This is a genomic window from Streptomyces sp. NPDC096205, assembly GCF_044763135.1.
In the GTDB taxonomy this organism is placed as follows: domain Bacteria; phylum Actinomycetota; class Actinomycetes; order Streptomycetales; family Streptomycetaceae; genus Streptomyces.
In genome coordinates, this window is sequence record NZ_JBIWFS010000006.1 from 250,517 (window position 1) to 595,641 (window position 345,125).

Consider the following 345,125-nt stretch of genomic DNA (forward strand, 5'->3'; position numbering starts at 1 on the left):
ATCTGTTCTTGTTCTCCCGCGCCGACACGATCTACGGCGGCTCGGACCAGATCCAGCGCACGATCATCGCCGAGCGCGTGCTCGGCCTGCCCAGGGAACCCAGGGACTAGGGAGTGACCGCGATGCGTGGTGTGGTCTTCGACGGGAAACGGACCGAGGTCGTGGACGACCTGGAGATACGGGACCCGGGGCCCGGTGAGGTGCTGGTGGCCGTGTCGGCGGCGGGGCTGTGCCACAGCGACCTGTCCGTCCTCGACGGCACGATCCCGTTCCCCGTGCCCGTGGTGCTCGGGCACGAGGGCGCCGGGGTGGTGGAGCGGGTCGGCGCGGGCGTCACCCATGTCGCGCCCGGCGACCACGTGGCGCTGTCCACGCTCGCCAACTGCGGCACCTGCGCGCAGTGCGACCGCGGCCGGCCGACGATGTGCCGCCAGGCCATCGGACGCCCCGGACGGCCCTTCACGCGCGCGGGCAGGCCGCTGTTCCAGTTCGCCGCCAACTCCGCCTTCGCGGAACGGACCGTGGTGAAGGCCGTGCAGGCGGTCCCGCTGCCCGACGACATCCCGATGCCGTCCGCCGCGCTCATCGGCTGTGCCGTCCTCACCGGGGTCGGGGCCGTGCTGAACCGGGCCCGCGTCGAGGCCGGGGACCGGGTCGTCGTCATCGGCGCAGGCGGCATCGGCCTCAACGTCGTCCAGGGCGCGCGGCTCGCGGGTGCCTCGCGGATCGTCGCCGTCGACGCCAACTCGGAGAAGGAGGAAGCCGCTCGGCTGTTCGGCGCGACCGACTTCCTCGTCTCGGCCGACGACGTGTCCGAGGTGCTGCCCACCGGCGCCGACCACGTCTTCGAGTGCGTCGGGCGCGTCGATCTGATCCGGCGGGCCGTGGACCTGCTGGACCGGCACGGACAGGCGGTGCTCCTCGGCGTGCCGCCCGCCACCGCCGAGGCGTCCTTCCTCGTCTCCTCCCTCTATCTCGACAAATCCGTCCTCGGCTGCCGCTACGGGTCGTCCCGGCCGCAGCGCGACATCGCCCGGTACGCCGAGCTGTACCGGGGCGGCCGGCTGATGCTGGACGAGCTGGTGACCCGGACGTATCCGGTGGAGGACTTCGAGAAGGCTGCGGAGGACGCGGGAGCGGGGCGGGTGGCTCGGGGGGTGTTGGTGTTCTGAGGGGGTGAGTGGGGGGTGGGGTGGCTGCTGTGCTGAGGGTTGGGCTGGGCGTTGGGGGCGGTTGCTCGGCTGCGGAAGGGTGGGTGCGGTTGCCGGGCCGAAGTCGCCTGGCGCCTTGGCCCGTTGTCCGTGGACGGCCGAGAGTTATCCACAGGCCGGGGATATTGCGTGGGGCGTTGTCGGTGTCGGCGCCTACCGTCGTCACATGAGCTACCGCCAACTCGCCACCCGTCAGGTCCTGATCTGGTCCGTCACGGCCGTCGGCTCGCGCATGCCGGTCGCCATGGCGCCCCTGGCCCTGGTCTTCCTGGTCCGCGAGCGCCCCGGCGGCTATTCCCTGGGCGCCGCCCTCGCCGCGGTCTACGTCATCGGCGAGATCATCGGTGCCCCGCTGCTCGGGCTGCGGCTGCGCCCCGAGCGGGCCCGCCCGCAGCTCACGGCCGGTCTGGCGGTGGGGGCGGCCGGCTTCGCGGGGCTCGGCGCGTATCCCGGGGCGCACCCGGTGGTCCTCGGGGCGTTCGCGCTGCTCGCGGGAGGTGCCCCGGCGGCTGCCGCGGGCGGGCTGCGTGCCCTGCTCACCGAGCTGGTTCCCAAGGACGCGGCACCGCAGGCGCTGTCCGCCGAGTCGACGCTGATGTCGGGTGTGTGGGCTGTCTCCCCGGCCGCCGTGACGGGTCTCGCGCTCGGTGTCGCGCCGGCGCTCCCGCTGCTGCTCGCCGCCGGGCTGATGGCCGCGTCCATCGCGGGCCTGCGGCTGCTGCCGGCCGGCTGGGAGGCGGGCGGCGAGGAGGCGGAGGGCGGTCCGTCCGCGCTGCGGGTGCTGACCGGTGCCTGGCCCGTGTATGTGACGGGCGCGGCCAGCATCTGCCTGCTCGCCCTGGCCGAACTGGTCCTGCCCGCGCTGCTCGAACAGCGCGGGATCGGCGTCGGCTGGTCCGGCCCGATGCTCGCCGGGCTGGCGATCGGGGCGGGGGTGGGCGCGTTCGTCTACGGGCTGCGCTCCTGGCCCGGGCTGCTGCGCACCCGCAGCGTGGTGCTGATGTGCGGGGTGTCGGCCGCGGTGACGCTGATCGCGCTGATACCCGCGGCGGGCTGGATCGCGGCCGGACTGGTCATGGGCGGCGCACTGCAGGCCGGCGCGCTCGTGACCCGCAACCTGGCTCTGCGCGACGCCCTGCCCGCGGGGGCGCTGGCCGCCGGCTACTCGGTCATGTACGCCGCCGCGGGCGCCGGATACGCCATGACCGGCGCTCTCGCCGGTGGCCTCCTGCACATCACCGAGCCCTCCACCGCCATCCTCGCGGGCGTCGCCCTCACCCTCGCGCTGACGGCCCTCGGATGGTGGGGCGAGACCCGGCGGGTTGCGCGGGGCGGGGCGGTTGCGGGGGAGGGGGCCGGCGCGGGCGCTGTCGTGTCAGTGGTCGCCGTGGAGGCGCCTGGTGAGGAGGCTGCCGTCGGCTCGGGCGCCGGTTCCGGCTCGGGCTCGGGCTCGGGCTCGGGTTCCGGCTTGGGTTCCGGTGCCGGTGTCGGGTGTGCCGGAGTCGCGGCCGATGCGGAAGGTGCGGCGATACGCGGTCGGTGTGACGCCGACGGCCGCCTGTAGGTGCTGGCGCATCGACTGGGCCGTGCCGAAACCGGCGTCCCGGGCGACCTGGTCGACCGACAGGTCGGTGGACTCCAGCAGATGCCGGGCCCGTTCCACGCGCTGCTGGGTCAGCCACTGGCCGGGGCTGATGCCGACCTCCTCGCGGAAGCGGCGGGTGAAGGTGCGCACCGACATCGCCTCCTGCGCGGCCATGTCCCGCAGCTGGATCGGCTCGTGCAGCCGCCCCAGTGCCCAGGCGCGGGCCGCGGTCGTGGTCGCCTGCTGCGGATCGGGCACCGGCCGCTCGATGTACTGCGCCTGCCCGCCGTCGCGGTGCGGCGGTACGACGGTGCGGCGGGCCACCTCGTTGGCGATCGCCGTGCCGTGGTCCCGGCGCACGATGTGCAGGCACAGGTCGATACCGGCCGCGACACCGGCGGAGGTCAGCACATCGCCGTCGTCGATGAACAGCACGTCCGGGTCCAGCTCGACCTGCGGGAACACCTCCCGGAAGTGCGCGGCGTCGGCCCAGTGCGTGGTCGCGGGCCGGCCGTCGAGGCGCCCGGCGGCGGCCAGGACGTACACACCGGTGCAGATGGAGGCGAGCCGGGTGCCGGGGCGCACGTGGGCGAAGGCGGCGGCCAGCTCCTCGGTCAGTACGCCCTGCTCGAAGACCGGGCCGAGCTCGTAGGAGGCCGGGACGATCACGGTGTCGGCGGTGGCGAGGGCGTCCGGCCCGTGCGCGACCTGGATGGCGAAGTCGGCGTCGGTCTCGACCGGGCCGGGCGGCCGCACCGAGCAGGTGATCACCTCGTACAGATGGCGCCCCTGGGCGTCCTTGGGCCGGCCGAAGATGCGGTGCGGGATGCCCAGCTCGAAGGGCAGCAGTCCGTCGAGGGCGAGGACGACGACGCGGTGGGGACGGAACTCCGGCTCAGGGCTCATGGCCCGGTCCTGACGCATGGCTCGGTCCTGGCTCATGGCCCGATCCTAACGAATGCTGTCCTTCGGGCCACTCGATGAGGATGGGCCGGCAACGGGAGGCTGTCTGACGTGAGCCAGACAACCGAGGAAGCCGCACAGGCCACCGAGAGCCCCCAGTCCGCCCCACGCCGCCGGCGCGTCCCCCGCACCCCTCGCACCCCGCGCACCCATCGGGTCCATCGCGCCTGGTTCGTCGCCGCCGTCGCCTTCGTGACGATCATCGGCGCGGCCGCCTTCCGCTCCCTGCCCGGTCTGCTCTTCGACCCGCTGCACGAGGACTTCGGCTGGTCACGCGGCACGATCGGCCTGGCGGTCTCGATCAACCTGGCGCTGTACGGGCTCACCGCCCCTTTCGCGGCCGCGCTGATGGACCGGTTCGGCATCCGCCGGGTCGTGGCCGTCGCCCTGACGGTGATCGCGCTCGGCTCGGGTCTGACGGTGTGGATGACGGCGCCCTGGCAGCTGCTGCTGTGCTGGGGTCTGCTGGTCGGTCTCGGCTCCGGCTCCATGGCGCTGGCGTTCGCGGCGACGGTCACCAACCGCTGGTTCACCGAGCGGCGCGGCCTGGTGACCGGCATCCTCACCGCCGCGTCCGCCTCCGGGCAGCTGATCTTCCTGCCGCTGCTGTCCTGGATCGTGGAGAACTACCAGTGGCGCCCGGCCGCCGTCACGGTCGCCCTCGCCGCCCTGGCCGTCGTCCCGTTCGTCTGGCTGCTGCTGCGCGACCACCCGGCCGACGTGGGCCTGCGGCCGTACGGCGCCGAGGAGTTCGTGCCGAAGCCCGCGCCGGTGCCGGGGGCCGCGCGGCGGGCGGTGACCGTGCTGTTCTCGGCCGTCCGCACCGGGCCGTTCTGGCTGCTGGCCGGCTCCTTCGCGATCTGCGGCGCCTCCACCAACGGCCTGATCCAGACCCACTTCGTGCCGGCCGCCCACGACCACCACATGCCGGTCACCGCCGCGGCCTCGCTGCTCGCCGTCATCGGCGTGTTCGACGTGATCGGCACGATCGCCTCCGGCTGGTTCACCGACCGCTTCGAGGCCCGCCGGCTGCTCGCCGTCTACTACGCCCTGCGCGGCATCTCACTGCTGTTCCTGCCGCTGCTGCTGGCGCCGAACGTGCACGTGCCGATGGTGTTCTTCATCGTCTTCTACGGCCTGGACTGGGTCGCCACCGTCCCGCCGACCATCGCCCTGTGCCGCGAGCACTACGGCGAGGACAGCGCGATCGTCTTCGGCTGGGTGCTGGCGTCCCACCAGGTGGGCGCGGCCCTGGTCGCCTTCCTCGGCGGCGTCGCCCGCGACCACTTCGGCTCCTACGACGTCGTCTGGTTCGCCTCCGGCGCACTGTGCGCGGCGGCCACGCTGATGGTGCTGGTGATCCGGCGGGGCACGGCGGCGACACCGGCCGTGGCCTGAGGGGCCAGACGGACCTGACGGCCTGACGGACCGGACGGCCTGACGGGCCTGAGGGCCTTGCGGCCTGACGGACAGGCGACGGGCGAACGGCAGCCGGTTGCGAGGGCTCAGTCCCGCAGCCGGGTGAACCGCCCCCGGTGGAAGAGAAGCGGATCGCCCGCCTTGGCCGCACCGAGGGCGTCCACCCGTCCCACCACGATCAGATGGTCGCCGCCGGTGTGCACGGCGTGGATCGTGCAGTCGATCCACGCCACCGCCCCCGTGAGCCGGGGCGCACCGGAGACCGGGGCGGTGTCGTACGCCACCCCCGCGAACTTGTCGCCGCCGCTCACCGCGAAACCACGGCACAGCTCGCCCTGGTCGGCGCCCAGGACGTTGACGCAGAACACGCCCGCGCGCGCGATGCGCGGCCATGTTGTCGACGTACGGCCGACCATGAAGGCGACCAGCGGTGGATCGAGGGACAGCGAGGAGAAGGACTGGCAGGCGAAGCCGGCGGGAGAGGCCTCGCCCGGTGAGGCTGGTGCTGCGCCGGATGCCCCCGGTGCCCCCGGTGCGCCCGGTGCCGTGACAACGGCCACGCCACTCGCGAAGTTCCCCAGCACCCGCCGGAACTCCCCCTGATCGACGGGAGCCCGCTCATCGGCCCCCACGCAGCGCAACTCCGGCCGGGGCAACGCCTCCACCGGGTTCCCGGACGCCCTGAGGTAGCGGACGGCGGCGGCCGCCATCCCTGCGGTTCCCATCACACCTGTCATTGAAGCTGACGGTGCGTCAGACGGGAAGGTGTGTGAGCGTGATCGTCCCCGCACGCGGCGCGTACGCTGCACGCCATGATCCGGGGGAACATACGGCACCGGCCCGTCCGGTCCGATAAGGCGGCGTCCGACCTGCACACGGCCGCCGCGGTGGGGGCGGCGCAGATTCCGGCGATGCTGGTGATCTGGTTCTTCACCGCCACGGACGACCAGTACGGCGGGGGCGGGAGCGCCTTGGGCCTGGCCTGCGCGATGGTGCTCACCCCGCTGTGGCTGCCACCGGTGGGCATGGTGCACGCGCTCGTGCAGTCCCTGCCGGCGACCCTCCTCACCGGCCTGATCCGGCGCCGCGCGCGGGGCCCGGAGTGGGGCTGGCAGGTGCTGTGCGCGCTGCTGGTCGGTGTCCTGTGGGCGGTGCCGCCCGCCCTGCTGTGGGGCTGGCCCTTCGCCACCACCGCCGTGGTGTTCGCCGCGCTCGGCGTACTCCCCGCCCTCGCCCTCGCCTACGCGCGCGTGCGGGCGCGTACGGGCCGGGCGTGGGGGACATGGGGCACCTGGTGGCGCTCCGGGGTCGTCGGCCTGGGCCTCCTCGTCCTCTCCGTGCCGGGCTGCGCACTGGCCGCGGCCATCGGCCTGATCGAGGTGTATGAGCCCCCGCAGTTGTCGCAGAAGCAGCTCGTCGGCGTCTGGCGCGGCGAGAAGGGGGCGGAGCTTCGGCTGCGCCCCGACGGCCGAGCCGACCTCGTCCGCCTTCCCGCGCAGCCCGAGTTCGACGCGAGCGCCGACTTCAGCGTCTGCGACGGCACGGGCACGTGGGAGCTCGACACCGAGGGCCGCCACGACACTTACGGCGGCGAAGCCCCCAACGCCCGCGACGGTGTCGTCGTACGACTCGACGGCGGATGCGGGCAGGAGACGTACTGGACGATCGCCGGCACGGAGCGGCGGCCCGAGTTGTTCGTGGTGTTCGGCGACCCGGACTCGGGGGAGCTGAGGGTCTTGGAGAGGCGGGAGTGAGCGGGTTCGGGGGTGAGAGAGGAGCCGGGCGGGGCCGAGGGGTCCTCAGCGGCCCGTGAACCTCGGTGTGCGGCGCTGGGCGAAACCCGATAGGCCCTCGTGGGCGTCCGCCGTCGTCAGGTTGATCTCCTGCGCGGCGGCCTCGGCGGTGAAGGCGGTGGCGCGGTCGGTGTCGAGGGAGGCGTTGACGAGCTGTTTCGTCAGGGCCAGGGTGCGGGTGGGACCCGTGGCCAGTCGGGCGGCCCACTCGCGGGCCGTGGCGGGCAGGTCGTCGTCCGGTACGACCCGGTTGACCAGGCCGAGGCGTTCGGCGTCCGCTGCGGTGAGCGCGTCGCCGAAGAACATCAGCTCCTTCGCCCGCTGGGGGCCGATCAGGCGGGGGAGCAGGTAGGCGCCGCCCGCGTCGGGGACCAGGCCCCGGCGGACGAACACCTCGATGAAACGGGCCGATTCGGCCGCCAGGACCAGATCGCAGGCGAGTGCGAGGTGCGCGCCGAGGCCGGCCGCGACGCCGTTCACGGCGGCGATCACCGGCTTCTCGCAGTCGAGGACGGCGGCGATCAGCCGCTGGGCGCCCAGCCGCAGGGTCCGGGCCACGTCACCGGCGACCCGCTCCCTGCCGCCATCGGTGGTCCGCTTCCCGCTGTCACCGACGTCCCGTTCCCCGCCGTCACCGACGCCCCGTCCTTCACCCTCGCCTTCACCGGCACCCTGTCCTTCGCCCTCGCCTTCCCCGGCACCCTGTCCTTCGCCCTCGCCTTCACCGGCATCCCGTTCCCCGCCCTCGCCTCCCCCGACGCCCCGTCCTCCGCCGGTCGTCGAGCCGTCGCTCCGCAGGTCCGCGCCCGCGCAGAAGCCTCGGCCCGTGCCCGTGATCACCACCGCTCGGACGTCGGGGTCGCAGGAGGCTTCGGCGAGCCGCTGGATCAGTTGTTCTCGCAGGTCAGGGGTGATGGCGTTGAGGGCTTCGGGGCGGTTGAGGGTGAGGTGGGCGACGCCGTTGTCAGTGGTGTGCGGTACCAATGACTCAGCGGATTTTTCCGGCTCTTGGGGGGAATCAGACATGTTCATTTCACTCGGGCGCGTCTTCATCTCAGCGGCACACCGCCAGCGCGTCCAACGCCACCGCTCCGTGTCCACGGGGCAGCACCATCAGCGGGTTGATGTCGAGCTCGGCGAGGTCGTCGCCCAGTTCCAGGGCCATGCGCTGCACCCGCAGGACCACCTCCACGAGGGCGTCCACGTCGGCCGGGGGTCGCCCCCGCACCCCGTCCAGCAGGGCCCGCCCGCGCAGCTCGGCGAGCATGTTCCGCGCCTGCTCCTCACCGAAGGGCGGCACGCGTACGGCGCTGTCCCGCAGCACCTCCACCAGCACCCCGCCCAGCCCGACCGTCACCGTCGGCCCGAACAGCTCGTCGTGCGAGAGGCCGACCACCATCTCCACTCCGTGCTCCACCATCTGGCAGACGAGGACGCCGTCCAGGTCGACGCCCTCGTAGCGGGCGATGTCCGTCAACTCCCGGTAGGTGTCGCGGACCTGCGCCGCGGAGGTCAGCCCGACCTTCACCAGGCCCAGCTCGCTCTTGTGGGCGATCCGCGCGCCGGACGCCTTCATCACCACCGGGTAGCCCACCAGCCCGGCGGCGCGCACGGCGGCGGCCGCGCTGGTCACCAACTGCTCGCGGGGCACCCTGATCCCGTACGCCCGCAGCAACTGCTTGGCCGCGTGTTCGCTCAACTGGCCGCCCGGCTGAAACAGTTCGCGCGCCTTGCGGTAGGAGGGCGACGGCGTGCGCGGGGCCTCGTCGAAAGGGGAGCGGTAGTCGCGCACGAACCGGTGATGGCCGAGGTAGGCGCGCACGGCCGACAGGCAGTTGCCGACCGTACGGAAGGTCGCCACCCGCGAGGAGCCGAGCAGCACCTCGCGGTACGCCGGCTCCGTGCCCACCGGCGAGCCCCACACCACACACACCAGCTTGTCCGTCCGCTCCGCCGCGTCCACCAGATCGCGCACAAGACGGTCGCTCAGCGGCGGGAAGGGCCCGGTGATCGGGCAGATCAGCACACCCACCTCGGGATCGTCCAGCAGCGAGTCGATGATCTTCCGGCCGCGTTCGTCGCCCACCGGATGACCGCCGTTGTCGATCGGGTTGGCCACGCTCAGATACTCCGGTATCCACTGGTGCAGCTCCGCCTGCCGCGCCTCGGACAGCACCGGCAGCCTCAGGCCGAGCCCGGTCGCCAGGTCGGCGACGTGCGCGCCCGTGCCGCCCGAGATCGAATAGACGACGACCCCGTCGGCGCGCGGCGGCCGTGCCCGGGCCAGCAGGGCCGCGGTGTCCTGGAGTTCGTCGAGACCGTCCACCCGGATCACGCCGAACTGCCGCATCGCCGCGTCGACCACATCGTCCGCCCCGGTCAGCTTGCCGGTGTGTGAGGCGGCCGTGCGGGCGCCGGTCTCGGTGCGGCCCACCTTGACCGCGACCACCGGCACCCCGCGCCGGGCGGCCCGGTCGGCGGCGAGCAGGAAGGCGCGCCCGTCCTTCAGCCCCTCCATGTAGGCGGCGACGGCCCCGACCTCGGGCTGTTCGGCGAAGTAGGAGATGAAGTCGGCGGTCTCCAGGTCGGCCTCGTTGCCGGTCGGCGCCCAGTGGGAGAGCCGCACGCCCAGCTCCTGCAGGGCGAACACCGGCCGGCCCTGGTGCCCGGACTGGGTGACCAGCGCGATCGCCGGACCGTCCAGGTCGTCCCGGAACCGCTCGAAGGCGTTGAGGTTGGTGTTCGGCCCGAGCAGCCGCATTCCGGACCGGCCGACCGCGGCGGCCAGTCGGGCCTGTGCGGCCGCGCCCCGCTCACCCGTCTCCGCGAAGCCGGACGCGAAGACGACTGCGAACTTCGCCTTGGCCTCGGCGAGTTCCTCGATCACCGGAAGGGGGTCGGCGACCAGCACTACGGCGAGATCGACCTGCTCGGGCAGGTCGGCGACGGAAGGGAGGCAGGGTATGCCGAAGACCTGAGCGCGGCTCGGGTGGACCGGGTGCAGCCGGGCACCCATCCGCTCGGCCCAGGACAGCAACTGCCGGGTGACGCCGGTGTTCGGGCGCCCCTCGGCGTCCGAGGCGCCGACCACGGCGACGGACTCGGGGCGGAAGAGCCGGTCCAGATCGGGCAGGTCGGTGTGCAGCGGGCGCCCGCTGACATCGAGGTCGTCGGCCGGACGGCCGTGGACGGCAGGCCCGGGTCGGTGCTCACCGCAGGCGATGACCCGGGCCCGGCGGGAGTCGGTGGTGAGGGTGCCGTGGGTTGATCCAAGCATCGTCCGCCCGCTCCTGTCGTGACAGTTCGAGACAGCTCCAGTAACCGACGCCATAACTGACGCTCTGTCAGATTACTGAAGGGACACATCCTCAGGAACTGCCCGTGCGGGCAAAGCTTGTGAAGTTTGGAGGGAGGTGAGGACGAGGGCGGTGGTGAGGTGAGGGCGAGGGGCCCAGGGCGAGGATGACGGCGAGGGTGAAGGTGAGCGGTCCCTGCCGTCCGGCCGCTCACGCCGGCAGGCGGGACACCTCCGGGCCGGCCTGGCGGGCGATGGCTCTGGCTATCTTCTGGGCGTCGATGGCCAGTTCGCGGAGCATGCCGCTGATGGGGTTGGTGAAGCCGGTGAAATAGAGACCGGGGGCGTGCCGCGGGGCCCGGGCGCCGTGGACGACCGGCTTGCCGCGGGGGTCGAGGACGTCGAGGTGGCCGACCAGTCCCTCCAGGGCCCGGGTGTAGCCCGTCGCGGCGATGACGGCGTCGGGGGTGACGCGGGTGCCGTCGGCGAGGAGGACCGCGCCGTCCTCGAAGGCGTCGACGGCGGCGACGACCTCGACCCGGCCCCGGCGGACGGCGTCGATCAGGCCGACGTCCTGGACGGGGATCGACCCCTCGGTGACCCTGCGGTACAGCCCGGTGTCGGGGCGGGGCAGGCCGTGGGCGGAGAGGTCGGGCACGCTCAGCCGGGACACCGGCCTCGCGAGCCGGTCGACCAGGCCGACCGGCAGGCGCCGTACGAGGACGCCGGTGTACTGGGCGGCCCAGCCGGCCGTGGAGCGGCGCAGAATGTGCGGGACCGTGCGCACGGCGAGCCGTACCCGCTTGGCGCCGCCCTCGGCGAGGTCGACGGCGATCTCGGCGCCGGTGTTGCCGACACCGACGACGAGGACGTCACGGCCGGAGAAGGGCTCGGCGTTGCGGTAGTGGGAGGCGTGCAGGAACTCGCCGGGGAAGGCGTCGCGGCCCGGCCAGTCGGGGATGCGGGGGGTGTGGTTGTAGCCGGTGGCGACGACGACGGCGGCGCCGGTGAGCTGCCGGCCGCCGGTGGCGTGGAGGAGCCAGCCGGTGCCGTCCGGGGTGCGTTCGATGCGGGAGACCTCGACGCCGGTCACGATCTCCAGGTCGTGGTGCTCGGCGTACTTCTCCAGGTAGCGCACGACGTCGTCCCGCGACACCCAGCGGCCGAAGCGGCGCGGCATCGGCAGTCCGGGCAGGGCGGACAGGCGCCGGGTGGTGTGCAGGTGCAGCCGGTCGTAGTGGCGCCGCCAGGAGGCGCCGACGGCGTCTGACTTCTCCAGGACGACGGCGCGGATGCCGCGGGTGCGCAGCGCGTGCGCGGCGGCGAGTCCGCCCGGGCCGCCGCCGACGATGTAGACGGGGCGCTCGGCGGGGGTCGCTGCCGTGGGGGGTGCGGACGCTGTGGAGTCGGCCATGTCCGCGAGCGTAATCACGCGGTGGGTTGATGGGTCTCGGTCAAGACCGGAATTGGTTGCGGAATGGTCACGGGTGAGGTGGTGGTGTGGTGGATGCGCAGATGGGGCCGACGTCCGGTGTGCGGACCGGGTGGGAAGTGGGATGCCCTCGTCTTCCCCCTGCCTCGCATCTGACGTACCGTCAGATCTCGTTCCGGCGTCGACGGGAGTGGCCATGGACGCGATCTGGCTCACCGGTGCGGAGTGGCTCGCGGTGCTGCGCATCGGGCTCGGGCTGTGGTGGCTGGAGAGCTGGCGGCACAAGGACAAGAAGGCGTGGTTCGAGCGGGGGAGCGGCATCGAGTGGGCGGCGGGGGTCGCCGCCCAGCACCGTTGGAACGCCGTGCGGGCGGGGTTCCAGGCGGTGGTCGCGCCTCGGCCGCGGGTGATGGCGTACGTCGTCGCCTATGCCGAACTCGCCCTCGGGGCGGGGCTGATCCTGGGACTGCTGACGCCCGTCGCGCTGGTCGGCGGGCTGGTGCTCAACGGCCTCTACTTCGTGCTCATGATCCACGACTGGGCTGAGCAGGGGCAGAACTCGATGATGGCGCTGATCTCGGGGGTGGGGTTGTTCGGGATGTCGTGGCAGACGTGGTCGGTGGACAGCGCGCTGGGGTGGTTCGGATGAACGCCGCCGCGCCCGACGGCATCCCGCCTTCAACGCCATCTCCCGTCCCAATGCCCACATCCACCCCCGACCCCTTCTCCCGCCCCTACTGGGACGCCGCGGCCGAAGGGCGGCTGCTGCTGCGCCGGTGCCGGGACTGCGGGCGGCCGCATCACCATCCGAGGGAGTTCTGCCCGTACTGCTGGAGCGAGGACGTGGAGTGGGAGGAGGCGAGCGGGAGGGCGACGCTGTACACGTGGTCGGTGGTGCACCGCAGCGAGCTGCCGGGGTTCCGGGAGCGGACGCCGTATGTCGTGGGGGTCGTCGATCTGGCGGAGGGGCCGCGGATGGCGACGGAGATCGTGGAGTGCGCGACGGAGATCGTGGGGTCCGCAGCGGAAGCTGTGGGGTGCGCGACGGAAGCCGTGGGATGCGCGACGGAAGCCACGAGATGCGTGGCCGAGGGGCTGCGGGCGGGGCTGGAGCTGGAGGTCGACTTCAGAGAAGGTGTGCCGGTGTTCAAAGTCCGTGGTGACAACGGGCGCGGGCTCGCTTGAATAGGCGGATGACGTCGATACATGAACGTTTCCTCACCAGCACGGTCCCTCCGCTGTCCGGCCACGGTCTGCGGCTGCTGCCCTGGGACGCCGACTCCCCTGCGGACGCCGAGGCCTGGCTGCGCGGGCTGACCGACCCGGAGTTCCGGCGCTGGAACACGCCCCTCAAGCCGGTCGAGGATCTCGCGACCGCCCATGCCTCGCTGCGGGCCAAGGCGGAGCGCGCGGCGGACGGCGTGGATGTCACCTTCCGGGTCGCGGACGCGGTGAGCGGTACGACGCTGGGCCAGATCGGCGTCAACCTGATCGACCACCTCATGCGGGTCGCCCGCGTCGGCTACTGGGTCCTGCCCGAGGCCCGGGGCCAGGGCGTCGCCGCCCGTGCCCTGCGCCTCACCGCGGACTGGGCGTTGACCGACCTCGGCCTGCACCGGCTGGAGCTGGGGCACGCGGTCGGGCACGACGTGTCCTGCCGGATCGCCGAGCGGTGCGGATTCCCGTACGAGGGGACGCTGCGGGGGGCGATGTGGGAGGACGAGCGCCGGGAGACCTTCCGGGACGTCCATCTGCACGCCCGCCTCGCCACCGACCCCGAGGTGGGGGTGTGACGCGCGAGAGACGGGGCTGGCGGCTGACCTGGGATCTGGACGACTTCCTCACCCATGCCGGAACGTTCCTGCACTCGCGGCCGGATCTGCACACCGTCGTCCTCACAGTTACCGACGGCCTGCGCACGCGCGGACCGAACGCGTACGGCGTCGAGGCCCCGTACTTCGGGATGCTGGAGGAGGACGGCGCCGTGCGCGCGGTCTGCTTCCGCACGCCGCCACACCGGCTGGGCCTCACGCCGGTCACGGCCGCGCAGGCCGACTCGCTCGCGGCTCATCTGGTTGCCGTCGGCCGCCCGGTCCCCGGCGTCAGCGCGGAGGCCGAGACCGCGGGCCTCTTCGCCGAGGCCTGGCAGCGGCGCACCGGGGCCACGTCCGCGGTGCGTCAGCGGCAGCGGCTCTACCGGCTCGACACGCTGACCGTGCCGCGGCCGGTGCCCGCGGGGCGGCCGAGGATCGCCGAGGAGGCGGACCGGGAGCTGCTGGTGCGCTGGTTCGGGGAGTTCCACCGGGACATCGGCGAGGACGACGGCGGACGCGGAGGCTCCTGGGCCGACGCCCGCCTCTCCTACGGCGGCGTCACCCTCTGGGAGGCCCCCGACGGCACCCCGCTCTCCATGGCCGGACTGACCCCGCTGATCGCCGGCCAGATCCGGGTCGCGCCCGTCTACACCCCGGCCCCCCTGCGCGGCCGGGGCTACGCCGGCGCCGTCACGGCCGAGGTCAGCCGCCTCGCCCGGGAGCGCGGCGCCGACCAGGTCCTGCTCTTCACCGATCTGGCCAACCCCACCAGCAACGCCCTCTACCAGCGGATCGGATACCGCCCGGTGGCGGACTTCACGGCCTGCGACTTCACGGCGCGCGACCGCACCGCCGGCGACGTCCCGGCCCGCGACACCACGGCCCCGGGCTCACCGGCCCATGGCTCACCGCCCCGAAGCGCAGCAGCCCGCGGCTCCACGACCCCCGGCTCGACGGCCGCGTGAGACGTACGGCGGCCTGAGCACAACCGCCTGAGCCCCACGGGCCGCCGGAGACCCACGGCTGCCCGACCTACGGGCCGCCGGAGACCCACGGCTGCCCGACCTACGGGCCGCCGGAGACCCCACGGCCGCTCAAGACCTACGGGCCACCGCTCATCCGCGGCTACCTAAACCCCACGCCCGCCCAAGACCTACGGGCCACCGCTCATCCGCGGCCGCCTGAGCCCCACGGGCCGCGAGACCCACGGCCGCCCGAGACCCACGGGCCACCCAAGACCCAAGGGCCCCACACCCCCCGGGCCCTAAGGCCACAGCAGCTCGCGCGCCCAACCACCAACCACCCGGCGGTAGCTGAGCCGTATGTGGCGCCGTTGCTCATCCCCCTGGAAGAACTCCACCTCCTCGGGGCGGAGCCGGTACAAGGTCCAGGACGGGACCGGCGCGTCGGGGTCCCGGCGGGCCCGGTCCCAGGCGGCCTCCGAGGCCCGGGCCAACTCGTCGGCGGAGCCGAGGATCTCGCTCTGCCGGCCGGTGAGCGCGGCGGCCAGCGCGCCGGTGGAGCGGGCGTGCAGATCCGCCTGGCCCTCCTCGGAGGGCGCGGCGGTCACCGGGCCCCGTACCCGCACCTGGCGTCCGAGGACCGGCCAGTAGAAGCCGAGCGCGGCATACGGCCGCCCGGCCAGGTGGCGGCCCTTGCGGCTCGTCGCGTGCGAGGCGAAGGCCCAGCCGTCGGTGTCGGCGCCGTGCAGCATCACGGTCCGGACGTCGGGCAGGCCGGCCTCGTCCGCGGTGGCGAGGCTCATGGTGTGCGGCTCGGTCTGCCCGGCCGCCACCGCCTCCGCGAACCAGCGCGTGAAGAGGTCCAGCGGCTCGGCGGGCGCGGTGTCGGTGTCGAAGGGCGGCAGCTCGGTGATCTGCGGGTCCCAGACCCGCAGCGACCGCAGCAGCTCGTGCAGGTCCTGTGCCATGCCCGAAGTATGGCCGGGGACGCCGTACCGGCTCAGCCCCGCCCCAGGACCACCGTCCCCGAGGAGCAGAACCAGCCCCCCGTCCCCGACGCCACCGCCAGCTCCGGCAGGGACCCGTCCGCGCGCCGCACCTGGCGCGCATCCGCCTCGCCGCGCAGTTGCCGTACGGCCTCCACCAGCAGGAACAGCCCCCGCATGCCGGGGTGCTGGGCGGACAGGCCGCCGCCGTCGGTGTTCACGGGCAGCTCCCCGCCCTGCACCCGCAGCCGCCCCTTGCCCACGAAGTCGCCGCCCTCGCCCTTGGCGCAGAAGCCGAGATCCTCCAGCGTCACCAGGGTCATATAGGTGAAGGCGTCGTAGATCTCCGCGAGGTCGATGTCCGCCGGGCGCACCCCGGCCCGTGCGAAGGCCAGGGGGCCGCTCACCGCGGCGGGCGACACCGTGAAGTCGGGCCATGAGCCGAGCGCCGAGTGGGAGACGTGCTCGCCGGTGCCGAGGACCCACACCGGGCGGGTGCGGCAGTCACGGACGTACTCCCGCGAGGCCAGCAGCACGGCCGCTCCGCCGTCGGAGCGCAGACAGCAGTGCGGCTTGGTGAACGGGTCGGCGATCAGCGGGGCGTCCAGCACGTCGTCCACGGTCAGCGGGGTGCGGTACAGGGCGTCGGGGTTCAGGGCGGCGTTCGCGCGGGCCTGCACGGCCACCTCGGCGAGCTGCTCGATCGTCGTGCCGTACTCGATCATGTGGCGGCGCGCGGCCATCGCGTACTTGGCGATGAGCGTGATGCCGTACGGCGTCTCGAACTGCGCCGGCCCGCGGGTGCCGAAGGTCAGGTCGCCGCTGCGGCGGCCCGCGCGGATGTCGGCCCGGGCGGTGGAGCCGTAGACCAGCAGGACCGCCCGGGCGTGCCCGGCGGCGATGGCGTCGGCGGCGTGGGCGGCCATCACCTCCCAGGTCGCCCCGCCCACGGAGGTGGAGTCGACCCAGGTGGGGCGCAGCCCCAGATGGTCGGCGACCTCGACGGGGGCCAGCAGGCCCGTGCCCGCCGAGGCGAACCCGTCGACGACCGACCGGTCGAGCCCTGAGTCGGCCAGCGCGCGGCGGGCGGCCTGGGCGTGCAGGGCGTACGGGGTGGCGTCGTCCACCCGGCCGCAGGAGGAGAGGGCGACCCCAACGATCGCCGCGTCACGGTGACCCATGGAAACTGACGGTACGTCAGACAGCGCCTCGCGGTCGAGACCTCGCCCCTCTTCGCATCTCCGCCCCCGCGCCCTAATATGACGGCCCGTCAGATCCGGGAGGTCGCCCATGGACGCCGCCTTCACGCCCGAGCAGGACGAGATCCGCCGCACGCTGAGGGACCTGCTCCGCCGGCATCCCACCGCGGTGCGCGAGGCCGTCGGCCTGCCCGCCGGGTACGACCCCGGCCTGTGGGCCGCTCTCGCCGACCCGCTCGGCCTCCCGGGGCTCGCGCTGCCGGAGTCGTACGGCGGTGTCGGCGGCACGGTGGCGGACCTCGCCCTCGCCGCCGAGGAGACCGGACGGGCCCTCGCGCCCTCGCCCCTGCTCGCCACCTCCGTCCTGGCAGCCCCGCTGCTGCTCGCCCTCGGCACCGACGCCCAGCGGACCAGGCTGCTCCCGCGCCTCGCCGACGGCACCGTCACCGCGGCCCTCGCCGCACCCGGGGCCGGTCTCGCCGTCGCGCTCGGGCTCACCGGCGACAACCGGGGCTCCTGGGCGGGCGGCGGCCGGGCAGGGGGCGTGCAGGCGCGGCGGTCGGACGGCGCGTGGCGGCTGTACGGGGAGGCAGACCAGGTCCTCGACGGGCACAGCGCGGACCTGCTCCTCGTCCCGGCGCACAACGGCGGGTACGCCCGCTCCCGCACGCTCCTCTTCCTCGTCCCCGGCGACGCCTCCGGCCTGACCCGCGTACGGCAGACGGCGTTGGACGCGACCCGGCCACGGGCGCACGTACAACTGCGGGATGTGGAAGCCGAGTTGCTCGGCTCCGACGACGGGGCGGATGTGTGCGGGGCGCTCGCCGGAGCCGGTGGGAGTGCCGCCGCGTTCCTCGCGTGCGAGGCCGTCGGGGCCGCGGACCGGGCGCTGGAGCTGACCGTGGGGCATGTGCGCACGCGTGAGCAGTTCGGGCGGCCGATCGGCTCCTTCCAGGCGGTGCAGCACCGGCTGGCCGACGTCCATGTCGAGGTCGAGGCGGCACGCTCGGCGGCGTACTACGCGGCCTGGGCAGCGGTCCAGGGCGACCCGGCCGCCCCCGCCGACGCGCTCGCCCTCGCCCAGGCCCCCGTCGGCGCGCTCGCTCTCGCCCAGGCCCTCCAGGCGCTGCGCCTGGCCGCCGCCGAGGCGATCCAGCTGCACGGCGGCATCGGCTTCACCTGGGAGCACGACGCCCACCTGTACTTCAAGCGGGCCGCGGGCGACGAACTGCTCCTCGGCCCCGTCCACCTGCTGCGGGCCCGTGCCGCCGAGACGGCCGGGCTCTTCACCCGCGAGGAGATCCCCGTATGAGCGGCGTCGGCGTACGGCTCGTGCAGAAGGTGTCCTCCACCCGCGGCTTCGCCAAGGCCGCCCCGTACGTCATCCCGGCCCTCGACCGTGCCGTGCACCGGCTGACCCGGGGAAAGGTGCTGCTCAGCGCCCGCATGCTGCCCGGGCTGGTGCTCACCTCCACCGGCGCGCGCAGCGGGCTGCCCCGGCGGACGCCGCTGGCCTGCATGCCCGAGGAGGACGGCCGCGGCTGGCTCCTGGTCGGCTCCAACTTCGGCCGCACCGGCCACCCTGCCTGGACCGCCAACCTCCTCGCCCACCCGGACGCCGAGATCAGCTGGAAGGGCCGGGACATCCCGGTCACCGCCCGGCTGCTGGCCGGGGAGGAGCGGGCCGCGGCCTGGGAGGCGGCGCTGGCGTTCTGGCCGCCGTACGCCACGTATCAGGCGCGGGTGGAGCGGGAGATACGGCTCTTCAGGATCGCAGTGAAGTGACGATCAGAGCGTGGCGAGCCGCTGGACCAGCAGGAACGCGCCGATCCCCAGCATCGCCGCGCCCGAGGTGCGGGTGACCGCGCGGGCGGCGGCCGGGCGGGCGCGCAGGACCGCGCGGGCCGCGACGCCGACGGTGAGGTAGACGGCCGCGCAGCACGCCATGTGGAGCAGGCCGAGCGTGGCGGTCTGCAGCGGCACCGGGAGGTGGTCGCCGACGGTGGTGAGGAACTGGGGCAGGACGGAGAAGTAGAGCAGCAGGCCCTTGGGGTTCAGGCCGCTGATCGTGGCGCCGCGCAGGAAGACGCCCGCGCCGCCGCCGCGCACCGGCTCCTCATCGGCGCCGGGGACGCCCGGGCGGCGCAGCACGCCCCAGCCGAGCCACACCAGATACCCGGCGCCCGCCACGGTGAGCGCGGTGAGCAGCGCCGGGGAGCCCGCGACCAGCACCGCGAGGCCCGCCGCCGCGAGCAGCGTGTGCAGCGCGTAGCCCGAGACGAGGCCGCCCACCGCCGCGCCGACCGAGCGGCCGCGCAGTCCGGCGGCGATCGCGTACGCCCAGTCGGCGCCCGGTACGCACACCAGCAGCAGGTCGATCGCGAGGAAGGAGATGAGGGCAGCCGAATCCATACCGGGAACGCTATGCGTGATCTGCCCGAAAGTGTTCCCGAACTTTGCCCGCCGTCTCGCACGATGAGGGAAGATCTGCCTCATGGACGACGTTGACCGGAAAATTCTTGCCGAGCTGCAGCAGGACGGGCGGCTCACCGTGACCGAGCTGGCCGGGCGGGTGCGGCTGAGTGTCTCGCCGTGCCATCGGCGGCTGCGGGAGCTGGAGCGGTCGGGGGCGATCAGCGGCTATCGCGCGGTGGTGGAGCCGGCGGCGGTGGGGCTGACCTTCGAGGCGCTCGTCTTCGTCTCCATGCGCCAGGAGGACCGTGACACGGTCGTGGAGTTCGAGCGGGCCCTGACCGAGGTGGAGCACGTGCTGGACGCGCAGCGGCTGTTCGGGGAGCCGGACTATCTGCTGCGGGTCGCTACCGCGGATCTTGCGGCGTTCCAGAGGCTCTATGACGAGAGGCTGGCTACTTTGCCCGGGGTGCAGCGGTTGACGTCGACCCTGGTGATGAAGCATGTGGTGAAGGACCGGCCGTTGCCCTCGTGATCGCCGTGGCGGTTGATCGCCGTTGCGGGCTGTGCGGCCGTCCTTCGCTTCTCGCGCAGTTCCCCGCGCCCCTTTCGGGGCGCTTGACAAGACATGGGGATCTTCCGGAGAGGATTACTTCGTGGGCTTCTTGCCCGTCACGCCCAGGTGGACCAACAAGGCCAGGTTCGGCTTGAGTTCGGCCTGCTTGACGCCCCAGGAGGTGAAGCCCTTCTGGTGGGAGGCGACCGCGGCGAGCATGGCGACGATCGAGCCCGCGACGGCGGCCGGGTTGACGTCCTTGTCGACCTTGCCCTTGGACTGGAGTTCGGTGACGGCGTCCGCCAGGGAGTTGTTCACCGAGTTCAGGATCTTCATGCGGAGCTTGTAGAAGCGCTTGTCGCCCTCGGCGGCCCCGAGGTCGACGACGCGCAGGATCGCGTCGTTCTTGCGCCAGAACTCCAGGAATCCGTCGACGAGTTCCTGTGCCGTCTGCCAGCCGGCCTTGCCGACCCAGCTGCGGCCCGCGAGCAGTTCGGTCAACCCGGCGCCCTCGGTGGCCATTTGTTCGGCGATCTCCAGGACGGCGCCCTCGACGTCCGGGAAGTACTGATAGAAGGTCGCGGGCGAAGTGCCCGCTTTCCGGGCGACATCGATGACCTTGACGTCCCGGTAGGGAGAGGAGCTGAGCATCTCACTGAGGCAGTCCAGCAGCTTCTGCCGCGTGGCCTGCCCACGCCGACCGGCCACGCGGCCGTCAACGGTACGCACTTGTCCTGTCATGCCGTCAGCTTACCGAGGGGTGATGGGAGCGCGATTCGGCCGACTGCAAATGGGGTGCCCGGGGGATCGAAGGCTGGTGTGCTGGTCTGCGCGCTGCGTGAGCGGCCGTTACTTTTCTTGTATGGCCGAAAACAGGGCATCGCGGTGCACGGAGGGCGTCCCCTGCTGGGTGGACGCCCAGCTTCCCGACGTGGAAGCGGGGAAACGGTTCTACGGTGAGCTCTTCGGATGGACCTTCGAGGAGTGGCAGGGCGGCTCCGTGCGGGCCCTGAAGGGCGGGGAGCCGGTCGCCGCGCTGGCCCACAAGACGGACGGCCGTATGCCCACCGTCTGGACCGTGTACTTCGCCACCCCGGACGTCGAGTCGCTGGCCCGCCGCCTCCGGGAGGCGGGCGGGCAGGTGGTGGCGGCGCCGCTGCCCGTCGGCCGCCTGGGAACCTCCGCGCTCGCCGCCGACCCCGAGGGCGCCGTCTTCGGCCTCTGGCAGCCGGGCACCCACCCCGGCTTCGGGGTGCGCCACGAGCCCGGCACCTTCGTCTGGGCCGAGCTGTACGCCCGGGACACCGCGGGCGCCAACATCTTCTACGGCGACCTCTTCCACGACGCCCTGTTCGGCCCCGACGCCCGGCCCGACTTCGGGCGGGCGCCCGTCACCGACGTCTTCCCCACCGAGATGCCATCGCATTTCCTCGTGCATTTCCGGGTCGAGGACTGCGCGGAGGCGCTGGCGGAGGTGGGCCGGCTCGGCGGGCGGGTGCAGGCGGGGCCGTTCTCCACTTCCTACGGCACCGTGGGCGTGGTCACCGACAACCAGGGGGCGTCGTTCGCCGTGCTGGAGCGCTGAGCAGGTAGTTTTGCCCCTGTTTATGGCCGGACACCCCAATTCTCACCGGGTTCGCAACCTGTGGCCCGGCCAGGAAGAATCGGGGTGCGTGCCGCCATGGCGGTGCGGTGGTGAGACGCTGCACGGGGTCGCGTACATATGTGGGTGACGCGGCCCGTACGGGGAGGTGGCAGGCAAGTGGTGGATCAGCTGACACAGCACGATCCGCGGCGGATCGGGCCGTTCGAGGTGCTGGGACGGCTGGGAGCCGGCGGCATGGGGCTGGTCTATCTCGCGCGATCGGCGTCCGGCCGACGGGTGGCGATCAAGACGGTCCGCACGGAGCTCGCGGAGGACCAGCTCTTCCGCGTCCGCTTCACGCGCGAGGTGGAGGCGGCCCGCGCGGTCTCCGGCTTCTACACGGCGGCCGTCGTCGACGCCGATCCGCGGGCGGCCGTGCCCTGGCTGGCCACCGCGTACGTGCCCGCGCCCTCGCTCGAGGAGATAGTGAACGAGTGCGGGCCGCTCCCGGCCCAGGCGGTGCGCTGGCTCGCGGCGGGCGTCGCCGAGGCCCTGCAGTCCATCCACGGCGCCGGGCTGGTCCACCGCGACCTCAAGCCCTCCAACGTCCTCGTCGTCGAGGACGGGCCCCGGGTGATCGACTTCGGTATCGCGTCCGGCGTGTCGAACACGCGTCTGACCATGACCAACGTGGCCGTCGGCACCCCGGCCTACATGTCCCCCGAGCAGGCCAAGGACTCGCGGAGTGTGACCGGCGCGTCCGACGTCTTCTCGCTCGGCTCCACCCTGGTCTTCGCCGCGACCGGCCACCCGCCCTTCCACGGCGCCAACCCGGTCGAGACGGTGTTCATGCTGCTCAGGGAGGGCCCGGACCTCGACGGCCTGCCCGACGAGCTGCGCCCGCTGATCGAGTCCTGTATGCAGATGGAGGCCTCGGCCCGGCCCACGCCGGCCGACCTGCAGGCACAGCTCGCCCCGCATCTGTTCGGCTCCGGCTCCGACGACAGCGGCACCGCCAGCGCCTGGCTGCCCGAGAAGGCCGTCGCCCTCATCGAGACCCGCCGCGGCGGCCGCCTCGCCCCCAAGCCCGCCCCCGTCGGGGGCCGCAGCACCGGCGGACACCGGCCAGGACACTCGGGCCACCCCGTAGTGCCCCCGCCCCCGCCTCCGCACCCGCCCGCCCCGGTGAGCTCCCCCTCCGGTGCCTCCGACACCGGCCCCGTACGCCTGGCCGGCGGGTCCGTGCCCATCGGCCCGGGTCCGCGCGTCGCCGACGCCCGCGCCGCCGCCGTCAAGGCGCCCCCGCCCGAGGCCGGCCTGGTCGCCGCCTGGTCCAAGCCCCGCCCCGGCGGGGTCAACGGCACCGACCCCGCCCCGGCGCAGCCGCCCGCGGCGGCCCCGGAGACGCCCGGTTCCTGGCGCCCGTGGCGCTTCCGCATGTCGAACGACGTGTGGGGCACGCCCTCCGTCGCCGACGACCTCGTCTATGTCACCTCCTTCGAGGTGCACGCCCTCGACGTCGCCACCGGCCGGCGCCGCTTCAAGACCCGCGACGTCGCCTGGTCCATGGCCGTCGCCGACGGCCGTATCCACGCCTCCGACGGGCCCACGCTGTTCGCCCTGGACGCCCGCGAGGGCACCGACCTGTGGCGCCTGCAGACCGACGCCTGGGTGTACTCGCTGAAGGCCGACCGCGGCACCGTCGTCACCGGCACCCGCGGCGGCGGCGTCCAGGCATGGGAGGCCGCCGGCGGCCAGAAGCTGTGGGAGCTCACCGGCGCCCAGACCGACTTCGAGTCCCCCGAGGCCGGCCCGGCCGTCCACGACGGCACCGTCTACGTCTGGCAGGACGCCCGGCTGCGCGCCCTCGACGCCCGCACCGGCGACGAGCGCTGGTCCTACCCCATCGGCGACGCGGCCTCCTGCGGCGGCGTCCCCGTCCGGCTCACCCCCGCCCCCGACGGCTACGTCTACGTCAGCGCCGGCACCCGTGTCCTCGCCATCGACATCGCCGCCGGGCACGTCAAGTGGCACTTCGAGGCCCCGGCCGTCTTCCTCTGCCCGCCCGCCTACGCCCCCGGCCCCGCCGTCACGGGCGGTGGCGTCTACCTCGCCGACTACCTCGGCACCGTCTACGCCCTCGACGCCACCGACGGCCGCGACCGCTGGCGCATCGCCACCGAGAGCCGCGCCTCCATCGAGCCGGTCCTGGTCGCGGGCGGCCACGTCCACGTCGGCAGCGGCAACGGCCTCTACACCCTCGACGCCGTGACGGGCACGCCGAAGTGGCGCTTCCAGGCGGGCGGCGACATCGTCGGCGCCCCCTCCGTCGCCGAGGGCCGCATCCACTTCGGCTCCACCGACCACCTGCTCTACACCCTGAAGGCCGACGACGGCCGCCTGCGCTGGAAGCTGGCCACCGGCGGCGAGATCACCGGCTCCCCGGTGGTCAAGGACGGCATCGTCTACGCGTGCAGCAAGGACCGCTGCGTGTACGCGCTGGACGCGGAGAAGGGCACGGGGACGGCCCGCACGGCGTAGCGCCCCGCCGGAGCGGGACGGCCGTCGTACCGGGGCACGGAAGGGGCCAGACGGCGGCCGTCGCTGAAGGGAGCTGAGGGGAACTCGGCCCGTCACCGCTCTCACGGCAGACGCTACGCCCGGTGAGCCGGGCCCGCCACACAGGCCCTGGAGGCTGTCCGACAGGCCCTAGGGCCTGTCGTTTGGATCATGCCGGCGTCGCGGGGTCTGGCACGCACTCCCCCACTGCCTCAAGGGCGTGGGGGGACCCCCAGCGGCGTTGTCGTCGGTTGCCGACTCCCCCACGCTCGAATCGAGCTCGCGCGGGGGGACCCCCATCGCGTCGACGCCCTCCTCCGCCTTGCAGCTGCACGCACCAGACCCCGCTCGACCCGGCCAAGAAGCGCAGTCCCTTTCAGCCGACCTGATCCAAACGACAGGCCCTAGCGCGTGCGGAACCCGCCCGTCCGCCGTGCCCGGAACAGCTCGGCCTGCCGCTCCGGGGCCAGATTCCCCAGCGCGATGAGCTGGGGCGCCATCGCGAACCCCCGCTCCAGCGCCCCCTCCCGCGCCGCCCACAACGCCCGCACGGTCCCCTGCACGGCCTCGGCGGGGAACCCCGCGACGGTCCGGGCACAGGCGAGGGCCGCCTCCAACGCCCCATCCGGCGCGGTCACTTCGGACACCAGACCCACGCCGTACGCCCGCTCGGCCCCCATCCGCTCCCGCACCCCCATCAACGCCATCCGCGCGACCTCGCCGTACGGCATCCGCTGCGCCATCAGCAGCGACTCGTACGCGCTGACCATCCCGTACGAGGTGTGCGGATCGAAGAAGGAGGCATCCGCCCCGGCGACCACGAACTCGCACTCCCCGAGCAGATAGAAGGCCCCGCCGCACGCCATCCCCTCCACCGCGGCGACCACCGGCTTCCACAGGTCGTTCGCCTTCGGCCCGACCCCCAGCAGCGGATCGTCCTGCATGTACGGCGACCCCGGCTGCGGCACGTCGACGTCCCGGTCGATCCCGGTGCAGAACGCCCGCCGCCCCGACCCGGCCAGCACGACGGCCCGGACCGAGTCGTCGTACCGCAACGACCGCCAGATGTCCCGGAGTTCCTCTACGGTGTCCAGATCGATCGCGTTGAGCCGCTCGGGCCGGTCCAGCGTGACGACGGCGACCCCGGTGTCCGCGTCGGTGTCGAGACGCACGCCCTTCACGCGAGCACCCACTGCGGAAGCCCGCCGTCGCAGAACACGACCCGCACGCGGGCGCCGATGCGGATGCCGTCCGGCGGAAGGGAGTTGAGGGGCGCCCCGGGCGCGGGCACGAGGTTGCCGACGAGCCGGATGCGGGGGAGGTCCTCCAGCTCGACGACCACGACGTTGTACGGCGCCTGCGCCGCGTAGTCCGGGAGCAGCGGCGGATGGGCGACGACGTACGACCAGACCCGGCCGCGCCCCGAGACCGGACGCCAGTCGCTGTCGAAGGACCGGCAGTGCGGGCAGCACGGCCGGGGCGGGAAGCGGGGCTCGGCGCAGCCGGCGCAGACCTGGACACGCAGTTCACCCCGGGCGGCGTACTCCCAGAAGGGGGCGCCGTCGGGGTCGGTGACGGGGCTCAGCACGGGGTCAGCTCCTGTTGGTGAGCAGCAGCGCGGATGTGGGGACGCCCTCGCCGGCGGTGACGAGGCAGGTTGTGGCGCCGGGGACCTGGGCGGTGCTGGTGCCGCGCAGTTGCTTCACGCCCTCGTTGACGAGGTTGAAGCCGTGCACGTACGCCTCGCTGAGCCCGCCCCCGCCGGTGTTGAGGGGGAGCCTCCCGCCGGTCTCCAGGGCGCCTTGTTCGGTGAACGCGCCTCCCTCGCCCCTCCCGCAGAAGCCGTAGCCCTCCAGGGAGAGGGGGATCAGCGGGGTGAACGCGTCGTAGATCTGCGCCACGTCCACGTCCTGCGGCGTGAAGTCGGCGTGCTTCCACAGATGCCGGGCGGCGGCCCAGGAGGGGCCGGTGAGCGGGTCGTCGTTCCAGTAGTTGACCATGCCGTGGTGCTGGGCGGGCAGACCCTGGGCGGCGGAGTGGACGTAGACGGGACGCTGCCGGCAGTCGCGGGCCCGCTCTTTCGTGGTGATGACGCACGCGAGGGCCCCGTCCGTCTCGAGGCAGTTGTCGAAGAGGCACAGTGGCTCGCTGATCCAGCGCGCCGACATGTACATCTCGCGGGTCAGGGGCCGGTCGTACATCAGGGCGGCCGAGTTCTGGTTGGCCCGGTTGCGGCAGGCGAGCGCGACGTTGAAGAGGTGGTCGCGGGTGGTGCCGTACTCGTGCATATGGCGGCGGGCCAGCATGGCGATCTCGTCGACGGGCCGCAGAAGGCCGTAGGGGCGCGTCCACTGGGCGGGCGTGGGGAGTTGGGCGGTGGTGTTGGTCCAGGGGCGTGGCCCGCTGCCCCGCTTCCGCGAGCGCCACGCCACCCCCACGGTGGCCTGCCCCGCGGCGATCGCGGTGGCGAGGTGCGCGACGGTGGCGCAGGACCCCCCGCCGCCGTACGGGACGCGCCCGAAGAAGGTCAGGTCCCCGAACCCGACCGCCTTAGCCAGCTCCACCTCGTCGGTCTCCTCCATCGTGTACGACGCCACCGCGTCGACCTCGCCCGGCGCGATCCCGGCGTCGTCGAGCGCCGCGAGCACGGCCCGGCAGGCCAGGGTGCGTTCGTCCTCGGGGAGGTGCTTGGCGAACGCGGTCTGCCCGATGCCGACGACGGCGGTGGCGTCCTTGATCCCGGTGGCCATGGGTGCCTCCCCCTGGGGCATTAGCTGACGGACCGTCAGGTTAGCGCTAGCCTGACGAAGTGTCAGCTCTCGTGGAGGTGGAGGCCGATGGTGGACGGTGAGTGGGCCGGGTGGGGGACCATCCCCGGACTGGTGCGGGCGGCGACCGAGCGGTACGCGGACGTGGAGGCGGTGGTGGACTGCGGGGGCCGGGTCCGGGTGTCGTACGCCGAACTGGGCGCCCGCGTGGAGCGCGCGGCCGCGGCCTGCCTGGCGCGCGGTGTCCGGGCCGGCGACCGCGTCGCCGTCTGGGCCCCCAACTCCCTGGACTGGACGGTCGCCGCCCTCGGCGCCGTCTCGGCCGGCGCGGTCCTCGTCCCCCTCAACACCCGCTTCAAGGGCACCGAGGCGGCGGACGTGCTGCGCCGCAGCGGGGCCCGCCTGCTCTTCGTGACGGGGGCGTTCCTGGGCACGTCGTACGTGGCGGCGCTGAGGAGAGCGGCGGGGGAGGGGAGGGGTGAGGGGCAGGGTGAGGGGCAGGGCGAGGGGTCGGGCCCGCTGGCCGGACTGCCGGGGCTGCGGGATGTGGTGGTCCTGTCGGAGGACGCCCCGCCCGGCTTCCTGACCTGGAAGGACTTCCTGGCGGGAGGGGAGGGGGTGGGGGAAGCGGAGGTCCGTGCGGTGAGGGTGAAGGGATCAGATCCCTCGGACATCATCTACACCTCGGGCACGACGGGCCGCCCGAAGGGCGTGGTCATCACGCACGAGCAGAGTCTGCGGGCGTACGAGACGTGGTCGGCGCTCGCGGGGCTGAGCCGCGGCGACCGCTACCTGATCGTGAACCCCTTCTTCCACACCTTCGGTTACAAGGCGGGCATCCTCGCCTGCCTGATGCGGGGCGCGACGATGATCCCCCAGCCGGTGTTCGACGCGGAGACGGCCCTCGCGAACATCGCGAGGGAGGCGGTCACGGTCCTCCCGGGCCCCCCGACACTCTTCCAGTCGTTGCTCGACCACCCCGCCCGCCGGTCCCACGACCTCTCCTCCCTCCGCCTGGTGGTCACGGGCGCGGCGGTGATCCCCCTGCGCCTGGTGGAGCGCCTGCGGCAGGACCTGGGCGTGGAGACGGTGCTCACGGCGTACGGCCTCTCGGAGGCGAGCGGCGTGGTGACGATGTGCCGCCGCGGCGACGCCCCCCAGGTCATCGCCGCCACCTCCGGCCGGCCCATCCCCGGCGTCGAGGTCCGCCTGGTCACCGACTCGGGCGCGACCGCACCACCCGGCGAACCGGGCGAGGTGCACGTCCGCGGCTTCAACGTCATGCGGGGCTACGACGCGGACGCCGCCGCGACCGCGGAGGTCCTCGACTCGGAGGGCTGGCTGCACACGGGCGACATAGGCGTCCTGGACGTGGACGGCAACCTCCGCATCACCGACCGCCTGAAGGACATGTACGTCGTGGGCGGCTTCAACGCCTACCCGGCCGAGATCGAACGCCTCCTCGCCCTCCACCCCGACGTCGCCGACGTCGCCGTCATCGGCATCCCCGACCCCCGCCTCGGCGAGGTCGGCAAGGCATACGTCGTCCCCCACCCGGGCACCTCCCCGACCGCCGACGACCTCCTGTCCTGGGCCCGGCGCGAGATGGCCAACTACAAGGTCCCGAGGTCGGTGCAGTTCGTGGACACCCTGCCTCGCAACGCGAGCGGCAAGGTGGTGAAGGGCGAACTGCGGGGTGGGTGGGCTGGATTGTAGGGGTGGGGCGGGGGCGGCTGAGGGGCGGGGCGACCCTGGACGGCTGAGGGGCGGGGCGACCCTGGACGGCTGAGGGGCGGGTGGGCCCTGGACGGCCCCGTTTTCTTGGCTGGGGTGGGGCCGCCCGCTTCTCCTCGATTGTCGTGCTTCCGCGCCCCGAGTAAAGGGCGCTCCCTGCGGTCGCGTCGGCTGCCGCCGATGGCCCTGCGGGCCACCCTTGACTCGGGGCGCTCCAGCACGGGTGAGAAGCGAGCGGGCTGGCCCGGGAAAGCGGGGGGCCTGGGTGGGTGCCCCCTTAGGTCGCCTTGGGTGGGGGATGGGCGTTGGGGAGCGCGCCCGCGCCGTACATGCACGCCGGGCTGGTTCAGCGGCTTCCGGACCGTCCCGGGTGCCGAGCGCACTGCCCGGGTGGGGGCACGCCGGGTCGGTTTGGCGGCTTCCCGCTGGTGGGGGATGGGGGCGCCCGGGGGTGGGGGCGTGCCGCGGCCAGTGCTGGCCGCCGGGCCGTGCGGGGTGCGGAGCGCACCGGCTGGTTGGGGGGACGCCTGGTCGGTTCGGCGGCCGTCGGGCGGTCCGCGGTGCCGCGCGTGGGGCCGGGCGGGCCACTCCTGGTCCGCCGGCGGCCACCGCGCCGCTTGGGGTGCCGGGCGCACGGGGTGAGTGGGGGGCTGTGTGGGATAGGCCCTGGGTGGCGGCCGTGGGTCCGTGCGGCGGGGAGCCCCAAGGGCTTGGGCCTGGGCTTGGGCTTGGGTCTGGCGTGACGCGGCCCCACGGGCATCAGTCGCCACATGAGTCACGGGATGGGGGCACTTGGGGGGAGTGTTCGGGGGGTTTGCATCGTTTGTTGCATGTCGATGGCGCCGGTCGCTTCCCGGGCTGCAACAAACCATGCAAACACCCCCAGCCCCCTCACTCGCGACCGCCACCCGCCCCCCGCCGAGCCAGCCCGCCTCCACCACGGCCCCGGCGCGCCCGGCACCACCACCGGCGGGTGGCCGCTGAGCCCGCCCGGCGTGCCGCCACGGGCCTGCCGCGTGCGGCACCCGGGACGGCCTGGCGGCGCCAGGCAATGCCGGAGTGCCCCCGGCCACCCGCCGCGTGCGGCACCCGGGACGGCGCGGCGGCCGCTAGACCGGCCCGGCGTGCATGTGGGACGCGGCCGCGTTCCCCCAACGCCCATCCCGCTCCCAGGTGGGCCCAGGGGGTCACTTCCCTGGCCCCCCGTTTTCCGGGCCTGCCCGCTCGCTTCTCCCTCGTGCTGGAGCGCCCCGTGTCAAGGGGCGGCCGGAGGCCGATCGCCGGAGGCGACGCGACCGCAGGGAGCGCCCTTTACTCGGGGCGTGGAAGCACGACACTGGCAAAGAAGCGGGCGGCCCCACAGCGACTGGCGAACGCCGTGGGGGTCAGCCCAGCTCCGGCTCCGGGTTCAGCACCTCTCGGATCTGCTGGATCATCAGGGTGGGGTGGTGGAAGACGTCCTCGGCGGTGAAGCGGAGGAGGGTGTGGATGTCCGGGCAGCGGAGGAGTTCGTTGAAGCGGGTGATGTCCCGGCGGTGGGCGTCGCGGGTGCCGTGGTAGGCGTAGCCCTCGATCTCGACGGCAAGGCCTTGGGCGCGGAAGAGGAAGTCGAGGTAGCGGCGGGTGCCTTCTCGGGTGCGTACCTCTGCCTGGGTCTCCGGGTGCAGGCCGGCGTCGTGCATGCGGAGGCGGGCGATCGTCTCGGCCGGTGAGCCGGAGGCGCGGTCGGCGAGCGTCAGCCACTGTCTGGCGCGGGCGGCGCCTTTGTACGGGGCCTCCAGGGCGACGGCCAGGGCGGCCGGGCTGACCAGCGGCGGTCGGCGTACGCCTCCGACCCGGCGATAGCCGAGTGCGGAGTCCACGGCGACGAGTGCGTTGTCGCGGGGGCCGGAGCGCAGGAGGTCGGCGAGGGTGCGGGGTGCCTCGGTGACGCGGAGCCCCGAGCGCAGGACGACGACCTCGGTCTGGGGGAGGGGGAGTCGGTGCAGGCGGGCGCCGGGCAGGGTGGTTCTGCCGGTGGACGTGGGGCTGGTGAACTCCAGTTGGTCCGTGGCTGCGCGGCCGGTCAGGGTCTCGATGCGCCAGAGACGGGCGGCTGCGCCGTGGCTCACCACGAGTTCGGGGCGTACGGCTTGGACGGCCTTGAGGCGCAGCTGGGTGTCGACGGTCCGACCGGGTTCGGCCCATACGCCGTTCCGGACCCGGGCCCAGCCGCGTGACGTCAGCCACCGGGACAGCGCATGCCTGGGCCACCCCGCCTCCACCGCCCGGGAGGTGACCAACACGCCTCCCTCCGCCAACGCCCCCAGCTCCGTGCGCTCCATGCCCCCACTGTCATGAAGGGCACTGACATGAGCGCCGTCCCTGTGGACAATCGGGGTCGCCTCTTAAGGGGCGCGAGGCACGACAACTGGCCCCAGAAACACCTCGGCCGCGGCGGCTCCCCTCCGCGCCGCCGCGGCCGATCCCCGTCGGGATGGAAGTGCTTGGGACTTACTTGCCGTCCAGGTCCAGGGCGGGCGGGGCGGGCGAGTGGTTGTCCATCGTGGTGATCACATCGCTCGGCGGGACCGGCGAGTGGTTGTCCATCGTGACGATCGTGTCGTCGCTCGGCGGAACGGGCGAGTGGTTGTCCAGCGTCGTGATGTCCTCGGACTTGTTCTTGGCCTCGGCCATTTCCTAGCTCCCCTGAATATGGGCCAGATCTGGGCGGTCCCTGCCCGGCAACTCCCCCGAGGGTTGCCGGGCAGGGACCTGACAGGACTCTCGCATACCTGATGAGTCCCTCAGCGACCCGCCTGCCCCCCGACGCGACGGATCGATGCGTTGAGCATGTCAGCGAGGCATAAACAATCGATGAACGCTGCTGCGGCCCTGTCAGGCTGCCGAGAGGGGCGACAACAGTGCTCGTACCGCGTCCGCTTCCGGAGAGCCGACCTGCTCGTGGAGGGGCAGCGCCTCGAGCCAGCAGACCCGTGCGCGATCGATCTGGCCCAAGGCGGCCAGCGAACGCCCCAAGGTCGTCAGCACGCCTGCGCGCACTCGGTCACCGCCGATGCACCCGACAGCCAGAGCTTGCTCCGCATGCTTGGCCGCCAGTGTGTGGTGACGCCCCACAAGGTGAGCCTGGGCGATGCGGAAGTGAGTTGTTCCCTCCCAGAGGCGCTGACGATTCATCTGGAAGGTGTTCAGGGCCTCCGTGTACTCCACCAGCGCTTCGGACGGACGTCCGGCCTCGGTCAGCGCCAGCCCCAGGGCGTAGCGGGCATTGGCCAGACGCACCGTCGCTCCCAAGCGGTCGTACAGATCGATGCCCTGCTGAGCGAGCGCTATCGCGTGGTTCGTCCGCCCCATCGCGAGGTGAACGCGTGAAAGGTTGCACAGTGCGCTCGCTTCGCCCGCCAGGTTTCCGTCCTGGCGCGATGCCTCGATGGCGCGGACCAGATGCTGCTCGGCGTCCGCGTGACGTCCCTGATTGAGGCCGATGATCCCCCGGTCGTTGCTCGTCCAGAAAACGGGGGTGAGGTCCTCAGCCGCACCGGCCAGGAGTCCTGCCAGCCGAGCCTCCTCATCGGCCTCGCTGTAGCGGCCGGCCACCAGGTGCACGTTGGTCAGCGCCGTGCGCGCGCGTCCTTCCGCACGGGCGTCGGCCGAGGCCTGGGCGGCGTCTCTGGCGGCGAGCGCAGTGGACTCGTACTGCTTGGAGTTGGCTCCCGACTCACCCAGGTCCTTGGCAGCCCAGAGCAGATCCACACCGCGGCGCAGCCTGGGTCCGCCCAGGGCCTGTCGAGCCGAGGCCAGCAGGCAGTTGGCCTCGGAATACAGCCAGTCCAGCGCCTCTTGGCGATCACTGAAGCGCAGCCCCGGATACTCGGTGGGCTCCAGATGATCCACCAACCGATCCCCCGGCCGCTCGATCGCATAAACCCGAGCTGCCGTCGCCAGATAGAAGTCCAGCAGCCGAGAGAGCGCAGCCCCCCTCTCCTCCGGAGGCCATTCGTCCCGCTCCGCGCAAGACCGGGCATAGAGCCGTACCAGGTCATGGAACCGGTACCGCCCCGGGGCGGCGGATTCGAGGAGGGACGTGTCCACCAGGGACTCCAGCAGATCCTCGGTCTCCTCCACCCCGAGGTCCAGGACGGCGGCGGCGGCGGACAGGGAGATGTCGGGGCCGTCGGCGAGGCCGAGGAGGCGGAAGGCGCGGGCCTGGGCCGGGTCCAGGGCACCGTAGCCGAGTTCGAAGGTCGCCTTGACGGCGAGGTCGCCGGCCTGGAGTTCGTCGAGGCGGCGTCGCTCGTCGGCCAGCTTCGCGGCGAGGACGGACACGGTCCAGGTGCGGCGGGCCGCGAGGCGGGAGGCTGCGATGCGGATGGCCAGGGGGAGGAAGCCGCAGGCGGCGACCACGTCGAGGGCGGCCTCGCGTTCGGAGCCGACGCGTTCCTCGCCCACGATCCTGGTGAACAGGGCCAGCGCCTCGTCGGGGGACATCACGTCCAGGTCGACCAGGTGGGCGCCGGCCAGGTCGACCATGCGGACGCGGGACGTCACCAGGGCCGCGCAGCCGTCCGTGCCGGGCAGGAGGGGGCGGACCTGGGCGGCGTCGCGCGCGTTGTCCAGCAGCACCAGGACGCGGCGGCCGTCCAGGACGGAGCGGTACAGTGCGGCCCGTTCCTCCAGGGAGTCCGGGATCGCCGAGTCCGCGGTGCCGAGGGCGCGCAGGAAGGCGCCGAGGACCGTCTCCGGCTCCGCCGCGCGCGGGCCCGCCCCCTGGAGGTCGACGTACAGCTGGCCGTCCGGGAAGGCCGACCGCGCCTGGTGGGCCACGTGCACCGCCAGGGTCGTCTTGCCGACGCCCCCGATGCCCGCGAGGGCGGACACGGCCATCACCCGGCCCTCCGCCGAGGCGAGCACCTCACTGAGCTCGGCGACGAAGGACGTACGCCCGGTGAAGTCCGGCACCGTCGCAGGCAGCTGGGCCGGGCGGACCGGGATCACCGAGGGCTCCCCTGCGGGCGCGGCGGGCTCGGCGAGGCCCGGGTCCGCGCGCAGGATCCGCTCCTGCAGCTCGCGCAGCCCCGGGCCCGGGTCCACGCCCAGTTCGTCGGCGAGGAGCCTGCGGGTGTCGGCGTACACCGCGAGCGCCTCGGCCTGGCGCCCGCTGCGGTAGAGGGCGAGCATCAGCAGCTCGCGCAGGCGTTCGCGCAGGGGGTGGGCCGCCGTGAGGGCGGTGAGTTCGGAGACGGCCTCGGCGTGGCAGCCCTGCTCCAGGTCCAGGTCGAGCCGGGTCTCCAGCAGGCTCAGCCGCCACTCCTCCAGGCGGACGCGCTGGGCCTCGGCGTAGGGGCCGGGAACGCCCGCCAGGGGTTCGCCGTCCCACAGGGCCAGTGCGCGGCCGAGCAGCGAGCGGGCCTCACCGAGATCGCCTGTCTGACGCGCCTTCTCCGCCTCGGTCACCAGGTCCTGCGCGACCGCGAGGTCCAGGGAGCCGGGGGCCCGCACCGCGTAGCCGCCGGACTCGCTGACCAGGACCCCGGCGCCCAGCACCTTCCGCAGCCGGGAGGCGTACGTGCGAACCGCGGCCAGTGCCTGCGAGGGCGGTTCCTCGCCCCACAGCGCGTCGATCAGCTCGGCGGCCGTGGCGGTGCGGCCCTCGCGCAGCAGCAGGGCGGCGAGCAGGGCGCGTTGCTGCGGGGAGCCGGTCGGCAGCGCCTTGTCCTCCCGTGGAGCCCCGCCCACCAGGGACGGCTCGTTCTCGACATGCCAGGCGCGCACCGGTCCGAGCACGGCGAAGCGCAGCGGCGCGGGCTCCTCAGAGCCACGACGCTGCTCCGGTACGCGCGGTACCCCGTCCATCGACGTCCCCCTAGGGCCTCTCGTCTGGGTCATGTCGGCGTCCGCGGGGCCTGGTGCGTGCAGCTGCCGCGTTGTCGTCGGTTGCCGACGCTCCGCGTCGCCGCCCTCCTCCGCCTTGCAGCTGCACGCACCGGACCCCGTTCGGTTCGGCTGGAAGACGCAGTCTCTCTCAGCCGACTGATGCGAACGACAGACCCCAGACATCCCGAACAACTCCGTCAGTCTGCCTTGTTCATGGCGGATGCGTCAGCCGTGCGAGACGCCGATCACAGACCGGCGCGCGGTAGTGCACAAAGCCCTCACATCCACTCCTCCCGACCGCCTGGCTGACGGTCCGTCAGATCGGCGCTACGGTGGCCGACATGGAGACCAACCCCGACTTTCCGCGCATCATTTCCGTCGACGACCACACCGTCGAACCGCCGGGCGTCTGGCAGGACCGGCTCCCGAAGAAGTACCTGGACACCGGGCCGCGCATCGTCCGCGCCCCGCTGAGGGAGATGACCTTCCTCGGCGGACGCTTCAAGCCCGTCATGGGCAAAGAGGGAGAAAGCGGCCCGGTGGGCGACTGGTGGGTGTACGAAGATCTCCACCGGCCCCTCACCCGGCTCGACACCGCCGTCGGGTGCAGCAGGGACGAGATCCGGCTGGAAGTCATCACGTACGAACAGATGCGGCCGGGGTCCTACGACGTCCCGGCCCGGCTCGCCGACATGGACGTCAACCACGTCCAGTCCGCCCTGTGCTTCCCCACCTTCCCCCGCTTCTGCGGGCAGACCTTCACCGAGGCCGAGGACCGGGAGCTCGGGCTGCTGTGCGTGCGGGCGTACAACGACTGGATGGTGGAGGAGTGGTGCGGGCCCGAGGCGCAGGGGCGGCTCATACCGCTCACCCTCATCCCCCTGTGGGACGCCCGCCTGGCGGCCGACGAGGTCCGGCGCAACGCCGAACGCGGCGTCCGGGCCGTCGCGTTCTCCGAGATACCCCCGCATCTCGGGCTCCCCTCCGTCCACACCGACGACTGGGACCCCTTCCTCGCCGCCTGCGACGAGACCGGCACCGTGATCGCCATGCACATCGGCTCCAGCAGCCGTATGCCGTCCACGTCCGCCGACGCGCCGCCCGCCGTCGGGTCGACGATCACCTTCGCCAACTGCTGCTTCTCGATGGTCGACTGGCTGATGAGCGGCAAGTTCGAGCGCTTCCCGAACCTGAAGGTCATGTACGCGGAGGGGCAGATCGGCTGGATCCCGTACATCCTGGAGCGCGCCGACGTGGTGTGGGAGGAGAACCGCGGGTGGGGCGGGGTCGCCGACAAGGTGACGCGGCCGCCGTCCGAGCTGTTCGCCGAGCATGTCTACGGCTGCTTCTTCGACGACGCCTTCGGGCTGCGCAACCTGGATTCGATCGGCGCGGGCAACGTCCTGTACGAGACCGACTACCCGCACTCCGACTCCACCTGGCCCAAGTCCCGCGAGGTGGGCGAGGCGCAGATGGCCCACCTCGACCCGCACACCGTCGACAGGATCGTGCGCGGCAACGCCATCGAGCTGCTCCAGCTCACGCCCGAAGGGCTCTGGCGGCCGTGAGGTACGGCATCCAGCTCCCCGTCCAGTCGCAGAGCACCCTCTACACCGAGCCCTGGGAGACCGCGGCCGGCCCCGAGGACCTCGTGGAGGTGGCGCGGGCGGCCGAGGTGGCCGGGTTCGCGTACGTCGCCGCTTGCGACCATGTCGCGATCCCGCGCCGGCTCGCGGCGGCCATGAGCACGGTCTGGTACGACCCCGTCGCCACGCTCGCCTTCCTGGCCGCGCACACCCGGACCGTCGGACTCCTCACGCACGTGGCCGTCGTCGGGCTCAGGCACCCCCTGCTCACCGCGAAGCAGTACGCCACCCTCGACCGGCTCAGCGGCGGGCGGCTCGTCCTCGGTGTCGGGGCCGGGCATGTCCGGGAGGAGTTCGAGGCGCTCGGGGCGGACTTCGGGCGGCGCGGGGCCCTGCTGGACGAGACGATCGACGCCCTGCGCGCCGCCCTCGGGCCGGAGGAGTTCCCCGAGCACCACGGCAAGCGGTACGACTTCCAGGACCTGGGGCAGCGACCCCGCCCCGTCCAGCCCCGTGTACCCCTCTGGGTCGGCGGCTCCTCGGAGCCCGCCCTGCGCCGGGCCGCGCTCAAGGGCGACGGCTGGCTCCCGCAGGGCGATCCGCGCGAACGCCTCGCGGAGAAGACCGGCCGCATCCGCGCCCTGCGCGAGAAGGCCGGGATCGACGCGCCCTTCTCCTACGGTGCCATCGCCGAGCCCCTCTACGTCGGCCGGCCCGCCTGGGACGTCGGCCGGCGCACCCTCGCCGGGGCCCCGCAGGCCCTCGCCGAGTCGCTGCGGGCGTACCGGGCGATGGGCGTGGGGCAGCTCCAGGTGCGCTTGCGCAGTCGGAGCCGTACCGAACTCATCGACCAGATCGCCGCGTTCGGCGCCGAGGTGGCGCCTCATCTGCACGAGGAGGAGTAGCGATGGGCAAGCTGGACGGCCGGGTCGTGATCGTCACCGGCGCGGCACGCGGGCAGGGGGAGCAGGAGGCACGGCTGTTCCGTGCGGAGGGGGCCGAGGTCGTCCTCGCCGATGTGCTGGACGAGCCCGGCGAGGCCCTCGCCAAGGAGATCGGGGGCCTGTACGTCCATCTGGACGTGGGCGAGGAGAGCGGCTGGCGGGATGCCGTCGCGGCGGCCGAGTGGGCGTACGGGCGGGTCGACGGGCTGGTCAACAACGCCGGCATCCTGCGGTTCAACGCGCTCGTGGACACCCCGCTGGAGGAGTTCATGGAGGTCGTGCGGGTCAACCAGGTCGGCTGCTTCCTCGGCGTGAAGACGGTCGCGCCACGGATGCCGCAGGGCGGGACGATCGTCAACACCGCCTCCTACACCGGGCTGACCGGGATGGCCGCGGTGGGCGCGTACGCCGCGACCAAGCACGCCGTGCTCGGGCTGACCCGGGTGGCCGCGCTGGAGCTGGCCGGCCGGCGTATCCGCGTCAATGCGATCTGCCCCGGCGCCATCGACACCCCGATGTCCAACCCGGCCCGGCTGGACCCGGACGCCGACCCGGAGGAGACCGCGCGGGCGCTGGACGCGCTCTACCGCAAGCTCGTGCCGCTGGGCCGGGTCGGCCGGCCGGAGGAGGTGGCCCGGCTGGCGCTGTTCCTGACCTCCGAGGACTCGTCGTACATCACCGGGCAGCCGTTCGTGATCGACGGCGGGTGGCTGGCGGGCGTCAGCGTCATCTGAACCCGGGGCTGCATTTCTGACTGACCGTCAGCTATTGACCATCCACCCCCGCGGTGCCACAGTCGTCGATCTGACGGTCCGTCAGGTAAAGGGATTCAGCAGACCCCGGGACGGTGAACCTCCATGGAATTCGGGCTCTTCGTACAGGGATACGTGGGCAAGCGCGCCGAGACCGACCCGCTCGCCGAGCACAAGGCGCTGATGGAGGAGACCGAGTACGTCATCCAGGCGGACAGGTCCGGCTTCAAGTACGCCTGGGCCTCCGAGCACCACTTCCTGGAGGAGTACTCCCACCTGTCCGCCAACGACGTCTTCCTCGGCTACCTCGCCCACGCCACCGAGCGGATCCACCTGGGCTCGGGCATCTTCAACCCCCTCGCCCAGGTCAACCACCCCGTCAAGGTCGCCGAGAAGGTCGCCATGCTCGACCACCTCTCCGAGGGCCGCTTCGAGTTCGGCAGCGGGCGGGGCGCCGGCTCGCACGAGATCCTCGGCTTCCTGCCCGGCATCACCGACATGAACCACACCAAGGAGATCTGGGAGGAGACGATCGCCGAGTTCCCCAAGATGTGGCTCCAGGACGAGTACGCCGGCTTCAAGGGCAAGCACTGGCAGCTGCCGCCCCGCAAGGTGCTGCCCAAGCCGTACGGCGGCTCGCACCCGGCGATGTGGTACGCCGCCGGGTCGCCGCCGTCGTACGCCATGGCCGCCCGCAAGGGGCTCGGGGTGCTCGGCTTCAGCATCCAGAAGGTGTCGGACATGGAGTGGGTGCTGGAGCAGTACAAGACGGCGATCGTGGACGCGGAGCCGGTGGGGGACTTCGTCAACGACAACGTGATGGTGACGACCACCGCGATCTGCGCGCCGACGCACGCCGAGGCGATCGAGATCGCGGTCAACGGGGGGCTGCACTATCTGCCGTCCCTGGTGTTCCGCTACCACGACACCTTCCCGCGGCCCGAGGGCTTCCCCGTGTGGCCGGAGACCCTGCCGCCCTACACGCCGGAGTTCGTCGAGGTGCTGATCGAGGAGGAGCTGCTGATCTGCGGGGACCCCGACGAGGTGCTGCGGCAGTGCGAGCGGTGGGAGCGGGCCGGGGCGGACCAGCTGAGCTTCGGGTTGCCGGTGGGGGTGCCGAAGGAGGAGACGCTGCAGACGATCCGGCTGATCGGTGAGCATGTGATTCCGAAGATCGACACCGACCCTGTGCACCGGACTACGCGGTTCCGTCAGGGGGCCTGAGCTTTCGTCGGCGGCGTGCGGGCCGTCATGGGCTGGTCGCGCAGTTCCCGCGCTCCTAGGGACGTTCACCTCAGGGAGTTGGACAATCATGCTTGATCACCTGATCGAGAACGCCACCGTCGTCGACGGGACCGGCACCTCTGCCCGTACCGCCGACGTCGGCATCCTCGACGGACGTATCGCCGTCATCGGCAAGGTCAGCGAAGCCGCCCGCACCCGGGAGGACGCCTCCGGGCTCGTCCTCGCCCCCGGGTTCGTCGACCCGCACACGCACTACGACGCCCAGCTGTTCTGGGACCCGTACGCCACGCCCTCCCTGCAGCACGGCGTGACCACGGTCGTCGCGGGGAACTGCGGCTTCACGCTCGCCCCGCTCCGTCCCGAGGACGCCGGCTACACGCGGCGGATGATGGCGAAGGTGGAGGGCATGTCCCTCGCGGCCCTCGAGCAAGGGGCACCCTGGACCTGGCGCGGATTCGGGGAGTATCTCGACGCGCTGGAAGGGCGTATCGCGGTCAACGCCGGGTTCATGGTGGGGCACTGCGCGCTGCGGCGGTACGTCATGGGGCCGGACGCGATCGGCGGGCAGCCGTCCGACGCGCAACTCGCCTCCATGGTCGGGCTGTTGCACGAGGCGATGGACGCCGGTGCCTGGGGATTCTCCACCACCCAGTCGTCCACGCACTCCGACGGCGACGGGCACCCGGTCGCCTCGCGGCACGCGCGTCCCGATGAGCTGCTGGCGCTGTCCAGGGCGGTGGGTGAGCACGAGGGCACGCAGATCGAGGCGATCGTGGCCGGGTGCCTGGACAGGTTCGCCGACGCGGAGATCGAGCTGCTCGCGGAGCTGAGCGCGACGGCGGGCCGGCCGCTGAACTGGAACGTGCTGACCATCGACGCGGCCGTCCCCGAGCGCGTGCCCCGGCAGCTGCTGGCGAGCGAGCGGGCGAGGAAGGCGGGCGGCAGGGTCGTCGCACTGACCATGCCGGTCCTCGCGCCGATGAACATGTCCCTGGGCACCTTCTGCGCGCTCAACCTGATACCCGGCTGGGGGCCCGTCCTGGGGCTGCCCGTCCCCGAGCGCATCCGGAGGCTGGCCGATCCGGCCGTACGGGAGGAGCTGCTGCGGCACGCCCGTTCCGAGGAGGCGGGCGTCTTCCGGCGGCTCACCGACTTCGGGCGGTACGTCATCGGGGACACCTACAGCGAGCGCAACGCCGGGCTGACCGGCCGGGTCGTGCGGGACATCGCCGCCGAGCGGGGGCAGGACCCGTTCGGCTGCCTGGTGGAGATCTGCACCGCCGACGAGCTGCGGACCGTGCTGTGGCCGATGCCCACCGACAACGACCCCGCGTCCTGGGCGCTGCGGGCCGAGACATGGCGGCACGAGGACGTGCTGCTGGGCGGCTCCGACGCGGGCGCGCATCTGGACCGGATGTGCGGGGCGCCGTACACGACCCGGTTCCTCGGGGACTGTCTGCGCGGGCGCGGGCTGGTCGGCCTCGAACAGGCGGTGAAGATGCTGACCGACGACCCGGCGCGGCTCTTCGGGCTGCGGGAGCGGGGGAGGATCCAGGAAGGGTTCCATGCCGACCTCGTGCTCTTCGACCCGGAGCGGATCGACGCGGGCCCGGCCACCCTGGTGCACGACCTGCCGGGTGACAGCCCCCGGCTGGACTCCCGGGCGCTCGGGGTGCGGGCCGTGTGGGTCAACGGAGTCGAGGCGGTCCGGGAGGACGCCGTGACCGGTGCGGTGCCGGGGAAGGTGCTGCGCTCGGGGCGGGACACCAGGACGGTGGCGACCAAGTGAGCGCGCAGCAGCGGCTGTTCGTGGGCGGCGCGTGGACCGAGCCGGACGGCGGGCACTACGACGTCGTCGACCCGGCGACCGAGGAGGCCGTCGGCCGGGCGCCGGAGGCCTCGCGGGAGCAGGTGTACGCGGCGTGTGCCGCGGCCCGTGAGGCCTTCGGGCCGTGGTCGCGCACGGCACCGGAGGAGCGGGCCGCGGTGCTGGCCCGGGCGGCGGAGATCATCCGGGACCGGGCCGGCGCGTACGCCGCCCTCGCCCAGGCCGAGACGGGCGCGACCACCGCCACGGCCCGCGGGATGCAGGTCGGCGTGGCCGCGGCCCGCTTCCGCCGCTACGCGCGCGTGGAGCCCGCCGAGTGGGCGATCCCGCCGCAGATCAACGAGGCCGGCCCCATGGGCCGAGCCGGGGTCATGGGCGCCCTGGCGATACGGCAGCCCGTCGGGGTCGTCACCTGCGTCACCTCGTACAACAACCCCTGGGCCAACGCCGCCGGGAAGGTCGCCCCCGCGCTGGCCATGGGCGACACGGTCGTCGTCAAACCCGCCCCGCAGGACCCCCTGTCCGTCTACCGCATGGCCGAGGCCCTCGAGGCGGCGGGCGTCCCGCCCGGGGTGGTGAACGTGGTCTCGGGGCGGGCCGTGGCCGTCGGTGAGGCCGCCGTGGACTCACCCGACGTCGACATGGTCAGCTTCACCGGCTCCACCGCCGTCGGACGCCGTATCGCCGAGGTGTGCGGCCGGGGCATGAAACGCCAGCTGATGGAGCTCGGCGGGAAGGGCGCGGCCCTGGTCCTCGACGACGCCGACCTCGCCTCCGCCGTCGCCGGGATCGGGACGACCTTCTCCTTCTACAGCGGACAGATCTGTACGGCGCCCACGCGGGTGCTGGCCCAGCGCGGGGTGTACGAGCGAGTGGTGGAGCAACTCGCGGCGTACGCCCGTAGGTTGAAGGTCGGCGATCCCCGGGACCGGGACACGGTCGTGGGCCCGGTGATCTCCGCGGCGCACCGGGAGCGGGTGGAGGCGTACGTCGAACTCGGCCGCAAGGAGGGCGCGGTGGTCGTCACCGGCGGGGAACGGCCCCGGCTGGACCGCGGGTTCTACGTAGCCCCCACCCTCCTCGCCGACTGCACCAACGACATGCGCGTGGCCCGGGAGGAGATCTTCGGGCCGGTCGTCGTGGTCGTGCCCTTCGACGACGAGGAGGAGGGCATCGCCCTCGCGAACGACTCCGACTACGGCCTCATCGACTACGTCTGGTCCGCCGACGTGGCCCGCGCCTTCCGTGTCGCACGCCGGCTGCGCGCGGGCGGGGTCGGGGTGAACACGGTCGGCCGCAACATGGAGGCACCCTTCGGCGGCTTCGGGGCGAGCGGCGTAGGCCGTGACTGCGGCTCGTACGCCCTGCACGCCTACGGCGAGGTCCAGGCGCTGGTGTGGCCGGGCTGAGCGGCTACGGGCCCAGGAACACCGGGTTGGTGAACGCGGCCATCACGCCCGGCAGCGGACCCAGCGCGGCCTCGTGCCGTACCTCGGCGCGTACGTAGGTCGCACGGGCGGGCGTCGTACGCCACTCCACGACACCGGACCCGGTCACGGGCAGCGGCGGGCTCGTGTGGAGGACGCCCTGGTCGGTGACGAGGCGCACCGTGCAGCGCAGGGCACCGGTCACCGCGACGCGGACGGTGACGGGGGTGTCCGGGGCGACGGCCAGCCGCCCCCCGATGCCTGCCGTCCCGCCGTCGGCGGCACGGGCCGTGAAGTCCAGGGACAGCGCGCTCGACTCGGCGACATAGCAGTGACCGGCCCTGATCCCCGCGAGAACGGCCGCCCGGGTCAGGTCGTCGGCGAGGACGACGGTCTGCGGCAGCCCGACCCGGTCCGGCGACCGGTGGGCGTCGCTGCCGCCTACCGCCGGGAGGAGGCGTACGGGGCCGGGCGCCCGGTTCGGGCGGGTCGGGATGTCGGCGTGGTCGGTACGGCCGACTTCGGTGGCGGGGTCGGTACGACTGGTCCCGGCGCCGAGGCCGGTGTTCGGTTCGGCTGCGGTGTCGGCGTCGTCGGTACGACCGGCCCCGGCGGCGAGGTCGGCGTCCGGGCGGACCTCGGTCTCGGAGGGGCCGGTACCCCAGGCCCCTGCACCGAGGCCGGTGTTCGGGCCGGTTGCGGTGTCGGCGTCGTCGGTACGACCGGCCCCGGCGGCGAGGTCGGCGTCCGGGCGGACCTCGGTCTCGGAGGGGCCGGCGTCCGGGCGGGCGTCGGTGGCGGCGGGACCGGTGCGACAGGTCCCGGCCGCGAGGCCGGCGTCCCACGCGGCCAGGGTCACCTCGTCGTCCGGTGTCCAGGGGCCGTTCCACACCTCCACCGCGTCCGCCGCGTCCCAGCCGTGCTTCCAGGCGCAGCCGACGCAGGGCGCGTGCGGGTGGGCCGGGACGGCCAGGCCTCCGGCGGCGCGGATCGTGGCGGCGGTGCGGCCGAAGGCGTCGTCGCGGGCCCGGAACCGCCAGTCGACGAAGGTGCCGGGGTCCGTGCCCAGCGCCACGAGGTGACCGTTGCGGGTGGTCACCTCCTCGCCCAGCAGCACCAGCAGGTCGTCCCCCGCCACATCGGCCCAATGGGCGTGCGCGGACGTCGTGTTGTGTTCCGAGCTGTTGACGAAGTCCAGCCCGGCCGCGCGGGCGAGCGCGCCGATCTCGGCCGGGGTGCGGCGCCCGTCGGAGTGCCAGGAGTGCAGGTGGAGGTCGCCCCGGTACCAGGCCCGGCCCCGGCCACTCGCCCGCTCCGGCGGGTACACCGGCTGGACGGCCTCGCCGGGCTCGCCGTACGTGAGCGTGAGCGTGATCTCGTACGACAGTCCCTGCGGCGCCACCGTGTACGGGCCGAGCGCGATGTGCCAGGTGCCGGGGCGCGGCGGTCCTGGCAGATAGCCGGGGGTCGCCTCGTCGGCGCGGACGAAGAACTCGGTGCGGGCCCCACCCGACCAGCCGCGGAAGCCGGAGCCGGTGCCGCGTTCGTCGAAGAGGCCGAGGTCGAGGGCGTTGCCGGGCGAGCGGTCGTAGGTGTACGCCACGCGCACCTCCCTGACGCCCGGCGGCACGTCGAAGGGCTCGTAGGCGTGGTCGGGGGAGCCGGCGGGCAGCATGCCGCGGAGGGTTCGCGTCTCGACGCTCACCTGTCCACGGTAGTGCGGGCAGCGCTATGTGTGCCGACCGGTCGGTATGGACAGATGGGGCGGGGCTCGGTACAGATGGGACATGCGTATCGCCGTCACCATCTTCCTCACCGACGAGACGATCACCCCGACCCGGCTCGCCCGGGAGCTGGAGCAGCGCGGCTTCGCCGGGCTGTATCTGCCCGAGCACACCCACATCCCGACCGAGCGCACCAGCCCGTACCCGGCGGGCGGCGAGCTGCCGCCCGAGTACGGCCGCACCCTCGACCCCTTCGTCGCGCTCGGGCAGGCCGCGGCGGTGACCGAGCGGCTCGGGCTCGGCACCGGCATCACCCTGGTCGCCCAGCACGACCCGATCGACCTGGCCAAGCAGGTGGCGACCGTGGACCACCTCTCCGGCGGGCGGCTTACTTTGGGCGTCGGCTACGGCTGGAACGTGGAGGAGGCAGCCGACCACGGCGTCGACTGGCGCACCCGGCGCGAGCTGGTCCGCGACCGGATGCGGCTGATGCAGGCGCTGTGGGCGGCGGAACCGACCGGCTACGAGGGCGAGTTCGGCAGCGTCCGGCCCAGCTTCGCGCACCCCAAGCCGGTGCAGAAGCCGCGCGGCCCGGTGACCGGCCCGCGCACGCTGGTCGGCGGGGCGGCCGGGCCCAGGCTCTTCACCCACATCTGCGAGTACGCCGACGGCTGGCTGCCCATCGGCGGGCGCGGCCTGTCCGAGTCCGTGCCGGAGCTGCGCGCCCGCTGGTCCGACGCGGGCCGCGACCCGGACGCCCTCCAGGTCGTCCCGTACGCCGTCCGCCCGAACCCGGGCAAGCTCGCGCATTATGCCGAGCTCGGGATCGAGGAGGTCGTGGCACAACTCCCGCCCGGCGGGGAGGCGGAGGTGCTGCGGGCGCTGGACGGACTCATGGGCTTCGTGGCCGGGTGAGGTCGGTGCCCTGGCCGGAAAAAGTCCTGCTCGGCGTTGATCGGCGCGACCTTATCCTCGAAGGATGACGACTTCCGCGACCTCCGGAACCGGCCCGACCGAGAACTCCCTGCGTCGCGCTCTCAGACGCGCCCGTGACGGCGTCGCCCTGGACGTCACCGAGGCGGCCGTGCTGCTGCAGGCACGCGGCGAGGCTCTGGACGACCTCGTCGCGTCGGCGGGCCGGGTGCGGGACGCCGGTCTCGCGCAGGCCGGCCGGCCCGGTGTCATCACGTACTCGAAGAGCGTCTTCATACCCCTGACCCGGCTGTGCCGGGACAAGTGCCACTACTGCACGTTCGTCACCGTCCCCGGCAAGCTGCGGCGGGCCGGACACGGGATGTTCATGTCCCCGGACGAGGTGCTGGACATCGCCCGCAAGGGCGCGGCCCTCGGCTGCAAGGAAGCCCTCATCACCCTCGGCGACAAGCCGGAGGACCGCTGGCCGGAGGCGCGCGAGTGGCTCGACGCGCACGGCTACGACGACACCATCGCCTACGTCCGCGCCATCTCCATCCGCATCCTGGAGGAGACCGGGCTGCTGCCGCACCTCAACCCCGGGGTGATGTCCTGGACGGACTTCCAGCGGCTCAAGCCCGTCGCGCCGTCGATGGGCATGATGCTGGAGACGACCGCCCAGAGGCTCTGGTCCGAGCCGGGCGGCCCGCACCACGGCTCCCCGGACAAGGAACCGGCCGTCCGGCTGCGGGTGCTGGAGGACGCCGGCCGGTCCTCGGTGCCCTTCACCTCAGGGATTCTGATCGGCATCGGGGAGACGTACGAGGAGCGGGCCGAGTCGCTCTTCGCGCTGCGGAAGGTCTCCCGGGCCTACCACGGCATCCAGGAACTGATCATCCAGAACTTCCGCGCCAAGCCGGACACGGCCATGCGCGGCATGCCGGACGCCGAACTGGACGAACTCGTCGCCACGGTGGCGGTCGCGCGGCACCTCCTGGGCCCCTCCGCCTGCCTCCAGGCCCCGCCGAACCTCGTCGACTCCGAGTACGAGCGGCTGATCGCGGCCGGCATCGACGACTGGGGCGGGGTGTCCCCGCTGACCATCGACCACGTCAATCCCGAGCGCCCCTGGCCGCAGATCGAGGAACTGGCGGAGCGGTCCCGGGCCGCGGGGTTCGAACTGCGGGAACGCCTCTGCGTCTACCCGGAGTTCGTGCAGCGCGGCGAGCCCTGGCTGGACCCGCGGCTGCGTCCGCACGTGGCGGCGCTGGCGGACCCGGAGACGGGGCTCGCGCGGGCGGAGGCTCCGGTGCGGGGGCTGCCGTGGCAGGAGCCGGAGGAGGTGTTCCCCTCCGGCCGTACGGATCTGCACGCCTCCATCGACACCGAGGGCCGTACCGCCGACCGGCGCGACGACTTCGACGAGGTGTACGGCGACTGGGACGCCCTGCGCGAGGCGGCCGCGCCCGGCATGGCGCCGGAGCGCATCGACACCGACGTACGGCAGGCCCTGCGCACGGCGGCGGACGACCCGACCCGGCTGACCGACGCGGAGGCGCTGGCGCTGCTGCACGCGGACGGGGCCGCGCTGGACGCGCTGTGCCAAGTCGCCGACGACGTACGCAAGTCGGCGGTCGGGGACGAGGTGACGTACATCGTCACCCGCAACATCAACTTCACCAATGTCTGCTACACCGGCTGCCGTTTCTGCGCCTTCGCGCAGCGCAGGACCGACGCCGACGCCTACACCCTCTCCCTGGACCAGGTCGCCGACCGGGCCCAGCAGGCGTGGGACGTGGGCGCGGTCGAGGTGTGCATGCAGGGCGGCATCCACCCGGACCTGCCCGGCACGGCGTACTTCGACATCGCGCGGGCGGTGAAGTCCCGGGTCCCCGGCATGCATGTGCACGCCTTCTCGCCGATGGAGGTCGTCAACGGCGCGACCCGTACCGGCCTGTCGATCCGCGAGTGGCTGACGGCGGCGAAGGAAGCGGGCCTGGACTCGATCCCGGGCACGGCGGCCGAGATCCTCGATGACGAGGTCCGCTGGGTGCTGACCAAGGGCAAGCTGCCGACGGCGACCTGGATCGAGGTGGTGAAAACGGCCCACGAGCTGGGCATCCGCTCCTCGTCCACGATGATGTACGGCCATGTCGACCAGCCCCGCCACTGGCTGGGCCACCTGCGCACACTGGCGGGCATCCAGCGCGAGACGGGCGGCTTCACGGAGTTCGTGACGCTGCCGTTCATCCACACGAACGCGCCGGTGTACCTGGCGGGCATCGCGCGGCCCGGCCCGACCATGCGGGACAACAGGGCAGTGACGGCGATGGCCCGCCTCCTGCTGCACCCCTGGATCCCCAACATCCAGACCAGCTGGGTCAAGCTCGGCACCGAGGGCGCGGCGGAGATGCTCCGCTCCGGCGCGAACGACCTGGGCGGCACCCTCATGGAGGAGACCATCTCCCGCATGGCGGGCTCCTCCTACGGCTCCTACAAGTCGGTCAAGGACCTGATCGCGGTGGCCGACTCCGCCGGCCGCCCGTCCCGCCCCCGCACGACCCTGTACGGCGAGGTCCCCGAGGAACGCCGCCAGGCCGCGGCCGCCTCGGACGGACACCTGCCGGACCTGCTGCCGGTGCTGGACTGAGGCAGGGACGGGGCCCGACCGGGCGGCTCCGGCCTGGCAGTACGATGATGCGACCCGGGTGGCCTCGGTGAGGGCCGCCCGAGCGACTGAGCGACTGAGGAGATGCGCCCGTGTCTGCCCGACTGCCCTCGTGGGCCTGGGTCACCGGACTGACCGCGGGCGCGGTCGCCGTGGTCGCCGTCCTCGCCGTGCGGGCCGACCAGGGCCCGCGCCCCGAGCCGACGGCGGCCAGGCCGAGCGCCTCGGCGTCCGCGAGCGCGGAGCCGAAGCCGCAGGACACCGAGCCCGCCCCGCCCGCGGCGCCGGCCGGCTCCGGCACCGGGCGCCGGATCGTGTACTCCCTGACCCAGCACCGGGTCTGGCTGATCGACGCGAGCGACGCGGTGCGGGGGTCCTTCACGGTCTGGCCGGGCACGATCGCCCCGGACCCGGGCCGCTACAAGGTCGGCACCCGCACCGAGACGACCACCGGCTCCGACGGCGTGCCGATCGAGCACGTCGTGTTCTTCGCCAACAAGGACGGCGTGGACATCGCCTTCTCCAACGCCCTCGACGGCTCGTCCCCGCCGCCCGCCGAGGGCCGCCGCACCGGCGGCATCCGCATCGGCAAGGCCCCCGGCGACGCCCTGTGGGCCTTCGCGACGGCGGGGACACCGGTACGAGTGGTCGACTAGGACTCCACGGACTCCACGGACTCCACAGACTTCATGGACTCCACGGACTCACTTGCCCCCGAGGTGAGTTGGACGACGACGAGCACCACACCGCTCATCAGGAACACCCGCGTCGCCGCGTCCAGCCCGTTCCAGTCCTCCGACTGCCACATCGCGAACCACTCACCGCCGATCCCGATGAACCCGGCACCGAACAGCACCATCAGCATCAGCAGCCCGTACGTCGACACCCGCCGGGCGACCCCGAACCGCCGCCGCGCCCACAGCCAGGTCGCCCCGATCAGCACGAGCGCCGTCACCGTCTCCCAGACGATGATCGCCACATACGCCGCATCCTGAAGCGCCGTACTGCTCACGGCTCTCCACATCAGATCCTCGTCCTCGAACGTGGTGTCCATCGCCAGCACATGCCGCACGAACTGCTGGTTGGACCCGAAATCAGTGATATTGCCCAGCGCCACGAGAGCGATGTACAGCGCGAGCACCGCCGTCAGCACACCGGCCGCGAGCGGCAGGGCACGGGCGTGGGGGGAAGTGTTGGTGGACATGACAGCAATCTTCCATGATGGAGATCGCGTCACACAGGTCGATTACAGTGCTGGGCGTCGTACATACGGACGGTCCCCGGGAGGTTCTGGTGGGTGCGGCAGCCGGGGCTGTGTGGGGGCGGGTCGAGCAGCAGGACTTTCGGAGCAGGGTGCGGGGCACGCTGCTGGGGGCGGCCGTCGGGGACGCGTTGGGGCTGCCGGTCGACGGGCTGGGGCTGGACGGGATACGGGAGGCGCACGGGGCGGACGGAGTCGTCGATCTCGTGCCGGCCTTCGGGCGGCGGGGGGCCGTCGGTCATCTCACGCAGCTCGGGCTGTTCACCGTGGACGGGCTCATCCGGGCGCAGGTGCGGCGCGACACCGGGGCCTGGCATCCGCCGACCGATCTGCACCGGGCGTATCTGCGCTGGGCCGCCACCCAGCGTGACTGGGGGCCCGACGAGCGGCGCAAGGACGACGGCTGGCTGGCCCGGGAGGAGTGGCTGTACGCCCGCCGCGGGCCGACCCGGCCGCTGCTGCTCGGGCTCGGTGACGACATCATGGGCACCCTGGAGGCGCCGAAGAACCCCGGCGCGGACGGGCCCGAGGCGGCGGCCCGTTCGGCGGCCTTCGGGCTGCTGGTCGGCTGGGAGCCGCAGCTCGTCGTGCAGCTCGCCCTGGAGTGCGCCGCCCAGACCCACGGCCACCCCGCCGCGGCCCTCACCGCCGGTGCCTACGCCGTCGTCGTGCACGCCCTGGCCCGCGGCGACAGCCTCGACGGCGCCGTACAGCGCGCCATGGGCCTGCTCGCCGCCCGGCCCGGCCACGAGCAGGTCACCGACGCGCTGCAGCGGGCCCTCGGCGCGGTCCGCCAGGGTATCCCGGCCCCGGCACGGGTCGAGGACCTCGCCGCGAGCGGGTCCGCCGAGCAGGTGCTGTCCGCCGCCGTCTACTGCGCCCTGGTCGCCGAGGACGTCCGTCACGGCCTGCGCCTCGCCGTCAACCACAGCGGCCCCTCCGCCGCCACCGCCTGCCTCACCGGCGGCCTCCTCGGCGCCCTCCACGGCGAAACGGCCCTCCCCCCGGCCTGGCTGGCCGAACTGGAGGGCCGCCCCACCATCCTGCAACTGGCCGACGACTTCGCCATGGAGATGACCCAGGGACCTGCGCTTCATGGGCCGGGGGGTTCGTCCCCCGGCTGGCTGGCCAGATACCCGAGAACGCCCTAGGGGCAGCGCCCTCCAGGGGCGCGGGGCTGTATCGATCTGCGGCTCCGCCGCGTGGGCGCGACCAGCCACGGACGACCCGCAGCCGGCAACGCTCAGTCCATGACCCGTTGGCCGCCCGCCTGGGCAGGAACCGCCACCGCTCCATCCCCGTCCGAGTTGACCCGCTCGATGACCGCCAGGCGATCCTCCGTGTCCTCCGGCTTCACGAACCCGATCACCACATACAGCACCAGAGAAACAGCCAGCGGAATCGACACCTGGTACTGCAACGGCACCCCGCCGTCCACGTTCCAGTTGATCGGGTAGTTCACCAGCCAGAAGGCCAGCAGCCCCATCGCCCAACTGGTGAGCGCCGCGGTCGGCCCCGACCGGCGGAACGGCCGCAGCAACCCGAGCATCATCGGAATCGCGATCGGCCCCATGAGCCCGGCCACCCACTTGATCACCACGGTGATGATGTCCTTGAACGTCGGCGAGTTCACCTGCGTGGCCACGGCCATGGACAGCGCGAGGAACACCACGGTCGTCAGCCGCGCGGCGATCAGCCCCCTCCGCTCGTCCCAGCGACGCGCCTTCGCGGAGACGACCGGCGCCACGTCCCGGGTGAACACCGCCGCGATGGCGTTGGCGTCGGAGGAGCACATCGCCATGGTGTGCGAGAAGAAGCCGACGATCACCAGGCCCAACAGGCCGTGCGGCAGCAGTTGTTCGGTCATCAGGCCGTACGAGTCCGACCCGTCCGGCTTCTGCGCGTCGACCAGCAGGGGTGACATCCACATCGGGAAGAACAGCACGACCGGCCACACCAGCCACAGCACCGCCGACAGCCGCGCCGACCGCTCGGCCTCGCGCGCCGACGACGTCGCCATGTAGCGCTGGGCCTGGTTGAGCATGCCGCCGTTGTACTCGAACAGCTTGATGAAGAGGAAGGCGAGCAGGAACACCGTCCCGTACGGGCCCACCAGCGGCTCCCCGTGGCCCTGGAGCTCCGGCTCGTCCCAGGCGCCGAAGAACCCGATGCCCTTGTCGTTCAGCTCCATGACCACGGCGACGAACATCGCGACACCGGCGAGGAGTTGGATGACGAACTGGCCCAACTCCGTGAGGGCGTCCGCCCACAGGCCGCCGATCGTGCAGTAGACCGCCGTGATGGCGCCGGTGATGAGGATGCCCTGGTTCAGGCTGACGCCCGTGAAGACCGACAGCAGGGTCGCGATCGCCGCCCACTTCGCGCCCACGTCGACGATCTTCAGCAGCATGCCCGACCAGGCCAGCGCCTGCTGCGTCTTCAGGTCGTAGCGGTTCTTCAGGTACTCCAGCGGAGAGGCCACATGGAGCCGGGAGCGCAGCCGGTTGATGCGCGGTGCGAACAGCTTGGAGCCGATGGCGATGCCGAGGGCGATGGGGAAGGACCAGGTCACGAAGGACGTGACGCCGTAGGTGTAGGCGATGCCGGCGTAGCCGGTGAACATCACCGCGCTGTAGCCCGACATGTGGTGCGAGATGCCGGACAGCCACCAGGGCATCTTGCCGCCGGCGGTGAAGAAGTCACTGACGTTGTCCACGCGTTTGTGCGACCAGACGCCGATGGCCACCATCACGCCGAAATAGCCGATGAGCACGGCCCAGTCGAGACCGTTCATGTGCGCCCTCCCAGGGATCAGCCCGGCGCTCATCGTGGGGGGAGCCGCGTGAGCACGACAAGGCGGCGGAAGGTCAAAGGGAGGTAAAAGTATTCGTCATGATGGCTTCAGTTCACAGACATGAACTCACCGCATCAGCTCCCCGGCGTTGACCAGCAGCGACTGTCCGGTGATCGCCCGCGCCCTGTCCGACACCAGGAACACCGCCGCGTCGGCCACATCCGCGTCCGTGGCGAGCTCGGGCAGCGCCATCCGGTCCGTGAGCCGCCTGAGCACCTCGGACTCCGCCACTCCTTCCGTGTGCGCCGCGAACCGCACGTACGCCTGTACCGGCGGCCCCCACATCCAGCCCGGCAGCACGGTGTTGACCCGGACGCGGTCCGGGCCCAGCTCCCGCGCGAGGGAGTACATCGCGCTGGTCAGCGCGCCCTTCGAGGCCGCGTACGCCGCCTGCCGCACCTGCGAGGGCGCGGCCACCGCCGACTGCGTGCCGATGAACACCACCGACCCGCCGCGCACCTTCAGCAGCGGCAGACAGGCCCGCGTCATCCGCAGTGTCCCCAGCAGGTTCACGTCGATCACCTTCTGCCAGGTGGTGAAGTCCGCGTCCGCGAGCCCGCCGAAGTAGCCGTCCCAGGCGGCGACATGGACCACCGCGTCGATCCGCCCGAACCGCTCGTGCGCGAGCGCGGCCAGCGCCTCGCACTGGGCCTCGTCGGCGATGTCCGTCGTCCGGTACGCCGTGTGCGCCCCGCCCGGATCGACCTCGGCGGCGCTCGCCGCGAGGTGCGCCTCCGTGCGCGCGCCCAGCACCGCGTTCCCGCCGTCCCGCACCACCGCCGCCGCGACCCGGTGGCCGAGCCCGGCCCCGACACCCGAGACGACCACGGTCCTGCCCGCCAGCAACGACATGAGAGCCCTCCTCGACTCTGGCGCTCCATCTGACGGTCCGTCAGAGTATGGGCGACCGCAGGAAAGGGGAACGCCCATGAGCCCGGACTTCAGCACCGACAGGAACATCGACACCCGCAGCGACCTCTACGCCGAGCTGGCCTCCGTCGGCCCCTACGGCGTCCGGCTCGGCCACGCCCTGATCACCCTGGTCGAACCGCACCCCGGACACGAGTACGCGTACAACCGCTGGTACGAGGACGACCACTACTACGCCGGCGCCATGGCCATGCCCTGGATGTTCGCGGGCCGCCGCTGGGTGGCGACCCGGGACCTGCAACTGCTGCGGCACCCGGAGAAGTCGGCCGTCGCCCAGCCCGTCACGACCGGCTGCTACCTCTCGACGTACTGGATCACCGACGGCCGCTACGACGACCACATGCGCTGGACCGTCGCGATCAACAGGCGCCTCAACCGCGACGCCCGCGTCCATCGTGAGCGCACCCACGTGTTCACGGCGTTCCAGGACCACGAGGCCACCGTCTACCGCGACGGCGCCGCCGGGCCCCGGGACATCCACGCCCTCGACCACCCGTACGCCGGGCTCGTCCTCCAGGTGATCGACACCGAGTCCGCCGAGCAGCGGGCCGAGCTGCTCCAGCGGCTGTGCGCCCGCGACCTGCCGAGGCGGCTGGCCGGGTCGCCGGCCGCCCAGGTCGCCGTCTTCCGCCCCACCCCGCTCCCGCTGGACCGCATGTCGTACGTCGCACAGGTCGAGGGCGTCGAGACCCGGCTCACCCTGCTGTGGTTCCTGGAGGCCGATCCCCGCGCGTGCTGGGAGTCCCACTTCGCGGACCTCGGCACCGAGGCGGGCCGGGTGGAGCTGGTCGCCCCGTTCGTGCCGACGATCCCGGGCACCGACACGTACGTCGACAAGCTGCGCTAGCTCAGCGCAGCTCCTCCGGGCAGGGGGTGCCGCGGGGCAGCTCGTAGGGCGAGGCGAGACGGTAGGTGCCGGCGCGCGGCGCGAGCAGCTCGGTCCACTTCACGCCGAGGGCGTCCTCCTCGGTCTCCATCAGACAGCCGTTGACGTTCTCGTACGTCTTCGGCTCGCCCTCGGGCCGCTCCTCGGACGCCTCCGTCTCCCGCGGCGCGTCCACACCCTTGCCGTCGGCGTCGACCAGCTTCAGCCAGGGGGAGTACGGGATGCGGATCAGGATGCGGCCCGGCTCGGTCACCGTCAGCGTCATCTCGTCCTGGTCGGCCCGGTCCACCGTGGCCGGCGCGTCCGCGAGCGGAGTCGGGTCGGTCACCGCGAACAGCTGCCAGTTCGCGTCGCCCCACACCTGCCGCAGATACGGCAGGCCGCGCTGCACCAGCTCCCGCTCCCGCTCGGCGCCCTCCCCGTCCGGCTCGCCCTGGGGCAGCACCACGTAGTGCACCGCCCAGCGGCCCAGCCACTCGTGGTAGTTCGCCGAGTTCAGGGTGTCGTCGTAGAAGAGCGGGTTGCGCTCCATGTCGGCCTGCCGGTTCCAGCCACGCGCCAGGTTCACGTACGGCGCGAGCGCGGAGGCCTCGCGGTGCGAGCGGGCCGGGACGACCTCCACCCGGCCCTGGCCGGCGCCGATCTCCTGCAGCTCGTTCACCAGCGGCGCCAGCTCCCGCGCCCAGGACGCCTCCGGGGTGGTGTGCACGATGTCGTCGACCGTCTTGAAGCCGATCCAGCCGGTGAACCCGACGAACGCCACCACGATCGCGTACCACTTGCGCGAGCGCGGCTCGGCGAACGGCAGGGCGGCGAGCAGGACCACGCCCGCGAACAGCATCGCGAGCCGGGTGATGTTGGAGCCGATCTGCGAGCTGATCACCCACACCAGCAGCACCGCGAGCCCGTACACCGCGGCCGTGATCCGCACGGACTTCCAGGCGCGCGGCACGACCGCGAAGACGACGACCGAGAAGAGCAGCGGCAGGAACGCCGACGCGAACGACATCGGCTGCGTGCCGGAGAACGGGAACGCCCACGCCGACACCGCCACCACCGCGGTCGGCCCGAGCCCCAGCGCCCACGCGCCCGGCAGCCGCTTCTGCAGGAACAGGGCCGCCGCGATCAGCCCCACGAACAGGCCCGCGACCGGCGAGGACATGGTGGCCAGCGCCGCCAGCGGCGCCGCGCACAGCGCCTTCGCCCACCGCTTGTAGCGCCACTTGTACGGCCAGCAGTACACGACCGCGACCGCGCCCAGCGCGAACATCGTGCCCAGCCCGAAGGTCACCCGGCCCGAGGCCGCGTTGCACAGGAAGGCGAACAGACCGGCGAGGGAGGCCCACAGCGGGTTGCGCACCGCACGGCTGCGCATCAGCACCAGCGTCAGCAGGCCCGCGGACACCGTCCCGGCGATCATCATCGTCGTACGGACACCGAGGACCGACATCAGATACGGCGACACCACGCTGTACGACACCGGGTGCATGCCGCCGTACCAGGCGAGGTTGTACGCCGAGGCCGGGTGGCGGCCCACGAACTCCGCCCACGCGTCCTGCGCGGCGAGGTCGCCACCACTGTTCGCGAAAGTGAAGAACCAGACGATGTGCAGGACGCCCGACAGGGCCGTGAAGGCGAGGACCGGGTGGCGCAGGAACGCCTCGCGGACGACGGTCACGGCGCGGTGGGCGCGGGTGCGGGGCGCCTCAGGCGCGGGCAGCGGTATTCGCGGGCCGGCGTCCGGGCCCGGACCGGTGTCTTCGGCGCGTTTCTCCGCAGTGGCCACCTGTTGGCACTCCCCGTGTCCCGTCTTCTGCTGTCGGCCGCGGGTTTCCGCAGACTTCACGGCCATGTCTCCATGACCGGCGACCTTGTCCCGTTTCGTGACGCTAGCACGCGGCCCGCCGACCGCACCCGGGGCGGGTGCCGTCGACGGGCCGGGCAGGTCCGCGCAGGTCAGGCGATACGGGTCAGCTTGTCCGTCCAGCCCGGTTCGACCAGTTCGCCCTGCAGGGCGACCGGCACCTTGACCGCGCCGGCCGTACCGCCGTCACCGACGGTGAGCGTGCCGACCTGGCTGCCGGCCTTCGCGGTGTGCGGCAGCTCGTCGGCGGCGAAGTTCAGCTCCACCTTCAGGCCCGCCCAGCCGACCGCGGTGACGTCCTTCGTCACGACGACCGGGGTACGACCGCCCAGGCCGTCGTCGACATAACCGACGACATCGCCCTTCTTCAGGATCGTCGCCGACTCCAGGCGCTCCTGCGCGGCCCGGATCAGCTTGTCGCCCGCGGACAGGGCGCCCTGGAGGATCGTGTTGTCGTAGCCGCCCTCGGGCTGGCGCAGGACGGCGCCGACGATCGTGCGGGTCTCGCCGCCGATCTCCTTCTTCGCCGCGAAGACCAGGTTGCCGCGGGCGGAGGTGGTGGTGCCGGTCTTGATGCCGACGACGTCGTTCTTGCCGACCAGCTGGTTCCAGTTGGGGTGCCTGGCGCCCTTGTAGTCGTAGTACTCCATCATCGCCGCGACCTCGCGGAAGGCGGGCTCCTTCATCGCGGCCTTGGCCAGCTTCACCTGGTCCACGGCCGTGGAGACGGTGGTGTCGTTCAGGCCCGAGGGGTCGGTGTACGTCGTGTTGGTCATGCCGAGGTCCTCGGCGGCGGCGTTCATCTTCGCCACGAAGCCCTTCTCCGAGCCGGCGTCCCAGCGGGCCAGCAGTCGGGCGACGTTGTTCGCGGAGGCGATCAGGATGCTCTCCAGCGCCTCGCGCTGGGAGATCGAGTCGCCGGCCGTCACCTTCACGGTCGACTCCCCGTCCGCGGAGGCCTGCTCCTCGGCGGCCTGGTCGACCTTGATCATCGGGCCCTCCACGCCGCTCTTGAGCGGGTGGTCGCGCAGGATGAGGTACGCCGTCATGACCTTGGCGACGCTCGCGATCGGCACGGGCTTCTGCTCGCCGGACGAGCCGAACGAGCCGATGCCCTGGACGTCCAGCGCGGCCTGGCCGTCCTGCGGCCAGGGCATGTCCGCGAGGTCGCCGTCGAAGGTGTAGCTGTCCTTCGCGGTGAGCGTCAGCTCCGGGTTCGGGAGCGGGCGCAGCGACTGCGCGACCGCAAACACGACGATGAGCAGCAGGACCAGCGGGGTCCAGATCTTGACGCGGCGCGCCGCCGTGCGCAGGGGGGTCTGCGGGGGCGGCGGGGTGTTCGTCAGCTCGGCCAGCAGGTCCAGCGGGGGCTTGGGCGGGAGGGGCTGCTGGGTGGTGCGCTCCTGCTGCGCGGGCTGGGGCGGGTCGGCGGGCTTGAGGGCGACGAACTTGCTCGTGCGGTCGGGCTGCGCGGGCTGGGGGGTGGGCTTCGGCTCGGGCTTCTGCTCGGGCTCGGGGTCGGCCTTGGGGTCGGCCTTCTGCTCGGGCTCGGGGTCCGGCTTGGGGGCCTTGTCCCCGAGCTTGAGCATGGTGGTGGGCTGGTCGACGGCCGGCTTCGGGCGGACGGCCTTGAACATGGTGGTCGGCTGGTCGACCCCCGTCTCGGCCTCGGCGGGCTTCTGTGCGTCGCCGCCGTCGCCGTCGCCGTCGTCGTCGTCCGCGGGCTCGTCGGGTGCCTGCTCGGCCTCGGCTTCGCCTTCGGCCGTCTCCGTCTTCCCACCCGCACCGCCCGTGCGGCTTTCGTCGTCGGCTGCGGGTGGCCCCTGTGGGGCGTCCTCGCCGTCGGCGGCCGCGGGCTCGGGGGCGGGCTGCTCGGCCTCGGCTTCGCCCTCGGCCGTCTCCGTCTTCCCACCCGCACCGCCAGTGCGGCTTTCGTCGTCGGCTGCCGGTGGCCCCTGTGGGACGTCCTCGCCGTCGGCGGCCGCGGGCTCGTGGTCGTCCTCGGAGGCATCCTCCGCTTCCGGCTCGGACTTCGCCTCCGGCTCCTGCTCCTCGGCGCTCTCCTCGGCCTTCTCCGCGGCCGGGGCCGCCTCGGCCTGGTCCGCGTCCTCCTCGGGCTCCTCCGGCGCCTCCTCGGGCTCCTCAGAAGCCGCCGAGGTGTCCTCCGAGGGCTCCTCCGGCTGCTCCTCGGCGGGCGCGGCCTTCGTCACCCACGCCGCGACCGCCTCGCGCAGGCGGGCGTCGTCCTCGTCGGGGGTGTCCTTGGGGAGGGCGAGGATCTTCGTGGACGTGTCCGGTTCGGACGTCCGGGCGACCGCGAGGCGCGGGTCGCGGGATTCGGACCGGGCTTCGGGAACCGGACCCGCGCTCCCCGACGTCGGTTCTGCCGACGACTCGCGCTGCTTCGACTTGTCGGGGGACTCGCCCGCCACCGATGCCTCCTCTGAAACGAACCGTGAACCGCGCCCGGACCGGCCTCACGCCGCTGTCCGAACCATGTACCAGTGTCCTGTGTGTGGGCCTGACCAACGCGGTAGACGAGAACGACATACCTGCCGGTTCCCTCACAAACAGGTCACGCACCCTCGACAGACCAATGTGAGAGGGGTCACCCTGTCATTCATCCACGCGGGGAGGCATGGATGGGCAGGAGCCGCAGAACAATTCCGGAGGAGCTTCTGCTGCTGGCACTGGACCCGACGACGGGTACCACTGCACAGCCGCAGTCGCTCGACCTCGGTCTGGCCGGAGCACAGCTAGTGGAGCTGGCGCTGGCCGGACGGATAGCCCCAGACGGGGATCGTATCGCCGTGGTGGTTCCACGGCCGACTGGAGATCCGACACTGGACTGTGCGTTGGAGCTGCTGCGCAGGCGCGGCGCTCCCGTGCGGGCGGTCCACTGGATAGGCGGGCCGCGTCTCGGGCTCCGCCAGACCTACCTCTCGCATCTGGAGCGGTGCGGCATGGTCCATGCCGTCGAGGGCCAGATGTGCGGAGTGCTGCCGACCACTCGCTACCAGGCGACGGACAACGCCATCAGCCGTGAGATCAAGGCACGGCTGGACTCGGCGATCCGCACCGGCGTACCGCCGGACCCGCGGACCGCGGCGCTCGCCGCACTGGCGCATGCGGTCGGTCTGGGCAAGCACCTGTATCCGGGCAACGAGGGTCGTTCCTCGCGCTCCCGGCTGCGGGATCTGATCCGGCACGACCCCATGGGCGGCCTGGTGGCACATGCCGTCATGGACGTCCAGAACGGCGTGGCCGCCCAGCCGCGCCGCAGCCCGGCGCAGGCCGGCCGTCAGGCCGCCGGAGCCGGACCCGCAACGGAACCCGCCCGCGGTGTTCCGGTGCAGCCGCACCGCAGCTCCATGGCGCGTGCCGTGGCCCACTGAGCCGCAGTTCCACGGCAGCACCCGCAACACGGCGCCGCCCGGCGCCGACTCGAACCAGCACCGCCGCACGACCCCCCAAGCCCGGTCACGGGAGCCGCTGTTCGAGCGGGGTGACAGAACCGCACGGTTCTGTCACCCCGCTCGGCCGTGTCCGGAAACGGCCGTCGTGCGTTCACTGACGTGCACCTGGCGCATATCCCCCGTTTCCCAGCGGTAGTAAGCACCTTGGTGGCAGTCTGCTCAACAGCAGATACGCAAAGTGTTAAGTACAGGCAGCAGCCGGAGGTGCACGTCCCGTGGCGTCCAATGTCAATCCCACCGTCAGGAGGCGCCGGCTGGGCCAGGAGCTGCGCAGACTCCGTGAGCTCAAAGGCATGACGGCGGAAGAGGTGGCCGAGCGGCTGCTGGTGTCCCAGTCGAAGATCAGCCGCCTGGAGAACGGACGGCGCAGTATCAGCCAGCGCGACGTCCGCGACCTGTGCGGGGTCTACGAGGTGGAGGACCAGCGCGTCGTCGACTCGCTGATGCAGATGGCCAAGGATTCGCGCCAGCAAGGCTGGTGGCACGCCTTCGGCGATGTCCCCTACAGCGTCTACATCGGCCTGGAGACCGATGCCGCGAGCCTGCGCGTGTACGACCCGCAGGTCGTGCCGGGCCTGCTGCAGACGCGCAGTTACGCCGAGGCGCTGATCGCGGGCGCGCTGCCGGAGGCCGCTCCGGCCGACATCGAGCGCCGCGTCCAGGTGCGCATGCGCAGGCAGGAACGTATTTCCGCGGCCGACAACCCGCTCCGGCTGTGGGCGGTGGTGGACGAGGCCGCGCTGCGCCGCGAGGTCGGCAACAAGCAGGTGATGATCGAGCAGCTGGAGTACCTGCTGGAGGCGGTGCAACTGCCGCACGTCACCGTGCAGGTCATCCCGTTCTCCATGGGCGCGCACCCGGGTGTGAGCGGCCAGTACGCGATCCTGGAGTTCCCCGACGCCGCCGACTCGACGGTGGTGTACATCGAGGGCGTGACCAGCGACCTGTACCTGGAGAAGGCGCAGGACGTGTCCAAGTACAGCGTGATGTACGAGCACTTGAGGGCGCAGGCGCTGAACGTCGAGCAGACGCGGGAGTTCATCGCGAAGGTCGCCAAGGACTACGCCAGCTGAGCGGGCCGAGTGGCTCGAGGGGCCCGAGTGGCCGCCGTGGGCGCCTGCTGGACATGAAAGGCCGGACAGTACACCGGAGCGCGACCAAGAGGGAAGTCCCTCTGGAATATGTCATCCGGTCGGGTGAATGGCTGCTCCGGACGGTGGAGTTGGCGAGTAGCGTCGATCACGCCAATCGAGCACGGGGGTTGGCGAGAATGCAGCAACTCGGCTACTGAACCGACCGGAGTGAACATGGCAATCAAGCAGGGTTCGACGGACACGTGGATCAAGTCGTCCTACTCCCAGGGCAACGGCGCGTGCGTCGAGGTCAAGTCCCCTGTCACCGCCGCTCTGGCCGTGCGTGACTCCAAGGTCACCGACGGCCCGACCCTCGCCTTCCCGGCGGACGCCTGGCAGGCGTTCGTGACGTCGGTCAAGGCGTGAGGGGAGGGTCTTCCGATCCTCCGCCGATGACCACGATTCGACAAGCACGACTGAAGAGCCCTCTCGACCAGTTCGCCGTCCTTGCCGAGAGGGCTCGGCTTGTGCCCGGCGCCGGACGGACCGCTCCGCCCGGCGCCTGGCGTCGCCGTCAGGAATCCCGGCGCACCGGGAACGCCACGTCGCACACCGGGTCCTCGGGCCCGGCGGCGTCCCAGTCGGCGAAGTAGACCTCCCGGCACGGGCCGTCGTAGGCGAGCCCCTCCCGCTTCATCCACTCCTCCACCGCCTCGAACGCGGCCAGGATCTGCGGCTGTGCCACCTGCGCCTTGGTGATCCGGGTGTACGCCAGCCGCCGTGCGGGCTCCACCCGCAGCCGCACCTGCCGGGCCCGTCCCCGGTCCGCAGCCCACGCCCGCGCCGCCGCCTCGTCGGCGACCGGCACACAGGCCTCCACGGGGCCGTCGCTCTCCGTCGACACCTCGGCGTGGTAGACGACGTACGGCGCTCCCGCCGCACCCCCGCAGCCCGCGGCGGCCTCCTCCAGCCGGCCCAGCGACGCCGGGATCCAGGTCGGCAGTTCGTCCGCCAGTACATGCCGGGACTCGCTCAGCACCACCTGCGCGGGCACCTCGACCGTCTCCACCGTGAACTTTCCGTACATCTCGGAGCTCCTCCCCGAAAGCCGTCCACGGAGGTACTCGGCCAGCGTCCGCTGCGCGGCGAACCGCGCCTCCACGTCCGCCCAGTACGCGGCGAGCAGCGCGGCCGCCTCGTCGCCCTCGGCATCGGCCACCTCGGCGATCCGGGCGAGCGGCATGTCCAGCTGCCGCAGCAGCGCCACCAGCCGGGCCCGCTCCACCTGGGCGGCCCGGTAGTAGCGGTACCCGGTGGCCGGGTCGACCCGGTCCGGGGCCAGTAGCCCCAGCCGGTCGTACAGCCGCAGCGCCTTGGCCGACAGCCGGGCCCGCGCGGCGAACGCGCCGATGGTCAGCAGGTCGTCGTCCATCACGCAGCCTCGTCCTCCGTCACCGGACGGCCTGTCCCGTCCGGCGAGGAGCACGTTCCGCCCTGCCCCAGGGGCAAGGTCAACGGGCTTCAGCCGAGCGCCCGCTCCAGCGCGGCCACGATCTCGTCCGACTCGGGCTCGGTCTGCGGCGAGAACCGGGCCACGACCTGACCGTCCCGCCCGACGAGGAACTTCTCGAAGTTCCAGCGGATGTCCCCGCTGTACCCCTCGGCGTCCGCGAACCCGGCCAGCCGCTCGTACAGCGGGTGCCGTCCCTCGCCGTTCACCTCGACCTTCTCGGTCATCGGGAAGGTCACGCCGTACGTCGCCGAGCAGAACTCCGCGATCTCCTCGGCCGACCCCGGCTCCTGCCCGAGGAACTGGTTGCAGGGCACCCCGACCACGGTGAACCCGCGCTCCGCGTACTCCTCCTGCAGCTTCTCCAGCCCCGTGTACTGCGGTGTCAGCCCACACTTCGACGCCACGTTCACGAAAAGAACGACCTTGCCGAGATACGAGCCGAGATCGGCGTCCCCACCGGTGAGCGCACCGACGGACACGGAGAGAGGAGAGGTGGAAGAAAGTTCACTAGTCATGCCCCGGAGCTTAAGGGTTTCAGGGGTGCGGGGAACTGCGCGAGCAACCACAGACGGTCCGCAGCCGCGATCGAACCGCCATCACCCCGGGCCGGACGCGGCGGCTTTCACCAGGACGTCCCCGGCGGCCGTACGCGAGTACAACACGGACCGCCCAGCCCGCCGCCGTTCGACCATCCCCGCATCCAGCAAGACCCTCAGGTGACGCCCCACAGACCCCAGCCCCTGCCCCGTCGAAGCGACCAGCTGCGTGGTGCTCATCGGCGAAGCCAGCAGTATCAGGACCCGAGCCCGCCCGGCCCCCAGCAGCGCCCCGAGCCCCGCGGGCGCCGGCTCCGGGGCCAGCACTCCCGTCGCCGGGTACACCACCGCGTACCGCTCCCGCTCCTCCCAGGAGACCCACCCCGCCCGCGGAGTCACCGGCACGAACACCAGCTCGGCCCCCGAGATCTCCCGGGGCGGATACTCGTGCGCGTTGACCTGGAGCCGGTTCTCCCCGAGCCAGCGTGTGCCCGGCCGCAGGGCGTCCAGTACGGCCGCCCAGCCGCCCCGGCTGACCTGCGCGGTCCGGGCGACCACGTCCGCCTCCAGGATGCGCCGACGCCGCTCCCAGTCGGGAGAGACCGTCTCGGTCCACACGTACTCCAGAAGCCCGGCCGCCCGCGCCGGCAGGTCGTCCCGCTCCAGGGCGTCCGGCAGCGGTCCGGCGAGGGACACCCGCAGATGCGCGCGGGCGTCCTCGGGCCGGGCCGCCCGCACCCGGGCGGCCTCCGCCTCGAAGGGCTCGTCGCCGCGCGGTGTCGGGGTGAGGAAGTCGGCGATCCACTCCCGGCCGAGCCCGGAGCGCACCAGCAGCGCGGTGACCGGGTCGGCGGCGAGCCGGGCCCGGTAGCCGGGCAGGTGGCGGCGCAGCCACGCGCGCTCGCCCGGGTGCGAGGGCACGCCCGCGTGCAGCAGCTTCAGGCCGGCGAAGGTCTCGGCGAGCGGGGAGAGCACGAACCGGCTGCCGGCGAGCGTGTCGGCATTGACCTGCCACCAGCCCATGGGGCGACCCCACCTTTCGCGTCCGCGCGAAACAATAACCACCGTACGGCCGCCCCTCCGAGACTCCGTGCATGCGCAGCTACCGAGACCTGTTCCGCACCCCGGAGTTCACTCCCTTCTTCCTGGCCTCCGCCGCCCACACCGTGGCCCAGACGGTCGGCGGCCTGGCGCTGGCCACGCTCGTGTACCGGGTCACCGACTCGCCGCTGCTGTCGGCGGTGAGCATGTTCGGGCCGCAGCTGGCCCAGGTGTTCGGGGCGACCTTCCTGCTGTCGGGCGCCGACCGGCTGCCTCCGAGGTCGACACTGACGGGCATCGGCCTGGCCTTCGCGGCCGGTACGGCGGTGATGGCGCTGCCGGGTCTGCCGGTGGGGGCGGTCTTCGCGGTGGTGCTCGTGCTGGGCCTGGTCGCGTCGCTGGGCGGGGGAGTGCGGTGGGGGCTGCTGAACGAGATCCTGTCCAAGGACGGCTATCTGCTGGGGCGTTCGGTGTTCAACATGCTGTCCGGTCTGATGCAGATCACCGGGTTCGCGACCGGCGGCGCCCTGCTGACGGTGCTGTCCCCGCGTTCCTGTCTGCTGCTCGCGGCGGCGCTCTACGCGCTGTCCGCCCTCGGTGTCCGGCTGGGTCTGACCGCTCGCCCGCCGCGTTCGTCGGGCCGTCCGTCGGCGCAGGCGACCCGGCGCACCAATGCCCTGCTGTGGTCCTCGCGCCCGCGCCGCCTGACGTATCTGGGCCTGTGGGTCCCCAACGGCCTGATCGTCGGCTGCGAGTCCCTCTATGTCTCCTACGCGCCGGGCGCCGCCGGGGTGTTGTTCGCGTGCGGGGCGCTGGGGATGTTCGCCGGGGATGTGGCCGTCGGGCGGTTTCTGCGGCCCGAGGTGCGGGGCCGGCTGGCGACGCCGCTGCTGTTGTTGCTGGCCGTGCCGTATCTGTTCTTCGTCCTGCGGCCGGGGGTGGTGTGGGCGGCCGTGGCCGCGGGTGTGGCCTCCGTCGGCTTCGGGGCGAGCCTGGTCCAGCAGGAGCGGCTGATGGCGCTGACCCCTGACGAACTCGCGGGCCACGCCCTGGGGTTGCACTCCGCGGGGATGCTCACGATGCAGGGCGTGAGTGCGGCGCTGGCGGGTGCGGTGGCCCAACTGACCTCCCCCGCAACGGCGATGACGGTGATGGCGGCCGCGTCCGTCGCGGTGACGCTGACACTGGCCCGCCTCGGGCGCAGTGGGGCTGACGCCGGCCCGCCTCGGGCGCTCGCCGAAGAGCCCCTCCTCGAAAAGCCCCATTGAAGTTCGTACTACGAACGAATATGGTTCGTAGTACGAACTGATTCGGCGCGCGGATCAGCAGGGATCCGCGCGTCTTCACCCAGGGGGAGCTGAACAGTCATGGCATCCACGACCTCCACCACCGGCCGCACCGTCGTCGTCATCGGCGGCGGCTACGGCGGCGCCACGGCCGCCAAGGCCCTCGACGCCGAGGCCGACGTCGTCCTGATCGAGCCCAAGGACGCCTTCGAGCACGCGGCCGGCTCGCTGCGGGCGCTGGTCCGGCCCGACTGGGCGCACAACGTCTTCTTCTCCTACGACCGGCTGCTGGAGCGCGGCCGGGTCGTGCGGCAGCGGGTGGCCTCGGTCGACCCGAAGGGCGTGACCCTCGCCGATGGCACCCGGATCGACGCCGACTACCTGGTGCTGGCCACCGGCTCGCGCTACCCCTTCCCGGCCAAGAGCGACAGCGACGAGGCCGCGGAGGCGCTGGGCCGGCTGCGCGAGACGCACGAGGAGCTGGCCGGCGCCGAGCGGGTTCTGATCACCGGGGCCGGGCCGGTCGGCCTGGAGCTGGCCGGCGAGATCGCGCACGTGTGGCCCGGCAAGCAGGTCGTCGTCCTCGACCCGGCGCCCGCGCTGCTGCCCGCCTTCGAGCAGAGCCTGCGCGACGACCTGCACCGCCAGCTTCAGGAGGCGGGCGTCGAACTGCGGCTGGGCACGGCCCTGGCCGAGGAGCCGCCGAGCGAGCCCGGCCGCGCCAAGACCTTCACCGTGGCGACCACCGACGGGGACGAGCTCACCGCCGACATCTGGTTCCGCGCCCACGGCGTACGCGTCAACGGCGACTACCTCGCCGACGGCGCCCTGACCACCCGGACCGACAGGGGCCAGGTGCCGGTCACCGGGACACTCGCCGTGCGGGGCTACGACCACGTCTACGCGATCGGTGACATCACCGACCTCGCCGAGGCCAAGATGGCCGGTTACGCCATGCAGCACGCGCGTGTGGCCGCGGCGAACATCTCCGCCCAACTGCGCGGCGAGACCCCCGAGGCCGTCTACACCCCCTCGCCGGTGCCGTCCGTCCTGCTGCCGCTCGGCCCGGAGCGCGGGGTCGGGCAGTTCCCGTCCGAGGACGACCCGGCCGTCGCGGCGGTGGTGCCGGCTCAGGTGGTCGCGCAGTACAAGGGCGGCGACCTGTTCACGGGCATGTTCCACGAGCTGTTCGGCACACAGGCCGAAGGGTGATCAGCCCTGCGGGTCGATGAACACCTCGGGCACCTTGTTGTCCTCCACCACGCGAGCCAGGAGCGCGGCCAGCCGGTCGCGCTCCTGCGCGCTCAGGCCCGAGGGCAGCTCGTCGATGCGGCGGCAGGCGTCGTCGTAGAACTCCTCGGCCAGCCGGGCGCCCTCTTCCGTGAGCGCCACCCGTACCGCCCGGCCGTCGCGCGGGTCTGCCTCCCGGCGCACCAGGCCGCGCTGTGCCGTGCGGTCCACGAGCCCGGTCAGGCTCGACTTCGCCAGCCCCAGCATGTCGCCCAGCTCGCGCATCCCGTACGGCTGCGGCATCAGCACGCACAGCAGCTTGCCCTGCTGGGGGGTGAGTCCGTACGCATGGCTCGCATCGGCGTACACGGCGTTCACCAGGTACGAGGACCGCACCAACGCGGTCACCACGCTCATCCGTTCGCCATCGGCCTTTGCCATGGAGGAAGCGTAACGGCCGTCAGCCGCCCGTCCGCCCCGCGCGCAGCTCCTCGGCCGCCTCCGTGAAGGCCTGCGCGGCCCGCTCGAAGTAGTCGAAGAGGACCCGTGCTTCGTCGGGGGAGTAGCCCTGGATGATCTCGCCGATGCGCCGGCGCGCGGGAGCCAGCGCCCGGTCGAGGTCGGCCGGCTCGCCCACCGGCTCGACGATGACCTTGCGGCGGTCGTCGGGGGAGGGCGTGCGGCGGACGTAGCCGGCCTGCTCGAGGCGGTCGATCAGACGGGTGGTGGGGCCGGTGGTCAGGCCGGTGCGGGCGCCGAGCTCGCCGGGGGTCAGCGGGCCGGACAGATCGAGGATGTTCAGCGCGTACAGGTCGGTCGCCCCGAGGTCGCAGGCCTTGGCGCCGGCGTGGGCGTGCAGCAGGACGGCGCTCAGGTAGCGGCGGTAGGCCTCACTGGCGCGGTCCGAGGACGTTGACACGCGGGAACCCCTTCCCTAGTCTCTTCTTAAAGGAAGAGAAATCTCTCAAGAAGAGAAATCTTTCGGGCAGTTACTTCTTCGTCGAAGTTACCATGGGAGGTCAGTCATGACCGGGACCACCACCGCCGCCGCCGACATCCGCGCCCTGCTGGACAGCAGCGCCGCCGCCTGGAACCGCGGGGACGGCATCGCGTACGGCGCGCACTTCACCGACGACGCCACCGATGTCACCTATGTCGGCACGGTCTACCGGGGCGGCCCGGAGATCGGCCGCGCCCACCAGGACCTCTTCGACAGCTTCCTCAAGGGCACCACCCTGACCCTGGAGATCCTCGACCTGCGTCTGCTGGGCCCGGACACGGCCGTGGTCGTCACCTGCGGCGGCGTGCACAAGGGGCGCAGGCCCGGGCGCCCGGACAAGCGCGCCACGTACACGGTCGTACGAACGCCGCGGGACGGGCGCTGGCGGATCGCCGCCGTGCAGAAGACCGCCCACCGGCGGCTGCTGGAGGCTTTCTCCTTCCGGATGCGTCCGGCGACCCGACCGGCGGCTGACGCTTGCGGCCGTGTGACGCCTACCGCCGTGTGACGCCTGCGGCCGCGTGGCGCCTGCGGCCCTTCCCGCGACCCGTCGAGCGAAGTGAATCCCGGGAGCGGAAACAAGATCACAACTTCCGCTGTTGGCACTGCACATGACGACTTCATCGCAGTGGGTGGCAGGTTTCCGTTCCGCTCTGGTCAGCCCGTACGAGGACTACCAGCTCTTTCCCTCCCGGGCCTTCGCCGAGCAGACGGTGCGTCAGATCGTGCGTCTCGCCGGTGGCGGTGAGGCCGTCCGGGTGCGGCTGAGCAACCGGTTCGGCAGACAGCCGCTCACCGTCGGCGCCGCCCGCTGGGCCCGCCGCACCGAGGGACACGGCATCGACCCGGCCACCTCCGTCCCGCTCACCTTCGACGGCCGCGCCGACCTCGTCTTGGCGCCCGGCGAGGAGGCGGTCAGCGACCCGGTGCCCGGCGCGGTCGCGGCCGGGGACGAGTTCGCGCTCAGCCTCCACCTGCCGTACGACACCGGCCTGGCGACGTTCTCCGTGGTCGCCTCCGAGACCGGGTACGCGGCCGCGGGGGACGTGACGGACGAGGCGGCCCTCCCGGACGCCGAACTTCTGGAGCTCTCGCGCTACTTCGTCTCCGGCGTCGACGTCCTCGCGCCCGAGGGCACCGCGATCGCCGTGGCCTTCGGCGACTCCTGGATGGAGGGCGCGGGCACCACACCCGGCGCCAACGCCCGCTTCCCCGACCAGCTCAACCGCCTCCTTGACCGCGGCTGGGTCGTCAACCAGGGCATCTCCGGCAACCGGCTGCTCACCGACGAGATCGGCGAGGCCGGACTGACCCGCGTCCACCGTGACGTCCTCGACGTCCCCGGCGTCACCCACGTCCTGCTGAACTTCGGCCTCAACGACCTCGGCAGCCCCGGCTCCATCGACCCCGGCACGCCCCAGCCGCTGCCCAGCGCCGAGCAACTCATCGAGGGCTACCGGGAGTTGGCCGCGCTCCTCAGGGCCGCCGGACTCACCGTCGTAGCGCACACCATCGGCCCGTACGCCGGGACCGTCTACGAGGGCTACGACACCGAGGAGGGCCGCGCGATCCGCCGCGAGGTCAACGACTGGATCCGCACCACCGACACCTTCGACGCCGTCACGGACGTCGCCGCCGCGGTCGAGGACCCTGCCGACCCCGAGCGCATCCTGCCCGCCTACGACTGCGGCGACCACCTGCACCTCAACGACGCGGGCACGCTGGCGATGGCCCGGGCGGTGGACCTGTCGTATCTGAAGCTCTGACCCCGCACCGGCCGCCGCTCAGCGGGCGGGCGCGAACGCCGTGACCCGTACGCCGGTGTCGCAGATGCGGACCGGGCTGCCGAAGGCCGGGCTCAGCGGACGGGACTCGCCGGGCGGGACGACGTCGAGGCGGGTGATCGGCTCGCACTCGGCCAGGCTGGTGAAGGTGAGCTCGGCGGTGGCCGACTCGCCGGAGGCGAGGGTCACCTCGGCGGCGTCCTCCGCGGCCCCGGCCCAGTCGACCGGCAGCTCGGTGCGGCCGGACTCGCCGACGAAGAGGAGCGAGGGGAAGCCCCGCAGCGTGCAGTCGCCGGGCCCCTTGTGGGTGAGCACGACAAAGGCGCGGCCCGGCCCCGTGCTGCGGGCCGAGGCCGTCAGGTGCGCCGTACGGCAGTGGTCGGCGGCGGGGGTGGGGAGCTGCTCGGTGCCGTAGAGGACGCCGGGGGGAGGGGTGGAGGAAGGGGTGGGTGCCTCCCCGCTCGCGCCGGGGGCCGAGGAGCCGCCGGTCCGAGACGCACCGGCGGAGACCGTGCCGGTGGAGGCCGTACCGGCGGACGCCGTGCCGGACGGTGTCGTAGCGGGCCTCCCGGCCCCGTCGTCCCCCGGGCCGGAGGACGACGACGAGCAGCCCGCCGCGCCCGCGAGCAACACGACCGCGGCCACGGAGATCAATGGTCTGCGCATGAATTCGAGGGTATTAGAATCCCGCCCGATCGGTTCACCGGCGCTGCGCAGCGCACCGCCTGAAGGGAAAGGGCGCGCACGGCTGTGGACGCGAGCGACGGCAACGACGTCAGCGAGGGCACGGACGTCGATGGCGTCAATGGCGTCAATGGCGTGAATGGCGTCAGTGGCGTCAGTGGCGGCAGTGGCGGCAGTGACGTGAATGGCGTCAGTGGCGGCATCCGCCGCAGGCGCTTCCTCGGCGCGGGAGCCGTCACCCTGGGCGCGGCGGGCGCGGTGGCGGCCGGGCAGTTCCTGCCGGGGGACGCCTCGGCGTCCGTGGGCGGCCCGGGCTCACCGCCCGGGGCCGGCGTGACGGTCAGCGGCACGGTGTTCAAGCTGGGCGTCGCCTCCGGTGACCCGCTGCCCACCGCCGTCGTGCTGTGGACCCGGCTGACCCCCGCCCAGCAGGGCAGCTCCGGCATCCTTCCCCCGAGCGTGCCCGTGACCTGGGAAGTCGCCACCGACTCCGGCTTCACGCAGATCGTCCGAAGCGGTACCGCGACCGCGAGCAACGGCCTCGGGCACAGCGTCCATGTGGACGCCACGGGACTGAGCCCGGCCACCGACTACTGGTACCGCTTCAAGGCCCTCGGCCGTACGTCCCCCACCGGCCGCACCCGCACCGCCCCGGCCGCCGGCGCCGTACCCGACCGGCTGCGGATCGCGCTCGCCTCCTGCCAGAACTGGCAGCACGGCTACTTCACCGCCTACCGGGACATGCGGGAGCAGCAGCCGGACCTCGTGCTGTTCGTCGGCGACTACATCTACGAGAGCTCCGCCTACTCCTACCGGGTACGCCGCCACGAGGGCGCGGGCGCACCCGTCACGCTCGCCCAGTACCGGGCCCGCCACGAGCAGTACGGCACCGACCCCGACCTGCGGGCGATGCGCGCCGCCGCACCCTTCGTGGTGGTCTTCGACGACCACGAGGTCGAGCAGGACTGGGCCGGCGACGTGGCGAACGACCCCGCCGCCTGGCCCCGCGACAAGTTCCTGGCCCGCCGCGCGGCCGCCTTCCAGGCCTTCTACGAGCACATGCCGATCCGCCTTGCGCAGAAGCCCAGCGGCCCGGACGTCCGGATCCACCGCAGGCTCGACTTCGGCTCCCTGGCCCGGCTGCACGTCCTGGACACCCGGCAGTACCGCGACGACCAGGCGACCACCGCCGCGGGCGCGCAGGAGACCGGCCGCGTGATCATGGGCGACACCCAGCGCAACTGGCTGGTCGACAGCATGAAGAAGTCCGGCGCGGCCTGGAACCTCGTCGCCTCGCAGGTGATGATGGCCGAGACGGACTTCCTGGCCGGTGAGGGCAAGGAATGGTCGTACGACGCATGGGACGGCTACCAGAAGGAACGCGCGGCGCTGCTCGCCGAGTTCCCGTCCGTCCGTAACCCCGTCGTCCTGTCCGGCGACCGGCACCGCACCATCGTCAGCGACCTCAAGCTCGACTACGCCGACCCCGGCTCGAAGGTGGTCGGCGCGGAGTTCGTCGGCACGTCCATCTCCAGCAACGGCGACGAGGACCTCCCGGCCTTCGCCGCCGAATGGGCGCCCAAACTGGCGGACAACCCGCACTGGAAGATCATCGACGCGCGGCGCGGCTATCTGCTGCTCGACATCACCCCGGGCGGCATCGACGCGCAGTTGCGGGCGATCTCCACCGTGCTGACCCGGGACGGCGAGACGACCACGGCGGCGACGTTCCGCGTGGACGACGGAGTGCCGGGCGTGCGCCAGGTCGGTGTGCAGGGCGCCTCCGCGGCCCCCGAGTCCCCCGAAGCCACCCCCTGACCCCGGGAGAGCACGTGCTGACCACCCGATCCCGGCGTCGCCGCCGCCCCGCCCTGAAGGCGCTGGCCTGCGCGTGCGCGGTGCTCGCGGCGGCGGGCGCCTTCGTGGCGCTGCCCGGCGACGCGGACGCGGTCACCCCGGCGCGCGCCGACTTCGACGGCGACGGCACGTCCGACCTCGTCTACCGCAACGCGGCGGGCCAGTTGTACGTCAACACCGGCGCGGCCGAGACGATGGCGCTGGAGTCGGACGTGGCCAAGGTCAAGGACGTCCTCACCCCGGGCGACCTGGACGCGGACGGCGTCCAGGACGTGCTGACCCTGAGCGCGACCGGCGTACTGCGCCTGCACACCGGCGTCTACGCCCGCACCCCCGGAGGCCTCGGCTCCTACCGTACGGTCGCCACGGGCTGGCAGATCTACAACAAGGTGACCGCGCCGGGCGACCTCAACCGCGACGGCAGGGCCGATCTGCTGGTCCGCACCCCTTCCGGCACCCTCTACCTCTACCCGGGCAAGGGCACGGGCGAGTTCGGCGGGCGCGTGCAGATCGGCACCGGCTGGCAGCAGTACGACCAGCTGATCGGGGCCGGCGACCTCGACGGCGACGGCGTGGGCGACCTGCTGGCCCGCACCACCGCCGGCGTCCTCTACCGCTACCCCGGCACGGGCTCCGGCGGCTTCGGCGCCCGCGTCAAGGACCCGAAGGCCGACTGGGCGTCGTACAACCAGATCCTCGGCGGCGGCGACTGGGACGGCAACGGCCGTACGGACCTGCTGGCCAGGGACTTCTCCGGTGCCCTGTGGTTCTACCCGGGCGACGGCAGGGGCACCTTCGCCGCGCGCGAGGCCCGCAGCAAGGGCTGGGGCCAGGTCACGCAGTTCGCGGGCGCCGGGAGCAACCCGCACTTCGGCAAGTACGGGACCATGGCCCGTACATCCGCCGGGTCGGTCTACAGCTACCAGGTGACGGGCACCGGCGGCCTGACCGGCAAACTCCTGGTGGGCAGCGCCGCCTGGCCCCCCTCCAGCACCCACCTCGCCTACGCCTCGTCCCTCCGGGAGGTGGGCCTGGCCGACCTGGTGGTGCACTCGCTCAGCACGGGCAAGCTCACCAACCCCGCGTACTACGCCCTGTCCGACCCCGAGATCGCCGGCGGCTCGACGTCGTACACCCGCATCCTCGGCCCCGGCGACCTCACCGGCGACGGCAAGGGCGACCTGCTCTCCGTCACCTCGTCCGGCACGGTCTACCTCAACGCCGGCACCGGCTCCGGCACCTCCGTCGCCGCCCGCGCCCAGGTGGCCACCGGCTGGCAGACCTACAACGCCCTCGTCGCAGGCGGCGACTTCACCGGCGACGGCCGCCCCGACCTCCTGGCCCGCGACACCGCGGGCACCCTGTGGCGCCTGACGGGCACAGGCTCGGCCTCCGCCCCCTTCGCGCCCCGCGTCAGCCTCGGCACGGGCTGGCAGCAGTACAAGAACCTCTTCTCCCCCGGCGACGCCGACGGCGACGGCAAGGCGGACCTGATGACCACGACCTCGACCGGCGCCCTGTACTTCTACGCGGGGACGGGCGCGGGCACCTTCAAGGGGCGGGTTGCGAAGGCTGCTTCGGGGTGGGGGGTGTGGCGGGACTTGCTCTGAGGGATCTGTTCCGGCGGCCATAGTGCGCGGCGCGTCCCATGGCCTGCCGTGACCGGAGCGGACCGCTTTGCCGATCTTTGGTGTGCGGCTTGCCTCCCCGTGAAGCTGGCTGGCTAGGGTCGCCGGGTTGGCATGTGCACAGAGCGAAGTGTGGGGGGCGTCTCGCGTGTCGGACCTGAAAAAAGAAGCTACGTCGCTGCACAAGGCGGCTACGGGCCTGCGTGCGGTGGGTCACCACACGGCGAAGCCGTTGCAGGAGTTCAAGGCCGAGTCGCACGACTTGGACGCGCTGGGAGCGCTGGGCTCGCTGCTGGGCGCCAAGGATGAGATACGCGAGGGCATGACCACCCTGGCCAAGCTCACCCAGGACCTGGAGGAGGAGTGGGAGACGGAGGCCAAGTTCTTGGGCGACGTCTCCGACGCCTTCGACCTCCTCGACGTTCTGCTCGCGGCCGCGGCCCGCGCCAAGAAGGGCTGAGCCGGGCGTGGTCGACCTCAACCCCCTGCACTACGTCAACAAGTTCAACCACATGTTCGGCGACACCCTCGCCAGTGGTCTGGAGTTCCTCGGCATCACCGACCCGGCGGTGGACCCGGACGGCGTGCGGGAGATCGCCAAGAAGTGGCGGCACTTGGCCACCGGCCTGGACGGCGCGGCCGAGGCCGCTCGCAAGGCCCTGGCCGAGGTGGAGTGGGAGGGCGAGGCGGCCAAGGCCTTCCACAAGCGTTCCAAGGCCGCACGCAAGCAGGCCACCGACATGGCGGACGCGCTCCGCGAGGGCGCGAAGGCACTGGACGACTTCGCCGACCAAGCGCACGAGTTGCTCACCGAGATGGGCGTGCTGGTCGCGGAGATCGCCGAGTTCGAGATCGCCGGCCTGGCGCTGTCCGTGCTGACCGGAGGCGCCTCGGCTGTCGTCTCCTCGCTGATGGCCGGCTCACGAGCGGTCAAGGTGGTCGCGCTGGTCGCCCGGATCGAGAAGGAGGGCACTGTTCTGGCCTCCGCGATCCGCGGCGTGATGGAGGTCATCCGGGCCGTGGAGCGGGCGCTTAAGGCGCTCAAGGAGATCCGCGGCGTCGCCACGGCGGCCAAATACGCCAAGGAAGGCGCGAAGTTCTCTGCCTTCGACGCACTGCTGAGGGACCCGGCAGCCTTCAAGGACCCGGACAAACTGGCCGGCATCCTCACCGAGGGCGCCTTGCTGGGCCTCGGCTTCGGTGTCCTGGGCAAGGCGCTGGGCAAGGGATTGAAGGCGCTCAAGCCGGCAGACCTGGCCAAGCTGAGCCGAGGTCTCAAACTCAACTGCGCCACCTTCGAGCGGCTGAAGCTGAACCCGGGCTTCAACAAGCTGCCCGCCTCGGTCCGCAACATGGTCAAGAAGTTTGTGCGGGACCCGATCGACGTGGCCACCGGCGAGATGGTCCTGCCGCGCGTCGACGTTCGGTTGCCGGGCGTCCTGCCGCTGATCCTGGAACGCATCCACATCTCTTCCTATCGCTTCGGCGGATGGTTCGGCCCCTCTTGGGCCTCCACGCTGGACCAGCGAGTGCAGGCCGAGGACGAGGGCTTTGTGTACGCGGCCGCGGACGGAGCCCGGCTGTGCTTCCCAATGCCGGACCCGGAGAGCAACATCCCGGTCCCTGCGGAGACTCCCGGCTCTCGCGTGACTCTGTCCTGGGACGACGAGACCGACGGCGCCGTTCGCATCACCGACCTCGAGACCGGCTTGATCAGTGTCTTCCACAGCCCTGTCGCCGCAGCCGACGACACTGTGGTCGACCTGCCCCTCCACCACGTCCAGGATCGCAACGGCAACCGCATCACCGTCGCCTATTCCGAGGGTGACGTTCCCGCCGCCGTGGTTCACTCCGGCGGCTACCACATCGCCCTGGACCGCCATCCGACACTGTCCCGCATCACGGGTTTGCGTCTGATCGACCCGGAAGCCCCGCACAAGCCGGGTACTCCTTTGCTGACCTTCGTCTATGACGAGCTGGGGCACCTTGTGGAAGAGCTCAACTCTTCGGGTGCGCCGATGCGTTACACCTACGACAGTGAGGGTCGTGTCACCTCCTGGACCGACCGCAACCACACGACCTACTGGTACACGTACGACGAGCACGGACGCGTGATCGCCACCGGCGGCACCGGCAACGCCCTGGCCTCCACCCTCGCCTATGACGGTGCCACCCGCACGACTCGTGTGACCGACTCCCTCGGCCACACCCGCGTCTACGAGCACAACGAATCGCTCCGCCTGATACGCGAGACCGACCCCCTCGGGAACGTCACGACCCAGGTATGGGACAGCCGACTCCAGTTGACCGCGGTCACGGACGCGCTCGGCCACACCACCCGTTACGGATACGACGAGCACGGACGGGTGCTCTCCGTCGTCCGCCCGGACGGCGGAGAGACGAGCGTCGTCTATGACGGGCACGGCCTCCCTGCATCCGTTCGAGATCCTGACGGAACGGAGCAACGGTACGAGCACGATGCGCGCGGCAACCGGGTCGCTGTCATCGATGCCGCGGGAGCCACAACGCGCTTCGGTTTCGACTCGAGGGGACGGCTGACCTCCATCACGGACGCGGAGGGGCAGACCACCGTTCTTCGATGCGACGCGGTGGGGCTTCCGGTGGTGATCAAGGATGCGCTGCATGCCGTGACTCGCTATGAGCGAAACGCCTTTGGCCGCCCTACCACCATCATGGACGCTGCCGGCCGTCTCACGCGTCTCGAATGGACTGTGGAGGGCAGGCTCGCCCGACGGACCGAAGCCGACGGCAGCGCCCAGTCATGGACATACGACGGCGAAGGAAACTGCACGAGCCACACCGACCCGACGGGTGCTGTCACGCGGTTCGAGTACACGCACTTCGATCTCATGTCTGCGCGCACGGAGCCGGACGGCACGCGCCACACCTTCGTTCACGACACTGAGCTACGCCTCGTGCAAGTCGTCAATCCGACAGGTCTGACCTGGCGATACGCCTACGATGCGGCGGGCCGCCTTGAATCGGAGACGGATTTCGAGGGGCGACGCCTCCTCTACACGCGCGACGCGGCAGGTCGTGTGTCGTCCCGTGTGAACGCGATAAATGAACGCGTCAGCTTCGAGCGCAATGCGGTCGGCCAGGTGATTCGCAAGGTCACCGACAGTGAGACGACGTTCTTTGGCTACACGATGTCCGGCCAGCTCGCAGAAGCGCGGAACAACCACGTGGTTCTCACGCTCGTCCATGACGCGCAGGGCAACGTGACGTCCGAAAGCATCAACGGACGTACGACCAGCTATGGACACGACCGAGTGGGACGCCGTACGCAAAGGGTGACTCCGACCGGAGCGGTCAGCGCCTGGTCGTACGACGCCGTGGGGAACCCGGCTCGCCTCACCGCCTGCGGTCGGGCGATCGACTTCGAGCACGATTCCACTGGCCGGGAGCTCGCTCGCCGTATTGGAGAAACACTCACCCTCTCCCACACCTACGATTCGGTTGGGCGCGTCTCCACCCAGTCCCTGAACCACGTCGACGGTCGAGGCATTCAGCACCGCTCGTTTGCCTATCGAGCCGACGGCCACCTCCTCCAAATCGACGACCAGCTGCGCGGATCCCGGTCCCTCAGATTGGACTCCGTCGGCCGGGTAACCGGCGTCGACGCGGAGGGGTGGACGGAGCGCTACTCCTACGACCCGGCCGGCATTCAGACGAGCGCGCATTGGCCGACCTTTCACCCTGGCCAGGAGGCCACGGGGGAGCGTGTTTCCACAGGTGCGCGAGTGCTTCGAGCCGGACGTGTCCGCTACGAGTACGACGCGCAAGGCCGCATGACGCTCCGTCAGAGGATAAGGCTGTCCCGCAAACCAGACACCTGGCGGTACACGTGGGACGCCGAAGACCGGCTCACGTCCGTCATCACGCCGGACGGGGTCCGCTGGCGTTATCTCTACGACCCCCTCGGCCGCCGCGTTGCCAAGCGTCGGTTCGCGCCGGACGACGAAACGGTGCTCGAGCAGGTCGACTTCGTCTGGGACGGCTCTCGACTGTGTGAACAGACCACGACATCCGCCGACCTGCCCCACCCTGTTTCCCTGACCTGGGAGCACCAAGGTCAACAGCCGATCCTGCAGGCCGAGCGAATGGTGTCGGCTTGCGCGCCTCAGGAAGAGATCGACGCTCGGTTCTTCGCCATGGTGACCGACCTGATCGGCACTCCCACCGAGCTTGTGGACGCGGCTGGTGATGTCGCCTGGCACGCCCGTACGACACTGTGGGGCGTCACTGCCTGGAACACGGGGGCGTCGGCCTACACACCGCTGCGCTTTCCGGGGCAGTACTTCGACCCCGAGACGGGACTGCATTACAACTACTTCCGTCACTACGACCCGGAGACGGCGCAATACCTGACCAAGGACCCACTCGGTCTGGCACCTGCTCCCCTCCCTACCGCCTACGTCGACAATCCCCATACCTGGTCCGATCCCCTCGGCCTCGCACCGGAGTGCGAGCACGCCGCCGTGACCGAGACCCGCAACAGAATCGGCGATGGCAGCATCGTCAGCCAGCATCCGATGAACGCCGACGAGGCCCTGGACGCCGCCGAGAAGTTCCTGGGAGACGGATACCGCGAACTGGGCAAGGGCCGAGGGGTGTTCCGCAGCGCCGACGGGCTGCGACAGTTCCGTATGGACCCCGATTCCATGCGTGGCGGACACTGGCCGGACATCCCGCACGTACACTTCGAAATATTCACTCCTGGAGGAAAGAAGGCGGTGGTGAACAATCACGTCCCGCTGATCGAGTAGTTATCCCGCATTGATCGTGAAAGGAATCTCTGGAGGGTCCGTGATTGAGATCGGTAAAGTTGGCTATATTCGTTCCGGGGACGAGGCGGGAAAATATGTGAAGGTTCAGGAGCTCCCGGATTCACCCCCCAGTTATCTGATCCTCGTGGCCCATGATCGCGAATTTCGGAATGGCTATGGCGACTACTGGGTGGAGGACCGGGAATCCCTCGATGGCTTCTTCGCGGAGGGGGCATGGGTCGTCGACTGGTGATCCACAGGCTCCGCCAATCGGGCCGACTCTGCTCCCCGTGGACAGCCCCGCGCTCAACAGCGTTCGGTGCTCCGGTGTGAAACCGAACCCCCAGGCAAACAACGCTTGGGGGCGTCTTCGGCGGTCAGTGGGTTCCCGTGGCTCCTCGCCTGATTTGGCATGGCCCCGACCTCTTCGGCCGACTCCTCGGTCGGCGCACTGATGGTCTGACAGGCCTGCGGCCAGGAGCTGTAGTCGGTTGCGGAGCTGGCCCTTCTCTCCGTGCCCCGGCAGGATTCGAACCTGCGGCAGCCGTTTCAGGAGCTCGTTCTATGCCCGGCCCTCGGCCCGTCGTCGGCTGACCCGACGGTCGCCATGGACGCTGCTATGCCATCGACCGGGCCCCTTGATGTCAGCGTTGAATGTCAACGGCACAGCTCCGGGATCGGGACAAACCCAGTCGCTCCATGACTGCTCGCCTGATCAATGATCGACGGTGCCGCCCAGCACGAACAAGAGTGGGACGAGGGCGAACCCGAGGAAGCTCACGAGGATGTATGCCAGGAGGGCGAACATCAGAACCACCAGAAGCGTCCACCTGAGGCGGCCACTGGCTTGCACGCTGCACCGCCGGATGCGGCCAACGGACCGCCTGCTGCGGAGGCGCCCCGGTCGTCAGTGACCGCCCCCGTTGATGTCAAAGCCGGATGTCAAAGGCCCCGGACCATGATCAGTCCGGGGCCTTTGCCCTTGTGCCCCCGGCAGGATTCGAACCTGCGACACCCGCTTTAGGAGAGCGGTGCTCTATCCCCTGAGCTACGAAGGCGCGCGCAGCCGAAGCGGCGCATGGGCGCCAGTGTAGCGGGTGCGTGTGGATCTCGGTCGGGGTGCTGGTGAGGGTTGAGGGGAGCGTGGCGGCGGGCCTGTCGGGGGGCCGTCGTGTGGGTGGGGGCGCCGGCTTGGACCCGGCCGTCCCTCAACGTTTGTAAAACATTTAGTCAAGCCTCTTTTTGCTGCCCCGGTGGGGCCCATCCGCCTCCCATCCCCAGTCAACGCCCATCCGTCCCCGATCTCCCTCCTTGGCCCGCTCTGCCCTACATCAGTACCTGACTGTAGAGTTGACAGGACTTTACTCATCGAGTTAGATCTATGAAGCCACATCACCACCACCGCCGTACGACGAGGGAGAGGGCGATGGCGAGGAGAGAACGCGAGACGGTCGGGGTCATCCTGGCCGGGGGTCGCGGCGAGCGCGCCAAACCCATCACGCTCGAGTCGGCCGACTACATCCGGAGCAAGGCGATGATCCCGTTCGCGGGGCGTCGGCTGGTGGAGTGGGTGATCGATGCCTGCCGGGAGCAGGGGATCCGGCGGTTCTATGTCGTGGCTCAGGGGCAGGAGAACCGCAGCCAGATCAAGATGCTGCTGGAGCACGGCGAGCGGTACGGCGTAGAGGTGCGGTACTCGCGGTCCGTGTTCGACCGGTACAACGTGGGGTCCGGGGCGGCCACGCTCCACAATCTGGAGGAGTGGGACCTGCGGGGTCAGGCGCTGGTGCTGCCTGTGGACTCCGTTTTCGACTTCTCCCTGGAGGAGTTGCAGGCCACGCAGGACGCCACCGGGGCCCTGGTCACGGTCGCCGCGGTGGCTCGGCGGGCCGTCGAGGTCGCCGGGAAGTACGGGGCGATGCGGACCGCCGGGAATCTGGTGACGGGGTTCGTGGAGAAGCCCGGGCTTGAGCGGATTGTCGAGGTGTTTCCGCACCTTGCCGAGGATCGCGGCGCCCTTCTGCCGACCAACGCCGGTATGTATCTGGTCGACTGCGCGCGGCTGCGTCAGGTCGCCCGTGAACCGGACCTCATGCGGCTCGCCCAGCAGCGCCTGGACTGGGGTGGGGATCTGCTGCCCTATCTGGTCGCGCACGGGCTGCCCGTCGCCGTGAGCACCATCGGGCGGCTCGGGGACCTGGGCAACGTACAGGACTATCTGCTGACGCTCCGGGACGTGCTGTCCGGCGCGTATGCGCAGATGAACCAGCTGATGGACGTGCCGCGCAGCGTCGAGCCCCGGTACTGGATCCACGAGAGCAGCCTCGCCACCCGCGACGACCTCACCGGGACCACGCTCGCCGAGAAGATCGCCACCGGGAGCGTCGTCATCGGGCCCGGTGTGCGGGTCGGGCGGCATGTGGTCATCGGGCCTGATGTCCGGCTGGAGTACGCCGACATCGGTGACGGTGCCGATCTGCGGGAGGGCGTGGAGGTGCGCCGGGGGGCGTGCGGGGACGCCGCGATCGTGGGGCCGTACGCGCAGATCAACGACTCGTACATCGGCCCGATGGCCGAGATCCGCTCACAGCGGCTCAGCCCCGCCCGGCTCACCCGGTTCACCGCCATCGGCGACGGCGCCCAGCTGTGGCCGGGCAGCCGGCTCGACGGCATCGGCGTCTACCCGCGGCTGCAGGTCCCCCCGCTGTCCGGTCTGCCCCGTGGCACGCAGCTCACCAGTTCCGACGACGTACTGCACTGGGCCTCCTGACGGCCCGTCATCGATTGGACGAGGAGGCACCCCGTGGACCATCCCATGGACCACCCCATCGCGGTCATCGGCGGAACCGGGCGGACCGGCCGGCTCGTCGCGCGCCGGCTGACCGAGCGCGGCGAGCGCGTCCGGGTGCTGAGCCGCAGACCCCCACGGCTGCCCGGCCATCTGCCGCCGGGAGCCGTGCACCACCGGGCCGACGTCCGCGACCCCGCCTCCCTGCGCGGCCCGCTGGCAGGCTGTTCGGCGCTGGTGTACTGCGTGGAGCCCGGCACCGAGAACGAGGGCCCGGACCGCCCCGAGACCACCATGTACCTCGGGGTGCGCAACGCGCTGGAGGCGGCCACCTCGGCCGGGGAGCGGCCACGTGTCGTCCTGGTCAGCCAGATCCACACCACGCATCTCGGCCACCCGCTCAACGCCTACGGCCGGCTGCTGGACTGGCGGCGGGCCGGCGAGGAGGCCGTCCGTGCCTCCGGGCTGCCGTACACGGTCGTCCGCCCCGGGTGGCTGACCGAGGAGCGGCCGGCCGGTGAGGGCATCCGGCTCGTGCAGGGCGATGCCGGCACCGGCACGGTGTCCCGGCCCGACCTGGCCGAGGCCTGCGTGCAGGCTCTCGCCTGCCCGTCCGCGGACGGCATCACGTTCGAGCTGTTCAACAGCTCCGGAGCCGCTCCCTGGCAGCCGGGCGACTCCACCAGCGCCTGGGAACTGGCCTTCGCCGCCCTGGACTGGGATCTGGAGCGCGTGGCCTGAGCCCGCCGAGGCGCCCCCGGTGTGTCCCACCGACCGCATCAGCAACAGAAATGACTCCGCCATGACGACGAGCCCGACGAGTCCGACGAGCCCCATCAGGCAGCGATCCGCCGACGGTGCCGCCGACCGCATGGACGGCACCGTGACCCCCGGCCGCGCCCAACCGCTCGGCGCCACCCTGACCCCGACCGGCGTCAACTTCTCGGTCTTCTCCGAGCAGGCCACCCGCGTCGAACTGCTCCTCTTCGACAGCTACGAGGCCCTCGCGCCCAGCCGTGTCATCCACCTCCACGCCGAGGACAACCACAGCTACCACTTCTGGCACTGCCATGTGGAGGGGCTCGGCGCGGGACAGGTGTACGCGTACCGCATGGACGGTCCGCACGACACCCGGCAGCGCGGCACCCGCTTCAACCCCCGCAAGGTCCTCCTCGACCCCTACGCCCGGGCCAACATCAACACCCTGTGGGACCGGGTGCGCGCACTCGGCCCCGAGGACAACTGCGCCTACGCGATGCGCAGCATGGTCGTCGACCTCGACGCGTACGACTGGGAGGGCGACGAGCCGCTGCGCACCCCGATGGCCGACACCGTCATCTACGAGATGCACGTGGGCGGCCTGACCGCGTCCCCCAGCTCGCGCGTGACCAACCCCGGCACCTTCTCGGCGGTCGTCGAGAAGATCCCGTACCTGAAAGAACTCGGCGTCACCGCGGTCGAGTTGCTGCCCGTGTTCGACTTCGACGAGCGGCAGGTGCTGCGCAGCGGGCCCAAGGGCACGCCGCTGCGCAACTACTGGGGCTACGACCCGTTCGGGTTCTTCGCGCCGCACACCGGCTACTGCTCCGACCCGTGCAACTGCACGCACATCACGGAGTTCCGGGACATGGTCAAGGCCCTGCACAAGGCGGGGATCGAGGTCATTCTCGACGTGGTCTTCAACCACACCTCCGAGGGCAACGAGCACGGCCCGACCATCAGTTTCCGCGGCCAGGCCAACGAGATCTACTACCACCTGTGGCCGCAGGACCGGCGCCACTACATGGACTTCACCGGCTGCGGCAACGCGATCAACGCCAACCACCCGGCGGTCGCCAAGTTCATCATCGAGTGCCTGGAGTACTGGGTCAGGGAGCACCACGTCGACGGCTTCCGCTTCGACCTGGCCTCCGAGCTGTCCCGGGGCGCCGAGGGCTACGAGATGGACGTGCCGCCGGTGCTGTGGGGCATCGAGCTGTCCGGCACGCTCTCCGAGTCGAAGATCATCGCCGAGCCCTGGGACGGCGGCGGCCTCTACCAGATGGGCCGCTTCCCCGGAAAGCGCTGGTCGCAGTGGAACGGCCCGTTCCGGGACGACGTACGGCGCTTCGTGCGCGGCGACGGCGGCATGGTCGGCGCGATAGCCAGCCGGGTGGGAGGCTCGCGCGACCTGTTCCGGCAGGAGGGCGAACTGCCCACCAACAGCATCAACTTCGTCACCTGCCACGACGGCTTCACCCTCAACGACCTGGTCAGCTACGACCACAAGCACAACGACGGCAACGGCGAGGCGAACGCCGACGGCGCCCACGAGAACTTCAGCTGGAACTGCGGCGTGGAGGGCCCCACCGACGACGCCGAGGTGCAGCGGCTGCGGGTGCGCCAGATCAAGAACCACGCCGCGCTGCTGCTGCTGAGCCGGGGCGTGCCGATGATCCTGGCCGGCGACGAGTTCCGCAACAGCCAGGGCGGCAACAACAACGCCTACTGCCAGGACAACGAGATCTCCTGGCTGGACTGGGACCAGGCGGAGAAGGAGGACGAGGTCCGCCGGTTCTTCACCGAGATGATCGCCCTGCGCAAGCGGCACCGCTCGCTGCGCGCCCCGCGGTTCTTCTCGGGCCGCCACAACGAGCGCGGGCTGCCCGACGTGACCTGGCACGGCACCCGACTGGAACAGCCGGGCTGGGACGACCCCGAGGCACGGGTGCTGTCCTTCACCCTCGCCGGGTTCGACGGCGACCCGGATCTCCACGTCATCTTCAACATGTTCCACCTGGGTCTGGACTTCGAACTGCCGCACATCAGCGGTCACCGCTGGACCCGGCTCGTCGACACCGCGCAGAGCGCCGGCCAGGACGTCATGGCGCCGGCCGACGCGGTGCCCGTGTCAGGTGCCACCTACCACGCCCATGGCCGCAGCGTCGTCTTACTCGAGGCGCGCCCCGAAGACGGAGACACCCCCCGATGATTTCTGCCCCCCGGACCCGCCGTACCTACTCCGACACCATCGCCGGCTACATCACCGGCTACGAGCCCACCCGCGACCGCTTCGGACTGCGCACCACCGACGGCCGAGAGTTCACCGTGCACCTCGGCGAGTCGGTGGTGTCGCAGATCGTCCGCAACCTCGGGGACCCGCCCCGCGACACCAGCGGCACCACCCGCGACATGCTCGCCGAGGGCCGCTACGTCTTCGTCTACGGCCTCTTCTACCAGGAGCCGGGCGGCGAGCGCTTCGAGGCCCGCACGCTCACCTTCCCCGAGGAGTCCCGCGGCGAGTACGTCTTCGAGCGGCCCTCCTGGTGGGTGCAGCAGGCCGCCGAGATAGCGGACTTCTATCTGCGCGCCCACTTCCCCGACGGGGTCTACGACTGGCGCCGCTTCCGCACCCACGTCACGCTCTCCGGCACCCATCTGCCCGACACCGCCGGCGAGGACGTACGGCAGGAGACCGACACCATCTCCCGCCTGGTGTACGGCCTCGCCACCGCGTACATGCTCACCGGCACCGAGCGCTTCCTGGAGGCCGCCCGGTCCGGCACGGCGTATCTGCGCGAGCACATGCGGGTGGCCGACGAGCGCGACGGGGTCGTGTACTGGTACCACGGCATCGACATCACGCCCTCGGGCCAGCGCAAGGTGTTCGCCTCGGAGTTCGGCGACGACTTCGACGCCATCCCGATGTACGAGCAGATCTACGCGCTGGCCGGCCCCACCCAGACCTACCGGATCACCGGCGACCCGCTGATCCTGGGCGACATCGACCAGACGGTCGCGCTGTTCGAGCGGTACTTCAGGGACGAGCGCCACGGCGGCTTCTTCTCGCACCTCGACCCGATCACCATGGACCCGCGCGCCGACTCCCTGCGCGGCAACCGGTCCCGCAAGAACTGGAACTCCATAGGCGACCACGCGCCCGCCTACCTCATCAACGCCTACCTGGCCACCGGCCGCCCGGACCTGGCGAGGCTCCTGGAGGAGACCGCCGACACCATCACCGAGCGCTTCCCGGACGAGCCGGACAGCCCCTTCGTACAGGAACGTTTCCACGAGGACTGGACGCCGGACCGCACCTGGGGCTGGCAGCAGAACCGGGCCGTCGTCGGACACAACCTGAAGATCGCCTGGAACCTCACCCGCATCCGCTCCCTGCACGACAAGCCGGAGTACGCCGCGCTCGCCGAGCGGATCGCCGAGGTCATGCCGCCCGTCGGCAGCGACCAGCAGCGCGGCGGCTGGTACGACGTCGTCGAGCGGCAGGCCGGCCGGGACGGCGGCCACCGGCTGGTCTGGCACGACCGCAAGGCCTGGTGGCAGCAGGAGCAGGCGATCCTCGCCTACCTCATCCTCGCCGGCGTCTCCGGCGACCCCGAGCACCGCAGGCTGGCCCGGGAGGCCGCCGCGTTCTACAACGCGCACTTCCTCGACTACGACGACGGCGGCGTCTACTTCAACGTCCTCGCCAACGGCATCCCCTATCTGCTGGGCACCGAACGGCTCAAGGGCAGCCACTCCATGTCGGGCTACCACTCGCTGGAGCTGTGCTACCTGGCCGCCGTCTACACGGGCCTGCTCATCGGCTCGTCCCCGCTCACCCTGCACTTCAGCCCGCTGCCCGGCGCCTTCCCCGACGGAGTGCTGCGCGTCGCCCCCGACCTGCTGCCCAAGGGCTCCATCCGCATCGGACAGGTCTGGATCAACGACGAGCCGCACGCCGACTTCGACGCCGAGCAGCTGACGGTCAACCTGCCCGTCAGCAGCAAGCCGCAGCGGGTGCGCGTCGAGCTGGAACCCACCGACATGCGGATGCGCATGAGCAGCGACTTCGACGGCCAGACCGTGCACGTCTCCATCGAGGGCACCGTCGACCGGGAGGAGCTGCAGAAGTTCCGGCACGGCCTGAGCGAGGCGCTGTCGGCCGGCCCGCGCCGGGTGGAGTTCCACCTGTGCAAGGTCACCGAGATGACCCGGCCCGCCATCAACGAACTGCTCTTCCAGCGCACCAAGATCGGCCTGGACGTCGACTTCGTCATCGCCGACTGCGCGCCCGACGAGGTCATCCACGCGCTCGTCGCGACCGACGCCTTCCTGCTCGACCCGCACCACGTCTGCGCCGAGTAACCCATCCAGACCCCCGGTCCCTCCCTCCCAACCCCCCCGCCGCGAGGGAGGGACCGGGCCCGCGCGGTTGCCGCGCCCCGACCCAGAAGGATCGATGTGGCCACGATTCTGCGACTGCCCGAGTCCAGGCCGGGGACCCGCCAGGACCGGATCTCCGACTACTGCCAGGACCTCTTCGCCCACTTCGCCCGCTCCGACCAGCGCCGTTGGGGCGAGGTCTACCTGCGCGGGCTGCTGCACGTGCGGGGCCGCAAGACGCCGGTGAACATCTCGGAGCAGGTGCTCGGCACCCGTACGGTGCAGCCGCTCCAGCAGTTCATCAGCCAGAGCACCTGGGAGTACACCACGGTGCGCCGCAACCTCGCCGAGCGGCTCGGCAGCCAGGTGGAGCCTCAGGCCTGGGCGTTCGACGAGGTGGTGTTCCCCAAGCACGGCGCGTACTCGGCCGGCGTGGCCCGCCAGTTCGTGCCCTCCCTCGGCAAGGTCGTCAACTGCCAGCTGGGACTCGCCACTTCGCTGGTGCACCGCTCGTGCACCCTGCCCGTCAACTGGCATCTGCTGCTGCCGCGCCAGTGGGACAACGACGAACGCCTGCGCGCCAAGGCCCACATCCCGGCCGAGGAGCGCCACCGCCCGCGCTGGACGTACCTGCTGGAGTCCGTCGACCAGATGCTCCAGGACTGGGACGTCCCGCCCGCACCCGTGCTGGCCGACTGGCGCTTCGAGCCGGACGTGTCGGACCTGCTGTGCGGCCTGGAGCACCGGGGCCTCGGCTATCTGATCCAGGTCGGCGCCTCCACCCGGCTGCCCGTGCAGCCCGCCCCCGGCCGTACGGTGCTCACGCCGGTCGGCGACCTGGTGCGCGACTTCATGGCGCACGGCGAGCAGACCGTCCTGGAGTGGTGCGAGAGCCCGGGCGGGCGGGCCCGGCCCTCCCGGTTCCAGGCGACCCGGCTGCCCAGCGCGGGCGTGCCCCGGCGCGGGGCGCCGTACGGCACCCGGCCGCTGCCGCGCCATCTGGTGGTGGAGTGGCCGTTCGGCCGGCAGGGCCCGCGCACCTACTGGGTCACCGACCTGCCGCCGGAGCGGCTGCCGCGCACGGTCGAACTGGCCGAGCTGCGCAGCCACGCCAGCGCCGGCTGCGACCGGCTGCGGGACTACGGGCTCTCCCACTTCGAGGGCCGTTCCTTCCGCGGCTGGCACCACCACGTCACGCTCGCCTCCGCCGCGCGCGGCTTCCACGCGCTCGGCGAGTTCGGTGCCGCCCGCGCCCGCCGGGCCGAGTCGGGCTTAGGCCTGTTCCGCACCGACCTGCCCGAGGAGGAACGGCTTCATGGCTGACCTGCTGCTGCTCAGGCACGGTGAGACCACCTGGACCCGCACCCGCCGGCACACCGGCCGCACCGACGTCCCCCTCACCGACCGGGGCAGGGAACAGGCACGCCAGGCCGCGGGGCTGCTCGCCGGCCGGCGTATCGCCCTCACCCTGGTGAGCCCGCTGGAGCGGGCCCGGCACACCGCCCGCCTCGCCGGACTGCGCGCGGTGGTCGAGGAGCCCGACCTGCACGAGTGGGACTACGGCGGCTACGAGGGCCTGACCAGCGCCGACATCAAGGCCGAGCGGCCCGGCTGGAACCTGTGGAGCGACGGCGTCCCGCCGGGCGACCCACAGCATCCCGGCGAGTGCCCGCAGGACGTCGGCGCCCGGGCCGACCGGGTGCTCGCCCGCGTCGGCCCGCTGCTGGACGGCGCCGGAGACACGGGCGATGTGCTGCTCGTGGCCCACGCGCACATCCTGCGGGTGCTCACCGCCCGCCGGCTCGGGCTGCCCCCGGCCGGCGGGGCCCACTTCCGGCTCGACACCGGCGCCCTCGGGGTGCTCGGCGCCGAGCACGGCAGACCCGTCGTCACGGCCTGGAACCTCACCGGCCCTGCCGTGGCGGCGCCCACCAGCAAGGACCGCTGGCCGTGGCCGAAGGTCCTGCAATTCTGAAAAGCCGCGACAAAGCCACAGTAGGGCGCGGGACTTGCGACAGTACCGCCCCCGCCGGGAACACCACTTCTTTCCACCCGGCAGCCCGTGTCTACTGAATCCGGCGGAACTTCGGAATTCCTTTCACCGCAACTCGTACCCCGAATTCCGCAACGACAGTTCACCTGAAGGGAAGCAGTGAAATGGCAACTGCAGTTGCTTCGAACACCGAAGTCATCAAGCGGATGTACGCCGCGTTCCACGCCGGCGACATGGACAAGCTCCGCAACGAGGTGTACGCGCCGAACATCACCTGGTACATGCCGGGCCAGCACCCGCTGTCCGGTCTGCACGACGGCATCGACCAGGTCATGGCGTTCAACGCCGCCCTCGCCAAGGCCGGCATCACCGTCGACAACCTGCACGTCGGCGAGCTGGACGACGGTACGGTCGTCGAGAAGCACCTCGGCCACGGCCACGCCGACGGCGTGGACTACCTCTTCCCCACCTGCACCTCGTACCGCGTCGAGAACGACCGGATCGTCGAGGTCCGTGTGCACGCCGGCGACCCGCACGCGGTCAACGAGTACATGTGGTCCCGCTACAGCCTGAAGGCGCTGCCCGAGCGCCTGGCGGACGGCCAGGTCTGATGGCCGCCGCCCCGGTCCTCGACCAGGACCGCGTCCGCGCCGCGTACGCCTCTCTGGGCAGCGGCGACCGAGCCGTCATCGAGCAGTACTGGTCCCCGGAACTCACCTGGGAGACCGCAGGGAATTCCCGGGTGTCCGGCACCTACAAGGGCATGGACGAATTCCTGGGATTCCTCGGCACCATGGGCGAGATATCGGCCGGATCGCTCGCCATGGAATTCCGCACCATCGTGGTCGACGGTGACGTCGCCGTGGCGGTCACGCACAACACGGCGACCCGCGCGAACGACGCCGACCGCGGCATGGACATCGAAGAGGTCCACTTCCTGCGCTGGCGGGACGGCCGGATCGTCCAGGGCCGCGGTGCCATGTTCGGCACCGGCACCGGCGACTTCGAGCAGTTCGTGGCCTGAAACGGCCGCAGGCGTTTCCCCGACCGGTGTGGCCGGCCCCCTGCACCCGGGGGCCGGCCACACCGGTCGGTCCATCTCCACCCACCCACGAAAGACGCCGGGAGGCTCCTGTGGACACCAGAGGTGTCATCGAGCGGTACTACGAACTGGCCAACAAGGGCGACTGGTCCGCCTGGACCGACCTGTTCGCCGAGGACCAGGTGATGGACGAGCAGCTGGCCGGGCACGTCGAGGGGCAGCAGACGCTGCGCGACATGATGACCGGGTTCCCGGACATGTACGCGCGGTTCCAGAACGTGCCCCGGCACATCGTCGTCGACGGCGACCAGGCCGCCGTGGTCTCCCACATCTCCGCCGCGACCCACACCGGCGCGGAGATCGAGGCCGACGTGGCCAACTACTTCCGTGTCGAGGACGGCCGCATCGTCTACATGTCGAACCACCACGACACGGTCCCGTTCCTGCCCGTGACCGCCGGGGCGTGAGACCCATGGCCACCGTGGAGGAGTTCGACTATGTCGTCGTGGGGTCGGGCACGGCCGGATCGGTGCTCGCGCGTCGCCTCACCGAGAACCCGGACGTGCGCGTTCTGCTCCTGGAGGCCGGCGGGCCGTGGATCCCGTCCGGCGTCGACGCCGCGCCGGCCTGGGTCACGCTGCTGGGATCGCCGGTGGACTGGGGATACCAGAGCGTTCCGCAACCGGGGCTGAACGGCCGCGTCACCTATGAGCCGCGCGGCAGGATGCCCGGCGGCAGCAGCAACATGTACATCATGATGCACGTCCGGGGGCACCCCTCGGACTTCGACAACTGGGCCTACCAGGGCGCCGCCGGCTGGCGGCACCAGGATCTGCTGCCCTACTTCCGCAAGCTGGAGTCGCAGGAGGACCCGGTCGAGGGCGTCAGCGGCACCGACGGCCCGCAGCGGGTCACCAACGCGGGCCTGCACGGGCCGAACCCGCTGTCGCGCACCTTCATCGACGCCTGCCTGGAGCTGGGCTACCCCGAGACCCCGGACTTCAACGGGCCCGACATGCTCGGCGCGGGCTGGCACCACCTGGACGTGGTCGACGGCGAGCGGCGCGGCGTGCTGCGCTCCTACCTCGAACCCGCCCTGGACCGGCCCAACCTGACGCTGCGGACGAACGCCCAGGCGACCCGGCTGCTGTTCGAGGGAACGCGCTGTGTCGGGGTCGAGTACGTGCAGGACAGCCCCGCCGAGCCGGACGGGGACGGCCGGCTGGTCACGGGCCGCGGCCCCGCCCCCGAGGGCACGGGCCCGCGCACGGTGCGTGCCGCGCAGGAGGTCGTCGTCTGCTCCGGCGCCATCGAGTCGCCCAAGCTGCTGCTGCTGTCGGGCCTCGGACACGCGGGCCGGCTCGCCGAGCTGGACATCCCCGTGGTCGCCGACCTGCCCGGCGTGGGGGAGAACTTCCACAACCACGTCCTCACCGGGCTGATCGCGGAGACCCGCGAACCCGTCGAGCCGCCACGGCAGAACCTCTCGGAGTCCGCGCTGTTCCTCACCTCGCAGCCCGGCCTCGACGCGCCCGACCTGCAGATCGCGTTCGTGCACGCGCCGTTCGACATCATCGTCGGGCAGCAGCACCCCAACGCCGTCAGCATCCTGCCCGGTGTCGTACGACCGCTCTCGCGCGGCTGGGTCCGGCTGGCGAGCGCCGACCCGCTGGCCAAGCCGCTGGTCAACCCGAACTACCTGGGCGACCCGGCGGACGTCGAGCGGCTGGTGCAGGCCGTCGAGCTGAGCCGGGAGATCTTCGCGACCGCGGCGTTCTCCGGGGCGCTGAAGGGCGAGCTGATGCCCGGCCCCGAGGTGCGGACCAAGGCCGAACTCACCGCGTTCGTACGGGAGCGCGCCGACAGCTACCACCACCAGGCCGGCTCCTGCCGCATGGGCATCGACGACCGGTCGGTGGTCGACCCGCGGCTGCGGGTGCACGGCGTCGACGGGCTGCGGGTCGTGGACGCGAGCGTCATGCCCGCGGTGCCGTCGGGCAACTGCCACACCGCCATCGCCGCCGTGGCGGAGCGGGCCGCCGATCTCATCAAGGAGGACTGCCGTGTCTGAGCCCACCCGCGTGCGCTGGTCGCACGTCGGACTGAACTGCGCGGACCTGGACGCCACCGAGGCGTTCTACACCCGCTACTTCGGCTTCGAGCGGGCCCGGGTCGTGGACCTCGGGGACGACCGCATCGTGTTCCTGCGCAAGGACGCGGCCTATCTCGAGCTGTTCCACTCCACCGCCCCGTCCGCGGGTCCCGGCACCGGGGACGGGCCGCAGGCGCCCGGCACCATCCGGCATCTCGCCTTCCAGGTCGACGATCTGGAGGCCTTCCAGGCCCTGCTCGGCGCGGACGTGCCGGTGACGCTGGGGCCGCTGCACTTCGACGACTTCATCGAGGGCTGGCGCACCGTGTGGGTCACCGACCCGGACGGTGTCGTGGTCGAGGTCAGCCAGGGCTACCGGGACGAGGCGGCGCCCGCGGCGGCGTGAAGCCCGGAGCCATCCACCGTATTCACTGCCTCATTCACTGCCTCAGGAGGGATTCACCATGCCAGAGACCAGCACACCCCGCAGACTGGCCGTCATCGGCACCGGCAAGATCGGGCTGGCCGCCGGACGGCTCTGGCTCGCCGCCGGCCACACCGTCGTGTTCGGCTCGCGCGATCCGGCGAGCAAGGCCGGGCAGATCGCCCAGTACGGCGAGCGGGCCGGTGTCGCGACGCCCCGGGAGGCCGCCGAGGCCGCCGACATCGTGATGCTCGCCGTGCCGGGAGAGTCCGTCGACGAACTCGTCGACGAGATCGAGGACGCCCTCGCCGGGAAGATCGTCATCGACGCGACGAATCAGCTCGCGTACGTGGATGGCCGCTGGGCCTCCGCGCTGCCGGCCGGCCTCACCGAGGGGCGCCGGATGGCGGACCGGCTGACCAAGAGCTCGGTCGCCCGGGCCTTCAGCCACATCCCGGACGAGCTGCTCTTCCCGCGCGGCACCGAGCAGGCCCTCTACTGGGCCATGGCCATCGCCGCGGACGACGCCGATACGCGGCGCACCGTCTCCGAGCTGGTGCGTGACGCCGGCTGGACTCCGGTCGAGCTGGGCGGGCTCGACGACTCCGCGCCTCTCGACCCGGGCGGGTCGGTCTTCCACCTCTTCTACAGCGAGAACGAGATGCGGGACGTCCTCGCGGCGTAACGCTCTCGCGCGGCAGCAGCGCCCTTCAGCTCCTCACCCCCTTTGTGCGGGGTGGGGAGCTTCGGCGTGTCCCTGCTCATCGGACCAGGGCGTCGCCCCTCAGGTCCCGGGGCTCCGCCCCGGACCCCGACCTTTGCCCACCCACCGCCCGTGACGAGTCGGCCGAGTGGCGGAGCCCCAGGGCGTTGCCCGTGACGAGTCCGCCAAGTGGCGGAGCCCCAGGGCGTTGCCCCCCCCGGGGCCTGCTCGGGCCCCGCGGTCCGTGGCGAGTCGGCCAAGAGGTGGAGCGCCAGAGCGTTGCCCCCGGCCCGTTCGAGCCCCGCGGCCCGTGACGAGTCCGCCAAGCGGCGGAGCCCGCCCGCTCACCCCCCTGCCGCTGGGCAACAAGAAGGGCCGCCCGGGAGGGTGGCCGGGCGGCCCTGGGGTGGGGGGTGTGGGGGGTCAGGAGGTTTCGCGGCGGCCGAGGAGGGCCGGGAGGGCGATGATGACCGCGCCCACCGCCGCGACGGCGCCGCCCGTGATGAAGGCGGTGTGGTAGCCGGAGAGGATGTCGTCGGGGGAGGTGCCGGAGGTGACGGCGTTGGCGACCGTGACCAGGGCGGCGACGCCGATGGAGCCGCCGATCTGCTGGGCGGTGACGTTGAAGCCGCTGGCGATGCCGTGCTGCTCCTGCGGGACGCCGGTCATCGAGGCCGCCGTCATCGAGGCGAACGCGAGACCCTGGCCCACGCTCATCACGGCGACGGCGGGCAGGATGTCGATCCAGTAGTTGCCGTCCACCGGGGTGCGCGCCCACAGCACTCCCACGCCGACCGCGATGAGCAGTAGGCCGGCCGCCATCAGCGGACGCTGGCCGATGCGGGCCATGTTCTTGCCGGCCGCGTTCGCCGCGAAGATGATGATGACGCCCATCGGCACGATCGCCGCGCCCGACTGCAGCGGCGAGTAGCCGAGGATGCCCTGCATGTACAGCGGGGCGTAGAACAGCATGCCGAGCAGCGGGGTGAAGAAGGCGATCGCGCACAGTGTCGCGGCCCGCACCGGCGAGGAGCGGAAGATCGACAGCGGCAGCAGCGGCTCGGCCGTACGCCGCTCCCACGCCACGAACCCGACCAGCAGGACGACCGCGGCGACCAGGGAGGTGACGACGTCCCACGCCGACCAGCCGACGGACGAGGCGCGGCTGACGCCGTACACGGCCAGGGTGAGGCCCAGAGTCACCGCGACGGCGCCGACGAAGTCCAGGCGTTGCGACCCGCGGGTGCCGGCCGGCAGCACCGCGCGCACCGCGAGCAGCACGGCAAGACCGATGGCGGTGCTGACGACGAACACCGAGCGCCAGCCGAACGCGTCGGTCAGCAGACCGCCGAGGATCAGGCCGCTGCTGAAGCTGGAGGCGCCCACCGCGGTGTAGATGGCCAGCGCCTTGTTGCGCTGCGGCCCCTCGGGGAAGATCTGGGTCACGAGGGCGAGCGAGGCCGGCCCGGACAGTGCGGCGCCGAGGCCCTGGCCGGCCCGGGCGGCGATGAGGACGCCGGTGCTGGGGGCGAGCGCCGCCACCACAGCGGAGACCGCGAACAGGCCGACGCCCGCGGCGAAGCACGCCCGGCGGCCGAGCACGTCGGCGGCCCGCCCGCCGAGCAGCAGGAAGCCGGCGAACGCGACGGCGTACGCGGTCATCGTCCACTGCAGCGTGGCTTCGCTCATGGACAGGTCACGACCGATCTCGGGCAGGGCCGAGTTGATGACCGCGACGCTTCCGGAGTCCAGGGCCAGGGCGGCGGCCAGGATGACGAGTGCCGCCCAGGGCCGCCGTGAGGCGTCGGGAACGGCGGCAGCCGTCTCCGAGGACGAAATGGTGCTTGTCACAGATTCTCCTTGGGGAGTCGGTCCAGTTGCCGGCCTCGGCCGGTCAGAACAGCTCGGGGGTGTCGCCCAACGGCACGAAGGAGTTGACGACGTACGTCTTCAGCAGCGGCCGCCCGGTGCTCAGGTCGAGCTCCCAGGACTGGTCGGCCTCGAACTCGAGGCGCTGGCTGTCGGGCTGCGGCGGGTTCCACACACTGGTCTGCCAGTTGACGACCACGTGCACCCGGGCGTTGTCGCCGTCGATCTCCACGTCGGCGACCTCCACCCGGTGCGCCTCGTCGAAGAACCGGCCGGTGACGGTGTCGTACCAGCCGGAGAGGCCCTTGAGGTCGGTGACCGTCGTCTCGGGGAAGACGAAGCGGATCTCGTCCTCTGCGAGGTACTCGGTGACCTTCTCGAACGGGACGTGCCGGTCGAGTGCCACGTACCAGTCGGCCACGTACCGCTGGATCTCCTCGACGCCGACCGCGGTCTGCTGGGAAGTACTGGGCATCGTTCTCACTCCTGTTCGTGCCGGACGGACTGCACAGCTGACGGCCTCATTCGACCGCCGCCCCTCCCGGCATCGCTCCCATTGCGGCGTTGGCAGCCGCACTCCCCGCACTCACCGCGAGTACTGCGTCAACTCGCCGGTAAAACCCAGTCAGACGCGAAGCGGAATCGATCAACCGCCGCACTTCACAGGGGATGTGACGCACTCTCGGCGCCCGCGTCCCACAGTGCGCACGGCGCCCCCGTGGCCACCCCGGCAGGCGGCCGTTCGTCCGTATGTTCCTGTCCGCGAACATCTCCGACGTGCCGGGAACGCGCCACGAACGCCCTGGAAAAGGTGACGCCCATGAGTGCCTCCACCGCCGGCCCGCCACGCGAGAGGGCCCGCCTCGCCGTCGTCCTGGCCGGGGCGTTCATGGCCGTCCTGGACGTGGCGATCGTCAATGTCGGCATGCCGGCCATCCAGGCCGATCTGCACACCACCTTCGGCGCGGTCGCCCTCGTCGTCTCCGCGTACACGCTGCTCTACGCCGCCCTGCTGGTCACCGGCGGCCGCCTCGGCGACCTCCACGGCCGCAAGCGCGTGTTCCTCACCGGCCTCGGCGTGTTCACCGCCGCCTCCGCCCTGTGCGGGCTCGCCCCCACCATCGAGGTCCTCGTCGCCGCCCGCGCGGTGCAGGGCGTCGGGGCCGCCCTGCTGTACCCGCAGGTCCTCGCGATCCTCCAGCTCACCACGGACGGCGAGCGGCGCGCCCGCGCCCTGAGCACCTTCGGCTGTGTGATCGGCGTCGCCGTCATCGCCGGGCAGCTCGTCGGAGGCATGCTGCTCGCCTGGGACCCCCTGGGCCTCGGCTGGCGCCCGGTGTTCCTGCTGAACGTGCCGCTGGGGCTCGCCACTCTCGCGGCGGGCCGCAAGCTGCTGCCCGCCGACCGGCCGCGGGAACCGCGCCCGCACCTCGACTGGGGCGGCGCCGCGCTGTCCGCGCTCACCCTCGCCCTGCTCATCGTGCCGCTGCTGCTGGGCCGGGAGGCCGGCTGGCCCGCCTGGACGTTCGGCGCGCTGCTCGCCGTGGCACCGACCGCGGCCTGGTTCCTCGCGCACGAACGGGCCGTCGGCGCCCGCGGCGGCACGCCCCTGCTGCGCACCGCCCTGTTCCGCGACCGGGCCTTCGCCCGCGGGGTGCCCGTGGCGGCCCTGTTCAGCTTCGCCTACTTCGGCTTCCTGCTGCTGCTCTCCGTCCATCTGCAGATCGGCCTCGGCTTCTCCGCGCTGCACGCCGCCCTCGTCCACACCCCGGCCGCCGTCGGCTTCTTCGCCGGCTCACAACTGGCCCCGCGCATCGCCCGGTTCCTCGGCCGCCACACCCTGACCACCGGCTATCTCCTCGCCGCCACGGGCCTGCTCGCCACCGCCGCCACCGCCCTGGCCGCCGGCGCGGGCCTGTCCGGCGGGGAGCTGGCCCTGCCGCTGCTCCTCGTCGGCCTCGGGCAGGGCCTGGGCATGACCCCGTTGATCGGTACGGTCATCGGCTCCCTGCCGCCCCGTGACGCGGGGGCCGGCGCCGGCGTGGTCGCCACCACCCTCCAGCTCGGCAACGCGCTCGGGGTGGCCGTGCTGAGCCTGCTCTTCTTCGCCGTGCTCGGCGACGACACCTCACCGGCCCGGCACGCGACGGCCTTCGCCACCGTGCTGCCGCTGACCGCGGTGGCCTTCGTCGGCGCCGCGCTGCTGGTGACCCGCCTGCCGCGGCGCACCCCCGACGGCGGCGGCAACGCCCTGCTGGAGCATCTGCCGGGCCATGCCACCGGGTTCGCGTACTCGATGTATCTGATGACCGGCGGCCGGGTCGGCGACCGGCTCTTCCACCAGGTCCTCGACCAGGTCGCGCGACAGCGGGCCCGCCGCGCCGAGCAGGCCCCGCAGGCACCGGGCGCGTTCCTCGCCTACCACTTCGACCAGGCCCGGCACGACACCGCGTGGCTCGTCTACCTCACCCGGGAGGCGCTGTCCTTCGCCCATCGGCCCGTCCCGCACGAGAAGGAGCGGGCCGCGGTGCTGCGGACCCAGGTGGAGGAGATCCGCCGCCGTCAGGCCGAGGGCGCCGTACGCCCCGACCTGGACCCCGAGCTGCTGCGCCTGGTCGGCTTCGCCCTCGCCAACTACCCCCGCATGCTGCCCCAGATCACCCGCATGACCACGGGCCTCGACCCGGACGACCCCCGCTTCGTCGAGCGCTGGGAGGACCTGCTCACCCAGCTCGGGCAGTCACTGCGGCCCTGACATCGCGGACACGACCTAATGCTCGGTGTCCCGCCGGTAGGTCGCCGCCTCCTCCAGGTCGAGCCGGCGCAGCAGGGTGCGGAGCATCTCGTCGTCGATGCGGCGCTCGTCGCGCAGCCGGACGAACACCCGGCGCTCGGCCTGGATCATCTCCCGGGACAGCCGCCGGTAGGTCTCGTCCACGGACTCCCCGGTCGTCTCGTTGACCGTGCCGAGCCGCTCCCACACCGCGTTGCGGCGCCGCTCCAGGACCGCCACCAGCTGGCCCGCGGCCGTCTGGGGCAGGATGTTGTGGTCGTGGGCGAGCAGTTCGTCCAGCCGCTCCTCGGCCGCCTTCGAGGCCTGGGCCTGCGCCTCCGCCTCGACCAGCGCCTCCGCGTGGGTGTCCCGCCCGGGGATCTTCAGCAGCCTCACCAGCGGCGGCAGTGTCAGCCCCTGCACCACGAGGGTGCCGATCACCGTGGTGAACGACAGGAACAGCACCAGATTCCGCCCGGGGAAGGGCTCGCCGCCCTCGATGGTGAGCGGGATCGAGAAGGCGATGGCCATCGACACCACCCCGCGCATGCCCGCCCAGGCGACGACGAACGGCCCCCGCCAGGTCGGGTTCGCCTCCCGCCGTCTGATCCGTGCGAACACCGCACGCGGCAGGAAGGTCGCCGGGTACACCCACACGAACCGCACCGCGACCACCACCACGAACAGCGCCACCGCGTACCAGGCCGCCCGGATGCCCTCGTACTCGCCGAGTCCGCCGAGGATCACCGGCAGTTGCAGCCCGATCAGCGCGAACACCACCGACTCCAGGATGAAGCCGACCATCCGCCACACCGCCTCCTCCTGGAGCCGGGTCTCGAAGCCGACCTGCCAGTTGCGGTGCGCCAGGTACAGCGCGACCACCACGACGGCGAGCACGCCCGAGGCGTGGATGCGTTCGGCGGCGGCGTACGCCACGAACGGGATCAGCAGCGACAGCGTGTTCTGCAGAAGGGGCTCGCGCAGATGGGTGCGCAGCCAGTGCAGCGGCCCCATCAGCAGCAGGCCCACGGCGATCCCGCCGACCGTGGACACCGCGAACTCCTCCACGCCCTGAAGCCATGTGGCGCTCTCGCCGGCCGCCGCCGCCAGCGTCACCTTGAACGTGGTGATCGCCGTCGCGTCGTTCACCAGCGACTCGCCCTGGAGGATCGTGGTGATCCGGGACGGCAGCCCGATCCTGCGGGCGATCGCCGTGGTCGCGACCGCGTCGGGCGGCGCGATGATCGCCCCGAGCACCAGCGCCGAGGTCAGCGGCAGATCGGGCACCAGCAGGTACATCACATAGCCCACGGCCAGCGTCGCGAAGAGCAGATAGCCGATCGACAGCAGCATGATCGGCCGCAGTTGCGACCGCAGGTCCAGGTAGGAGCTGTCGACCGCGCTGGAGTGGATCAGCGGCGGCAGCACCAGCAGCAGCATGATCTCGGGCTCGAAGGCGTACTCCGGTGCGCCCGGTACGCAGGCGACGGCGAGCCCGCCGGCGACGAGCAGCAGCGGCGGCGGCACCGGGGTCCGGCGGGCGACGCCCGCGATCGCCGCGCTTCCCGCCACCAGTAGCAGCAGTGGCAGTACGTCCATCGGCCTCGGCCCCCATTCGCGGTCGGTCCTGCCGTCACGTGTACTCGGCGGGGCGTGCGGGGTGGGGTCGCGCTGGTGTTCGGGGTCGTATTCGGTCAGGTCGGCGTGCGTACTACCGGCCATCGCCGTGTCGGGTGCTCGTTGTCGCCGACTGGCTGTCCGTCGTGGTTCTCGCGCAGTTCCCCGCGCCCCTTTGAGGGCGTCCATGTGGCACAGCCCTGGCGCTGACCTGACGTTCTGCCGGGCTACAGGGCTGCTGACCCTCGGGTTCGGCACCGGGCGGCTGTTAGACACCGAAGGGGTCAACACCTCCCGAAACGAAGGAGATCACCTCCGATGGCGAAGAAACGCGTCCTCATCGTCCTGTCCGAATACGGCTACTGGGGCGAGGAACTGCTCGGCCCGCTGGAGACGTTCGACGAGGCCGGCTACGAGATCACGTTCGCGACGCCGACCGGCAAGCGCCCGGTCGCCCTGCCGCCGAGCATGGACCCCGAGTACATCGACCCGCCGCTCGGCCGCTCCGTCACCACCACCGAGGTGGCCAACAAGGTCAGGGCGCTGGACAACTCGTCCCGGCTGGACAACCCCCTGAACCTGTCCTCCTGGCTGCCGGACCGTCCCTACCGCTCGCGCACCGACTTCCTGCGCGCCTGGGAGGACTACAACACCCGCCGCGAGCACGTCCAGGCGCAGGTCGCCGACCGCTACGACGCGCTGCTCATCGTCGGCGGCAGCGGCCCCATCGTGGACCTCGCCAACAACTGGCGCGTCCACGACCTCATCCTCGCCTTCCACAACCTCGACCTGCCGATCGCCGCCGAGTGCTACGGCGTGGCCTGCCTGGCCTTCGCCCGCGAGCAGGACGACCGGGCCAGCATCATCGCCGGCAAGCACGTCACCGGGCACTGCATCGAGTACGACTACAAGGACGGCACCGGCTTCATGGGCACCGACTTCGTGATCGGCCCGCCCCCGTACCCGCTGGAGTACATCCTGCGGGACGCCACCGCCCCCGGCGGCGCCTACCACGGGAACTTCGGCAAGGAGACGTCGGTGATCGTCGACTACCCGTTCATCACCGGCCGTTCCACCCCCGACTCCTACCTCACCGGCCAGAAGGTCGTGGAGGTGCTGGAGCAGGGGCTGCGGCAGTGGGGCTTCAAGGCCTGAGCCACCGCCGACGTCACGGGCGGCGCGCTCGGCGTCGCCGCCCCTGTCCCCCACCCCCTCATCCCGGAAAGAGGCGCACACCCATGGCCGCCAGCAGGCCCGCCCGCGTGGCGATTCTCGAACAGTTCCAGGCCGACGGCATCCGCCACATGTTCGGCAACCCAGGGACGGTGGAGCAGGGGTTCCTGGACGAGCTGCGGGGGTTCCCCGACCTGGAGTACGTGCTGGGCCTGCAGGAGGCCGCCGTCGTGGGCATCGCCGACGGCTACGCACGGGCCACCCGCAAGCCCGCCCTGATCCAGCTGCACTCCGGTGTCGGCCTCGGCAACGGCATCGGCATGCTCTACCAGGCGATGCGCGGCCACGCACCGCTCGTCGCCGTCGTGGGCGAGGCGGGTCTCGCCTACGACGCCATGGAGGCGCAGATGGCCGCCGACCTGGTGGGCATGGCCCGCCCGGTCACCAAGTGGGCCACCCGCGTCGTCGACCCGCGCTCCACGCTGCGCACCCTGCGCCGTGCCCTGAAGACCGCGGCGACCCCGCCGTACGGCCCGGTGCTCGTGGTGCTGCCCGCCGATGTGATGGACGCGGACACCGACGAGCCGGCCGTCCCCACCTCCTACCTCGACACCGTCACCAGCCCCACCATGGAGGCCGTCCAGGAGGCGGCCCGGCTGATCGCCGACGCGCGGCGCCCGCTGGTGATCGCCGGCGACGGGGTGCACTTCTCCGGCGCGCAGGACGAACTGGCCCGGCTCGCCGAGGTGTGGGGCGCCGAGGTGTGGGGCGCCGACTGGGCCGAGGTGAACCTCCCGGCCGACCACCCCTGCTACAAGGGGCAGTTGGGCCACATGTTCGGCAGCTCCAGCAGCAAGGTGACCTCGGCGGCCGACGCCGTCCTGCTGTGCGGCACGTACGCCCTTCCCGAGGTCTACCCGGCCCTGGACGGGGTGTTCGCGCCCGACGCGCGGATCGTCCATGTCGACCTGGACAGCGCGGCGATCGCCAAGAACTTCCCCGTCGACGTCGGTTTCGTCGCCGACCCCAAGCAGACGTTGGGCCTGCTGGCCGCCGCCCTGCAACGGCACATGACCGGCGAGCAGCGGGCCTCGGCGTCGGCCCGTACGGCGCGTTTCGCGCAGGAGAAGGCGGCCGAGCGCGCCGCTGCCGAGGCACCGGAACCGGGGGAGGAGCAACTCCCACTGTCGGCGGCCGTGTTCTCCCGGGAGCTGGCCCGACAGCTGCCCGCCGACGCCATCCTCTTCGACGAGGCGCTCACCGCCTCCCCGGGCATCTTCCGCCACCTGCCGCCCACCATGCCCGGCAACTGGTTCCAGACCAGGGGCGGTTCGCTCGGTGTCGGCATCCCCGGCGCGATCGGGGCGAAGCTCGCCCATCCCGACCGTACGGTGGTCGGCTTCACCGGCGACGGCGGCAGCATGTACACCCCGCAGGCGCTGTGGACCGCCGCGCGGTACGACATCGCCGCCAAGTTCGTCATCTGCAACAACGGCCGCTACAAGCTGCTCGACAACAACATCACCGAGTACTGGCGGACGGTCGGCGTCGAACAGCACGACTTCCCCGACCTGTTCGACCTGAGCCGTCCCGCGATCGACTTCAGCGCCCTGTCCGCCGCGCTGGGCGTGCCCGCGGTCCGGGTGGAGAAGTACGACCAGGTCGCCCCGGCGATCACCGAGGCCCTGGCCCACCCCGGACCGTTCCTCATCGACCTGGTCATAGGCCGGGATTCCTGAGAAGGAAACCCGAGAAGGAAAGGAGGGGACTGAAGTGCGCCTGCACGGACAGAAGGTAGCGGTCCTCATGGAGAGCGACTTCTACGAACCGGAAATCCTGTACTACCAGCGGCGGTTCGCCGAGGAGGGCGCCCGCGTCCACTTCCTGACCAGGCTGTGGGGCAACGAGCGGATCGTCTTCCGGGGGCACGAGCACCGTATGCCGTTCACCGTCAGCGAGTCCTTCGAGGACATGGACGAGTACGCGCTCAAGGAGTTCTCCGCGGTCATCGTGCCCTCCGGCATGGTCGCCGACCGGCTGCGCTACACCGAGGACGTCGACAAGCTGCCCCCCGCCACCGCCTTCCTGCGCCGCGCGTTCGCCGACCCGGCCATCGTCAAGGGCATCATCTGCCACGGCATGTGGCTCGCCGCGCCGATCCCCCAGGTCGTCGAGGGCCGCCGCGCGGTCGTCCACAACAACCTCCTGGGCGACCTGAAGAACATGGGCGGCGTCTACGTCGACCAGGACGTCGTCGACGACGGCGACCTCGTCACCGCCCGCACCGGCGACCACTGCCATGTCTTCGCCCGCACCATCATCGACCGCCTCGCCCACCGCACGACCCGGCCGGGGCTGACGGCTGCGTGAGGCTGCCGCCGGCTGATCGGCGGGAGTGGGGTTCGAGTGGTCCGGCTGAGGGCTGAGGGCTGAGGGTTGAGGGCTGATCGGCCTGATCGGCCTGATCGGCCTGATCGGCCTGGTCGGCTTGGCCGGGCTGAAGGGTCCCGCCGAGACGAGAGAGGCCGGGCCGCAGGTTGCTGATCGGGCCGGCCGACGCACGGTCGGGCCGGCCCGGTGCCTGAGAGGTCATGCCTGCCGTCTCAGGGGGCCTGGCGGCCGGCCCGCCCACCGATCCCACCTGCTTGACGACGTCGCCTGGCCCGACCAGCCCCCGCCGTCCGATCAGCGACCCCCTCGAGCCAAGCCCCAGCGCCGCCCCCGTTGGCCCGCTGCCCTGCCCTGCCCTGCCCCGACCCGCCACCCTGCCCCGCCCCCCGAAGGAGACCCGGACCATGACCGCCCAGACCGACGGGATGCCCTCGCTGCTTGTGGACGACGGGACGGAGGGGCCGGGGCCGGCTGTGGGGCGGATTCCGGTGATGGACGTGAGTCCGCGGGTGGAGGAGGGCCGGCGGCCGGCGAAGGCGGTGGTGGGGGAGGGGTTCGTGGTGAGGGCCACGGTGTTCCGGGAGGGACACGGGGCCGTGGCCGCGCGGGTGGTGCTGAGGGATCCGCAGGGCAGGCCGGGGCCGGTCGTGCCGATGCGCGAGGACCACCCCGGCACCGACCGCTGGAGCGCGGAGGTCTCCGCACCCGCGCCGGGCCGCTGGAGTTTCACCGTGGAGGCATGGGCCGACCCGCTGGCGACCTGGCGGCACGCCGCGGAGGTGTGGACGCACGCCGACCCGGACACCACAACGGCCCGCGACGAACTGGCGCTGCTCTTCGAGGAGGGCGCCCGGCTCCTGGAGCGCGCCGCCGAAGGGATACCGGGGGAGCGGGACCGGGCGGTCGTACGGGACGCGGTGGCCGGGCTGCGGCGCGGGGAGCTGCCTCCCGCCGAGCGGCTCGCCGGTGTGCTCGAGCGGCATCCGCTGCGGGAGCTGGTCACCACGTCCGGCCCGCACCCCCTTCAGGTGGACCGCACCCGCGCTCTCTTCGGCTCCTGGTACGAGTTCTTCCCCCGCTCCGAGGGCGCCCTCCTCGACCCCGAAGGCCTGCGCCCGCCGGTCTCCGGCACCCTGCGCACTGCGGCCGCCCGCCTGGACGCCGTAGCCGCGATGGGCTTCGACATCGTCTATCTGCCGCCCATCCACCCCATCGGCACCTCCCACCGCAAGGGCCCCGACAACACCCTGACCGCAGGCCCGTACGACGTCGGCTCGCCCTGGGCGGTCGGCTCCGCCGACGGCGGGCACGACGCGATCCACCCCGACCTCGGCACCCTGGACGACTTCGACGCGTTCGTGGCCCGCGCCCGCCGGCTCGGCCTGGAGGTGGCGCTGGACTTCGCCCTGCAGTGCTCGCCGGACCACCCCTGGGTGACCCGGCACCCGGAGTGGTTCACCCACCGGGCCGACGGGACGATCGCGTACGCCGAGAACCCGCCGAAGAAGTACCAGGACATCTACCCGATCGACTTCGACACCGACTTCGAGGGCCTGGTCACCGAGACCCTGCGCGTCCTGCGGCACTGGATGTCCCACGGCGTACGGATCTTCCGTGTCGACAACCCGCACACCAAGCCGGTCATGTTCTGGGAGCGCGTCCTCGGTGACATCGCCCGCACCGACCCCGACGTGCTGTTCCTCGCCGAGGCCTTCACCCGGCCCGCGATGATGCACACCCTCGCCAAGGTCGGCTTCCACCAGTCGTACACCTACTTCACCTGGCGCGACACCAAGCAGGAACTGACCGACTACCTCGGCGAGCTGACCGGCGAGGCCGCCGCCCACATGCGGCCCAACCTCTTCCCCAGCACCCCCGACATCCTGCCCGGCCACCTCCAGCACGGCGGCCGCCCCGCGTTCGCCGTGCGGGCCGTTCTCGCCGCCACGGCCTCACCCTCCTGGGGCGTCTACTCCGGCTACGAACTCTTCGAGAACACCCCCCTCAGAGAGGGCTCGGAGGACTACGCCGCCTCGGAGAAGTACCAGCTGCGGCCCCGCGACTGGGCGGGCGCCGAGGCGTCGGGCGACACCCTCGCGCCGCTGATCACCCTCCTCAACCGGTGGCGCCGCGCCCACCCGGCCCTGCACGAGCTGCGCAACCTGCGCTTCCACGCCACCGACCACGACCAGATCCTCGCCTACTCCAAGCGCCGCGGGGCGGACACCGTGCTCGTCGTCGTCAACCTCGACCCGCACCACGCCCACGAGGCCACCGTCTTCCTCGACCGGACCGCCCTCGGCCTCGGCGCCGACGACCCGGTGCCCGTGCAGGACGAGCTGACCGGAGCGTCGTACACCTGGGGCGGCGCGAACTACGTACGCCTCGACCCGCGGCACCAGGTGGCGCACCTGTTCACCGTCACCGCCGGGGAGCGACGATGACCGCGCCCGCCGCGGCCGAGGCCTGCCCCACCTGCCTCGACGCCCGCACCCTCGCCCGCGGCGACGAACTGCTCGGCGCCCTGCTGCCGGCGCTGCTGCCGTGGCTGACCACCCGCCGCTGGTACGCCCATGCGGCGGGCTGCCTCACCCGGCTCACCCCCGTCCGGTCCACCGTCGTCCACGAGGACGGCTCCGCCGTGCTGCTGCACACCCTGCTCGACGCCCACCACTCCTCGGGCGCCCGCCACCGCTACCAGCTCCTGCTCGGACTGCGGCCCGCCGTCCCGGCCGCCCTCGCACCCGCCGTCGTAGGCCGCGCGGAGGGCGGCCGCTGGGCCGGCTGGTGGCTGTACGAGGCGACCGAGGACCCCGAGCTGATGACCGCGCTGCTGCACCGGCTCCCGGCCGGGCACGACAGCACGGCCCCCGGCCCCCGGCTGACCCTGACCGGGGCCGTGCCCCTCACCGCCGCCGGCACGCCCCGGCCGCTGTCCGCCGAGCAGAGCAACACCAGCGTCGCCTACGGGGACCGGCTGCTGCTGAAGCTCGTACGGCAGCCCGCCGCCGGCGACCACCCCGAGACCGACACCCTGCGCGCGCTGACCGGCCACGGCTACCGCGGCACCGCCCGGCTGGCCGGCTGGCTGCACACCGAGGGCCCCGGGCTGCCCGCCACGGTCCTCGGCGTGCTCACCGAGTACCTGCCCAACGAGGGCGACGGCTGGAGCCTGGCCACCGCCCACGCCGCCCGCTGCGTCACCGGCAGCTGCCCCACCGTGCCCGCCACCGGCGGCTTCACCGACGACGCCCGCGCCCTCGGCGCCGAGGTGGCCGCCCTGCACACGGCGCTGGCCGAGGTGTTCGGCCACCACCCCACGACCGGACAGCGGGTCACGGACCAGGTCGCGCGGATGCGCCGCCGACTGCGCGAGACCGTCCGGGAGGTGCCCGGCCTGGAGCCGTACACCGGCCGGGTCCTGCGCCTGTACGACGACTACGCGGCGGTCGCCGAGCGCGGCGGAGCGCCCGCCTCCCAGCGCATCCACGGCGACCTGCACCTCGGCCAGGTGCTGCGCACCCCGGACGGCTGGAAGATCATCGACTTCGAGGGGGAACCCTCCCGGCCGCTCGCCGAACGCACGCTGCCCGAGCCCGCGCTGCGCGACGTCGCGGGCATGCTGCGCTCCTTCGACTACGCCGCCCAGGAGGCGCTGGACCGCGTCCGCGTCACGGCCGTGCCCGACGGGCCGGTCCGGCCGCTGCACCGGGCCCGCCGCGGCTACGCCTGGGCCGTCCGCAACCGCCGCGCCTTCATCGCCGGCTACGCCTCCGCGGGCGGCCTCGACCCCCGCGTCCACCCCGTCCTGCTGCGCGCCCTGGAAGCGGACAAGGCGGTCTACGAGGCCCGGTACGAGGCCGAGCACCGCCCCGACCGGCTGGCCGTCCCCCTGGCCGCCCTCACCCGCCTGACCTCAGGCCGCTGACCGCCGACCGCACGACCACCCCTCCGCTCCCGCCCACCGAAATGTGAGGAACCATCACCGTGAGCCTGCCGCCCCCGGCCCGCACCCTGCCCCGGCGTCCGCAGCCCGCCCCGCCCGCCGCCGAGGAGACCGACCGGCTGCTCTCGGGCCGTCACCACGACCCGCACGGCGTGCTCGGCGCGCACCGCGTGGCGGACGGCGTCGCGGTGCGGGTCCTGCGTCCGCTGGCGGAACGCGTCGCCCTGCGCTTCGGCGACGAGGAGGTGGAGCTCGTCCACGACCGGGACGGGCTGTTCACCGGCCTGCTGCCCTGGGACGAGGCCCCCGACTACCGCATCGCGATCACCTACGCGGGCGGCCTGGAGTACGAGCAGGACGACGCCTACCGGATGGCCCCCACCCTCGGCGAGCTCGACCTCCATCTGATCTCCGAGGGCCGCCACGAGCAGCTGTGGCGGGCCCTCGGCGCGCGGGTGGTCACCCTGGACGGGGTGACCGGCACCGCCTTCGCGGTGTGGGCCCCGAACGCCGTCGGGGTCCGGCTCAGCGGCGACTTCAACGGCTGGTGCGCGGGCGGGCACCCCATGCGCTCCCTCGGCAGCAGCGGGGTGTGGGAGCTGTTCGTGCCCGACGTGGGGGCCGGGACGCGCTACAAGTACGAGATCCACACCCGCGACGGCCGCGTCCTGCACAAGGCCGACCCGCTGGCCCGCTCGGCCGAGTGCCCGCCCGCCACCGCCTCGGTGGTGCACGACTCCGCCCACACCTGGCAGGACGCCGACTGGCTCGCCCGCCGGGCCGCGACCCCCGCGCACGAGGCCCCGATGTCCGTCTACGAGGTGCACCTGCCCTCCTGGCGGCCCGGCCTCACCTACCGCCGGCTCGCCGAGCAGCTCCCCGCCTACGTGGCCGGCCTGGGCTTCACCCATGTGGAGTTCCTGCCCGTGATGGAGCACCCCTTCGGCGGCTCCTGGGGCTACCAGGTGACCGGCTTCTACGCGCCCACCGCCCGCCTCGGCACCCCGGACGACTTCAAGTACCTGGTCGACGCCCTCCACCGGGCCGGCATCGGCGTCATCCTGGACTGGGTGCCCGCGCACTTCCCCAAGGACGACTGGGCCCTGGCCGCCTTCGACGGGCAGGCGCTGTACGAGCCCGCCGACCCGCTGCGCGCCGAGCATCCCGACTGGGGAACCCTGGAGTTCGACTACGGCCGCCCCGAGGTGCGCAACTTCCTCGTCGCCAACGCCGTGTACTGGTGCGAGGAGTTCCACATCGACGCCCTGCGGGTGGACGCCGTCGCCTCCATGCTCTACCTCGACTACTCGCGCGGCCACGGCGCGTGGACCCCTAACGAGGACGGCGGCACCGAGAACTGGGCGGCGGTGCGGTTCCTTCAGGAGCTGAACGCCACCGTCTACCGACGCTGCCCCGGGGTGGTGACCATCGCCGAGGAGTCCACCGCCTGGGACGGCGTGACCCGCCCCACCGACATCGCGCCGCACGGCCGCGGCGGCCTGGGCTTCGGGCTGAAGTGGAACATGGGCTGGATGCACGACACCCTGCTGTACCTGGCCCGGCAGCCGGTGCACCGGGCCTGGCACCATCACGAGCTCACCTTCGCGATGACGTACACCTACTCGGAGAACTTCCTGCTGCCGCTCTCCCACGACGAGGTGGTGCACGGCAAGGGCTCCCTGGTCGCCAAGATGCCGGGGGACTGGTGGCAGCAGCGTGCCACCCTGCGGGCCCTGTACGGCTTCATGTGGGCCCACCCGGGCAAGCAACTGCTGTTCATGGGCCAGGAGTTCGCCCAGGGCGGCGAGTGGGACCACGACAAGGGCCCGCAGTGGTGGGCACTGGACGAGGACCGGCCGGCCGGTGGCGACCACCGCGGGGTGCGCGACCTGGTCCGTGACCTCAACCACGGCTACCGCGCCGAGGCCGCCCTGTGGCAGCTCGACTCGCATCCGGCGGGCTTCACCTGGCTGGCGGCGGACGCGGCCGCCGACAACGTCATCGCGTTCGTACGCCGCTCCGCCGCGGGCGAGCCGCTGGTCTGCGTCAGCAACTTCTCCCCGGTGGTCCGCGAGGGCTACCGCATCGGCCTGCCCCGCCCCGGCCGCTGGCACATCGTGCTCGACACCGACGCCCCGCGCTACGGCGGCAGCGGCTCGGCCACCGCTCCGGTCATCGCCGACCCGGCGCCCTGGCAGGGCCAGGACCACAGCACGCTGCTGACCCTCCCGCCCCTGGCCACACTGTGGCTGAGCCCCCGCCTCACCGAGGCCGACACCTCCTCGGCGGAGCCGGACCCGGACCCGGAACCGGACTCGGGCCTTGGGCGCGCCGGCTGACCGACCGCGTCCTGGGCGCGACCTCGGGTCGAACGGACAGGGCAGCGCGGCGGGGGCGGCCGTGACGGACAGGGCAGCACGGCGGGGGCGGCCGTGACGGACCGGCCCCGCCGCACCGCGCGGCTGCCCTCAGGCAGGGTTGCCGCTCAGGATTCCGGTGGTGACGTGCCAGGGGCGCAGGCCCACCTCCGCCAGGGCCTGGCGGAAGGCGTTGGTGGCCTCGGAGTGGCTCTCGCACTGGGTCCACAGGTCACCGATGTGGCTCCAGAACTTGGCCGTGGTGCGGCTGCTGGGCAGATGCCCCAGCTGCCGTTCCGCGGCCCGCAGCGCGGCCATGGCCTGGTCGCCGTCTCCCTTGAGCAGCATGCCCTCGGCGACGGCCAGCCGGGCGTGCACGGCCTCGGCCCTCGCCTCCGCCCCGATGAGCCCCAGGGCCCGCTTGGCGCGGGCGATGCCCGAGTCCAGCTCGCCCATGCGCATCTCGACGTAGGCGAGGTTGACCTCGCACTCCGCCTGCTCGCCGGCGCTGCCCACCTGCACCAGCGCTTCCTGAGCCTGAGTCAGCAGCTCCTTGGCACGCGGAAGATCGGGCGTCTCGGAGGCGAGCATCAGCCACCCGGCCGCGTGCCGGAGCATGGCGAGATGGCGAACGTTGTCATCCTCCGCCATCAGCACCAGGGCCCTTTCCACCAGGGCCAGAGCCTCGTCGGTCTGTCCGCGCGACTCGGCGACCAGACCGGCGTTCCAGTACACGGCGCCTCTGCCGCTGCGGGACTGCGCCTCCTCCGCGGTGCCGAGCAGCCGGTTGGCCAGCAGATGGGCGCGGGTGAGGTCCCCGCGGTCGCGGTAGCAGGCTATGAGCGTGGCCCCGAGCTGCACATGGTCGTCGGTGACGTCCAGCCCGAGGGTGCTCAGCCGGGACAGCGCCGCCTCGCCCAGCTCCACGGCGAGCGTGAGGTCGCCCACCGCCCGGTAGCAGCGGCACAGGGCCACCGCCAGCTGGGTCCACTCCTGAGAGCCCGGGACGGTCTCAGGGTCCTCGTACAGCTCGTGCAGCAGAGGGATGGACGCTTCCAGCTGCCCCAGTTTCTCCAGGGCGTGGGCCTGGCCGCGGCGGGCCCGGCGGATCGTGGTGGCGTCGAGCTGGTCGGCCTGGCCGAGTGCCTCGCTGTACGCCTGCAGCGCTTCGCCGTTGTCGCCGTTGCGCAGCGCCATGTCGCCGAAGGCGACCTTCAGTTGGAGTTCCTTCGCGCGTGACTCGTGCCGCCCGTCGCGCAGGTACTCCACGGTGCAGCCGAGCCGTTCGGCCAGGCTCGCGAAGACAGCGTCGGACGGGTAGCGCTTGCCGGACTCGATCAGGGAGATGTAGCTGCCGGATACGTCCTGTGATGCGAGGTCGCGCTGGTGCAGTCCCTTGCGCTTGCGTAGGTCGCGCAGCCGTTTGCCGACCGCGATGGGGTTGTTCTGGTCCATCTCACTCCTGCCTCAGGACCGGGTTGCGGCCTTGACGTCGACCGGTGCAGTCAATTTGTGACACTCGGCTTTTACGTTCATTGACTAAGTTTTACCCCGCCGGTGACTCTCACCAAGTATCCATGTCATCGACTTCCTGAGGTGTGGTCCATATGTGAAGGTTTGGGCCTCCTGCTCGCATGGCTGAATCACTTCCTCCGTTCTGTCATATGCACGGGGCTGCCTGCGTAGTCCACTCCTTCGGGTCGGATCGGGCGCGAATGTTTGTCTGGATTCAGACCGGTCGGATCGACGCCACTCTGGCTCAATGGTGCCTGTCAGTCTGAGACTCCTCTGCCTTCCGGCAGGTTGCCCTGTTTTTTCGTGCTCACGTCGGCGGCGCGGACGCGGGCCGGGCGCGAGTCGGACGCGGGCGAGTGAGTTGACTGGCGTCTGACAGCTCATGACTTTGTTTGACAAAGCTTGTGAAGTCTGTTTGACTCATGATGTCAAGTCGATCGGGGGCACCCGATCGCTCATCCGTTGGGGGAGACATCCATGAGCAAGCACCTGACAACCCTGCTGGCCGCCCTCGTCTGCGCCGCGACCCTCTCCGGCATCGCCGGCATCGCCTCTTCCTCGGCTCTCGCCGACGACACGGGCAGCACCACCGGCACCACCAGCTCCGGTCTCTTCCCGGGCCCCAGCACCAGCCCGAGCTTCGACCCGGCCTGCTGCTGAGGCGGTGCCCCGGGGGGAGCCGTACAGCATGCGTGTCGATCTACTGACCCGGGAGTATCCGCCGGAGGTCTACGGAGGCGCCGGAGTGCACGCGGGGGAACTCACCCGCGCGCTGCGCCGCATCATCGACGTCCGGGTCCGCTCCTTCGGGACGCCGGTGGACGAGCCGGGGACACACGGTTACGGCGTGCCCCAGCCCTTCCGCGGCAGCAACCCCGCCATCCAGTCCCTCGGCACCGACCTGCTCGTCGCGCAGGACTGCCGGGGCGCGGATGTCGTGCACAGCCACACCTGGTACGCCAACGCAGCCGGGCACATCGCCGGACTGCTGCACCAGGTGCCGCACATCATGACCATGCACAGCCTGGAACCGCTCAGGCCGTGGAAGGCCGAGCAGCTCGGCGGCGGGTTCGCCGTGTCCAGCTGGCTGGAGGGCTCCAGCATCGTCAGGGCCGACGCGGTCATCGCCGTCTCCCGAGCGATGCGGGACGACATCCTGCGGGTCTATCCCGAGGTGGCGCCGGACAGGATCCACGTCATCCACAACGGCATAGACCCGCAGCGGTACCAGGCGGACCACCGGACCGCGGCACTGGAGCGGTTCGGTATCGACCCCGGCCGGCCCATCGTGCTCTTCGTCGGCCGGGTCACCCGTCAAAAGGGCCTGCAACACCTGTTGCGGGCAGGGTTCCTGCTCCACCCCGAAGCCCAGCTGGTCCTCGCCTGCGGCCAACCGGACACCCCGGAGATCGCCGCCGAGGTCGACCATCTGGTGGAGGGACTGCACCGGGCACGCCCCGGAGTGGTGCGGATCAACGAGATGCTCGACGGCACCTCGCTGCGCCAGCTCCTCACGCACGCCTCCGTGTTCGTCTGCCCCTCGCTCTACGAACCGATGGGCATCGTCAATCTCGAAGCGATGGCCTGCGGAACGGCCGTGGTGGCCACCGCCACCGGAGGCATCCCGGAAGTGGTCCAGCACCGCCGCACCGGCCTGCTGGTGCCGCTGGAGCACTCCCGCACGGGCGAACCCGTCGCCCTCGACACGTTCGCCAGGGAACTCGCCGAGTCCATCAACGAGCTGCTCGACGACGCGCGGCTCAGAGAACAACTCGGCAAGGCCGGACGCGCACGCGTGGAGACCGCGTTCTCCTGGGGCCGGGCCGCCGCCCGGACCACCGAGGTCTACCGGTCCGTCCTGAACGGCCGCTGAACACCGGGCAGCCCCGGGCACGAGGCAGGACCCCCGCGTCCCGCCGAGCCGCCCCGGGCTGCCCCGGCGCCGTTCACCGCACCGGACCGCACCGGACCACCCGGCGCCGTTCACCGCACCGGACCGCACCGGACCACCCGGCGCCGTTCACCGCACCGGACCGCACCGGACCAGACCGCGCACCGGACCGCACCGCACGGCCGGACGGCCCCTGCCGGGGAACCGCCGGCCTCCTTCGCCGTCCCCGACCCATGGAGAGACGACCATGCATCGGCGACCTCACGACCGGCCGGGGTGGGCGGCATGACGCCGCTCGCCGTCGGGGCGGGCCCCGTGCTGGGTGCCGCGCCCGTCGCGCCGCTGCCCGGGGCCGCCCTGTTGGTGCTGCTCGCGCAGTGCGCCGCGCTGCTGGCGACGGCCACCGTGCTGGGCAGGCTCGCCGCACGGTGCAGGCTGCCGGCGGTGACGGGCGAGCTGTGCGCCGGGATCGTCCTCGGCCCGACGGTGCTGCCGCATGTGGCCCCGGGCGTGGCGCAGTGGCTGTTCCCGCACGACCCCGCGCCGGTGCATCTGCTGGACGCGGTGACGCAGCTCGGTGTGCTGCTGTTCGTCGGTCTGACCGGCATCCACTGCGACCTGGGCCTGATCCGCCGCAGCAAGCGGGAGATCGCCGCGGTCGGACTCGGCGGGCTGACGCTTCCGCTGCTCGCCGGACTGGGAGTCGGCCTGCTGCTGCCCGCCTCGATGTTCGGCCCCACGGCCGAGCCCGCCGTCCGCGCCGGGTTCCTCGGCGTGGCGCTGTGCGTCAGCGCCATCCCGGTCATCGCCAAGATCCTCGCGGACCTGAAGCTGCTGCACCGGGACGTGGCCCAGCTGTCCCTGGGCGCCGCGCTCCTCGACGACATCGCCGGCTGGCTGCTGCTCTCCGTGGTCTCCATGATGGCCACGACCGGGGTGCGCGCCGGAGACCTCGCCGTGGCGCTCACCGTCGTCGTCGCCTTCCTTCTCGCGTCCGCGACCGTGGCTCCCGTAGCGCTCGGGGCGATCCTGCGGGCCGTCGGCCGTACCGGGGACCAGGGCGCCACGACCGCCGCGGTGGTCACCATGATCCTGTCCGCCTCGGCCGCCGCCGTGGCCCTCGGTCTCGAGGCCGTCTTCGGGGCCTTTCTGTGCGGGCTCGCCATCAGCGCCTCCGGCATGCCGGTCGCCGAGTCCCTGCGCGGGCTGCGCACCGTCGTGTCGACCGTCCTCGCGCCGCTGTTCTTCGCCACCGCCGGACTGCGCATGGACCTGGGCGCGCTGGCCCGCCCGGCCGTCCTGGGCACCGCGCTGCTGGTGCTCGCGGTCGCGGTCGGCGGCAAGTTCCTCGGCGTGTTCGTCGGCGCCTTCGCCACCGGCCTCGACCGCTGGCAGGCCCTCGCCCTGGCGGGCAGCCTCAACGCCCGCGGCGTCATCCAGGTGATCATCGCGCTGACCGGGCTGCGCCTGGGAGTGCTCAGCCCCGCCATGTACACCGTGATCGTGCTGGTCGCCATCGCGACCTCGGCCATGGCCGCGCCCTGTCTGCGCTACGCGGCCGCCCATCTGCCCACCACCGCGAGGGAGCGTGCCCGTGCGGAAGACGTGCCTACGGCTGCTTCCGGGTCACCCGCACCCGGTACACCCCGTCCAGATCCGCCCCCGCCACCGCGATCGTCACGCCGTGCCGGGGGTCCTTGAAGGACTCGCCGGGGGTGAAGGGGGCGTCGGAGAGCTCGGCGTGGACATTGGGGCTGCGGGTGCAGCCGCCGCTGTCCCGGCGGGAGTCGTAGACACGGACCGGGCCCTGGCCGGTGTCGACGTCGGCGTCGACCTTGTAGACGAGGACGCCGGGACGGCACACGCTCTCGTCGTTGCCGCCGCGGGTGCGCAGCTCGACGGCGTAACCGGTGCGCCGGTCGAGCGGGACGAAGAGCAGCTTCGGACCGCCGGCCCGCGCGAGCGGGGTCAGCTCGTACTCGCTGACGCCCGGCGCCGCCGCGCAGGAGACCTGCGACGCGTCCAGCCAGCCCAGCTTCCACTTGTGCCAGCCGAGGAAGTCGTTGTTGGCCCCCCAGTCCTCGCTCATGATGTCCCAGTGGCCGACCGCGCCCCCGCCCTCCTGGGTGTAGAGGTCGGGCAGCCCGAAGACATGCCCGTTCTCGTGCGGCAGGACGCGGTAGCCGGTCCGGTCGTAGGAGCCGGAGCCGTCGTCCTGGCGGGAGTAGACGAAGGACGCGTTGGCCACGGGCACGCCGTCGGCGACCGGGGCGTCCGGGTTGCCGGCGAACGTCACCGACAGGACGGTGTCCAGCGCGGAGGGCCCCGCGTTGGGGGTGACCAGGACGTTCAGGAGGTCGTAGGCGCGGAAGTCGACCCTCGTGTCGGCCGCCGCCACGATGTCCTGGACGAGGCGGCGGTAGCCGGGCTCGAAGGGCGCGCCGCGCTCTATGCCGTACTCGCGGAACGACCGCGGCATGCGCAGCCAGCCGGTGATCGGTGCTTCGGGGCGGTAGTCCAGGCGGCCGTAGCTGGCGGTGCGGAACCACTCCTGGGTCTGCGGGAAGAACTCCCGGAAGCGGGCGAGGGCCCGGCCCTCACCGGGCGCGTCGGAGAAGTCGACCATCACGGTCAGCGCGCGGACGGTGCCGGTGGAGCGCGAGTACCCGGTGGTCGTGGGCACGCCCTCGGACATCTGCACCTCCGCCCCGCCGCTGATCATGCAGGGGCCCAGCGCGGAGGAGCGGGCCAGTGCCGCGGGGCCGGGGCCGGACGCCGTGCCGCTGTGCGTCAGCCGGGCGGTGCCGGCCGAGGTGCTGACCGCGAGGGTCAGTGCCGTCACGGACGCGAGGGCGGCCGCCCGGCGGGGGCGTATGCGGCGACTGGTCGGCTGCGGCTGCATGCAGGGGCCCTTCGCTCCGGGCAGCCCCCGGTCACCGGCTGCACCCTTGCGATCACCCTCGGTCGGAGCCCGTGGCGGCGCGCGCTGGACAGGACCGATCGTGCGATTCCCGGCCGGCCTGGCGTGATTCAGGTCACAGGAATTCTTCCGGAGGTCGGGAAATAACCGGGGAGCCCTTCCCCGTTTAATCGTGCGTACGGCGAAACGGGGAGCCTTTCCCCGGATCGCCCGCCCGGAACACCACGCCACACCTGCAACCCGAAGGAGTACGCCGTGCAGACGACCGCCCCCCGCGTGCCGCGTCCGGCGACCCGGCTGCGTGCCGACGCCCTGCGCAACCGGGAGCGGATCGTCACCGCCGCCCGCGAGATGTTCACCGAGCTGGGTCCCGACGTACCGCTCGACGAGATCGCCCGCCGGGCCGGCGTCGGCAATGCCACGGTGTACCGCCACTTCCCGGACCGCGACGCGCTGGTGCGCGAGGTGGTCTGCTCCGTCATGGACCGTACGGTCGCGGCGGCCGAGAAGGCGCTCACCGAGACCGGGGACGCCTTCGAGGCGCTGGAGCACTTCGCGCACGCCTCCGTCGACGAGCGGATCAGCGCGCTCTGCCCGATGGTCGAGAGCACGTTCGATAAAAACCACCCCGACCTGGAGGAAACGCGCGTACGGTGTGAGGGGCTGGTCGTGGCGATCATGGACCGCGCCAAGGCGGCCGGCCAGCTCCGCCCCGACGTCGGCTTCGGTGACCTCATGGTCGCGGTCGCCCAGCTCAGCCGGCCCCCGGCCGGCACCGTCTGCCTCGACGTCGACCGGTTCGCCCACCGCCATCTGCAGCTGTTCCTGGACGGACTGCGGGCCCCGGCCCGCTCCGTCCTGCCGGGGACGGCCCTGACCATGGAGGACCTGCGCCAGGCCTGACCGATCAGTTCAGCGCTCCACGGCAGTCCACACTCCTGCCGACGTCCTCCTAGACCTTCTTACGCAGTTTCTTACTCAGTCCCGTTTTTCCGTCACGTAGTACCGAAGTGGGTACCTCCATGCCTGAAACAGCCTCCAAGGCCTCCTCCCCGGCCTCCCTCGCCCCCGATCCGGGACGCTGGAAGGCCCTCGTCTTCATCGCGCTGGCGCAGCTGATGGTCGTCCTCGACGCCACCATCGTGAACATCGCGCTGCCCTCCGCCCAGCAGGACCTCGGCATCACCGACGGCAACCGGCAGTGGGTCGTCACGGCCTACGCCCTCGCCTTCGGCGGTCTGCTGCTCTTCGGCGGCCGGATCGCCGACCTGTGGGGCCGTAAGCGCGCCTTCGTCATAGGTCTCGGCGGGTTCGCCGCGGCCTCCGCGCTCGGCGGTGCCGCCACCTCCGGCGCCATGATGTTCGGCGCCCGCGCACTGCAGGGCGCGTTCGGCGCACTGCTCGCGCCCGCCGCCCTGTCGCTGCTCGCGGTGATGTTCACCGACGCCAAGGAGCGCGCCAAGGCGTTCGGCATCTACGGTGCGATCGCCGGTGGCGGTGGCGCCGTCGGCCTGATCCTCGGCGGCTTCCTCACCGAGTACCTGGACTGGCGCTGGACGTTCTTCGTCAACATCCCGTTCGCCGTGGTCGCGGCCGCGGGTGCCTATCTGGTCATCCGTGAGCCCGAGGGCGGCCGCAACCGCAACCCGCTCGACATCCCCGGCGTGCTGCTGTCCACCCTGGGCCTGGTCGCGCTGGTCTACGGCTTCACCCGCGCCGAGTCCGACGGCTGGGGCGACTCGGTGACGGTCGGCATGTTCGTCGCCTCCGCCGTCCTGCTGGTCTCCTTCGTCGTGGTCGAGGCCCGGGTCAAGGCCCCGCTGCTGCCGCTGCGCGTGGTCACCGACCGCAACCGCGGCGGTATCTACCTCTCCCTCGGCCTCGCGATCATCGCGATGTTCGGCCTGTTCCTCTTCCTGACGTACTACCTGCAGATCGTGAAGGGCTACTCGCCGGTCAAGACCGGCTTCGCCTTCCTGCCGATGATCGCGGGCATGATCACAGGCTCCACCCAGATCGGCACCCGTCTGATGACCCGGGTCGCGCCCCGGCTGCTGATGGGCCCCGGCTTCCTGGTCGCCGCCCTCGGCATGCTGCTGCTGACCCAGCTGGAGATCGACTCCTCCTACGCCGCTCTGCTGCTGCCCGCGATGCTGCTGCTCGGCCTCGGCATGGGTACGGCGTTCATGCCGGCCATGTCCATGGCCACCCAGGGCGTCCGGCCGCAGGACGCCGGTGTCGCCTCCGCGATGGTCAACACCTCGCAGCAGGTCGGCGGCGCCATCGGCACCGCGCTGCTGAACACGATCGCCGCGTCCGCGACCACCTCCTACGTCGCGGACCACATCGGCTCGGCCACCAGCCGCTCGCAGCAGCAGCTCGTCGCGCTGCAGGCCCAGGTGCACGGCTACACCAGCGCCATCTGGTTCGCGGTCGGCATCCTGGCCGTCGCGGCGGTCATCGCCCTGACCCTCATCAACGCCGGCAAGCCGGGCAGCACCCCGGTCGCCTCCGGCGAGGGCGTCGAGGGCGAGGTGCCGGTGCCGGTGGTCGCCCACTGAGGCGACGCTCGAGGGAGGTACCCCCGCAGCTCCCTGCGCGTACGGCCGAGGAAGGGGACGCCTCGGCCGTACGACATCCCGGACCTGCCCCGGCTCACCGGTGAACTGGCTTCACCGCAGCCAGGGCAGGTCCGCTCCCGCGTCCGCGGGCTGAAGTCCCTCGGCGACGATCTCCATGATCTCGCCGAGGGACTTCTGCTGTTGTGGGCTCAGCCGGTCGAACAGCGCCTGCCGTACGGCGGTGACATGGCCCGGCGCGGTGCGGCGCAGCACCTCGACGCCCGCGTCGGTGAGCACGGCGAACTGGCCGCGCTTGTCCGAGGGGCAGTCCTCGCGGCGCACCCAGCCGTTCTTCTCCAGGCGCGCGATCGCATGGCTGAGCCGGGACCGGGTGATCTTGGCGTCCCGGGCCAGCTCGGTCATCCGCAGCCGTCTGCGCGGAGCCTCGGCCAGTTTCACCAGCAGGCCGTAGTAGATGTGCGGCATCCCCGCGTCGCGCTGCAACTGGCGGTCGAGGTGGTCCTCGAGCAGGGTGGTGGCATGCAGGTAGGAGCGCCAGACGCGCTGTTCCTCGGCGGTGAGCCAGTGCGGCTCGGCTCCACTGTTCATGGTTTCCACTGTAAGCACGCACTCCTTGAAAGTTAAACGAACCGCGCCTATGGTGGGTGAAGCTTTAAATTTCAAGCGTTCTGTGTGAGGGAGCCGCCACCATGTCCGCCACCACCCAGGAGCGCATGCCCGCCCTGTACCTCTCCCACGGCGCCCCGCCGCTCGCGGACGACCCCGTCTGGCCCGGCCAGCTCGCCGCCTGGTCCGCCGGTCTGCCCCGCCCGAAGGCGATCCTCATCGTCTCCGCCCACTGGGAGGAGGCCCCGCTCGCCCTCGGCGCGACCGAGACCGTCCCCCTGGTCTACGACTTCTGGGGCTTCCCCGAGCACTACTACCGCGTCCGCTACGACGCCCCCGGCGCGCCCGATCTCGCCGCGTCGGTACGCAAGCTGCTGCGCGCCCCCGGCATGCCCGTCCAGGACATCCCCGACCGCGGCCTCGACCACGGCGCCTACGTCCCGCTCGTGGAGATGTTCCCGGCCGCCGACATCCCCGTCCTGCAGATCTCCATGCCCACCCTCGACCCGGTGCGCCTGCTGGAGATCGGCCGCCGGCTCGCGCCGCTGCGCGACGAGGGCGTGCTGATCGTCGGCTCCGGCTTCTTCACCCACAACCTCGCCGCCCTGCGGCACACCGGCGCCGGGGTGCCCGGCTGGTCGGCCGAGTTCGACGACTGGGGCAGGCGCGCGTTGGAGACGGGTGACGTGGACGCGCTGCTCGACTTCACCGTCAAGTCCCCGGCCGGCCGTCTCGCGCATCCGCGCACCGAGCACTTCGCGCCGCTGTTCGTGACCATGGGTGCCGCCGACGCGGCGGGCGAGCTCGGGGAACAGAAATCGGTGATCGACGGGTTCTGGATGGGACTCGCCAAGCGGTCCGTGCAGTTCGGCTGACGACCGAAGCCGGTTCGGGCGAGCCCTCCGGCAACTTTTGGCGAAGGCCGTTCGTCTTCAGGGTGGGAGAGCGGTCGAGGGCGCCCGCTGCCGGAGTGACGGGCGTCTCACACGCGCGATGGCCGAGGGCCGGTGAAGCGGTCGGGAAGCCCGTCGATTCCCTGTCTGACCTGGGCCTTGGCCGGTGCCGTGGGCGCCGCCGGCCGGGGTGTGGCCCGACAGGGTACTGCAAGATCGGAAAAATCGAGGGACACGTTGGGAATTCTGTCCTGATTCCAGTCGTTGTTTCCATCGGATGCAGGGCACCCGAGCAGAGTGACCGGGCGTCCAGGACCACCCGCTGACCCACCATCGCAAGGGAGCACGCATGGCAACCCGTGCCGTCGCCCGTCGTAAGTCCGCCACCGGCGAGACCACCGGCGCGGCAAGCAGTGTTCGCGCCCATGGCGGCGAGATCGCCGACCGCGACCTGGTCGGCATGTATCTCGACGAAATAGCGCGCACACCGCTGCTCGACGCCGCCAAGGAGGTCGACCTCTCCCAGGCGATCGAGGCCGGCGTGTTCGCGCAGCAGGTCCTCGACGGGTTCGAGGACTCCAAGGCCGAGGCCACCCGCGAGGAGCTGGAAGCGCTCGTCGCCGAGGGCGAGCACGCCAAGGACGTCTTCATCCGCTCCAACCTCCGCCTGGTCGTCGCCGTGGCCCGGCGCTACCCGCGCAGCGGTCTGCCCCTGCTCGACCTGATCCAGGAGGGCAACGCCGGCCTGGTGCGCGCGGTGGAGAAGTTCGACTACCGCAAGGGCTTCAAGTTCTCCACGTACGCCACGTGGTGGATCCGCCAGGCCATCACCCGCTCCATAGCCGACCAGTCCCGCACCATCCGCCTGCCCGTCCACCTGGTGGAGGAGCTCGGCCGGATCCGCCGCGTGCAGCGCGAGTTCAACCGCGACCAGGGCCGTGAGCCGGAGCCCGCGGAGATCGCCGCCGAGCTCGGCACCAGCCCGGAGCGCGTCGTCGACGTCCTGGACTGGGCCCGCGACCCGGTCTCGCTGAACATGTCCGTGGACGACGAGGGCGAGACCCAGTTCGGCGACCTCCTGGAGGACACCTCCGCCGTGTCGCCGGAGCAGTCGGTGCTGACCCTGCTGCGCAGCGAGGAACTGGACGACCTGATCGGCCGTCTCGACCAGCGCACGGCCTCCATCATCAAGATGCGCTACGGCATCGAGGACGGCCGCGAGCGCACGCTGACCGAGGTCGGCAAGGAGCACGGCCTGACCCGCGAGCGCATCCGGCAGATCGAGAAGCACGCGCTGCTGGAGCTGAAGAAGCTGGCCCGCCAGACCGGCTTCGACGCGGCGGCCTGATCCGTACGCCGGCGGCCCCCGCCGGACGGATGCCGGGCCGATGGCGTCGCCCCTCGTGGCGGCGCACACCGGCCCCCGCGTCCGCGCCCGCGCAGGGGCGTACGCCGGGTGGCGAAAGGCCGCGCAAACATGGCCGTGTTCCATCGCTTCAATCGGCCGGGCGGCGGGAACAACCCTTCAGGGCGCGCGAGTTCGAGGCAGGGGCACCCTGACGGGGCCGCTTCTGCAGGACCGTTCCTTCGCGGGCCTCGCCGACGGCACCCCACCGCAGACCACGTAGCCAAGTCCCGACGCACACTCCCCCCGGTGCCGGGACTTTCCCGAGCCGGGCTTCGGCGCCTCTCCCCCCTGAGCGCCGGGGCCCGGCTCTTCTTCGTCCGGTACGGCGGGCCGGAGTGCGGGAACTTCGTGGAGGTACGGAGGGCCGGAGTGCGGGAACGGCTGAAGGGCGGGGCACCCCGAACCTGAACCCCGGGGTGGCCCGCCGGATGGCAGATTGTGCCACACCGGCATAGCCTGCCGACGTGAGCAGCACCACCCCCGCACAGAACCGGCCGGAATCGTCCATGTCGCTGACCGAACGGCGCAAGGCCGAGACCCGTATGGACATCGCCCGCGCGGCCGCCGGACTCTTCGTCCGACGCGGCCTGAAGGCCACCCGCGCCGAGGACATCGCCCAGGCCGCCGGGATCGCCCCGCGCACCTTCTACCGCTACTTCGCCTCCAAGGAGGAGGCCATCGCCCCGCTCTACACCGCGGGCGCCGAGCGCTGGGAGGCGGCCGTCCGCGCGGCTCCCGCCGAACTGGACGCACCCGCGGCCCTGGAGCACGCCGTACGGCACACCCTGGTCCCCGGCCGCGGTGTCTCGGCGGCGTCCTGGGAGTGGGTGCGCACACTGATCCGGCTGGCCGATTCCAGCCCCGCCCTGCGCAGGGTGTGGGCGGAGGTGTGCCGGGGCGCGGAGGATGCCTTGGGGGAGGTGCTGGGGGAGAGGGCCCGGGGGGTCGAGGCGCCCGAGGAGCGCGACAACGTTGCCGAGGACGCCGCCCGCCGCCGCTTCGTCGCCGCCGTGGCCGGCGCCGCCGTACGGACCGCCGTGGAGGCGTGGGCCGCCGGCGACGCACCTGCCGGCGGCCCCCAGGGCCCGGCCGCGCTGGCCCTGCGGAACCTGGAGGCGCTGCGGGGCTTCGGGTGGGGGAGCTAGGGCCGGTCGTCCGGTCCCGGGGCGTAAGGCCCGAGTTCCGCCCGCTCACCCCGCCGCGCGGGTCAGGCGTGCGCCCAGGTGGCGTACGCAGTCCACCAGTTCGGCGGGTTGCTCGACCGTGAAGTCGAAGCCCGACATGGCGAGGCGTACCGCCAGCCACTCCACGGGGTCGCCGGTCGTGGCGCGCAGGCGGCAGTGGGCGGGGTCGACGGGCTCGGGCGGGCCCAGCCAGGCGGGGAGCCGGGCGGCGACGTCCTCGGCGGACGCGGCGAAGGTGACCGTGAAGTCGTAGGTCTCCTGGCGGCCGTGGATGGACTGGCGCAGATACTCGGCGGCGCTGCCGGTCGGCAGCTCGCGCGGGGTGAAGCGCGCGCCGGTCGCGAAGGGCTCGCTGACCCGGTCGACGCGGAAGGTGCGCCAGTCGGCGCGGTCGAGGTCGTAGGCGACGAGGTACCAACGGCGGCCCGTCGAGACGAGCCGGTAGGGCTCGGTCAGCCGGCGGGACTCGGTGCCGTCCTTGGCGCGGTAGGCGAAGCGGAGACGTTCGTGGCCGGCCACCGTGGAGGCCATCACGGTGAGCGTCTCGGGCGCGATGCTGGGGCCGTCGCCGCTGGTCAGCGCGGTCGTCGCGGCCTGGAGGGTGGTCACGCGGTGCCGCAGCCGGGCGGGCAGTACCTGTTCCAGCTTGGCCAGCGCCCGCACCGAGGCCTCGTCGACGCCCTCGACCGCGTGCCCGGCGCCCGCGCGCAGGCCGACCGCGATCGCCACCGCCTCCTCGTCGTCCAGCACGAGCGGCGGCATCGCCTTGCCCGCGACGAGGCGGTAACCGCCGTCCGCGCCCATGGTCGCCTGGACGGGATAGCCCAGCTCACGCAGCCGGTCGACGTCCCGGCGCACGGTGCGCCGGGAGACCCCGAGCCGGTCGGCGAGCTCCCCGCCGGGCCACTCGCGGGGTGTCTGGAGGAGGGACAGCAACTGGAGGAGTCGTGCCGGGGTGTCCGTCGTCATGTCCAAGAGGATGCCGCACATCTAGGACACGATCTGACCTACTGGGCCTCTAGCTTGAGTGCATGACCTCCACCGATCAGCTCTCAGGGACGCAGGCGCCGGCCGACCGGCGTCGCTGGTTCGCCCTCGCCATCGTCATGACGGCGGCCTTCATGGACCTCGTCGACGTCACGATCGTCAACATCGCCATTCCGTCCATTCAGCGGGACACCGGCGCGACCTTCAGCCACATCCAGTGGATCACCGCCGGATACGCCCTGGCGTTCGCCGCCGGGCTGATCACCGGTGGGCGGCTCGGCGACATCCACGGCCGCAAGCGGCTGTTCCTGATCGGCATCGGCGGCTTCACCCTCGCCTCGGCGCTGTGCGGGTTCGCGGCGAACCCGGACATGCTGGTCGCGGCGCGCATACTCCAGGGCGCGATGGCCGCGCTGATGGTGCCTCAGGTGCTGTCGATCGTGCACGCGACCTTCCCGGCGCACGAACGCGGCAAGGTCTTCGGCCTGTTCGGCGCGATCGTGGGCATGGGCGCGGTGCTCGGCCCGCTGCTGGGCGCGCTGCTGACGGAGTGGAACCTGTTCGGCCTGGAATGGCGGCCCATCTTCCTCATCAACCTGCCCGTCGGCATCGCCGGCCTCATCCTCGGCCGCCGCTTCATCACCGAGTCGCGCGCCCCGAAGGCACTGAAGCTGGACCTGCCCGGCGTGGGCCTGGTGACGCTCGGTCTGCTCATGCTGCTCTACCCGCTCACCCGCGGCCGTGAGCTGGACTGGCCGCTGTGGGGATACGCCTCGATGGCCGGGTCGCTCGTCGTCCTCGCCGTGCTGGTGGCGTACGAGCGGCGCAAGACCGCGCGGGACGGCTCGCCGCTGATCGAGCTGTCGCTGTTCCGCGTGAAGAGCTTCGCCGCGGGCATCGCCGTGCAGGTCGTCTTCGGGGTCGGGCTCGGCATCTTCTTCCTGGTGTGGACGCTGTACCTGCAGATCGGCCTGGGCTGGAGCCTGTTGAAGGCCGGTCTGACCGGGGTGCCGTTCTCCATCGCCGTGTCGGCGGCGGCCGGGATGTCCGTTCAGAAGCTGGTGCCGCGGTTCGGGCGCAAGGTGCTCCAGGCGGGCGCGCTGGTGATGGCCACCGGAGTGCTGCTGTACATGTGGGAGTCCGAGCGCTACGGGCAGGGCATCGCCCCCTGGCAGATGGCGCTGCCGCTGATCGTCATGGGCGCCGGCATGGGCCTGATCTTCGCCCCGCTCACCGACGCGATCCTGTCCGGGGTGCCGCGTGAGCACGCCGGTTCGGCGTCCGGGCTCATCAACACCGTGCAGCAGATGGGCAACGCGCTGGGGCTGGGTCTGGTGTCCGTCGTCTTCTTCGGGGTCATCGACGACGGGCTCGCCCCCGCCGAGATGGGGCCGGCCTTCGTGGACGCGTTCCAGTACGCGCTCGGGTGGGTCGCCGGGATCATGGGCGTGATCTTCCTGCTGATGTTCGCGCTGCCGCGGCGGTCGGCGGAGGCGGGGCCCGAGGGCTCCGAGGGCCCCGAGAGCGTGGACGCCGCCGGCCCCGAGGCCGCCGGGGAGCCGGAGGAAGCGCTGACCGGCGCCAAGGGCTGAACCGTCGGCCCCCGGGCCGACCCACGTACGGGCATCCGCCCCGTTTCCGCAGACGATGCGGGAGGGGGCGGATGCCCGTTTGTGCGTCGAGGTGGGTGCATGCCCGTTTGTGTTGAGGTGGCGCCCGAAGCTGTTTACTTCTCGGAAATCCGGGCGTACTCTCACGGCTAAACCACAAGTTCGGGCACACGTCGGAGGCGAACGGACATGTACGCACCGGAGCGGCAGCAGGAGATCCTCCGCCTCGCCCGTGAGGGCGGCCGCGTGGACGTGCTGTCGCTCGCCGAGGAGTTCCAGGTGACGGCGGAGACGATCCGGCGCGACCTGAAGGCCCTCGACCGCGCCGGTCTGGTCCGCCGGGTGCACGGCGGCGCCATACCCGTCGGCCGCCTCGACTTCGAGCCGGACCTCACCGAGCGCGAGGGCACCGCCGCCGACGAGAAGGACCGCATCGCGAAGGCCGCCGTCGCGGAGCTGCCCCTGGAGGGCACCCTCGTCCTCGACGCCGGTACGACGGTCGCCCGCCTGGCCGCCGCCATCCCGCTGGAGGCCTCCCTCACCGTTGTCACGCACAGCCTGCCCATCGCCGCCCGCCTCGCCGATCACCCCGGCATCCAGCTCCACCTCGTCGGGGGGCGCGTACGGCACCGCACCCGCGCCGCCGTCGACGCCTGGGCGCTGCGGGCGTACGGCGAGATCCGCGCGGACGTGCTGTTCGTCGCCGCCAACGGCTACTCCGCCGAGCACGGTCTGACCACCCCCGACCTCGCCGAGGCCGCGGTCAAGCGGGCCGCGGTCGCCGCCGCCCGCCGGGTGGTGCTGCTGGCCGACTCCTCCAAGCACGGCCAGGAGCACTTCGCCCGCTTCGGCGACCTGAGCGATGTGGACCTGCTGATCACCGACAGCGGGCTGAGCCCCGAAGACGCGTCCGCCATCGAGCGCGGCGGCACGGAAGTAGTACGCGCATGATCCTCACCGTCACTCCCAACCCGTCCCTGGACCGCACCTACGAGGTCCCCGCCCTGGAGCGCGGCGAGGTCATCCGCGCCACCGGTGAGCGCATGGACCCGGGCGGCAAGGGCGTGAACGTCTCGCGGGCCGTCGCGGCCGCCGGGCGGCGCACGGTCGCGGTGCTGCCCCTGGGTGGTGCGCCCGGAGCACTCGTGGCCGATCTGCTCCACGCGCAGGGCATCGAGGTCGCGCCGGTGCCGGTCGCCGGAGCCACCCGCTCGAACATCGCGCTCGCGGAATCCGACGGCGTCCTGACGAAGATCAACGCGCCGGGCCCCGAGCTGACGGCCGCCGAGCAGGAGCTGCTCCTGGCGACGGTGCGCGACCGTTCGGCGGGCGCCGACTGGATCGCGTGCTGCGGAAGCCTGCCGCGGGGCCTCGTGCCCTCCTGGTACGCCGACGTGGTCACGCGGGCGCACGCCGGGGGCGCGCGGATCGCCCTGGACACCTCGGGGCGCGCGCTGCTGGAAGCACTGCGCGCGCGGCCCGACGTGGTGAAGCCGAACGCCGAGGAGCTTGCGCAGGCCGTCGGGCGCCCCCTGGCGACGGTGGGCGACGCGCTGAAAGCGGCCGAGGAACTGCGCGAGCGGGGCGCGGGCGCGGTCCTCGCGAGCCTGGGCGCCGACGGACAACTGCTGGTGGACAGCGCGGGCACCTGGTTCGGCAGCGCGCGCGTCACCGCCGTACGCTCCAACGTCGGCGCCGGCGACTCCTCCCTCGCCGGCTTCCTCATCGCCGGCGGCAGCGGCCCGGAGGCCCTCGCCTCCGCCGTCGCCCACGGCGCGGCCGCCGTCCGACTCCCCGGCAGCGTCATGCCGACCCCGTCCGACCTCGACCCGTCCGCGGTGACGGTCACCACGGACGTCCCCATGGACCGCGAGCTGACGGAGCCGGTGTCATGAACCTCCTGCTCGCAGCGGGCGCTCCGCACGACCCGGTCTCCGGCTGGAAGCGGGGTCATCCCAGTCGTGGGCGTAGGCGGGGTCACCCCCGCTCCGTTCACCTCGCCCGCTCCGTCCCCGGACGGAGGCAGGCGTACTCCGGCCCCGGACCGCGGCAGGGACACCCCCGCCCGGGACGGACGCGGGAGCATCTCGGCCCGGTGCAGAGGTGGGAACACCCCGACCCCCTCTCCCTCGCGCTCCCCACCCCCGCACGGAGGCGGGGCCACCCCAGCCCCCTCTCCAGCACCCTCCCCACCCCCCGACGGACGCCCCGTCCCCCCGGCGTCGGCTCCGCCCCCCTGAGGAGGCCCGGTCTCCCCGGCCGTACGGGTCTCAGCCTCTCCGCCCCCCACAGCACCCCCGTCCCTACCCCCGCCCTCCCCACTCCCCGGGCGATACGCGTGCGAAGGAGCCCGCGATGAGCGAGATGATCACCGCGGACCTGGTCGATCTCGACCTGTCCGCCGACACCAAGGAAGCGGCGGCGCGGGCCCTCGCCGAGCGCATGGTGGCCCTGGGCCGGGTCACCGATCTGGAGGGCTTCCTCGCCGATGTGGCCGCCCGTGAGGCGCAGATGCCGACCGGCCTGGACGGCGGCATCGGCATCCCGCACTGCCGCAGCGCGCATGTCACCGAGCCGACGCTCGCCTTCGGGCGCAGCGCGGCCGGGATCGACTTCGGCGCAGCGGACGGCCCGGCCGACCTGATCTTCCTGATCGCCGCGCCCGCCGGTGCCGACGACGCCCACCTGACCATCCTGTCCTCGCTGGCCCGGCAGCTGATGAACGCCGAGTTCACCGACGCCCTGCGCGCGGCGGGCAACCCGGCGGCCGCGGCCGCGCTCATCCGCGGCGACGAGCCCCCTGCGGCCGCCGCACCCGAGAACTCCGTGGCGGCGCCGGTGGCGGCCTCCGCCGACGCCGCCACGGACACCAGCCCCGACGACGCCGAGCCCCGGCCCTTCCGGGTCGTCGCCGTCACCTCCTGCCCGACCGGCATCGCCCACACCTACATGGCGGCCGAGTCCCTGGAGAACGCCGGCCGCGAGGCGGGCATCGAACTCGTCGTCGAGACGCAGGGCTCGGCCGGCTTCACCCGGCTCGACCCGGCCGCCATCGCCGCCGCGGACGGCGTGATCTTCGCCCACGACGTGCCCGTACGCGACAAGGACCGCTTCGCCGGCAAGCCCACCGTCGACGTCGGTGTGAAGGCGGGCATCAACCGCCCCGCCGAGCTGATCGCCGAGGTGCGCGACAAGGCCGCGCGCGGAGAGGTGAGCGCGGGGGCGCCCGCCACGGCGAGCACGCCGGTCGAGCGCTCCGGCACCTCCGGCGAGGGCTACGGCACCAAGCTCCGCAAGTGGCTGATGTCCGGCGTCAGCTACATGGTCCCGTTCGTCGCCGCGGGCGGTCTGCTCATAGCCCTGGGCTTCGCGATCGGCGGCTACCAGATCAACGAAGCCCCCTCCGTCATGGACCACTTCGTGTGGAGCCAGGCCGACAGCTGGGGCGCGCTGTTCTTCCAGATCGGCGCCGTGGCCTTCGGCTTCCTCGTGCCGGTCCTCGCCGGTTACATCGCCTACGGCATGGCCGACCGGCCCGGTCTCGTCCCCGGCTTCGTCGGCGGCGCGATCTCGCTGACCATCAACGCCGGCTTCCTCGGCGGTCTGGCCTCCGGTCTCATCGCCGGTGCCGTGGTGCTCGCCATCCAGAGGGTGCGCATCCCGGGGGCTCTGCGCGGCATCATGCCGGTGGTGGTGATTCCGCTGATCTCCTCGGCGGTCGTCGGCTTCCTGATGTTCGTCGTCATCGGCAAGCCCATCGCCTCCGCCCAGAAGGCGATGACCGACTGGCTGAACGGCCTCACCGGCACCAACGCCCTCCTGCTCGGCGCCCTGCTCGGCCTGATGATGTGCTTCGACCTCGGCGGACCCGTCAACAAGGTCGCCTACACCTTCGCCACCGCCGGCATCGCGGTCGCCGACCCCAGTGACTCCGCGATGAAGATCATGGCCGCGGTGATGGCGGCCGGCATGGTCCCGCCGCTGGCCATGGCCCTGGCCACGACGGTCCGCGGCAAGCTGTTCACCCGCACGGAGCGCGAGAACGGCAAGGCCGCCTGGGTGCTGGGCGCCTCCTTCATCTCCGAGGGCGCGATCCCGTTCGCGGCGGCCGACCCGCTCCGGGTCATCCCCGCCTCCATGGCGGGCGGCGCGGTCACCGGTGCCCTGTCGATGGCCTTCGACGCGACCCTGCGCGCCCCGCACGGCGGCATCTTCGTGGTCCCCCTGATCGGCAACCCCTTCCTCTACCTCCTCGCCGTCGCCGCGGGCGTCGCGGTCACGACGGCCCTGGTCGTCGTACTGAAGAGCATGCGCAAGCAGGCCTCAGACGCGGCCGCGCCCGAGCCGGCCGGTGGCCCGGCGGAGGCGAAGTCCCCGCGGAACGAGCAGGCCGTGGCGGCCTGAGAGCGACACTTGTCCCTTTAGGGAGCTGTGAGTTGTTCACGGCACCCTGAGCGGAACCAGGCCGGAACAAGGTCAACTGCACCACCTGCGAGATACGTCACGGTCCGGGGCGAAAGTCCCGGACCGTGGTGTCTACTGGGCTCCATGCCTGAGCACGTCTCGATCCTCCAGTGGGCGGGCGTGGCCGTCCTCGCCCTGGCGGCCGTCGCCTGGGTGACCGGCCTGAGCCGCATGCTGCGCCGCGGCGGTTTCGAGGCCCCGGCGGCGGACCCACGCCCGGGCCCCACCGCTCTGCCCGCCCTCCCGCGCCAGCGGCAGACGGGCCCCGACCGGGAGTCGGTCGAACTGACCCCGGCCGAGAAGGACGCCTTCGCCGGACTGGTACGACAGCTCGCCGAGGGCCGCTGAGCGAGGCGCCGGGTGCTGAGCGGGCCTTCGGGCTCTGCGCGAGGCTCCGGGCGCCCGCTGTCAGGAGACCTGCGCCGCCCGCCGCTCCATCGCCTCGCGGGCGGCGTCCTCGCTCGCGTACACCTCGCACATGTGCCGCCCGTCGGGCGTGGCCGTGTGCTCGACCTCCCAGAGGGACAGCTCCCTGCCGTCGCGCAGCAGGAACGCGTGCTCGTAGAGCGAGAAGCCCAGCCCGATCCGGCCCGCACGGCAGGGGCGTCCGAAGGCCTGCGTGATCTGGTGCGCGAACGCCGACGCCAGCAGCGCCGCGATCTCCGCCCCCGGCCGGTCCGGGTTCTCCGCCCGGCGCAGCAGCCGACGCGCGTGGTCCGCCGAGTCGTCGGGCACATACGCGTGCCGAGGGCCCGGCAGGGAGGGCAGCGGCGAGAGGACCGGCAGCTCGAAGTCCGGTGTCTCCGGCGGCAATGGGAGGCGGCTGGTGGCCGTGCGCAGCTCCTCCTCGTCGGAGTACACCTCGTGGTGCGCGCTGTCCGAGGCGGTGTCGTGCACGAGCTCCCACAGGGTGAGCGCCGAACCGTCGGCCAGCAGCCAGGTGTGCCGGTACGTCTCCCGGTGCCGACCCGCGCTGTGGTGCGCGGAGTGCAGCGAACTGTCGTGCGCCAGCGCGGTGTCGAGCCGCCGTAACACGTCGTCGGGCAGCTCGAAGGAGTTCAGTGCGCGGCCGAGCAGTCGCGCGAGATGCTCTTCCGGAGACTCCGGCGACTCGTGTGGTTCGTACGGTGCGGTCTCGTACGGAACGCTCAAGGTTTCTCCCGGCGTTGCTGCATGTCACCTTGTGGGTGCATACCGTAGCCCCTCGGTCGGACATCATGTCCGGGAACCGAGAAAACGTCCGCGGGGAAAACGGCCGGGCCGCCGGAGAAGTTCCCGTGCGGCCCGACGTCCCCTCAAAATCCGCTGGTGGGCGCCCCTTTGGGCACCTCTTCGGGTGCCGTCGGCCGGTCAGACCGCGCTGCCCGCGACCCAGTCGCTCCAGGCCATGTTCCAGCCGTTGAGCCCGTTGTCCGGCGCCACCGTCTTGTCGTGGGAGTTCTTCACGATCACCACGTCCCCGACGAGGGAGTTGTCGAAGAACCACTTGCCCGTCGTGTCGCCCTGCGCCCCCTGCACATCCTGGAGCCCCACACAGCCGTGGCTCGTGCCCTCGCGGCCGAACGGCGGGTTGCCCTGGTTGTACCAGTAGTTGCCGTGCACGAAGGTCCCGGACTGCGTCAGCTGCATCGCGTGCGGCACGTCCGGGATGTCGTACTGCCCGGCGAAGCCGACCGTCGAGCCGTCCATCCGCAGCTGCTCCCACTTGCCGGAGATCACCATCTGCCCGTTGTACGTGGTGTTCTCCGGGCTGCCCGCCGAGATCGGGACCGTCTTGAGCGTGCTGCCGTCCCGTACGACCGTCATCGTCTGCGTGGCCGCGTCGACCGTGGACACCTGCGAGCGGCCGACCGTGAAGGTGACGGTCTTCTTCTGCACACCGAAGGCGCCGTTCGCTCCCTCCACGCCGTCCAGGTCGATCTTCATCGTGACCTTGGAGCCGGCCTTCCAGTACTCCTGCGGCCGGAAGTCGAGCCGCTGGGAGCCGAACCAGTGGCCGACCACCTTCTGCCCGCTGTCCGACGTCACCGTGATGTGCGACTGCACGGCCTTCTTGTCGCTGATCTCCTTGTCGAAGGTGAAGGACACCGGCATCCCGACGCCGACCGTCTGGCCCCCGTCCGGCACGTACGTCCCGATGAAGCTGTTCGCCTCCGACACGGTCGTGAACCGCGAGTCCGCCGCGATCGTCCGGCCCTTGCCGTCCTTCGCGGTCGCCGAGATCCGGTACGCCGTCCCGCGCTCCAGCTGCTCCTTCGGTTTCCAGCTCGTGCCGTCCGACGACAGCGCCCCCGGCACGGCCTCGCCCGACTCCGTCTCCGTCATCTTCACGCCGGTCAGCCTGCCGTCGGTGACCTTCACGCCGGTCGTGTTGATCGACGCCGTCGTCGAGCCGTCCTCGGCCGAGATGACGATCCGCGGCGCCGACTTCTTGGCGTCGCTGTCGCCGTTCCCGCCGTTGTCGGCGCTGGCGCTGCCGCCGCACGCGGTCAGGGTCAGGGCGCCGACCATCAGGGCGGCGCAGGCCACCACCTTGCGCCGCGAGGCTATGTCCGGCGTTGTCACGGGCTGCTCCCAGTTCGTGTGATGTGCGTGGTCCGCTGCAATGCGTGGGAAAAGAGGCGGACAGCCGCGAATGGGTTCCCATGCCGTCGCTTGTGGCGCCATCGGTGACAGAACCGGGACAATTGCCTGCCCAGGAGCGGTGGTTGGGGGTCGTGGGGGACGTGGTGGGGGACAGGGGGACGAGGGGGAGGAGGCGCGGGGGAGAGGGCGAGCGGGCGGGGGCACGAGGGCAGGGGCGGCGCGCGCCCCGAGGCTCACCGAGGCCCGTACAGCTCCTCGTACGACGGCCACGCCCCACCCGGCCCGTCCACGGACCGCGCGGCGCGCACCGCGCGCACGATGGCGCGGGTCACCGCGTCCGCGCCCGCGGCGAGGATCTCGTTCAGGGCGAGCGGTTGCCCGGCGTCCAACGGGCGCGCCCCCGTCGCCAGCGCGAACACCGTGTCACCGTCGTTGAGCAGATGCACCGGCCGCACCGCGCGCGCGATGCCGTCGTGCGCCGTACCGGCCAGCTTCTGCGCCTGCGCGCGCGACAGATCCGCGTCGGTGGCGACCACGGCGAGGGTGGTGTTCAACGGGGGCGGCACGTTCCTCGCCGCGGTCTCGGCCAGGCGCCGGCACGCGGCGGCGTGCACCGTTGCCCCGGGCCGCTCCAGCCGCCCCTCGAACAACTCCCCGTACAGCAGGCCCGTCTCGGGATCCATCGCCGAGCCCACCGCGTTGGCCACCACCAGCGCGGCCACGGTCGTCCCCGAGGCGAGCACGACGCTCGCCGTGCCGATCCCGCCCTTCAGCGGCCCGACCGCCGCGCCCGTGCCCGCACCCACGCACCCCTCGGGCACCCGCGCGCCCATGTCGCCCGCCGCGGCCGCCTCCACGGCGGCCCGCCCGGTGGCGGCGTCCGGCCGGGCTCCGAAGTCGCCGCCGCGGCCCAGGTCGAAGACGCAGGCGGCCGGCACGACCGGCACGACGTGGGACGGGTCCGGCCCGACGGACACCCCGCGCCCCCGCTCCTCCAGCCAGGCCATCACACCGGAGGCCGCGTCGAGTCCGAACGCGCTGCCTCCGGTCAGCACGAGCGCCTCGATCTTCTGCACCACGTTGCGCGGGTCGAGGGCGTCGGTCTCCTTGGTGCCGGGACCACCGCCCCGCACGTCCACGGCGGCGACCACGCCGCCCTCGGGAGCGAGGACGACCGTGGTGCCGGTGAGCCATCCGTCGCCGGTGCGGGTGGCATGCCCCACGCGCAGCCCGGCGACGTCCGTCAGAGCGTCGACTGTCATGGGGACCAGTCTTGCCCGGCCCGGGGACGCGTATGACCGTGCGCGCCCCCGGCGTGGTGTCAGGACACCGGTGTGGCCGCCTTCGCCGCGCTCTCCCGGGCCGCCTGGCGCGCCGTCAGCGTCGTGCCCGTCACCACCGCGAGCGTGGACACCAGGCCCGTCGCGAGCACCGCCCACTCGCCCAGGAAGGTGCAGCAGATGACGGCCAGTGCGGTCAGGGGCAGCACGGTCTGCTGGGCGGTGCCCACCTTGAAGTGGCGGGAGTGCAGCGCCCAGAGGGTGAGCAGGTACAGGGCGGTGGGCAGGGTGACGGCGGCGGAGGCGGCCAGGGTGGAGATGTGCGCCTTGCCGACCGCCTCCTCGACGGCCACTTCCAGACCAGCGCCGATCGCCGCCGCCGAGGCGAAGATCAGGTAGTGGCCGTAGCCCCACAGGAACGCCTGCCGGTTGGAGCGCAGATGGCCGTGGATGGGCACCGCGAAGTAGATCCACCAGGCGGCGAACACGATCAGCAGGCCGCCCGTCGCGATCGGCAGCAGGTCGGTGAGCGCGTCGTTCTCGTCCACGCCCGTCTTCACGGCGACCGTCGCCGCGGCGATCGTCTCGCCCAGCACGATGATGGTGAACAGTCCGTACCGCTCGGCGATGTGGTGCGGATGCCAGGCCGTCTGCGCCTGCCGCTCGGCGTAGACCGGCACACACAGCTCGGCGACCGCCATCACCAGGAACACCCAGGGCCGGCCACCCTCCGGCAGGAGCAGCAGCCCCAGCCAGCCGACCTGGCAGAGCAGCACGCCGCCCGCGTACCGCAGCGCGACCGTCCGCTCGGCGCCCCGGGCCGACCGCGCGGCCCGCAGCCACTGCGCGACCATGGCCAGCCGCATGATGGCGTAGCCGAGCCAGACGGCGAGGAACTCGTGCTCCTCGAAGGCTCGCGAGACACCTGCGGCGAGCACCAGCACGCCGGCGATCTGCACCAGGGTGACCACCCGGTAGAGCACGTCGTCGTTGTCGTACGCCGAGGCGAACCACGTGAAGTTCATCCACGCCCACCAGATGGCGAAGAAGACCATCGCGTAGTTCATGATCCCCTCGCCGACATGGCTCTCGGCGAGCGCGTGCACCAGCTGGATCCCCGCCTGCGCGATGGCGACGACGAAGCACAGGTCGAAGAAGAGCTCGAGCGGTGAGGCGACCCGATGGGCCTCGTCGCGCCCCCGGGCGGTGAGCTTGCGCAGGGGCTGTCCGGCAGAGGACCGGCCGGAGGGGGCCTTGGACGGCGTCGAACTGGATGTCATGCCGTCCAGCACAGCAGATACCCGCCGGCGAAGCGATGCGGCGAGGGTGAGGCGGTGCGCCTGCCCGGCGCGTCAGGGCGTCGCCGCCGGGGCCGTACGCTGGAGGCATGACTACCGCATCCGCCCCCGAGCCGCGCGAGCCGAAGGCCGCGCTGATCTTCGACGATCCGCTGTCGCAGCAGTCCTCGGACGACACGGACCGCGGGTGGGGCGATCGGCCGGCCGGCGGCAGCGCCGACGACCTCAAGCGTTTCCTCGACGAGAAGCCGCCCCACCACCTCTGAGCGCGACGGGCGGCCCGGCGGGCCGACGCCCGCAGAGCCGCCCCGACCGCGGCCGTCAGCGTTCGCTGTGGCCCGCTCCGCGCTGGGCGACCAGCGCGTCGCGGATCTCCTTGAGCACCTCCAGCTCGGTCACCTCGATGACCTCGACGGTGCCCTCCCGGGCCTTGCGCTGGGCCTCGACCCGCGCCAGGTACTTCGACATCGGCAGCACCATCAGGAAGTAGACCACCGCCGCGGTGATCACGAAGCTGAGCGTCGCCCCCAGGACCGAGCCCCAGAGGATCATGACGCCCGATGCGACCGTCCCGTCGGCAGCCACTTCGCAGGGCCCCTTGAGGCACGAGCTGTAGCTGTCGAGATTCTTGGTGCCGATCGCTCCGACCAGCGGATTGATGACGCCCTTCACCACCGAGTTGACGATGTTGGTGAAGGCGGCGCCGATGACCACCGCCACTGCCAGGTCGATGACGTTCCCGCGCATCAGGAAGGCCTTGAAGCCCGACCAGACGCTCGGACCCTTCTTCTCGCTCACCTCGGAGCCTCTCCTCGTACACACCTGTTGTGGAACAAACCGCTCCGCAACCTACGTCAGGGCGAGGCCATCCTGTCCAATTCCTTAGCTCGATCGAGCGACTTGACAGCGTGTCACCGAGCAGGCGCAAAACACGCTTCAGCACAGCGTCACCGCCAACCGCGCCGTGGCGCTCGCCCCGACCAGCCGGGTCGCGGTGGCGCGCGGCACCGAGAGCACGACCAGGGCCCCCGTGTCGGCGGTCTCCGCGAGGGGCTCGGGCACCTTCGTCACCAGCGCCCCGCGCGCCACCACCCGGGCCTGACCACCGGTCGCGGTCTCCTGCGCGGCGATGACGTCGACGCGGTCGCCGGGGCGCAGCAGCCGTACCGTCGCGCCGTCGGCGATGCGCACCGGCGCGGTCACCGTCCGCACCACCCGGCGCTCCGGCGTCGGCTCCGCCACCGGATGGCCGAGGGCCTGCTCCTCGCGGTGGGCGTCGGCTCCCGTCCGGGGTCCGGCCGCCACCAGCGCCGCCGCCGTCACTGCCAGTCCGGCCGCCAGTGCCCGCCTGCGATGCCGTACGAGCCGTTCCAGCTGATGACGCACGCCGCGCACCCGCACCGGGTCGAAGTGCGGCACCTCGCACGTGGCCGGTGCGTCGCTGCCCGGCGGATGCGCGGAGGAGTAAGGAGGAGCGGAAGGAACCGAAGGAACGGAAGGAACCAGGGGAACGGGAGGAGGGAACACGGACACGAGAACCACCACCTGCGACGGGAACCGGCTTGCAGGCCCACGATGGGGCCGCTCGCCGATGCCCGCCGAGGCCGGTGCGCTACTCGCCGGTTGTGGAAAACTCCCTCACCCGAAGGGGTCCCCCCGGGGCTACGCCCCGCTACGGCAGCGCGAACCCCGGATCCATGCCGCCCAGCGCGCTCGTGCACAGGCAGTCCCGCTCACCGTTCGCCGGCAGTGCGGCGACCGCGTCGAACAGCACGCCCCGCAGTCGGTCGACGTTCGCCGCGAAGACCTGGAGCACCTCGTCGTGCGAGACGCCCTCGCCGGTCTCCGCGCCCGCGTCCAGGTCCGTGACCAGCGTGAGCGAGGTGTAGCAGAGCTCCAGCTCCCGGGCGAGCGCGGCCTCCGGGTGGCCCGTCATGCCGACCACCGACCAGCCCTGAGCCTGGTGCCACAGCGATTCGGCGCGGGTCGAGAACCGCGGCCCCTCGACGGTCACCAGCGTCCCGCCGTCCACCGCCTCCCAGTCCCGGCCGCGCGCCGCCTTCAGCGCGGCCGCCCGTCCGGTGGGGCAGTAGGGGTCGGCGAGGGACACGTGCACCACGTTGGGCACCGTGCCGTCCGGCAGCGGGAGCCCGTCGAAATACGTTCCCACCCGTGACTTCGTACGGTCCACCAGCTGATCCGGTACGAGCAGCGTGCCGGGCCCGAACTCGGGCCGCAGGCCGCCCACCGCGCACGGGCCGAGCACCTGGCGCACCCCGACCGAGCGCAGCGCCCACAGGTTGGCCCGGTAGTTGATGCGGTGCGGCGGGAGGTGGTGGCCGCGACCGTGCCGGGGCAGGAACGCGACCCGGCGGCCCGCGACCTCGCCGAGGAAGAGGGAGTCGCTGGGCGGCCCGTACGGCGTCTCCACCTGGATCTCGGTCACGTCGTCCAGGAAGGAGTAGAAGCCGGAGCCGCCGATTACACCGATGTCTGCGTTCGCCATGACCAGCACGGTAGCTGGCGCGGGGGAGGCGCGGTCCACCGGTGCCGGAAACGCCGAAGACCCTGTCGTCGTACGACGACAGGGTCCCGCGAGCGGGTGTGTCAGGCGGCGGAGCTGCCGGCCGAGCTGGCCGAGCCCGAGGACTTCGAGTCCGAGGACGACGAAGACGCCGAAGACGACGAAGAAGTGGAGGACGACGCCGGCGTCGACTTCGACGACGCGGGCGAGCTGCTCGACGAGGCGCCGCGGCTGTCGTTGCGGTAGAAGCCGGAGCCCTTGAAGACGATGCCGACCGCGGAGAACACCTTCTTGAGGCGACCACCGCAGTTGGGGCACTCGGTCAGGGCGTCGTCGGTGAACTTCTGCACCGCCTCGAGGCCCTCGCCGCACTCGGTGCACTGGTACTGGTACGTCGGCACTGTCTTCCTCCTGGCACTCTCACTCGATGAGTGCTAACGACGATCCATAGTGACGTATTCCGGGGGATCAGTCCACCGTCACCGGCACGCGGTGACCGACGCCACGCGCGACGGTGCGGCCGGCGGGCCGTGCCGAGAGGCGTGCGCGCAGGGCGACCAGGGTCGCCAGAGCGAGCAGCGTGCCGCCCATCGGGACGAGGAAACCGGCACCGCCCCACAGCCGGTCCTCCAGCTGTCCGGCGACCGTGACGGCGGCCGCCTGCCCGAGCGCGACCGCGCCGGTGAGCCAGGTGAACGCCTCGGTGCGGGCCCCGGCCGGGACCAGGCCCTCCACCAGCGTGTAGCCGGTGATCAGGGCGGGCGCGATGCACATGCCGACCAGCAGGCCGAGCCCCGCGAGGAGCAGCACCGAGTGCGCCGCCCACAGGCCGGACGCGACCAGCGCGAGCGCCGCGTAGCCGAGAACGAGGCGGCGCTGCGGGGCGATCTTCCACGCGATGGCGCCACAGGCGATACCGGAGAGCATGTTGCCCGCCGCGAAGGTTCCGTACAGCACGCCGTTCAGGCCGGGCTCGCCGATGGACTCGGTGAACGCCGCCAGCGACACCTGCATGCCGCCGAAGACGGAGCCGATGCCGAGGAACGCCACGATCAGGACGCGCACGCCCGGGACGCTGAGCGCCGAAGCGTGCTGCACGCGCGCGTGCCCGGCGGGGGCGACCTGCGGCTGTGTGCCCTTCTGCGCGGCGAACAGCAGGCCGCCCAGCAGGGTCAGCGACGCCTCGGTCACCAGACCCGCGGCGGGGTCCACCGCGGTGCACAGCGCAGTCGCCAGCAGCGGTCCGACGACGAAGGTGAACTCGTCCGTGACCGACTCGAAGGCCGCCGCCGTGGTCATCAGGGGTGAACCCTGCAGCTTCACGCCCCAGCGGGCGCGGACCATCGGCCCGACCTGCGGCACCGAGGCGCCCGTGGGGACGGCGGCCACGAACAGTGCCCACAGAGGCGCGTGGGACAGCGCGAGCGCGGTGAAGGTGATACCGGCCAGGGCGTGCACCAGCACACCGGGGAGCAGCACGGCGCGCTGCCCGAAGCGGTCGGCGAGCCGCCCGGTGTACGGCGCGAACAGCGCCATGGAGACACCGGTGACGGCGGCGGCGGCGCCCGCCGCACCGTACGAGCCCGTCGTGTGCTGCACGAGCAGCACGATCGAGATGGTCAGCATCGCGAACGGCTGGCGCGCCGCGAAACCGGAGAGCAGGAACGTCCAGGCGCCGCGGGTGCGCAGCAGTTGCCCGTATCCCGGGCGGGAGGGTGCCGGCGAGTTCTTCGACGGCTCGGTGGAGACCGTGGACGCCACGGCCCGTGCCTTTCTGCCGCCTGGTAGCGCGGCCCCTGCGGGTGGGGGGCGGCGCCGAGAGCTGTCCTCTTGCGCTGAACTGCGGTAGATACCGGCGCCCCCTGTGGAGAGGGCGTCACGGCCGCCATACGGTCGCGCCAGCTCTGCGTCAGGCAGAGTTGGTTCGATCAAGGTCTGCCTTGATGATACAGGTATCTACGCGCGTTGACTCTGTGAAAGGGCACACCAGAGTCGCTGTGGCCTGGGAACGGCGCGAAACGCACCCCGCGCCCTCACCGCCTCCCGGAGTCCCCGCCCCCGGTGCCCAGCCATCCGGCCAGCTTTCCGCCCTGTCCCACGGCGCGCAGGCGCCGCTCGGCGGCGTCCCGCACCGGGTCGGTGGCGACGACCAGGAGCTCGTCGCCGCGGCGAAGGACGGTGGAGGGCAGCGGCACGAACGATTCTTCGTCGCGTACGACGAGTGTCACGGCGGCTCCGGCCGGCAGCCGCAGCTCGCTGACCTCGACGCCGTGCATCTTGGAGCCGTCGGGGATCGCCACGGACAGCAGATGGCCGCGCAGCCGCTCCAGGGGCGCGGACTCGATGCCGAGGTCGGAGGCCTCGGACCCGTCGCCGAGGCGCAGCGTGCGGGCGAGCCAGGGCAGGGTCGGGCCCTGGACGAGGGTGTAGACGACGACCAGGACGAAGACGATGTTGAAGATGCGGCGGCTGGCGTCGACGCCGTTCACCATCGGGATGGTCGCCAGGATGATGGGCACGGCGCCGCGCAGCCCGGCCCAGGACATCAGCGCCTGCTCCGGCCAGGGCACCCGGAACGGCACCAGGCAGAGCACGACGCTGAGCGGGCGCGCCACCATCGTCAGGACGAGCCCGATGACCAGGGCGGGCCAGATGTCGTCGTAGAGCTCGTGCGGGGTGACCAGCAGGCCGAGCAGGACGAACATGCCGATCTGGGCGATCCAGCCGAGGCCCTCGGCGAAGCCGCGCGTGGCGGGCCAGTGGGGCAGGCGTGCGTTGCCCATGACCATGGCGGCGAGGTAGACGGCGAGGAAGCCGCTGCCGTGTGCCAGGGCGCCGGCGGCGTACGCGGTCACCGCGATCGCGACGACGGCGATCGGGTAGAGGCCGGAGGCGGGCAGCGCGACATGGCGCAGCCCCCACGCGCCCAGCAATCCCACCGCGAGGCCTATGGCCGCGCCGATGGCCAGCTCCAGGGCTATCTCGCCGAGCAGGACGTACCAGTGCTCGACGGGACCGGCGGTGGAGAAGGAGACGACCAGGATGACGACGGGGGCGTCGTTGAAGCCCGACTCCGCTTCCAGCGTTCCCGTCACGCGCGCGGGGAGCGGAATTCTGCGCAGGACCGAGAAGACGGCCGCTGCGTCGGTGGAGGAGACGACCGCGCCGATGATCAGGGCCTGACGCCATTCCAGACCGACCAGATAGTGAGCGGCCGCGGCGGTGACGCCGACGCTCACCGCGACCCCGCCCAGCGCCAGCGCGCTGGCGGCCGGCAGGGCCGGCTTGATCTCCTTCCACTTCGTGCCGAGGCCACCCTCGGCCAGGATCACGACCAGGGCCGCATAGCCGATGACCTGGGTGAGTTCGGCGTTGTCGAAGTGGATGCCGCCGATGCCGTCCTGGCCCATGAGGACGCCGATGGCCAGGTAGACGAGCAGGCTGGGGAGCCCGCTGCGCGAGGAGATCCGGACCGCGGCGACCGCGATGAGCAGGACGAGCGAGCAGACGAGGAGGAGCTGGTTGAGGTCGTGGACTGTCAGTGGCCGTTCCCTTCCCTGGTCTCCCTGGGTTCCCTGGTTCCCCTGGGGGCAACTACTTCGTTACCTTACCTAACTCTTGACGTTTTCTTGACGCTCGACCAGGCAAGATCGAACATCCGTCCGCGCTGGTTCCGGACTCCGCGTCAAGGGGCGTCGGACCCTGCGCCTATGGTTGCTCCAGCGCTCTTTCATAGTCACAGCCCGACCTGCCGCTCGCGTTAGGACAGCAAGGACAGCGATGCCCCCCAACACCACCGCCTCTTCGGGTCAGAAGCCCGGCAAGCCCGGCAGGAAAAAGGGGCGCAAAGCCCGACTGATCGTGCTCCTGCTGGTGCTGGCCGTCGTCGGCGGACTCGGATTCGGGGCGTACTGGTCCATCAGCACCGTGCGTGCCTCCTTCCCGCAGACCAAGGGATCCATCACCCTGGACGGCCTGTCGGGGCCCGTCGACGTCAAGCGCGACGGCAACGGCATCCCGCAGATCTACGCGTCCTCCGACGCGGACCTGTTCATGGCGCAGGGCTTCGTCCAGGCGCAGGACCGGTTCTACGAGATGGACGTGCGCCGGCACCTGACCTCCGGCCGCCTGTCGGAGATGTTCGGCAAGAGCCAGATCGACAACGACGAGTTCCTGCGCACCCTGGGCTGGGACCGGGTGGCGAAGAAGGAGTACGACACCAAGCTGTCGGACTCCACGAAGAAGTACCTCCAGGCGTACGCCAAGGGGGTCAACGCCTACCTCGACGGCAAGAGCGGCGAGGACATCTCCCTGGAGTACGCCGCTCTCGGCTTCGCCAACGACTACAAGCCCGCGCAGTGGACCCCGGTCGACTCGATCGCCTGGCTGAAGGCGATGGCCTGGGACCTGCGCGGCAACATGCAGGACGAGATCGACCGCGCCCTGATGACCAGCCGCCTCGGCCCCAAGCAGATCGCCGACCTGTACCCGGCGTACCCGTACGGCCGCAACAAGGCGATCGTCCAGGAGGGCCAGTACGACGAGCTCACCGGCTCCTTCGGCGGCGGTGGCGAGAGCGGTGACGGCGACTCCGACGGCGGCACGGGCACCGACCCCGGCACGGGCGGCGAGGGCACCGGCACGGGCGGCTCCACGGACGCCGTGGGCGCCTCCACCGGCACCACGGACGGTACGGCCCTGCAGACCCAGCTCTCGGGCCTGTACGGCGTCCTGGAGGACATCCCCGATGCCGTCGGCGTGAACGGCAACGGCATCGGCTCCAACTCCTGGGTCGTCGCGGGCAGCCACACCATCACCGGCAAGCCGCTGCTCGCCAACGACCCGCACCTGTCGGCCTCGCTGCCGTCCGTCTGGTACCAGATGGGCCTGCACTGCCGCGCGGTCTCCGAGAAGTGCCAGTACGACGTCAGCGGCTACACCTTCGCCGGCCTGCCCGGCGTGATCATCGGCCACAACAAGGACATCGCCTGGGGCATGACCAACTCCGGCGTGGACGTCACCGACCTCTACCTGGAGAAGCTCACCGGCGACGGCTACCTGCTCGACGGCAAGGTCAAGCCGTTCACGACGCGCAAGGAGATCATCAAGGTCGCCGGCGGCGCGCCCAAGCCGATCGTCGTGCGCGAGACGGACAACGGCCCGCTGCTGTCCGACCGCGACGACGACCTCGTCAAGGTCGGCCGCAAGGCCACCGTCGACACCGCCGCCCCCGACCGCGGCGACGGCTACGGCATCGCCCTGCGCTGGACCGCCCTGGACGCCGGCACCTCCATGGACGCCGTCTTCGCGATGGACCGCGCGGCCGACTGGGAGGACTTCCGCGCCGCGGCCGCGCTGTTCGACGTCCCGTCGCAGAACCTGGTCTACGCCGACACCGACAACCACATCGGCTACACGCTGCCCGGAAAGATCCCCACCCGCGCGAAGGGCCACGACGGCTCGATCCCGGCGCCCGGCTGGGACTCGAAGTACCGCTGGAAGGGCTTCATCGACCAGGACGAGCTGCCCTACGAGTTCGACCCCGCGCGCGGCTACATCGTCACCGCCAACCAGGCCGTCGTGAACAAGGACGACTACCCGTACACCCTGACCACCGACTGGGGCTACGGCACCCGCAGCCAGCGCATCAACGACCTCATCGAGTCGAAGATCAAGGGCGGCGGCAAGATCTCCACCGACGACATGCGGCAGATGCAGCTGGACAACAGCAGCGAGATCGCCAAGCTGCTCGTGCCCCGGCTGCTGAAGATCGACGTGGAGGACCCGGACGTCCGCGAGGCGCAGAAGCTCCTGGAGGGCTGGGACTACACCCAGGACGCCGACTCCGCGGCCGCCGCGTACTTCAACTCCACCTGGCGCAACATCCTCAAGCTCGCCTTCGGCAACAAGCTCCCCAAGGAGCTGCGCGTCAAGGGCCAGTGCCTGTGGGTCGAGCCGACCGACACCACCGGCCCCGCCGACGAGGACCGCAAGGTCCGCGAGTGCGGCCAGCGCGACGCCGACCAGGCCCAGCCCGACGGCGGGGACCGCTGGTTCGAGGTCGTGCGCAGCCTCATGGACGACGAGGACAGCGAGTGGTGGAGCACGCCCGAGGTCGGCACGCGCGACGGCGCCACCAACCGTGACGAGCTGTTCGAGCGCGCCCTGGTCGACGCCCGCTGGGAGCTGACCGCGAAGCTCGGCAAGGACATCGACACCTGGAGCTGGGGCCGGCTGCACCGCCTGTTCCTGAACAACCAGACCCTCGGCACCGAAGGCCCCGGCGTCCTGCAGTACATGCTCAACCGCGGCCCCTGGAAGCTCGGCGGCGGCGAGGCCACGGTCAACGCCACCGGCTGGAACGCGGCCGGCGGCTACGGCGTCGTCTGGGTCCCGTCGATGCGCATGGTCGTCAACCTCGGCGACCTCGACAAGTCGCGCTGGATCAACCTCACCGGCGCCTCCGGACACGCCTACAACGCCCACTACACCGACCAGACGGACAAGTGGGCCAAGGGCGAGCTGCTGGGCTGGGCCTTCACCGAGAAGGCGGTCGACGACAGGACCAGCGACACCCTGGTCCTCAAGCCGTGACCTGGTAGCCGGCTTCCACCGATGGCCCTCCACGCGCGCGTGGAGGGCCATCGCGCTACAGGGGGCGGTGGAAGCGGTGGACGCCCGTCGGGGTCACCGCCGCGTGGACCGGCTGGTCGTGCGCCTCCTCCGGGACGTGCTCGACGACCTCCGTGTCGTACAGCAGCACCACCAGCGCGGGGTGCGCGTCCGCACGCTCCAGACGGGCCAGCACGCGGTCGTACGATCCGCCGCCGCGCCCCAGCCGCATCCCTCGCGCGTCGACCGCGAGGCCGGGCAGCAGCACGACGTCCGCGGAGACGACCGCGTCGGGGCCGAGGCGCTCGCCGGCCGGCTCGAACAGCGCCATCTTCCCGCCGTGCCGGACGCGCGCGAGGGAGCCCTCCCCCTCGTACGCGCCCCAGTCCAGGTCGTTGTCGGGCAGCAGGGCGGGCAGCAGGACGTGCACGCCCCGCGCGCGCAGCGCGTCCAGGAGCGCCAGGGTGCCCGGTTCGGTGTCCACGGAGACGTACGCCGCGACGGTGCGCGCCCGCGCCAGCTCGGGCAGATCGAGGGCCCGCTCGGCGAGGGCGGAGGCCGCGGCCCGCACGTCATCTGCTGTCAATCTGTTCCTCACCGCGAGGAACTCCCGCCGCAACATTCGCTTGTCAGTCTCGGTCGGACGTCCGAAGTGCCCCACAGGTTGCTCCCGTTACGGTTCCAATGTGCTCATATGAGAGCCAATTAACCGGAGCCACAGATTCCTCTCAAAGGCACCGGATAGGGTTGCGGCCATGACTCAGTCGCACCCCAGGATCAGCAAGGCTGTCATCCCCGCAGCAGGCCTCGGCACCCGGTTCCTGCCGGCCACCAAAGCCACTCCCAAGGAGATGCTGCCGGTCGTGGACAAGCCGGCGATCCAGTACGTGGTCGAGGAGGCCGTGTCCGCCGGCCTCGACGACGTCCTCATGGTGACAGGGCGCAACAAGCGCCCCCTGGAGGACCATTTCGACCGCAACTACGAACTCGAGTCGGCTCTGGAGAAGAAGGGCGACGCCGAGCGACTGGCCAAGGTGCAGGAGTCGAGCGACCTGGCGACGATGCACTACGTCCGCCAGGGCGACCCCAGGGGACTGGGCCACGCGGTGCTGTGTGCCGCCCCGCACGTCGGCGACGAGCCGTTCGCGGTGCTGCTCGGCGACGACCTGATCGACCCGCGCGACCCGCTGCTGCAGCGCATGATCGAAATCCAGGAGCAGTACGGCGGCAGTGTCGTCGCGCTCATGGAGGTCGCGCCCGAGCAGGTCCACCTCTACGGGTGCGCGGCCGTGGATGCGACCGCCGAAGGTGACGTCGTGAAGGTCACCGGGCTGGTCGAGAAGCCCGACGCGGCGGACGCCCCGTCCAACTACGCGATCATCGGCCGCTACGTCCTCGATCCGGCCGTCTTCGAGATACTGCGCAAGACCGAGCCCGGCCGCGGCGGCGAGATCCAGCTGACCGACGCCCTCCAGCACCTCGCGGAGGACGAGAGCGTCGGCGGCCCGGTGCACGGCGTCGTCTTCCAGGGCCGCCGCTATGACACCGGTGACCGGGGCGACTATCTGCGGGCCATTGTCAGACTCGCGTGCGAACGTGAAGATCTGGGACCGGACTTCCGGTCCTGGCTTCGCAGTTACGTCACCGAGGAGATGTAGCACCTTGAGCACCGCCGCGCCCCGTACCGCCGGCCATGACCACCTGTGGTCGGTCGACGAACACCTGGAGGACATCCTCGCGACCGTCCGCCCCCTGGAGCCCATCGAGCTGCAGCTGCTGGACGCCCAGGGCTGTGTCCTGGTCGACGACGTGACGGTGCCGGTGTCGCTGCCGCCGTTCGACAACAGCTCGATGGACGGGTACGCGGTGCGGGTCGCCGATGTGGCGGGCGCGAGCGAGGAGTTCCCGGCGGCCCTGGAGGTCGTCGGGGACGTCGCGGCGGGCCAGGCCGAGCTGCTGCACGTCGGCCCCGGCCAGGCCGCCCGCATCATGACCGGCGCCCCGCTGCCGCCCGGCGCCGAGACGGTCGTGCCGGTCGAGTGGACCGACGGCGGCCTCGGCGAGGGCCCGGTGACCGGCATGCGCGCCCGCAGCCTCGGTCCCGAAGGCGCCGGCGGCCAGGTCCAGGTGTACCGGCCGGCCGAGGCACGCGCGCATGTGCGCGCCAAGGGCAGCGACGTGAAGGCGGGCGACCGCGCCCTCGAAGCGGGCACCGTGCTCGGCCCGCCGCAGATCGCGCTGCTCGCCGCGATCGGACGCGGCACGGTACGCGTACGCCCGCGCCCGCGCGTGGTCGTGCTCTCCACCGGCAGCGAACTCGTCCAGCCCGGCGAGGAGCTGGGCAGCGGCCAGATCTACGACTCCAACAGCTTCGCCCTCACCGCCGCCGCCCGGGACGCCGGTGCCATCGCCTACCGGGTGGGCGCCGTCGCCGACGACGCCGAGACCCTCCGTACGACCGTCGAGGACCAGCTGGTCCGCGCCGACCTGATGGTCACCACGGGAGGCGTCAGCGTCGGCGCGTACGACGTCGTCAAGGAGGCCCTGTCGCACGTCGGCGACGAGGACGAGGCCGGCAGCGGCATCGAGTTCCGCAAGCTCGCCATGCAGCCCGGCAAGCCGCAGGGCTTCGGCTCCATCGGCCCCGACCACACCCCGCTGCTGGCCCTGCCCGGCAACCCGGTGTCGTCGTACGTCTCCTTCGAGCTGTTCGTGCGCCCGGCGATCCGCACCCTGATGGGCCTTCCCGACGTCCACCGCCCGCGCACCCGGGCGCGCCTGGCCGGGGACCGGCCGCTGAGCTCGCCCAAGGGGCGCAGGCAGTTCCTGCGCGGGGTGTACGCCGACGGCAGTGTGGCCCCGGTCGGCGGGGCCGGGTCGCATCTGATCGCGGCGCTCGCGCACGCCGACGCGCTGATCGTCGTGCCCGAGGACGTGGAGTCGGTCGAGCCCGGCGCCGAGGTCGAGGTCGTGCTGCTCGGCTGAGGGCCCGCGCGCGTGCGTCCGCCTGCCGGGATCAGCGGATCCTGCTCCGCCCCGCACGCCGACTTGGCGGTACCGTGTCGCGCACAGCAGGCCCGTGCGCCGCACCGCGACGGGCCCGGACCGGGAGCGCCGTACAGCATGAGCACGCAGGACCGACTGACGCACATCGACGAGGCGGGCGCCGCCCGCATGGTCGACGTATCCGGCAAGGACGTGACCGCGCGCACCGCGCGCGCGAGCGGCCGCGTCCTTGTCTCGCCGAAGGTGGTGGAACTGCTCCGCGGCGAGGGCGTCCCCAAGGGAGATGCCCTGGCCACGGCCCGGATCGCGGGCATCATGGGTGCCAAGCGGACCCCGGACCTCATCCCGCTGTGCCACCCGTTGTCGGTGTCCGGTGTGAAACTGGACCTGTCGGTCGCGGACGACGCCGTGGAGATCACCGCCACGGTGAAGACCACCGACCGCACGGGCGTCGAGATGGAGGCCCTCACCGCGGTCTCCGTCGCCGCGCTCACCGTCATCGACATGGTCAAGGCGGTCGACAAGGGAGCGGTCATCACGGACGTACGGGTGGAGGAGAAGACGGGCGGCAAGTCGGGCGACTGGAGCCGGGCGTGAGCGCCGGGGCCTACCGCGCGCTGGTCGTCACCGCCTCCAACCGGGCCGCGGCCGGGGTCTACGAGGACAAGGGCGGCCCGCTGGTCGCCGACGGCCTCGGCGGCTTCGGGTTCGCCGTCGACGGCCCCCAGATCGTCCCCGACGGGGAGCCCGTGGAGGCGGCGCTGCGGGCCGGGGTCGACGCCGGGTACGACGTGATCGTCACCACCGGCGGCACCGGCATCTCGCCCACCGACCGCACGCCCGAGGCCACCCGCGCGGTCATCGACCGCGAGGTGCCGGGTATCGCCGAGGCCATCCGCGCCTACGGCCGGGAGAAGGTGCCGACCTCGGCGCTCTCCCGGGGCCTGGCCGGGCTGGCCGGGCGCACGCTCATCGTGAACCTGCCGGGCTCCACGGGCGGGGTGAAGGACGGTCTGGCCGTCCTGGAGCCCCTGCTCGTGCACGCCGTCGACCAGATCCGCGGCGGGGACCACCCGAGACCCGCCCCCGGCCCCGGGGGTGCGAGCTGAGCAGCGCATCCTGGCCGGTCGAGCTGGTGGACGGCGACATCGTCCTCCGGCCGATAAAGCTGCGCGACCAGCGGGCCTGGCGCGAGGTGAACCGGCGCAACCGCGACTGGCTGCGCCCCTGGGAGGCGACCATCCCGCCGCCCACGCCCAGCGGTCCGATTGCGCACCGGCCCACCTACCGCCAGATGGTCCGCCATCTGCGGGCGGAGGCGAACTCGGGCCGGATGCTGCCGTTCGTGATCGAGTACCAGGGGCGGCTGGTCGGGCAGCTGACGGTCGCCGGGATCACCTGGGGCTCGATGTGCTCGGGCCACGTCGGTTACTGGGTGGACGAGGCGGTGGCCGGCCGCGGGGTGATGCCGACGGCGGTCGCGCTCGTGGTGGACCACTGTTTCCGCACCGTCGGCCTGCACCGCATCGAGGTCTGCATTCGCCCGGAGAACACGCCCAGCCGCCGGGTCGTGGAGAAACTCGGATTCCGCGAGGAGGGGCTGCGCCCCCGTTATCTCCACATCGACGGGGCCTGGCGCGACCACCTGGTGTTCGCCCTGACCGCGGAGGAAGTCCCGGACGGGTTGCTGAACCGCTGGCGGCGGGCACGCTCCCGGGGAATCCCGCGCAGCCCGCAAAATTGAATATGTGTTCGAAATTGACCCCTCGGTGACCGGTTCGGGGCAATCAATTCGCGTCCTCGGCGGGCTGCTGATCGCATCGGTCACAAAAAAAGTTCGAAATATCAGCCAGATCGTGCGACACACCGGCCCAATTGGCGGATGGCCTCACGCAAACCCCTCTACGGTGTGAGACGTGAGCAGCAGCGGCCTCATCTACGCAGTCATTGTCGGGGCCTGGGCCGCCTACTTGGTGCCGATGTGGCTCCGTAGGCAGGACGAGCTGAACGAGGCCCGTCCGACGGAACGCTTCAGCACCGCCATCCGGCTGCTGTCCGGACGGGCGGGCATGGAGCGCCGATACGCCAAGGACCTGCAGGCGCGCTCCACCGACGCGGGGGAGCCCGGCCTCGAGGACCCGGACACGGTCACCGACTCGGTGGACGTCCGGGCCTTCGCCATGCCTCCGACGCGCCCGCAGACAGCGGCGTACTCGACCGGCAGCACGCCCGCGCGCAACAGCGCGGCCGCCCCGGCGCGCAAGCCCGTGCAGGGCGGCCCCGTGCAGGGCGGCTCCGTACCGGGAGCCCGGCGTGCGCCCGAGGCGGGTGCCGCAGCGGCGCGCGCCCAGCGCACGAAGGTGCTCGCGCGCCGCAGGCGTACGACCGTGATGCTGTTCCTGGCGTTCACGCTGGGCGCGATCGTCGCCGCCGTCGGCGGGCTCGCGTTCCTGTGGGCGCCGGGCGTGCCCGCGGTGCTGCTCAGCGGGTACATCGGGTATCTGCGCGCCCAGGAGCGGCGCAGGTTCGCCTTCCAGATGGACCGCCGACGGGCCGAGGCCGCGGCGCAGCGCCTGCGCGAGCGGGCGGCGAGGGAGCGGCGCGGGCCGGCCGGCCCCGACACGGCGGCCGACGACGCCGAGGAGCCCGAAGCGGCGGGTGAGCCGGAGCTGGACCCGGGGCTGTCGGCGCTGGCGGCGGACCGGCGCGCCCTGGTGGAGCAGACGGACCACGCGGAGTGGGTCGACCAGCAGCGTGAGCGCCAGCGCGCACCGGGCCGGGGCGAGAGCTGGGAGCCGGTGCCGGTGCCGCTGCCGACGTATGTGACCGCGCCGGTCGCACCGCGGGCCACCTCCGATGTGGACCTCGGCGCGCCGGACGCCTGGAGCTCGGCGCGCTCCAGCGCCGCGCCCCGTGAGCAGGAGCCCGCCGCCGAGGACGCGCAGGGGGCGCAGGAGCAGGCGGGCGGCGAGGACGACGGGCGCAGCGACGCGCGTCGGGCCGCGTCGGCACGGCGTTCGCGGGAGCGGGGCCGGACGCCGCTGTTCGACCAGTACGAGGACGGCGGCCGGCCGCGGGCCGCCAACGAGTGACGGTCCGACCTGCCCCGTCCCGGATACGGATTTTCAAGCACGGCGATCGGGGTGCTAAAGTTTCACTCGTTGCAAGGGCCTGTGGCGCAGTCCGGTAGCGCACCTCGTTCGCATCGAGGGGGCCAGGGGTTCAAATCCCCTCAGGTCCACGCAGCATAGAGCCCCGTCGGGAAACCGACGGGGCTCTATCGTTTTCTCCCTCACCTGAGGACCCGTGACGGGCCCTCAGGTGACGCGGCTCACAGCGCCTTCGCGAAGCAGCGGCTGTCCTCGTAGAAGCGGTAGTAGCCGAACTTGGCGCACGGCTCGTAGCCGGTGGCCGTGTACAGGGCGATGGCCTCCGGCTGCTTGTCGCCGGTCTCCAGGACCATGCGCAGGCGGCCGGCCGCGCGGGCGTCCTCCTCCAGGGCGGTGAGGATGCGCCGGGCGAGGCCGCGGCCGCGCATGTCGGGGACCACGTACATGCGCTTGAGCTCGGCGTCGCCGTCCTCGTTGCCCTCGGGGTTCTTGTCCTGGCTGCGCCAGCCGCCGGTGGCGACCGGGCGGTCGGACTCGTCGTAGGCGATGAGGAAGATGCCGCGCGGCGGTTCGAAGTCGGCGGGGGCGAGGGTCGTGGCGTCGCCGCCGTCGCCGTAGCGCTCGTGGTACTCGGCCTGGACCTCGTCGTTGAGCTTGACGGCGTCGGGGTGATCGAAAGGCACGCGGCGGATCTGCATGCTGGTCATCGTACGTATGACCAGTCTCTCGTAAATCGAATTCTGGACTCGGTCCAGTGTGCCGGTATCGTGCCGGGGTGCTCACTGTGACCTCTGTGAATGTGAACGGGCTGCGTGCCGCCGCGAAGAAGGGCTTCGTGGAGTGGCTCGCCGGGACCGAAGCCGATGTGCTGTGCCTTCAGGAGGTACGGGCCGAGCCGCAGCAGCTGCCCGAGCATGTGCGCACGCCCGAGGGCTGGCACGTGGTGCACGCGCCCGCCGCCGCCAAGGGGCGCGCCGGTGTCTCCCTCTACACCCGCCGAGAGCCGGACGCGGTGCGTGTCGGCTTCGGGTCGGCCGAGTTCGACGGCAGCGGCCGGTACGTCGAGGCCGACCTGCCCGGTGTGACGGTCGCCTCCCTCTATCTGCCCTCCGGTGAGGTCGGCACCGAGCGGCAGGACGAGAAGGTGCGCTTCATGGGCGAGTTCCTCGCCCACCTCAAGGAGCTGCGCGAGCGGGCCGCCGCCCAGGGGCGCGAGGTGCTGGTCTGCGGCGACTGGAACATCGCCCACCAGCCGGCCGACCTGAAGAACTGGCGCGGCAACACCAAGAACTCCGGCTTCCTGCCCGAGGAGCGCGAGTGGCTCGGCCGGGTCCTCGACGCGCAGGACGGCGGCTACGTCGACGTCGTACGGGCGCTGCACCCGGGGGTCGAGGGGCCGTACACCTGGTGGTCGTACCGCGGGCGGGCCTTCGACAACGACAGCGGCTGGCGGATCGACCTCCAGGTCGCGACGCCGGGCCTCGCGGAGCGGTGCGTCAAGGCGTACGTCGAGCGGGCCGCGAGCCATGCCGAGCGGTGGAGCGACCACGCGCCCGTGACGGCGGTGTTCGACCGCTGAGGGGGCGGCCGGCGAGGCTCCTCACCTGGGCGATCTTGCCTGTGTGAGCGGGAATCCACATCCGGCTGAACGCCGGTTGGCCACTCCGTATACTCCGCCGGAGTACGCCCGTCCGCATCCTCGGCCAGAGAGCTCCGACGTCACCATGAACAGTCCCGTGCCTCCTCTGTCGCCCAACTACGCGACGCACATGACCCGTGCCTACAAGGAGAGCGTGGAGGTGCACGGGAAGTGGCCGGTGGAGTACCAGTTCCGGGCGGCGCAGGGGGATCACCGGCATCTGCTGGTGGTGTTCTCCTCGGTGGGCAGCAAGTACGGATTCGGTGGCGCGCTGGACAGCGTCAAATGCAATGTCCTGCGCATCCGTGACCATTTCGACGGCGCGGCGTCCTATTACGTGGCCCGGAACATGGACTTCAGCGTCTCGGACTCCATCCAGGCGCTGATCCAGGACTTCATGCGCAGGCTGCGGGTCACCCCGCAAGAGGTGACCCTGCTGGGGGCCTCGAAGGGGGCGAGTGCCGCCCTCTACTACGGCGTGAAGTACGACTACAAGAACATCATCGCGTCGACTCCGCAGTATTTCCTCGGCAGTTACTCCAAGGGTCACGCCCAGCTCGGCGACGCGGTTCTCGGCGAGGGCCAGCCCGACGAGAACGTGGCGGTCCTGGACGCCGTGATGAAGGACGTCCTGGACAAGGACACCGACCTCAAGCGGAACATATACCTGGTCTCCTCACCCGGCGACTACCAGTACGAGCAGGAGGTCGTGCACTATCTCCCCGCACTGCGGGCGTACGAGAACTTCAACTTCCTGTTCGTCGAGTCGCCGACGGTACGGCGGCACGACGAGGTCGTGCGGCAGGCGCTGCCCTCGATCCTGAGCATCGTGTACTCCGTGACCGAGGGCGTCGCCCCTCGCTGGGGTGAGGTCACGGTCGGGTCCGAGCCCGAGGACCCGGAGGCCGCGGCCGAGTACCTCGCCGAGCTGCGGGGGCGGGACACCGCCCTGGCCACGCTCACCCGAGCCGTGTTCACGAACGGCAGCCTGGACCTGAAGGGGCGCGCCTTCCTGCCGGGCCAGGCGCCCGAGGGCCCGGCCGAGGAGAGCAAGCGGCTGGTCCTGGAGAAGGACGGGCGGAAATGGTCGTACCCGCTGAGGACGACCAGCGAGATCAGGCTCTACCGCGACTACTTCGACGAGTACTTCTGCGAGTACGCCATGGGCGGATTCGCCACGCAGGGCGAGCTGACCTTCGCGGAACTCCCGCAGGGCACCTACGACGTGTCCGTGTGCGTCACGAGCGAGTCCGAGGGCATCAGCCGGCGCACCCGGCTGATCTCCGCGGCCGCGGTGGACCGGCGTCAGGTGTGCGGTGATTCCGAGCTGCTGTTCCGGGGCGGCAAGGGCGGTCTGAAGCTGGTGAAGAGGAGCATCGTCGGCGTCGATTCCCCGGGCGTGAGTTTCTCCGTCGCGAAGGCGGAGGAGAGCGAGCGGAAGCTGCACACGGAGGGCGTCTTCTTCCTGCCCGGAAGGAATGCGGACCGTGACGCGCACGCTTTCTACTACCTCGTGCTGGAAGGGAAGTCCGGAATCCACTCCTTCGCCCTGAGCGCGAAGAAGAACCCGGAATCCGTACGGCCGCACAAGGACCGGGGTGACCTCGGCAACTACGACTTCGGGTACTTCACCTCGGGTCCCGCGGGAATCGACGTCTCGGACCTTCCGGCCGGAAAGTACAACGTGCTCGTGTCGATGAGCGCGGGTGGTGCGCTGTTCACCAAGAAGGCCGGGAAGATCACGCTGAAGAAGCCCCGGTAACCGGGGAAGTCCCGTCAGTCGCCCTTGCTGATCCTGCGGTCCAGCGCCAGCGACAGTTCCGCCTCCACCACGCTGCGCGCCAGCGGCCGCATGCGCGGAAGGTCCTCCTCGGGGGCGTGGCGCAGGACGAGGTCGGCGAAGAGCTCGGCGAGGGCGTCGGCGTGCTCGCGGACCCGGGCGCCGGCCGCGAGGACCTCGGCGAGCGGGATGCCCTCGCGGACCAGCGCGGCGGAGACCTCCAGGAGCCGGCGGCTGATGTGGACGATGTCCTCGCCGTCGGTGGCGAGGTAGCCGAGCTCCATCGCGGCGGCGAGGTTCTCCGGGGTGACCTCGCCCGCGAAGTGGTCGGCGAGTTCCTCGGGGGTGAGGCGGACCGGCTCCTCCTCGGTGGGGGTGCCGAGGCCGAGGAGGTCGCCGACGTCACGGCCGTGGTCGAAGGCCTCGGCCAGCTCGGCGATGCCGCTCAGGGTGTGGCCGCGCTCCAGCAGCGCGGCGATCGTGCGCAGACGGGCCAGGTGATGGTCGTCGTACCAGGCGATACGGCCCTCGCGGCGGGGTGGCGGGATCAGCTTGCGCTCGCGGTAGAAGCGCAGGGTGCGCACCGTGATGCCGGCCAGCTCGGCCAGCTCCTCCATGCGGTATTCGCGCTTGTCTGCCACAGCGGAAGCCTATGTCGTACCGCCGGTAACTTTCCTGGGCCGACCCCTACCCATGAGTACGGACCTCCTCTACTCTCCCCATTGCGCCAGTGTTCACTGGCAGAGTTCATACGGACGATGCGCGGAGGCTTCGGGATGGCCCACGAACACGAGCATGTACGGGTGGCGGTGGTCGGATCCGGGTTCGGCGGGCTGGGGGCCGCCGTACGGCTGCGACGCGAGGGGATCACCGACTTCGTCGTCCTGGAACGGGCGAGCAGCGTCGGCGGCACCTGGCGCGACAACAGCTACCCCGGCTGCGCCTGCGACGTGCCCTCGCATCTGTACTCCTTCTCCTTCGCACCCAACCCCGACTGGCCGCGCACCTTCTCCGGGCAGGAGCACATTCGCGCCTACCTGGAGCACGTCGCCGACACCTTCGGACTGCGCCCGCACCTGCGCTTCGACTCCGAGGTCAAGCTGATGACCTGGGACACCGAGAAGCTGCACTGGCGCATCGAGACCGCCGGCGGGACCCTCACCGCCGACGTCGTCGTCTCCGCCACCGGCCCGCTGTCCGACCCCAAGATGCCGGACATCCCGGGGCTCGCCGGCTTCCCCGGCAAGGTGTTCCACTCCGCCCGCTGGGACCACGACTACGACCTCACCGGCAAGCGCGTCGCCATGGTCGGCACCGGCGCCAGCGCCATCCAGATCGTCCCGGCCATCCAGCCGAAGGTCGCGAACCTGACCCTCTTCCAGCGCACCCCGCCGTGGGTCATGCCCCGCATGGACCGGGCGATCAGCGGCGCCGAGCGCGCCCTGCACCGAGCCCTGCCCTTCACCACGCAGCTGCGCCGCGGACTGCTGTGGGGCATCCGGGAGTTGCAGGTCCAGGCGTTCACCAAGCATCCGAACGAGCTGGGCCTGGTGGAGAAGCTCGCCAAGCAGAACATGGCCCGCGCCATCAAGGACCCGGCCCTGCGCGCCAAGCTCACCCCGGACTACCGCATCGGCTGCAAGCGGATCCTGCTGTCCAGCGAGTACTACCCGGCGCTCGCCAGGCCCAACGTGGACGTCGTCGCCAGCGGCCTCAGCGAGATCCGCGGCTCCACCGTCGTCGCCGCCGACGGCACCGAGGCCGAGGTCGACGCGATCGTCTTCGGCACCGGCTTCCACGTCACGGACATGCCCATCGCCGAACGGGTCGTCGGCGCGGAGGGCAGGACCCTCGCCGAGACCTGGAAGGGCGGCATGGAGGCCCTGCGCGGGGCGGCCGCCGCGGGCTTCCCGAACTGGATGACGATCATCGGCCCCAACACGGGCCTCGGGAACTCCTCCATGATCCTCATGATCGAGTCCCAGCTGAACTACATGGCCGACTACCTGCGCCAGTTGGACGTCCTCGGCGGCCGCGCCGCCCTCGACGCCCGGCCCAGCGCGGTGCACGCCTGGAACCGCCGGGTGCAGGAGCGGATGAAGCGCACCGTGTGGAACACCGGCGGCTGCACCAGCTGGTACCTGGACGCGAGCGGCCGCAACACCACCATCTGGCCCGGTACGACGACGGAGTTCCGGCGTGCCACACGGCGGGTGGACCTCGCGGAGTACGCGGTGCTTCGGCCGGCCGCCAAGGAGGCCGGGTCCGCGAAGAAGCCGGACCTGAAGGTCGTACAGGAGACTGCCGGGGAGCCCGTGGGGGAGTCCGTCGAGCCGTCGGCCGCCGAGGACGTGACCGCATGAGCCGTCTGACGCATGTCGCCTCCGGCCCTTACGCCCCGCCCGTCCCGGCCCGTGTCCTGACCGCCGTGTCCGCGGACGGCGCCCGCCTGCACGTCGAGGTGCACGGACCCGAGGGCGCGCCGGCCGTCGTGCTCGCGCACGGCTGGACCTGCTCGACCGCGTTCTGGGCGGCGCAGATCCGCGAGCTGGCCGCCGACCACCGGGTGATCGCGTACGACCAGCGCGGCCACGGCCGCAGCCCCGCGAGCCCCGCCTGCAGCACGGAGGCGCTCGCCGACGACCTCGAAGCCGTGCTCCTGGCCACGCTGGCACCCGGCGAGAGGGCGGTCGTCGCGGGGCACTCGATGGGCGGCATGACTGTCATGGCGGCCGCGACCCGGCCCGCGTTCCGGGCGCACACGGCGGCGGTGCTGCTGTGCAGCACGGGCAGTTCGCGGCTGATCGCCGAGTCGACCGTCGTCCCGATGAAGGCGGGGCGGCTGCGGTCCTGGTTGACCGAGCGGATCCTCGGCTCCAGCGCCCCGCTCGGCCCGGTCACGCCGCTCGCCCGGCGCATCCTCAAGTACGCCACCATGGGCGCCGGTTCGGCACCGCACATGGTCGAGGCGTGTGCGCGGATCGTGCACGCCTGCCCGCGCAGGGTGCGCCACGTGTGGGGCGGGGTGCTGGCCCTGCTCGATCTCGACCACGGCGTACGGGAGTTGCGCATGCCGGTCGAGGTGATCGTCGGCACCGCCGACCGGCTCACCCCGCCGGTGCACGCCCGCGCCCTGGCCGCCGCGCTGCCTGCTTGCGTCGGAGTCACCGAACTGCCGGGGCTCGGGCACATGACACCGGTGGAGGCGCCGGAGGCCGTCACCGGCCGGATCAGGGCACTTGTCACGACGTACACGCAGGTCAAGGAGGGCGCATGAGCAGGGTGAGTCTGCAGGGGCAGGTCGCGGTCGTCACGGGGGCGGCGCGCGGTGTCGGCGAGCTGCTCGCCCGCAAGCTGTCCGCGCGCGGCGCGAAGGTGGCGCTGGTCGGGCTGGAGCCGGACGCCCTCAAGGACGTCGCCTCCCGGCTGCACGGCGAGAGCGACCACTGGTACGCCGACGTCACCGACCACGAGGCGATGGCCCGCGTGGCGCGCGAGGTGAAGGAGCGGTTCGGCAAGGTCGACATCGTCGTCGCCAACGCCGGTGTGGCGAGCGGCGGTCCGTTCGTCGACTCCGACCCCGACGCGTGGCGGCGGGTGATCGAGGTCAACCTCATCGGCTCGGCGGTGACGGCCCGCGCCTTCCTGCCGGTGCTGATGGAGAGCCGGGGCTACCTGCTCCAGATCGCGTCCCTCGCGGCCATCACGCCGGCGCCGATGATGACGGCGTACTGCGCGTCCAAGTCGGGCGTGGAGGCGTACGCGCACAGTCTGCGCGCCGAGGTCGGCTACAAGGGCGTGAAGGTCGGCGTGGGCTACCTCTCGTGGACGGACACCGACATGGTGCGCGGCGCCGACCAGGACGACGTCATGCGTGAGCTGCGCCAGCGGCTGCCCTGGCCGTCGAACAAGACGTACCCCCTGGGCCCGGCCGTCGACCGGATCGTCGCGGGCATCGAGCGGCGCTCCAGCCATGTCTACGGGCAGTGGTGGCTGCGCGGCATGCAGGGCGTGCGCGGCTATCTGCCGGGGATCATCGGCGCGGTCGGACAGCGGGAGATGGCACGGTTCGCGGACCGGCTGGACGGCATGCGCATCGGTCTGGTGGGTGCGGGCGGGGCGGCGGACGAGTCCGAAAGGGCCTCCCGCCAGGGGTGACTACAGCCTGTCACTGATCGACATGCGTGGGGTCACGGTGCGTGTGAATCTGGTCGAGGCCCGGTGCTCCGGGCCCGATTCCCTCACCCGTACAGGAGTGAACCCACATGGGTATGAAGGACCAGTTCCAGGACAAGACCGAGCAGTGGCAGCAGCAGGCCAAGGGCAAGATGGACCAGGCCAAGGAGCAGGCCAAGCAGCGCGGCCAGAAGCGCGGCCAGCGGCCTGACGAGGAGCCGGAGCGCACGCGCCCGCAGGACGAGCAGGACCGGCTCGACCCGGACTACGACATGTGACGCTCGCCACTGAGCGGTAGGGGCGCCCCCTCTCGGAGGGGGCGCCCTCCTCGTGTGTTCATGCCCTCGGCGGCAGCTTCGGACGCGACCTGTCCGGGACGTCCCGGTAGTCCGGCGGGGTCGCCGGAGGGTTCGTCTCCAGCAGCTCCAGGGCCAGTTGTACGGCGTCGTCGAGCTGGGCGTGGCGGCCCTCGGCCCAGTCGAGGGGGGTGCGCAGGATCTCCAGGTCCGGGGTGACGCCGCGGTTCTCCACGCCCCAGCCGTAGGCGTCGAACCAGGCGGCGTTCATGGGCACGGTGATGACGGTGCCGTCGCCGAGCTGATGCCGGCCGGTCATGCCGACGACGCCGCCCCAGGTGCGCTGGCCCACCACCGGGCCCAGCTTCAGCAGCTTGAACGCGGCGGTGATCATGTCGCCGTCGGAGGAGGTCGCCTCGTCGGCGAGGGCCACGACCGGACCCCGCGGCGCGTTCGAGGCGTACGACACCGGCTGCGCGTCGCGTGTCAGGTCCCAGCCGAGGATCGTCCGGGTCAGCTTCTCCACGACGAGTTCGCTGATGTGGCCGCCCGCGTTGCCGCGCACGTCGACGATGAGCGCGGGCCGGGAGACCTCCATGCGCAGGTCGCGGTTGAACTGGGCCCAGCCGGAGCCGCCCATGTCGGGGATGTGGAGGTAGCCGCACCTGCCGCCGCTCAACTCCCGCACCACGTCACGGCGTTTGGCGACCCAGTCCTGATAGCGCAGGGGGCGCTCGTCCGTGAGCGGGACCACCGCGACGCGCCGGGAGCGGCCGGCCTCGCCCTCGGCGGGGGTGAAGGTCAGCTCCACCGTCGTACCGCCCGCTCCCGCCAGCAGCGGATACGGTCCCGCGACCGGGTCGACCGGGCGGCCGTCGACATGGGTGAGGACGGCGCCCTCGCGGATGCCGGTGCCGGCCAGCGGGGAGCGGGCCTTGGAGTCGGAGGAGTCGCCGGGCAGGATCCGCTTGACCATCCAACTGCCGTCCCGGCACACCAGGTTGGCGCCGAGCAGGCCCTGGAGGCGGCGGTAGTGGGGCGGGCCCTCGTTGCGCCGGGCGGGGCTGACATAGGCGTGGGAGGTGCCGAGTTCGCCGAGCACCTCGCGCAGCAGGTCGGCGAACTCGTCGGGGGAGGCGACCTGCTCGACCAGCGGCCGGTACTGCGCGAGGACCGCGTCCCAGTCGATGCCGCACATGCCCGGGTCCCAGAAGTAGCCGCGGATCAGCCGCCCCGCCTCGGCGTAGGCCTGCCGCCACTCGGCGCCCGGGTCGACGGTGTGCAGGATGCGGCGCAGGTCGATCCAGACGGTGGAGTCGCTGTCCCCGGACTCGGTGGCGGGCACCGCCCTCAGGTCGCCCTCGTCGACGACGACCAGCCGGCTGCCGTCGCCGCTGACCGCGAACCAGTCGAGGTCACCGACCAGTTCGGTGCGCTTGGCCTTGGTGATGCTGAAGTGCTCCAGCGTGGGCCGGCCGCTGGTGTCGTCCGGGTTGGCGAAGGTCTCGCCCAGCGCGCCCGAGATCGGCCAGCGCAGCCACACCAGCCCGCCGCCGGCCACCGGGAAGAGGGCCGAGTACTTGGACGCGGTCACCGGGAACGGCGTGACCCTGCTGGCGAGGCCCTCGATCTCGACGGTGACCGTGCCGTCGCCGCCCTCGTCCTCCAGCGGGTCGAGACCGCCCGCGGCCGGCCGGCCCTCGGGGGTCAGGGCGAAGGGGGAGGGGGTGGCCGAGGACAGGGGCACCAGGTAGGGCCGGCAGCCGAGCGGGAAGGACAGGTCGCCGGTGTGGACGTCGTAGACCGGGTCGAAGCCGCGCCAGGACAGGAAGGCGAGATAGCGGCCGTCGCGGGTGAAGACCGGGTTCTCGTCCTCGAAGCGGCCGTTGGTGACGTCGACGACCATACGGTCCTTGATGCGCGCCATCTTGATCTGCCGCAGCGTCCGCCCGATCCCCGGGTGCGACCAGGTCAGCCACGCCCCGTCCGGAGAGAACGCGAGGTCGCGCACGGGGCCGTTGATCGACCGGATCAGCTCGGTGACCTCCCCGCCTGAGTCCTCCGAGCCCGCGGCGGCAGCCGCATCATCGGACACAGTGATCAGCAGCAGCCGCCCGTCGTGCGAGGCGATGGCCAGGCGCTCGCCGTCCGGGTCCGACACCAGCTCCAGCACCCGCCCCAGCTCGCCCGAGGCCAGCCGGCGCGGCTCGCGGTCACCGGTGGCCCGCGGCAGATAGGCGATCTCGACGGCGTCCTCGCCCTCGGCGTCCGTCACGTACGCCACCTGCCCGCCCGACCCCAGCATCTCCGGCAGCCGCACCCGGACGCCCGGGGTGTCGGTGATCGTCCGGGCCGGGCCGTCGCGATGGGTGAGCCAGTACAGGCTGCCGCGTACGACGACCGCGCTCGCCCGGCCGGTCTCGTCGACCGAGATGCCGTCGATGTGCTGCGCGGCCGGCACCTGATAGGGGCGGCGGCCCGCACGCGGCCCGCTCAGCCGTACGTCGAGCCGGCGCGGCGCCGAGCCGGGGGCGAGGGTGTCCACCATCCACAGCTCGCCCGCGCACTGGTAGACCACCCGGGTGCCGTCGGTCGAGGCGCTGCGGGCGTAGAAGGCGTCGTGGTCGGTGTGCCGGCGCAGGTCGGAGCCGTCGTGGTCGCAGGAGTAGAGGTTGCCGACGCCCTCGTGGTCGGAGAGGAACGCGATCCGGCCGTCGACGAACATCGGGCAGGCCAGATGCCCCTCCAGGTCGGCGAGCAGCCGCTCCCCGTGCAGCCACAGCCGGCCCATGGCGCCGCCCCGGTAGCGCTTCCAGGCGGCGGGCTCGTGCGGTGGGGTGCCGGTGAGCAGAAGGGTCTTGTGCCCGTCGGGGAGGTCGGCGACCTGGATGTCGGTGACCGGACCCCAGGGGAGCTTGCGGCCGGGGTCGCCGTCGGGGCCGACCTTGTAGGCCCAGGTGAAGTAGGAGAAGGGCTCGCCGTGCGAGGCGACCGCGAGGATCGTGCCGTCCGGGGTCCAGCCGCACACCCGGGTGTCGGGGCTGCCCCAGTACGTCAGCTGCCGGCCGGTCCCGCCGTCCACCGGTGTCAGGTGCAGCTCGGGGACGAGGCTGCGCCAGCTGGTGTACGCGATGTGGCGGCCGTCGGGGGAGAAGCGGGGGTGGCCCAGCTTGGTCCGGTCGACCGTGAGCCGCCAGGCCCGGCCGGGTTCGTCCAGCGGGGCGAGCCAGAGGTCGTCCTCGGCCACGAAGCAGAGCAGGTCACCGCTGATGTGGGGCAGGCGCAGATAGCTCACGTAGTCATGCTTTTCCCTGGGACGGAGTGGAGCAACTTATGAGTTTCCGGGCGGCTGCGAGGCGGGCCGTGAGGTGGGTTGCGAGGCGAGCTGTGAGGTGGCACACGTACGAAACCGTTTCGTTTCGCAGAGCTTCTGCGCTACATTCGTCGGAGTACGAGAAATCCCCCAGGGGGCACCCCCGAAGGGGCCGGGCAGGAGGGTGGGAGACATGGCTGAGGTCGCGACACCGCGTCGCAGCCGGATCACGCCCGAGCGGGCGGCCGAGCTGTACGAGGCCGTGCTCGACCTGCTCCGGGAAGTCGGCTACGACGCCCTCACCATGGACGCCGTCGCCGCCCGCACCCGGTCCAGCAAGGCCACGCTCTACCGCCAGTGGGGCGGCAAGGCCGAACTGGTCGTCAAGGCCCTGCGGCACAGCAAGCCCGGCAATGTCGGCGAGATCGACACCGGCTCCCTCCGCGGCGACCTGCACGCGCTGGTCACCATGGACGACGACTGCACCATGGAGCAGAACTCCGCGCTGATGCGGGGCATCGCCATGGCGATCCACCAGAACGCGGATCTTCGCCAGGCGTTCCAGGAGCAGCTCATCGAACCGGAGATGGCCGAGTTCCAGCGCGTGCTGCAGCGCGCCGTCGACCGGGGCGAGGTCCGCCCCGACTGTCCGGCGCTGGACTTCATGCTCCACATGATGGTCGGCGGGTTCGTCACCCGCGCCCTGCTGGACGACCGGCCGCCGACCCAGGAGTTCCTGATCTCGTACGTGGACGCCGTGGTCCTCCCCGCCCTCGGTGTCCCCGCAGTCTGATCCCCTTCCATCAAGCACCTGACGTCACCGCTCACGTCGTCGGGCCGACCGACCCTGCCTCCCCGCCGGGACGGTCACCCCTGCCCTGAATGAACCCACGACCTGACCGGGAGTACGCCCCGTGGCCACGTTCCTGTACAAACTGGGCCGCCTCGCCTTCCGGCGACGGCACTTCGTCGCCCTGATATGGGTGGCGCTGCTGACCCTCGCCGGAGTCGGCGCGGCCAGCGCGCCCGCCCCCGGCACCACGTCCTTCTCGATCCCCGGCACCGAGGCCCAGAAGGCCTTCGACCTGCTGGAGGAGCGCTTCCCCGGGATGAGCGCCGACGGGGCCACCGCCCGCGTCGTCTTCAAGGCGCCCGTCGGCGAGAAGATGACGGACGCCGAGAACAAGGCGACCGTGCAGAAGACCGTCAAGGAGCTGTCGACCGGCTCCGAGGTCACCTCCGTCGCCGACCCGTACCAGGCGGGGGCCGTCAGCAAGTCCGGCTCCGTCGCCTACGCGTCGGTCAAGTACGACGTCTCCGGCATGGAACTGCAGGACTCCAGCCGTGAGGCCCTTCAGGACGCCGCCGAGCACGCCCGGGACGCGGGGCTGACCGTCGAGATCGGCGGTGACGCCCTCCAGGCCACCCCGGAGACCGGCTCGACCGAGATCATCGGCATCGCCATGGCCGCCGTCGTCCTGGTCATCACCTTCGGCTCGCTGCTCGCCGCGGGTCTGCCGCTGCTCACCGCGATCATCGGCGTCGGCATCGGCGTCTCCTCGATCGCCGCCCTGGCCAGCACGCTGGACCTGGGGTCCACGACCTCGACCCTCGCCACGATGATCGGCCTGGCCGTCGGCATCGACTACGCGCTGTTCATCGTCTCCCGCTACCGGGCCGAGCTGGCCGAGGGCCGCGACAGGGAAGAGGCCGCGGGCCGCGCGGTCGGTACGGCGGGCTCGGCGGTGGTCTTCGCCGGACTCACCGTCGTCATCGCCCTGGTGGGCCTGGCCGTCGTCAACATCCCGATGCTGACGAAGATGGGCGTGGCCGCGGCCGGCACGGTCGCCATCGCGGTCCTCATCGCGCTCACCCTCATCCCGGCCCTCCTCGGCTACGCGGGCCGCAAGGTGCGCCCGGCCGGCCAGAAGTCCAAGCTCCTCGGCGGCGGCCGGGCCGCCGAGAAGGCCGACCGCCCGAACATGGGCACGCGCTGGGCGAGCTTCGTGGTCCGCCGCCCGCTGGCCGTGCTGCTGGTCGGCATCGTCGGCCTGGGCGCCGCCGCCATCCCGGCGACCTCCCTGGAACTGGGCCTGCCCGACGACGGCTCCCAGCCCACCTCCACCACCCAGCGCCGCGCCTACGACACGCTCTCCGAGGGCTTCGGCCCCGGCTTCAACGGGCCGCTGATGGTGGTCGTCGACGCCAAGGGCAGCGCCGACCCCGAGGCCGCGTTCGCCGAGACCGGCGACCGCATCAAGGCCCTGGACAACGTCGTGACGGTCACCCCGGCCACGCCCAACAAGGCGGGCGACACGGCGACGATCACGGTGATCCCGGACGCGAAGCCGTCCTCGGTGACGACGGAGGAACTGGTCCACTCGATCCGTGACGCGGGCGCGGGCATCGCGGCGGACACCGACGCGGAGGTCCTGGTCACGGGCGCGACGGCGATGAACATCGACGTCTCGCAGAAGCTGAACGACGCCCTGATCCCCTACCTGATCCTGGTGGTGGGCCTGGCCTTCCTGCTGCTGATCGTGGTCTTCCGCTCGATCCTGGTCCCGCTCAAGGCGGCCCTCGGCTTCCTGCTGTCGGTCATGGCGGCGCTGGGCGCCGTGGTCGCGGTCTTCCAGTGGGGCTGGCTGTCCGGCCTGATGGGCGTGGAGGAGACCGGGCCCGTCATGTCGATGATGCCGATCTTCATGGTCGGCGTGGTCTTCGGTCTCGCGATGGACTACGAGGTCTTCCTCGTGACCCGCATGCGTGAGGCGTACGTGCACGGCGAGAAGCCGAGCCAGGCCGTGGTGACGGGCTTCAAGTACGGCGCGCGGGTCGTCACGGCCGCCGCGGTCATCATGATGGCGGTCTTCGCCGGCTTCATCGGCTCCTCCGAGTCCATGATCAAGATGATCGGCTTCGGCCTCGCCATCGCCGTCTTCTTCGACGCCTTCATCGTCCGCATGGCCATCGTCCCGGCGGTCCTCGCCCTGCTGGGCAAGCGCGCCTGGTGGCTGCCCAAGTGGCTCGACCGGGTCCTGCCCAACGTCGACGTCGAGGGCGAGGGCCTGCGCGCCCACGACCGCAAGGACGTCGACCCCGACGAGGAGAAGGAACTGGTCCGCGCCTGACACCGGGCCGGCCGGCCGGTGAGGACCCTCGGCGAAGAGGGCCCTCACCGGCTTCTTCGTGCCCGGACTCAATCCACTCGCGTGTCTCATACACCCACCGCTACCGTGCCCTGCATGACGACGACAGCCGCCACTGACGCCGAGGGCTCCGGAGCCCACCCCCGTTTCGCCGAAGCCCTGTTGGAGGACGGGCTCGAGGGACTGCTGCGACGAGTGCGCCGGTTCCCGGAGGCCACGCGTACCGCGGCCGAGGCCGCCGCCGCGATCGGGTGCGAGCTCGGTCAGATCTGCAAGTCGCTGATCTTCGCGGCCGACGGGGTGCCGGTGCTGGTGCTGATGGACGGGGCCTCGCGGGTGGATGTGGAGCGGGTCCGGGAGGCGCTCGGGGCGCGGAAGGTGACGCGGGCCGACGCCGGGGTCGTACGGGAGACCACCGGGTACGCCATCGGCGGGGTGCCGCCGTTCGGGCACCGGACGCGGACCACCGTGCTCGCCGACCGGGGGCTGCTCGCGCACAGCGAGGTCTGGGCCGCCGCGGGCGACCCGCACGCCGTGTTCCCCATCGCCCCGGACGCGCTCGTCGCGCACGCCGGGGCCACGCTGGTGGACGTGCGCGAGCGCACCTCGTGACGCCGCTGGTCACCGCGGCGGTGCTGCTCGCCGCGGTCACGCACGCCAGCTGGAACGCCATCGCGCACAAGATCACGGACAAGCTCGTCGGGTTCACCCTGATATCGGGCGGCGGGGCGCTCATCGGGCTCTGCCTCGCGCCCTTCGCCGCCGTACCGGCCGCCGGCGCCTGGCCGTATCTCGCCGCCTCCGCCGTCATCCACCTCGTGTACTACGTCCTGCTCATGCGCTCCTTCCGGCTCGGTGACTTCGGGCAGGCCTACCCCATCGCGCGCGGCAGCGCCCCGCTGGTCGTGACCGTGCTGGCCGCCCTGTTCGCGCACGAGGTGCCCGACGCCTGGGCGGCGGCCGGTATCGGGCTGTCCTGTGCCGGGCTGACCGGCGTCGCGCTGTGGGGCCTGCGCGGGAGGCGGCCCAATTGGGCGGCGGTCGGGGCCGCGCTCGCCACAGGGATGTCCATAGCGGCGTACACCGTGGTGGACGGGCTCGGGGTGCGGGCCTCCGGGTCGGCCCTCGGGTACACCGCCTGGCTGATGATCGCCGAGGGGCTCGCGCTGCCGGTCTACGCCCTCTACCGGTGGCGGCGGGACACCCTGGTCATGCTCCGGCCCTTCGCCGGGGTCGGGCTGCTGGGCGCGGCCCTGTCCGTGGCGGCGTACGGGCTGGTGCTGTGGGCGCAGACGCGGGCGGAGATGGCGCCCATCGCGGCGCTCAGGGAGTCCTCGATCCTGGTCGGCGCGGCGATCGGGGCCGTCGTCTTCAAGGAGCGGTTCGGCGCGGCCCGGATCTGGGCGGCGGGGCTGCTGGTCGCCGGGATCGGGCTGATGCTGCACTCGGGGTGAGCGTCAGGCCCGGGCCGCCCGCCGGATCGCCGCCACGGTCGGCACGGGCTCCTGGGTGAGGAAGTCCAGCAGCAGCGCGTTGACCAGGTGCGGCTTCTCCTGGGTGAGGAAGTGGGAGGTGCCGGGGACGACGGCGAGCTCGGCGTCCGGCAGGGCGTCGTACATCTCCACGGCGTGAGACATGGTCATCAGGTCGTCGTCGGCGAACATCACCAGCGAGCGCGCGGTCACCGCGGCCAGGTCGGCGGCCCGCAGGTTCGGCTCCTTCGCGGCCATCTCGCCGACCTTCGTGGCGACGACCCGGAAGTGGTCGGCGCCGTCGGGGGACACCTCGGCGTAGGACGGGCCGAGGAACTGGGTGATCGCGTCGACGTCCCACTCCATGTCCGGCGCGGCCTCGCCCGCCTTGCTGAAGCCGCCGCTGATCATCACCAGCCGCTTGACCAGGTCGGGCCGCCGCATCGCGACCAGCATGGCCACGAACGCCCCGTCGCTGTGTCCGACCAGGTCGGCGGGGGCGCGGACGACCGTCTCCAGGAAGGCGACGGTGTCGTCGGCCATCAGCTGGTAGGTGATCGGGCCGGGCACGTCCGGGGTGTGGCCGTGGCCGCGGCGCTCGGGCGTGTAGACGTGGAAGTGCTCGGCGAGGGGGCCGAGGTTCGGCTCGAAGAAGCGGGCGTCGACGAGTCCGCCGTGCAGCAGCACCAGCGGCTCGCCCGCGCCGTGCTCGTCGTACCAGGTGTTCACGTCGCCGGTCCGGACGTACGTTCCCATGTCAGTTGTCTCCAGCCTTCAGCGTGTGGGCGACGAGGGCGTTGGCGTGACCGTGGCCCAGGCCGTGCTCGGTCTTGAGCCAGGCGACCAGCTCCATGTGGCGGGTCAGCGCGGAGGAGCGGATCAGCTCGATCCACTCGGCGACCGGACGGCCGTACTTCTTCTCGATGGACGGGAAGTAGCTCGCCGGGCCCTTCGCGGGAGTGCTCATGTCAGTTCGCGCCCTTCTCGTCGGCCTGCGCCTCGGCGAGCCGGTGGCGCAGCAGGACCACCTTGCCGTCGAAGGTCCGCGACTCGACCAGGTCGAGGGCGAGGCGCGGCAGCGGACCGCGCAGCACGGGCCTGCCGCCGCCGAGGACGACCGGGTGGACGAAGACCTGGTACTCGTCGATCAGCCGGTGCTCGGTGAGGAAGGACGCCAGCTCCGAGCCGCCGAACAGCAGCAGGTTCTTGCCGCTCTCCTTCAGCGCGGTCAGTTCCTCCACCACGTTCTCGCCGATGACCCGGGTGTTCCATTCGGCCTCCTTCAGCGTCGAGGAGACGACGATCTTCTGCGCCTCGCGCCAGACCGGGGCGAAAGCGAGGTCGTGCGCGTCGGTGGAGAACTCCTCGGCGCGCGGCCAGTAGCCGGACATCAGGTCCCACACCTTGCGGCCGTAGAGGAAGACGTCGGCCTCGGCGGTGAGCGCCTGCGAGTGGGCGGACAGCTCGCCGGCCATGTGCGGCCAGTCGAACTCGCCGTTCGGGCCCTCGATGAAACCGTCCAGCGACTGATGGACGAAGTGCGTGATCTTCCCCATGGCGGATACCCCCAGTAGCCCTTGTGTACGATGTCCACATTCGGAGGGTGTGGTGATCCGCGCCCCCGAACGATCTTGCAGAAGCCTAGGCGATAAAAGTGGATGCTGTCCACATCGCTGTCCACATCGCTGTCCACATCGCTGTTCACATCGCTGTTCACCAGGAGGCCCGATGGCCGCGACCGGCAAGTCCAAGCGGGACACCTACCGCCACGGTGACCTGCGCAACGCCCTGATCGAGGCCGCTCTCGAACTCGCCCGCGAAGGCGGCCCCGAGGCCGTCGTGCTGCGGGCCGCGACCCGGCAGGCGGGCGTGGTGCCGAACGCCGCCTACCGCCACTTCGCCGACCGCGCGGCCCTGCTGCACGCGGTGTCCCAGGCCGCGATGGCCCGGGTCGCCCGCACGATGGAGGCCGAGCAGGCCGCGCTGCCGGACCCGTCCGACCCGGCCGCCGCGGCGCGGGCCCGCTTCCGTGCCGTCGGCACCGGCTATCTGCGGTTCGCCCGCGAGGAGCCGGGCCTGTTCCGTACGGCCTTCCATGTGCCCGGCGACATGACCTACGCCGCCGACGACAGCGCGGCCGGGGCGAGCGGCCGTACGCCCTTCGAGCTGCTCGGCGAGGCGCTCGACGGGCTGGTCGAGCAGGGACTGCTGCCCGAGGAGCGGCGGCCGGGGGCGGAGTTTCTCGCCTGGTCCGCGGTGCACGGCATCGCCGTACTGATGATCGACGGGCCGCTGCGGGGGCTGCTGCCGGAGCAGGCGCGGGAGGCCGGGGAGCATGTCATCGACATGATCGAGCGGGGCATCTGAGGCCCCCGCCGAAGGGACGTCGGTCGCCCCCGGCGGGTGTGGTGCGGGTGCCGGGTCTCGGGGGCACTCTGGAAGGAGGTCTTCCGGAGGTGATCGTCATGATGCACACCACAGTGGGATGGCATGTCGAGCTGGAGTTCATGGAGGACGACCAGCACACCAAGGCGGCCGCGATGGTGCGCCTGCCCGACGGCAGCGAGGTACGCGCCCACGGGCACGCCAGCAGGCACCACACGGACTCGAATCAGCCCCGGGTCGGGGAGGAGATCGCCGGTGCGCGGGCGCTCAACGAGCTGGCGATGCAGCTCCTGAGCAAGGCGCACGGCGAGATCGACCAGGCGTCCGGGCGGACGTCCCACCCGATCCACGTCTGAGGCCGCTCTAGCGGTCCTCACCGAGGGCGCTGCGTACGGCCCTGACCAGGGCCTGTGCCCTCGGGTCCGCGGTCACGCTCTGGCGGAAGCCGTTGGTGACATAGCCGAAGGCGATGCCCGAGTCGGGGTCGGCGAACCCGAGGGCGCCGCCGCGGCCCGGGTGGCCGAAGGAGGCGGGCGACAGCAGCGGGGACGCGGCGCCGTGCAGCATGTGGCCGAGGCCGAAGCGGGTGCCGACGACGAGGACGCGGTCGGTGCCCGCGGACTGCTCGGTGCGGGCCAGCGCGGCCGTCTCCGGCGTGAACAGGCGCCGTCCGCCGTCGACCTCGCCGATCAGGGAGGCGTAGATCCGCGCCAGGCCGTCGGCGGTGGCGATGCCGTTGGAGGCGGGCAGGGCGGCCGCGCGGTAGGCGGGGTCGTTCTCGTCGGGCAGCGGGGTGATCGCGGCGAAGGCGCGGCGGGTGAGGGAGTCCGGGTCGGCGTAGGCGTCGGCGACCGCACGCTTGGGGCGGGTCTTCAGGGCGCCCGCGGCCTCGGGTATCTCGGCGGCGCCGACCCGGCCCGCGCGGCCGGCCTCGGCGGCCGGCAGGCCCAGCCAGAAGTCCGCGCCGACGGGCCCGGCGATCTCCTCGGCGATCCACGCGCCGATCGGCCGCCCGGTGACCCGGCGTAGCAGCTCGCCGGTCAGCCAGCTGTAGGTCTGGGCGTGGTAGCCGTGGTCCGTGCCCGGCTCCCAGGCGGGTGCCTGCGCGGCGACGGCCTGCGCGCCGAGCTCGGGGTCGGCGGCCTCGGCGGGGGTGAGCGGCCGGTCGAGGACGGGCACGCCCGCGCGGTGCGCGAGCAGATGCCGTACGAGGGTGTGCTCCTTGCCCGCCGCCTTGAACTCCGGCCACCAGGCGCCGACCGGTGCGTCCAGGTCCAGCTCGCCGCGCTGGTGCAGCAGCAGGAGGGCCGCGGCGGCGACGCCCTTGGTGGCCGAGCGCACGATCTGCGCGGTGCCGCGCTCCCAGGGGGCCGTGCCGTCGATGTCCCGCGTGCCGCCCCACAGGTCGACCACCCGGTGGCCGTCCCGGTAGACGGAGACGGCCGCGCCCCGGTCGCCGAGCACCTCGAAGTTCCGTACGAACGCCTCCCTGACCGGCTCGAAGCCCTCGGCCACAGTGCCGTGCACGTCCACGTCGTACGTCCCTTCCGCTTGCCTACGACAGTGGGTGCAACAGTAGGGGGCCGCCTGCGATTCCTTGGTTCTGGGGATCCGGAGGGGGTTGTGTGGGGGAAGCCGGAGGAGGAGGCTCCGGCTCCGAGGCGGTGGGTAGCGTGCCGGAGTGACGAAGAAGATCTTGTTGGCGGGGGTGCTGCTCGCCGCCGTGTGCGCGGGCGCCGGTGCCGCCGCGTACGCCGCCCTCGCCGAGGACACCGCCGTGTCCGTGGACACGCAGCCGAAGCTGACCCGTGAGGACTACATCGCGCTGTGGCAGGAGGACCTGGCCGAGTCCGGCAAGGAGCTGCCCGCGGACGTGGACTCGATGAGCACCCAGGAGATCCTCGATGCGTGGGGGCGGGAGCTGGGCAAGCACGCGCAGCCCGGGTGAGCCGGTGCCGGAAGGGGGCCCGCGGTGTGCCGCGAGCCCCCTTCCCGTGCGGCGTGGCGTCAGCTGATGCCGTTGGCCGTGCTGATCGTGTTGCCCGCCTTCGAGTCGTGCTCGGAGGAGAACTGGTCGTCGGAGATACGGTTGCCCGACGCGTCCGACTCGTGGTGGCTGACAGCGCCGATGATGCGCGGGTCGCTGCTGTTCTTGCCCTCGATCCACGGGCCGCCGGAGGAGCCCTCGCCCATGTCGCAGTCCATCGACATCCGGTCGTCGAACGGGTTCCAGGAGCCGGCGTCCACGGTGTTGCCGGAGCAGTACATCATCCGCTCACCGGTGAGGTCGGTGCGGTTGTAGCCCTTGCCGGGGTAGCCGGCGGCGTAGACCTCGGCGTGGTCGGTGAGGTTCTCGGTGAAGGTGTAGCCGAACGCGCCCACGTTGTCCTGAAGCTTGCCCCAGGTGGGGTGGTCGTTGAGCACCACGGCGGCGTAGTCGGCGTCCTCCATGTCGCCGCTGTCCATCCACTCGTTGTTGACGACCTTGGACTTGATGGTCCAGGACCCGTAGGGGCCGCTGCCGTCGCGGTAGCCGGGGATGAACTCCGTCATGGTGTAGAAGCCGGCCGAGCCGGAGCCGTCGCCCGCGTGGACGCAGTGTCCGGCGGTCCACAGCGTGTTCCGGTTGTTCGACACGATGACCGCGGCCGAACAGGAGTGGTCCGAGCCGTCGGGCTGCTTGAAGAACAGCCGGCCGACCAGCGAGTACTGCGGTGCCGTGGTGTACGGCACCTCCTGCGAGACCGAGATCTCCGTGGCGGCAGCGGTGGTCGCGGTGGCCGCGTCGGTGGTGGCGTACGACGTCCTCGCCGGCTTGGTGGCGGGCGCGGCGGCGTGGGACGCGGCGACGGCCGGCGCGCCGTGCTCGGTGGCGGAGTCGGCGGTCGGCTCCTGGGTCCGGGCCCGCTGCTTCAGGGCGGTGACGTCCACCGGGCTGGCCGCGGCGGCGCGCAGGCGCGCCGGGGTCCAGTAGGCCCGGACCTCGCGGTCCGACGTCCGCTCGGTGGAGACGGTGATGCCCGCCGGGACGTCCTGGCCGGCCTCGGGCGCAGCCTGGGCGGTGAGGGGCGTGACGGAGAGCACCGCCGCGGTGGCGGCGAGGGGGACGACGGCGTGGTGAAGACGCACGAATGCCTCGTTTCGGAAGGCCGATGATCTTGAGGCTGTATGCAATCACCCCGTCGTGGTCATGACATGAGTGCACTGTGAACCACCTGTGGGGAGAGAGGGGTGGCTCGGGAGAGATGTGCGGCCGGCGGTGTCAGCCCAGGACGATGCTGACGTCGATGTTGCCGCGGGTCGCGTTCGAGTACGGGCAGACCTGGTGCGCCGCCTCCACCAGCTGTGCCGCGACCTGCTGGTCGAGGACCGGCAGCGAGACGCTGAGCGCGACCGCGAGGCCGTAGCCCTGCTGGGCGTTGGGGCCGATGCCGACCTTCGCGGCGACCGTCGAGCCGGTGAGGTCCAGGCCCGCGCGGCGGCCGACCAGCACCAGGGCGTTGTGGAAGCAGGAGCTGTAGCCGGCCGCGAACAACTGCTCGGGGTTGGTGCCGTCACCGTCGCCGCCCAGCTCCGGCGGCATCGCGACCCTCAGCTCCAGCCGGCCGTCCTGGCTGGTGACATACCCGTCCCGGCCGCCGTGCGCGGTCGCCTCCGCGACGTACATGATCTTCTTCGGGCGGGTGTCGACGGCGGTGCCTTCGCTCACGGCTCGGACCTTCCCCTGGGTGCGCGGTGAACACAGTGGTGTGCAACTACATCGTGCACAAGGTACCGACCGGTAAGGAGGAGTTGTGGGGGAGGGGTGGGCAACCGCGGGTAACCGGCCCTGGCGGATGCGCGGGCCTCAGCGGGCCCCAGCGGGCGTCGGATGCGCGGGCCTCAGCGGGCCTCAGCGGGCGCGGGATGCGCGGGCCTCAGCGGGCGCGGGATGCGCGGGTCTCAGCGCGCCCGGGTCGCCGCCTCGTCCGCCCGCTCCGCGAGCGCGCGCAACTCCTCGCGCAACCGGGCGACCTCCGCCCCGCCGAGCCCCGTCGCCGCGAGCAGTGCGCCGGGTACGCGCGCCGCGCGCTCCCGGAGTTCCTCCGCGCGCCCCGTGCCCGCGACGAGCACCGAGCGCTCGTCGTGCGCCGCACGCTCCCGGCGTACGAGCCCGGCGCTCTCCAGGCGCTTGAGCAGCGGCGACATCGTGCCGTAGTCGAGGCGCAGGGCGGCCGCCAGGTCCTTCACCGTCGTCTCGCCGCGCTCCCACAGGACCAGCAGGACCAGGTACTGCGGGTAGGTCAGGCCGAGCTCGTCGAGGAGCGGCCGGTAGGCAGCCGTCACCGCACGCTGGGCGGCGTACAGCGCGAAACACAGCTGCTCGTCGAGCAGCGGCGACCCGGCGGGTGTCTCCTCGTCCTTACGCGTCACGCGCCCATTGTCACGGACCGCGGGTCGAAGCCGAAGGGCAGCTCCAGCCGGTGGGCCCGCATCAGGTCCTCGTCGGAGAGCAGCGCGCCGGTCGGACCGTCGGCGGCGATCACGCCCTCGGACAGGATCAGCGAGCGCGGGCACAGCTCCAGCGCGTACGGCAGGTCGTGGGTGACCATCAGGACGGTGACGTCCAGGGAGCGCAGGATGTCGGCCAGTTCGCGGCGCGAGGCGGGGTCGAGGTTGGACGACGGCTCGTCCAGGACGAGGATCTCCGGCTCCATCGCGAGCACGGTCGCGACCGCGACCCGGCGGCGCTGGCCGAAGGAGAGATGGTGCGGCGGGCGGTCCTTGAAGGCGGCCATGCCGACCTGCTCCAGCGCCCCGTCGACCCGCGCCTCCAGCTCGGCGCCCTTCAGCCCGGCCGCGGCGGGCCCGAAGGCCACGTCCTCGCGGACCGTCGGCATGAACAGCTGGTCGTCGGGGTCCTGGAAGACGATGCCGACCTTGCGCCGGATCTGTGCCATGTTCCGCTTGTCGACCGGCAGCCCGGCGACGGTGACCCGGCCCGCGCCGCCGGTCAGGATGCCGTTGAGGTGCAGCACCAGCGTGGTCTTGCCGGCGCCGTTCGGGCCGAGCAGCGCGACCCGCTCGCCGCGCTCGACGCGGAAGTCGACGCCGAACAGGGCCTGGTGCCCGTCGGGGTAGGCGAAGGCGAGGCCGGAGACCTCCAGCGAGGCGGTCATGGGCTCTGGGTAAGCAGTCACAGCGTCCATCCCAGCAGACATACGACGAGGGCGGCCAAGGGGAGGGTGAGCGCGTACGTCCACTGCGCCCGGGAGGCGGTCACCTCGTCGATGACCGGCATCGAACCGGCGTAGCCACGGCTGACCATGGCCAGGTGGACGCGCTCGCCGCGTTCGTAGGAGCGGATGAACAGCGCGCCCGCCGACTTGGCGAGCACGCCCCAGTGCTTCACGCCGCGCGCCTCGAAGCCGCGCGACTCGCGGGCGATCCGCATCCGCCGCATCTCGTCCGTGATGACATCGCCGTAGCGGATCATGAAGGACGCGATCTGCACCAGCAGCGGCGGCAGCTTCAGCCGTTGCAGGCCCAGCAGCAGTTCGCGCAGCTCGGTCGTGGAGGCCAGCAGCACGGACGCGGCGACGCCCAGGGTGCCCTTGGCCAGGACGTTCCAGGCGCCCCACAGGCCGCTGACGCTCAGCGACACGCCGAGCACCTCGGTGCGCTCGCCCTCCGCCACGAACGGCATCAGCACCGCGAAGGCCACGAACGGCACCTCGATCAGCAGCCGCTTCAGCAGAAAGCCCGCGGGCACGCGCGCGTACGCCGCGACGCACGCCAGCAGCAGGGCGTACAGCCCGAAGGCCCACATCGCCTCGCGCGGCGTCGACACGACGACCACCACGAAGGCGAACGCGGCGACGAGCTTGGTGTGCGGCGGCAGACCGTGCACGGGGGAGTGCCCGTGCCGGTAGAGCCGGTGCGCGTGCCCGGCCCCCATGTCAGACGCTCACATCGGCGGGCGAGACGGAGGAGGACCGCCGCCTGCGCACCGCCCAGAACACGCCGCTTCCCGCCACGACGGTGACGCCGACGCCGATGACACCGGCGAGGCCGCCGGACAGCCGGGCGTCGTCGACGTCCTTGACGCCGTAGTCGGCGAGCGGCGAGTCGGCGGCCGCGTGGTCCTCGGCCTTCTTGTCGATGCCGTGGTCGGCGGCGACCTTCTCCAGGCCGTCGGGGCTGGCGGAGGCGTAGAAGCTGACGAACCCGGCGAGCACCAGGGAGGCGACCAGGCCGCCGGCCCACACCTTGCGGGTGGAGCGGGCGGCGACCGGGGCCGGCGCGGCGGCAGGGGCGTCGACCAGTTCGCCGTTGACCCGCAGCTTCAGCGGCTGGTGCAGGTCACGGGCGCCGTACACCAGGTCGGGGCGTACCGCGAGGACCGCGCCGACGGTGAGCGAGGTGATCACGGCCTCGCCGATGCCGATGAGGACATGGACGCCGACCATGGCGGTGGCGACCTTGCCGATCGAGACGTCGGTGGTGCCGCCGACGGCGTACAGCGCGGTGAAGGCCAGCGCCGAGACCGGCACGGACAGCAGCGCGGCGACGAAGGTCGCGGCGGTCACCGAGCGGCGGGTGCGCGGCAGGACCTTCACCAGAGCGCGGAAGACGGCGTAGGCGACGACGGTCGTCACGATCGCCATGTCGGTGATGTTCACGCCGAGCGCGGTCAGGCCGCCGTCGGCGAAGAGGATGCCCTGCATGAGCAGGACCACCGACACGCACAGCACACCCGTGTAGGGGCCGACGAGTATCGCGGCCAGGGCTCCGCCGAGGAGGTGGCCGCTGGTTCCGGCGGCCACGGGGAAGTTGAGCATCTGCACGGCGAAGATGAACGCCGCCACGAGCCCGGCCAGCGGCGCGGTCCGCTCGTCGAGTTCACGGCGCGCGCCGCGCAGGCTCACGGCGACGGCGCCGGCGGCGACGACTCCGGTGGCTACCGAGGTGGGGGCGTTGATGAATCCGTCAGGCACATGCACCGTTCGATGATAGTGGCTTAATGCGAACGGGTTGCAAGAGCGCACTGGGTGCCAATCAGCATGTGAGATAGATCTGTCCAGGCGGCATGATCCGGGAAATGTGGGACATTGGAGAAGAAGCGGAAGCTGGGCTTTCGCCTTGGTCACCGAGCGTAAGGGGACTGCCGATGTCTGTGATCGAGCAGTACGCACGAGCCCACATCGTCACGGACACCGACGTCACGGTTCAGGACAGCGGGGCTGTCCCTGTCATCCTGCGGTACGACCCGGACACCGATCCCCGCGCCGTGCGGGTCCGGCTGCCCGGCACCCGGGAGTGGGCCTTCTCCCGCTCCCTCCTCGAACAGGGGCTGCGCGCCCCCGCGGGCAACGGGGACGTGCGTGTGTGGCCCTGCGGACGGGTGCAGGCCGTGGTCGAGTTCCACTCCGCGCAGGGCGTCTCCGTGGTGCAGTTCGAGTCCAAGACGCTGGTGCGGTTCCTGCGGCGGACGTACATGGCCGCGGCGCAGCCCGTCCCACACTGAGCCTGACCCGCAGGTCCCTCGGGCGTCAGTCGTCAGCCGGCCGCCTTCGGTCGTCAGCCGGCCGCCTTCAGCAGGGCCGCCACGATCGGGCCCGCCGTGCTGCCGCCGTGGCCGCCCGCCTGGACCACGCCCGCGGCCGCCAGGTCACCGCGGTAGGCCGTGAACCAGCCGTTGGGCTTCTTCTGCCCGTCGACCTCCGCCGAACCCGTCTTCGCGCCCACGTCCCCGGTGACCCCGGCCATCGCCTCGGCCGCCGTGCCGTACGCCGCCGTGTACGCCATCACGTCCCGCACCTGCGCCAGCGTGCCCGCGGACAGCGAGCGGGAGGCCGTGGCCAGGGTGCGGCCGTCGACCTCGGGGGAGACCAGATAGGGCTGGTGGAAGCTGCCCGACTGGATGGTCGCCGAGACCGACGCCATGTTCAGCGGGTTCATCCGCACCCCGCCCTGCCCGATCAGCGAGGCCGCCATCTGCGCCTGCGACTGCACCGGCACCGAGCCGTCGAAGGTGGGCACCCCGACCGCCCAGTTGTCCATGCCGAGCCCGAACACCTGCTGCGCCTGCTGGGTCAGGTCGGCGTCCTTCAGCTTGGGCGCCTGGCTGATGAAGGCGGTGTTGCAGGAGCGGGCGAAGGACGCCTTGAAGGTGCCGCCCTTGATCTCGAACTTGTCGTCGTTCTGGAACTTCCAGCCGCCGTAGGTGAAGAACTTCGGGCACGGATGCGCCTTGTCCGCCGACGCCAGCTTCTTCTCGAACAGCATCGAGGAGGTGATGACCTTCATCGTGGAACCGGGCGCGAGGGAGCCCTGGAAGGCCGTGTTGAAGCCGGGCGAGGAGTTGGCGACGGCGAGGATCTCGCCCGTCGACGGGCGCAGCAGCACCACCGAGGCACGCTTGCGGGCGGCGACCTGCCGCTCGGCCTCCGCCTGCAGCGCCGGGCTGAGGGTCGTCTTCACCGTGCCCGGCGTGCCCTCGCTCAGCTCCAGCAGCGTCTTGTCGGACAGCTCGGCCTTCTTGGCGGCCTCACCGCGCACGACCCTGAGCTCGACGCCGGCCGTGCCGCCGGCCTTCTCGCCGTACTTCTCGCGCAGCCCGTCCAGGACCGGCGCCAGCGACGGGTACTTCTTCGTCGTCAGCTCCCCGCCCTCGCGGTCCAGCGCCTTGACCGGCGGGGTGCCGGCCTCGCCGGTGACGAGCCGGTCGCCGTCCTTCAGGTCGGGGTGGACGACCGCGGAGGCCCACTTCACCAGCGGCTTGCCGTCGGTCTCGTTCCGTACGACGGTCAGGGCGCTGCTGTACGTCAGCGGCTTGCTGACGGTGCCGTGGTGGACGGTGGCCTTGACGGTGAACGGCACCTTGTCGCCCTGGCGGACGCCGGGGGTGAGGGTGACGTGCTCCAGGTGGGCGTCCTTGGTGTAGCCGGAGAGTAGGGTGCGGGCGGCCGTGGCGTCCGTGGTGGCGGCCGCGGCCTCGGCCGGGCGGCCCGCCTGCCAGGCGGTGAGGAAGCGCGTGGCGGCTCCGGTGACCTCGGCCTGGGACAGCGGGCCGGTCTTCACCGACTTCGTCCGCGCCTCGGCGGCCGTGGCCGAGGTGTCGTCGGCCATGGCGCCGCCGCCGTACAGCGCGTAGGCGCCGACCCCGCCGCCCACCACGACCGCGGCGATCACCGAGCCGATGACGGCCGGTCTGGTGCTCCGTCGCTGGGCGACGCGCCTTCTCTTGCCCACTGCTTTCCGTTCCTCCGCGAAATCCCCGGGGTCCCCGTCGCCCTCGTGTCCCTTGTGGTCGTGCCCTCACCGTCCCCAACGACGGCGCCATCCTTCGGTCCCGACCTGTGCGGGTGACGTCGGCCACCCGTGGTGCGGTTCCCCTCGCTCAGCCGCCGGCCCGCAGCACCTGCGCCACGATCGGGCCGGCCGCGTCGCTGCCGTGGCCGCCCTGCTGGGCCATGGCGGCGGCCGCCATGTCGTCGCTGAAGCCGGTGAACCAGCTGTTGGACGTGGCCTGGTCGTCGACCTCGGCCGAGCCGGTCTTGGCGCCGATGCTGCCGGGCACGCCTCTCATCGCGTTCGCGGCGGTGCCGCTGGTCGCGGTGCGGTTCATCATGGCGCGCAGCTGGTCCACGGTGCCCGACTTCAGGCCTTCCGCCCGGGCGAGCGGCCGGCCGTCCAGGCTCTGCGGCACGATCACCGGCTGCCGGAACGCGCCGGTGATCGCGGTCGCCGTCACCGACGCCATGTTCAGCGGGCTCATCTGCACCTTGCCCTGACCGAGCAGCGCGGCGGCGGTGTCGGGGCCCTCGGAGACCGGGACGCTGCCGTCGAAGGTGGTGATGCCCGCCTTCCAGTCGTCGCGGCCGAGGCCGAACTTCTCCTGCGCCTCCTTGGTGAGGGAGTCGTCCTGGATCTCGTCGGAGAACTTCACGAACGCGGTGTTGCAGGAGCGGGCGAAGCTGTCGGCGAGCGTGGCGCTCTCGTTGGGCGGCAGGCCCGGGAGGTTGTGGAACGTGGCGCTGTCCGAGACCGCCTTGTCGGGACAGGGCGCCGGGCCGTCCGCCGTGGTCAGGCCGTTGTCGATGAGCATGGCCGCGCTGATGATCTTCATGGTGGAGCCGGGGGCCAGTTCGCCCAGGAGCGCGGCGTTCCAGCCGTCCGCGCGGTTGTTGGCGACCGCGAGGATCTCACCGGTGCTCGGCTTGACCGCGACCACCGACGACTCCTTGTACGTCGTGACCGCCTTCTCGGCCGCCGCCTGCGCGCGCGGGCTGATCGTCGTCGGCAGCCGGCCCGCCCTGCCCTCGGTGAGCGTCAGCAGCGAGGTGTCGGCGGCCCCGCTCGCGGTGTGCCGGATCGACAGCTCCACCCCGCGCGTGCCGCCCGCCTGCTTGCCGTACCGCTTGCGCAGGTCGTCCAGGACCGGGCCGAGGGAGGGGTACTTCTCCTTCGTCAGCACGCTGCCGTCCCGGCCGACCGCCTCGATCGGCGGGCTGGCGGACTCCTCCGTCACCAGGGTGTCGCCCTTGCCGAGCTCGGGATGGACCACCGTGGGCTGCCAGTCGACCAGCGCCCGCCCGGTGGTGATCCCGCGCACCACCTTCAGCTCGCTGTCGTAGGTCAGCGGCTTGGACCGCCCCTTGTACGACACGGTCGCCTCGACCGAGAACGGCACGGTGGTGCCCTGTGCCGGGCTCGGGGTGATCTTCACGTCGGTGAGGTGACCGCTGCCGCCGAAGGACGTCAGGACGGGCTCGGCCTCCACCGCGTTGTTCGTGTACGACGCGGCCTTCGCGCCCCGGCCCTGCTCCCACGCCGCGAAGAACGCCTTCGTGGTCTCCGCGACCTCGTCCCCGCTCGGCGGCCCGCTCTTCTCGGACGTCTCACCGCTCGCACCCGTACCGCCGTCGCCGTCCAGCGCCGACACGATGTTGTACGCGCCGTACCCGGCGCCGCCCAGCATCACGGCGAACACCGTGCCGATGACGGCCCCCTTGACCCCCTTGCGCATCGCCCGGTCCCTCCCGTGTCCCCCGTCGTCCCCCGTTTCACCTTCCCGTGCACTGTAAGGGGCGGCACCGACAACGGGGACCGGAGCCCGGCTTTGTTGGCCGAACGGAGACCGGCGGCAGGGGCCCGGCTAGACCCACGTATCGAGCCACATCCGCGACCGCCAGTCGTCGATCGGGATCGCCGTACCGGTGTAGATCGGCCAGAAGTAGATGAAGTTCCAGGCGATCAGCAGGACCAGGACGCCCGCCCCGGTCGCGCCGGCCACGCGGCGGGTGTCGGTCGAGTCGGGTGGTCCCACCAGGGCGCCGACCAGCATGGCCACCGCCAGGCACAGGAACGGGACGAAGACGACGGCGTAGAAGTAGAAGATCGTGCGTTCCTGGAAGAAGAACCAGGGGAGATAACCGGCCACGATGGCGCAGGCGATCGCGCCCGCGCGCCAGTCGCGGCGGAAGAACCAGCGCCACAGCACGTACAGCAGGGCGAAGCAGCCCACCCACCACAGCACCGGCGTGCCCAGGGCGAGCACCTCGCGCGCGCACTTGTCGCCCGCGTCCGCCGGGCAGCCGTCGGTGCCGGGGGCCGGGGACTCGTAGAAGTACGACACCGGGCGGCCGAGGACGATCCAGCTCCACGGGTTGGACTCGTACGTGTGCGGCGAGGACAGGCCGACATGGAAGTCGTACACCTGGTTCTCGTAGTGCCACAGGCTGCGCACCCAGTCCGGGAACAGCCACGACCAGTCGCTGCCCCTGCCGTCCTTGACGGCCCAGTCGCGGTAATAGCCGCCGCTGCCGTCCGACGGGGAGAGGATCCAGCCCGTCCAGGACAGGACGTACGTGGCGACGGCGACCGGCACGGTCGCGAGGAACGCGAAGCCCAGGTCGTACTTGAGCACCGCCAGATACGGGTGCCGGGCGCCCGCGACCTTGCGCGAGCCGATGTCCCACAGCACGGTCATGAGCCCGAACGCGGCCAGGAAGTACAGGCCGTTCCACTTCGTGCCGATGGCCAGGCCCAGCAGCACGCCCGCCGCCCACCGCCAGGGCCGCAGCCCCAGCCACAGGGTGTCCGCGACCTCGGCGTTCGGCCGCACCCGCCCCTCGGCGTCGGCCGGCAGCGCCGCCGCGAGCCGTTCGCGCGCCTTGTCGCGGTCCACGACCAGACAGCAGAACGCGGCCAGCACGAAGAACATCAGCACCCCGTCGAGCAGCGAGGTGCGGCTCATCACGAAGTGCAGTCCGTCCACCGCCAGCAGCGCGCCCGCCAGGCAGCCCAGGAACGTCGAGCGGAACAGCCGCCGCCCGATCCGGCACACCATCAGCACCGACAGCGTGCCGAGCAGCGCGGTCATGAACCGCCAGCCGAACGGGTCGAACCCGAAGATCAGCTCCCCGAGCCCGATGACGTACTTGCCGACCGGCGGATGCACCACGTACGCCGCGTCCGTCGGGATCGGCACATGCCCGCCCGAGGACAGCACCAGGTCGTTGGCGTTCTTGTCCCAGTTGACCTCGAAGCCCCGGTGGACGAGCGCCCAGGCGTCCTTCGCGTAGTACGTCTCGTCGAATATCACCGCCTTGGGGCTGCCCAGGTTCCAGAACCGCAGCACCCCCGCCAGCAGGGTGACCAGCAGCGGACCGCCCCACCCGGACAGGCGCCCGATGCGCCGGGCCAGGGTGTGCGGCACGCCGAGCGCCTGCCACATCCGCGGTGAGGGCTCGACGTACGGCGGCACCAGCCGGTCCCGCACATCGCTTTCGGGCCCCGCCGCGTGGCCGAACCGGCGCAGCCGCTGCTGCCACGAGGGCCGCTGGTCGTGCGGGGCCTGCTCATGCCGGAGGTCCGTCGAGGGCGCGGAGGACGCGGTACTGGTCACCGCGCCATCGTAGGGAACCGTGCTGTGTGAGTCCCGTGCATGCGGAGCTTGCGTCGGCACGGCGGGGACTGCAGGGGAGACCGGGGCGTTCCCTTTGGGAGGATGGGGGGCGTGACTGGAACCCTTGTTTTGGCGGGCACCCCCATCGGTGACACCGCGGACGCGCCGCCCCGGCTGGCCGAGGAGCTGGCCGGCGCCGACGTCGTCGCGGCCGAGGACACGCGGCGGCTGCGCCGGCTGACCCAGGCTCTGGGGGTGACCCCCAAGGGCCGCGTGGTGTCGTACTTCGAGGGCAACGAGTCCGCCCGTACGCCCGAACTGGTCGAGGAGCTCCTCGGTGGCGCGCGCGTGCTGCTGGTGACCGACGCGGGGATGCCGTCGGTGTCCGACCCGGGCTACCGGCTGGTCGCCGCCGCCGTCGAGAAGGACATCCGCGTCACCGCCGTGCCCGGCCCGTCCGCCGTGCTCACCGCGCTCGCGCTGTCCGGGCTGCCCGTCGACCGCTTCTGCTTCGAGGGGTTCCTGCCCCGCAAGGCCGGCGAGCGGCTGTCCCGGCTGCGGGAGGTCGCCGAGGAGCGGCGCACCCTGGTCTACTTCGAGGCACCGCACCGGCTCGACGACACCCTCGCCGCGATGGCCGAGGTGTTCGGCGCCGAGCGGCGCGCCGCCGTGTGCCGGGAGCTGACCAAGACGTACGAGGAGGTCAAGCGCGGCCCGCTGGCGGAACTCGCCGCGTGGGCGGCCGAGGGCGTGCGCGGCGAGATCACCGTCGTCGTGGAGGGGGCGCCCGAGCGGGGCCCCGAGACGCTCGACGCGGCCGAGCTGGTGCGCCGGGTGCGGGTGCGCGAGGAGGCCGGCGAACGGCGCAAGGAGGCCATCGCGGCGGTCGCGGCGGAGGCGGGGCTGCCGAAGCGCGAGGTGTTCGACGCGGTGGTGGCGGCGAAGAACGCGGCCATCTGAGCACGGACGTCTGAACGCCGATATCTGAACGCAGACATGTGATCGGGTATGCACGCGCGTGGCTGAATTCTGTGCAAAGGGCGGAGCGCGCTGAGCAAAGCGCCGGTCTTTGCGCGGGGCCGCTACGGCAAGGAACGCCCAAGACGGCTCCAATTACTCGACAGGCCTGTTCCGCCCGGCTCCGGGGGAGAGTCCACTGTTCGTGGGGTTGTCGGGGACGTACCGGTCCCCGCCCGCCTGCGGACCTCAGGAGCCTGTATGACCGAGATCGCACGCGACGTTCCCGCCGGACACGAGTCCTACTCCTTCGCCTGTATGCACTGCGGACACGGCTGGGAGCAGTCGTATGTCATAGAGCACCATCTCGACGCCGAAGGACATGAGTTCGTCACCTACCTCACCGACGGCCGGCGGGTGCCCTCGCCGCTGAGCCGCCCCCAGTGCGGCAACTGCGACAGCAGGGTGCTGCGCATCATGCGCGCCGGGCAGGTCGCCCTGGCGCTGAACGCCGACCGGCCGCAGCGCGCCGGGGCGGCCGGGGCGAGGCCGCGCCGCCATCTGGCGGACCTGCTGCACGTCTTCCACCGCCGGGCGAGCTGAGCCGAGGCTCGCGGACGGGCCCGGCATGCCGCTTCCGTAGGATCGGGGCATGCCTTCGAACACCGCCGACAAGAACGCCGCGCCGCCTCTGCCCGTGCCCCTGGCGGTGCCGGTCGCCGACTCCCACACCCACCTCGACATGCAGTCCGGCACGGTCGAGGAGGCCCTGGCGAAGGCGGCGTCGGTCGGGGTGACGACCGTCGTGCAGGTGGGCTGCGACGTGGCCGGATCGCGCTGGGCCGCCGAGACCGCGGCGGCCCACGACGCCGTCCACGCGGCCGTCGCCCTGCACCCCAACGAGGCCCCGCGCATCGTCCACGGCGACCCCGACGGCTGGTCCCGGCAGGGCGCCCGCGCTCCTGGCGGTGACGCGGCGCTCGACGAGGCCCTCGCCGAGATCGACCGGCTGGCCGCGCTGCCCCACGTCAAGGGCGTCGGCGAGACCGGCCTCGACTATTTCCGCACCGGAGAAGAGGGCAAGGCCGCGCAGGAGCGTTCCTTCCGTGCCCACATCGAGATCGCCAAGCGGCACGGCAAGGCCCTGGTCATCCACGACCGCGACGCCCACGCGGACGTCCTGCGCGTCCTGAAGGAGGAGGGCGCCCCCGAGCGGACGGTGTTCCACTGCTACTCCGGCGACGCCGACATGGCGGAGATCTGCGCCCGCGCGGGCTACTTCATGTCCTTCGCCGGCAACGTCACCTTCAAGAACGCCCAGAACCTGCGGGACGCCGTCGCCGTCGCTCCCCTGGAACTCCTGCTGGTGGAGACCGACGCGCCCTTCCTCACGCCCGCGCCGTACCGCGGACGGCCCAACGCCCCGTATCTCATTCCTGTCACGGTGCGCGCGATGGCCGCCGTGCGCGGCATCGACGAGGACGCCCTGGCGACGGCCCTCGCGGCCAACACGGCACGCGCCTTCGGCTACTGAGGTCTCACGGTATGTAGCCGCGTCGCTTTGGAGAGTGACCATCGCTCCGCTAGGTTCTGGGGGCCCGATCCGGCCCCGTGGACCCCTGGAGCGTGTCGGCGTGAGCGATTCGAGTCACGTGCGCGACGAGCAGCGCTACGCGCGCATCCCCGAGTACGAGCCGTTCGACCCCCACACCGCCGACACCCTGGGCTACGGCGAGACATACCCGGCCGCGTACCAGGCGCCCTGGCCGACGCCCGTCCCTTCGTACCCGCCGCCGTACGCCGACACGTACGCGCCCGCCTACGAGGCGCGCGGTGATCTCGACGCGCCCGCGTACGGCGATGCGTACGAAACCGCCCCCGGCATCCCCGCGTACGGCGATGCGTACGAGGCCGCCCCCGGCATCCCCGCGTACGGGGCACGTGCCGACGGCGCAGGAGGGCGGGCCGCGCGCCGGCACCGGGCGCGGGGCGCGGGGCGTGCGGACGGCATCGTGCGCGCGGTCGGCACCGTACGCGCCGACGGCTCGGTGCGCAGGCTGCTGCCGCAGGCGCTGGTCGTCGCCTTCCTCGCGGGCGGCACCACCGCGTTCGTCGCCAAGGACAAGGCCGTCGAGCTGAGTGTCGACGGCCGGTCCCGCACGCTGCACACCTTCGCCGACGACGTGACCGAACTGCTGGCGGAGGAAGGCGTGGAGGTGGGGGCGCACGACGTGGTGGCGCCCGCCCCCGGCACGGAGCTGGACAGCGGCGACGAGGTGGTGGTCCGGTACGGGCGCCCGGTGCGGCTCACGCTCGACGGACACCGGCGCGAGGTGTGGACGACGGCGGGCACGGTGGAGGAGGCGCTCGAACAACTGGGGGTGCGCGCGGAGGGCGCGTATCTGTCCGCTTCGCGCTCCCGGCGGATCGGGCGCGAGGGACTGGCGCTCGACGTGCGCACCGAGCGCTCCGTCACGATCATGGCCGACGGCCGCGCCCGCACCATCCGCACCAACGCGGCGACCGTGCGCGAGGCCGTCGAACAGGCCGGGATCACCCTGCGCGGCCAGGACACCACCTCCGTGCCGCAGGACAGCTTCCCGCGGGACGGGCAGACGGTGACCGTCCTGCGGATCACCGGGACGAAAGAGGTGCGCGAGGAGCAGATCCCGTTCGAGGTGGAGCGGACGCAGGACCCGACCCTGTTCAAGGGCACGGAGGTCGTCGAGCGCGCCGGGCAGCCGGGTCTGCGCCGGGTCACCTACCACCTGCGCACGGTCAACGGCGTGCGGCAGAAGCCGCGCCTGGTCAGGACCGAGCTGGTGCGCGAACCGGTCCGCCGGATCGTGAAGGTGGGCACCAGGCCGATGCCGACGTCCGTGCAGGGCACCGACCACCTCGACTGGCAGGGCCTCGCCGCCTGCGAGTCGGGCGGACGGCCGGACGCGGTCGACCCGTCGGGGACGTACGGCGGGCTGTACCAGTTCGACACGCAGACCTGGCACAGCCTCGGCGGCAGCGGCCGCCCGCAGGACGCGTCCGCCGCCGAGCAGACGTTCCGCGCGAAGAAGCTGTACATGCGCCGCGGCGCCGGGCCCTGGCCGCACTGCGGCGCGCGCCTGCACGGCTGAGCGGCCGTGACCCGGCAGCGCCCGCCCCGCCGGACGGTCCGGGTGAGGCGTGAGGGGCTGTCGGTCCCTCCCCGTACCCTTGTGCCGTGAGCAGCCCCACCCCCGACGCCCTCCTCGGGCCCGCCGACGTCCGCGAACTCGCGGCCGCGCTCGGTGTGCGCCCGACCAAGCAGCGCGGCCAGAACTTCGTGATCGACGCCAACACGGTCCGCCGTATCGTGCGCACCGCACAGGTCCGGCCCGACGACGTGGTCGTCGAGGTCGGCCCGGGGCTCGGGTCCCTCACCCTGGCGCTGCTGGAGGTGGCCGACCGGGTCACGGCGGTGGAGATCGACGACGTCCTCGCGGCCGCGCTGCCCGCCACCATCGAGGCGCGCATGCCGCACAAGAGGGACCGGTTCGCGCTGGTGCACTCCGACGCGATGCATGTCGCCGAGCTGCCCGGCCCGGCCCCGACGGCCCTCGTGGCGAACCTGCCGTACAACGTGGCCGTGCCGGTGCTGCTGCACATGCTCGACACCTTCCCGACCATCGAGCGCACGCTGGTGATGGTGCAGGCGGAGGTCGCCGACCGGCTCGCCGCGGCGCCCGGCTCCAAGGTGTACGGCGTGCCGTCCGTGAAGGCGAACTGGTACGCCGAGGTCAAGCGCGCCGGAGCCATCGGCCGCAACGTCTTCTGGCCCGCGCCGAACGTGGACAGCGGCCTGGTCGCCCTCACCCGCCGCACCGAGCCGATCAAGACCACGGCCTCCAAGCGTGAGGTCTTCGCCGTCGTCGACGCGGCCTTCGCCCAGCGGCGCAAGACGCTTCGCGCGGCGCTTGCCGGCTGGGCCGGTTCCGCGGCCGCCGCCGAGGCCGCCCTGGTCGCGGCCGGAGTCTCCCCGCAGGCGCGCGGGGAGTCGCTCACGGTGGAGGAGTTCGCGCGGATCGCCGAGCACAAGGAGGCCGGACAGTGAGCGTCACCGTACGGGTGCCGGCGAAGGTCAACGTCCAGCTCGCGGTGGGCGCGGCCCGCGCGGACGGCTTCCACGACCTGGCCAACGTCTTCCTCGCGGTCGGCTTGTACGACGAGATCACCGCCACCCCGTCGCCGCAGGGACTGCGCGTCACCTGCGAGGGCCCCGACGCCGACCAGGTCCCCCTGGACGACAGCAACCTCGCCGCGCGCGCCGCGACCGAGCTGGCCCGGCGCTACGGCCGTACGCCCGACGTCCACCTGCACATCGTCAAGGACATCCCCGTGGCCGGCGGCATGGCCGGCGGCAGCGCCGACGGCGCGGGCGCCCTGCTCGCCTGCGACGCGCTGTGGGGCACGGGCGCGACCCGCGAGGAGCTGCTGGAGATCTGCGCCGAGCTGGGCAGCGACGTGCCGTTCAGCTTCGTCGGGGGGGCGGCGCTCGGCGTCGGCCGGGGCGAGCTGCTGACGCCGCTGGAGGTCGGCGGCGTCTTCCACTGGGTGTTCGCGATCGCCGAGCGGGGCCTGTCCACCCCGGCGGTGTTCCGCGAGTTCGACCGGCTCGCCGAGGGCCGCGACATTCCCGAGCCGGTCGCCTCGCCGGAGCTGCTCGCCGCCCTGGCCAAGGGCGACCCGGACGCGCTGGCCGCCACCGTCACCAACGACCTGCAGCCCGCCGCGCTCTCCCTGTTCCCCGAGCTGGCCGACACCCTGGCCGCAGGCCGCGCCGCGGGCGCCCTGGCCGCCCTGGTCTCCGGCTCCGGCCCGACGACCGCGTTCCTCACCCGCGACCCCGACGCGGCCCACCGGGTCGCCGACGCCCTGCGCGCCTCGGGGACCTGCCGCACGGTCCGTATGGCCCAGGGCCCGGCACAGGGGGCCACCGTCAGCTGAGCACGGCCCGGGCGGCAACGCGCTCGGTGCCCCTGGAGAGGGCCTGGCCGACGAGCACCTTCCGCTGCTCGCGGTCCGGTACCACCGGCGCCGCCGCGAGGAGCAGCGAGGCGAGGGCTGACCTCCGACTACTCTGGACGGGCGATCCATCCCCCGGGCAGGAGTGAAATGGCCGTCAATCTGGTCAATGTCGAGAACGTCAGCAAGGTGTACGGCACACGTGCGCTGCTGGACGGGATCTCCCTGGGCGTGTCCGAGGGCGACCGGATCGGGGTGGTGGGCCGCAACGGCGACGGCAAGACGACGCTGATCCGGATGCTGGCCCGGCTGGAGGAGGCCGACACCGGGCGGGTCACGCACTTGGGCGGGCTGCGCCTGGGCGTGCTCACGCAGCACGACTCCCTCGACCCGGAGGCGACCGTCCGGCACGAGGTCATCCGGGACATGGCCGACCACGAGTGGGCGGGCAACTCCAAGGTCCGGGACGTCCTCACCGGGCTGTTCGGCGGGCTGGACCTGCCGGGGTTCCCCAAGGGGCTGGACACCGTCATCGGGCCGCTGTCCGGTGGTGAGCGGCGGCGTATCGCGCTGGCCAAGCTGCTCATCGAGGACCACGACCTGATCGTGCTCGACGAGCCCACCAACCACCTCGACGTCGAGGGCATCGCCTGGCTCGCGCAGCACCTGCGCGAGCGGCGCTCCGCGCTGGTGTGCGTCACCCACGACCGCTGGTTCCTGGACCAGGTCTGCACCCGCATGTGGGACGTCCAGCGCGGTGCCGTGTACGAGTACGAGGGCGGCTACTCCGACTACGTCTTCGCGCGCGCCGAGCGCGAGCGGATCGCGGCCACCGAGGAGACCAAGCGGCAGAACCTGGTCCGCAAGGAGCTGGCCTGGCTGCGCCGCGGCGCCCCGGCCCGTACCTCCAAGCCCCGCTTCCGGGTCGAGGCCGCCAACGAGCTGATCAAGGACGTGCCGCCGCCCCGGGACACCAGCGAGCTGATGAAGTTCGCCTCCTCGCGGCTCGGGAAGACGGTGTTCGACCTGGAGGACGTCACCGTCCAGGCCGGCCCCAAGGTGCTGCTGAAGCACGTCACCTGGCAGCTCGGCCCCGGCGACCGGATCGGCCTGGTCGGCGTCAACGGCGCGGGCAAGACGTCCCTCCTGCGGGCGATGGCCGAGGCGGCGCGCACCGAGGGCGAGGTGCAGCCGGCGGGCGGCCGGGTCAACGTGGGCAAGACCGTCAAGCTGGCCTACCTCTCCCAGGAGGTCGCCGAACTCGACCCCGCGACCCGGGTGCTGGAGGCCGTGCAGCAGGTGCGCGAGCGCGTCGACCTGGGCAAGGGCCGCGAGATGACGGCCGGTCAGCTGTGCGAGACGTTCGGCTTCAACAAGGAGAAGCAGTGGACGCCCGTCGGTGACCTCTCCGGTGGTGAGCGGCGACGGCTGCAACTGCTGCGGCTGCTCATGGACGAGCCCAACGTCCTCTTCCTCGACGAGCCCACCAACGACCTCGACATCGAGACCCTCACCCAGCTGGAGGACGTCCTCGACGGCTGGCCCGGCTCGATGATCGTGATCTCCCACGACCGGTTCTTCGTCGAGCGCACCACCGACAGGGTGTTCGCCCTGCTCGGCGACTCCACGCTGCGGATGCTGCCGCGCGGCATCGACGAGTACCTGGAGCGCCGCAAGCGCATGGAGGAGGTGGCGGCCGCCAACGCCCCGGCCGCAGCCCCGAAGCCGGCCACCACCGAGAAGAGCGCCGCCGACCAGCGCGCCGCCAAGAAGGAACTGCAGAAGATCGAGCGGCAGCTGGACAAGATCTCCGAGAAGGAGACCAAGCTGCACGCGCGCATCGCCGAGAACGCCACCGACTTCGCGAAGGTCGCCGAACTCGACGCCGACCTGCGGGCCCTGGCCGGTGAGCGCGAGGAACTGGAGCTGCGCTGGCTGGAACTGGCCGAGGACGCGTAGCGCATGACGTCGTGAAGGCCGCGTGAAGGCGCGTAACGGCAGCATCACGGCCCGGTCCTCCCTTGGGAACAGGGGAGGAGCCGGGCCTCTTGACTGTCGGTGGTCAGTGATAGAAAGAGCCGTCTGAGAACCGTCTGAGACCGAACGGCTCTGGGTCCATCACGTACCTCAGGGCGTGGCTAAAAATCAGTGAACGAGGGGGAAGACGCTGATGACTCAGCCGCCCGACCAGCCGCCGCAGCCCGGTGGTTTCGGAGCACCGCAGGACCAGCCGCCGCAGGGCGGAGGCTTCGGCGCACCCCAGACACCACCTCAGACGCCGCCCCAGCACCCCCAGATGCCGCCGGCCCAGCCGCCTCAGGCCCCGCCCACCCCGCCGGGCCCGCAGCCCGGTTACGGCTACCCGCAGCAGCCCGGCCCCTACGCCCAGCCGGGCCCGTACGGCCGGCCGCAGCAGCCGGGCCCGTACACACAGCCGCAGCAGCCCGGCCCCTACGGCCAGCCGCAGCCGCAAGCGCCGTACGGCCAGCCCCAGCCGGGGCCCTACGGCCAGCAGCCGGGCTACGGCTACCCGCAGCAGCCGCAGTACCCGGGCGCCCCGGTGCCTCCCGGCGGCGGTTCCCGCAACCCCTTCAAGGGCAAGCCCGCGATGATCATCGGCGCGGCCGTGGCGGCGCTGCTCGTCATCGGCGGCACCGTGTTCGCGGTGACGAGCGGCGGTGACGACGACAAGGGCGGCAAGAAGAAGCCGGTCGCCCAGAAGAGCGACGACGCCAAGCCGACCGCCACCGACGCCCCGGTCAACCCCGGTGACGGCGAGGGTGACGGAGGCGAGGAGTCCACCGACCTCAACGAGGGCCGCAAGCCCGGCGAGTCGAAGGTGCTCTGGTACAAGGAGGCGCCCGACGCGCCCGGTTCCGGCGCCGACGCCAACGGCATGTGGATCAACGACAAGACCGCGGTGAAGGCGGCGTACAAGCAGTTGTTCGCCTACGACGTGGCGGACGGCAAGCCGACCTGGGAGCCGATCACCTTCCCGCAGAAGATCTGCGCGACGACCCGGCAGCAGTCGGCCGACGACAAGATCGTCGTGGCGTACATGAGCGGCGCCAGCGACAACGCCAAGTGCAACCAGCTCCAGCAGGTCGACCTCAATACAGGCGAGCAGGGCTGGAAGGCCGAGGTCGCGGACGGCGCGCTGTTCGACAGCGCGATCACCGTCGAGCTGTCCCTGGCCGGCAACACGCTGATGGTGGGCCGCTCGCAGTCGGGTGTCGCCTACGACGTCCACAGCGGCAAGAAGCTGTACGAGAAGAAGAAGTACGCCGACTCCTGCTACCCGAGCGCGTTCGCGGGCGGCAGCCGGCTGATCTCCGTCGCGTCCTGCGACCTCGGCGGCGCCGCCGAGCACGAGGAGCTGCAGGAGCTGGACCCGAAGACCGGCAAGGTCAAGTGGACGTTCAAGTACGACAAGGGCTACCGCGTCAACCGGACCCTGTCGGTGGACCCGCTGGTGGTCTACAGCGAGAACGAGGACAAGGACACGTGGAACATCTCCACGTTCACCCCGCAGGGCAGGATCCGCTCGCAGGTCTCCACCAAGGAGTCCATCGCCCCCGAGTGCGGCTGGGCGATCCTGCAGCGTGACCTGACCGGCTGTCAGGGCGTGGTCGTCGGCGGCGACATGCTGTACCTGCCGACCGAGGCGACCAGCGGCGCGAACGAGATCCTCGCCATCAGCCTGGCCACCGGCAAGGAGAAGTGGCGGGTGAAGTCCCCGACGGAGCAGACGATCCTGCCGTTGCGGCTGGAGGGCGGCAAGCTCGTCGCCTACGTCGAGCCGTCCTACGACGCCGGCGGCCAGGTCGTGTCGATCGCGACCGCGGGCAGGACGCACACGCCGGTGAAGGTGCTGCAGAACCCCGAGGGCGTCTCCAGCATCGAGAACGGCTTCTTCTCGCGCGACCTGAAGTGGGCCGGCGGGCGGCTGTACCTGGCGACGACCCGGCTCACCGGCAACGACGAGGCCAAGGAGAAGCTGATGATCGTCTTCGGCAAGTGATCCGGCCCGCCCGTCCGGCGCCCGGCACCCGAGCGATCACGCCTCGCCCGCCCGCGCATCCGTTCCGTCCCACCGAGGTACTCACACCATGACCACCCCGCCCCCGCCGCCCGGCCAGCCCCCGCAGGACCAGCCGCCGCAGCAGCCCGGCTTCGGCGCGCCCCAGCCGCCGCAGACGCCGCCGCCCCCGGCCCAGCAGCCCGGCTTCGGCGCACCCCAGCCCCCGGCCCAGGCCCCGCAGCCGCCGCAGACGCCCCCGCCCGCGGGCGCCCCGCAGCCCGGCTACGGCACCCCCCAGCCGCCCCAGCCCCAGCCCGGCTACGGCTATCCGCAGACGGCCCCGCAGCCGCCGCAGACGCCCGCGCCCGGCTACGGCTACCCCGGCCAGCAGCAGCCCGGCCCGAACCCGTACGGCGGCCAGCCGAGCCAGTACGGCCAGCAGCCCGGCTACGGCTTCCCGCAGGCGACCGTCCCGATGGCCCCGCAGGCCGGCGGAACACAGGGCGGCGGGCGGAAGATCAACGCCCAGCTGGCGATCATCGTCTCCGCGGTCGTGGCGATCGCGCTGATCATCGGCGGCGGCGTCTGGTACGCCAAGTCCGGTGACGACGGCAAGAAGGACGAGGCCGGCTCCAGCGGCGGCACCGGCGGCGGTGGGGGCGACGAGAAGGGCGGCTCCGGCGGCGGAGACGGTGGCGGCGGCTTGGCCAAGGCCACCGAGAAGACGCCCGCGGACCCCCAGGCCAAGGTGCTCTTCCAGGTGCCGATGCCGAAGGTCCGCAAGGACGAGACGGTCGCCGTCGACGGCTCCTGGCTGACCGACACCGTGTACGCCAAGAGCGGTGTCGCCGAGATCGTCGGCTACGACCTCGACAAGGGCACCGAGAAGTGGACGGTGAAGCTGCCCGGCCCGGTGTGCCACGCCAGCCGGTTCACCAGCGACGACAACAAGGCCGCCGTCGTCTTCCAGCCGAAGATGCCCGCCGTGAGCTCCTCCGAGGGCTGCAGCCAGGTCGCCGCGATCGATCTGGAGTCCGGCACCAAGCTGTGGCAGAAGAGCGTCAAGCTCGGTGACGAGGACATCCTCCTGGACAACGTCACCGTCAGCGGCTCCACCGTCGCCGTCGGCGGCACCAGCGGCGGCGGCGCCTTCGACATCGCCACCGGCAAGGAGCTGTGGGCCCCGAAGGTCGACGACACCTGCTACGACGCCGGTTACGGCGGCGGCCCCAAGCTCGTCGCGCTGCGCAAGTGCGGCCAGTACGGCAACCGCACGCTGCATGTGCAGACCATCGACCCGAAGTCCGGGAAGGTGATCTCGGAGTACAAGATGGACAGCGGCATCGAGTACGCCGGCATCGTCTCCACCGACCCGCTGGTGGTGGCCGCCGAGGTCGGTGACATGGCCGGGGACGGTCCGCAGATCCTGGACTTCTTCTCCATCGACAACAAGACGGGCAAGCTGCGCACCCGTATCTCGGCGTCGGACGAGGACTACGACGGCGAGTGCGAGACGATCTCCCGCGTCGAGGACTGCGCCGGTGTCGTCGTCGGCAACGACCGGCTGTACCTGCCGACGGTGGAGCGCGACTACACCAACGCGGTCGTCTCCTTCGACCTGGCGACCGGCAAGGAGACCGGTCAGCGGGCGGACGCCGGCGAGGACTACCAGCTGTGGCCGCTGCGCATGGACGGCCCGAACCTGATCGCGTACAAGACCCCGCCCTACGACAAGGGCGGCCAGATCGTCAGCCTCGACGGCGGCTCCTTCAAGGAGACCAAGCTGCTGCAGAACCCGGACGACGAGCAGATCCGTGACGTGGAGGCGAGCTTCCTGCCGAACCACGCCGAGATCCGCTACTCGCAGGGGCGGCTGTTCATGGCCGACGTGTACGCCAGCACGCTGGGCTCGATCGGCGGCGAGACCGACTACCTGTTCGTCGCCTTCGGCGCGAGCTGAGGCCCTTACGCGGTCGCACCGGACCCCGTCCCTGTTCAGGGGGCGGGGTCCGGTGCGTTGTGGTGCGACACCGCCGAGCGGGAAATTTCCCCGATCGGGGGGCACTTCTCGGCGGGAGGGGCAGCGCGATCCCGAACAAGCCTGTAGCTTCCGGGGCATCCACTGGGGGGACTGGGGGGTCTCGATGGGAGTGCGGCTCATGGTGGTCGACGACCACCGTCTGCTGGCCGAGGCGCTGGCCTCGGCGCTGAAGCTGCGCGGGCACCGGGTGCTCGCCGCGGCGGCGCCCGCGGCGGGCGCCGCCGAGCTGGTGATCGCGCGGGCGCCGGAGGTGTGCCTGCTGGGCACGGCGACACCGGCGGAGCCGGGGGCGTTCGACCCGGTGGTGCGGATCAAGCGGGAGCGTCCGCAGGTGGCGGTGCTGGTGCTGGGCCCGGTGCCCAGCCCGCGCGGCATCGCGGCGGCCTTCGCCGCGGGCGCCTCGGGGTACGTACGCCACGACGAGCGGATCGAGGGCGTGGAGCGGGCGATGATGAAGGCCCGCCAGGGCGAGGCGGCGGTGGCGCCGCAGCTGTTGCAGGGGGCGTTCGGCGAGCTGCTCAACCCGGCGGCCCAGCCCGACGACGAGGGCCAGCGGCTGCTGGAGATGCTGACACCGCGTGAGGTGGAGGTGCTGGTCCGGGTCGCGGACGGCGAGGACACCCGGCTGATCGCGGCCGGGATGGGCATTGCGCCCTCCACCGCGCGCACTCATGTCCAGCGCGTGCTGATGAAGCTGGGTGTCGGCTCCCGCCTGGAGGCGGCGGCGCTGGCGGCCCGCACGGGCCTCCTGGACCGTGCGGGCCCGGCCCCGGGCGACCCCCGGGACCGGCAGCAGCAGCCGTAGCGGCTACGCCTTCTCTGCCGGCCCTTCCGGCTCCTCCGGCAGTACCTCCGGTGGCGGAGGGGCCGTCGGGCGGAGCTTCAGCCAGATCAGGAAGAACAGGCCGAGCAGCAGCATGCCCAGGCCGGTCCAGAGGTTGATGTTGACGCCCTGGGCCTTGTCGATGGTGGCGTCGTCGTCGGTGAGGCCGGTGACGGTGACGATGACGCCGTAGAGGACGAACAGGCCGCCGATGATGCGGCGGATGTCGAAGAGGCGGGCGGCCGTGGCCGACCTGCCCTCCAGCTCGGTGACCTCGCGCTGGACGTCCCGGTCGGAGTATCCGTGGTGCTCGGACGACATGGTTGCTCCCAACTCCTCTCAGAGTGCCTCAGAACGAGAACGGGATGTAGCAGGCGGCCGCCAGGATCACCGCGCCCCAGCCCAGCAGCGCGGGCCTGCGGTACCAGGCCTCGTCGCCGGGTGCGGGCGGCTCGGCCATGCCGGGGGAGGTGGTGCCGTAGACGAGGCCCTGGAGTTCGTCGGCCGGCTTGGGTCGGGTGAACAGCGACACGGCGACCATGACGACCGCGCCGGCCACGAACCCGGCGATCGCGGAGACGAAGTTGGCGCCCTGGTCGGAGGGGATGTCGATGACGTCCTGCTTGTAGAGCCAGAAGTAGTTGACCATCGCGGCGGTGGTGCCCGCGAGCAGGCCCCAGAAGCCGGACTTCATCGACGCCCGCCGCCAGAACATGCCGATGATGAAGACGACGAACATCGGCACGTTGAAGAAGGAGAACAGCGTCTGGAGGTAGCTCATGATGTTGGAGAAGGACGACGCGAGGAACGCCGTGCCGATGGAGGCGAGGACGCCGATCGCGGTGATCAGGCGGCCGAAGCGGACGTAGTAGCCGTCCTCGCGGCCCGTCACCACGTACTTGGCCCAGATGTCGGTGGTGAACACGGTGTTGAAGGACGACACATTGGCCGCCATGCCCGCCATGAACGCCGCGAGCAGCCCGGTCACCGCGATGCCGAGGACGCCGTTGGGCAGCAGTGACTCCATCAGATAGGGAATGGCGTCGTTGTACTGCAGGTCGGAGCCGGAGGTGCCGATCTTCGGCACGAGCGCGGCCGCGACCAGGCCGGGGATCATCACCAGGAAGACGATGAAGATCTTCGGGAAGGCCGCGATCAGCGGGGTGCGCTGGGCGGCGGAGAGGTTCTTCGCGGACAGGGCGCGCTGCACCTCGGCGAAGTTGGTCGTCCAGTAGCCGAAGGACAGCACGAATCCCAGGCCGAGGACGATGGTCAGCCAGTTCGCGCCGAGCGGGTTGGCGTGGCCGATGCCGGTGCCGCCCCAGGCGGTCATGAAGTCGTCGCCGTTGCGGGCGGTGAGCTTGTCGGACAGGCCGTCCCAGCCGCCGACCGACTTCAGCCCGAGGACGGTGATCGGGATGAGCGCGGCGAGGATGACGAAGAACTGCAGTACCTCGTTGTAGATGGCGGAGGACAGACCGCCGAGGGTGATGTAGGCGAGGACGAAGAACCCGGCGACGACGATCGCCACCCACTGCGGCCAGCCCAGCAGTGCCTCGACCACGATCGCGAGGGCGTACAGGTTCACCCCGGCGATCAGGATCGCGGCACAGGCGAACAGGATCGAGCTGAGCAGGTGTGCCCCTTTGTCGAAGCGCAGCAGCAGGAACTCGGGGACCGAGCGGACCTTGGAGCCGTAGTAGAACGGCATCATCACCAGGCCGAGGAACACCATGGCCGGGATGGCGCCGATCCAGTACCAGTGCGTGGTGTAGACGCCGTACTGGGCGCTGTTGGCGGCCATGCCGAGGATCTCGGTGGCGCCCAGGTTGGCGGCGATGAACGCCAGGCCCGTCACCCACGCGGGCAGCGAGCGCCCGGAGAGGAAGAAGTCGAGGCTGGTCCGCACCGAGCGGCGGGCGGCGAAGCCGATGCCGAGGACCACGACGAAGTAGATCGCCAGGATCGTGTAGTCGAGCCAGTTGGTGGGCAGCCGCAGCTCGGCCGCCAGGGGGATGGGGTGTGGGGGGAGGGGCATCCGGACCTCACCTCGGTTGGTGTTCTGTGTTCGATTGTGATGGTGACTCGCGTGGGAGTTTGTGCTTTGATGTGTTCGGTTCTGTTGGAAGCTTCGTAAGGTATGGAGAGTGGCGGTGAAGAAGACCTCGACTCGGCTGGCCGACGCTCGTGAGCTCATCTACTACGACCTGCGGGACGACTCGGTGCGCGACGCGGTGGACCGCCGCCCGCTCGAGCCCACGGTCACCACATCGGAGGTACGCCACGATCCGCTGCTCGGCGACGCCGTCGCGATCGCCTCGCACCGGCAGGGGCGCACCTACCACCCGCCGGCCGACGAGTGCCCCCTGTGCCCGACCGAGGGCGACCGGCTCAGCGAGATCCCGGACTCGTCGTACGACGTCGTCGTCTTCGAGAACCGCTTCCCCTCCCTCGCCGGCGATTCCGGCCGTTGCGAGGTCGTCTGCTTCACCTCCGACCACACCGCGTCCTTCGCCGCTTTGAGCGAGGAGCAGGCGCGGCTGGTCCTGGACGCGTGGACCGACCGCACGTCGGAGCTGTCTCATCTGCCCTCCGTCGAGCAGGTGTTCTGCTTCGAGAACCGTGGCGCCGAGATCGGCGTGACGCTTCAGCATCCCCACGGGCAGATCTACGCCTACCCCTTCACCACGCCCCGCACCGCGGCGATGCTGCGCCAGGTGGCCGCGCACAAGGACGCCACCGGCGGTGAGAACCTCTTCGACGCCGTCCTGGAGCAGGAGCTCGCCGGTGAGCGGGTCGTCCTGGAGGGCGAACACTGGGTGGCGTTCGTGCCGTACGCCGCGCACTGGCCCTACGAGGTCCACCTGTATCCCAAGCGCCGGGTACCGGACCTGCTCGCGCTGGACGAGGCCGCGCGCACAGAGTTCCCCAAGGTCTATCTGGAACTGTTGAGGCGCTTCGACCGGATCTTCGGCAGCGACGAGCCCCCGACGCCGTACATCTCCGCCTGGCACCAGGCGCCGTTCGGCACGCTGGAGGAGTTCGACGGCGTCCACCGCGACGACTTCGCGCTCCACCTGGAGCTTTTCACCATCCGCAGGACTTCCGGCAAGCTGAAGTTTCTCGCGGGTTCGGAGTCCGGCATGAGCGTGTTCATCAACGACATCCGGCCCGAGGCCGCGGCCGAGCGACTGCGAGAGGTAGCGAGTTCATGAAGTACCTGGTGACGGGTGGGGCGGGGTACGTCGGCAGCGTGGTCGCCCGGCATCTGCTGGAGGCGGGCCACGAGGTCACCGTCCTCGACAACCTCTCCACCGGCTTTCGCGAGGGCGTCCCCGCCGGCGCCGCCTTCGTCGAGGGCGACATCCGCGACGCCGCCAAGTGGCTGGACCCCTCCTTCGACGCGGTCCTGCACTTCGCCGCGTTCTCGCAGGTCGGCGAGTCCGTGGTCAAGCCCGAGAAGTACTGGGACAACAACGTCGCCGGCACCATGGCGCTGCTCGGCGCGATGCGCGAGGCGGGCGTGAAGAAGCTCGTCTTCTCCTCCACCGCCGCCACCTACGGCGAGCCGGTCAGCACCCCCATCACCGAGACCGACCCGACCGCGCCCACCTCGCCGTACGGCGCCTCCAAGCTCGCCGTCGACCACATGATCACCGGCGAGGCCGCCGCCCACGGCCTGGGCGCGGTGTCGCTGCGCTACTTCAACGTCGCCGGCGCCTACGGCGACTGCGGCGAGCGCCACGACCCCGAGTCCCACCTGATCCCGCTCGTCCTCCAGGTCGCCCAGGGCCGCCGCGACGCCATCTCCGTCTACGGCGACGACTACCCGACCCCCGACGGCACCTGCGTCCGCGACTACATCCACGTCGCCGACCTCGCCGAGGCCCACCTGCTGGCCCTGAAGGCCGCCACCCCCGGCGAGCACCTGATCTGCAACCTCGGCAACGGCAACGGCTTCTCCGTACGCGAGGTCATCGACACCGTCCGCAAGGTGACGGGCCACCCGATCCCCGAGGTCGTGGCCCCGCGCCGGGGCGGCGACCCGGCCGTGCTGGTGGCGTCCGCCGAGACCGCCCGCGAGCGCCTCGGCTGGACCCCGTCCCGCGCCGATCTCGCGGGTATCGTCGCCGACGCCTGGCAGTTCGCACAGCACATCGCAAGGGAGTCTTAAGTGGGGGCAGTTGAGGTCCAAGGCGGCTTCACCGCACTGTACGGGGCCGAGCCCGAAGGAGTCTGGTCGGCGCCCGGCCGGGTCAACCTGATCGGCGAGCACACCGACTACAACGACGGCTTCGTGATGCCCTTCGCGCTGCCGCACACCGCGACCGCCGCGGTCCGTCGCCGCGAGGACGGCGTACTGCGCCTGCACTCGGCCGACCTCGACGGGGAAGTCGTGCAACTGCGCCTGGACGACCTCGTCCCGCAGTCCGACAAGGAGTGGACGGCGTACCCGGCGGGCGTCGTCTGGGCGCTGCGCGAGGCCGGGCACCCGGTCACCGGCGCCGACATCCATCTCAGCTCCACCGTCCCGGTGGGCGCGGGTCTGTCGTCGTCGGCGGCCATCGAGGTCGTCGTCGCGCTCGCCCTGAACGACCTGTACGAACTCGGGCTCCAGCGCCGGCAGCTGGCCCGGCTGTGCCAGCGCGCCGAGAACGTCTACGTCGGCGCCCCCACCGGCATCATGGACCAGACCGCGTCCGCCTGCTGCGAGGACGGCCACGCCCTGTTCCTCGACACCCGCGACCTGGGCCAGAAGCAGATCCCCTTCGACCTGGCCGCAGAAGGCATGCGCCTGCTGGTCGTCGACACCCGCGTGAAGCACGCCCACAACGAGGGCGAGTACGGCAAGCGCCGCGCCGGCTGCGAGAAGGGCGCCGCCCTGCTCGGCGTCAACGCCCTGCGCGACATCGCCTACGACGACCTGGACGCGGCCCTGGCACGGCTGGAGGACGAGGAGGTGCGCCGGCTGGTGCGCCACGTCGTCACCGAGGACGCGCGCGTGGAGCAGGTGGTGGCGCTGCTGGAGTCCGGTGACACCCGCGCCATCGGGCCGGTCCTCACCGCGGGCCACGCCTCGCTGCGCGACGACTTCCGCATCTCCTGCCCGGAGCTGGACCTGGTCGTCGACACGGCGCTGGCCTCCGGCGCGCTCGGCGCCCGGATGACCGGCGGCGGCTTCGGCGGCTCGGCGATCGTGCTGGCCGAGGCCACCGACGTCGACACCATCACCAAGGCCGTCGAAGAGGCCTTCGCGGCAGCCTCGTTCACCGCGCCGCGGGTGTTCGAGGCGGTGCCCTCGCCGGGGGCCCGGCGGATCAGCTGAGCCGCTTGGTCAGGGTGTACTCGGTGATCCCCGGCGGATAGTCGGGGATCACGCACACCACCTCATAGCCCTGCTTCCTGTAGAACTCCGGTGCCTGGAAGTCCCAGGTCTCCAGCCGGGCCGCCCGGCAGTCGCGCTCCTCGCGCGCGATGCGCTCGGCCTCCGCAAGGAGCCGGGCCCCCAGACCCGTACCGCGATGGCGTTCGTCCACCCACAGCAGCGCCACATGCAGCCAGCTCGTCCAGGTGTGCCCGACGAGCCCGCCGGCCAGTTCGCCCGCCGCGTCCGTCGCCCACAGATGCAGCGGGTTCTCGCGTTCCTGAGGGGTGCCGCGCAGCGCCCGCAGGATCGGCGAGGCCGCGCTGTTGGTGTCGCGCAACCGTGAACTGAGCAGATCGCGCCGGGCTTTGTCGACTTCCGCCTCGATACGAAACATGCGGCACACCATAAACGCGTCCGACGGCCAGTTCTGCAAATAGCCTTCCGCTCCCCGTCCCCGTCCGTACCCTGATGAACAAGCACCGGTGGGGGCCGGTGCCGCTCAGGGGGCGAGACAGTCGGGTACGACGCCCGAAGTGGGGGTAGCAGTTCCGCATGGCGGCGGCCGCGCGGTGGTTCACGCTCAGGGCGCCGCACCCACGCCTGACGTAGTTCTCCCGGCCTTGGGGTATCCCCTGCTCCTGAGGGAGCGCGGGGAAGGGGGTTTCGTGGTACGCATCCGAGTCCTGGTCGTCGACGACCACCGCATCTTCGCCGAGTCGCTCGCGGCCGCGCTGGCGGCCGAGCCCGACGTCGACGTCTCCGCGGCCGGCAGCGGTCCGGCCGCGCTGCGCTGCCTGGAGCGGGCGGCCGGCGAGGGGCGCCGCTTCGACGTGCTGCTCGTCGACGCAGACCTTGGCGGGGGTGTCCTCGGCGTACGGACCACGGTGCCCGTGCAGCCCGTCTCCTCCGTCGCGTCCCTGGCTCAGGGGGGCGAGGACGGCACCGTCGACGGGATCTCCCTGGTCGCCCAGGTGCGCACCACCCACCCCGGGGTGCGGACCGTGGTGCTCGCGGAGAAGGACGACCCGCGGCGCGCGGCGCTCGCGCTGCAGGCCGGGGCGTCCGGCTGGGTCGCCAAGGACTGCTCGCTGTCGCGGCTGCTGACCGTCATCCGGGGCGTGCTGCGTGACGAGACGCATCTGCCGCCCGCCCTGCTGACCGGGGTGCTGCGCGAGCTGACGGCGGCGCGCAAGCACCGCACCGAGAGCGAGCGCCTGGTGGAGTCCCTCACCCCGCGCGAGCGCGAGGTGCTGCGCTGCATGGTCGCCGGGCTCGGCCGCAAGGCCGTCGCCGAGCGGCTGTTCCTCTCCCCGCACACCGTCCGCACCCATATGCAGAACGTCCTCGGCAAGCTGGGTGTGCACTCGACGCTGGCGGCGGTGGCGCTGGCGCGCAGGGCCGGAGTGGGGCCCGTCGACCTAACCGGGGATGTTGTCGAACGGGGCGGTCAGCTGGCGTAGCAGGGCGGCCAGTTCACCGCGCTGGGCCCGGGAGAGCTCGGCGAGGATCGCCCGCTCCTGGTCAAGGAGGCCGGCCAGCGCCTGGTCGGCGCGGTCGCGGCCCTCCTCGGTGAGCCGTACCAGCACACCGCGCCGGTCGCTGGGGTCGGGCAGCCGCTCGACCAGGCCCTTCTTGGCGAGCCGGTCGATGCGGTTCGTCATCGTGCCGGAGGTGACCAGCGTCTGGGTCAGCAACTGCCCCGGTGAGAGCTGGTACGGCGTCCCCGCGCGCCTGAGCGCGGTCAGCACGTCGAACTCCCAGGGCTCCAGGCTGTGCTCCGAGAAGGCCAGCCGGCGCGCCCGGTCCAGATGCCGGGCCAGTCTGCTGACCCGGCTGAGCACCTCGAGCGGTTCCACGTCGAGGTCCGGGCGCTCCCGGCGCCACGCTGCGACCAGCCGATCGACCTCGTCCTCCATGACGATCAGTGTAGTGGTTGTGTCGATGTGAAGTCTCTTGATGTCGAGTCTCTTGACGTCAAGAGAGATTGCGCGGGAAGGTGGAAGACATGACGACACCGACCTGGGACCCCGCGCAGTACCTGCGCCATGCCGACCATCGCGCCCGCCCCTTCGCCGACCTGCTGGCCCGCGTCCCGGACCTTCCCTCGGCCCGGCCCCGCATCGCCGACCTCGGCTGCGGCCCCGGCAACGTCACGGCCCTGCTCGCCGACCGCTGGCCCACCGCGCACATCACCGGCCACGACAACTCCGTCGAGATGCTCGACCGCGCGCACGTGGAGCACGCGGGCGACAACATCGACTTCGCCTACGCCGACGTCCGCACCTGGACGCCCTCGGAGCCCTACGACCTGATCATCAGCAACGCCACCCTGCAATGGGTGCCGGGCCACACGGAGAGGTTCCCCGCCTGGATCACCGGCCTGCGCCCCGGTGGCACCCTCGCCTTCCAGGTCCCCGGCAACTTCGACGCCCCCAGCCACCGCCTGATGCGCACCCTCGCCGCCCGGCACGGCGTGGGGGACGTCCTCCGCCATGAAGACGCGGTCCTCACCCCCGCCGCCTACCTGTCCCGCCTGGCCGACCTCGGCTGCACAGTGGACGCCTGGGAGACGACGTACGTCCACGTCCTTCAGGGCGAGGACCCGGTCCTGGACTGGGTCAAGGGAACGGGCCTGCGCCCCATCCTGACGGCCCTGGCGGACGACCCCGAAGCCCGCGACGCCTTCGTACGCGACTACAGGCAGGCCCTGCGCGAGGCGTACCCGTCGACCCCCCACGGCACGGCGTTCGCGTTCCGCCGGGTGTTCGTGGTGGCGCGGAAGGAGGCCTGACGCCGCGGCGCGGCCAAGAGAGGCGCGGGGAACTGCGCGACAAGCCACGACGGCGCCGCAGTGGACGACGGCGGGGAACATCCGCGAAGAAGGCCCCCGCTGCCTGAAGCCCGTCTAACTCTTGCGGTGACCTATCAACCGCGGCTTCGGCTCCAGGCCGTCCAAGCCGTGCCACGCAAGGTTCACCAGATGTGCCGCCACCTCGGACTTCTTCGGGCGGCGGACCTCCAGCCACCACTGGCCCGTCAGGGCGACCATGCCGACGAGGGCCTGGGCGTAGAGGGGGGCCAGTTTCGGGTCGAAGCCCCGGGACTTGAACTCCTTGCCGAGGATGTCCTCCACCTGGGTGGCGATGTCGGAGATCAGCGAGGCGAAGGAACCCGTCGACTGGGGGATGGGGGAGTCGCGGACCAGGATGCGGAAGCCGTCCGTGTACTCCTCGATGTAGTCCAGGAGGGCGAACGCCGCCTGTTCCAGGAGTTCTCGCGGGTGGCCGGCCGTCAGGGAACCCGTGACCATGTCGAGCAGGCGGCGCATCTCGCGGTCCACCACGACCGCGTACAGCCCCTCCTTGCCGCCGAAGTGCTCGTACACCACCGGCTTGGACACCCCGGCCTTCGCCGCGATCTCCTCCACCGAGGTGCCCTCGAACCCCTTCGCCGCGAACAGGGTGCGGCCGATCTCCAGCAGCTGCTGGCGGCGCTCCGCTCCGGTCATCCGGGTACGGCGCGTCCGCCGCGGCTTGTCGTTGCTGGAAGTGCTGGAGTCGGTCGCCACGGCGTCAATCATGCCGCCTCGGCCGTCTCCTTCCGGCGCCGGGAACCGCCCTCCGCGGTGTCGCGACGCGAATCGATACGCGAGCGTGACGGCCAGCGCACGTCGTACGCCCAGCCCAGCTGCTCGAACCAGCGGATCAGCCGGGCACTGGAATCCAGCTGCCCGCGCATCACACCGTGCCGCGCCGACGTCGGGTCCGCGTGGTGCAGGTTGTGCCAGGACTCACCGCACGACAGCACGGCCAGCCACCACACGTTCCCCGAACGGTCCCGCGACTTGAACGGCCGCTTGCCCACCGCGTGACAGATCGAGTTGATCGACCAGGTCACATGGTGCAGCAGCGCCACACGCACCAGCGAGCCCCAGAAGAAGCCGGTGAACGCCCCCCACCACGACATCGTCACCAGACCGCCGATCAGCGCCGGCAGCGCCAGCGACAGCACCGTCCACAGCACGAACTGGCGCGAGATCGCCCGCAGCGCCGGGTCCTTGATCAGATCCGGCGCGTACTTCTCCTGAGACGTCTGCTCCTCGTCGAACATCCAGCCGATGTGCGCCCACCACAGGCCCTTCATCAGCGCGGGCACCGTCTCGCCGTACTTCCACGGCGAATGCGGGTCACCCTCCGCGTCGGAGAACTTGTGGTGCTTGCGGTGGTCGGCCACCCAGCGCACCAGCGGCCCCTCCACCGCCATCGACCCCGCGATCGCCAGCGCGATCTTCAATGGCCGCTTCGCCTTGAACGAACCGTGCGTGAAGTGGCGGTGGAAACCGATCGTGATGCCGTGGCAGCCGAGGTAGTAGAAGAAGACCAGCAGACCCAGGTCCAGCCAGCTCACCCCCCATCCCCACGCCAGAGGCACGGCGGCCAGCAGCGCGAGGAACGGCACGGCGATGAACAGCAGCAGCGTGATCTGCTCGATCGAACGCTTCTGCTCCCCGCCGAGCGTGGCGGAGGCCACCGTGTCCGAGGCCTCCGGGGCGTCTTCGATCACATCGGAGCTAGAGGTCATGGGCGTCCCCTGTGGGGTCGAGGGTTTTCGGGAGTGGACGCCGGGTGAGCGGAACCGGGGACCACTCCCTACGGTTCCGTAACCTACGGCGTCGTAAGTATGGCAGTGCGACGCCCGGCAGCAAGAGCCCCAGAGCCTGCGCGTCCGCATCGCCACCTATCCTTGGAACCGGTCGGACAGCGCGGTCCGCTCTGAATACTTCCCGGAGGCACCGCCCGTAATGCGGCACCCCGCCGCGCGCCGGTCCCCGGGTTCCCCTCCCGGACGAGCTTCAACACTGCAAGGAGCCGCACCTGTGAGCAGTGCCGACGACCAGACCACGACCAGCAGCGAGCTGCGCGCCGACATCCGCCGACTGGGCGACCTCCTCGGAGAGACGCTCGTCCGCCAGGAGGGCCCCGAGCTCCTCGAACTGGTCGAGAAGGTGCGCCGCCTCACCCGAGAGGACGGCGAGGCCGCCGCCGAGCTGCTGCGCGGCACAGAGCTGGAGACCGCCGCCAAGCTCGTACGCGCCTTCTCCACCTACTTCCACCTGGCCAACGTCACCGAACAGGTCCACCGAGGCCGCGAACTGCGCGCCCGCCGCGCAGCCGAGGGCGGACTGCTCTCCCGCACCGCCGACCGGCTCAAGGACGCCGACCCCGAGCACCTGCGCGAGACCGTCCGCCACCTCAACGTCCGCCCGGTCTTCACCGCCCACCCCACCGAGGCCGCACGCCGGTCGGTGCTCAACAAGCTCCGGCGCATCGCCGCGCTCCTGGAGACCCCGGTCATCGACTCCGACCGGCGCCGCCACGACACCCGTCTGGCCGAGAACATCGACCTCGTCTGGCAGACCGACGAACTGCGCGTCGTCCGCCCCGAGCCCTCCGACGAGGCCCGCAACGCGATCTACTACCTGGACGAGCTGCACGCCAACGCCGTGGGCGACGTCCTGGAGGACCTCACCGCCGAACTCGAACGTGTGGGCGTCACCCTCCCGGACGACACCCGCCCCCTCACCTTCGGCACCTGGATCGGCGGCGACCGCGACGGCAACCCCAACGTGACCCCCCAGGTCACCTGGGACGTCCTCATCCTCCAGCACGAACACGGCATCAACGACGCCCTGGACACCATCGACGAGCTGCGCGGCTTCCTGTCGAACTCCATCCGCTACACCGGCGCCACCGAGGAACTCCTCGAATCCCTCCAGGCCGACCTCGAACTGCTCCCCGAGATCAGCCCCCGCTACAAGCGCCTCAACGCCGAGGAGCCCTACCGGCTCAAGGCCACCTGCATCCGGCAGAAGCTGGAGAACACCAAGCAGCGCCTCGCCAAGGGCACCCCGCACGAGGCCGGCCGCGACTACCTCGGCACCGGCGAACTGCTCAAGGACCTCACCCTCCTGCAGACCTCGCTGCGCGAGCACCGCGGCGCCCTGTTCGCCGACGGCCGGATGAACCGCACCATCCGCACCCTCGCCGCCTTCGGCCTCCAGCTCGCCACCATGGACGTCCGCGAACACGCCGACGCCCACCACCACGCCCTCGGCCAGCTCTTCGACCGCCTCGGCGAGGAGTCCTGGCGCTACGCCGACATGCCCCGCGACTACCGCACCAAGCTCCTCGCCAAGGAGCTGCGCTCGCGCAGGCCGCTCGCCCCCAGCCCGGCGCCCGTCGACGCCGCCGGCGAGAAGACCCTCGGCGTCTTCCAGACGATCAAGAAGGCCCTGGAGGTGTTCGGACCCGAGGTCATCGAGTCGTACATCATCTCCATGTGCCAGGGCGCCGACGACGTCTTCGCCGCCACCGTCCTCGCCCGCGAGGCCGGCCTCCTCGACCTGCACGCCGGCTGGGCCAAGATCGGCATCGTGCCGCTCCTGGAGACCACCGACGAGCTCAAGGCCGCCGACACGATCCTGGAGGACATGCTCTCCGACCCGTCGTACCGCAGGCTCGTGGCCCTGCGCGGCGACGTCCAGGAGGTCATGCTCGGCTACTCCGACTCCTCCAAGTTCGGCGGCATCACCACCAGCCAGTGGGAGATCCACCGCGCCCAGCGCCGGCTGCGCGACGTCGCCCACCGCTACGGCGTGCGCCTGCGCCTCTTCCACGGCCGCGGCGGCACCGTCGGCCGCGGCGGCGGCCCCTCGCACGACGCGATCCTCGCCCAGCCCTGGGGCACCCTGGAGGGCGAGATCAAGGTCACCGAGCAGGGCGAGGTCATCTCCGACAAGTACCTCATCCCGTCCCTGGCCAGGGAGAACCTCGAACTGACCGTCGCGGCCACCCTCCAGGCGTCCGCCCTGCACACCGCGCCCCGCCAGTCCGACGAGGCCCTCGCCCGCTGGGACGCCGCGATGGACGTCGTCTCCGACGCCGCCCACGCCGCCTACCGCCGCCTGGTCGAGGACCCCGACCTGCCGACCTACTTCCTCGCCTCCACGCCGGTCGACCAGCTCGCCGACCTGCACCTGGGCTCGCGGCCCGCCCGCCGCCCCGGCTCGGGCGTCTCGCTCGACGGACTGCGCGCCATCCCGTGGGTGTTCGGCTGGACCCAGTCCCGGCAGATCGTCCCCGGCTGGTTCGGCGTCGGCTCCGGCCTCAAGGCCCTGCGCGAGGCCGGCCTGGACACCGTGCTGGAGGAGATGCACGAGCAGTGGCACTTCTTCCGCAACTTCATGTCCAACGTCGAGATGACCCTCGCGAAGACCGACCTGCGCATCGCCCAGCACTACGTCGACACCCTCGTCCCCGACCAGCTCAAGCACGTCTTCGACACCATCAAGGCCGAACACGAGCTGACCGTCGCCGAGGTCCTGCGCGTCACCGGTGAGAAGGAGCTCCTGGACCACCAGCCGGTCCTCAAGCAGACCTTCGCCATCCGCGACGCCTACCTCGACCCGATCAGCTACCTCCAGGTCGCCCTCCTCAAGCGCCAGCGCGACGCCGCCGAGGCCGGCGAGCAGCCCGACCCGCTGCTCTCCCGCGCCCTGCTGCTGACCGTCAACGGCGTGGCGGCCGGCCTGCGCAACACCGGCTGACAGCTACGACCGCATGACAAAGGGGCGGCCCCCTTCCAGGTGCCGCCCCTTTGTCATGTCTTACGTCAGCTCTGGCCGGCCTTGCGGCGGCGCAGGAACAGCAGACCGCCGCCGGCCGCCACCAGCGCGCCCGCGACACCCGACAGCAGACCCACCGGGGCACCGTTGCCGGTCTCGGCCAGGTCACCCGAGGCGTCGCCCTGCAGGGACGAGGACGGGGACGCACCAGGAGCCCCCTCCGACGAGCCGGACGAGCCGGACGGGCTCGGCGAGGCGGCCGGCGACTCGGAGGAACCCGCCGACTCCGACGGCGTGGCCGACGGCGACGTACCGCCGGAACCGCCCTCCTCGTCCTCGCAGTCCGTCCAGAAGACCTTGTGCTTGGCGGAGCCGTTCTCGCCGTCGAAGTTCCACCACAGCTTGTAGTGGCCGTCCGGCAGGGTCATGTCGTCCGAGCGGCCGTGACCCTCGGCGTCCAGGGTCAGGGTGCCGGACTTCACCGTCTCGCCCTTGTCGGAGCTCGGCGGGATGGCCTCGATGCGCCAGTCGATCTCCTGCGCGCCGTCGAACTTGAAGCCGTCCAGGTAGAACGAGCACACGTGCGGCTCGTTCTTCATCAGCTCCTCGCCGGTCGAGGCGTCGTGGATCTTCACGGTGCCGTTGTCGCCGTCGGCGTGAGCGGAAGGGGCCGCGAGCAGGGCGGCCACGGCGACAGCGCACACGGCGCCGACGCGGGGGAAGGTACGCATGGGCAGTCCATCTTCGAGAAGCGAACGGGAAGATGTGGAGGGGGCGGCTCAGCTTCCAGCCAAGCCCGTGACCAGGTCAATCACGAACAGGAAACGCTCGAAGTCTCCACACTCATGGAGAACGGCGAAAACCCTCAGACAGTCACGAACGCCGCGGTCAGCAGCGCGAAACCCGACCCCGCCAGCACCCACGCCGCCCGCGTCCGGCGCAGCCCGCCCGCCACGATCACCGACGCCAGCAGCAGGGCACCGCCCATCGGCACCCACGCGTACAGCACCCCGGCCGGACCCGACCGCACGGCACTGTCCTGCCCCGGCTTCACCACGACCGTGTACGTGCGGCCCTTCTCCACCGCCACCGTGTCCTCCACGGCGACACTCGCCCGCGCCACGGACCCCGGCGACAACGGCGTGTACGGCCCGGAACAGGACCGCTCACCACAGGCCGTCACCTCGACCGTGCCCCGCTCACGGCCCTTGGTCAGCATCACGTACTGGGCCGTCCCCCAAGAGGCCCACACACCTGCGATCAGGATCAGCGCCGTGACGACCCCCATGGCGACGACACGGCCGGCGGCAGAAAGCATGGCCGCGATCCTTGGCCATGCCCGCACGGACCGTCAACCGAGGTGACGGAGATGTCACGAGTTGTACGTGCCCTGCGCCCTCTCCAGCCCCTCGATCACCAGACACTCCACCGCGTCCGCCGCGCGGTCCACGAAGTAGTCCAGCTCCTTGCGCTCCGCCGAGGCGAAGTCCTTCAGCACGAAATCCGCGACCGGCATCCGCCCCGGAGGTCGCCCGATCCCGAACCGCACCCGGTGGTAGTCCGCACCGAACGCCTTCGTCATCGACTTCAGACCGTTGTGCCCGTTGTCCCCACCGCCCAGCTTCAGCCGCAGCGTCCCGTAATCGATGTCCAGCTCGTCATGCACCGCCACCACATGACCCACCGGCACCTTGTAGAAGTCCCGCAACGCGTTCACCGGCCCACCGGACAGATTCATGTACGACATCGGCTTCACCAGGATCACCCGCCGGTTCGACGGCCCCGGCGGCCCGATCCGCCCCTCCACGACCTGCGCCTGCGCCTTGCCGGCCCGCTTGAACTTCCCCCCCATCCGCTCGGCCAGCAGATCCGCCACCATGAACCCCACGTTGTGCCGGTTCATCGCGTACTCGGGTCCGGGATTGCCGAGCCCGGCGATCAGCCAGGGGGCACTCGGGTCGGTCGTCACGTCCATCTCTCCTCGATACGGGCCTGGAATGCGAGCCAGCCGCTGCCCCCGAAGGGAACAGCGGCTGACACAACGAAAGATCCTCGAGGATCAGGCCTCGGCGGCCTCTTCACCCTCGGCGGCCTCGCCCGCCGGGGCCTCCTCGGCCTGCGCGGCCAGGATCTGCAGGACGACGGTGTCGTCCTCGACGGCCAGCTTCACACCGTTCGGGAGCGCGATGTCCTTGGCCTGGATCGAGGCACCCGCCGCGAGACCCTCCACCGACACCGTGAGCTGCTCCGGGATGTGCGTGGCCTCGGCCTCGACCGGCAGCGCGTTCAGCACGTGCTCGAGCAGGTTGCCACCGGCGGCCAGCTCGCCCTCGGCGACGACCGGGATCTCGACCGTGACCGTCTCGCCGCGCTGGACCAGCTGCAGGTCGACGTGCTCCAGGTAACCCTTCAGCGGGTCACGCTGCACAGCCTTCGGGATCGCCAGCTCCTGGGACTTGCCGTCGATGTCCAGGGAGATCAGGACGTTCGGCGTACGCAGCGCCAGCAGCAGCTCGTGACCCGGCAGCGTCAGGTGCAGCGGGTCCGAACCGTGACCGTACAGAACACCGGGAACCTTGTTCTCACGGCGGATACGGCGGGCGGCACCCTTGCCGAACTCGGTGCGCGACTCGGCGGCGATCTTCACCTCGGACATGTTCACTCCTCGTAGATACATAGGAAACGGACGTGGTCACCCGGCCACGAACGGCCTGCTACGAAGAGCGCGTCGATAACGGACCGCCGTACACACGAGTACGGCCTCCCTCGCCGAGCAACTTCAGCAGTCTACTCGGAGAGGGAGGCCGTACCCAAAAGGATCACCAGGCCCCGCCAGGGGGGCCCTGCAGAACCCTTACTGCTCGTCGAACAGGCTCGTCACCGAACCATCCTCGAAGACCTCACGCACCGCGCTCGCGATCGTCGGAGCGATCGACAGCACCGTCAGCTTGTCCAGATCACGCGACAGCTCACCCGGCGTCGGCAGCGTGTTCGTGAACACGAACTCACTCACCCGCGAGTTCTTCAGCCGGTCCGCCGCCGGACCCGACAGCACACCGTGCGTGGCCGTCACGATGACATCCTCCGCACCGTGCGCGAACAGCGCGTCGGCCGCCGCACAGATCGTGCCACCCGTGTCGATCATGTCGTCCACCAGGACACACACACGACCCTCGACCTCACCGACCACCTCGTGGACGGTCACCTGGTTCGCCACGTCCTTGTCACGCCGCTTGTGCACGATCGCCAGCGGCGCACCCAGACGGTCGCACCAGCGGTCCGCCACCCGCACCCGGCCCGCATCCGGGGACACGACCGTCAGCTTCGCCCGGTCCACCTTCGCACCCACGTAGTCCGCCAGCAGCGGCAGCGCGAACAGGTGGTCCACCGGACCGTCGAAGAAGCCCTGGATCTGGTCCGTGTGCAGATCGACGGTGAGAATCCGGTCGGCACCCGCCGTCTTCATCAGATCCGCGATCAGACGCGCCGAGATCGGTTCACGACCACGGTGCTTCTTGTCCTGCCGCGCGTAACCGTAGAACGGCACGATCACCGTGATGGAACGAGCCGACGCACGCTTCAGCGCGTCGATCATGATCAGCTGCTCCATGATCCACTGGTTGATCGGAGCCGTGTGGCTCTGGATCACGAAGCAGTCCGCACCACGCGCCGACTCCTGGTAACGGACGTAGATCTCACCGTTGGCGAAGTCGAAGGCCTTCGTCGGGACAACCCCGACACCCAGCTGTTGGGCGACCTCCTCGGCAAGCTCGGGGTGGGCGCGGCCGGAGAAGAACATCATCTTCTTCTCGCCGGTCGTCTTGATCCCGGTCACAGCACTGTCTCCTCAGAGGTGTCGCAGCTGGGTGTCGAGAGACCTCGCCGCTGGGGCGCGGCAGGCCGTCTCAGCTGGTGGGTGGGGGTGTGCACTTATCACGGTACGCCGTGTTTGACGGACCTGTTTCCGGTCAGCCCTCGCCGCTCTCCTCGCGAGAGGCCACCTCGGCCGCCTTCGCGGCCGCACTGCCCGGACGCTTACGGGCCACCCAACCCTCGATATTCCGCTGCTGACCGCGGGCCACGGCCAGCGAACCGGGCGGCACATCCTTGGTGATGACCGACCCGGCAGCCGTGTAGGCACCGTCCCCGATCGTGACAGGCGCCACAAACATGTTGTCCGAACCGGTACGGCAGTGCGACCCGACGGTCGTGTGGTGCTTGTCCTGCCCGTCGTAGTTCACGAAGACGCTCGCGGCACCGATGTTCGTGAACTCACCGATCGTCGCGTCACCGACGTAGGAGAGGTGCGGGATCTTGGTGCCCTCGCCGATGGAGGCGTTCTTCGTCTCCACGTACGTACCGATCTTGCCCTTCGCGCCGAGACGCGTACCCGGACGCAGATAGGCGTACGGGCCCACGGACGCGTTCGGACCGACGACGGCCCCGTTGGACACGGTGTTGTCCACCCGCGCCCCCGGGCCCACCCGGGTGTCCAGCAGCCGGCTGTTGGGGCCGACCTCGGCGCCCTCGGCGATGTGCGTGGTGCCCTGGAGCTGCGTGCCCGGGTGCACGATCGCGTCCTGCTCGAAGGTGACGGTCACGTCGACCCAGGTCGTGGCCGGGTCGACGACGGTCACACCGGCGAGCATGGCCTCGGTCAGCAGCCGGTCGTTGAGGATGCGGCGGGCCTCGGCGAGCTGCACACGGTTGTTGATGCCGGCGATCTCACGGTGGTCGCCCGCGACGGAGGCCCCCACCCGGTGCCCGGCCTCGCGCAGGATGCCGAGGACGTCGGTGAGGTACTCCTCGCCCTGGCTGTTGTCGGTGCGCACCTGCTTCAGCGCCTCGGCGAGCAGCCGGCCGTCGAACGCGAACACTCCGGAGTTGATCTCCCGGATCGCACGGATCGTGTCGTCCGCGTCCTTGTGCTCCACGATGGCGGTCACGGCACCGGTCTCGTCCCGCACGATCCGGCCGTAGCCGGTCGCGTCCGGCATCTCGGCCGTCAGCACGGTGACGGCGTTGCCGTCGGTGGTGTGCGTCCCGGAGAGCGCCTTGAGGGTGGCGCCGGTGAGCAGCGGGGTGTCGCCGCACACGACGATGACCGTCCCGTCGACGACTCCGCCCAGCTCTTCGAGCCCCATCCGTACGGCGTGCCCGGTGCCGTTCTGCTCCGCCTGCACGGCGGTGCGTACCTCGGGCGCGACGCTGTTCAGGTGCGCGGTGACCTGCTCCCGGGCGTGCCCGACGACGACCACGAGGTTCTGCGGCTCCAGCTCACCGGCTGCGGCCAGCACATGGCCCACCAGACTGCGGCCACAGATCTCATGCAGGACCTTCGGTGTGGCCGACTTCATACGGGTGCCCTCACCCGCTGCGAGAACGACGACGGCTGCCGGGCGAATGGCGCTCACGGGATGCCCTTCGGCTGTTTGGGGGAGGGGTGGACATCCGCAGGATACCGGGGTGGGGGTGGGGGGACATGAGTGCGGGCCCTGACTGTGCTGTCAGGGCCCGCGCTGAGGTCTTGTGTGCTGTGGCTCCCCTGCCAGGACTCGAACCTGGAACAAATCATCCAAAGTGACCCGTGTTGCCGATTACACCACAGGGGAGTGTAAAGCCACCCGAAACGGACATTTGGTCAGTCCGCTGAGGTCGCGGCACCTACTATGCCGCACCATCAGCCTTCGATGCGACGGTAGAGCTCGGCTCACGTGCATACCGTCTGGGTGGAATGGAAGCTTCCGGGATCGAACGGAAGTGATTCGACAGTTCGAGGGATACCTGTCGGTTTCGCAGTTATTCGATTACGGAGTGTGGTGTAGGCCAGTCGTGGAAACTCGCCGGAAAAGCGAGGGTCGGCGCCCGTAGGCTGGAGGGCATGACCACGACGGGGGAAGAGCACGCCACGGTCCGGAAGGGGCCGTGGTGGTGGGTCAGATGGCGTAGTGCCCTGTTGGACGGAGGGCTCGCGTTCGCCTCCGCGGTGGAGTGCGGCGCGCGAGGGATTCCGTTCGCTCAGGACGCCGGGATTCCGGCGGTGGCGGGGGTGGTGTTCGGGGTCCTGGCCGGCTCCGTGCTGCTGTTCAGGCGGCGGTGGCCCATCGCTGTCGTGCTGGTGTCCATCGCGGTCGCGCCCGCGCAGATGGGCTATCTGATGGGCGTCGTAGGTCTCTACACGCTCGCCGCGTCCGAGCTGCCGCGCAGGATCATCGCCTCGCTGGCCGGGATGTCGCTGCTGGGGATGCTGGTGGTGGCGTTCGTGCAGGCGCGGGAGATGTCGGACGCCGATGTCGAGGCGGGCGAGTGGTTCGCTCCCTTCTTCGCGCTGACCATGTCCGTCGGGATGACCGCGCCGCCGTTGCTGCTGGGGATGTACGTCGGTGCGCGGCGCAGGCTGATGGAGAGCTTGCGGGAGCGGGCGGACAGCCTGGAGCGGGAGTTGCAGCTGCTCGCGGAGCGGGCGGAGGAGCGGGCGGAGTGGGCGCGTAATGAGGAGCGGACGCGGATCGCCCGGGAGATGCATGACGTCGTCGCGCATCGGGTGAGTCTGATGGTGGTGCATGCCGCTGCTCTGCAGGCCGTGGCCCGGAAGGATCCGGAGAAAGCTGTGCGGAATGCCGCGCTCGTGGGGGACATGGGGCGGCAGGCGCTGACGGAGCTGCGGGAGATGCTCGGGGTGCTGCGCAGCGGGGACGGTGTGCGACCGCGTGAGGTGCCGGTGGTGGCGGTTGCCGCCGTGGACGAGCAGCCGGTGTCGGAGGGGCCGTGTCTGGAGGATCTGGAGGAACTGGTCGGGCAGTCGGCTGCTGCGGGGATGGTGGTGGCGCTGTCGGTGGAGGGGACCGAGTGCGTGTATGCGCCGGAGATCGAGCAGACGGCGTATCGGGTGGTGCAGGAGGCGTTGACGAACGCGCACAAGCATGCGGCGGGTGCGAAGACGTATGTGCGGGTGGCGCATCGGGTGTCGGAGATCGCGATGCAGGTGGAGAACGAGCCGCCGCCGGAGGTGTCGTCGCCGGGTCTGCCGTCCGGGGGGAACGGGCTGGTGGGGATGAGGGAGCGGGTCCTCGCGTTGGGCGGGGTGTTCGTGTCGGGGCCGACGGAGGCGGGGGGCTTCCGGGTGTCGGCGGTGATTCCGGCGTCGTGACCCGGTGGGCTCAGCCCGCGGTGAGGCGCACGGGCTGTATGCCGGTGACGAGGGTCGTCAGCGCGTGGTCGATGTCGGGGCCGAGGTACCAGTCGCCGGTGTGGTCGAGGGCGTAGACGCGGCCTTCGGCGTCGATGGCGAGGAGTGCCTGGGTGTCGGTCTCGGTGCCGAGGGGGCTGACCTCGGTGTCGAGGGCGCGGCCGAGGTCGCCGAGGGTGCGGGCGAGGTGGAGGCCGTGCAGGGGGTCGAGGTGGAGCGCGGCGGGGGCGATCTGGCGGCCGGGGCCGTTGGGGGCGATGTGGAGGCCGCCGAATTCTGCCCACGCTTCGACGGCGGCGGGGAAGACGGCGTGGCGGTGGCCGGCGGGTGAGGTGTGTCCGCGCAGGGTGTCGGCCCAGGTCTCGGCCTGTTTGATGTCCCAGCGTCCGGGTTGCCAGCCGGCGGTGCGCAGGGCGGCGTCGACGGGGACGGAGAAGCGGGTGGTGGAGGCGCGGTCGGGGTGCATCTGCCCTTGGTATCGGTGTGTGGTTGCCGGGGTGGGTTTTTAGTCGGTGGCCGTGGCCGGGTCGACGATGCGTACGCCGAAGTGGGCGCTGAGGGCGGTGCAGGCGCGGCAGGGGGCGGCGAAGCTGCCGTGGAGGGGGTCGCCGTCCTCGCGGATGCGGCGGGCGGTGAGCTTGGCCTGTTTGAGGGCTTTGCGGGCTTCGCCGTTGGTCATGGGTTTGCGGGCGGCGCGTTTGCTGCGGGTGGCGTCGGCGGTGGTGAGGTGCCGGGAGATGAGGATGGTCTCGGCGCAGCGGCCGGTGAAGCGGTCGCGGCGGTCGCTGCCGAGGGTGTCGAGGAAGTCCTGGACGAGTGGGTGCAGCGGGGGTGGGGTGTCGCCGCGGGCGGCGGTGCCGGTGAGGGTGGCGCCGCGGACGGAGAGGGCGGCGGCGACGGTGGGGAGTATGCCGTCGCGGCGGTGGCGCAGGGTGGGGGCGGGGGGTGTGTCGGTGCTGCTCCACCCGATGCGGGGGTCGCCCGTGGTGGCTGTCTGTGGTCCCGTCTGCGTCGTGTTCATGATCGTCATCCCCTCCCGAGCATCCCCCCGAAGGGTCCAGACTGCCAAATGGCGTGGCTGGTGCGGAAGCTGGGGCGGTGCGACACGCCCGGGTTTGGGCGGGCTGTCACGGCGGGGTGACGGCTGGTCACGGAAGCGGAGCGCCGGTGACCGGTGGAGGCGTACCGCATAGGCTGTCGGCACCGCGTGAGGCGCGGTCGATGCGTTGGTGACAGCGGTCAGCGCGTTGGAGACAGTCGGATACGGGCCGTGGTGGGCTGAGTCGGCGCTGGGCCGGCGACTACGGGCCGTACAGAGTGCCGCAGGGGGCAACCGCCATGACGACAGGTCGGCTCGGGCAGCAAGCCGCGCCGCCGAACGCGGCCTACGCCGGGCAGGTCGTGCATTTCCCGGACCCGGTCCGGGCGTCTCGTCATCCCGCCGGGGTGCGGGTGGACGAGCGCGGCTACCCCGACTTCTCTCCTTATGCGCGTGCGGCTGCGGAGATCGCGGATCCGCCGGAGGGTTTCGGTGTGGACGAGCTGCGGTTGACGGACTATGTGTCGGCGAATGCCGCTTTGTCCGCGTCTGGTCATGCGTTGTGGGACACGGTGCCGGCGGTGGCGACGCCGCACGGCTGGACGTGGCATCACGTGGCGGGTACGCGGCGCGTGGAGCTGGTGCCGGTCGAGGTGAAGGCGTTGCTGCGGCATCACGGCGGTGTCGCGACGGCGGCGGTGGACCAGACCAAGCGGGGGACGCGGCCGTTGCAGGAGACGCGTCCGGCGCACTTCGGTCTGCCGAAGTCCGGGGTCGCGGTGTCGGAGCAGCAGGTGCAGCAGGTCGAGGAGGACCTCGGGTACCGGCTGCCGGGCGCGTACCGGTCGTTCCTGAAGGCCGCGGGCGGGTGTGCGCCGGTGGGGACCGCGCTGGACGCGGAGTTGGGGCTGCTGGTGGACCAGCCGTTCTTCACGGTGCGGGACGAGGCCGCGGTCAACGACCTGGTGTACGTGAACAAGTGTCTGCGCGACCATCTGACCAAGGACTATCTGGGTGTCGCCTTCGTGCAGGGCGGTCTGCTGGCGGTGAAGGTGAAGGGCGAGCGGATCGGTTCGGTGTGGTTCTGCGCGTACGACGACGCGCGGGATGTCGATCCCTCGTGGGCGCCCGCCGAGCGGGTGGAGCGGTTGTTGCTGCCGTGCGGTGAGGACTTCGATGTGTTCCTGTCCCGGCTGGCGGGTTCTCCGCCGGAGTTGGAGACGGTGGCGAATCTGATGGTGGACGGCGGTTTCGCGCGGGCCGTGCCTGTCGCCGCCGCGGCTGCGGGGGAGTGAGCTTCGCGATGGTGACCTTTGCGCAGGCGCAGGAGCGCGGCGAGGAGTGGATCAACGGGGACGTGCCGTCGTACCAGCATCGTGAGGTGCGGGTGCGGGAGTTCGGTCTCGGGTTCGTGGTGTGGGCGGAGGACCGTGCCGACGGGCCGCGGTCGGACGGTGGTGCGCAGCGGCTGGTGATCGCCCGGGACAGTGGTGAGGCCTCGCTGTGGCCCTCGCTGCCGGTGGGCGAGGTGATCCGCCGGTACGAGGAGGAGTACGGCGGGAGCGCGGATGCCGCCGCCGATGCGCCGGCGCCTGCCGCGGCGCGGGTGGACCTGAACCAGACGTCGTTCCTGCTGACTCCGCCGGAGTGGTTGCAGGAGGCGGCGGACCGGATGGGGGTTCCGGACCGGCGGGGCGAGGCGGCGGCGTCCGCTTCGGCTTCTCCTGCTTCCGGTGAGGGGGCTCCGCTGCCGGAGACCCAGGCGGGGGTTCCGCTGCCGGGGACCCAGGCCGGGGTGCCGGTGGGCGGGGCTTCTGCGCCCGGGAGTTCGCCGAGTGGGCCTCCACCGGGGGGTTCGCCGAGTGGGCCTCCGCCGGGGGCGACTCCTTGGGCGGGTACGGACACCAATGGTGCCGACGCGGGTGAGGATCGTTCCGTTCCGCTGCCGGAGACCGTGTTCGCGCCGCCGTTGAGCGTTGTCGACGACAACACTCCGCCGCCGGTGGCGCCGGAGGCCAAGACGGCGTTGATGTCGGGCGGCAGCCAGCTTCCGCCGACGGCGATCGCGCCGGCGCTGGGCGGGCCGGGTGCGCCGCAGGGGAGTACGCCTCCTCCGGGGGCGGGTGCGCCGAGCTACGGGTATCCGCAGGGTGCGCCGGCGGCTCCGGGTGCTCCGGGTACGCCTCCGCCGGGCGTGGGTGCTCCGGGTATGCCGGGTGTGCCGGGTACGCCTCCGCCGGGGGTCGGTGCTCCGGGTGCGCCGGTGTCGTCGCTCGCGCCGAACGCCGGGGACATCGCCGACGCCGCGACCAGCAAGGCCGCGCCGCCGCCGCGTCGGGCGCGTGGCGGTGCGACGCCGCCTCCGCCGCCGGGTGCGCCCGGTGCGCCGGGTGCGCGGCCGGGGAGCACGCCGCCGCCCGCGCCTCAGGGGAGTACGCCTCCTCCGGCGCCGGGTGCGGGTGCGTACGTACCGACGCAGTTGGTGTCGGCGCTGGGCCCCGACGGGCTTCAGCCGCCGGGTGCTCCGGGTGCGCCGCAGCCTCCGGGCGCCCCCAAGCCGCCGAACGCGCCGGGTGGCACGCCCCCGGGCGGGGTGCATCACGCCGCGACGATGCTGGCCGACCCGAGCATGGGCGGTAGGGGCGGGATCGCGCCGCAGCCTCCGGGCGCTCCGGGCATGCCGGGGGCGCCTCAGCCTCCTGGCGCTCCTGGCGCTCCGGGTATGCCGGGTGCGCCGCAGCCTCCTGGCGCCCCGGGTATGCCCGGTGCTCCGGGTGCGCCTCAGCCGCCCGGTGCCCCTGGTGCGCAGGGTTCTCTGGGCGGCGCGCAGGGCGCCGTGCACCACGCCGAGACCATGCTGGCCGCGCCGCCGGTGGGTGGCCCGGGTGCGCCGCCTCCGCCTCCGCCGCCGGCTCCCGGTATGCCGGGAGCACCTCAGCCTCCCGGTGCCCCGGGTATGCCGGGTGCCCCGGGTACGCCGCCGCCGGCGTACGGCTACCCGCAGCAGCCGCCCACGGGCCTGCCGACGGTCGGCCCGGGCTACCAGGCGGTGCTGCGCTACCGGGCGCAGGACGGTTCGGAGCAGCAGCTGATCCGGCGTTCGGCGCCGGGTACGCCGCATCCGGAGTGGCAGATCTTCCATGAGCTGCGGGCGATGAACGTGCCGCCGGACCAGGTGCTGGAGCTGCACACGGAGCTGGAGTCGTGTGAGCTGCCGGGTGCGTACTGCGCGCGGATGATCCGGGAGCAGTGGCCGCAGGCGCGGATCACGAGCATCGCGCCGTACGGCACGGATCACGCGAGCCGGCAGCAGGGCATGCAGCAGTTGCTGGCGCATCAGGGTGAGCTGCACCAGGTGGCGGACGGGCCCGCGCGGCCGGCGCCGGTGCGGGCGCCGTTGCCGCCGGTGCAGCCGGTTCAGCCGGTTCCGCCGGAGGCGGTGGGGCAGGAGCTGGCCGCGGCGTTCGGGCCGGGGGTGTTCCGGTTCGAGCAGGCGGCGGTGTCCCGGCAGGGCGTGCCGCCGGTCGTGGCGCACACGCTGGTCGTGGCGGGGCTTCCGGTGGACATGGGGCCGTTCTTCTGGGCGCAGGCCCAGCCGGGGCGGCCGGTGCCGACGCTGGCGGAGCTGGCCGCGGAGCGGGGTGTGCAGCCGGCCGCGGACGCGGGGTCGTACCTCGTCATGGGTACCGACTTCGGCAAGGCCCTCTGTGTGCAGTACGGGACGGCGAACATCGTCGCGGTGCCGGTGGAGGCCGGGCCCGGTGGGGCGCCGGTGCCGCCGCAGTTCGTGAACTCCGGGCTGCCGGAGTTCGTACGCTGCCTGGCGCTGCTGGGCCGGATGTGGCGGCTGCGGTTCGGGCTGAACCAGGAGCAGGCGGGCCGTTGGACCGTCGACTTCCAGGCGCAGCTCGCGGCGCTGGACCCGGCGGCGCTGGGGTCGCCGGAGAGCTGGTGGTCGGTGCTGCTGGAGCAGATGTGGGACGGCTTGTTGTGACGCCTCGTCCCTGAGGGGAGAGCCGCGCCGCACGCGCGCGTGGAGGGGCCGGGCCTGGTCGCTGGACGACCGGGGCCGGCCCCTTCTGCTTGCTTCAGTAACCTTTGCGCGGAGTGTCGCGTTATGAACACTTCCGTCTGATCCATCAAGATGTGCGCGAAATCGAAATGCGACAGCAGAAAAGCGACAGCAGTCGATCGAACTCGTTCGTACGTCGTTTCGTGCGGGTCGGCGGAGAGGGGTTCCACGATGAGCAGCGCATCGGTGTCACCGCATGGCTTCCTGGCCGTCCGGGGGCGCGGCTACCGCCCCGAAGAGGTGGAGGACTTCACGGCCGAGCTCTGCCGGGACCGGGACGCGGCCTGGGAGCGGGCCGCCCGGCTCACGGTGCTCGCCAAGGAGATGGAGGCCGAGCTGGAGGAGTTGCGCGAGACGGTCGCGGGGCTCGCGCCGCAGACGTACGACTCGCTGGGGGAGCGCGCACAGCGCATTTTCCAGCTCGGGCTCGAAGAGGCGGCGGCTGTGCGCGAGCGCGCGCGGCACGACGCGCACGAGCAGGTCGCGCAGGCCGAGGAGCACGCCCAGCGCGTACGCCAGGAGGCGCAGGAGGAGGCCGACGCTCTGCGTGCGGACGCCGAGGAACGGGCCCGTCAGAAGGTGCTCGCGGCGCGCGCCGAGGCGGACGACATCCGCGTCACCACCCGGCGTGAGGTCAAGGATCGCCGCGTGGAGGCGCTCGACGCCCTGCGGGAGATGCGCCGGCGTACCTCCGGCGTGCTCGACGACCAGCAGAAGGACCTCGCCGAGCGGTGGGCTGCCGTCGAGCGGGAGACCGAGGCCCGTGCGGCGGCCCTCGACTCCCGCCACGCCCAGCTCGTCGTGCGCGCCGAGGCCGCCCTGGCGGACGCCGAGCAGGCCTTCGCCGAGGCCGAGGAGTCCGCCCGCCGCCGTCAGGAGGAGGCATGCGCGCGTGCCGCCGAACTCCTCGCGGAGGCCCGCCTGCACGAGGACCGCGTCGCCCGCGAGACCGAGCGCGTCCTGCGGGAACACGGCGAGCGCTGGGACGACGTACACGCCCATATGGACCATGTCCGCAGCAGCCTCGCCGCCCTGACGGCCGGCCGCCTGGCGACCGAGTGACGCATGGCGCCGTCGGGCTTGAAGAGGCGCGGGGAACTGCGCGAGCGGCCACAACGGACCCGCAGCCCGCGAACGGTCCGTCACCACCCTCCACAGACGGCGACCTTCACCACTTCCTGGTCGCTCCCGCCAGGATCCACGCCTCGACCGCCTCGTACCGCCGACGATGCTCCGCCCCCGCCCGACCGCCGGAGGCCACCGTGCCGAGCCAGCCGAAGGCGAAGCCGAGGGGGATGGTGGCGAGGCCGGTGGTGGTGAAGGGGAAGAAGTTGAAGTCGGCTTCGGGGAAGGCGGAGTGGGGGGAGCCGGAGACGAGGTTGGTGCCGGGCATCAGGAGCAGGACGGAGAGGGTGCCGCCGATGAGGGTGGCGAGCAGGCCGGTGCGGGTGTAGCGGCGCCAGAAGAGGCTGTAGACCAGGGCGGGCGCGAGGGCGGAGGCGCCGACGCAGAAGGAGAACGTCACCAGCGGCTGCAGGCTGCGGTGCTGGGCGAGGGTCGCCAGCAGGACGGCCGGGATGCCGACGGCGAGGGCGGAGATGCGGGCGAGTGCCATCTCGTGGCGGCCGGACAGCTCGCGCAGGCGGGTGGCGAAGACGTCGTGGGCGAGGGAGTTGGCGCAGGCGAGGATCATCCCGGCGACGGAGGCGAGCAGCGTCAGGAAGACGGCGGCGGTGACGGTGGTGAACAGGAAGGTCTCCGCCGTGGACATGCCGGCGCCGAACGCCGCGCGGGAGCCGAGCAGATAGGCGGAGTTGCCCTGCGGGTCGGCCTGGACGACGGCGGCCCGTCCGACCAGAGCGGTCGCCCCGACGCCGACGACGGTGATGATCAGCACGAACAGGGCCGTGGTCGACACCGCCCAGGACATCGAGCGGCGCACCTGGCGGGCGCTGGAGGCGGTGTACATGCGCATGGTGACGTGGGGGAGGCAGGCGCCGCCGAGGACGACCGCCAACTGGGTGCTGATCATGTCGAGTTCGGGTGCGGGGCCGTCCGCGAACCACAGTCCGGAGCTGAGGAAGGCGTCGCCCTCGCCGCTCTGCCGGGCGGCCGCGCCGAACAGCGCTCCGGGGTCCCAGTCGAAGCGGTTCAGCAGCAGGGCGGCGACGACGGCGCCGGAGCCGAGCAGCATGACCATCTTCAGCATCTGGATCAGGGCGGTGCCCTTCATGCCGCCGATGGCGGCGTAGCTGATCATCAGGGCGCCGAGGCCGATGATGCAGCCGGTCTGCACGGACTCGCCGGAGAAGCCGAGGATGAAGGACAGCAGTTGGCCGGCGCCGGCGAGCTGGACGAGCATCATCGGCAGCAGGGCGGCGAGTGTCACCAGGCAGGCGGTGATGCGTACCGAACGGCCCGGCATACGGCGGGCGAAGGCGTCGCCCATGGTGAACCGGCCCGCGTTGCGCAGGGGTTCGGCCAGCAGGAACATCAGCAGCATCAGCGACAGGGCGGTGCTCAGGGCGAGGACGATGCCGTCGTAGCCGTAGATGGCGATGACGCCGCCGGTGCCCAGCACGGTCGCGGCGGAGATGTAGTCGCCGGCGATGGCCATGCCGTTGCGCAGGGGGGACAGGGAGTTGTAGCCGGTGTAGAACTCGTCGAGGTCGTCCCGGTCGGGGCCGGTCATCACGCACAGCAGCAGCGTGACGGTGGCTATGGCGGTGAACGCCAGCAGGGACAGGGTCTGGGAGTCGTCGCTGAGGCCGTTCATCGGCGGGCCTCCCGCTTGGCGTCCAGCCGGGCCTGCTCGCGGATGCGGTCGGCGATCGGGTCGACGTGGCGGCGGGCCGTGTACTCGTACAGGGTGATCGCCAGCCAGGTGACGGGGAGTTGGACGAGTGCGAGGAGCAGGCCGACGGGCAGTCCGTCGGCGGCGGTGCCGGTCATGAAGCCGGGGGCGAACGCCGACATGAGCAGGAACAGGACGAAGTAGCCGAGCGCGGTGAGCGTGGCGGTGCGGCGCTGCCAGCGGTACGCGCCGCGCAGGACGCGCAGGTCGCTGTGGTGCCCGAGCGGGGCGTGCATCTGGGCGGGTGGAGCGGGGGGTTCGGGTACGGGTGCGGGTTGCCAGGGGTAGGTGGGATACGCCTGTGGGGACGGGTCGTAGGACATCCCGGGGCTCCTCGCGCGGCTCGGGTCCGCGGCGGCGGACCGCAGGGAGTGGGGGGTGCGGGGGCACGCACGTTACTCGCCGGGAACATGATCCGCACGGGTTTCGGCAAACCTTCTGGTCGGTAACCGTTTGCCATGCTGACCTGCGGTGTTACCCGCGTTAACTCGGACTTTTGACAGCCCGGGGCCCCTTTGACGCCCCTCAGTCCGCGGGGAGTACGGGAAACCGCCGGGGAGCCACGCACAGCAGGACCACGAACGCCAGCGCCGCCGCGCTCGCCGCGCCGAGATAGACGGCGTGGACGGCGTCGGCGATGGCGTGCCGGGCGGACTCGGGGGCGGGGCCGGCGTCGAGGGCGCGGGTGAGGGAGTCGAGGTCGCCGGCGCCGCCGAGGCGGGCGGCGAGGACACCGTTGGCGACGGCCCCGAAGACAGCGGCTCCGACGGTCTGCCCGGTCTGGCGGCAGAACAGGACGGAGGCGGTGGTGGTGCCGCGCTCGGACCAGCCGACCGTGGACTGCACGCCGACGATGAGCGGCAGTTGGAAGAAGCCGAGGGCGGCGCCGAGCAGCAGCATCAGCAGGGCGGGCTGCCAGGCCTCGCCCGGGTACGGCAGAAAGGGGAAGGCGAACAGGATCAGCGCGGCGGTCCCGATGCCGAGCAGAGCGGTGTCGCGGAAGCCGATGCGCCGGTAGAGGTGCTGGCTGTGGGCGGCGGCTATGGGCCAGCTCAGGGTCCAGACGCACAGCACGAACCCGGCCGCGACCGGTCCGAGGCCGAGCACCGACTGGGCGTACGTCGGCAGGAACACGGTCGGCGCCACCATCAGCAGGCCCAGTGCGCCGAGGGCGAGGTTGACCGCGGCGATGGTGCGCCGGCGCCACACCCAGCCCGGGATGATCGGCTCGGCGGCCCGGCGCTCGACGACCACGACCACGGCGGCCAGCACCAACCCCGCCGCGAACAGGCCCAGCGACGGCGCCGACAGCCACGGCCAGGCCACCCCGCCCTGCACCAGCGCGGTCAGCAGCACGCCGCCGCACGCGAACACGGCAAGGGCGCCCGCCCAGTCGACCCGCGCGCGTGCCGCGTTCTTCCGCGCGGGCTCGTGCAGATGACGGACGATCAGCCACAGCGCGAGCGCGCCGATCGGCAGGTTGACCAGGAAGATCCAGCGCCAGTCGGCGTAGCCGGCGAGGACACCGCCCACGGCCGGCCCCGCGACGGCCGACAGAGCCCACACGGTGGACAGCTTGGCCTGGATCTTCGGGCGTTCCTCCAGCGGATACAGGTCGGCGGCGAGCGTCTGCACGGTTCCTTGCAGCGCCCCGCCGCCCAGGCCCTGGACGATGCGGAAGGCGATGAGCGCGGCCATGTTCCAGGCGAGGGCGCACAGCAGCGAGCCCAGCAGGAACACACAGGCCCCGGCGACGAGGACGGGCTTGCGGCCGAAGGTGTCGGAGAGCTTGCCGTACACGGGGAGGGTGACCGTCACGGCGAGCAGATAGCCGGAGAACAGCCAGGAGAAGACGGAGAAACCGCCGAGGTCGCCGACGATCTGCGGGACGGCGGTGGAGACGATCGTGGAGTCGAGGGCGGCCAGCGCCATCGACAGCATCAGCGCGGCGACGACGGGCCCGCGCCGTCGTGGTGCGGTGTCCTGGCGCGCGCTGTCCTCGGCCGCTGTCGGTCTGGTGCTGCCCACGTGTCGGTCCTCCCCGTTCGCTGGTCGTTGCCCCTTGCACCCATCCGCTGCCGGACAGCTTCCCACTTGAGCCTGACGTGGCGGGAGGGTGGAACCTGGGTGGGCCCGAGGAGGTAGCGGACCCCGAGAGGATCTCCGCCCGCCGGTGGACTCCCCTAGGGGTACCTCCGTACTTCGGCTCGGGGAGCGTTCGTACCGCCGTAGGACGAGATGGCGGCGGGCCGTTCCTAATCTGGCATTACGCCGCTGGGGACGGCGTACCCGAACGACGAGGGTGGGGTTTTCCCCCGCACAAGACGGGGCCGTGCACCAGCGCGCCGGACCTGCCCCGGCCAGCAGACTCATGGACGTACCGATTCACCCGGACCGTCTGACGACCGACTTAGGAGACATACCGTGACTTCGGCTGTGACCATTCCCGGGCACAAAAGCACTGGAGGGCGTACGGCCGTCGCCGCGCGGGCGCGACAGGTCGTCAAGGCGTACGGGTCGGGGGAGACCCGGGTCGTCGCCCTGGACCACGTGGACGTGGACATCGCCCGCGGCCGGTTCACCGCGATCATGGGCCCGTCGGGGTCCGGCAAGTCCACGCTGATGCACTGCCTGGCCGGGCTCGACACCGTGACGAGCGGTCAGATCTATCTGGACGACACCGAGATCACCGGCCTGAAGGACAAGAAGCTCACACAGCTGCGCCGGGACCGGATCGGGTTCATCTTCCAGGCGTTCAACCTGCTGCCCACGCTGAACGCGATCGAGAACATCACGCTGCCCATGGACATCGCCGGCCGCAAGCCCGACCGGGCGTGGCTGGACCGGGTCGTGGAGACCGTCGGGCTCGCCGGGCGGCTCAAGCACCGGCCCACCCAGCTCTCCGGCGGCCAGCAGCAGCGCGTTGCCGTGGCCCGGGCGCTCGCCGCCCGGCCCGAGATCATCTTCGGTGACGAGCCGACCGGAAACCTCGACTCGCGCGCGGGCGCCGAGGTCCTCGGCTTCCTGCGCCGCTCGGTGACCGAGCTGGGCCAGACCATCGTCATGGTCACCCACGACCCCGTCGCCGCCTCCTACGCCGACCGCGTGCTGTACCTCGCCGACGGCCGCATCGTCGACGAGATGCACCAGCCGACCGCCGAGCAGGTGCTGGACCGCATGAAGGACTTCGACGCCCGGGGGCGTACGTCATGACCGTGCTGAAGACCTCGATGCGCAACTTCTTCGCGCACAAGGGCCGGATGGCGCTGTCGGCGGTGGCGGTGGTGCTGTCGGTGGCGTTCGTGTGCGGCACGCTGGTGTTCACCGACACCATGAACACGACGTTCGACAAGCTGTTCCAGGCCACCGCCTCCGATGTCACCGTCAGCCCGAAGGAAGCCTCCGGCACCGGTGAGACCACCTCCGACAACGGCCGCCCGCCCGCCATGCCGGCGTCCGTGCTGGAGAAGGTCCGCGCAGTCGACGGTGTGCGGTCGGCGGAGGGTGCCGTCTTCTCGACGTCGGTGACCGTCGTCGACGCCGACAAGGACAACCTCTCGCCCTCCAGCGGCGCCCCGACCATCGTCGGCAACTGGAACGACAACGAGGCGCGCACCATGAAGGTCGCCTCCGGCTCGGCGCCGAAGGGCCCGGACCAGGTGATGGTCGACGCCGACACCGCCGACAAGCACCACCTCAAGATCGGCGACGAGCTCGGCGTCATCACGGCCGTCGGCACGCACAGGGCGAAGATCTCCGGCGTCGTCGAGTTCAAGGTCACCAACCCCGGTGCCGCGCTGTTCTACCTCGACACCAAGACCGCGCAAGCGGCGCTGGTCGGCGAGAGCGGCGTCTACACCGACGTCAACGTCACCGCCGCGCCCGGCATGACCGACGCGCAGGTCAAGCGCAACGTCGTCGAGGCCCTCGGCGGGGGCTACCAGGTGCAGACCGCCAAGGAGGTCGCCGACGAGAACGCCAAGGACGTCGGCGAGTTCATGAACGTCATCAAGTACGCCATGCTCGGCTTCGCCGGCATCGCGTTCCTGGTGGGGGTGTTCCTGATCATCAACACCTTCTCCATGCTGGTCGCCCAGCGCACCCGTGAGATCGGCCTGATGCGGGCCATCGGCTCCAGCCGCAAGCAGGTCAACCGGTCCGTGCTGGTCGAGGCGCTGCTGCTCGGTGTCGTCGGCTCGGTGCTCGGCGCCGGCGCGGGCGTCGGCCTCGCGATCGGGCTGATGAAGCTCATGGGCCTGATGGGCATGAACCTGTCCACCAGGGACCTGACGGTCGCCTGGACGACCCCGGCGCTCGGCCTGTTCCTCGGCGTCGTCGTCACCGTCCTGGCCGCCTACCTGCCCGCCCGCCGCGCGGGCCGGATCTCGCCGATGGCCGCCCTGCGCGACGCCGGCACCCCGGCCGACACCAAGGCCGGTGTCATACGCGCCCTGATCGGTCTCGCCCTCACCGGCGCGGGCGGCTTCGCCCTGTACGTCACCACGACCGTGGACAAGGCGAGCGAGGGCGCGCAGTTCCTCGGCCTGGGCATCGTCCTCACCCTCATCGGCTTCGTCGTCATCGGACCCGTCCTCGCCGGCGGTGTCGTACGGGTCCTCAGCGCCGTCCTGCTGCGCATGTTCGGGCCCGTCGGCCGCATGGCCGAGCGCAACGCGTTGCGCAACCCGCGCCGCACCGGCGCCACGGGGGCCGCGCTGATGATCGGCCTCGCGCTGGTGGCGTGTCTGTCGGTGGTGGGCTCCTCGATGGTGGCTTCCGCGACGGACGAGCTCGACAAGAGCGTGGGCACGGACTTCATCGTCCAGAACGACGGCGACCAGCTGATCACCGCGCAGGCCGTCAAGGCGATCAAGGACACCCCGGGGCTGGAGCGGGTCACCGAGTACAAGTGGCTCCAGGCCGACTTCCGCACCCCGGACGGCAAGACGCTCGAGGGCACCGCGCTGTCGGCCGCCGACCCGACGTATCCCCAGGACGTGCGCGTGGAGACGGTCCAGGGCAAGCTCGCCGACGCCTACCGGCCCGACTCGATGTCCGTCCACGAGGAGTTCGCCAAGGACCACGGCATCCGCCTCGGCTCCACGATCGACGTCACCCTTCCCGGTGACGCCACCGCGAAGCTGACGGTCCGCGCGATCACCAGCAGCGACGCCGTCATCGACCAGGGCGCGATGTACACCTCCATCAGCACGCTGGCCAAGCATGTACGGGCCGAGGACATGCCGCTGGATATGCTGGTCTTCGCCTCGGCGAAGGACGGCCAGGAGGCGGCCGCGTACAAGGCGCTGAAGGCGTCGATGCACGACTACCCGCAGTACCAGGTCCGCGACCAGACCGACTACAAGGAGGCCCTGAAGGACCAGGTCGGCCAGCTGCTGAACATGATCTACGGGCTGCTGGTCCTGGCGATCGTCGTCGCGATCCTCGGTGTGGTGAACACCCTCGCCCTGTCGGTCGTCGAGCGGACCCGGGAGATCGGCCTGATGCGGGCCATCGGCCTCTCACGGCGCCAGCTGCGCCGCATGATCCGCCTGGAGTCGGTCGTCATCGCCCTCTTCGGCGCGCTGCTCGGCCTCGGACTCGGCATGGGCTGGGGCGTGACCGCCCAGAAGCTCCTGTCCCTGGAGGGCCTGAAGGTTCTGGAGATCCCCTGGCCGACCATCACCGGCGTGCTCGTCGGCTCGGCCCTGGTGGGCCTGCTCGCGGCACTGATCCCGGCGTTCCGCGCGGGACGGATGAACGTCCTGAACGCGATCGGCACCGACTAGCCATCATTCGCGGGGGAAGGGCCCGGCCGACCGGCGGGCCCCAGCGGGGGGAGGCCCGGCCCGGAGTCACCACGACTCCGGGCCGGGCCTCACGCGCGTGGCGTGGCGGACGCCGCGGAGGTCTCCTGGTGCGCCGGGCCGGCCCCCAGGGGGCGCCCGGCGCGGGAGTCACCTGGTTTTCCGGGCCGGCCCTCGCAGGGCGTGGCCGGGGGCCCGTTCGATTCCGCCGGGTGATCGCCCCCGCGTGGACGTACTCTGGGAAGCCCGGCCCGCACCGCGTGTCGGGCCCTTCGCGTTGCCCACCTGGACGGAAAGCCCCCTCCATGAGTCTGCACGGTCTGCTCGACGCCGTCGTCAAGGACACCGCCCTCGCGGAAGCGATCACGGCGGCCGCGGACGGCAACCGCATGCATGTCGACCTCGTCGGCCCGCCGGCGACCCGCCCCTTCGCGATCGCCGGTCTCGCCCGCGAGGCCGGACGCACGGTCCTCGCCGTCACCGCGACCGGCCGCGAGGCCGAGGACCTCGCGGCCGCCCTGCGCTCCCTGCTGCCGTCGGACACCGTCGTGGAGTACCCCTCCTGGGAGACGCTGCCGCACGAGCGGCTCAGCCCCCGCAGCGACACCGTCGGCCGCCGCCTCGCCGTGCTGCGCCGCCTCACCCACCCGCGCCCCGACGACCCCGAGACCGGCCCGGTCTCCGTCGTCGTCTCGCCCGTACGGTCCGTGCTCCAGCCGCAGGTCAAGGGCCTGGGCGAGCTGGAGCCGGTCGCCCTGCGCACCGGGCAGAGCGCCGATCTGAACGAGATCGTCGAGGCTCTCGCGGCAGCCGCGTACGCGCGCGTGGAGCTCGTCGAGAAGCGCGGCGAGTTCGCCGTACGCGGCGGCATCCTCGATGTGTTCCCGCCCACCGAGGAACACCCCCTGCGCGTCGAGTTCTGGGGCGACGACGTCGAGGAGATCCGCTACTTCAAGGTCGCCGACCAGCGCTCCCTCGAAGTCGCCGAGCACGGCCTGTGGGCGCCGCCCTGCCGTGAACTTCTGTTGACGGAAGACGTCCGCACGCGTGCGCGTGCCCTCGCCGAGCAGCACCCCGAGCTGGGCGAGCTGCTCGGCAAGATCGCCGAGGGCATCGCGGTGGAGGGCATGGAGTCCCTCGCACCGGTGCTGGTCGACGACATGGAACTGCTGCTCGACGTCCTGCCCAAGGGCGCCATGGCCGTCGTGTGCGATCCGGAGCGGGTACGCACGCGTGCCGCCGATCTCGTCGCCACGAGTCAGGAGTTCCTGCAGGCGTCCTGGGCGGCCACCGCGGGCGGCGGCGAGGCGCCCATCGACGTCGGCGCGGCCTCCCTGTGGTCCATCGCGGACGTCCGTGACCGCGCGCGTGAGCTGGACATGATGTGGTGGTCGGTGTCGCCGTTCGCCGCCGACGAAGAGCTCGACGCGGACACGCTCAAGGTCGGCATGCACGCCCCCGAGACCTATCGCGGCGACACCGCCAAGGCGCTCGCCGACACCAAGGGCTGGCTCGCCGACGGCTGGCGCACCGTCTTCGTCACCGAGGGCCACGGCCCGGCCGCCCGCACCGTCGAGGTCCTCGGCGGCGAGGGCGTCGCCGCCCGCCTGGAGGCCGACCTGGGCGAGATCGAGCCCTCGGTCGTGCACGTGGCGTGCGGGTCGATCGAGCACGGCTTCGTCCACCCGGCGCTGAAGGTCGCCGTCCTCACCGAGACCGACCTGTCCGGGCAGAAGGCCGCCGGACGCGACGGCACCCGCATGCCCGCGCGGCGCCGCAAGACCATCGACCCGCTCACCCTGGAGGCGGGCGACTACATCGTCCACGAGCAGCACGGCGTCGGCCGCTACATCGAGATGGTCCAGCGCACCGTCCAGGGCGCCACGCGCGAGTACCTCGTCGTCGAGTACGCCCCCGCCAAGCGCGGCCAGCCCGGCGACCGGCTGTACATCCCCACCGACCAGCTGGAACAGATCACCAAGTATGTCGGCGGCGAGGCCCCCACCCTGCACCGCCTGGGCGGCGCCGACTGGACCAAGACCAAGGCGCGCGCCAAGAAGGCCGTCAAGGAGATCGCCGCCGACCTGATCAAGCTGTACAGCGCGCGCATGGCCGCGCCCGGCCACCCCTTCGGGCCGGACACGCCCTGGCAGCGTGAATTGGAGGACGCCTTCCCCTACGCGGAGACGCCCGACCAGCTCACCACGATCGCCGAGGTCAAGGAGGACATGGAGAAGACGGTCCCCATGGACCGCCTGATCTGCGGCGACGTCGGCTACGGCAAGACCGAGATCGCGGTACGGGCCGCCTTCAAGGCCGTCCAGGACGGCAAGCAGGTCGCCGTGCTCGTGCCGACCACGCTGCTGGTGCAGCAGCACTTCGGCACCTTCAGCGAGCGGTACGCGCAGTTCCCGGTGGCCGTGAAGGCGCTGTCCCGCTTCCAGACCGACACCGAGGCGAAGGCCGTCCTGGAGGGGCTGCGCGAGGGCTCGGTGGACGTCGTCATCGGCACGCACCGGCTGTTCGCCTCCGAGACCAAGTTCAAGGACCTCGGCCTGGTCATCGTCGACGAGGAGCAGCGCTTCGGCGTCGAGCACAAGGAGCAGCTGAAGAAGCTGCGCGCCAACGTCGACGTGCTGACCATGTCCGCGACCCCGATCCCGCGCACCCTGGAGATGGCGGTCACCGGCATCCGCGAGATGTCGACGATCACCACCCCGCCCGAGGAACGGCACCCGGTGCTGACCTTCGTGGGCCCGTACGAGGAGAAGCAGATCGGCGCCGCGATCCGCCGCGAGCTGCTGCGCGAGGGCCAGGTCTTCTACATCCACAACCGCGTCGAGTCCATCGACCGCGCGGCGGCCCGGCTGCGGGACATCGTCCCCGAGGCGCGCATCGCCACCGCGCACGGCCAGATGTCGGAGTCGGCCCTGGAGCAGGTCGTCGTCGACTTCTGGGAGAAGAAGTTCGACGTGCTCGTCTCCACGACGATCGTCGAGTCCGGCATCGACATCTCCAACGCCAACACCCTGATCGTGGAACGCGGCGACACCTTCGGCCTCTCCCAGCTGCACCAGCTGCGCGGCCGCGTCGGCCGTGGCCGCGAGCGCGGGTACGCCTACTTCCTGTACCCGCCGGAGAAGCCGCTGACGGAGACCGCCCACGAACGGCTCGCCACCATCGCCCAGCACACCGAGATGGGCGCGGGCATGTACGTCGCCATGAAGGACCTGGAGATCCGCGGCGCCGGCAACCTGCTCGGCGGCGAACAGTCCGGGCACATCGCGGGCGTCGGCTTCGACCTGTACGTGCGGATGGTCGGCGAGGCCGTCGCGGACTACCGGCGCCAACTGGAGAGCGGGGAGATCGAGGAGGAGCCGCCGCTCGAGGTCAAGATCGAGCTGCCGGTCGACGCGCACGTCCCGCACGACTACGCCCCCGGCGAGCGGCTGCGCCTCCAGGCGTACCGGGCCATCGCCTCCGCCAACACGGAGGAGGACATCAAGGCCGTCCGCGAGGAACTCCTCGACCGCTACGGCAAGTTGCCCGAGCCGGTGGAGAACCTGCTGCTGGTGGCGGGCCTGCGGATGCTCGCACGGGCGTGCGGCGTCGGCGAGATCGTGCTGCAGGGCACCAACATCCGCTTCGCACCGGTGGAGTTGCGCGAGTCGCAGGAGCTGCGGCTGAAGCGGCTGTACCCGGGGTCCGTCATCAAGCCGGCGGCCCATCAGGTGCTGGCGCCGCGGCCGAAGACCGCGAAGGTGGGCGGGAAGCCGCTGGTCGGGCGGGACCTGCTGGGCTGGGTCGGGGAGTTCCTGGCGTCGGTGCTGGGGTCGTAGGGCCGAGCTGTGCGGGGGGTCGGACGGGTCACGTTCGGGCGGGCGGGTCACGTTCGGTCGTGAGGGCTGGAAGTGAAGCCGTCCGCGGTCGGTGGGGAACGGCGGACGGCTTCCTTTTCCGGATGGTCGAGGCGGGCCCACGTCGGTTCGCCGACGGGCCCGTGCACTCTTCCGTGGATCTCCGGGTCTACTGCTGGTCGGGCGAGTCGTCCTGGTCCATGCCCAGCCGGCGCTCGGCCTGCCGCTGTGCGGCGTCGACCTGGCTCTCGTACTTGTTGCCCGTCCTCTCGTTGACCTGCTTCTCGGCGGCGTCGGACATGCCCTTGGCCTTGTCGCGTGCCGCCTGGTTGCTCTTGAACCTGTCGAAGATGCCCATCCAGAGCTCCTTCCGGAGGTGACTCACGATCGACGATACGCCCGAGTTGCGAGTCATGTGCAAGTTGGAGCGGTTATGGTCTGGACCTCTCTACCGCTACCGTGGGGCAGGTGTCTCATGGGTGGGGTGATCGTGTGCCGAGGCGGTGTCTCACGCGCGGCGTGCTGGGTGCAGGCGCTGTACTGGTGGCCGGGACGGTCCTGGCGGGCTGTACGGGGAGCGGACTCCCCGGCGAGAGCGGCTCGTCAGCGTCCGGCACGTACGGAACCAGCCCCTTGGTCGACCCGGACGGAACGAAACCAGGGCTGGCCCCGATCTCGTCCGAGCAGGACGAGGCGACGGCGCGTGAGCTGATCGCCGAGCTGTCGACCAAGGGGCGTGGCCCGAAGACGGGTTACGACCGGGACGAGTTCGGCTACGCGTGGATGGACACGGCAGACGGGGTGCCGCTGGCGAGGAACGGCTGTGACACGCGGAACGACCTGCTCAAACTCCATGGGCGCAACGTCCGGTTCCGTACGGGGTCGGACTGCGTGGTCGTGTCGATGGACCTCTACGACCCGTACACCGGCAAGGACATCGCCTGGAAGAAGGCGAAGGCCACGGAGGTGCAGATCGACCACGTGGTGCCGTTGTCGTACGCCTGGCAGATGGGTGCCGCCCGCTGGAGCGAGGACAAGCGGCGGAGACTGGCCAACGACGCGCTGAACCTCCTGCCGGTCTCGGGCCCCACGAACTCCGCAAAGCGCGACTCCGGCCCGGCGTCCTGGCTGCCGCCCAACAAGGCGATCCGCTGCTCGTACGCGGTGCGGTTCGCACAGGTGGCGCGGAAGTACGAACTGGCTGTCACGGCCCCGGACAAGAGCGCCATGCTCCGCCAGTGCGGAGGCTGAAGCCACCGCCTTTGCCGGGCCTCGGCGGGGAAAACCGTTTCCGGGGTGCTCGCCCCTCTGCCTACGGTGAGCGCATGGACGTGAAGGTGTCGACTCTCGCCGACCGCCCCGACCTGGTGGAGCCGGTCTTCGCCATGGCGGACACCTGGCCGGAGTTCGTGACGCAGGACCCCGTGGGCAACGCCCACTACGGCCGTATCGCCACGGAGTTCCCGCAGTACGCCCTGGCCGCCCAGGACGAGCGGGGCGAGGTGGTCGCGCACGCCTTCAGCGTGCCGTTCGCCCTGGACGCCGAGGGACGTGGCGAACTGCCCGCACGCGGCTGGGACCAGGTGCTCGTCTGGGCCTTCTCCGACCTGCGCCGCGGTGTCACGCCCGACACCGTCAGCGCGATCTCCGTCGTCGTCGCGCCGCACGCCCAAGGGGCCGGACTGTCCGGCCGTATGCTCACCGCGATGCACGACAACGCGGCCGCGCTGGGCCACCGCCAGGTCGTCGCCCCCGTACGCCCCAACGCCAAGCACCTCGAACCCCGTACGCCCATGCGGGAGTACGCCCGTCGGGTGCGCCCCGACGGTCTGCCGCAGGACCCCTGGCTGCGGCAGCACGCCCGCGCGGGCGCCGCCGTGGAGTCGGTGGCGCCCGCGTCGATGACCGTGGCGGCCTCGCTGGAGGAGTGGCGCAGTTGGACCGGTCTGCCGTTCGACACCGACGGCGAGGTGGAGGTGCCCGGCGCACTGGTGCCGGTGCGGGTGTCGCTGGCGCACGGGCACGCGGTGTATGTCGAGCCGAACGTGTGGATGCGGCGGGTGTTCTGAGGCTTGTGCCTCTTGTGCCTCTTGCGCCTCTTGTGCCTCAGCCGAGGTCGTCGAGGTCCAGGATCTCGCCGGCCGGCTTCTTCGCCGCGACGGGCTTGTCGTAGTCGCTGAGGACGAGGCTGCCGCTGTCGCCGGCGGCGTCGCTGTCCAGCCGCAGGACGTACGGCTTGCCCTCGGTGGCGACGTACGCCGTGTACGTGTCCTTGCCGTCCTTCTCCTTGAGGGCCAGCGCCGGGGTGCCGTCGACGGTGGTGGTCCGGCCGCGGGTGGCGGCCGAGGCGCCCTCGGTGTCGTCGCCGAGCAGCGTGTCGAGGTCGCACAGGTCGGCGATCTCGGCGGCCTCGGAGTCCTTCCCCGCCGTGGTCCACTTCCCGGCGAGCATGTCCACCGCCGCGTCGGAGTCCTCCTGGGGCTCGCCCTCCATCTGGGCGCGCAGGAACGCCTCGTCGTAGCGCATGTAGACGGCGCCGCCGACCCTGATCACGTCCGTCTTGCCACCGTCCGCGCTCAGCGTGCCGACGCAGTCCCCCTTGGTGTCCAGGGCGATGTCGATCCGCAGCGGGCCGCCGCTCGTGTCGTCCTGGATGTCGCCCTTCACCCGTACCGACCGGGCGCCCATGGTCGCCTCGAAGGCCTGGTCCAGGATCTCGCCGCCACTCAGGCCGGGGAACGGCTCCTCGGCCCTGGACGCGGTCGAAGTGGCGGCTCCGCCGGTGCTCTTGTCGTTGCCGCTGTCGGCGCAGCCGGTGAAGACGACGGCCGTGGTGGCGGCGATGCAGAGGGCGGCAACAGTGTTGATGCGCATGGCAGTTCCTCGGGGTGCTGATGCGGTGTGGTGAAGGTGAGGGGGGTGGTGGAGGTGGAGCGGGGTGGTGTGGGAGCCAGGGGTGGTGCGGTGCGGTGCTGTGTTGATGCGGTGATGCGGTGATGCGGTGATGCGGTGGTGCGGGGCCGGCGGGGCGCCGCGCGGTCGGGCCACGCCCCGCACGAGGGGCTCGGTCAGGCCTTCTTCCAGTCCTTGCAGCCCGACGTCTTGAAGTAGGCGTCCGAGGCGCCGATGGTCACGACCGCGGTGCCGGAGACGTTGTTGTTCGCGAGGATCGAGTCGATGGAGTGGTCGGCGTCCTTGGCGCGCTCCCAGTAGCACATGTCGTCGGTGTTCCCCGTCGACTTGTACGTACCCGGGGCGATGTCGACACCGACCTTGAACATGCCGCCGTCGCCGGCCATCTCGGTCTTCGGGGCGCCGCTCTTGGCGTTCGGGTCGACGGTCTCCCAGTCGGCACAGTCGCTGGACGTGAACAGCTTGTCCGTGGCCTTGACGGTGACATAGCTGGTGCCGGTGACGTTGTCGTTCGCCAGCAGGGAGTCGAGTTCGCCGGAGGCGTCCTTGGCGCGCTCCCAGTAGCACATGCCGTCGGTGTTGCCGGTGCTGCGGTAGGTGCCGGGCTTGATGTCGCTGCCGACCTGGTAGTCACCGCTGCCGCCGATGGAGGCGGCCTTCTCGGGGTCCTTCTCGGTGTCCTTGTCGGCTGCCTTGCCGGTGTCCTTGGTGTCGCCGCCCGGCTTGCGGTCCGCGGCCGCGGAAGAGCCCTTGCCGCTACCCGAGGTGCCGCTGTCGCTGTTGTCACCGGCGTTCGCCGAGACGGCGGCGATGACGACGACGCCCACGACGGCACCCAGCGCGACCTTGCCCTTCATGCCCATGACTGTCCCTCCCCTAAGCGATGTGACTGCCTCGGACCGGCAGCCGCTCGTTCGCTGGGTCAATAAGAGCATGTGCTGTGAACCGAGTCAACACGATTCACAGTGTCGAGTGGGTGCACGGCCGTGAACTCGTGAACCGCGCGCAGTGCTCGTGAATCGGTAGATCTTGCGTACGTCGGTATGCTCGACGCCACACAGGGGACGAGGGGAGCGGATGCCAGTGCAGGACAACGCGACAGAGGTGACGGCCGCCGGAATCGCACGGCTCGCCGGCGTCGGCCGCGCCGCCGTGAGCAACTGGCGCCGTCGGCACGCCGACTTCCCCAAGCCCGTCGGCGGCACCGAGACCAGCCCCTCCTTCGCGCTCTCCGAGGTGGAGGCATGGCTGCGCCGCCAGGGCAAACTCGCCGAGGTGCCCCTGCGGGAACGCGTCTGGCAGCAACTCGCCGGACACCCCGAGGGGCCGGTCGCGGCACTCGCCCACGCCGGGTGCGTGCTGCTGCTCATCCACGACCGGCCGACGGTGTGGCTGGAGGTCAGCGCCGGCTCCGACGAACGACTGGCCGCGATGCTGCCGGAGGCGCTGCGGCAGGTGATCGTGACGCGCTTCGGGGGGGACGGCGGGTCGGGTGCCACAGAGGGCTCTGTGAACACTCCGGATGCGCAGGGCGCCGGAGCGTCTGTTCACGGCACATCGTCTGTTCACGGCACATCTGCTGGTCCCGGCACACCCCCCGGAAGCCGACCCCCCGTCGCGAACCGCCGCCGGGCCATGTACACCGTCGGCGCCGTTCACATCCCCACCGGCCCGGAGATCCTTCCCTCCGCCCCCCTCCTGCGCGGCGCGGCCGAACTCGCGGCCGAGCTCGGTGCCCGGCAGACCTTCGAGTTCCTGCTCGGCCGGCACCTCGACGCCAACCCGCGGCAGTACACCCTCACGCCCGCCGAACTCGCTCACCTCATGGCCGAGCTCGCCGGGCCCGCTCGTACCGTCCTGGACCCGGCCTGCGGCACGGGCGCCCTGCTGCGTGCCGTCGACTCCCGCCCCGAGCAGGAGTTGTACGCCCAGGACAGTGCCCCCGAGCTGGCCGCGCTCACCGCGTTCCGGCTCGCCCTGAACACCCGCGCCTCCGTGCACAGCGCGGCCGGTGACACCCTGCGGGCCGACGGCCACCCCGGCCTGCGCGCCGACGCCGTCCTGTGCCACCCGCCGTTCAACGAGCGCAACTGGGGCCACGACGAACTCGCCTACGACCCGCGCTGGGAGTACGGCTTCCCGGCCCGCAACGAGTCCGAGCTGGCGTGGGTCCAGCACGCACTCGCCCGGCTGCGGGACGGCGGCACGGCCGTGCTGCTCATGCCGCCCGCCGCGGCCTCCCGCCGTTCCGGCCGCCGTATCCGGGCCGACCTGCTGCGCCGCGGGGCGCTGCGCGCGGTCGTCGCGCTGCCCATCGGCGCCGCGCCGCCGTACAACATCCCGCTGCACCTGTGGGTGCTGCGCCGGCCCGGGCAGGTGCCCGGACAGCCGGAGGTGCTGCTCGCGGATGCCGGGCAGTTCGCCGGCGAGGGCCGTGGCGGGCCCGACTGGCGTGCCGTGCAGGAGGCCGTGCTCGACGCCTGGCGCGCCTTCGACCGCGCGGGCACGGTCGAGGAGCAGCCGGGCGTGGCCCGCGCGGTGCCCGTCATCGAACTCCTCGACGACGACGTCGACCTCGCCCCCGCCCGCCACCTCCCGCCCCCGGCCGCGGCCGACGGCGCGGAACAGCTCACCGCCGTACGCGAGCGCCTCGGCGAGACCCTGCGGCTCACGGCCGACCTCGCCCCCGCTCCGGGCGGCGCCGCCCAGCCCGCGCGCTGGCCGCTGACCACCGTCGGCGAACTCGCGCGCGGGGGCGCCCTGGTGATGCGCACCGGCGGAAACGGCGGCCACGCGCGTGTGCCCGTGCTCACCGACCACGACGTGCTGGCCGGCACCGCTCCCTCCGGCACGCTGCCCGAGAGCGACGAGGAGGCCGTGCTGACGGAGCCCGGCGACGTCGTCGTGCCGGTGCTCGGGGGCGGCGCGGTGGCGCGCGTCATCGACGACGCGACCGGGGGCGCCGCCCTGGGGCGCAACCTCGTCCTGCTGCGCCCCGACCCCACGGCGCTCGACCCCTGGTTCCTGGCCGGCTTCCTGCGCGGCACGGCCAACAACCGCCAGGCCAGCAGCTTCGCCTCCACCGCCACCCGCCTCGACGTACGACGCCTGCAACTGCCCCGGCTCGCACTCGACGAACAACGGCGCTACGGCGCGCGTTTCCACGCACTCGACGAGTTCGAGCGCGCGCTCAGGCACGCCAGCCGGCTCGGGGAACAGCTGGTGCGCGGGATGTACGACGGGCTGACGGACGGCACGGTGACGCCGGAGTGAGACCTAGCGAGACCGGAGTGACGCCGTAGGGCGAGAGGGCGCGACGCCGTAGTGCGAGAGGGCTCGCGGCACCGGCTCGCGGGCGCGTGTCGCCGTGCGTGGTGATCAGGACGACAACGGTTCGGTACAACCCGGACCGGTTGTCCGTATCGGCCTATACGCTCGAAGCGACAATGGGCCGACCGGCGTTGCCCGACGCCGGCCGGTCCCCGTTCGCCCGGCCCCGGGCACCAGGCACCAGGAGCTGTCATGCATGGCCACGGCTACACGCAGCCGTCGAAGCAGCCGCCCCCCACGGGGTGGCTGGTCTTCCTGCGCGTGCTGTTCGTGGTGATCTCGGTCCTCAGTCTCGGATTCCTCGCCTGGTCGATGCTGCTGCGGCTGGCGATCGTGACGCGCAAGTCGCTCGACTGGGGCCTGTTCGTCGCCGTGCTGGCCGTGGACATCCTCGCGATGGTGCTGCTGGGCAGCGAGCCGGGGGACGAGATCCACACGGCCGGGGGCTGGACCGGGCTCGGCCTGCTCCTGATCACGCTCGTGGTGGTGATCGCGTACTACCTCGCCGCGGACGTGCGCCACTTCCACCAGCTTCGCTACGGCCCGTATGCCCCCCAGCCGGCGTACGGCTACCCGTCCGCCCCGGGGGCGTACGCCTCGACGACGGCCACCACCATGCACCACCCGCCGCTCAACCCGAGTCCCCCGAGTGCCCCTAGCGCCCCGCACACCCCGCCCCCGATACCCGGTCCTGGGCCCGCCGCCACCGCGCCGCCCGCGCACACCCCGCCGCCCCAGCGCCCCGGCCCGGCCCGTATCGACCAAGTGCGCGCCGAACTCGACGAACTCAGCCACTACCTGCGCAACCAGGACGGCCAGGACGGCCGGCACGAGGGCGGACGGTGAGCGTGACGGCGGGACGTGTCGTCGCCGGCCGCTACCAACTGGCCACGCTCATCGGCCAGGGCGGCATGGGCCAGGTGTGGACGGCGTACGACCAGAGACTCGACCGGCGTGTGGCGGTGAAGCTGCTGCGCCCCGACAAGGTGGCCGGGCAGGAGGCCGAGGAGCTGCGCCGCCGGTTCGTGCGCGAGTGCCGGGTGACCGCGCAGGTCGACCACCCGGGGCTCGTCACCGTGCACGACGCGGGCAGCGAGGGCGAGGAACTGTTCCTCGTCATGCAGTACGTCGACGGGGCGGACCTCTCCGACCACCTCGCGGAGCACGATCCGTACCCGTGGCAGTGGGCGGTGGCGGTCGCGGCGCAGTTGTGCGCCGTGCTGAGCGCCGTGCACGCTGTGCCGATCGTGCACCGCGATCTCAAGCCGCGCAATGTGATGGTGAAGCAGGACGGCACGGTCACCGTCCTCGACCTCGGTGTCGCGTCCGTCATGGACACCGACACCACGCGGCTGACCCACACCGGCTCGCCGATCGGCTCGCCCGCCTACATGGCGCCGGAGCAGGCCATGGGCGGCGCTGTCGGGCCGTACACGGACCTGTACGCGCTCGGTGTGCTCCTGCACGAACTGCTCAGCGGGAACGTCCCCTTCGCGGGCTCCACCGCGCTCGGCGTGCTGCACCGGCACCTGTACGAGCCCCCGCTGCCGGTGCGTCGCCTGCGCCCGGAGGTCCCCCAGGCCCTCGAGGACCTCGTCCTGCGCCTGCTCGCCAAGGACCCCCAGCACCGGCCGGGCTCCGCGCAGGAGGTGTACGAGGAACTGTCGCCGCTCCTGCCGGGGCGCGGCACGCCCACGGGGGCGCCCCTCGACCCCACGCGCCCCTTCCTGCGCCCGCACGCCCCGTGGCCGGACCGCGCGCGTACGCCCGCGCCCAATCCCGCCCCGGTCGCACCGGCCGACGAGAAGCCGGACGTCGCCGGCGCCGTCGACGAGGTCAAGCGGCTGCTCGGCGAGGGCCGCATCACCCAGGCCGTCGACATCCTCGGCGCGATCCTCCCGGCTGCCGCCGAGCAGCACGGCGAGCACTCGCCGGTCGTGCGCACCCTGCGCAAGCAGTACGCGGCCACGCTCCTGGACGACGGCCAGTACCGGCGCGCGCTGCCCGAACTGCGCCGCCTCGCCGACGAACGCGCCGCCGAGGCCGGCCAGGCCGACCCGCAGTCGCTGCGCTACCGCTACGACGCCGCCCAGTGCCTGGAGCAGCTCGGCGAACCGGCGGCCGCACTCGCCGCCTACCGGGAGCTGCTGCCGTACTACGAGAACCAGTACGTCTCCGGGGACCCCGAGCTCGCCCACGACGTGCGCCGCCGCATCGGCCACCTGCTGCTCGCCCTGGGCGACCGGGCGGCCGCCCACGACACCCTGATGCGCCTCCTCCACGACGTCGAACGCCTGAGGGGACCGGCCCATCCGCTGGTGGCCGACATCCGGCGGACGTTGCAGTGGCTGGGGCAGGTGCGTGGCTGACCGGCCGCCGCCCCTGCGGAAGGTGATCGATCGGTTCGGGTCCCGCCGGCCGAAGGGCGACCTCCAGGGCTGAGGCAGGGGCCCCTGAGCGGGTGGACCGCGCGGCGGTGCCCGAAGTCCCGGTGAATCGTTGGTCGAATGGGTTGGCCAGAGCTGCGCCGCTGCCTAACATCGATCACCGCAAGACTTTGTGCACCGTCGCACAATCTCCTCGGGAGGCTTCCTTGCACCGCCGCCGTCGCACCGCGCTCGTCCTCACCGCCGCGATCGCCGCCGCGGGCCCCTTGCTCACCGCCTGCGGAAACGATGCGCACCCCGGTGCGGCGGCCGTCGTCGGCGGGCAGCGGATCACCGTCTCCCAGCTGGAGAACCGCGTCGAGGAGGTCCGCGAGGCCCAGCGCGCCGCGGTGACGGACGAGGCCCAGTACAGCCAGGCCATCGCCAAGACCGGCACCCTCACCCGTGACACCCTGCACGGCATGGTCCTCGACCGGGTCCTGCACCGTGCCGCCCAGGACGCGGGCGTCACCGTCAGCCGCCGCGAGGTCCAGCAGATGCGCGCCGGCCTCGAACAGCAGGCAGGCGGCGCCAAGGCGCTGCAGACGGCCTGGCTGCAGCAGTACTCGGTCGCACCGGAGCGCCTCGACGAGAACCTGCACCTCCAGCTGGAGGCCCAGAAGCTCGCCGAGTCCCTCGGTACCGACACCAGCCAGCCCGCCTTCTGGAAGGCCCTGTCCGAGGCGTCCAAGGAACTCGACGTCGACCTCAACCCGCGCTACGGCACCTGGGACGCGGAGAAGGTCGGCCGGGTGGACACCAAGGCACCGTGGGTACGGGACGTCACGACGGCGGGGGAGGAGCGACCGGCGTAGGCGTAACGGTACGGCGGATGGCCGGACGGCCGGACGCGGCCGGACGCGGCCGGATGGCCGCATGCCGGAACGGCGGGACGGCGGAACGGCGGGACGATCTGGCGAGGCCAGTCGTCGACAGGTGAATAATCCGATGATCCGATCCGGCCTGTGGACAACTCTCGTCGATCTGTCCGCGGCTTGCGTTACGTTCGGATCGTGAACGCAACCAGCTTCGAACCCGCCCCGGAGCCCCAGGCACACCCGGAGCCCCACGACACCCCCGGCCGCATCGTCCTGCTCACCACCAGCCACCGGGTCGCCCCCGGCCTGCTGTCCTGGCCCGCCTGGCAGGCGCTGCGCACCGCCGACCGTGTCCTGTGCGCGGACGGCGCCCACCCGCAGCTGCCGTATCTGCGGGAAGCGGGGATAACCGTGGCCGAGGCCTCACCGACGGCCGAGGAGCTGGTGGACGCCTGCGCGGGCGGACACACGGTGGTGGTCGTGGCGACGGGGGAGGGTGAGCCGGCCCTGACGGACGGCCTGGCCCGCCTCGCCGGCTCCGGCCGGGTACGGATGCCGGAGCTGGAGCTGCTCCCCGCCTCCTACGACCTGCCGGGCGCCCGGCTCCTCGATCTGGTGCAGGTCATGGACCGCATCCGCGCGGAGTGCCCGTGGTCGTCGCGGCAGACCCACGAGGGCCTGGCGAAGTACGGCATCGAGGAGGCGTACGAGCTGGTCGAGGCGATCGAGGAGGGCGACCGCGACGAACTGCGCGAGGAGCTGGGGGACGTCCTGCTCCAGGTCGTCTTTCACGCGCGGATCGCCGAGGAGCACCCCGACGCCCCGTTCTCCATCGACGACGTGGCCGGCGGCATCGTCGCCAAGCTCATCCACCGCCATCCGCATGTCTTCGGGGACGAGACCGCCACCACGCCCGAGGAGGTCAAGGCGCACTGGCTGCGCACCAAGGCGGAGGAGAAGCGCCGCTCCTCCGTGACCGAGGGCATCCCCCTGCACCAGCCGGGCCTCGCCCTCGCCGCCAAGCTCGCCTCCCGAGCCCGCACGGCAGGCCTGGACGTCCCCCTGCCCCACACCGACGCCATCGGCTACGAACTCCTCGCCCTGGCGGTCCGCGCCGAGACCGAGGGCGTGGACCCGGAAGCGGCCCTCAGAGCAGCGGCCCGCGCCTACCGGGACGCGATACGCGAGACGGAGACGGCCGGGGGAGACACGGGCACCCAGCGCTGACCCGAGAGGGGACCGACCGGGGCGGACACCGGGGTCCCCCGGTCTCAAGCCGCACCCATCACTGGCCCGAGAGGGGACCGATCGGGGGCAGACCCCGGGCTGCCCCGGCCCCAAGCCGCGCCCATCGCTGACCCAAGACCGGACTGACCGGCGGCGAACACCGGACTGACCGGCGGCGAACACCGGACTGACCCGGCCCCAAGCCACAGCCCACACCACACCCCCAGCCACCATCCCCTCACCTCCTCAAGCCCCCTCCCCAACCCGTTACCGTCAACCGGTGACCAACCACCCCCACCCCAGCCCCGACACGACCCCCGGCCCAGACGCCACCCCCAGCCCCGACTCCACCCCCGACCCCGACACCACCCCCACCCCCCACCCCCCTTCCCACCCCGCACCCCCCGAGCTGTTCACCTGGGAGTTCGCCACAGACCCGTACCCCGCCTACGCCTGGCTCCGGGAGCACGCGCCGGTGCGGAAGACGCGGTTGCCGAGTGGGGTGGAGGCGTGGCTGGTCACGCGTTATGCCGATGCCAAGCAGGCGCTGGCGGACGCGCGGTTGTCGAAGAACCCGGAGCATCACGACGAGCCGGCGCACGCGAAGGGGAAGACGGGGATTCCCGGTGAGCGCAAGGCGGAGTTGATGACGCATCTGCTGAACATCGACCCGCCGGACCACACCAGGCTCCGGCGGCTGGTGAGCAAGGCGTTCACACCGCGCAGGGTGGCCGAGTTCGCGCCGCGGGTGCAGGAGTTGACCGACCACCTCATCGACCAGTTCGCGGCGAAGGGTTCGGCGGACCTCATCCATGAGTTCGCCTTCCCGCTGCCCATCTACGCCATCTGCGACATGCTGGGCGTCCCGCGGGAGGACCAGGACGACTTCCGGGACTGGGCGGGCATGATGATCCGGCACGGCGGCGGCCCGCGGGGCGGGGTCGCGCGGTCGGTCAAGAAGATGCGCGGCTATCTCGCCGAGCTCATCCACCGCAAGCGGGAGGCGCTGCCCGCGGAGCCCGCGCCGGGCGAGGACCTCATCTCGGGCCTCATCCGCGCCTCGGACCATGGGGAGCACCTCACCGAGAACGAGGCGGCGGCGATGGCGTTCATCCTGCTGTTCGCCGGGTTCGAGACGACCGTGAACCTCATCGGCAACGGCACGTTCGCCCTGCTCACGCACCCCGAGCAGCGCGAGCGTCTCCAGCGCTCGCTCGCCGCGGAGGAGACCGGCCTCCTCGCGACCGGCGTGGAGGAACTGCTGCGTTTCGACGGGCCGGTGGAGCTGGCGACCTGGCGGTTCGCCACCGAGCCGCTGGCCATCGGCGGGCAGGACATCGCGGCCGGCGACCCCGTGCTGGTGGTGCTGGCCGCGGCGGACCGGGACCCGGCCCGGTTCGAGGACCCGGACACCCTCGACCTCGCCCGCCGCGACAACCAGCATCTGGGGTACGGGCACGGCATCCACTACTGCCTGGGCGCCCCGTTGGCCCGGCTGGAGGGGCAGACCGCGCTGGCCACACTGCTCACCCGGCTGCCGGACCTGCGACTGGCCGCGGATCCGGCCGAGTTGCGCTGGCGCGGCGGCCTCATCATGCGGGGCCTGCGCACGCTGCCGGTGGAGTTCACCCCCAGTGCCGGGGCCGGCACAGGAAGCTGACACAGACAAACGTGACACACCCTCAAGTCTGTGATCTTCACGTGATCTGTGCGGCATTAACTTGTGACAAGTGATCGTCTGCCGATACGTTCACCCATCAGTGCGGCGCCCCGCATCACACGCCGCGCCGATCACTGCTGTCGCACGAAAGGCTTCCGCATGCTCTCCGGGAACGGTCGTCACCGTCGCCCCCGCCAGGCTCCGGCTCTCCTCGTCGCGGCCGGAGTGACCGGCTCCGCCATCGCGATCCCGCTGCTCGGCGCCTCGGGCGCGAGCGCGGCGGACGGCACCACCTGGGACCGGGTCGCGGAGTGCGAGACGGACGGTGCCTGGAGCGCGAACGACGGCTACGGCCACTTCGGCGGCCTGAGGCTGACCCAGACCGACTGGGAGACCTACGGCGGCCTGGACTACGCCCCGAGCCCCGAGCAGGCCAGCCGCCAGCAGCAGATAGCCGTCGCCGAGCGCGTCCTCGCGGACCAGGGCGTCACGGCGTGGCCGACCTGCGGCCCGCTCTCGGGCCTCGGTGAGGACTCCGCGCCGGCCGACGTCGACACCGGCGTCTCCGACGACACCTCCTCGGGTCTGGGCGGCCTGATCGACACCCCCGATTCGTCCGACACGTCCGACACATCTGGTTCGTCCGACTCCTCTCGTCTGCTCCCCTCTCCGTCCGAGTCGGCCTCGTCGTCCGACGACTCGTCGACCGAGGCCGACGGCGAGAGCGCCGACAGCGACGCGAGCGGCCGGACCGCCCAGGACGACCAGGGCAATACGACCAAGACGGACCCTTCGCCCGATTCGGACGCCGACCCGAGCGAAGACCCCGACGCCACCGCACTGGCGCCCGACAGCTCCGCCACGGGCGACGCACAGGGCGACTCGGACAAGTCCGGCCAGAGTGGTACCTCTTCGGACGAGACCGCCACCGGCCGCCACCGCGGCGACAGCGCCGACGAGGGCGTCGAGGAGGGCGTGGCGGACGGTCGTACGGGCGACTCCACGGGGCGTCACGCCTCGCGCAGCGGTGCGGCCGTGCGGGACGCCGCCGACGGCGAGTACACCGTGCGGGCCGGCGACAGCCTGTGGGGCATCGCCGACTCCCTTGGCCTCCAGGGCGGATGGTCGGAGCTGTATGCCGAGAACCGGCAGACGGTCGGCGTCGACCCGGACCTCATCCTGCCCGGTCAGACGCTCGCGGTAGGGGTCGAACCGGGCGAAAAGTAGCGGGAGTTCACGTCATGGTTCGCCGCTAAATGTCCGGTTTGGCGAAACTGTGGGATGAGTCTCAGAAGCCCTGATCGTCTTTGAAAATCCGCCGATCGCCTGTCTACGGTCATGACCGCTCGCCAACACGAGCCCCGGCCGCCACAAACGCCGAATCCTGCCAGTGGCAGCCCGGGAACAGTCGTCGCGTCAAGCGCCGTAGGCAGGAGCGGGGGACCCAAGGTAGGCGCCGGGTCCGGCAGTTGAGGAAACTCGACACCGGAACCGGCTTGGGGTGAAGCCGCAGCTCGTGAGAGCCGCGGCCGGGCAACTCAACCGGCCCGAACCCGACAGCTCACCTCGCAGGCGTCGGTGAGGGGATCCTCCATGCTGTTTTCCGGCAAGGGCAAGCACCGTCGTCCGTCCAAGGCCACTCGCGCCATCGCCATCGCCGGTGTGACCGGCGCCGCCGTCGCCGCCCCGCTGATGGCGGCCGGCAACGCCTCCGCCGCCACCGCCTCCGAGTGGGACGCCGTCGCCCAGTGCGAGTCCGGCGGCAACTGGTCCATCAACACCGGCAACGGCTACTACGGCGGTCTGCAGTTCTCCGCCTCCACCTGGGCCGCGTACGGCGGCACGCAGTACGCCGCCACGGCCGACCAGGCCAGCAAGTCCCAGCAGATTGAAATCGCCGAGAAGGTCCTCGCGGGCCAGGGCAAGGGCGCCTGGCCGGTCTGCGGCGTGGGCCTGTCCAGCGCCGCGTACACCGGCGGCGGCTCCACCGACTCCGGCAGCACCACCACGCAGGAGAGCACCCCCGCCCCCGCCCGCGAGACCGAGCAGCAGAGCGCCTCCCGCTCGCAGGAGCGCCCGGCCGCCAAGAAGACCGTCACCACCCCGACCGGCAAGAAGGTCGAGAAGGGCGACGGCGAGTACAAGGTCGTCAAGGGCGACACCCTCAGCTCGATCGCCGAGAAGCACCACGTCAAGGGCGGCTGGCAGAAGCTGTTCCAGCTGAACAAGGACATCATCGACGACGCCGACTTCATCTACCCGGGCCAGCAGCTGCACCTCAAGTAGGCAGCGCTTCCCCCGCCGGCTCCCCGCCCCGGTGCGTGTTCCCCCGTACGCACCGGGGCGGGGTCATGCCCAGGGGTCATGTCCAGGGGTCATGCCCGGGGATGCCCGGGGCGGGGCCCGTACGGCGATGAAGCGCGCGGCCGTGCACGGACGAGCTCACCGCCGCCCGTTTGTTCCGTTCGGAAACAATTTACGATCGGTTTCCGTCCACGGGGTGGGCGATCGGCTGGCCGATCCCCCGGAGGCGGTTAGGCTCGTCTCGCAGAGCCACCACGGTTCTGCTCAAAAGCGTCACATCCACGAAGGAGATGCTCGTGCCGTCCATCGACGTCGTCGTAGCCCGGGAAATCCTGGACTCCCGAGGCAACCCCACGGTCGAGGTCGAGGTCGGCCTCGACGACGGCAGCACGGGTCGTGCCGCCGTCCCGTCCGGCGCCTCCACGGGCGCCTTCGAGGCCATCGAGCTCCGCGACGGCGACTCGAACCGCTACCTCGGCAAGGGTGTCGAGAAGGCCGTCCTCGCGGTCATCGAGCAGATCGGCCCGGAGCTGGTCGGCTACGACGCCACCGAGCAGCGCCTGATCGACCAGGCCATGTTCGACCTGGACGCCACCGACAACAAGGGCTCGCTCGGCGCCAACGCCATCCTCGGCGTCTCCCTCGCCGTCGCCCACGCCGCCTCCGAGGCCAGCGACCTGCCGCTGTTCCGCTACCTGGGCGGCCCGAACGCGCACCTGCTGCCCGTTCCGATGATGAACATCCTGAACGGCGGCTCGCACGCCGACTCCAACGTGGACATCCAGGAGTTCATGATCGCCCCGATCGGCGCGGAGTCCTTCTCCGAGGCCCTGCGCTGGGGCGCCGAGGTCTACCACACGCTGAAGAAGGTCCTGAAGAACAAGGGCCTGGCCACCGGCCTCGGCGACGAGGGCGGCTTCGCCCCGAACCTGGGCTCCAACCGTGAGGCCCTCGACCTCATCCTCGAGGCCATCAAGGAGGCCGGCTACACCCCCGGCGAGCAGATCGCCCTCGCCCTCGACGTGGCCGCGTCCGAGTTCTACAAGGACGGCGTCTACACCTTCGAGGGCAAGGAGCGCTCCGCCGCCGAGATGACCGAGTACTACGCGGAGCTCGTCGACGCGTACCCGCTCGTGTCCATCGAGGACCCGCTGTTCGAGGACGACTGGGACGGCTGGAAGACCATCACCGACAAGCTCGGTGACAAGGTCCAGCTGGTCGGCGACGACCTGTTCGTCACCAACCCCGAGCGCCTCGCCCGCGGTATCGAGGAGGGCGCCGCCAACGCCCTGCTGGTGAAGGTGAACCAGATCGGCTCGCTCACCGAGACCCTGGACGCCGTCGAGCTGGCCCAGCGCAGCGGCTTCAAGTGCATGATGTCCCACCGCTCCGGCGAGACCGAGGACGTCACCATCGCCGACCTGGCCGTCGCCACCAACTGCGGCCAGATCAAGACCGGTGCCCCGGCCCGCTCCGAGCGCGTCGCCAAGTACAACCAGCTGCTGCGCATCGAGGAGATCCTCGACGACGCCGCGGTGTACGCCGGCCGCAGCGCGTTCCCGCGCTTCAAGGGCTGACCGTCACCCCGTAAGGCGGCCTGACAGGCAGCGTCGTACGTACGTCCCCGTACTCGGTCCCGTACCGTGTGCGGGGACGTACGTGCGTGATCGGGAGGCGGGCAACATGGCCGTGAAGGACCGGGACCGGTTCTCCACCGCGACCAGACTGCGACTGCTCGGCGAGCAGACCGCGGCCCGTGTCTACCGCTCCCAGACCCGCCGCCAGGCGCGCCGCTCCCGGCTCACCGGCCGGGCCGCGCTGCTCGCCCTGGTGGTCTGCTCGCTGATCGTCGCCCTCGCCTATCCGATGCGGCAGTACGTCGCCCAGCGCGCCGAGATCGCCGACATGGAGCGGCAGCAGCGGCAGGCGCGGGAACGCGTCGAGCAGCTGCGCGACCTCAAGGCGCGGTGGCAGGACGACGCGTTCGCCGAGCAGCGCATCCGCGAGCGGCTGCACTATGTGATGCCCGGGGAGACCGGCTACATCGTCGTCGACCCGGACGCCGCCGAGCAGTCCCGCACCGACCAGGGGGCGGCCGACCGCCCCTGGTACTCCAACGTCTGGGACGGCGTCGACAAGGCCGACGCCTCCGACCAGTGACAGATAGCAGAGAGACAACCTCAGGCCAGATGGAAACGCCCCCGCCGACCACACCCCGCACCGAGCCCACCGACGCGGACGTCGAGGCCTTCAAGCAGCAGCTCGGGCGGCCGCCGCGCGGGCTGCGCGCCATCGCGCACCGGTGCCCCTGCGGCCAGCCGGACGTCGTCGAGACGGCCCCCCGGCTGCCCGACGGCACGCCCTTCCCGACGCTGTACTACCTGACGTGCCCCAAGGCCAACTCGGCCATCGGCACGCTGGAGGCCAGCGGTCTGATGAAGGAGATGACCGAGCGCCTGCAGTCCGACCCGGAGCTGGCCGCGGCCTACCGTGCCGCACACGAGGACTACATCCGGCGCCGCGACGAGATCGAGGAGCTGAAGAACTTCCCGAGCGCCGGCGGCATGCCGGACCGGGTCAAGTGCCTGCATGTCCTGGTCGCGCACTCGCTGGCCGCGGGCCCGGGTGTGAACCCGCTCGGCGACGAGGCCCTCGCGATGCTGCCGGAGTGGTGGAGCAAGGGCGCGTGCGTGACCCTGCCCGAGAAGAGCGAAGAGGGGGAGGGCCGGTGACCCGGGTCGCCGCCGTCGACTGCGGTACGAACTCCATCCGCCTGCTGGTCGCCGACTGCGACCCTGCCACCGGTGAACTTGTCGAGCTGGACCGCCGTATGACGATCGTGCGGCTCGGCCAGGGCGTCGACCGCACCGGGCGGCTGGCCCCCGAGGCGCTGGAGCGGACCTTCGCCGCGTGCCGCGAGTACGCGGCCGTCATCAAGGAGCACGGCGCCGAGCGGCTGCGGTTCGTGGCGACCTCCGCCTCCCGGGACGCCGAGAACCGCGACGAGTTCGTGCGCGGGGTCATGGACATCCTGGGCGTCGAGCCCGAGGTCATCACCGGCGACCAGGAGGCCGAGTTCTCCTTCACCGGGGCCACGAAGGAGCTGACCGGCCGCGACGACCTCACCAGGCCGTACCTGGTCGTGGACATCGGCGGCGGCTCCACGGAGTTCGTCGTCGGTGACGACCACGTCCGGGCCGCCCGGTCCGTCGACATCGGCTGTGTGCGCATGACCGAGCGGCACCTGGTGCACGACGGCAAGGTCACCGACCCGCCCACCGAGGAGCAGGTCGCCGCCATAAGGGCGGACATCGAGGCCGCGCTCGACCTCGCCGAGCGGACCGTCCCGCTGCGCGAGGCGCACACGCTGGTGGGCCTGGCCGGCTCGGTGACGACGGTGTCTGCGATCGCACTGGAGCTGCCGGAGTACGACTCGGCGGCCATCCACCACTCCCGGATCTCCCGGGACAGGGTCCGTGAGATCACCGAGTGGCTGCTGCGCTCCACGCACGCCGAGCGGGCGGCGGTCGGGGCCATGCATCCGGGCCGGGTCGACGTGATCGCGGCGGGCGCACTGGTGCTGCTGTCGATCATGGAACGGATCGGCGCGCAGGAGGTCGTGGTCAGCGAGCACGACATCCTGGACGGCATCGCCTGGTCCGTCGCGTGACGGGAGAGCACTGAAGTGAGGCGATAGCACTTACGGAAAGAATGTGCTCTTTGTTGCCTATGGGTAGTTTCACACCTTTTGTGGCGTCAACCCGCCAAGGGAATCGCTCCGGAAGAAGGGTGAAACAAGCATGATCACCAAAGAGCAGATTCCCGCGGTCCTGGACCATCCGGTCCTCGACGAGGGCGGCAAGAAAATCGGTGAGGCCAAGCACGTCTTCCTCGACGACGCCACCGGGCGCCCCGAGTGGGCGTCGGTGAAGACCGGCCTGTTCGGCACCAGCGAGTCCTTCGTGCCCATCCGCGACGCCTCGCTGGTGGACGACCACATCGAGGTCCCGTACTCCAAGGGCAAGGTCAAGGACGCCCCGCATGTGGACGTCGACTCCGGCGGCCACCTGTCGGCGACCGAGGAGCACCAGCTCTACGAGTACTACGGCATGAGCTGGGACGAGTCCTGGGCCCGCGCCAACGAGCCCGGCGAGAGCGGCTGGGCGCACGGAGGCGCGGCAGGTGCCGCGGGTACCGCTGGTGCCGCGGGCACGGCAGGCGCCGCGGGCATGGCGGCGGGCACGGGCATGGCGGCGGGCACCGGCACACCGGCCACCGGCGAGCGCGGCACAGCGGCCACCGGCAAGGGCACCGGCACGGCGCCCACCGGCAAGCGCGGCATGGCCGCCACGGGCACGGGCACCGGCGCGGCGGCCGGTGCGCGTGCGGGCTACGACGACAACGCCATGACGCGGTCCGAGGAACGGATGCACGTGGGCGTCGAGCGCCGTGAGGCGGGCCGGGTCCGGCTGCGCAAGTACGTCGTCACCGAGGAGGAGGAGCGCACCGTTCCGCTGCGGCACGAGGAGGTGCGCGTCGAACGGGAGCCGATCACCGAGGCCAACCGCGACGCCGCGCTGTCCGGGCCGGAGATCAGCGAGGCGGAGCACGAGGTCGTGCTGCACGAGGAGCGGCCGGTCGTGGACACCGAGGTCGTGCCGATGGAGCGCGTCCGCCTGACCACGGAGGAGCACACCGAGGAGGAGACCGTACGCGGGCGGGTGCGCAAGGAGCGCATCGAGAGCGACGCCGAGACGGTCGACGACACCGGCAAGCGGGGCTACGGCTCCAGCAAGGGCTCCGCCGGGCCAGGCTCCGGCAAGCCGGGCTACGGCTCCGACAAGCCCGGCCCCGGCAGGTAGCCGGCGGCCCGGATCCACCCCGGGTCCCCGGCAGGCAGCCGGCAGCCCCGGATCCACCCCGGGTCCCCGGCAGACAGCCGGCAGCCCCGGATCCACCCCGGAATCGACGAGCGCCGCCGACGCACCGGCGGCGCTCCACCGCGCCCGCATCGAGCCCCTCCGCGCCTCTGTTGAGCAGGTCAGGGCCCCGTTTGAGCGCCCTGAGGGGGTCCGGGAACCGCCTCCGGTGACGCCACGTCGGAAAACTTCGTGAAGTTCTTCACAAGGATTTCGGTCGCGGAGGGGGCTGAAGGGCCTCCGATAAGCCGTTCCGGGGCCCCTCGGGGCCTTCGAATGCGAGACGGGGCGTCTTACCCGAGAGGGGCGCCCAAGGCGTCTGCAGGGGGCTCACGACGGTTTCCGAGGCCCGGAGAGGCAGCTCACGCGGTATGGACAACGGTCCAGGCCACCACACGGTTCCCGATCCGCAGCGTGGCCTGGATCACGTGGGCCGCGGAGTGTAACACGGGCCCCGTGGAAGCTTGTGAAGGGGCGCACGAGCGACCCCCCTGAGGCGGGTGGATACTCGATGGCATGAGCACCACGGAGCGTCCCAGGATCCTCGTAGTAGGCGGTGGGTACGTAGGCCTGTACGCAGCTCGGCGCATTCTCAAGAAGATGCGCTACGGCGAGGCGACCGTCACGGTCGTCGACCCCCGGTCGTACATGACCTACCAGCCCTTCCTCCCCGAAACCGCCGCCGGCAGCATCTCCCCGCGCCACGTCGTCGTCCCGCTGCGACGCGTGCTGCCCAAGGCGGAGGTCCTCACCGGCCGGGTCACCACCATCGACCAGGACCGCAAGGTCGCCACGATCGCCCCGCTGGTCGGCGAGGCGTACGAGCTGCCCTTCGACTACCTGGTGATCGCCCTCGGCGCGGTCTCCCGCACCTTCCCGATCCCCGGCCTCGCCGAGCAGGGCATCGGCATGAAGGGCATCGAGGAGGCCATCGGCCTGCGCAACCACGTCCTCGAGCAGCTCGACAAGGCCGACTCCACCAACGACGAGGAGATCCGCCGCAAGGCGCTCACCTTCGTCTTCATCGGCGGCGGCTTCGCCGGTGCGGAGACCATCGGTGAGGTCGAGGACATGGCCCGCGACGCGGCCAAGTACTACAAGAACGTGTCCCGTGAGGACATGCGCTTCATCCTCGTCGACGCCGCCGACAAGATCCTTCCCGAGGTCGGCCCCAAGCTCGGCCAGTACGGCAAGGAGCACCTGGAGAGCCGCGGCGTGGAGATCTACCTCTCCACCTCGATGGACTCCTGCGTCGACGGCCACGTGGTGCTGAAGAACGGGCTCGAGGTCGACTCCAACACGATCGTGTGGACCGCCGGCGTCAAGCCGAACCCGGCCCTGGCCCGCTTCGGCCTGCCGCTCGGCCCCCGCGGCCACGTCGACGCAGAGCCCACCCTCCAGGTCAAGGGCACCGACTACATCTGGACCGCGGGCGACAACGCCCAGGTCCCCGACGTCGTCGGCCGCAAGGCGGGCAACGAGAACGCCTGGTGCCCGCCGAACGCCCAGCACGCGCTGCGCCAGGCCAAGGTCCTCGGCGACAACGTGATCTCCGGTATGCGGGGCTTCCCGCAGAAGGAGTACAGCCACGCCAACAAGGGCGCGGTCGCGGGTCTCGGCCTGCACAAGGGCGTCGCGATGATCGTCATGGGCAAGATGAAGATCAAGCTCAAGGGCCGTCTCGCCTGGTACATGCACCGCGGCTACCACGGTCTGGCCATGCCGACCTTCAACCGCAAGATCCGCGTCTTCGCGGACTGGACGCTCGGCATGTTCCTCAAGCGCGAGGTCGTCGCCCTCGGCGCCCTGGAGACGCCGCGCGAGGAGTTCTACGAGGCCGCCAAGCCGGCCCCGGCTCCGACCGCCGCCGCCTCCAAGACCGAGGAGAAGGCCAAGGCCTCCTGACCGCACGGTCGTAGCACAGCCGAAGGACCTCCCGCCATCCGTGGTGCGGGAGGTCCTTCGGCGTTCCCGGGGCCCGCCGGAGGATTTGCCCAGACGTGACACGCGTGGGGGACTGCGGGCCCGGGGCACAGGTGTTTACGTGGTGTCAGACATCCGGGATCGCATCTCACGGAGGTGTGTGTCATGGCCGAGGTCGCGCCGCGGCTGAAGAGCCTTCTCGAACAGGTGCTGGGAGTTCCGCTCCCGGTCCGCATCCGGGCCTGGGACGGTTCGCAGGCCGGCCCCCCGGACGCGCCGGTGCTGATCGTGCGCAACCGCCGGGCGCTGCGACGGCTGCTGTTCAAGCCCGGCGAACTGGGCATGGCCCGCGCCTGGGTGGCCGGAGACCTGGACGTCGAGGGCGACTTCTACACCACCCTCGACCTGATGTCGGGTCTGATCTGGGAGCGCGACGACGACGCCCGCACCACCCTGGAGGCGCTGCGCGATCCCGGCGTACGGGCCGCCGCCCTCGGCCTGGTCCGGCTCGCCGGGCTCCCGCTGCCGCCCGCGCCGCCGCCCGAGGAGGTGCGCCGCCCCGGCCATCTGCACACCCGCCGCACCGACCGGCGCGCCATCAGCCACCACTACGACGTCGGCAACGACTTCTACGAACTCGTCCTGGGCCCGTCCATGGTGTACTCCTGCGCCTACTGGGAGGACGGCGGCACGCTGGAGGACGCCCAGCGCGACAAGCTCGAACTCATCTGCCGCAAGCTCGCCCTGAGACCCGGTCAGCGCCTGCTGGACGTCGGCTGCGGCTGGGGCTCGATGGCGATCCACGCGGCCCGCGAGCACGGCGTGAGCGTCCTCGGTGTCACCCTCTCCCAGGAACAGGCCGCCTACGCCCGCAAGCGCGTCGCCGAGGAGGGCCTCACCGACCGGGTCGAGATCCGGGTGCAGGACTACCGGGACGTCACCGACGGCCCCTTCGACGCGATCTCCTCCGTCGGCATGGCCGAGCACGTCGGCGCCGAGCGGTACCTGGAGTACACCCGCACCCTGTACGCCCTGCTCAAGCCCGGCGGGCGGCTCCTCAACCACCAGATCGCCCGCCGCCCGCAGAGCGACGAGGAGTCCTACAGCGTCGACGCCTTCATCGACGCCTACGTCTTCCCCGACGGCGAGCTCCAGCCCATCGGCACCACCGTCACCCAGCTGGAGCGGGCCGGCTTCGAGGTGCGGGACGTGGAGGCGATCCGCGAGCACTATGCCCTCACACTGCGCCGCTGGGTCGCCAACCTGGAGGCCGGCTGGGAGCAGGCCGTCCGGCTCGCCGGAGCCGGCCGGGCCCGCGTCTGGCGGCTGTACATGGCCGCCTCCGCGCTCGCCTTCGAGCACAACCGCATCGGCGTCAACCAGGTGCTCGCCGTACGCACCCCCGAGTCGGGCGACTCCGGGACACCGCTGCGGGCACGTACCTGGAACTGACCGCGCGAAGGGCCCCGCCCTCCGGAGAGAGCGGGGCCCCATCGTCCGTACGGCTACTGCGACTTGATCGCCGTCAGCATGTCCAGCCGGGCCGCGCGCCGGGCCGGCCACAGCGCGGCCAGCGTGCCGACCCCGGCGGCCATCAGCAGGAACAGGCCCATCCGGCCCCAGGGCAGGACCAGTTCGTACGTCGCCATGCGCGTGCCCAGCAGCTCACCGGCCGCCCAGCCGAAGAACACGCCGAGTCCGATGCCGAGGACACCGCCGAACAGGGAGATCACCAGGGACTCCAGGCGGACCATGCGCTTGACGTCCCGGCGGTCCAGGCCGACCGCGCGGAGCATGCCGATCTCCTGCGAGCGCTCGAACACCGACATGGCCAGGGTGTTGATGACGCCGAGGACCGCCACGATCACGGCCATGGCCAGCAGGCCGTAGAGCATGTTCAGCATCAGCGTGAACATCTGCGCGATCTCGTTGGAGATGTCCTTCTTGTCCTGGACGGCGATCGCCGGGTTGTCCCCGAGGGCCTTCTCCAGCCGGTCCTTGGCCGCGTCCGAGGCGCCGCCCGCGGTCTTCACCAGGACGTTCATGTCGCCCGGCTCGCCCTGGTGCGGGGCGAGCACGGCGTTGTCCAGCAGGATGCCGCTGAGCATGTCGTTGCCCTGGTAGACGCCGGCGACGGTCATCCGCTGCTTCGCGCCGTCCTCGTAGGCCACGGTGAAGGCCGAACCGGCCTTCCAGCCGTGCGCCTTCGCCGTCGCGTCGTCGACGACGGTCTTCGAGCCGGACACCGTGAAGGTGCCGTCGTCCAGGGTGAGGTCGGTGAGCCGGCCGATGACCGGGCCGTTGACGCCGGTCAGGTACTCCGTCTCGCCGTCGATGCGGGAGGGCGCGTTGCGCATCGGGCTGGTGGCGGTGACGCCCTCGACACGCTTCACCTTCTGCTCGACGTCCGGCGACAGGGTGTTGCCGTTGGTCATCGAGACGACGTAGTCCGCCTTCAGCGAGTCCGAGGCCATCTTGTCGATGGACCGCTGCAGGCTGCCCGCCATCACCGTCATCCCGGTGATCAGCGTCAGACCGATCATCAGCGCCGACGCCGTGGCAGCCGTACGACGCGGATTGCGCACCGCGTTCTGCCGGGCCAGCTTGCCCGAGACGCCGAACACGCGCAGCACCGGGGCGGCGGCCGCGATCAGCGGGCGCGACAGCAGTGGGGTCAGCACGAACACGCCGATGATCAGCAGGACCGCGCCGAGACCCATCGGGGCCTGGCCGTCGGAGCCGCTCATCGTGGTCGCCGCGAGGACGACCGCCACACCGGCCGCGGAGAACAGCGCGCCGATCGTGTTGCGCAGCACCAGCGACTTGGTGGTCGCCTTGGCGTGCACGCTGCTCATCGCCGCCACCGGCGGGATCTTCGCGGCCCGGCGGCCGGGCAGCCACGCGGCCAGCATCGTCACCACGACGCCCACCACGAGCGCGGTGGCGACCGTGCCGGGCGCGACCACCAGCGGGCCGTCGGGGACGGTCGCGCCGAGCGTGCCCATCAGCGCGCGCAGCCCCGCCCCGACGCCGACACCGGCGAGCAGACCGGTGACTCCGGCGACCGTGCCCACCACGAACGCCTCGATCAGCACCGACCGCGTCACCTGCCGGCGCGAGGCGCCGACCGCGCGCAGCAGCGCCAGCTCCTTGGTGCGCTGGGCGACCAGCATGGTGAAGGTGTTGGCGATGATGAACGTACCGACGAACAGGGCGATCCCGGCGAAGACCAGCAGGCCCTGCTTCAGGCCGCTCATCTGGGACGAGATCATCTCGGCCTGGTCGTCGGCCAGTTGCTGCCCGGTCGTGGTCTCCACGAGGTCCTTGGGCAGCGCCTTGTCCAGGGCGGCCTTCAGCTGCTCCTGGGAGGTGCCCGCGGCGGCCTCGACGGCGATCTGGTCGAAGGTGCCGGGCTTGCCGAACAACTTCTGCGCGGTGGCCGTGTCGAACAGGGCGAGGCTGCCGCCGGCCGCGACATTGCCGTCGTCGGTGGTGAAGACGCCAGTGACCTTAGGGGTCAGCACGGGCCCGTCGACGGACAGCCGTACGGTGTCGCCGACCCGGTATCCGGCGCGCTCGGCCGTCTTCGCGTCGAGCAGCACCTCGCCCTCGCCGTGCGGGGCGCGGCCGTCGGTCAGGGGGTAGCGCGGGTCCTTCGTGCCCCAGTAGTTGCCGCCCTGGGACTGGAAGCCGTTGCCGATCAGGTCGCCGTCCTTGTCGGCGAGGGCGGTGTAGCCGGTCACCACCCCCGTCACGGAGGCGGCGCCGGGGACCTTCGCGCTCTTGTCGAGCAGTGCCCGGGTCAGCTCGGGCGTCTCGCCGACGCGGTCGCCGGTGGCCTCCCGGTGCTCGGGCTCGACGGCGACGTCGACTCCCTCGAAGCCCTTGGCGAAGCTCTTCTGGTAGGCGTCGGAGACGGTACTGGTGAACACCAGCGTCCCGGAGACGAACGCCACGCCGAGCATCACGGCGAGCACGGTCATCAACAGCCGGGCCTTGTGCGCGAGTACGGTGCGCAGGGCGGTGCGGAACATCAGGAAGTACGGCCCTTCGCGTCGAACTGCTTCATACGGTCGAGGACCGACTCGGCGCTCGGCCCGTAGACCTCGTCGACGATCCGGCCGTCGGCGAGGAAGACGACCCGGTCCGCGTAGGCGGCGGCGACGGGGTCATGGGTGACCATCACGACGGTCTGCCCCAGCTCGCGCACCGAGTTGCGCAGGAACCCCAGCACCTCGGCGCCGGAGCGGGAGTCGAGGTTTCCGGTGGGCTCGTCGCCAAAGACGATGTCGGGCCGGGAGGCCAGCGCGCGGGCGACCGCGACCCGCTGCTGCTGGCCGCCGGACAGCTGCGAGGGCCGGTGCCCGAGCCGCCCGGACAGACCGACCATCGCGATGACGGTGTCCAGCCACTGCTTGTCCGGCCGGCGGCCCGCGATGTCCATCGGCAGGGTGATGTTCTCCAGCGCGGTCAGCGTGGGCAGCAGGTTGAACGCCTGGAAGATGAAGCCGATCTTGTCGCGGCGCAGCTTGGTGAGCTGCTTGTCCTTCAGGGCGCCCAGCTCGGTGTCGCCGATGCGCACCGAGCCCGAGGAGAAGGTGTCGAGCCCGGCCACACAGTGCATCAGCGTGGACTTGCCGGAGCCCGAAGGGCCCATGATCGCGGTGAACTCGGCCTGGTGGAACTCGACGGAGACCCGGTCGAGGGCGACCACCTGGGTCTCACCCTGTCCGTAGATCTTCGACAGCTCCGTGGCGCGTGCGGCCACCGCTGTGGTGCGGCCGGCGAGGGGAGTGGTGGTCACGGGAAGGCGCTCCTGTCGGGACGGGACGGTTCGAAGGACTCGATTCATCGTCCCGGCGGGGCAGGCCCTTGTAGTCAGCCGCTGTTCCGGTTCCGGGGGCAGCCTGCGGGCGGACCGGCGGCCCCGCCGTCATACCTGGGGATGACGCTCGACCCTGACTCGAGGCCTGGTGGAGGGGGTGTCCAGACCTCTTGAGGTATGGGGGGCGGGACGGTGAAATTCCGTCATTCCGCATACACCGCGCGCTACGGCACGCAAGGCTATTGGCAAGTGCGGATGACCCGTACCGGTGTCTGATGCTCCCTCAGACATCAATAAAATAAGACAACATGGCCCTGTGGGTCGGCTGCCCGGGTGACGTCTCCCGATAGGCTCGAACCTCGAAGCGGAGCCCACGGCCTGCCCGGATGGTGGAATGCAGACACGGCGAGCTTAAACCTCGCTGCCCCTCGCGGGCGTACCGGTTCGAGTCCGGTTCCGGGCACCTCCGACGTCGCTCCGCCCCGGCGAACGAATCTTCGTTCGACACCCTTCTTCGCCCACGGGGCCGGGCGGCGGTCTCCGGCCGGTTCCGGATGTGTACCGGGCGGGTACCGGCTTGGTCATGAGTACGTCCCGACGACCGAGGGAATCACCAGGCCGCGTAGCGTGTTGCGCAGCACACGGCAGGGAAAGATCCTTCTCAAGCACTAGGGTCATTCTTTTGCCTTTCCATTACTCTTGAGCCAAGGCTGCGCAGTGTGGCCATGGAGGAGTGAAATGAGGAGCAGCAACCCGGTCTTCTCGCGACGGGGGTTCAGCCGCGACAACGGCTACGCGGGCTTCAACACCGCGCCGCAGGCCGGGGCCGTCGGCACCCAGGGCAACCCTTACGCCCAGCCGGCGGGCGCCAACCCGTACGCGCAGAACCCTTACGCCCAGCAGGACCTGCAGTACGGCACCCCGCCGCAGGCCCCGGCCACCACCGGCCGGATGACGATGGACGACGTCGTCACGCGCACGGCCATCACGCTCGGCACCGTCGCCCTCGGCGCCGTGCTCGCGTGGGCCCTGCTGCCGGTGTCGTCCACCAGCTACGGCCTCGCCATCGGCGCGGCCCTCGTCGCCTTCGTGCTGGCGATGGTGCAGTCCTTCAAGCGCACCGCCTCGCCCGCGCTGATCCTGTCGTACGCCGCCTTCGAGGGCGTCTTCCTCGGCGTGATCAGCGAGATGTACAACACGCAGTGGTCCGGCGCGCCTTTCCAGGCGGTGCTCGGCACCATGGCCGTCTCGGCCGCCACACTGCTCGTGTACAAGGCAGGCTGGGTCCGCGTCACCGCGCGCTACGCCCGCATCGGCATGGCCATCGCCCTGGCCTTCATCCTGGTCATGGCGGTCAACCTGCTGCTGGTCGCCTTCGGCGTCGCCGAGGACGGCGGACTGCGCAGCTTCGGGCCGCTCGGCGCGATCGTCGGCATCATCGCCATCGTGCTCGGCGCGTTCTTCCTGACGCTCGACTTCAAGCAGATCGAGGACGGCATCGCCTACGGCGCGCCCCGCGAGGAGTCCTGGCTGGCCGCGTTCGGCCTGACCATGACCCTGGTGTGGATCTACGTCGAGATGCTGCGCCTGGTCGCCATCTTCAGCGGCGACGACTGACCGACGCCCCTGACGGACGCATGAGAAGGGCCCCGGGATCACTCCCGGGGCCCTTCGGCGTCTGTGGCGCGCTCACCGCGGTCTCACCGCAGCTTGCGCGCTGCCCTCCTCAGGTCGTACTCGTGGACGAGTGCCTTGGCATGGCCGTACGCGAGGTTGTACTCGTGGCGCAGCCAGCTGACCTTCTCCTCGAAGCGGAAGAGGGAGGGGCCTTCCTCGACGGTGCGCAGCCAGTCGGAGACTTCACGACCGGTGCAGTGGGGGATGCGGGCGAGCAGGTTGCGGTGGGTCTCCTCGGAGAGGACGTGGGACATCGGCGCCTCCGGATGCATGGGGTGTAAGCCGGTCCTTCAGGTCACCGTGCCTGAGTGTTCGCGTGTTGGCAACAGTCCTGCCGCGGCGCGTAGTCTCGCGGGGTGGTTGATACGACGGGACTCGTACGGGCCGTGGATCAGTTTGCCGACCGGTTGCGGGCGGCGCCGCAGTCTCGCCTCCAGCGGGGTGCGGCTGCGGAGGCGCTGCAGTTGGCCCGCGCACTGGCCCGGTGGGCGCAGGAGGTCGAGGCGCCGGGGGCTGTGCCTCGGGAGATGCCGGATGCCGGGATGTTCGCCGCGGCCGATCAAGTGACCGTGGCTGCGCGGGATCTGGCTGTTGTGCTGACGAGTGACGCGGATGTCGCTTCTGCTGTGCGGCTTGTTGAAGAGGCGCAGAAGCGGGCGGGTGTCTGAGGTTCGTTCGCGGCTTTCCGTCGTCCTTGGTTGCTCGCGCCCGCGCGGCGGAGCCGCATATCGATACAGCCCCGCGCCCCTGAAGACGACTACAGGCTCGCTATGACCCTGTCCGCCAGGACGTAGACGTTCTCTGCTCCGCACTGGAACGTCAGGGTGTAGGCGCCCGAGATGCCGGAGCCGCCGAGGAGGAGGGGCTTCTCGCCCTCCGTCAGGGCCTTGGCGAGGCGCTCCGCGGTCTCCTTGTGGCCCGGGGTCATGCACAGGGTGGTGCCGTCGGCGAAGACGTAGACGTCGAGGGTGCCCAGGGGGCCCGGGCGGACGTCGGTCAGCTCCACGCGGGAGGTCGCGAGGTCCTCCAGGGTGGTGATGGTGCGCTCGTGGTCGCCCATCACGGGCGAGGCGACCGGGACGAAGTCCGGGTGCGAGGGGTGGCGGCGGCGGGCCGCGGCCAGCTCCGGGGACTCCCCGGCGAACTCGTCGCCCGGCTCGGTCACCGGCTCCAGCGGCTCCAGGCCCACCAGATCGGCCTGGCGGGGCAGGAACAGGTCGCTCTCGGTCAGACCGAGCAGCGAGGGCGCGTCGGAGGCGTCACGCGCCTCCTGGGCGGCCCAGAAGGCGCGGGCCTCGGCCAGCTCGCGCTCGCGCTCCTCGGCGAGAGCCTCGGCGACGGCGGCGCGTATCTCCTCGGCGTCGGCCGTGGAACGGGCGGCGGGCACGAGGGCGCGCACGGAGGCGCGGCCCTCAGCGAGCTCGGTGCGCAGGGCGGCGACCTGACGGCGCAGCCCGATGAGGGTGCGCAGGACGGCGACGCCCACGGCGCCGGTGGCGGCCGTGGTGACCAGCAAGGCGATCGGCATGGCGCTCACTGACGTACTCCCGGTTCAAAGTCGACCCCCGACTTCCTACATCAGCTTGAAGGGCGGACTATCCAGCTGTCAGTGCGTAACGTCACGAAACGGACAGGTCATTGAGCCCGGGGTCAGGTGTCGAAACCGCGCTGAGCTGCGTAAATCCCCTGGGGAGGGAGGTAGGTCACATCCTGAGGGAGATTGGATCACAAATCGGCCCGGTGTCCGAGTGGTTCTCGGACTCCGGGCCTGATCGTGACGGTGGGTGCCTTCGCGGTCACCCCAAGTCTCTCAGCTCAGACGCTCGATGACCATCGCCATGCCCTGGCCGCCGCCGACGCACATGGTCTCCAGACCGAACTGCTTGTCGTGGAACTGCAGGGAGTTGATGAGCGTGCCGGTGATCCGGGCGCCGGTCATGCCGAAGGGGTGGCCGACGGCGATCGCACCGCCGTTGACGTTCAGCTTGTCGACGTCGATGCCGAGTTCGCGGTACGACGGGATCACCTGGGCGGCGAACGCCTCGTTGATCTCGACCAGGTCGATGTCGTCGATGGTCAGGCCCGCGCGGGCGAGGGCCTGCTTCGACGCCTCGACCGGGCCGAGGCCCATGATCTCGGGGGACAGGCCGGAGACGCCGGTCGACACGATGCGGGCGAGCGGGGTCAGGCCCAGCTCGCGGGCCTTGGTGTCGGACATGATCACCAGGGCGGCGGCGCCGTCGTTCAGCGGGCAGCAGTTGGCGGCGGTGACCAGCCCGTCGGGGCGGAAGACCGGCTTCAGGCCCGAGACGCCCTCCAGGGTGACGCCGGCGCGGGGGCCGTCGTCCGCGGAGACGACCGTGCCGTCCGGGAGGGTCACCGGGGTGATCTCCCGCTCCCAGAAGCCGTTCTTGATGGCCTGCTCGGCCAAGTTCTGAGAACGGACGCCGAACTCGTCCATGTCCTGGCGGGTGACGCCCTTGACGCGGGCGAGGTTCTCCGCGGTCTGGCCCATCGCGATGTAGGCGTCCGGCACGAGGCCGTCCTCGCGCGGGTCGTGCCAGGTGGTGCCCTCCTGCTGGGCGACCGCCGCGGTGCGGGCCTCGGCCTCGGCGAAGAACGGGTTGTGCGTGTCGGGCAGGCTGTCGGAGTTGCCCTTCACGAACCGGGAGACCATCTCGACGCCGGCCGAGATGAACACGTCGCCCTCGCCGGCCTTGATGGCGTGCAGGGCCATGCGGCTCGTCTGCAGCGAGGAGGAGCAGTAGCGGGTGATCGTGCAGCCCGGCAGGTGGTCCATGCCCATCTGCACGGCGACGATCCGGCCGAGGTTGTTGCCCTGCTCGCCGCCGGGCAGACCGCAGCCGAGCATCAGGTCGTCGATGTCGCGCGGGTCCAGCTCGGGGACCTTGGCGAGGGCGGCCTGGATGATCGTGGCGGTGAGGTCGTCCGGGCGCAGGTCCTTGAGGGAGCCCTTGAAGGCGCGGCCGATGGGGGAGCGGGCGGCTGAGACGATCACGGCTTCGGGCATCACGGCTCCAGACGACGTCGGATGGGGTACTCCGGCGAAATTACCGGTACGTAGGGGGCGTGGTCATCGGGATCGCTGTGTGATGCGGGCCTCTTTTCCAAGCGCTTGCTTAGTGGAGGTCAGCGTCGTTTTCGGCTTGCCGCCGCGTGGTCGCTCTTCGCGCCCACGCGGCGGAGCCGCATATAGATACAGCCCCGCGCCCCTTAGGACGCCACCGTGGGAGCCTGCTCGGGTTCCTGGAGCCGCCGCCTCCTGCGGCGCTTCAGCAAGGCCCATGGACCCCGCGGCCCCGCCGGGATCGCGGCCGCCACCTCTGTGCCGGCCTCCGAGGCGGCCGCGGCCGCGGCCTTGGCGACCGGCAGGAAGCCCTCGCGGCGGGTGAGGTCGGGGCGGTCCTCGTCGGCCGGCCACAGGCCGAGAGCCGCGCAGACCGTCGGCAGGACGGCCATGGCGGCGGTGGCGTAGCCCTCGGCGGAGGGGTGGTAGTGGTCGGGGCCGAACAACTCGCGCGGGTTCGCGGCGAACTCCGGGCCCAGCAGGTCGCCCAGGGACACGGTGCGGCCGCCCTGCTCGACCACGCCGATCGTCTGCGCGGCGGCCAGCTGCCGAGAGGCCCGCCTGGCCAGCCAGCGCAGGGGCTGCTGCACCGGCTCGATCGTGCCCAGGTCGGGACAGGTGCCGACCACCACCTCGGCGCCGGCCGTACGCAGCCGTCGTACGGCCGTGGACAGACAGCGCACCGAGCGGGTGGGCGGCATGCGGTGGGTGACGTCATTGGCGCCGATCATGATCACGCAGACGTCGGGGGCCCGGCCGGGGTCCGACAGGGCGAGCGACACCTGCCGGTCCAGGTCGTCGGAGCGCGCGCCCGGCAGGGCCACGTTGCGCAGATCCACCGGCCGCTCGGCGACCGCGGCCAGCCCGGAGGCCAGCAGCGCGCCCGGTGTCTGGCCGGAGCGGTGGACGCCCTGGCCCGCGGCCGTGGAGTCGCCCAGCAGCGTCAGCCTGAGCGGCGGCTGCCCCGGCACCGTGTACCCGGCGCCGTACAGCCCCTGTGCTCTCGGTACATGCGGCACCGCGCCGTTGCCCACGTGCCGCCTGGCCAGCCGGACCTCCGCCAGCAGCAGCCCGACGACAGCCACGCCGGCCAGACCGACACCGCCGCCCCCGTACGCCGCGCCGGCCGCGATACGCCGGGCCACCCTCGCCCTCGACATGCTCGTCATGCGTCGCCGCCACCTCCTCGTACCCGTACACCCACTCCTTGCCCCGTACGGACCGTCGGCCAATCTCAACAGGGAGTGAACGACCCTCGGGGGCCGTAGGCTGGCGGCACATCACGACCACCCTTTTTGCGGCATCCGGAGACAACGGTGCGATTCCACGACTCGATGATCAGCCTCGTCGGCAACACCCCGCTGGTGAAGCTCAACAGCGTGACCAAGGGCATCAGGGCGACCGTCCTGGCCAAGGTGGAGTACTTCAACCCCGGCGGCTCGGTGAAGGACCGGATCGCCCTGCGGATGATCGAGGCCGCCGAGGAGAGCGGTGCGCTCAAGCCCGGCGGCACGATCGTCGAGCCCACCAGTGGCAACACCGGTGTCGGACTCGCCATCGTGGCCCAGCAGAAGGGCTACAAGTGCATCTTCGTGTGCCCCGACAAGGTGAGCACCGACAAGATCAACGTGCTGCGGGCCTACGGTGCCGAGGTGGTCGTGTGCCCGACCGCCGTCGCCCCCGAGCACCCGGACTCCTACTACAACGTCTCCGACCGCCTCGTGCGCGAGACGCCGGGCGCCTGGAAGCCGGACCAGTACTCCAACCCCAACAACCCGCTCTCCCACTACCACTCCACCGGCCCGGAGCTGTGGGAGCAGACCGAGGGGAAGATCACGCACTTCGTGGCGGGCGTCGGCACCGGCGGCACCATCTCCGGCACCGGCCGCTATCTGAAGGAGGCGTCCGAGGGCCGCGTCCAGGTCGTCGGCGCCGACCCGGAGGGCTCGGTGTACTCCGGCGGCTCCGGCCGCCCCTACCTCGTCGAGGGCGTCGGCGAGGACTTCTGGCCGACCGCCTACGACCGTGACGTCGCGGACGAGATCGTCGCCGTGTCCGACAAGGACTCCTTCCAGATGACCCGCCGCCTCGCCAAGGAGGAGGGCCTGCTGGTGGGCGGCTCCTGCGGCATGGCGGTCGTCGCCGCGCTGAAGGTCGCCGAGCGCCTCACCGAGGACGACGTGGTCGTCGTCCTGCTGCCGGACAGCGGCCGCGGCTACCTCAGCAAGATCTTCAACGACGAGTGGATGGCCGACTACGGCTTCCTGGAGGACGCCGGCTCCAGCGCCCGCGTCGGCGACGTGCTCAGCGACAAGGAGCACGGCGCGATGCCGTCGCTGGTGCACATGCACCCCGAGGAGACCGTCGGCCAGGCCATCGAGGTGCTGCGCGAGTACGGCGTCTCGCAGATGCCGGTCGTCAAGCCGGGCGCCGGTCACCCGGACGTGATGGCCGCCGAGGTCGTCGGCTCGGTCGTCGAACGCGAGCTGCTGGACGCCCTGTTCAACAAGCGCGCCTCGCTGGAGGACCCGCTGGAGAAGCACATGTCGGCCCCGCTGCCGCAGGTCGGCTCGGGCGAGCCGGTCGGCGACCTGATGAACGTCCTCGGCCGGGCCGACGCGGCGATCGTCCTCGTCGAGGGCAAGCCCACCGGTGTGGTGAGCCGTCAGGACCTGCTGGCCTTCCTGGCGAAGTCCGGGAAGTAGCGGCGAACATCGGGTGAACTGCCGGAGAACCGGCGCCACTTGCCGGTCACCCGGCGTGCCGCCGGACTTCGCGGAAGTGGTACGAGCGCGTCACGTCCGCGCAGCACCCGCTTAACACGCGTCCGGCACAGTAGTGGTTGTCGGCAGGGAGGGAGCGGCTCCCCTCCCGGGCCGGCGCCGAACGGCGCCTAGGACCTCCGGAGCGGCTCCCGGACCTCCATGGACGCCACGGACGCGAAAGCCCTCTGCGGCCCGCGTCCCTCGCGGGGACCGCCGTCGTCCCGCCCCCCGGCAACGGGGGTGCGGCGGTCCCCGCGCAATTTCTTCCCTCGGTGAGGGTCAGTCCCGCCAGGTGTCTTCCTCGTCCCGCCCGCGCCGCCTGAACAGGCCCGGGTTCATGCGTACCGCCTGTACGACGTTCACGCCGACGATGCCCGTCCAGGCGATCAGCAGACCCGACAGGTCGGCGACGCCGCCGCCGATGGCGGACAGCGGGATCGCCAGCACCAGCGAGACGATGCCGAAGCCGTAGCGCTCGCCCCAGGAGTCGGTGCCGCCCGGCGTCCGCGTGTCGCGGGCCGCAGCCATCTGCTGCTCGGCGAGCTGCCGTCGCACCCGGCGCTCCACCGCGCCGTCGATCCGCTCGTCGACCTTCTCCAGGAACGACTCCACCAGCGCGGACTCGTACTCCTCACCCAGCTCCCTGCGGGCGTGCAGGGTGGCGTCGAGTTCCTTCTTCAGGTCGGTGTCCCGCCCGTCCATTGCGCTCATGGCCTCCACGGTAGGAACCGGGCGGGGGTTGCGCATTGGGGGTAACCCCCGGTTCCGTTCTCGGGTGGGCCGGGGGACAGCGGCGACCCGGCCGTCCGTGTCGCAGGCGTGAGACGGCACTTGCCCGGCTGCATAAGAGCATGCAGAGTTCTTGACAGCTGAATATCCCGGACCTCGGAAAGCGTCCGGGACCTCTGGAGGGGGAAGCCCGTCATGAGCGTGACCGACAGCCCTGCGGCCCGACTGCAGGCGCTCTTCGAGGGGCACCGGCTCACGCCCACCCAGCGCCGCATCGCGCATAGCATGGTGCGGCGGGCAGCCGACGTGCCGTTCCTGTCCAGCGTGGAACTCGCCGAGCTGGCCGGTGTCAGCCAGCCCTCCGTCACCCGCTTCGCCGTCGCCCTCGGCTTCGACGGCTACCCCGCGCTGCGCCGCCATCTGCGCGAGGTGGCCCCCGCCGAGCCCTCCGCGGACGCGGCCGTCGCCAACGAGTACCAGCAGGCCGTCGAGGCCGAGATCGCCAACCTCCGCCATCTCGCCGACGCCCTCGCCGACCCCGCCCCCGTCGCCCGGGCCGGCCAGGTGCTCGCCGCCTCCCGCCCGCTGCCCGTCCTCGGCCTGCGCGCCGCCGCCGCCCAGGCGTACGGGTTCGCCTACTTCGCCGCCAAGGTCCACCCCGACGTACGCCTCCTGGACGAGGGCGGCACGATGATCCACGACCGCATCGACGCCGCCGTGCACGCCGGTGCCACCGCCCTGCTGTGCTTCGCGCTGCCGCGCCATCCCCGCGAGGTCGTCGACACCCTCGCCTACGCCCGCGAGGCCGGACTGACCGTGGTCACCGTCGCCGACTCCGCCTTCGCGCCCGTCGCCAAGGTCTCCGACCTGCTGCTGCCCGCCGCCGTCGGCACCGGGCTCGCCTTCGACACGGCCTGCGCGCCGATGCTGCTGGGGCGGGTCCTGCTGGAGGCGATGGCCGACGAACTGCCCGACGCACAGGCCCGGTTGGAGGAGTTCGACGCCAAGGCGGCGGCGCGCGGGCTGTTCGTCGACTGACCCGGCCCCTTTCCGGCTTTCCGGTCGCGTCTTCTCACGTTCGTCTCAGCTTCGCCCGCTACTCTGCCCGGCCGACACCAGTGCGCCGAGGCGACGAGGAGGCGGAACGTGGCGCGTGCAGGTCGTGGAGAGCGTGGAGGGCAGGGACTGGCCAGGGTGGCCGCCGTCGTACGGGCGGGAGCGGCGCCCCTGTGGTGGCTGGGGGTTCTCGCAGCCGGGGCCGGGGTGTGCGTGCCCGGGCTCACGGGGCGGCGGATCGGCGTCCTCGCCGGGGCCGCGGCGTTCCTTGTCGCGGCGGCCGTGGTCGCGGTCGCCCGCAGACGGCGTTACGCGGCGCTGGCCGAGGCGGCCGCACGGGCCGGGCGGTACGACATCCTGCAGGACCGCGCGGTGACGGTGCGGGAGTGGCGGCGGAGCCGCCGGTGGTGGCTGCTGCTGGCCTTCCTCGTCGCGCTGGGCAGCGCCTCGGTGATTCCCGCCGCCGGAGGGATGCTGCTCGCCGGGTGCGGGGCCGGGCTGTGGCTGAAGTCGGCGTGGTTCCGGCGGCGGTTCGAGCGAGACGCCTTGTTGTGGGTGCCGGTGGGGTCTTCGGTGGCCGAGTATCGGACGACAGGTGTTGCTGCGGGGCGGTGAGAATGCGCGCCGTGGGGGTTCTGCCGGGTACCCGGTGCCGGTTGTCCGTGGTTTCTCGCGCAGTTCCCCGCGCCCCTTCAGCGGCGTCACAGGTCTGTCAGTGCGGAGGCCTGGGCGCCCCCTGACTCCGCCACTATCTCCTGCAGCGTCTGCGCCCTTCGTACGGTCGCGAAGGCCGTGTTTCCCTCCCTGTCCGTGGCGAAGCCGTAGATCGGCGGACGCGCCAGGGAGTTGTAGGCGTAGTGGTGCGCGAAGTAGTACGCGCCGGTGTCCAGGGCGGCCGCATAGTCGCCCTGGTCCAGGCGGGGCAGGGGGTGGGCCGCGGCGAGGAGGTCGCCGGCGAAGCAGGCGGGGCCTGCCACGTCCTGGGCGACCGGGGGGCCTTCCTTGGGGCGGCCCTTGGGGTCGTAGGCGGCGATGCGCAGGGGCCAGGAGGCGGGGGCGTAGACGGTGCGGGTGGCGACCTGCACGCCGGCGTGGGTGACGGCGACGGGGCGGCCGCCCGCGGTCTTGGTGTACTCCACGCGGGCCACGATCGTGCCGTGCTTGGCGAGCAGGGAGCGGCCGAACTCGGTGACGAGGCCGTAGCGGCCGTCGAACAGGCCCGGCACCACCTCGCGCAGCAGCCGGGCGTACTGGGCGTAGGTCGGGGTCGTGGTGTCCGAGGTGAAGTTCACCGGCAGGCCGCCGCCGATGTCGATCGTGTCGATCTGGGGCCGGCCGATGCGCCGGTTGATCTCCTCCGCCAGCGCGTACGCCTCCGCCACACCCTTCGCCATCAGGGACAGCGGGATGCCCTGCGAGCCGGTGTGCGTGTGCAGCCGGGTCAGCCAGGGCCGGCGGCGGTAGGCCTCCACGACCCAGTCGCGGGCGCCCTCGTCCCGTAGCGCCACGCCGAACTTCGAGGTGGGCGTCGCGGTCGACAGCGCCTCGATGGCACCGCCGCCGACCTGCGGGTTGACCCGGATACCGAGGGGGGAACGGCTGGGGGCTGACCGCATCAGGGCGTCGATGCGGTCCAGCTCCTGCGGGTTGTCGGCGTTGACGGCGATGCCCAGCGCGAGCGCCTCGCGCAGCTCGGCCGGGGTCTTGGCGGGGGAGTCCAGCACCGTGTCCTTCGGCGGCACCCCGGCCGCGCGGGCCAGCGCCAGCTCGCCCGGACTGGCCACCTCCGCGCCGATGCCCTCGGCGTGCAGCAGCCGCAGCACCGGCACCAGCGGGGACGCCTTCACCGCGAAGGCGTGCAGCACGGGCGTGCCCGGCGCGACCACCGCGTCGAACGCCGCCCGCAGCTCGGCCGCCGAGTCCCTGATGCCGGCGACGTCCAGCAGCCCCACGATCGGCTCCTCGGCCCCGAGCAGCCCCCGCTCCACCGCCGCCCGCACGGCCTCGTCCCGCCGCAGCACCCGCTCGTCGTCGGCGTCGACGGTGTCGTCCCGGTGGACGGGCCGTCGGCCTTCGGTGCCCGTAGCCTCGGCGCGGCGGGCCGCCTGCTCGGCGTCGGGGGCCAAGGGGTCGTGCCGGCGGCCGGGCTGTGGGGTCTCGGTAGCCGGCGCCTCGTCCCGGCGGGCCGCCTGCCGGCCGTCGGGGTCGGCGGTGTCGTCCCGGTGGCTGGGCCGTGCGTCTTCGGCGCCCGGCGCCTCGGCGCGGTGGGTCGCCTGGGCGCCGTCAGGGCGGTGAGGAGGCTGCGGGCCGTGGAGGTCCGCGGTGGCGTCCCGTCGGAGTGCCCGTCCGTCGTCCGTGCCCGGTGTCCGGGCCGTGTCGTCGTCGTGACCGCCCATCTTCACGTCATCCCCCGAGATGTCGCCGCTGCTCCCGGCATTCCCTGCCCTGTCGATGCCGGGGTCCGTACATCCAGCCAAACATCTCCGGCGCGGCCACGCGGGCAGACCCATGTATTGACTAGTTCTATTCAGGAGGTCAGGATGTGAATAACAGATGCAACATTCCGCAGGGAGCACAGCCACCTAGGAGGCAGACCATGTCAGGACCCCGCCCCGTCCGAGCGCCGCGCGGTACGGAACTGAGCGCCCTGGGATGGCAGCAGGAGGCCGCCCTGCGGATGCTCCAGAACAACCTGGACCCCGAGGTCGCCGAGCACCCCGACAAGCTCGTCGTCTACGGCGGGACGGGCAAGGCCGCCCGCGACTGGCGCTCCGTCGACGCCATGGTCCGCACCCTGCGCACCCTCAAGCAGGACGAGACCATGCTGGTCCAGTCCGGCCGCCCGGTCGGCGTCATGCAGACCCACGAGTGGGCCCCGCGCGTCCTCATCGCCAACTCCAACCTCGTCGGCGACTGGGCCAACTGGGAGGAGTTCCGCCGCCTGGAGGCCCTCGGCCTGACCATGTACGGGCAGATGACCGCCGGCTCCTGGATCTACATCGGCACCCAGGGCATCCTCCAGGGCACCTACGAGACCTTCGCCGCCGTCGCCGCGAAGAAGTTCGGCGGCACCCTCGCCGGGACCATCACCCTCACCGCCGGCCTCGGCGGCATGGGCGGCGCCCAGCCCCTCGCCGTCACCATGAACGACGGCGTCGCCATCTGCATCGACTGCGACCCGCGCGCCATCGACCGCCGCATCGAGCACCGCTACCTGGACGTGAAGGCCGACTCCCTCGACCACGCCCTCCAGCTCGCCACCGAGGCCCGCGACGCCCGTCGCCCGCTCTCCATCGGCGTCCTCGGCAACGCCGCCGACCTGGTGCCGCAGCTGCTCGCCATGGGCGCGCCCATCGACATCGTCACCGACCAGACCTCCGCCCACGACCCGCTGTCCTACCTGCCGGTCGGCGTGGCCTTCGAGGACATGGCCGACGCCGCCGCCAAGGACCCGGCCGGCTTCACCACCCGCGCCCGCGAGTCCATGGCGCGGCACGTCGAGGCCATGGTCGGCTTCATGGACGCCGGCGCCGAGGTCTTCGACTACGGCAACTCCATCCGCGGCGAGGCCCAGCTCGCCGGGTACGACCGCGCCTTCGCCTTCCCCGGCTTCGTCCCCGCCTACATCCGCCCCCTCTTCTGCGAGGGCAAGGGCCCCTTCCGCTGGGCCGCCCTGTCCGGCGAGGCCTCCGACATCCACAAGACGGACAAGGCGATCCTCGAGCTCTTCCCGGAGAACGAGTCCCTGCACCGCTGGATCAAGATGGCCGGCGAGCGCGTCCACTTCCAGGGCCTGCCCGCCCGTATCTGCTGGCTCGGCTACGGCGAGCGCGACAAGGCCGGCGAGCGGTTCAACGACATGGTCGCGAGCGGTGAGCTGGCGGCTCCCCTGGCGATCGGCCGCGACCACCTCGACTGCGGCTCCGTCGCCTCCCCTTACCGCGAGACCGAGGCCATGCTCGACGGCTCCGACGCCATCGCCGACTGGCCGCTGCTCAACGCCATGGTCAACGTGGCCTCCGGCGCCTCCTGGGTCTCCCTCCACCACGGCGGCGGCGTCGGCATGGGCCGCTCCATCCACGCCGGCCAGGTGACGGTCGCCGACGGCACCAAGCTCGGCGGCGAGAAGATCCGCCGCGTCCTCACCAACGACCCCGGCATGGGCGTCATCCGGCACGTGGACGCCGGCTACGACATCGCCGAGTCGGTCGCCGACGCCAAGGGCGTGCGCGTGCCCATGCGCGAGGGTGACCCGGCGTGACCTTCCACAGCATGTGGGCGGAGCTGCTGCCGGTCGGCCGCAGCTCCGCCTCCGGCGGCTACCGCCGCTTCGCCTGGACCGGCGCCGACACCGACTGCCGGGCCTGGTTCCAGGAGCAGGCGCAGGCCCGCGGCCTGACCTACGAGGTCGACCGCAACGGCAACCAGTGGGCCTGGCTCGGCGACCCCGCTCAGGGCGACGCCGTGGTCACCGGGTCCCACCTGGACTCCGTGCCCGACGGCGGCGCCTTCGACGGGCCCCTCGGCGTGGTGTCCTCCTTCGCCGCGCTCGACGAGCTCCGCGCGCGGGGCGTGGCTCTCGCCAGGCCCCTCGCCATCGTCAACTTCGGTGACGAGGAGGGCGCCCGGTTCGGGCTCGCCTGCGTCGGGTCCCGGCTCACCTCCGGGGCGCTCACCGTCGAGCAGGCGCACCGGCTCACCGACGCCGACGGCATCACCCTGCCGCAGGCCATGGAGGCCGCCGGGTACGACCCCGACGCCATCGGGCCCGACCCCGAACGCCTGGACCGCATCGGCGCGTTCGTCGAGCTCCACGTCGAACAGGGCCGCGCCCTCGACCTGTCCGGGGACGCCGTCGGCATCGCCAGCGCCATCTGGCCGCACGGCCGCTGGCGGTTCGACTTCCGCGGCGAGGCCAACCACGCGGGCACCACCCGCCTGGTGGACCGGCGCGACCCGATGCTGTCGTACGCCGACACCGTGCTCGCCGCCCGCCGCGAGGCCGAACTCGCCGGAGCGGTCGCCACCTTCGGCAAGATCGCCGTCGAGCCGAACGGCGTCAACGCCATCCCCTCCCTGGTCCGCGGCTGGCTCGACAGCCGGGCCGCCGACCAGGACACCCTGGACACCGTCGTCGGCGGCATCGAGAAGGCCGCGCGGGAGTACGCCGACCGGCACGGCGTCGACCTCGACATCGTGCGGGAGTCCTTCACGCCGGTCGTGGAGTTCGACCACGCCCTGCGCGACGAACTGGGCCGCATCCTCGGCAAGGACAGCGACCTCACCGTCCCCGTCCTGGGCACCGGCGCCGGACACGACGCCGGGATCCTGTCCGGACGCATCCCGACCGCCATGCTGTTCGTACGCAACCCCACGGGCGTCTCGCACTCCCCGGCCGAACACGCCGCCGAGGACGACTGCCTGGCCGGGGTGACCGCGCTCGCCGACGTACTGGAAGGACTGGCCCGCAGGTGACCAAGGGGACCTACTGGTTGGAGCACGCCTGGCTCGGCGACCGGGTCGAGCCGGGCGTGGCCGTGGACGTGGCCGACGGACGTATCGCCGCTGTGCGCACCGATGTCGCCGCACCGCCTGCGGGCGCGGAGGTGCTGCGCGGGCTGACCCTGCCGGGCCTGGCGAACGCCCACAGCCACGCCTTCCACCGCGCGCTGCGCGGCACCGTCCAGGTCGGATCCGGCACTTTCTGGACCTGGCGCGAGGTCATGTACGCGGTCGCCGACCGGCTCACCCCGGACAGCTACCACGCCCTGGCCCGCGCGGTGTACGCCGAGATGGCCCTCGCCGGCATCACCTCCGTGGGCGAGTTCCACTACCTCCACCACGCCCCCGGCGGCACCCCCTACGCCGACCCCAACGCCATGGGGGAGGCGCTGATCGAGGCCGCCGCCGAGGCCGGGATCCGGATCACCCTCCTCGACACCTGCTATCTCTCCTCCGGCTTCGGCGAGGCCCCCAACCCCCACCAGCTGCGCTTCTCCGACGGGACCGCCGAGGCCTGGGCCGAACGCTGTTCAGTTCTCAAGGAACGGGATCACGCACGGATCGGAGCGGCGATCCACTCGGTGCGGGCGGTCCCCGCCGGGCAGCTCGCCACGGTCGCGGCCTGGGCGCAGGCGCGGCGGGCCCCGCTGCATGTGCACCTGTCCGAGCAGACCGCCGAGAACGAGGCCTGCCTCGCCGCCCACGGCCGCACGCCGACGCAGCTCCTCGCCGAGCACGGGGTGCTGGGGCCGCGCACCACGGGCGTCCACAACACCCACCTCACCGACGAGGACATCGCCCTCATCGGCGGCACCTCCACCGGCACCTGCATGTGCCCGACGACCGAGCGCGACCTCGCCGACGGCATCGGCCCGGCCGTGGCCCTTCAGCGGGCAGGCTCCCCGCTCTCCCTCGGCTCCGACAGCCACGCCGTCATCGACCTGCTCGAAGAGGCCCGCGCGATGGAGCTGGACGAGCGGCTGCGCACCCGCACCCGAGGCCACTGGACGGCAGCCGCCCTGCTGCGCGCCGCCACCGCCGACGGCCACGCCGCCCTCGGCTGGGACGAGGCCGGACGCATCGAGCAGGGCGCGCTCGCCGACCTCACCACCATCGCGCTCGACTCGGTCAGGACAGCGGGACCGCTGCCCCGGCTCGGCGCCGAGACGGCCGTATTCGCGGCGACGGCAGCGGACGTACGGCACACGATCGTCGCAGGACGGCACGTCGTACGGGACGGGGCGCACACGCGTGTGCCCGATGTGCCGCAGGCGCTGGCCGCCGCCGTCGCAGCCCTGCGCGACTGATCCCCGTATCCGAAGCCCACGCCCCTGCCCCCGCCCACGAGGACACGACGATGAGCAGCACCGTCATCACCAACATCGCCACGCTGGTCACCAACGACCCCTCCCTCGGTGACGGCTCCCCTCTCGGACTCATTCGCGACGCGGCCCTCGTCATCGACGGCGACCAGGTCGCGTGGGCCGGTGAGTCAAGCAAAGCACCCGCCACTGACAATCGGGTCGACGCCGGCGGCCGGGCCGTGATCCCCGGCTTCGTCGACTCCCACTCGCACCTGGTGTTCGCGGGCGACCGCACCGAGGAGTTCAACGCCCGCATGTCCGGGCGCCCCTACAGCGCGGGCGGCATCCGTACGACGGTCGCGGCGACCCGGGCGGCCACCGACGCCGCACTCGAGGCCAACCTCACCCGCCACCTCGCCGAGGCCCTGCGCCAGGGCACGACCACCTTCGAGACCAAGTCCGGCTACGGCCTCACCGTCGAGGACGAGGCCCGCGCCCTGCGCATCGCCGCCCGGCACACCGACGAGGTCACCTACCTCGGCGCGCACATCGTCTCCCCCGACTACGCCGACGACCCGGCCGGCTATGTCGCCCTGGTCACCGGCGAGATGCTCGACGCGTGCGCCCCGCACGCCCGCTGGATCGACGTCTTCTGCGAGAAGGGCGCCTTCGACGGCGACCAGGCCCGCGCGATCCTCACCGCGGGCAAGGCGAAGGGCCTGCTGCCCCGCGTCCACGCCAACCAGCTCTCCTACGGGCCCGGCGTGCAGCTCGCCGTCGAGCTCGACGCGGCCAGCGCCGACCACTGCACCCACCTCACCGACGCCGACGTGGACGCGCTCGCGGGCAGCCGTACGGTCGCGACCCTGCTGCCCGGCGCCGAGTTCTCCACCCGCGCCGAGTGGCCGGACGCGCGGCGGCTGCTGGACGCGGGCGTGACCGTCGCGCTGTCCACGGACTGCAACCCCGGGTCGTCGTTCACGTCGTCCGTGCCGTTCTGCATCGCGCTCGCCGTACGGGACATGCGCATGAACCCCGACGAGGCCGTCTGGTCGGCCACCGCGGGCGGGGCCGCGGCCCTGCGCCGCGACGACATCGGCCGCCTCGCCCCCGGCGCCCGCGCCGACCTGGCCCTCCTCGACGCGCCCAGCCACGTCCACCTCGCCTACCGGCCGGGGGTCCCGCTGGTCAGCGCGGTGTGGCGCAGCGGCGTACAGGTGGTGTGACCGCGGCGGTACGGCTCACCCGTACGGGTCACTCGTACGGGTCATGCGGCCCGGCCCGCCCGCCAGCGCTGCTCCGCTCCCCCGTCGATCCGGCCCAGCCACACGCCGTCGCCGCCGGTGGCGGTCACCGCGGAGTCCGGGTCGACGTAGGGGCGGATCCTGCCCTCGCCGTCGATGGAGAACATCAGGTTGACGCCGTTGCGGCCCCACACCGAGTCGCAGGACCAGATGCCGACGCCCCGGTCGGTCGAGCCGCGGCTGTCCAGGCAGAAGTCCTGGTCGGCGTACGACTGCAGGACCCGGTGCTCGGCGTCGTAGCGCCACTGCTGGGTCGGCGAGCCGGAGCAGGCGGCGGTGATCACGTCGACGCCGTCCTCGAACCAGCCGTCGCGGACGTCCAGGCACCGCCCGGTGGCGGCGTTGACCACCTGCGCGAAGGTGCCGTTCGGGGGAGACGGCGGCTTCGGCGTCGCCGTGGGCGTGGGCGGGGGCTTCGGGCGTGCGGAGGTGCGCGAGGGCGTCGGGGTCGGTGTGGGCGACGGCGACGGCGGCGGTGACGTGCGTGTCTTCGAGGGCGACGGGGACGGCGAGGGGGTCACCGACACCGTCGCGGTCACCGTCACCGGCGGTGGCGCGGGCGGGGTGCGCATGGTCTGCGAGGCGGCGTTCTCCGCGGGCGTCTCGCCCGGGGACAGCAGGAAGACCAGCAGCGGCACCAGGGCCACCCCCAGCGCGGCCGAGGCCAGCGCAAGCCGCCGACCCGGCGGCCACGCCCGCCCCGCGGCCCCCGCCCCGGCCCCAAAGCCCCGCCCGCCCCGGGCCGCCCGCCCCCAGGCCGCCCAGTCCGCCCCACGGGCACCGGCCGAGAACCCACCCACCGCCCGCCGATCCCCGGCTGCCCGGCCGTCGCGCTCCGCAGCCGCAGAGCCTCGCCCGGCCTCGCCTGCCCGGCCCCAGGTCCCCCAGCCCGCACCACCGGCACCGGCACCGGCCGACAGACCACCCGCCGCCCGCCGAGCGCCGGCTGCCCGGCCCGAGGCACTCGCCCCCAAGGCACCCCCCGTCGACACACCACCCACGACATGGGCCGCCGCCGCACTCGCGTACGCCGCCCCACCCCACACCACCAGCCCCTCCGCAAGGGCCATGCGCGGGGTGTCGCGCAAGGCGCACTGCTCCTCGTAGGCCGTGGTGCAGTGGGGGCAGTGGGCCATGTGGGTGGCGAGGTCGGGGCTGTGGCGGGGGGAGTCGGGGCGGACGGACTCCTCGATCAGGCGGCGGAAGTCCTGGCAGTCGGGGTCGTCGGAGTCGGTGAGGCGGGTCTGGAGGGCGGACCGGGCCAGGGCCTGCAGTGCGGGGGCCGTGCCCCAGGTCACATCCGCGGGGGTGACGCCGAGCAGCAGCGCTGTCCGCTCCTCGGGTTCCTGCTCGACCAGGCCGTACCAGAGCAGGCCCTGGGTGCGCGGCGGCAGGGCCCGGAACGCCCGGAGCAGGGCAGGGGCGGGCGCCGCTGCCGTCAGGGTCGGCAGCAGGGCCGTGTCGAGTCCGGCGGCGCGTTCGTCGGTGGCCCACTGCGCGGCGACCTCGCTCACCAGGAGCAGCAGCCGGTGGCGTACGGGCGTGCCCGGGTCGGTGCCGCGGGCGGCCTCGCGGGCCGCGGCGGTGAAGGCGTGGGCGGCCAGCTGGCGGGCGGCCGTGTCGCTGGTGGTGCACAGACGGGCGTACGTGAGGACGGACGCGCGATGCCGGGCGCGCAGCTCCTGCAGTGCGGGGTAGGCGGTGACGCTGCGGGTGCGCAGCAGTTCCGTCAGCCGGGTGTCCGGCGCGCTCGCGTACGCGCTGTTCACGGCCCCGGCATCGTTGTCGGTTCCCTCGGCCCGCGCCATTCGTCCGCCTCCTCGCAACCCCGTCGGCTCCCCGCCAAGTCACTTACGTACCGGTCGGTTTGGGGGTGCCCATAGTGGTGGAAGCGGGTCGGTGGGAAAAGACGTTTCCTGCGGTAACAGGGAGACGGAAAGGCGCGGTCCGGTAACGGCCGCGGGGGCGGTCCGACAGGTCGAACCGCCCCCGGGAAGTCGTACGAGGGGAGCCGTCACTCCTCGACGGTCAGCCCCTTGCGCAGCCGTCCCAGCGTGCGCGACAGCAGGCGGGAGACGTGCATCTGGGAGATTCCCAGCTCCTCGCCGATCTCCGACTGGGTCATGCCCGCCACGAAGCGCAGGGACAGGATCTTCCGGTCGCGCGGCGGGAGTTCGGCGATCAGCGGCTTCAACGACTCGACGTACTCGATGCCTTCGAGTCCGTGGTCCTCGTAGCCGATGCGGTCCGCGAGGGCGCCCTCGGAGTCGTCCTCCTCGGGCTGGGCGTCGAGCGAGCTGGCGGTGTAGGCGTTGGAGGCCGCCATGCCCTCGACGACCTCGTCGTGGCTCAGGCCCAGATGCTCGGCGAGCTCCGGCACCGTCGGCGCCCGGTCCAGCCGCTGGGCCAGCTCGTCCCCGGCCTTGGCCAGGTCGAGCCGCAGCTCCTGCAGCCGGCGCGGGACGCGCACGGACCACGAGGTGTCGCGGAAGAAGCGCTTGATCTCACCGATGATGGTGGGCATCGCGAAAGTGGGGAACTCGACGCCGCGGGTGAGTTCGAAACGGTCGATCGCCTTGATCAGGCCGATGGTGCCGACCTGGACGATGTCCTCCATCGGCTCACTGCGGGAGCGGAACCGGGAGGCGGCGAACTTGACGAGCGCCAGGTTGAGTTCGACCAGGGTGTTACGGACGTACGCGTATTCGTGCGTGCCTTCCTCGAGGGACTCCAGTCGCTCGAAGAGGGTCTTGGACAGGGCCCGCGCGTCGACCGGACCCACTTCTTCGAATGGGGGGATCTCCGGAAGACCGGCGAGCGCGTCGCCCGCGTCGGTCGTCGGGTCGATGGGATCCAGATGTTCCGGAGCGGTTGCCGACGTCGCTGTGGGGGTACGCGAGGCGTCGAGCCGGGGTGACATGATGTCCTCCATCGTTCTCGGCATATGGCTGCCGAAGCCAGTACGTGCACTGCGGTGTGCGGCGCCTCCAAAGCCGGCCGTGTCGGTTACGTGTCCTTACTAGCCCTACCCGCTTTTCAACAGCCACCGCAAGTGCGTTACCTGGGCATATGTCCGTTTCGTGGTGGTTGTTCGGGTGTCGGAGTGTGTGAGGAAGGCGTAGGGTTCGAGGACGTCAGTCAGTAGCCACGACCTCGGGAGAGAGACGGCATGGACCACGGGACGGTCGGCAGCGCTCGATCTGGCCGGCTTCTGGTGGAAGTGCGGCAGGAAGGTTCCAGTGCCGTCGTGACGCCGGCGGGTGAGCTCGATCACCACACCGCCGACCTGTTGCGCGAACCACTTGAGGACTGCCTCGCCAAGGGGCTCAGCCGCCTGGTCGTCGACTGCTCCAGGCTCGAGTTCTGCGACTCCACAGGGCTGAACGTCCTGCTCGGTGCCCGCCTGAAGGCGGAGGCCGCCGGGGGCGGGGTGCACCTCGCCGGGATGCTGCCCGTGGTGGCGCGGGTGTTCGAGATCACCGGCGCGGACGCGGTCTTTACTGTCCATGACACCCTGGAAGCGGCCCTCGCCGACGAATCCGGCTGATCCGGAAAACAGCGGGTGTTCCGCCGCGCCGCACGGGCAGGAGACCCCCTGAGCGTGTCGGTGGCGACCACCGAGGTGCGGTCCTACTGAAGTGACTCTTGAATCGTGATCTGGTGAATCGGTGAGGTGAAGCGCTGATGAGCACCACCCGGCCATACTCGCCGGGCTCCGAGGAGCCCAGCGGCGCTTCCGGGGGGTCCGGGGCGCCCGGGGCCTGCGAGGGAGGCCGGCAGATGCGCCGGCTGGACTTCGCGGGGCAGGCCGGCGTCGTGCCGCTGGCCCGCGACTTCGCCCGTCAGGCGCTGTACGCGTGGGGCTGGCTGCCGGCCGCGACCGCGGACCAGCGGGCCGCGGCGGAGGACGTCCTGCTCGTCGTGTCCGAGCTGGTCACCAATGCGTGTCTCCATGCGGAGGGCCCGGCCGAGATGTGGATCGCCTGCGACGACAAGGTGATCCGGGTCGAGGTGGCCGACCGGGGGGCCGGGCAGCCGGCGCCGCGTACCCCGCATCGCGCTGCGCGGCCTGGGGGGCATGGGATGTTCATCGTGCAGCGGCTGTGTCTGGACTGGGGTGTTGTGCGGACGCCTGGGGTTGCCGGGAAGACCGTGTGGGCCGAGTTGGGGGCTCCCGCCTAAGCGCCGTTCGGGCTTTGCGTTGTCTTGCGGGCGCGGGTCCTTCGTGGTTGCTCGCGCAGTTCCCCGCGCCCCTTCAAGGGCATCTTTCTCTTCCCTCTTCAAGTTGTCCGGCGTACCTTGACGGCCGATCTGATGCTCCGTCAGGAAATGGGGTACGCCCATGCCGTACCGGAAACGAGTCGTCGCCGTCCTGGCCGGAACCGTGGTGCTGGCCGCTGCCCCCGGGGCTCGGGCCGAGGTCGTGAATGTCGACTACCAGTGCAAGACGCCGATCGGGGACAAGAGCGCGGTGTCGCCGATCGACATCAAGGGCGTGCGGAGCGGCGGCGGTTACCGGATCACCATGTCGTGGCAGAAGGGCGTCTCCTCCAGCCCCATCGAGCTGGGCAAGGGGGCGATGAACCCGAGTGCCACGATCAAGGTGGGCGGCGCCGACAGCGGGACCCTCACGGTCACCGGGCCCGCCAACCAGGCCGCGATCCCGGCCGACACCCCGATCAAGATCAACGACCTGAGCGGCACCTATACGCCGCGCAGGTCCGGCAAGGTCACCTTCACCGCGGGCGTGCTGACCATCAAGGCGCTCGGGACGACGACGACCTGCACGCCGACCGACGACCCCGGACCCTCGCTCACCCTCGACGTGACGGCAGCGGGCGGTGGCGCCCCGCAGGGCGGGGACTCCCAAGGCTCGGGCGGTGACTCGAAGGGTTCCGGCAGTGGGCTGCCGCAGACCGGCCCCGCCGACTCCGCCCTCGCCCTCGGCACCCTCGGCGGCACGGTCCTGCTCACCGGCGCGGCCGGCGCCCTGTGGCTGACCAGGCGGAACGGCATGGCACGCGCCCGCCGCTGACCCCTCAGGGCCCTTAGGTCACGACCGCCGGAGCCGCCGATGCCGTACGCCGCCGTACGTCTCCTCCCGCCCACCCTCGCCCTGCTGGTGCTCGGCGTCACTCCCGCCTTGGCCGCCACCGGCTGGTCCGCCGCGCCCTCCGGCGGTCATCGCCCGGCCCTGTACGCCGAGGGCGTGCCCGGCGCGGTCCTCCAGGACACGGTGTCCGTCACCAACGGGGGTGCTGAACCGGTGACGGTACGGCTGTCCGGCCGAGGCGTCCCGGCCGGCCTGGCCTTCGCCTTCGCCGCGCAGCGCGTCCGTGTCCCCGCCCGCACCCGGGCCGAGGTGCCCTTCACCGTGGCGGTCCCGGCGGACGCGTCCCCCGGCGACCGGACCGGCACGATCACCGTCCGGGGCGGTGACGGACGCACGGTGCGGGTGCCGCTGCTGGTCAGGGTCGGCGGGCCGCGGCTGTCCGCGCTGACCGTGGAGCACGTCGACGTCCGGGCGGGCCGCATCGCGTACGAGCTGGTCAACCGCGGCACCACCACCCTGGTGCCGCGTCTCGCCGTGCACGCGGACGGACTGCTGGGCCCGGTCCTCGACCGCGCGCCGCGCCCCCTGCCCCTCGAACTCCCGCCCGGCCGCCGCGTGAAGCTCAGTGAGCCCTGGCCCGAGCGGCCGGCGTTGGACGCGGTCGAGGTGCGGCTGACGGTCACCGCGGCGGGCGGCGCCCGGGACACCGCGACCGCGCGGGCGAGGTTCGTGCCGTGGACGGCCGCCGCCACGGCGGGTGCCGGGGGAGCGGCGGCGGCCGGCGCCCTGGTCGTCGTACGACGTCGTAGGCGTCGGCAACCCGCCGCGGACGAGGGGGTGTCGGCGTGAGGGTCGTCGTACTGGCGCTGGTGGCCGCCCTGTTGGTGCCGGGCGGCATCGCGGACGCCGCCGAGGGGCCCGTCGTACGGCTCTCCAAGTCGCAGGCGGGGACGGGGGGTTCGATCACGGTCTCCGGCAGCGGATGGCGGCCGAGGGCGCTGCTGATGATCCTGGTCTGCGGTCAGGCGGTGCCCTCGCGGGGCGTGCCCGGCGGCACCAACTCCTGCGCGAACGCCGACGGCAGGGCCGTCACCACCGACACCGAGGGGCGTTTCGAGCGGCGGCTTCCGGTGGCCGAGCCGCCGGTGCCGTGCCCGTGTGTGGTGCACGTGGCGACGGTGACCGGGCCGAAGGCCCAGGCCGACGCGGTCTTCCAGGTCGCCGGGCACGCGGTCGAGCCGCTGCCGGCCACGGTCGGCGGGGGCCGGCTGTCGGTCCTCACGGACACCCGCCTCGACGGCTCCGGCGGGCTGCTGACCTGGTTCGGGGCGCCACCCGCCCGCACCCTCGTCTTCACGGTCGGCAATGTGGGCACCTCGGCGGTCAAGGACCCCGTCTTCCAAGTCGGCACCGCGCACGGCGTGTTCGCCCCGCAGTGGGAGGAACGCCCGTGGCGCGGCACGATCCGACCGGGCCGCCGCGCCCGCGTCGAGCTGCCGGTGGAACTCGCCGCCGGGGCGCACGGCGACTACACCGTCTCCCTGAAGTACGGCGGCAAGGTCATGGCCGAACAGCCCTGGGCCGTCGGCCGCCCCTGGGGCGTGACCCTGTTCTGGATCCTGGCCGGTCTCGTCGTACCGGCCGCGGTGTTCCGGGCCGGGATGGCCCTGGTGGATCGCGTACGGCCGCGCGGTCCTGCCGTCCGGCGGGGCGTGCGGCTGCCCGGTGCCGGGCCCTCGGGCGCCTCGGTCCTGGCCCGTGTCCCGCTCCCGCTCCCGCGCCGGACCCGGCCCCGCCCGCCGGCCGCACCGGCCCCCGCCACGTTGCCGTGGTTCACCCCGGACGCCGGTCCGGGCGCACTCTCCGCACCGCACGACGACGACCCGCCGAGCAGGAAGGGAAGCACGTGAACGAGCCGAGGAGAGTCATCCGGGGGGCAGGCCGAGGTACGGCCGCGATCGCGGGCGCGGGCCTGCTGCTCGCACTGGCCGCCGCCCCCGTGCGGGCCGCGGAGGTCTCGTACGCCACCGAGTGCGTGCCGCCGGCGATCTCGGGGCTGCCGCCGGTCCACGGCACCACCAAGGTGCAGATCACCGCCCCGGCGACCGCGAAGGTGGGCGAGGAGGTCGAGGTGGTGTGGAAGTTCGTCCAGGCCGCCTCCAAGAACCCCGACCTCATCGACCTGCCCGCCGACTCGGTCCAGCCGAGCGGCACCCTCAAGGTGTCCGGCGCGCAGACCGCGGCCCTCGCGATGCAGGGGCCCCGCAAGAACCCGCCCATTCCGAAGGGCGGCGCCATGGTGCTGCCCGACATGAAGGGCACGCTGAAGCCGACCGCCGCCGGTGAGCTGACGCTGACACCGGACGCGTACGCCATCAACGCCATGTCGACGGACACCAAGTGCACACCGGAGGCGCCGGTGTCCGCGGCCGCGACGATCAAGGTGACGGAGGGCGGAGGCGACCCCGGGACACCGACGCCGACGCCGACGCCCACACCGACTCCCACGCCCACCCCGACCCCCAGCCCCACGCCGACCGTGCGGCCGACCCCGAGCCCCACGCCCAGCGCGCCCGCCTCGGACTTCAAGGGCAAGGAGGTCCAGGTCCCGTACGCCTGCAAGACCCCGATCGGTGACCGCACCGCCACCTCGCCCGTGCAGATCGACGCCAAGCGCGACGGCGGGAACTTCGACCTGACCGTGCGCTTCAAGAAGTCCGTCATGGACAGCCCCGCCAGCATTCCCGAGGACTCGGTGAAACCGTCCATGGAGGTCGCCCTCGGCGGCGCCGACCACGGCACGGTCCATGTGGAGGGCCCCACCAACGCCCAGCCCATCGCCGCCGGCGACCCGATCGAGATCCCCGACCTCAAGGGCACGTACAAGCCGGGCGCGAGCGGCGAGGCCACCCTCTCCCCGGGCGTCCTGACGATCCAGGCCCTGGGCACCACGACGACCTGCACCCCGACGAAGTCCGAGGTCTCCCTGGCCCTGGACACGACGGCCCAGCCGGGCGGCGCCGCGGGCGGCACATCCACCGGCGGCGGCACCGCAGGCGGAGGCGCCACCGGCGGAGGCGCCACCGGCGGAGGCGCCACCGGCGGAGACCTTGCCGACACAGGCGCCGAGAACCACGGCGCCCTCAAGGCCCTGGGCCTCGTAGCGGGCACGGCGGTACTCCTGGGAGCAGCGACGTTCACCTTCGTGCCAGGCCGCAAGGCGAGGTAGTTCAGGGGCGCGGGGCTGTGTCGATCTGCGGCTCCGCCGCGTGAGCGCGAGAAACCACAACGAACCCGCACCCGCCGACGCGACAGCACCACCAACGGCGAGAGGGCCGCTGCATCCCCCTCGGATACAGCGGCCCTCTCCGGACCAGGACTCGGCCCAGGCGAGCGCAGCGCTAGCGCACGGACCCCATGAGCTCCTTGACCTGCTTGCGGTACATGTGGACCGCCACACCGGCGAGCACCGCCAGCGCGGCCTCGGCCGCCACGACCCCGGTCTTGTTCAGGTCGACGCCGTACGTGGACAGCAGGCCCGTGATCGCGTCACCCGCGGTGACCGCGAGGAACCAGACGCCCATCATCTGGGAGGCGTACTTGGCCGGAGCCATCTTCGTGGTGACGGACAGGCCCACCGGGGACAGCAGCAGCTCACCGGCCGTCTGGCAGAAGTAGATCAACACGATCCACCACGGCGAGACCTTGCCGCCGTCCGCGGCCACCAGCGGCAGCAGGAAGACGAAGAAGGAGATGCCGACCAGGGCCAGACCGCCGCCGAACTTGACGATCGTGCTGGGCTCCTTGCCGCTGCGGGCGAGGGACACCCAGATCGCGGCGAACACCGGCGCCAGCGCCATCACCATGACCGGGTTGACCGACTGGAACCACGAGACCGGGAACTCCCAGCCGAAGACGTGGTTGTCGACGTGCTCGTCCGCGAAGATCGACAGGGTCGAGCCGCCCTGGTCGTAGATCATCCAGAAGACCGCCGCGGCGACGAAGAACCAGATGTAGCCGGAGACGCGGGACTGCTCGACGTCGGTGAGCTCCTTGTCGCGCTTGATGCGCACCAGGACGGTGACCGGGACGACCAGGCCGATGACCATCAGCGGGGCCATGACCCAGTTCAGGGTGTAGTGGCCGGTGGTGACGACGATCGTGTAGAAGACGGCCGCGATCAGCATCCAGATCATGGCCTTGCGCAGCGTGGAGTTGCGCTCCTCGGTGCTCAGCGGCTTCGGGACGACGCTGGAGCGGTCCGACAGGTGACGGCTGCCGAGCAGGAACTGGACCAGGCCCAGCGCCATGCCGAGAGCGGCCAGCGCGAAGCCGATGTGCCAGTTGACGTTCTGGCCGACGGTGCCGATGACCAGCGGCGCGGCGAACGCGCCGAGGTTGATGCCCATGTAGAAGACCGTGAAGCCACCGTCGCGGCGCGGGTCGTTCGGGCCGTCGTAGAGGTGGCCCACCATGGTCGAGATGTTGGACTTCAGCAGGCCGGAGCCGATGGCGACCAGCAGCAGACCGAAGTAGAAGGTGCCCGCGGTGGGCAGCGCCAGGACCAGGTGGCCGGCCATGATGACCGAACCCGCGACCGTGACGGTCTTGCGGGGACCCCAGACACGGTCGCCGAACCAGCCGCCGGGCATGGCGAGCAGGTACACCGTCGAGACGTAGACGGAGTAGATCGCGATCGCCGTGCCGGCGTCCAGGCCGAGCCCGGCGGGGGCGACCAGGTAGAGGGGAAGCAGTGCCCTCATGCCGTAGTAGGAGAAACGCTCCCACATCTCGGTCATGAAGAGGGTGGCCAGGCCGCGGGGGTGGCCGAAGAAGGTCTTCTCGGAACCGGGGGTGCCCGGACGGACCGAGTCCTTCGTCAGGCTGGACGCCATGGGTCGTTCCTTGCTGGTCGGGACGCGCGATTGGAGCGTGCGCGCCCGGTGGGGCGGCCGGCACCGGCGTGATCGGACCGGCCACCCCCACGCCCAGGGGGAGTCCGCTCCGGATCACGGAGCGGTGGACGGCGACCACCGGGATCCACGCCTCGGTGCGCTTCGTCGCGCGTGAGGCCCGGCCACAGGTCATTCCTTTCAGGGCCGGCGTGGGCCGGCCCGCACACAAAAGAGACCTTCAGCGTCGTATGGCCGCCAAAGGTCCCCGTGGTGCTACAGGCGTTGAAAGCACCATACGGCAGTGCAGTGCCGGATATGGAAGGACTTGAGACATGGATCACAGGTGACTTCGGAACCGCAGGGCCCGATTCGAATGTGATCAGAGAGTTGGCCCCCGCAATCATAGGTTCGTACCAAGCTCCGGCCCGACCAGCTGTCCGGTATGCCGGACAAGTCGGAGGGTAAGAACCGGGGACGGTGATCTCACCTCGGGCGCGGTGGCGGGCGGACTACCATCAGGTCATGACCCGTGTACTGCTCGCCGAGGACGACGCGTCCATCTCCGAGCCCCTGGCTCGCGCCCTGCGCCGGGAGGGGTACGAGGTCGAGGTCCGTGAGGACGGCCCGACCGCGCTCGACGCCGGCATCCAGGGCGGAGTCGACCTGGTCGTCCTGGACCTGGGCCTGCCCGGCATGGACGGGCTGGAGGTCGCCCGCCGGCTGCGCGCCGAGGGTCACACCGTGCCGATCCTGATCCTGACCGCGCGCGCCGACGAGGTGGACACCGTCGTCGGCCTGGACGCGGGGGCCGACGACTACGTCACCAAGCCCTTTCGGCTCGCCGAGCTGCTCGCCCGGGTGCGGGCCCTGCTGCGGCGCGGTTCCGCCGAGCCCCAGCAGCCGCCGGCCACGCACGGGGTGCGCATCGACGTCGAGTCGCACCGGGCCTGGATGGGCGACGAGGAGCTCCAGCTCACCGCGAAGGAGTTCGACCTGCTGCGGGTGCTCGTGCGCGACGCCGGCCGGGTCGTGACCCGCGACCAGCTGATGCGCGAGGTCTGGGACACCACGTGGTGGTCCTCCACCAAGACCCTCGACATGCACATCTCCTGGCTGCGCAAGAAGCTCGGCGACGACGCGGCGAACCCGCGCTACATCGCGACCGTGCGGGGCGTGGGCTTCCGCTTCGAGAAGAGTTGAGCCCTTCTGCTCGTAAGGGGCGTACGGGTCTTACGGGCCGTAGGTCTCATGCGTAGTACGGGTCTCAGCACAGGCAACAGGTAAGAGGGCATGCGCCGCCGACTGATCCAGTCCACGCTCGCCGTGGTGCTCGTCGTGATCGCCGTGTTCGGGCTGTCGCTCGTGATCGTCGAGACACGCACCATCACGGCGAGCGCGCAGGAGCGGGTGAACTCCGAGGCCGGACGGCTGGCCGGGATCGTCGACGGCCGCATCCTGGGCCGCGAGCAGATCACCGCGGAGATATTGCGCGACCAGGTCGGCGACGAGCGCTACGCCGTCGTGCGCATCCCCGGCCGGCCGCCCATCGAGATCGGCGACCGGCCCGACGGCGACGTCATCGAGCACACCGCCCTCGGCGAGCAGCACGAGACGGTCACCGTGCAGGAGCCGCGCTCGGCCATCACCCGCGAGGTGGGCCGTACGCTGCTGATCATCGGGGCGGTGGCCCTGCTCGCGGTGATCGCCGCGGTGGCACTCGCGCTGCGCCAGGCCAACCGTCTCGCCTCCCCGCTGACCGACCTCGCCGAGACCGCCGAACGCCTCGGCTCCGGAGACCCGCGCCCGCGCCACAAGCGGTACGGCGTCCCCGAGCTGGACCGGGTCGCCGATGTGCTGGACGCCTCCGCCGAGCGCATCGCGCGGATGCTGACGGCCGAGCGGCGGCTGGCCGCGGACGCCTCCCACCAGCTGCGCACCCCGCTCACCGCGCTGTCGATGCGGCTGGAGGAGATCACCCTCACCGACGACCCGGACACGGTGAAGGAGGAGGCGACCATCGCGCTGACGCAGGTGGAGCGCCTCACGGACGTGGTCGAACGGCTGCTGACCAACGCCCGCGACCCGCGCACCGGCTCCGCGGTCACCTTCGACCTCGACGAGGTCATCCAGCAGCAGCTCGCCGAGTGGCGCCCGGCCTACCGCAGCGCGGGCCGGGCCATCGTCAGCTCCGGCAAACGGCACCTGGAGGCGGTCGGCACACCGGGCGCGGTCGCGCAGGTGCTGGCGGCGCTGATCGAGAACTCCCTCATGCACGGCGGCGGCACCGTCGCGCTGCGCACCCGGGTCACCGGCAACCAGGCCGTCATCGAGGTCACCGACGAGGGCCCCGGCGTCCCCGCCGACCTGGGCGCCCGGATCTTCGAGCGCGCCATCAGCGGCCGCAACTCCACCGGCATCGGTCTCGCCGTCGCCCGCGACCTCGCCGAGGCCGACGGCGGACGTCTGGAGATGCTCCAGGCCCAGCCCCCGGTCTTCGGCCTGTTCCTGTCCCGCACGACCCCGTCGGGGCCGGAGGAGACGCAGCCGACGGTCCGCTGAGGCGGCCGAACCCGCTGCCGACGGTCGCTGAGGCGGCCGAACCCGCCGCGGACGGTCGCTGAGGCGGCCGAACCCGCCGCGGACGGTCGCTGAAGCGGCCGAACCCGCCGCGGACGGTCCGCCGAGGCGGCCGAACCGCTGCCGACGGTCCGCCGGCGGTCAGACCCCCTGCCGACGGTCCGCTGAGCGGTCGGCTCAGACCCGCTGCTTGACCCGCTGCCGGGAGGCCCGGCCGTGGGAGCGCGGCAGGACGGGCCCCGGGTGGGGCCGGCCGACGGGCTGCGCGGGCTGCTGCGCCGGTGTCTCCTGCGGCAGGGCCTTGAAGACCCAGCTGCGGTAGGACCAGAAGCGGAACAGGGTCGCGATGCCGATGCCGAGGAACTTGAAGACGTTGCTCTGCAGCGGGCTGTCCCAGCCGAACCCGTACGTCGCGGTGTAGAGCACGCCGTTCTCGATGACCAGGCCGATCGCGCTGAACACGATGAACAGGGTCAGCTCACGGGTGCGGCCGCTCTTGTCGCGGTCGCGGTAGGTGAAGTACCGGAACCCGATGTAGTTGAAGACGATCGCGGCGATCGTGGCGATCACGCTGGCGCGGACCACCTGAAGGTCGGTGACGCTGCGCACCAGGTTGAACACGCCGAGGTTGACCAGCAGCCCGGCCCCGCCCACGGCGCCGAACTTGGCGGCCTCCCTCACGAGGCGTTCGACGCGCTGCCGCATCGCACTGGGGGGCGCAGCATGTAGCCCCGAGGAACCGTGTTCCATGGCGATGAAGGCCCCGTCCGTCGGAAATCGTCAACTCCGTCATGCTAACCACCCCCCTTCGGTGATCGCTTGCAGACGACCACACAGGTCGATCACAGATCGCCGGGATGTGTGGGGACAGACGCACGCCGCCCCGGTTGCGGGGGAGCGGAAACCGGCCATGTCCGTGTGGCCGATACCCTGGGTGCGTGACGTTCCCGGTAGTCGGCATGGTCGGCGGGGGCCAGCTCGCTCGTATGACACACGAGGCAGGCATCCCGCTCGGCATCAGGTTCAAGCTTCTCAGTGACACCCCTCAGGATTCCGCGGCGCAGGTCGTGAGCGATGTCGTCATCGGCGACTACCGCGATCTGGACACGCTGCGCGAGTTCGCGCGGGGGTGCGATGTGATCACCTTCGATCACGAACACGTACCCACCGAGCATCTACGGGCCCTGGAGGCGGACGGCATCCCCGTGCGCCCCGGCCCCGACGCGCTGGTGCACGCCCAGGACAAGGGCGTCATGCGCGCGAAGCTCGACGCGATCGGGGTGCCCTGCCCACGGCACCGGATCGTGTCCGACCCCGCCGACGTGGCGGCCTTCGCGGCGGAAGGGCTCCCTGAAGGGGCCGAGGGGGACGGCTTCCCGGTCGTCCTCAAGACCGTCCGCGGCGGCTACGACGGCAAGGGCGTGTGGGTCGTCGACTCCGTCGAGGAGGCGGCGGACCCGTTCCGCGCCGGCGTGCCCGTGCTCGCCGAGGAGAAGGTCGACTTCGTGCGCGAGCTCGCCGCGAACGTCGTCCGCTCCCCGCACGGCCAGGCGGTCGCCTACCCGGTCGTGGAGTCCCGCCAGGTGGGCGGCGTGTGCGACACGGTCATCGCCCCCGCCCCCGACCTGGAGGAGTCCCTGGCGCTGCGGGCCGAGGAGATGGCCCTCAGGATCGCCAAGGAGCTGGACGTCGTCGGGCACCTCGCGGTCGAGCTGTTCCAGACCCGCGACGGCCGCATCCTCGTCAACGAGCTCGCGATGCGCCCGCACAACTCCGGCCACTGGACGATGGACGGCGCGATCACCAGCCAGTTCGCCAACCACGTCCGCGCCGTGCTCGACCTGCCGCTCGGCGACCCGCGCCCGCGCGCGAAGTGGACGGTCATGGCGAACGTCCTCGGCGGCGACTACCCCGACATGTACTACGCGTACCTGCACTGCATGGCCCGCGACCCCCAGCTCAAGATCCACATGTACGGCAAGGACGTGAAGCCGGGACGTAAGGTCGGACACGTCAACACCTACGGCGACGACCTGGCCGACGTGCTGGAGCGCGCCCGCCACGCGGCCGACTACCTGAGAGGCACGATCACCGAATGAGCCCCCTTGTTGGCATCGTGATGGGTTCGGACTCCGACTGGCCGGTCATGGAGGGCGCCGCGAAGGCCCTCGACGAGTTCGAGATCGCGTACGAGGTCGATGTCGTGTCGGCGCACCGTATGGCCCGCGAGATGATCGCGTACGGCGAGCAGGCGGCCGACCGCGGCCTGAAGGTGATCATCGCCGGTGCGGGCGGCGCCGCCCATCTGCCCGGCATGCTCGCCTCCGTCACCCCGCTCCCGGTCATCGGCGTCCCCGTGCCGCTGAAGTACCTCGACGGCATGGACTCCCTGCTCTCCATCGCGCAGATGCCGGCCGGCGTGCCCGTGGCCACCATGGCCGTGGCCGGCGCCCGCAACGCCGGTCTCCTGGCCGCCCGCATCCTCGCCACGCACGACGAGGACCTCCTCGGCAAGATGCGCGACTTCCAGCAGGACCTCAACGACCAGGCCACCGAGAAGGGCAAGCGCCTGCGCGCCAAGGTCGAGGGCGCCGCGAACGGCTTCGGCTTCGGGAAGTGACGTCTATGACCTCCTCCCTGGAGGCCGCCCGGGAACTCCTCGCCGAGTTCCCGGTCGTCGACGGCCACAACGACCTGCCCTGGGCCCTGCGCGAGCAGGTCCGCTACGACCTTGCCGCGCGGGACATCGCCGTACGGCAGGACGCGCATCTGCACACCGATCTGCCGCGGCTGCGGGAGGGCGGGGTCGGGGCGCAGTACTGGTCGGTGTATGTGCGGGCGGACCTGCCGGGTCCGGTCGAGGCGACGCTGGAGCAGATCGACTGCGTACGGCAGTTGATCGAGCGTCATCCGCGGGAGCTGCGGGCCGCGTCGACGGCCGCGGATCTCGAAGCGGCGCGGGCGGAGGGCCGTATCGCGTCGCTGATGGGGGCCGAGGGCGGGCATTCCATCGCCAACTCGCTCGGCACGTTGCGCGGGTTGTACGCGCTCGGCGTGCGGTACATGACGCTCACCCACAACGACAACGTCGACTGGGCGGACTCCGCGACCGACGAGCCGCGGGCGGGCGGGCTCACCGCGTTCGGCCGTGAGGTCGTACGGGAGATGAACCGGCTCGGCATGCTGGTCGACCTGTCGCATGTGGCGGCGACGACCATGCGGGACGCGCTGGACGCCTCGTCCGCGCCGGTGATCTTCTCGCACTCCTCCTCCCGGGCGGTGTGCGACCACCCGCGCAACATCCCCGACGACGTGCTGGAGCGCCTGCCCGCCAACGGCGGTATGGCGATGGTGACGTTCGTGCCGAAGTTCGTGCTCCAGGCGGCCGTCGACTGGACAGCCGCGGCCGACGACAACATGCGCGCCCACGGCTTCCACCACCTCGACACCACCGCCGAGGCCATGAAGGTGCACCGCGCCTTCGAGGAGGCCCACCCGCGTCCGGTCGCCACCGTCGCGACGGTCGCCGACCATCTCGACCACATGCGCGAGGTCGCCGGCATCGACCACCTCGGCATCGGCGGCGACTACGACGGCACCGCGTTCACCCCCGAGGGCCTCAGCGACGTCTCCGGCTACCCGAACCTGCTCGCCGAGCTGCTGGACCGCGGCTGGTCGAGGGCCGACCTCGCCAAGCTCACCTGGCAGAACGCCGTACGGGTGCTGGGCGCGGCGGAGGACGTGGCCCGTGGGCTTCAGGCGACCCGGGCGCCGTCGAACGCGACGATCGAGTCGCTCGACAGCTGACCGATGCCGCCGAGGGCGGGGTAGTCGTTGTAACCGGCCGCCCCGCCCGTGTACATGAAGTACCGCTCCCGCACCGGGTTGAGGGGCGCGCCCCGGCGCAGCCGCTCGACCAGGTCCGGGTTGGCGAGGAACGGCCGCCCGAGCGCGACGAGGTCGGCGCCGCCGGCCAGCATCCGCTCGGCACCGGCGCGTACGGCGTCCGTGGTCAGGTCCGTCAGGACCGGGTTGCCGATCAGGGTGCCCCGCCAGCCCCGCCGCAGCCGCCGGAACACGGCGGAGTCCGGGTCGGCGTGCACCAGGTGCAGATAGGCGATCCCCTGCAGGCGGGCGGCCAGCGCCGGGTACAGCTCCTCGGTCTCGTCGCCCTCGTCGATGCCGTTGACGGTGGCGCCGGGGGAGACCCGGACGCCCACCCGCTCGGCGCCGATCGCCTCGGCCACCGCCTCCGTCACCTCCACCGCGAAGCGCATCCGCCGCTCGAGAGAGCCGCCGTAGCCGTCCGTACGGTGGTTGGTGCCGGCGGTGAGGAACTGGTGCAGCAGCATTCCGTTGGCCGAGTGCACCTCCACGCCCTCGAAGCCAGCGTCGACGGCCCGGCGGGCCGCGGCGGCGAAGTCGGCGATCGTGGTGCGGATGTCGTCGGCGGTCATCTCGCGCGGGACGGCGGCGGGCCGGTGGCCGCCCGGCGTGAAGATGGTCTCCGGCAGCGCGATCGCGGACGCCGAGACCGGGGTCAGCCCGGTGGTCGCCGGATGGCTGACCCGGCCGCCGTGCTGGAGCTGGAGGAACATGTGCCCGCCGGCCTCCCGGACCGCGTCCGTGACCCGCCGCCAGCCGGCCACGTGCCGGTCGGTGTGGATGGCGGTGATGTTCGGGTACGTCTGTCCGACCGGGTTCGGCGTCGAGCCCTCGGCGATGATCAGTCCGGCCGAGGCGCGGTGGGCGTAGTGGGTGACCATCAGGTCGGTCGGGGTGCCGTCGGCGGCCGCCCGGTTGCGGGTCAGCGGGGCCATCACGAGGTGGTGGGGGAGTGCGAGCCGGCCGAGCCGGGCCGGGGCCAGGAAGTCCGTGGTCTGCGTCATGACCGCACGGTAGAACCTGACACCAATGTCAGATTCAAGCCCGGCGTGGGAGGGGCGCACAAAGGCTTCGCGAGGGGCGCACCAAGGCTTCGAGAGGGGCGTGCCTACCGACGGCTGCGAAGGGGAGGACCTGCCAACGGCTTGGCAGGGGGTGTTCCAACGGCTTCGAGGGGGCCTGCCGACGGCTTCGAGGGGGCCCCGTACCCCCGAACGCCCCGCCCACCAGGAAGCCCCGCCGTTCTCCGTGCGACGGTGACTGTACTGCCGATCACGCCGCCGATCATGACGTACGGAGCCCGCCATGGCCGACCTCCAGGACGAACTGCACACCAGCGCAGGCATCGGCGAGCTGCCCCTGCCGGAGCCGCTGCCCGCGTCCGCCCCGGACGTGGCCGGCCCCCTGGACGAGGCCCACGCCCTCCTCGCCGCGCACCCCGTCGCCGACGGCTACAGCGGGCTGCCCTGGGCGCTGCGGCATCTGCCCTGGTACGACCTCCAGCTCGGCGAGAGCGCCGTCGACACGGATGTGCCGCGGCTGCGCGAGGGCCATGTCGGCGCGCTGTTCTGGGCGCTGCACCTGCCCGAGGGGCTGGCGGCGGACCGGGCCGTGGGGGCCACGCTGGAGCAGCTGGACCTGGTGCGGTCGGTGATCGGCGCGCACCCCGAGGGGCTGCGCCTGGCCCGTACCGCCGGGCAGGTCATCGACGCCCGCAACTGCGGCCGGGTGGCCGTGCTGATCGGCCCGGCCGCGGCCGCCGCCGTCGACGACTCCCTCGCCATCCTGCGCGTCCTGCACTCCCTCGGCCTGCGGGTGCTCACCCTCACCGGCACCTCGTGGGCCAGCGAGGCCGGACTGACGCGGTTCGGCGAGGAGGCCGTGCGCGAGATGAACCGGCTCGGCGTCCTCGCCGACCTGTCCGGCGCCTCGCAGGCCACCGCCGCGCGCACCCTCGCCGTGTCCCGCACACCGGTGCTGTGCACCCGCTCGGCCGCCCGGGCCCTGCGCCCGCACCCGGCCAACCTGCCCGACGACCTGCTCGCCGAGCTGGGCGCGGCGGGCGGCCTGTGCATGGTGCCGCTGACGGCCGAGCAGACCGGGCCGACCGTACGGGACGTCGCCGACCACCTCGACCATGTGCGCGAGGTCGCCGGCGCCGACTCGGTCGGCCTGTCCGGCACCTACGACTCCGGCGCCGCCCACCCCCAGGACCTCCCCGACGCCTCCGGCTACCCGCGCCTGATCGCCGAACTCCTGCGCCGCGGCTGGTCGGAGACCGACCTCGCCCTGCTCACCTGGGGCAACGTCCAACGGGTCCTGCGCACGGCCGACTTCATGGCCCGCGAGGCCCAGCAGCGCCGCGAGCCCTCCACGGCCCGCATCGCGGAACTCGACGGCTAGGGTCTGTCCGGAAGGCAGGCCCTAGGGCGCTGCCCCGCCTCACGGGTGCATGCGCGCCCCCTTGAGGACCTTGTCGACGGCGTTGCGCGGCCCGTACACCGCGAGGCCGGCCAGGTCCAGCTGATCCGCCGGTACGGCCCGCACCGCCGCGCGGTTGTCGCGGTCGTTGCCGGTGGCGAACAGGTCGGAGGTGAACAGCGCGCGGGGCAGTGCACGGGCCAGGGCGCGGCCGTGTGCCGCGGTCAGCGTCTCCTTCGTGCCCTCGAAGACCAGCACCGGCTGGCGGAACATCGGCAGATACGGGGTGCCGTCGGCGTCGGCGTACGGCTCGCCGATCACCTCGGGCAGCTCGGTGCCCAGACCGCTGACGAGGAACGCGGTCACGTTCAGCCGCTGCCAGGACTCCAGGTCCTCGCGCAGCAGGACGGCAATCTTGGTGTCGAACCGTACGGGGGTGTTCTCGGTGGTCATGCCTGTGGTCATGCCATGAGACTGCCGACCGCCCGCCCCCGCGTTCTTGTACGTTCTTTGCATGGTGGCAGCCCGCAACGAGGTCTCCGCGTGGCGCCCGCGTGTCCCGGGTGTCGTCGAGGTGTTCCACGCCCGCTTCACCGAGCACGCCTACCCGATGCACGTGCATGACGTGTGGACCCTGCTGATCGTCGACGAGGGCGCCGTCCGCTACGACCTCGACCGCCGCGAGCACGGCACCGCCCGTGACACCGTGACCCTGCTCCCGCCGCAGGTCCCGCACAACGGCTCGCCCGCCACGGCCGGCGGCTTCCGCAAACGCGTCCTCTACCTGGACCTGACCCGGCTCGACGAGACGCTGATCGGCCCGGCGGTCGACGGACCGGACCTGGTGGACCCGCTGCTGCGCCACCGTGTGGGCCGGCTGCACACGGCCCTCGCCGACCGGGGTGACGCGCTGGAGGCGGAGAGCCGCCTCGCCCTGATCGGTGAGCGGCTGCGCCACCATCTGCGCCCCCGGCTCATGACGGCGACGCCCGCGGCGGACCGGGGCGTCGCCCACCGGCTGCGCGACCTGCTGGACGCCCGGCTGACCGACGGGCTGAGCCTGAAGGAGGCGGCGCAGGCGCTGCACGCCCACCCCGCACACCTGGTGCGGGCCTTCACCGGGGCCTTCGGCCTCGCCCCGCACCAGTACCTGATGGGCCGCCGGGTCGACCACGCCCGGCGGCTGCTGCTCTCCGGCCTGCCGCCCGCCGAGGTGGCCCCCGCGGCCGGCTTCTACGACCAGCCGCACCTGACCCGCCACTTCAAGCGCCTCACCGGCACCACCCCTGGCCGCTACGCCCGCGGCGGCTAGACCCCGCGACGCCGGCATGATCCGGAAGACAGGCCCTGGGCCCGGCCGCTCAGCAGGCGCACAGACAGAACGGGTGGCCCGCCGGGTCGGCGTACACCCGCCAGGTGCGGGAGCGGTCCTCGGTGTCCAGCGGGCGGGCGCCGAGGGCGAGGACCTCCTTCTCGGCCGCGTCCAGGTCCTCGACGGTCAGGTCGAGATGGAACTGCTGCGAGTGGTCGGGGGCGGGCCACTCGGGCGCGACGTACCCCGGCGCGGCCTGGAACGCCAGCGCCTGTCCGCCCGGCACCTTCAGGTCCACCCACTCGCCCTCGCCCTCGACGCTGCCGCCGAGGACACCGGCGTAGAACGCGGCGAGCGCGGCGGGGTCGGGGCAGTCCAGGACGACGACACCCAGCTTGGCGACAGTCATGACTCCTCCTCGGGAACACCCGGTTACCGCCAGACGTTGGCAACCGGTAACTGTTACCCCATGCTGCCGCATAGGCAGTAACGTCGCAAGGGAAAAGCGGGGAGGTAGCGTGCACTCATGAGCGAGAGATCACCCGCGCCCGGAGGCCTCGCCCTGATCGAGTCCCTGGTCAACACCCTGGACATCGAGTCGGGCGCCGACGCGCTCGACACCGAGGACGGCCGGGCACGCCTCGGGCTCACCCAGGGGGACGTGCCGGACGCCCGCGAGCTGCGCGAGTCCCTGCGCGTCGCCCTCCTCGCCCACGCCGGCCACCCGCCGCACCGCGCGGTGACCCCGCTCGGCACACTGCTCGCCGCCGCCCCGCTGCTGGTCGCCGTCGACGACACCGACGGCTCCGCCCGCCTCGCCCCCGCCGCCGACGGCCCGCTGCTCTCCCGGGTCGCCGCCGCGGTCGCCGAGGCGCTCGTGGCCGGCACCTGGACCCGCCTCAAGGCCTGCGAGGCCACCACCTGCCACTGGGCGTACTACGACCGCAGTCCCGCCGGGCGCGGCCGCTGGTGCTCGATGCAGGTGTGCGGGGCCCGCGCGAAGATGCGCCGCTACCGGGCGAAGTAGCGACGTCGCCCTGCCGGCGGCCGTCCGTGCGGCAGAATGCGAAAAGACGCCGTTTCGGCCGACTGAGCCTCGGCCGAAACGGCGTCACCCGTTCTTGGGTCCCGTACGGCGATCAGGCCGCGGGACGCCCCATCGCCCGGTACGTCCACCCGGCGCGCCGCCAGACCTCCGGGTCCAGGGCGTTGCGCCCGTCGAGGATCACCCGGGCCTTGACGGCCTCACCGAGCGCCCCGGGGTCCAGCTCGCGGAACTCACGCCACTCCGTCAGATGCAGCACGACGTCCGCGCCCCGCACGGCCTCCAGCGCGGAGTCGGCGTACCCGAGGGTCGGGAACAGCCGCCGGGCGTTGGCCATGCCCTTCGGGTCGTACACGGTGACCTGGCCGCCCTGGAGGTGGATCTGCCCGGCCACGTTCAGCGCGGGCGAGTCCCGTACGTCGTCGGAGTCGGGCTTGAAGGTGGCGCCCAGCACCGCGACCCGGCGGCCCAGGAACGACCCGCCGCCGAGCGCCTCGCGGGCCATCTCCACCATCTGGCCGCGCCGCCGCATGTTGATCGAGTCGATCTCCCGCAGGAACGTCAGCGCCTGGTCCGCGCCCAGCTCGCCGGCGCGCGCCATGAACGCCCTGATGTCCTTGGGCAGACAGCCGCCGCCGAAGCCGATCCCGGCGCGCAGGAACTTGGCCCCGATCCGGTCGTCGTACCCGATGGCCTCCGCCAGCTCGACCACATCGCCGCCCGCGGCCTCGCACACCTCGGCCATGGCGTTGATGAAGGAGATCTTGGTGGCGAGGAAGGAGTTCGCGGCGGTCTTCACCAGCTCGGCCGTCGGGAAGTCGGTGACCACGAACGGCGTGCCCTCGCCGACCGGCGTCGCGTACACCTCGCGCAGCAGCTTCTCGGCGCGCTCGCTGCGCACCCCGACCACGATCCGGTCCGGGTGCAGCGTGTCCTGCACCGCGAAGCCCTCCCGCAGGAACTCCGGGTTCCAGGCCACCTCGGCGTCGGCGCCCGCGGGCGCGTGCTCGGCGACATAGGCGGCCAGCCGCTCGGCGGACCCGACGGGCACGGTGGACTTGCCGACGACCAGAGCGGGGCCCTTCAGATGCGGGGCGAGCGCGGCGAAGGCGGAGTCGACGTACGACATGTCGCAGGCGTACTCGCCGTGCCGCTGCGGGGTGTTCACACAGACGAAGTGGACGTCACCGAAGGCGGCCGCCTCGGCGTAGTCGGTGGTGAAGCGCAGCCGTCCGCTCGATCCCTCGATGCCCGCCACGTGCCGGCGCAGCAGCTCCTCGAGCCCCGGCTCGTACATCGGCACCCGGCCCTGCCGCAGCAGGTCGATCTTCTCCTCGACGACGTCGAGCCCGAGCACCTCGAAGCCCAGCTCCGCCATCGCGGCGGCGTGGGTGGCACCGAGATAACCGGTGCCGATCACGGTGATCTTCAGGGCCATGGACGCTCCAGGGAGACCGATAGGGGTGTACCGACGGGGGTCGGTGCCCGAGCATAGCCGGGGCAGGTGGAACCCCATGCGGGCCCCGTCGGCGGGCCCGTTCCGCCCTGTCGCCTAGCTCACGTATCACTGAAGTGAGCGGGGGCACTAAAATTTTGGTTACTTAACGGTAATTAGCGCCAGCATCACAGCGTCTTTGGAGCGTGAGAGACCTTGGCCGGATCGGCTGACTTCGACCTGTACCGCCCGTCCGAGGAGCACGACATGCTCCGCGACGCCGTCCGCTCCCTGGCCGAGGCGAAGATCGCGCCGCACGCCGCCGCGGTGGACGAGGAGGCGCGCTTCCCGCAGGAGGCGCTGGACGCGCTGGTCGCGAACGACCTGCACGCGGTGCACGTACCCGAGTCCTACGGCGGCGCGGGTGCGGACGCCCTCGCCACCGTGATCGTCATCGAGGAGGTGGCCCGCGTCTGCGCGTCCTCCTCCCTGATCCCGGCGGTGAACAAGCTGGGCTCGCTGCCGGTGATCCTCTCCGGCTCCGAGGAGCTGAAGAAGAAGTACATGACCCCGCTCGCCAAGGGCGACGGCATGTTCTCCTACTGCCTCTCCGAGCCGGACGCCGGCTCGGACGCGGCCGGCATGAAGACCAAGGCGGTCCGCGACGGCGACCACTACGTCCTCAACGGCGTGAAGCGCTGGATCACCAACGCGGGCGTCTCGGAGTACTACACGGTGATGGCCGTGACGGACCCGGAGAAGCGCTCGAAGGGCATCTCGGCCTTCGTGGTCGAGAAGGGGGACGAGGGCGTCTCCTTCGGCGCCCCCGAGAAGAAGCTCGGCATCAAGGGCTCCCCGACCCGCGAGGTCTACTTCGACAACGTCCGCATCCCCGCCGACCGCATGATCGGCGAGGAGGGCACCGGCTTCGCCACCGCGATGAAGACTCTCGACCACACCCGCATCACCATCGCCGCCCAGGCCCTCGGCATCGCCCAGGGCGCCCTCGACTACGCCAAGGGCTACGTCCAGGAGCGCAAGCAGTTCGGCAAGCCCATCGCCGACTTCCAGGGCATCCAGTTCATGCTCGCCGACATGGCCATGAAGATCTCGGCCGCCCGCGCCCTGACCTACCAGGCCGCCGCCGCCTCCGAGCGCGGCGACGCCGACCTGACCTACCTCGGCGCCGCGGCCAAGTGCTTCGCCTCCGACGTGGCGATGGAGGTCACCACCGACGCCGTCCAGCTCCTCGGCGGCTACGGCTACACCCGCGACTACCCGGTCGAGCGCATGATGCGCGACGCCAAGATCACCCAGATCTACGAGGGCACGAACCAGGTCCAGCGGATCGTGATGGCGCGCAACCTGCCGTAAGGCGCCCCGGCTCGATGACAGCCCCCGCCCGGACACCCGGTCGGGGGCTGTCGGCGTCTTCGGTCAAGTGGCCGACAAGGGAGGTCGATTGTGTCTAGGTTGAGGGCGCAACCGATCATTCCTGCCCGAAGGAGACCAGGCACCATGTCCGACCCCGTCCTGCCGCACGACGAAGGCGTCGCCCGGGTCAACCGGCTGCGGACCGATGTGTCGCACTCGGCGCGCATCTGGAACTACTGGCTGGGCGGCAAGGACAACTACCCGGTCGACCAGGAGGTCGGCGACCAGATCCTCTCCTTCGTGCCGGCGCTGCCCCGCTCGGCCGTCGCCGACCGGGCGTTCCTCGCGCGGGCGGTGCGCCATCTCGCCGGGGAGGCGGGGGTGCGGCAGTTCCTGGACATCGGGACCGGGCTGCCGACCGCCGAGAACACGCACGAGGTCGCCCAGCGCGTCGACCCCACCTGCCGGATCGTCTACGTCGACAACGACCCGCTCGTGCTCACCCACGCCCACGCGCTGCTCACCAGCACCCGCGAGGGTGCGACCGACTACATCGAGGCGGACGTCCACGACCCCGAGGCGATCCTGCGCGGGGCCGCCGAGACGCTGGACCTGGACCGCCCGGTGGCCGTCACCATGCTGGGCATCCTCAACTTCGTCATGGACACCGACGAGGCCGTCTCCATCGTCCACCGCCTCCTCGACGCCCTGCCCTCCGGCAGCCACCTCGTCCTGTCGCACCCCACGACCGAGGTCGACGGCGAGGCCATGACCCAGGCCGTCGAGTACTGGAACAGCCAGGGCTCGGCCCCCATGACCCTGCGCACCCGGGCCGACCTCACCCGCTTCTTCGACGGCGTCGACCTGCTGGAGCCCGGCATCGTCACCTGCTCCCGCTGGCGTCCCGACCAGGCGGGCGAGCCCGTGGACGTCACCCACTTCGCGGGCGTGGGCCGCAAGGCGTGAGCACGACCTCGTTCGACTCCGCCGAGCGGCGGATGTGGGCCGGCCGTGCCGACGCCTACGACTCCACCTTCGCCCGGCTGTGCGCGCACCCGGTGCCCGCGCTGCTGGACGCGGCGGGCGTCGGCACGGGGACGTACGTCCTCGATGTCGGCACCGGCACCGGCAGGGCGGCCCTCGCGGCCCAGGAGAGGGGCGCGCGGGTACGGGCGGTGGACGCCGACGCCGGGATGGCGGACCGGGCACGCGCCCGGGGCATCCCGGCCGACGTGGCAGCCCTCCCCGAACTGCCCTTCCCCGACGGCGAGTTCGACGCCGTCGTCGGCAACTTCGTGCTCAACCACGTCGGCCGCCCCCGCACCGCCCTCGCCGAGCTGCGCCGCGTCCTGCGGCCCGGCGGGCAGCTCGCCCTCACCCTGTGGAGCCCCGGCCGCCAGGCGGGCATGGAGCTGTTCGGCCGCGCCCTTCAGGCCGCCGGTGTCGTACGACCGCCGGACCTGCCGCGCCTCGATGCGGCCGAGGACTTCCCGCGCACCCCGCAGGGCGTCGAGGCCCTCCTCACCGAGGCGGGCTTCACCGGCGCCGCCTGCGCCGAGACCCGCTTCACACACCGTGCCGGCGTCGAGGAGTGGTGGAGCGCCGCCGCCGCCGGCCTCGCGACGATCGGCCTGATCGTCACGGCACAGGACGCCGACACCGTCGTACGCATCCGCGGTGCGTACGACGAACTCGCCGCCGCGGAGTACACCGACGACGGCGAGCTGGTGCTGGAGCACGGTGCGCTGCTCGCGCACGGGCGGGCGTAGGAGCGGTCAGTCGCCGGAGACGGTGACCGTCTCGTCGTTGTTGAGCTGGTTCACCAGGGTCTTGACCTTGTCCTTGTCCCACAGCAGGTTGCTGCCGGTGGTGCCCGCGAGGGGCATGTTCATGGACTTGCCGTCGCCGCCGCTGACGCCCTTCATCCCCCAGAACATGTCGGCCAGGTCGAACAGGCCCATGTCCTTGTCGACGATCAGGGAGTCCAGGCCAGCGCCCATGGTCGGGTAGAGCCTGAACGGGTTGAGGATCGTGCTCGGGGTGGCGACCTGGCTCGCCAGCGCGGCGAGGAACTTCTGCTGGTTCTTGGTGCGGTCCAGGTCGGAGCGGGCGAAGGCGTAGCGGGTACGGACGAAGGCGAGGGCCTCCTGGCCGTCGAGGGTCTGCTTGCCCGCCTCGAAGTCGGCGCCGGAGTTCTTGTCCTTGAAGGCCTTCGGGATGTCGATCTCGACGCCGCCGACCGCGTCCACGATGTTCGCGAAGCCGGCGAAGCCGATCTCGACGTAGTGGTCGATGTGCAGGCCGGTGTTGTACTCGACGGTACGGACCAGCAGCTCGGGCCCGTCCTCGGCGTACGCGGCGTTCAGCTTCACATGCCGGCCGGTCGCGGGGTACGTCTTGCCGGACTCGGAACCCACGAAGCTGGGGACCTCCACGTCCGAGTCACGCGGCAGGGACACCAGCGTCGGGGCGCCGTCGCCGGTGTGCAGGATCATCATCGAGTCCGTGCGCTTGCCCTCGGCGGACCCGGTGTGCAGCTTCTTCTTCTGCTCGGAGGTCATGCCCGCGCGGCTGTCGGAGCCGACGATGAGGTAGTTCGTGCCCTCGCCCGCCTCGGGCCGCTCGATGACCTTGGACAGGTCGACCTCGCGGTTGAGCTTGGAGTCGGCCCAGAAGTAGGTGCCGACCGCCGTGACGAACAGCACGGTCGTGACGGTGATCGCGGTCCACTTGATGCGGCGCCGCCAGTCCGGCCGGGGCCGGGGCCCGCCGGGGTGACCAGGCTCACGCGGTCCGCCGCCACCGGGGCTGCCGTAGACCTGGCCGGTGTTGTAGCCGCTGTCGTAGCCGCCGAAGTCGTCACCGCCGCCATCGACGTACGACGGCTGCTGCGGGACTCCGCCGTGCTGGGGCGGCGCCTGCCGGCCGCCCGCGGACGGGCCACGCCTGACCTGCCGCATCACGCGCGCGCCCTCGGGCTGCGCACCGGCGCTGCCGCCGCCGTAGCGGGGGCCGCGGCTGCCGCGGTTCTCGTCGGACCATCCCTCGGGCCAATCGTTCATGCCGAACAGTGTGCCGGGCCCGACCGTGTGCTCCACAAGAGACCGAGGAAAACGGGGGCAGTGCTGTTGCCAAGCTGACACAAAGTTCCCACCTGTCGGTTCGGCATAAGGTGGAGGCCATGACAGACCAGGCCAGTACCGTCGACATGGAGAACGCGGACATCCCGGGCAAGCCCACCGCGGCGTCCCGGACCACGCTCAGCCACATCATGACCCACAGTGACACCAACCTGCTGGGGACGGTGCACGGCGGCGTGATCATGAAGCTGGTCGACGACGCGGCCGGAGCCGTCGCGGGCCGGCACAGCGGCGGGCCCGCCGTGACCGCGTCCATGGACGAGATGGCCTTCCTGGAGCCGGTCCGGGTCGGTGACCTGGTGCATGTGAAGGCCCAGGTCAACTGGACCGGCCGCACCTCGATGGAGGTCGGCGTCCGCGTCCTGGCCGAGCGCTGGAACGAGTCCGCCCCCGCCACCCAGGTCGGCTCGGCCTACCTGGTCTTCGCCGCGGTCGACGCCGACGGCAAGCCCCGCCGGGTCCCGCCGGTCGTCCCGGAGACGGACCGCGACCGCCGCCGCTACCAGGAGGCCCAGATCCGCCGCACCCACCGCCTGGCGCGCCGCCGCGCGATCATGGAGCTCCGCGAGAAGCGGGCGGCGGAGGGCTACGAGGACTGAGGCCCTGGCGGAGCCGGTGTGTGCATCGTTTGTTGCACCGGCCGCCCCGATTCACCGGGTGTTCGCGCCCTCCGGATGCAACAAACGATGCACACACCGCCGCCGCGGCCCTGCCCTCAGGGGCAGCTCACCTCGTCGCCTCGCACCACGCCGAACTCGCCCTGCCGGGCATCCTCCGCCCGCACCTTGCGGACCTTCTCGAAGTCCGGGCCGACGATCACCTTCAGGGTGCCGCCCTGGCCCTTGACCGGCCGCAGTTCGCTGCCCGGCAGGGCCGCGGCGAGGGATCGGGCGGAGCGGTCCCAGCGGGGGTCGTAGGCGACGGTCGTGCGCCGGACCGGGGCGGCGTTCGCCGGCCGGCGGGTGGTGTCGAAGCCCGTCGCGGCGAGCGCGGCGTCGACGCGGCGGCCGAGGCCCGCGGTGGAGGTGCCGTTCTCGACCTGGACGCGGATCTGCTGGGGAGCCACGGGGACGCGTACGGCGGCGCTGTGCGGCCGGTGCGCGGCCAGCGGCTTGTCCTCGCGCAGGGACCTGAAGAGACGGGCCGACTTCACCGGGTCCCACTTCAGGGTCGAGCCGATGCCCTTCACGGCGTAGCCCATCTGCCCGATGGGGACGGTGACGAACTCCGAGGAGGACGGCGAGAAGGTGCGCATCGCCCGTCCCAGGTCGAGGAGTTCGCCGGTGCCGAAGCCCTTGTCCGCGCGGACCGAGCCGAGCACGGCCCGGGTGACGTCCCGGAACTTCAGCGGGTTCAGCAGCACTCCCGAGGAGGTCGCCCGCTCCACCAGCGCGGCGAGGAACCGCTGCTGGCGCTGCATCCGGCCCAGGTCGGAGGCGCCGTCGACATGGCGGGAGCGCACGTACTGCAGGGCCTGGCCGCCGCGCAGGTCGTGCGGGCCGGGGGCCAGGTCCAGGCCGGTGTAGGGGTCGTTCAGGCGCTCGGCGGTGCAGACGCGGACGCCGCCGAGGACGTCGACGGTCCGCATGAAGCTGGTGAAGTCGACCTCCAGGTAGTGGTCGATCTTCACCCGGGTCATCTTCTCGACCGTGCGCACGGTCAGCTGCGGCCCGCCCTCGGCGTAGGCGGCGTTCAGTTTGATGGGGTGGGCCTTGTGGTGTTCGCCGGTGGTCGCGTCGGTGTGCGCGGGCAGTTCGGCGTAGGAGTCGCGGGGGAGGCTGACGATGCTGGCCCGCTCCCGGTCCTCGGAGATGTGCACGATCATGATCGTGTCGGTGCAGTGGCAGGGGGCGCCGCCCAGCCGGTACTTCTGCCGCTCTTCCTCGCTGATCTTGTCGCGGCCGTCGGTGCCGACGAGCAGCAGGTTCATGCCGTGCCCGGCGCGCGGCCGGTTCTTCATGTCCTTGAACGGGTCGACGCGGGCGATGTCCGCGTCGAGGCTGGTGACGACGGCGTGCCCGATGCCGGCCGCGGCCAGCACGACGACCGACAGGGCCGTGGCCGCCCGCAGGGCCCAGCGCGGCCGCTTGGGCCGTGGGGCGGGCCGGGGCGCGCGGCGGGACGGCCGTGGGCGGGGCTGCGGGTGGGACTGCGGCCGGCCGGGGGACCTGGGCGGCGTGGGCAAGGGACACCTCCGGGCGAGGCCGTACGCGGGATCCGTGAGCACCGTAGGCCCATACGATCTCCGGTCCGGGGTACCGCCACGGCCGGGGCGCATGGGTGTCCCCCGTTCGCGGTAACGTGAGCCCCCTATGAACGCGAAGTCCGACGTGCAGCTCCCCGCCGTTTCTGTGATCATGCCCGTCCTCAACGAGGAGCGGCATCTGCGTCACGCCGTCCAGGCGATCCTCGCGCAGGAGTACGCCGGTGAGATGGAGGTCGTGATCGCCCTCGGTCCGTCCACGGACCGTACGGACGAGATCGCGGCCGAGCTGGTGGCCGAGGACCCGCGGGTGCACACGGTCCCCAATCCGACCGGCCGTACGCCCGCCGCCCTCAACGCCGCGATCAAGGCCTCCCGGCATCCGGTCGTCGTCCGGGTCGACGGGCACGGCATGCTGTCGCCGAACTACATCGCGACCGCCGTACGGCTTCTGGAGGAGACCGGCGCGCAGAACGTCGGCGGGATCATGCACGCCGAGGGCGAGAACGCCTGGGAGGACGCGGTCGCGGCCGCGATGACCTCCAAGGTCGGCGTCGGCAACGCGGCCTTCCACACGGGCGGTCAGGCCGGGCCCGCCGAGACCGTCTACCTCGGTGTCTTCCGGCGCGAGGCGCTGGAGCAGCAGGGCGGTTACAACGAGGAGTTCATCCGCGCCCAGGACTGGGAGCTGAACTTCCGGATCAGGGAGGCCGGGGGTCTCATCTGGTTCTCGCCCGAGCTGAAGGTCTCCTACCGGCCGCGGCCGAGTGTGAAGGCGCTGGCCAAGCAGTACAAGGACTACGGGCGGTGGCGGCATGTGGTCGCCCGGTACCACTCCGGTTCGATCAACCTGCGCTATCTCGCTCCGCCGGCGGCGGTGTGCGCGATCGCGGCCGGGATCGTGGTGGGTGCCCTGGTCACGCCGTGGGGCCTGGTCGTCCCCGGCGGTTATCTCGCGGCGATCGTCGCGGGCTCGCTCCCGGCGGGCAAGGGCCTGTCGCCGAAGGCCCGGCTGCAGATCCCCGTGGCGCTGGCCACCATGCACATGTCGTGGGGCTGGGGCTTCCTGACCAGCCCGAAGTCGCTGGCCAGGAAGGTGATCGCGAGCCGGCGCCCGGCGGTGCGGGCGGACGCCGGCTCACACTGACCTTTGGTCAGCAGCCGGGGCCGCTGCAGCCGCCCGAGTAGTACTTCTTGCTGGAGGCGTTGTTGTTCTTCAGCCAGAGCGGCAGGTTGACGCGCTTGGTGCCCAGCGTCTTGAACGAGTCGCCGCCGTAGCCGGAGTTGAACCAGGTCTCACAGGTGAACAGCGGGCCCATGTTGCAGAAAAGCGAGGCCGCGTTGTTGCCGACGACCTGGCCCTGGCCGTTGCCGGACGAGATGAAGTAGTCGTCGTGGTGGGTCCACTGGTCGCCCTCGTAGTCGATCATCGACCCCGAGGTGTTGGAGTTGAAGTAGTAGCAGGCGTCCTGCACTTCGCAGACGCCGTCGGCGGCCTGCGCGGTGCTCGAGTAGGCGAGCACGGAGGTCAGTGCCGCGGCACCGGCCGTGGCCAGCGTGGCCCAGCGGTTCATGTGGGTTCCCCTCGGTTTCGGCAGGCCGTCGTGCACGGCCGGCCTGTGGCTCGGTGCCAGGTCAGTTCTTGTCGGCACCGACGATTCGGTCGGCCCGGGCGATGAGCCGGGCCGCTTCCCCCCGCGCCTTCGCCAGCTGCGGGCCGCGGGACTCGATGAGAGAGCGCTGGAGCGCGGCCTCGGAGTTCCGCCAGGCGGCGACGAGCCCGGTCCGCTGCTTGCAGGCGATGTCGGCCGTGGCCACCGCGCGCTCGTACGGCGTCACCTTCTCGCCCAGCACCTTGCGGTCGGCGAGCGGGTCCAGCGGGGTGCGGAAGTGGTGTCCTGACTCGGCCATGCAGCCGGACCAGGCCGCGAACGCCTTCGTCACCAGCGGCTCGCTCAGCGACTGCTGGAAGGACTCCCGCTTGTACCACTGCGGGAGGTCCACGGCATCCATGTCGATGCCCTTCTCCAGCTCCAGGTGGGCGCGGCCGGCGCAGCCGTCGTCGAACTGCCCGTCGGTGCCGGTGGGCTTGCCCGTGCCCATCAGCGCGCGCTGGTAGCGCTTGGACTGCGGCGCCGGTGTCACCTGCCGGCTCGGCGTGCCGTCCAGGTGGTAGCCGTACTTCTCGGCGGTCTCCGGCACGGTGATGCCGTAGCGGCGCTCGTGCCCGGTGCCGGTGGCCGAGGTGGCGACGCCCTCGGGCGCCTCCTCGTCGTAGCGGAGGCCCTGCTCGCGCATGCAGCGGTCGGTGAGCTCCGCGAGGGCCCGCGAGACGGTGGAGTAGTCCTCGTCGGAGACCTGGTACGGGTCGAGCGGCAGGGTGATGCGCGGTGCGGGGGCCGCTGCCGCCGGGGTCCCGGGCGTGCTCGGGCCGTCGGAGCGGTCGGCGTGGTCGGTGCCGGAGGAGCAGGCCGTCAGCAGCACGGCGAGCAGCACGACGGGGGCCGTGCGCCTCACGGGGTGGCCCCGGCGCGGGCGGCGGTCCGGAGGATGGCCTCCTTGCGCTGCTTGAGCGTGTCGAGCTGCTGCTGGTTCTGCTCGACGGCGCGTTCCTGGTAAGCGACCTCGACCGCGTACCAGACACCGATGACGTTGTGCCGCTGCTTGCAGGCGACGTCCGCCTCGGCGACCTGGATCTCGCGCCGGGAGGCCGTGGCCGTGTTCTTGAAGGCCGGGTCCTCCACCGCGTCCATCGGGCCCTTGTAGGAGTAGCCCTTGTCCTTCATGCAGGCGGACCAGGCGGAGAACGCCTTCTTCACCCGGGGGTCCTTCTGCGACTCCTGGTAGGTGAAGATCGCCAGCTGGTCGGCGAACTCCTCGTCGTCCGGGCGTACTTCGGGTCCGTCGGCGGCCAGGTCGCGCAGGGCCTTGGCCCAACAGCCGCCCTTGGGCACCGTCTTGCCGTCGGCGGTCCGGCTCGCGCCCTGTCCGTCCTGGGGGCCGAACAGCACGAGGGACTCCGCGGAGGAGTAGTTCTCCTCGGGCGGCTTGGGGCCGCGGTCCGCCGGGTCGATGCGGTAGCCGAAGCGCGAGGCCGTGTCGGGGTCGCTGATGCCGTAGCGGCGGGAGTCCCGCAGCGCCTTGTCGCCCTGGTAGGCGGGGCGGGGCGCCAGGTCGAAGCCGTAGCCGCGCATGCACTGCGCGGCCAGCAGGTCCTCGCCCTGGCGGCGGGTGCGTTCCTCGGAGTCGGTCCAGGCGTACGCCTCCAGCGGCAGCTCCAGGGCGGTGGAGGCGCGCAGGGTGGGCGTGGCCGTGACCGGCGGGGGTGTCTTGAAATCGACCGGCGGGGCGTCCCCGGACCGGGACCGGTCGGCGGTCCCGGAGTCCGAGGAGGAGCAGCCGCTCAACACGAGAGCGGCGCAGCCCAGCGCCAGGCCGAGCCTGGTGGTGCGCAAGGTGTACCGGCCGGCCTAGAAGGGCTCGTAGCTGGAGGCGTTGTTGTTCTGCAGCCAGCCCGGGGTGTCACGGCGCACACCGTCGCAGGTGTGGTTGTGCCGCTGGCCCGTGAAGTTGGAGTTGAAGAAGATCGCGTAGTTGTACCGGGTGCCCCAGCACTTCGCGGACGAGGCGTTGTTGCCCACGACCTGGCCCTGACCCGGACCGGAGGCCAGGAAGCGGTCGTCGTGGTGCGTGGGCTCCTCGTCGAAGTAGTCCATCATGGACGACGAGGAGTAGCCGGCGGAGTGGTAGTACATGCACAGCTCCTGCGCCACGCAGTAGCCGTCCTTGTAGTTGTCGAACTCGTAGGCGCTGGCGGGCGTGGTCGTGACCGCCACGGCGCCCGCGGCGAGCGCGAGGCCGGCGAGCTTTGCACCGATACGCATGATTGTTCCCCCTGTTTTTCGGTCATGGCTGGGACTGCGAGCCGTCGAGGATCCTGACACGGGCCGCGGTCTGTGAGGCAAGTGTGAGCTGCCCGAACGGCCAGAAGTGATCTTGATGGCTCAAAGCTGACGCACAGTAAACCACAGGCCACGACCAGCACTTGACGGTGCGTCGGAACCCACTTGACAGGCTTCTTGTGCGGGTGATCGTCTGTGTTCGAACACGGTTGCGGGTGGCTGGAACTGACCGATCCGGGTGGCCAACACCGCGGCCGGAGAACGACTTTGGGGGAAGCATGTCCCAGCCGGGGACCGGCTCCGGGCTGTCGCGGCGCAAGCGTGCCGTGGCGGCCCTGGCGACGGGTGCCATGGTGCTCGCGGGCGCCGCCGTGTGGACTTCCACGTTCGTGAAGTCGCCGGCCCAGGCCGCCGCCGACGCGGGCCCGCCCGCCCCGGATGTGCTCACCGCGCCCGTCGAGCGACGTGTGCTCGCCGACACCGTGGTCACCCGCGGGATCGTCGCCGCCTCGCAGACCGTCGACCTGGCGCCGGCCGGCATCGCGGCCGACGGTTCGGCCGCGCCCGTCGTCACCAAGGTGATGGTGCGCTCCGGGCAGACCTTCGAGGCCGGCCGCGTGCTGGCCGAGGTCTCCGGCCGGCCCGTCTTCGCACTGCCCGGCACCCTCCCCGTCTACCGGGACCTGAAGCCGGGCACCCAGGGCGACGACGTACGCCAGCTCCAGCAGGCCCTGCGCACCCTCGGCCACGACCCCGGCTCCGACGCGGCCGGCACCTACGGCCCCGGGACCAAGCAGGCGGTCGCCGCGCTGTACGCCGCCATCGGCTACGAGCCCGTCGTCGCCGGCGGCGGCCAGGGCGGCGAGGACCCCGTCGAAGCGGCTCGCGACCAGGTCAAGCAGGCCCAGCGCCGGCTCGACGGACTCCTCCGGCAGGACAACGGCAGCGCGTCCGGCGACGACGGCAAGACAGCCGATGACCAGACCGACGACGGCAAGACCGACGACGGCAAGAGCGCCGCCGACACCGGGCATGTCGACGACGTCCGGTACGCCCGGGAGGACCTGGCCGAGGCCGAGGACGACCTGGAGCAGGCCGAAGCCGTCTCCGGCGCCATGGTGCCCGCCTCCGAGGTCGTCTTCCTCAGCGGCTTCCCGGCCCGCGTCGACACCATGAACGCCAAGGTCGGCAGCGAGGTCGGCGAGAAGCTCGCCACCCTCTCCGCGGGCCGGCTGGTGGTCAGGGGCACTCTCGGCGCCCACGAGAAGGACCTGGTACGTCCCGGCCAGAAGGTCGAGGTGCTCTCCGAGGTCTACGGCGACCAGGTCACCGGCACGGTCGCCTCGGTGGCCGACACCCCCGCGGCGCCCGAGGGCGAGGGGGCCGACGCGGCCGCCGCCTCCGCGGGCCAGGGATACACGGTCGTCGTCCGGCCCGCCTCCGCGCTCGCCGCCCGCCTCGCCGGACAGGACGTGCGCCTGACCATCGAGGCCGCCACGACCGGCCGCAAGGTGCTCGTCGTGCCCGTCTCCGCGCTCTCCGCCGGTGCCGACTCCCGCACCACCGTCACCGTCCTGGAGCGGTCCGGTGAACGCCGCCGCGTCGAGGTCCGCGCCGGCACCTCCGGCGACGGCTACACCGAGATCACGCCCCTGCGCGGCGCCCGGCTCACCGCCGGCGACAAGGTCGTCGTCGGGATCGCGCGGTGAGCCGATCCGTCCTGGCGCGGCTGCGCCGGGCGCGGGCGGCGCACCTCACGGCGCCCGCCCCCGAGACGTCCGCCGCGCCCGTCGTCGAGTTCCGCCGGGTCGCCCTCACCTACCCCGGCCCGCCGCCGGTCGAGGCGCTCAAGCCCTGCGACCTGACCATCGAGCGGGGCGACTACGTCACCGTGGTGGGCCCCTCCGGCTCCGGCAAGTCCACCTTCCTGAACATCGCGGGCCTGCTCGACGCGCCCACCGAGGGCAGCTACCTCCTGGACGGCATCGACACCGCGCGGCTCAGCGACGCCGACCGCACCGGCATGCGGGGACGGCGGATCGGGTTCGTCTTCCAGAGCTTCCATCTGCTGCCGCACCGCTCGGCGCTGGAGAACGTCACCCTCGCCATGCTCTACGACCCGGCGAACCGGGGGGAGCGCGCCGAACGGGCCCGGGAGGCGCTGCGCCGCGTCGGCCTCGCCCACCGCACCGAGGCGCTGCCCACCCGGCTCTCCGGCGGCGAACGCCAGCGCGTCGCCATCGCCCGCGCCCTGGTCGCCCGCCCCTCCCTGCTGCTGTGCGACGAGCCGACCGGCAACCTCGACACGGCCACCGCCGAGTCGATCCTGACCCTGCTGGACGAGCTGCACTCCGACGGCATGACCCTCGTCGTCATCACGCACGACCCGGGCGTCGCCGCGCGCGGCCGGCGCACCGTGGCCATCCGCGACGGCGTGCTCACCGAGCAGGCGGTGGTCGCCGCGTGAAGGTCCGCATACCCGGCCGCGAGAGCCGTACGAGGCTGCTTCGCCTCGGCCGCAGGAGCCGTACGGCACCTGTCGACCGGTCCCGGCTCGGCGCGCGCGACCTGGTGTCGGAGTCGGCCGCCGGCATCCTGCAGCGCCCGGCGCGCTCGGCGCTCACCGCGCTCGGCACCGTCCTCGGCGTGGGCACCTTCGTCGCCGTCCTCGGGCTGACCGCCACCACGTCGTCGCAGATCGACTCCCGGTTCAACGCGCTCACGGCCACCGAGGTGACCGTCGAGGACACCGGCGGCGACCGGCCCGACCTGCTGGCCAACGCGTTCCCGGCGGACGCCGACGCGCGGATCGGGGCACTGGGCGGCGTCCGCGACGCGGGCGTGTACTGGCCGGTCCGGCTGAACCCCGAGGACCTGGTCTCCGCGGCGCCGCCCGGGGCCGGGGCGCGCGGCGAACGCACCCAGGTGGTCGCGGCGTCCCCCGGCGTCCTCGCCGCGGCGGGGCCGCGCCTGGAACAGGGACGCACCTTCGACGCGTACCACAACCGGCGGGGCGAGAACGTGGCCGTGATCGGCTCGGGCCTGGCCGACCGGCTCGGCATCACCACCCTGGAGACCGCCCCGGCGGTGTTCGTCGGCGACCACGCCTTCACGGTCATCGGCATCGTCGAGGACGTCGAGCGCAAGGCGGACCTGCTGCTGTCGGTGGTGGTGCCGCGCACCGCGGCCGAGCGGATCTGGGGCGGCCCGGAGGGCGGGGAGCGAGCCAAGATGCTCATCTCCACCGACCTGGGCGCCGCCCGGCAGATCGCCTCCGAGGCGGCACTGGCGCTCGACCCCGCCCACCCCGAGCACTTCCGGGCCGTACCGCCGCCCGACCCGCGGAGCCTGCGCGGCAACGTCACCTCCGACCTCGACGAGCTGTTCATGCTGCTGGCCGGGATCTGCCTGGTGATCGGCGCGGTCGGCATCGCGAACACCACGCTGGTGGCGGTCCTGGAGCGCACCGGGGAGATCGGACTGCGCCGGGCCCTCGGCGCCCGCGGCCGGCACATCACCGCGCAGTTCCTCGCCGAGTCCGGTGCGCTGGGCGCGCTCGGCGGGCTGGTCGGCACCAGCCTCGGCGCCGTCACGGTGGTCGCGCTGGCGGTCGTACGCGACTGGACGCCGGTGATCCACCCGGCGACCGTCGTCACCGCCCCGGCGGTCGGCCTGGTCACCGGGCTGCTCGCGGGCCTGTACCCGGCGTGGCGCGCCAGCCGGATCCAGCCCGCGGAAGCGCTGCGGCGCTGACCGCCCCCGTGCCCGCCCTGGTCCCTCTGGTTCTCCACATGGTTCGGCAAGGAAGTGACGTGCGAAAGACGACAGCGACCGTGATGCTCGCAGGCACCCTGCTCCTCGCGGGCTGCTCCGGTGACGGCGACGGCGACGGCACCTCCTCGCCCCCGCGGCCGGACAACTCCGTGGCGCCCGCGTCGTCCAGCCTCACCGCCGGTCTGGCCCTGCCGGTGGAGGGCTACATGTTCTCCGAGGCCGAGATGGGCCAGCTGACCCGCGCGATGAGCACCCTCACCCAGCGCTGCATGGAGCGCGCGGGCTTCGACTACCGCCCGCAAGCGGACGCCGGGGGGCCGGACATCGGGGTGCTGGACCGCCGCTACGGCATCGCCAACACCTACACCGCCCAGGTCTACGGCTACCACTTCCCGGTCCCGGCGGTGGAGCAGGAAAGCGCGGCCAAGTCGCTCAGCCCGGCCGGGCGGGTGGCCCTGGTCGGCAAGCCGATGACCGACGGCACCCTCGACCCCGACGGCGGCTGCGTCGGCGAGGCCAAGCGCCGACTGGCGGGCGACGAGGCCGAGTTCGGGCCGGACGACAAGGCCCGACAGCTGAACATGGAGAGCTACGCCCGCAGCCAGAAGGACCCGCGCGTGCTGGCCGTCTTCCGTGACTGGTCGGCGTGCATGGCCGGGCGGGGCTACCGCTACGCCTCGCCGATGGACGCCATCGACGACCCCGCGTTCGCGACGAAGCAGGCGAGCGGCACCGAGATTTCGACGGCCCGAGCGGACGTCGAATGCAAGAAGAAGACCGGACTCGTGCGGACCTGGTTCGACGTCGAGTCCGGATGGCAGCGCGAGCGCATCGAGCAGGACGCCGAAGACCTCGCCGAGGTCAAGCGGCACAAGACCGACCAGCTCAAGCGGGCCGCCGCCGAGCTGGGCGAGTCCTCCTGACCGGCACCCGCGGCCGTTCCACCCCCCATCCCCACCCCCCATACAGAGGAAAGAAGGGACACGCTCCCATGCGTATGCGCACCTCGGCCCTCGCGGCCGCCCTGGCCGCCGCCGGCACCCTCGGGATGCTGGCCACCGCCGCTCCTGCCCAGGCCGACGACATCCCGGACGGCCTGTGCGGCGGCGTCATCGATGTCGACTACTGCCTCTGGTACAACTCCAACCAGCTCGGCGGCTGGACGGCCACCTACGAGAACATCGCCAACTGGGGCGGCACCTACCCCTGGCGCTTCACCGACGGCGGCCAGGGCACGGCCGGCGTGGGCCAGGTCGTGAAGAACAACGCCGCGTCCTACGCCAACAGCCACGACAGCAAGACCGGCCTGTCCTACTTCAACTCCAACTACGCCGGGGCCTACGACGTCGCCCCGCCGCGCGACAAGGGCAACCTCGTCAACACGTACAACAACAACGCGTCCTTCCGCTGGCGCTAAAGAGCCACAGAGCCTCCAGAACGACAAGAACGCTCGGCCGGGACGTCCCGGCCGAGCGTTCTCGTCATGGCATCAGCCGCAGGAGTGCGGGCCGATCTGGCCGACGTACGCCTGGGTGCCGCCCGGGCTGTACACGTCGAGCATCTCGACCACGCAGGTGCCGGGCGCCTTGATGCGCACCGGACCCGCGTAGCTGCTGAAGTCGCCCGAGTCCTCGTCGTAGGTGCCGTCGTTGGGCTCCCGGTAGATCGCCAGTGTGATCCAGCTGGGGGTCCCGGCCCAGGCGGACTTCACGAAGACGGAGCAGTTGTAGGTCCCGTCGAAGTAGTCGTAGACGGTGCCCAGCTTGCTGCTGAAGCCGTTCCTGTTGCCGTACACGGCCTTCGAGTACGACAGGTTGCCGGCGCAGCCGTAACCGGCGGCAGAGGCGGGCGCGGCGGTGACGACCGGCGCGACCACGCCGACGCCGACCAGCGTCGCGGCGGTGGCCATCCACCGGGTGACCTTGGTGAGCTTGCGCATGCTGTTGTTCCCCGTTCCGTGGGTCAGCCGCAGTTGTGCGGCGGAGCCGCCTGGCCGAAGAAGATCTGCGTGCCGCTGGGGTTGTCCATGATGAGCATCTCGCTCACGCACGAACCGGGAGCCTTGATCCGCACGGGACCCGCGTAGGAGGAGAAGGCGCCGGTGTCGTCGTCGAACGTGCCGTCGTCCTCCTTGTAGATGGAGAAGTTCATCTGGGTGGGCGTGCCGACGTACGCCGACTTCACGAACACCGAGCAGTTGTAGGTGCCGTCGTAGTACGACTGCACGGTGCCTATCTTGTTCGTGTAGCCGTTCCTGTTGGCGTACACCGACTTCGTGTAGACCAGGTTGCCGGCGCAGCCGTAACCGGCGGCCGAGGCGGGCGCGGCGGTGACGACCGGCGCGACCACGGCGACGCCGACCAGCGTCGCGGCCGTGGCCACCCACTGGGTGACCTTCGAGAGCTTGCGCATGCTGGATTCCCCGATTCCGTCGATCAGCCGCAGTGGACGCCGTAGTCGATGCGCGTGTAGTTGGAGGCGGCGGAGCCGCCCCAGTCGATGCAGGAACCCTTGGCGTAGAGGTACACCGGGCCCGCGTAGTAGCTGTACGTGCCGCGGTCGTACTCGTTGTACTTCCACACGGTGTCGGTGCGGTGCAGGCGCAGGCGGGCGTCCAGGATCATGGGGGTGCCCTGGGTGTCGCTGACGGTCACGACGCAGTTGTAGCCGGTGGAGCTGTTGTACGTGAGGAACGCGGTTCCGTCGCCGACGTACTTGGAGTCGATGACGCCGTAGCCCGAGCCGCAGGCGCCGGTGTAGCTCGCGGCCGCGGCGCTGCCGGTGGCGGCGACGGTGCCCGCGACCGTGAGGCCGACGACGGCGGCAACAGAACCAAGTCGCTTGGAAAAACGCATGTTTGAGTCCGCATCAGGTCAGGTGGCTGAAACCTGATGATCATGGCAGTGGCGCGCCTCCCGGGCAACTTCGTTGTCACCAGCGGTACGGCTCGTACACGTCCATGCACTTGCCGCTGTCCGTGTCGCCGTTGAGCGCGTCCGAGTTCTCCGGCAGGTCGCCCGCCCTGGGCTTGGACTGCTTCGGATACGCCGTGCCCTCGCGCCAGTCGCCGCCCACGACGACGGTCACGCCGGAGACGTCGGCCGACCTCTTGACCGAAGTGAGCGGAATCCCGAGCGACTTGGCGACCCGCTGCGCGTCGCCCTCCAGCTCGGCGCTGGGATAGCGCACCACGGTCCGCTCCTCGGCGTACGAGCCGGAGGTGTCGGCCCCGGCACGGGTGAAGCCCTGCTGCACAAGGGCCTGGGAGACGGTGTTCGCCCGGCCGTTGACCACGCCGAGCGACTCGGAGCGGGTGGCGTTCTGCACCAGCACACCGATCTCGGCGTCGGGAGCGGCCGGGTCGGCGGACACCTTCTCCTCGGTCTTCTTGCCGGACGGCTTGGTCGTGCTGTTCTTGTCGAAGGGCACGTCGTCGCGGAGCATCGCCCACATCTTCTCGGCGTCGGCACCGGCCGGGACCACGTGGTTGCGGTCCAGCGGGTCCTGGACGCTCGGCATCGTCGTCATGGTGATGCGGTTCGTCGGCACCGACTTCAGCTGCATGCCCAGGTCGTAGAGCTTCTTGACCGTGGTGATCTCCTCGGAGACCTTCAGGGACTTGGTGGCGGCGTCGGCCAGGTCCATGAGGCGGCCCGTGTCCGTGAAGACGTTCTGGCCGCGCAGCTCACGCATCATCGAGTTCATGTACATGTGCTGCGCCCTGGCCCGCAGCAGGTCGCTGCCCCAGGCGTGCCGCGTCCGCAGCCACTGCAGGGCCTGCTCGCCCTTGACCTTGTGCGGGCCCTTCGTCATGTACAGGCCGGAGCCGCCCTCTCGGCCGGGCTTCGGGCGGTCGTCGACGTTCTGGTTCACACAGACCTCGACCCCGCCGATGGCGTCCGCCATCCGCACCACGCCGGCGAAGTCGATCGTCATCCAGTGGTCGATGTAGACGCCGGTGAGGTTCTGCCAGGTGGCCAGGGTGCAGCCGGCTCCGCCGTGCGCCAGCGACTCGTTGATGATGTCGTTGTCCGCCGCGAACTCCTCGCCGGTGTCCGGGTCCGTGCACTTGGGGATGTCGACGCGGGTGTCGCGCGGGATGCTCACCACCGCGGCGCTCTCGCGGTCCGCGGAGAGGTGGATCAGCATCTGCACATCGCCCAGCGGGGGATTGTCGCGGTGGTTGCGGCCGCCGCCCAGCGCCACGTTCGCGTCGGAGGCCCGGCTGTCGGAGCCGATGAGCAGGATGTTCAGCGGGGTCTGCCCGGCGGCGTTCGGCGGGGTCTTCGTCGCCTTGGAGTCGCCGCTCTCGCGCTGGCCGTGCTGGATGTTGCTGTTCAGATGCTGGTAGTACAGATAACCGGCGCCCGCCGTGCCCATTATGAGCACCGCGAGCGTCGTCGCGGACCACCTCAGCACCCGGTGCTTGCGCGGAGCCCGGCGTCTGCCGTGCCGGCGCAGCGCCGTGGCGTCCGTCGGGGGGCCGTCCCCGGCCTCCGCCTCACGGGCGTCCAAAACCGCCGCGGCGGTCCCCGCCCCCGCGCCCTCGTCTCCCACGCTGTTGTTCGTCACGTCTGTCGTCTCCCCACCCCTGCGCCGTCGAACGGGCCTGCCGTTCGTCAAGTCAGACGCACGACAGGCCCGTTCGGTGGCGTTACGAATCTCAGCTGGCGCACTGCACCTTGTCTGCTGTGGTCTTGTCCTTCACGTCGATCTTCGCGGGACCCGTCAGCGGAATCCCCGCCCCCTTGAAGTCCTTGCCCAGGGTCAGCGTCATCGTCGGCAGCCCCTGGGCGTTGGTCACGCTCTTGCCCGGCTTCATCGCCGCGCCGGACAGGCCCATCATCGCGGCGAGGGCGCGGGCCTGGTCCGCCTGGTCGGGCGCGTACTCCAGCGTGGTCCTCGCCAGGTCGGCGGGCGCGTTGCCGCCGTTCTCCGACTTGTTGACGCCCTTCTCCAGCTGCAGCCAGTTGAGGGTGTCCTGTGCGGAGCCGTCGGCCGCACCGCCGTTGAGCACCCGCACCCGCACGTCGGAGGCCGGGGCCTTGGTGCCCTTCAGCCGGGCCGCGACGGCCGCCTTCTCCTTCTTCTGCTTCTGCTTGACGTCGGTGAAGGAGATGTCGTTCTTGATCGCGTCGAAGATCGGCGGGGCCTTGAACTCGTCGACGACGACCGTCACATGGACCTTCGTCTCGGCGGGGTTGTCCTTCACCGGCACCGTGGTGAAGGAGATGTTCTTCATCGGCACCTTCTTCAGCTCGAGGGCGATGTCCTTGAGCGTGCTGACCTTGCCGATGGCCTTGTCGACGGTGAGCGCGTTGGTGGCCGCCTCCGCCAGCTTCACGAGCTTGGTCGGGCTGGTGAGGGTGTCGCCGGAGGACATCTGCCGCATCAGCGAGGCCAGGAACTGCTGCTGCACCTTGATGCGGTCCAGGTCGCCCTCGTTGCCCCAGGCGTGCCGGGTCCGCACGAACGCCAGCGCCTGCTCGCCCTGGATCGTGGAGGGACCCTTGGGCAGCACCAGGCCGGACTTCTCGTCGTTCACCGCCTTCTCGACGCACACGTCGACGCCGCCCACCGCTGTGGTCAGGGTCTTGATGGCGTTGAAGTCGGCCATCATGAAGTGGTCCGGCTTGACGCCGGTCAGCTCGTGGACGGTGCGCATGGTGCAGCCGGCGTCACGGCCGCTGACGCCCAGGCTGTAACCGAAGCGGTCGTGGATGCCGGGGATCGTCTCGAAGGAGCCGTCGTCCTGCTTGGTGTCGCAGTCCGGGATGTCCACGATCATGTCCCGCGGGATGCTCAGCACGGTCGCGTTCGAGCGGTCCTTGGCGACGTGCAGCAGCAGCGTGGTGTCGGCGTGCCCGGAGGTGTTCTCCTTGTCGCCGTAAGCCTCGTTGCCCTCGCCGGTGCGCTTGTCCGTGCCGATCAGCAGGATGTTGAAGGCCTCGTCCTTGCGGAAGCTGCTCGCGCCCGCGGTGCCGACGTCCGTCGTGTCGACGTTGCCCTCGAGGTGCTTGAGGTACAGATAGCCGGCTCCGGCGACGGCGACCAGGACCAGCGCCATGCTGCCGCCGGTCCACATCACGACCTTCTTGGCCTTGCCCGCCTTCTTCGCCGGACGCCGCCCACGACGTCCCGGCACCGGCTCCTCGGGTGCCGTACGGCGCCGACGCGGCGGCGGCACATCGCGGCCGGGCGCCTCGGGTGCGCCGCGCCCCGGTGCGCCGGTGCGGGAGCGGACCGCGCCCTCGGCACGGCGGGCGGCTCTGCGCGGGCCCGGTACGGCCGACTGTTGCGGTGCGGAATCGCCCAGTTGCAGTTCGTATTCGCCGGTGTCCGGATTGAGCACCCACTGGTCTGCGGGGTCGATGTTGTCCGCCCGCCCACGGCCTTGCGCGTCCACGGTTGTCCGAATCCTCCGTCGGGGCCACGCGGCGCCTTCCCCCTCAAAGGCGCTCGGGTCTCGTACAAACAGTGCGCGACCCCGGACCGAGGACCGGTCGGACCTCTGAGCCGGGGGCACCGGAAGCGCTCACACTATCCGCCCAGTTCAGCGTGGGGCGACGACGGTGACAAATTCCACGTCCCTACAACCGGGCAATACCGCCCATTTCTTTGAACGCGCGTTCGTCCGGAGCCGCCGACTTGGGCGTGCCTTTACTCGCAGTCGTGCTCGGCGGCGGTGTTTCCGCGGAACGTGGGCGTGGGGGAGGGACTCGTGCCCTCGTACGCTGTGTGATCGGGCGACTGTGAATCCGTAGCGCCGTTTGTCGCGGAATCCCGCGGAACCTCCTTGGCGACACTGATCGGAGCGTCGGAGCGGAGGCGGGCGAACAGCTTCTGTGCGGCCGGTTCGACGAGCTGGTCCCGATTGGCGTTGTAGACGTACGACTCCCGCGGCACTGTCAGGAACTGCACCCGTTCGGTGGGGATGTCGCGCAGGCCTCGTACGAGTTCGTACAAACCACGCAAACTCGCCAGTGGCGGGTCGGTGGTGAGCGAGGACGTGGCCGCGTCCAGCACCGGATAGAGCTTCACCGGATTCAGCAGGACGTCATTGCTGCGCACCTTGTTGACGAGCGCGCCGAGAAAACGCTGCTGGCGGTCCATGCGGTCGGTGTCGCTGCCGTCGCCGAGGGACTTGCGGGCGCGCACATAACCGAGCGCCTGTTCCCCGTTCAGCTTCACGCGCCCCGCCGGGAGCCGCAGTTTGGCGGCCTTGTCGCGGATCGGCTCGGTGAGGCAGATCTCGACGCCGTCCACCGCGTCGACCATCTTCTTGAAGCCGCTGAAGTCGACCACCATGTGGTGGTCGATCCGAATCCCGGTCAGTTTCTCCACGGTCCGGATCGTGCAGGCCGAACCGCCCGTCTCGAAGGCGTAGTTGAACATCGCGAACATCGGCTCGGCGCGGCTGCCGTCCGGCCGCCGGCAGCCGGGCACGTCCACCATCAGGTCGCGCGGCAGGGACACCGCGGTCGCGCTGTGCCGGCCCGCCGACAGATGCAGCAGGATCGTCGTGTCCGACCGCTGGGTGCCCGAGTCGCGCCCGTACTTGCGGTTGCCGTCCCCGGCCCGCGAGTCCGACCCGATCAGCAGCAGGTTCTGCGCGCCCTTCACCAGCGAGGTCGGCCGCTCCTTCTCGTACCGGGCGAGCTCCGCGGCGGCGGCCTCGTCCGCCGTGATGTTCCCGTCGAGCTTGGCGTACACGACCCATCCGGCTCCTACGGCCGCCAGGACGAGGACACCGACCGTGAGAGCGGTGCCCCGCACCCACCGCCTGCGCCGCCGCCGTATGAGCCCCCGCCCCGACGCAGACGCCCCCGCCCCGGCCACATCCGGCCGTGCGGAAGGCGTCCCTGCGGTGTCGCTCACGTCTGAGTCCACCTCTCACGGCGTACGGGCGTGTCGTCCTGCGTCCTTACGACGATGCCGTGGATGTAGGTGGGCCGCGGGCTGGGCTGGGCCGAACGGATGAGGTGGTGGGGGGTGCGGCCGTCCTCCACCTGCGGACCGTGGCGGGCCGGCCGCGCAGTTCCCCGCGCCCCTGGGGACGTACAGCCGAGGGCGAGCCTCAGCGGGCCGTGGCGGTCACCCGTTCGCTCTCGATCCGCTTGGTCACGGTGTCGTCCGGCGCCTGGTCCAGGTGCCGGCACAGCACCACCGAGCCGCCGGAGGCGAGCGGGGCGTACAAGCCGGCGCTCAGCCCCTCCCATGTGTCGTACGGCAGCCCGGACAGCAGCCGGGACCCGGGCCCGGTCAGCCCCAGCCCGCGGGCGTCACCGGCAGCCCGCTCCACCACTTCCGCGCCCGTCAGTTCGGCCCCGGCGACGACCAGCGCGGGCTCCTCGGGGTCGACCGGCGCGTACGCAACGAACCGGTCCCCGAAGCTGGGCACGTCCACGGCGTAGTCGGCGTACCCGTCCGGAGGACCGGGCACGAACCTGCGGCCCAGCGGCGCCAGCGACAGCGCGTACCGCTCGCCCCGGCACGCCAGCCCCTCCTCGAACCGCCCGGGCCCGGCCACGACGAAGTCGGCGCGCCCCGCATCGCCCCCGACGTCCGCGACCACACCCACCGAGGAACAGGCCAGCAGCCACACGGCCGTCTGCCAGTGCGCGGGCAGCAGCAGCGCCACCCGGTCGCCCGGCTCGGCTGACATCCCGTCCTGGAGGAGATTCGCCGTCTTGGCCACCCAATTGGCGAAGGTGGCCACGGACAGTTCGACGCGTTCGCCGGTCGCGTCGTCGTAGAAGGTCACCAGCGGTCGCGCGGGATCGGCGGCGAGCGCGGAACGCAGCAGGTCGGCAGGGGTGCGATCGGTCACAGTCACCCGCGCAAGCGTACGCGGGCCCGCTCACCCCCGCCGGGCGGCACCGCCACCGGTTCGGCCCAGGGTTCACCACCGGTTCGGCGCAACGGCAGCCGACGGCCCGTCAACTCCCCAATGGACAGATTTGTATGACTATGTCCAGGATCAGGGGCATGCGTGGATTCCTTGCCTCATCACTCGGCCTCACCTGTGCGGCCGCCCTGGCCCTCCCACTGACCCTGTCCGCAGCCCCGGCGACAGCCCACCCGGCGTCGTCCGCGAAGCACCCCCCCGGCTCCCCGAACGCCCCGGACCTGCCCGGCTCCACCCAGTCCCTGCCTCTCGTCCCGCTCACCACCTCCCGCACCCTCGGCTCCACCGCCGTACAGGGCCTGGCCCGCCAGGACGTACGGCACTTCTCACTGCTCGGCGTCGTCTGGGACAACCCGGACACCGAACTGCACGGCAGCGTCCAGGTCCGCACCCGCGACACCGCGAGCGGGCAGTGGTCCGGCTGGCAGGACGTGGAGACGCACAACGCCGAGCACGCCGCCGACCCCGACACCGCCGAGCGCACCGCCGGCCGGGTCCGCGGCGCCACCGCCCCGCTGTGGGTGGGGGACTCGGACGGCGTCGAGATCCGGGTGCGGGCCACCACCGAGAGCCGTATCGAGGAGACCGGCCGCGGCGACCGCACCGCCACCTCCGAAGCCCCGCTGCCCTCGGGCCTGCGCCTGGAACTCGTCGACCCCGGCGAGGCCGGCGACACCCCGCAGGGCTCCCCGGCGGACACCCCGCGGACCGGCACCCTCACCCCCGAGACCGCCGCCGCCTCCGGCGCCAACGCCGGGCTCGCCCCGCTCGGTGCCCTGGAGATCCCCGCCCTCGGCCGCGCCGAGACGGAACTCGAACTGGCACAGCTGAAAGGCGCCGAGGCGAACACCGCGCCCAAGATCGGGCCGCGCCCACGGATCGTCACCCGCCGCGGCTGGGGCGCGGACGAGCAACTGCGCGAGAAGACGTTCGTCTACACCGACAAGGTCAAGGCGGCCTTCGTGCACCACACCGCGTCGGGCAACCAGTACCGCTGCTCGCAGGCCCCGTCCGTCATCCGCAGTATCTACCGCTACCACGTCGTGAGCATGGGCTGGCGGGACATCGGCTACAACTTCCTCGTCGACCGGTGCGGAAACATCTACGAGGGCCGTGCCGGTGGGGTGGCCAAGCCGGTCAGGGGCGCCCACACTCTCGGTTTCAACGCCAACAGCACGGGGATCGCCGTCATCGGCACGTACGACGACACCCGGCCGTCCGACTCCTCGGTGCGGGCCATCGCCCAGCTGACGGCCTGGAAGCTCGGTCTCTACGGAGTGAACCCGCTCGCGAAGACGTACCTCAAGTCCGGTGGGGGGAATCTCTACCAAAAGGGCAAGAATGTGCGACTGAACGTGATCTCCGGTCACCGGGACGGCTTCGCCACCCAGTGCCCGGGCGGGCTTCTGTACAACAAGCTCGCCACCGCCCGCACCAAAGCGGCCGAATACCAGGGCCGCTGACGGAGGGCCGGAACCGCGGGTGTGCCGTGAGGCGTCCGGGGGGTCTGCATACACTGACCGGCCGAAAGACAGTTCGGCCGGTCCCGGCAGGAAGCAGAGACGACAGGTGACAGAAGCGATCCTCCTGGTCGGCGGCAAGGGCACCCGGCTGCGCCCGCTCACGGTGCACACCCCCAAGCCGATGGTCAGGGCGGCGGGAGTGCCGTTCCTCACGCACCAGCTGGCGCGGGCGCGGGCGGCGGGTGTCGAGCACATCGTGCTCGCGACGTCGTATCTCGCGGAGGTCTTCGAGCCGTACTTCGGCGACGGCTCCTCGCTGGGCCTGCACCTCGAGTACGTCACGGAGGAGGAGCCCCTCGGCACGGGCGGCGCCATCCGCAACGTGGCCTCGCGCCTGCACTCGGGCCCCGACGACCCGGTGCTCGTCTTCAACGGCGACATCCTGACCGGCCTGGACATCCAGGCCCTGGTCGACACCCACGAGCGCACCGGCGCGGACGTCTCCCTGCACCTCACCCAGGTGACCGACCCGCGCGCCTACGGCCTGGTCCCCACGGACGCCACCGGCCGCGTGCTGGCCTTCCTGGAGAAGCCCCAGACGCCCGAGGAGATCGTCACCGACCAGATCAACGCGGGTGCCTACGTCTTCCGCCGCTCGGTCATCGACGCGATCCCGGCGGGGCGGCCGGTGTCGGTGGAGCGCGAGACCTTCCCCGACCTCCTCGCGGCCGGCGCCCATCTCCAGGGCATGGTCGACAGCACCTACTGGCTCGACCTCGGCACCCCGGCCGCCTTCGTCCGCGGCTCGGCGGACCTCGTGCTGGGCCGCGCCCCCTCCCCGGCCGTCCCCGGCCGCTGCGGCGACCTCCTCATCCTGCCCACGGCCACCGTCGCCCCCGACGCCAAGCTGGCCGGCGGCACGGTCGTCGGCGAGGGCGCCTTCGTCGCCGAGGGCGCCCGCGTCTTCGGCTCCACGATCCTGCCGGGCGCCGTCATCGAGCCCGGCGCGGTCATCACCGACTCCCTCATCGGCACCCGGGCCCGCGTGGGCACACGGTCGGTCCTGACGGGGACGGTCATCGGGGACGGGGCGGTGATCGGCGCGGACAACGAGCTGCGGGACGGGGCGCGGGTGTGGTGCGACGCGAGGATCCCGGCGGGGTCGGTGCGCTTCTCGTCGGACCAGTAAGGGGTGTGCGGGGGGCCAGGGGGCGGGGCCCCCTGGTCAGAGCCGGCCGATATCGACTTTGGGCATCTTGGGCACGCGCCGAGCAGGAACCTTCCCGCTCAGCAGAATGAGCCGGGCAGCCCGATGCCGCTGCCCGGCATAAGGCTCCAACAGAGACAGCATCAAGGAATCATCGGCATACCGGTCACCGGCCAGGGCCCACCCGACGATCCCCGGCAGATGCAGATCCCCCACCGTCACGGCATCCGGCGCCCCATGACTACGCTGCACGGTCTCGGCCGACGTCCACGGCCCGATCCCCGGCACGACCTCCAACCGGGCCCGCGCATCCTCAGGAGACAGACCCACACCCTGCTCCAGCCGCGCAGCGACCCGTACGGCCCGCAGGATCGTCGACGCCCGCTTGTCGTCGACCCCGGCCCGATGCCACTCCCAGGACGGAATCAGCGCCCATGTCCGAGGCGCGGGCATCACGAACAGCCGCCCGCCCGCCGCGGGCCCCGGCGCCGGCTCCCCGAACTTCCGCACCAGCAGCCGCCACGCCCGGTACGCCTCGTCGGTGGTGACCTTCTGCTCGAGCACCGACGGGATCAGCGACTCCAGCACCAGCCCGGTCCGCGTCAGCCGCAGCCCCGGCCGCCGATGTCGCGCCATGGCCACCAGCCGGTGCCGCGGGGCGAACGCGTCCGGGTCGTCCGAGGCACCGAGGAGATCCGGCAGCTGCTCCAGCAGCCACTCGGCCCCCGGGCCCCAGGCCTCGCCGCGCACCTCGTCGCCGTACACGCTGACCCGCAGCGTCCCGGGCCCGGCGGGTGTGCGGCTGGCCCGCCACACCGAGCCGTCGGGCATCGCCCGGAACGTGGGGTCGGCGGGCCCGCGCCGCAGGGGCCCCAGCACCAGCCCGAGGTCGAGCGGGCCGTCCGGCACATACGTCCGCACCCGCGCGGGTTCCGGAGCCGGCCGCGGGACGCCGCCGGGCACGGCGACATGGCCGCCGCGCACCGTCGTACGCGTGGGCGGCTGGGGCCGCTGGGGGAAACGTCCTGCCACGAGTGAGATCCCTGGGAAGCCGGTCAGGTCCTACGAGCGTACGAGCCCGGGCCCCTCGCCACGCCCGACTCGGACATAGACGTACGCCACACCCTCAGCGCACCTCGATGAACGCCCCCGCGTCCCGCTCGGCGCGCGGCCGGGGCTCCTCGGCCGGATGCCCGACCGCGACCGCGCCCATCGGGTCCCAGTCCTCGGGCAGCCCGAGCACCTCGCGCACGACGTCGCGGCAGAACATCGTCGAGGACACCCACGCCGAACCCAGCCGCTCCCCGGCCAGTGCGACCAGAAAGTTCTGCACCCCGGCGCCCGCGGCGACGACGAACATCTCCCGCTCGGCCGCGTCGCGCCGGGCGTCGCCGTAGGTGTGCGAGCCGTCCATGACCAGGCAGGGCACCACCAGGTAGGGCGCGTTGCGCAGCACATCACCGCGGCGTACGCGCTTGGCGATGGACTCCTCGGACTTGCCGTCCCTGCGCAGGTCCGCGATCCACGCCTCCCGCATCGTGTCCAGCAGGCGCGTGCGGGACTCCTCCGACTCCAGCAGCACGAACCGCCACGGGGTGGTGTGGTGCGGCGCGGGCGCGGTGACGGCCGCGGCGACCGCACGTCGTACGGCACCGGGGTCGACGGGCCCGTCGGTGAAGGCCCGGACCGTACGGCGCTGGGTGACCGCGAGCCGGACCGCCTCGGAGGTGCCGAGCCGGAACATGTCGTCCCGGCCCCCGCGCACCAGCGCCCGCGCGCCCTGCCCGTCCTCATCCCGCTCGTCCACTGCCTGCGGCAGTCCGCGTACGACGGCGACGGGCAGCCCGGCCGCCTTGCCCTTGACCAGATCGCCCGCGGCGGCCAGCTCGTCGGCCGTGGCCACGATCGTGGCGCTGAGCGGATTGCCGTAGGCGTCCGTGCCCCCGCGCAGATCGTCCAGCACGCGCACGCCGGAGGCGCCGATCGCGACGTCCGTGAGCCCCGCGCGCCAGGGACGCCCGAACGTGTCGGTGACGACGACCCCGACGTTGACGCCGAGGATCTCCCGCAGTCCCTCGCGGATCGCCCGCGCGGACGCGTCCGGGTCCTCGGGCAGCAACAGCACGGTCCCGGCGGGGGTGTTGGAGGCGTCGACACCGGCGGCCGCCATGACCAGGCCCTGCCGGTTCTCCACGATCCGCAGTGTCCCGCGCCGGGCCACCACGCGTACGGTCTCGGCGTCGATGGCCGCCTCCCGGTCGGAGGCCTCGACGATCCGGCCCTCCGCCTTGGAGACGATCTTCGAGGTGACGAGGACGACGTCCCCGTCGGCCAGCTCCGGTTCGGCGGTGGCGATCAGCTTGGCGAGGTCGTCGCCCGGCGCGACCTCGGGCAGGCCGGGCACGGCCCACACCCGGTACTCCGGCGCGGCTGTCTCGCTCACGGGGCTCACTGGGCTCGTACCTCCTCGGCCAGCGCCAGCGCCTCCCGGGCCATCTGCGCGGCCGCGTCGAGGTCGGTCATCATCAGCGGGACGGCCCGGCAGCGGATGCCGGCCGCCTCCACGCGCTCCACCGTGCCCGCGTCGACGGTGTCCACCAGCCAGCCGTCCAGCAGTCCGGAGCCGTAGTGCTCGGCGACCGCCGCGGCCGTCGACTCCACGCCCACCGCCGCGAGCACCTTGTCGGCCATCCCGCGCACGGGCGCGTCCCCGACGATGGGGGACAGGCCCACCACCGGCACGCCCGCCTCGGCGATCGCCTCGCGGACGCCGGGCACGGCGAGGATGGTGCCGACGGAGACGACCGGGTTGGACGGCGGGAAGAGCACCACGTCCGCCTCGGCGATGGCCTCCAGCACGCCGGGCGCGGGCTTGGCCTGCTCGGCGCCCACCGGCACGATCGCCTCGGCCGGCACCGACGCGCGCAGCCGCACCCAGTACTCCTGGAAATGGACCGCCTTGCGCTCGCCGTCGACCTCGACCGCGACATGCGTCTCCACGCGGTCGTCGGTCATCGGGATCAGCCGCACGCCCGGCTGCCAGCGGTCGCACAGCGCCTCGGTGACCGCGCTCAGCGGATAGCCGGCGCCCATCATCTGCGTCCGCACGATGTGCGTGGCGAAGTCGCGGTCGCCCAGCCCGAACCACTCGGGCCCGACGCCGTAGGCCGCGAGTTCCTCCTTCAGATGGAAGGTCTCGTCCGCCCTGCCCCAGCCCTGCTCCTCGTTGATGCCGCCGCCGAGCGTGTACATCACCGTGTCGAGGTCCGGGCAGACCTTCAGCCCGAAGAGGTGGATGTCGTCCCCGGTGTTGCCGATGACCGTGATGTCCGCGTCCGGCGCGGCCTTCTTCAGACCGCGCAGGAACCGGGCACCACCGATGCCGCCTGCCAGAACCACAATGCGCATGCGCCAAGTCTCGCAGGCGGGTCCGACATTCCGTCAGGCGGTCACCGAACGCGCCGCGCAGGAGGCCCCGGTGTGCGTCCCGGTGTGCATCGGCATCTCGGTCAGGCCCGGGAAGTACACGTGCAGGCTGACCGCCGGCTCCAGGGCGTCGTTGACGACCTCGTGGACGTACCCCGGAGCGAACACCCGCTGGGCACCTGCGCCCAACGCGCGCGTGCCGGCCTCGGTGTTCTCGGTGAGGGTGCCGTCCAGCACGGTCAGCACCCCGGAGGAGCGGCCGTGGTCGTGCAGCCCGCTGCCCTGTCCGGGCACCCAGGACAGCAGCCACACCTCGTAGCCGGGACCGGTGCGCAGCCGGTGGTACCAGCGCGTGGTGGCGTCGTACTCGACGAGGTGCTCCCACTGGGAGCGGTCGGCGGCGATCGTGCGGGCCAGGCCGACGAACTCGGCGACGGTGGCCGGGTGCTCACGCGGGGCCTGGAGCAGGTGCGGGACTTCGAGGATGTCGCCGGCGATCTGGAGGTCGCTGTCGCTGTTCATGGGTGGGGTGGTTCCTCGGCGGGGTGTGGGGGATGGCTGGGTGTCGCAGGCCGTCCGCCCGGATCACGGGGGACAGGGGTGCCCGGGTACGGGCGGCGGGAACAAGCAGCCGAGTCGCGGTGGACTCAGGGGGCAGCCGGAGCGCGCGTGGGGCTCAACAGCTGGGACAACAGCAACAGCTACGACGAACAGGGGCAGCACCGAGGGACCCGGCGGTGCGGGTCGAGGTGAGTGCCAAGTTCGCGAGCATGCCCACAAGGACAGCGGTTCACACCCGCACTGTCAACTTGACGCCCGGTATGTGGGACATGGTTCACCTCATCCGGTTCATCTCCGAGGCGAAAGGTTTGTTCAGCCGCCCACCGGGACACATGGCGCACAACCGGGCGCACAAGCCTCGTTGCGAACCCGTGATCCCTCTGTGATCCGGTTCGCTTCGGCGCGCGTGTCGGAACGAGATCGAACGCCTGGGCGTCCTCCCCCGTACAGGTGTGTGCGGGGCCGGAGGCCCCCGGGGGCCCTCTCTGCCTGTCAAGGTTTATGGCGATTTGAACACTTTCCGCACGGCCTTGGTTCCGCAGAGTGAATAAGGGGCCCAATAGCAGATCTCGGCTTGACTCGCCCGGAGCAGCACACTTGTAATTTCACTCGTGTCGTTCAGCCGACATCGGTAACGGCTACATCACGGGGACGCGAAAGACAGACGAGGGGCGCACATGACCGAGCTGGTGGAGCAACTGCTGGTCGACGACGCGGACGAGGAACTCGGCTGGCAGGAGCGCGCGCTGTGCGCCCAGACCGACCCCGAGTCCTTCTTCCCCGAGAAGGGCGGCTCCACCCGCGAGGCCAAGAAGGTCTGCCTCGCCTGTGAGGTCCGCTCCGAGTGCCTCGAGTACGCCCTCGCCAACGACGAGCGCTTCGGCATCTGGGGCGGCCTGTCCGAACGGGAACGCCGCCGACTGAAGAAGGCCGCCGTCTGAAGAGGACCGGCGTCCGAAGAGGACCGGCGTCCGAAGAAGACCGGCGTCCGAAGAAGGCCCCCGTCCGAGGGGCGGCGTCCGAGACGGCATCCGCACCGGCGCTTTCGTACATACGTGGCGAACGGCCCGTCGCAGGTGGGTTATCCACAGGCGGCGGGCCGTCGTCATGCCCAGCCGATAGTGTGGTCGCTCGTCCGAGACGCCTCGCCATCCCCATGGGACACGGGCGTCCACCGCAGTCCAGCGAACCGGGGCCCGTACCTCGATGTCCGTGCACAGCCACACGGCGGCGCAGAACGGCGCTGCCACACCAGAGTTCCCGCGTCATGTCGTGACCGCGGTCGTCGTCTCCCACGACGGCGCCCGCTGGCTGCCCGACGCACTCGCCGGGCTGCTCGGCCAGGAGCGCCCCGTCCAGTACGCCGTCGCCGCCGACACCGGCAGCGCCGACGACTCCGCCGCGCTGGTCACCGACGCCCTCGGCCCCGACCGCGTGCTCCACCTCGCCCGCCGCACCGGCTTCGGCCAGGCCGTCGAGGAGGCCCACCGCACCGCCCCCCACCTCACCCCCGAGGACCTGCCGTATCTGAAGCGGCCCAGCGGCTGGGACCCCGTCACCCGCCAGTGGCGCGACGACACCTACGACCTGCCCGACCTGCCGCACGGCGAGCCGATCCAGTGGCTGTGGCTGCTGCACGACGACTGCGCGCCCGAACCCGACGCCCTGGCACAGCTGCTGCGCGTCGTGGAGACCGAACTGGAGCTGGGCCGCGACGACGTGGCCGTGGTCGGCCCCAAGCTGCGCGGCTGGTACGACAGGCGACAGCTGCTGGAGGTCGGCGTCTCCATCGCCAACTCCGGCCGCCGCTGGACCGGCCTGGACCGCCGCGAGCAGGACCAGGGCCAGCACGACCACGTCCGTTCCGTGCTGTCGGTGTCCACCGCGGGCATGCTGGTCCGCCGCGACGTCTTCGAGCAGCTCGGCGGCTTCGACCGGCGCCTGCCCCTGATGCGCGACGACGTCGACCTGTGCTGGCGCGCCCACGCGGCGGGCCACCGGGTCCTGGTCGCCCCCGACGCCGTCGTCCGGCACGCCGAGGCCGCCTCGCGCGAGCGCCGCGCCGTCGACTGCGCGGGCCGCACCACCGCCTCCCCGCACAAGGTCGACAAGGCCGGCGCCGTCTACACCCTGCTGGTCAACACCCGTACCGCGGCGCTGCCCTGGGTGCTGCTCCGGCTCCTCCTCGGCACCGTGCTGCGCACCCTCGCCTACCTCGTCGGCAAGGTCCCCGGCCAGGCCGTGGACGAGATCCGCGGCCTGCTGGGCGTGCTGCTGCGGCCCGAGCGGATCGTCGCCGGGCGGCGCACCCGCGGCCGCCCCCAGATCGACAAGGGCGAACTCAGACAGCTCTTCCCGCCGCCGGGCGCCACCGTCCGCGCCACCGTCGAACAGGTCGCAGGCGACCTCTTCGGCGGCTCCGACGCCGAGTCCCCCTCCGGCGCCGGACGGCACGGCGGCGCGGTCGAGTCCGGACCCGGCGGCGACGACGCCGAATTCCTGGAGATCGAGCAGTTCGCCCGCATCAAGCGCATCGCCCGCAAACCGGCGCCGGTGCTCTTCCTGGTGCTGCTGCTCGTCTCCCTGATCGCCTGCCGCGCCCTGCTCGGCGGCGGCGCCCTCGCGGGCGGCTCCCTGCTGCCCGCCCCCGCGGACTCGAGCGAGCTGTGGTCGCGCTACCTCGACGCCTGGCACCCCGTGGGCGCCGGAGGAACCCCGACCGCCCCGCCGTATCTCGCGGTCGTCGCCCTGCTGGCCTCGCTGCTGCTGGGCTCCACCGGGCTCGCCGTCACCACCCTGCTGGTCGCCTCGGTGCCGCTGGCCGGCCTCAGCGCCTACTTCGCCTCCCGGCCGCTGGTGACGTCGAGGCTGCTGCGCGCCTGGGCCGCCGTCGCCTACGCCTTCCTGCCCGCCGTCACCGGCGCCCTCGCCGGCGGCCGCCTCGGCACCGCCGTCCTCGCCGTACTGCTGCCGCTCCTCGCCCGCGCGGGCATCGCGGCCAGCGGCCTGGCGCACTCCTCCGGCGCCCGCGGCAGCTGGCGCGCCACCTGGGCGTACGCGCTGCTGCTGACCATCGCCACCGCCTTCACCCCGATTCTGTGGCCCGCGGCCCTGGTCCTCGGCGTCGGTCTGCTCGCCGTACGCCGCGGCGACATCACCGCCTACGGCCTGCGCTTCCTGGCCCAGCTCGGCACACCGCTGCTGCTGCTCGCGCCCTGGTCGCTGACGCTGCTGCCGTTCGGCTTCTTCACCGGGACCGGCCTTCCGTACGGCCCCTCGACCGCCACCGCGCTCGACCTGCTCGGCGCGAGCCCGGGCGGGCCGGGCACCGTGGACGGGCTGATGCTCGTCGGCATCGTGCTCGCGGCGCTGGCCGCCCTGCTGCGTGCCGAGCGGCGCCCCGCCATCGTGACCGCCTGGGCGGTCGCCCTGGTCGGCCTCGCCCTGGCCGTGCTGTCCAACCGCTCCGCCTGGGCGGGCCCGGCCACCCTGGTCTACGGCCTCGCCCTGCTCGCGGCCGCCGTCCTCGGCGCCGACGGGGCACGCGCGCGCGTGGCCGAGCAGAGCTTCGGCTGGCGTCAGCCGGTCGCCGCGCTGATCGCGTTCGCCTCCGCCGCGGGCCCGCTGCTCGTCGCCGTCGGCTGGATGATCGGCGGCGCCGACGGCCCGCTGGAGCGGCGCGACCCGGTGCAGGTGCCCGCGTTCGTCGCCGAGGAGGGCAACAACCCCGACCAGGCGCGCACGCTCGTCCTCGACAGCGACTCCCCGGCCCACGTCGGCTACACCCTGGTCCGCGGCTCCGGTGCCCGCCTCGGCGACGCCGAACTGGCCGCCGCCGACGGGAGCAACGCGCGCCTGGACAAGGTCGTCGCGAACCTCGTCGCGGGATCGGGTGCCGACCAGGCCATCCAACTCGGCGACTTCGCGGTCCGCTACGTCCTCGTCCACAAGGGCGCCCCGCGCGAGGTCAGCCGCATCCTGGACGCCACCCCGGGTCTGTCCCGGCTCAGCCAGCAGGACGGCAGCGCCCTGTGGCAGGTCGACCGGCAGGTCGCGCGCGCGACGATCGTCCGCGAGGGCGCCGCCGAGCCGCAGCCCGTCGCCGCCGGCCCCGTCGAGATCCACACCACCGTCCCGGACGGCCCCGAGGGCCGCGTCCTGCGCCTGGCCGACAGCGCCTCCGAGGGCTGGACCGCCACCCTCGACGGCACCCCGCTCACCCGCAAGACCCTCGACGGCTGGGCCCAGGGCTTCGAACTGCCCGCCAAGGGCGGCCGCCTGGACCTCACCTACGACAACCCGATCGGCCACACCGCCTGGCTGTGGACCCAGGGCTTCCTCGCCCTCGTCCTCGTCGTCCTCGCCCTGCCCGGCCGCCGCCGCGACATCGACGACGACCTGCCCGAGGAGACGCCGATCCCGGCCCAGGCCACCGCCGGCGAGGGCCGCCGCGCCCGCCGCCTGCGCGCCCAGGCCGAGGCCGAGTCCGCGGCCGAAGAGGGCACCCGCGCGGACGAGTTCCCGCCGATGCCCGAGCAGACCCCGGTCGCCGTCCCGCAGCAGCAGTCGTACGACACCTGGGACACCACCGCCGACCCGTACGCCGGCTACACCGAACAGCAGTACCCGGAGGGCGCCTACAGCGGCACCTACCAGGCCGACCCGTACCAGTCCGGCCAGCCCGGCCAGTACGACCCGTACGCCTACGGCGGCACCCCGCAGACCCCGCCGTACGACCAGGGCTACGACCAGACGTACGGCCAGGGCTACGACCCCGCCTACGACCCGGCCCACCAGGACCCATCGGCCCACCCGGCCCACCCGCACGCCACCGGCGGCGAGCGCCCCGACGGGAGCCAGCAGTGAACCGCACGACCCTGTCCCTGATCGCCGCCACGGGCGCGCTCGCTGCCGTCACCGGCCTCGGCGCGCTCACCGCGCCCGGCGCCTCCGGCACGGACACCGCGCAGGCCGCCGCGTATCTGCCGGTGGAGCGCAGCACGCTCGTGTGCCCGGCGCCCAGCACCTCCGACCTCGCCGACACGACGTACACGTCGTTCACGCCCGTCACGAAGGGCACGGGTGAAAACGGAAAGGCGGAGTTGTTGCCGGCGGATGCGGACGGCTCCGGCAAGTCTTCCGGGAAGAAGAAGGCTTCGAAGCCCGTCCTGAAGCCCGGTGAGGCGGGCACGCCCGTCAGCGGTGACACCTCCGGCGCGCAGGCCCCCGCCCTGATCGGCACCGCCGAGGGCAACGCCGCGCCCGGCTGGGGCGTCCTGCAGACCACCGAGGTCACCGCGGGCACCGGCCGCGGCCTGGCGGGCGTCAACTGCACCGCCCCGGACACCGAGTTCTGGTTCGTGGGCGCCGCCGCCGGAGGCGACCGCACGGACTACGTCCATCTGACCAACCCCGACGACTCCGCGGCCGTCGTCGACATCGAGCTGTACGGCAAGGACGGCGCCCTGGAGTCCACGGTGGCCGAGGGCATCACCGTCAAGCCCCGCTCCACCGAGCCGATCCTGCTGTCCACCCTCACCGACGGCCCGCACAGCGACCTCACCGTGCACGTCAACGTGCGCAGCGGCCGTGTCGGCGCCGCCCTGCTGGCCCTGGACGACAAGCTCGGCGGCGACTGGCTGGCCCCGGCCGCCGACCCCGCGGGCACCCTCGTCGTGCCCGGCATCCCCAAGGACGCCACCTCCGTGCGCCTGGTCGCGTTCACCCCGGGCGGCACCGACGCCGACCTCAAGGTGCGCCTCGCCGCCCCCTCCGGCCTGATCACCCCCGCCGGTCAGGAGACCCTGCATGTGAAGTCGGGGATGACCACCGCGGTCGACCTCGGCGACGTCACGCGCGGGGAGGCCGGTTCGCTGGTGCTGACCCCGACGGACCGCTCGGTGCCGGTCGTCGCCGCCGTACGCGTCGTACGCGGCAAGGGCGACAAGCAGGAGACGGCGTTCATCCCCGCGGCCCGCCCGGTCGGCACGCGCGCGAACTCCCTCGGCAACACCGCCAAGGGCACCACCCTGTCGCTCACCGCGCCCGGCGGCGACGCCAAGGTCGAGGTGACCGCCTCGGCCGGCACCGAGGGCGGCACGGCCGTCACCGAGACGTACACGATCAAGTCGGGCACCACCCAGGACGTGGAACTCCCGGTGCCGGACGGCCTGAAGGGCACCTACGCGCTCACCGTGGAGCCGGTCTCCGGCGGCCCGGTGTACGCCTCCCGGACCCTCACGGCGGCCCAGGACGGCGTCCCGGCGTTCACGGTGCAGACCCTCCCCGACGACCGCGGGACGGTCGCTGTCCCGCAGGCGGAGCAGGACCTCTCGGTGCTGCAGCAGTAGCCGGATTCTTTCTCCGGAGCGCTCAGTCCTCGCCGTAGCGCGGGTCGACCGTCTCCGGGGTGAGCCCCAGCAGTTCGGCGACCTGCTCGACGACGACCTCGTGCACCAGGGCGGCGCGCTCGTCGCGTCCCTTGGTGCGGATCTCCACCGGCCGCCGGTAGACCACCACACGCGCGCGGTGTCCCTCGTGCGCGGGAATCGTGCCGCCCAGCGGGACCGGCTCGTCGTGCCAGGCCTCGCCGGGCGCGGCGGGCCGCGGCACCTCCAGAACCATGAAGTCGATCTCGGCGAGCTGCGGCCAGCGCCGCTCCAGGCGTTCCACGGAGTCCTGCACCAGGTCGGCGAACAGCTCGGCCCGGCTCGCGGCGAGCGGCACCTGCGGCGGTGCGATCGGGCCGCGCATGCCCCGGCCGTGGCGGTCGCGGCGGCGCGGCCCGGGGCCGGTGGCAGGGGGCGGTACGGGGGTGTCCATCACTGGTGAAGCCTAGTTCTTGTGCGAGCGGGCCGCCCGGCGCCCACGCGGCACACCGCACGGCATCCGGCCACACCCGCGGCCATGTCGGAGGATGACCATTCCAGCCAAGGTTGGGCTCGATTCCGTATCTCTACGAGACCGTCGATGACGAGCCGAATGGCGGGGTTTGTACGGACTGGTGACCGCACCCAGTGCTGCGGGATCCGCTGAAAATGCATGTCCGTGCAGGTCAGCGGGGTATGACAGAAGGGGCTTGGGGGACGTTTCGCAACACGACACGGGGGAGTGACCTGGTGGAGAGTCGTCGCGGCCCGCTCAAGAGTGCGGTACCGTCCAACGTCGTGAGCCCTGTACGTCGCTGTTCGCGCACCGCCTGCGGCCGACCCGCCGTCGCGACGCTGACGTACGTCTACGCCGACTCGACCGCGGTCCTCGGCCCGCTCGCCACCTACGCCGAACCCCACTGCTACGACCTGTGCGCCGAGCACTCCGAGCGCCTCACCGCCCCGCGCGGCTGGGAGGTCGTCCGGCTCCTCGACGGCTCCGCCCCGGCCCGCCCCAGCGGCGACGACCTGGAGGCGCTCGCCAACGCCGTGCGCGAGGCGGCCCGTCCGCAGGAACGCGCCGCCCAGGCCGGCGGCGCCCGCACGGCCGACCCGATGGAGGTCGCCCGCCGCGGCCACCTGCGGGTTCTGCGCTCGCCCGACAACTGACGCGCCCAGGTGGCCGGTTGGGCCCCTTTCCGGACTCTCCGGCCTGAAATCGCCCGGACCTGAGGTCACGTCCCGAAGCCCACCAGACGGAGCGCTCGAACGCGCTGCCAGGCCGTACGGGTAGTTTGAGGCGACTGACAGGACTTTCAGGAGGGTTGGCCGTGGTTGCTGATCTGTCGCAGATCGTGAAGGCGTACGACGTGCGCGGAGTCGTCCCGGACCAGTGGGACGAGTCGCTCGCGGAGCTGTTCGGTGCTGCCTTCGCCCAGGTGACCGGCGCGGACGCGATCGTCATCGGGTACGACATGCGGCCCTCGTCGCCCGGCCTCGCGGGCGCGTTCGCCCGGGGTGCCGCCGCGCTCGGCGTCGATGTCACCGAGATCGGACTGTGCTCCACGGACCAGCTCTACTACGCCTCGGGCGCACTGGATCTGCCCGGCGCGATGTTCACCGCCTCGCACAACCCGGCGAAGTACAACGGGATCAAGCTGTGCCGGGCGGGCGCCGCCCCCATCGGCCAGGACACCGGCCTCACCGAGATCCGTGAACTCGTCGAGCGGTGGCGCGAGTCGGGCGCCCCGGCCGCGGCCCCGACACCGGGAACCGTCACCCGGCGCGAGACGTTGGAGGATTACGCGGCCCACCTCCGCTCCCTCGTCGACCTGACCGACATCCGCCCCCTGAAGGTCGTCGTCGACGCGGGCAACGGCATGGGCGGCCACACCGTACCCACCGTCTTCGCGGGCCTGCCCCTGGAGCTGGTGCCGATGTACTTCGAGCTGGACGGCACCTTCCCCAACCACGAGGCCAACCCGCTGGACCCGGCCAACATCGTCGACCTCCAGGCGCGCGTGCGCGCGGAGGGCGCCGACCTCGGCATCGCCTTCGACGGCGACGCCGACCGCTGCTTCGTCGTGGACGAGAACGGCGACCCGGTCTCCCCGTCCGCCATCACCGCCCTGGTCGCCTCCCGCGAGCTCGCGCGCAACGGCGGCGCGGGCACGATCATCCACAACCTCATCACCTCCTGGTCCGTCCCCGAGGTCGTCGAGGAGAACGGCGGCACCCCCGTTCGCACCCGCGTCGGCCACTCCTTCATCAAGGCCGAGATGGCCCGCACCGGCGCGATCTTCGGCGGCGAGCACTCCGCGCACTACTACTTCCGCGACTTCTGGAACGCCGACACGGGCATGCTGGCCGCCCTCCACGTCCTCGCCGCCCTCGGCGGCCAGGAGGGCCCCCTGTCCGCCCTCACCGCGTCCTACGACCGCTACGCGGGCTCCGGCGAGATCAACTCCACCGTCGACGACCAGGCCGGCCGCCTCACCGCGATCCGCTCCGCCTACGAGGGCCAGGACGGCATCACCCTCGACGACCTCGACGGCCTCACCGTCTCCTCCGCCGACTGGTGGTTCAACGTCCGTCCCTCCAACACCGAGCCGCTGCTCCGCCTGAACGCGGAGGCGCGGGACGAGGCGACGATGGCCAAGATCCGCGACGAGGCGCTGGCGATCATCCGCGGCTGATCTCCCGGCTCTCGCTCCGGGGCCGGTTCAGCCGCACGAGCCGGGCGACGGGTGGGCGAGGCCGAGGTCCAGGGGACGAAACCCCTGCCACCTGCGGCCGGACCCACCCGCACCTGTCAACGCCCGCACGGCCTGCCCTCCGGCGGTACGCTGACCAGGCACATACGCATACCCGAAGGGACGTCCCATGCCGCTCGAAGCCGGCCTCCTGGAGATCCTCGCCTGCCCGGCCTGCCACTCTCCCCTCAAGGAGCAGGACACCGAGCTGATCTGCACCGGCCAGGACTGCGGCCTGGCGTACCCGGTGCGCGACGGCATCCCCGTCCTCCTCGTGGACGAGGCCCGCCGCCCGGCGTAACCCGCACGTCACCCTCGTACGCCCCACTCGGCTCCCGCACAGGCCCGCGCAAGCGCCCCGCACCGACTTTGGCGACCGGAGGCTTCCGTCCATGCTCGACGAATCGCTGCTCGACACCCCGGATGCCCTCGCGGAGGCCGACCAGCGCGCCCTGCTGCGCGGTGCCGCCGAAGCCGGCGCCCGCGTCCGCACCGCCACCCGGCAAGCGGCCGAGGCCGGCGTCGGTGGCCTCAAGCCCGACGGCCGCCCGCGCGCCGTCCTCATCGCCGGCCCCGGCGCCGCCGCGATCTGTGTCGCCGACCTCCTCGGCACCCTCGCGGGCCCCGGCAGCCCCGTCACCCGACTGGCCCCCACCGGCGTCGCCCCCGCGGCCGGCGCCCTGCGCTGGGAGCTGCCCGGCTGGACCGGCTCCGTCGACCTGCTGCTGATCACCACCCCCGACGGCACCGAGCCCGGTCTGTCCCTGCTCGCCGAGCAGGCCTACCGCCGCGGCTGCACGGTCGCCGCCGTCGCCCCCGCCGGTACGCCGCTCAGCGAAGCGGTGGCGCAGACGCACGGCCTGTTCGTGCCCATGGCGACCGCGCCGTACGAGCAGGAGGAGCAAGTCCCCACCGCCTCCGCCCCCGGTGTCCTGTGGGCCCTGCTCACCCCGCTGCTCGCCCTGCTGGACCGCGTCGGCCTGGTCGCCGCGTCCGCCGACGCCCTGGAGAAGGTCGCCGACCGCCTCGACCAGGTCGCCGAACGCTGCGGCCCCGCCATCGCGACGTACAGCAACCCCGCCAAGACCCTCGCCGCCGAACTCGCCGACGCGCTGCCGGTGATCTGGACCGAGGGCACCTCCGCGGGACCGGCCGGCCGCCGCTTCGCCGCCGCCCTCGCCGAGCTGTCCGGCCGCCCCGCCCTGGTCGCCGAACTGCCCGAGGCGCTCTCCTCGCACAGCGCCCTGCTGGCCGGCCCGCTCGCCGCCAGCGCCGACCCGGAGGACTTCTTCCGCGACCGCGTCGAGGAACCCCCGGCCCTGCACGCGCGCGTGGTGCTGCTGCGCGACCGTCCCATCGGCGGCCTCACCGCCGCACCCGCCGCCCGCGAGGTGGCCCTCAGCCACGACACGCCGATCAGCGAACTGGAACCGGAGCCCGGCGACGAGCTCGTCACCCTCGCGGAACTGATCGCCATCACCGATTTCGCCGCCGTTTACCTGGCGCTCGCCTCGGGAGCCTGATGTAACCCAGGACGCCCTGACCGTCGTACGCGAAGACCCCGTCCGCGTCACGGCCGTCGTACGAGTCGTACGAAGAGAGAGCAGCAGACAGCGCATGGACCGCCTCGACAACACCGTCCGCCCCTACGCCTGGGGCTCCACCACCGCGATCCCCGGCCTCCTCGGCATCGAGCCGACCGGTGAGCCGCAGGCGGAGCTCTGGATGGGCGCCCACCCCGGCGCGCCCTCCCGCACGGCACGCGGCACGCTCGTCGAGGTCATCGCCGCCGACCCGGAACGCGAGCTGGGCGGGGCGACGGTCGCCAAGTTCGGTCCGCGTCTGCCCTTCCTGTTCAAGATCCTCGCCGCGGGCGCCCCGCTCTCCCTCCAGGTCCACCCCGACCTGGAACAGGCCAGGGAGGGCTACGCCGAGGAAGAGCGCCGCGGCGTCCCCGTCGACGCCCCGCACCGCAACTACAAGGACCCCAACCACAAGCCCGAACTGATCTGCGCCCTCACCGAGTTCGACGGCCTGTGCGGCTTCCGCGACCCGGTGCGCTCCGCCGAACTGCTCGACGGCCTCGGCGTCGACTCCCTCAAGCCCTACGTCGACCTGCTGCACGCGCATCCCGAGGACGCCGCCCTGCGCGAGATGCTCACGGCCGTGCTGAGCGCCGACCCCGAGGACATGGCCCACACCGTCGCCGAGGCCTCCGCCGCCTGCATCCGCCTCGGCGGCGACTACGCGCCCTACGCCGAACTCGCCCACCACTACCCGGGCGACCCGGGCGTCATCGCCGCGATGCTGCTCAACCACGTCCGCCTGCAGCCCGGCGAAGCGCTCTACCTCGGCGCCGGCATCCCGCACGCCTATCTCAGCGGCCTCGGCGTCGAGATCATGGCCAACTCCGACAACGTCCTGCGCTGCGGCCTCACGCCGAAACACGTCGACGTCCCCGAACTCCTGCGCGTGGTCCGCTTCGAGGCCGCCGAGCCGGGAGTGCTGCGCCCGGAGGCCGCCCCGGACGGCGAGGAGGTCTACGAGACCCCGATCGACGAGTTCCGGCTCTCCCGCTACGTCCTCCCGCCCGGCGGCGCCTCGCACGACCTCACCCGCGCCACCCCGCAGATCCTGCTCTGCACGGCCGGCACGATCCGCGCGGGCGCGCACGAACTGACCCCCGGCACCTCCGTCTTCGTCCCCGCGGGCGAAACAGCCGAAGTGTCCGGTACGGGCACGCTCTTCCGCGCCACCGTCGTCGCCTGATCGGACGTCATCGACGGCCCTACGCATCCGTCCCCGGCCGGGCTGCAACAATGACCCACCGGCAAAGGACGGGCAAAGCCGTGGGCGAGGCCCGGGCGGTCGTACGACCTCGTACGACCGCGTACGACTGGGCATGAAGGGAATACGCGAACTCATGAGCGCGTCAGGCGGTACCAAGGCGATCGTGGCGGCACTCGGCGCCAACCTCGCGATCGCGGCATCGAAGTTCGTGGCGTTCGCCTTCAGCGGCTCGTCCTCGATGCTCGCCGAGGGCGTCCACTCGCTCGCCGACTCCGGCAACCAGGCCCTGCTCCTGGTCGGCGGCAAGAAGGCCCAGCGCGAGGCGACCCCGCAGCACCCCTTCGGCTACGGCCGCGAGCGCTACATCTACGCCTTCCTCGTCTCCATCGTGCTGTTCTCGGTCGGCGGCATGTTCGCCCTCTACGAGGGCTACGAGAAGGTCAAGCACCCGCACGAGATCGACCACTGGTACTGGCCCGTCGGCGTCCTCGTCTTCGCGATCATCGCCGAGGGCTTCTCCTTCCGCACCGCCATCAAGGAGTCGAACACGCTCCGCGGCACGCAGTCCTGGAAGGAGTTCGTCCGCCGCGCCAAGGCGCCTGAGCTGCCGGTCGTCCTTCTGGAGGACTTCGGCGCGCTCGTCGGCCTCGTCCTCGCGCTCGGCGGCGTCGGCCTCGCCCTCGCCACCGGCGACGGCGTCTGGGACGGCATCGGCACCCTCTGCATCGGCGCCCTGTTGATCATCATCGCCCTCGTCCTCGCCGTCGAGACCAAGTCGCTGCTGCTCGGCGAGGCCGCCGGCGTCGAGGAGGTCAAGAAGATCGAGGCCGCCGTCGTCGACGGTGACACCGTCACCGGCATCATCCACATGCGCACCCTCCACCTCGGTCCCGAGGAACTCCTGGTCGCCGCGAAGATCGCCGTCCGCCACGACGACACCGCCACCGAGATCGCCACCGCCATCGACGCCGCCGAGGCCCGCATCCGCACCGCCGTCCCCATCGCCCGCGTCATCTACCTCGAGCCCGACATCTACAGCGCCACGGAAGCCGCCAAGGGCCCCGACCGCGAGGCCACCCCGGGCGGCCCGACCCCGACCTTGGACCACTGACCTGAGGTTTGCCGACCTTTCCGGCTCATACGCCAGGCCCGCCTAGTAGTTTTTGGCGGGCCTGGTGTGTTGTTTTGGGCTCGGGGTGGCGGGGGCCTATTGCTCATCCCGGCGGGCTCTTGGGGGTGGGGCTTGGGTTACGGGGCATGGCGTAAACCGGGGCGCGCTGCTTTTTAGGTTCCTGGGGCGGGCCCGCTGCCTTTGCTGAAGGGGCCCGCTGCTCGTGATGGGCGGGCCTGCTTACCCAGAGCCGGGGGCGGGCCCGCTGCGCTGCCGCACCCCCGGAGGGCCCCGCTGTCCCTCACACCCCGAGCGGCCCCGCAGGCCAAGGCACAGGCGGCAGGTCGCCGAGCCGGCGCATCCGCTTGGCGCCCAGGACGAGGACCAGGCCCGCCAGGGCGACGACCAGTCCGATCAGTGCGGCCACGACCAGGGGGAGTGCAGCGGCCGTGCCGGCCACGACACGTCCCTGCACGGCGTCCAGAGGAATCGTCCCGCCCTGGTCACCGCCGTAGGACCGCGAGTCGTTGGAGTTGCTCCGATAGTCGCCGAGGACGAACAGTCGCCCCTCGGGCACCTCGACGACGTACTCCTCGTTCGCCCCGCCGGGAACCCTCCCGTCCACGACCCCGTCCGCCACATACGGCTCGTCCAGCGGCTGCCCGTTGACCAGCAACCTCTGCTCGGCCCCGGTACCGGTGCAGCACTCGATGCGATCGCCCCCCACACCGACGACCCGCTTGATGACGGGGTCCGCGAAGCCCTGGACCTCCGGCGCCGAGAAGAGCACCACATCACCCCGCCCGACCTCGGCCCCGTCGACAGCCGTGTCGACGACCACCCGGTCCCCGGCGGCGTAGGTCGGCCGCATGGCGTCCCCGCCCACCGCGACTCTGTCGTGACCGGCCCACCACCAGCCCAGGCTGCCGACCACCACCAACAGCCCCACCGCGACAGACACCCACCCCGCCACCGACAGCCGACGCGCCGACACCATGACCCCGCCCCCTCCACACCCGCCGTACGGTCGCCGACAGTAACGCCCGGCCACCCAACCCGCATGATCGGCCAGATGTGTTCGAAGGCGGACTGGGGACGGCCGGGCCCAGCGGTGTAGCTTGGAGTGGAGCCAGACGTCGCTGCTGATGGCGGTCGGGCGGTCCCACAGCGGACCGACCGAGGGAGAGAGGGCCTCCGACGGACTGCGCTGCGCGTACGCGGGCATGCCTGTGTCCTCTTTCGGGCACCCCTGTGTCCGCCGCCGCGCAGACCAGCCGTACCCAGACCTCGCCCCAACCCCGAGGAGCAGCTCGTAATGACGACTGTCGACAACCGGCAGGACTTCAAGGTCGCCGACCTCTCCCTGGCCGAGTTCGGCCGCAAGGAGATCACCCTCGCCGAGCACGAGATGCCCGGCCTGATGGCGATCCGCAAGGAGTACGCCGAGGCGCAGCCCCTCAAGGGCGCCCGCGTCACCGGCTCCCTGCACATGACCGTGCAGACCGCCGTCCTGATCGAGACCCTGGTCGCCCTCGGCGCGCAGGTCCGCTGGGCTTCCTGCAACATCTTCTCCACCCAGGACCACGCGGCCGCCGCCATCGCCGTCGGCCCGAACGGCACCCCGGACAACCCCCAGGGCGTCCCGGTCTTCGCCTGGAAGGGCGAGACCCTGGAGGAGTACTGGTGGTGCACGGAGCAGGCGCTGACCTGGCCGAACACCCCCACCGGCGGCCCGAACATGATCCTGGACGACGGCGGTGACGCCACCCTCCTCGTCCACAAGGGCGTCGAGTACGAGAAGGACGGCAAGGTCCCCTCGGTCGACACCGCCGAGAACGAGGAGCACCGGGTCATCCTCGAGCTCCTGAACCGCACCATCACCGACGGCTCCCAGAAGTGGACCCAGCTCGCCTCGGAGATCCGTGGCGTGACCGAGGAGACCACGACCGGCGTCCACCGCCTGTACGAGATGCAGCGCGACGGCGTCCTGCTGTTCCCGGCGATCAACGTCAACGACGCCGTCACCAAGTCGAAGTTCGACAACAAGTACGGCTGCCGCCACTCCCTGGTCGACGGCATCAACCGCGCCACCGACACCCTGATCGGCGGCAAGACCGCCGTCGTCTGCGGCTACGGCGACGTTGGCAAGGGCTGCGCCGAGTCCCTGCGCGGCCAGGGCGCCCGCGTGATCATCACCGAGATCGACCCGATCTGCGCCCTGCAGGCGGCGATGGACGGCTACCAGGTCACGACCCTCGACGAGGTCATCGACAAGGCCGACATCTTCATCACCACGACCGGCAACAAGGACATCATCATGGCCTCGGACATGGCCAAGATGAAGCACCAGGCCATCGTCGGCAACATCGGCCACTTCGACAACGAGATCGACATGGCCGGCCTCGCCAAGGTCCCCGGCATCGTCAAGGACGAGATCAAGCCGCAGGTCCACACCTGGACCTTCCCGGACGGCAAGAAGATCATCGTCCTCTCCGAGGGCCGCCTGCTGAACCTGGGCAACGCCACCGGCCACCCGTCCTTCGTGATGTCCAACTCCTTCGCGGACCAGACCCTGGCCCAGATCGAGCTGTTCACCAAGCAGGCCGAGTACCCGATCGGCGTCTACACCCTGCCCAAGCACCTGGACGAAAAGGTCGCCCGCCTCCACCTGGACGCGCTCGGCGTCAAGCTCACCAAGCTGCGCCCGGAGCAGGCCGCGTACATCGGCGTCGACGTCGACGGCCCGTTCAAGTCGGACCACTACCGCTACTGAGTCGCCGCTGCCGGACTCGTGACTGCCGAGTCCGGCCGCCCGGCCCGCCGCGTGCGCGTCCGTGCACTGACGCGCACCCCGGCGCCAGGTCCGACCTCAGAGGCAGGCCCCCGCACCCCCGTGCCGGGGGCCTGCCCCTTTCACCGGACCGGCAGCCTCGGCTTTCACCGGACCGGCAGCCTCGGCGAGGCGGCCGACCCCGAGCCCGTCAGAACCCAGGACCCCCATGCCCCGCGGCCGTTATTCGCTCCACGATCCGCACGATCACACCCCCCTCGCACTCGAGAACTTCCACTGCGCCCCCGGTCCCTCCGGCTGGCGCTACGTCTCCCAGCTGACCACTCCGTCGGGAGACCCCCACGGCTCCGTCGACCTCGCCCTCGACGAGCTCGGCCGCCCCATCCGCCTGGAACTCCACGCGGGAGGCTGGCAGGTGCGCGGCGCCGCCCTCGACGGCGTCACCTGGGTCCGCACGGACCCCACCGGCACCCATGCCACGGAAGGCAATGTGCGCGCCCACGCCTTCACCGGCACGTCCCCCGCGTTCCTCGTCGCCACGGCCCGTCTCCTGCGCCTCACCCCCTCCGGACAGGCGACCCGCGTACGCATGGTCGCCTTCACGGACCCGGTCCTCGCCCCCCGCACCGTGGACCAGTCCTGGGCCCTGGTGAACAGAGAAACACACGCCACTGACAACGCCCCCCTGACCGTGGACGAATACCAGGTCACAGCCCTGGACACGGGCGAACAGCACACCGTTCACATCGCCGGGGACGTGGTGCTGGCGGCCCCCGGCATCCAGCTGGAGGACCTCGAGACGCCACCGTCGCAGTTCGACTGACGGGCTACGACCGATGAGGGGCCGTCGGGCAGCCAGACGGCCTGACCGACGGACGAGGCGACGGACGACGGAGGAAAGCAGGGCGCGAGCCCGATCATCGGGCGGCGGACCGGATCTCCGGCTGTCCAGCGGCAGACAGCCGACCGCATCCACCCCTCGACAGCGTCCCCTCGCCGGCATCCAACCGTCCGGCGGAGGATCACGCCGGAGGCGCGAACCCCCCAGCGGGCCGGTCACCCGACACGCCGTCCCGGACAGCGGCCCCCTGCTCAGCACCGGGCGCCGTCGGTACAGGCGGCACGGACGGAGACACGGCCCCCTTCTCCAACGCCACGGAAGCCCCGTACGCCCCCACACCCCCCGACTGCACGGGCGCAAACCCGTACGGCACCTCGGTGGCCGCCCCCGCACCACCGGGCACCTGCCCACCGGCAGCCCCGCCCTGCCCGAAGGCACGCTGAGCCTCTCGAGCCTGTCGCTCCTGGAGCACCGCGGCCAGATAGGCGGCCGACGGAACCCCCTGCGGCACCGGCGCCCCCGTACGCGCCGCGAGATCCGCGGCGAGCCTACCCGCCATCGCCGCGCCCACCTGCGGGTCCAGCTGCTGCATCCGCGTCAGGTACTGACGGATGGCGAGCCACAGCCCATCGGGCACCGCGGACAGATCGAGTCCCGAGAAACGGCCCGACATCCAGGGCGGAGGCGGCGGCACGAACCCGGTGCGCGCCGCAGGCACCCGCTCCCGCACCACCAGCGTCCCCGCGAAGACGTCGCCGAGCCGCCGACCCCGTGCAGACACGAGTGAGGCGATACAGGCGACGACCCCGAACGTCATGAGGATCTCGACCACGCCCACGGCACCGCGCACCAGCGCATGCCGGAACCGGATCGGCCCGCCGTCGTCCCGCACCACCCGCAGACCGCACGCCATCTTCCCGAGCGAACGCCCATGACTGAGCGTCTCCACCGCGATCGGCGCACCCACCAGCACGAGGATGAACGACGCGATCGACACAGCCATCTGCGCGGCCTCGTCCAGCGACGCCGTGGCTATCGCCAGGCCGATCGTCACCGCCATATAGGCGACGCCGACCACCACCAGGTCGAGCAACACGGCCAGCGCCCTGCTCGGCAGCTTCGCCGGGCGCAGCTCCAACGCCACCGCCTCGCCCGTCACCAGCTCACTCACGCCCGCCGTCCTTCCCTGACCTGCCCTGAGAACCGCCAGTCTGCCAAGCTGAGGGCGCATCGCGCCGCAGTACGACAAGCTGACTTCCGCGACGAGCCCGCCGACGACCCGTGACGACAAGCCGAGGAGCAGGCACACCGATGGACCTCGACGTCTTCGTCTCCGCCCACCGCGCGGAGTGGGACCGCCTCGACGCCCTCCTCCAGCGCCGGCGCCGCCTCACCGGCAACGAGGTCGACGAACTCGTCGCGCTCTACCAGCGCACCGCCACTCATCTCTCCCAGATCCAGTCCAGCGCCCCCGACCCCCAGCTCACGGGCCGGCTCAGTCAACTGGTGGCACGCGCGCGTAGCGCCGTCACAGGCACCCGCCGCGCCTCATGGCGCGACGTCACGGCCTTCCTGCTCTACGGCTTCCCGGCCGCGGTCTACCGCTCGCGCCACTGGTGGGTACCCACCGCCATCCTGTCCACTGTCGTCGCCGCACTCCTGGGGTGGTGGATCGGCGCCCATCCCGAAGTGCAGGCCTCCATCGGAGCCCCCACCGAGCTGCGCGAGATGACGCGCCCCGGTGGCGAGTACGAGACCTACTACTCCAGCCACCCGGCGACGTCCTTCGCCGCGCAGGTCTGGACGAACAATGCCCAGGCCGCCGCGATGTGCCTGGTCCTGGGCATCTTCCTGGGCCTGCCCGTCCTGTGGATCCTCTTCCTCAACATGCTCAACCTGGGCGTCGGCATCGGCCTGATGTCCTCCGCCGGCCGCCTGGACACCTTCCTCGGTCTGGTCCTGCCGCACGGCCTCCTCGAACTGACCGCGGTCTTCGTCGCCGCCGGCACCGGCCTGCGCCTCGGCTGGACCCTCATCGACCCGGGCCCGCGCACCCGCCGCACCGCCCTCGCGGAAGAGGGCCGCGCGGCAGTGGGCATGGCGATAGGCCTGGCCCTGGTCCTGTTCGTCTCCGGCGCCATCGAAGGCTTCGTCACCCCCTCCGGCCTGCCCACCTGGGCCCGCATCGCCATCGGCATAGCCGCCGAGGTGGCCTTCCTCCTCTACGTCTACGTCCTCGGCGGCCGGGCAGCCCGCGAGGGCGCCACAGGCGACGTCACAGCCGCCGAGCGCAGCGCCAGCGTGCCGACGGCCGCCTGATGTGCGGAAAGGTCCCCTGAGCTGCTAGTCTCCTCTTCGCCCCGCAGGAACCGTTGACACGGAGCAGGCGGGGAGGTAGATTCGAACAGTTGCCTGGACTGGTACTGATCCGGTCGGCGACAGGTTAGAATCTACAGAGCTTCTTGAAACGTCGATCTCATCGATATCAACGAAGCCACCCCCGATGAATCGGAAAAGGATGGCCGGTCTGACCGGCTCGAAACTTCTGATAAAGTCGGAACCGCCGGAAAGGGAAACGCGGAAGCGGGAACCTGGAAAGCACCGAGGAAATCGGATCGGAAAGATCTGATAGAGTCGGAAACGCAAGACCGAAGGG

The 345,125-nt window shown here is 71.8% G+C and carries 295 protein-coding genes, 4 tRNA genes, 1 pseudogene and 1 riboswitch (1 of these 301 cut by a window edge); of the genes and pseudogenes, 181 read left to right on the forward strand and 119 right to left on the reverse strand.

What is annotated here, in order from left to right; all coding sequences use genetic code 11:
- From ACIQ6Y_RS23360 to ACIQ6Y_RS23370, 3 genes and pseudogenes are all read left to right on the forward strand, one after another.
- Positions 1 to 110, forward strand: the final stretch of a protein-coding gene (locus ACIQ6Y_RS23360; RefSeq protein WP_404041881.1) for an acyl-CoA dehydrogenase family protein. It extends 1,027 nt beyond the left edge of the window; the window shows 110 of its 1,137 coding nt (coding positions 1,028–1,137); the start codon falls outside the window, past its left edge; it ends in the stop codon at positions 108 to 110.
- A 12-nt stretch (positions 111 to 122) separates the two neighbouring features.
- Positions 123 to 1,172, forward strand: a complete 1,050-nt coding sequence (locus ACIQ6Y_RS23365) for a Zn-dependent alcohol dehydrogenase (protein ID WP_404041882.1) — start codon at positions 123 to 125, stop codon at positions 1,170 to 1,172.
- Positions 1,173 to 1,377: 205 nt separating this feature from the next.
- A pseudogene (locus ACIQ6Y_RS23370) lies at positions 1,378 to 2,613 on the forward strand (MFS transporter); the annotation flags it as partial.
- Here ACIQ6Y_RS23370 and ACIQ6Y_RS23375 read toward each other — a convergent pair.
- The gene (locus ACIQ6Y_RS23375) at positions 2,587 to 3,738 is read right to left on the reverse strand and encodes a GlxA family transcriptional regulator (protein ID WP_404041883.1); all 1,152 of its coding nucleotides are present in this window, start codon (positions 3,736 to 3,738) and stop codon (positions 2,587 to 2,589) included. The pseudogene ACIQ6Y_RS23370 and the gene ACIQ6Y_RS23375 sit on opposite strands and share 27 nt — an antisense overlap.
- 72 nt (positions 3,739 to 3,810) lie before the next feature.
- Here ACIQ6Y_RS23375 and ACIQ6Y_RS23380 point away from each other — a divergent pair, with 72 nt between their 5' ends.
- Entirely contained in the window at positions 3,811 to 5,157 is a 1,347-nt protein-coding gene (locus tag ACIQ6Y_RS23380; RefSeq protein WP_404041884.1) for an MFS transporter, read from the forward strand.
- 107 nt (positions 5,158 to 5,264) lie between these two features.
- Here ACIQ6Y_RS23380 and ACIQ6Y_RS23385 read toward each other — a convergent pair whose 3' ends face one another.
- Positions 5,265 to 5,903 carry a flavin reductase family protein gene (locus ACIQ6Y_RS23385; RefSeq protein ID WP_404041885.1) on the reverse strand — a complete coding sequence of 213 codons (639 nt, stop codon included), beginning with the start codon at positions 5,901 to 5,903 and terminating at the stop codon, positions 5,265 to 5,267.
- 87 nt (positions 5,904 to 5,990) lie between these two features.
- Here ACIQ6Y_RS23385 and ACIQ6Y_RS23390 point away from each other — a divergent pair, with 87 nt between their 5' ends.
- Complete coding sequence (locus ACIQ6Y_RS23390; protein WP_404041886.1) at positions 5,991 to 6,932, forward strand: hypothetical protein; 942 nt, start codon at positions 5,991 to 5,993, stop codon at positions 6,930 to 6,932.
- Between the two features lie 45 nt (positions 6,933 to 6,977).
- Here the strand turns inward: ACIQ6Y_RS23390 and ACIQ6Y_RS23395 are convergent, their stop codons facing one another.
- The 3 genes from ACIQ6Y_RS23395 to ACIQ6Y_RS23405 form a co-directional block, all read right to left on the reverse strand.
- A complete protein-coding gene (locus tag ACIQ6Y_RS23395; RefSeq protein ID WP_404041887.1) occupies positions 6,978 to 7,997 on the reverse strand; it encodes an enoyl-CoA hydratase/isomerase family protein in 1,020 nt (339 codons plus the stop codon).
- A gap of 28 nt (positions 7,998 to 8,025) precedes the next feature.
- Positions 8,026 to 10,248 (reverse strand): acetate--CoA ligase family protein, encoded by a 2,223-nt coding sequence (locus tag ACIQ6Y_RS23400; protein ID WP_404041888.1) that lies wholly within the window; start codon positions 10,246 to 10,248, stop codon positions 8,026 to 8,028.
- Positions 10,249 to 10,477: 229 nt separating this feature from the next.
- Positions 10,478 to 11,680 carry a flavin-containing monooxygenase gene (locus tag ACIQ6Y_RS23405; protein WP_404041889.1) on the reverse strand — a complete coding sequence of 401 codons (1,203 nt, stop codon included), beginning with the start codon at positions 11,678 to 11,680 and terminating at the stop codon, positions 10,478 to 10,480.
- Between the two features lie 214 nt (positions 11,681 to 11,894).
- Between ACIQ6Y_RS23405 and ACIQ6Y_RS23410 the strand changes: the two genes are divergently transcribed.
- The 4 genes from ACIQ6Y_RS23410 to ACIQ6Y_RS23425 are packed head-to-tail and all read left to right on the forward strand — an operon-like array spanning position 11,895 to position 14,477.
- A complete protein-coding gene (locus ACIQ6Y_RS23410; protein ID WP_404041890.1) occupies positions 11,895 to 12,347 on the forward strand; it encodes a DoxX family protein in 453 nt (150 codons plus the stop codon).
- Between the two features lie 50 nt (positions 12,348 to 12,397).
- Positions 12,398 to 12,883: a Zn-ribbon domain-containing OB-fold protein gene (locus ACIQ6Y_RS23415; RefSeq protein WP_404041891.1), complete on the forward strand. Its 486-nt coding sequence runs from the start codon at positions 12,398 to 12,400 to the stop codon at positions 12,881 to 12,883.
- Between the two features lie 8 nt (positions 12,884 to 12,891).
- Positions 12,892 to 13,491 (forward strand): GNAT family N-acetyltransferase, encoded by a 600-nt coding sequence (locus ACIQ6Y_RS23420; protein ID WP_404041892.1) that lies wholly within the window; start codon positions 12,892 to 12,894, stop codon positions 13,489 to 13,491.
- Positions 13,488 to 14,477, forward strand: a complete 990-nt coding sequence (locus tag ACIQ6Y_RS23425) for a GNAT family N-acetyltransferase (RefSeq protein ID WP_404041893.1) — start codon at positions 13,488 to 13,490, stop codon at positions 14,475 to 14,477. The genes ACIQ6Y_RS23420 and ACIQ6Y_RS23425 overlap by 4 nt, the downstream gene beginning before the upstream one ends.
- Before the next feature lie 299 nt (positions 14,478 to 14,776).
- On the opposite strand, the gene ACIQ6Y_RS23430 is transcribed toward ACIQ6Y_RS23425, so the two are convergent.
- A complete protein-coding gene (locus tag ACIQ6Y_RS23430; protein WP_404041894.1) occupies positions 14,777 to 15,442 on the reverse strand; it encodes a pyridoxal 5'-phosphate synthase in 666 nt (221 codons plus the stop codon).
- Between the two features lie 32 nt (positions 15,443 to 15,474).
- Positions 15,475 to 16,641 (reverse strand): thiolase C-terminal domain-containing protein, encoded by a 1,167-nt coding sequence (locus ACIQ6Y_RS23435; RefSeq protein WP_404041895.1) that lies wholly within the window; start codon positions 16,639 to 16,641, stop codon positions 15,475 to 15,477.
- Positions 16,642 to 16,750: 109 nt separating this feature from the next.
- On the opposite strand from ACIQ6Y_RS23435, the gene ACIQ6Y_RS23440 reads away from it, so the two are divergent.
- Positions 16,751 to 17,971 (forward strand): acyl-CoA dehydrogenase family protein, encoded by a 1,221-nt coding sequence (locus tag ACIQ6Y_RS23440; protein ID WP_404041896.1) that lies wholly within the window; start codon positions 16,751 to 16,753, stop codon positions 17,969 to 17,971.
- The gene (locus ACIQ6Y_RS23445; RefSeq protein ID WP_404041897.1) at positions 17,968 to 18,444 is read left to right on the forward strand and encodes a nitroreductase family deazaflavin-dependent oxidoreductase; all 477 of its coding nucleotides are present in this window, start codon (positions 17,968 to 17,970) and stop codon (positions 18,442 to 18,444) included. The genes ACIQ6Y_RS23440 and ACIQ6Y_RS23445 overlap by 4 nt, the downstream gene beginning before the upstream one ends.
- A 3-nt stretch (positions 18,445 to 18,447) precedes the next feature.
- On the opposite strand, the gene ACIQ6Y_RS23450 is transcribed toward ACIQ6Y_RS23445, so the two are convergent.
- A complete protein-coding gene (locus tag ACIQ6Y_RS23450) occupies positions 18,448 to 19,071 on the reverse strand; it encodes a LysE family translocator (RefSeq protein WP_404041898.1) in 624 nt (207 codons plus the stop codon).
- A gap of 82 nt (positions 19,072 to 19,153) precedes the next feature.
- Here ACIQ6Y_RS23450 and ACIQ6Y_RS23455 point away from each other — a divergent pair, with 82 nt between their 5' ends.
- On the forward strand, positions 19,154 to 19,606 hold the full coding sequence (locus tag ACIQ6Y_RS23455; protein ID WP_404041899.1) for an Lrp/AsnC family transcriptional regulator: 453 nt from the start codon (positions 19,154 to 19,156) through the stop codon (positions 19,604 to 19,606).
- 114 nt (positions 19,607 to 19,720) lie between these two features.
- Here the strand turns inward: ACIQ6Y_RS23455 and ACIQ6Y_RS23460 are convergent, their stop codons facing one another.
- Complete coding sequence (locus ACIQ6Y_RS23460) at positions 19,721 to 20,356, reverse strand: TetR family transcriptional regulator (RefSeq protein ID WP_404042161.1); 636 nt, start codon at positions 20,354 to 20,356, stop codon at positions 19,721 to 19,723.
- A 133-nt stretch (positions 20,357 to 20,489) separates the two neighbouring features.
- Here ACIQ6Y_RS23460 and ACIQ6Y_RS23465 point away from each other — a divergent pair, with 133 nt between their 5' ends.
- Both ACIQ6Y_RS23465 and ACIQ6Y_RS23470 read left to right on the forward strand, forming a co-directional pair.
- Entirely contained in the window at positions 20,490 to 21,212 is a 723-nt protein-coding gene (locus ACIQ6Y_RS23465) for a VOC family protein (RefSeq protein WP_404041900.1), read from the forward strand.
- Positions 21,213 to 21,389: 177 nt separating this feature from the next.
- Positions 21,390 to 23,753: a PQQ-binding-like beta-propeller repeat protein gene (locus ACIQ6Y_RS23470; RefSeq protein WP_404041901.1), complete on the forward strand. Its 2,364-nt coding sequence runs from the start codon at positions 21,390 to 21,392 to the stop codon at positions 23,751 to 23,753.
- Positions 23,754 to 24,175: 422 nt separating this feature from the next.
- Here ACIQ6Y_RS23470 and ACIQ6Y_RS23475 read toward each other — a convergent pair whose 3' ends face one another.
- The 3 genes from ACIQ6Y_RS23475 to ACIQ6Y_RS23485 are packed head-to-tail and all read right to left on the reverse strand — an operon-like array spanning position 24,176 to position 26,521.
- The gene (locus ACIQ6Y_RS23475) at positions 24,176 to 24,943 is read right to left on the reverse strand and encodes an enoyl-CoA hydratase/isomerase family protein (RefSeq protein ID WP_404041902.1); all 768 of its coding nucleotides are present in this window, start codon (positions 24,941 to 24,943) and stop codon (positions 24,176 to 24,178) included.
- A gap of 5 nt (positions 24,944 to 24,948) precedes the next feature.
- Positions 24,949 to 25,359: a Zn-ribbon domain-containing OB-fold protein gene (locus ACIQ6Y_RS23480; protein WP_404041903.1), complete on the reverse strand. Its 411-nt coding sequence runs from the start codon at positions 25,357 to 25,359 to the stop codon at positions 24,949 to 24,951.
- A 4-nt stretch (positions 25,360 to 25,363) separates the two neighbouring features.
- The gene (locus ACIQ6Y_RS23485; RefSeq protein ID WP_404041904.1) at positions 25,364 to 26,521 is read right to left on the reverse strand and encodes a lipid-transfer protein; all 1,158 of its coding nucleotides are present in this window, start codon (positions 26,519 to 26,521) and stop codon (positions 25,364 to 25,366) included.
- A gap of 87 nt (positions 26,522 to 26,608) precedes the next feature.
- Here ACIQ6Y_RS23485 and ACIQ6Y_RS23490 point away from each other — a divergent pair, with 87 nt between their 5' ends.
- Positions 26,609 to 28,255: a fatty acid--CoA ligase family protein gene (locus ACIQ6Y_RS23490; RefSeq protein WP_404041905.1), complete on the forward strand. Its 1,647-nt coding sequence runs from the start codon at positions 26,609 to 26,611 to the stop codon at positions 28,253 to 28,255.
- 1,403 nt (positions 28,256 to 29,658) lie between these two features.
- Here ACIQ6Y_RS23490 and ACIQ6Y_RS23495 read toward each other — a convergent pair.
- From ACIQ6Y_RS23495 to ACIQ6Y_RS23505, 3 genes are all read right to left on the reverse strand, one after another.
- The gene (locus ACIQ6Y_RS23495) at positions 29,659 to 30,597 is read right to left on the reverse strand and encodes a hypothetical protein (RefSeq protein ID WP_404041906.1); all 939 of its coding nucleotides are present in this window, start codon (positions 30,595 to 30,597) and stop codon (positions 29,659 to 29,661) included.
- Between the two features lie 169 nt (positions 30,598 to 30,766).
- Positions 30,767 to 30,949: a sigma-like protein gene (locus tag ACIQ6Y_RS23500; protein WP_404041907.1), complete on the reverse strand. Its 183-nt coding sequence runs from the start codon at positions 30,947 to 30,949 to the stop codon at positions 30,767 to 30,769.
- A gap of 201 nt (positions 30,950 to 31,150) precedes the next feature.
- Entirely contained in the window at positions 31,151 to 34,126 is a 2,976-nt protein-coding gene (locus ACIQ6Y_RS23505; RefSeq protein WP_404041908.1) for an AfsR/SARP family transcriptional regulator, read from the reverse strand.
- Positions 34,127 to 34,488: 362 nt separating this feature from the next.
- On the opposite strand from ACIQ6Y_RS23505, the gene ACIQ6Y_RS23510 reads away from it, so the two are divergent.
- The 6 genes from ACIQ6Y_RS23510 (at position 34,489) to ACIQ6Y_RS23535 (ending at position 41,911) form a co-directional block, all read left to right on the forward strand.
- Positions 34,489 to 35,715 (forward strand): amidohydrolase family protein, encoded by a 1,227-nt coding sequence (locus ACIQ6Y_RS23510; RefSeq protein WP_404041909.1) that lies wholly within the window; start codon positions 34,489 to 34,491, stop codon positions 35,713 to 35,715.
- Positions 35,712 to 36,638, forward strand: a complete 927-nt coding sequence (locus tag ACIQ6Y_RS23515) for an LLM class F420-dependent oxidoreductase (RefSeq protein WP_404041910.1) — start codon at positions 35,712 to 35,714, stop codon at positions 36,636 to 36,638. Before ACIQ6Y_RS23510 ends, ACIQ6Y_RS23515 begins: the two co-directional genes overlap by 4 nt.
- Before the next feature lie 2 nt (positions 36,639 to 36,640).
- Entirely contained in the window at positions 36,641 to 37,411 is a 771-nt protein-coding gene (locus tag ACIQ6Y_RS23520; protein ID WP_404041911.1) for an SDR family NAD(P)-dependent oxidoreductase, read from the forward strand.
- A 123-nt stretch (positions 37,412 to 37,534) separates the two neighbouring features.
- A complete protein-coding gene (locus ACIQ6Y_RS23525) occupies positions 37,535 to 38,653 on the forward strand; it encodes an LLM class flavin-dependent oxidoreductase (protein ID WP_404041912.1) in 1,119 nt (372 codons plus the stop codon).
- Between the two features lie 88 nt (positions 38,654 to 38,741).
- The gene (locus ACIQ6Y_RS23530; RefSeq protein ID WP_404041913.1) at positions 38,742 to 40,463 is read left to right on the forward strand and encodes an amidohydrolase family protein; all 1,722 of its coding nucleotides are present in this window, start codon (positions 38,742 to 38,744) and stop codon (positions 40,461 to 40,463) included.
- Positions 40,460 to 41,911 (forward strand): aldehyde dehydrogenase family protein, encoded by a 1,452-nt coding sequence (locus ACIQ6Y_RS23535; RefSeq protein ID WP_404041914.1) that lies wholly within the window; start codon positions 40,460 to 40,462, stop codon positions 41,909 to 41,911. Before ACIQ6Y_RS23530 ends, ACIQ6Y_RS23535 begins: the two co-directional genes overlap by 4 nt.
- 4 nt (positions 41,912 to 41,915) lie before the next feature.
- Here the strand turns inward: ACIQ6Y_RS23535 and ACIQ6Y_RS23540 are convergent, their stop codons facing one another.
- Complete coding sequence (locus ACIQ6Y_RS23540) at positions 41,916 to 43,604, reverse strand: CehA/McbA family metallohydrolase (protein WP_404042162.1); 1,689 nt, start codon at positions 43,602 to 43,604, stop codon at positions 41,916 to 41,918.
- Between the two features lie 112 nt (positions 43,605 to 43,716).
- Here ACIQ6Y_RS23540 and ACIQ6Y_RS23545 point away from each other — a divergent pair, with 112 nt between their 5' ends.
- The 3 genes from ACIQ6Y_RS23545 to ACIQ6Y_RS23555 all read left to right on the forward strand — a co-directional run bounded on the left by ACIQ6Y_RS23545 (position 43,717) and on the right by ACIQ6Y_RS23555 (position 47,889).
- Complete coding sequence (locus tag ACIQ6Y_RS23545) at positions 43,717 to 44,568, forward strand: LLM class F420-dependent oxidoreductase (protein ID WP_404041915.1); 852 nt, start codon at positions 43,717 to 43,719, stop codon at positions 44,566 to 44,568.
- A 64-nt stretch (positions 44,569 to 44,632) separates the two neighbouring features.
- Positions 44,633 to 47,215, forward strand: coding sequence for a bifunctional FO biosynthesis protein CofGH (locus ACIQ6Y_RS23550; RefSeq protein ID WP_404041916.1), 2,583 nt, complete (start codon positions 44,633 to 44,635; stop codon positions 47,213 to 47,215).
- Between the two features lie 110 nt (positions 47,216 to 47,325).
- On the forward strand, positions 47,326 to 47,889 hold the full coding sequence (locus ACIQ6Y_RS23555; RefSeq protein WP_404041917.1) for a hypothetical protein: 564 nt from the start codon (positions 47,326 to 47,328) through the stop codon (positions 47,887 to 47,889).
- Here ACIQ6Y_RS23555 and ACIQ6Y_RS23560 read toward each other — a convergent pair.
- A complete protein-coding gene (locus tag ACIQ6Y_RS23560; RefSeq protein WP_404041918.1) occupies positions 47,886 to 48,437 on the reverse strand; it encodes a DUF2165 domain-containing protein in 552 nt (183 codons plus the stop codon). The two genes, ACIQ6Y_RS23555 and ACIQ6Y_RS23560, sit on opposite strands and share 4 nt — an antisense overlap.
- Positions 48,438 to 48,526: 89 nt before the next feature.
- On the opposite strand from ACIQ6Y_RS23560, the gene ACIQ6Y_RS23565 reads away from it, so the two are divergent.
- Positions 48,527 to 49,645: an ADP-ribosylglycohydrolase family protein gene (locus tag ACIQ6Y_RS23565; protein ID WP_404041919.1), complete on the forward strand. Its 1,119-nt coding sequence runs from the start codon at positions 48,527 to 48,529 to the stop codon at positions 49,643 to 49,645.
- Positions 49,646 to 49,737: 92 nt separating this feature from the next.
- On the opposite strand, the gene ACIQ6Y_RS23570 is transcribed toward ACIQ6Y_RS23565, so the two are convergent.
- Both ACIQ6Y_RS23570 and ACIQ6Y_RS23575 read right to left on the reverse strand, forming a co-directional pair.
- Positions 49,738 to 51,288 carry a sodium:solute symporter family protein gene (locus tag ACIQ6Y_RS23570; protein ID WP_404041920.1) on the reverse strand — a complete coding sequence of 517 codons (1,551 nt, stop codon included), beginning with the start codon at positions 51,286 to 51,288 and terminating at the stop codon, positions 49,738 to 49,740.
- Between the two features lie 126 nt (positions 51,289 to 51,414).
- Positions 51,415 to 52,200 (reverse strand): SDR family oxidoreductase, encoded by a 786-nt coding sequence (locus tag ACIQ6Y_RS23575; RefSeq protein WP_404041921.1) that lies wholly within the window; start codon positions 52,198 to 52,200, stop codon positions 51,415 to 51,417.
- A 76-nt stretch (positions 52,201 to 52,276) separates the two neighbouring features.
- On the opposite strand from ACIQ6Y_RS23575, the gene ACIQ6Y_RS23580 reads away from it, so the two are divergent.
- Positions 52,277 to 53,125 (forward strand): hypothetical protein, encoded by an 849-nt coding sequence (locus tag ACIQ6Y_RS23580; RefSeq protein WP_404041922.1) that lies wholly within the window; start codon positions 52,277 to 52,279, stop codon positions 53,123 to 53,125.
- Between the two features lies 1 nt (position 53,126).
- Here the strand turns inward: ACIQ6Y_RS23580 and ACIQ6Y_RS23585 are convergent, their stop codons facing one another.
- Together ACIQ6Y_RS23585 and ACIQ6Y_RS23590 are read right to left on the reverse strand one after the other, a co-directional pair.
- On the reverse strand, positions 53,127 to 54,950 hold the full coding sequence (locus tag ACIQ6Y_RS23585; protein WP_404041923.1) for an MFS transporter: 1,824 nt from the start codon (positions 54,948 to 54,950) through the stop codon (positions 53,127 to 53,129).
- Positions 54,951 to 55,120: 170 nt separating this feature from the next.
- Positions 55,121 to 57,460: a D-alanyl-D-alanine carboxypeptidase gene (locus ACIQ6Y_RS23590; protein WP_404041924.1), complete on the reverse strand. Its 2,340-nt coding sequence runs from the start codon at positions 57,458 to 57,460 to the stop codon at positions 55,121 to 55,123.
- 210 nt (positions 57,461 to 57,670) lie between these two features.
- On the opposite strand from ACIQ6Y_RS23590, the gene ACIQ6Y_RS23595 reads away from it, so the two are divergent.
- The 3 genes from ACIQ6Y_RS23595 to ACIQ6Y_RS23605 all read left to right on the forward strand — a co-directional run bounded on the left by ACIQ6Y_RS23595 (position 57,671) and on the right by ACIQ6Y_RS23605 (position 60,003).
- A complete protein-coding gene (locus ACIQ6Y_RS23595) occupies positions 57,671 to 58,423 on the forward strand; it encodes a GPP34 family phosphoprotein (RefSeq protein WP_404041925.1) in 753 nt (250 codons plus the stop codon).
- A gap of 296 nt (positions 58,424 to 58,719) precedes the next feature.
- Positions 58,720 to 59,577: a helix-turn-helix domain-containing protein gene (locus ACIQ6Y_RS23600; protein WP_399647548.1), complete on the forward strand. Its 858-nt coding sequence runs from the start codon at positions 58,720 to 58,722 to the stop codon at positions 59,575 to 59,577.
- A 234-nt stretch (positions 59,578 to 59,811) separates the two neighbouring features.
- Positions 59,812 to 60,003 carry a DUF397 domain-containing protein gene (locus ACIQ6Y_RS23605; RefSeq protein ID WP_404041926.1) on the forward strand — a complete coding sequence of 64 codons (192 nt, stop codon included), beginning with the start codon at positions 59,812 to 59,814 and terminating at the stop codon, positions 60,001 to 60,003.
- A gap of 148 nt (positions 60,004 to 60,151) precedes the next feature.
- On the opposite strand, the gene ACIQ6Y_RS23610 is transcribed toward ACIQ6Y_RS23605, so the two are convergent.
- The 3 genes from ACIQ6Y_RS23610 to ACIQ6Y_RS23620 all read right to left on the reverse strand — a co-directional run bounded on the left by ACIQ6Y_RS23610 (position 60,152) and on the right by ACIQ6Y_RS23620 (position 62,649).
- Positions 60,152 to 61,009: a MerR family transcriptional regulator gene (locus ACIQ6Y_RS23610; RefSeq protein WP_404042163.1), complete on the reverse strand. Its 858-nt coding sequence runs from the start codon at positions 61,007 to 61,009 to the stop codon at positions 60,152 to 60,154.
- 89 nt (positions 61,010 to 61,098) lie between these two features.
- Positions 61,099 to 61,605 carry a glutathione peroxidase gene (locus ACIQ6Y_RS23615; RefSeq protein ID WP_404041927.1) on the reverse strand — a complete coding sequence of 169 codons (507 nt, stop codon included), beginning with the start codon at positions 61,603 to 61,605 and terminating at the stop codon, positions 61,099 to 61,101.
- 81 nt (positions 61,606 to 61,686) lie between these two features.
- The gene (locus ACIQ6Y_RS23620) at positions 61,687 to 62,649 is read right to left on the reverse strand and encodes a winged helix-turn-helix domain-containing protein (RefSeq protein WP_404041928.1); all 963 of its coding nucleotides are present in this window, start codon (positions 62,647 to 62,649) and stop codon (positions 61,687 to 61,689) included.
- A 71-nt stretch (positions 62,650 to 62,720) separates the two neighbouring features.
- On the opposite strand from ACIQ6Y_RS23620, the gene ACIQ6Y_RS23625 reads away from it, so the two are divergent.
- Both ACIQ6Y_RS23625 and ACIQ6Y_RS23630 read left to right on the forward strand, forming a co-directional pair.
- Positions 62,721 to 63,935 (forward strand): MFS transporter, encoded by a 1,215-nt coding sequence (locus ACIQ6Y_RS23625; RefSeq protein WP_404041929.1) that lies wholly within the window; start codon positions 62,721 to 62,723, stop codon positions 63,933 to 63,935.
- A 99-nt stretch (positions 63,936 to 64,034) separates the two neighbouring features.
- Entirely contained in the window at positions 64,035 to 65,165 is a 1,131-nt protein-coding gene (locus ACIQ6Y_RS23630; protein WP_404041930.1) for an NAD(P)/FAD-dependent oxidoreductase, read from the forward strand.
- Here ACIQ6Y_RS23630 and ACIQ6Y_RS23635 read toward each other — a convergent pair whose 3' ends face one another.
- Positions 65,166 to 65,600, reverse strand: coding sequence for a MarR family winged helix-turn-helix transcriptional regulator (locus ACIQ6Y_RS23635; protein ID WP_399648094.1), 435 nt, complete (start codon positions 65,598 to 65,600; stop codon positions 65,166 to 65,168).
- Positions 65,601 to 65,643: 43 nt separating this feature from the next.
- Positions 65,644 to 66,102: a MarR family winged helix-turn-helix transcriptional regulator gene (locus tag ACIQ6Y_RS23640; protein ID WP_404041931.1), complete on the reverse strand. Its 459-nt coding sequence runs from the start codon at positions 66,100 to 66,102 to the stop codon at positions 65,644 to 65,646.
- A gap of 106 nt (positions 66,103 to 66,208) precedes the next feature.
- On the opposite strand from ACIQ6Y_RS23640, the gene ACIQ6Y_RS23645 reads away from it, so the two are divergent.
- Positions 66,209 to 66,691, forward strand: a complete 483-nt coding sequence (locus tag ACIQ6Y_RS23645; protein WP_404041932.1) for an SgcJ/EcaC family oxidoreductase — start codon at positions 66,209 to 66,211, stop codon at positions 66,689 to 66,691.
- Between the two features lie 103 nt (positions 66,692 to 66,794).
- Positions 66,795 to 67,949, forward strand: coding sequence for a GDSL-type esterase/lipase family protein (locus ACIQ6Y_RS23650; protein WP_404041933.1), 1,155 nt, complete (start codon positions 66,795 to 66,797; stop codon positions 67,947 to 67,949).
- Positions 67,950 to 67,967: 18 nt separating this feature from the next.
- Here the strand turns inward: ACIQ6Y_RS23650 and ACIQ6Y_RS23655 are convergent, their stop codons facing one another.
- On the reverse strand, positions 67,968 to 68,633 hold the full coding sequence (locus ACIQ6Y_RS23655) for a DUF4232 domain-containing protein (protein ID WP_404041934.1): 666 nt from the start codon (positions 68,631 to 68,633) through the stop codon (positions 67,968 to 67,970).
- Between the two features lie 198 nt (positions 68,634 to 68,831).
- On the opposite strand from ACIQ6Y_RS23655, the gene ACIQ6Y_RS23660 reads away from it, so the two are divergent.
- The 5 genes from ACIQ6Y_RS23660 (at position 68,832) to ACIQ6Y_RS23680 (ending at position 77,179) form a co-directional block, all read left to right on the forward strand.
- On the forward strand, positions 68,832 to 70,469 hold the full coding sequence (locus ACIQ6Y_RS23660) for an alkaline phosphatase D family protein (RefSeq protein ID WP_404042164.1): 1,638 nt from the start codon (positions 68,832 to 68,834) through the stop codon (positions 70,467 to 70,469).
- Between the two features lie 14 nt (positions 70,470 to 70,483).
- Positions 70,484 to 72,118, forward strand: coding sequence for an FG-GAP repeat domain-containing protein (locus tag ACIQ6Y_RS23665; protein ID WP_404041935.1), 1,635 nt, complete (start codon positions 70,484 to 70,486; stop codon positions 72,116 to 72,118).
- A 166-nt stretch (positions 72,119 to 72,284) separates the two neighbouring features.
- Positions 72,285 to 72,596 (forward strand): hypothetical protein, encoded by a 312-nt coding sequence (locus tag ACIQ6Y_RS23670; protein WP_404041936.1) that lies wholly within the window; start codon positions 72,285 to 72,287, stop codon positions 72,594 to 72,596.
- Between the two features lie 7 nt (positions 72,597 to 72,603).
- Positions 72,604 to 76,926, forward strand: coding sequence for a DUF6531 domain-containing protein (locus tag ACIQ6Y_RS23675; RefSeq protein ID WP_404041937.1), 4,323 nt, complete (start codon positions 72,604 to 72,606; stop codon positions 76,924 to 76,926).
- A 40-nt stretch (positions 76,927 to 76,966) separates the two neighbouring features.
- Complete coding sequence (locus tag ACIQ6Y_RS23680; protein ID WP_404041938.1) at positions 76,967 to 77,179, forward strand: hypothetical protein; 213 nt, start codon at positions 76,967 to 76,969, stop codon at positions 77,177 to 77,179.
- A 732-nt stretch (positions 77,180 to 77,911) separates the two neighbouring features.
- On the opposite strand, the gene ACIQ6Y_RS23685 is transcribed toward ACIQ6Y_RS23680, so the two are convergent.
- A tRNA-Arg gene (locus ACIQ6Y_RS23685) sits at positions 77,912 to 77,984 on the reverse strand.
- 368 nt (positions 77,985 to 78,352) lie between these two features.
- On the opposite strand from ACIQ6Y_RS23685, the gene ACIQ6Y_RS23690 reads away from it, so the two are divergent.
- From ACIQ6Y_RS23690 to ACIQ6Y_RS23745, 12 genes are all read left to right on the forward strand, one after another.
- Positions 78,353 to 79,696, forward strand: coding sequence for a sugar phosphate nucleotidyltransferase (locus tag ACIQ6Y_RS23690; RefSeq protein ID WP_404041939.1), 1,344 nt, complete (start codon positions 78,353 to 78,355; stop codon positions 79,694 to 79,696).
- A 33-nt stretch (positions 79,697 to 79,729) separates the two neighbouring features.
- Positions 79,730 to 80,455, forward strand: coding sequence for an SDR family oxidoreductase (locus tag ACIQ6Y_RS23695; protein ID WP_404041940.1), 726 nt, complete (start codon positions 79,730 to 79,732; stop codon positions 80,453 to 80,455).
- Between the two features lie 130 nt (positions 80,456 to 80,585).
- Positions 80,586 to 82,685 carry a glycogen debranching protein GlgX gene (gene glgX / locus ACIQ6Y_RS23700; RefSeq protein WP_404041941.1) on the forward strand — a complete coding sequence of 700 codons (2,100 nt, stop codon included), beginning with the start codon at positions 80,586 to 80,588 and terminating at the stop codon, positions 82,683 to 82,685.
- Positions 82,682 to 84,838 carry an AGE family epimerase/isomerase gene (locus tag ACIQ6Y_RS23705; RefSeq protein WP_404041942.1) on the forward strand — a complete coding sequence of 719 codons (2,157 nt, stop codon included), beginning with the start codon at positions 82,682 to 82,684 and terminating at the stop codon, positions 84,836 to 84,838. The genes glgX and ACIQ6Y_RS23705 overlap by 4 nt, the downstream gene beginning before the upstream one ends.
- A gap of 96 nt (positions 84,839 to 84,934) precedes the next feature.
- A complete protein-coding gene (locus tag ACIQ6Y_RS23710) occupies positions 84,935 to 86,179 on the forward strand; it encodes an IS701 family transposase (RefSeq protein WP_404041943.1) in 1,245 nt (414 codons plus the stop codon).
- Positions 86,172 to 86,831, forward strand: coding sequence for a histidine phosphatase family protein (locus ACIQ6Y_RS23715; protein WP_404041944.1), 660 nt, complete (start codon positions 86,172 to 86,174; stop codon positions 86,829 to 86,831). Before ACIQ6Y_RS23710 ends, ACIQ6Y_RS23715 begins: the two co-directional genes overlap by 8 nt.
- A 182-nt stretch (positions 86,832 to 87,013) precedes the next feature.
- Positions 87,014 to 87,460 carry a nuclear transport factor 2 family protein gene (locus ACIQ6Y_RS23720; RefSeq protein ID WP_404041945.1) on the forward strand — a complete coding sequence of 149 codons (447 nt, stop codon included), beginning with the start codon at positions 87,014 to 87,016 and terminating at the stop codon, positions 87,458 to 87,460.
- A complete protein-coding gene (locus ACIQ6Y_RS23725) occupies positions 87,460 to 87,873 on the forward strand; it encodes a nuclear transport factor 2 family protein (protein ID WP_404041946.1) in 414 nt (137 codons plus the stop codon). Before ACIQ6Y_RS23720 ends, ACIQ6Y_RS23725 begins: the two co-directional genes overlap by 1 nt.
- A gap of 110 nt (positions 87,874 to 87,983) precedes the next feature.
- A complete protein-coding gene (locus tag ACIQ6Y_RS23730; RefSeq protein WP_404041947.1) occupies positions 87,984 to 88,358 on the forward strand; it encodes a nuclear transport factor 2 family protein in 375 nt (124 codons plus the stop codon).
- Between the two features lie 5 nt (positions 88,359 to 88,363).
- Positions 88,364 to 89,962 (forward strand): GMC family oxidoreductase, encoded by a 1,599-nt coding sequence (locus tag ACIQ6Y_RS23735; protein ID WP_404041948.1) that lies wholly within the window; start codon positions 88,364 to 88,366, stop codon positions 89,960 to 89,962.
- Entirely contained in the window at positions 89,955 to 90,389 is a 435-nt protein-coding gene (locus ACIQ6Y_RS23740; protein ID WP_404041949.1) for a VOC family protein, read from the forward strand. Before ACIQ6Y_RS23735 ends, ACIQ6Y_RS23740 begins: the two co-directional genes overlap by 8 nt.
- Positions 90,390 to 90,447: 58 nt before the next feature.
- Positions 90,448 to 91,092 carry an NADPH-dependent F420 reductase gene (locus ACIQ6Y_RS23745; protein WP_404041950.1) on the forward strand — a complete coding sequence of 215 codons (645 nt, stop codon included), beginning with the start codon at positions 90,448 to 90,450 and terminating at the stop codon, positions 91,090 to 91,092.
- 441 nt (positions 91,093 to 91,533) lie between these two features.
- On the opposite strand, the gene ACIQ6Y_RS23750 is transcribed toward ACIQ6Y_RS23745, so the two are convergent.
- Together ACIQ6Y_RS23750 and ACIQ6Y_RS23755 are read right to left on the reverse strand one after the other, a co-directional pair.
- Positions 91,534 to 92,961, reverse strand: coding sequence for an MFS transporter (locus ACIQ6Y_RS23750; protein WP_404041951.1), 1,428 nt, complete (start codon positions 92,959 to 92,961; stop codon positions 91,534 to 91,536).
- A gap of 43 nt (positions 92,962 to 93,004) precedes the next feature.
- The gene (locus tag ACIQ6Y_RS23755) at positions 93,005 to 93,454 is read right to left on the reverse strand and encodes a nuclear transport factor 2 family protein (protein ID WP_404041952.1); all 450 of its coding nucleotides are present in this window, start codon (positions 93,452 to 93,454) and stop codon (positions 93,005 to 93,007) included.
- Between the two features lie 345 nt (positions 93,455 to 93,799).
- On the opposite strand from ACIQ6Y_RS23755, the gene ACIQ6Y_RS23760 reads away from it, so the two are divergent.
- Positions 93,800 to 95,734 carry an MFS transporter gene (locus tag ACIQ6Y_RS23760; RefSeq protein ID WP_404041953.1) on the forward strand — a complete coding sequence of 645 codons (1,935 nt, stop codon included), beginning with the start codon at positions 93,800 to 93,802 and terminating at the stop codon, positions 95,732 to 95,734.
- A 15-nt stretch (positions 95,735 to 95,749) separates the two neighbouring features.
- Here the strand turns inward: ACIQ6Y_RS23760 and ACIQ6Y_RS23765 are convergent, their stop codons facing one another.
- On the reverse strand, positions 95,750 to 97,351 hold the full coding sequence (locus ACIQ6Y_RS23765) for a Na+/H+ antiporter (protein WP_404041954.1): 1,602 nt from the start codon (positions 97,349 to 97,351) through the stop codon (positions 95,750 to 95,752).
- 336 nt (positions 97,352 to 97,687) lie between these two features.
- Between ACIQ6Y_RS23765 and ACIQ6Y_RS23770 the strand changes: the two genes are divergently transcribed.
- The 6 genes from ACIQ6Y_RS23770 (at position 97,688) to glgB (ending at position 107,218) form a co-directional block, all read left to right on the forward strand.
- A complete protein-coding gene (locus ACIQ6Y_RS23770) occupies positions 97,688 to 98,524 on the forward strand; it encodes a type 1 glutamine amidotransferase domain-containing protein (protein WP_404041955.1) in 837 nt (278 codons plus the stop codon).
- Between the two features lie 83 nt (positions 98,525 to 98,607).
- Positions 98,608 to 100,281 (forward strand): thiamine pyrophosphate-binding protein, encoded by a 1,674-nt coding sequence (locus tag ACIQ6Y_RS23775; protein ID WP_404041956.1) that lies wholly within the window; start codon positions 98,608 to 98,610, stop codon positions 100,279 to 100,281.
- 34 nt (positions 100,282 to 100,315) lie between these two features.
- The gene (locus ACIQ6Y_RS23780; RefSeq protein WP_404041957.1) at positions 100,316 to 100,912 is read left to right on the forward strand and encodes a DJ-1/PfpI family protein; all 597 of its coding nucleotides are present in this window, start codon (positions 100,316 to 100,318) and stop codon (positions 100,910 to 100,912) included.
- Between the two features lie 446 nt (positions 100,913 to 101,358).
- Entirely contained in the window at positions 101,359 to 103,377 is a 2,019-nt protein-coding gene (locus tag ACIQ6Y_RS23785; RefSeq protein WP_404042165.1) for an alpha-1,4-glucan--maltose-1-phosphate maltosyltransferase, read from the forward strand.
- Positions 103,374 to 104,861, forward strand: a complete 1,488-nt coding sequence (locus ACIQ6Y_RS23790; protein ID WP_404041958.1) for a hypothetical protein — start codon at positions 103,374 to 103,376, stop codon at positions 104,859 to 104,861. The genes ACIQ6Y_RS23785 and ACIQ6Y_RS23790 overlap by 4 nt, the downstream gene beginning before the upstream one ends.
- Before the next feature lie 59 nt (positions 104,862 to 104,920).
- A complete protein-coding gene (gene glgB, locus ACIQ6Y_RS23795) occupies positions 104,921 to 107,218 on the forward strand; it encodes a 1,4-alpha-glucan branching protein GlgB (protein WP_404041959.1) in 2,298 nt (765 codons plus the stop codon).
- 129 nt (positions 107,219 to 107,347) lie between these two features.
- Here glgB and ACIQ6Y_RS23800 read toward each other — a convergent pair whose 3' ends face one another.
- The gene (locus ACIQ6Y_RS23800; RefSeq protein ID WP_404041960.1) at positions 107,348 to 108,691 is read right to left on the reverse strand and encodes a helix-turn-helix domain-containing protein; all 1,344 of its coding nucleotides are present in this window, start codon (positions 108,689 to 108,691) and stop codon (positions 107,348 to 107,350) included.
- A 537-nt stretch (positions 108,692 to 109,228) separates the two neighbouring features.
- Here ACIQ6Y_RS23800 and ACIQ6Y_RS23805 point away from each other — a divergent pair.
- From ACIQ6Y_RS23805 to ACIQ6Y_RS23815, 3 genes are all read left to right on the forward strand, one after another.
- A complete protein-coding gene (locus ACIQ6Y_RS23805) occupies positions 109,229 to 109,411 on the forward strand; it encodes a hypothetical protein (protein ID WP_404041961.1) in 183 nt (60 codons plus the stop codon).
- A gap of 28 nt (positions 109,412 to 109,439) precedes the next feature.
- Positions 109,440 to 110,624 (forward strand): glycogen synthase, encoded by a 1,185-nt coding sequence (glgA, locus tag ACIQ6Y_RS23810; protein ID WP_404041962.1) that lies wholly within the window; start codon positions 109,440 to 109,442, stop codon positions 110,622 to 110,624.
- Positions 110,625 to 110,927: 303 nt separating this feature from the next.
- On the forward strand, positions 110,928 to 112,343 hold the full coding sequence (locus tag ACIQ6Y_RS23815; protein ID WP_404041963.1) for a cation:proton antiporter: 1,416 nt from the start codon (positions 110,928 to 110,930) through the stop codon (positions 112,341 to 112,343).
- Here the strand turns inward: ACIQ6Y_RS23815 and ACIQ6Y_RS23820 are convergent.
- On the reverse strand, positions 112,252 to 113,544 hold the full coding sequence (locus tag ACIQ6Y_RS23820) for a M6 family metalloprotease domain-containing protein (RefSeq protein WP_404041964.1): 1,293 nt from the start codon (positions 113,542 to 113,544) through the stop codon (positions 112,252 to 112,254). The two genes, ACIQ6Y_RS23815 and ACIQ6Y_RS23820, sit on opposite strands and share 92 nt — an antisense overlap.
- Positions 113,545 to 113,817: 273 nt before the next feature.
- Between ACIQ6Y_RS23820 and ACIQ6Y_RS23825 the strand changes: the two genes are divergently transcribed.
- Together ACIQ6Y_RS23825 and ACIQ6Y_RS23830 are read left to right on the forward strand one after the other, a co-directional pair.
- Positions 113,818 to 114,465: a TetR/AcrR family transcriptional regulator gene (locus ACIQ6Y_RS23825; protein WP_404041965.1), complete on the forward strand. Its 648-nt coding sequence runs from the start codon at positions 113,818 to 113,820 to the stop codon at positions 114,463 to 114,465.
- Positions 114,466 to 114,584: 119 nt separating this feature from the next.
- The gene (locus ACIQ6Y_RS23830; protein WP_404041966.1) at positions 114,585 to 116,123 is read left to right on the forward strand and encodes an MFS transporter; all 1,539 of its coding nucleotides are present in this window, start codon (positions 114,585 to 114,587) and stop codon (positions 116,121 to 116,123) included.
- A 111-nt stretch (positions 116,124 to 116,234) separates the two neighbouring features.
- Here the strand turns inward: ACIQ6Y_RS23830 and ACIQ6Y_RS23835 are convergent, their stop codons facing one another.
- Complete coding sequence (locus tag ACIQ6Y_RS23835) at positions 116,235 to 116,732, reverse strand: MarR family winged helix-turn-helix transcriptional regulator (RefSeq protein WP_404041967.1); 498 nt, start codon at positions 116,730 to 116,732, stop codon at positions 116,235 to 116,237.
- Positions 116,733 to 116,833: 101 nt separating this feature from the next.
- Between ACIQ6Y_RS23835 and ACIQ6Y_RS23840 the strand changes: the two genes are divergently transcribed.
- From ACIQ6Y_RS23840 to ACIQ6Y_RS23850, 3 genes are all read left to right on the forward strand, one after another.
- Positions 116,834 to 117,625 (forward strand): dioxygenase, encoded by a 792-nt coding sequence (locus ACIQ6Y_RS23840; protein ID WP_404041968.1) that lies wholly within the window; start codon positions 116,834 to 116,836, stop codon positions 117,623 to 117,625.
- Positions 117,626 to 117,992: 367 nt separating this feature from the next.
- A complete protein-coding gene (locus ACIQ6Y_RS23845) occupies positions 117,993 to 118,991 on the forward strand; it encodes an RNA polymerase sigma factor RpoD/SigA (protein ID WP_404041969.1) in 999 nt (332 codons plus the stop codon).
- Between the two features lie 524 nt (positions 118,992 to 119,515).
- Positions 119,516 to 120,196, forward strand: a complete 681-nt coding sequence (locus tag ACIQ6Y_RS23850; RefSeq protein WP_404041970.1) for a TetR/AcrR family transcriptional regulator — start codon at positions 119,516 to 119,518, stop codon at positions 120,194 to 120,196.
- Positions 120,197 to 120,241: 45 nt separating this feature from the next.
- Here the strand turns inward: ACIQ6Y_RS23850 and ACIQ6Y_RS23855 are convergent, their stop codons facing one another.
- Positions 120,242 to 121,204: a helix-turn-helix transcriptional regulator gene (locus tag ACIQ6Y_RS23855; protein WP_404041971.1), complete on the reverse strand. Its 963-nt coding sequence runs from the start codon at positions 121,202 to 121,204 to the stop codon at positions 120,242 to 120,244.
- Between the two features lie 62 nt (positions 121,205 to 121,266).
- Here ACIQ6Y_RS23855 and ACIQ6Y_RS23860 point away from each other — a divergent pair, with 62 nt between their 5' ends.
- The 5 genes from ACIQ6Y_RS23860 (at position 121,267) to ACIQ6Y_RS23880 (ending at position 127,644) form a co-directional block, all read left to right on the forward strand.
- The gene (locus tag ACIQ6Y_RS23860) at positions 121,267 to 122,814 is read left to right on the forward strand and encodes an MFS transporter (protein WP_404041972.1); all 1,548 of its coding nucleotides are present in this window, start codon (positions 121,267 to 121,269) and stop codon (positions 122,812 to 122,814) included.
- 207 nt (positions 122,815 to 123,021) lie between these two features.
- Positions 123,022 to 123,783: a DeoR/GlpR family DNA-binding transcription regulator gene (locus ACIQ6Y_RS23865; protein WP_404041973.1), complete on the forward strand. Its 762-nt coding sequence runs from the start codon at positions 123,022 to 123,024 to the stop codon at positions 123,781 to 123,783.
- A complete protein-coding gene (gene pfkB, locus ACIQ6Y_RS23870; protein ID WP_404041974.1) occupies positions 123,780 to 124,727 on the forward strand; it encodes a 1-phosphofructokinase in 948 nt (315 codons plus the stop codon). Before ACIQ6Y_RS23865 ends, pfkB begins: the two co-directional genes overlap by 4 nt.
- A 460-nt stretch (positions 124,728 to 125,187) precedes the next feature.
- Positions 125,188 to 127,236 (forward strand): fructose-specific PTS transporter subunit EIIC, encoded by a 2,049-nt coding sequence (locus tag ACIQ6Y_RS23875; RefSeq protein ID WP_404041975.1) that lies wholly within the window; start codon positions 125,188 to 125,190, stop codon positions 127,234 to 127,236.
- A 144-nt stretch (positions 127,237 to 127,380) separates the two neighbouring features.
- On the forward strand, positions 127,381 to 127,644 hold the full coding sequence (locus ACIQ6Y_RS23880) for a hypothetical protein (RefSeq protein ID WP_404041976.1): 264 nt from the start codon (positions 127,381 to 127,383) through the stop codon (positions 127,642 to 127,644).
- A gap of 60 nt (positions 127,645 to 127,704) precedes the next feature.
- Here the strand turns inward: ACIQ6Y_RS23880 and ACIQ6Y_RS23885 are convergent, their stop codons facing one another.
- The 4 genes from ACIQ6Y_RS23885 to ACIQ6Y_RS23900 form a co-directional block, all read right to left on the reverse strand.
- A complete protein-coding gene (locus ACIQ6Y_RS23885; RefSeq protein WP_404041977.1) occupies positions 127,705 to 128,448 on the reverse strand; it encodes a DUF6227 family protein in 744 nt (247 codons plus the stop codon).
- A gap of 198 nt (positions 128,449 to 128,646) precedes the next feature.
- Positions 128,647 to 129,861: an Ig-like domain-containing protein gene (locus ACIQ6Y_RS23890; RefSeq protein WP_404041978.1), complete on the reverse strand. Its 1,215-nt coding sequence runs from the start codon at positions 129,859 to 129,861 to the stop codon at positions 128,647 to 128,649.
- Between the two features lie 254 nt (positions 129,862 to 130,115).
- The gene (locus ACIQ6Y_RS23895; protein WP_404041979.1) at positions 130,116 to 131,144 is read right to left on the reverse strand and encodes a P1 family peptidase; all 1,029 of its coding nucleotides are present in this window, start codon (positions 131,142 to 131,144) and stop codon (positions 130,116 to 130,118) included.
- Positions 131,145 to 131,203: 59 nt separating this feature from the next.
- On the reverse strand, positions 131,204 to 132,442 hold the full coding sequence (locus ACIQ6Y_RS23900) for a low temperature requirement protein A (RefSeq protein ID WP_404041980.1): 1,239 nt from the start codon (positions 132,440 to 132,442) through the stop codon (positions 131,204 to 131,206).
- Between the two features lie 107 nt (positions 132,443 to 132,549).
- Between ACIQ6Y_RS23900 and ACIQ6Y_RS23905 the strand changes: the two genes are divergently transcribed.
- On the forward strand, positions 132,550 to 132,726 hold the full coding sequence (locus ACIQ6Y_RS23905) for a hypothetical protein (RefSeq protein ID WP_404041981.1): 177 nt from the start codon (positions 132,550 to 132,552) through the stop codon (positions 132,724 to 132,726).
- A 55-nt stretch (positions 132,727 to 132,781) separates the two neighbouring features.
- Here the strand turns inward: ACIQ6Y_RS23905 and mscL are convergent, their stop codons facing one another.
- The 6 genes from mscL to ACIQ6Y_RS23935 form a co-directional block, all read right to left on the reverse strand.
- Positions 132,782 to 133,258 (reverse strand): large conductance mechanosensitive channel protein MscL, encoded by a 477-nt coding sequence (gene mscL, locus ACIQ6Y_RS23910; RefSeq protein ID WP_404041982.1) that lies wholly within the window; start codon positions 133,256 to 133,258, stop codon positions 132,782 to 132,784.
- A gap of 138 nt (positions 133,259 to 133,396) precedes the next feature.
- On the reverse strand, positions 133,397 to 133,993 hold the full coding sequence (locus ACIQ6Y_RS23915; RefSeq protein ID WP_404041983.1) for a hypothetical protein: 597 nt from the start codon (positions 133,991 to 133,993) through the stop codon (positions 133,397 to 133,399).
- 139 nt (positions 133,994 to 134,132) lie between these two features.
- Positions 134,133 to 134,966, reverse strand: coding sequence for an S-methyl-5'-thioadenosine phosphorylase (locus ACIQ6Y_RS23920; protein WP_404041984.1), 834 nt, complete (start codon positions 134,964 to 134,966; stop codon positions 134,133 to 134,135).
- Positions 134,967 to 135,067: 101 nt separating this feature from the next.
- A complete protein-coding gene (locus ACIQ6Y_RS23925; RefSeq protein WP_404041985.1) occupies positions 135,068 to 135,385 on the reverse strand; it encodes an FmdB family zinc ribbon protein in 318 nt (105 codons plus the stop codon).
- A gap of 67 nt (positions 135,386 to 135,452) precedes the next feature.
- Complete coding sequence (locus ACIQ6Y_RS23930; protein WP_404041986.1) at positions 135,453 to 136,745, reverse strand: MFS transporter; 1,293 nt, start codon at positions 136,743 to 136,745, stop codon at positions 135,453 to 135,455.
- Between the two features lie 272 nt (positions 136,746 to 137,017).
- Positions 137,018 to 138,526: a potassium/proton antiporter gene (locus tag ACIQ6Y_RS23935; RefSeq protein ID WP_404042166.1), complete on the reverse strand. Its 1,509-nt coding sequence runs from the start codon at positions 138,524 to 138,526 to the stop codon at positions 137,018 to 137,020.
- 238 nt (positions 138,527 to 138,764) lie between these two features.
- Between ACIQ6Y_RS23935 and ACIQ6Y_RS23940 the strand changes: the two genes are divergently transcribed.
- Positions 138,765 to 141,578: a penicillin acylase family protein gene (locus ACIQ6Y_RS23940; RefSeq protein WP_404041987.1), complete on the forward strand. Its 2,814-nt coding sequence runs from the start codon at positions 138,765 to 138,767 to the stop codon at positions 141,576 to 141,578.
- A 55-nt stretch (positions 141,579 to 141,633) separates the two neighbouring features.
- Here ACIQ6Y_RS23940 and ACIQ6Y_RS23945 read toward each other — a convergent pair whose 3' ends face one another.
- Positions 141,634 to 142,218 (reverse strand): 5-formyltetrahydrofolate cyclo-ligase, encoded by a 585-nt coding sequence (locus ACIQ6Y_RS23945; RefSeq protein WP_404041988.1) that lies wholly within the window; start codon positions 142,216 to 142,218, stop codon positions 141,634 to 141,636.
- A 133-nt stretch (positions 142,219 to 142,351) separates the two neighbouring features.
- Here ACIQ6Y_RS23945 and galU point away from each other — a divergent pair, with 133 nt between their 5' ends.
- The 7 genes from galU to ACIQ6Y_RS23980 all read left to right on the forward strand — a co-directional run bounded on the left by galU (position 142,352) and on the right by ACIQ6Y_RS23980 (position 147,843).
- On the forward strand, positions 142,352 to 143,254 hold the full coding sequence (gene galU / locus ACIQ6Y_RS23950) for a UTP--glucose-1-phosphate uridylyltransferase GalU (RefSeq protein WP_404041989.1): 903 nt from the start codon (positions 142,352 to 142,354) through the stop codon (positions 143,252 to 143,254).
- 4 nt (positions 143,255 to 143,258) lie between these two features.
- The gene (glp, locus tag ACIQ6Y_RS23955; RefSeq protein ID WP_404041990.1) at positions 143,259 to 144,581 is read left to right on the forward strand and encodes a gephyrin-like molybdotransferase Glp; all 1,323 of its coding nucleotides are present in this window, start codon (positions 143,259 to 143,261) and stop codon (positions 144,579 to 144,581) included.
- Between the two features lie 138 nt (positions 144,582 to 144,719).
- Positions 144,720 to 145,199 (forward strand): cyclic pyranopterin monophosphate synthase MoaC, encoded by a 480-nt coding sequence (gene moaC, locus ACIQ6Y_RS23960; RefSeq protein ID WP_404041991.1) that lies wholly within the window; start codon positions 144,720 to 144,722, stop codon positions 145,197 to 145,199.
- On the forward strand, positions 145,184 to 145,711 hold the full coding sequence (locus ACIQ6Y_RS23965) for a molybdenum cofactor biosynthesis protein B (protein ID WP_404042167.1): 528 nt from the start codon (positions 145,184 to 145,186) through the stop codon (positions 145,709 to 145,711). The genes moaC and ACIQ6Y_RS23965 overlap by 16 nt, the downstream gene beginning before the upstream one ends.
- Positions 145,712 to 145,737: 26 nt before the next feature.
- A complete protein-coding gene (locus tag ACIQ6Y_RS23970) occupies positions 145,738 to 146,346 on the forward strand; it encodes a GNAT family N-acetyltransferase (protein ID WP_404041992.1) in 609 nt (202 codons plus the stop codon).
- 172 nt (positions 146,347 to 146,518) lie between these two features.
- Complete coding sequence (gene glpR, locus ACIQ6Y_RS23975) at positions 146,519 to 147,694, forward strand: gephyrin-like molybdotransferase receptor GlpR (RefSeq protein ID WP_404041993.1); 1,176 nt, start codon at positions 146,519 to 146,521, stop codon at positions 147,692 to 147,694.
- Positions 147,695 to 147,769: 75 nt separating this feature from the next.
- A tRNA-Ala gene (locus ACIQ6Y_RS23980) sits at positions 147,770 to 147,843 on the forward strand.
- A 90-nt stretch (positions 147,844 to 147,933) separates the two neighbouring features.
- Here ACIQ6Y_RS23980 and ACIQ6Y_RS23985 read toward each other — a convergent pair.
- Entirely contained in the window at positions 147,934 to 148,410 is a 477-nt protein-coding gene (locus ACIQ6Y_RS23985) for a GNAT family N-acetyltransferase (protein WP_404041994.1), read from the reverse strand.
- A 77-nt stretch (positions 148,411 to 148,487) separates the two neighbouring features.
- Between ACIQ6Y_RS23985 and ACIQ6Y_RS23990 the strand changes: the two genes are divergently transcribed.
- Together ACIQ6Y_RS23990 and ACIQ6Y_RS23995 are read left to right on the forward strand one after the other, a co-directional pair.
- Positions 148,488 to 149,291 (forward strand): exodeoxyribonuclease III, encoded by an 804-nt coding sequence (locus ACIQ6Y_RS23990; protein ID WP_404041995.1) that lies wholly within the window; start codon positions 148,488 to 148,490, stop codon positions 149,289 to 149,291.
- Positions 149,292 to 149,481: 190 nt separating this feature from the next.
- Complete coding sequence (locus tag ACIQ6Y_RS23995) at positions 149,482 to 151,113, forward strand: hypothetical protein (protein WP_404041996.1); 1,632 nt, start codon at positions 149,482 to 149,484, stop codon at positions 151,111 to 151,113.
- 14 nt (positions 151,114 to 151,127) lie between these two features.
- On the opposite strand, the gene ACIQ6Y_RS24000 is transcribed toward ACIQ6Y_RS23995, so the two are convergent.
- Positions 151,128 to 151,748 (reverse strand): MerR family transcriptional regulator, encoded by a 621-nt coding sequence (locus ACIQ6Y_RS24000; protein WP_404042168.1) that lies wholly within the window; start codon positions 151,746 to 151,748, stop codon positions 151,128 to 151,130.
- Between the two features lie 159 nt (positions 151,749 to 151,907).
- Between ACIQ6Y_RS24000 and ACIQ6Y_RS24005 the strand changes: the two genes are divergently transcribed.
- From ACIQ6Y_RS24005 to ACIQ6Y_RS24020, 4 genes are all read left to right on the forward strand, one after another.
- Positions 151,908 to 153,494: a flavin-containing monooxygenase gene (locus ACIQ6Y_RS24005; protein WP_404041997.1), complete on the forward strand. Its 1,587-nt coding sequence runs from the start codon at positions 151,908 to 151,910 to the stop codon at positions 153,492 to 153,494.
- The gene (locus ACIQ6Y_RS24010; protein WP_404041998.1) at positions 153,491 to 154,408 is read left to right on the forward strand and encodes an alpha/beta fold hydrolase; all 918 of its coding nucleotides are present in this window, start codon (positions 153,491 to 153,493) and stop codon (positions 154,406 to 154,408) included. The genes ACIQ6Y_RS24005 and ACIQ6Y_RS24010 overlap by 4 nt, the downstream gene beginning before the upstream one ends.
- Positions 154,405 to 155,289 (forward strand): SDR family oxidoreductase, encoded by an 885-nt coding sequence (locus ACIQ6Y_RS24015; protein WP_404041999.1) that lies wholly within the window; start codon positions 154,405 to 154,407, stop codon positions 155,287 to 155,289. The genes ACIQ6Y_RS24010 and ACIQ6Y_RS24015 overlap by 4 nt, the downstream gene beginning before the upstream one ends.
- 107 nt (positions 155,290 to 155,396) lie before the next feature.
- Positions 155,397 to 155,585 carry a hypothetical protein gene (locus tag ACIQ6Y_RS24020; protein ID WP_404042000.1) on the forward strand — a complete coding sequence of 63 codons (189 nt, stop codon included), beginning with the start codon at positions 155,397 to 155,399 and terminating at the stop codon, positions 155,583 to 155,585.
- A 58-nt stretch (positions 155,586 to 155,643) separates the two neighbouring features.
- On the opposite strand, the gene ACIQ6Y_RS24025 is transcribed toward ACIQ6Y_RS24020, so the two are convergent.
- Entirely contained in the window at positions 155,644 to 158,898 is a 3,255-nt protein-coding gene (locus tag ACIQ6Y_RS24025) for a S41 family peptidase (protein ID WP_404042001.1), read from the reverse strand.
- A gap of 211 nt (positions 158,899 to 159,109) precedes the next feature.
- On the opposite strand from ACIQ6Y_RS24025, the gene ACIQ6Y_RS24030 reads away from it, so the two are divergent.
- From ACIQ6Y_RS24030 to ACIQ6Y_RS24045, 4 genes are all read left to right on the forward strand, one after another.
- On the forward strand, positions 159,110 to 159,709 hold the full coding sequence (locus ACIQ6Y_RS24030; RefSeq protein ID WP_404042002.1) for a TetR/AcrR family transcriptional regulator: 600 nt from the start codon (positions 159,110 to 159,112) through the stop codon (positions 159,707 to 159,709).
- Between the two features lie 121 nt (positions 159,710 to 159,830).
- A complete protein-coding gene (locus ACIQ6Y_RS24035; RefSeq protein ID WP_404042003.1) occupies positions 159,831 to 162,047 on the forward strand; it encodes an MMPL family transporter in 2,217 nt (738 codons plus the stop codon).
- A 114-nt stretch (positions 162,048 to 162,161) separates the two neighbouring features.
- The gene (locus tag ACIQ6Y_RS24040; protein WP_404042004.1) at positions 162,162 to 162,677 is read left to right on the forward strand and encodes a YbaK/EbsC family protein; all 516 of its coding nucleotides are present in this window, start codon (positions 162,162 to 162,164) and stop codon (positions 162,675 to 162,677) included.
- Positions 162,674 to 163,519, forward strand: a complete 846-nt coding sequence (locus ACIQ6Y_RS24045; protein ID WP_404042005.1) for an EamA family transporter — start codon at positions 162,674 to 162,676, stop codon at positions 163,517 to 163,519. The genes ACIQ6Y_RS24040 and ACIQ6Y_RS24045 overlap by 4 nt, the downstream gene beginning before the upstream one ends.
- Before the next feature lie 3 nt (positions 163,520 to 163,522).
- On the opposite strand, the gene ACIQ6Y_RS24050 is transcribed toward ACIQ6Y_RS24045, so the two are convergent.
- The 3 genes from ACIQ6Y_RS24050 to ACIQ6Y_RS24060 are packed head-to-tail and all read right to left on the reverse strand — an operon-like array spanning position 163,523 to position 165,093.
- Positions 163,523 to 164,293, reverse strand: coding sequence for an alpha/beta fold hydrolase (locus ACIQ6Y_RS24050; RefSeq protein ID WP_404042006.1), 771 nt, complete (start codon positions 164,291 to 164,293; stop codon positions 163,523 to 163,525).
- Between the two features lies 1 nt (position 164,294).
- On the reverse strand, positions 164,295 to 164,504 hold the full coding sequence (locus ACIQ6Y_RS24055; RefSeq protein WP_404042007.1) for a DUF4287 domain-containing protein: 210 nt from the start codon (positions 164,502 to 164,504) through the stop codon (positions 164,295 to 164,297).
- Position 164,505: 1 nt separating this feature from the next.
- Positions 164,506 to 165,093, reverse strand: coding sequence for a dihydrofolate reductase family protein (locus ACIQ6Y_RS24060; RefSeq protein ID WP_404042008.1), 588 nt, complete (start codon positions 165,091 to 165,093; stop codon positions 164,506 to 164,508).
- A 172-nt stretch (positions 165,094 to 165,265) separates the two neighbouring features.
- Here ACIQ6Y_RS24060 and ACIQ6Y_RS24065 point away from each other — a divergent pair, with 172 nt between their 5' ends.
- Together ACIQ6Y_RS24065 and ACIQ6Y_RS24070 are read left to right on the forward strand one after the other, a co-directional pair.
- Complete coding sequence (locus ACIQ6Y_RS24065) at positions 165,266 to 165,904, forward strand: TetR/AcrR family transcriptional regulator (protein WP_404042009.1); 639 nt, start codon at positions 165,266 to 165,268, stop codon at positions 165,902 to 165,904.
- A 98-nt stretch (positions 165,905 to 166,002) separates the two neighbouring features.
- Positions 166,003 to 166,278 carry a DUF1876 domain-containing protein gene (locus tag ACIQ6Y_RS24070; RefSeq protein ID WP_404042010.1) on the forward strand — a complete coding sequence of 92 codons (276 nt, stop codon included), beginning with the start codon at positions 166,003 to 166,005 and terminating at the stop codon, positions 166,276 to 166,278.
- A 7-nt stretch (positions 166,279 to 166,285) separates the two neighbouring features.
- On the opposite strand, the gene ACIQ6Y_RS24075 is transcribed toward ACIQ6Y_RS24070, so the two are convergent.
- Complete coding sequence (locus tag ACIQ6Y_RS24075) at positions 166,286 to 167,455, reverse strand: serine hydrolase domain-containing protein (protein ID WP_404042011.1); 1,170 nt, start codon at positions 167,453 to 167,455, stop codon at positions 166,286 to 166,288.
- Positions 167,456 to 167,603: 148 nt separating this feature from the next.
- Here ACIQ6Y_RS24075 and ACIQ6Y_RS24080 point away from each other — a divergent pair, with 148 nt between their 5' ends.
- A complete protein-coding gene (locus ACIQ6Y_RS24080) occupies positions 167,604 to 167,870 on the forward strand; it encodes a hypothetical protein (RefSeq protein ID WP_404042012.1) in 267 nt (88 codons plus the stop codon).
- A gap of 59 nt (positions 167,871 to 167,929) precedes the next feature.
- Here ACIQ6Y_RS24080 and ACIQ6Y_RS24085 read toward each other — a convergent pair whose 3' ends face one another.
- The 6 genes from ACIQ6Y_RS24085 to ACIQ6Y_RS24110 all read right to left on the reverse strand — a co-directional run bounded on the left by ACIQ6Y_RS24085 (position 167,930) and on the right by ACIQ6Y_RS24110 (position 172,905).
- On the reverse strand, positions 167,930 to 169,051 hold the full coding sequence (locus tag ACIQ6Y_RS24085; RefSeq protein WP_404042013.1) for a trypsin-like serine peptidase: 1,122 nt from the start codon (positions 169,049 to 169,051) through the stop codon (positions 167,930 to 167,932).
- Between the two features lie 133 nt (positions 169,052 to 169,184).
- Entirely contained in the window at positions 169,185 to 169,631 is a 447-nt protein-coding gene (locus ACIQ6Y_RS24090) for an organic hydroperoxide resistance protein (RefSeq protein WP_404042014.1), read from the reverse strand.
- Between the two features lie 233 nt (positions 169,632 to 169,864).
- Positions 169,865 to 170,335 (reverse strand): MarR family winged helix-turn-helix transcriptional regulator, encoded by a 471-nt coding sequence (locus tag ACIQ6Y_RS24095; protein WP_404042015.1) that lies wholly within the window; start codon positions 170,333 to 170,335, stop codon positions 169,865 to 169,867.
- On the reverse strand, positions 170,332 to 171,081 hold the full coding sequence (locus tag ACIQ6Y_RS24100) for an energy-coupling factor ABC transporter ATP-binding protein (RefSeq protein WP_404042016.1): 750 nt from the start codon (positions 171,079 to 171,081) through the stop codon (positions 170,332 to 170,334). The genes ACIQ6Y_RS24095 and ACIQ6Y_RS24100 overlap by 4 nt, the downstream gene beginning before the upstream one ends.
- 17 nt (positions 171,082 to 171,098) lie before the next feature.
- Positions 171,099 to 171,860, reverse strand: coding sequence for a cobalt ECF transporter T component CbiQ (cbiQ, locus tag ACIQ6Y_RS24105; protein WP_404042017.1), 762 nt, complete (start codon positions 171,858 to 171,860; stop codon positions 171,099 to 171,101).
- Position 171,861: 1 nt separating this feature from the next.
- Positions 171,862 to 172,905 carry an energy-coupling factor ABC transporter permease gene (locus ACIQ6Y_RS24110; RefSeq protein ID WP_404042018.1) on the reverse strand — a complete coding sequence of 348 codons (1,044 nt, stop codon included), beginning with the start codon at positions 172,903 to 172,905 and terminating at the stop codon, positions 171,862 to 171,864.
- Positions 172,906 to 173,072: 167 nt separating this feature from the next.
- Between ACIQ6Y_RS24110 and ACIQ6Y_RS24115 the strand changes: the two genes are divergently transcribed.
- Positions 173,073 to 173,429, forward strand: coding sequence for an SsgA family sporulation/cell division regulator (locus ACIQ6Y_RS24115; RefSeq protein ID WP_404042019.1), 357 nt, complete (start codon positions 173,073 to 173,075; stop codon positions 173,427 to 173,429).
- A gap of 53 nt (positions 173,430 to 173,482) precedes the next feature.
- On the opposite strand, the gene ACIQ6Y_RS24120 is transcribed toward ACIQ6Y_RS24115, so the two are convergent.
- From ACIQ6Y_RS24120 to ACIQ6Y_RS24130, 3 genes are all read right to left on the reverse strand, one after another.
- A complete protein-coding gene (locus ACIQ6Y_RS24120) occupies positions 173,483 to 175,156 on the reverse strand; it encodes a penicillin-binding transpeptidase domain-containing protein (RefSeq protein WP_404042020.1) in 1,674 nt (557 codons plus the stop codon).
- Between the two features lie 148 nt (positions 175,157 to 175,304).
- Entirely contained in the window at positions 175,305 to 176,933 is a 1,629-nt protein-coding gene (locus tag ACIQ6Y_RS24125; protein ID WP_404042021.1) for a penicillin-binding transpeptidase domain-containing protein, read from the reverse strand.
- Positions 176,934 to 177,062: 129 nt separating this feature from the next.
- Positions 177,063 to 178,814, reverse strand: coding sequence for a dolichyl-phosphate-mannose--protein mannosyltransferase (locus ACIQ6Y_RS24130; protein WP_404042022.1), 1,752 nt, complete (start codon positions 178,812 to 178,814; stop codon positions 177,063 to 177,065).
- A 111-nt stretch (positions 178,815 to 178,925) separates the two neighbouring features.
- Here ACIQ6Y_RS24130 and rsmI point away from each other — a divergent pair, with 111 nt between their 5' ends.
- From rsmI to ACIQ6Y_RS24180, 10 genes are all read left to right on the forward strand, one after another.
- Positions 178,926 to 179,774, forward strand: a complete 849-nt coding sequence (gene rsmI, locus ACIQ6Y_RS24135; RefSeq protein ID WP_404042023.1) for a 16S rRNA (cytidine(1402)-2'-O)-methyltransferase — start codon at positions 178,926 to 178,928, stop codon at positions 179,772 to 179,774.
- 258 nt (positions 179,775 to 180,032) lie between these two features.
- Entirely contained in the window at positions 180,033 to 180,374 is a 342-nt protein-coding gene (locus ACIQ6Y_RS24140; RefSeq protein ID WP_404042024.1) for a hypothetical protein, read from the forward strand.
- A 49-nt stretch (positions 180,375 to 180,423) separates the two neighbouring features.
- Positions 180,424 to 181,305 (forward strand): TatD family hydrolase, encoded by an 882-nt coding sequence (locus ACIQ6Y_RS24145; RefSeq protein ID WP_404042025.1) that lies wholly within the window; start codon positions 180,424 to 180,426, stop codon positions 181,303 to 181,305.
- A 100-nt stretch (positions 181,306 to 181,405) separates the two neighbouring features.
- Positions 181,406 to 182,902 (forward strand): ubiquitin-like domain-containing protein, encoded by a 1,497-nt coding sequence (locus ACIQ6Y_RS24150; RefSeq protein ID WP_404042026.1) that lies wholly within the window; start codon positions 181,406 to 181,408, stop codon positions 182,900 to 182,902.
- A gap of 86 nt (positions 182,903 to 182,988) precedes the next feature.
- Positions 182,989 to 183,858, forward strand: a complete 870-nt coding sequence (gene rsmA / locus ACIQ6Y_RS24155; RefSeq protein WP_404042027.1) for a 16S rRNA (adenine(1518)-N(6)/adenine(1519)-N(6))-dimethyltransferase RsmA — start codon at positions 182,989 to 182,991, stop codon at positions 183,856 to 183,858.
- Entirely contained in the window at positions 183,855 to 184,751 is an 897-nt protein-coding gene (locus tag ACIQ6Y_RS24160; protein ID WP_404042028.1) for a 4-(cytidine 5'-diphospho)-2-C-methyl-D-erythritol kinase, read from the forward strand. Before rsmA ends, ACIQ6Y_RS24160 begins: the two co-directional genes overlap by 4 nt.
- Positions 184,752 to 184,919: 168 nt before the next feature.
- A complete protein-coding gene (locus ACIQ6Y_RS24165) occupies positions 184,920 to 186,728 on the forward strand; it encodes an ABC-F family ATP-binding cassette domain-containing protein (protein WP_404042029.1) in 1,809 nt (602 codons plus the stop codon).
- Positions 186,729 to 186,939: 211 nt separating this feature from the next.
- Positions 186,940 to 188,790 (forward strand): PQQ-binding-like beta-propeller repeat protein, encoded by a 1,851-nt coding sequence (locus ACIQ6Y_RS24170; RefSeq protein WP_404042030.1) that lies wholly within the window; start codon positions 186,940 to 186,942, stop codon positions 188,788 to 188,790.
- 88 nt (positions 188,791 to 188,878) lie between these two features.
- Positions 188,879 to 190,750, forward strand: a complete 1,872-nt coding sequence (locus tag ACIQ6Y_RS24175; protein WP_404042031.1) for a PQQ-binding-like beta-propeller repeat protein — start codon at positions 188,879 to 188,881, stop codon at positions 190,748 to 190,750.
- Between the two features lie 184 nt (positions 190,751 to 190,934).
- Positions 190,935 to 191,636: a LuxR C-terminal-related transcriptional regulator gene (locus ACIQ6Y_RS24180; protein ID WP_404042032.1), complete on the forward strand. Its 702-nt coding sequence runs from the start codon at positions 190,935 to 190,937 to the stop codon at positions 191,634 to 191,636.
- Positions 191,637 to 191,639: 3 nt separating this feature from the next.
- Here ACIQ6Y_RS24180 and ACIQ6Y_RS24185 read toward each other — a convergent pair whose 3' ends face one another.
- Together ACIQ6Y_RS24185 and ACIQ6Y_RS24190 are read right to left on the reverse strand one after the other, a co-directional pair.
- Positions 191,640 to 191,975, reverse strand: coding sequence for a hypothetical protein (locus tag ACIQ6Y_RS24185; protein WP_404042033.1), 336 nt, complete (start codon positions 191,973 to 191,975; stop codon positions 191,640 to 191,642).
- A gap of 28 nt (positions 191,976 to 192,003) precedes the next feature.
- Positions 192,004 to 193,692, reverse strand: a complete 1,689-nt coding sequence (locus ACIQ6Y_RS24190) for a sodium:solute symporter family protein (protein ID WP_404042034.1) — start codon at positions 193,690 to 193,692, stop codon at positions 192,004 to 192,006.
- A 115-nt stretch (positions 193,693 to 193,807) separates the two neighbouring features.
- Between ACIQ6Y_RS24190 and galT the strand changes: the two genes are divergently transcribed.
- From galT to galK, 3 genes are read left to right on the forward strand one after another with little or no spacing between them, the layout of a single operon-like run.
- Positions 193,808 to 194,869, forward strand: a complete 1,062-nt coding sequence (galT, locus tag ACIQ6Y_RS24195) for a galactose-1-phosphate uridylyltransferase (RefSeq protein WP_404042035.1) — start codon at positions 193,808 to 193,810, stop codon at positions 194,867 to 194,869.
- Positions 194,866 to 195,828: a UDP-glucose 4-epimerase GalE gene (gene galE, locus ACIQ6Y_RS24200; RefSeq protein ID WP_404042036.1), complete on the forward strand. Its 963-nt coding sequence runs from the start codon at positions 194,866 to 194,868 to the stop codon at positions 195,826 to 195,828. Before galT ends, galE begins: the two co-directional genes overlap by 4 nt.
- The gene (galK, locus tag ACIQ6Y_RS24205) at positions 195,829 to 196,980 is read left to right on the forward strand and encodes a galactokinase (RefSeq protein ID WP_404042037.1); all 1,152 of its coding nucleotides are present in this window, start codon (positions 195,829 to 195,831) and stop codon (positions 196,978 to 196,980) included. It begins immediately after the preceding gene.
- Here the strand turns inward: galK and ACIQ6Y_RS24210 are convergent.
- A complete protein-coding gene (locus tag ACIQ6Y_RS24210; protein WP_404042169.1) occupies positions 196,973 to 197,428 on the reverse strand; it encodes a GNAT family N-acetyltransferase in 456 nt (151 codons plus the stop codon). The two genes, galK and ACIQ6Y_RS24210, sit on opposite strands and share 8 nt — an antisense overlap.
- Before the next feature lie 259 nt (positions 197,429 to 197,687).
- Between ACIQ6Y_RS24210 and ACIQ6Y_RS24215 the strand changes: the two genes are divergently transcribed.
- A complete protein-coding gene (locus ACIQ6Y_RS24215; RefSeq protein ID WP_404042038.1) occupies positions 197,688 to 198,482 on the forward strand; it encodes a LuxR C-terminal-related transcriptional regulator in 795 nt (264 codons plus the stop codon).
- On the opposite strand, the gene tamR is transcribed toward ACIQ6Y_RS24215, so the two are convergent.
- Positions 198,441 to 198,938: a MarR family transcriptional regulator TamR gene (gene tamR / locus ACIQ6Y_RS24220; protein WP_399647305.1), complete on the reverse strand. Its 498-nt coding sequence runs from the start codon at positions 198,936 to 198,938 to the stop codon at positions 198,441 to 198,443. The genes ACIQ6Y_RS24215 and tamR overlap by 42 nt on opposite strands.
- An 89-nt stretch (positions 198,939 to 199,027) precedes the next feature.
- Between tamR and ACIQ6Y_RS24225 the strand changes: the two genes are divergently transcribed.
- Positions 199,028 to 199,813: a trans-aconitate 2-methyltransferase gene (locus ACIQ6Y_RS24225; RefSeq protein WP_404042039.1), complete on the forward strand. Its 786-nt coding sequence runs from the start codon at positions 199,028 to 199,030 to the stop codon at positions 199,811 to 199,813.
- Between the two features lie 114 nt (positions 199,814 to 199,927).
- Here ACIQ6Y_RS24225 and ACIQ6Y_RS24230 read toward each other — a convergent pair whose 3' ends face one another.
- Positions 199,928 to 200,602, reverse strand: a complete 675-nt coding sequence (locus ACIQ6Y_RS24230) for a TetR/AcrR family transcriptional regulator (protein ID WP_404042040.1) — start codon at positions 200,600 to 200,602, stop codon at positions 199,928 to 199,930.
- Positions 200,599 to 201,603, reverse strand: coding sequence for an acyl-CoA desaturase (locus tag ACIQ6Y_RS24235; RefSeq protein ID WP_404042041.1), 1,005 nt, complete (start codon positions 201,601 to 201,603; stop codon positions 200,599 to 200,601). Before ACIQ6Y_RS24235 ends, ACIQ6Y_RS24230 begins: the two co-directional genes overlap by 4 nt.
- Positions 201,604 to 201,898: 295 nt before the next feature.
- Between ACIQ6Y_RS24235 and ppc the strand changes: the two genes are divergently transcribed.
- Positions 201,899 to 204,628 carry a phosphoenolpyruvate carboxylase gene (ppc, locus tag ACIQ6Y_RS24240; RefSeq protein WP_404042042.1) on the forward strand — a complete coding sequence of 910 codons (2,730 nt, stop codon included), beginning with the start codon at positions 201,899 to 201,901 and terminating at the stop codon, positions 204,626 to 204,628.
- Positions 204,629 to 204,693: 65 nt separating this feature from the next.
- On the opposite strand, the gene ACIQ6Y_RS24245 is transcribed toward ppc, so the two are convergent.
- The 7 genes from ACIQ6Y_RS24245 to ACIQ6Y_RS24275 all read right to left on the reverse strand — a co-directional run bounded on the left by ACIQ6Y_RS24245 (position 204,694) and on the right by ACIQ6Y_RS24275 (position 210,258).
- Positions 204,694 to 205,377 carry an LPXTG cell wall anchor domain-containing protein gene (locus tag ACIQ6Y_RS24245; protein ID WP_404042043.1) on the reverse strand — a complete coding sequence of 228 codons (684 nt, stop codon included), beginning with the start codon at positions 205,375 to 205,377 and terminating at the stop codon, positions 204,694 to 204,696.
- 134 nt (positions 205,378 to 205,511) lie between these two features.
- Entirely contained in the window at positions 205,512 to 205,964 is a 453-nt protein-coding gene (locus ACIQ6Y_RS24250) for a hypothetical protein (RefSeq protein WP_404042044.1), read from the reverse strand.
- 54 nt (positions 205,965 to 206,018) lie between these two features.
- The gene (gene pth / locus ACIQ6Y_RS24255) at positions 206,019 to 206,621 is read right to left on the reverse strand and encodes an aminoacyl-tRNA hydrolase (RefSeq protein ID WP_404042045.1); all 603 of its coding nucleotides are present in this window, start codon (positions 206,619 to 206,621) and stop codon (positions 206,019 to 206,021) included.
- 84 nt (positions 206,622 to 206,705) lie between these two features.
- Entirely contained in the window at positions 206,706 to 207,302 is a 597-nt protein-coding gene (locus ACIQ6Y_RS24260; protein WP_404042046.1) for a 50S ribosomal protein L25/general stress protein Ctc, read from the reverse strand.
- A gap of 198 nt (positions 207,303 to 207,500) precedes the next feature.
- Positions 207,501 to 208,481, reverse strand: a complete 981-nt coding sequence (locus ACIQ6Y_RS24265; RefSeq protein WP_404042047.1) for a ribose-phosphate diphosphokinase — start codon at positions 208,479 to 208,481, stop codon at positions 207,501 to 207,503.
- 133 nt (positions 208,482 to 208,614) lie between these two features.
- Positions 208,615 to 210,060: a bifunctional UDP-N-acetylglucosamine diphosphorylase/glucosamine-1-phosphate N-acetyltransferase GlmU gene (gene glmU / locus ACIQ6Y_RS24270; RefSeq protein WP_404042048.1), complete on the reverse strand. Its 1,446-nt coding sequence runs from the start codon at positions 210,058 to 210,060 to the stop codon at positions 208,615 to 208,617.
- A 123-nt stretch (positions 210,061 to 210,183) separates the two neighbouring features.
- Positions 210,184 to 210,258: transfer RNA gene (locus ACIQ6Y_RS24275), tRNA-Gln, on the reverse strand.
- 269 nt (positions 210,259 to 210,527) lie between these two features.
- Between ACIQ6Y_RS24275 and ACIQ6Y_RS24280 the strand changes: the two genes are divergently transcribed.
- A complete protein-coding gene (locus ACIQ6Y_RS24280; protein WP_404042049.1) occupies positions 210,528 to 211,796 on the forward strand; it encodes a sensor histidine kinase in 1,269 nt (422 codons plus the stop codon).
- A gap of 10 nt (positions 211,797 to 211,806) precedes the next feature.
- On the opposite strand, the gene ACIQ6Y_RS24285 is transcribed toward ACIQ6Y_RS24280, so the two are convergent.
- Positions 211,807 to 212,301 (reverse strand): SUKH-3 domain-containing protein, encoded by a 495-nt coding sequence (locus tag ACIQ6Y_RS24285; protein ID WP_404042050.1) that lies wholly within the window; start codon positions 212,299 to 212,301, stop codon positions 211,807 to 211,809.
- A 39-nt stretch (positions 212,302 to 212,340) separates the two neighbouring features.
- Positions 212,341 to 212,865: a YwqJ-related putative deaminase gene (locus ACIQ6Y_RS24290; RefSeq protein WP_404042051.1), complete on the reverse strand. Its 525-nt coding sequence runs from the start codon at positions 212,863 to 212,865 to the stop codon at positions 212,341 to 212,343.
- A 308-nt stretch (positions 212,866 to 213,173) separates the two neighbouring features.
- Here ACIQ6Y_RS24290 and ACIQ6Y_RS24295 point away from each other — a divergent pair, with 308 nt between their 5' ends.
- The 3 genes from ACIQ6Y_RS24295 to ACIQ6Y_RS24305 all read left to right on the forward strand — a co-directional run bounded on the left by ACIQ6Y_RS24295 (position 213,174) and on the right by ACIQ6Y_RS24305 (position 218,008).
- Positions 213,174 to 214,169, forward strand: coding sequence for an SMI1/KNR4 family protein (locus ACIQ6Y_RS24295; RefSeq protein ID WP_404042052.1), 996 nt, complete (start codon positions 213,174 to 213,176; stop codon positions 214,167 to 214,169).
- Between the two features lie 8 nt (positions 214,170 to 214,177).
- A complete protein-coding gene (locus tag ACIQ6Y_RS24300) occupies positions 214,178 to 216,868 on the forward strand; it encodes an SUKH-4 family immunity protein (protein WP_404042053.1) in 2,691 nt (896 codons plus the stop codon).
- 249 nt (positions 216,869 to 217,117) lie between these two features.
- Entirely contained in the window at positions 217,118 to 218,008 is an 891-nt protein-coding gene (locus tag ACIQ6Y_RS24305; protein ID WP_404042054.1) for a cellulose-binding protein, read from the forward strand.
- 106 nt (positions 218,009 to 218,114) lie between these two features.
- Here the strand turns inward: ACIQ6Y_RS24305 and ACIQ6Y_RS24310 are convergent, their stop codons facing one another.
- The 3 genes from ACIQ6Y_RS24310 to ACIQ6Y_RS24320 all read right to left on the reverse strand — a co-directional run bounded on the left by ACIQ6Y_RS24310 (position 218,115) and on the right by ACIQ6Y_RS24320 (position 221,828).
- Positions 218,115 to 219,722, reverse strand: coding sequence for a cation acetate symporter (locus ACIQ6Y_RS24310; RefSeq protein WP_404042055.1), 1,608 nt, complete (start codon positions 219,720 to 219,722; stop codon positions 218,115 to 218,117).
- Positions 219,719 to 220,123, reverse strand: a complete 405-nt coding sequence (locus tag ACIQ6Y_RS24315; protein WP_404042056.1) for a DUF485 domain-containing protein — start codon at positions 220,121 to 220,123, stop codon at positions 219,719 to 219,721. The genes ACIQ6Y_RS24310 and ACIQ6Y_RS24315 overlap by 4 nt, the downstream gene beginning before the upstream one ends.
- A gap of 202 nt (positions 220,124 to 220,325) precedes the next feature.
- The gene (locus ACIQ6Y_RS24320; RefSeq protein WP_404042057.1) at positions 220,326 to 221,828 is read right to left on the reverse strand and encodes an MFS transporter; all 1,503 of its coding nucleotides are present in this window, start codon (positions 221,826 to 221,828) and stop codon (positions 220,326 to 220,328) included.
- Between the two features lie 396 nt (positions 221,829 to 222,224).
- Between ACIQ6Y_RS24320 and ACIQ6Y_RS24325 the strand changes: the two genes are divergently transcribed.
- The 3 genes from ACIQ6Y_RS24325 to mfd all read left to right on the forward strand — a co-directional run bounded on the left by ACIQ6Y_RS24325 (position 222,225) and on the right by mfd (position 229,446).
- The gene (locus ACIQ6Y_RS24325) at positions 222,225 to 223,013 is read left to right on the forward strand and encodes an ABC transporter ATP-binding protein (protein ID WP_404042058.1); all 789 of its coding nucleotides are present in this window, start codon (positions 222,225 to 222,227) and stop codon (positions 223,011 to 223,013) included.
- The gene (locus tag ACIQ6Y_RS24330; protein WP_404042059.1) at positions 223,010 to 225,589 is read left to right on the forward strand and encodes an ABC transporter permease; all 2,580 of its coding nucleotides are present in this window, start codon (positions 223,010 to 223,012) and stop codon (positions 225,587 to 225,589) included. The genes ACIQ6Y_RS24325 and ACIQ6Y_RS24330 overlap by 4 nt, the downstream gene beginning before the upstream one ends.
- 323 nt (positions 225,590 to 225,912) lie before the next feature.
- Entirely contained in the window at positions 225,913 to 229,446 is a 3,534-nt protein-coding gene (mfd, locus tag ACIQ6Y_RS24335; protein ID WP_404042060.1) for a transcription-repair coupling factor, read from the forward strand.
- 187 nt (positions 229,447 to 229,633) lie between these two features.
- On the opposite strand, the gene ACIQ6Y_RS24340 is transcribed toward mfd, so the two are convergent.
- The gene (locus ACIQ6Y_RS24340; protein WP_404042061.1) at positions 229,634 to 229,822 is read right to left on the reverse strand and encodes an antitoxin; all 189 of its coding nucleotides are present in this window, start codon (positions 229,820 to 229,822) and stop codon (positions 229,634 to 229,636) included.
- A 161-nt stretch (positions 229,823 to 229,983) separates the two neighbouring features.
- Between ACIQ6Y_RS24340 and ACIQ6Y_RS24345 the strand changes: the two genes are divergently transcribed.
- Positions 229,984 to 230,715, forward strand: coding sequence for an HNH endonuclease family protein (locus ACIQ6Y_RS24345; RefSeq protein WP_404042062.1), 732 nt, complete (start codon positions 229,984 to 229,986; stop codon positions 230,713 to 230,715).
- Between the two features lie 74 nt (positions 230,716 to 230,789).
- A complete protein-coding gene (locus tag ACIQ6Y_RS24350) occupies positions 230,790 to 231,533 on the forward strand; it encodes an N-acetyltransferase (protein WP_404042063.1) in 744 nt (247 codons plus the stop codon).
- Between the two features lie 37 nt (positions 231,534 to 231,570).
- Here the strand turns inward: ACIQ6Y_RS24350 and ACIQ6Y_RS24355 are convergent, their stop codons facing one another.
- The gene (locus tag ACIQ6Y_RS24355; protein WP_404042064.1) at positions 231,571 to 232,338 is read right to left on the reverse strand and encodes a hypothetical protein; all 768 of its coding nucleotides are present in this window, start codon (positions 232,336 to 232,338) and stop codon (positions 231,571 to 231,573) included.
- 194 nt (positions 232,339 to 232,532) lie between these two features.
- Positions 232,533 to 233,234, reverse strand: a complete 702-nt coding sequence (locus ACIQ6Y_RS24360) for a hypothetical protein (protein ID WP_404042065.1) — start codon at positions 233,232 to 233,234, stop codon at positions 232,533 to 232,535.
- A 226-nt stretch (positions 233,235 to 233,460) separates the two neighbouring features.
- Between ACIQ6Y_RS24360 and ACIQ6Y_RS24365 the strand changes: the two genes are divergently transcribed.
- The 15 genes from ACIQ6Y_RS24365 (at position 233,461) to ACIQ6Y_RS24435 (ending at position 252,436) form a co-directional block, all read left to right on the forward strand.
- Positions 233,461 to 235,650 carry an N-6 DNA methylase gene (locus ACIQ6Y_RS24365; RefSeq protein WP_404042170.1) on the forward strand — a complete coding sequence of 730 codons (2,190 nt, stop codon included), beginning with the start codon at positions 233,461 to 233,463 and terminating at the stop codon, positions 235,648 to 235,650.
- Between the two features lie 249 nt (positions 235,651 to 235,899).
- The gene (locus ACIQ6Y_RS24370) at positions 235,900 to 236,553 is read left to right on the forward strand and encodes a hypothetical protein (protein WP_404042066.1); all 654 of its coding nucleotides are present in this window, start codon (positions 235,900 to 235,902) and stop codon (positions 236,551 to 236,553) included.
- A 38-nt stretch (positions 236,554 to 236,591) separates the two neighbouring features.
- Entirely contained in the window at positions 236,592 to 238,076 is a 1,485-nt protein-coding gene (locus ACIQ6Y_RS24375) for a protein kinase (RefSeq protein WP_404042171.1), read from the forward strand.
- A gap of 224 nt (positions 238,077 to 238,300) precedes the next feature.
- The gene (locus tag ACIQ6Y_RS24380) at positions 238,301 to 238,948 is read left to right on the forward strand and encodes a SurA N-terminal domain-containing protein (RefSeq protein WP_404042067.1); all 648 of its coding nucleotides are present in this window, start codon (positions 238,301 to 238,303) and stop codon (positions 238,946 to 238,948) included.
- A gap of 198 nt (positions 238,949 to 239,146) precedes the next feature.
- The gene (locus ACIQ6Y_RS24385; RefSeq protein ID WP_404042068.1) at positions 239,147 to 240,178 is read left to right on the forward strand and encodes a nucleoside triphosphate pyrophosphohydrolase; all 1,032 of its coding nucleotides are present in this window, start codon (positions 239,147 to 239,149) and stop codon (positions 240,176 to 240,178) included.
- A gap of 409 nt (positions 240,179 to 240,587) precedes the next feature.
- A complete protein-coding gene (locus ACIQ6Y_RS24390) occupies positions 240,588 to 241,838 on the forward strand; it encodes a cytochrome P450 (RefSeq protein ID WP_404042172.1) in 1,251 nt (416 codons plus the stop codon).
- Positions 241,839 to 241,997: 159 nt separating this feature from the next.
- Positions 241,998 to 243,065, forward strand: a complete 1,068-nt coding sequence (locus tag ACIQ6Y_RS24395) for a transglycosylase family protein (protein ID WP_404042069.1) — start codon at positions 241,998 to 242,000, stop codon at positions 243,063 to 243,065.
- Between the two features lie 184 nt (positions 243,066 to 243,249).
- A riboswitch (cyclic di-AMP (ydaO/yuaA leader) is annotated at positions 243,250 to 243,428 on the forward strand.
- Between the two features lie 3 nt (positions 243,429 to 243,431).
- Complete coding sequence (locus ACIQ6Y_RS24400) at positions 243,432 to 244,124, forward strand: transglycosylase family protein (protein ID WP_404042070.1); 693 nt, start codon at positions 243,432 to 243,434, stop codon at positions 244,122 to 244,124.
- Between the two features lie 314 nt (positions 244,125 to 244,438).
- Positions 244,439 to 245,719 (forward strand): phosphopyruvate hydratase, encoded by a 1,281-nt coding sequence (gene eno, locus ACIQ6Y_RS24405; RefSeq protein WP_404042071.1) that lies wholly within the window; start codon positions 244,439 to 244,441, stop codon positions 245,717 to 245,719.
- A 106-nt stretch (positions 245,720 to 245,825) separates the two neighbouring features.
- On the forward strand, positions 245,826 to 246,302 hold the full coding sequence (locus tag ACIQ6Y_RS24410; protein ID WP_404042072.1) for a septum formation initiator family protein: 477 nt from the start codon (positions 245,826 to 245,828) through the stop codon (positions 246,300 to 246,302).
- Between the two features lie 29 nt (positions 246,303 to 246,331).
- Positions 246,332 to 246,874, forward strand: coding sequence for a DUF501 domain-containing protein (locus ACIQ6Y_RS24415; RefSeq protein WP_404042073.1), 543 nt, complete (start codon positions 246,332 to 246,334; stop codon positions 246,872 to 246,874).
- Positions 246,871 to 247,812 carry an exopolyphosphatase gene (locus tag ACIQ6Y_RS24420; protein WP_404042074.1) on the forward strand — a complete coding sequence of 314 codons (942 nt, stop codon included), beginning with the start codon at positions 246,871 to 246,873 and terminating at the stop codon, positions 247,810 to 247,812. The genes ACIQ6Y_RS24415 and ACIQ6Y_RS24420 overlap by 4 nt, the downstream gene beginning before the upstream one ends.
- A gap of 130 nt (positions 247,813 to 247,942) precedes the next feature.
- Complete coding sequence (locus tag ACIQ6Y_RS24425) at positions 247,943 to 249,004, forward strand: DUF2382 domain-containing protein (protein ID WP_404042075.1); 1,062 nt, start codon at positions 247,943 to 247,945, stop codon at positions 249,002 to 249,004.
- Positions 249,005 to 249,577: 573 nt separating this feature from the next.
- On the forward strand, positions 249,578 to 250,966 hold the full coding sequence (locus ACIQ6Y_RS24430; protein ID WP_404042076.1) for an NAD(P)/FAD-dependent oxidoreductase: 1,389 nt from the start codon (positions 249,578 to 249,580) through the stop codon (positions 250,964 to 250,966).
- Between the two features lie 183 nt (positions 250,967 to 251,149).
- Positions 251,150 to 252,436 carry a class I SAM-dependent methyltransferase gene (locus ACIQ6Y_RS24435; protein WP_404042077.1) on the forward strand — a complete coding sequence of 429 codons (1,287 nt, stop codon included), beginning with the start codon at positions 251,150 to 251,152 and terminating at the stop codon, positions 252,434 to 252,436.
- 53 nt (positions 252,437 to 252,489) lie between these two features.
- Here the strand turns inward: ACIQ6Y_RS24435 and ACIQ6Y_RS24440 are convergent, their stop codons facing one another.
- Together ACIQ6Y_RS24440 and ACIQ6Y_RS24445 are read right to left on the reverse strand one after the other, a co-directional pair.
- Complete coding sequence (locus tag ACIQ6Y_RS24440) at positions 252,490 to 255,018, reverse strand: ABC transporter permease (RefSeq protein ID WP_404042078.1); 2,529 nt, start codon at positions 255,016 to 255,018, stop codon at positions 252,490 to 252,492.
- Positions 255,018 to 255,788 (reverse strand): ABC transporter ATP-binding protein, encoded by a 771-nt coding sequence (locus ACIQ6Y_RS24445; protein WP_404042079.1) that lies wholly within the window; start codon positions 255,786 to 255,788, stop codon positions 255,018 to 255,020. The genes ACIQ6Y_RS24440 and ACIQ6Y_RS24445 overlap by 1 nt, the downstream gene beginning before the upstream one ends.
- Before the next feature lie 401 nt (positions 255,789 to 256,189).
- Between ACIQ6Y_RS24445 and ACIQ6Y_RS24450 the strand changes: the two genes are divergently transcribed.
- Positions 256,190 to 256,272: transfer RNA gene (locus tag ACIQ6Y_RS24450), tRNA-Leu, on the forward strand.
- Between the two features lie 275 nt (positions 256,273 to 256,547).
- Entirely contained in the window at positions 256,548 to 257,426 is an 879-nt protein-coding gene (locus ACIQ6Y_RS24455; protein ID WP_404042080.1) for a Bax inhibitor-1/YccA family protein, read from the forward strand.
- Positions 257,427 to 257,509: 83 nt separating this feature from the next.
- Here ACIQ6Y_RS24455 and ACIQ6Y_RS24460 read toward each other — a convergent pair whose 3' ends face one another.
- Positions 257,510 to 257,740 (reverse strand): DUF4287 domain-containing protein, encoded by a 231-nt coding sequence (locus ACIQ6Y_RS24460; RefSeq protein ID WP_404042081.1) that lies wholly within the window; start codon positions 257,738 to 257,740, stop codon positions 257,510 to 257,512.
- Positions 257,741 to 257,872: 132 nt separating this feature from the next.
- Between ACIQ6Y_RS24460 and ACIQ6Y_RS24465 the strand changes: the two genes are divergently transcribed.
- A complete protein-coding gene (locus ACIQ6Y_RS24465; RefSeq protein ID WP_404042082.1) occupies positions 257,873 to 258,154 on the forward strand; it encodes a hypothetical protein in 282 nt (93 codons plus the stop codon).
- 89 nt (positions 258,155 to 258,243) lie between these two features.
- Here ACIQ6Y_RS24465 and ACIQ6Y_RS24470 read toward each other — a convergent pair whose 3' ends face one another.
- The 3 genes from ACIQ6Y_RS24470 to ACIQ6Y_RS24480 all read right to left on the reverse strand — a co-directional run bounded on the left by ACIQ6Y_RS24470 (position 258,244) and on the right by ACIQ6Y_RS24480 (position 261,743).
- Entirely contained in the window at positions 258,244 to 259,014 is a 771-nt protein-coding gene (locus tag ACIQ6Y_RS24470) for a hypothetical protein (protein WP_404042083.1), read from the reverse strand.
- Between the two features lie 282 nt (positions 259,015 to 259,296).
- Complete coding sequence (locus tag ACIQ6Y_RS24475) at positions 259,297 to 260,517, reverse strand: acetyl-CoA C-acetyltransferase (protein WP_404042084.1); 1,221 nt, start codon at positions 260,515 to 260,517, stop codon at positions 259,297 to 259,299.
- Positions 260,518 to 260,720: 203 nt separating this feature from the next.
- Positions 260,721 to 261,743, reverse strand: a complete 1,023-nt coding sequence (locus ACIQ6Y_RS24480; RefSeq protein WP_404042085.1) for an SGNH/GDSL hydrolase family protein — start codon at positions 261,741 to 261,743, stop codon at positions 260,721 to 260,723.
- Between the two features lie 147 nt (positions 261,744 to 261,890).
- Here ACIQ6Y_RS24480 and ACIQ6Y_RS24485 point away from each other — a divergent pair, with 147 nt between their 5' ends.
- Positions 261,891 to 263,279: a cystathionine beta-synthase gene (locus tag ACIQ6Y_RS24485; protein WP_404042086.1), complete on the forward strand. Its 1,389-nt coding sequence runs from the start codon at positions 261,891 to 261,893 to the stop codon at positions 263,277 to 263,279.
- 339 nt (positions 263,280 to 263,618) lie between these two features.
- On the opposite strand, the gene ACIQ6Y_RS24490 is transcribed toward ACIQ6Y_RS24485, so the two are convergent.
- A complete protein-coding gene (locus ACIQ6Y_RS24490; protein WP_404042173.1) occupies positions 263,619 to 264,041 on the reverse strand; it encodes a hypothetical protein in 423 nt (140 codons plus the stop codon).
- A gap of 222 nt (positions 264,042 to 264,263) precedes the next feature.
- On the opposite strand from ACIQ6Y_RS24490, the gene ACIQ6Y_RS24495 reads away from it, so the two are divergent.
- Together ACIQ6Y_RS24495 and ACIQ6Y_RS24500 are read left to right on the forward strand one after the other, a co-directional pair.
- Complete coding sequence (locus tag ACIQ6Y_RS24495; RefSeq protein ID WP_404042087.1) at positions 264,264 to 265,106, forward strand: MurR/RpiR family transcriptional regulator; 843 nt, start codon at positions 264,264 to 264,266, stop codon at positions 265,104 to 265,106.
- Between the two features lie 108 nt (positions 265,107 to 265,214).
- On the forward strand, positions 265,215 to 265,739 hold the full coding sequence (locus ACIQ6Y_RS24500; RefSeq protein WP_404042088.1) for a hypothetical protein: 525 nt from the start codon (positions 265,215 to 265,217) through the stop codon (positions 265,737 to 265,739).
- 86 nt (positions 265,740 to 265,825) lie between these two features.
- Here the strand turns inward: ACIQ6Y_RS24500 and ACIQ6Y_RS24505 are convergent, their stop codons facing one another.
- Entirely contained in the window at positions 265,826 to 267,520 is a 1,695-nt protein-coding gene (locus ACIQ6Y_RS24505) for a diaminopimelate decarboxylase (RefSeq protein WP_404042089.1), read from the reverse strand.
- A gap of 200 nt (positions 267,521 to 267,720) precedes the next feature.
- Here ACIQ6Y_RS24505 and hutU point away from each other — a divergent pair, with 200 nt between their 5' ends.
- Genes hutU through hutI form a run of 4 tightly spaced genes read left to right on the forward strand, consistent with a single transcriptional unit; the run spans position 267,721 to position 273,156 of the window.
- The gene (gene hutU, locus ACIQ6Y_RS24510; protein ID WP_404042090.1) at positions 267,721 to 269,385 is read left to right on the forward strand and encodes a urocanate hydratase; all 1,665 of its coding nucleotides are present in this window, start codon (positions 267,721 to 267,723) and stop codon (positions 269,383 to 269,385) included.
- The gene (locus tag ACIQ6Y_RS24515) at positions 269,382 to 270,599 is read left to right on the forward strand and encodes an allantoate amidohydrolase (RefSeq protein ID WP_404042091.1); all 1,218 of its coding nucleotides are present in this window, start codon (positions 269,382 to 269,384) and stop codon (positions 270,597 to 270,599) included. The genes hutU and ACIQ6Y_RS24515 overlap by 4 nt, the downstream gene beginning before the upstream one ends.
- Positions 270,596 to 271,933, forward strand: a complete 1,338-nt coding sequence (locus ACIQ6Y_RS24520) for a formimidoylglutamate deiminase (RefSeq protein WP_404042092.1) — start codon at positions 270,596 to 270,598, stop codon at positions 271,931 to 271,933. The genes ACIQ6Y_RS24515 and ACIQ6Y_RS24520 overlap by 4 nt, the downstream gene beginning before the upstream one ends.
- A gap of 50 nt (positions 271,934 to 271,983) precedes the next feature.
- Positions 271,984 to 273,156, forward strand: coding sequence for an imidazolonepropionase (gene hutI, locus ACIQ6Y_RS24525; RefSeq protein ID WP_404042093.1), 1,173 nt, complete (start codon positions 271,984 to 271,986; stop codon positions 273,154 to 273,156).
- A gap of 41 nt (positions 273,157 to 273,197) precedes the next feature.
- Here hutI and ACIQ6Y_RS24530 read toward each other — a convergent pair whose 3' ends face one another.
- Both ACIQ6Y_RS24530 and ACIQ6Y_RS24535 read right to left on the reverse strand, forming a co-directional pair.
- The gene (locus ACIQ6Y_RS24530; protein ID WP_404042094.1) at positions 273,198 to 275,042 is read right to left on the reverse strand and encodes a ricin-type beta-trefoil lectin domain protein; all 1,845 of its coding nucleotides are present in this window, start codon (positions 275,040 to 275,042) and stop codon (positions 273,198 to 273,200) included.
- Positions 275,043 to 275,248: 206 nt separating this feature from the next.
- A complete protein-coding gene (locus ACIQ6Y_RS24535; RefSeq protein WP_404042095.1) occupies positions 275,249 to 276,166 on the reverse strand; it encodes an RNA polymerase sigma factor SigF in 918 nt (305 codons plus the stop codon).
- Positions 276,167 to 276,403: 237 nt separating this feature from the next.
- Between ACIQ6Y_RS24535 and ACIQ6Y_RS24540 the strand changes: the two genes are divergently transcribed.
- From ACIQ6Y_RS24540 to ACIQ6Y_RS24565, 6 genes are all read left to right on the forward strand, one after another.
- Entirely contained in the window at positions 276,404 to 276,781 is a 378-nt protein-coding gene (locus tag ACIQ6Y_RS24540) for an STAS domain-containing protein (protein ID WP_404042096.1), read from the forward strand.
- Positions 276,782 to 276,918: 137 nt separating this feature from the next.
- Positions 276,919 to 277,416 carry an ATP-binding protein gene (locus ACIQ6Y_RS24545; RefSeq protein WP_404042097.1) on the forward strand — a complete coding sequence of 166 codons (498 nt, stop codon included), beginning with the start codon at positions 276,919 to 276,921 and terminating at the stop codon, positions 277,414 to 277,416.
- A gap of 160 nt (positions 277,417 to 277,576) precedes the next feature.
- Positions 277,577 to 278,269: an LPXTG cell wall anchor domain-containing protein gene (locus ACIQ6Y_RS24550; protein ID WP_404042098.1), complete on the forward strand. Its 693-nt coding sequence runs from the start codon at positions 277,577 to 277,579 to the stop codon at positions 278,267 to 278,269.
- Positions 278,270 to 278,308: 39 nt separating this feature from the next.
- Positions 278,309 to 279,136, forward strand: a complete 828-nt coding sequence (locus ACIQ6Y_RS24555; RefSeq protein WP_404042099.1) for a hypothetical protein — start codon at positions 278,309 to 278,311, stop codon at positions 279,134 to 279,136.
- Entirely contained in the window at positions 279,133 to 280,197 is a 1,065-nt protein-coding gene (locus ACIQ6Y_RS24560; protein WP_404042100.1) for a hypothetical protein, read from the forward strand. Before ACIQ6Y_RS24555 ends, ACIQ6Y_RS24560 begins: the two co-directional genes overlap by 4 nt.
- Positions 280,194 to 281,516 (forward strand): hypothetical protein, encoded by a 1,323-nt coding sequence (locus tag ACIQ6Y_RS24565; protein WP_404042101.1) that lies wholly within the window; start codon positions 280,194 to 280,196, stop codon positions 281,514 to 281,516. Before ACIQ6Y_RS24560 ends, ACIQ6Y_RS24565 begins: the two co-directional genes overlap by 4 nt.
- Positions 281,517 to 281,688: 172 nt before the next feature.
- Here ACIQ6Y_RS24565 and ACIQ6Y_RS24570 read toward each other — a convergent pair whose 3' ends face one another.
- A complete protein-coding gene (locus tag ACIQ6Y_RS24570; RefSeq protein ID WP_404042102.1) occupies positions 281,689 to 283,182 on the reverse strand; it encodes a peptide MFS transporter in 1,494 nt (497 codons plus the stop codon).
- A gap of 522 nt (positions 283,183 to 283,704) precedes the next feature.
- On the opposite strand from ACIQ6Y_RS24570, the gene ACIQ6Y_RS24575 reads away from it, so the two are divergent.
- Positions 283,705 to 284,382: a response regulator transcription factor gene (locus ACIQ6Y_RS24575; protein ID WP_043501447.1), complete on the forward strand. Its 678-nt coding sequence runs from the start codon at positions 283,705 to 283,707 to the stop codon at positions 284,380 to 284,382.
- 90 nt (positions 284,383 to 284,472) lie between these two features.
- Positions 284,473 to 285,741: an ATP-binding protein gene (locus ACIQ6Y_RS24580; protein WP_404042103.1), complete on the forward strand. Its 1,269-nt coding sequence runs from the start codon at positions 284,473 to 284,475 to the stop codon at positions 285,739 to 285,741.
- 195 nt (positions 285,742 to 285,936) lie between these two features.
- On the opposite strand, the gene ACIQ6Y_RS24585 is transcribed toward ACIQ6Y_RS24580, so the two are convergent.
- Positions 285,937 to 286,509: a GtrA family protein gene (locus ACIQ6Y_RS24585; protein WP_404042104.1), complete on the reverse strand. Its 573-nt coding sequence runs from the start codon at positions 286,507 to 286,509 to the stop codon at positions 285,937 to 285,939.
- 188 nt (positions 286,510 to 286,697) lie between these two features.
- Here ACIQ6Y_RS24585 and ACIQ6Y_RS24590 point away from each other — a divergent pair, with 188 nt between their 5' ends.
- The 3 genes from ACIQ6Y_RS24590 to ACIQ6Y_RS24600 are packed head-to-tail and all read left to right on the forward strand — an operon-like array spanning position 286,698 to position 289,566.
- On the forward strand, positions 286,698 to 287,858 hold the full coding sequence (locus ACIQ6Y_RS24590) for a 5-(carboxyamino)imidazole ribonucleotide synthase (protein ID WP_404042105.1): 1,161 nt from the start codon (positions 286,698 to 286,700) through the stop codon (positions 287,856 to 287,858).
- Positions 287,855 to 288,379, forward strand: a complete 525-nt coding sequence (gene purE, locus ACIQ6Y_RS24595; protein ID WP_404042106.1) for a 5-(carboxyamino)imidazole ribonucleotide mutase — start codon at positions 287,855 to 287,857, stop codon at positions 288,377 to 288,379. The genes ACIQ6Y_RS24590 and purE overlap by 4 nt, the downstream gene beginning before the upstream one ends.
- A 5-nt stretch (positions 288,380 to 288,384) precedes the next feature.
- Entirely contained in the window at positions 288,385 to 289,566 is a 1,182-nt protein-coding gene (locus ACIQ6Y_RS24600; protein WP_404042107.1) for a dipeptidase, read from the forward strand.
- On the opposite strand, the gene ACIQ6Y_RS24605 is transcribed toward ACIQ6Y_RS24600, so the two are convergent.
- Positions 289,515 to 290,648 (reverse strand): alkene reductase, encoded by a 1,134-nt coding sequence (locus ACIQ6Y_RS24605; RefSeq protein WP_404042108.1) that lies wholly within the window; start codon positions 290,646 to 290,648, stop codon positions 289,515 to 289,517. The two genes, ACIQ6Y_RS24600 and ACIQ6Y_RS24605, sit on opposite strands and share 52 nt — an antisense overlap.
- Before the next feature lie 301 nt (positions 290,649 to 290,949).
- On the opposite strand from ACIQ6Y_RS24605, the gene ACIQ6Y_RS24610 reads away from it, so the two are divergent.
- Positions 290,950 to 292,047 (forward strand): dipeptidase, encoded by a 1,098-nt coding sequence (locus tag ACIQ6Y_RS24610; protein ID WP_404042109.1) that lies wholly within the window; start codon positions 290,950 to 290,952, stop codon positions 292,045 to 292,047.
- 39 nt (positions 292,048 to 292,086) lie between these two features.
- On the opposite strand, the gene ACIQ6Y_RS24615 is transcribed toward ACIQ6Y_RS24610, so the two are convergent.
- Positions 292,087 to 292,530: a DUF2000 family protein gene (locus ACIQ6Y_RS24615; RefSeq protein ID WP_404042110.1), complete on the reverse strand. Its 444-nt coding sequence runs from the start codon at positions 292,528 to 292,530 to the stop codon at positions 292,087 to 292,089.
- A 49-nt stretch (positions 292,531 to 292,579) separates the two neighbouring features.
- On the opposite strand from ACIQ6Y_RS24615, the gene ACIQ6Y_RS24620 reads away from it, so the two are divergent.
- Positions 292,580 to 293,377: an AraC family transcriptional regulator gene (locus tag ACIQ6Y_RS24620; protein ID WP_404042111.1), complete on the forward strand. Its 798-nt coding sequence runs from the start codon at positions 292,580 to 292,582 to the stop codon at positions 293,375 to 293,377.
- 49 nt (positions 293,378 to 293,426) lie between these two features.
- On the opposite strand, the gene ACIQ6Y_RS24625 is transcribed toward ACIQ6Y_RS24620, so the two are convergent.
- Positions 293,427 to 293,786: a VOC family protein gene (locus ACIQ6Y_RS24625; protein WP_404042112.1), complete on the reverse strand. Its 360-nt coding sequence runs from the start codon at positions 293,784 to 293,786 to the stop codon at positions 293,427 to 293,429.
- Between the two features lie 117 nt (positions 293,787 to 293,903).
- Here ACIQ6Y_RS24625 and ACIQ6Y_RS24630 point away from each other — a divergent pair, with 117 nt between their 5' ends.
- A complete protein-coding gene (locus ACIQ6Y_RS24630) occupies positions 293,904 to 294,404 on the forward strand; it encodes a CGNR zinc finger domain-containing protein (protein ID WP_404042113.1) in 501 nt (166 codons plus the stop codon).
- A 112-nt stretch (positions 294,405 to 294,516) separates the two neighbouring features.
- Here the strand turns inward: ACIQ6Y_RS24630 and ACIQ6Y_RS24635 are convergent, their stop codons facing one another.
- The gene (locus tag ACIQ6Y_RS24635; protein ID WP_404042114.1) at positions 294,517 to 295,860 is read right to left on the reverse strand and encodes a UDP-glucose dehydrogenase family protein; all 1,344 of its coding nucleotides are present in this window, start codon (positions 295,858 to 295,860) and stop codon (positions 294,517 to 294,519) included.
- Between the two features lie 213 nt (positions 295,861 to 296,073).
- Here ACIQ6Y_RS24635 and ACIQ6Y_RS24640 point away from each other — a divergent pair, with 213 nt between their 5' ends.
- From ACIQ6Y_RS24640 to ACIQ6Y_RS24650, 3 genes are all read left to right on the forward strand, one after another.
- Positions 296,074 to 297,231 carry an acyl-CoA dehydrogenase gene (locus tag ACIQ6Y_RS24640; RefSeq protein ID WP_404042115.1) on the forward strand — a complete coding sequence of 386 codons (1,158 nt, stop codon included), beginning with the start codon at positions 296,074 to 296,076 and terminating at the stop codon, positions 297,229 to 297,231.
- Positions 297,232 to 297,375: 144 nt separating this feature from the next.
- Positions 297,376 to 298,197: an SAM-dependent methyltransferase gene (locus ACIQ6Y_RS24645; RefSeq protein ID WP_404042116.1), complete on the forward strand. Its 822-nt coding sequence runs from the start codon at positions 297,376 to 297,378 to the stop codon at positions 298,195 to 298,197.
- Positions 298,198 to 298,229: 32 nt separating this feature from the next.
- Positions 298,230 to 299,000 carry a class I SAM-dependent methyltransferase gene (locus tag ACIQ6Y_RS24650; protein WP_404042174.1) on the forward strand — a complete coding sequence of 257 codons (771 nt, stop codon included), beginning with the start codon at positions 298,230 to 298,232 and terminating at the stop codon, positions 298,998 to 299,000.
- Positions 299,001 to 299,006: 6 nt separating this feature from the next.
- On the opposite strand, the gene ACIQ6Y_RS24655 is transcribed toward ACIQ6Y_RS24650, so the two are convergent.
- Positions 299,007 to 300,293, reverse strand: a complete 1,287-nt coding sequence (locus ACIQ6Y_RS24655) for an LCP family protein (RefSeq protein ID WP_404042117.1) — start codon at positions 300,291 to 300,293, stop codon at positions 299,007 to 299,009.
- 119 nt (positions 300,294 to 300,412) lie between these two features.
- Between ACIQ6Y_RS24655 and ACIQ6Y_RS24660 the strand changes: the two genes are divergently transcribed.
- Positions 300,413 to 300,970: an acyl-CoA thioesterase gene (locus tag ACIQ6Y_RS24660; RefSeq protein WP_404042118.1), complete on the forward strand. Its 558-nt coding sequence runs from the start codon at positions 300,413 to 300,415 to the stop codon at positions 300,968 to 300,970.
- 116 nt (positions 300,971 to 301,086) lie between these two features.
- Here ACIQ6Y_RS24660 and ACIQ6Y_RS24665 read toward each other — a convergent pair whose 3' ends face one another.
- Positions 301,087 to 302,556, reverse strand: coding sequence for an LCP family protein (locus tag ACIQ6Y_RS24665; RefSeq protein ID WP_404042119.1), 1,470 nt, complete (start codon positions 302,554 to 302,556; stop codon positions 301,087 to 301,089).
- A gap of 127 nt (positions 302,557 to 302,683) precedes the next feature.
- Here ACIQ6Y_RS24665 and ACIQ6Y_RS24670 point away from each other — a divergent pair, with 127 nt between their 5' ends.
- On the forward strand, positions 302,684 to 303,721 hold the full coding sequence (locus ACIQ6Y_RS24670; protein ID WP_404042120.1) for a glycosyltransferase family 2 protein: 1,038 nt from the start codon (positions 302,684 to 302,686) through the stop codon (positions 303,719 to 303,721).
- A gap of 7 nt (positions 303,722 to 303,728) precedes the next feature.
- On the opposite strand, the gene ACIQ6Y_RS24675 is transcribed toward ACIQ6Y_RS24670, so the two are convergent.
- The 4 genes from ACIQ6Y_RS24675 to ACIQ6Y_RS24690 all read right to left on the reverse strand — a co-directional run bounded on the left by ACIQ6Y_RS24675 (position 303,729) and on the right by ACIQ6Y_RS24690 (position 306,458).
- Entirely contained in the window at positions 303,729 to 304,148 is a 420-nt protein-coding gene (locus ACIQ6Y_RS24675) for a hypothetical protein (RefSeq protein ID WP_404042121.1), read from the reverse strand.
- 61 nt (positions 304,149 to 304,209) lie between these two features.
- On the reverse strand, positions 304,210 to 305,091 hold the full coding sequence (locus tag ACIQ6Y_RS24680; RefSeq protein WP_404042122.1) for a hypothetical protein: 882 nt from the start codon (positions 305,089 to 305,091) through the stop codon (positions 304,210 to 304,212).
- Positions 305,088 to 306,029 (reverse strand): hypothetical protein, encoded by a 942-nt coding sequence (locus ACIQ6Y_RS24685; protein WP_404042123.1) that lies wholly within the window; start codon positions 306,027 to 306,029, stop codon positions 305,088 to 305,090. The genes ACIQ6Y_RS24680 and ACIQ6Y_RS24685 overlap by 4 nt, the downstream gene beginning before the upstream one ends.
- 15 nt (positions 306,030 to 306,044) lie before the next feature.
- On the reverse strand, positions 306,045 to 306,458 hold the full coding sequence (locus tag ACIQ6Y_RS24690; RefSeq protein WP_404042124.1) for a hypothetical protein: 414 nt from the start codon (positions 306,456 to 306,458) through the stop codon (positions 306,045 to 306,047).
- 296 nt (positions 306,459 to 306,754) lie between these two features.
- On the opposite strand from ACIQ6Y_RS24690, the gene ACIQ6Y_RS24695 reads away from it, so the two are divergent.
- From ACIQ6Y_RS24695 to ACIQ6Y_RS24715, 5 genes are all read left to right on the forward strand, one after another.
- Positions 306,755 to 308,185 (forward strand): peptidoglycan-binding protein, encoded by a 1,431-nt coding sequence (locus ACIQ6Y_RS24695; protein ID WP_404042125.1) that lies wholly within the window; start codon positions 306,755 to 306,757, stop codon positions 308,183 to 308,185.
- A gap of 20 nt (positions 308,186 to 308,205) precedes the next feature.
- Positions 308,206 to 308,943 carry an ABC transporter ATP-binding protein gene (locus ACIQ6Y_RS24700; RefSeq protein ID WP_404042175.1) on the forward strand — a complete coding sequence of 246 codons (738 nt, stop codon included), beginning with the start codon at positions 308,206 to 308,208 and terminating at the stop codon, positions 308,941 to 308,943.
- Positions 308,940 to 310,229 carry an ABC transporter permease gene (locus ACIQ6Y_RS24705; protein ID WP_404042126.1) on the forward strand — a complete coding sequence of 430 codons (1,290 nt, stop codon included), beginning with the start codon at positions 308,940 to 308,942 and terminating at the stop codon, positions 310,227 to 310,229. Before ACIQ6Y_RS24700 ends, ACIQ6Y_RS24705 begins: the two co-directional genes overlap by 4 nt.
- A gap of 59 nt (positions 310,230 to 310,288) precedes the next feature.
- Positions 310,289 to 311,173 (forward strand): hypothetical protein, encoded by an 885-nt coding sequence (locus ACIQ6Y_RS24710; RefSeq protein ID WP_404042127.1) that lies wholly within the window; start codon positions 310,289 to 310,291, stop codon positions 311,171 to 311,173.
- A gap of 68 nt (positions 311,174 to 311,241) precedes the next feature.
- Positions 311,242 to 311,667 (forward strand): peptidase M23, encoded by a 426-nt coding sequence (locus ACIQ6Y_RS24715; protein WP_404042128.1) that lies wholly within the window; start codon positions 311,242 to 311,244, stop codon positions 311,665 to 311,667.
- A gap of 72 nt (positions 311,668 to 311,739) precedes the next feature.
- Here ACIQ6Y_RS24715 and ACIQ6Y_RS24720 read toward each other — a convergent pair whose 3' ends face one another.
- From ACIQ6Y_RS24720 to ACIQ6Y_RS24750, 7 genes are all read right to left on the reverse strand, one after another.
- The gene (locus ACIQ6Y_RS24720) at positions 311,740 to 312,189 is read right to left on the reverse strand and encodes a hypothetical protein (protein WP_404042129.1); all 450 of its coding nucleotides are present in this window, start codon (positions 312,187 to 312,189) and stop codon (positions 311,740 to 311,742) included.
- A 23-nt stretch (positions 312,190 to 312,212) separates the two neighbouring features.
- Positions 312,213 to 312,662: a hypothetical protein gene (locus tag ACIQ6Y_RS24725; RefSeq protein ID WP_404042130.1), complete on the reverse strand. Its 450-nt coding sequence runs from the start codon at positions 312,660 to 312,662 to the stop codon at positions 312,213 to 312,215.
- Positions 312,663 to 312,685: 23 nt separating this feature from the next.
- Positions 312,686 to 313,105: a spore-associated protein A gene (locus ACIQ6Y_RS24730; RefSeq protein WP_404042131.1), complete on the reverse strand. Its 420-nt coding sequence runs from the start codon at positions 313,103 to 313,105 to the stop codon at positions 312,686 to 312,688.
- Positions 313,106 to 313,181: 76 nt separating this feature from the next.
- Positions 313,182 to 314,666 (reverse strand): LCP family protein, encoded by a 1,485-nt coding sequence (locus tag ACIQ6Y_RS24735; protein ID WP_404042176.1) that lies wholly within the window; start codon positions 314,664 to 314,666, stop codon positions 313,182 to 313,184.
- A gap of 247 nt (positions 314,667 to 314,913) precedes the next feature.
- Positions 314,914 to 316,656 (reverse strand): LCP family protein, encoded by a 1,743-nt coding sequence (locus ACIQ6Y_RS24740; protein ID WP_404042132.1) that lies wholly within the window; start codon positions 316,654 to 316,656, stop codon positions 314,914 to 314,916.
- 254 nt (positions 316,657 to 316,910) lie between these two features.
- Positions 316,911 to 318,128 (reverse strand): LCP family protein, encoded by a 1,218-nt coding sequence (locus ACIQ6Y_RS24745; RefSeq protein ID WP_404042133.1) that lies wholly within the window; start codon positions 318,126 to 318,128, stop codon positions 316,911 to 316,913.
- A 199-nt stretch (positions 318,129 to 318,327) separates the two neighbouring features.
- Complete coding sequence (locus ACIQ6Y_RS24750; protein WP_404042134.1) at positions 318,328 to 319,086, reverse strand: TIGR03089 family protein; 759 nt, start codon at positions 319,084 to 319,086, stop codon at positions 318,328 to 318,330.
- 134 nt (positions 319,087 to 319,220) lie between these two features.
- Between ACIQ6Y_RS24750 and ACIQ6Y_RS24755 the strand changes: the two genes are divergently transcribed.
- A complete protein-coding gene (locus ACIQ6Y_RS24755) occupies positions 319,221 to 320,621 on the forward strand; it encodes a peptidoglycan recognition protein (protein ID WP_404042135.1) in 1,401 nt (466 codons plus the stop codon).
- A gap of 106 nt (positions 320,622 to 320,727) precedes the next feature.
- Entirely contained in the window at positions 320,728 to 321,810 is a 1,083-nt protein-coding gene (locus tag ACIQ6Y_RS24760; RefSeq protein ID WP_404042136.1) for a sugar phosphate nucleotidyltransferase, read from the forward strand.
- 36 nt (positions 321,811 to 321,846) lie between these two features.
- Here the strand turns inward: ACIQ6Y_RS24760 and ACIQ6Y_RS24765 are convergent, their stop codons facing one another.
- From ACIQ6Y_RS24765 to ACIQ6Y_RS24780, 4 genes are all read right to left on the reverse strand, one after another.
- On the reverse strand, positions 321,847 to 322,860 hold the full coding sequence (locus ACIQ6Y_RS24765; protein ID WP_404042137.1) for a DNA-3-methyladenine glycosylase family protein: 1,014 nt from the start codon (positions 322,858 to 322,860) through the stop codon (positions 321,847 to 321,849).
- 94 nt (positions 322,861 to 322,954) lie between these two features.
- Positions 322,955 to 324,271, reverse strand: coding sequence for a coenzyme F420-0:L-glutamate ligase (locus ACIQ6Y_RS24770; RefSeq protein WP_404042138.1), 1,317 nt, complete (start codon positions 324,269 to 324,271; stop codon positions 322,955 to 322,957).
- Positions 324,272 to 324,276: 5 nt separating this feature from the next.
- Complete coding sequence (cofD, locus tag ACIQ6Y_RS24775; protein ID WP_404042139.1) at positions 324,277 to 325,236, reverse strand: 2-phospho-L-lactate transferase; 960 nt, start codon at positions 325,234 to 325,236, stop codon at positions 324,277 to 324,279.
- A gap of 33 nt (positions 325,237 to 325,269) precedes the next feature.
- A complete protein-coding gene (locus tag ACIQ6Y_RS24780) occupies positions 325,270 to 325,776 on the reverse strand; it encodes a cysteine dioxygenase (RefSeq protein ID WP_404042140.1) in 507 nt (168 codons plus the stop codon).
- Between the two features lie 716 nt (positions 325,777 to 326,492).
- Here ACIQ6Y_RS24780 and ACIQ6Y_RS24785 point away from each other — a divergent pair.
- From ACIQ6Y_RS24785 to ACIQ6Y_RS24795, 3 genes are all read left to right on the forward strand, one after another.
- On the forward strand, positions 326,493 to 326,756 hold the full coding sequence (locus tag ACIQ6Y_RS24785; protein ID WP_030377564.1) for a WhiB family transcriptional regulator: 264 nt from the start codon (positions 326,493 to 326,495) through the stop codon (positions 326,754 to 326,756).
- A gap of 265 nt (positions 326,757 to 327,021) precedes the next feature.
- A complete protein-coding gene (locus ACIQ6Y_RS24790) occupies positions 327,022 to 330,681 on the forward strand; it encodes a glycosyltransferase (RefSeq protein ID WP_404042141.1) in 3,660 nt (1,219 codons plus the stop codon).
- The gene (locus ACIQ6Y_RS24795; RefSeq protein WP_404042142.1) at positions 330,678 to 332,165 is read left to right on the forward strand and encodes a DUF5719 family protein; all 1,488 of its coding nucleotides are present in this window, start codon (positions 330,678 to 330,680) and stop codon (positions 332,163 to 332,165) included. The genes ACIQ6Y_RS24790 and ACIQ6Y_RS24795 overlap by 4 nt, the downstream gene beginning before the upstream one ends.
- 22 nt (positions 332,166 to 332,187) lie before the next feature.
- On the opposite strand, the gene ACIQ6Y_RS24800 is transcribed toward ACIQ6Y_RS24795, so the two are convergent.
- On the reverse strand, positions 332,188 to 332,637 hold the full coding sequence (locus tag ACIQ6Y_RS24800; RefSeq protein ID WP_404042143.1) for a metallopeptidase family protein: 450 nt from the start codon (positions 332,635 to 332,637) through the stop codon (positions 332,188 to 332,190).
- A 296-nt stretch (positions 332,638 to 332,933) separates the two neighbouring features.
- On the opposite strand from ACIQ6Y_RS24800, the gene ACIQ6Y_RS24805 reads away from it, so the two are divergent.
- The 6 genes from ACIQ6Y_RS24805 (at position 332,934) to ACIQ6Y_RS24830 (ending at position 338,837) form a co-directional block, all read left to right on the forward strand.
- A complete protein-coding gene (locus ACIQ6Y_RS24805) occupies positions 332,934 to 333,353 on the forward strand; it encodes a DUF3499 domain-containing protein (protein WP_399647028.1) in 420 nt (139 codons plus the stop codon).
- A gap of 161 nt (positions 333,354 to 333,514) precedes the next feature.
- Positions 333,515 to 334,879, forward strand: a complete 1,365-nt coding sequence (locus ACIQ6Y_RS24810) for a phosphomannomutase/phosphoglucomutase (RefSeq protein ID WP_404042144.1) — start codon at positions 333,515 to 333,517, stop codon at positions 334,877 to 334,879.
- 187 nt (positions 334,880 to 335,066) lie between these two features.
- Positions 335,067 to 335,237: a Trm112 family protein gene (locus tag ACIQ6Y_RS24815; protein ID WP_079057723.1), complete on the forward strand. Its 171-nt coding sequence runs from the start codon at positions 335,067 to 335,069 to the stop codon at positions 335,235 to 335,237.
- 91 nt (positions 335,238 to 335,328) lie between these two features.
- Positions 335,329 to 336,459: an SIS domain-containing protein gene (locus ACIQ6Y_RS24820; RefSeq protein ID WP_404042145.1), complete on the forward strand. Its 1,131-nt coding sequence runs from the start codon at positions 335,329 to 335,331 to the stop codon at positions 336,457 to 336,459.
- A 94-nt stretch (positions 336,460 to 336,553) separates the two neighbouring features.
- Complete coding sequence (gene manA, locus ACIQ6Y_RS24825) at positions 336,554 to 337,705, forward strand: mannose-6-phosphate isomerase, class I (protein ID WP_404042146.1); 1,152 nt, start codon at positions 336,554 to 336,556, stop codon at positions 337,703 to 337,705.
- Between the two features lie 154 nt (positions 337,706 to 337,859).
- Positions 337,860 to 338,837, forward strand: coding sequence for a cation diffusion facilitator family transporter (locus tag ACIQ6Y_RS24830; RefSeq protein WP_404042147.1), 978 nt, complete (start codon positions 337,860 to 337,862; stop codon positions 338,835 to 338,837).
- A gap of 301 nt (positions 338,838 to 339,138) precedes the next feature.
- On the opposite strand, the gene lepB is transcribed toward ACIQ6Y_RS24830, so the two are convergent.
- Complete coding sequence (lepB, locus tag ACIQ6Y_RS24835) at positions 339,139 to 339,834, reverse strand: signal peptidase I (protein ID WP_404042148.1); 696 nt, start codon at positions 339,832 to 339,834, stop codon at positions 339,139 to 339,141.
- A gap of 318 nt (positions 339,835 to 340,152) precedes the next feature.
- Between lepB and ahcY the strand changes: the two genes are divergently transcribed.
- Together ahcY and ACIQ6Y_RS24845 are read left to right on the forward strand one after the other, a co-directional pair.
- Positions 340,153 to 341,610, forward strand: a complete 1,458-nt coding sequence (gene ahcY, locus ACIQ6Y_RS24840; protein WP_404042149.1) for an adenosylhomocysteinase — start codon at positions 340,153 to 340,155, stop codon at positions 341,608 to 341,610.
- A 226-nt stretch (positions 341,611 to 341,836) separates the two neighbouring features.
- Positions 341,837 to 342,451: a hypothetical protein gene (locus tag ACIQ6Y_RS24845; protein ID WP_404042150.1), complete on the forward strand. Its 615-nt coding sequence runs from the start codon at positions 341,837 to 341,839 to the stop codon at positions 342,449 to 342,451.
- A gap of 199 nt (positions 342,452 to 342,650) precedes the next feature.
- Here ACIQ6Y_RS24845 and ACIQ6Y_RS24850 read toward each other — a convergent pair whose 3' ends face one another.
- Positions 342,651 to 343,640, reverse strand: a complete 990-nt coding sequence (locus ACIQ6Y_RS24850; protein ID WP_404042151.1) for an RDD family protein — start codon at positions 343,638 to 343,640, stop codon at positions 342,651 to 342,653.
- A gap of 140 nt (positions 343,641 to 343,780) precedes the next feature.
- Between ACIQ6Y_RS24850 and ACIQ6Y_RS24855 the strand changes: the two genes are divergently transcribed.
- Positions 343,781 to 344,788, forward strand: a complete 1,008-nt coding sequence (locus ACIQ6Y_RS24855) for a stage II sporulation protein M (RefSeq protein WP_404042152.1) — start codon at positions 343,781 to 343,783, stop codon at positions 344,786 to 344,788.
- Positions 344,789 to 345,125: the final 337 nt, after the last annotated feature.

Coding starts and splice junctions, on each gene's coding strand:
- ACIQ6Y_RS23365 (WP_404041882.1), top strand. CDS start 123: ATGCGTGGTGTGGTCTTCGACGGGAAACGGACCGAGGTCGTGGACGAC.
- ACIQ6Y_RS23375 (WP_404041883.1), bottom strand. CDS start 3,738: ATGAGCCAGGACCGAGCCATGCGTCAGGACCGGGCCATGAGCCCTGAG.
- ACIQ6Y_RS23385 (WP_404041885.1), bottom strand. CDS start 5,903: ATGGGAACCGCAGGGATGGCGGCCGCCGCCGTCCGCTACCTCAGGGCG.
- ACIQ6Y_RS23390 (WP_404041886.1), top strand. CDS start 5,991: ATGATCCGGGGGAACATACGGCACCGGCCCGTCCGGTCCGATAAGGCG.
- ACIQ6Y_RS23395 (WP_404041887.1), bottom strand. CDS start 7,997: ATGTCTGATTCCCCCCAAGAGCCGGAAAAATCCGCTGAGTCATTGGTA.
- ACIQ6Y_RS23400 (WP_404041888.1), bottom strand. CDS start 10,248: ATGCTTGGATCAACCCACGGCACCCTCACCACCGACTCCCGCCGGGCC.
- ACIQ6Y_RS23405 (WP_404041889.1), bottom strand. CDS start 11,680: ATGGCCGACTCCACAGCGTCCGCACCCCCCACGGCAGCGACCCCCGCC.
- ACIQ6Y_RS23410 (WP_404041890.1), top strand. CDS start 11,895: ATGGACGCGATCTGGCTCACCGGTGCGGAGTGGCTCGCGGTGCTGCGC.
- ACIQ6Y_RS23415 (WP_404041891.1), top strand. CDS start 12,398: ATGCCCACATCCACCCCCGACCCCTTCTCCCGCCCCTACTGGGACGCC.
- ACIQ6Y_RS23420 (WP_404041892.1), top strand. CDS start 12,892: ATGACGTCGATACATGAACGTTTCCTCACCAGCACGGTCCCTCCGCTG.
- ACIQ6Y_RS23430 (WP_404041894.1), bottom strand. CDS start 15,442: ATGGCACAGGACCTGCACGAGCTGCTGCGGTCGCTGCGGGTCTGGGAC.
- ACIQ6Y_RS23435 (WP_404041895.1), bottom strand. CDS start 16,641: ATGGGTCACCGTGACGCGGCGATCGTTGGGGTCGCCCTCTCCTCCTGC.
- ACIQ6Y_RS23440 (WP_404041896.1), top strand. CDS start 16,751: ATGGACGCCGCCTTCACGCCCGAGCAGGACGAGATCCGCCGCACGCTG.
- ACIQ6Y_RS23445 (WP_404041897.1), top strand. CDS start 17,968: ATGAGCGGCGTCGGCGTACGGCTCGTGCAGAAGGTGTCCTCCACCCGC.
- ACIQ6Y_RS23450 (WP_404041898.1), bottom strand. CDS start 19,071: ATGGATTCGGCTGCCCTCATCTCCTTCCTCGCGATCGACCTGCTGCTG.
- ACIQ6Y_RS23455 (WP_404041899.1), top strand. CDS start 19,154: ATGGACGACGTTGACCGGAAAATTCTTGCCGAGCTGCAGCAGGACGGG.
- ACIQ6Y_RS23465 (WP_404041900.1), top strand. CDS start 20,490: ATGGCCGAAAACAGGGCATCGCGGTGCACGGAGGGCGTCCCCTGCTGG.
- ACIQ6Y_RS23485 (WP_404041904.1), bottom strand. CDS start 26,521: ATGGCCACCGGGATCAAGGACGCCACCGCCGTCGTCGGCATCGGGCAG.
- ACIQ6Y_RS23490 (WP_404041905.1), top strand. CDS start 26,609: ATGGTGGACGGTGAGTGGGCCGGGTGGGGGACCATCCCCGGACTGGTG.
- ACIQ6Y_RS23495 (WP_404041906.1), bottom strand. CDS start 30,597: ATGGAGCGCACGGAGCTGGGGGCGTTGGCGGAGGGAGGCGTGTTGGTC.
- ACIQ6Y_RS23500 (WP_404041907.1), bottom strand. CDS start 30,949: ATGGCCGAGGCCAAGAACAAGTCCGAGGACATCACGACGCTGGACAAC.
- ACIQ6Y_RS23505 (WP_404041908.1), bottom strand. CDS start 34,126: ATGGACGGGGTACCGCGCGTACCGGAGCAGCGTCGTGGCTCTGAGGAG.
- ACIQ6Y_RS23510 (WP_404041909.1), top strand. CDS start 34,489: ATGGAGACCAACCCCGACTTTCCGCGCATCATTTCCGTCGACGACCAC.
- ACIQ6Y_RS23520 (WP_404041911.1), top strand. CDS start 36,641: ATGGGCAAGCTGGACGGCCGGGTCGTGATCGTCACCGGCGCGGCACGC.
- ACIQ6Y_RS23525 (WP_404041912.1), top strand. CDS start 37,535: ATGGAATTCGGGCTCTTCGTACAGGGATACGTGGGCAAGCGCGCCGAG.
- ACIQ6Y_RS23530 (WP_404041913.1), top strand. CDS start 38,742: ATGCTTGATCACCTGATCGAGAACGCCACCGTCGTCGACGGGACCGGC.
- ACIQ6Y_RS23540 (WP_404042162.1), bottom strand. CDS start 43,604: ATGCTGCCCGCCGGCTCCCCCGACCACGCCTACGAGCCCTTCGACGTG.
- ACIQ6Y_RS23545 (WP_404041915.1), top strand. CDS start 43,717: ATGCGTATCGCCGTCACCATCTTCCTCACCGACGAGACGATCACCCCG.
- ACIQ6Y_RS23550 (WP_404041916.1), top strand. CDS start 44,633: ATGACGACTTCCGCGACCTCCGGAACCGGCCCGACCGAGAACTCCCTG.
- ACIQ6Y_RS23560 (WP_404041918.1), bottom strand. CDS start 48,437: ATGTCCACCAACACTTCCCCCCACGCCCGTGCCCTGCCGCTCGCGGCC.
- ACIQ6Y_RS23570 (WP_404041920.1), bottom strand. CDS start 51,288: ATGAACGGTCTCGACTGGGCCGTGCTCATCGGCTATTTCGGCGTGATG.
- ACIQ6Y_RS23575 (WP_404041921.1), bottom strand. CDS start 52,200: ATGTCGTTGCTGGCGGGCAGGACCGTGGTCGTCTCGGGTGTCGGGGCC.
- ACIQ6Y_RS23580 (WP_404041922.1), top strand. CDS start 52,277: ATGAGCCCGGACTTCAGCACCGACAGGAACATCGACACCCGCAGCGAC.
- ACIQ6Y_RS23595 (WP_404041925.1), top strand. CDS start 57,671: ATGGGCAGGAGCCGCAGAACAATTCCGGAGGAGCTTCTGCTGCTGGCA.
- ACIQ6Y_RS23605 (WP_404041926.1), top strand. CDS start 59,812: ATGGCAATCAAGCAGGGTTCGACGGACACGTGGATCAAGTCGTCCTAC.
- ACIQ6Y_RS23610 (WP_404042163.1), bottom strand. CDS start 61,009: ATGGACGACGACCTGCTGACCATCGGCGCGTTCGCCGCGCGGGCCCGG.
- ACIQ6Y_RS23615 (WP_404041927.1), bottom strand. CDS start 61,605: ATGACTAGTGAACTTTCTTCCACCTCTCCTCTCTCCGTGTCCGTCGGT.
- ACIQ6Y_RS23620 (WP_404041928.1), bottom strand. CDS start 62,649: ATGGGCTGGTGGCAGGTCAATGCCGACACGCTCGCCGGCAGCCGGTTC.
- ACIQ6Y_RS23625 (WP_404041929.1), top strand. CDS start 62,721: ATGCGCAGCTACCGAGACCTGTTCCGCACCCCGGAGTTCACTCCCTTC.
- ACIQ6Y_RS23630 (WP_404041930.1), top strand. CDS start 64,035: ATGGCATCCACGACCTCCACCACCGGCCGCACCGTCGTCGTCATCGGC.
- ACIQ6Y_RS23635 (WP_399648094.1), bottom strand. CDS start 65,600: ATGAGCGTGGTGACCGCGTTGGTGCGGTCCTCGTACCTGGTGAACGCC.
- ACIQ6Y_RS23645 (WP_404041932.1), top strand. CDS start 66,209: ATGACCGGGACCACCACCGCCGCCGCCGACATCCGCGCCCTGCTGGAC.
- ACIQ6Y_RS23650 (WP_404041933.1), top strand. CDS start 66,795: ATGACGACTTCATCGCAGTGGGTGGCAGGTTTCCGTTCCGCTCTGGTC.
- ACIQ6Y_RS23655 (WP_404041934.1), bottom strand. CDS start 68,633: ATGCGCAGACCATTGATCTCCGTGGCCGCGGTCGTGTTGCTCGCGGGC.
- ACIQ6Y_RS23690 (WP_404041939.1), top strand. CDS start 78,353: ATGGCGAGGAGAGAACGCGAGACGGTCGGGGTCATCCTGGCCGGGGGT.
- glgX (WP_404041941.1), top strand. CDS start 80,586: ATGGACGGCACCGTGACCCCCGGCCGCGCCCAACCGCTCGGCGCCACC.
- ACIQ6Y_RS23705 (WP_404041942.1), top strand. CDS start 82,682: ATGATTTCTGCCCCCCGGACCCGCCGTACCTACTCCGACACCATCGCC.
- ACIQ6Y_RS23715 (WP_404041944.1), top strand. CDS start 86,172: ATGGCTGACCTGCTGCTGCTCAGGCACGGTGAGACCACCTGGACCCGC.
- ACIQ6Y_RS23720 (WP_404041945.1), top strand. CDS start 87,014: ATGGCAACTGCAGTTGCTTCGAACACCGAAGTCATCAAGCGGATGTAC.
- ACIQ6Y_RS23725 (WP_404041946.1), top strand. CDS start 87,460: ATGGCCGCCGCCCCGGTCCTCGACCAGGACCGCGTCCGCGCCGCGTAC.
- ACIQ6Y_RS23735 (WP_404041948.1), top strand. CDS start 88,364: ATGGCCACCGTGGAGGAGTTCGACTATGTCGTCGTGGGGTCGGGCACG.
- ACIQ6Y_RS23745 (WP_404041950.1), top strand. CDS start 90,448: ATGCCAGAGACCAGCACACCCCGCAGACTGGCCGTCATCGGCACCGGC.
- ACIQ6Y_RS23755 (WP_404041952.1), bottom strand. CDS start 93,454: ATGCCCAGTACTTCCCAGCAGACCGCGGTCGGCGTCGAGGAGATCCAG.
- ACIQ6Y_RS23760 (WP_404041953.1), top strand. CDS start 93,800: ATGAGTGCCTCCACCGCCGGCCCGCCACGCGAGAGGGCCCGCCTCGCC.
- ACIQ6Y_RS23765 (WP_404041954.1), bottom strand. CDS start 97,351: ATGGACGTACTGCCACTGCTGCTACTGGTGGCGGGAAGCGCGGCGATC.
- ACIQ6Y_RS23770 (WP_404041955.1), top strand. CDS start 97,688: ATGGCGAAGAAACGCGTCCTCATCGTCCTGTCCGAATACGGCTACTGG.
- ACIQ6Y_RS23775 (WP_404041956.1), top strand. CDS start 98,608: ATGGCCGCCAGCAGGCCCGCCCGCGTGGCGATTCTCGAACAGTTCCAG.
- ACIQ6Y_RS23785 (WP_404042165.1), top strand. CDS start 101,359: ATGCCCTCGCTGCTTGTGGACGACGGGACGGAGGGGCCGGGGCCGGCT.
- ACIQ6Y_RS23790 (WP_404041958.1), top strand. CDS start 103,374: ATGACCGCGCCCGCCGCGGCCGAGGCCTGCCCCACCTGCCTCGACGCC.
- ACIQ6Y_RS23800 (WP_404041960.1), bottom strand. CDS start 108,691: ATGGACCAGAACAACCCCATCGCGGTCGGCAAACGGCTGCGCGACCTA.
- ACIQ6Y_RS23805 (WP_404041961.1), top strand. CDS start 109,229: ATGAGCAAGCACCTGACAACCCTGCTGGCCGCCCTCGTCTGCGCCGCG.
- glgA (WP_404041962.1), top strand. CDS start 109,440: ATGCGTGTCGATCTACTGACCCGGGAGTATCCGCCGGAGGTCTACGGA.
- ACIQ6Y_RS23815 (WP_404041963.1), top strand. CDS start 110,928: ATGACGCCGCTCGCCGTCGGGGCGGGCCCCGTGCTGGGTGCCGCGCCC.
- ACIQ6Y_RS23820 (WP_404041964.1), bottom strand. CDS start 113,544: ATGCAGCCGCAGCCGACCAGTCGCCGCATACGCCCCCGCCGGGCGGCC.
- ACIQ6Y_RS23830 (WP_404041966.1), top strand. CDS start 114,585: ATGCCTGAAACAGCCTCCAAGGCCTCCTCCCCGGCCTCCCTCGCCCCC.
- ACIQ6Y_RS23835 (WP_404041967.1), bottom strand. CDS start 116,732: ATGAACAGTGGAGCCGAGCCGCACTGGCTCACCGCCGAGGAACAGCGC.
- ACIQ6Y_RS23840 (WP_404041968.1), top strand. CDS start 116,834: ATGTCCGCCACCACCCAGGAGCGCATGCCCGCCCTGTACCTCTCCCAC.
- ACIQ6Y_RS23845 (WP_404041969.1), top strand. CDS start 117,993: ATGGCAACCCGTGCCGTCGCCCGTCGTAAGTCCGCCACCGGCGAGACC.
- ACIQ6Y_RS23855 (WP_404041971.1), bottom strand. CDS start 121,204: ATGACGACGGACACCCCGGCACGACTCCTCCAGTTGCTGTCCCTCCTC.
- ACIQ6Y_RS23860 (WP_404041972.1), top strand. CDS start 121,267: ATGACCTCCACCGATCAGCTCTCAGGGACGCAGGCGCCGGCCGACCGG.
- ACIQ6Y_RS23865 (WP_404041973.1), top strand. CDS start 123,022: ATGTACGCACCGGAGCGGCAGCAGGAGATCCTCCGCCTCGCCCGTGAG.
- pfkB (WP_404041974.1), top strand. CDS start 123,780: ATGATCCTCACCGTCACTCCCAACCCGTCCCTGGACCGCACCTACGAG.
- ACIQ6Y_RS23875 (WP_404041975.1), top strand. CDS start 125,188: ATGAGCGAGATGATCACCGCGGACCTGGTCGATCTCGACCTGTCCGCC.
- ACIQ6Y_RS23880 (WP_404041976.1), top strand. CDS start 127,381: ATGCCTGAGCACGTCTCGATCCTCCAGTGGGCGGGCGTGGCCGTCCTC.
- ACIQ6Y_RS23895 (WP_404041979.1), bottom strand. CDS start 131,144: ATGACAGTCGACGCTCTGACGGACGTCGCCGGGCTGCGCGTGGGGCAT.
- ACIQ6Y_RS23900 (WP_404041980.1), bottom strand. CDS start 132,442: ATGACATCCAGTTCGACGCCGTCCAAGGCCCCCTCCGGCCGGTCCTCT.
- ACIQ6Y_RS23905 (WP_404041981.1), top strand. CDS start 132,550: ATGACTACCGCATCCGCCCCCGAGCCGCGCGAGCCGAAGGCCGCGCTG.
- ACIQ6Y_RS23920 (WP_404041984.1), bottom strand. CDS start 134,966: ATGGCGAACGCAGACATCGGTGTAATCGGCGGCTCCGGCTTCTACTCC.
- ACIQ6Y_RS23940 (WP_404041987.1), top strand. CDS start 138,765: ATGCCCCCCAACACCACCGCCTCTTCGGGTCAGAAGCCCGGCAAGCCC.
- ACIQ6Y_RS23945 (WP_404041988.1), bottom strand. CDS start 142,218: ATGTTGCGGCGGGAGTTCCTCGCGGTGAGGAACAGATTGACAGCAGAT.
- galU (WP_404041989.1), top strand. CDS start 142,352: ATGACTCAGTCGCACCCCAGGATCAGCAAGGCTGTCATCCCCGCAGCA.
- moaC (WP_404041991.1), top strand. CDS start 144,720: ATGAGCACGCAGGACCGACTGACGCACATCGACGAGGCGGGCGCCGCC.
- ACIQ6Y_RS23985 (WP_404041994.1), bottom strand. CDS start 148,410: ATGCAGATCCGCCGCGTGCCTTTCGATCACCCCGACGCCGTCAAGCTC.
- ACIQ6Y_RS23995 (WP_404041996.1), top strand. CDS start 149,482: ATGACCCGTGCCTACAAGGAGAGCGTGGAGGTGCACGGGAAGTGGCCG.
- ACIQ6Y_RS24000 (WP_404042168.1), bottom strand. CDS start 151,748: ATGGAGGAGCTGGCCGAGCTGGCCGGCATCACGGTGCGCACCCTGCGC.
- ACIQ6Y_RS24005 (WP_404041997.1), top strand. CDS start 151,908: ATGGCCCACGAACACGAGCATGTACGGGTGGCGGTGGTCGGATCCGGG.
- ACIQ6Y_RS24010 (WP_404041998.1), top strand. CDS start 153,491: ATGAGCCGTCTGACGCATGTCGCCTCCGGCCCTTACGCCCCGCCCGTC.
- ACIQ6Y_RS24015 (WP_404041999.1), top strand. CDS start 154,405: ATGAGCAGGGTGAGTCTGCAGGGGCAGGTCGCGGTCGTCACGGGGGCG.
- ACIQ6Y_RS24020 (WP_404042000.1), top strand. CDS start 155,397: ATGGGTATGAAGGACCAGTTCCAGGACAAGACCGAGCAGTGGCAGCAG.
- ACIQ6Y_RS24030 (WP_404042002.1), top strand. CDS start 159,110: ATGGCTGAGGTCGCGACACCGCGTCGCAGCCGGATCACGCCCGAGCGG.
- ACIQ6Y_RS24040 (WP_404042004.1), top strand. CDS start 162,162: ATGACGACGACAGCCGCCACTGACGCCGAGGGCTCCGGAGCCCACCCC.
- ACIQ6Y_RS24050 (WP_404042006.1), bottom strand. CDS start 164,293: ATGGGAACGTACGTCCGGACCGGCGACGTGAACACCTGGTACGACGAG.
- ACIQ6Y_RS24055 (WP_404042007.1), bottom strand. CDS start 164,504: ATGAGCACTCCCGCGAAGGGCCCGGCGAGCTACTTCCCGTCCATCGAG.
- ACIQ6Y_RS24060 (WP_404042008.1), bottom strand. CDS start 165,093: ATGGGGAAGATCACGCACTTCGTCCATCAGTCGCTGGACGGTTTCATC.
- ACIQ6Y_RS24065 (WP_404042009.1), top strand. CDS start 165,266: ATGGCCGCGACCGGCAAGTCCAAGCGGGACACCTACCGCCACGGTGAC.
- ACIQ6Y_RS24070 (WP_404042010.1), top strand. CDS start 166,003: ATGATGCACACCACAGTGGGATGGCATGTCGAGCTGGAGTTCATGGAG.
- ACIQ6Y_RS24100 (WP_404042016.1), bottom strand. CDS start 171,081: ATGACCGCCTCGCTGGAGGTCTCCGGCCTCGCCTTCGCCTACCCCGAC.
- cbiQ (WP_404042017.1), bottom strand. CDS start 171,860: ATGGGGGCCGGGCACGCGCACCGGCTCTACCGGCACGGGCACTCCCCC.
- ACIQ6Y_RS24115 (WP_404042019.1), top strand. CDS start 173,073: ATGTCTGTGATCGAGCAGTACGCACGAGCCCACATCGTCACGGACACC.
- ACIQ6Y_RS24125 (WP_404042021.1), bottom strand. CDS start 176,933: ATGCGCAAGGGGGTCAAGGGGGCCGTCATCGGCACGGTGTTCGCCGTG.
- ACIQ6Y_RS24140 (WP_404042024.1), top strand. CDS start 180,033: ATGACCGAGATCGCACGCGACGTTCCCGCCGGACACGAGTCCTACTCC.
- ACIQ6Y_RS24145 (WP_404042025.1), top strand. CDS start 180,424: ATGCCTTCGAACACCGCCGACAAGAACGCCGCGCCGCCTCTGCCCGTG.
- ACIQ6Y_RS24165 (WP_404042029.1), top strand. CDS start 184,920: ATGGCCGTCAATCTGGTCAATGTCGAGAACGTCAGCAAGGTGTACGGC.
- ACIQ6Y_RS24170 (WP_404042030.1), top strand. CDS start 186,940: ATGACTCAGCCGCCCGACCAGCCGCCGCAGCCCGGTGGTTTCGGAGCA.
- ACIQ6Y_RS24175 (WP_404042031.1), top strand. CDS start 188,879: ATGACCACCCCGCCCCCGCCGCCCGGCCAGCCCCCGCAGGACCAGCCG.
- ACIQ6Y_RS24180 (WP_404042032.1), top strand. CDS start 190,935: ATGGGAGTGCGGCTCATGGTGGTCGACGACCACCGTCTGCTGGCCGAG.
- ACIQ6Y_RS24185 (WP_404042033.1), bottom strand. CDS start 191,975: ATGTCGTCCGAGCACCACGGATACTCCGACCGGGACGTCCAGCGCGAG.
- ACIQ6Y_RS24190 (WP_404042034.1), bottom strand. CDS start 193,692: ATGCCCCTCCCCCCACACCCCATCCCCCTGGCGGCCGAGCTGCGGCTG.
- galE (WP_404042036.1), top strand. CDS start 194,866: ATGAAGTACCTGGTGACGGGTGGGGCGGGGTACGTCGGCAGCGTGGTC.
- ACIQ6Y_RS24210 (WP_404042169.1), bottom strand. CDS start 197,428: ATGGTGTGCCGCATGTTTCGTATCGAGGCGGAAGTCGACAAAGCCCGG.
- tamR (WP_399647305.1), bottom strand. CDS start 198,938: ATGGAGGACGAGGTCGATCGGCTGGTCGCAGCGTGGCGCCGGGAGCGC.
- ACIQ6Y_RS24225 (WP_404042039.1), top strand. CDS start 199,028: ATGACGACACCGACCTGGGACCCCGCGCAGTACCTGCGCCATGCCGAC.
- ACIQ6Y_RS24230 (WP_404042040.1), bottom strand. CDS start 200,602: ATGATTGACGCCGTGGCGACCGACTCCAGCACTTCCAGCAACGACAAG.
- ACIQ6Y_RS24235 (WP_404042041.1), bottom strand. CDS start 201,603: ATGACCTCTAGCTCCGATGTGATCGAAGACGCCCCGGAGGCCTCGGAC.
- ACIQ6Y_RS24245 (WP_404042043.1), bottom strand. CDS start 205,377: ATGCGTACCTTCCCCCGCGTCGGCGCCGTGTGCGCTGTCGCCGTGGCC.
- ACIQ6Y_RS24250 (WP_404042044.1), bottom strand. CDS start 205,964: ATGCTTTCTGCCGCCGGCCGTGTCGTCGCCATGGGGGTCGTCACGGCG.
- pth (WP_404042045.1), bottom strand. CDS start 206,621: ATGGACGTGACGACCGACCCGAGTGCCCCCTGGCTGATCGCCGGGCTC.
- ACIQ6Y_RS24260 (WP_404042046.1), bottom strand. CDS start 207,302: ATGTCCGAGGTGAAGATCGCCGCCGAGTCGCGCACCGAGTTCGGCAAG.
- ACIQ6Y_RS24280 (WP_404042049.1), top strand. CDS start 210,528: ATGACCACGACGGGGGAAGAGCACGCCACGGTCCGGAAGGGGCCGTGG.
- ACIQ6Y_RS24285 (WP_404042050.1), bottom strand. CDS start 212,301: ATGCACCCCGACCGCGCCTCCACCACCCGCTTCTCCGTCCCCGTCGAC.
- ACIQ6Y_RS24290 (WP_404042051.1), bottom strand. CDS start 212,865: ATGACGATCATGAACACGACGCAGACGGGACCACAGACAGCCACCACG.
- ACIQ6Y_RS24295 (WP_404042052.1), top strand. CDS start 213,174: ATGACGACAGGTCGGCTCGGGCAGCAAGCCGCGCCGCCGAACGCGGCC.
- ACIQ6Y_RS24300 (WP_404042053.1), top strand. CDS start 214,178: ATGGTGACCTTTGCGCAGGCGCAGGAGCGCGGCGAGGAGTGGATCAAC.
- ACIQ6Y_RS24305 (WP_404042054.1), top strand. CDS start 217,118: ATGAGCAGCGCATCGGTGTCACCGCATGGCTTCCTGGCCGTCCGGGGG.
- ACIQ6Y_RS24310 (WP_404042055.1), bottom strand. CDS start 219,722: ATGAACGGCCTCAGCGACGACTCCCAGACCCTGTCCCTGCTGGCGTTC.
- ACIQ6Y_RS24315 (WP_404042056.1), bottom strand. CDS start 220,123: ATGTCCTACGACCCGTCCCCACAGGCGTATCCCACCTACCCCTGGCAA.
- ACIQ6Y_RS24330 (WP_404042059.1), top strand. CDS start 223,010: ATGACCGTGCTGAAGACCTCGATGCGCAACTTCTTCGCGCACAAGGGC.
- mfd (WP_404042060.1), top strand. CDS start 225,913: ATGAGTCTGCACGGTCTGCTCGACGCCGTCGTCAAGGACACCGCCCTC.
- ACIQ6Y_RS24340 (WP_404042061.1), bottom strand. CDS start 229,822: ATGGGCATCTTCGACAGGTTCAAGAGCAACCAGGCGGCACGCGACAAG.
- ACIQ6Y_RS24350 (WP_404042063.1), top strand. CDS start 230,790: ATGGACGTGAAGGTGTCGACTCTCGCCGACCGCCCCGACCTGGTGGAG.
- ACIQ6Y_RS24355 (WP_404042064.1), bottom strand. CDS start 232,338: ATGCGCATCAACACTGTTGCCGCCCTCTGCATCGCCGCCACCACGGCC.
- ACIQ6Y_RS24360 (WP_404042065.1), bottom strand. CDS start 233,234: ATGAAGGGCAAGGTCGCGCTGGGTGCCGTCGTGGGCGTCGTCGTCATC.
- ACIQ6Y_RS24370 (WP_404042066.1), top strand. CDS start 235,900: ATGCATGGCCACGGCTACACGCAGCCGTCGAAGCAGCCGCCCCCCACG.
- ACIQ6Y_RS24395 (WP_404042069.1), top strand. CDS start 241,998: ATGCTCTCCGGGAACGGTCGTCACCGTCGCCCCCGCCAGGCTCCGGCT.
- ACIQ6Y_RS24400 (WP_404042070.1), top strand. CDS start 243,432: ATGCTGTTTTCCGGCAAGGGCAAGCACCGTCGTCCGTCCAAGGCCACT.
- ACIQ6Y_RS24410 (WP_404042072.1), top strand. CDS start 245,826: ATGGCCGTGAAGGACCGGGACCGGTTCTCCACCGCGACCAGACTGCGA.
- ACIQ6Y_RS24415 (WP_404042073.1), top strand. CDS start 246,332: ATGGAAACGCCCCCGCCGACCACACCCCGCACCGAGCCCACCGACGCG.
- ACIQ6Y_RS24425 (WP_404042075.1), top strand. CDS start 247,943: ATGATCACCAAAGAGCAGATTCCCGCGGTCCTGGACCATCCGGTCCTC.
- ACIQ6Y_RS24430 (WP_404042076.1), top strand. CDS start 249,578: ATGAGCACCACGGAGCGTCCCAGGATCCTCGTAGTAGGCGGTGGGTAC.
- ACIQ6Y_RS24435 (WP_404042077.1), top strand. CDS start 251,150: ATGGCCGAGGTCGCGCCGCGGCTGAAGAGCCTTCTCGAACAGGTGCTG.
- ACIQ6Y_RS24440 (WP_404042078.1), bottom strand. CDS start 255,018: ATGTTCCGCACCGCCCTGCGCACCGTACTCGCGCACAAGGCCCGGCTG.
- ACIQ6Y_RS24455 (WP_404042080.1), top strand. CDS start 256,548: ATGAGGAGCAGCAACCCGGTCTTCTCGCGACGGGGGTTCAGCCGCGAC.
- ACIQ6Y_RS24460 (WP_404042081.1), bottom strand. CDS start 257,740: ATGTCCCACGTCCTCTCCGAGGAGACCCACCGCAACCTGCTCGCCCGC.
- ACIQ6Y_RS24470 (WP_404042083.1), bottom strand. CDS start 259,014: ATGCCGATCGCCTTGCTGGTCACCACGGCCGCCACCGGCGCCGTGGGC.
- ACIQ6Y_RS24475 (WP_404042084.1), bottom strand. CDS start 260,517: ATGCCCGAAGCCGTGATCGTCTCAGCCGCCCGCTCCCCCATCGGCCGC.
- ACIQ6Y_RS24480 (WP_404042085.1), bottom strand. CDS start 261,743: ATGACGAGCATGTCGAGGGCGAGGGTGGCCCGGCGTATCGCGGCCGGC.
- ACIQ6Y_RS24490 (WP_404042173.1), bottom strand. CDS start 264,041: ATGGACGGGCGGGACACCGACCTGAAGAAGGAACTCGACGCCACCCTG.
- ACIQ6Y_RS24495 (WP_404042087.1), top strand. CDS start 264,264: ATGAGCGTGACCGACAGCCCTGCGGCCCGACTGCAGGCGCTCTTCGAG.
- ACIQ6Y_RS24505 (WP_404042089.1), bottom strand. CDS start 267,520: ATGGGCGGTCACGACGACGACACGGCCCGGACACCGGGCACGGACGAC.
- hutU (WP_404042090.1), top strand. CDS start 267,721: ATGTCAGGACCCCGCCCCGTCCGAGCGCCGCGCGGTACGGAACTGAGC.
- hutI (WP_404042093.1), top strand. CDS start 271,984: ATGAGCAGCACCGTCATCACCAACATCGCCACGCTGGTCACCAACGAC.
- ACIQ6Y_RS24530 (WP_404042094.1), bottom strand. CDS start 275,042: ATGGCGCGGGCCGAGGGAACCGACAACGATGCCGGGGCCGTGAACAGC.
- ACIQ6Y_RS24535 (WP_404042095.1), bottom strand. CDS start 276,166: ATGGAGGACATCATGTCACCCCGGCTCGACGCCTCGCGTACCCCCACA.
- ACIQ6Y_RS24540 (WP_404042096.1), top strand. CDS start 276,404: ATGGACCACGGGACGGTCGGCAGCGCTCGATCTGGCCGGCTTCTGGTG.
- ACIQ6Y_RS24545 (WP_404042097.1), top strand. CDS start 276,919: ATGAGCACCACCCGGCCATACTCGCCGGGCTCCGAGGAGCCCAGCGGC.
- ACIQ6Y_RS24550 (WP_404042098.1), top strand. CDS start 277,577: ATGCCGTACCGGAAACGAGTCGTCGCCGTCCTGGCCGGAACCGTGGTG.
- ACIQ6Y_RS24555 (WP_404042099.1), top strand. CDS start 278,309: ATGCCGTACGCCGCCGTACGTCTCCTCCCGCCCACCCTCGCCCTGCTG.
- ACIQ6Y_RS24570 (WP_404042102.1), bottom strand. CDS start 283,182: ATGGCGTCCAGCCTGACGAAGGACTCGGTCCGTCCGGGCACCCCCGGT.
- ACIQ6Y_RS24575 (WP_043501447.1), top strand. CDS start 283,705: ATGACCCGTGTACTGCTCGCCGAGGACGACGCGTCCATCTCCGAGCCC.
- ACIQ6Y_RS24580 (WP_404042103.1), top strand. CDS start 284,473: ATGCGCCGCCGACTGATCCAGTCCACGCTCGCCGTGGTGCTCGTCGTG.
- ACIQ6Y_RS24585 (WP_404042104.1), bottom strand. CDS start 286,509: ATGGAACACGGTTCCTCGGGGCTACATGCTGCGCCCCCCAGTGCGATG.
- purE (WP_404042106.1), top strand. CDS start 287,855: ATGAGCCCCCTTGTTGGCATCGTGATGGGTTCGGACTCCGACTGGCCG.
- ACIQ6Y_RS24600 (WP_404042107.1), top strand. CDS start 288,385: ATGACCTCCTCCCTGGAGGCCGCCCGGGAACTCCTCGCCGAGTTCCCG.
- ACIQ6Y_RS24605 (WP_404042108.1), bottom strand. CDS start 290,648: ATGACGCAGACCACGGACTTCCTGGCCCCGGCCCGGCTCGGCCGGCTC.
- ACIQ6Y_RS24610 (WP_404042109.1), top strand. CDS start 290,950: ATGGCCGACCTCCAGGACGAACTGCACACCAGCGCAGGCATCGGCGAG.
- ACIQ6Y_RS24615 (WP_404042110.1), bottom strand. CDS start 292,530: ATGACCACAGGCATGACCACCGAGAACACCCCCGTACGGTTCGACACC.
- ACIQ6Y_RS24620 (WP_404042111.1), top strand. CDS start 292,580: ATGGTGGCAGCCCGCAACGAGGTCTCCGCGTGGCGCCCGCGTGTCCCG.
- ACIQ6Y_RS24625 (WP_404042112.1), bottom strand. CDS start 293,786: ATGACTGTCGCCAAGCTGGGTGTCGTCGTCCTGGACTGCCCCGACCCC.
- ACIQ6Y_RS24630 (WP_404042113.1), top strand. CDS start 293,904: ATGAGCGAGAGATCACCCGCGCCCGGAGGCCTCGCCCTGATCGAGTCC.
- ACIQ6Y_RS24635 (WP_404042114.1), bottom strand. CDS start 295,860: ATGGCCCTGAAGATCACCGTGATCGGCACCGGTTATCTCGGTGCCACC.
- ACIQ6Y_RS24645 (WP_404042116.1), top strand. CDS start 297,376: ATGTCCGACCCCGTCCTGCCGCACGACGAAGGCGTCGCCCGGGTCAAC.
- ACIQ6Y_RS24650 (WP_404042174.1), top strand. CDS start 298,230: ATGTGGGCCGGCCGTGCCGACGCCTACGACTCCACCTTCGCCCGGCTG.
- ACIQ6Y_RS24655 (WP_404042117.1), bottom strand. CDS start 300,293: ATGAACGATTGGCCCGAGGGATGGTCCGACGAGAACCGCGGCAGCCGC.
- ACIQ6Y_RS24660 (WP_404042118.1), top strand. CDS start 300,413: ATGACAGACCAGGCCAGTACCGTCGACATGGAGAACGCGGACATCCCG.
- ACIQ6Y_RS24670 (WP_404042120.1), top strand. CDS start 302,684: ATGAACGCGAAGTCCGACGTGCAGCTCCCCGCCGTTTCTGTGATCATG.
- ACIQ6Y_RS24675 (WP_404042121.1), bottom strand. CDS start 304,148: ATGAACCGCTGGGCCACGCTGGCCACGGCCGGTGCCGCGGCACTGACC.
- ACIQ6Y_RS24690 (WP_404042124.1), bottom strand. CDS start 306,458: ATGCGTATCGGTGCAAAGCTCGCCGGCCTCGCGCTCGCCGCGGGCGCC.
- ACIQ6Y_RS24695 (WP_404042125.1), top strand. CDS start 306,755: ATGTCCCAGCCGGGGACCGGCTCCGGGCTGTCGCGGCGCAAGCGTGCC.
- ACIQ6Y_RS24715 (WP_404042128.1), top strand. CDS start 311,242: ATGCGTATGCGCACCTCGGCCCTCGCGGCCGCCCTGGCCGCCGCCGGC.
- ACIQ6Y_RS24720 (WP_404042129.1), bottom strand. CDS start 312,189: ATGCGCAAGCTCACCAAGGTCACCCGGTGGATGGCCACCGCCGCGACG.
- ACIQ6Y_RS24725 (WP_404042130.1), bottom strand. CDS start 312,662: ATGCGCAAGCTCTCGAAGGTCACCCAGTGGGTGGCCACGGCCGCGACG.
- ACIQ6Y_RS24730 (WP_404042131.1), bottom strand. CDS start 313,105: ATGCGTTTTTCCAAGCGACTTGGTTCTGTTGCCGCCGTCGTCGGCCTC.
- ACIQ6Y_RS24755 (WP_404042135.1), top strand. CDS start 319,221: ATGTCCAGGATCAGGGGCATGCGTGGATTCCTTGCCTCATCACTCGGC.
- cofD (WP_404042139.1), bottom strand. CDS start 325,236: ATGCGCATTGTGGTTCTGGCAGGCGGCATCGGTGGTGCCCGGTTCCTG.
- ACIQ6Y_RS24780 (WP_404042140.1), bottom strand. CDS start 325,776: ATGAACAGCGACAGCGACCTCCAGATCGCCGGCGACATCCTCGAAGTC.
- ACIQ6Y_RS24785 (WP_030377564.1), top strand. CDS start 326,493: ATGACCGAGCTGGTGGAGCAACTGCTGGTCGACGACGCGGACGAGGAA.
- ACIQ6Y_RS24790 (WP_404042141.1), top strand. CDS start 327,022: ATGTCCGTGCACAGCCACACGGCGGCGCAGAACGGCGCTGCCACACCA.
- ACIQ6Y_RS24800 (WP_404042143.1), bottom strand. CDS start 332,637: ATGGACACCCCCGTACCGCCCCCTGCCACCGGCCCCGGGCCGCGCCGC.
- ACIQ6Y_RS24815 (WP_079057723.1), top strand. CDS start 335,067: ATGCCGCTCGAAGCCGGCCTCCTGGAGATCCTCGCCTGCCCGGCCTGC.
- ACIQ6Y_RS24820 (WP_404042145.1), top strand. CDS start 335,329: ATGCTCGACGAATCGCTGCTCGACACCCCGGATGCCCTCGCGGAGGCC.
- manA (WP_404042146.1), top strand. CDS start 336,554: ATGGACCGCCTCGACAACACCGTCCGCCCCTACGCCTGGGGCTCCACC.
- ACIQ6Y_RS24830 (WP_404042147.1), top strand. CDS start 337,860: ATGAGCGCGTCAGGCGGTACCAAGGCGATCGTGGCGGCACTCGGCGCC.
- lepB (WP_404042148.1), bottom strand. CDS start 339,834: ATGGTGTCGGCGCGTCGGCTGTCGGTGGCGGGGTGGGTGTCTGTCGCG.
- ahcY (WP_404042149.1), top strand. CDS start 340,153: ATGACGACTGTCGACAACCGGCAGGACTTCAAGGTCGCCGACCTCTCC.
- ACIQ6Y_RS24845 (WP_404042150.1), top strand. CDS start 341,837: ATGCCCCGCGGCCGTTATTCGCTCCACGATCCGCACGATCACACCCCC.
- ACIQ6Y_RS24855 (WP_404042152.1), top strand. CDS start 343,781: ATGGACCTCGACGTCTTCGTCTCCGCCCACCGCGCGGAGTGGGACCGC.